Origin of the sequence: Sorangium sp. So ce117, from assembly GCF_051524395.1 — a bacterium.
GTDB lineage: Bacteria > Myxococcota_A > Polyangia > Polyangiales > Polyangiaceae > Sorangium > Sorangium cellulosum_B.
The window spans coordinates 4808257-5269629 of the sequence record NZ_CP150309.1; the positions used below are offsets into that span (position 1 = coordinate 4808257).

General features: G+C 71.1%; 340 protein-coding genes and 6 pseudogenes (1 of these 346 only partly in view). 179 read left to right on the forward strand and 167 right to left on the reverse strand.

Annotated elements, in window-relative coordinates:
• Positions 1-1278: the 5' portion of a nitric oxide reductase transcriptional regulator NorR gene (norR, locus tag WMF46_RS17880; protein ID WP_437986707.1), read on the reverse strand. Its footprint begins 282 nt before the window's first position; 1278 of the gene's 1560 nt are visible here — the first part of the coding sequence; it begins with the start codon at positions 1276-1278; its stop codon lies off the left edge, out of view.
• A gap of 207 nt (positions 1279-1485) precedes the next feature.
• Between norR and WMF46_RS17885 the strand changes: the two genes are divergently transcribed.
• The 9 genes from WMF46_RS17885 to WMF46_RS17925 all read left to right on the forward strand — a co-directional run bounded on the left by WMF46_RS17885 (position 1486) and on the right by WMF46_RS17925 (position 16101).
• Entirely contained in the window at positions 1486-3804 is a 2319-nt protein-coding gene (locus tag WMF46_RS17885) for a nitric-oxide reductase large subunit (RefSeq protein ID WP_437986708.1), read from the forward strand.
• A 167-nt stretch (positions 3805-3971) separates the two neighbouring features.
• Positions 3972-5486, forward strand: a complete 1515-nt coding sequence (locus WMF46_RS17890) for a flavin-containing monooxygenase (protein ID WP_437986709.1) — start codon at positions 3972-3974, stop codon at positions 5484-5486.
• A gap of 179 nt (positions 5487-5665) precedes the next feature.
• Positions 5666-7609 (forward strand): DUF2169 family type VI secretion system accessory protein, encoded by a 1944-nt coding sequence (locus WMF46_RS17895; RefSeq protein ID WP_437986710.1) that lies wholly within the window; start codon positions 5666-5668, stop codon positions 7607-7609.
• Positions 7610-7761: 152 nt separating this feature from the next.
• Positions 7762-10161 carry a type VI secretion system Vgr family protein gene (locus WMF46_RS17900; RefSeq protein ID WP_437986711.1) on the forward strand — a complete coding sequence of 800 codons (2400 nt, stop codon included), beginning with the start codon at positions 7762-7764 and terminating at the stop codon, positions 10159-10161.
• Between the two features lie 43 nt (positions 10162-10204).
• Positions 10205-12868 (forward strand): DUF2169 family type VI secretion system accessory protein, encoded by a 2664-nt coding sequence (locus tag WMF46_RS17905; protein ID WP_437986712.1) that lies wholly within the window; start codon positions 10205-10207, stop codon positions 12866-12868.
• Positions 12855-13964 (forward strand): pentapeptide repeat-containing protein, encoded by a 1110-nt coding sequence (locus WMF46_RS17910; protein ID WP_437986713.1) that lies wholly within the window; start codon positions 12855-12857, stop codon positions 13962-13964. The genes WMF46_RS17905 and WMF46_RS17910 overlap by 14 nt, the downstream gene beginning before the upstream one ends.
• 10 nt (positions 13965-13974) lie before the next feature.
• Positions 13975-14628, forward strand: coding sequence for a DUF3540 domain-containing protein (locus WMF46_RS17915; RefSeq protein WP_437986714.1), 654 nt, complete (start codon positions 13975-13977; stop codon positions 14626-14628).
• Between the two features lie 9 nt (positions 14629-14637).
• Positions 14638-15027, forward strand: coding sequence for a DUF4150 domain-containing protein (locus tag WMF46_RS17920; protein ID WP_272095087.1), 390 nt, complete (start codon positions 14638-14640; stop codon positions 15025-15027).
• Between the two features lie 210 nt (positions 15028-15237).
• The gene (locus tag WMF46_RS17925; protein WP_437986715.1) at positions 15238-16101 is read left to right on the forward strand and encodes a hypothetical protein; all 864 of its coding nucleotides are present in this window, start codon (positions 15238-15240) and stop codon (positions 16099-16101) included.
• Positions 16102-16185: 84 nt separating this feature from the next.
• Here WMF46_RS17925 and WMF46_RS17930 read toward each other — a convergent pair whose 3' ends face one another.
• On the reverse strand, positions 16186-17706 hold the full coding sequence (locus tag WMF46_RS17930; RefSeq protein ID WP_437986716.1) for a hypothetical protein: 1521 nt from the start codon (positions 17704-17706) through the stop codon (positions 16186-16188).
• A 325-nt stretch (positions 17707-18031) separates the two neighbouring features.
• Between WMF46_RS17930 and WMF46_RS17935 the strand changes: the two genes are divergently transcribed.
• Positions 18032-20449 carry a type VI secretion system Vgr family protein gene (locus WMF46_RS17935; protein WP_437986717.1) on the forward strand — a complete coding sequence of 806 codons (2418 nt, stop codon included), beginning with the start codon at positions 18032-18034 and terminating at the stop codon, positions 20447-20449.
• A 106-nt stretch (positions 20450-20555) separates the two neighbouring features.
• Here WMF46_RS17935 and WMF46_RS17940 read toward each other — a convergent pair whose 3' ends face one another.
• Together WMF46_RS17940 and WMF46_RS17945 are read right to left on the reverse strand one after the other, a co-directional pair.
• Positions 20556-21473: a fibro-slime domain-containing protein gene (locus tag WMF46_RS17940; protein WP_437986718.1), complete on the reverse strand. Its 918-nt coding sequence runs from the start codon at positions 21471-21473 to the stop codon at positions 20556-20558.
• A gap of 424 nt (positions 21474-21897) precedes the next feature.
• Positions 21898-22464: a hypothetical protein gene (locus WMF46_RS17945; RefSeq protein ID WP_437986719.1), complete on the reverse strand. Its 567-nt coding sequence runs from the start codon at positions 22462-22464 to the stop codon at positions 21898-21900.
• Between the two features lie 426 nt (positions 22465-22890).
• On the opposite strand from WMF46_RS17945, the gene WMF46_RS17950 reads away from it, so the two are divergent.
• Both WMF46_RS17950 and WMF46_RS17955 read left to right on the forward strand, forming a co-directional pair.
• Positions 22891-28572, forward strand: a complete 5682-nt coding sequence (locus WMF46_RS17950; protein WP_437986720.1) for an AAA family ATPase — start codon at positions 22891-22893, stop codon at positions 28570-28572.
• Between the two features lie 169 nt (positions 28573-28741).
• Positions 28742-29230, forward strand: a complete 489-nt coding sequence (locus WMF46_RS17955; RefSeq protein WP_437978395.1) for a hemerythrin domain-containing protein — start codon at positions 28742-28744, stop codon at positions 29228-29230.
• 42 nt (positions 29231-29272) lie between these two features.
• On the opposite strand, the gene WMF46_RS17960 is transcribed toward WMF46_RS17955, so the two are convergent.
• The 5 genes from WMF46_RS17960 to WMF46_RS17980 all read right to left on the reverse strand — a co-directional run bounded on the left by WMF46_RS17960 (position 29273) and on the right by WMF46_RS17980 (position 36856).
• Positions 29273-32191 (reverse strand): biotin/lipoyl-containing protein, encoded by a 2919-nt coding sequence (locus WMF46_RS17960; RefSeq protein ID WP_437986721.1) that lies wholly within the window; start codon positions 32189-32191, stop codon positions 29273-29275.
• A 2-nt stretch (positions 32192-32193) separates the two neighbouring features.
• A complete protein-coding gene (locus WMF46_RS17965) occupies positions 32194-33927 on the reverse strand; it encodes an acyl-CoA carboxylase subunit beta (RefSeq protein ID WP_437986722.1) in 1734 nt (577 codons plus the stop codon).
• Positions 33928-34110: 183 nt separating this feature from the next.
• The gene (locus WMF46_RS17970; protein ID WP_437986723.1) at positions 34111-35457 is read right to left on the reverse strand and encodes an acetyl-CoA hydrolase/transferase family protein; all 1347 of its coding nucleotides are present in this window, start codon (positions 35455-35457) and stop codon (positions 34111-34113) included.
• Between the two features lie 103 nt (positions 35458-35560).
• Positions 35561-35971: a CBS domain-containing protein gene (locus tag WMF46_RS17975; protein WP_437986724.1), complete on the reverse strand. Its 411-nt coding sequence runs from the start codon at positions 35969-35971 to the stop codon at positions 35561-35563.
• A 93-nt stretch (positions 35972-36064) separates the two neighbouring features.
• On the reverse strand, positions 36065-36856 hold the full coding sequence (locus WMF46_RS17980) for a CBS domain-containing protein (protein ID WP_437986725.1): 792 nt from the start codon (positions 36854-36856) through the stop codon (positions 36065-36067).
• Between the two features lie 355 nt (positions 36857-37211).
• Between WMF46_RS17980 and WMF46_RS17985 the strand changes: the two genes are divergently transcribed.
• Complete coding sequence (locus WMF46_RS17985) at positions 37212-37886, forward strand: universal stress protein (RefSeq protein WP_437986726.1); 675 nt, start codon at positions 37212-37214, stop codon at positions 37884-37886.
• 230 nt (positions 37887-38116) lie between these two features.
• Positions 38117-39406 (forward strand): sialate O-acetylesterase, encoded by a 1290-nt coding sequence (locus tag WMF46_RS17990; RefSeq protein WP_437986727.1) that lies wholly within the window; start codon positions 38117-38119, stop codon positions 39404-39406.
• 208 nt (positions 39407-39614) lie between these two features.
• On the opposite strand, the gene WMF46_RS17995 is transcribed toward WMF46_RS17990, so the two are convergent.
• Positions 39615-41201, reverse strand: a complete 1587-nt coding sequence (locus WMF46_RS17995; protein ID WP_437986728.1) for a hypothetical protein — start codon at positions 41199-41201, stop codon at positions 39615-39617.
• An 814-nt stretch (positions 41202-42015) separates the two neighbouring features.
• On the opposite strand from WMF46_RS17995, the gene WMF46_RS18000 reads away from it, so the two are divergent.
• Both WMF46_RS18000 and WMF46_RS18005 read left to right on the forward strand, forming a co-directional pair.
• A complete protein-coding gene (locus WMF46_RS18000) occupies positions 42016-43011 on the forward strand; it encodes a latent transforming growth factor beta-binding protein (RefSeq protein ID WP_437986729.1) in 996 nt (331 codons plus the stop codon).
• Positions 43012-43262: 251 nt separating this feature from the next.
• Entirely contained in the window at positions 43263-44405 is a 1143-nt protein-coding gene (locus tag WMF46_RS18005; protein ID WP_437553337.1) for an aromatic ring-hydroxylating oxygenase subunit alpha, read from the forward strand.
• Between the two features lie 44 nt (positions 44406-44449).
• Here WMF46_RS18005 and WMF46_RS18010 read toward each other — a convergent pair whose 3' ends face one another.
• The gene (locus WMF46_RS18010; RefSeq protein ID WP_437986730.1) at positions 44450-45361 is read right to left on the reverse strand and encodes an SGNH/GDSL hydrolase family protein; all 912 of its coding nucleotides are present in this window, start codon (positions 45359-45361) and stop codon (positions 44450-44452) included.
• 527 nt (positions 45362-45888) lie between these two features.
• Here WMF46_RS18010 and WMF46_RS18015 point away from each other — a divergent pair.
• On the forward strand, positions 45889-46707 hold the full coding sequence (locus WMF46_RS18015; protein ID WP_437986731.1) for a hypothetical protein: 819 nt from the start codon (positions 45889-45891) through the stop codon (positions 46705-46707).
• Between the two features lie 36 nt (positions 46708-46743).
• Here the strand turns inward: WMF46_RS18015 and WMF46_RS18020 are convergent, their stop codons facing one another.
• The 14 genes from WMF46_RS18020 to WMF46_RS18085 form a co-directional block, all read right to left on the reverse strand.
• Positions 46744-47907, reverse strand: a complete 1164-nt coding sequence (locus WMF46_RS18020) for a zinc-binding metallopeptidase family protein (RefSeq protein WP_437986732.1) — start codon at positions 47905-47907, stop codon at positions 46744-46746.
• A 249-nt stretch (positions 47908-48156) separates the two neighbouring features.
• A complete protein-coding gene (locus tag WMF46_RS18025; RefSeq protein WP_437986733.1) occupies positions 48157-48306 on the reverse strand; it encodes a hypothetical protein in 150 nt (49 codons plus the stop codon).
• Between the two features lie 120 nt (positions 48307-48426).
• Positions 48427-50841, reverse strand: coding sequence for a family 43 glycosylhydrolase (locus WMF46_RS18030; protein WP_437986734.1), 2415 nt, complete (start codon positions 50839-50841; stop codon positions 48427-48429).
• Between the two features lie 130 nt (positions 50842-50971).
• A complete protein-coding gene (gene yjfF, locus WMF46_RS18035) occupies positions 50972-52021 on the reverse strand; it encodes a galactofuranose ABC transporter, permease protein YjfF (RefSeq protein ID WP_437553348.1) in 1050 nt (349 codons plus the stop codon).
• Entirely contained in the window at positions 52018-53076 is a 1059-nt protein-coding gene (locus WMF46_RS18040; protein ID WP_437986735.1) for an ABC transporter permease, read from the reverse strand. The genes yjfF and WMF46_RS18040 overlap by 4 nt, the downstream gene beginning before the upstream one ends.
• On the reverse strand, positions 53073-54593 hold the full coding sequence (locus WMF46_RS18045; protein ID WP_437986736.1) for a sugar ABC transporter ATP-binding protein: 1521 nt from the start codon (positions 54591-54593) through the stop codon (positions 53073-53075). Before WMF46_RS18045 ends, WMF46_RS18040 begins: the two co-directional genes overlap by 4 nt.
• A gap of 46 nt (positions 54594-54639) precedes the next feature.
• Positions 54640-55611, reverse strand: coding sequence for an ABC transporter substrate-binding protein (locus WMF46_RS18050; protein WP_437986737.1), 972 nt, complete (start codon positions 55609-55611; stop codon positions 54640-54642).
• 83 nt (positions 55612-55694) lie between these two features.
• On the reverse strand, positions 55695-56393 hold the full coding sequence (locus tag WMF46_RS18055) for an L-ribulose-5-phosphate 4-epimerase (RefSeq protein WP_437553356.1): 699 nt from the start codon (positions 56391-56393) through the stop codon (positions 55695-55697).
• A gap of 10 nt (positions 56394-56403) precedes the next feature.
• On the reverse strand, positions 56404-57909 hold the full coding sequence (gene araA / locus WMF46_RS18060) for an L-arabinose isomerase (protein ID WP_437986738.1): 1506 nt from the start codon (positions 57907-57909) through the stop codon (positions 56404-56406).
• An 11-nt stretch (positions 57910-57920) separates the two neighbouring features.
• Complete coding sequence (locus tag WMF46_RS18065; protein ID WP_437986739.1) at positions 57921-59615, reverse strand: ribulokinase; 1695 nt, start codon at positions 59613-59615, stop codon at positions 57921-57923.
• Between the two features lie 349 nt (positions 59616-59964).
• A complete protein-coding gene (locus WMF46_RS18070) occupies positions 59965-60531 on the reverse strand; it encodes a hypothetical protein (RefSeq protein WP_437986740.1) in 567 nt (188 codons plus the stop codon).
• The gene (locus tag WMF46_RS18075) at positions 60528-61952 is read right to left on the reverse strand and encodes a M64 family metallopeptidase (RefSeq protein ID WP_437986741.1); all 1425 of its coding nucleotides are present in this window, start codon (positions 61950-61952) and stop codon (positions 60528-60530) included. Before WMF46_RS18075 ends, WMF46_RS18070 begins: the two co-directional genes overlap by 4 nt.
• Positions 61953-62298: 346 nt before the next feature.
• The gene (locus WMF46_RS18080) at positions 62299-63735 is read right to left on the reverse strand and encodes a DUF1552 domain-containing protein (RefSeq protein ID WP_437986742.1); all 1437 of its coding nucleotides are present in this window, start codon (positions 63733-63735) and stop codon (positions 62299-62301) included.
• On the reverse strand, positions 63732-65423 hold the full coding sequence (locus tag WMF46_RS18085) for a DUF1592 domain-containing protein (RefSeq protein ID WP_437986743.1): 1692 nt from the start codon (positions 65421-65423) through the stop codon (positions 63732-63734). The genes WMF46_RS18080 and WMF46_RS18085 overlap by 4 nt, the downstream gene beginning before the upstream one ends.
• Before the next feature lie 857 nt (positions 65424-66280).
• Here WMF46_RS18085 and WMF46_RS18090 point away from each other — a divergent pair.
• On the forward strand, positions 66281-67333 hold the full coding sequence (locus WMF46_RS18090; protein WP_437986744.1) for a LacI family DNA-binding transcriptional regulator: 1053 nt from the start codon (positions 66281-66283) through the stop codon (positions 67331-67333).
• Positions 67334-67674: 341 nt separating this feature from the next.
• On the forward strand, positions 67675-68892 hold the full coding sequence (locus WMF46_RS18095; RefSeq protein ID WP_437986745.1) for an endo-1,4-beta-xylanase: 1218 nt from the start codon (positions 67675-67677) through the stop codon (positions 68890-68892).
• A gap of 235 nt (positions 68893-69127) precedes the next feature.
• On the opposite strand, the gene WMF46_RS18100 is transcribed toward WMF46_RS18095, so the two are convergent.
• Complete coding sequence (locus WMF46_RS18100) at positions 69128-70351, reverse strand: vWA domain-containing protein (protein WP_437986746.1); 1224 nt, start codon at positions 70349-70351, stop codon at positions 69128-69130.
• Between the two features lie 956 nt (positions 70352-71307).
• Positions 71308-72729: an ADP-ribosylglycohydrolase family protein gene (locus WMF46_RS18105; RefSeq protein WP_437986747.1), complete on the reverse strand. Its 1422-nt coding sequence runs from the start codon at positions 72727-72729 to the stop codon at positions 71308-71310.
• 120 nt (positions 72730-72849) lie between these two features.
• On the opposite strand from WMF46_RS18105, the gene WMF46_RS18110 reads away from it, so the two are divergent.
• From WMF46_RS18110 to WMF46_RS18130, 5 genes are all read left to right on the forward strand, one after another.
• Positions 72850-75615: a DUF2961 domain-containing protein gene (locus WMF46_RS18110; protein ID WP_437986748.1), complete on the forward strand. Its 2766-nt coding sequence runs from the start codon at positions 72850-72852 to the stop codon at positions 75613-75615.
• Positions 75616-75665: 50 nt separating this feature from the next.
• Positions 75666-76217: an SRPBCC family protein gene (locus tag WMF46_RS18115; RefSeq protein ID WP_437553375.1), complete on the forward strand. Its 552-nt coding sequence runs from the start codon at positions 75666-75668 to the stop codon at positions 76215-76217.
• Between the two features lie 215 nt (positions 76218-76432).
• Entirely contained in the window at positions 76433-77455 is a 1023-nt protein-coding gene (locus WMF46_RS18120; protein ID WP_437986749.1) for an ABC transporter substrate-binding protein, read from the forward strand.
• Positions 77456-77462: 7 nt separating this feature from the next.
• The gene (locus WMF46_RS18125) at positions 77463-78971 is read left to right on the forward strand and encodes a sugar ABC transporter ATP-binding protein (protein WP_437986750.1); all 1509 of its coding nucleotides are present in this window, start codon (positions 77463-77465) and stop codon (positions 78969-78971) included.
• Complete coding sequence (locus WMF46_RS18130; protein WP_437553381.1) at positions 78968-79909, forward strand: ABC transporter permease; 942 nt, start codon at positions 78968-78970, stop codon at positions 79907-79909. The genes WMF46_RS18125 and WMF46_RS18130 overlap by 4 nt, the downstream gene beginning before the upstream one ends.
• A 206-nt stretch (positions 79910-80115) precedes the next feature.
• Here WMF46_RS18130 and WMF46_RS18135 read toward each other — a convergent pair whose 3' ends face one another.
• On the reverse strand, positions 80116-80559 hold the full coding sequence (locus WMF46_RS18135) for a hypothetical protein (protein WP_437986751.1): 444 nt from the start codon (positions 80557-80559) through the stop codon (positions 80116-80118).
• Between the two features lie 304 nt (positions 80560-80863).
• Between WMF46_RS18135 and WMF46_RS18140 the strand changes: the two genes are divergently transcribed.
• From WMF46_RS18140 to WMF46_RS18160, 5 genes and pseudogenes are all read left to right on the forward strand, one after another.
• Complete coding sequence (locus tag WMF46_RS18140; protein WP_437986752.1) at positions 80864-81994, forward strand: hypothetical protein; 1131 nt, start codon at positions 80864-80866, stop codon at positions 81992-81994.
• 138 nt (positions 81995-82132) lie between these two features.
• Positions 82133-83902 (forward strand): annotated as a pseudogene (locus tag WMF46_RS18145) (TIR domain-containing protein); the annotation flags it as partial.
• Complete coding sequence (locus WMF46_RS18150; RefSeq protein WP_437987906.1) at positions 83869-84855, forward strand: tetratricopeptide repeat protein; 987 nt, start codon at positions 83869-83871, stop codon at positions 84853-84855. The pseudogene WMF46_RS18145 and the gene WMF46_RS18150, both read left to right, overlap by 34 nt.
• A complete protein-coding gene (locus WMF46_RS18155; protein WP_437986753.1) occupies positions 84852-85037 on the forward strand; it encodes a helix-turn-helix domain-containing protein in 186 nt (61 codons plus the stop codon). The genes WMF46_RS18150 and WMF46_RS18155 overlap by 4 nt, the downstream gene beginning before the upstream one ends.
• 43 nt (positions 85038-85080) lie before the next feature.
• Positions 85081-86061, forward strand: coding sequence for a hypothetical protein (locus WMF46_RS18160; RefSeq protein WP_437986754.1), 981 nt, complete (start codon positions 85081-85083; stop codon positions 86059-86061).
• Here WMF46_RS18160 and WMF46_RS18165 read toward each other — a convergent pair.
• From WMF46_RS18165 to WMF46_RS18180, 4 genes are all read right to left on the reverse strand, one after another.
• Positions 86033-86617, reverse strand: a complete 585-nt coding sequence (locus WMF46_RS18165; RefSeq protein WP_437986755.1) for a hypothetical protein — start codon at positions 86615-86617, stop codon at positions 86033-86035. The genes WMF46_RS18160 and WMF46_RS18165 overlap by 29 nt on opposite strands.
• A gap of 95 nt (positions 86618-86712) precedes the next feature.
• The gene (locus WMF46_RS18170) at positions 86713-87723 is read right to left on the reverse strand and encodes an anion permease (protein ID WP_437986756.1); all 1011 of its coding nucleotides are present in this window, start codon (positions 87721-87723) and stop codon (positions 86713-86715) included.
• 10 nt (positions 87724-87733) lie between these two features.
• Positions 87734-88384 (reverse strand): DUF47 domain-containing protein, encoded by a 651-nt coding sequence (locus WMF46_RS18175; RefSeq protein WP_437986757.1) that lies wholly within the window; start codon positions 88382-88384, stop codon positions 87734-87736.
• A gap of 244 nt (positions 88385-88628) precedes the next feature.
• Complete coding sequence (locus WMF46_RS18180; RefSeq protein WP_437986758.1) at positions 88629-89669, reverse strand: AraC family transcriptional regulator ligand-binding domain-containing protein; 1041 nt, start codon at positions 89667-89669, stop codon at positions 88629-88631.
• A 223-nt stretch (positions 89670-89892) separates the two neighbouring features.
• Between WMF46_RS18180 and WMF46_RS18185 the strand changes: the two genes are divergently transcribed.
• The 3 genes from WMF46_RS18185 (at position 89893) to WMF46_RS18195 (ending at position 92626) form a co-directional block, all read left to right on the forward strand.
• Positions 89893-90879: an aldo/keto reductase gene (locus WMF46_RS18185; protein WP_437986759.1), complete on the forward strand. Its 987-nt coding sequence runs from the start codon at positions 89893-89895 to the stop codon at positions 90877-90879.
• Positions 90880-91040: 161 nt separating this feature from the next.
• Positions 91041-91805, forward strand: coding sequence for a zinc-dependent peptidase (locus WMF46_RS18190; protein ID WP_437986760.1), 765 nt, complete (start codon positions 91041-91043; stop codon positions 91803-91805).
• Positions 91806-91990: 185 nt separating this feature from the next.
• Positions 91991-92626, forward strand: a complete 636-nt coding sequence (locus WMF46_RS18195) for a hypothetical protein (RefSeq protein ID WP_437986761.1) — start codon at positions 91991-91993, stop codon at positions 92624-92626.
• Positions 92627-92837: 211 nt separating this feature from the next.
• Here the strand turns inward: WMF46_RS18195 and WMF46_RS18200 are convergent, their stop codons facing one another.
• Genes WMF46_RS18200 through WMF46_RS18210 form a run of 3 tightly spaced genes read right to left on the reverse strand, consistent with a single transcriptional unit; the run spans position 92838 to position 96034 of the window.
• On the reverse strand, positions 92838-93431 hold the full coding sequence (locus WMF46_RS18200) for a hypothetical protein (protein ID WP_437986762.1): 594 nt from the start codon (positions 93429-93431) through the stop codon (positions 92838-92840).
• Between the two features lie 9 nt (positions 93432-93440).
• Positions 93441-95576 (reverse strand): molybdopterin cofactor-binding domain-containing protein, encoded by a 2136-nt coding sequence (locus WMF46_RS18205; RefSeq protein ID WP_437986763.1) that lies wholly within the window; start codon positions 95574-95576, stop codon positions 93441-93443.
• Positions 95573-96034, reverse strand: a complete 462-nt coding sequence (locus tag WMF46_RS18210; protein ID WP_437553406.1) for a (2Fe-2S)-binding protein — start codon at positions 96032-96034, stop codon at positions 95573-95575. The genes WMF46_RS18205 and WMF46_RS18210 overlap by 4 nt, the downstream gene beginning before the upstream one ends.
• A 243-nt stretch (positions 96035-96277) precedes the next feature.
• On the opposite strand from WMF46_RS18210, the gene WMF46_RS18215 reads away from it, so the two are divergent.
• Complete coding sequence (locus WMF46_RS18215; RefSeq protein WP_437986764.1) at positions 96278-97942, forward strand: NTP transferase domain-containing protein; 1665 nt, start codon at positions 96278-96280, stop codon at positions 97940-97942.
• On the opposite strand, the gene WMF46_RS18220 is transcribed toward WMF46_RS18215, so the two are convergent.
• Both WMF46_RS18220 and WMF46_RS18225 read right to left on the reverse strand, forming a co-directional pair.
• A complete protein-coding gene (locus tag WMF46_RS18220) occupies positions 97943-98716 on the reverse strand; it encodes a hypothetical protein (protein ID WP_437986765.1) in 774 nt (257 codons plus the stop codon).
• 81 nt (positions 98717-98797) lie between these two features.
• Positions 98798-99172: a hypothetical protein gene (locus WMF46_RS18225; protein ID WP_437986766.1), complete on the reverse strand. Its 375-nt coding sequence runs from the start codon at positions 99170-99172 to the stop codon at positions 98798-98800.
• Positions 99173-99647: 475 nt separating this feature from the next.
• Here WMF46_RS18225 and WMF46_RS18230 point away from each other — a divergent pair, with 475 nt between their 5' ends.
• Positions 99648-100217, forward strand: a complete 570-nt coding sequence (locus tag WMF46_RS18230) for an SgcJ/EcaC family oxidoreductase (protein ID WP_437986767.1) — start codon at positions 99648-99650, stop codon at positions 100215-100217.
• Between the two features lie 33 nt (positions 100218-100250).
• Here the strand turns inward: WMF46_RS18230 and WMF46_RS18235 are convergent, their stop codons facing one another.
• The gene (locus WMF46_RS18235) at positions 100251-101495 is read right to left on the reverse strand and encodes a glutathionylspermidine synthase family protein (RefSeq protein ID WP_437986768.1); all 1245 of its coding nucleotides are present in this window, start codon (positions 101493-101495) and stop codon (positions 100251-100253) included.
• Entirely contained in the window at positions 101492-102343 is an 852-nt protein-coding gene (locus WMF46_RS18240) for a DUF350 domain-containing protein (protein ID WP_437537716.1), read from the reverse strand. Before WMF46_RS18240 ends, WMF46_RS18235 begins: the two co-directional genes overlap by 4 nt.
• Positions 102344-102502: 159 nt before the next feature.
• On the opposite strand from WMF46_RS18240, the gene WMF46_RS18245 reads away from it, so the two are divergent.
• From WMF46_RS18245 to WMF46_RS18260, 4 genes are all read left to right on the forward strand, one after another.
• Positions 102503-103408 (forward strand): hypothetical protein, encoded by a 906-nt coding sequence (locus WMF46_RS18245; protein WP_437986769.1) that lies wholly within the window; start codon positions 102503-102505, stop codon positions 103406-103408.
• A gap of 5 nt (positions 103409-103413) precedes the next feature.
• Positions 103414-104763, forward strand: coding sequence for a hypothetical protein (locus WMF46_RS18250; protein ID WP_437987907.1), 1350 nt, complete (start codon positions 103414-103416; stop codon positions 104761-104763).
• Between the two features lie 2 nt (positions 104764-104765).
• On the forward strand, positions 104766-105338 hold the full coding sequence (locus tag WMF46_RS18255; RefSeq protein ID WP_437986770.1) for a hypothetical protein: 573 nt from the start codon (positions 104766-104768) through the stop codon (positions 105336-105338).
• Between the two features lie 61 nt (positions 105339-105399).
• Entirely contained in the window at positions 105400-106350 is a 951-nt protein-coding gene (locus WMF46_RS18260; protein WP_437986771.1) for an STAS domain-containing protein, read from the forward strand.
• Between the two features lie 57 nt (positions 106351-106407).
• Here WMF46_RS18260 and WMF46_RS18265 read toward each other — a convergent pair whose 3' ends face one another.
• A complete protein-coding gene (locus tag WMF46_RS18265) occupies positions 106408-106920 on the reverse strand; it encodes a sterol desaturase family protein (protein WP_437986772.1) in 513 nt (170 codons plus the stop codon).
• Positions 106921-106930: 10 nt separating this feature from the next.
• Here WMF46_RS18265 and WMF46_RS18270 point away from each other — a divergent pair, with 10 nt between their 5' ends.
• Positions 106931-107176: a TetR-like C-terminal domain-containing protein gene (locus tag WMF46_RS18270; RefSeq protein WP_437986773.1), complete on the forward strand. Its 246-nt coding sequence runs from the start codon at positions 106931-106933 to the stop codon at positions 107174-107176.
• 90 nt (positions 107177-107266) lie between these two features.
• Here WMF46_RS18270 and WMF46_RS18275 read toward each other — a convergent pair whose 3' ends face one another.
• Positions 107267-108127, reverse strand: coding sequence for a hypothetical protein (locus WMF46_RS18275; protein ID WP_437986774.1), 861 nt, complete (start codon positions 108125-108127; stop codon positions 107267-107269).
• Positions 108124-108450: a hypothetical protein gene (locus WMF46_RS18280; protein WP_437986775.1), complete on the reverse strand. Its 327-nt coding sequence runs from the start codon at positions 108448-108450 to the stop codon at positions 108124-108126. The genes WMF46_RS18275 and WMF46_RS18280 overlap by 4 nt, the downstream gene beginning before the upstream one ends.
• A gap of 138 nt (positions 108451-108588) precedes the next feature.
• Here WMF46_RS18280 and WMF46_RS18285 point away from each other — a divergent pair, with 138 nt between their 5' ends.
• Positions 108589-109446 (forward strand): prolipoprotein diacylglyceryl transferase family protein, encoded by an 858-nt coding sequence (locus WMF46_RS18285; RefSeq protein WP_437986776.1) that lies wholly within the window; start codon positions 108589-108591, stop codon positions 109444-109446.
• Between the two features lie 209 nt (positions 109447-109655).
• Positions 109656-109898 (forward strand): hypothetical protein, encoded by a 243-nt coding sequence (locus WMF46_RS18290; protein ID WP_437986777.1) that lies wholly within the window; start codon positions 109656-109658, stop codon positions 109896-109898.
• Between the two features lie 114 nt (positions 109899-110012).
• Here the strand turns inward: WMF46_RS18290 and WMF46_RS18295 are convergent, their stop codons facing one another.
• A complete protein-coding gene (locus WMF46_RS18295; protein WP_437986778.1) occupies positions 110013-110618 on the reverse strand; it encodes a hypothetical protein in 606 nt (201 codons plus the stop codon).
• A gap of 11 nt (positions 110619-110629) precedes the next feature.
• Positions 110630-111859 (reverse strand): TPM domain-containing protein, encoded by a 1230-nt coding sequence (locus WMF46_RS18300; protein ID WP_437986779.1) that lies wholly within the window; start codon positions 111857-111859, stop codon positions 110630-110632.
• Positions 111860-111964: 105 nt separating this feature from the next.
• Between WMF46_RS18300 and WMF46_RS18305 the strand changes: the two genes are divergently transcribed.
• Positions 111965-112312 (forward strand): hypothetical protein, encoded by a 348-nt coding sequence (locus WMF46_RS18305; RefSeq protein WP_437986780.1) that lies wholly within the window; start codon positions 111965-111967, stop codon positions 112310-112312.
• A gap of 57 nt (positions 112313-112369) precedes the next feature.
• Here WMF46_RS18305 and WMF46_RS18310 read toward each other — a convergent pair whose 3' ends face one another.
• The 4 genes from WMF46_RS18310 to WMF46_RS18325 form a co-directional block, all read right to left on the reverse strand.
• The gene (locus WMF46_RS18310; RefSeq protein ID WP_437986781.1) at positions 112370-115558 is read right to left on the reverse strand and encodes an efflux RND transporter permease subunit; all 3189 of its coding nucleotides are present in this window, start codon (positions 115556-115558) and stop codon (positions 112370-112372) included.
• An 8-nt stretch (positions 115559-115566) separates the two neighbouring features.
• A complete protein-coding gene (locus WMF46_RS18315; RefSeq protein ID WP_437986782.1) occupies positions 115567-116745 on the reverse strand; it encodes an efflux RND transporter periplasmic adaptor subunit in 1179 nt (392 codons plus the stop codon).
• Positions 116742-117392 (reverse strand): hypothetical protein, encoded by a 651-nt coding sequence (locus tag WMF46_RS18320; RefSeq protein ID WP_437986783.1) that lies wholly within the window; start codon positions 117390-117392, stop codon positions 116742-116744. Before WMF46_RS18320 ends, WMF46_RS18315 begins: the two co-directional genes overlap by 4 nt.
• Positions 117393-117473: 81 nt before the next feature.
• A complete protein-coding gene (locus WMF46_RS18325; RefSeq protein ID WP_437986784.1) occupies positions 117474-118391 on the reverse strand; it encodes a hypothetical protein in 918 nt (305 codons plus the stop codon).
• A 270-nt stretch (positions 118392-118661) separates the two neighbouring features.
• Here WMF46_RS18325 and WMF46_RS18330 point away from each other — a divergent pair, with 270 nt between their 5' ends.
• The 3 genes from WMF46_RS18330 to WMF46_RS18340 all read left to right on the forward strand — a co-directional run bounded on the left by WMF46_RS18330 (position 118662) and on the right by WMF46_RS18340 (position 124023).
• Entirely contained in the window at positions 118662-120158 is a 1497-nt protein-coding gene (locus WMF46_RS18330; RefSeq protein WP_437986785.1) for a sensor histidine kinase, read from the forward strand.
• Positions 120155-121570, forward strand: coding sequence for a sigma-54-dependent transcriptional regulator (locus WMF46_RS18335; RefSeq protein WP_437986786.1), 1416 nt, complete (start codon positions 120155-120157; stop codon positions 121568-121570). The genes WMF46_RS18330 and WMF46_RS18335 overlap by 4 nt, the downstream gene beginning before the upstream one ends.
• A gap of 203 nt (positions 121571-121773) precedes the next feature.
• Entirely contained in the window at positions 121774-124023 is a 2250-nt protein-coding gene (locus WMF46_RS18340; RefSeq protein ID WP_437986787.1) for a copper-transporting P-type ATPase, read from the forward strand.
• Between the two features lie 17 nt (positions 124024-124040).
• On the opposite strand, the gene WMF46_RS18345 is transcribed toward WMF46_RS18340, so the two are convergent.
• On the reverse strand, positions 124041-124910 hold the full coding sequence (locus WMF46_RS18345) for a sterol desaturase family protein (protein ID WP_437986788.1): 870 nt from the start codon (positions 124908-124910) through the stop codon (positions 124041-124043).
• Between the two features lie 63 nt (positions 124911-124973).
• On the opposite strand from WMF46_RS18345, the gene WMF46_RS18350 reads away from it, so the two are divergent.
• Together WMF46_RS18350 and WMF46_RS18355 are read left to right on the forward strand one after the other, a co-directional pair.
• A complete protein-coding gene (locus WMF46_RS18350) occupies positions 124974-125630 on the forward strand; it encodes a TetR/AcrR family transcriptional regulator (protein ID WP_437986789.1) in 657 nt (218 codons plus the stop codon).
• Between the two features lie 167 nt (positions 125631-125797).
• Positions 125798-126199, forward strand: coding sequence for a hypothetical protein (locus WMF46_RS18355; RefSeq protein ID WP_437986790.1), 402 nt, complete (start codon positions 125798-125800; stop codon positions 126197-126199).
• Between the two features lie 278 nt (positions 126200-126477).
• Here WMF46_RS18355 and WMF46_RS18360 read toward each other — a convergent pair whose 3' ends face one another.
• The gene (locus WMF46_RS18360; protein ID WP_437986791.1) at positions 126478-127971 is read right to left on the reverse strand and encodes a multicopper oxidase family protein; all 1494 of its coding nucleotides are present in this window, start codon (positions 127969-127971) and stop codon (positions 126478-126480) included.
• A 436-nt stretch (positions 127972-128407) separates the two neighbouring features.
• Here WMF46_RS18360 and WMF46_RS18365 point away from each other — a divergent pair, with 436 nt between their 5' ends.
• Together WMF46_RS18365 and WMF46_RS18370 are read left to right on the forward strand one after the other, a co-directional pair.
• Positions 128408-128884 (forward strand): hypothetical protein, encoded by a 477-nt coding sequence (locus tag WMF46_RS18365; RefSeq protein ID WP_437986792.1) that lies wholly within the window; start codon positions 128408-128410, stop codon positions 128882-128884.
• Positions 128881-130284, forward strand: coding sequence for a multicopper oxidase family protein (locus tag WMF46_RS18370; protein ID WP_437986793.1), 1404 nt, complete (start codon positions 128881-128883; stop codon positions 130282-130284). Before WMF46_RS18365 ends, WMF46_RS18370 begins: the two co-directional genes overlap by 4 nt.
• Before the next feature lie 8 nt (positions 130285-130292).
• On the opposite strand, the gene WMF46_RS18375 is transcribed toward WMF46_RS18370, so the two are convergent.
• Entirely contained in the window at positions 130293-130775 is a 483-nt protein-coding gene (locus tag WMF46_RS18375; protein WP_437986794.1) for a hypothetical protein, read from the reverse strand.
• A gap of 171 nt (positions 130776-130946) precedes the next feature.
• Here WMF46_RS18375 and WMF46_RS18380 point away from each other — a divergent pair.
• Positions 130947-131216, forward strand: a pseudogene (locus tag WMF46_RS18380) (LysR substrate-binding domain-containing protein); the annotation flags it as partial.
• Between the two features lie 84 nt (positions 131217-131300).
• On the opposite strand, the gene WMF46_RS18385 reads toward WMF46_RS18380, so the two are convergent.
• Positions 131301-132146 (reverse strand): hypothetical protein, encoded by an 846-nt coding sequence (locus WMF46_RS18385; RefSeq protein WP_437986795.1) that lies wholly within the window; start codon positions 132144-132146, stop codon positions 131301-131303.
• A 333-nt stretch (positions 132147-132479) separates the two neighbouring features.
• Between WMF46_RS18385 and WMF46_RS18390 the strand changes: the two genes are divergently transcribed.
• Genes WMF46_RS18390 through WMF46_RS18400 form a run of 3 tightly spaced genes read left to right on the forward strand, consistent with a single transcriptional unit; the run spans position 132480 to position 138410 of the window.
• On the forward strand, positions 132480-133712 hold the full coding sequence (locus WMF46_RS18390; RefSeq protein ID WP_437986796.1) for a TolC family protein: 1233 nt from the start codon (positions 132480-132482) through the stop codon (positions 133710-133712).
• Positions 133709-134953: an efflux RND transporter periplasmic adaptor subunit gene (locus tag WMF46_RS18395; protein ID WP_437986797.1), complete on the forward strand. Its 1245-nt coding sequence runs from the start codon at positions 133709-133711 to the stop codon at positions 134951-134953. Before WMF46_RS18390 ends, WMF46_RS18395 begins: the two co-directional genes overlap by 4 nt.
• Positions 134943-138410 (forward strand): efflux RND transporter permease subunit, encoded by a 3468-nt coding sequence (locus WMF46_RS18400; RefSeq protein WP_437986798.1) that lies wholly within the window; start codon positions 134943-134945, stop codon positions 138408-138410. The genes WMF46_RS18395 and WMF46_RS18400 overlap by 11 nt, the downstream gene beginning before the upstream one ends.
• Positions 138411-138467: 57 nt before the next feature.
• On the opposite strand, the gene WMF46_RS18405 is transcribed toward WMF46_RS18400, so the two are convergent.
• Complete coding sequence (locus WMF46_RS18405; RefSeq protein ID WP_437986799.1) at positions 138468-138827, reverse strand: four-helix bundle copper-binding protein; 360 nt, start codon at positions 138825-138827, stop codon at positions 138468-138470.
• A gap of 676 nt (positions 138828-139503) precedes the next feature.
• On the opposite strand from WMF46_RS18405, the gene WMF46_RS18410 reads away from it, so the two are divergent.
• Together WMF46_RS18410 and WMF46_RS18415 are read left to right on the forward strand one after the other, a co-directional pair.
• Positions 139504-140082 carry a TetR/AcrR family transcriptional regulator gene (locus tag WMF46_RS18410; RefSeq protein ID WP_437986800.1) on the forward strand — a complete coding sequence of 193 codons (579 nt, stop codon included), beginning with the start codon at positions 139504-139506 and terminating at the stop codon, positions 140080-140082.
• Positions 140079-141110 (forward strand): SDR family NAD(P)-dependent oxidoreductase, encoded by a 1032-nt coding sequence (locus WMF46_RS18415; RefSeq protein ID WP_437986801.1) that lies wholly within the window; start codon positions 140079-140081, stop codon positions 141108-141110. The genes WMF46_RS18410 and WMF46_RS18415 overlap by 4 nt, the downstream gene beginning before the upstream one ends.
• 151 nt (positions 141111-141261) lie before the next feature.
• Here WMF46_RS18415 and WMF46_RS18420 read toward each other — a convergent pair whose 3' ends face one another.
• Positions 141262-142050, reverse strand: coding sequence for a hypothetical protein (locus WMF46_RS18420; RefSeq protein WP_437986802.1), 789 nt, complete (start codon positions 142048-142050; stop codon positions 141262-141264).
• A gap of 179 nt (positions 142051-142229) precedes the next feature.
• Between WMF46_RS18420 and minC the strand changes: the two genes are divergently transcribed.
• On the forward strand, positions 142230-143072 hold the full coding sequence (minC, locus tag WMF46_RS18425; protein ID WP_437986803.1) for a septum site-determining protein MinC: 843 nt from the start codon (positions 142230-142232) through the stop codon (positions 143070-143072).
• Between the two features lie 43 nt (positions 143073-143115).
• Here the strand turns inward: minC and WMF46_RS18430 are convergent, their stop codons facing one another.
• Positions 143116-144855, reverse strand: coding sequence for an ABC transporter substrate-binding protein (locus WMF46_RS18430; RefSeq protein ID WP_437987908.1), 1740 nt, complete (start codon positions 144853-144855; stop codon positions 143116-143118).
• 321 nt (positions 144856-145176) lie between these two features.
• Between WMF46_RS18430 and WMF46_RS18435 the strand changes: the two genes are divergently transcribed.
• Positions 145177-145848 (forward strand): cyclase family protein, encoded by a 672-nt coding sequence (locus WMF46_RS18435; protein ID WP_437986804.1) that lies wholly within the window; start codon positions 145177-145179, stop codon positions 145846-145848.
• 89 nt (positions 145849-145937) lie between these two features.
• Here the strand turns inward: WMF46_RS18435 and WMF46_RS18440 are convergent, their stop codons facing one another.
• On the reverse strand, positions 145938-146903 hold the full coding sequence (locus tag WMF46_RS18440) for a DUF4423 domain-containing protein (RefSeq protein WP_437986805.1): 966 nt from the start codon (positions 146901-146903) through the stop codon (positions 145938-145940).
• Positions 146904-147054: 151 nt separating this feature from the next.
• Here WMF46_RS18440 and WMF46_RS18445 point away from each other — a divergent pair, with 151 nt between their 5' ends.
• A complete protein-coding gene (locus WMF46_RS18445; RefSeq protein WP_437986806.1) occupies positions 147055-147714 on the forward strand; it encodes a hypothetical protein in 660 nt (219 codons plus the stop codon).
• 83 nt (positions 147715-147797) lie between these two features.
• On the opposite strand, the gene WMF46_RS18450 is transcribed toward WMF46_RS18445, so the two are convergent.
• The 5 genes from WMF46_RS18450 to WMF46_RS18470 form a co-directional block, all read right to left on the reverse strand.
• The gene (locus WMF46_RS18450) at positions 147798-149474 is read right to left on the reverse strand and encodes a hypothetical protein (protein WP_437986807.1); all 1677 of its coding nucleotides are present in this window, start codon (positions 149472-149474) and stop codon (positions 147798-147800) included.
• A gap of 169 nt (positions 149475-149643) precedes the next feature.
• A complete protein-coding gene (locus WMF46_RS18455) occupies positions 149644-150081 on the reverse strand; it encodes an NADAR family protein (RefSeq protein ID WP_437986808.1) in 438 nt (145 codons plus the stop codon).
• A gap of 88 nt (positions 150082-150169) precedes the next feature.
• Complete coding sequence (locus WMF46_RS18460; protein ID WP_437986809.1) at positions 150170-151360, reverse strand: sugar ABC transporter substrate-binding protein; 1191 nt, start codon at positions 151358-151360, stop codon at positions 150170-150172.
• Between the two features lie 370 nt (positions 151361-151730).
• The gene (locus tag WMF46_RS18465; RefSeq protein WP_437986810.1) at positions 151731-153173 is read right to left on the reverse strand and encodes a DUF1552 domain-containing protein; all 1443 of its coding nucleotides are present in this window, start codon (positions 153171-153173) and stop codon (positions 151731-151733) included.
• Positions 153173-154810: a DUF1592 domain-containing protein gene (locus tag WMF46_RS18470; protein WP_437986811.1), complete on the reverse strand. Its 1638-nt coding sequence runs from the start codon at positions 154808-154810 to the stop codon at positions 153173-153175. The genes WMF46_RS18465 and WMF46_RS18470 overlap by 1 nt, the downstream gene beginning before the upstream one ends.
• Before the next feature lie 351 nt (positions 154811-155161).
• Between WMF46_RS18470 and WMF46_RS18475 the strand changes: the two genes are divergently transcribed.
• The 3 genes from WMF46_RS18475 (at position 155162) to minE (ending at position 157352) form a co-directional block, all read left to right on the forward strand.
• The gene (locus WMF46_RS18475) at positions 155162-155806 is read left to right on the forward strand and encodes a hypothetical protein (protein WP_437986812.1); all 645 of its coding nucleotides are present in this window, start codon (positions 155162-155164) and stop codon (positions 155804-155806) included.
• A 388-nt stretch (positions 155807-156194) separates the two neighbouring features.
• The gene (gene minD / locus WMF46_RS18480; protein ID WP_437986813.1) at positions 156195-157022 is read left to right on the forward strand and encodes a septum site-determining protein MinD; all 828 of its coding nucleotides are present in this window, start codon (positions 156195-156197) and stop codon (positions 157020-157022) included.
• Between the two features lie 12 nt (positions 157023-157034).
• Positions 157035-157352 carry a cell division topological specificity factor MinE gene (gene minE, locus WMF46_RS18485; protein ID WP_437986814.1) on the forward strand — a complete coding sequence of 106 codons (318 nt, stop codon included), beginning with the start codon at positions 157035-157037 and terminating at the stop codon, positions 157350-157352.
• Between the two features lie 8 nt (positions 157353-157360).
• Here minE and WMF46_RS18490 read toward each other — a convergent pair whose 3' ends face one another.
• Both WMF46_RS18490 and WMF46_RS18495 read right to left on the reverse strand, forming a co-directional pair.
• Positions 157361-157960 (reverse strand): SWIM zinc finger family protein, encoded by a 600-nt coding sequence (locus tag WMF46_RS18490; protein WP_437987909.1) that lies wholly within the window; start codon positions 157958-157960, stop codon positions 157361-157363.
• A gap of 133 nt (positions 157961-158093) precedes the next feature.
• Positions 158094-160904, reverse strand: a pseudogene (locus WMF46_RS18495) (DEAD/DEAH box helicase); the annotation flags it as partial.
• Between the two features lie 199 nt (positions 160905-161103).
• On the opposite strand from WMF46_RS18495, the gene WMF46_RS18500 reads away from it, so the two are divergent.
• The 6 genes from WMF46_RS18500 to WMF46_RS18525 all read left to right on the forward strand — a co-directional run bounded on the left by WMF46_RS18500 (position 161104) and on the right by WMF46_RS18525 (position 170074).
• On the forward strand, positions 161104-161268 hold the full coding sequence (locus WMF46_RS18500; protein WP_437986815.1) for a hypothetical protein: 165 nt from the start codon (positions 161104-161106) through the stop codon (positions 161266-161268).
• Positions 161269-161453: 185 nt separating this feature from the next.
• Positions 161454-164828 carry a kelch repeat-containing protein gene (locus WMF46_RS18505; RefSeq protein ID WP_437986816.1) on the forward strand — a complete coding sequence of 1125 codons (3375 nt, stop codon included), beginning with the start codon at positions 161454-161456 and terminating at the stop codon, positions 164826-164828.
• A 193-nt stretch (positions 164829-165021) separates the two neighbouring features.
• Positions 165022-166641 (forward strand): DUF1552 domain-containing protein, encoded by a 1620-nt coding sequence (locus WMF46_RS18510; protein WP_437986817.1) that lies wholly within the window; start codon positions 165022-165024, stop codon positions 166639-166641.
• A 129-nt stretch (positions 166642-166770) separates the two neighbouring features.
• Positions 166771-167733 carry an SMP-30/gluconolactonase/LRE family protein gene (locus WMF46_RS18515; RefSeq protein WP_437986818.1) on the forward strand — a complete coding sequence of 321 codons (963 nt, stop codon included), beginning with the start codon at positions 166771-166773 and terminating at the stop codon, positions 167731-167733.
• Positions 167734-167849: 116 nt separating this feature from the next.
• Positions 167850-169775, forward strand: a complete 1926-nt coding sequence (locus WMF46_RS18520; RefSeq protein ID WP_437986819.1) for a leucine-rich repeat domain-containing protein — start codon at positions 167850-167852, stop codon at positions 169773-169775.
• A 77-nt stretch (positions 169776-169852) separates the two neighbouring features.
• Positions 169853-170074 (forward strand): hypothetical protein, encoded by a 222-nt coding sequence (locus WMF46_RS18525; RefSeq protein ID WP_437986820.1) that lies wholly within the window; start codon positions 169853-169855, stop codon positions 170072-170074.
• On the opposite strand, the gene WMF46_RS18530 is transcribed toward WMF46_RS18525, so the two are convergent.
• The 8 genes from WMF46_RS18530 to WMF46_RS18565 all read right to left on the reverse strand — a co-directional run bounded on the left by WMF46_RS18530 (position 170042) and on the right by WMF46_RS18565 (position 178625).
• Positions 170042-171649 carry an amidohydrolase family protein gene (locus WMF46_RS18530; protein ID WP_437986821.1) on the reverse strand — a complete coding sequence of 536 codons (1608 nt, stop codon included), beginning with the start codon at positions 171647-171649 and terminating at the stop codon, positions 170042-170044. The two genes, WMF46_RS18525 and WMF46_RS18530, sit on opposite strands and share 33 nt — an antisense overlap.
• A 245-nt stretch (positions 171650-171894) precedes the next feature.
• A complete protein-coding gene (locus WMF46_RS18535) occupies positions 171895-173115 on the reverse strand; it encodes a hypothetical protein (RefSeq protein WP_437986822.1) in 1221 nt (406 codons plus the stop codon).
• Positions 173116-173574: 459 nt separating this feature from the next.
• Positions 173575-174030, reverse strand: a complete 456-nt coding sequence (locus tag WMF46_RS18540) for a nucleoside deaminase (protein ID WP_437986823.1) — start codon at positions 174028-174030, stop codon at positions 173575-173577.
• Entirely contained in the window at positions 174027-175067 is a 1041-nt protein-coding gene (locus tag WMF46_RS18545) for an aliphatic sulfonate ABC transporter substrate-binding protein (RefSeq protein ID WP_437986824.1), read from the reverse strand. The genes WMF46_RS18540 and WMF46_RS18545 overlap by 4 nt, the downstream gene beginning before the upstream one ends.
• Positions 175064-175909 carry an ABC transporter ATP-binding protein gene (locus WMF46_RS18550; protein WP_437986825.1) on the reverse strand — a complete coding sequence of 282 codons (846 nt, stop codon included), beginning with the start codon at positions 175907-175909 and terminating at the stop codon, positions 175064-175066. The genes WMF46_RS18545 and WMF46_RS18550 overlap by 4 nt, the downstream gene beginning before the upstream one ends.
• Positions 175906-176751, reverse strand: coding sequence for an ABC transporter permease (locus WMF46_RS18555; RefSeq protein ID WP_437986826.1), 846 nt, complete (start codon positions 176749-176751; stop codon positions 175906-175908). The genes WMF46_RS18550 and WMF46_RS18555 overlap by 4 nt, the downstream gene beginning before the upstream one ends.
• A gap of 3 nt (positions 176752-176754) precedes the next feature.
• Positions 176755-177357 (reverse strand): cysteine hydrolase family protein, encoded by a 603-nt coding sequence (locus WMF46_RS18560; protein ID WP_437986827.1) that lies wholly within the window; start codon positions 177355-177357, stop codon positions 176755-176757.
• Between the two features lie 290 nt (positions 177358-177647).
• On the reverse strand, positions 177648-178625 hold the full coding sequence (locus WMF46_RS18565) for a PAS domain-containing protein (RefSeq protein ID WP_437986828.1): 978 nt from the start codon (positions 178623-178625) through the stop codon (positions 177648-177650).
• A gap of 631 nt (positions 178626-179256) precedes the next feature.
• Here WMF46_RS18565 and WMF46_RS18570 point away from each other — a divergent pair.
• Both WMF46_RS18570 and WMF46_RS18575 read left to right on the forward strand, forming a co-directional pair.
• Positions 179257-180174, forward strand: a complete 918-nt coding sequence (locus WMF46_RS18570) for an SMP-30/gluconolactonase/LRE family protein (RefSeq protein ID WP_437986829.1) — start codon at positions 179257-179259, stop codon at positions 180172-180174.
• Between the two features lie 115 nt (positions 180175-180289).
• Positions 180290-181279, forward strand: coding sequence for a helix-turn-helix transcriptional regulator (locus WMF46_RS18575; RefSeq protein WP_437986830.1), 990 nt, complete (start codon positions 180290-180292; stop codon positions 181277-181279).
• A gap of 5 nt (positions 181280-181284) precedes the next feature.
• On the opposite strand, the gene WMF46_RS18580 is transcribed toward WMF46_RS18575, so the two are convergent.
• The gene (locus WMF46_RS18580) at positions 181285-182415 is read right to left on the reverse strand and encodes a pirin family protein (protein ID WP_437986831.1); all 1131 of its coding nucleotides are present in this window, start codon (positions 182413-182415) and stop codon (positions 181285-181287) included.
• 130 nt (positions 182416-182545) lie between these two features.
• Here WMF46_RS18580 and WMF46_RS18585 point away from each other — a divergent pair, with 130 nt between their 5' ends.
• On the forward strand, positions 182546-183763 hold the full coding sequence (locus tag WMF46_RS18585) for an MFS transporter (protein ID WP_437986832.1): 1218 nt from the start codon (positions 182546-182548) through the stop codon (positions 183761-183763).
• 118 nt (positions 183764-183881) lie between these two features.
• Positions 183882-185669, forward strand: coding sequence for a sigma 54-interacting transcriptional regulator (locus WMF46_RS18590; protein WP_437986833.1), 1788 nt, complete (start codon positions 183882-183884; stop codon positions 185667-185669).
• Between the two features lie 41 nt (positions 185670-185710).
• On the opposite strand, the gene WMF46_RS18595 is transcribed toward WMF46_RS18590, so the two are convergent.
• The gene (locus tag WMF46_RS18595) at positions 185711-186001 is read right to left on the reverse strand and encodes a hypothetical protein (RefSeq protein ID WP_437986834.1); all 291 of its coding nucleotides are present in this window, start codon (positions 185999-186001) and stop codon (positions 185711-185713) included.
• Positions 186002-186391: 390 nt separating this feature from the next.
• On the opposite strand from WMF46_RS18595, the gene WMF46_RS18600 reads away from it, so the two are divergent.
• Complete coding sequence (locus WMF46_RS18600) at positions 186392-189238, forward strand: nSTAND1 domain-containing NTPase (RefSeq protein ID WP_437986835.1); 2847 nt, start codon at positions 186392-186394, stop codon at positions 189236-189238.
• A gap of 41 nt (positions 189239-189279) precedes the next feature.
• Here WMF46_RS18600 and pheT read toward each other — a convergent pair whose 3' ends face one another.
• The gene (gene pheT, locus WMF46_RS18605; protein ID WP_437986836.1) at positions 189280-191724 is read right to left on the reverse strand and encodes a phenylalanine--tRNA ligase subunit beta; all 2445 of its coding nucleotides are present in this window, start codon (positions 191722-191724) and stop codon (positions 189280-189282) included.
• Between the two features lie 33 nt (positions 191725-191757).
• On the reverse strand, positions 191758-192807 hold the full coding sequence (gene pheS / locus WMF46_RS18610) for a phenylalanine--tRNA ligase subunit alpha (protein WP_272098834.1): 1050 nt from the start codon (positions 192805-192807) through the stop codon (positions 191758-191760).
• A 680-nt stretch (positions 192808-193487) separates the two neighbouring features.
• On the opposite strand from pheS, the gene WMF46_RS18615 reads away from it, so the two are divergent.
• The 11 genes from WMF46_RS18615 (at position 193488) to WMF46_RS18665 (ending at position 206013) form a co-directional block, all read left to right on the forward strand.
• A complete protein-coding gene (locus WMF46_RS18615; RefSeq protein ID WP_437986837.1) occupies positions 193488-194873 on the forward strand; it encodes a carbohydrate porin in 1386 nt (461 codons plus the stop codon).
• Between the two features lie 76 nt (positions 194874-194949).
• Positions 194950-195768, forward strand: coding sequence for a 5-deoxy-glucuronate isomerase (locus WMF46_RS18620; RefSeq protein ID WP_437986838.1), 819 nt, complete (start codon positions 194950-194952; stop codon positions 195766-195768).
• A 104-nt stretch (positions 195769-195872) separates the two neighbouring features.
• Positions 195873-197165, forward strand: a complete 1293-nt coding sequence (locus WMF46_RS18625; RefSeq protein ID WP_437987910.1) for an MFS transporter — start codon at positions 195873-195875, stop codon at positions 197163-197165.
• 4 nt (positions 197166-197169) lie between these two features.
• A complete protein-coding gene (gene kduD, locus WMF46_RS18630) occupies positions 197170-197931 on the forward strand; it encodes a 2-dehydro-3-deoxy-D-gluconate 5-dehydrogenase KduD (RefSeq protein ID WP_437986839.1) in 762 nt (253 codons plus the stop codon).
• Between the two features lie 11 nt (positions 197932-197942).
• Entirely contained in the window at positions 197943-199031 is a 1089-nt protein-coding gene (locus WMF46_RS18635) for a PfkB family carbohydrate kinase (RefSeq protein ID WP_437986840.1), read from the forward strand.
• Positions 199032-199075: 44 nt separating this feature from the next.
• On the forward strand, positions 199076-199774 hold the full coding sequence (locus tag WMF46_RS18640; RefSeq protein ID WP_437986841.1) for a bifunctional 4-hydroxy-2-oxoglutarate aldolase/2-dehydro-3-deoxy-phosphogluconate aldolase: 699 nt from the start codon (positions 199076-199078) through the stop codon (positions 199772-199774).
• Between the two features lie 38 nt (positions 199775-199812).
• A complete protein-coding gene (locus tag WMF46_RS18645) occupies positions 199813-200130 on the forward strand; it encodes a cupin domain-containing protein (protein WP_437986842.1) in 318 nt (105 codons plus the stop codon).
• Positions 200131-200228: 98 nt separating this feature from the next.
• On the forward strand, positions 200229-201893 hold the full coding sequence (locus WMF46_RS18650; RefSeq protein WP_437986843.1) for a pectate lyase: 1665 nt from the start codon (positions 200229-200231) through the stop codon (positions 201891-201893).
• Between the two features lie 141 nt (positions 201894-202034).
• Positions 202035-203216 carry a vWA domain-containing protein gene (locus WMF46_RS18655; RefSeq protein ID WP_437986844.1) on the forward strand — a complete coding sequence of 394 codons (1182 nt, stop codon included), beginning with the start codon at positions 202035-202037 and terminating at the stop codon, positions 203214-203216.
• A gap of 276 nt (positions 203217-203492) precedes the next feature.
• Positions 203493-205154: a serine/threonine-protein kinase gene (locus tag WMF46_RS18660; RefSeq protein WP_437986845.1), complete on the forward strand. Its 1662-nt coding sequence runs from the start codon at positions 203493-203495 to the stop codon at positions 205152-205154.
• Between the two features lie 28 nt (positions 205155-205182).
• On the forward strand, positions 205183-206013 hold the full coding sequence (locus WMF46_RS18665) for a hypothetical protein (RefSeq protein ID WP_437986846.1): 831 nt from the start codon (positions 205183-205185) through the stop codon (positions 206011-206013).
• Between the two features lie 46 nt (positions 206014-206059).
• On the opposite strand, the gene WMF46_RS18670 is transcribed toward WMF46_RS18665, so the two are convergent.
• Entirely contained in the window at positions 206060-207385 is a 1326-nt protein-coding gene (locus WMF46_RS18670) for a sigma 54-interacting transcriptional regulator (RefSeq protein WP_437986847.1), read from the reverse strand.
• Positions 207386-207492: 107 nt separating this feature from the next.
• Here WMF46_RS18670 and WMF46_RS18675 point away from each other — a divergent pair, with 107 nt between their 5' ends.
• Both WMF46_RS18675 and WMF46_RS18680 read left to right on the forward strand, forming a co-directional pair.
• On the forward strand, positions 207493-208482 hold the full coding sequence (locus WMF46_RS18675) for a diguanylate cyclase (RefSeq protein WP_437986848.1): 990 nt from the start codon (positions 207493-207495) through the stop codon (positions 208480-208482).
• Positions 208479-209144, forward strand: coding sequence for an HD domain-containing protein (locus tag WMF46_RS18680; RefSeq protein WP_437986849.1), 666 nt, complete (start codon positions 208479-208481; stop codon positions 209142-209144). The genes WMF46_RS18675 and WMF46_RS18680 overlap by 4 nt, the downstream gene beginning before the upstream one ends.
• A gap of 137 nt (positions 209145-209281) precedes the next feature.
• Here the strand turns inward: WMF46_RS18680 and WMF46_RS18685 are convergent, their stop codons facing one another.
• Positions 209282-210025 (reverse strand): pectate lyase, encoded by a 744-nt coding sequence (locus WMF46_RS18685; protein ID WP_437986850.1) that lies wholly within the window; start codon positions 210023-210025, stop codon positions 209282-209284.
• On the opposite strand from WMF46_RS18685, the gene WMF46_RS18690 reads away from it, so the two are divergent.
• Positions 210006-210413, forward strand: coding sequence for a hypothetical protein (locus WMF46_RS18690; protein WP_437986851.1), 408 nt, complete (start codon positions 210006-210008; stop codon positions 210411-210413). The genes WMF46_RS18685 and WMF46_RS18690 overlap by 20 nt on opposite strands.
• A 354-nt stretch (positions 210414-210767) precedes the next feature.
• Here WMF46_RS18690 and WMF46_RS18695 read toward each other — a convergent pair whose 3' ends face one another.
• The 3 genes from WMF46_RS18695 to WMF46_RS18705 all read right to left on the reverse strand — a co-directional run bounded on the left by WMF46_RS18695 (position 210768) and on the right by WMF46_RS18705 (position 214621).
• A complete protein-coding gene (locus WMF46_RS18695; protein ID WP_437986852.1) occupies positions 210768-211868 on the reverse strand; it encodes a vWA domain-containing protein in 1101 nt (366 codons plus the stop codon).
• A gap of 120 nt (positions 211869-211988) precedes the next feature.
• On the reverse strand, positions 211989-213404 hold the full coding sequence (locus WMF46_RS18700; RefSeq protein WP_437986853.1) for a pectate lyase family protein: 1416 nt from the start codon (positions 213402-213404) through the stop codon (positions 211989-211991).
• Positions 213405-213829: 425 nt separating this feature from the next.
• On the reverse strand, positions 213830-214621 hold the full coding sequence (locus WMF46_RS18705) for a hypothetical protein (protein ID WP_437986854.1): 792 nt from the start codon (positions 214619-214621) through the stop codon (positions 213830-213832).
• Positions 214622-214932: 311 nt separating this feature from the next.
• On the opposite strand from WMF46_RS18705, the gene WMF46_RS18710 reads away from it, so the two are divergent.
• A complete protein-coding gene (locus tag WMF46_RS18710) occupies positions 214933-219291 on the forward strand; it encodes a DNA topoisomerase 3 (protein WP_437986855.1) in 4359 nt (1452 codons plus the stop codon).
• Between the two features lie 18 nt (positions 219292-219309).
• On the opposite strand, the gene WMF46_RS18715 is transcribed toward WMF46_RS18710, so the two are convergent.
• From WMF46_RS18715 to WMF46_RS18725, 3 genes are all read right to left on the reverse strand, one after another.
• Positions 219310-219438 (reverse strand): hypothetical protein, encoded by a 129-nt coding sequence (locus WMF46_RS18715; RefSeq protein WP_437553583.1) that lies wholly within the window; start codon positions 219436-219438, stop codon positions 219310-219312.
• A gap of 214 nt (positions 219439-219652) precedes the next feature.
• On the reverse strand, positions 219653-221293 hold the full coding sequence (locus WMF46_RS18720; protein WP_437986856.1) for an SBBP repeat-containing protein: 1641 nt from the start codon (positions 221291-221293) through the stop codon (positions 219653-219655).
• 131 nt (positions 221294-221424) lie between these two features.
• Positions 221425-222246, reverse strand: coding sequence for an SDR family NAD(P)-dependent oxidoreductase (locus tag WMF46_RS18725; protein WP_437986857.1), 822 nt, complete (start codon positions 222244-222246; stop codon positions 221425-221427).
• Between the two features lie 444 nt (positions 222247-222690).
• Between WMF46_RS18725 and traA the strand changes: the two genes are divergently transcribed.
• Both traA and WMF46_RS18735 read left to right on the forward strand, forming a co-directional pair.
• Positions 222691-224808 (forward strand): outer membrane exchange protein TraA family protein, encoded by a 2118-nt coding sequence (traA, locus tag WMF46_RS18730; protein WP_437987911.1) that lies wholly within the window; start codon positions 222691-222693, stop codon positions 224806-224808.
• Positions 224805-226706, forward strand: coding sequence for an OmpA family protein (locus WMF46_RS18735; protein WP_437986858.1), 1902 nt, complete (start codon positions 224805-224807; stop codon positions 226704-226706). The genes traA and WMF46_RS18735 overlap by 4 nt, the downstream gene beginning before the upstream one ends.
• 196 nt (positions 226707-226902) lie before the next feature.
• Here WMF46_RS18735 and WMF46_RS18740 read toward each other — a convergent pair whose 3' ends face one another.
• Positions 226903-227553, reverse strand: a complete 651-nt coding sequence (locus WMF46_RS18740; protein WP_437986859.1) for a hypothetical protein — start codon at positions 227551-227553, stop codon at positions 226903-226905.
• Between the two features lie 239 nt (positions 227554-227792).
• Between WMF46_RS18740 and WMF46_RS18745 the strand changes: the two genes are divergently transcribed.
• The gene (locus WMF46_RS18745; protein ID WP_437986860.1) at positions 227793-228299 is read left to right on the forward strand and encodes a peptidylprolyl isomerase; all 507 of its coding nucleotides are present in this window, start codon (positions 227793-227795) and stop codon (positions 228297-228299) included.
• Positions 228300-228446: 147 nt separating this feature from the next.
• A complete protein-coding gene (locus WMF46_RS18750) occupies positions 228447-228929 on the forward strand; it encodes a hypothetical protein (RefSeq protein WP_437986861.1) in 483 nt (160 codons plus the stop codon).
• Between the two features lie 42 nt (positions 228930-228971).
• Here WMF46_RS18750 and WMF46_RS18755 read toward each other — a convergent pair whose 3' ends face one another.
• Positions 228972-230765: an ATP-binding protein gene (locus tag WMF46_RS18755; protein ID WP_437986862.1), complete on the reverse strand. Its 1794-nt coding sequence runs from the start codon at positions 230763-230765 to the stop codon at positions 228972-228974.
• Between the two features lie 123 nt (positions 230766-230888).
• Between WMF46_RS18755 and WMF46_RS18760 the strand changes: the two genes are divergently transcribed.
• From WMF46_RS18760 to WMF46_RS18770, 3 genes are all read left to right on the forward strand, one after another.
• Positions 230889-231506 carry a DUF47 domain-containing protein gene (locus WMF46_RS18760; protein ID WP_437986863.1) on the forward strand — a complete coding sequence of 206 codons (618 nt, stop codon included), beginning with the start codon at positions 230889-230891 and terminating at the stop codon, positions 231504-231506.
• Complete coding sequence (locus WMF46_RS18765; protein WP_437986864.1) at positions 231503-232510, forward strand: anion permease; 1008 nt, start codon at positions 231503-231505, stop codon at positions 232508-232510. Before WMF46_RS18760 ends, WMF46_RS18765 begins: the two co-directional genes overlap by 4 nt.
• A gap of 133 nt (positions 232511-232643) precedes the next feature.
• Positions 232644-233522, forward strand: coding sequence for an NmrA family NAD(P)-binding protein (locus WMF46_RS18770; protein ID WP_437978495.1), 879 nt, complete (start codon positions 232644-232646; stop codon positions 233520-233522).
• 83 nt (positions 233523-233605) lie between these two features.
• Here WMF46_RS18770 and WMF46_RS18775 read toward each other — a convergent pair whose 3' ends face one another.
• Positions 233606-234805, reverse strand: coding sequence for a 6-phosphofructokinase (locus WMF46_RS18775; protein WP_437986865.1), 1200 nt, complete (start codon positions 234803-234805; stop codon positions 233606-233608).
• A 167-nt stretch (positions 234806-234972) separates the two neighbouring features.
• The gene (locus WMF46_RS18780) at positions 234973-237714 is read right to left on the reverse strand and encodes a phosphoenolpyruvate carboxylase (protein ID WP_437986866.1); all 2742 of its coding nucleotides are present in this window, start codon (positions 237712-237714) and stop codon (positions 234973-234975) included.
• A 208-nt stretch (positions 237715-237922) separates the two neighbouring features.
• Here WMF46_RS18780 and WMF46_RS18785 point away from each other — a divergent pair.
• A pseudogene (locus tag WMF46_RS18785) lies at positions 237923-238804 on the forward strand (serine/threonine-protein kinase); the annotation flags it as partial.
• A gap of 662 nt (positions 238805-239466) precedes the next feature.
• Positions 239467-240375: a LysR family transcriptional regulator gene (locus tag WMF46_RS18790; protein ID WP_437986867.1), complete on the forward strand. Its 909-nt coding sequence runs from the start codon at positions 239467-239469 to the stop codon at positions 240373-240375.
• A 6-nt stretch (positions 240376-240381) separates the two neighbouring features.
• Here WMF46_RS18790 and dut read toward each other — a convergent pair whose 3' ends face one another.
• Positions 240382-240837 (reverse strand): dUTP diphosphatase, encoded by a 456-nt coding sequence (gene dut / locus WMF46_RS18795; RefSeq protein WP_437718384.1) that lies wholly within the window; start codon positions 240835-240837, stop codon positions 240382-240384.
• Between the two features lie 18 nt (positions 240838-240855).
• Positions 240856-242235, reverse strand: coding sequence for a M50 family metallopeptidase (locus WMF46_RS18800; protein ID WP_437986868.1), 1380 nt, complete (start codon positions 242233-242235; stop codon positions 240856-240858).
• A 172-nt stretch (positions 242236-242407) separates the two neighbouring features.
• On the opposite strand from WMF46_RS18800, the gene WMF46_RS18805 reads away from it, so the two are divergent.
• Positions 242408-243259: an SGNH/GDSL hydrolase family protein gene (locus WMF46_RS18805; protein WP_437986869.1), complete on the forward strand. Its 852-nt coding sequence runs from the start codon at positions 242408-242410 to the stop codon at positions 243257-243259.
• Positions 243260-243282: 23 nt separating this feature from the next.
• On the opposite strand, the gene WMF46_RS18810 is transcribed toward WMF46_RS18805, so the two are convergent.
• The 5 genes from WMF46_RS18810 to WMF46_RS18830 all read right to left on the reverse strand — a co-directional run bounded on the left by WMF46_RS18810 (position 243283) and on the right by WMF46_RS18830 (position 246837).
• Positions 243283-244032, reverse strand: coding sequence for a lysophospholipid acyltransferase family protein (locus WMF46_RS18810; protein ID WP_437986870.1), 750 nt, complete (start codon positions 244030-244032; stop codon positions 243283-243285).
• A 188-nt stretch (positions 244033-244220) separates the two neighbouring features.
• Entirely contained in the window at positions 244221-244652 is a 432-nt protein-coding gene (locus WMF46_RS18815; protein ID WP_437986871.1) for a secondary thiamine-phosphate synthase enzyme YjbQ, read from the reverse strand.
• A gap of 9 nt (positions 244653-244661) precedes the next feature.
• Positions 244662-245564 carry an HvfC/BufC family peptide modification chaperone gene (locus tag WMF46_RS18820; protein ID WP_437986872.1) on the reverse strand — a complete coding sequence of 301 codons (903 nt, stop codon included), beginning with the start codon at positions 245562-245564 and terminating at the stop codon, positions 244662-244664.
• The gene (gene bufB / locus WMF46_RS18825) at positions 245548-246405 is read right to left on the reverse strand and encodes an MNIO family bufferin maturase (RefSeq protein WP_437909842.1); all 858 of its coding nucleotides are present in this window, start codon (positions 246403-246405) and stop codon (positions 245548-245550) included. The genes WMF46_RS18820 and bufB overlap by 17 nt, the downstream gene beginning before the upstream one ends.
• A 147-nt stretch (positions 246406-246552) precedes the next feature.
• Positions 246553-246837 carry a hypothetical protein gene (locus tag WMF46_RS18830; protein ID WP_437986873.1) on the reverse strand — a complete coding sequence of 95 codons (285 nt, stop codon included), beginning with the start codon at positions 246835-246837 and terminating at the stop codon, positions 246553-246555.
• Between the two features lie 408 nt (positions 246838-247245).
• On the opposite strand from WMF46_RS18830, the gene WMF46_RS18835 reads away from it, so the two are divergent.
• The 3 genes from WMF46_RS18835 to WMF46_RS18845 all read left to right on the forward strand — a co-directional run bounded on the left by WMF46_RS18835 (position 247246) and on the right by WMF46_RS18845 (position 249839).
• Entirely contained in the window at positions 247246-248235 is a 990-nt protein-coding gene (locus tag WMF46_RS18835) for a hypothetical protein (protein ID WP_437986874.1), read from the forward strand.
• Complete coding sequence (locus tag WMF46_RS18840; protein WP_437986875.1) at positions 248216-249268, forward strand: hypothetical protein; 1053 nt, start codon at positions 248216-248218, stop codon at positions 249266-249268. Before WMF46_RS18835 ends, WMF46_RS18840 begins: the two co-directional genes overlap by 20 nt.
• Before the next feature lie 94 nt (positions 249269-249362).
• Complete coding sequence (locus WMF46_RS18845) at positions 249363-249839, forward strand: SRPBCC family protein (protein ID WP_437986876.1); 477 nt, start codon at positions 249363-249365, stop codon at positions 249837-249839.
• 68 nt (positions 249840-249907) lie between these two features.
• Here the strand turns inward: WMF46_RS18845 and WMF46_RS18850 are convergent, their stop codons facing one another.
• From WMF46_RS18850 to WMF46_RS18865, 4 genes are all read right to left on the reverse strand, one after another.
• Positions 249908-252397 carry an efflux RND transporter permease subunit gene (locus tag WMF46_RS18850; RefSeq protein WP_437986877.1) on the reverse strand — a complete coding sequence of 830 codons (2490 nt, stop codon included), beginning with the start codon at positions 252395-252397 and terminating at the stop codon, positions 249908-249910.
• Positions 252398-253271: 874 nt separating this feature from the next.
• Entirely contained in the window at positions 253272-253979 is a 708-nt protein-coding gene (locus WMF46_RS18855) for a hypothetical protein (RefSeq protein ID WP_437986878.1), read from the reverse strand.
• Between the two features lie 32 nt (positions 253980-254011).
• Positions 254012-254437: an EVE domain-containing protein gene (locus tag WMF46_RS18860; protein WP_437282361.1), complete on the reverse strand. Its 426-nt coding sequence runs from the start codon at positions 254435-254437 to the stop codon at positions 254012-254014.
• Between the two features lie 105 nt (positions 254438-254542).
• On the reverse strand, positions 254543-255079 hold the full coding sequence (locus WMF46_RS18865) for a L,D-transpeptidase family protein (protein ID WP_437553637.1): 537 nt from the start codon (positions 255077-255079) through the stop codon (positions 254543-254545).
• A 117-nt stretch (positions 255080-255196) separates the two neighbouring features.
• Between WMF46_RS18865 and WMF46_RS18870 the strand changes: the two genes are divergently transcribed.
• Both WMF46_RS18870 and WMF46_RS18875 read left to right on the forward strand, forming a co-directional pair.
• Entirely contained in the window at positions 255197-256243 is a 1047-nt protein-coding gene (locus WMF46_RS18870) for an RNA polymerase sigma factor (RefSeq protein ID WP_437986879.1), read from the forward strand.
• 229 nt (positions 256244-256472) lie between these two features.
• A complete protein-coding gene (locus WMF46_RS18875; protein ID WP_437986880.1) occupies positions 256473-257528 on the forward strand; it encodes an OmpA family protein in 1056 nt (351 codons plus the stop codon).
• 27 nt (positions 257529-257555) lie between these two features.
• Here the strand turns inward: WMF46_RS18875 and WMF46_RS18880 are convergent, their stop codons facing one another.
• The gene (locus WMF46_RS18880) at positions 257556-261965 is read right to left on the reverse strand and encodes a hypothetical protein (RefSeq protein WP_437986881.1); all 4410 of its coding nucleotides are present in this window, start codon (positions 261963-261965) and stop codon (positions 257556-257558) included.
• A 149-nt stretch (positions 261966-262114) separates the two neighbouring features.
• Between WMF46_RS18880 and WMF46_RS18885 the strand changes: the two genes are divergently transcribed.
• From WMF46_RS18885 to WMF46_RS18910, 6 genes are all read left to right on the forward strand, one after another.
• Positions 262115-262393 carry a type II toxin-antitoxin system Phd/YefM family antitoxin gene (locus WMF46_RS18885; protein ID WP_437553645.1) on the forward strand — a complete coding sequence of 93 codons (279 nt, stop codon included), beginning with the start codon at positions 262115-262117 and terminating at the stop codon, positions 262391-262393.
• Positions 262390-262767, forward strand: coding sequence for a hypothetical protein (locus tag WMF46_RS18890; RefSeq protein ID WP_437986882.1), 378 nt, complete (start codon positions 262390-262392; stop codon positions 262765-262767). Before WMF46_RS18885 ends, WMF46_RS18890 begins: the two co-directional genes overlap by 4 nt.
• A gap of 146 nt (positions 262768-262913) precedes the next feature.
• Complete coding sequence (locus WMF46_RS18895; RefSeq protein WP_437986883.1) at positions 262914-265358, forward strand: peptide ABC transporter substrate-binding protein; 2445 nt, start codon at positions 262914-262916, stop codon at positions 265356-265358.
• A 108-nt stretch (positions 265359-265466) separates the two neighbouring features.
• A complete protein-coding gene (galE, locus tag WMF46_RS18900; RefSeq protein ID WP_437986884.1) occupies positions 265467-266483 on the forward strand; it encodes a UDP-glucose 4-epimerase GalE in 1017 nt (338 codons plus the stop codon).
• A gap of 187 nt (positions 266484-266670) precedes the next feature.
• A complete protein-coding gene (locus WMF46_RS18905; RefSeq protein ID WP_437986885.1) occupies positions 266671-268815 on the forward strand; it encodes a peptide ABC transporter substrate-binding protein in 2145 nt (714 codons plus the stop codon).
• Positions 268812-271220, forward strand: coding sequence for a glycoside hydrolase family 31 protein (locus tag WMF46_RS18910; protein ID WP_437986886.1), 2409 nt, complete (start codon positions 268812-268814; stop codon positions 271218-271220). Before WMF46_RS18905 ends, WMF46_RS18910 begins: the two co-directional genes overlap by 4 nt.
• Before the next feature lie 27 nt (positions 271221-271247).
• Here WMF46_RS18910 and WMF46_RS18915 read toward each other — a convergent pair whose 3' ends face one another.
• The gene (locus tag WMF46_RS18915; RefSeq protein WP_437986887.1) at positions 271248-272147 is read right to left on the reverse strand and encodes a LysR family transcriptional regulator; all 900 of its coding nucleotides are present in this window, start codon (positions 272145-272147) and stop codon (positions 271248-271250) included.
• Between the two features lie 49 nt (positions 272148-272196).
• On the opposite strand from WMF46_RS18915, the gene WMF46_RS18920 reads away from it, so the two are divergent.
• Both WMF46_RS18920 and WMF46_RS18925 read left to right on the forward strand, forming a co-directional pair.
• Entirely contained in the window at positions 272197-272913 is a 717-nt protein-coding gene (locus WMF46_RS18920; protein ID WP_437986888.1) for an SDR family oxidoreductase, read from the forward strand.
• A gap of 287 nt (positions 272914-273200) precedes the next feature.
• Positions 273201-274139, forward strand: a complete 939-nt coding sequence (locus tag WMF46_RS18925; RefSeq protein WP_437986889.1) for a fibro-slime domain-containing protein — start codon at positions 273201-273203, stop codon at positions 274137-274139.
• An 84-nt stretch (positions 274140-274223) separates the two neighbouring features.
• Here WMF46_RS18925 and WMF46_RS18930 read toward each other — a convergent pair whose 3' ends face one another.
• Entirely contained in the window at positions 274224-274628 is a 405-nt protein-coding gene (locus WMF46_RS18930; protein ID WP_437553661.1) for a hypothetical protein, read from the reverse strand.
• Between the two features lie 303 nt (positions 274629-274931).
• Between WMF46_RS18930 and WMF46_RS18935 the strand changes: the two genes are divergently transcribed.
• Positions 274932-275765 (forward strand): class I SAM-dependent methyltransferase, encoded by an 834-nt coding sequence (locus WMF46_RS18935; protein ID WP_437986890.1) that lies wholly within the window; start codon positions 274932-274934, stop codon positions 275763-275765.
• A gap of 60 nt (positions 275766-275825) precedes the next feature.
• On the opposite strand, the gene WMF46_RS18940 is transcribed toward WMF46_RS18935, so the two are convergent.
• Entirely contained in the window at positions 275826-277337 is a 1512-nt protein-coding gene (locus WMF46_RS18940; RefSeq protein ID WP_437986891.1) for a GH1 family beta-glucosidase, read from the reverse strand.
• A 120-nt stretch (positions 277338-277457) separates the two neighbouring features.
• Between WMF46_RS18940 and WMF46_RS18945 the strand changes: the two genes are divergently transcribed.
• From WMF46_RS18945 to WMF46_RS18995, 11 genes are all read left to right on the forward strand, one after another.
• Positions 277458-278426, forward strand: a complete 969-nt coding sequence (locus WMF46_RS18945; protein ID WP_437986892.1) for a quinone oxidoreductase family protein — start codon at positions 277458-277460, stop codon at positions 278424-278426.
• A 199-nt stretch (positions 278427-278625) separates the two neighbouring features.
• Positions 278626-278985 (forward strand): glutaredoxin domain-containing protein, encoded by a 360-nt coding sequence (locus WMF46_RS18950; RefSeq protein WP_437553672.1) that lies wholly within the window; start codon positions 278626-278628, stop codon positions 278983-278985.
• A gap of 260 nt (positions 278986-279245) precedes the next feature.
• Entirely contained in the window at positions 279246-280166 is a 921-nt protein-coding gene (locus WMF46_RS18955; protein WP_012236088.1) for an ABC transporter permease, read from the forward strand.
• Between the two features lie 2 nt (positions 280167-280168).
• A complete protein-coding gene (locus WMF46_RS18960) occupies positions 280169-281230 on the forward strand; it encodes an ABC transporter permease (RefSeq protein WP_437986893.1) in 1062 nt (353 codons plus the stop codon).
• Between the two features lie 48 nt (positions 281231-281278).
• On the forward strand, positions 281279-282292 hold the full coding sequence (locus tag WMF46_RS18965; protein ID WP_437538075.1) for an ABC transporter ATP-binding protein: 1014 nt from the start codon (positions 281279-281281) through the stop codon (positions 282290-282292).
• Positions 282289-283305, forward strand: coding sequence for an ABC transporter ATP-binding protein (locus WMF46_RS18970; protein WP_437986894.1), 1017 nt, complete (start codon positions 282289-282291; stop codon positions 283303-283305). Before WMF46_RS18965 ends, WMF46_RS18970 begins: the two co-directional genes overlap by 4 nt.
• Positions 283306-283430: 125 nt before the next feature.
• Entirely contained in the window at positions 283431-284897 is a 1467-nt protein-coding gene (locus WMF46_RS18975; RefSeq protein WP_437986895.1) for a hypothetical protein, read from the forward strand.
• 124 nt (positions 284898-285021) lie between these two features.
• Entirely contained in the window at positions 285022-285372 is a 351-nt protein-coding gene (locus WMF46_RS18980) for a BolA family protein (RefSeq protein WP_437978518.1), read from the forward strand.
• A gap of 14 nt (positions 285373-285386) precedes the next feature.
• On the forward strand, positions 285387-286199 hold the full coding sequence (locus WMF46_RS18985) for a metallophosphoesterase family protein (RefSeq protein WP_437986896.1): 813 nt from the start codon (positions 285387-285389) through the stop codon (positions 286197-286199).
• A gap of 300 nt (positions 286200-286499) precedes the next feature.
• The gene (locus tag WMF46_RS18990) at positions 286500-288683 is read left to right on the forward strand and encodes a hypothetical protein (RefSeq protein ID WP_437986897.1); all 2184 of its coding nucleotides are present in this window, start codon (positions 286500-286502) and stop codon (positions 288681-288683) included.
• Positions 288684-288702: 19 nt separating this feature from the next.
• Positions 288703-291471: a hypothetical protein gene (locus WMF46_RS18995; RefSeq protein ID WP_437986898.1), complete on the forward strand. Its 2769-nt coding sequence runs from the start codon at positions 288703-288705 to the stop codon at positions 291469-291471.
• Between the two features lie 83 nt (positions 291472-291554).
• Here WMF46_RS18995 and WMF46_RS19000 read toward each other — a convergent pair whose 3' ends face one another.
• Positions 291555-291935, reverse strand: coding sequence for a CBS domain-containing protein (locus tag WMF46_RS19000; RefSeq protein ID WP_437986899.1), 381 nt, complete (start codon positions 291933-291935; stop codon positions 291555-291557).
• 775 nt (positions 291936-292710) lie between these two features.
• Between WMF46_RS19000 and WMF46_RS19005 the strand changes: the two genes are divergently transcribed.
• The 4 genes from WMF46_RS19005 to WMF46_RS19020 all read left to right on the forward strand — a co-directional run bounded on the left by WMF46_RS19005 (position 292711) and on the right by WMF46_RS19020 (position 300102).
• Positions 292711-293538 (forward strand): hypothetical protein, encoded by an 828-nt coding sequence (locus tag WMF46_RS19005; protein WP_437986900.1) that lies wholly within the window; start codon positions 292711-292713, stop codon positions 293536-293538.
• Position 293539: 1 nt separating this feature from the next.
• Positions 293540-297676 carry a serine/threonine-protein kinase gene (locus WMF46_RS19010; protein WP_437986901.1) on the forward strand — a complete coding sequence of 1379 codons (4137 nt, stop codon included), beginning with the start codon at positions 293540-293542 and terminating at the stop codon, positions 297674-297676.
• Between the two features lie 416 nt (positions 297677-298092).
• Positions 298093-299004, forward strand: coding sequence for an esterase/lipase family protein (locus tag WMF46_RS19015; protein ID WP_437986902.1), 912 nt, complete (start codon positions 298093-298095; stop codon positions 299002-299004).
• A gap of 18 nt (positions 299005-299022) precedes the next feature.
• On the forward strand, positions 299023-300102 hold the full coding sequence (locus tag WMF46_RS19020; RefSeq protein ID WP_437986903.1) for a lipase secretion chaperone: 1080 nt from the start codon (positions 299023-299025) through the stop codon (positions 300100-300102).
• Here WMF46_RS19020 and WMF46_RS19025 read toward each other — a convergent pair.
• The 4 genes from WMF46_RS19025 to WMF46_RS19040 form a co-directional block, all read right to left on the reverse strand.
• A complete protein-coding gene (locus WMF46_RS19025; protein ID WP_437986904.1) occupies positions 300086-300763 on the reverse strand; it encodes a hypothetical protein in 678 nt (225 codons plus the stop codon). The genes WMF46_RS19020 and WMF46_RS19025 overlap by 17 nt on opposite strands.
• A gap of 480 nt (positions 300764-301243) precedes the next feature.
• Positions 301244-301738: a PaaI family thioesterase gene (locus tag WMF46_RS19030; RefSeq protein ID WP_437553700.1), complete on the reverse strand. Its 495-nt coding sequence runs from the start codon at positions 301736-301738 to the stop codon at positions 301244-301246.
• 93 nt (positions 301739-301831) lie between these two features.
• Positions 301832-303118, reverse strand: coding sequence for a fatty acid desaturase family protein (locus WMF46_RS19035; RefSeq protein WP_437986905.1), 1287 nt, complete (start codon positions 303116-303118; stop codon positions 301832-301834).
• Between the two features lie 23 nt (positions 303119-303141).
• Positions 303142-304200, reverse strand: coding sequence for an alpha/beta fold hydrolase (locus WMF46_RS19040; protein WP_437986906.1), 1059 nt, complete (start codon positions 304198-304200; stop codon positions 303142-303144).
• Positions 304201-304756: 556 nt separating this feature from the next.
• Here WMF46_RS19040 and WMF46_RS19045 point away from each other — a divergent pair.
• The 4 genes from WMF46_RS19045 (at position 304757) to WMF46_RS19060 (ending at position 310831) form a co-directional block, all read left to right on the forward strand.
• Positions 304757-305458 (forward strand): hypothetical protein, encoded by a 702-nt coding sequence (locus tag WMF46_RS19045; protein ID WP_437986907.1) that lies wholly within the window; start codon positions 304757-304759, stop codon positions 305456-305458.
• 227 nt (positions 305459-305685) lie between these two features.
• Positions 305686-305862: a hypothetical protein gene (locus WMF46_RS19050; RefSeq protein ID WP_437986908.1), complete on the forward strand. Its 177-nt coding sequence runs from the start codon at positions 305686-305688 to the stop codon at positions 305860-305862.
• A gap of 95 nt (positions 305863-305957) precedes the next feature.
• Positions 305958-308816, forward strand: coding sequence for a hypothetical protein (locus WMF46_RS19055; protein WP_437986909.1), 2859 nt, complete (start codon positions 305958-305960; stop codon positions 308814-308816).
• A gap of 650 nt (positions 308817-309466) precedes the next feature.
• Positions 309467-310831 carry an FG-GAP repeat domain-containing protein gene (locus WMF46_RS19060; RefSeq protein WP_437986910.1) on the forward strand — a complete coding sequence of 455 codons (1365 nt, stop codon included), beginning with the start codon at positions 309467-309469 and terminating at the stop codon, positions 310829-310831.
• Positions 310832-310907: 76 nt separating this feature from the next.
• On the opposite strand, the gene trpS is transcribed toward WMF46_RS19060, so the two are convergent.
• The 5 genes and pseudogenes from trpS to WMF46_RS19085 all read right to left on the reverse strand — a co-directional run bounded on the left by trpS (position 310908) and on the right by WMF46_RS19085 (position 315994).
• Positions 310908-311960: a tryptophan--tRNA ligase gene (gene trpS, locus WMF46_RS19065; RefSeq protein ID WP_437986911.1), complete on the reverse strand. Its 1053-nt coding sequence runs from the start codon at positions 311958-311960 to the stop codon at positions 310908-310910.
• A 343-nt stretch (positions 311961-312303) separates the two neighbouring features.
• Positions 312304-312429: pseudogene (locus WMF46_RS19070) on the reverse strand (sigma 54-interacting transcriptional regulator); the annotation flags it as partial.
• Between the two features lie 550 nt (positions 312430-312979).
• Positions 312980-313660 (reverse strand): hypothetical protein, encoded by a 681-nt coding sequence (locus tag WMF46_RS19075; RefSeq protein ID WP_437986912.1) that lies wholly within the window; start codon positions 313658-313660, stop codon positions 312980-312982.
• Between the two features lie 78 nt (positions 313661-313738).
• Positions 313739-314200, reverse strand: a complete 462-nt coding sequence (locus WMF46_RS19080) for a hypothetical protein (RefSeq protein WP_437978529.1) — start codon at positions 314198-314200, stop codon at positions 313739-313741.
• A 393-nt stretch (positions 314201-314593) separates the two neighbouring features.
• Positions 314594-315994, reverse strand: a complete 1401-nt coding sequence (locus WMF46_RS19085; protein ID WP_437986913.1) for a sigma 54-interacting transcriptional regulator — start codon at positions 315992-315994, stop codon at positions 314594-314596.
• A 244-nt stretch (positions 315995-316238) separates the two neighbouring features.
• Between WMF46_RS19085 and WMF46_RS19090 the strand changes: the two genes are divergently transcribed.
• Positions 316239-318095 carry a hypothetical protein gene (locus tag WMF46_RS19090; protein WP_437986914.1) on the forward strand — a complete coding sequence of 619 codons (1857 nt, stop codon included), beginning with the start codon at positions 316239-316241 and terminating at the stop codon, positions 318093-318095.
• Between the two features lie 21 nt (positions 318096-318116).
• Here the strand turns inward: WMF46_RS19090 and WMF46_RS19095 are convergent, their stop codons facing one another.
• The 6 genes from WMF46_RS19095 to WMF46_RS19120 form a co-directional block, all read right to left on the reverse strand.
• A complete protein-coding gene (locus WMF46_RS19095) occupies positions 318117-321353 on the reverse strand; it encodes a protein kinase domain-containing protein (RefSeq protein WP_437986915.1) in 3237 nt (1078 codons plus the stop codon).
• Positions 321353-321559: a hypothetical protein gene (locus WMF46_RS19100; RefSeq protein WP_437986916.1), complete on the reverse strand. Its 207-nt coding sequence runs from the start codon at positions 321557-321559 to the stop codon at positions 321353-321355. Before WMF46_RS19100 ends, WMF46_RS19095 begins: the two co-directional genes overlap by 1 nt.
• A gap of 39 nt (positions 321560-321598) precedes the next feature.
• A complete protein-coding gene (locus WMF46_RS19105; RefSeq protein WP_437986917.1) occupies positions 321599-322558 on the reverse strand; it encodes a fatty acid desaturase in 960 nt (319 codons plus the stop codon).
• Positions 322559-322634: 76 nt separating this feature from the next.
• Complete coding sequence (locus WMF46_RS19110; protein ID WP_437986918.1) at positions 322635-323255, reverse strand: TetR/AcrR family transcriptional regulator; 621 nt, start codon at positions 323253-323255, stop codon at positions 322635-322637.
• A gap of 112 nt (positions 323256-323367) precedes the next feature.
• On the reverse strand, positions 323368-324063 hold the full coding sequence (locus tag WMF46_RS19115) for a hypothetical protein (RefSeq protein ID WP_437986919.1): 696 nt from the start codon (positions 324061-324063) through the stop codon (positions 323368-323370).
• Between the two features lie 77 nt (positions 324064-324140).
• Positions 324141-325709: a GMC family oxidoreductase gene (locus WMF46_RS19120; RefSeq protein ID WP_437986920.1), complete on the reverse strand. Its 1569-nt coding sequence runs from the start codon at positions 325707-325709 to the stop codon at positions 324141-324143.
• A 167-nt stretch (positions 325710-325876) separates the two neighbouring features.
• Between WMF46_RS19120 and WMF46_RS19125 the strand changes: the two genes are divergently transcribed.
• The 5 genes from WMF46_RS19125 to WMF46_RS19145 all read left to right on the forward strand — a co-directional run bounded on the left by WMF46_RS19125 (position 325877) and on the right by WMF46_RS19145 (position 337424).
• Positions 325877-326221: a hypothetical protein gene (locus WMF46_RS19125; protein ID WP_012236117.1), complete on the forward strand. Its 345-nt coding sequence runs from the start codon at positions 325877-325879 to the stop codon at positions 326219-326221.
• Positions 326222-326224: 3 nt separating this feature from the next.
• Complete coding sequence (gene nirB, locus WMF46_RS19130; protein ID WP_437986921.1) at positions 326225-328669, forward strand: nitrite reductase large subunit NirB; 2445 nt, start codon at positions 326225-326227, stop codon at positions 328667-328669.
• 11 nt (positions 328670-328680) lie between these two features.
• Entirely contained in the window at positions 328681-328998 is a 318-nt protein-coding gene (locus WMF46_RS19135) for a Rieske (2Fe-2S) protein (RefSeq protein WP_437553717.1), read from the forward strand.
• A gap of 145 nt (positions 328999-329143) precedes the next feature.
• On the forward strand, positions 329144-331054 hold the full coding sequence (locus WMF46_RS19140) for a serine/threonine-protein kinase (RefSeq protein ID WP_437986922.1): 1911 nt from the start codon (positions 329144-329146) through the stop codon (positions 331052-331054).
• Between the two features lie 289 nt (positions 331055-331343).
• Entirely contained in the window at positions 331344-337424 is a 6081-nt protein-coding gene (locus tag WMF46_RS19145) for an AAA family ATPase (RefSeq protein WP_437986923.1), read from the forward strand.
• A gap of 83 nt (positions 337425-337507) precedes the next feature.
• Here the strand turns inward: WMF46_RS19145 and WMF46_RS19150 are convergent, their stop codons facing one another.
• The 7 genes from WMF46_RS19150 to WMF46_RS19180 form a co-directional block, all read right to left on the reverse strand.
• Complete coding sequence (locus WMF46_RS19150) at positions 337508-338038, reverse strand: hypothetical protein (RefSeq protein WP_437986924.1); 531 nt, start codon at positions 338036-338038, stop codon at positions 337508-337510.
• A gap of 269 nt (positions 338039-338307) precedes the next feature.
• A complete protein-coding gene (locus tag WMF46_RS19155; RefSeq protein ID WP_437986925.1) occupies positions 338308-338949 on the reverse strand; it encodes a hypothetical protein in 642 nt (213 codons plus the stop codon).
• A gap of 123 nt (positions 338950-339072) precedes the next feature.
• Positions 339073-339705 carry a hypothetical protein gene (locus tag WMF46_RS19160; RefSeq protein WP_437986926.1) on the reverse strand — a complete coding sequence of 211 codons (633 nt, stop codon included), beginning with the start codon at positions 339703-339705 and terminating at the stop codon, positions 339073-339075.
• 957 nt (positions 339706-340662) lie between these two features.
• The gene (locus WMF46_RS19165; protein WP_437986927.1) at positions 340663-341787 is read right to left on the reverse strand and encodes a hypothetical protein; all 1125 of its coding nucleotides are present in this window, start codon (positions 341785-341787) and stop codon (positions 340663-340665) included.
• 137 nt (positions 341788-341924) lie between these two features.
• A complete protein-coding gene (locus WMF46_RS19170) occupies positions 341925-343001 on the reverse strand; it encodes a hypothetical protein (protein WP_437986928.1) in 1077 nt (358 codons plus the stop codon).
• Positions 342998-344347, reverse strand: coding sequence for an RNA polymerase sigma factor (locus WMF46_RS19175; RefSeq protein ID WP_437986929.1), 1350 nt, complete (start codon positions 344345-344347; stop codon positions 342998-343000). The genes WMF46_RS19170 and WMF46_RS19175 overlap by 4 nt, the downstream gene beginning before the upstream one ends.
• A 90-nt stretch (positions 344348-344437) precedes the next feature.
• Positions 344438-345223 carry a hypothetical protein gene (locus tag WMF46_RS19180; protein WP_437986930.1) on the reverse strand — a complete coding sequence of 262 codons (786 nt, stop codon included), beginning with the start codon at positions 345221-345223 and terminating at the stop codon, positions 344438-344440.
• Between the two features lie 221 nt (positions 345224-345444).
• On the opposite strand from WMF46_RS19180, the gene WMF46_RS19185 reads away from it, so the two are divergent.
• From WMF46_RS19185 to WMF46_RS19195, 3 genes are all read left to right on the forward strand, one after another.
• Positions 345445-346377: an AraC family transcriptional regulator gene (locus WMF46_RS19185; protein ID WP_437986931.1), complete on the forward strand. Its 933-nt coding sequence runs from the start codon at positions 345445-345447 to the stop codon at positions 346375-346377.
• 155 nt (positions 346378-346532) lie between these two features.
• Positions 346533-347696: a PAS domain-containing protein gene (locus WMF46_RS19190; protein WP_437986932.1), complete on the forward strand. Its 1164-nt coding sequence runs from the start codon at positions 346533-346535 to the stop codon at positions 347694-347696.
• 208 nt (positions 347697-347904) lie between these two features.
• Positions 347905-349506 (forward strand): PAS domain-containing protein, encoded by a 1602-nt coding sequence (locus WMF46_RS19195; protein WP_437986933.1) that lies wholly within the window; start codon positions 347905-347907, stop codon positions 349504-349506.
• Between the two features lie 100 nt (positions 349507-349606).
• Here the strand turns inward: WMF46_RS19195 and WMF46_RS19200 are convergent, their stop codons facing one another.
• On the reverse strand, positions 349607-350932 hold the full coding sequence (locus WMF46_RS19200) for an AgmX/PglI C-terminal domain-containing protein (RefSeq protein WP_437987912.1): 1326 nt from the start codon (positions 350930-350932) through the stop codon (positions 349607-349609).
• 107 nt (positions 350933-351039) lie between these two features.
• Between WMF46_RS19200 and WMF46_RS19205 the strand changes: the two genes are divergently transcribed.
• Both WMF46_RS19205 and WMF46_RS19210 read left to right on the forward strand, forming a co-directional pair.
• Positions 351040-351915, forward strand: a complete 876-nt coding sequence (locus tag WMF46_RS19205; protein WP_437986934.1) for an Fpg/Nei family DNA glycosylase — start codon at positions 351040-351042, stop codon at positions 351913-351915.
• A 126-nt stretch (positions 351916-352041) separates the two neighbouring features.
• Entirely contained in the window at positions 352042-352800 is a 759-nt protein-coding gene (locus WMF46_RS19210) for a hypothetical protein (protein WP_437986935.1), read from the forward strand.
• Here the strand turns inward: WMF46_RS19210 and WMF46_RS19215 are convergent.
• The 6 genes from WMF46_RS19215 to WMF46_RS19240 form a co-directional block, all read right to left on the reverse strand.
• Complete coding sequence (locus WMF46_RS19215; protein WP_437986936.1) at positions 352752-356219, reverse strand: ATP-binding protein; 3468 nt, start codon at positions 356217-356219, stop codon at positions 352752-352754. The genes WMF46_RS19210 and WMF46_RS19215 overlap by 49 nt on opposite strands.
• 45 nt (positions 356220-356264) lie before the next feature.
• On the reverse strand, positions 356265-357362 hold the full coding sequence (locus WMF46_RS19220) for an AI-2E family transporter (protein WP_437986937.1): 1098 nt from the start codon (positions 357360-357362) through the stop codon (positions 356265-356267).
• A gap of 148 nt (positions 357363-357510) precedes the next feature.
• A complete protein-coding gene (locus WMF46_RS19225; RefSeq protein WP_437553743.1) occupies positions 357511-358041 on the reverse strand; it encodes a pyridoxamine 5'-phosphate oxidase family protein in 531 nt (176 codons plus the stop codon).
• Between the two features lie 217 nt (positions 358042-358258).
• Positions 358259-359263, reverse strand: a complete 1005-nt coding sequence (locus tag WMF46_RS19230; protein WP_437986938.1) for a zinc ribbon domain-containing protein — start codon at positions 359261-359263, stop codon at positions 358259-358261.
• Between the two features lie 8 nt (positions 359264-359271).
• Positions 359272-360336 (reverse strand): hypothetical protein, encoded by a 1065-nt coding sequence (locus WMF46_RS19235; RefSeq protein ID WP_437978555.1) that lies wholly within the window; start codon positions 360334-360336, stop codon positions 359272-359274.
• Between the two features lie 188 nt (positions 360337-360524).
• Positions 360525-361601: an alpha/beta fold hydrolase gene (locus WMF46_RS19240; RefSeq protein WP_437986939.1), complete on the reverse strand. Its 1077-nt coding sequence runs from the start codon at positions 361599-361601 to the stop codon at positions 360525-360527.
• 1117 nt (positions 361602-362718) lie between these two features.
• Between WMF46_RS19240 and WMF46_RS19245 the strand changes: the two genes are divergently transcribed.
• On the forward strand, positions 362719-363180 hold the full coding sequence (locus WMF46_RS19245) for a hypothetical protein (protein ID WP_437986940.1): 462 nt from the start codon (positions 362719-362721) through the stop codon (positions 363178-363180).
• A 219-nt stretch (positions 363181-363399) separates the two neighbouring features.
• Positions 363400-363855 carry a hypothetical protein gene (locus WMF46_RS19250; protein ID WP_437986941.1) on the forward strand — a complete coding sequence of 152 codons (456 nt, stop codon included), beginning with the start codon at positions 363400-363402 and terminating at the stop codon, positions 363853-363855.
• A 108-nt stretch (positions 363856-363963) separates the two neighbouring features.
• Here the strand turns inward: WMF46_RS19250 and WMF46_RS19255 are convergent, their stop codons facing one another.
• On the reverse strand, positions 363964-364992 hold the full coding sequence (locus WMF46_RS19255) for an extensin family protein (protein WP_437986942.1): 1029 nt from the start codon (positions 364990-364992) through the stop codon (positions 363964-363966).
• 77 nt (positions 364993-365069) lie between these two features.
• Here WMF46_RS19255 and WMF46_RS19260 point away from each other — a divergent pair, with 77 nt between their 5' ends.
• Complete coding sequence (locus WMF46_RS19260) at positions 365070-366911, forward strand: M14 family zinc carboxypeptidase (protein ID WP_437986943.1); 1842 nt, start codon at positions 365070-365072, stop codon at positions 366909-366911.
• A gap of 263 nt (positions 366912-367174) precedes the next feature.
• Positions 367175-367783, forward strand: a complete 609-nt coding sequence (locus tag WMF46_RS19265) for a DUF4360 domain-containing protein (protein WP_437986944.1) — start codon at positions 367175-367177, stop codon at positions 367781-367783.
• Positions 367784-367826: 43 nt separating this feature from the next.
• Here the strand turns inward: WMF46_RS19265 and WMF46_RS19270 are convergent, their stop codons facing one another.
• The 6 genes from WMF46_RS19270 to WMF46_RS19295 all read right to left on the reverse strand — a co-directional run bounded on the left by WMF46_RS19270 (position 367827) and on the right by WMF46_RS19295 (position 374754).
• Positions 367827-368252 carry a hypothetical protein gene (locus WMF46_RS19270; RefSeq protein ID WP_437986945.1) on the reverse strand — a complete coding sequence of 142 codons (426 nt, stop codon included), beginning with the start codon at positions 368250-368252 and terminating at the stop codon, positions 367827-367829.
• 205 nt (positions 368253-368457) lie between these two features.
• Positions 368458-369057 (reverse strand): RES family NAD+ phosphorylase, encoded by a 600-nt coding sequence (locus WMF46_RS19275; RefSeq protein ID WP_437986946.1) that lies wholly within the window; start codon positions 369055-369057, stop codon positions 368458-368460.
• A gap of 12 nt (positions 369058-369069) precedes the next feature.
• The gene (locus WMF46_RS19280) at positions 369070-369705 is read right to left on the reverse strand and encodes a hypothetical protein (RefSeq protein ID WP_437986947.1); all 636 of its coding nucleotides are present in this window, start codon (positions 369703-369705) and stop codon (positions 369070-369072) included.
• A 183-nt stretch (positions 369706-369888) separates the two neighbouring features.
• Positions 369889-371961 carry a DNA ligase D gene (gene ligD / locus WMF46_RS19285; RefSeq protein ID WP_437986948.1) on the reverse strand — a complete coding sequence of 691 codons (2073 nt, stop codon included), beginning with the start codon at positions 371959-371961 and terminating at the stop codon, positions 369889-369891.
• 555 nt (positions 371962-372516) lie between these two features.
• Positions 372517-373452 (reverse strand): hypothetical protein, encoded by a 936-nt coding sequence (locus WMF46_RS19290; protein WP_437986949.1) that lies wholly within the window; start codon positions 373450-373452, stop codon positions 372517-372519.
• Between the two features lie 201 nt (positions 373453-373653).
• Positions 373654-374754 carry a hypothetical protein gene (locus WMF46_RS19295; protein ID WP_437986950.1) on the reverse strand — a complete coding sequence of 367 codons (1101 nt, stop codon included), beginning with the start codon at positions 374752-374754 and terminating at the stop codon, positions 373654-373656.
• 913 nt (positions 374755-375667) lie between these two features.
• Here WMF46_RS19295 and cysK point away from each other — a divergent pair.
• Positions 375668-376660 (forward strand): cysteine synthase A, encoded by a 993-nt coding sequence (gene cysK / locus WMF46_RS19300; protein ID WP_437986951.1) that lies wholly within the window; start codon positions 375668-375670, stop codon positions 376658-376660.
• Between the two features lie 7 nt (positions 376661-376667).
• Complete coding sequence (locus WMF46_RS19305) at positions 376668-377660, forward strand: serine O-acetyltransferase (RefSeq protein ID WP_437986952.1); 993 nt, start codon at positions 376668-376670, stop codon at positions 377658-377660.
• A 64-nt stretch (positions 377661-377724) separates the two neighbouring features.
• Here the strand turns inward: WMF46_RS19305 and WMF46_RS19310 are convergent, their stop codons facing one another.
• Together WMF46_RS19310 and mgtE are read right to left on the reverse strand one after the other, a co-directional pair.
• On the reverse strand, positions 377725-378015 hold the full coding sequence (locus WMF46_RS19310; protein WP_437986953.1) for a SelT/SelW/SelH family protein: 291 nt from the start codon (positions 378013-378015) through the stop codon (positions 377725-377727).
• Positions 378016-378054: 39 nt separating this feature from the next.
• A complete protein-coding gene (gene mgtE, locus WMF46_RS19315; RefSeq protein ID WP_437986954.1) occupies positions 378055-379488 on the reverse strand; it encodes a magnesium transporter in 1434 nt (477 codons plus the stop codon).
• A gap of 478 nt (positions 379489-379966) precedes the next feature.
• Between mgtE and WMF46_RS19320 the strand changes: the two genes are divergently transcribed.
• The gene (locus WMF46_RS19320) at positions 379967-381586 is read left to right on the forward strand and encodes an SEL1-like repeat protein (protein WP_437986955.1); all 1620 of its coding nucleotides are present in this window, start codon (positions 379967-379969) and stop codon (positions 381584-381586) included.
• On the opposite strand, the gene WMF46_RS19325 is transcribed toward WMF46_RS19320, so the two are convergent.
• Both WMF46_RS19325 and WMF46_RS19330 read right to left on the reverse strand, forming a co-directional pair.
• A complete protein-coding gene (locus WMF46_RS19325) occupies positions 381583-384852 on the reverse strand; it encodes a UvrD-helicase domain-containing protein (protein WP_437986956.1) in 3270 nt (1089 codons plus the stop codon). The two genes, WMF46_RS19320 and WMF46_RS19325, sit on opposite strands and share 4 nt — an antisense overlap.
• 281 nt (positions 384853-385133) lie before the next feature.
• A complete protein-coding gene (locus WMF46_RS19330) occupies positions 385134-386267 on the reverse strand; it encodes a hypothetical protein (protein WP_437986957.1) in 1134 nt (377 codons plus the stop codon).
• A 558-nt stretch (positions 386268-386825) separates the two neighbouring features.
• Here WMF46_RS19330 and WMF46_RS19335 point away from each other — a divergent pair.
• Positions 386826-388262 (forward strand): DEAD/DEAH box helicase, encoded by a 1437-nt coding sequence (locus WMF46_RS19335; protein WP_437987913.1) that lies wholly within the window; start codon positions 386826-386828, stop codon positions 388260-388262.
• Between the two features lie 3 nt (positions 388263-388265).
• Here WMF46_RS19335 and WMF46_RS19340 read toward each other — a convergent pair whose 3' ends face one another.
• Positions 388266-388490 (reverse strand): hypothetical protein, encoded by a 225-nt coding sequence (locus tag WMF46_RS19340; protein WP_437986958.1) that lies wholly within the window; start codon positions 388488-388490, stop codon positions 388266-388268.
• On the opposite strand from WMF46_RS19340, the gene WMF46_RS19345 reads away from it, so the two are divergent.
• The 4 genes from WMF46_RS19345 to WMF46_RS19360 all read left to right on the forward strand — a co-directional run bounded on the left by WMF46_RS19345 (position 388489) and on the right by WMF46_RS19360 (position 391296).
• Positions 388489-389511: a M23 family metallopeptidase gene (locus tag WMF46_RS19345; protein ID WP_437986959.1), complete on the forward strand. Its 1023-nt coding sequence runs from the start codon at positions 388489-388491 to the stop codon at positions 389509-389511. The two genes, WMF46_RS19340 and WMF46_RS19345, sit on opposite strands and share 2 nt — an antisense overlap.
• 270 nt (positions 389512-389781) lie before the next feature.
• Entirely contained in the window at positions 389782-390183 is a 402-nt protein-coding gene (locus WMF46_RS19350) for an SPW repeat domain-containing protein (RefSeq protein ID WP_437986960.1), read from the forward strand.
• A gap of 99 nt (positions 390184-390282) precedes the next feature.
• Entirely contained in the window at positions 390283-390600 is a 318-nt protein-coding gene (locus WMF46_RS19355; RefSeq protein WP_437909951.1) for a hypothetical protein, read from the forward strand.
• A gap of 342 nt (positions 390601-390942) precedes the next feature.
• Positions 390943-391296, forward strand: coding sequence for a hypothetical protein (locus tag WMF46_RS19360; RefSeq protein ID WP_437986961.1), 354 nt, complete (start codon positions 390943-390945; stop codon positions 391294-391296).
• 63 nt (positions 391297-391359) lie between these two features.
• Here the strand turns inward: WMF46_RS19360 and WMF46_RS19365 are convergent, their stop codons facing one another.
• The gene (locus WMF46_RS19365) at positions 391360-392616 is read right to left on the reverse strand and encodes a dicarboxylate/amino acid:cation symporter (RefSeq protein WP_437986962.1); all 1257 of its coding nucleotides are present in this window, start codon (positions 392614-392616) and stop codon (positions 391360-391362) included.
• Positions 392617-392791: 175 nt separating this feature from the next.
• On the opposite strand from WMF46_RS19365, the gene WMF46_RS19370 reads away from it, so the two are divergent.
• Complete coding sequence (locus WMF46_RS19370; protein WP_437986963.1) at positions 392792-394441, forward strand: protein kinase domain-containing protein; 1650 nt, start codon at positions 392792-392794, stop codon at positions 394439-394441.
• 77 nt (positions 394442-394518) lie between these two features.
• Positions 394519-395010 (forward strand): hotdog fold domain-containing protein, encoded by a 492-nt coding sequence (locus WMF46_RS19375; RefSeq protein WP_437747041.1) that lies wholly within the window; start codon positions 394519-394521, stop codon positions 395008-395010.
• 32 nt (positions 395011-395042) lie between these two features.
• On the opposite strand, the gene WMF46_RS19380 is transcribed toward WMF46_RS19375, so the two are convergent.
• Together WMF46_RS19380 and map are read right to left on the reverse strand one after the other, a co-directional pair.
• Positions 395043-395906, reverse strand: a complete 864-nt coding sequence (locus WMF46_RS19380; RefSeq protein ID WP_437986964.1) for a Uma2 family endonuclease — start codon at positions 395904-395906, stop codon at positions 395043-395045.
• Between the two features lie 78 nt (positions 395907-395984).
• On the reverse strand, positions 395985-396737 hold the full coding sequence (gene map / locus WMF46_RS19385) for a type I methionyl aminopeptidase (protein WP_437986965.1): 753 nt from the start codon (positions 396735-396737) through the stop codon (positions 395985-395987).
• A gap of 103 nt (positions 396738-396840) precedes the next feature.
• Here map and WMF46_RS19390 point away from each other — a divergent pair, with 103 nt between their 5' ends.
• Positions 396841-397158, forward strand: a complete 318-nt coding sequence (locus WMF46_RS19390) for a LysR family transcriptional regulator (RefSeq protein WP_012236172.1) — start codon at positions 396841-396843, stop codon at positions 397156-397158.
• 29 nt (positions 397159-397187) lie between these two features.
• Positions 397188-399068, forward strand: coding sequence for an inositol monophosphatase family protein (locus WMF46_RS19395; protein ID WP_437986966.1), 1881 nt, complete (start codon positions 397188-397190; stop codon positions 399066-399068).
• A 149-nt stretch (positions 399069-399217) separates the two neighbouring features.
• On the opposite strand, the gene gnd is transcribed toward WMF46_RS19395, so the two are convergent.
• From gnd to WMF46_RS19410, 3 genes are all read right to left on the reverse strand, one after another.
• Positions 399218-400213 carry a phosphogluconate dehydrogenase (NAD(+)-dependent, decarboxylating) gene (gnd, locus tag WMF46_RS19400; RefSeq protein ID WP_437553810.1) on the reverse strand — a complete coding sequence of 332 codons (996 nt, stop codon included), beginning with the start codon at positions 400211-400213 and terminating at the stop codon, positions 399218-399220.
• A 100-nt stretch (positions 400214-400313) separates the two neighbouring features.
• A complete protein-coding gene (locus WMF46_RS19405) occupies positions 400314-401357 on the reverse strand; it encodes an STAS domain-containing protein (RefSeq protein ID WP_437986967.1) in 1044 nt (347 codons plus the stop codon).
• On the reverse strand, positions 401357-401506 hold the full coding sequence (locus tag WMF46_RS19410; protein WP_437986968.1) for a hypothetical protein: 150 nt from the start codon (positions 401504-401506) through the stop codon (positions 401357-401359). Before WMF46_RS19410 ends, WMF46_RS19405 begins: the two co-directional genes overlap by 1 nt.
• 144 nt (positions 401507-401650) lie before the next feature.
• On the opposite strand from WMF46_RS19410, the gene WMF46_RS19415 reads away from it, so the two are divergent.
• Positions 401651-401872: a hypothetical protein gene (locus tag WMF46_RS19415; protein WP_012236178.1), complete on the forward strand. Its 222-nt coding sequence runs from the start codon at positions 401651-401653 to the stop codon at positions 401870-401872.
• A gap of 4 nt (positions 401873-401876) precedes the next feature.
• Here WMF46_RS19415 and WMF46_RS19420 read toward each other — a convergent pair whose 3' ends face one another.
• Both WMF46_RS19420 and WMF46_RS19425 read right to left on the reverse strand, forming a co-directional pair.
• A complete protein-coding gene (locus WMF46_RS19420) occupies positions 401877-403541 on the reverse strand; it encodes a hypothetical protein (RefSeq protein WP_437986969.1) in 1665 nt (554 codons plus the stop codon).
• Complete coding sequence (locus tag WMF46_RS19425; RefSeq protein ID WP_437986970.1) at positions 403538-404677, reverse strand: multiheme c-type cytochrome; 1140 nt, start codon at positions 404675-404677, stop codon at positions 403538-403540. The genes WMF46_RS19420 and WMF46_RS19425 overlap by 4 nt, the downstream gene beginning before the upstream one ends.
• A gap of 165 nt (positions 404678-404842) precedes the next feature.
• On the opposite strand from WMF46_RS19425, the gene WMF46_RS19430 reads away from it, so the two are divergent.
• The 3 genes from WMF46_RS19430 to WMF46_RS19440 all read left to right on the forward strand — a co-directional run bounded on the left by WMF46_RS19430 (position 404843) and on the right by WMF46_RS19440 (position 412111).
• Positions 404843-408274 (forward strand): tetratricopeptide repeat protein, encoded by a 3432-nt coding sequence (locus WMF46_RS19430; RefSeq protein WP_437986971.1) that lies wholly within the window; start codon positions 404843-404845, stop codon positions 408272-408274.
• A 213-nt stretch (positions 408275-408487) separates the two neighbouring features.
• Positions 408488-409354 (forward strand): tetratricopeptide repeat protein, encoded by an 867-nt coding sequence (locus WMF46_RS19435; RefSeq protein WP_437986972.1) that lies wholly within the window; start codon positions 408488-408490, stop codon positions 409352-409354.
• Positions 409355-410842: 1488 nt separating this feature from the next.
• Positions 410843-412111, forward strand: a complete 1269-nt coding sequence (locus tag WMF46_RS19440) for a DNRLRE domain-containing protein (protein ID WP_437986973.1) — start codon at positions 410843-410845, stop codon at positions 412109-412111.
• Here the strand turns inward: WMF46_RS19440 and WMF46_RS19445 are convergent.
• The 6 genes and pseudogenes from WMF46_RS19445 to WMF46_RS19470 form a co-directional block, all read right to left on the reverse strand.
• Positions 412096-413205 carry an ABC transporter permease gene (locus WMF46_RS19445; RefSeq protein ID WP_437986974.1) on the reverse strand — a complete coding sequence of 370 codons (1110 nt, stop codon included), beginning with the start codon at positions 413203-413205 and terminating at the stop codon, positions 412096-412098. The two genes, WMF46_RS19440 and WMF46_RS19445, sit on opposite strands and share 16 nt — an antisense overlap.
• A 61-nt stretch (positions 413206-413266) precedes the next feature.
• The gene (locus WMF46_RS19450; RefSeq protein ID WP_437986975.1) at positions 413267-414352 is read right to left on the reverse strand and encodes an ABC transporter permease; all 1086 of its coding nucleotides are present in this window, start codon (positions 414350-414352) and stop codon (positions 413267-413269) included.
• Positions 414349-415278: an ATP-binding cassette domain-containing protein gene (locus WMF46_RS19455; RefSeq protein ID WP_437987914.1), complete on the reverse strand. Its 930-nt coding sequence runs from the start codon at positions 415276-415278 to the stop codon at positions 414349-414351. Before WMF46_RS19455 ends, WMF46_RS19450 begins: the two co-directional genes overlap by 4 nt.
• A gap of 174 nt (positions 415279-415452) precedes the next feature.
• Positions 415453-415884, reverse strand: a pseudogene (locus tag WMF46_RS19460) (ATP-binding cassette domain-containing protein); the annotation flags it as partial.
• A gap of 83 nt (positions 415885-415967) precedes the next feature.
• Entirely contained in the window at positions 415968-417269 is a 1302-nt protein-coding gene (locus WMF46_RS19465) for a BMP family lipoprotein (RefSeq protein ID WP_437986976.1), read from the reverse strand.
• A gap of 88 nt (positions 417270-417357) precedes the next feature.
• Complete coding sequence (locus WMF46_RS19470; RefSeq protein WP_437986977.1) at positions 417358-418578, reverse strand: vWA domain-containing protein; 1221 nt, start codon at positions 418576-418578, stop codon at positions 417358-417360.
• 445 nt (positions 418579-419023) lie between these two features.
• Here WMF46_RS19470 and WMF46_RS19475 point away from each other — a divergent pair, with 445 nt between their 5' ends.
• Together WMF46_RS19475 and WMF46_RS19480 are read left to right on the forward strand one after the other, a co-directional pair.
• Positions 419024-420532 carry an SLC13 family permease gene (locus WMF46_RS19475; protein ID WP_437986978.1) on the forward strand — a complete coding sequence of 503 codons (1509 nt, stop codon included), beginning with the start codon at positions 419024-419026 and terminating at the stop codon, positions 420530-420532.
• Complete coding sequence (locus WMF46_RS19480) at positions 420529-421737, forward strand: glycerate kinase family protein (RefSeq protein ID WP_437986979.1); 1209 nt, start codon at positions 420529-420531, stop codon at positions 421735-421737. Before WMF46_RS19475 ends, WMF46_RS19480 begins: the two co-directional genes overlap by 4 nt.
• 15 nt (positions 421738-421752) lie before the next feature.
• Here WMF46_RS19480 and WMF46_RS19485 read toward each other — a convergent pair whose 3' ends face one another.
• The gene (locus WMF46_RS19485) at positions 421753-423348 is read right to left on the reverse strand and encodes a metallophosphoesterase family protein (protein WP_437986980.1); all 1596 of its coding nucleotides are present in this window, start codon (positions 423346-423348) and stop codon (positions 421753-421755) included.
• A gap of 115 nt (positions 423349-423463) precedes the next feature.
• Between WMF46_RS19485 and WMF46_RS19490 the strand changes: the two genes are divergently transcribed.
• From WMF46_RS19490 to WMF46_RS19505, 4 genes are all read left to right on the forward strand, one after another.
• Positions 423464-424735, forward strand: coding sequence for an SUMF1/EgtB/PvdO family nonheme iron enzyme (locus tag WMF46_RS19490; RefSeq protein WP_437986981.1), 1272 nt, complete (start codon positions 423464-423466; stop codon positions 424733-424735).
• Between the two features lie 676 nt (positions 424736-425411).
• The gene (locus tag WMF46_RS19495) at positions 425412-426218 is read left to right on the forward strand and encodes a hypothetical protein (protein ID WP_437986982.1); all 807 of its coding nucleotides are present in this window, start codon (positions 425412-425414) and stop codon (positions 426216-426218) included.
• A gap of 547 nt (positions 426219-426765) precedes the next feature.
• Positions 426766-428568 (forward strand): serine/threonine protein kinase, encoded by a 1803-nt coding sequence (locus WMF46_RS19500; protein ID WP_437986983.1) that lies wholly within the window; start codon positions 426766-426768, stop codon positions 428566-428568.
• A gap of 36 nt (positions 428569-428604) precedes the next feature.
• Positions 428605-430503: a PEGA domain-containing protein gene (locus WMF46_RS19505; RefSeq protein ID WP_437986984.1), complete on the forward strand. Its 1899-nt coding sequence runs from the start codon at positions 428605-428607 to the stop codon at positions 430501-430503.
• Positions 430504-430711: 208 nt separating this feature from the next.
• Here the strand turns inward: WMF46_RS19505 and WMF46_RS19510 are convergent, their stop codons facing one another.
• Positions 430712-434383, reverse strand: coding sequence for a Kelch repeat-containing protein (locus WMF46_RS19510; protein ID WP_437986985.1), 3672 nt, complete (start codon positions 434381-434383; stop codon positions 430712-430714).
• 273 nt (positions 434384-434656) lie between these two features.
• On the opposite strand from WMF46_RS19510, the gene WMF46_RS19515 reads away from it, so the two are divergent.
• From WMF46_RS19515 to WMF46_RS19535, 5 genes are all read left to right on the forward strand, one after another.
• On the forward strand, positions 434657-438127 hold the full coding sequence (locus tag WMF46_RS19515; RefSeq protein ID WP_437986986.1) for a thrombospondin type 3 repeat-containing protein: 3471 nt from the start codon (positions 434657-434659) through the stop codon (positions 438125-438127).
• Positions 438128-438381: 254 nt separating this feature from the next.
• Positions 438382-439047, forward strand: a complete 666-nt coding sequence (locus tag WMF46_RS19520) for a hypothetical protein (protein WP_437986987.1) — start codon at positions 438382-438384, stop codon at positions 439045-439047.
• 212 nt (positions 439048-439259) lie between these two features.
• Entirely contained in the window at positions 439260-441098 is a 1839-nt protein-coding gene (locus WMF46_RS19525) for an OmpA family protein (RefSeq protein ID WP_437986988.1), read from the forward strand.
• Positions 441099-441349: 251 nt separating this feature from the next.
• Positions 441350-442855, forward strand: coding sequence for a hypothetical protein (locus tag WMF46_RS19530; RefSeq protein WP_437986989.1), 1506 nt, complete (start codon positions 441350-441352; stop codon positions 442853-442855).
• 129 nt (positions 442856-442984) lie between these two features.
• Complete coding sequence (locus WMF46_RS19535) at positions 442985-443755, forward strand: PP2C family protein-serine/threonine phosphatase (protein ID WP_437986990.1); 771 nt, start codon at positions 442985-442987, stop codon at positions 443753-443755.
• Positions 443756-443807: 52 nt separating this feature from the next.
• Here WMF46_RS19535 and WMF46_RS19540 read toward each other — a convergent pair whose 3' ends face one another.
• Together WMF46_RS19540 and WMF46_RS19545 are read right to left on the reverse strand one after the other, a co-directional pair.
• Positions 443808-444869 (reverse strand): imelysin family protein, encoded by a 1062-nt coding sequence (locus WMF46_RS19540; protein ID WP_437986991.1) that lies wholly within the window; start codon positions 444867-444869, stop codon positions 443808-443810.
• Positions 444870-444950: 81 nt separating this feature from the next.
• Positions 444951-446183 (reverse strand): di-heme oxidoredictase family protein, encoded by a 1233-nt coding sequence (locus tag WMF46_RS19545; protein ID WP_437986992.1) that lies wholly within the window; start codon positions 446181-446183, stop codon positions 444951-444953.
• Positions 446184-446365: 182 nt separating this feature from the next.
• Here WMF46_RS19545 and WMF46_RS19550 point away from each other — a divergent pair, with 182 nt between their 5' ends.
• Positions 446366-447154, forward strand: a complete 789-nt coding sequence (locus WMF46_RS19550; RefSeq protein ID WP_437986993.1) for a hypothetical protein — start codon at positions 446366-446368, stop codon at positions 447152-447154.
• Between the two features lie 36 nt (positions 447155-447190).
• On the opposite strand, the gene WMF46_RS19555 is transcribed toward WMF46_RS19550, so the two are convergent.
• Positions 447191-448732 carry a PGRS family protein gene (locus WMF46_RS19555; protein ID WP_437986994.1) on the reverse strand — a complete coding sequence of 514 codons (1542 nt, stop codon included), beginning with the start codon at positions 448730-448732 and terminating at the stop codon, positions 447191-447193.
• A 303-nt stretch (positions 448733-449035) separates the two neighbouring features.
• Here WMF46_RS19555 and WMF46_RS19560 point away from each other — a divergent pair, with 303 nt between their 5' ends.
• Positions 449036-449521, forward strand: a complete 486-nt coding sequence (locus WMF46_RS19560) for a hypothetical protein (RefSeq protein ID WP_437986995.1) — start codon at positions 449036-449038, stop codon at positions 449519-449521.
• Between the two features lie 48 nt (positions 449522-449569).
• On the opposite strand, the gene WMF46_RS19565 is transcribed toward WMF46_RS19560, so the two are convergent.
• Positions 449570-451429, reverse strand: a complete 1860-nt coding sequence (locus WMF46_RS19565; protein WP_437986996.1) for an acyl-CoA dehydrogenase — start codon at positions 451427-451429, stop codon at positions 449570-449572.
• Positions 451430-451688: 259 nt separating this feature from the next.
• On the opposite strand from WMF46_RS19565, the gene greB reads away from it, so the two are divergent.
• Positions 451689-452162: a transcription elongation factor GreB gene (greB, locus tag WMF46_RS19570; protein ID WP_437986997.1), complete on the forward strand. Its 474-nt coding sequence runs from the start codon at positions 451689-451691 to the stop codon at positions 452160-452162.
• 44 nt (positions 452163-452206) lie between these two features.
• Entirely contained in the window at positions 452207-452602 is a 396-nt protein-coding gene (gene gloA, locus WMF46_RS19575; protein WP_437910006.1) for a lactoylglutathione lyase, read from the forward strand.
• A 165-nt stretch (positions 452603-452767) separates the two neighbouring features.
• On the opposite strand, the gene WMF46_RS19580 is transcribed toward gloA, so the two are convergent.
• Complete coding sequence (locus WMF46_RS19580; RefSeq protein ID WP_437986998.1) at positions 452768-453685, reverse strand: hypothetical protein; 918 nt, start codon at positions 453683-453685, stop codon at positions 452768-452770.
• A gap of 170 nt (positions 453686-453855) precedes the next feature.
• Between WMF46_RS19580 and WMF46_RS19585 the strand changes: the two genes are divergently transcribed.
• The gene (locus WMF46_RS19585) at positions 453856-454164 is read left to right on the forward strand and encodes a YciI family protein (RefSeq protein WP_437986999.1); all 309 of its coding nucleotides are present in this window, start codon (positions 453856-453858) and stop codon (positions 454162-454164) included.
• Between the two features lie 59 nt (positions 454165-454223).
• Here the strand turns inward: WMF46_RS19585 and WMF46_RS19590 are convergent, their stop codons facing one another.
• Positions 454224-456752 (reverse strand): hypothetical protein, encoded by a 2529-nt coding sequence (locus tag WMF46_RS19590; RefSeq protein ID WP_437987000.1) that lies wholly within the window; start codon positions 456750-456752, stop codon positions 454224-454226.
• A 559-nt stretch (positions 456753-457311) separates the two neighbouring features.
• Here WMF46_RS19590 and WMF46_RS19595 point away from each other — a divergent pair.
• Positions 457312-457920, forward strand: a complete 609-nt coding sequence (locus tag WMF46_RS19595) for a hypothetical protein (protein WP_437987001.1) — start codon at positions 457312-457314, stop codon at positions 457918-457920.
• A gap of 102 nt (positions 457921-458022) precedes the next feature.
• On the opposite strand, the gene WMF46_RS19600 is transcribed toward WMF46_RS19595, so the two are convergent.
• The gene (locus WMF46_RS19600; protein WP_437987002.1) at positions 458023-459321 is read right to left on the reverse strand and encodes a glycosyltransferase family 4 protein; all 1299 of its coding nucleotides are present in this window, start codon (positions 459319-459321) and stop codon (positions 458023-458025) included.
• Between the two features lie 326 nt (positions 459322-459647).
• Here WMF46_RS19600 and WMF46_RS19605 point away from each other — a divergent pair, with 326 nt between their 5' ends.
• The gene (locus WMF46_RS19605) at positions 459648-461099 is read left to right on the forward strand and encodes a hypothetical protein (RefSeq protein ID WP_437987003.1); all 1452 of its coding nucleotides are present in this window, start codon (positions 459648-459650) and stop codon (positions 461097-461099) included.
• Positions 461100-461373 lie beyond the last annotated feature (274 nt).

Here is a 461373-nt window from a genome sequence, read left to right on the forward strand (position 1 = left end):
CGCCTGCAGCACCATCCGGAACACCGTGTTCTCCAGCTCGCGCACGTTCCCCGGCCAGGCGCCGCCCGCGAGCAGCTCGCGCGCCGCCTTCGTCAGCCGCACAGGCCCGACGCCGAGCCGCGCGCGCGCCTCGTCGCAGAAGTGGCCGGCGAGCAGCGGGATATCGCTCCTCCGCTCGCGCAGCGGCGGCACCGCGAGGCGATAGACGTTGAGCCGGTGGAACAGATCGGCCCGGAAGCGCCCCTCGGCCACCTCCCGCTCGATATCGCGGTTCGTCGCCGCCACGACGCGCACGTCGACGCGCAGCGACCGATCGGCGCCGACCCGCTGCACCTCGCCCTCCTGCAGCGCCCGCAGCAGCTTCGGCTGGATCGACAGCGGCAGCTCGCCGATCTCGTCGAGGAGCAGCGTGCCCTTGTCCGCCACCTCGAGCTTCCCCGGCCGGCTCTGCTCCGCCCCGGTGAACGCGCCGCGCACGTGCCCGAACAGCTCGCTCTCCGCCATCGACTCGGGCAGCGCCGCGCAGTTCACGTGGAGCAGCGGCTCGCCCCGCCGCCCCGACGCCGCGTGGACGGCGCGCGCCACGAGCTCTTTCCCCACGCCCGTCTCGCCCGTGATGAGCACCGTGAGATCCGACGGCCCCACGAGCGCGATCTCGTCGCGCAGCCGCTGCATCGCCGGGCTCGTCCCGAGCAGGCTCGCGCCCCGCTCCCGCTCCGCCGCCCGCCGGAGATCGTCGGCGACCAGGCCGAGCCGCTCGGCGCTGTGCTCGAGCGCGTCGATGAGCTGGCTCGTGCGCACCGCCGCGCCGGCCAGCGCGCCCAGCCAGGAGAGCGTCGCCGCGTCGACCCCCTCGAAGGCCCGCGGGTCGCGCGCGTCGGCCGTCAGCAGCCCGATGAGCGCGCCCTCGACCCGCAGCGGACAGCCAAGGCACGCGTGCACGTGCGCCAGCGCTGTCGCGTCCGACGCGAGCAGCCCGTCGAACGGATCCGGCAGCTCGGTGTCCGGCGCGAAGCGCACCGGCGCCTCGGCGTGGCAGAGGAGGTCGAGCCGAGGGTGCGCCTTCGTGCAAAACGTGCGCCCCAGCGCCTCCGGCGCGAGCCCGTGCGCCGCGAGCGGCACCAGGACGCCGTCCTGATACCGCATCAGGCACGCCGCATCACACGGCACCACGTGCCGCACCGCCTCGAGCAGGCGCCGGTACCGATCCTCGGCGCCCAGCGACGTCGTGAGATCGAGCGCGACCGACAGCAGCGCCTCCAGGTTCGGCTTCACCATGTTGTCGATTGTACAACGTTGTTGTCGATTTGACAACGAACGGATGTTGCGAAAACCGCAACATCGCCCGCCTGGAGGCACGAAACGAAGGGGCGCACGGCAGCGGCACGCCGGCTGCTTCAGGGCCGGTCGTCACGACCGGAGCCCTCGAGGTCGCGCCGCGGAGGCGCGGGCGCGCCGTGGGCTCACGCGAACAACGAGGTCGCTATGCATAACCTACGACGACTCTGGCTGGCGCTCGCCGCCGTCATCACCGCTGGCTTCTTGATACTCGGCTTCATGGGTCGGGAGGTGTACCGCAAGGCCCCGCCGATCCCGGAGCGGGTCGAGACGCCGGCCGGCCGGGTGCTGCTCACGAAGGACGATATCCTGGACGGCCAGCTCGTCTATCAGAGCATCGGCGGACAGCAGGTCGGCAGCGTCTGGGGGCACGGCGCTTACCAGGCGCCGGACTGGTCGGCCGACTGGCTCCATCGCGAGGCCGAGGCGCAGCTCGCGCTCTGGAGCCAGCGAGAGCACGGCGCGGCGTTCGCGGCGCTCCCGGACGAGGCGCAGGCCGCGCTCAAGGCGCGGCTCCAGCGGACGATGCGGCACAACGGCTACGACGCCGCGACCGGCGCGCTCACGGTCTCCGAGGATCGCGCGCTGGCGATCGAGCAGACCGCGGCGCACTACCGCGCGCTCTTCGGCGACGAGCCGAGCCTCACCGGGCTGCGCGAGAGCTACGCGCTGCACACGGGCGCGGTCCCCGACGCCGGGCGGCGCGACAAGCTGACGGCCTTCTTCTTCTGGACCTCGTGGGCCACGGCCGCGGAGCGCCCTGGCACCGGCGCCAGCTACACGAACAACTGGCCTCATGAGCCGCTCGTCGGAAACGTCCCCACGGCCGCCAACGTGATCTGGTCGATCGTCAGCATCGTGCTGCTGCTCGCCGGGATCGGCGCGCTCGTCTGGTACCACGCGTTCCGCCGCACCGAGGAGCCGGCCGCCGCCGCCCCGGCGAGCGACCCGCTCTCGGGGTGGGTGCTCACCCCGTCGATGCGGGCCGTCGGGAAGTACTGCCTCGTCGTTGTCGCGCTACTCGTGCTCCAGGTCGCGCTCGGCGCCCTGACCGCGCACTACACGGTGGAAGGACACGAGGTCTTCGGCCTGCCGGTCGCGGACTACCTGCCGTACGCGGTGACGCGCACCTGGCACGTCCAGCTCGGCGTCTTCTGGATCGCGACCGCGTTCCTCGCGACGGGGCTGTTCCTCGCGCCGGCGGTGGGCGGGCGCGAGCCGAAGGGGCAGCGGCTCGGCGTGAACGTCCTCTTCGGCGCGCTCGTCCTCGTGGTCTTCGGCTCGCTCGCCGGAGAGTGGCTGTCGGTGAAGCAGCGCTTCGCGCTCGAGCACTCGTTCTGGTTCGGGCACCAGGGGTACGAGTACGTCGACCTCGGCCGCGCCTTCCAGATAGCGCTCTTCGGCGGCCTCGCGCTCTGGCTCTTCCTGATGCTGCGCGCGCTCTGGCCCGCGCTCTCGCGGCGCGACATGAGCCGGCACATCGTGCTGCTCTTCACCGGCGCGACGGTCGCGATCGGGATGTTCTACGGCGTGGGGCTGTTCTACGGCGCGAAGACGCACCTGTCGGTCATGGAGTACTGGCGCTGGTGGGTCGTCCACCTGTGGGTCGAGGGGTTCATGGAGGTGTTCGCCACCGCGGCCATCGCGTTCCTGTTCACCCGGTTCGGGCTCGTGCGGCCCGACAGCGCGGCGCGGGCCGCGCTCCTGTCGACCTGCATCTTCCTCATCTCGGGCATCCCCGGCACGTTCCACCACCTCTACTTCAGCGGCACGCCGGTCTCGGTGATGGCGGTCGGCGCGAGCTTCAGCGCCCTGGAGGTCGTGCCGCTCGTCCTCGTGGGGATGGAGGCGCACGAGACCTGGCAGATGCAGCACCGGAGCGCGTGGATGCAGGCCTATCGCTGGCCCATCCAGTTCTTCGTCGCCGTCGCGTTCTGGAACTTCGTCGGCGCTGGGGTGTTCGGCTTCCTCATCAACCCGCCGATCGCGCTCTATTACATGCAGGGCCTCAACACGACCCCCGTGCACGCGCACGCCGCCCTCTTCGGCGTCTACGGGCTGTTGTCCCTCGGCCTCGTGCTGGTGATGCTCCGCCGCCTGCGCCCCGACGCGGTGTGGAACGAGGCGCGGCTCCGGGTGGCGTTCTGGGGGATGAACGGCGGCCTCGGCCTCATGATCCTCCTGAGCCTCTTGCCGATCGGGCTGGCGCAGGCGTGGGCCAGCGTCGAGCGCGGGCTGTGGTATGCGCGGAGCGCGGAGTTCATGCAGCAGCCGGTCCTCGAGGCGCTGCGCTGGATGCGGCTCGTCGGAGACACCCTGTTCATCGTCGGCGTCCTGGCCTTCGTGGGGTTCGTCGCGGGGCTCTTCACCCGCCGGCCGGCGGGCGCTGCCTCGGCGAAGCCCGCGCCCGAAGGTGAGGCGGCAGGGATGGCCGCGCCGGCTGCGAGCGGCGCTCCGGCGGTCTGATCAACCGCGCCACCCGCGCGCCAGCGCCCGGCAGTCCGCTGGCGCGCCTGCTCGCCGCAGCGCCGCGCGGCGCCCCGAAATGTGCGCGTGGCGTCGAGCACAGCCTTGATCCGCCACGCTATGCTCGGGTCCTGGAGCGCCACGGCGCTCGCCCCCGGGAACCCAGCATGTCCACCGAGCACTTCGACGTTCTCATCGTAGGAGCCGGCCTCTCCGGCATCGCGGCCGGCTACCACCTCCAGACGCGCTGCCCCGGCAAGCGGTACGCGATCCTGGAGGGGCGCAGCGCGATCGGCGGTACCTGGGACCTGTTCCGCTACCCTGGCGTCCGCTCCGACTCGGACATGTTCACGCTTGGCTATTCCTTCCGCCCCTGGAAGGAGGCCAAGGCGATCGCGGACGGGCCGTCGATCCGCGAGTACGTGCGCGACACGGCCCGGGAGCTCGGCATCGACCGGCACATCCGGTTCAATCACCGGGTTCGAGCCGCGTCATGGTCGTCGGAGCAGGCGCGCTGGACCGTCGAGGTGGACGTCGGCCCAGGCGAGGAGCGCGCCCGTTACTCCTGCAGCTTCCTGTACGTCTGCAGCGGCTACTACCGCTACGAGAGCGGGTATACGCCCAGCTTCCCTGGGCGCGACGACTTCCAGGGACAGCTCGTGCACCCCCAGCAGTGGCCGGAGGATCTCGACTACCGGGGCAAGCGCGTCGTCGTCATCGGCAGCGGCGCCACGGCCGTGACGCTGGTTCCCGCGATGGCCGCCGACGCGGCGCATGTGACGATGCTCCAGCGCTCGCCGACGTACATCGCCTCGCTGCCCTCGGAGGACCCGATAGCCAACGCGATCCGCGAGCACCTGCCGGAGCAAATCGCCCACCGCGTCGCCCGCTGGAAGAACGTCGCGCTCAGCCTGCTCATCTACCAGGTCTGCCAGCGCGCGCCGCGGCTGGCCAGGCGGATGCTCCGCGGCGGGGTCGCCCGGCATCTGCCGCCCGACTTCGACATCGATACCCACTTCAACCCTCGCTACGATCCATGGGATCAGCGCCTCTGCCTCGTGCCGGACGCCGATCTCTTCCGTGCGGTGAAGGAGGGGCGCGCCTCGGTGGTCACCGACAGCATCCGGACCTTCACGAAGAACGGCGTCCTGCTCGAGTCGGGCAAGGAGCTCCAGGCGGACATCATCGTGACGGCGACGGGCCTGGAGCTGCTGCTCTGCGGCGGCATCCGGCTCGCCGTCGACGGTGACGTCCTCGAGCCCGGCAGGTCGTTCATCTACAAGGGGTTGATGCTGGGCGGCGTCCCGAACTTCGCGCTCTGCCTCGGTTACACGAACGCCTCGTGGACGCTCCGCGCCGAGCTGGCCTCGACGTACGTCTGCCGGCTGCTCAACCACATGGATCGCCACGGCTACCGGCAGTGCTTGCCGCGCCCTGACGAATCCATCCTCGATCCTCGGCCGCTGCTCGGCCTGACGTCGGGCTACGTGCGGCGCTCGGTGGATCACCTGCCGAAGCAGGGATCGAAGGCGCCGTGGTACTTCCGCCAGAACTACGTGCTTGATCTGCTCGCGATGAAGCTCGGCCCGGTGGAGGACGGCACCCTGGTCTTTTCCAGGGAGGGCCGGCCGCCGCGCCGCGAACCCGCGAGCGCGGAGCGTCCTCGGCGCGTGGAGGCCTGACCGGAGGCGCGCGCCGCTGGCGAGCCGCCATTGCCATGCGCCGTGCGCCGGCGCTGCTGTCACAGATAGATCGCGAGATTGCCGCGCGCTTTTAACACAAGCGAGGGTACTCAACGCGGGAGGCGATTCATGGTGCCGAGGCGAGCCATGGCCGGGAGCGGCCGTCGGAGAGCACGATCATGAGCGCGCTCCTGCGCGGCTCCGTGACGCCGCTGCAAGGCGCCGCGGCCGCCGCGATCGCCTGGCGCACGCAGGGCCGGCACTACGTCACCGTCATCGCCAAGGCGAGCTTCGCCTTCGCGATCGATTCGGTGATGTGGCGGACCGATCCGCAGGAGATCCTCCGCGCCGAGGTCCACCACGGCAAAAACCCGGCGCGGAGCATCCGCTGGAGCGGGGACCTCGCGCCCTACCTCGGTCGCGCCGATGTGGTCTTCACCGGAGACGCACACGCGCCGCGCGGCACCGAGGTCCAGTCGTTGCCGGTGCGGCTCGCGGTCTACAGCGCGGGCGGCTGGGTGCTCGACAAGCGCCTCCTCGTCCGCGACAAGGGTCCTTTCCGGCAGATACCCCTCGTGTACGAGAGGGCGGTTTGCGGCGCGAACGGGTGGGAGAATCCGTTCGACGGGGAGCCGATGGACGGCCCGGCCAGCATCCTCGACCTCCAGGATCCCGCACGCCTCGCTGGCTTCGCGCCGCTCGCGCACGCCTCGCCGGTGCGCCGTCGGCTGCTCGGCAGCACGCCTCGCAAGGCGCTCGAGGGGCCGAACGCCGACATCCCCGCGGGCTTCGACTGGTCGTACTTCCAGGCGGCGCCGGCGGACCAGCGGATCGCATTTCTGCAAGGCGATGAGTGGATCGTGCTCGAGCACGTGAATCCGGCGGCTCCACGGCTTCAGATGCGCTTGCCCGGGGCGCGCGGGGTGGCGCGGATCCGGGGGCTCGCCGACTCCGCCGCGGCAGACGGCGAGGTGCTCGAGCTCAACGCCGACACGCTTCGCATCGACGGCGTCGAGCAGCGCTGCACGGTCGTGTGGCGCCGGGTCTTCCCCGTCTCCGGCGAGGACGCCCTCGCGTCCGTGCGGATCGTGGCCGGCGTCGAGATCGAAGGCGAGGAGATCGCATGGCCCGACGTGCGCCTCGAGGAGCAGGAGCGCGCGCAGCCGGCGCATCCGCCTTCCCTCCGCCTGGGCCCCCAGGAGACCGCCCGGATCAAGGAACTTCCCAGCGGGGCGGGCGAGGCGCGGCTCGCCCCGGAACTGCCGATCAGCCTCTCCGCAGAGGACGTCGAGCTCGTCGATCCTCCGTTGTCCGCCGCGTCACTCTTTCAAACGCTCGCGCTCCCCGTGGAGCCGGACGAGCCGTCGATGCGCGCGCCGGCGCTCCCCTTCGGGCCTGCAGCCCCTGCGCCGGCGGAGCAGGACGAGCCTGGGCCGGTCGCAGATCCAATCCCTGCCATCTTCACCAGCACGACGCTCCTGTCGAGCGAGGACGAGGCGCGGGCCACCGGTCAGCCCGCGACGCCGTTCCCTGCCGCGCCGCCGCTTCCGCCGCGCGTCGCGCCCGAGCTGCCGATCCCTGGGGCGCCCTGGTCCGGCGAGCGCGCCGCGCGGGCGCCTTCCGCGTCCGTGGGGCCGCTCCCGCCGCTGGGCGAAGGCGATGAGGTCAGCGTCGAGCGGTGCGCGATCGTCGCGGCGGAGCTCGCGGAGCGGCCGGTCCCCCGGGCGGACGTGCTCCGCGCGCACGGCCTCTCCGATGAGCGCTGGGAGCAGGCCGAGGCGCGATGGCAAGAGGCGATGGCGGAGGAGGCCCGACGCCGCGAGCGACCGCTCCGCGATCGGTTCGACGCAGCCTATCTCGCCGCCTGGGAGGCCATCCGCGGCGTCGTGCATCCGACCGATTATGCGCGGCTGGTCGTCGCGACCGAGCGCGACGGTGCGGCCGCGGCGCTCGATCCGCTCGCCATTCGACGCACCGTGTGGGCGCAGATGAAGCGGCTCTGGGCCAGGCGGCTCGCCGGCGATCCGCGCCTGAGAGCGCACGTCGAGGCCGAGATCGCGACGCTGCGAGGAGCGCCGCGGCAGCCCGAGGACAGCAATTCTCCAGCGGCGCAGGCCGGATGATCCGCGCGATGCGACGTCAGGTGTGCAGATCGCACGACGGCGCCGCGCCGTCGTGGCATGCAATCATCGCTTTGCTTTCCAGGAATCGCCTCTACAGTCGACGTCCTTCCGGCGCCAGGAGCTAACGCGCACCGACAACGGGGATTACAACCATGCAAGATGCGTTCACCGTCAGCGCCGGCGCGCTCCCTGCCGCCACGCGGGTCATTGGATTTCGAGGGACAGAGGGGCTGTCAAAGCCGTACGTCTTCGAGATGTATCTCGTGATGACGAACTACGTGGGCCAGGATCTCGACCTCGCCGACGCCGTGGGCACGAAGGCGACACTCCGTCTCTCCCCGCCGGACGGCGGGGCTCCCCTCCTCGTGAACGGCATCTTCGCGACGGTGGAGCTCATCCACGCGTTCGGCGAGCGCTCCGTCTTCCGCGCCGTGCTCGTGCCGCAGCTCTGGAAGCTCACCATGTCCCTGCATAGCCGGGTCTTCACCGACCAGACGGTGCCCGACATCATCAAGACGGTGCTCTCGGGCGCCGGGGTCTCGGAGTACCAGCTCAGGCTGATCGGCAGCTACAAGCCGCAGGAGCACGTGTGCCAGTACGGCGAGAGCGACTTCGACTTCATCTCGCGGTGGATGGAGCGCGAGGGGCTCTATTATTACTTCGAGCAAGGAGACGACGGGGAGACGCTCATCATCACCGACGACAAGGGTGTCCACGTCCCGCTCGGCCAGAAGGCGGTCCGGTACGTCCCGCAGTTCGGCGAGCACAGGGCCAAGGGAGAGGTGCTCTGGACCTTCACGTGCCGGCACACGTCGATGCCGTCCAGGGTCCGCATGAGCGACTATGATTACAACAATCCCGCGATCGAGATCTCCGGCAGGGCGCCCGTCGCGGCGAAGGGGCTCGGCGAGATCAGCGTCCACGGCGCGCGTTTCTTCACGCCGGCCGAGGGCAGCCGCCTCGCGGCCGTGAAGGCGCAGGAGCTGCTCGCGGGCCAGGTCGTCTACCACGGCACCGGGGCGGCGTTCACCATGCGCCCCGGGTACACGTTCGAGCTCGAAGAGCATCCGAGGCCGGCGTTCAATACCGTCTATCTGGCCACCGAGGTCGAGCACTGGGGCAACCAGACGGGCTGGGCGCCGGAGCTGATGCAGATCATCGGGCTCACCTGGGACGAGGTGTATCGGATGGAGGTCAAGGCCGTCTCCTCGACCGTCCAGTACCGGGCGCCGCAGCGGACGCCGTGGCCTCGTATCTACGGGACCGAGCACGCCGTCGTCGACGGCGCGGCGGACAGCGAGTACGCGCAGATCGACCAGCACGGTCGCTACGCGGTCAAGCTGAGCTTCGACGAGAGCGACCTCCGGGGCGGCAAGGCCTCGACCTGGGTGCGCATGCTCCAGCCGCACGGCGGCGGCACCGAGGGGTTCCATTTCCCCCTGCGCAAGGGCACCGAGGTGATGTGCACCTTCCTCGGCGGGGATCCGGACCGCCCCGTCATCGCCGGCGTCGCCCCCAACGCGCTCACGCCGAGCCCCGTCACCTCGGCCAACAGGACGAGGAACGTCATCCAGACCGGTGGCAGGAACCGCATCGAGCTCGAGGACCAGGCGGGCTCGCAGCGCATCACCGTCAGCACACCGACCGAGAACACGATCCTGCGCATGGGCGCGCCCAACGATCACCACAATTTCATCTCCAGGACGGACGGCACCGCCCTGATCAAGACGGGCAAGTCGCTCGAGATCCAGACGGGCACATGGAGGAAAGATGACGTCGGCGATCAAATGGAGATCGAGGTCGGCGGTTATCTGAAAGAGACCGTCACCGGCTCCGTCACGGAGATTTATAAGGACACGAAGAGCGAGACCGTCACCGGCTCCGTCACGGAGATTTACAAGGACACGAAGAACGAGACGGTCACCAAGCCCGTCACGGAAAAATACCTGGACACCCAGACCACCACGGTCACCAACCTGCGCAAATCCGAGCACGGCACCGAGGAGACGACCGTCCACGGGAAGGTCACGGAGCGGTACGAGGGCCATCACGAGACGAAGGTGACGACGGGCGGCCGGTACGAGGAGACCACCGGCCTTCACGACCAGAAGTTCAACGATGGCTGGAAGGTCGACATCCCGGGCGGCAACGTCGAGCACATCGCGAAGGGTGACTACATTATCCAGGCAGAGCACTTCAGAGCGAAGGCCAAATCCGACTATCGCGAGATCAATGGCCTCAGAATTCAAAAGACCCAAGGTGGCCTGTTCAACTTCACGTACGGCTACGGCACCCTGAACGTCGTCGCCCCGCAAAGGACGGAGCTGGTCGCGGGGGTGAAGCTGGATGTCATCGTCGGGGTGAAGGCGGAGGCGGTCCTCGGCCTCAACGTCAAGAACGCCAAATTGGTGGTCAACAAAAACTACCTCGAGGTCTGGCAGAAGGGCGTCGAGCTGGGTAGCTCAGCGGTGACGGTCACCAGGCATGCTGGGGCGAGGGTGACCTCGACGGGGGCTCAGGTCTGGCAATCCTTCATCCACATGTTCCACTAGCGCGGCGCCCAGCAGAAGACCGCGAGAGCCTGCTGCGAACCTCATGAAGACGATCAAGCCGAACCGGCTGGGGCTGCTCACGAAGGTGTTCGAGAACGACGGCGAGCCGTACCTCGTCGTGACGCTCCTCGTCTTCTTCCCGTTCGAGGCGCCGAGGCGCCTGCTCTACGAGCAGAGCCTCTGGAGGTTCGCCGGCGCGGAGCTCGGGAGCGACGCCATCCTCGACGAGTGCATGCCCAAGCTCCGGGGAGAGTTGCTCGTGAACGGCCGCTGCTTCACCGCGGGCGCCGTGCCGCGCGCCGCGTGCTCGGTGCGGGTCCAGCTCGGGGCGATCGACAAGACGCTTTATGTCGTCGGAGACCGCCGCTTCGAGCTCCTGGGGATGACCGATCCGGAGCCGTTCGCCGAGATGCCGATCACATGGCAGAACGCCTTCGGCGGCGAGGGCTACGCGGCGAACCCGCTCGGCAAAGGCTTCGCGCCGGTGCGTGGCGAGGGCGGCTCGGTCCATCCGTTGCCCAACATCGAGGATCCGCGCCGCCTCGTCCGGTCGCCCGGCGACCGGCCCCCGCCCGCCGGGTTCGGAGGTTACGATCCGACCTGGCCACAGCGCTTCTCCAAGGTCGGGACGTATGATGAAGCGTGGCTCAAGGAGCGTTTCCCCGAGCTCGCCAGGGACCTCGACTGGAGCTTCTTCAACACGGCGCCGCCGGACCAGCAGATCGAGGGGTATTTCCGGGGCGACGAGGCGTTCGTCATCGAGAACATGCACCCTGGGAAGCCCCGGATCGAAGGGGCGCTGCCTGGGGTGGCGACGCGGTGTTTCATCAACCAGAAGACCGGCGAGGGGGAGTCCTTCCGGGAGATCGCGACCCGCCTTGACACGGTCCGGCTCTTCCCCCACCACGAGCGCGGGATCCTCGTCTATCGCGGGGCGCTCAAGATCCGTGAAGACGACGCGGCCGACGTGCTCCACATCGTCGCGGCCTGCGAGGCGATGGGCGAGCCCAGGCCGGGCGAGCATTACCGAACCGTCATGGCCCAGCGACTCGACAAGGAGAAAGGGCACCTGTTCCTGCTGCGCGACGCGGACCTGATGCCGCCTCCGGAGCCGGGCGCGGGGCCGCTGCCGGACGACCCTCAGGCGGAGATGACCAGGCTGCTCCAGTCGGAACGGCTCTGGCAGAAGCGCGCCCGCTCCAAGATGGAGCGGGACGTCGAGGAGCTCAAGGCGAAGATCCGCGCGCAGGGGCTCGATCCGGAGCCGCTCGTCGCGCCGCTGCCGCCGGACGAGGACGTGCTCGAGCTTAGCCTGGACGAGCTGCCGGCCTACGTCGAGCGGGCGATGACCGAGGCCGAGAAGGTCAAGGCGGAGGCGGAGGCGCGCCGCGCGGCCGAGGAGCAGAGGGCGCGCGCCGAGTGCGCGAAGCACGGATTCGATTACGACACGATCATGGGCGACCGGCAGAAGGAAGCCGGCGGCCCGCCCCGCTTCTCGGCCAGGAAGGAGCTCGATCGGCTCGAGGACGTCGCCCAGATGGCGCGGAACGGCGGGGTCGAGTGGCCCGAGCTCGAGGCGCAGCTCGGTGATCCGGAGCTCGCGGCGCGCCTGTTCGAGGTCGAGGAGCAGATGCGCTCTGCCTACCGGAAGTTCGCGCACCACTACCCGGCGGCCTCCCGCCTGGGCGGCGAGGAGGCCGCTCGCGTGCGGGAAGAGGTGATCGCCGGGCACCGGGCCGGGGAGAGCTTCGCGGGGCGCGATCTCACGGGCGCCGATCTCTCGCACCTCGACCTGTCGGGCATCGATCTCGAGGGCGCGCTGCTCGAGGCCGCGGTCCTCACGGGCACCCGGCTGTGCGGCGCGAACATCGCCGGCGCGGTCCTGGCAAAGGCCAACCTCCTCGGCGCAGATCTCACCGGGGCGAACCTTGCCGGCGCGAACTTCGGCGGAGCGAACCTCTCCGACGTGAAGATGGGCGGCGGGCTCGACCTCACCGGCGCCGTGCTGGCCAAGGCCAACCTGTCGGGCGCCGACCTGACCGGCGCGCGCCTGTCGGACGCCGACCTGTCCGAGGCGACCTTCGACGGGGCCGACTTCAGCCGCGTGACCGCGCGCAACCTCGTCCTCATCAACGCCAACCTCTCCGGCGCCCAGCTCGCCGGCGCAGACCTCGAGCAGTGCACCTTCATCGAGGCCAGCGTGGAGGGCGTCGACTTTCGCGGCGCGAACCTCCGCGCATCGGTGTTCATCACCGGCAAGGGCGACGGCGCCGTCTTCCGCGGCGCCAGGCTCGACAACATCCGCATCATCGCGGGCTCGTCGTTCGCCGGCGCCGACTTCCGCGGCGCTTCGCTCGAGCAGGCCAACCTTCGGGGCACCTGCCTCAGGGGGAGCGACTTCACCGAGGCCAACCTGCGGAGCTCCGATCTCAGCGAGTGCGACCTCACGGGCGCTCGCCTGGATCGCGCCGTCGCGGTGGGCGCCATGCTCACGCGGACAGACCTCACGGGCGCCTCGCTGTCCGGCATCGATCTGATGGAGGCCGTGCTGCAGAAGGCGAAGGTCGACGACGCGAGCTTCGAGAGGGCCAACCTGTTCCGCGTCGACGCCGCGAAGATGCGCGGAAACGCCGCGACGAGCCTGAAGGGGGCCAATGTGAAGTACGTGCGCTTCGTCGCGCCGCCGGAGAACCATGGACAGAAATGATCTTGTCGAGCTGATCCAGGGCGGCGAGATCATCTCCGACGTCGACCTCTCGGGCGTCGACCTCTCGGGCGCCGACCTCTCCGGCGCGATCTTCGACAAGGTGAGCTTCGCCGGCGCGGATCTCTCGGGCGCTCGGCTGAAGGAGTCGACCGCCACCGGCTGTAGCTTCAGCGGCGCGCGCCTGTCCGGCGCCAACCTGCACCTTGCGGCGATGGTGGACTGTGATCTCACGGGGGCGAAGCTGGACGGCGCCTCCCTGATCGCAGCGCAGCTCACCGGCGGCGATCTCTCCTCGATCGACCTGAGCGGAGCAGACCTGACCCTCGCGAGCGTCATCAACACGAGCCTCTCGGGCGCCCGGCTCGCGCGCGCCAACCTGGACCGCGCCGCCATCCTGGACGCGCGGACCGAGAGGATCGACCTCTCGGGCGCCGTGCTGAAGCAGACGGCGCTCGTGCGCGCCGATCTCTCGACCGCGACCCTCGGCGGCGCCGTCTTCGAGCTCGCCGTGCTCGTGGAGGGGAAGCTCGCGGGCCAGGACCTGCGCGGGATGTCGTTCACGATGACGCAGTTCACCGGCGCCGATCTCAGCGGCTGCGACTTCTCCGGCGCGACGCTGACGCAGTGCGGTTTCAAGGACGCGAACCTCTCCGGCGCCAGGCTCGACGGCGCGCTCGCGGGCCGGGCGCTCTTCGTGAATGCCAACCTCACCCGCGCGAGCCTCGCCGGGGCCGTGCTCAGGGAGTCGGTCTTCGTGGGCGCTCGCCTCATCGAGGCCAACCTCGCCGGCGCCAACCTGGAGATGTGCATCCTGACCCGGGCCGCGTGCACGGGCGCGCGCTGGAACGGCGCCAACCTGACGTACGCCGACCTCTCCCACGCCGACGTCTCGGCCGGCGACTTCTCGAGGGCGACCCTGTTTCGAGCGCGCCTCCATCGGATCAAGGACGAAGGGGCCGTGTGGTCCAGCCGGGCGGCCGCCCTCGGCGACGACGCGGATCTCGCCGAGGCGGAGCAGTGGCAATCACGGGTGTTGAGCAGCGGCCGGGGGAGCTCGGAGCCTCCGGCCGTGGGTGTCGAGACGTCTACACGTTGACGAGGGAATCATGCGCAGTCTGGCGAGAAAGCAGGAGCCCAGGGCTCTGGTCACTCAGGAGTTCGGCACCGTGGTGCGCGCCGACGGCGCGGCGCTCGTCGTGGAGACCGACGCGGGCGAGCTCCGGGCGAAGCGCGCCAAGGGGTGCCTCCTCGAGCCCGAGGCGGGCGACCTCGTGCTCGTCGCCGTGGCGACCGACGGGCGTTGCTACGTGCTCTCCGTGCTGGAGCGGGAGGACGGCGCGCCCGGGAGCATCGTCGCGGACGGCGACCTGAACATCAAGCTGCCTGCCGGTCGCCTCGGCGTCGCCGCGCAGGACGGCATCGGCCTGGTCTCGGCCAAGGAGGTGGCGGTGGTCTCGGCGGGCCTCTCGGTGAACGCCGTCGACGGGAACGTCGCGCTGCAACACCTCTCGTTCGTCGGGACGCTCCTTCGCGCGGAGATCAGCAAGGCCAAGGTCCTCGCCGGGAGCCTCGACTCCGTGCTGGAGCGGCTCTCGCAGCGGGTGAAGCGCTCCTACCGCACCGTCGAGGAGCTCGAGCAGCTCCGGGCCGAGCGGGTCGATTACGTCGCGAAGAAGACGATGAGCCTGCGCGGCGAGAACACGCTGGTGACCGCGCAGGAGCTCGTCAAGATCGACGGCGAGCAGATCCACCTGGGTTGAGGAGGCATCATGTTCGCGAACACGCAGATGGGCGGGATGAACCTGGGGTTTCCGGACGTGTGCCTCACCCCGCCGGTGCCTGCCCCGATCCCTTATCCGAACATGTCCTTTGGCCCGGTGAGCGCGCCGGCCGCGTACAACGTGCTGTTCATGTGCGCGCCCGCGCATAACCTGCTGACGACGCAGCTCATCTCCGTCGGCGATCAGCCCGGCGTCGCCCTGGGGGTCGCGTCCGGCTCGGTCATGGGGCCGTCCCGCCACATCACCGCCGCGTTCACCTGCCTCGTCGGCGGCATGCCGGCCACCCGGCTGACCAGCATGAGCCTGCAGAACTCCACGAACTGCCCCGGAATGCGGATCGTGCCGAGTCAGGTCAAGGTGCTCATCCTGTCCCCCTGACGGATCTCGGCCGCCTGTCGCGTAGACCTCCGGCGGGGGCTGGTCGACGAGCTCGTCGCGAGAAGCCGGCGCGTCGGTGCACCTCCAGCGCGCGCTCATGCTAACAACCGCGCCGGTCGTCCTAACGCAGACGAGCTGGCCTTGGACGACCGAAGGCGGTCCTCCTTACGGCCGCCTCGACGCGCGGGCCGGCGATGCATGGAGCTTTGAATGAGGTACAACCTGTTCGTTGGATTGCTTACCTTGCCCCTCCTGGGTTGCGGATCGGATCCTGCCGACAACGAGGGCGCGACGACGACGGGCGCGACGACGAGCACGGGATCCGGAGGGACGGGAGGTGCGGGCGGGGAGTCGCCGGGCTGCGCGCAGGCCGCGGCGCCGGAGGTCACCGATGTCTCCGGCACGTGGGCGTACCGCGCCATCGGGTCGCAGCTCACCCAGGCGCAGGGTCTCCCGCCGTTCCAGACGCGCATCGTCAGCGTGCTGCTCGTCACGCAGCAGCAGAACGGAGATGCCATTTCCTGGCAGGGCACGTATTGCGACCATTACACCGAGGACCCGGACGCGATCGTGCACGCCGTCATTCCGGACAGCTTCCGCGAGGCGCTCGTGCCGGTGACGCGCGAGGGCACGTTTGCGGTGAGCGAAGGGGGACTCCGCTACAAGCTCGGGCCCCTCTACGAGGTGGTCGGCGCGGCGCTCGACAACGCGGAGCAGGACGAGCTGCCCACGGATCCGGAGGACGCCCGCGTCGTCGATCAGGACGAGGATGGGCACCCGGGGATGACGGTTCAGCTCCAGGGGCTCATCGACGGGTCGGTGTACGTGGCCGAGCGGGCGCGGACCGAGCTCGACGGCGTGGCGGTCGCGACCGATCGCATCGAAGGTCGGCTCGGTTTCGTGTCGGAGCAGAGCGTGCTCGAAACGGATCCTCCGAGCCTGAAGGCGACCATGGCCGCCTCGAGGACGTATCCCGATCCGGAGGCGTGCAACAGCACCTTCGTGATGGTCCGTACCCCTGATGACGCGGATTGCGCCTGGATCAAGGAAAGGGCCGACACGCTCTTCCAGTAAAGCCCCTCCCGGCGGTCGCGGCGCCCCGCGTGACCGAGCGCCTCCGGAACTCCGATCGAGAGGACGCCGGCTTCGCTGCGCTGCTCACTCGGGCAGCCGCAGGACGAAGCCGGCGCCGGCCAGCCAGCCGCCGCTGGAGAAGCCGGGATAACCTGGGTTGTTCGTCTGCAGCCCCTCCACGCCGTCGAGCGGCTCGCCGCTCACGATGTCGACCAAATTGTCGGGGACCTCGTCGATCACGGGGTTCCTGGCGGACGGGCTCTTCGACACCTCCCGTGGCAAGAGCAGCTGGCCGTGCAGGAACGCTCCCACGCCGAAGTTGGCCCCGAAGAGCGACACAGGCGTCTCGAACGAGGCGCTGGCCGCGAGGCGCGCGTTGTCAACATAGTTGGTCCTGCCGGTCTGGTCGGGCACGGGAGACGGCGTGAAGGCAACGTCGGCAGAGAGCCTGCGGGTCCCCAGCACGACCGCGCCGCCGAGCCCCACGGACACCGTGCTCGACCACGGGTCGGGCGGGGTCTCCGCGTGCCGATCGCGGTACTCTGACCACCGCGTCAGGAGCGCGTGCGCGCCGATCTCCCAGGCGTGCGGCGCCGGGTCCTTCGAGCGCGCGGCGCGCTCGCCCCCTCGGTCCTCGCTCGGCGGACCCATGACCGAGGCCCCGACGCCGACGCGGGTCGGCTGGTGGCCGAGCGTCAAGCGATAGGCCTGGGGGACCGAGGTCTCGCCCTCCGGATAGGTAGCGTTCCAGAAGCGGATCCTGTTCTCGCCGTCGGTGTCCGACGCCGAGGCGAGGTGGAGCGTGGCCGAGAGGCGCAGCCAGGGGGCCGGGCTGGTCGCGAAGGCGAAGTAAGGAGCGAAGACGCTCTCGACCTCCACGTCCGGGTTGATGAGGGCGGTCCGCTGGTCGCTCGCGTCGGGCACGTGGACGGCGGTCCGCGCGCTGGTGCCGATCGTGACGTCGACGCCCGCCCCGACCGACAGCCAGCGGGTGATCCGGCCAGCCATCGACACGGCCAGGCTGGTGACCGACAAGCGATCTCCCAGCAGCTCGAACTCCAGCCGATTCGAGAAGTACTGCGCGCGCTCGTCGGCGAAGAAGGCCCGCTGCTCCTGGAAGCTTTTCAGCGGCAGCAGGGCGTAGAAGCCCAGGACGAGGCGGTCCTCGTAGAGCGGACGCACGAACCCGAGGGTCGCGTACGTGTTGGTCTGCCGGTCGCGCGTGTCATCCCGCGGGCTCGGGAGCTTCGACCCCGGCAAGGGCCGGTGGGTGAGCCGAGAGGTCGAGCCGTCCGGATTCCGGATCTGGCCATCGTACACCGACTCGGGCACGTCGATGCCAGGGGGGCGCGGGGCGAGGGTGATGTCGCCGTGCGTGACGAGCACGAAGAAGCCCGCTTGCGTCGTCGCGGGCGCGTACGGCAGGAGCGCCGGGTTGAAGAACGCGGCTTCCGGTCCCCGCGCGAGCGCCCGTGCGTTCAGCCCGTTGGCGCTCGTGGGAGCGCCGGTGATCTCCAGCGCGCCCGACGCGCGGACGGCTCCGGCCTGGAGGAGCAAGGCGGACGCCAGCGCAAACGGCGCGGCGACGCAGAATTTGTGCGGCATAGGTGATCGAGGCGCTGGAGTCTGCCGGAGGGCCGGCCGCGAGGTCAAGCCCTGAGCCGCGCAATTCTCCGCGTCGTCACGGGTTCACCACGCCGATGCACGCCGAGAAAGAGACGCAGGTGTCATCGAACCTCACTCTCGGCGCCATCTTCGCCGGTCGGCACCGGGACGAGCGGTGCACCGGGGGCGGTGAGGGAGGGGGACAGGAGATGAAGAGACGGCCGCAGACGATTTGGTGAAGGACGGCCTGCCGCCGGAGCATCCACCAGACGCGAGGGAGACCGGGACGGGAACGGTCCCCTCCATTCACCCGTGAGGTTCCCCCATGTCCGAACCGTTTGTCGTTCACTCGAGCGCCTTGCCCTCCTCCACCAAGCTCGTAGCTTTTCATGGCACCGAGGGCATCTCGAAGCTCTATCGCTTCGAGCTCTACCTGACGATGACCAACGACGTCGGCCACGATCTGGACATGGCCGCCGCCGTGGGCAAGCCGGTGACCCTCTCCCTCGACCGGAGCGACGGCGGCCCGCGCTTCCTCCGAAGCGGCGTGCTTGAAAGCATCGAGCTGGTCAACGACCTTGCCGGCCGGTGCGTCTTCCGGGCCACCATGGTCCCGCGCCTCGCGTTGCTCACCCTGTCGCTTCACAGCCGTGTCTTCAGCGAGAAGACCATCCCGGCGATCATTCGAGATGTCCTTCAGAAGGGCGGCGTCACGGACTGCGCGTTCCAGCTCCGGGGCGCCTACGGCGCCGAGGAGCATGTCTGCCAGTACCGCGAGAGCGACTATGCCTTCATCGCCCGGTGGATGGAGCGCGAAGGCATCTACTATTACTTCGAGCACGGGGAGGGCGGCGAGACGCTGGTGCTGGTCGACGATCGGTCGGTCCATCAACCCCATGGCGACAGGCCGGTCCGTTATTACCCGCAAAGCGGCGGCGTCAACACGGCGAGAGACGCCTTCCGCGCCTTCACGTGCCGGCATGGCGCCACCCCCGGCTCGGTCCGCCTCAAGGACTATGACTACACCAATCCGGCCGTGGCGGTCGCCGGGCAGGCGTCCGTCTGCGCCAACGGCTTCGGCGAGGTCAGCCTGTACGGCGCGCGGTTCTTCTCGCAGGGCGAAGGGGCGCGGCTGGCGCGGATCAAGGCCGAGAGCCTCTCCGCCGCCGCCGTCGTCCACCAGGCGATGGGCGCGGCGGGGACGCTGATCCCTGGGTTCACGTTCGAGCTCGAGGACCATCCGCGGGCCGCGTTCAACACGAGGTATCTGACCACCGAGATCGAGCACTGGTCGAGCCAGGCCTCGGGCGTCCCCGAGCTCCGGGAGCTCGCTCCGTGGGAGGAGAACTACCGCATCGAGGCCAAGGCCATCGCCGCGACTGTGCAGTTCCGCGCGCCGCAGGTCACCGAGTGGCCGCGCATCTACGGCACCGAGACCGCGATCGTCGATGGAGCGGCGGTCAGCGACTACGCCCAGATCGACAGCCATGGTCGCTACCGGGTCAAGTTTCACTTCGACGAGAGCGACCTGAGCGGGGGGAAGGCGTCGACCTGGGTTCGGATGCTTCAGCCCCATGGCGGCGGCATCGAGGGCTTCCATTTCCCGCTCCGAGCTGGCGTCGAGGTCATGTGCGCCTTCGCGGGAGGCGATCCCGACAGGCCGGCCATCGTCGGGGTCGCGCCCAACGCGCTGACGCCGAGCCCGGTCACGGCGGGGAACAGCACGCGGAACGTGATCCAGACGGGCGGGCGCAATCGCCTCGAACTGGAAGACCAGGCGGGGCAAGAGCGGATCACGCTGTCGACGCCCCATTCGAACACCTACATCCGGATGGGGGCGCCCAACTTCGGAGCGACGCTCGAGTCGAAGACGTGGGGTAACGCGTTCGCGTTCGTCGGGCTCTCCGCCGAGAACATCGTGGGTCTCAACCGAACGACGGTCACCGGGGGGTTCTCCGAGAATTTTGTGTTAGGCTTCGGTCTGTCGGTCACCGGGCTATACTCGTGCAGCGTCGTCGGTGGATACTCGGACAGCGTGGTCGGGGGCTGGCGCAGGACAAACATCTTTGGTCACGACAAGATAACCGTTCGTGGGTACCGGGAGACCCTCATCAGGGGGAAGCGGACCACGACCGTCGATGGTGACGACAAGACCACGCTCAACGCCAATCGCAATGTCGAGATCGATGGCCATAGCCGATTGCACGTCGGCAAGACCCGCACCACCACCATCCAGGGCAAGGACACGGGCATCTTCCGCGATGATCGCGAGACGACGGTCGTTGGAAACAACGAAACGACGATTCGAGGCAATAGCAAGACGACCGTTCAGGGGACGAGGGCCACGGAGATCCGTCGTCGCGCCACCACCGACTTTTACGAGGGGAGAACGACCACCATTCACAAGGGGGGGAGCGTCACGCAGATCACGGGCAGGACCACCAGCACGTTCAACGGCGGAGTCACCTCCACGGTGAACGCGTGGAGGAAGAGCACGGTCACAGGCGACGCCACCAGCGTGGTGAATGGTCTCTATAAAACGGAGATCGGGAGACGGGTCGAGAGGATCAAAGGGACAAAGTACGAGAGGATCGATGGGCTGGCGTTCAAGAAGGCCCCGAACGAGGTGAAGGAGATCAGTATATCGAAGCTGAAGGCGAAGGGTATCAATGTCGGTGTCGAGATACACAGGATGAAGTGCTACCTCGACCTGAGGCACTCACAGCTGCATATCCTCAAGTGAATCCGTCCATCGCGTGTGCGACGCGCTCGCGCTCGCGCTCGCCCGCAGAGCCGTACGCCCCACCGAGCCCGCTTCCCTGGGTTCCATCGCACGAAGACCGTCGATGCTACTTCAGGATCGGGTCGCAGTTCGTGAACCTGAACGACGTCATCATCGTGAACACCGCGCTGCTGCCGCGGCGCTCCGCGTAGAAGAAGTCGAGCGGATACTCCTTGCCGACCTCGATGCCGAGCTCCTCGGCGTGCGCGTCGAGCTCGAGGAGCGCCGAGGTCGGGACGTGGAGCCCGCCCATGTCGATCGCGAGGCGCCTGTTGATGAACACCCAGAGGTCGTCGTCGCCGTTGAAGAAGAAGACGCCGCCGCGCTGGTAGTCGAACGTCATGTGGAGCTCGTACGTGAAGCCGAAGTTGTGATCCCGCCCCTCGTTGCCCCACCCCTGATCGTCGATGGGGAAGAACTGGTCTCCAGAGAAGAGCCCGAGGCCGCGTTCGCTCACCTGGAGCGGGACGTCGTACCGGATCGGTACGTTGACCGTGGGGTCGTCGTGATACCACTGATAAAACGCCTCGGGCCCGGTCGTGTGCTCCGTCCCGCCCTCATGGGCATAGACCGGCTTGTCGTCGGGGCCGAGCTCGGGCTCGACGATGCCTTTCAGGCCGTCGCCCGCGAAGTTCTCGAAGTCGGGGTGCCCGCCGTCAGGGCTGAACGCCTTGAAGTCGCGCACCACCCCCGCGAGCTTCGGCTCGCAACGCTCGTCCCCGCCAGCGCCGGCGGTGCCTTGGAGAGAGCCGCCGCCAGCGCCGGGATCGAGGATGCCGGGGTCATCACCGCCGGCGGTGGACGAGGACGAGGCGGGCGACGACGACGTCGTGGCGCCGAGGTCGCGACCGATGACGGCGAGCTCGGTGGTGCATCCAGCGAGCGCCGTGCCCGTCGAGAGGAGGACGGCGAGGGATCGCGGGGTGCCCGCGCGGGTCGCCGCCGTGGGCTGGGCTAGCTTCATCGAGATCGTCTCCTGTCGCATGGATGCCTCCGAGCTTGCCGGTCCTGCAGGCAAGCTCATGTGAACGCGTCGTTTCGAGGGGCGGCGCCCGAAGGGGCCCTGCCGATGAGGCGGCGCACCCGACGGGCGGCCGCGGGCGCGCGGCCAAACGCAGCAGCTCGCGCGCCCCGGCCGGGGCGCCTCCCTCGTCCTCGATCCACCGCTTCGGTTCGCTCATGGGCCCCGCTCGTCTGAATGCCGGCATCCGACGGGTCCTTCATCAAAACGCGATCCCGGCTCCGCCGAAGAGCGAGCGGACCGACCACGCGCACGGCGAGGCGCGCGCCCTCACCGGGGCTGACCCAGCGCCGGGCTCCCGGGTCGCAGCCCTCCGGCTCGTGGATGGGGGAGCGCGATGTCGTGCTCGCGTGGCCGCGATCGCTTCACCGACGCTCTGCGCCGAGCCTCAGCTCCAGTGAGCCGTCAACTCGAGATGGTCGTCGTTGTCGCCACCGCCGGAGATGATGCGCTGGCGGACGTGGTCGGCGCCGCCGATCACGAGGAGCTGCTCGCAGGAGCCGATGACCTCGGTCCACATGTTCTCGTCGAAGCCTTGGCAGCCGATCCACAGAGCGCGGGTGAAGCCGCGGCGGGATTCGAGGACACGGACGTGGCCGGCGGAATAGTAGTTGGAGAAGACGCGCTGACCGAGGGAGAAGAGGGTGGAGGGGGAGATGAGGTTCGCGATGACCTTGTAGATGCCGCTCATGTCGTCGTGCGTGCACTGGCGGCCAATCTGGTGGATGAGCTCTTTGCCTTCGCCGGTCGTGCGCCGGATGGCCTGGAACAGGTCCTTGTACCAGGCGATCGGGTACCAGCCGGTGGAGACGAGGCTGCCGTAGCGGATGCCGTCGCGCAGCGGTTCACACATCTCATCCAGGCTGCGCTTCTGGACAGGCTCGCCGCGCAGCTTGCCAAAGCTCGCCACCGCGGAGCGAAACGCCACCCCCTTGACCTTCGGTTCGTCGGTCATCCCATCGCGCGAGCGCGCTCGTCAAGGAAGGTACCGCATCCGGCGGGGGCAGGCCAGCGCCCCGGGTGGCAGCGACGGGCCCGGACAGGCGCGAGCCGCGGCTTCGGGCTCCTTGACGGGCCGAGGCGGCGTCCCCCCGAGGCCGCGCGCGGCGCCTCGGCGCGCGCGGCCTCCCGGCGGGGCAGGACCTCGTCCGGAATGAGGAAAATCTCCGCAAAACGGCGGTTGAAGAGCACGATGCGCCGCGCGAGATCGACGGCCAGTATCCCGTCCGCCGCCGGTTCGAGCGTCGCTTTGAGCAATGACACAGAGGGGCGTATCATCTCTTCAGGGTGCGCCGGTCGGAGCGACCAGGGCGCGGCGAGCCGAGCTGCCCGGCGTGCTCGGACGACATGCAGCGCCGGGTGTCCCCTCAGGCCCTCACCCATGACTCCCGCCACCCGGTACACGATCCTCGAGACGCTCTCCGGCGAGGGGAGGGCGGTCGTTCATCGCGCGCGGAGGGACGCCGATGGCCATCCGGTCATCCTCAAGGTGCTCGACCCGCGGCGCAGCGGACCGAAGGAGCTCGAGCAGCTCAGGCGCGAGTATGAGCTCGGAACGCTGTTCGACACCCCCGCCGTCGTCCGGCCGCTCGCCCTCGAGACGTACCAGGGGATGCACGCCCTCGTCCTCGAGGACGAGGGCGCTGACTCCCTCGATGGCCTGCTCGGCGAGCCGATGCCCATGGATCGGTTCCTCCCGGTCGCCATCCGCATCGCCGGGGCGGTCGCGGAGATCCACGGCAAGGACATCATCCACAAGGACCTGAAGCCCCAGAACATCCTCGTGAGCCCCGCGAGCGGCGAGGTGAAGATCACCGACTTCGGCCTCGCGTCCCGTCTCCCCCGGGAGCACCGGCCCACGCAGCCGGCGCGCCTCATCGAGGGCTCGCTGCCCTACCTCGCGCCGGAGCAGACGGGGCGGACCAACCGGGCGATCGACAGCCGCGCCGATCTCTACTCGCTCGGCGTCACCTTCTTTCAGATGCTCACCGGGAGGCTCCCCTTCGAGGCGAAGGATCCCGTGGCGTGGGTCCACTGCCACGTCGCCCACGCCCCGCCGAGCGCCTCGGACGTCGCCCCCGAGGTGCCCGGCGCCGTCGCGCAGATCGTCCTGAAGCTCCTCTCCAAGACGCCCGAGGATCGCTATCAGAGCGCTCGCGGCCTCCGGCGCGATCTGGAGAGATGCCTCGCCGAGTGGACCCGGAGCGGGACGATCAAACCGTTCACACCGGGGGAGCACGACGCGACCGATCAGCTCCAGATCCCCCAGAAGCTCTACGGGCGGGACGCGGAGATGGCCGTCCTGAAGGAGGCGTGGGGCCGCGTGGCGGCGACGGGGACACCGGAGCTCGTGCTCGTCTCCGGGTACTCCGGCATCGGCAAGAGCGGGCTTGTCCACCAGATCGAGGCGCCGGTCGTCCGGCAGGGGGGCTTCTTCATCTCGGGGAAGTTCGACCAGTACAAGCGCGACATCCCCTATGCCACGCTCGTCCAGGCCTTCCGGGAGCTCGTGCGCTGGCTCCTCGCGGAGAGCGAGGAGCAGATCGCCACGTGGAGGCGGCTTCTCCTCGAGGCCTTCGGGATCAACGCCCAGCTCATCGTCGACGTGATCCCGGAGGTCGCGCTCGCCATCGGGCGGCCGCCGCCGGCGCCGGAGCTGCCGCCGGTCGAGGCGCAGAACCGGTTCCGCAGGGTGTTCCAGCGCTTCATCGGGGTGTTCGCCCGCCGCGAGCGCCCCCTCACGCTGTTCCTCGACGACCTGCAGTGGGCCGACTCGGCCAGCCTCGGGCTGCTCCAGGAGATCTTGACCCACGCGGAGGTGCAGGACGTCCTCGTCATCGGCGCGTACCGCGACAACGAGGTGTCCGCCTCCCACCCGCTCATGCGCAGCCTCTCCGAGGTGCGGCAGGCGGGCGCCCGCGTCTCGGACATCGTGCTCGGTCCCCTCCCGCCCGCAGCGCTCGCCGCGTTCGTCGGCGAGGCCCTGCGCTGCGCCGTCGACGAGGTCGCGCCGCTCGCCGCGCTGATCCAGGACAAGACGGCGGGCAATCCCTTCTTTGCCATCCAGTTCCTCACCGAGCTCCACGACGAGCGCCTGATCGAGCGCGACGAGCGGAGCGGCCGGTTCCGGTGGGACGTCGCGAGGATCCGCGAGAAGGGCTTCACGGACAACGTGGTCGACCTGATGGTCGCAAAGCTCCGGAGGCTGGCCCCGGCGACGCAGGAGGCGCTGAAACAGCTCGCATGTCTGGGGAACACCGCGGAGATCGCTCTGCTCGCGATGGTCCACGGCGGCCTGGAAGAGGGCACGCGGGCGGACCTCTGGGAGGCCGTCCGGGCGGGGCTGGTCCTCGACCTGGACGGCACGTGCAAGTTCCTCCATGACCGCGTCCAGGAAGCGGCCTACTCGCTGGTGCCGGAGGAGCAGCGGGCCGCAGAGCACCTCCGGATCGGCCGGCTCCTCGCGTCGCGGTTGCCCGAGGAGGCGGTCGCGGCGCGGATCTTCGACGTCGCGAACCAGTGGAACCGCGGCGCCCATCTCCTCACCGATCCGCGCGAAAAGGAGGCGCTCTGCCGGCTCGACTTCCTCGCAGGGACGAAGGCGAAGGCCGCGATCGCCTATGCGTCCGCGCGGAGTTACCTCGCCCAGGCGTTATCCCTCTTGCCAGAGGATGCCTGGAGCAGGCAGTACGAGGAGACGCTCGCGATCCACCTGGATCTCGCCGAATGCGAGTGCCTCCTCGGCGACTTCCAGCGGGCCGACGAGCTGTTCGACCTGATCCTCGCGCGCGCACGCTCACCGCTCGACCGCGCAAAGGCCCATCGGCTCCGCCTGGTCCTCTATCAGATCGCCGGGCGGCTCGGTGACGCCGTGAGCACCGTGTTCGAGGCGGTGCGCCTCTTCGGGGTGACCTTCCCGGAGTCCGAAGGCGAGATCGATGCCGCGGTGGAGGCCGAGCTCCAGAGGGTCCCCATCCTCCTCGGCGGGCGCGCCATCGCCGACCTCGCGCTCGCGCCGACGACCACGGACGAGCGCGTGCGGGCCGTCGTTCGATTGCTCGTCGAGGCGATGGCTCCGACGTACAGCACGCGACCTGCGTACTGGCCCCTCGTCATCGCCAAGGCATTGAACCTCTGCTTGCAGCATGGAAACTGCGAAGAGTCCGCTTTCGTCTACAGTTGTTATGCCGCCCTGCTGGTGTCGAGGTACGGCAACATCTCATGGGGGTGTCAATTCTCGGAGATGGCGCTCAGGCTGAACGAGAGGTTCAACGGCCTGGCGCTGAAGGGGAGGCTGCTCTTTCACCACGCGGCCCTCGTCAGTGTCTGGCGCATGCGCTTCGCGACGCTCCTCCCGATGATGGAGCAGGCCCATGTCGCTTGCTTCGATGTCGGGGATTATGTTTTTGCCGGTTACGCTTCCTTCAACCTGGTGTGGCTCCTCGTGGAGAGCGGCGGCTCGATGGAGCAGCTCACCGAGGCCTCGCGGAAGTACGCGTCGCTCGCCGAGAAGAGCCACCACCACCTGGCGCGCCGCCTCCTCCGGACCGAGGAGCAATTCGCGGCGAGCCTGAGGGGGGTGACGCAGGCGTCCACGAGCTTCAACGACGATACCTATGACGAGGCGGAGTGTGTCCTCGCGATGGAGAAGGCCGGCTTCGGGATCGGGGTCGCCTTCTTTCACATCATGAAGCAGGTCGCGGCGTTCATCGATGGACGATATGCCGAGGCGCGGCAGGCCGCGGCCCGCGCTGCGCCGATGCTGCGCGAAGTGATGTCCCTGGCGAACGAGGCGACGCACCACTTCTACTACGCGCTCACGCTGACGGCGATGTACGCCGATGCGCCTGCCGTGGAACAACGTCGATTCGCGGAGCTGCTCGAGGTGCAATTGCGGAAATTGTCCTTCTGGGCAGAGCACTGCCCCGCGAACTTCCAGGACCGCCGCGCCCTCGTCCAGGCCGAGGTCGCCCGGATCGAGGGCCGCCACCTCGACGCCGAGCGCCTCTTCGACGAGGCCGTCCGTTCGGCGCGCGACAACGGCTTCGCGCACAACGAAGCCGTGGCCTACGAGGTCGCGTCCCGGTTCTATCGAGCGCGAGGGCTCGAGGAGTTCGCCGATCTGTACCTCCGCAATGCCCGTGCCTGTTACGCCCGCTGGGGCGCCCACGGCAAGGTGAGGCAGCTCGACCGGCAGACACCCCACCTCGTCGAGCGGCGGTCTCCCCCGCCCACCGCGACCGTTGCGGTGGGCTCCGATCAGCTCGACCTCTCCTCGGTGACCAAGGCCTCGCAGACCATCTCCGGCGAGATCGTGCTCGACGAGCTCATCCGCACGCTGCTCCGGATCGTGCTCGAGCAGGGAGGTGCGGAGAGGGCCTGCCTCCTCCTGTGCCAGGACCAGGGCCTCTCGATCGAGGCGGAGGCGGGCCTCGGAGAGCGCGGGGCGACGACGACCCTCCTCGGCTCGGAGCCGCTGGACGGCTCGCTCCGCGTCCCCGCGTCGCTCATCCACTACGCGAACCGGACCAAGGAGCGGGTCATCCTGAGCGACGCCGCCGCCCACGCGGGCAAGTTCGCGAGCGACGGCTACTTCGCTCGGAGCCGGCCCAGGTCGGTCCTCTGCATGCCCATCCTCAGGCAGGCCCAGGCGGTCGGGCTGCTTTACCTCGAGAACAACCTCCTCGCCGGCGCCTTCACCCCCGATCGGCTCGCCGCCCTGGAGCTGCTCGCCACGCAAGCGGCGATTTCCCTCGAGAACGCGCGGCTCCTCGCCAGGGAGCGGACGGCGAGGACGGCGGCCGAGGCGGCCGAGCGCCGATCCGCGTTCCTCGCCGAGGCCGGCGTCGTCCTGTCGGAATCGCTCGATTACGAGGTGACCTTCGCCCGCCTCGGCGAGTTCTGCGTGCAGACCCTGGCCGACTGGTGCTCGATCGATGTCGTGGAAGACGGAGAGCTCCGCCGCCTGGCCGGCGCGCACGGAGACCCCGAGAAGGCGCCTGTCCTCGAGGAGCTTCAGCTCCGGTATCCGCCGCGCTGGGGCTCACCCCACCCGTCGATCACGATCCTCCGCACCGGCGAGCCGCTCCTCATCCCCGAGCTGCCCGAGGAGATCCTGCGAACGATGTGTGTTGACGACGAGCACTTTCGGCTGCTCCGGGAGCTCGGCACGCGCACCCGGCTCTCGGTGCCGCTCGTGGTGCGCGGGCAGAGGCTCGGGGCGCTCACCCTCTCCTCGGGCACGCCGGGGCGCCGCTACGGGCGCGCCGACCTCGAGCTGGCGCAGGAGGTCGCGCATCGCGCGGCCATCGCGATCGACAACGCCCGGCTCTACCGCGCCTCCCAGGAGGCCGTCCGCGCCCGCAGCGAGTTCCTCTCCGTCGCGTCCCACGAGCTGAATACGCCGCTGACGTCGCTCACGCTCCTGGTGCAGTCCCTCCGCCGCGCGGCAGGCGCGGGGCGCCCCGTGGATCCGCAGGTCATGGATCAGCGGCTCGAGCGCCTCTCGCGGCAGACCACCCGCCTGACCCGGCTCATCAGTGATCTGCTCGACGTCTCGCGCATCGAGTCGAGGCCGCGCGCGCTGGAGCTCGGCGACGTCGACCTCGGGGCCCTCGTCCGCGCGGTGGCTCTGCGCTTCGAGGCCGATCTGGCGAGGGCGCGCTGCGCGCTCTCGATCCGCGGCGATGGGCCGGTCGTGGGGTGCTGGGATCGGTCCCGCCTCGACCAGGTCGTCACCAACCTCCTCGGCAACGCGATCAAGTTCGGCGCCGGCAAGCCCATCGACATCGTCGTGGGCGTCGAGGAAGGCGTGGCCCGGCTCGCGGTCCGGGACCACGGCATCGGCGTCGATCCGACGCAGTGCGGCCGCATCTTCGAGCGCTTCGAGCGCGCCGTCTCGGAGCGGCACTACGGCGGGCTGGGCCTCGGCCTGTACATCAGCCGCAAGATCGTGGAGGACCACGGCGGCTCGATCCGGTGCAACTGCCAGCCCGGCGCCGGAGCCACCTTCATCGTCGAGCTCCCCTGCGCGGGGCCGGCGCCCCCGCCTCCCGCGGCGTGAGCAGGCTGTCCTGAGCGCGACGATCCCCTGTGCCGCTCCCTCTCGAGGTCGAGCGCCGGGCGCGTTGCGCCGACGCGCGGCGTTTGCACCTCCTGCCGCGCGGCGCCGCGCTGCCGGCGGGGCTCGGCGCTGGTACGTCTCATGCTCGGTCCCTGGATCGGAGGACGTCATGAAGAAGGGGCTGTACGACGCGCTGCGCCTGGATCATCAGCGGCTGGACGAGGTGTTCGAGGGCCTGCTCAACCGGATGCATGCCGGCGATGCGGAGGCGGCGCGCGAGATGTGGGGAGCGTTCGAGCGCGACCTCTCGGCGCACATGGAGGCGGAGGAGGCGGTGCTCCTGCCGGTGCTCGATCGCTTCGACCCGGAGGAGGCGGGCACCGTTCGCGCCGAGCACCTCGGCATCCGCAAGCTGATCGCGGAGATGGGGGTCGCGATCGAGCTCCACACGTTGCGGGAAGAGCGGGTGGAGGCGTTCGTCCGGGCGCTGCGGCAGCACGCCGCCCACGAGGAGGAAGGGCTGTATCCGTGGGCCGACCGGGAGCTGCCCGAGCCGGCCGTGGCGCGCCTGCTCGATGGGCTCGCCGCGGCGCGCGACGCCGTGAAGCGCGCCGCTCACCGGTCCTCGACGGCCGCGCCGGGGCCTCGGGCTCCTTGACCGGGCCGACGCGGCCCGCGGCCCCTCAGCCCACGCGCGGCCTCACGGGCCCTCGGCGTCGAAGATCGCGTCGACGTACCGCCGCGTCGCCTCGCGCCGGCGGCGCGCGCGCTCGGCCGAGTCCTCCTCCACGAGCACCTCGTCGGGCTTCACGCGGAAGAGCGGCTGGCCCTTCTGCACGATCGTCCCCTCGCCGCCGTCGATGAGCACCTCCTCGATGGTGCCGGAGCACGGCGCGAGCACCTTGTTGAACATCTTCATGACCTCGATCACGTAGAGCGGATCGCCGGCGGCGAAATGGCTGCCCTTCGTCACGAGCGGAGGCCGATCCGGCGCCTCCTGCGCATAGAACATGCCGCCGGTGACCGCGACGATCTCGTTGGCCCGCATGGCGGGCGGCGGCGCGAGCACCTTGCGCATGCGGGCCGAGAGCTCGCGATCGAGCAGGCGCTCGGGGATGTCGACCGTGCCGTCCTCCCGCGCGCGGAGCTCGAAGAAGCGCGCGGCGTCGCCCGCGAGGACCAGCGCGTCGAGGAGCTCCAGGCCCGCCTGGAAGCCGAGGTGGGAGCCGCGGACCCGCCGCCACAGCTCGGCGTCGTAGCCCTGAGGCGCTGTATCCCGTGACAGGTGCGCTCGCAGCTCGGGCCACGAAGGCGCGCCGCCCGCCTGGCCCATCCGCTCGCCGACGCGCCGGTAAAAGCCGAGCGCCCGCGAGAGCACTTCCTGGTCGTGATCCCAGATCACATGGGCCGCGGGCGCCTGCGGCTGCGGCGTCATGTTGAGCAGCCAGTACGTGTCCGCGAGCACATCGATCGGGTTCTTGAGCCAGCGCACCCGCCCCGACCGGATCTCGAACGACCCCATGTTCCGGCTGAGCCACGCCGACAGGAGGTGCGGCTCCGCGCAGATCTTCTCCACGGGACGGCGCACCAGCGTGTCCTTCAGCGTGAAGACCTTCTTCAACGCTCCTGCGCCGGTCGCCTCCGCGGCCCCGGCCCGCGCCGCGAGGCGGCGCTCGTGACGGGCGCCGAGCTCGGCCCACATCGCATCGAAATCGAGCTCCCCGAGCTCCACCGCGAGCAGGCCGACCTGCGTGATGTAGGGGACCACGAAGCGCGTCGTCGGCTTCGTCCACACGCTCCGCGCGAGGAACCAGTGCACGAGCCCGTAATGGAACAGGAGGTTCGTGTGAAGATCGCTGCCGCGCAGCGTTGTCGTGCGCAGGATCTCGCAGATCCGCTGGTAGGCCTCCTCGCGCGAGGCGCCGTAGGTCACGAGGAGCGCGATGTTGCTGTCGTAGGCGCCGGCGACCCGGTAATGCATGAACACCCCCGTGTCGGGGTTCTTCACGCAGATGCCCTGATCGTCGCGGATCTCGTGCGGGTGCGGATCGCTCCAGGACACGATGATGCCGGCCGCGTGGGGCTCCAGCGCGCCGTTCGTCGCGTTGAGGCGCGCCTCCACCGCGGACCCTTCCCGCCGGACGCGGATCGGCCGGGGCAGCCGCTCGCCGTGGCGCGCGAGGAGGACCATGCACTCGACGAGCGAGGTCACCTCGAACGCGTCGGCCGGATCGGCCGGGTTCTCGAAGCGGAGGCCATAACAGAGCTCCGACACCCGGTGCTCGACCTGGATACGGGTGTTGACCTCCATGAAGTAGTGGTGATCCCCCTCGACGATGCACTCGAACGTCGAGGCCGAGTTCAGCCCGACCGCCTGCCCGAACCGCTCCGCCTCGGCCTCCATCCGGGCGAGCGACGCGAGCTCGCGCTCGAGCGACGCCGCGCGCGGCGCCTCGCCGGCCGCGCGCGCCCGCTCGATCGCCTCGAGCAGCCCCTCCTGCGTCATCGCCACCTCGAGCAGCTTCTGCTCGTGCATCTGCAGCGAGCAGTCGCGCCCGCCCAGCGCGACGCACCACGCGCCGTTGCCGATCAGCTGGATCTCGTTGTGCCGCGTCTCCTCGATGTTGAGCTCGAGCAGGATGTTCTTGTTGTCGCCGACGCCCGCGGCCTTCACCTCCGCGAGGACCTCCCGCGCCAGCGCGGGGACCTCGGCCGCCCGCGCCCGCGCCGCGGCCTCGAGGGGCGCCGCGTCGGGCGCGACGCCGGCGAGGAGCCGCTGCCCCTTGCCGCCGCCGCCGCCGATGGCCTTGAGCCGGATCCGCCGCCCCGGGTGGCGGGCGAGCAGCTCGGCCGCGCCCCGCTCGAGCTCCTCGCAGAGCTCGTCGGTCGTGTAGAGATCCACGCGCCGCGCGTACGCCGCCGCGAGCAGGGCGTCCGCCGCCTCGGCGAGCGGGATCCCGTCGGCGAGCCGCGCGCCCGCGGCGCCCTCGACGAGCAGCCCGCGCTCTGCCGCGGCCGCGCGCAGCGCCGCGTGATCGGGCCACTTGCGGAGCACGATCCGCCGGGTCGCGTCGTCGATGCCGGGCGTCACGCTGACCGCGGCCGCGAGCGCCGTCCGCTTCGCCTCGTCCTTGAGCCCGGCGGCGCGCTGCACCGACGAGCGCGGGCCGATGAAGACGAGCCCCGCCTCCTCGAGCGTGCGCACGAACTCCCCGTCTTCGGCCATGAAGCCGTAGCCCGCGAACACGTGCGTGTAGCCGCCGGCCCGGGCGATCGCGACGATCTCCTGCATCAGCTTGACGCGCTCGTCCTTGGTGGCGCCGGTATAGTCCTTCACGCGGTGCACGTGCGCCGGGTGGACGCAGCGCAGCTCCGGCGCCAGGGCGTGCGTGTAGACGATCGAGTCCTTCTCCGAGAGGAGGATGCCGTAATGCTCGATCCCCATCTGGGCGAAGACATCCATCGCCTCTTTCCGGATCGGGCCCCGACACACGATCAGCGGCCGCACGTCGTCGGCGGCGAAGGAGCGCGCCCACGCCGAGCTCGAGCGGCCGAGCCTGCGGTCGCGCGCCACCCTCGGGTTGCGGTCGTAACCTCGCCTGGTCTCGAATCCATCCATGATCAATGGAACTCCCGCTGAACACCGGTGAACGGCCCTGGCTGGTAGTGCCGCAGCAGGAACTCGAGGTTCTCTGCGATCACCGAGCGGAGCTCGCGCGGCATCACGAGCCGCGAGATGGAGCCCAGGCTGAGCCCCTCGCGCGGGTTCATGAGCTCCCGCTCGTACCGCGCGTTGAACTCGGCCTCTCTCGCCTTCAGCCACGCCGCGGCCTCGTCGCGGGCCTCCGCCTTCGCCTTGGCCTCGTCCAGGCCGCGGGCGAGCCGCTCCTTGACGCCGGCCTTCTCCCTGGCGCTCGCCTGCGCGCGCACCTTGCGGAGCTCGTCCTTGTAGACGAACTCCTTGCCGGCGGGGCCCATCACGGCGACGCGCGTCGTGGGGAGCGCGAGCACGACGTCCGCGCCCGTCGCGTAGTTGTTGAACGAGGCATAGGCGCCGCCGAACGCGTTGCGCACGAGCAGCAGGATGCGCGGGGTGCGCACGTCGATGATCGCGTCGAGCATGGCCCGGCCGGCCTGCACGATGCCCATCGCCTCTTGCTCCCTGCCCGGGAGGAACCCGGTGGTGTCCTCCATGAAGAGGAGCGGGATGTTGTAGAGGTTGCAGAAGCGGATGAAGCGCGCGTTCTTGTAAGCGGCCGCCACGTCGATCTGACCCGACGCGACAGCGCTGTTGTTCGCCACGAAGCCGACGACGCGCCCGCCGACCCGCCCGAACGCGGTGATCGTGTTGCGCGCGCGCTGCGGCTGCACCTCGAAGTAGTCGCCGTGATCGCAGATGCGCTGGATGATGATGTTGATATCGAGCGGCGTGTTGTAGCCCGTCGGCGACGAGATCGTCCTGCGGAGGAGCGTGTCGATCTCGGTCGTCTCCCGCCCCACCGGATCGCTCGTCCGCTGGAAAGGCGCGCTCTCGCGGTTGTTGCTCGGCAGGTAACCGAGCAGCCGGACGGTGGTGCGCAGCGCGCCCACCTCGTCTGGCACCGTGAGATCGGCCACCCCCGAGGCGCCGTGGACGCGCGGGCCGCCGAGGTCGTCGGGCGAGACCACCTCGCCGAGGACCGATTTGACGACCGCCGCCCCGGTCAGGCCGAAGAACGTGCCGCCCGGCTGGATGACGAAGCTGCCCTGCCGCGGCAGGTAGGAGCCGCCGCCCGCGTTGAACCCGAACATGCACATGATGCTCGGGACCACGCCGCTGATCTTGCGCAGCGCCGCGAACGCCTCGGCGTAGCCGTCGAGCCCGCCGACGCCCGCGGGGACGTAGGCGCCGGCGCTGTCGTTGAGGCCGATGAGCGGGATGCCCCGCTCTCCCGCCAGCTGGAACAGCCGCGCGAGCTTGCGGCCGTTCGTCGCGTCCATCGACCCGGCACGGACCGTGAAATCGTGGCCGTACAGCGCCACGTCGCGGCTGCCGATGCGCAGGATCGCGGTGACCAGCGAGGCGCCGTCCAGGTTGGGCCCCCAGTTCTCGAAGACGACCCGCGGCGGCTCGGGCGTGAGCACCCGGATGCGCTCCCAGATCGTCATCCGGCCTTTGCCGTGCTGCCGGATGATGCTCTCCGGGCCCGCGGAGACATAGGGGCGCCTGCGGAGCTCCTCGGCCTCCCGGAGCGCCGCGTCGTACGCCGAGGCAGGCGCGGCCGGCGCCGAGGCACCCTCGTCCAGCGGATCGTCGAGCGAGGGCACGAGGGCGGAGGGATTCACGGCGACATCGTTGTGATCAAGAGGGCTCATGGACGGGCGAGGCGCTCTATATCATGGTCATGGCAGGGTCCGGGGGCGCACCTCGCGCGCCCCGGCGCCCGCATGTGGGGCGCGGCACGGTGTGCTGCGCCGGTCGCCGCGGCCACCTCGACCGGCTCGCGCGGCGCTCTCGTCTGGACGCGGCGAGTCATGCGTGGCTGAGCCCGGCGCCCGTCAGGGGCGATCCGCGCGCGAGAGGACATGATCGCCGAACACATAGCGGCGCTGCTTGGCCGCGGCGAGCAGGTCGGCGCGGTGATCGGGGTGGGCGATCTCGATGAGCGCCAGCGCGCGCTCCCGGATGTTCCGGCCCCAGAGATCGGCGACGCCGTGCTCCGTCACCACGTAATGCACGTCCCCGCGGCTCGTCACGATGCCGGCGCCCTGCTCGAACACCGGCTGGATCCGGCTGATCGTGCCGTCCTTCGCGGTGGACCGGAGCGCGATGATCGGCTTGCCGCCGGCGCTCCGCGCCGCGCCCCGGATGAAGTCGACCTGCCCCCCGATCCCGGAGAAGAAGCGGCCCATCAGCGTGTCGGCGGCGACCTGGCCCGTCAGATCGACGGCGAGGGCCGCGTTGATCGCGATCATCCTGTCGTTCCTCGCGATCGTCAGCGGATCGTTGGTGAAGGCGGACCCGCGCATCTCGATGACCGGGTTGTCGTGGGCCCAGGCGTAGAGCGCGCGGCTGCCGAGGAGGAACGAGGTCAGGAGCTTCCCTGGCAGGAGGGTCTTCCTGCGGTTCGTGATCACGCCGCGCTGGACGAGATCCATCACGCCGTCGGAGAGCATCTCGGTGTGCACGCCGAGGTCGCTCCTGTCTCCCAGGGCGGCGAGCACGGCGTTCGGGATCTTGCCGATGCCGGTCTGGAGCGTCGCGCCGTCGGGCACGAGCGTCGCCACGTTGCGGCCGATGGCGCGGTCGACGTCGTCGAGCGGCTCGATCGCGCGCTCGGGGAGCTCGCGGTCCACCGGGACGAGGTGGGTTATCCGATCCACGTGCAAGAACGAGTCTCCGTGGGTGCGGGGCATCCGCGGGTTGACCTCGGCGAGGACCAGAGCCGCCGAGTCGACGGCGGCGCGGACGATATCGACGGAGACGCCGAGGCTGACGAAGCCGTGGGCGTCCGGGGGGCTCACCTGGATGAGGGCCACATCGATGCCCACCCGGCCCGAGAGGATCAGGCTCGGGATCTCCGAGAGGAAGACCGGCATGAAGTCGGCGCGCCCCTCGTGGATCGCCTCGCGGACGTTCTGGCCGATGAAGAAGGCCGTGTGACGGAACCGCCGCTCGAGGCCGGGGCGGACGTACGGCGCGGGGCCCTCGGTCATCAGGTGGACGATCTCGTTGCCGGCGAGGTGGTCGCCGGACTGAACCATCGCGTTCACGAGATCGGTCGGCTCCGCGGCGCCCGAGCCGACGAGGATGCGCCGCCCCGGGGGGATCGCGCGGATGGCCTCCTCGGCCGTCTTGATCTTGTCGCCGAAGCGCGATCGCCAGTCCGTGATCGTCTGCTGCATCGTGTGCCTTCTTCCGGTGTTCTTGGAGGGATGAACGGAGCGTGTTTGCCGGCGTCGGGGCGGGCCACGGCCGGCCGCGCCGTCACGCGGGCAGAGCCTCGGGTCAGGAGATCTCTCTCTCGGTGAGCAGGGCGGCCAGCACGGCCAGCGCGTCGGTCGTCGTGAAGACGCCGACGACCTGCGCGCCGTCCAGCACCACCGCCGATCCGTACTTGTGCTCGGCCATCTCGCGGACCACCTCGGAGAGCGGGGCGCTCGGCGCGACGGCGTAGGGGCACGGCGACATGGCCTCGCTGACGAGGAGATCGTCCCCCTCTCGCTCCTTGAGCGTCTCTATCCAGTAGATGTCCCGCTCGGAGAGGATGCCGACCAGCCGGCCGCCGCTCAGCACCGGCAGGTGCCGGATGCGATGTCCGCGCATGAGCGCGCGGGCGAGGCCGACCTTCTGATCGGCGCCGATCGAGTGGGGGCTCCGGGTCATGCAGTCCTGGATGCGAATGGTCGAAGAGCTCATGAGGCCTCCCCTGGCGCTGGACGTCCGCGATGCTCTATTCGAGCTGATCGGACCGGCGCCCTTCGATCAAGCTCGGTTTGCCACGACATCTCCTCAGGCCCGCTTGCGCGCCGGCGGGATCAGGTACCCGCAGCACCGCCCGAACCACCGCAGCACGTCGAGCGACGACACGATGCCGACGACCTTGCCGTCGTCCGAGACGATCGGCAGCCGGTGCACGCCCTCGTAGGCCATGAGCGACGCGGCCTGCCGGATGCTGGCGCTCTCGTGCAGCTGCACAACGACGGGCGTCATCACGTCGCGCGCGGTGACCCTGACGGGCTCGTAGACATGGAAGCCCTGATTCATCTCGAGCGGCGCGACCTCGTCCGACGGCGAGGCCACCCGCCGCGACTCCTCGGTGTCGCCGCGCTCCTCTGCTGCACGGAGCACGTCGGCCCGCGACACCATGCCGACCGGCTTGCCCGCCGCGTCCACGACCGGCATCCCGCTGATCTCGTGGCGGACGAGCAGGGCCGTGATGTCGTCGAGGGAGACCTCCGATCGGATGCAGATGACGTCCTTGGTCATGATCTCCGCGAGCGGCGCCTCCGGATTCACGGCCACGTCGGCGCCCACGCTGCGCAGCGGAGCCGCTTCCCCCGTGCCCGGCGCCGCGTGGCTGGCGTGGCAGACGACCGACGTCGTGCGCGAGCTCTTGTCGAAGTGCAGCGCATGGAAGCGACTGCACGACTCGCACTCGCGCGCCGCCATCGAACGCTCCCGCACCGGGCAGTAGACGGTCGCCACGACCGATTCCTCGCCGTCGTCTCCAACGATGCGTGCGCTGCGGATCGTGTGGTGCCGGAGCTGGTGCTCTCCGCCGGTAGGTCCAAGGGTTGTCATCGTCGTCTCCCGTTCGCCTCTGCGTCCTTCGCTCGAGGTGTGCCGTGGGATGAGCACCGTTCGTGCCACGCACGCGAGATCCCCGGCGTGCGGTGGCGGCCCTGGTACGCCGCGGTCGCGTCTGCGCCTCCGCGCGCCGTTTGCGCCGCGGCGCAAACGGCTGCGGGCTCCCTGGCGAGGCGCCCGCCCACTGCGCTCGCGGCGCGAGGGAGCCAGCGCGCGTGAAACCCTCCTCTCCGGCCCCCGGAACGCCTGGCATGCGGCGTGCTGGGTATTGGGCAGACGAGCAGATGGGTGGATGGGCAGAGCGAGGCGACCGCTGGTCGGGCCTCGCATGGAGGCTGAGGAGGCTGTCATGTCGAGCGCAAACGCAACGAATCGGTTCATCGTCGTCGTCGGGATCGACTTCTCGGAGCCGAGCAACCGTGCGCTTGATCAGGCGCTCGAGTCCGCTTGCTGTCGCGAGAACGCCGAGGTGCACGGGGTCTACGTCGAGCCCGAGAGCTGGGTCGGCATCGGGCTCTCGCGGGCGCCCATGGTGGCCACCAAGCCCGAGGTGGCGCTCCAGCAGCTCCAGCAGCGCGCGAGCGAGCGCGTGAGCGCCATGGGCGACAAGCTCGACGGGGGGCGGCTGAAGCGCGTCGTCGTCCACTTCCGCCGCGGGGATGCGGCCGAGAACATCGCGCAGCTCGCCGCCGACCTGGACGCCGACCTCGTGGTCGTCGGCTCGCACGGCTACCGCGGGCTCGAACGGCTGCTCCTCGGCTCGGTCGCCGAGCGCGTCTCCCGGCTCGCGCGCTGCCCGGTGTGGATCGTCCGGCCGAAGGATCACGCGACCGCCGGCCGGGTCCCCGAGATCGAGCCGCCCTGCCCGGAGTGCGTGAGGCACCGGCAAGAGACGGGCGGCGCAGCGCTCTGGTGCGCGCGCCACTCGGAGCACCACGTCCGGCCGCACCGCTACTCGTATGCGACCAACGGGGTCTACGCGGCGTCGAGCGCGGCCTACCAGTCGACGCCCGAAGCGACGTGAGCGCGAGGCGAGCTCGACGGGGCCGCGCGTCTGTCATGCACACAAGCGCCCGATACGTGCCGTGAGGACGCGAGGCGAGCGCGTGACAGACGAGGCTCCCCTCCTCGTGCGTCGTGGTCTCTCCGCGCGCTCTCCTCGATCCGCTCGGCGCCGAAGCGCCCGCGCCCCGTCCGGTCGATCACGATCCCGCCGCGTTGACGTTCCACCACGCGCGGGGGATACACAGCGCAATGAAGCGGTCTTGCATCGCCCTGGCGGCTCTCGTGCTGTCCCTCTCCGCTCCCGCGATCGCGCAGCCGGTGAAGGTGTTCGTCCTCGCGGGCCAGTCGAACATGGTCGGCTACGGCGTGGGCCGCCAGCTCCCGGTCGAGCTCCAGAGCCAGCCGGACGTCTGGTACGACCACTACAACCCCGACGCCCGCGAGGGAGGGCCGTACGCCGCGGCGACGAGCGCCGACTGGGGGCCGCTCGAGCCGAAGGGCGAAGCCCGCCGCTACGGGCCCGAGATCACGTTCGGCCGCGCGATCGTCGCGGCGTACCCGGAGCACCGGATCGCGATCGTGAAGATGGCCCAGGGGGGCACCAACCTCGTCGATCACTGGGGGCGCGGCCTCGCGCCGGATCCCGAGGTGCTCTACAAATCGCAGCTCTACCACGCGCTGCTCGGCGAGCTGGACTCCGCGACGTACGAGGGCGACCGCGCTCTCCGTTATCCCGACGAGGTGACGCGGCTCGACGGCGCCCTGGCGAGGCTCGAGTCGGAGGGGCACCCGTACGAGATCGCCGCGCTCGTCTGGATGCAGGGCGAGAACGAGGCGGGGTGGTCGGCCGCGTTCTCCTACGGCGACACGCTGCGCGGCTTCATCGCGGCGATCCGCGCTGACCTCGGCGTCCCCGGGCTCCCGGTCGTGCTCGGCAGGGTCAGCGACAACCTCTACCCCGCGAACGGCGGGCCCATCGCCGCCGGAAAGGAGGCGAACATCGACGCCGTGCGCGCGGCGCAGGTGACCGTGGCCGAGGAGGACCCGCGGGTCGCATGGGTCGACACGGACGACTTCACCGTGCGATCGCCCGACGACGCGTATCACTTCGACTCCGCCGCGTACCAGCTCCTCGGCGAGCGCTTCGCCGAGGCGTACCTCGCGCTCGTCCGCGAGGAGGGCTCGTCGACCGCGTCGTCGGCGAGCAGCGCCGGGAGCGCGGCCGCGGGGGGAGGGGGCGCCACGGGAGGCGGCGCGACCGGAGATGGCGCCACGGCCGTATCGAGCGGGAGCACGGCGACGGAGGGCGGCGCCGGGAGCGAAGGCGAGGGCGGGAGCGGCGCCACGGCCGTATCGAGCGGGAGCGCGGCGGCGACGGGCAGCGCCGAGGCCGCGGCCAGCTCGGGCGGGGTCGCGCCCGGGAGCGCCGGCGGCTGCGGCTGCCGGGCCGCCCCCGGCCAGGGCCCCGGGGCAGCGGCAGCGCTCGCGCTCGTCGCGCTCGCGGGCCTGCGCCGCCGCCGCTCGCGCGAGCAGGGCTGAGCGCCGAGCGGCGCCTCGTGGAGAGCTGGTGGAGCGGGGAGGGGGCGCGCGCCGGCTGCGCCGGGAGGGGTGGAGCAGCCGCGCCGCGCTTCGTGGGAGAGGCCTCGTCGTCGCCTCATGGCGACGCGGAGGTTCATCGCATCAGGGGAGCCGCAGGGGTCCGTCGCCAGGTCGTACGGACCAGCCTGCGAGCCTGCCCGTCATCGGGTCATTCTTCCGGGAAGCAGCCGTCCGCCGTGCACTCATAGCCCTCGCGGCAGTCGGCCGACGTCGCGCAATCGCTGTTGCAGTAGCCGTCCACTGTGCAGATCCCGCCGCCGGCGCAGGGGGTCGTGTCGTCACAGAAGCCCCAGCAGTAGCCGCCAGGCCAGCCGGACTCATCGGGGGAGCAGAGGCCGCCGGCGCAGTCGCCGTCGGTGGTGCAAGGGGCGCCGTCGGCGCCCTCGCCGGGCGGCGGCGCGCAGCTGCCCACATCCACCCCGCAGGTGAAGCCCGGCTCCGTGCACTCGGCGTCGCTGGTGCATCCCGGAAGGCAGAGGTCACCCTTGCACGAATAGCTGCTTCGGCAGTCTCCGGACGTGGTGCACGCGGTGACGCAGAAACGGAAGCCGCTGGCGTTCTCGACGCAGACACCGCCGTTGCAGTCGCTGTCCGTGTCGCAGACGCCCGAGCAGGCGCCGCCCGGCCAGCCGTTCAGGGCCTCGGTGATGCAGAAGTCGCCAGTGCAATCGCTGTCGAGCGTGCAAGCGCTGCCGTCCGGGCTCGTCTCGATCGGGGGGTAGCAGCCGCCCGACTCCGTGTCGCACGTGCCCACCTCCGGGCACTGCGCGTCGCTGGTGCAGTCCGGCCAGCAGGTGGAGTCGACGTCGCACATGTAGCCGTCGCGGCAGTCGGCCGCTGTCTCACACTCGGCGACGCAGAGGCTGACGGATGCGTTGATGCGGATGCAGATGCCGCCGCCGGCACAGTCGCTGTCCGCCACGCACCTGGCGGTACAGTGCCCGGAAGGGAACCCAGACTCCGTCTCATTGAGGCAGAGGCCGCTGGCGCACTCGGTGTCGGTGGCGCAGGCAGCGCCGTCGGCGCCGGGCTCGCCGCCGCCCCCGGTGGTGACGGAGGTCGTCGAGGTGGTGACTGAGGTCGTCGAGGTGGTGGCCGAGGTCGTCGAGGTGGTGGCCGCGGTCGTGGAGGTGACGCTGCCGCCGCCGTCGCCGCCAGCGCCCGTGGTGGCCGCGGTCGTGGAGGAGACGCTGCCGCCGCCGTCGCCGCCGGCGCCCGTGGTGACCGAGGTCGTGGAGGTGACGCTGCCGCCGCCGTCGCCGCCGGCGCCCGTGGTGGCCACGGCCGAGGTCGACGAGGCGCTGCCGCCGCCGTCGCCGCCAGCGCCGGTGGTGGCAGCGGCCGAGGTCGAGGAGGCGCTGCTCGATGAGGCCGAGCTCGAGGTGGTGCCGCCGCCCGCACCGCCGCCGCCGCCGGTGTCGCCGCCGCCGTTGCCGCCGGTGCCGCCCGCACCGCCGCCGCCCGTGTCGCCGCCGCCGTTGCCGCCGGCGCCGCCGGTGCCGCCCGCACCGCCGCCGCCCGTGTCGCCGCCGCCGTCGCCGCCGGTACCGCCGGTACCGCCGCCGCCCGTATCGCCGCCGCCGTTTCCTGACGTGCTGCTGGCCGAGGTGGCGCCTTCGCCGCCGGTGCCGCCGCCCGCACCCCCGCCGCCCCCGGTCCCGATGATCGTCGCGTCGTCGTCGCCGCACGCCGTCGTCATCAGTCCAAGAACGAAGAGACACACCAAAGATCGCATCTTCATCCGCTGCTCTCCAGCCGGTAGGGGTCCAGTGACGCGGCGCCGGCCGTCGGAGGGCGAGGAGCCGCAGCGCGAACCGCGCGCACGCATCTTCTGTCGAAACGCCGCGGATGCCAACGCCTCTTTACTCCTTCACGGCGCTTTCGGGCGGAGGGCGCCCGCGCTGTCCGCGTCCTACCTCGTCCGCGCTCATCCTCGCCCCGGGCCAACGACGAACGCAGCAGCTTTTCGACGGCCGAGCGCGCGCGATTGTCGCGTCCGCTCCACGTTTGTGGAGCGCGTTTTGGAGGTCGCGACGCTCTCTTCTCCACTCGTTCTCACCCGTTTCACCCGTCCGGCGAGCCGTCCTTGGCGACCAGCGCGTTTCTCTTCTCCGCACCTTCCCGAACCCGAGTGCACCTCCCGATGTCCGTGAGGTTTCGGGCGTCCGCTCCTCAGCTCGTTGGCAAGCCCGAGCGCATCGAGCGCACCTCCTGAGTTCGGTGAAGTGTTGGCCATTCCGCCCCTGTCGCCACGAGCGCAGCGGCGGCCGCTGTCTGCCCCAGCGTCGCCTCGCGACGCGTTGTCGGCCCCAGCGTCGCCTTGCGATGATTGACCGACCGCCGCCGGGGCTGGTATAGGTAGCCGTTTTCTTTGAGTTGAATTTTTCAGTCACAGTCGAAGCGAAAGGCGGTCAAGCGCGGTGTGCGCAGGTGAAGGGTGCCCTGGTGCTTCCAGTGCCAGCCATGTCGTCTTGCCCTTGCCGCGTCGCGTTGGCGCCCTGCGCCTCGGCGGACGACCTCTCATTTCAGCCAGAGGATGAGGAGACCCCATGCGTGTCCGACACGTGATGATCACGACAGCGATCGCCGGTCTATTCGCGGCCTGCGCCAGCTCGGGGAGCGATGGTGGCAAGACCGAGCAGCCGGTCTACGGGACGGTCTGCGAGGCCCGCTGCGCCTGCGAGGACTGCTCTGGCGACAAAGAGGGCCTGTGCGAGGCCGAGGAGGACGCCATCGCCAAGCGAGCCGAGGAGCGCTGCCAGGAAGAGCACACGGCGTACATCGACTGTGTCCGGCTCGAGGGCCGGTGCGTGGACGGTCATCACCTGGAGGAGGTCTGCGACGTCCATGCGGCGGCCCTGATGGGCTGTCTCGATCCCACGGACCACTGCCCCAGCGCGGGTGATGGCATCTGCGACGAGCCCCAGGGCACCGGCGACTGCCCGGCTGGGACCGACCGCACCGACTGCCTCTCTCACTGTCCCTTGACCAGCAACGGCACCTGCGACGAGCCCGAGGGCACGGGCGGGTGTCCGGAGGGCACGGACGTCGACGACTGCGCGGCGGGCGGGCCGTGCGACCGCGTGCAGGACGGCGTCTGCGACGAGCCCGAGGGTACGGGCGAGTGCGAGGAGGGCACGGACGTCGCGGACTGCGCGGCGGGCGGGCCGTGCGATTCCACGAACAACGGCCAGTGCGACGAGCCCGAAGGCACCGGCCTCTGCGAGGAGGGCACGGACCTCGCCGATTGCAACGCCACCATGGCCTGCGACGACCTCGACGAGTGCGGCAGCGACACGAGCGGGTGCATCGGATGCGCGGTCCAGGGGAGCTGCGCCGATGAGCTCGATGCGTGCACCCTCGACGACGAGTGCCCCCGGTTCGCTCAGTGCGCCGTGACCTGCAGGGACGGGGACGACGCCTGCTTCACCGCGTGCATCGACAAATCTCCGGATGGCGCGGAGCTCTATCTCAAATACGACAGATGCGTGAACTGCGATGAGTGTTATTATTCGTGCGGCAACGCCAGCGTCCTCGGGTGCTGATCCGTGGCTCATCCCGGCGCTGCGGGGGAGATGAGCCTGCTTGATCGACGGACCGTTCGCGGGCTCTCGGCCCGCGCCGCCCTCCTGGCCTCCCTGGCCGGCGTCGCCTCGTGCGGAGGGCCTCTCCGCCGGCGATCACGTGGCGTACCGCGTCGCCCTCGAGCTGGCCTCCGGCGTCGACGCGCAGCCGGCCTCCTGAGCCGCTCCCGGGCGGCGCGATCCGCGCCCTCGTTCTGGTAGCATCGCCCGTCTTGCCGGAGCTCCCTCTCACCCCCGCCGATCTCGACGCGGTGCTGGCGCCGCTCCCCAGCGCCCGGCCGCTGCCCGCGCGCGCGTACTGGGACGAGGACGTCTTTGCCTTCGAGCAGGCCGAGATCTTCGGGCGCTCCTGGCTCTGCGTCGGCCGCGAGGACGAGATCGCCCGCCCGGGAGAGTGGCTGCTCGCCCCCCTCACGCCGGCGGGCGTCGTCGTCCTCCGCGGCGCCGATCTGGAGATCCGCGCGTTCCACAACGTCTGCCGCCACCGGGCGGCGACGCTGCTCGACGGCCCGTGCGGCCGCCTCGCGCACCTCGAGTGCCCGTACCACGGCTGGACCTACGAGCTCTCCGGCGCGCTGCGCGCCGCGCCCCACGCGCCGCCCGGCTTCGACCGCGGCGCGCACGGGCTCCTCCCGGCGCGCGCCGGCGCCCTCTTCGGCTTCCTCTTCGTGACGCTCGATCCCGGCGCGCCGCCGCTCGAGAGCGCGATCGGCGAGGCGCCTCCCTGGCTCTCGCGCCCCGGGCTGCGCTCGCTCCGGCGGGGCAGGCGGGTGGAGTATGAGGTCGCCGCGAACTGGAAGCTCTGCGCGGAGAACTTCCAGGAGTCTCACCATTTCCCGCGCGTACACCCCGCGCTGGAGCGGCTGACCCCGTGCGACGACGCCGTGTCCTGGGGCCGGGGCGGCCCGTGGCTCGGCGGCGTCATGGACCTCGCGCCCGGCGCCGACACCGTCTCGACGAGCGCGGCGCCCGGCGCGCGGCCGCTCATCGTCCCCGAGGCGGAGCGGCGGCGCGTGCGCGACGCCATGCTCTTCCCGGGCCTGCTCACGAGCCTCCAGCCCGACTACCTGCTCACGTACCGGCTCGCCCCGCGCGCGCCCGACCGGACGCTCGTGATCGCCGACACGTACTTCCACCCCGCGGCGTTCACGCCGGGCTTCGATCCGGGCGACGTGTTCACGTTCTGGGACGCGGTGAACCGGGAAGACCGCGCCATCTGCGAGCGGCAGCAGCGCGGGATCCGCGCGCCCGGCTACACGCCGTCGACCTACGCCATGGTGGAAGACGGCGTCCACGCCTTCGACGGCATGGTCGCGCGCAGGTACCTCTCGGCGCTCCGCGCGGGGACGGCGTGAGCGAGCGCTGCGGCCGGCGGGGTCGCCGGTAGATCGGTCTCCGGTTACTGCGCGACGCAGTTCTCCTTCATCACTTCCCAGACTGCATCTCCGGTGGCGATGCTACCGGCAGAGGTGGGGTGGATTCCGTCTTGCGTATACTCGTTGTGTCCGTTCCAGGTCGGACGAAGGTCCAACCAGTAACACTTCGGCGACGTGAGCCCGTCGCACAACGCCTTCATCTTCGGCCGGAGCGTGTCGAGGCAGCTCTTGAGCGACGAGAAGTTGTTTCCGATGGGGTCGGGATAGAAGAAATAGACCACCTTCTCGACGTTGTCCTTCTCCATGGTCTCGAACAGCGACTCCGCCGCCGCGAGGGCCGCGTCGCCGTCCCCTCTCAACAAGCAGTCGTTCCCGCCGCCATCCATCAGCACGTACTTGATCATGCCGTTCTCCGCGGCCTTGCGGTACTGGCTGGGGATCTGATCGTTGGCGAGCGTCGTGCCGCTGACGGAGTTGTCGATGTAGCGGTCGTTCTGAGGGAGGGAGCCGTTGGCCTTGGCCTGCTTTTCGATCTGCTGCGTGATGCCGTGAGTCGCGGCGATGAACGATTCTCCGATGACCGCGACTTGATTCCCCTTGGTCTGGCCCTTGACGCACTCGCCCGGTTCACCGCCCGTGCCGACCGTCTCTCCTCCGCTGGCCGAGCTGCTGGCCTCCGCGGTGCTTGCGCTGCTGCTGCTGCTGCTGCTGCTCGAGGTGCTCCCGGCTGTCGCGCCTCCGGCGCCGGTCGTGGCCGCACCGCCCGTGCCGACCGTGGCCGTGGTCTCCGCGCTGCTGGAGGTGGTCTCGTCAGGGGCGCCTCCGCCGGCCGACGACGTACCACCGTCATTGACCTCACCACAGGCCCAGATGCCGATGCTCAGGAGACCGAGAACGCTCAGTTTCGTAGCGACGTAGGAACGTGTCGACCTCATTTTATTTCTCCAGTGTCCGCTTGGCGCCGAGGTTTCAAGCGGCGAAAGCCACTCATTGCCTTGTATTGACGATTCAGCCATGCATCGAAGGGCCGCGTTCGCCCGATGCAGGTGACTGCCACGACGTCGTACCCAAGCCGGCTGACGCGATGTATAGGCATACTCGCCTATGCGTCGATGTGAGCGTTCACATTTATGTTGGTGGATTGAACAATTCAGGCAAGAGTCGAATTCGGTGTCTGCGCCACGGCCCATCCCTTCAGCGAGGCCCCCGAGGCGCTCGGTCCCGAGCGCTCCCCGCCCGAGCCCGGCTCCCCGCCCGTGCTGGTTTACGCCAGGCTTCGATCCGGGCCACGTGGGCGCCTCCTGGGACGCCGCGGACCGGGAGGACCGCGCCATCTGCGCGCGCCGGCAGCGCGGGATCCGCGCGCCGGGCCGCGCCCCGTCGACCTGCGCCCTGGTGGAGGACGGCGCCCACACGTTTGACGGCATGGTCGCGCGCGGGTACCGCTCGGAGCGAGGACGGCATGAGCAAGCTCTGCGGCCTGTGGGGCCGCCCCTACATCGACCTGTCGCCGCTGATCGACGCGGCGTGCTTCCCCGAGCTCGATCGCGAGATCGTGCGCGGCCTCTGCCGTGTCGAGCCCTCGTACACCGGCGGCAGCCTGAAATGGATGGGCGTGGTCGCGCCCTGGGTGCGCGACGACCCGTACGTGGATTACGGGGAGGTCATCGGGGGCTTCTCGCGCGACGAGTTCTGCGACTTCATCGCGCTCGGCGACGACCCGTCCGCCTTCGATCCCGACAGGCGGCGCGAGTACACGTTCGGAGACGAGACGGATCACCCGCTCACGCGGGCGCAGATGCTGTACCTGAAGTACCGCTACGGCGTCTATTTCCCCTGGAAGGTCTGCTATCATCTGCTCGAGAACGATCGCTGGGAAGACAAGCACTCGGGCGCGGGCAAGGACTTTTCGGCGGAGGCCAGGGCGACGTTCCCCCGGACGGTCGAGTTCATCCGGGGCCTGCCGTTCGTCGAGATCGGGCGGTGCGTGATCTTCGGCCTCGAGGCGAACGATCATGCGCCCGCGCACCGGGACACCGAGCCGGGGAGCGCGATCGGCGCGGCGCAGTCCATCTCGTTCGACCCGCGCGGCGACAAGCGGTTCTATGTCTGCGACAGGGCAGGGGAGGAGCGCACGGTCGTCGGCGCTCCTATCTACTGGTTCAACGACATGGATTACCACGGGGTCGAGCCGGACCCGTTCTTCCGGTACTCGATCCGCGTGGACGGCGTGTTCAAGCCGGAGTTCGTGAAGCAGCTCCAGCGCCTGTACGGGCGTTAGGCGCGGGCGAGCGCCCTGCCGCGGGTGCTCCGCTGGCTAGCGCACCGCCGGCGTGGCTCCGTTCACCACGAGGTGGATGAACTGCAGCTTCGCCACGGTGGGGCGCGGCAGCACGAACGGGTAAAAGTCATGCTGGCCCATGCTGCGCGACATCTCGTTGAGCACGGCCGTCAGCTCCACCCAGGCGTTCAAGAAGCCCAGGAAGGTCTCGGCCCCTGGGTCGTCCGGCCGCCACAGCGCGTCCGCGCCCCATGGCTCGACGTCGAGCTCCACATCATCGGCGTCGATGCCGAAGCTGAGGGCCGTATCGACGGTGTCGACCATGTGGAGATAGTGAGCCCAGGTCTCCGCCCAGTCTTCCCACGGGTGCATGCTGGCGTAGGCGCTGACGAAGCGCTCGGGCCAGTCCGCCGGCGGCCCCTGCTCGTAGTTGGCCTTCAGCGCGGCGGCGTAGTCCTGCTGCTCGTCGCCGAACAGCTCCCGGAACGGCGCCAGCCACCCGGTGTCCTTCACCAGGCGGTCCCAGTAATAATGGCCGACCTCATGGCGGAAATGCCCGAGCAGCGTGCGGTAGGGCTCGCGCATCGCGGCGCGGGTGCGCTCACGTGTGGCGTCGTCCGCCTCCTCGATGTTCAGCGTGATCACGCCGTCGGCGTGGCCCGTCATCACCCTGGGCCCGTCGGGCGGCGAGGCGAGGAAGTCGAAGCAGAGGCCGCGCTCCGGATCCTCGCCCATCTTGGACTTCACCGGCAGGTTCAGCGCCAGGAGCTGCGATACGAGCCGTCGTTTGGCCGTCTCGAGCAGCCGCCACTGCGCCTGGTGCTCGGCGACGGAGAGATCTGGAATGGTGCGGTTGAGCCGGCACGCGGCGCAGAGCGCGGGCGCCTCCGCCGCCGCCGGTATCAGCCAGTTGCAGCCCGACGCCAGGTCGAAGTTGCCGCAGCGCCTGTAGAGCTGCGGCGCGTCCGCCGTGTCGTGCCAGATCTGCCACGTACCCTCGGTCGGGCCGGCCTTGAGCGGCAGGACCTGGGCGCGATCGGGCTCGTAGCCGAGCGGCGTCTTGCAGGCCAGGCATTCGCTATTGCGGAAGAACACCGGCCTTTCACACTGGCAGCGGTAAGCGCGCGGGGCGGTGGGCTGCTTGGTCCGCTTCCATGCGCTGCGCAGGCGCGCGATCAGACTGTCAAAGCGATTGGTCATGGTGGGTTGAGCGGCCTCGATCGTGTCGGCCTCAGCTCACGATCGCAAGAATCGCAAGTTGTATGCCAGGCTTGTGGCTCGGCGCTCGCGAACGGGCAGGACCCGACGTGCCGTGGACGGACGTCGCGAAGTGTCTCGGTGTGGCAAGAATGCCGGCGACCCGACCCAGGTTGAGCGCTTCAGCCCGACCCAGGTTGGGAATCGACGCCCCGCCTCCCCGGCGCTTGCGCTGCTGCTGCGCGCGCCTCGCTACTGCGTCGCGCGGTAGCTCTCCGGCGGTCCCAGGTAGCTCGGCTTGAGCCCGCCCGTGTCCACCACGAGCTTGCCTGGCACGGCGAGAGCGGCAGGCCCGTCGGCCCCGACCGCGCCGGCTCCGGCGGGCGTACGGGGCCGCGCCACACTTCTTGGAGGTTCAGGTCCAGCCGCAGCTTCCTCGCTGCTCGCGGCCGTCAGGCCGGCCGGGAAGGGGGCGGCCGCCGACGACTCCGCCGGCGGCTTTGCCACCCGTGGCGGGCAAGGTCAGTTGGTGGGCACGAAGCGCAGCGATGCGAGGCGCACGAGCTCGCCCTGGCCGCCCTTCACCTTCAAGTAGACCTCGTGCGTGCCCGACGTGGGCGCCACGTTGCACGTCGTCGTCGTCCACTTCTCCCAGCCGTCGGTACCGGGGAGGGCGCAGGTGCCGATCATCGAGCCGCCTGCCAGCGGATCGATCCAGACCTCCACGGTGCCGCCGGCCCCGGCGCTCGAGGCCTCCAGCGCGATGGCCTTCGACTTCACACCCCCGCTGCCGAGGTCGACGCTCCCGAACATGGCCCAGTCGTCGTTCTCCAGATCACCCAGCACCGGTCCCGCCGACGTGCTCGACACGACCTGGGCGCCGGACTGCTGGTCCGCCTCCGCGGCCGGGATCGGGGTGAATCCGTCACGATAGGTGAACAGGTCGAAGTAGGCACGGCTATTGGTCGCGAACATGCCGGCCTGGTTGCCAATCCAGGTGTGAGCCATGGCATAGAACCCGTCGAGCGTGGATACGTCGATCTCGGTGCCTACCTGGGTCCATTCGACTCCATCCGTGCTGAACCAGCCGGTGGCCTTGTGCTCGGAGCGGACCAGCTTCAGCCAGACCGCTTTCCCGGCGGGTGCGGGGACCGACGCGCCCACCACGACCGGCTCGGCAAGCTCGGTGTACGCAGCCCCCGCCTCGGCCGGGGCCTGCACAGAGCGCGACCGGAAGGAGAAGCGAATCATGTCTTCCTCGCCCTCCATGACCCGCGCCACCGAGACGTCCATGATGGCGGGGAGCCTGAACTTCTCGCCGTCGTTCATCCACGTCGGGCAGGAGAGGACCTGCTCGTCCTGCCAGTAGCCGTTGCCCACGCGGATGCCGGCCGCGTCCCCGTCGGCCGCGGGCGCGAACTCGACCCTCGCCACCATGCTGCTCGAGTGCAGCGCGTCCTTCTGAACGACCCACGTGGTCTCTCCGGTACCCGGCGTGATCCGCAGCCACCCCGGGCGATCCACCACCGAGTACTTGTCCTCCGACGCGTCGTAGGTGGTCCACGCGGAGTCGATCGTGGCCGACGAGAAGTCGTCGTTCACGGGCAGCAGGAAGGGCACGCCGCTCTGCGGCAGCTTGGGCGCGGACAGATCGCCCTTCTTGGTCGGGTAGTGCGGGACCGGGATCGTCTTCCCGTTCACCTCTTGGTCGACCCAGGTCACCTCCAGCAGCAGCCCCTCGCGGCCAAGCCCCTGCCAGTCGCCGTTCTTCGAGGTCTTTGTGTCGTCGGTGCCCACGTTGCTGCAGTCGTACGAGTGGGCAAAGGCCCACCACGAGCCGTCCTCCAGCGCGATCGGCGACGTGGTGTGCTGGACGCCGGCGTACGGCTCCTCGCCGGTAAGGACATAGCCGAGCCACGTCCAGTCCTCGGCGGTGCTGCCGACCAGCTTCTTCGACGCCCAGGCGTGCAGCTGGCCGCCGCAGGCCGTGTGCGTCGAGACGAAGTAGTAGTACCAGTCGCCGCGCTTGGCCATCGTCGGCCCCTCGGCCCACTTGCTCCAGTCAGGATTCGTGAAGTCCCCGCAGCCGCCGGTCTCCTGATCCCAGTTGATGAAGCTCATGTCGATGCTCGACTCGGGCAGCAGCATCCCGGTCTTGGGATCGATCTCCGTGACCAGGTTGATGCCGAAGTCGTTGGGGTGCTCCGCGTCCCATTTGCACAGACCGTTCTTGATGATCATGTACGTCTTGCCGCTGTCGGGATCGACGAACACGGAATTGTCGGAGCCGGTCCCTCGTTCGTACGAGGTCTCGCTGCCGGGCGGCGTGTAGGGGAAGATGTCGACCTTGGTGGGCTCTGACCACGGGCCCTCGAGGCTCGGCGCCGAGGAGAAATGCTGGGTGGCCCCGATGGAGTAATAGACCCGGTACACATCGCCGGCCTTGACGATGAAGCCGCCCCAGGTGCCCTGGCCCGGGCCGAGCTGCGCCTCCAGCGCGGGAGCGGTGGAGTGGACCACCCGGTTCATGCGCTCCCAGTGAAGGAGATCCGTCGAGCGCAGGATCTCGAAGGCGGGCATCATGTGGAAGTTCGACCCGACCAGGTAGAAGGCGTCGCCTTCCCGGTAAATGTTCATGTCCGGGTGATCACCGGGCAGAACGGGGTTCTGGTAGGTCGTCACCTCGAAGGCCGCGTCGCCGTCGCCGCCCGCCCCACCGCCGCCGGCGTTCGGAGAGCCACCCGCGCCCCCGGAGCCGCCGTCGCCGCCCCCGTCGCCGCCGGTACCACCTCCGGAGCCGCCCTGACTTGAGGAGCTTGTCGAGGTTGGTCCGGACGAGGTGCTAGATCCCGCCGGGCTCGGATTGGGCTCGTCCGAGCCGCACCCGATCGCGATCAATCCAACGAAAGTGACAATCCCTGCTGCATAAGAGCGCACGATGACCTCTCAGTTCCTTGTTGTGGACCCTTGAATTCCCGAGGGCTTCCGAAATGATCAATGAATGGGCACGAAAGTGCCTATCGGAGCCACACGGACCCTGGCGGAACGCACGTCCATCCCCGTCGTGTCACGCCGTACGGGCGCGCCGCTCGAAGAGCCGCTGGAGCAGGCAGGCGACCAGGAGGAGCAGGCCGATGACGATCTTGGTCCACCAGGAGCTGAGCGTGCCCTCGAACATGATGAGGGTCTGGATGGTGCCGTAGATGAGCACACCGAACAGGGTGCCGACGACCGTACCATGGCCGCCGGTCAGCAGGGTGCCGCCGATGACGACGGCGGCGATCGCGTCCATCTCCATTCCGCCGGCGTGCAGCGCGTAGCCGGACACCATGTAGAACGTGAATGCGACGCCCGCCAGCGCCGAGCAGAAGCCGCTCAAGGTATAAATGAGCACCTTGGTCCGTGGCACCGGCAGGCCCATGAGCAGGGCGGATTGTTCGCTGCCGCCGATCGCATAAACCGTGCGGCCGAAGCTCGTGTAGTGGGCGATGTAAATGGCCGCGGCGAACAGCGCGAGCGCGATGACCACGTTCCAGGTGATCGAGGTGTCGAACAGGAACGGAATGCGGTGCGACGAGACGTCGACGTAGAAACCGTTGCGGATCGTGATGGAGTCGATGCTGATGAGGTAACAGAGCCCGCGCGCCAGGAACATGCCCGCCAGCGTGACGATGAAGGGCTGCACCTTGAAGTACTGGATGACGACCCCCATCACGAGGCCGATGGCCGAGCCCATGGCCAGCACGAGCGGGATGACCACGGCAGGGCTCACGCCGTGCTTCTCGACGAGCGACGCCGAGACCATCGTTGTCAGCGCGATGACCGAGCCGACCGAGAGGTCGATCCCGCCGGAGAGGATGACGAAGGTCATCCCGATGGCGGTGATCAAGAGGAACGCATTGTCGATGAAGAAGTTGAGGAACACCTGCAGCGAGAAGAACCCGTTGAACAGGTACGACCCGGCCGCGAACATGAGCACGAACAGGCTGCTGGTGACAGCGAGCGGCAGGTGCCTCGGGTCGATCCGGACGGCGCGCCCGGTCGCGGCGGTGGTGCCGCTCCGTCCGGGCGCGGCGATGGTGCCGCTCCGTCCGGTCACGGCGGCGGTGTCGATCATGGTGTGACCACCCTCCTCGTCCGTTGCTTTGCGATGAGATCCCTGACCTTCTGCGACTGCAGGATGGTGATCATGAAGACGACGAGCGCCTTCACCACCAGGTTGACCTCCGGGGGCACGCCGGCGGAGTAGATGGTGGTGGTGAGCGTCTGGATGATCAGGGCGCCGACGACGCTCCCCGCCAGCGTGAACTTGCCCCCGGAGAGCGACGTCCCGCCCAGGACCACGGCCAGGATGGCGTCGAGCTCGAAGAGGAGCCCCGCGTTGTTCCCGTCGGCGCTCTTGACGTTCGAGCTCACGATGAGCCCGGCGATGCCGGCGCAGAGGCCGCACACGGCGTAACAGGCGAAGGTGATCGTGCGCGCGCGGATCCCGGCCAGCCGCGAGGCGACCGGGTTCACGCCGATCGCCTCGATGAACATCCCGAGCGCGGTCTTGCGGGTCAAGAGCCAGACGACGGCGCTCACGCCCGCCACGATGAACAGCGAGACCGGGATCCCGAGGAGGAAGCCGTTCCCGATGACGTGATACGGGCTGTAGTAGATGGTGATGATCTGGCCGCCCGTGATGAGCTGGGCGATGCCTCGCCCCGTGACGAGCAGGATCAGGGTCGCGATGATCGGCTGCATGCCGAAGATCGACACCAGCGTGCCGTTCCACATGCCGAGCGCCAGCGCCACGCCCAGCGCGCTCCAGACGACGATCGGCAGCGGGACGCGCGTCGCGTCCGCCATGCCGGTCCCGCCGCTCGGCGAGAGCTCGCCGCCGATCAGCACGGCCGCGACCGCGCCCGAGATGGCCACGACCGCGCCGACGGAGATGTCGATGCCGCGGGTCGCGATCACCAGGGTGAGCCCCATGGCGATGATCATGAGCGGCGACGCGCGGTTCAGGATGTCGATGACGCTGCCGTAGAGGTGGCCGTCCTTGACCGTGATCGCGAAGAACTGCGGATTGCTGACGAGGTTGAACAGAAGGAGGGAGCCGAGCATCGCCAGCGGCCAGAACGCGTTCCCGCTGGCGAGCCGGCGCAGGGAGGCGGCGGCCGCGCTCACGGCTGACCTCCCGCGATGATCTGGTAGACCGCCTGCTCGTCCGTCTTGTCCGTGGCGAGCTCCGCCACCTTGCGCCGGTCGCGCAGGACGACGACCTGGTCCGAGTAACGCAGCGCCTCGGCCATCTCCGACGAGACGAGCACCACCGCCATGCCCCGATCGCAGAGCTCCATGACCTTGCCCATGATCTCGCCCTTGGCCGCCACGTCGATGCCGCGGGTCGGCTCGTCGAGGATGAGCATGCGCGGATCGGTCGCCAGCCAGCGAGCCAGGAGCGCCTTCTGCTGGTTGCCGCCGCTCAGCTTGGAGATGGGCACCTCCGCGTCGGCGGCCACGATGCCGAGCCGCTGGATGTAGCGGCTGGCGATGTCGTCCTGCTCGTCCCGGGACAGGTTGCGGAAGATGCCGCGCTTGGCCTGGAGGGCGACGACGATGTTCTCGCGCAGCGAGAGGTCGCCGAGGATCCCCTCGACCTTCCTGTCCTCCGGACAGAAGCCGAGGCCGCGCGCGATCGCGTCGAGCGGCGAGCCGATGCGCGCCGGCTCCCCGTCGATCTCGATGGATCCCTGGTCCGCCCCGTCGAGCCCGAACAAGAGCCGCACCGTCTCCGTCTTTCCGGCGCCCAGGAGGCCGGCGAGGCCGAGCGCTTCGCCGCGCTGCACGTCGAGATCGACATCGCTGACCGAGCCCTTCTTGCCGAGCCCTCGCGCCCGCAACAGGGGCGCTTGCCCGCCCGCCGACGGCGCCCGCGCGCGCTCGGCCCGGGCCGGACCGTCCTCCGCGACCTCGCGCCCGACCATCCGCGTGACGAGCTCCATGCGCGACAGCTCGGCGGCCGGCGTCTCGCTGACCAGCTGACCGTTCCTCAGCACCGTGATCCGGTCGGAGATCTCGAACACCTGGTCGAGGAAGTGCGAGATGAACAGGATCGCCATCCCCTGCGCCTTGAGCCGCTGGATGACGGAGAAGAGCGTCTTCACCTCGTCCTCGGCCAGGCTCGAGGTCGGCTCGTCGAGGACGAGGATCTTCGCCTGGGCGCAGAGCGCGCGGGCGATCGCGACGAGCTGCTGCACGGCGATCGAGAAGGTCGAGAGCGGCGCGGTGACGTCGACGTGGATGTTGAGGTCCGAGAGCAGGGCGCTCGCCTTCCGGCGCATCTCCCCCCACCGGATCGCGAAGACGCCGGCGTCCTCGCGCCCGAGGAAGATGTTCTCGGCCACGGAGAGGTTGGGGCAGAGGTTCACCTCCTGGAACACGGCGCTGATGCCGAGCGCCTGCGCGTCCTGCGGGCTCGAGGGCCTGATCTCCCGGCCCTCGAGCAGGATCTGCCCGTCATCCGGCGGGTGGACGCCGGTCAGGACCTTGACCAGCGTCGATTTGCCCGCGCCGTTCTGCCCCATGAGCGTGTGCACCTCCCCGGGCAGCATCCGAAAATCGACGGAAGAGAGCGCCTGTACGCCAGGAAATCCCTTGGAGATCCGCTTCATCTCGAGCACGGGCACGGCTCCGCTCTGCATCGCTCACGTCCTCCCCGGCGGCCTCCGCGGCGCCGCCGTTACGCGCTCAGTACTTGCGCTTCGGGAACTCCTGGGCGGCCGTCTCCATCGGGAAGACGCCCTCCTCGGTGACGATGCGCTTCGGCAGCTGCTTGCCCTCCTTCAGGTCCTTCACAGCGCTCATCAGCTGCGGCCCGAGGAGGGGGCTGCACTCGACCGTCACGTTGAGCTTGCCGGCCATCATCGCCTCGAACGCGCCCTTCACCGCGTCGATCGAGATGATGAGGATGTCCTTGCCGGGTTTGAGCCCCGCCTCCTCGATGGCCTGGATCGCGCCGATCGCCATGTCGTCGTTGTGGGCGTAGAGGACGTTGATGTTCTTGCCCTCCGCCTTGAGGAACGCCTCCATGACCTCCTTGCCCTTGGCGCGCGTGAAGTCGCCCGTCTGCGAGCGGATGATCTTGAACTGGGGCTTGTCCTTGATGATCTCCTCGAACCCCTTCTTGCGATCGATCGCGGGGGCCGAGCCGACGGTGCCCTGCAGCTCGACGATGTTGACCGGGTCCTTCTGGTCCTTCGTCTTCTCGACCAGCCACTTCGCGGCGCGGCGGCCCTCCTCGACGAAGTCCGACCCCATGAAGCTGACCCAGAGGGTGTCGTCCTTCGTGTCCACCGCGCGATCGGTCAGGATGACGGGGATCTTCGCCTCCTTGGCCTCGCGCAGGACGGGCTCCCAGCCGGTCTCGACCACGGGCGAGAAGGCGATGACGTCGACCTTCTGGGCGATGAACGACCGGATGGCCTTGATCTGGTTCTCCTGCTTCTGCTGCGCGTCGGAGAGCTTGAGATCGATCCCTGCCGCCTTGGCGGACTCCTCGATCGACTTCGTGTTCGCGGTCCGCCACTCGCTCTCCGCGCCGATCTGGGAGAACCCGAGCGTGATCTGCTTATTTTCCTTCTGACAGCCCGGCCCTACCAGGATCAGCGCCAGCCCTGCCAGCGCCACCATCCCCGTGGTGACAAAGTTTCTCCTCTTCATGGCGCAGCTCGTCTCCTCTCGTCCATCGCCTCGTTCCATGAGGCACCTGAATCATCCTCGCCGTCGTCCCCCGACGTCCGGCGTCACTTCTGCCCGTAATACGCTTGTTTCCCGTGCTTCCGGTCGAAGTGCTTGCGCACGAGCGCGTCCGGCAGGCGCTCGGCGCCCGGGTGGATCGTGCGGGTGATGAACGCCATCCTCGCGATCTCCTCGAGCACCGCCGCATTGTACACGGCCTTCTCGGCGTCCTCTCCCCACGCGAACGGGCCGTGTCCCGCCACCAGCACCATGGGTGTGTGAAGCGGGTTACGATCCCTGAAGCACTCGATGATCTGCTTCCCCGTCTCCGTCTCGTAATCGCCCTCCACGGCGTCCGGCCGCATCACCTCGGTGCAGGGTACGTCCTCGGCCAGGTGATCCGCGTGCGTCGTACCGTAGATCGGGATCGGCGTGCCTGTCTGCGCCCAGCCGGTCGCGTAGGTCGAGTGCGTGTGCACAACGCCGCCCAACCCGCGGAAGCTCGCGTACAGAACGATATGCGTCCTGGTGTCCGAGGAGGGGCGGAGGTGTCCCTCTACCACCTTCCCCTCCAGATCGACCACGACCATGTCGTCGGCCGACAGCCGATCGTAAGGGACGCCACTCGGCTTGATCGCCAGGACGCCTCGGTCGCGATCGAACGCCGAGACGTTGCCGAACGTGTAGATCGCGAGCCCTCGGCGCGGGATCTCCATGTTCGCCGTGAAGGCGCGCTCGCGCAGCTCTCGATAGGTCGCGCTCACGTCGTGGCCCTCAGTGCGCCAGCCGGTAAGCGAGATCGTTCCAGCGGAGCTCGTTCTTGAGCGAGCGGATGTCGGTCCCTTCGCCGATGCGGACCAGCTCCACGCCGGCGATGGAGGCGAAGTCCTCCACGTGCGCCATGGTCAGGGCGCGGCTGTGGGCGCAGTGATGGGCGCCACCAGCCAGGATCCACGCCTCGCAGGCGAGCCTGAAATTGGGCTTCGGGATCCACACAGCGCGCGCCACAGGCAGCTTCGGCATCGCCCTGTCGGGCGCCACCGACTCGAGCTCGTTGGCGACGATCCGCATGCGGCCGCCCATGTCGATCATGGCAACGTTCACAGCGGGCCCGACCCCGGCGTCGAAGACGAGCCGGCACGGGTCCCCCTTGCCGCCGATCGAGAGCGGGTGGATCTCGAGCGACGGCCTCCCGGCGGCGATCGACGGACAGATCTCCAGCATGTGGGCGCCGAGGACGCGCTCTCGCCCCGGGACCAGGTGATACGTGTAGTCCTCCATGAAGGAGACGCCCCCGCGAAGGCCCGTCGCCATGACCTTCAGAGCGCGGACCAGGCCGCAGGACTTCCAGTCGCCCTCCGCCCCGAAGCCGTAGCCCTCGTTCATGAGGCGCTGCACGGCGAGGCCGGGGAGCTGCTTGAGACCGTGCAGATCCTCGAAGGTCGTGGTGAAGCCGCCGAAGCCGCCCTCCTTCAGGAAGGAGCGCATCGCCGCCTCCTGCCTCGCCGCGTACCGCAGATCGCCGTGGCGATCTCCGCCCCTCCTCAGGGCGGGAGCGATGGTGTACGCCTCGTCGTACTCCGCCACCAGGCGATCGACCTCGCGCTCGTCGACTTCTGCGATGCGCCCCACGAGATCGCCCACGCCATAGCCATTCACCGACCAGCCGAACTTGACCTGCGCCTCGACGCGATCGCCGCCGGTGACGGCCACCTCTCTCATGTTCATGCCGCCGAAGCGCGCGATCTTGAGCCGCCGCGAGTCGAGGATGGAGCAGGCGGCGCGCGCCCAGACGTCGAGCTTGGCGAGGACGTCGTCGTCCGTCCAGTGGCCGACGATGACCCTCCGCTCGATGCGCAGGCGAGCGCCGATGTACCCGAACTCGCGGTCCCCGTGGGCCGACTGGTTCAGGTTCATGAAGTCCATATCGATGCTGTCCCAGGGCAGCTCGCGGCCGTACTGCGTGTGCAGGTGGGCGATCGGCTTCTCCAGGCGCTTGAGCCCCGCGATCCACATCTTCGCGGGCGAGAACGTGTGCATCCACGTGATCACGCCGGCGCACCGCGGCGACGCGTTGGCCTCGCGACAGACGGCGAGGATCGCCTCGGGGCTCTTGAGCGTCGGCTTCCAGACGACCCTGACCGGGAGCTTGCCCGAGGCGTCGAGGGACGCGGCGATCTCCCGCGCGTGTTCGGCGACCTGCTTCAGCGCCTCCTCACCGTAGAGGTCCTGACTGCCGGTCAAGAACCATACCTCGAAGCCTTCTCGAAGATCCTGCATGGCGATCCCGCTCATTGCGTCAACTCCCTCTCCACAAACGATCCCAGCGCGACATAATCCCGGTACAGCGCGTCATAGAGCCTGGCGCGCGTGGGATCCGGCAGATACCGGGCCTCGGTTCCAGGCGACATCGCGCGCTGCGCGTCCTCGACGGTGGCGTGAAGGCCGGCGGCGGTCGCGGCGAACATCGCCGCGCCCAGCGCGACCGGCTGCTCGCCGGCGCGGACCTCGACCGTCATGTCGAGCACGTCCGAGAGGACCTGCATGGTGAGGGGGCTCTTGCGGGCGACGCCGCCGACACCGATGATGCCGTCGATGCGGAGCCCCTCGGATCGGAAGCGCTCGACGATGGCGCGCGATCCGAAGGCGATCCCCTCCACGAGCGCGCGGTAGATCCGCGGCGCGTCCGTGCCCAGATCGAGGCCGACGATGGCGCCCCTGAGCCGCTGGTCCGCGTCCGGGGTCCTGCGCCCGTTCAGCCAGTCGAGCGCCAGCACGGAGCTCCGCGCCGGCGGGATCTCCGCGGCCGCCCGCTCCAGCTCGGGGATGATCCGCTCGATCGCCGCATCGGCGAGCGTCACGTCGGCGACCGTCGTCCGGAGCGAGTGGCCTTCGCCGGGCAGGGCAGGGAGGATGGCGAGGAGCGGCCAGCTAAGGAGCTGCTTGAACCAGGCAAAGACGTCACCGAAGGCGGACTGCCCCGCTTCGTAGCCGATCGCACCCGGGAGGATCGAGCCGTCGACCTGGCCGCAGATCCCGGCGACGAGGACCTCCGGCGCGCCGGTCTTCGGGACGACGAGCATATCGCAGGTGCTCGTGCCCATGACCTTGAGCAGGCGGTTCGGCTGGATGTTGCCGCCGACCGCGCCCATGTGCGCGTCGAAGGCGCCGACGGCGACGACGACGTCGTCCGGGATGCCGAGCGTCGTGGCCCACCCGGCCGAGATCGTCCCGAAGGGCACGTCGGCGGTCCAGGTCTGCGAGCCGAGGGTGGCCTTGAGCGCGGGCAGGCGCGGATGGAGCCTCGCCAGGAACTCGTTCGAGGGATAACCGTCGAACTCGGGGTGCCACATCGCCTTGTGCCCGGCGGCGCAGCGGCTCCGCCTGATCTGCCGGAGGTCGTCGGTGCCGGTCAGGACGGCGGGGATCCAGTCGCAGTGCTCCAGCACGGTGACCGCCGCGCGCGCGACCGCCGGGTTGGTCTCGAGGACGTGGAGCACCTTGGCCCAGAACCACTCGGACGAGTACACCCCGCCCTCGTACTTCGTGTAGTCCACGCCGCCCCAGGTCCGGGCGACGCTGTTGATCCGCGCCGCCTCGGCCACCGCGGTGTGGTCCTTCCAGAGGATGAACATCGCGTCCGGGTCCTCCTCGAAGCGTGGGCTGAGCGCGAGAGGCCTGCCCTTCGCGTCGGCCAGGACCGGCGTGGATCCGGTCGTATCAACCGCGATCCCGCGCACGTGCGCCGCGACGTCGCCGCCCGCCTGGTCCAGCGCCGCGCGGATGGACGCCTCCATGGCATGCAGGTAGTCGAGCGGATGCTGGCGGAACCGGTGCGCGCGCGCGTCGCAATAGAGGCCCTGCGCCCAGCGCGGGTAGGACGCGACCGAGGCCCCCGCGAGCTCGCCGTTCCGCGTGTCCGCGACGACCGCCCGAACGGAGTCGGTGCCAAAATCGATCCCGATGACGAATGTTCCCTTGCGCATGACGACCCGTTAACCGAGCTAAGCCAGTAAGGATGTGCCCCGGGTTAAATGTGAACGTTCACAATGTGACTGTCAATCACAATCTGCTGGATCGCGACGCTTCTGCCGTCCCGGAGGATGAACCAGGCTGCAACTCTCTTCTCGTGCGGTGAGGCAGGGAGGGGGCGATGGTCCGCCGGCTCACGCGACGAGCACGACCACGACCACGACCACGACCACGACCACGACCACGACCACGACCACGACCACGACCACGTGAACGTTCACGTTGGTGACCGATGGTGGTGGAGGGGGCTTCGTGCCCTGAGCGTGACCGGACGAGCTTGGCGAACGCCTGTGGGGACGCGGCTCAGCCGCCTTCGAGGCAGATCCTGCGCACGAAGCGCCTCACGGTCGAGGCGCGATGCTCGGCGTAGTAGCCCTCCGCCGCCGCTCTCGACGCCTCGCCCGGCGCGTCGAGGCAGTTTGCGATGATCTCGTAGCCGTCCTGGAGATGGTTCGGGTCGCCGGGATGCGTGCGACGATATTCGTGCACGAGCTCCCGCATGCGCGCGCCGTTCCGCGCGCTCATCGCGTCGTTGAGCAGCCCGATCAGGCCGTTCTCATGCTGGATCTCGACGTGGCGCTGCGTGATGGGGTGGGGGTGGGCGGGGCCTTCGTGGCGGTCGCCGGGGCTCGGCCCGATGACGGGCAGGTCGTCGATCGCCGCGGCGAGCACGGTGCTGCCGGCCGACGCCGGTGGTTCGTTCCACCCACGGCGCGACGTTGCCTCGCGCGGCGCCTCCTCTCGCGACGTCTCCTGCCGAGAGGAAGGCAGGAGACGCGCGTCGGGGTCTCGAGAGCGATGCACGAGGTAAAGCGCCGCGCCGAGGAGCAGCAGCGCGGCGACCGACCAGCGCCTGCGCGCCGACCTCATGGAATCGTCACGGTCCACGTCACCGTCTCTTGCGAGCGGGGCCAGTTGTCGCGACCCCAGCAGGGATCGATGTAGCGGGGATTGGTCGAGGGCGGGGGGTCGAGGCACTCGCCGCTGCGGTAGCGCACGAGCTCTTCGCCGGCGTTGTCGTAGGCCTTGGCGACGATGGTGTGGGTGCCCGAAGCGAGGCCCGCCGCGGCGACGTTGTAGACGGGGCCGCCGTCCGTCGCGATCACCTCGCCGTCGAGCGTCCAATCCACGCTGATGACGTCGGGATCGATCACCTTGACCGCAAGCATCGCCGGATCCGTGACGGCCCCCGCAGGCGGATCGGCCGAGTCGATCGGCTTGATGCGCATCCAGATGTCCATGATCATCTTCTCGCGCGAGACCGGGTTGAAGCTCGTGTTCTTGTTGTCTCCGAACAGGCTGTTCATCATCGAGTTCGAGGACGGGCGGTACTGTCCGCTATCCACGTAGCGGCTGCCGATGAACGTGCCCTGGACACCCGTGGCGTCGGCGGCGTCGTACTCCAGCCACTTGTCCCATTTGCCCGCCGTCGTCGTGCAGTTGCCCGTGGTGTTCACCTCGACGTACTCCGTGCCGCTGCCGCTGCACGTGTTCGCGCCGCAGGCAGAGCCCGTCGCCTTGGCGCAATACTCGTCGGCGAGCTGATGGAAGCCGTGGCCACCTTCGTGCAGCGCCGCTCCGGCGGCTTCCTCGTGCCCGCCGGACCAGAGCATCCAGGCCGAGCCCGTGTTCCACCAGCGATCGTTGTTCAACACGATGGCGTGCCAGTCGACCTCGAAGTCCTCGGGGAGGTTCGCCTCGAGCGCCTGATCCGCCGCGCGGGTGTCGCACTCCGCGAGGCGGCTCTCGTCGTCGCCCGTGCAGCCGAGCGCTCCAGGGATGCCGTTCGAGCGGCTGACCAGCTTGACGGCGCAGATGTTGACGAACTTGCGATACCTGCCGTACGGCTCGCCGATCGGGCTGCTGAAGCGCTTGGCCATCGCCTCCTCGATGTGCTCGAGGTACGTGGTGTTCACGGTCGTGGCGTCGTAGCCGTCGCCCACGATGACGTAGTTGATGCGGTTCTCTGGTGGGCCCGCGCTCTCGATGGCCACGCCGTTCGCGCCGCAATCGAGCACGTAAGCGGAGTCGTCTCCTCCTGTGCCGCCGGGCACGAAGCTCCCCCCTGCGCCCGTGCCGGTCGAGCCGCTCTGGGCCGCGCCGCCTGCGCCGCCGGAGCCCGGAGTTCCGCTGCCTGTTGCTCCGCTGCTGGCAGAGCCGCCGGACGAGGAGGTGCTGCCCTCCGACGGTCCCCCGCCGTCGGTCGTCGCCGCGGGGCTGTCCGGCGCCTCTCCGCAGGCGCAGAGCGCCACGACGCACAAGAGGTGCAGGTGGAAGCTCGACTTCATCATGTTCACCTCACGACCTTTCGCAGGCGACGTCCACGCCGAGCTCCACCTTATCCCATCCCCGAGGCTCCCCAGGCGTCAACCAAGCCCGCTCGATCACGCAGGGCACGAAACCCGCCCCCTTCACCCACCATCGTTCACCAACGTGAACGTTTACGTTTACGTGGTCGTGGTCGTGGTCGTTAACGTGGTCGCGGTCGTTAACGTGGTCGTGGTCGTGGTCGTGGTCGTTCACGACCAACCGTTGACGACCACGACCACGTAAACGTAAACGTAAACGTTCACGTAAACGTTGGGATGGGGGAGGACTCGGCGCGAGGCTTGGTTGACGGCTACGTGGGGCTCACGGTCACCCGAACAGCCCCTCGATCGGGGTCGTGTGCAGGTCGTTGTCCCCCATCACGAGATCCGGGACCCCGAAGGAGCCCGCGATCGCCATCCACAGGTCGTTGGTGGAGCGGCCGCCGCGGTTGCCGTTGGTCCACACCTGCCCGCCGCGCAGCGTGGTGCCCTCGCCGCCGAACAGCACCCACGCCATCTTGTCCCAGTTGTGATGCCGCGTGCCGACCTCCGTGATGTACGGCACCAGCGTGGTGTCGAGCAGCGTCCCGCCGGCCACGTCCTTCGTCTCCGCGAGCTCCTTCAGGAAGCCGGCGACGTAGCCGGCGTAGAACTCTTCCACCCGCGTGAGGAACTCGAGGGTGTCGGGCGTATCGGGATCGTGGCTCGTCGTGTGGTGCACCTTGAAGATGGCGGAGTTGGGCGGCCACAGCTCGCCGAAGCTCACGTGGTTCGTGCCAGGGGACCACTGGAACGTGACCACGCGCGTCAGGTCGCAGCGGAACGCGGCCTTGATCACGGCGAAATGCAGGGCGCCGATGCGCGCGTGCTTCACGTCGTCGCGCTCGTTCACGACGTGCGAGCTGCCGTAGGGGTCGATGTGCCCGCTCACCTCGATCGTCTCGGGCTCCTGCGGCACCCCGCAGGACGCGGGATCCCTCGGGTCGGCGTCGAACTCCTTCTCCACCTCACGGATGGCGGCGGCGTGCCCCTCCAGCGCCTCTCGCTGCGAGCTCGGCGCGAGGCCCTGGAGGCGCCTCAGATCCTTGAGCGCGAAGTCGAGCACGCTCTTCTTCTCCAGGCGCGCCCGCGCCAGGGCGTCCAGGTTGCCGTCCGTCGGGCCGCCCGGCATGAGCGTGCCGAACACCCGCCTGTACACCTCTTGCGGCTGGTAGTAGGGCTTCATCGGCGCGCGCGCGCCCGAATAGGACATGTGGCGGGTCGACACCTCGGGCGTGTCGGCGCGGTTGTCGCAGGAGACCTGGAGCGACGCGATGGGCGTGCCCTGGAGCTCGGCCGCCTGCTTCACGAGCAGCTGGTCGATGCTCGGCGCCTCGGCCATCGGATCGTCGCCGCCGTTGCCCGGATACAGCTGCTTGGTCCGCGTCCCCGTGCACATCAGCACCGTCCCGCGCTCGTGGCCGCCGCCGACAGACCCCTCGTGCGGCAGCTTCAGGTCGCGCATCACGACCATCCGAGCCTTCATGGCCTCGAACGGGGTCAGGATGCGGGAGAGCGTGAAGTTGGTCCCGTTGCCTTGCGGCCAGTAGTTCTCGTACACGGTGCCCACGGGGCGCTGCACGATCAGCAGGCGCCTCGGGGGCGCCGCGCCCTCGGCGGCCGACTCGAGGCCCTTGAGCACCGTCATGAGACCCGCGGCGGCGCCGATGCCCTGCAGGAAGCGGCGGCGAGACCATCCGTAAGAAAGGTTGTAGCCCACGGTCATTCCTCCCTGGCGCGCTCGGTCAGCGCGGGCGACGCCACGATGGCTTTCACGACGTTGGTCAGCGTCCGCTGGCCCTCCGGCAGCGCCTCGATCACGCGCTCGACCTGACAGTCGCGGGTCTGCAGCGTCTCATCGTCCGTGCCGTAGGTCAGCAGGTGCCGGGTGATGCACGCGGCGAACCCGTCGTTCTGCGCGACGGCCTCGGCGAACTCGACGGCGCTCGAGTAGCTCCCCGCGACCTCGGCGATGTTGCCCAGGTTGACGCGCGCGTCGATCGGCTCGCCGTCGATGGTGTCGCGGTACCGGCCGACCGGATCGTAGTTCTCGAGCAGCAGGCCGAACGCGTCGAACTGGGCGTGGCACCCCGCGCACGTGGAGTTCGAGGCGCGCGCGTCGGCGCGCTCGCGCTCGGTCATGTCGGCCTCGAGCAGCTCCTTGATGGCGTCCGAGAGCTCCTCCGGGGGCGACGGGATCTTCCCGAGGCAGAGCATCGCGCCGCGCACGAAGAGCCCTCGCGCCACGACGCTCGTGTTGTCGGTCCGGGACAGCGCCGCGAGCAGGCCGGGCTGCGTGAGGATCCCGGCGCGCTCGTCGGACGGCAGCTCGACCTTCGTGAACTCCTCCGGGCTCGCGCCCGTGTGCTCCACGCCGTAGACCTCCGCGAGCACGCGGTTCACGAACGTCTCCCTCGTGGTGAGCAGGGCCGACACGTCGGCTCCGCGGCTCCACAGCAGGTCCTCCAGGAGCAGCTCGGTCTCGTGGAACATGCTCGCCTGGAGCGCAGGGGTGTACTCCGGGAAGAGCCCTGGATCCTTCACCGTGCCGAACAGGTTGCTGAGCCCCCACGCCGCGATCAGCGTTGTATTCAGGGTGCTGCGCGTCTCGGGCTTCTCGAGCAGCCGCTCGGCCTGGCGCGTCAGCTCCTCCGGATCGTTCAGGGCGCCGGAGTCGGCGGCGGCGGCCAGCTCCGCGTCCGGAAGGCTGTCCGTCAAGAAGAACGAGAGCTCGCTCGCGACCTCGTGCGCGGCGAGCTTCACCACGTCACCGTCCGCGGCGCCGCCGAGCTCGGTGCGGTAGGAGAACGAGGGGGACGCGATGAGCGCCTCGACCGCGAGCGAGACGCCCCGCTCGTAGCTCGTCTCTTTCCCGACACCATAGACCGACCACAGGTTGTCAAGCTCCGCCTGGTCCACGGGCCGGCGGAACGCCCGTTGCGCGAACTTCGTCAGGAAGGTCTTGGCGCAGGCGTCGTCTCCGTCGGGGGCGCACCCCGTCACCTGCTCGAAGCGCCCCGAGATGCTCTCGGCGGCGTAGGCAGCCCTCGCGAGCCGCGTATGCACAAGAGAGGTCCCCACGACAAGGCCCTTCTTGGCAAACGGCTTCGTCCGCGCGTCCGGCGCCTGCTCCGCCTCGATGGCCTCGTCCCCCAGGAGATCCCGGATGGCGTTCATGAACTGCAGGTCGGCGAGCAGCACGACCCGCCGTTCGAGCCGCGGGTTGCACACCGCGTCTCCGCCGCCCGAGGAGCTCGTGCCGCCGCCCGTCGGGTTCGCGCCGGCGCCCGAGGAGCCCGAGGAGCTCGAGCTGCCGGCGCCGATGTCGCCCACGCACCCTGCGACGAGGAGCGAAGCGCACGCGGCCGCTCGCAGCAGCCGGGAGGCTACCCCGCTGTGAATGGATGTTTCCATCTCCCATCGATCGCACGCGGTGCCAGGACCGCTATCGTGGGTGGAAGATTTCATGGCTCCGGCTGCGCGACCTCGGCCATCGAGCCACCTCGGCGCTTTGCGGGGCGCGCGCCTCGAGGCGGCGGCCAATAAAGAAGATAATTTCACACGATCCCTCCTGTGAGTCCGCCCTGCTGTGTGAAAAAGTGCCTTCCTGACGTCCGGGGCTGCGGCAGATGAGCTGGCGCCGCACCGCGTAACACCTTCACGAACCGCCGCTGCCGCGCGGCCGACCCCAATGGGTCGGTGGCGCGGGAGGCGAACGCACCGCGCAGCAGGTCAGGCCCGCCGCCTCGCCTCGTGCTGACATCGATGACGAATGCCCCGGGACGTACGAACGACGTACGACGACGACCTGTCCGGCGCAATGCCTAAGGATGTTTCTCAGATTGTGAACGTTCACATATCCAATGTCAACTGGAATCGACCGACGCCCAACGATTTCTGAACCGGTTGAGTACGAGGGCCGGCGGCGCTCCTCCGAGGCGCCGCCCTCGAGGGGAGGAGAGGGCCTGGCCGCGGACATGGTCGACGTGGCCAGGCCCGCCGGCGGCCGTCGGCATGCCGTTCGCATGGGCCAAATCTGACAGCCGGCGTGAAATCTGCGGGATCGATCGCGGCCCCACCGGGAATGGCATCTACGACGACGAACGACCAGCGTCGGTGCCGCGCTCGATCCCGATGGCGACGATCCCCCGGCACGCACCCGCCCAGTGACGCGAAAGCCGAGTGAAATGAAGAACCCCGAACAGTTTGTGAACGCTCACATTGAAGAACTCCGTTCCAATCGACCGGCCCGCGACTATCCTCCCGCGCCGATGGCTGAGAAATCTCTTCCGGAGCGCCGCGTCAAAAGGGGCGGCGGGCGGCGGGCCGCGGTCATGGTCGACGTGGCCAAGCTCGCTGGCGTCTCGTATCAGACGGTCTCGCGCGTCCTGCACGACAGCCCCCACGTGCGCCGCGACACGAGGGAGCGGGTGCTGGATGCGATCCGCCAGCTCGACTACCGGCCCAGCTCGGTGGCGCAGGCGCTCGTCACCGGGCGGTCGCGGACGCTCGGTGTGGTCAGCTTCGACACGACGCTCTACGGTCCGGCGTCGACGCTCCTGGGGCTCGAGGAGGCGGCGCACGACGCGGGTTATGGCGTGAGCATCGCCAGCTTGAAGTCGTTCAGCCGCGCGCCGGTGCTGGAGGCCGTGCAGCGGCTGCGGGACCAGGGGGCCGACGGCATCGTCGTGATCGCCCCGCAGCGGTCGGCGGTGGACGCGCTGCGCCACGTCACCTCCGATGTGCCGGTGGTCGCGGTCGAGGGCGGTCCGGACGACTCGGTGCCGGTGGTCGCGGTCGACCAGCTCGGGGGCGCCGTGTCCGCGACCCGCCACCTGCTCGATCTGGGCCACAAGACCGTGTGGCACATCGCCGGCCCGACCGACTGGCTCGAGGCCGACCAGCGCATCGACGGCTGGCGCTCGGCGCTGCAGGCGGCCGGCGCCGAGATCCCGCCGCTCCTGCGGGGGGACTGGAGCGCGCGCTCCGGCTACGAGCTCGCCCCGCAGCTGACGCGCACGCCGGGCGTCACCGCCGTGTTCGTGGCCAACGACCAGATGGCGCTCGGCCTCCTCCGCTTCCTCCACGAGAACGGGCGCGAGACGCCGCGCGACCTCAGCGTCGTCGGCTTCGACGACATCCCGGAGGCGGCCTACTTCACGCCGCCGCTCACCACGGTGCGCCAGGACTTCTCCGAGCTCGGGCGCCGGTGCCTCCACGTCCTGCTCGGGCAGATCGAGAGCGGCCAGCGCTCGTGGTCGCGGGTCGTGGTCGAGACCGAGCTCGTCGTGCGCAAGAGCACGGCCGTCCCCCGGCGCCGGTGAGACCGTGCGCGCTCTACCGTACCGACTCCGTGATGTGTTCGCGGACCGGGACTTAAGCGGGTAAGCGAGGGGTACCGAGCTGGGCTGCCGCTTGAATTGCAAAGTTGCCTCGCGATTGCAACATGCGCTGTCGATGCACGTTTCCTATCAGCTCGAAACTTGAAATGTAGGACGCTTCGCGCGCGTGTCGTGATCACTTCCAGGTGTGGCGGGAATCATCCGTCGCGAGTTGCACGGTGTGCGTATCGCTGAGTGTGGGCGCCGCCGTTCGTGCCGCTGCCCCCCGGCTTTCTCGCTCCCAGCTTCACCAACGACAATCGTCCGACTTCCGGAAGCCCAACATGAACAAGAAGCGTTCTTCTCGATTGCTGTGCAGCACGGCGTGGATCGCGCTCGGCATGGCGACCCTCTTTGGATGCGGCGACGGGGGCGACGGGGTTGACGACGGCGTGGGCGGCTCGGGCGGGGCGGGGAGCACCGGCACCAGCGCCAGCACGAGCTCCAGCAACGGCACGAACAGCAGCTCCAGCGCCAACACGACTGCCGGCGTCGGCCCTGCCACCAGCAGCAGCTCGGGCGATCCCGGGACGACCAGCTCCAGCTCCGGCGGCGCGACCACGGGGGTCGGCGGCGGGGACGCGTCGACAAGCGCGTCGACAAGCGCGTCGACCGGAACCGGCGGAACCGAGCCCGAGGGGAAGTTCGTCGGCAACATCACGACGAGCGGCGCCGTGCGCGACGGCTTCGCGAAGTACTGGAACCAGATCACGCCCGAGAACGAGGGCAAGTGGGGCTCCGTCGAGAGCTCCCGCGGGAACAAGAACTGGAGCTCCCTCGACAGGACCTACAAGTACGCGCAGGACAACAAGATCATCTTCAAGCACCACGTCTTCGTGTGGGGCAGCCAGCAACCCTCCTGGGTCGGGAGCCTCTCGCCGGATGAGCAGAAGAAGGCCGTGCGGAGCTGGATGGAGGAGTTCTGCAAGCGCTACCCGGACACGAAGTACATCGACGTCGTCAACGAGCCGCCGCCCCACACCACGCCTTCGTACACGGCCGGCCTCGGCGGCAACGGCGCCAGCGGCTGGGACTGGATCGTCAACTCCTTCAAGTGGGCTCGCGAGTTCTGCCCGAACGCCGTTCTGATCCTCAACGACTACAACAACATCGAGTACGAGAACGAGCACAGGCACTTCAAGGACATCGCGAAGAAGGTGATCGAGGCGGGCGCCCCGGTCGACGCCCTCGGCGCGCAGGCGCACGACGCCTTCAAGATCAACACCAACACGGTCAAGGGGTACATCGACTCGCTCGCCGAGCTGGGCAAGCCCGTGTACATCACCGAGTACGACATCGGCGAAGCGAACGACAACCGGCAGAAGCAGATCATGGAGGAGCAGTTCACCATGTTCTGGAATCACCCCAAGATCCCGGGGATCACCCTGTGGGGTTACATCGTCGGCAAGACGTGGAGGAACGGCACCGGCCTCCAGCAGGAGAACGGCACCATGCGGCCGGCGATGCAGTGGCTGATGGACTTCCTGGACCGTGGTGGCTGACGCGGAGCCGGCGCGCTGAGCTGGACGAGCTCCTCGACCGGATGAGCTCGGGCGCGCCCGCATCTCGTACGGAGGCCGGCGCGCTCTCTCCAGGTCTGCGTCGGTCTCTCTGACCTGAGCCGGGTTCACGATCCGATCCTGGATCGTGAACCCGCTCGCTGGCTGCGTATCGCGAGGCGAGCAGCTGGTTGGCGCCTCCTCGCGAAGACCCGTGTCGGTCAGCGAGCGTCGTCGATCACTGGGGCACTTGGATCACGTCCTCGCAGGTGAAGTCGACGCCCAGCGAGACCTCGACGTCGGCCTGAACCACGGCGCAGGTATCGTCGCAGAGGATGATCGCCGCCGGGTTCGCAGGGTCGTCGTAGCGCCATGTCCCCGCGGCCGCGCAGGCCTGGTCATACGTGAGGGTCGTCGGCATGTTGCTCGTGGCGCTCGTGTAGGTCACGTTGACCTTTTGCTTGTCGAAGCTCCTCCCGTCGGGCGGCGGCGGGATCGGGATCGTGCACGAGACGGCGGCGCCGCGGATCTTCTCGATCGCGGCCTTGAACGCGGCCGTCGTCTGCGCGGGGTCGCCGGTGTTCAGCATCGACGCCTCTCCCGTGCCGCCTGCAGCCGCGATCTCGTGCAGGTTGGTGAGGCTGGGCGGCGCGCCTTCCCCCTGCGGACTGTCGACCCCGATCACGAAGGTCGAGATGTTGCTGGCGAGTGCGGCCTCGACATTGCTCACGACGTCCGCGAGCGCGTTACCTTGCCGGCACCCCTCCGGATAGCCGTCGGTCACGAGCACGATCGCATATTTCCCGGGGTTCTGCTGGCGCTGCGCTTCGACGAAAGCGACGGTGCCTTCGACCGCGAATGCCGTCGGCGTGCTGGTGCGCCACGAGAGCCTGTCGCTGATCTCCGGCTCGATGACATCGATCGCCTCTCCGAACGCCGGGGAGGGAAGCGGCGTCATCGGCACATCCGGGGTCGCGTAGAGGGTGCCCTGGCACGCCTGGGTCGTCTGAGCCGCGCCTGGGAAGAACGTGAGCGACGCCCTGAAGCCTTCGGACGCGGGATCCAGGAAGAACTGCTTCGTCGCGGCCACGACGGGATCCCACTTGAGATCCTTCCTGCGCCACTCCACGTCGCTCGCTGTCATGCTCGCCGATACGTCGAAGGCGAACACGAGGTACACCTGTTGAAACCCGGCCTGGGACGACTGGGTGGCGCACGCATCCCCCGCGCCCGTCGAGCCCCCGCTGCTGCTTCCGGTCGCGCCGGAGCCCCCGCCCGAGCCCGCGCCGCTTCCGTTGCCGAAGGTGTCGTCATAGCCGGTGCTGGTGCTGGTGCTATTGCCGGAGCCGGAGCCGGAGCCGGAGCCAGAGCCGGAGCCGTTGCCGGTGCTGCTCTCCGAGCCGGCGCTGTCCCCGCTGCCGTCGTTGGCCCCGCCGCACCCCGCGCCGATCAAAGCCACCATTGGCAATGCAATGGCTATTTTAGGCAATCTCATGAGCCGACTCCTTCTGGAACGCGTGCCAGCGCGGTCCGCGGGCACGAAGTTAGTTCGCGACGAGAGGTCTCCAGAGGCGGAATTTTCCAGTGCATGCCTCGCCGGAGCCCCGGGATCGACGACGAGTATAATCGATGACGCTGATCTTTGCGCGGGATACGGTCTGAAAAGACGCTGCGTCGAGTCGCGGTCGTCATCGCGCAATGCGGTGCCGGTCGCGCGACCGGCATGGTCGTCGGCGTGAAATCTCACATCCCGGCGTCGCGGGTGCAGGGCCGCGCCGTCCCTCATGGCGCAGGCCCCAGCGGCGCGGGAGCGCCGCGCGCCCTCGTTGCGCAGAGGCCGCCGGGATCCGAGGGGCAACCCAGCGGTCCTGGACATGGCAGAGTGGTCCGTGTCGCGCCGCGTGCATAGGTCGCTCGTCGGGGTGTCCAATATGTCGCCGGAGCTCTTTGCGGTGGACGTCTTCATCGTGCAGCTACGCTGCACGCGTTGGTCGTCAAGAGCAGCTCGCGTGCACCGGTCGCCTTCTGGAAAATCGACCCCACGCAAAGATTCATCCACGTGTTGAATTGCCCCGGTGGCGCCGCGGCGCGCCGGGAGAGAACAGATGCGATTCGGGGTCGCAAAGTACACCGAGAATACCGAGGAAGTGCCGATCGGAGAGGGCCTCTGGAAGACCGCTGGACCGATTAAGATGCACCGGTACCTCGTCGACACCGAGCAATGTGGAACGATGTCCGCGGCCAAGGCGTACTTCGACGTCTTCAGCGACAAGTCGGTGGAGCCGCGGTTCGGCGAGGGCTGCGAGCGCCTGGAAGGCGGCCAGGCGACCGCTCCGTGCCCCGTCGGGATCCCGGGCGGCGTCACCATCGGCAACCGGCGCTACCTCGCGGATGGCCCGAGGCGCCTTGAGCGCCAGGTCATCTCGCCGGGCGAGGAGCGCGGGGCCGCGGTTCGGAACCGGGGGCGGCGCGCGCGCCGGGTCCTGTGCCGTCGCGGGGGCGAGGCGGGGCGACCCATCGGGTCGGCTCGACCTGGCCGCCTCCCTCCCGCACGGCGAGGTCGACAAGCGCGGCCATCCTCGTCGCTACAGCCGTGAAGGTGTCCTCGGCCTCGCGATCCTGTGGAAGCCGGTCCGGCAGGGTGGGGCGCGTGCGGTGGATACGATATCGGTCGGACAGGAGCGCGCCGGGGAAGGCGCGGCGCAGCTCCTCCATCCCGCCGATGAGCGCGACGAGCGAGCCCATGGTCGCCGTGCCGTTGTCGGAGTCCCAGCCGGACAGGGTACCGATCTGTACGGTGCGCCGGAAGCTCCCCTCACCGAACAGGAGGGCCAGCGTCGCGGTCGCCAGGTTGATCGCGGATTCCGTGAACCCCCGATAGACGAAGCCATACGCCGAGGCTCGCTCCTGGTAGCGATCCGCAATGGCATCGCGGGCGCGCTCCCAGTCGTCGCGATTGCTGGCCGATAGATAGGCGGACAGCACGAAGTCGATGACGTCGGCGGCCTTGGACTCCGCCGGCAGGTAGCTCCTGGCCTCACGGACGATCCGCACGATCTCCTGTCGCCGCGGCTTCTCCAGATCGACGGTCGCCGCGAGCGAGAAGAGGAGAACATGGAACTCTGCGGCGTGCGCGGCGTGATCGTGCGCGGTGGTCCGGATGGGGAGGTCGGCGATCCGCAGCGCCAGCTCCGGCATGCCGGGCGCGAGGGCGCCGAAGATCTCCGTGGTGAGCTGGGCGTCGATCTGGAGCGCGTCCGGGTTGAGCGCCGGATCGCTCGTCGCGGGGGGCAGCAGGCCGCGCTCGAGGAGATCGCGCGCCCTCCGGTTGGAGACCCAGATGAAGTCGTTGATGTGCGCGCGCCATCCGTCCCGGATCCGCTCGGGGGAGAGGAAGAGCGTCCCCGCCTCGGTCATGAGGTGGAGGTAGACATACTCGATGTCGGTGTCATCGTCGGCCGGGCAGGGGTCGAGGAGGACGAAGTCGATCGGCGCCCCGTCCCGCCCCAGGGGCTTTCCCCAGTCAGCGTCGGTGAAGAAGGGGCGCTCGATGCGGATGCCCTCCGTGCGAAGCCCTGTCCAGTTGGCGATGCACGCGCCAATCCACATCGCGCGGAGCCGCTCGGCGTAGGCTGCGCGATCGAACTGGAGCCGCTGCTTCGGGGACATTCCCGGGGCGTCCCGTTGCTCCATGGGAGCGGCGAGCGCGCGGCGCGGCGCGTCGCCGGCGCCCGCGAGCGGCGAGAGAGAGAGGAGCGCGAGCAGGAGGCCGCGCGCGCATGCGCGAGGGCCGACGCTGGGCGAGCCTTCGACAGGGCGTCGATCGCGGCGGGTGCGCATGAATTACCCCCTCGAGTGCGCGATCGGTGCGTCGCGCATGTCCTCGCTTCGCGGCGGTGCAAGCGTGGTGCCTCGCCGAGCCCGCTCCCCTGGCGTCGTTCGCGCCATTAGGTTTCGATCATGAACGCCGGAAGTCTCGATGGGCGCGGCGCGCTCCTGGACCGCCTTGTCTCGAGCGCGACCCGCCATCTCCTCGGCGCGTCCCTCGCCATTGCGCCGGGCGCCGCGTCGATCACGCCGGTGCTGGAGGATCTCCTCTCCTTTCATCCCGGATGGATGACACGGAGCGTGACAACGCATGACCCAGCAGGGGGCAACGATGATGGATATCGCCCGGGGGTCGCGCTCGAGGGGGACCACCGGGTTCTGTTCCATGCCCGCGGGGAGGGGAGAATCGCGCGCATCTGGATGACCGCCCCCCGCGCGGAGCTCGAGAGGCCGGACCAGGAGATCTGGATCGAGATCGACGGACACACGGCGTTCCGCGGGTCGCCCGGCGATTTCTTCGGGGGCAGGGGCCCCTGGAGATCGCCTCTCGTGCTCGACGTGGACGCGAGCTCGGGCGCGTATACCAGCTACGTCCCCTTCGCCTGGTCGAGCGAGGCCAAGGTCCGCTTCCGGGGCGTTCCCATCTATTACCAGATCACGTACCGCGAGGGCCCCGGCGCCGCGTCGGGACCGACGCCCGAGGAGCTGTCGCGATTCATGACGGAGGACTGGACAGCCACCCTGCCGGCCCGGTCGCGCCGGGAGAGCCCGAGCGCCAGCGCGCCGCTCGTCCTGGCGACTGGCCCCGCGACCGTATCAGGGATCGACGTTCACATCCCGGCGGGGAGCTTGAACGACCTGTCGGTGAGGATCGGCGGACAGCCGCCCCTACCAGCGTCGTTCTTCTTCGGCCTCGCCAGCTCGGGCACCGACGCCGACGGCGGATGGACGACCTTCCGGAGCGCGCTGCACGCCGCCTGGACACCCGACGCCAGAGGGGCGGGCAGGCTCGCCACGCGGCTGCCGATCCCGCTGGCCGAAGGCGAGGTGCTCTCGCTCGAGGCCGCGCCCGGGCAGGAGATCGCGGGTGTCGAGGCGGCCGTCGACCTCGCGCCCGCCCGCCGAGGCGTGCGGCTGATCGCGCAATACCGCGATCAGATGGCCCCCGGACGCGAGACGACGATGCCCCTCTTCGAGAGCGATGAGCCGCTCCAGTTCATCGCGCTTCTCGAGGAGATCAGCGGCGGCCGGCCGAACGACCGGACGTACCTCGAGGGCGACGAGATGATCCGGACCGACGGGATGTCGCACCCGCTGCAGATAGGGACCGGCACGGAGGACTACTTCAATGGAGGCTTCTATTTTCTGGGCGCGCACCATAACCCCTTCAGCGGGCTGCTTCGCTTCCTCGTCGTCGATCCCGAGGATGGATGGAAGAACGCCACGTTCGTCCATTCCCTGTACCGCCTGCACGTGGCCGATCCCATCGTGAGCCGCTCCGGTCTGCGCTTCGGCATCGAGGCCGGGCCGACCGGCGCCTACACGCCGCTGCGGGTGCGCTCGCTGGGCCTCTCTTACGCATTCCCGGATCATCAGGTGATCGGTGAGCAGGAGGTCCGTGCGGCCGGGCGGCGGCGGCTCGTGCATTCGGCCGTCGACGCCGAGCGGCTGGAGCTCCGGCGGCGATCCTGGTCCAGCGAGGGCCGCGGGATCACCCGGATCGAGGTCGCATGTCCGTCCGATGCGCGCGGCCTGCTGCTGCTCCGCGCGTACTCCGCGGCGAACGCTCCGCAGACGGCGCGCGTGAGGCTCGACGGGCGGGAGGTCGGCGTGCTCCACGAGATGCAGGCGAACCCTGTCCGGTCGCTCGCCGAGGACGCGCTCTGGATCGACCTCCTCCCCGAACAGTGCGGCGCAGGCAGGCGCCCGGTCCTCGAGATCGACGCGACAGGCTCCCCGGCGCCGTGGAGCGAGCGGGGTTACACGCTGCGGTTCTTCTCCGGACCTCCCACGCCTCAGCTCACGCAGGGGCCTGCGGTGAAGATCTTCGATTCGGAGCGCATCCCCGGAGGGCCGTTCTATGTGAACGATCACTCGATGATCCAGCTCGCCGACGGCCGCTGGATCCTCACCGGGATCTTTCACCTCGAGCCTTATCGACCGGACGCCGAGCGTGAGTTCGTCCTCGCCACCGCGCCTGGCCCCGGGCCGGTGAGCTGGATGGAATCCGTCTCACCGAGCCTCACGCTGGCGCCGGAGCGCTTCTCGATTCGCGCCCTCTCCGACGAGCGCTGGATCTGGGCCCCGCACATGGTTCAGGACCGGGACGGCAGCCTGGTCATGATCTTTCACGTGGGCACGCACGATCCCGATCGATCCGGCTTCCGGATCGCGCGCTCGCGCGACGGGTTTACCTGGAGCCGCGAGGGAGGGACGCTGTTCGAGGACATCTGCGTCGCCCGCGATCCGATGCTCGCCCGGCTCGGCGATCTGTGGGTGGTGTACTATACGCGCTGCGCGTCGATCGAGTCGCCCCTGAGCGGCGTCGCCTACCGCACGTCGCTGGATCTCTTGCACTGGAGCCCGCCGGCCATGGCGCTCACGCTCGGGCCGGAGACGGCGATGCGCAACAGCGGTTATACCGAGTCGCCGTTCGTGTTCGAGCGGAAAGGGTGGTTTTACCTGACGCTCACCAGCTATCCTGTCGACTACGACGCCACGTTCGTCTACCGCTCGCGCTCGCCGTTCGCGTTCCCGCCGCGCGCCGTCGCCCGGCTGCGCGCTCACGCGGCCGAGTGGGTCGCGGAGGGCGGCGATTTCGCGTCGGGGCGCCTGTTCTTCACCCACGCAGGGGCCGGGAAGGGCGGCGTGTTTCTCCAGGAGCTCCTCGGCCTGTGAGGCGAAGGCGAGGGGTTTCAAGCCCTGCGTGCCGGGTGTAGGGTTCGCGCATGAAGGTACTCAAGCGCGTTGGGCTCGGGCTCGTGGCGGTCGTCCTCCTGTTCGTGATCGTGGTGATGACGCGGCCTTCCACGTTCCGCATCGAGCGTTCAGCGACGGTGGCAGCGCCTCCAGAGGCCGTGTACGCCCAGATCGTCGACTTCCACGCCTGGGAGCGGTGGTCGCCGTGGGAGGGGCTCGACCCGGCGCTGAAGAGGACCTACGCCGGGCCCGCGGCCGGCCCCGGCGCGTCGTACGCGTGGTCGGGCAACGACGACGTGGGCGAGGGCAAGATGACGATCACGGGCGCAGAGCAGCCGTCGAACGTCACGGTCCGGGTCGAGTTCATCAAGCCGATCGAGGCGACGAACACGACGAACTTCACGCTCGTTCCGGCGCCCTCCGGCACGAAGGTGACGTGGGTGATGGAGGGGGAGAACGGCTTCATCGGCAAGGCGTTCGGGATGTTCATGGATATGGACAAGATGGTCGGCGCCGACTTCGAGAAGGGGCTCGGGGCGATGAAGCAGATCGTCGAGTCGAAGGCGGCGCCGCCGAGCTGACTGAGCGGCGCCGTCCGACCCGGCTCGACCTGCGCGCGCGCTCGTCGGTACGACCCGGGTGAATCACGAGCTGCAGGCGAGCGTCGCCCCGGGATGAGCTTGCCTGCGCCGGGTGCAGCCGAGAACTCCCATGGTGCTTGTCGGACGGATCTCCGCCGGCGACCTGCTCGCCCGCGCGAGCGTGGCCGCGATCCGTCGACTATCCTCTCGCGCCCATGAGCGTCCATGTCGTCGTGTGCGCGTTCGCGATTGCCCTCCTCGCCGCGTGCTCCAAGACGTCGTCATCGGCGACGACGTCGACGGACGCGGGCGCGGGCGCGACGGGCGGCGCGCGCCTCCGCATCGCCGTCGTGCCGAAGGGGACGACACACGAGTTCTGGAAGAGCGTGCACGCAGGCGCGGTGAAGGCTTCGCGCGAGCTCGACGTCGACGTCGTGTGGAAAGGGCCGCTCCGGGAGGACGACCTCAAGGCGCAGGTCGATGTCGTCTCGAGCTTCGTCGCGCAGGGCGTCTCCGGCATCGTGCTCGCGCCGCTCGACGCCGCGGCGCTGAGGGCGCCGGTCAGGGCGGCGAGGCAGGCGAAGATCCCGGTTGTCGTGTTCGACTCCGATCTCGCCAGCGACGATCACGTGAGCTTCGTCGCGACCGACAACGAGGCGGCCGGGAGGCTCGCCGGTGAGCACCTCGGCAAGGCGATCGGCGAGGACGGCAAGGTCGTCGTGCTCCGCTACCAGGAGGGCTCGGCGAGCACGCAGCACCGCGAGAAGGGGTTCCTCGACGCGATCCGCGCGAGTCCAGGCGTCACCATCGCGAGCGAGAACCAGTATGGCGGCGCCACCACGGAGTCGGCGTTCCACAAAAGCGAGAGCCTGCTGCTCGCGCAGAGGGCGGCGGAAGGGGCCATCGCCGGGGTGTTCACGCCGAACGAGTCGACGACGTTCGGGATGCTGCAGGCGCTCCGCAAGACGAACGTCGCGAGGAAGGTGAAGTTCGTCGGCTTCGACGCGTCGGAGAAGCTCCTCGGCGCGCTGCGCGAGGGCGACATCGAGGCGCTCGTCGTGCAGAACCCGTTCAACATGGGGTACGTCGCGGTCAAGACGATGGTGGCGCACCTCCACGGAGAGAAGGTCGAGGCGCGCATCGACACGGGCTCGCGCGTCGTCACGAGGCAGGACCTCGACGACCCGGCGGTGCAGGAGATCGTGAGACCCGACCTCGCCAGGTGGCTCGGGGAGTGAGCGGCCCGTGGGCGGAGAGCGCGCGCCCGTCCTCGAGGTGACCGGCCTCGCCAAGGCGTTCGGCCCGAACCCGGTGCTGCGCGACGTCTCGCTGCGGGTAGCGCCCGCGAGCATCCACGCGCTGCTCGGCGAGAACGGCGCGGGCAAGAGCACGCTGGCGCGCGTCCTGCTCGGCATGGAGCGCGCGGACGCGGGCGCGATCCTGCTCGGAGGGGCGCGGTACGCGCCGGCGTCGGCCGAGGAGGCGCGCCGCGCGGGCGTCGTCCTGGTGCCGCAGGAGCGGACGCTCTGCGCCCACCTCACGGTCGTCGACAACGTGGTGCTCGGGATCGAGCCGCGCGCGCGCGCGTGGCTAGGGCTAGAGATCCGGGACCGCTCGCGGGCGCGCGCCGTGGCGCGGGCGGCGATCGCGCTCGTCACGGCGGATCCGGGCCGCGTGCCGCTCGACGCGCGGGCCGGGGAGCTCGGCGTCGCCGATCAGCAGCTCGTCGAGATCGCGCGGGCGCTCGCGCAGGGCGGCCTCGGCGAGGACGGGCGGCTCGCGGCGCGGCTCCTCGTCCTCGACGAGCCGACATCGAGCCTGGGCCAGTCGGACGCCGCGCGCCTGTTCGAGCGCGTCGGCGCCCTGCGAGACGCCGGCCTCGCGGTGCTGCTCGTGACCCACTTCCTCTCGGACGTGCGCGCGCACGCCGATCGCTACACGGTGCTCCGCGACGGCCGCGTCGCGGGAGAGGGCGATCCGCGCGAGATCGAGCCGGCGCAGATCGTCCGCGAGATGCTGGGCCGCGCGCTGGATGACTCGCGCGCGAGCGCGGTGTCCGAGGCGGCGCCTCCGGACGGCGGCGAGGTGGTGCTCGAGGCCGAGGGCGTCTCCGGCGTGAAGCGGCCGAAGCGCGCGTCGCTGACGCTGCGCCGGGGGGAGATCCTTGGCATCGCCGGCCTCGTGGGCTCGGGGCGGACGGAGCTGCTCCGCATCCTCGCGGGGCTCGATCCGAGGCGCGGCGGGACGGTCGCGCTGCGCGCTCCTCGCGGGATCGGCCTGCTGAGCGAGGATCGCGGCGGGGAAGGGTTGATGCTCGGCCGCTCGCTCGCCGAGAACGTCTGGCTCTCGCCGCGCGCCCCGCGCTTCGCCAGGCCGAGATCGGTCCTCTCGGAGGGCGCGCGCTGGATCGAGGAGCTCGCGATCCGGGCACGCGGGCCGGAGCAGCGCGCCGGCGAGCTCTCGGGCGGCAACCAGCAGAAGGTCCAGATCGCGCGGCTGCTCCGCGAGGACTTCGACGTGCTCCTCGTCGACGAGCCGACGCGCGGCATCGACGTGGCGAGCAAGGCGCAGGTGCTGGCGCTGCTCCGGGAGCTGGCGCGCGCCGGCAAGGCGATCGTGCTCGTGTCGAGCCAGCTCGACGAGCTCGTCACGACCTGCGATCGCATCGCGGTCCTCCGCCGGGGGACCCTCGACCCGCCGCGGCCCGCGTCGTCATGGACCGAGGCGTCGCTCCTCCTGGAGGTATCCTCGTGAAGAAGCGTCCGCCGTGGGTGGGGCCGCTCGTCGCGCTGCTGCTCGTCTATGCGCTCTTCGCGGCGCTGACGCCCGACACGTTCCTGCGCAGCCAGAACCTGCTCACGATGGCGCGGCAGACGGTGGTGGTCGGCATCTGCGCCGTCGGCATGACGCTCGTCATCGCGACCGGCGGGATCGACCTCTCCACGGGCTCGCTCGTCGCGTTCACGACGGTCGTGCTCGCGAAGCTGCTGCGCGCGGGGGTGCCGGCGCTCCCGGCGGCGCTCGTCGCCGCGGCGGCGGCGGGCCTCGTGGGCGCCCTCGTCGGGACGCTCGTGGGGCGGGCGCGGATGGTGCCCTTCGTCGTGACGCTGGGCACGATGAGCGCGCTGCGCGGCGCGGCGAAGGGGCTCGCGTCCGAGCAGAAGATCGACGCGGATCCGCGCGGTCTCGACGCGCTGCTGTCGTCCGACCTCACCGCGCCCGGGCTGTGGATGACGGCGGCGCTGGCGATCCTGGTCTTCGCCGTCCTCATGTTCACGCGCTTCGGGCGGCACGTGTTCGCGGTCGGCAGCAACGAGGCCGCGGCGCGCCTGTGCGGCATCGACACGGGGCGCGTGAAGATCGCGGTGTACACGCTGTCGAGCCTCCTCGCGGGGGTCGCGGGGGTGATGGAGTTCTCGACGCTGACGGTGGGTGATCCGACCGACTCGATCGGCCTGGAGCTCGAGGTCATCGCGGCGGTGGTCATCGGCGGCGCGCCGCTCTCGGGCGGCGAGGGGAGCGTCGCGGGGAGCGTGATCGGGGCGCTGCTCATCACGGTCATCCGGACAGGCGGCGTCCACCTCGGGTTGCCGAGCTGGGTGCAGGAGATCGCGACGGGCGCGATCATCGTTGTCGCCGTCGCGGTCGACCGGGTGCGGCGCGCGCGGGGGGCGCGCGCCGCCGCGGGCTGACGGTGATCCGACGCGCGCGGCCGGTGTGTCGAGGCGTGTCCGATGCTCACGGATCCGAGGGAGCCAGCGGGCCAGGTCGGGCTCGCCTGGCGTCGTGGGCGGCGCACAGGCGGCCTCGGCGCCTGGATCAAGGGCAGGCGCTCGGGCTGCACATCGCTTACCGCGCGGCGGAGCTCCACGGCTTCCGCCTCGGTTTGCGGCCGTCCTCAGGGGATCTGCACCTCGGTGGAGCCGATCTTCTTCGGATCGTTCGGATCGTTGATGTTGTCCCAGCGGCGGTACAGCTCGACGGCAAAGGTCCCCTCGCTCAGGCCCTTGATGGCCATGTCGATGTCATAGCGGCAGTCGCACCCGGCCACGGACCCGGGGTCCATGTCCACGGGTTGCACGAGCACATCCACCCTGCTGTCGGCGATCCGGACAAACCCTTCCACCTCCTGATCGCAACGGAACTGCGCGGCGCGGTACTCGATGTGAACAGCGCCGCGCTCGGGCGTCGCCACAAGCGCCTCCTGCACCGTGTCCTCGGACACGCCCGCCTTGCACTCGCTCTGGGTCAGGCCCTCGATCGCCTCTGCATCCTCCCAGCCCTCGGGCAAGTCCGCCCCGCCACAGCCGACCACCAGGAGCGCCGCGACCATCCACGCCATGTTGTGCATCTCGTCCCTCCGGTGAGCTCTCATAGCAACGTGTGTGCCTGGTGTGTGCCCCCAACCTCACAGGGCGCAGCGGCTGATCTCCGGGGACATCCGTGTCGCGGGTGTGCCATGGGCTCTTCGGTCGCTGTGGGATCGATGAGCGGACCGCCGCACGACGGAGGTACTCTGCGATGATGCTGGCGACTGGCCACGCGAGGAGCGAGCGGCCCGAGAGGTGTCCACGCCGCTGAGCAAAACCTTTCGGATCGAGGAGGGCGTGATGCGGCGATCGCTGGGGCTGATCTTGTGCTTGTCGATGGCGACCGTAGTTGCGGCTTGCGGGGACGACCCGCATGGGGGTGACGGGGGGACAGGCACGGGCGGCGCCGGAGCGACGAGCTCCTCGGGAGCCGGCCCGGGCTCGGGCGGCTCGACGCCGGAGCCTCCGGTGCATGAGGGGGATGGCCCCGCGGCAGGCAACCCGGAGGGGAGCTGCGCTGTTCCGGCCGAGGCCCAGGCCGCCGACACCTCGTCACCGACGACGGTGATCGGCGACGGGACGCCGGAGAGCTGCACCTCGGAGGCCGTCGTCAGCGCCGTCGCGGCCGGCGGCATCATCACGTTCGACTGCGGCCCGGAGCCGATCACCATCACGCTCGAGGAGACGGCGAAGATCTTCAACGATACGGGCCCCGAGATCGTGATCGACGGCGGCGGGCTCGTGACCTTGAGCGGGGGCGGGCAGCGGCGGATCCTCTACATGAACACCTGCGACGAGGCGCAAGTCTGGACGACGCCGAACTGCGACAACCAGGACCACCCGCGCCTGACGGTCCAGAACCTCACGTTCTTCGGGGGCAACTCGACGAACGATGACGACGAGGGCGGCGGAGCCATCTTCGCGCAAGGCGGGCGCCTGAAGGTCGTCAACTCACGCTTCTTCAACAACACGTGTGATCCGACCGGCCCCGACATCGGCGGCGCCGGGATCCGGGCGTTCATGCAGTACAACGGGCTTCCGCTCCACGTGGTGAACAGCACCTTCGGCGGCGCCGAAGGCTACGGGAACGAGTGCGCGAACGGCGGCGGCATCAGCAGCATCGGCGTCTCGTGGACGGTCATCAACAGCCTGTTCTCCGACAACCGCGCGCTCGGCAACGGCGGCAACCCCGCGATGGCCGGGACGCCGGGCGGCGGCAGCGGCGGGGCCATCTACAACGACGGCACCACGATGACGCTCACGCTCTGTGGGACCCGGATCGAGCGAAACGAGGTGAACGCCCACGGGAGCGCGATCTTCTTCGTGACCAACGATCACACAGGAAACATCGTCATCGACCGGTCGGTGATCACCAACAACATCGGCGGGTCGTGGTACCCGACCTATCCGCAGATCTCGAACCACGATGACACGCCGATCATGGTCACGGCGTCGACCATCGAGTGAACGCGGCCGGTCGCGTGCGGCCCTGGCGCCGGTCGCGGGGTCGCCCGACGCTCCCCTGCGCGGTCGGGCGCCGCCGGACCTATTCAGCTCACGGCGAACTCCGTAAGCTCGCCAGCGCAGGCCGCTGCCCTGCGCACAATGTCGGCACCGGTTCGTCTGTTCCTCTCCTCTGCCGCCGCGGACGCCGCACTCTGTGCCGAGCTCGTGGCGCACCTGAAGCCCCTGGAACGGCAGAGGGTCGTCGAGGTCTGGCACGACGGCCGGGTCCACGCCGGCGGAGAGCCGGCGACCGAGGCGCTGGCGAGGCTCGAGGCGGCGGAGGTCGTGGTCCTGCTGGTGAGCCCTGCGTTCCTGGCGTCGGATCGCCACGTCCACGAGGAGGCCGCGCGAGCGCTGGCCCGGCGCGCTGCGGGCGAGGTCGAGGTCGTGCCGGTGCTCGTCCAGCACTGCACCTGGGAATGGACCGAATTCGGCAAGCTCATCCCGCTGCCCAGGCAAGCGCCGGTCGGCGCCTTTCCGGACCGGAACCAGGCCTGGACGGAGATCGCGCGGGGCCTGCGCGCCGTGGCCGAGGGCGTCGTCGTTCGGCGGCCGTCCGCCGGCGGCCGGCGCACGCTGGCAGCGGGGCTGCCGCGAGCCGAGCGGTGCATCGGCCGCGACGCCGTCGTCGAGACCCTCGGCGCGGCGCTCCTGCGTGAGCCGCCCGAGCGCATACTGCTCCTCGGACCAGCGGGGATCGGCAAGAGCACGGTCAGCCTGGCGGTCCTGCACCAGCCCTGGATCGTGGCCCATTTCGGGGAGCGGCGCTTCTTCGTGCCGCTCGACGCCGCGCCGGACGCGGAGGCGGCTACCGCGGCGCTCGCCGCCGCGCTGCGCGTCACCTCTGGACCGGATGCCTGGCAGCGAGCGCTGTCGTTTCTCGCCGCGGAGCCGGCGGTGCTCGTGCTCGACAACCTGGAGACCCCCTGGGACGGCGAGGACCAGGCCGGGACCGAAGCGCTGCTCGCGGAGCTCGCGGCGCTGCCGGAGCTGGCCCTCGTGGTGTCCGTGCGGGGCGCGGGCCGCCCTGGCCTGGTCGCTTGGGCCCCTCCGCTGGAGCTCCGGCCGCTCAACGCGGCCGAGGCCGAGGAGATGTTCTGCGCGATCGCGGGCGAGGTGCACCGGGGCAAGCCGGCGCTCTCGGCGCTCCTTTCGCTGCAGCAGGGGGTGCCGCTGGCGATCGCGTTGCTCGCGCACGCGGCCCAGGGCAACGACCTGATCAACCTGCAAGAGGAGTGGGAGGCGCGCCGGACGGCGGTGCTCGAGCGCGACAGCGGAGCGCGCAACCGGCTCCGGAGCTGGAAGGCCTCGCTGGAGCTATCGCTCGGGTCTCCAAGGATGACGGCTGGGGCGCGCCGCCTGCTGTCGGTCCTCGCGTTGCTCCCGGACGGGATCGCGCAGCGGGATCTCGCGGCGCTGCAGCCTGGCGCGGGACCGACAGCGGCGCGTGCGCTGGCGCAGGTGGGTCTGGCCTATTTCGAGGGCGGCCGGCTGAAGATGCTCTCGCCCGTGCGCGAGTACGTGAAGGCGGTAGTTCAGCCGTCCGTCGAGGATCTTCGGCGAGCGATGGAGCACTACGGCGAGCTGGCGCGCACGCTCGGTCCGGTGCCAGGGAGAACCAGCGGCGCGGAGGCCGCGGTGCGGCTCGCGGCGGAGACGGCGAACGTGGACGCGATGATCCGGTGCGGGCTCGAGGAAGCCGGCACGGAACGATGGATGGATGCGGCGGTAGCATTGACCCGCTTCGCGCGTTTCTCCGGGAACGCGGTGCCGTTGTCCCTCGGGCGAGCGCTCGAGGTGGCGCGGCGCGCCGGCGACAGGCGGCGAGAGGCGACATGCATCGAGAGCCTCGGGGACATCGCGAGGGCGCGCTCGCAGCACGAGGAGGCGAGGGCGCGCTACGAGCAGGCGCTGCCGCTCTACCGGCAGGTGGGGTATGTGCTCGGCGAGGCCAACTGCATCAAGAGCCTCGGGGACATCGCGCGTGCGCGCTCGCAGCACGAGGAGGCGAGGGCGCGCTACGACCAGGCGCTGCCGCTCTACCGGCAGGTGGGGCATGCGCTCGGCGAGGCCAACTGCATCCAGAGCCTCGGGGACATCGCGCTGGCGCGTCGCAGCACGAGGAGGCGAGGGCGCGCTACGACCAGGCGCTGCCGCTCTACCGGCAGGTGGGGCATGTGCTCGGCGAGGCCAACTGCATCCAGAGCCTCGGGGACATCGCGCTGGCGCGCTCGCAGCACGAGGAGGCGCGGGCGCGCTACGATGAGGCCCTGCCGCTCTACCGGCACGTGAGGAATGTGCTCGGTGAGGCCAACTGCATCCAGGGCCTCGGGGACATCGCGCTGGCGGGCTCGCGACACGACGAGGCGAGGGCGCGCTACGACCAGGCGCTGCCGCTCTATCAGCAGGTGGGAAACGTGCGTGGCGAGGCGAACTGCATCATGAGCCTCGGCGCCGTCGCGCTGGCGCGCTCGCAGCACGAGGGGGCGAGGGCACGCTACGACCAGGCGCTGCCGCTCTACCGGCAGATCGGCGATGTGCTCGGTGAGGCCAATTGCATCACGCGTCTTGGAGACATCGCCTTGGCTCGCAGCGATGCCAGCGCCGCCCGCGCTCATTACAAGCAGTCGCTCGCCCTGTACCAGCGTATCCCGGACCCCTACTCGATCGGGGGGATCCTTCGTCACCTTGCCCTCATCTCGGCGTCTGACAGCGCCGGTCAGCATCGGGATGTCGAAGCTGCGCCCAGCGGGCGAAGCAGCCTCGAACCGCTCGACTTCGACGTGGACGCAGACCGAACCTTGCCTGGTGGCCTCCGATGAGCACCCGCGCGCGCCTCCAGCCGACGTCGGATCCGCTCTCGGACATCGCGCGCCGCGTCGGCTACGGGTCCGAGGCGGCGTTCTGCAGGGCGTTCAAGCGGGCGTTCGGCGTGCCGCCGGGCAGCGTGCGCCGCGGCGCCGCGACGGGGGAGCACGCGCCGAGGGCGGGCGCCCGGCCGTGACCGCATCCGGTCACACTCCGCCGCCGCCGCGCGATGAAGGGGGATGCCGAACCGCCGCTCGCTCCCCGGACCGCATCACCTGCTCGCGCTCGCGCTGGCCGCAGCGCTGACCGCGCCCGCTGCCACCGCGCGCGCCGAGACCTGCGCCGCCACCGAGAGCCAGGCGCTCCCGGACGCGCTGCCGATGCGCGATTTCGCCGCCCGCCTCGGCGAGCGCATCGACGCGTGCGCCGCCGACGCGCGGCGCCCCGACGCCGAGCGCTTCTGCGCGGAGCACGGGCTCGAGTGCGGCGCCGGGCGGGTCCGCGACTACGTGCGCGTCCGGACGCTCTTCGAGATGACGCGCGACGGCGGTCCGTTCCGGCTGCGCTGGAGCATCACCGATCGCAACCCGACCGCCTGGCACATCTGGGCCGCGTGGAGGCAGAGCCCTCCGCTCGCGTCGTCGGCCGGGCCTTCGGCGACGGCGGAGTGCGACGAGCTCTCGGCGCTCTTCGCCGGGCTGGCGCGCCGGCTCGACGTCCGCGGGGTCGGCCTCTTCTGGCCGACGTGGAACCACACGATCGCCGCGTGGGACGTGGCCCCGTCCGTCCGCGTGCTGGTCCCGACGTCGCAGATCTTCCTGTCGTGCGACGCGACGTTCGACCGGACCACGTTCCTGCCGTCGAAGCAGCGTGTCGTCTACGAGCTCCGCGTGACCGACGCGCTCGACAGCGTGCCCGTGCCGCGGCCCCTGGCGGCGTTCCTGCTCGATCAGGTGGCGCACTACGCGGGCGCGTCGCTCGACGTGCTCGCGATGATCCGGACGCACCGGGCGCTGCGCTACGGATCGAGCGTGCCCGCGTCCTGCGGTGAGGGCGCCGCCGCGGCGGCGAAGGCGCTCCGCGCGCGGCCGCTCTCGCCGGCAGACCGCCGGGCGCTCGCGCGCTACGGGGCGACGGAGCTGGGGCTCGCCGCGCCGTCGGCCGAGGCGACGCTCGCGCAGATCGCGGCGCTCAGTCCTCGCCCCGGACGCGATGGATGATGTACCTCGCGGCGAGCTTCCCGAGCTGGCTCGCCGCGGTCCGCGCGCGCCCTCCGCTCGATGGGTTGGTCAACGAGGCTGGCACCGCGGTGTCGATCAAGAACTCGTCGAACACGCCTCCGGCCGGATCGGTGAGCTGCACCATCGCCTTGAGGCGCGTCTTCTTGTTGAGCACGACCGCGAAGATGCCGGGCTCGTAGAACGTCACGTTCGCGCGGAGGAAGAACGGCGCGTCGGCTGCGCTCCTCGCCCTGACGATGGCGACGCCCTCCGACGCCGCCGTCGCGATCAGCGCCTCGGTGAACTCCTCGTTCATCGCCGCCTTGTCCTCCTGCCAGCTCTGCTGCTGCTCGGCGTCCTTCTCCGCCATCCATTCGGCCTCGGAGCCGTCGCCGACCTGGAGGCCGTAGAAGACGATCGGGACGACCCCGAAGCGCCCCTGGCCGTAAAACGGGTTCGGAACCGCTTCACGCATGGTCTTCCAGGGGTGCCCGCACGCGGCGAGCAGGGGAGCCAGGCAGAGCATGAAGATCCAGAGCGCATGACGACGGTGCACGGAGGGCCTCCTTGGGAAGCGTCAGCGGTGAGCGGTCAGCTGTCAGCGGTCAGCGGTCAGCGATGGCGGCGCGGCGCGGCGCGGCGCGGCGACGCTCAACCGCCGAGGATCGACGAGAGCCCGAGGTAGCAGGCCCAGGCCACGACGGCGCTCACCGGGATCGTGAGCACCCACGCCCAGAGGATGCGCGTTGTCACGCCCCAGCGCACCGCGCTCACCCGCTGGCTCGCGCCCGCGCCCATGATGCAGCCGGTGATCACGTGTGTCGTCGACACCGGCATCCCCAGGAACGACGAGGTCAAGATGGTCGCCGCCGCGCTGGTCTCGGCAGCGAAGCCATGAATCGGCTTGAGGTCGATGATCTTGGTGCCCATGGTCTTGATGATCCGCACCCCGCCCGCCGCCGTGCCGAGGGCCATGGCCGTCGCGCAGGCGAAGACCACCCAGAGCGGCACGTGGAAGTCGCCGTGGCCCGAGGGGATCGCGCCGTACGCGACGAGCGCCATCGTGATGATGCCCATGGTCTTCTGGGCGTCGTTGCTCCCGTGCGAGAGCGCCATGAAGCCAGCGGAGACCATCTGCAGGATCCGGAAGCGCCGATTGACGACCGCCGGCCGGGTGCGCCGGACGATCCAGAAGATGGCGATCATCCCGAGGAAGGAGAGCGCGAAGCCCACGACGGGGCTGATGATCAGGCTCTTGACCACCTTCATGAGCCCCGCCCCCTGCACGGCCGCGGTGCCCGCCCGCCCTGCGCCCGCGCCCACGAGCCCGCCCACGAGGGCGTGAGACGACGACGACGGGATACCGAAATACCAGGTGAAGAGGTTCCAGAAGATCGCGCCGACGAGGGCGCTGAGCACCACCACCTGGGTCACCGCCGAAGGGACGATGAGCCCTTTCCCGATGGTGCTCGCCACCGCCGTGCCGGTGAGCGCGCCCCCGAAATTGAACAGCGCCGCGAGCAGCACGGCGGTGCGGATGGGGAGGACTCCGGTGCTCACCACCGTGGCGATGGCGTTGGCCGTGTCGTGGAAGCCGTTGATGTAGTCGAAGACGAGCGCGACCACGATCACGAGGGTCAGCGTGACGAGGAGAGTGTTCATGGCGCGCCCCTCAGGCGTTCTTGATCACCAGCGCCTCCAGCGCGTTGGCGACGTCATCGCAGGCGTCGAGCGTGTTCTCGAGCCCCTCGAGGAACTCCTTGTGCTTGATGAGGTGGATGGCGTCCTTCTCTGTGTTGAAGAGCTCGACGATCGCCGAGCGGAATATCTGATCGCCGTCGTGCTCGAGCTTGGCGATGGCCTTGCAATGCCGGTATATCTCCGACACCCGCTTCATCCCCCGGAGCAGCTTGACGGCGCTGTGGATCTCGGTGCACCCTTCCAGGATCTTGGCGGCGAGCTCCTGGCTCGCCGGCGGGAGATCCTCCATGGCGTGGACCACGACCCGCATCATCGTGGAGTGGACGCGATCGGAGACGTTCTCGAGGTCCGTCGCCAGGGCGTAGATGTCGGAGCGATCGAGCGGCGTGACAAACGTCTTGTTGAGAGCGTCGTAGACGTCGCGGATCACCGCGTCGGCGGCGTGCTCGACGTCGGTGATCCGCGAGACCAGGGCTTGCCTCTCGCTGGCGCTCCGGGCGCTGCAGCACTCCGAGAGGACGTTGGCGCTCTGCAGCGCGCAGTCGGCGCCCCGCTCGAGCAAGTCGAAGAAGTGCTCTTCACGAGGTAAGAGCGATTTGATGACCCGATCGAGCCACATCATGAACCTTTCTTGGCGGGCGGGCGCATCCTAGCACGAGCGCGTGACGCTCGATGGAGACGCTTCGCGCGGGGCAGCCGCCGCCGCCGCTGTGTAAGGTTTTATCGAAGCGTTGTGTAGGGGGGTAAGAAAAATCTACCCTCGTGTCCGTGGTCGCGGGCGTCTCGCGGGGGAACGTCGGCGGTCGCGGTGGGTCGGGGCGTGCGCCGCCGGGGGGCGCTCGACGTCGCGCCCACGCGGGAGCAACTCAGCGGCGGCGGGACCACGCGCCGGGCGGCACGCCGGTCCAGCGCTTGAACGCGCGGGTGAACGCGGCGACGTCGGTGAACCCGACCGCGAACGCCGCCTCGGTCACGGTCGCGCGGTGCGCCGCGAGGAGCTCCTCGGCCATCGCGCGCCGCGCGTCGTCGACGATCGCCTGGAAGCTCGTCCCGCGCTCGGACAGGCGGCGCTGGAGGCTGCGCGCGCTCTGGCCGACGGCGCGCGCGACGTGGTCGAGCGTGGCCTCGCCCTGCGGGATCGCCGTGCGCAGCTCGCGCCGCACGCGCGCGAGCACGTCCTCCTCGGCGCGCGGCAGCACGCGGTGCTCGCCCGCGGGCAGGCCGAGCGCGCGCTCGAGCTGCTGGGCGAGGAGCGCGTAGAGCATCGGGTCGGTGGTGCTCATCCGCGCGTCGAGGAGCGCCCTCGGGTACTCGACCTCGGCGCGCGGCTCGCCGTAGCGGATGGGCGCGCGGAAGACGGTGCGCGCGAGCGCGTCGTCCAGGAGCGGCGGGCGCACGAGGCGGACGACCGTGGGCTCGCGCGGGGGCGTCGCGGCGCGCCGGAAGCGCAGGACGGTGGTCGCCGCGAGGTAGTCCCACACCGCGCTCGGGGCCGTGTGGCCGGGCGCGAGCGCGAAGCGGAACGTCACGTGGGCCGGCCCCTCCTCGAACGTGTGCGCGGCGGCGTCGTGGATGAGCCGCTGGAAGCGCAGGAACGCCCGCACCGCGCCGCGCACGTCGCCCGCGCTCGCGAACGTGTACTCGACGAGCGACTGAGGCGCGGCGTCGACGAGCACCGCGGCGCGCAGGCCGAACGACTCGTCCGCAGCCGAGAACGCGGCCCACGCGCGGCAGAGCTCGTCGTGCGTCACCCGCGCGTCGGGGCGGCCGAGCACCGCGGGGTCGACGCCGATCCGCGCGCACACCTCGGGCGGCGCGACGCCGTCGCGCTGCGAGGCGGTCACGACCGCGATGCCGAGCGCCTGCGCGAAGACCGTGGCCGGCTGGGTCGCGGGGCGCGGGGTCACGGAGGAGGAGCCAGGGTTTCTGCGAGGGGCGGCGGCGTCAAGCGGCGTTCCGCCTGGCCCGCCCTTGGCGCACCGCTTGCAGACTCCGCAGATGCAGATTGCGGGGGCGCCCAGCGCAGCCGTGAATCGCGCGTCGTGTGTGTGACGCGGAATACCAACATCCCTCGCTCAGGGGCGCAACCAGCCGTTGCGGCCAGCTCGTGTTCGCTCTCGGAGGAAGACCATGACCGATCTGCCCACTCGCCTTCTCGGACGCACCGGCGTCCGCGTCACCACCCTCGGTTTCGGCGCCATGGAGCTGCGTGACGCGCCGCGGGGCCCTGAGCTCTCGGATCAGGAGGTGGAGCGCATTCTGAACGACGTGCTGGACGCCGGGATCAACTTCATCGACATCTCCATCGACTACGGTCGCAGCGAGGAGCGGATCGGGCGTTTCCTCTCGCACCGCAGGCACGAGTACTTCCTGGCCTCGAAATGCGGGTGCGTCGTCGGCGGAGCCCAGGGCGAGCACGTGCATACGGCGCAGAACATCCGGCACGGCGTGGAGAACAGCTTGCGCCTGCTGAAGACGGACCACCTCGATCTCGTGCAGTTTCACCGGAGCCTCACCCGGCAGGAGTTCGAGCAGGACGGCGCCCTGGAAGAGGCGCTGAAGCTCAAGAGCGAGGGGAAGGTGCGCTTCCTCGGCGTCTCGGGCACGCTGCCCAACCTGGTCGAGCAGATCGAGCTCGGCGTCTTCGACGCCTTCCAGATCCCGTACTCCGCGCTGCAGCGCGAGCACGAAGAGGTGATCAGCAAGGCCGCCCAGGCCGGCGCCGGGACCATCATCCGCGGCGGCGTGGCGCGCGGCGCGCCCACCGACTGGCAGCGCACGAATTACATGCTGCCGGGCACCACGATGCAGGACCGGTGGGAGCGGGCCAGGCTCGACGAGCTGCTCGATGGCCTGACCCGGATCGAGTTCACCCTGCGCTTCACGCTGTCGCACCCGGGACTCAGCACCACGATCGTCGGGACCCGGAACCCGAAGCACCTGCGCGACAACCTGGAGTTCGCGAGGAAGGGCCCCCTGCCGAGCGAGGTCGTCGCCGAGGCGAAGCGGCGCTTGAGCCAGGCGGGATCGGCGCCGGAGGCGGTGCCCGCGTCGAGCGTGCGCCCGGCCGGCGCGGCGCAGGCGACCGCGCAGGCGCAGGCGCAGAGCCGGCTCTGACGAACCGTCGCAGGCGGCACGCCTGCTCAGGGCGGCGCCGTGGACCCTCGTTGCTGCCATGGCAGCAGGCGGTGGTGATCCGCTGCTGCGGCACGGGCACTCCGCGAGGGCCGCTCACCGCTCTTCCGACAGCGCCACGCGAGCGGGTAAGGTGGTCGTCGATGCTGGCCTTTCTCAGGAAGCGGCGGCGCGACGCCGTCCGCCGTGAGCCCTTTCCTCCCGCGTGGCGCGAGATCCTCGACCGGAACGTGCCCTGCTTCGGCCGCCTTCCGGCCGAGGACCAGCAGGAGCTCCTCGGGCATATCCAGGTCTTTCTGGACGAGAAGCCGTTCGAGGGGTGCGGCGGCCTGGAGATCAGCGACGAGATCCGGGTCACGGTGGCGGCGCAGGCGTGCCTCCTCCTCTTGCACCGCGAGACCGACTACTACCCTGAGCTCGAGGTCGTCCTCGTTTACCCGAGCACCTACGTGGCCCGCGGCCGGGAGGTGCGGGAGGGGGGCGTCGTCGTCGAGGGCGATCACGCGCGGCTCGGAGAGTCGTGGTCGCGGGGGTCGGTCGTGCTCGCGTGGGACGGCGTGCTCGCGGGCGCGGCGGACATGAGCGACGGTCACAACCTCGTGCTCCACGAGTTCGCGCACCAGCTCGACCAGGAGGAAGGGCCCGCCGACGGCGCGCCCGAGCTGCCCGAGCGCTCGATGTACGCGGCGTGGGCGCGCATCCTCGGCCGCGAGTACGAGCGCCTCCTCCGCGACGAGGCGAGCCTCAAGCGCACGGTCATCGACCCGTACGGCGCGACGAACCCGGCCGAGTTCTTCGCCGTCGTCACCGAGGCCTTCTTCGAGAAGCCTCGAAAGCTCAGGGCGAAGCACCCGGAGCTCTACGAGCAGCTGAAGGCGTTCTACTGCCAGGACCCGGCCGGCCGGTAGCGGCGCCGCCCGCCGTCGCCGTCGCCGCGCGCGGCCGATCGCCCGAGCGCCGCCGGTCGTGGTATCTCCCGGCTCCCCCGATGGCCCGAAAGCGCAAAGGCAGGTCCCGCAAGGGCGGCGCGTCCTCCGCTCCTCGCCCGGCGTCTCCCGCGTCGCCTGCGGCCGCCGCGCCGCCCGCGAGGCGCGTGCGCTCGTTCCGCCTTCGCCTCGACATCACCGCCCTCGAGCTCGCTTGCGGTCACGACGGCCTCCTCCGCGGCGCGCCAGAGCCTGTCCTTCTCCTCGCCGCGTACCTCCTCGTTCCCCATGACCCGAGCGGCACGGCGGGCCTCACGCCGCCTCGTCCGCTGGGCCGCACCCTGGTCCGCTTCCGCCCGCCGGAGGGCCGCTTCCCCGCCGTCGTCACGCTGCGCGCGCCGCTCTCGTTCAAGGCCCGTGCTCGCGCCCGCGAGGACGACCGCGTCCTGCTTCTCGCCCTCGCCGTCGAGGAGGACGCTGGCAAGGAAGTCGAGCGGCTCTACGCCCACCTCACCGACGCAAAGCACCTTCGCCTCTGGGACCTCGACGCGCCCGTGCCCGCACCGCTGGCGCCCGCCGAGCTCATCGCTGCGCCGTACCTGCGGGAGAACGCGGCTCCGGTGCGCGTCGGCGTGCTCGACGACGGCGGCGATCTCCGCGACACCTGCCGCGAGGACGATTTCGTCGGCGCCTGCGCGGCCGTCGTCTCGACCGCTCGCCACGAGGACACGCTCCGCTTCCACTTCGTCTCGGCCGACGGCCGCAACGACTGGACCGCCGTGACAAACGTCAGCGTCGACTGACGCCCGCCCTCGTCGGCAGAGGCGTCAGCGCCAAGGCTCGTCGCGTGTCCTCCGGCCGCCGAGGAGGGACCAAGACAGGCGCCGCCGCCGACGCTGATCTGGGCCGGGGCGCGGTCTCCAGGAGCGCGTCACGCCTGGACGCACACGCCGGCCGCGGAGCAGACGCAGCATTCACCGCACCCGCCGCTGTTCACGCGGTGGATGCACCTGCTCATCCGCCAGGGCAGGGCGCGCCGGCGCGGGCCCAGGTCTCCCATGCAGCGACGAACTCGGCGTAGGGAGTCGGGATGGGCGTGCGGCCAGCGCCAGGGTTCCAGCCCCAGGTCACGAGGGGATCCTCGAGGTGGACGCGCAACGCCGCCATGTCCTTGCCACCATTGCGCTTCGGATCCTTGATCTGCTCGCACAGGGCGCCCGGGGCGACACCGACGAACACCATCGGCATCTCGGGCGGCGGCATGTGCCAGCCCTTCGAGACGCCCGGCGGCACGTGCGTGCCAAAGCTGTTCGGCGGGTTGGTCGGCCCATGGCACGTCGTGCACTCCGCGCCTGGCATGCCGTGGCCTGTCGGGCCGCGGAGCACGAACTGCGTGTGCAGACGGCCCTCGTCGCCCTGGAGCGGCACGTCGCCGGCGGGGTGACAGTTCTGGCAGCGAGGGTGCTGGAGCACGCCGCGCACGGTCTCGAACGCGGCGAGGGCGGTCTCGCGGCTGACCGGCGACGGCGAGGGCGCGGGCGCGGCCCCGGGCGTCTGTCCCCCGCACGCGGCGAGGAGAGAGGCGAGGACAAGAGAGGATCGGATCATGGTCAGTTCCTACGCGAGGCGAAACGGAAGGGAGCGCAGCCGCTGCTTGGTCAGCGCGAACACTGCGTTTGCCACGGCCGGCGCGATCGGCGCGGTGGCGGGCTCCCCGATGCCGCCCATCTTGGCCTTGCTCGGGATGAGATGGACGGCGATGCGCGGCATGTCGAACATCCGGAGCATGGGATAGTCGTGGAAGTTGCTCTCCTGGACCTTCCCCTCGGCGATGTTGATCTTGCCGTAGAGCGCGGCCGTGAGGCCGAAAGCGACGCTGCCCTGGATCTGCGCCTCGATGCCGAGCGGGTTCACCGCCGTACCGCAATCGACGCTGCAGGTGACCGAGTGGACGCGGATGCGCCCCTTCTCGATCGAGACCTCTGCGACCTCGGCGATGATGGACCCGAACGACTCGTGCATCGCGAGCCCCCGCGCCCGTCCCGGCGCGGGCGCGGTGCCCCAGCCGGCCTTCTCGGCGGCCACCTTCAGCGCGTTCGCGTGCCGCGGCTTGTCCTTGAGCAGCTCGAGGCGGTACGCGAGCGGATCCTGCCCTGCTGCGTGCGCCAGCTCGTCCACCATGCTCTCCACCGCGAAGGCCGTGTGGGTGTTGCCGACCGAGCGCCACCACAGCACGGTGACCGGCGTCCTCGGCGAGTGCAGCGACACGCGGAGCGCGGGCGTCCGCTCGACGTAGGGCGACTCGGCGATCCCTTCCACCGAGGTCAAGTCGACGCCGTTCCTCGTGACGAACGACTCGAGCGGCGTGCCGGCGACGATCGACTGGCCCACGACCACCTGATCCCACGCCGCCGGCAGGCCGCGCGCGTCGACGCCGACCTGGATCCGGTGGACGAAGGCGGGGCGGTAAAAGCCGCCGCGCATGTCGTCCTCCCGCGTCCACACGACCTTCACCGGCACGCCGGCGGCCTTCGCGACGATCACGGCCTCCCCGACGAAATCCGCCACGGGGCTGGCGCGCCGCCCGAAGCCGCCGCCGAGGAACGTCGTGTGGATCTGGACCTTGTCGGGCGTCGTGCCGAGGATCTTCGCCGCGGCCATCTGGTCGCCGGTCTGGAACTGCGTGCCGGTCCAGATCTCGCAGCGATCGCCGTCGATCTTGACCGTACAGTTGAGCGGCTCCATCGGCGCGTGCGCGAGGTAGGGCACGTCGTACTCCGCCTCGAGCCGGGATTTGGCCGCGGCGAGCGCGTCTTCCACCTTGCCGACGCTGGCGGCGACGGTGCCGGGCGTCCGCGCCTTCGCGTGGAACTCGGCGAGCAGCTTGGCGCTGTCGGCCCCGCCTCCCTCGGGCTGCGTCCACTCGGCGCGGAGCGCGTCGCGCCCGAGCTTGGCGGCCCAGAAATGCGCGGCGACGACGGCGACGCCGTTCGCGGTGGGGACGACCTTCTCGACGCCGGGCACCTTGAGGGCGTCGGCGGCGTCGAACTTGACGAGCTTGGCGCCGAACGCCGGCGGGCGGAGCACCACGGCGGTGCGGAGCCCGGGGAAGTGCACGTCGAGCCCGAACTGCGCCTTGCCCGTGATCTTCTCCGGCGTGTCGATGCGGCGCACGAGGGTGCCGATCAGCTTCCAGTCCTTGGGGTCCTTCAGCTTCACCTTCGCCGGCGGGGCGAGCTTCATCGCCTCCTCGGCGAGCTGGCCAAAGGTCAGCTTGTCCTTGCCGTGGGTGACGACGCCGTTCGCGGCCGTGCACGCCGCGGGCGAGACCTTCCACCGGGCGGCCGCCGCGCGCAGCAGCATGTCCTTCGCCATCGCGCCGACGGTGCGATAGCGCTCGAATTCGCTGTTCGTCGTCGTCGACCCCCCGGTCATCTGGAACTGCAACACCGGATGGCCGTAGACCGGCGCGGTCGGCGCGTGCTCCGACCGCACCTTCGACCAGTCGCACTCGAGCTCCTCGGCGATCAGCATCGCGAGCCCGGTCCAGATGCCCTGGCCCATCTCGGAGTGCGCGAGCACCACGGTCACGGACTCGTCGGTGCCGACGCGGACGAACGCGTTCGGCGAGAGCGGCGGCGGCTGCGCCGCCTTCGGCGCGGCGCGGACCCCCTGCGGGACGTAGAAGCTGATCAGGAGCCCGGCCGCCGAGCCCGCGGTCACTTGCAAGAAGTCACGCCGGGAGACGGTCACTTGCCACCTCGCTTGAGCCTAGACGCGAGAATCACCGCTTCGCGCACACGAACGTACGTCCCGCAGCGACACACGTTGCCGGACAGCGCAGCGTCGATGTCGGCGTCGCTCGGATCCGGCTTCTGTTCGAGCAGGGCGACCGCGGTCATGATCTGCCCGGACTGGCAGTAACCGCACTGGACGACGTCGGCCTGCGCCCACGCCTGCTGCACCGCGTGCGACCCGTCGGGCGACAGGCCCTCGATCGTCGTCACCTTGCGCGACCCGACGCTGGACACCGGCAGGACGCACGAGCGTGCAGGTTTGCCGTCGATGTGGACCGTGCAGGCGCCGCACTGGGCCATGCCACAGCCGTATTTTGTGCCGGTCAATCCCAGCAGATCTCGGAGCACCCAGAGCAGGGGCATCTCCGGACTGGCATCCACGTCACGAACAACGCCGTTGACATCGAGCTTCATGGCCGTTCAGGCCATACTTTTGGGCTGGGCCGCCGTCAAGCGACTGCACATGTTCTTATCATTTCTTCACCATCGGCCCCGCGGCTCGCCGGCGCTCTGTCACGCCACGCTGGCACCCCCGACCGCGAGCGGCCGAGCGGCGTGGAGGGCGAGCGGTCACCAGCGTCACCAGTGTCGCCAGCGTCGCCAGCGACGATGAACGCCCTGGCGGGCGCGTCACGAAGGGTGAATGATGCCGAGCGCATGAACGAGCTTGAGCGGATCGTGCGCGAAGCGGCGACATTGGTGGCAGAGCGGTCACCGTTTCTCCTTGCGACGGTCGTGCGGGTGTCGGGGTCGTCGTACCGGCGTCCCGGCGCGCGGATGCTGGTCGCCGGCGAACGCTGGGTATCCGGGTGTGTGAGCGGCGGCTGCCTCGAGGGCGACGTCGTGCTCCGCGGAGAGCACCGGTGCCGCGATGGCGCCGTGGTGGTCACGTACGACTCGACCACCGAAGACGGGGAGACGTGGGGGGTGGGGCTCGGCTGCAACGGCGTCGTCGATGTCCTGCTCGAGCACGTCGCGGCCGGCGCGACCCACGACGCGCTCGCGTTCGCCGCCGCCTGCTTCGCGGAGGAGACCGCCGGCACGCTGGTCACGGTGATCCGCTCGACGGCCGGCGCGGTCCGGGTCGGAGCGCGCCTCGCGTTCGGTCCGCCGTGCGCGCTCGCGCACCCGGTGACCGATCCGGCCGCGCGCTCAGCGATCGAGGCCGCGGCGCGCGGGCCGGCTGGCGTCGTGGAGCTCGACGGGCTGGGGATCACCGTGCTCGTCGAGAAGATCGCGCCGTCGCCGCAGCTCTTCGTGCTCGGGGGCGGGCACGACGCGGTGTCCGTCGTCACGCTCGCGACGTCGGTCGGGTTCCGGGTCACGGTCGCTTGTCCCACGATCCGCCAGGGCGCCCGGTTCCGCGCCGCGGATCGCGTCGTGTCGACCGGCGGCGCGGCGGATCGCCTCCGCGCGCTCATCGACGCCGCGGCCGAGCCGTACGTCGTGATCATGCACCATCAGGTCACGCCGGATCGCGACGCGCTCGCGGTCGCCCTCGCGTCGCGCGCCCGCTACATCGGCGTGCTCGGGCCCGCGCGCCGCACGCGCGATCTCCTCGCCGAGATCGGCCACCGCGGCGACGATCCGCGGATCCACGCGCCGATCGGCCTCGATCTCGGCGCCGAGACGCCCGAGCAGATCGCGCTCTCGATCGTGGGCGAGCTCCAGGCCGTCGCGCGCCGGGCGCAGGGGGGAAAGCTCCGCGCGCGCGCCCGGCCTCTGCACGCGCGCGTGGCGCTTGTCGTGCTCGCCGCCGGCGGCTCACGTCGCCTCGGTCGCCCCAAGCAGCTCGTCGAGCTCGACGGAGCGCCGCTCGTCCGGCGCGTGGCGACCACGTGCGTCGAGGCGCGCTCCGGACCGGTCGGCGTCGTGCTCGGCGCCAGCGCCGGCGCGGTCGCGCGCGCGCTCGGCGATCTGGAGGTCGCGCACATCGCGAACGATGGCTGGGAAGAGGGCATCGCCTCCTCGGTCCGCGCCGCGGTCCGGTGGGCGGAGGCCTCGAAGGCCGACGCGCTCCTGATCGCGCTCGCGGACCAGCCCCTGCTCACGGTCGAGCACGTCACCTCGCTGCGGGACGCGTGGCTCGCGGGCGCGCCGATCGCCGCGTCGCGGTTCGACGGCGTCGTCGGCGCGCCGGCGGTGTTCGACCGATCTCGCTGGGACGCGCTCTCGCGCCTCCAGGGCGACCAGGGCGCCGGCCGCCTGCTGCGCGTCGAGGACGTCGCGGCGATCGACTGGGTGGGCGGGGCGATCGACGTCGATACGGCCGACGACGTGCGCGCGCTCGCCGGCCACGCGCCGGCGACCCCGCCGAGCTGATCACCAGCAGCTGTAGTCGTAAACCGTGCGCGACGTGTCCCCGAGGCGCTCGACCAGCAGATCGCCGTCGAAGACGTAGGTGAAGGCCGGGATCGATGCGCTGGGCGTGCCGTCGAGCGGGTTCACCCCCTGCTCCCGGCGGAGGAGACGACAACCCTCGTAGACGATCTCCGTCGTGATGGTCGGCAGATCATCCGCGAAGCGGTCGAACGTCAGCTGAGCGGGGCGCCCCTGGTCATCGCGGTCGTATCGGACGAAGTAGTCGTCGTTCCCATAGGTGATCGCCCGCGCGTCGTCGTCGTAGTCGATCTCGAGGACACGGGTATCGGCCGCGCCGGTCCGGGTCATGCGGACCATGCGCTCGCCCTCGTAGTCGAAGGTGTGTGTGTGGGTTTCGCTGCCCAGCGTCTCGACCGCTCCGACGAGACGCTGGCCATCGTATTCGTAAACGAACGACGTCTCCTGTCCCGTGTCCGTCTCCGTGTCCGTCTGGGCGCACGGCCCGGGATGAGGCCCATACATCCACGGACCGAGCTCCGGCATGGGGACGCGGCCAATGAGCCCTGTGCAGCCCGTCGCGCCGCCGCCCCCGCCTCCCTCACCTGACCCGCCAGCCCCGCCCGAGCCTGTCGAGGCCGCCGAGCCTGAAGCGCCGGCGCCCCCGCTCCCCGACGTCGACGTCTCGTCGGAGGCCTCGTCGTCACCGCACGCCACGAGCGTGAGCAGGCATATCGTGGCCAGGGTTCCGCACGTTCTGAAGACAAATCGATGCATCTCTCTCCTCATCCGTCAACCTGGGTCGGGTCGCCGGGTCGTCGCGCCCCGGTCATGGGAATGTCAACTTGGGGGGCTTCCTCAGACATCCTGGTACGCGACCGTGATACCGGACGTCCGACCTTGGCCCTCGAGCAACAAACCGGTGGGGCCAAGGAGAACCTTGTCGACCGAATTGAGAACGAAACCTGGCTCCAGCTCCGGCGGCCCATCGCCGAGCCAGCGGAGGAGCGCCTCGTGCGCGAAGAAGCGCGCGAGCTCCCTGGCGAGGACGGGGTTCTTCACTGCGTCTGCGGCGCCCGGGAAGCCCGTGTCGATGAGCGCCCTGTCGAGCGCCTCCGTGGGCTCGGGAAAGCGCCTCGTGTCCTCGATGAGGGCTGGAAGCTGCTCGGGCTCTGCCAGGAAAGCAACGAAGTAGGCGCCGGGGAGCTCCAGGGAGTAAGAAATCAGGGGCACGTCCGGGGTACGCCAATGCTGGCCGAAGTTCATCGCGCGAACCGACAACGATTCGAACGCCACCGGCCGGCTGTCCACGAAGGCGGGCGTCATCGACTCCAGGAACCGGGCTCGTAACGCGCGTCGGCTCAGTCCGGCGATCGACATCATGAGGTCAGGCTGACATCGCGGTGCGCGGTGAACGCGAGCTCCTTCAAGAACCTGTGATCGCAAGCGCAGCTCATCGCCTCAACAGCACCGCCGGGCAGCGCGCGCGGCGGACCCAGCGGAAACCCAAGCGTACCTATCCGCGGCCGCCCTGGCAACCTACGATTCCGCCGAGCGCTGATCCTCGATGACGGTGCGAGCGAGTCGACGCCTGTTCCACGTGATCGAGGCACCTCTACCGCCCGCGAGGACAGCAGGTTGACCCGCAGCCAGGATCGAGCGCGCCGCTGGTTGACGTCTCGCGCCGGTTCGCAGTAAGGGGCGTACCATGCATAGAGCCCTCGCCCTGGCTGCGCTCCCGCTCCTGGTCCTCGCGTGCGCCCCCGCGACGCCCCAGCCTGTCGCGCCGGCGGCGCCAGCGCCGGCCATCGCGGCGGCGGCGCCCGACGCCCGCGAGCAGGCGGCGCTGGGGGAGCAGCTCGTCGCCGCCTTCAACGACGCCTGGAACCGGCACGACATGGATGCGTTCGCCGCGCTTCAAGCGGAGGACGCCGATTTCGTGAACATCTTCGGGATGTGGTGGCATGGGCGGGAGGAGATCCGGGCGAATCACGTCGGCATTCACAAGAGCGTCTTTGCAAAGAGCCGGCTCGCCAGCGTGCGTGTCGAGACACGCTTCGTCGCGCCGGACATCGCGGTGGTCCGCTGGGCATGGGAGCTGACGGGCGTCGTCACCCCGGATGGCCAGCCCGTGCCCGACATGCAGGGCATCCTTGTGCACGTGGCGCGGCGCGCGGGGGACCGGCTCCAGATCGTGACGACGCAGAACACGCAGGCCACGGCCGACGCGTTCCGCGCTGTGCGCGCCATGGATGCCCCGGCCCGACCCGCCCAGTAGCCGCCCGCGGGCGCGTCCGCCCTGCGAACGCGCCTACCGCACGAGCGCCGGCGCGCTCAGCGCGGCAACGTCCGTCATCCCGGCCTGGACGCGCGCGTAGATGCCGCACGCCTCGCCGGCGATGAGGTAGATGCCGTAGTTGACCGACTCGCGCCGCGCGTTCTCCAGGGCGGAGAAGTACCGCTGCGCGATCCACCGCCCCTCCCGGGCCTTGGCCAGGGACGCGCGCCAGACCTCGTCGGGGGTGTGGCGCCCGAGGATCACCTCTTCTCCCTCGGCGCCGTAATCGCTCTTCAGGACCCACTCCTCGCGCTGCGCGAGGAGCAGCTCGGGGTGCACCGTCTCCAGCCGCGACGTCACCGGGACGTGACGCTGGATCACCGACTGCGCGTGCGGCGAGAAGCGATGGAGGTGCTCCCACATGAACGCCATCGAGCGCTTGTTCTGCGGCAGCACGGCGCCGAGCGGGTTCAGGATCGCGGCGCGCCCGTCGGCCGCGGCGGACAGCACGGCGCCGAGCGGGCCGGCGAGCGGCTCGGCGTCGGGGATCTGCTCGTCGATCCACACGCTCGAGCGCTCTCCCCACCAGTCCGTCTTGTAATGGCGCAAGAGGACCGAGAAGGGGACGTCGAAGAGCGACAGGCCGCGATCGTCGTGGCCGAGGTTGTACGGCGAGCCGAGGAGCACGGAATACCCGCGCTCCGTGAGCCAGCGCTGGTAGAGGCGGATGACCGAGAGGTCCTCGGTGAACTCCGTCGGATAAACGAAGCCGAGGCGCCGCGTCGCGGCCTCGCCGAGGAGCGCGCGGGCGACCTCGTCCACCATCGCGCAGAACCGGGCGCCGAGCTCGCCGTTGGGGTCGCGCGCGCCCGGGTGGTCCGGCGCAGCGAGCGCGCTCAGCACGACCGCCTCCGCCTCGCCCGTCGGCGTGTCGCAGTTCAGCTCGGCGATCGCCGGGCCCTCGTCCGTCAGGAAGACGTCGGCGCGCGCGATGCCGTGCCACAGCGGCTGTGACGAGAGCCACATCGCCTTCTGACAGGGCGTCAGACAGAAGAAGTCGTCGAGCAGCGACGGCTCGTCCGCGACGATCAGGCAAAGCTCGTTGTAGACGGCCGCGACCTCCTCGGCCGCGCGGTACAGGGCGCGCTGCTCGGCGGCCGTGACGAACACCGGCTCCTCCCGGAAGCGCGGGGCGCCGTCGAACCAGGGGTCGGTGATGAGGCCCGTGTCGACGATCTTCGCGGCGAAGGCGTCGTAGGCGCGGTCAGCGGAGGTCATAGGAGGCGCGCGATGGCGATCGAGGTCGCGAGGTAGGTCGTCGCCTCGAGCGCGCCGAGCCCCTCGTTGCGGTCGGCCGCGATGCCCGCGTCGAGGCGGCCGCCGCGCAGCGCGAGCGGCGCGCCGAGCAGCACGCTCTGCACAAGGAGCTGCCGCACAGGGTAGAGGGCGAACAGATAGAGCAGCACCCCGCCATAGCCCTTCAGCGAGATGAAGAGACCCTCGAAGTCGCCCTCCAGCGCCCGCGCGATGATGATCGCCACGGCGATCGAGGCGCCGGCGTAGCTCAGCGCGGCGGCGAGGTTCTCTCCCTGGATCTGCTCGGCGTCATCGTACGTGGTGAGCGCCCGGAAGAGCGAGATGAACACGTGCAGCGTGATCTGCGCGAGGACGAAGAAGCCGAGGGAGATCGCGAGATCGCCGAGATCCTTGCCCGCGATCGCGCGCGAGGTGATGAGCCCGGTCGCCACGTAGTGCGCGCCCGCCGCGAGCCCCGCGGCCGCGTTGCCGCGTTCGATCTCGGCCGGGAGCCGCGCCCTGAGCAGAAGGCGGATCCCGAGCTGGCCGGTCGCGAGCACCAGGAGCAGGCCCACGACGGCGAACGCGCTCACCCAGAGCAGGTCGCGCGCGAAGCCCTCGCCCTCGAGGCAGTTCTTCACGGCGTTCGCGGCGACGAGGAACACCGCGAGGACCTGGCCCACCGTGAGCAGCCGGCGGGCGGCGTTGCTCTCCGTGAGATCGCGGGCGACCGTGTGCGCCGGTGAGAAGACCCTCTGCCCGATGCGCAGCAGGGCGAGCAGAGCGAGCGTGGTGCCCAGCCCGAACCCCATGACGTAGGACAGATCCATGGGACGCACGCTACAGAACGCGCCGCGCCCTCACAAGCCCAAGCCTCCCGTCACGCCGCCGCGAGGCGCGGGCGGGTTTCGGGGTTTGCGGGGCGCCCCGGGCTTTGTGATATGGGTAGGCCTGCCGGGCTGTGACGCCCCGGCTCCGGCGGCGGACCCATGGTCGAACCTCCTTGTGACTCCGGCATCCAGGGCATCTTCGCGCGACCCTATATCGATCTCGAGCCGTACCTCGACCTCGCCCCGCTCGACGAGATCCACGAGGAGATCTGCCTCGGGCTCACGCAGGTGCCGATCGATTACACCGGCGGCAGCCACCGGACGATGGGCATCATGCCGCCTTCGCGCAGCGGCGAGGCGTTCGCCGACTACGGCGAGGTGATCCGCGGCCTCGGCGACGAGGAGTTCGCCACGTTCCAGCGCCTCTCGGACGACCCTTCGTCGATCGAGAGCTCCGCGCGCGCCGCGCTCGAGTTCGGCGAGGAGCGCGATATCCCGCTCTCCCGGCGGCAGATGCTGTGGCTCAAGTTCCGTCATGGGGTCTACTTCCCCTGGAAGGTCTATGTCGAGCTCATCCCGAACCGCACCTGGAGCGACAAGAGCCGGAGTGAAGGCAAGGACTTCACCCGCCTGGCGAAGTCGTTCTTCCCGAGGACGATCGCCTACGTGAAGCGCCTGCCGTTCGCGTCGATAGGGCGCTGCAACATCATGGGTCTCGAGGCCAACGATCACGGCACGGTGCACCACGACGGGGAGGGGAGAGCGCCGGACAGCGAGCCCGATCACTTCATCACGCTCTGTCCCGCGGGCAACAAGCGCCTGTTCCTGTGGGACGAGCGGGCGCGGCGGAAGACGGCGGTCGCCGGCCGGGCCTACTGGTTCAACGATCACGATTACCACGGCGTCGAGGCGGACCCGTACTTCAGGTACTCGGTGCGCATCGACGGCACCTTCACGCCGGAGTTCATCGAGGCGCTCCGGCGCGACCATGCCAGGGCGGTCGATGTCACGCCGCTCGCGCCGCCCGCGCGCGCGCCGCAGGGCGCCGGGGAGGCCGCCGCGTGAGCCAGATGGACGAGCCGTTCGAGCGCGCCGAGGTGCTCGACAAGCCCGGGATCGTCGGCGCGCGCTGGTGGCACAAGGGCCTGGCCGACGCGCCGAAGGACGCGTCGCGGCGGAACGCGATCCTGGCCGCGCTCGGCGCGGTCGGGCTCGTCGGCGTGGCGGCAGCGATCGCCGTGGCCGCGGACGGGTGCTCGGACGATGAGACCGCGGTGCAGAGGAAGCGGGCGCTCGACATGCAGCGGACCTTCGGCTGGAGCTTCGGCGCCGCGCAGGAGAGCGTGACGTTCGACGGCGAGTCGAAGAAGCCGTTCGACCGGGCCGCGCTCGCGAGGATGTCCACCGACCTCAGGCCGGCGGACGAGGGCGCGCGCGCTTACTACGTGCCCGCGCTGTTCGAGTCGCCGTCGGCCGTGCCCACGCTCGTCGCCGAGGGAGATCCGGCGCCCATCACGCCGCTCGGCGACGTGCTCCGGCCGATCTTCACGCCGGCGATGGACCGCGCCTACCGGAGCGGCAAGGCGCTCGCGTCGCTCCTCCTCGCCGCCCGGACGGACAGCGGCCTTCGCCGCGACATCGCGGTCATCGTGGATCTCGACGGCCCCGAGTCGGTGGCCTTCGCCGCGGGCGCGGCGGAGGCGTTCGACCCGGTGTTCACGTTCGACAACTGGCCGCACCCGCGGGGCGTCGTCAAGGCGCACCTGACGCTCGCCGCGGCGGCGTACTACCAGCCGCTCTTCACCCGCTCGGTTCCCGGCCCCCGCGCGACGATGTTCGTCCTCGATCGACAGCGGCTCTCGCCCTATTCGGACGACGCCATGCAGTTCGACAACCGGCATGTCGCGAGGCTGCCGTCCGCCGATGCGCTCTGGGACCGAGGGGTTCGCCATGTGCTGGTCGTGGTGCCCACGGAGAGGGACACGACCGAGTCGGACGACCTCAACGACGACTTCGTTGCGTTCCGGTCGCGCCGGCTCGATGTCGGGTTGATGGCCGCGAACGTCTTTGCCGCCGACCCGGCGGAGCCGAAGCCCGCGAACGAGACGGAGGACTGGCCTCCTTACTACTATGGCGGCCGCGCCGCGTCGCACGGCTGGTTCTGGAACGACTATCCGTGGGGGCCGCCCCCTCGCCCGGCGCCGGTCGAGCCGAGCGCGCCGAGGCCGGGCAAATTGTACGTGCCGACGCAGCGCGCGACGCCGTTCTCGAGCGGCACCGCATCGAGCGGGGTGTCGCCGATCCCGGACGGCTTCGGGACGGTGCCAGTCGTCGTGGCGCTCGGCACCGGCGTGATCCTCGGCGCGGCCCTCAGCCGGAGCGGCTCGTGGAACCGGGCTTCGGGCGGATACGGAGGCTGACCGTGGAGCACTCGATCTTCGCGATGGAGGTGTGCGCGCGCATGGACCCGGGGAGCACGCTGCAGCGCGCGCTGCACGATGCCGTCCAGGTCCAGTTCGAGAAGATGAGCCTGCAATACAAGTGGTACCAGTACCGCCGCGCGCAGATGGCGCTGCTGTCGAATCTGCACGCCCTCGAGAAGGGGTGCTGGGACTACTTCGATAACGACTCCCGGGCGCTCAACGATTACGGCATGTGGTCCCGCGGCATGATCACGGAGGAGGGCGCGCGCAAGGGCCCGTCGGGGACGCCGGACCCGTACCGCGGCCAGCCCCGCTACCTGACCTTCACGATGGCGTTCCTGCTGATCCAGGGCTCACCCACGGATCGGATGCTCCGCACGGTCTGCGACATCCCCAAGGACCGCCTGTGGCGCCGCGACGTGTTTGGCCACATCCTCCAGAACCTCGGTCACGTGAGCTTCGCCAGCGTGAAGTCGGATGTCATCTACCTGATCCCGCGGGACGAGGGCTGGGCGCTGACGGCCGACGATCTGACGGATCCCAAGTTCCACTACCTGCGGAAGATCGTGTAACACCGTGTAGCCCAGCGAGTCGCCCGTCGTTGTCTGGTGGGTCGAGCGAGGTCGATGCGTGATGGATGAAACCGAGCTGGACACGATCGCGGCGCTCCGGAGCGAGAACGACCGCCTCAGGCAGCGCGTCGCCGAGCTCGAAAAGGAGCGCGGGAGCGACGACCCGGATCTCGCGTTTCATCTCCCCTATCGCCAGATATTCGAGCACTTCCCCATCGGCATCGTCGTCCGTCGCGCGGATGGCGCGTCCATCGGCGCCAACCGGCTACATTATGCGGCCACGGGGGTCGAGCCGCCGACGCCGGAGACCAAGCTGCACAACATCCTCCACGACGAGCAGGCCATCGAGGGGGGATTCGCGGCGGGGTTCCTGCGCGCGGCGCAGGGCGAGATCGTCGAGCTGGAGCCGAAGCTCGTTGATGTCTCCCGCGTGGGCTTGCCGGGCGCCTACGACATCAAGCTATGGATTGACACGCTCTTCTTCCCCGTCACCGACGAGGCGGGCGCGCAATACGTCATCGAGACGCACCGCGACGTGACCCGGCAGCAGCTCGAGCTCCTCGATCGCCAGGCGGCCGAGGAGGAGAACCGGCGGCTCCAGGAGGAGATACAGCGCACGCGGGAGGCCGCGCTGCGCGCCCTCTCCACGCCGCTCATCCCCATCGCCGAAGGCGTGCTGGCCATGCCCCTCGTCGGCGACTTTGACAGGGATCGCGCCCGCCAGGTGCTCGAGACCCTCCTCGACGGCGTGGTCCAGCGCGGGGCCCGCACGGCGATCCTCGACGTCACCGGCGTCACCGGCGCCGGGCAAGAGGTCGCCCAGGGGCTGGTCCAGATCGCCAAGGCCGTGCGCCTGCTCGGCGCCGAGGTGGTGCTCACCGGCGTCCAGCCGCAGATGGCCCGGGTCATCGCCGCCATCGAGGAGAGCCTCCACGGCGTCGCCGTCGTCCGCAGCACCCTCGAGAGCGGCATCGACCACGCGCTGCGGGCACGCCGGGCGGCCGGGCGCTGAGGGGCCGCCGAGCGCGCCCAGGCGAGCGACCGTTCACGCGTTCCCGACCGAGTTGAGTCAGCGTCGGAACGGCAGGGCCAGCACCTTCCAGAACTGCTGCGACGGCGGATAGCCCGCGGAGCGGTCGACGCCCAGGCGGCGCGGGGCCGCGTCCGGCCGGTACACGAACGTCCCGAAGACCAGATCCCACAGCGGAAGTACGGTCCCGAAGTTCCGGGCCTCGTCGATGTCGGCGCTGTGATGATAGCGGTGCAGCTCGGTGCCGACGAACACGTAATTCAGGAATCCGGCGCGGATGTCGACGTTGAAGTGCGAAATCATCGTCTGCAGATCGATGAGCAACATCGCCGCGAAGACGGCCTGCGGCGACAGCCCCAAGAACAGCAGGGTCGACTGGATCAGCACCGCCGAGATGAGCGCGTTGAGAGGGTGAAACACGCCGTGCATCACCACGTACACGCGATCCGGAAGGTGATGCGCCAGGTGGACCTTCCACAAGAAGCGCCCCAGGGCTCCGTTGCCTTCGTGGCTGAGGCGATGGAACCCGTACTGAAGCAGCTCGAAGACCACGAGCGAGCGGGTGCTGACGCGCTCCCTGGAGGACATCCTTCAGGGCAGCATCTGCTGCCTGTACGCTCCGCGGATGGCGTCGGAGGAGGGGGCCCTGTTCATGCTCCGCTGCGAGGCGGCGGCGGCGCTGGTGCGGCTGATGACGAGCTGGGTCCACAAGGGAATGCCGCGCTCGCCGGAGCGGATGGCGGAGGAGAGCACGGCGCTGCTGCATCGGGTCCTCGCGGACGAGCGGGCCTCTGGCGACGGTGCCTGACGCGCCGGTGTTGTCGTTCGTGACGCCGATGCTGGAGCTCTGCGAGCGCGGCATGATGGGCGAGATCCACGTCGAGCCCTGAGGACCCGCTCACGGTCGCAGCCAGCCCGCGCGCTCGACCACGCCGGCCGCGCCCTCCGGGGCAGCGGCGGGGGCTTCACCCGCGAGGCCCGCGCGCGCCCACGCCTTCTCGAAGGCCCACCTCGCCTTGAGGCCGCAGCGCTCGAGGCCTGGAATCGTCACCTCGTTCGCCGTGCCGAGGAACGTGCTCCACGCGAGCGGCCCGTCCGACGCGCCGACCGCGAGCGCGGCGAACGAGGCCTCCGGCCCGTCGGCGCACCCCTGCATGATGCAGAGATCACGCTCGAACACGGCGACGAGGTAGGCGGAGAGGCGGCGCTTCATCTCGCCATCGAGGGCGGGACCGACGTCGCGAAGCAGCCTCCAGCCGAAGCGCGCGTGGCCCACCTCGTCGGCGAGGATGCCCGTGAGCACCTCCCTGAGCTGCGCGATGGCGGTGCGCTCGCGCTCGGCGCCGATGACCGCGACGGCGAGGGTCTCGCCGCAGCAGCTGATCGCGATCACGTTTCGCAGGACAGCCTCGAGGGGCGGGAGCCCGTCGTGCGCGGGCACCGGGTCGAGGGGCGGGAGCGCCGAGACTGGAACGCCGCCGAGCGCGGCCAGGACGCGCGCCGATTGCAGGCCGTGCTCGACCTCCTGGCGCGCCATATCGGTGACCTCTCGCACGTCCTCGTAGGGGAGCCCGGCCGCCATCAGCTGCGGCACGAGCCCCGAGAAGACGCGGGCCGACGCGAACTCCGCGGCCATGTGGATGCGCCAGTGCTCCTGCGCCCGCCCGCGGTCCTCGTCGGTGAGGGCCTCGACGCCGGGGAGGTCGAGCGGGGACCTCCGCACCGCCTCGCGGAGGTCGACGAACGGCGCTGGCGTCACGCCGGGACCTCGGCCAGAAGCGCCTCGAACTCCTCGTCGGGCTGGACGGGCGGCGCGAGCGGCCCACGCGAGATCGGCGTCCAGCAGGACCAGCCGGTCACCCGGACGGGCTCCGGACCGATCGCGGGCTCCTGGGAGGCGGCCGCCTGCGCGTCGGAGGGCAGGCGCGCGGCCGCGCCGGCGGCGGCTGCGTCCGTCACGCCGCCGGCGCTGGCCTCGGAGGCCACGAGCGCCATGGTGGCCGCCCCGGCGCCGACGGAGAGGGCGGCGATCTGCATTGCCATCCGGATGCCTCGCTGCTTGGTGATCATTTTCGGCTCCATGGCTGTGCTCCTTCAGGTCATTCGCGGCGGCGTGACGCGCGGCCGCCCGGTGAGCAGGCGCTCTTCGCACCGGCGCACCGGCGATCATTCGTCGGAGCGCATGCGTGAAGCTAGCCTGCGGACTCGAGGATACAGGGCGTGAGGGCGCTGGAAATGCCAGAGATCGCCGGGGATCCCGGCTTCCCGGCGTTCTCCGTCATGCAGGCGCTGGCGCTGCTCCTCGCCGCCGCGCTGCTCCGGCGGCGCCTGCTCCGCCTTGACGGGATGGGCGGCGCACGGGGCGCGGACGGCACGGACGGAGCCGGCAGCACAGGCGGAGCTGGCAGCGCGAACGGAGCAGGCGGCGCGCTGCGGGTGGCGGTCGCGATGGCGCTCGGCAGCGTCATGGGCGGCGCGCTGCTCGGCCCGGCGCTCCGGGTGCCACGAGCCGCGCTCGGGCGCGTCGAGCTGTTTGCGCCGGGCTGGCCCATGGCCTACGGAGCGCTCGCCGGCGCCGCGCTCGCCACGGCGCTCGCCGCGCGCTCGGTCTGGCCAGGAAGACGCGCGGGGCCGGCGGCGCTCGATGCGCTCGCGCCGGCGCTCGGCGTGCTCGTGGCCGTCGGGCGGGGCGGGTGCTTGCTCGCCGGTTGCTGTTTCGGCGCGCCGAGCGATGCGCCGTTCGCCGTCGCCTTTCCGCGCGGGACACCCGCCCACGCCGAGCACGTCCGGCTCGGCGTGATCGACGCCGCCGCGCTCTTTTCGCGCCCAGTGCACCCTGCGCCGCTCTACGAGGCGCTCGTCGGCGTCGCGATGCTCGGCGCCGGCCTCGCGCTGCCGCGGAGGTCCCGGCGCGGCGCCGCGTTCGCGACCGTGGCCGTCCTCTACGCCGTGGGCCGCTTCGCCGTCGAGCTCGCCCGCGCCGACCCGCGGCCCACGGCGGGTCCGCTGACGCTGCCTCAATGGGTGAGCCTCGCGGTCGTGGCCATGGTGGCGTTTGCGTGGGCGCGCGGCCGCTGAGCGAGAGGCACAGCGCGCGGTCGAGAGCCAGCTCTCCTGTAGCTATTCGACTCCCGCGCTGGCGCTCCAGCCCAGACCGACGCGGGCGCTGACTGGAAGATCGGACTGAGCTCGCTCTCCGGTTGCCCCGCCGGAGCCGTCGATCGCACACGCCCGGGGCGCCTCCGTGTCGAGGCAGCTGCGGCCAGCCCCGCTACCTGACCTTCACGATGGCGTTCCTGCTGATCCAGGGCTCACCGACGGATCGGATGCTCCGCACGGTCTGCGACATCCCCAAGGACCGCCTGTGGCGCCGCGACGTGTTTGGCCACATACTCCAGAACCTCGGCCACGTGAGCTTCGCCAGCGTGAAGTCGGATGTCATCTACCTGATCCCGCGGGACGAGGGCTGGGCGCTGACGGCCGACGATCTGACGGATCCCAAGTTCCACTACCTGCGGAAGATCGTGTAAACCGAGGGATACCGCATCGAGAAGGTCTGTCTACGAGGAGTCGAAGGGCGAGACGCCCGCCCGCCGGCGCGTGGGATTGGCCGGCAGAGGTGAGAGCAGCAGTCGGCCGCTGCCTTACCAGGCGTCGATCTCGTTCGAGAGCGGCACGCGCGCCGGCAGGCCGAAGAGGCGCGCGGCGAGCTGCGCGGAGAGCCCCGCGGCGAGCGCGTTGTACGCGCTGGCGTCCTCGTCATAGCGCCGGCGCTCGATGCTCACCCGGTTGTCCGCGCCGGCGAGCTCCGCGTCGCGCTCGGGCGAGGGCGCCGCGCCCTCGTGGCGCGCGCGGGTGCGCTCCCGGCGCTCGACAACGTTCTCGACCTGCGCCCTCCTGCGTTCCACCTCGGCGCGCCCCTGCTCCAGCGAGGCGCGCGCCGAGAGGAGCAGGCCGCCGAGCACCAGGGCGATCGCCGAGAGGGCGGCGCCCGCCCAGCGGAGCCGCCGCCGGGCCGCGGCCCTCCGCGCCGCCTCGCGCTGCCGCCGCGCCGCGAGTTCCTCCACCGCCCGGCGCACGTGGTGGGGTGGTATCTCGAGCTCGGCGCCGACGCGCTCGAGATCCTCGATGCGGAGCCGATCCTTGTCCGCCTCGGCGAGGCGCGCGGCGAGCGCGATCACCTCGTCGACGTCCTCGTAATCGATCTTCCTCGCCTGCTCCGCTTCGAGCTCTGTCGCACGCTCGTTCATCGACGTTCCTCCTACCAGCTCGAGCTCGCGCCGCCGCCCCCGAATGATCCGCCACCGCCGCTGTAACCGCTGCTCGATGACGACGACGAGGAGGACGAGGACGAGGAGTACGACGAGGTCGAGCTCGAGGCGGAAGACGAGCCCGACGACGCGGCCGGGCCGCTGGCGGGCAGGAGCGTCATGGCCGGGAACAGGCCGAACAGGAAGCACATGAAGAGCGCCAGGTAGAGCGACACGTCGACGGAGCTGACGAGCCCGAACAGACCGGCGCCGAACGGGACGACGATGGCGATGGCGATGGCAGATAACCTCACGCGCCGCAGGAAGGGTTCCTCCGGCGCTCTCTTCAGAAACAGGCTCCGTCCGGCGACCAGACCCATCAGCGTCGCGATGAGCATCACGCCGAGGAGCGGGCCTGCCTGCTTCGTCAGGTAGGTCGATGCGGCGGCCTGGGAGAGCGCCCCGTAAGCCGATACCGACGCGAACGCCGCGAGCCCCGGGACGACCAGGAAGGCGAGGACGGCCGTGGCGGCGATAAGCAGTTTCCCTCGCCGGCCCGCCATGTGCTTTTCGAGATCGCCCAGCGTCGCAGGGGAGCGCGGCGCGCGCCGGACCACGAAGCCGAGCAGGACGCCGAACAGCGCACCGAGCGCGTAATGCGCGATGTAGCGCGCCTCGATGTGCGTCGACGGTGACCCGAGCATCGCCAGCGTCCCCCCCGGCCCCATCTTCTGGTCCACCGTGAGCGCGACCAGCCTGCCCACCACGAAGCCCGCGGCGCTGCCGTACCGCGAGCGCCGGAGGTCGTCGCGGGACGCGTCGAGGATCGCGCGGCACACGCCGTCGGTCAGGATGTCCTCCAGGCCGTAACCCACCTCGATGCGCATCCGCCGGTCGTCGATGGCCAGCGTGTACAGCACCCCGTTGTCCTGCTTCTCCGTGCCCCCGCCCCAGGCCTCGGCGATCTCCAGCGAGTAATCCTCGATGGGCACGCCGCCCGTGGTCCTCACGAGCAGAACGGCGATCTGCACGCCGGTCCTCTCGCGGTGCGCGAGGAGCTTGCGCGCGAGGTCGTCTCGCTCCTCCGGCGTGAGCACGCCCGCGTGGTCGTTCACCGGGGCCTGGATCGTCACGGCCGGCGCCGCGAGCGCGTAGGATGCCGTGAACAGGATCACAAGCACGCCGAGCGCTGCGGCGAGGAGGAGCCGCACACCGCGGCCACTCCCCACCACCGTTCCCACCCCCGGCCACCCTCCCGGTCGAATTGAGCTCATCCGACCATGGAGAGCCCGGGTCGAGGGGAGGAGCAACACCGAAGCCCGGATCGGACGCCACGGCATTGCGTCGTGACGCCGCCCATCTGGGTGGGGAGCATCGCCGCGCTCCTGGGCGGCGAGGCGCGCCGGAGCGAGATCGCGCACGATCTCGCGCCCCTCGTGGAACGCGAGATCCTGGTGCGGCGCCGCGAGAGCCGCTTCTCGGGCGAGGAGGAGCTCGCGTTCCGGCACGCGCTCCTCCGCGAGGGGGCGTATGCGACGCTGACCGAAGGTGACAGGACGCTCGGACACAAGCTCGCCGGCGCGTGGCTCCCCGGCGTTCGCTGGGGACGGCCGGCCACCGGCGTAGGCGTGGAGGCTGATTCAAACAGCCCTCGGGGCGATCAGCCGAGTGAGCAATCAATCCTTCAAGCCTGAGCGCGCCCCGCTCACTTCATGGATGTGTCGGCGCAGCTCCCGCACTACGCGAGCATTTCAGGGCGCTCCGGCGCAGACCCCACGCTCCACGGCGACACTCCCGCATTCATGCGGAGCCGCACCGGCGAGGTCGACCTGGGCGCCGCCCGCGCTGTCCCGGGCGCGCGCCAGGCGCTCAGCGGAGCTGCGGCCGAACTTCAGGAACACCGCCGGCGTGACGACGATGTCGAGCAGCGTCGACGAGAGCAGGCCGCCGAGGATCACGACCGCGACGGGCTGCAGGATCTCCTTGCCCGGCTGGCCCTTGGACAGCGCGATGGGCACGAGCGCGAGGGCGGCGGTGAGCGCGGTCATCAGCACCGGAACGAGGCGTTCCAGCGAGCCGCGGACGATCATCGCCTCACCGAACGACTCGCCCTCTTCCTTCATGAGGTGGATGTAGTGCGAGATCATCATGATGCCGTTGCGCGAGGCGATGCCACATAGCGTGATGAACCCCACGAGGGTCGCGACCGACAGGACCCCGCCGGTGAGCACGACGGCGAGCACCGAGCCGACCAGAGCGAGCGGGATATTCAAGAGGATCTGGAGGGCCACGCTCCACGAGCGGAACTGGGAGTAGAGGACCACCAGCATCCCGGCGAGGCTCGCGATCGAGAGCAGCCCGATGAGCCGCGACGCCGAGCGCTGGCTCTCGAACTGCCCGCCGTACGTCGCGTAGTAGCCCGGCGGCTTCGGGATCGCGTCCACGGCGCGCTGGATATTGCTCACGACTTGCTCCAGATCGCGCCCCGCCACGTTGGCCGAGACCACGATGCGTCGCTGCGTGTCGTCGCGGCTGATCTGGTTCGGCCCCATGCTCTCCGTCACGTCGGCGAGGTCGGACAGCGGCACCTTCGCGCCGCTGGGCGTATCGACGAGCGTGCGCCGCAAGGCGTCGATGTCCTCGCGGAGCTCCGGCGGGTACCGCAGCACCACATCGATGGTCCGCTGCCCCTCCAGAAGCTGTGTGACGGTGCCGCCCGCGAGGGCGAGCTCGAGCATCTCCGAGAGCTGACCCGCGTTGACCCCGAGCTGCGCCGCGCGCTCTCGGTTCACCTTGATGGCGATCTGCGGGATGAGCACCTGCTGCTCGATTTGCAGGTCCTTCACCCCGGCGACGCCCTGCATCGCGTCGCGCGCCGCCTTCCCGAGGCGCCGCAGCTCGCCGAGATCCTCGCCGAAGATCTTCACGGCCACCTGCGCGCGGACGCCCGAGAGCAGGTGGTCGAGCCGGTGCGAGATCGGCTGGCCCACGTTGATCGCGACGCCGGGGATCTTGTCGAGTTGGTCACGGATGTTGCCGAGGATCGCCTCCCGCTCACGCTCGGACGCCCTGAGGTCGACATCAATTTCGCTGTAGTGGACCCCCTCCGCGTGTTCATCGAGCTCCGCCCGGCCCGTCCGCCGCCCGGTCGACACGACCTCGGGGACCTCGTGGATCAGCTGCTCGGCGAGCGTGCCGAGGCGACTCGACTCGGCAAGCGACGTGCCAGGCCTGGCGATGACGTTCACGGTGAGCGTCCCCTCGTTGAACGGCGGGAGGAACTCGCCGCCCAGGAACGGCACCGTCGCCGCGGCGGCGAGGACCAGCGCGCCTGCCGCCGCCATCACGGCCCCGGGGTGCCGCAGCGACGCCGCGAGCACGCGCCGGTCCGCGGCCTTGAGCTTGCGCACCAGCCAGCCGTCCTCGTGGCTCATGCGCTTCATGGACGGCAAGAGATAGGAGCAGAGCGCGGGAGTAACCGTCAGGGATACAACCAGCGATGCAAGGATCGACACGATGTAGGCGACCCCGAGCGGGGCGAAGAGCCGCCCCTCGATGCCGCTCATGGCGAACAGGGGAACGAAGACCAGGACGACCAGGATCGTCGCGAAGACGATGGAGCTCCGGACCTCGCTCGACGCGTCGCGGATGACGTCCATCGCCGGCCGCGGCGAGGCGAGCGCCCTGTTCTCGCGCAGGCGCCGGAACACGTTCTCCACGTCCACGATGGCGTCGTCGACGAGCTCGCCGATCGCCACCGCGAGACCGCCCAGCGTCATCGTGTTGACCGACAGGTCGAAGGCCCGGAACACGAGCGCGCTCGCGATGAACGAGAGCGGGATGGCGGTCAGCGTGATCGCGGTCGTCCGGAAGTTGAGCAGGAACAGGAAGAGGACGATCGTGACCAGGATCGCGCCGTCGCGCAGCGCCTCGACCACGTTGTGGACCGCGCCCTGGATGAAGGTCGCCTGCCGGAAGAGGCGCGGGTTGACGGTGACGCCCGCGGGCATCGACCTCTGCAGCTCGGCCACGGCCTTGTCGATGCTGCCGGTGAGCGCGACGGTGTCGGCGCCCGGCTGCTTCTGCACCGAGAGGATCACGGCGGGCTTGCCGTCGATCGACCCGTCGCCGCGCTTGATGCGCGCGGCCTCTTGCACCGTGGCGACCTGCGCCAGGGTCACCGGCGTCCCGTTCCGCAGGGCGATGACGGTCGCGGCGATGTCCGCTTCGGTCCGGGCGCGGCCGAGCGTCCGCACGAGGAACTCCAGCCCCCGCCGGTCGACGTAACCGCCTGTGGTGTTGGCGTTCGCGCCGGTCAGGGCGCGCGAGATCTCGTCGAGCGACACCGCCGCGGCCGCGAGCTTGGCCGGGTCGACGGTGACCTGGATCTGGCGGACCTCGCCGCCGATGGGGATCGCCTGCGCGACCCCCGGGATCGTGAGCAGCCGCGGCCGGATCACCCAGTCAGCCTGGGTCCGGAGGGTCATGGGTGAGACGCCCTCGCCCTGCACCCCGATCAGCAGGATCTCCCCCATGATCGAGGCGACGGGCCCCATCTGCGGCGTGACGCCCTTCGGGAGCTGCTCCGTCACCGTGGCAAGGCGCTCGGCGACGAGCTGTCGGTCGCGGTAGATGTCCGTGGACCAGTCGAACTCGATGTACACGACGCTCAGGCCGACGCCCGAGGTAGAGCGCACGCGCTCGACCCCGGGCGCGCCGTTCATCACCCGCTCGAGCGGCACCGTGACCAGCGTCTCCACCTCCTCGGGCGCCAGCCCGGGAGCCTCGGTCATGAGGGTGACCGTCGGCCGATTCAGGTCAGGAAAGACGTCGATCGGGAGCTTCAGGAGCGAGTACGTCCCGTAGACGAGCACCAGCGCCGCCGCGGCGATGACGAAGAGGCGGTTCCTGAGGGAGAAGCGGATCAGGGTTTCGAACATGGTTCTTGCTAGCCCCCGGCGGCGAGGAGGACGGCCATGGCGCCGTCGACGACCACCCGCTCTCCCGCCGTCACGCCCGCCGTGATCCCGATCGCGCCGGCGGACTTCGGCCCGATCGCGACCGCGCGCAGCTCGAACGTCTCGGGGCCGGTCTTCACGACGACCGTGGGCGTGCCGCTGCGATCGAGCAGCGCCGACACCGGGACCACGACGCTCTCGACGGGCGCGCTCCCCGCCATGCCGATGTTGACGAGCGCGCCGACGCGCGCGCGCCGGTCCTTGTTGTCGAACTCGAAGAGCGCCTGGACGGTGCGGGTCGCCGGGTCGACCAGCGACGCGACGGCGAGGCGTCTGGCCTCGAAGCGCGCTGCGGGATCCGTGACGAGCGTCACCTCCGCTCGATCGCCCGCGAGGCGCGCCGCGTCCGCCTCCGGCATGCGCACGTCGACCCAGAGCGTCGCGAGATCGACGACGCGCCAGAGCTCGGTGCCCTCCGCGACCTGGGCGCCCGGGCTCACGCGGCCGGAGACCACCGTCCCGTCGATCGTCGCGCTGAGCCGCTGCGCGCCCACCCCGCCCGCGAGCACCCCGACGTCCGCCCGGGCGCGCGCGACCTCGGCCCGGGCGATTTCCACCTCGGCCTCCGCGGCCTGGATGTCCTTCTCGGCGACGATCCCCTTGAGCTCGCGGCGTCGTGCGAGCTCGCGTTCGGCCAGGCCGAGCCGCGCCTCGGCTGCGGCGACCCGGGACGCGGCGTCGCTGCGCGAAAGCCCGAGCTGCGCGCTCTCCGCGCCGCCCAGGCTCGGCCGGAGCGTCGCGAGGAGCTGCCCCTTCTTCACGTCGTCGCCGAGCCGGAGGAACCCGCCCTCGGGCGGGAAGAGCCGGCCGGACGTCGGGGCCACGACGGCGAGCTCGCCCGCGGGGCGCGCGACCACGGTGCCGATCTGTCCCAGGCTCGTGGCCAGCGCGCCGCGCTTCGCGCGCCCGGTGCGCAGCCCAAGCAGGAACTGGGTCTCGATCGGCACCCGGGCCACGTTCGGGTCTGCCGCGGCGCTGGCTGCGGGCTTTGCCGGCACGCTGTGGTCCTCGCCGCCGTGCGCGTCGGCGCGCTCCCCGAGGCCCGTGACCGCGAGGGCCGAGGCGATGGCGAGCGCGGCGGTGATGGACAGGGATCGGGCGCGGCTCACGAGGCCCCCTGCGCGAGCGCGGAGGGATCCTCGGGGCGACGGGTAGCGGCAGGCGGCCTCCGCCGCGAGCGACGCCCGAGCGCATACCCGATCCCGCCGCTGAGCACGGCCAGCGCTCCTGCGGCCGCCGCCAGGCCGCCGAGGGGCACCTCCCGGCCCGGCGTCATCCCGGTCGGCGCGGCGGCGGGCGCGATGGCGCCGAAGCGCAGGTCCCCGACGAGCACGAGGTCGAAGGCGTCCCCGGCCTCGACCGACACGACCCCGTTGGCCGTTGCTCCTTCCGGGGCAGCGGGGAGCGCGACCTCATAGACGCCGGCGGCCGCCGTCTTCCCCGCGTCCGCGGCGAACGTCAGCCCTCCCTTCAGCTCGAGGCGGACACGCGCGCCTTCGACCGGCGCGCTGGAGTCGGCCCGAGCGACGTAGAGGCGCGCGGGCAACGGTCCTTCTGCCTCCTTGGCAGGGTATTTGATGACGACCGAGAACACCGCCGTTTCCCCGGACACGACGTGCTCTGTCCCGGTGCTCGCGGCGGTCGGCGCGGCGGGCGCCGCGTGATCCTCGCCGCCGTGCGCGGAGGCGCGCGGGGCCGACGCGTAGATGGCGATGGCGAGCGCCACGGCACACGCGAGGTGCTTCTTGTGCATCATGGTTCTTCTCCGAGCGCCCTGCTGCGTAGCCCTTCTCGACCATCCCTCGGCCTCTCCCATCCGAGCCCGCCAGAGGTCATCTCAGTGCCCCGCGTGGTCGTGCCCTGCGTGGTCGTGCCCCTTCTGGCCGTCGTGCCCCGCGTGGCCTTCGAGATGGAACGCGAACCGGAGCGAGGTCGCGGTCCCTCCGGCCGGCGTGATGCTGAGCACCCCGTCCACGTGATCCTGCTTGATCGGGTCGATCTTGCCCCGCAGCACATCGGCCTTCTCGTCGTAGGCGAGCTGGGTCTCCTTCGCCCCCGCGACGACGGGCCGGAGGCTCGCCGTGACGCCCTTTGCGGAGCGAGGCTTCTCGGCCGAATCCAGCATCCAGACCGTGATGTCGCCGGTCTTCTCGAGCTTCACCTCGACATGGCCGCCTGCGAGCGACTGGACGACGCCGCCATGCGGAGAGCCGTGGGCGTGGTCGCCGGCCGGATGGTCGGCGGGCGCGTTGGCGAAGGCCGCCGTCCCGCTGGCTGGCACCGTGAGCGTCATCTTCATCGGCGCGCCGCGGACCTTCAGATCCCAGGTGTAATCCCCGTTGTCCGGCGCCGGGCCCTTGGCCGAGAGCGAGCCCTTCGCCTCGTCCGGCGCGAGCGTCAGGGTCTGCTTCTCGCCCTTGCCCTTGGGCTCGATCGTGATGGTGCCGGAGACGTCCTTCGGCGGGATCGGCGTCCGGATCGCGTCGCTGACGTAGAGGTGGATGGCGCCGTCCGCCCCGACCACGACCTCGACGTGGTTGTCGCCCTCCATGGTGACCAGGCCTCCGTGACGAGCGTTGTGATCCGCGTGGGGGCGCGTGCTCGCGGCGCGGTCCTGGGGCGCATTCGTGGGGGGCGGCGCCGCGGCGGGAGCTTGTGTCGAGGCGGCGCTTTCGTGGTGGTGGCCAGGTGTCTCCTTCATGGAGCAGGCCACAAGCGGGATCGAGACGAGCAGAGAGAGAAGGATTTGGCGCATCGTGCTTTCCTGGAGCCGAGGTTGTTGCCCTGGCGAGCACAGGCCTGAGCAACGAGCGCGCCAAGCGGTCGCGCGCCGGGATCCCGGGCTTCTGCGCGGCGTCCGGTCCTCGCGGTGACCTCGACGGTCACGATCCTGTGACCGCATCGGTCACAAACCGTTCCCCCGCCGGGGCGGGGACCGCGTTGGCCGGGCCTGATCGGCGGGTCAGCACGCCGGTCAGCGCTCGATTGCGGCCCCGGTACGCGGCTTGCGAGGATGCCCCCGTCCATGGCTCCTCCTCCCGCTCCACAGCGCCCGTATCGACTCCGCCGCCGGCTGCTCCTGGTCATCAGCCTCCTCGTCGCCCTGGTCGCCGTGAGCGGCGTCGCCACCGTGCTCACGGGCCTCGCGTCCCGCCGCGCGATCCTGGAGGCCCACGACCTCGAGGTGGCCTCCCGCCGGGCTGCGCTCCTCAGCGTCACCGCGCGCGAGCAGTACATCCACGAGGCCCACACGATCATCCTGCGCGACCGCTCCCACGTCGCGCACCACGACGCCTGGGTGAGCGAGCTCGGCGCGAAGCTCGCCGAGCTGCGGCCCGGCCTCGACGCCGAGGCGGCCACGAAGCTCGACGACATCGAGAAGGCGAGCCGCGAGCTCAGCCAGCTCTTCTCCACGGTCATCCTGCCCGCCATCGATCGGCAGGACTCGCACGAGGTCCACCACGCGCACGACCGCGCGAACGCGCTCGTCGACCGGATGACGCAACATGCGGACAGCCTGGCGCGGCACTTCGACGAGCGCGCCATGGCCGCGGAGCGCCGGGCTGAGCAGTTCATCCGGTTCGCTTTGATCCTCGCGACGGCCGTCTGCGCGCTCGCCGCGGCGCTCGCCTTGATCGCCGGGCGCAGGCTCTGGCGCTCTTTCTCCACCCCGCTCTCCTCGCTCGAGCGCGTCGCCGGGCGCGTCACCGCTGGAGATCGCAGCGCCCGCGTCGAGCCGGTGGCGGCCGTGGAGCTCGCGGCGGTCGCCGACGCGTTCAACCGGATGCTGGACGCGCTGTCGCGCACCGAAGCCGAGCTGGTCGCCTCGGAGCGGCTGGCGGCGGTCGGCCGCGTCGCCGCGGGCGTCGCGCACGAGATCAACAACCCCATCGCCGTGATCCGCGGCTACGTGAAGACGATGGCGAAGGAGGCGGAGAAGCCCGAGCTCCGCGAGGAGCTCTCGATCCTCGACGAGGAAGCGGCGGCCTGCCAGCGGATCGCGGAGGAGCTGCTCATGTACGCGCGCTCTCCGATCCTCTCGCCGCGCCCCGTGCAGGCCGAGGAGCTCCTCAGGGACGCTGCCTCGCACTGCGACGGCGGGCCGGGGCGGCGCGACCAGGGCCCGCTCGTGGACGCCGAGCCAGCCTTCATCAACGTGGATCCGCTCCGCATCCGGCAGGTCATCGTCAACCTCGTGACCAACGCGCGCGAGGCGACCTCTGGACCCTCGGAACGTGATGAGATCCTCGTGCGCGGAAGGCGGCAGGACGATGGCTACCGGATCGAGGTCCTGGACCGGGGAGCCGGTGTTCCCGAGGAGGCGCGCGAGCGGCTCTTCGAGCCGTTCTTCACGACCCGCCGCGACGGCACCGGCCTCGGCCTCGCGGTCTGCTATGGTCTGGTGACCGCGCACGGCGGGACCATCCGGGCGGAGCCCAGGCCGGGAGGCGGGTCCCAGTTCGTGATCGACCTGCCGGGCGTCCTCATCGAGGAAGCAAGGGAGAGCCAGGAGCGCGCATGAAGCCGACAGTGCTCGTCGTCGACGACAAGGCGAACATGCTGGCGCTGCTCTCCAAGGTGCTCGGCAAGAGCGCCAAGGTCCTGACGGCGCGGGGCGTGCGAACGGCGCTCCAGATCCTTGAAACCGAGCCGGTCACAACCGTCGTCTGCGATCTGCGCATGAACGACGGGGACGGGCTGGAGGTGCTCCGGGCAGTGCGCGCGCGCTGGCCCGGAGTGCCCTTCATCCTGATGACCGCGTATGCGTCGGTCCCGACCGCGGTCCAGGCCATGCGCGAGGGCGCCTATGATTACGTGACGAAGCCGTTCGACCCGGACGAGCTGCGCGCGCTGGTCGAGCGGGCCATGGCGCAGGCCGCGGTGCTGAAGGGCGAGCAGGACGCGCCGGACGCCCAGGGCTTTGCGGGCATGACGGGGCGTTCACCCGCGATGCGGGCGCTCTACCAGCTCATCGAGCGCGTGGCGCCGACGGACGCGACCGTGCTCATCCTGGGCGAGACGGGCACCGGGAAGGAGCTCGTGGCGCGCGCCATCCATGAGCACTCGTCCCGCGCGTCGCACCGCCCCATCGCCGTCAACTGCGCGGCCATCCCCCGTTCGCTCATCGAGAGCGAGCTCTTCGGCCACGCGCGCGGCTCGTTCACGGGCGCGGCCACGGATCGAGCGGGGCTCTTCGAGGAGGCGCACGGGAGCACGCTGTTCCTCGACGAGATCGGCGAGCTCAGGCCGACGGTCCAGGCGAAGCTCACGCGCGTGCTCGAGGAGCGGGCGGTGCGGCGCATCGGCGAGTCGCGCGAGCGCAAGGTGGATGTGCGGCTCATCAGCGCAACGCACCGCGACCTCCGGGCCATGGTCAAGACGGGCGCCCTCCGCGAGGACCTGTGGTTCCGGCTCAACGTCTGCGTCGTCGAGCTGCCCCCGCTGCGCGAGCGCGCGGAGGACATCCCGCACCTGGCGCAGCGGTTTCTCGCCGAGCGAGCGCCGCAGTCGCGCTCGTCCGCGACCGGGTTCTCGGCGGGGGCGATGAGCGCGCTCCAGATGTACCGGTGGCCTGGCAACGTGCGCGAGCTCAAGAGCGCCGTCGAGCGGGCGCTGGTCATCGAGACGACGAGCGAGATCCGTATCGAGTCGCTGCCGTCCGAGGTGCAGGGGGCGAGCCCGCTCCGGCTCACGAGCTCGAGCGACGTGGACCTCGCTCAGCTCTCGTATCGGGAGGCGGTCGACGCGTCGCGCGAGGAGATGAACCGGCGCTACCTGGAGGCCGTGATGCGCCGCTTTCGCGGCGACGTGCTGAAGGCCGCCGCCCACGCGGGCGTCGAGCGGGAGAGCTTCTACCGGCTCCTCCGCCGCTGCGGCCTCTCCGCCGACGACTTCCGCGAGGAGCGCCGGGGCACGGACGGATCGAAAAACTGAGCGGGCATTCACCGCGAATCATGGGCGAGCCGGCGGCTCGAACGCCGGAAACCATTGACCTGCTCGCCCGCCATCGCGGGCGTCATCGGGCACCGCCTCCTGCGGGAGCGCCGAGTGGCCCCTCGAAGCGACAAGCGGCGCCCGCGGGGTGCCTGGGATGTAAGAAACCCGAACCGCGATCGTCGGCGGGGGAGGGAGACGACATGAACCACGGGCATCACCACGACCATGGCCACCCTCACGAGCACGGCCGCCCTGCTCCTGCCGACCTGGACCGAGCGCAGACGAAGGATCCGGTCCGCGGGATGGCCCTGGAGCCGCTCGCTCCGGCGCAGGCGACGCGCGTCGAGTACGTCTGCCCGATGCACCCCGAGGTCGTCCGCATGGAGCCGGGCTCCTGCCCGATCTGCGGGATGGCCCTCGAGCCGCGCACGGGGACGCTCGAGGACGCGCCGAACCCGGAGCTGGCGGACATGTTCCGGCGCTTCTGGATCAGCGTCCCGCTGAGCCTCGTCGTCCTCGTGCTGGGGATGTCCGAGATGATCCCGGGCCAGCCGGTGCAGCTCCTCCTCGACCGCTGGCTCGTCTGGATCGAGCTCGCCCTCACCACGCCCGTGGTGCTCTGGTGCGGCGCTCCGTTCTTCGAGCGCGGCTGGACGTCGATCAGGACTCGGCACCTCAACATGTTCACCCTGATCGCCATCGGCACGGGCGCCGCCTACGCGTACAGCGTCGTGGCCACGCTGATGCCCGGCGTCTTCCCCCACTCGGTCCGCCACGGCGGCGCGGTCCCGGTCTACTTCGAGGCGGCCAGCGTCATCATCTCGCTGGTGCTGCTCGGCCAGGTCCTCGAGCTCCGCGCCCGCAGCCGGACGAGCAGCGCGCTCAAGGCGCTCCTCGGCCTCGCCCCCAAGACCGCCAGGCGTATCGGCGCGGGCGGCCGCGAAGAGGACGTCTCTCTCGAGCTCGTGCAGCCAGGCGACCGGCTGCGCGTGCGGCCCGGGGAGAAGGTGCCGGTCGACGGCGAGGTCCTCGAGGGGAGCAGCGCGGTCGACGAGTCGATGGTCACGGGCGAGCCCATCCCGGTCGAGAAGACGCCCGGCGCTCGCGTGGTGGGCGGCACCGTCAACGGCACGGGCGGCTTCGTGATGCGCGCCGATCGCGTCGGGCGCGACACCCTGCTCGCCCGGATCGTCCAGATGGTGGGCGAGGCCCAGCGCAGCCGCGCCCCCATCCAGCGCCTCGCGGATGCCGTCGCCGCGTACTTCGTGCCCGCCGTGATCGCGATCGCGGCGCTGACCTTCGTGGTCTGGCTGCTCGTCGGGCCGGAGCCCAGGCTCTCCCACGCGCTCGTCAACGCGGTGGCTGTGCTCATCATCGCGTGCCCGTGCGCGCTCGGCCTCGCCACGCCCATCTCGATCATGGTCGGGACGGGGCGCGGCGCGACGGCCGGTATCCTGATCAAGAACGCCGAGGCGCTCGAGACCTTCGAGAAGGTCGACACCCTCGTGGTCGACAAGACCGGCACGCTCACCGAGGGCAAGCCGAAGCTCACCTCGGTCGCGACGCTGGGCGACCTCCCGACGAACGAGATCCTCAGGCTCGCGGCGAGCCTGGAGCGCGGGAGCGAGCACCCGCTCGCGAGCGCGATCGTCGCCGGGGCCCTCGAGCAGAAGCTCGATCTCCTGCCGGCAGGAGGGTTCCGGTCGATCACGGGCAAGGGCGTGGTGGGCACGGTGGCCGGTCGCTCGGTCGCGCTCGGCAACCTCAAGCTCTTCGAGGAGCTCGGTATCCCGCCGGATGATCTCCCGCGCCGAGCCGAGGAGCGCCGGCAAGAAGGCCAGACGGCGATGCTCGTGGCGGTGGATGGCAAGGCGGCCGGCATCGTCGGCGTGGCCGACCCGGTGCGCGCCTCGACCAGCGAGGCCGTCCGTCTCCTCCGCGAGGAGGGCATTCACCTGATCATGCTCACCGGCGACAGCCGCACGACGGCGGAGGCGGTCGCCCGGAAGCTCGGCATCGAGCACGTCGAGGCCGAGGTGTTGCCCGATCAGAAGGCCGCGGTCGTGAAGCGCCTCCAGGCCGAAGGCCGCATCGTGGCGATGACGGGCGACGGTATCAACGACGCGCCCGCGCTCGCGCAGGCGCACGTCGGCGTCGCCATGGGCACCGGGACCGACGTCGCCATCGAGAGCGCCGGGATCACGCTCGTGCGCGGCGACCTCCGCGGGCTGCTGCGCGCGCGGAAGCTCAGCCGGGCGACGATGCGCAACATCCGACAGAACCTGTTCTTTGCGTTCGTCTACAACGCGCTCGGCGTGCCGGTCGCGGCGGGCGTTCTCTATCCGGTCCTTGGAGTGCTGCTCAGCCCGATGCTCGCCAGTGCAGCGATGAGCCTGAGCTCGGTATCTGTCATCGGCAACGCCCTCCGGCTGCGCCGGGTCGAGCTCTGATCGAAGGCGCGAAGAGGTCAGCGTCGGAATGGCAGGGCCAGCACCTTCCAGAACTGCTGCGACGGCGGATAGCCCGCGGAGCGGTCGACGCCCAGGCGGCGCGGGGCCGCGTCCGGTCGGTACACGAACGTCCCGAAGACCAGATCCCACAGCGGAAGTACGGTCCCGAAGTTCCGGGCCTCGTCGATGTCGGCGCTGTGATGATAGCGGTGCAGCTCGGTGCCGATGAACACGTAATTCAGGAATCCGGCGCGGATGTCGACGTTGAAGTGCGAAATCATCGTCTGCAGATCGATGAGCAACATCGCCGCGAAGACGGCCTGCGGCGACAGCCCCAAGAACAGCAGGGTCGACTGGATCAGCACCGCCGAGATGAGCGCGTTGAGGGGGTGAAACACGCCGTGCATCACCACGTAGACGCGATCCGGAAGGTGATGCGCCAGGTGGACCTTCCACAAGAAGCGCCCAAGGGCTCCGTTGCCTTCGTGGCTGAGGCGATGGAACCAGTACTGCAGCAGCTCGAAGACCACAAGGAAGACCCCCACGCTGAGGGGCACGGAGGCGCTGGCGAGCGGACCCTGATGCCGCTCGCTGAGCCACAGGGCCAGCGTGCCGAAGCCGGTCCGCACCACCGCGATGGTGACGCCGGAGGCCAGCAGGTACTTGAGGTCGCGCCAGAAGCTCTGGCGGGTCATGCCCCAGTCCGGCGACAGCGGCAGCAGGCGCTCGACGGTGATGAGAAAGACGATCAGGCCGAGGAGGTAGCCCCACAGGGCGCGGCTCAGGTCCCAGCCCTGCGTCACGGCGGCGTAGATGATGTACAAGGTCACCGCCAGCAGCAGCGGGTACAGCAGGCGGCTCGTCATCCAGATCAGCGTTCCTCGCATGCGATGGATGCTGAGGTCGGGCGCCTCTTCTACCCAGCGACACGGACCGCGGATTGAACGTTAATGAACAAGAACGCGAAAAAGTCCGGAAACGAGGACAGGGACGGGGGTGGCGACAGGACGCGGGCCGCCGGTAAGATCGCGGATCGGCGCGTGCAGGATCGGCGCGTGCTGAAGACCCGGAAGCTGCTCTCGGACGCCCTGGTCGCGCTGATCCTGGAGAAGGGCTATGACGAGGTGTCGATCCAGGACATCATCGATCGGGCCAACGTCGGGCGGTCCACGTTCTACGCGCACTACGAGAACAAGGAGCAGCTGCTGCTGTTCGGACACGAGCACCTGCGGGCGCTGTCCCTGCGGGATGCGGGACGCCCGTTCGACTTCCTGCCGTTTTACCGCCACCTCGCCGAGATGCACGAGCTGGTGCGCAAGCTCCTGTCCGCGGAGAAGAGCGAGCGGGTGCTGACGCGCTCCCTGGAGGACATCCTTCAGAGCAGCATCTGCCGCCTGTACGCTCCGCGGCTGGCGCTGGAGGAGGGGGCCCTGTTCATGCTCCGCTCCGAGGCGGCGGCGGCGGCGCTGGTGCGGCTGATGACGAGCTGGGTCCACAAGGGAATGCCGTGCTCACCGGAGCGGATGGCGGAGGAGAGCACGGCGCTGCTGCAGCGGGTCCTCGCGGACGAGCGGGCCGCGGCGAGCGGACGGACGCGGAAGGAGTGAGGCGCAACCGCGCCAGCACGTCCAGGCACCACGGGAGGGGAGTGGATCGCATAGGGTGTTCTATGTCGACCAGTGCGTGCAGCGTGGTTGTACGGTAGGACCGTTGACGCCACCACGGCGGCGCCGGCGGGTGCGAGGGTGTCATTCTTGGCAGGGTAAGGAGCGCCATGAACATCGAGGAGCTGATTCTCGTGAATCCATCGAAACAGCGAATCGTCGACTGGATCGACTCGAGGGCGGACCGGCATCTTGAATCCATCGCTCAGCGGAGGATGCGGGGATGGTTCTGCTTCGAGCCAGCGTCCAGCTCGTCCGAGATCGTCATCTGGTGGGATGACGAGGCCTTCACCCACGCGGAGGTCGCTCCGCTCCTCACGGCGTCCGCGCGGCCCCTGGTCTCGATGATCAAGCTCTACCTGTCCATGCCTGAGGACGTCGTCTACTGGCATTCTCAGGTGAACAGTAGACTGGTCCAGAGGCTCTGGCAGGACATGGAGCGCTTCCGGACCCACGTGAGCCGGGAGATCGAGCGGATCACCGGCGCCAGGGTAGCGTGCCGTGAGCAGTAGCCGCGCGTGGGCGGCGCTGGTTGGCCAATGGGGTTCCGTCCGGCGACACGCGCGCGCCCTCGCGTACCGGCCACGCGGCAAGCTCAAGCAATCATCCAATCTCTCGCCTCCCCGCCTCCCCGCCTCCCTGTGAATCTCTCGCTTCTCTCCTCTCCCGCTCACCCCGCCCAACCAGCCACTGCTGCCGACGGTCCGCGCAGCCTCGCTCCACTCGGCAGCGCGGCCCACGGCAGACCGGCTCTGCCGGGATCCCTGACGCGGGGAACTAGCTGCGGCGTTCACATCGACTTCACGTCGAGCAGCGACATCATGCCGGCCTCGGCGTGCTCCAGGATGTGGCAGTGGAGCATCCAGCGCCCCTCGTCGAGAGGAACCAGGCCGACGTCGACGGTCTCACGCGCGTGGACCAGAACGGTGTCGCGGAAGAACGGCTCGTCGGCTGGTCGGCCGTCGCGGCTCAGGACCTTGAAGAACATCCCGTGAAGGTGGATCGGGTGGAGCCGGCCGGAGTCGTTGACGAACCGGAGCTTGCTCCACTCCCGCCACGGCAGCACCGACACCTCGTGCCCGTGACCGTCCGCGGCCGACGCCTCCGTGTCGTGAGCATGGCGAGCCGCTGCGCCGTTGAGCGTCCACTCGATCCCGAACTCACCGCCTCTCCTCGCTGCCAGCCGATATTCAAGTCGCGGCGCGATCGCCGCTGTGTCGCGCCACGGGGGAACATGGGCTGCTGCTGGCGAGGGGAAGGCGGGAGACTGCACCGCTGCTCCCTGGCTGACGTCGATCGACGCGAGCACGTTCGGGCGCCGGGTGAAGCGGTCGACGACGCTGAGCTGCCGGCCGGCCCCGGACGGCGGGATGGTGATGTCGAGGTCGATCCGGTTGCCAGGCGCGAGCTCGAACCCCGCGGGGTCGAGCGGCTTGGCGGTGTACAGCCCGTCGACCGCGATGACCCGCGCGTCGAGGCCGGAGAAGTCTGGCGCGAACACCCGCCCGTTCGCTGCGTTGAGGAGCCGGAGGCGAATCCGCTCGCCGGGCCGGACGGTCAAGCGTTCGTCGATGCGCCCGTTGACGGTGATGACGTTGCCCCAGCGACCGTCGTGCATGAGGTCGTGCGGGGTGTTGAACCGCGGATCGATCGCGCCCTCTCGGATGCGCCAGTCGTCGAGCACCCAGACGACGTCGCGCGAGTAGGGCAGAGGCGCCGCGTCCTCGACGACCAGGACGCCGTACAGGCCGCGCTCGACCTGCTCGCTGCTCCGCAGGTGCGGGTGGAACCAGAACGTGCCGGCGTCCTTGGGGGCGAACTCGTAGACGAACGTCCCTCCCGGCGGCACCGCCGGCTGCGTGACGCCGGGCACGCCGTCCATCGCGTTCGGGAGGCGCACGCCGTGCCAATGCACGGTGGTCGGCCGCGCGAGCCGGTTCGTGAACGTCACGCGGAGCCGCTCGCCGAGGCGGACGCGGATTGTCGGCCCGGGGACCTGGCCGTTGTAGGCCCAGACATCCAGGGGCTGCCCGTCGAGCAACGGCAGGGTCACCGGGCCGGCCTCAAGCGCGACGTCGCGGACGACTCCGGTCGGTTCCGCCGTCTCCGGGTAAGACCCCTCGAACTCCCGCACCTGGGCGCTCAGCGGCTTGCCGCCGGCGGACACGGCGCCGCGCTCCGGTGCGCGCCAGGGAGGACGGGACCGGACAAGCAACGCCGCCGCGATCCCCGCGACGAGCGTGGCGCCGATGATCAGCCGAACCCTTTGCGACGCAGTTGCCATCGTCTCGTGTCCTTCCGCTCAGGTTCCGTGGTGCTCATGGAAGTCGACCCCGGGGGTGTCGTTCCAGCGGCCGGTCGCGTAGCACATGATGGGTTCTCCTCTCATTCCTACTTGGACGACGCGCGAGCCTCCGCCCCATTACATGTCGGGCGCCGAGGCTCAGCTCGCCTGCCTCGGGAGCGAGCTCCTCCACCGCCGCGCGACCCCGCGCCAGGCTCGGAGGCCAGCCCGGCCGTGCGCCTTGCCGATGAGCGGACGGATCGAAGAACGTAGCGGGCGTCCACCTCTGGGCGCCGCGGGCGAAAAAAAAGTTGTCCGCGCGTCACGCCTGGCCCGCTGGTGCCTAGAACAAGTGGCGGCGTCCCGCTGCACCTCGCCGCTGTGACCAGATGGGTTACACTCGGGGGACACCAGAAACCAGCAAGGAGACACCGTCATGGCTTACTCTCGACTCATCGGCCTCGCCGCCGTCGGCCTGGCCCTTGCCGCCTGCGGAGGCTCGGAGACGGGGAGCTCTTCCGCCGGCGCCACGGGAGGGGGCGGCGGTGCGGGAGCAGCGAGCGGCACGGGGGGGCACGGCGGCACTGGAGAGGGAGGCGGGAGCGGCGGCGGGCCTCTGGCGACGGCGCCCGACGCGCCGGTGCTGTCGTTCGTGATGCCGATGCTGGAGGTGCTTCACGTCGAGTGGGTGCCGCAGCCGGAGTGCGATCAGATCGAGGCCGAGCGCAAGGACCCGATGCACGACTACGCCGTCGCCTTCACCGTCGCAGGATCGAAGAAGGCCTACATGGACTCTGATGCAACGGAGGACATCGAGTACACGTACCGTCTTCGCTGCAAGGTGGGCGAGGCCTACTCCGGGTACTCCAACGAGATGTCCGGCAACCCCACCGACGAGGAGAGCGAGCCTTGATACGGCATTCGCGTGCTCTTTCGGGCGTCGCCTTGCTGTCGCTGCTCGCGGCCGGGTGCGCCGCCGATCGGGTGGAGGAGCCGCCCGCCCCCGATGCCTGGGGCGAGCCCGCCGCCGCGCCCGACACGAACCCCGATCCGAGGATCGTCGAGGTCGACCTCGAGGCCAAGGAGGCAGAGAAGACCTACCTGGAGGGCACGACCACCGCGGTCTGGTCCTACAACGGTACGGTCCCCGGGCCCCTCGTCGAGGCGAACGTGGGCGACACGCTGATCGTCCACTTCAAGAACAGCCTGCCGGAAGAGACGACGATCCACTGGCACGGCGTCCGGGTGCCCAACGAGATGGACGGCGTGATGGCCGTGCAGGAGCCGATCGCGCCAGGCGAGACGTTCACGTACCAGTTCACGCTGCGAGACGCAGGGCTTTACTGGTTCCACCCGCACGTGATGGAGCCGGAGCAGATCCAGAAGGGGCTCTTCGGCCTCATCCGGGTGCGTGGACCGAACGAGCCGGAGGCCGATGTCGAGAAGATCGCCGTGCTCGGGGACGTGTTCCTGAACAAGGACGGGACCTTCAATGAAGAGCTCGACGACGACACGATCATGATGGGCCGCGAGGGCAATGTCGTGCTCGTCAACGGCCACGTGATGCCAGCGCTCGATGTGCAGCCGGGCGGGCTCACGCGTCTCCGGCTCGTCAACGTGGCGAACGGACGCTTCTTCAACCTGGCGCTCCCGGGCCACACGTTCCGCGTCATCGGCGCCGACGGCGGGCTGATCCCGGAGCCGTACGATACCGAGAGGCTCCTGGTCTCTCCCGGCGAGCGCTACGACGTGCTGTTGATCGCCGACGGCGAGCCGGGAACGGAGCTCACCCTGATGAACGAGCCCTACGAGCGCGGGCACCACACCGGACTGGCCGAGCCGATGCCGCTCGCCAGGGTGCGGATCGGCGAGGGGCCCCGGCTGTCCGGGCGCACGCTCCCCGAGACGGGCCCCGCCATCGCGCGGCTGCCGGGCGGGCCGGCGGAGGCGACGATCACGTTCGACGAGGGGTATGTCGATGGCAAGCTGACGTTCACGATCGACGGCAAGGCGTTTCCGGACGTGCCGCCGATCGACGTCCAGAAGGGATCGGTCCATGTCTATGACCTGCAGAATGACGCGGAGATGGACCACCCGTTCCACCTGCACGGCTTCTTCTTCCAGGTCCTGGCCAGGGACGATGTGCCGGTGGCCGACGAGGAGCTCGCCAACAAGGACACCGTGATCCTGCCGCAGCGGTCCACCGTGCGCATCGTGACGCGCTTCGATGAGCCGGGCATGTGGATGTATCACTGTCACATCCTCGAGCACACCGAGCGCGGCATGATGGGCGAGATCCACGTCGAGCCCTGAGGACCCGCTCACCATCGGAGGTCGAGCAGGCGTCGCGCCAGCGCCGCGGCGGCGACCCATGCCGGGATGACCTGAAGGACACCCGTGATCTCGAAGATCGCATTGTCCGGCATCACGTAGGTGGGCGGTGGAAAGAGGCGCGGGAGCGCCGGCGACCGAGGTGCGAGGAAGTACAGCGCGTCCTTCAGCACGTGGTTGTAGAGGCCCTCGTACACCCCGATCCAGGCGATCGGAATGAGGGCCAGCACGGCGACGAGCACGACGAACGAAGCTCGCCCGGCTGGCGCGCCCGCGCGGCGGCGGTGGATGGCGAGGGCGCCGAGGATCACCGCGATCGTCGGGATGCTGAGCAAAGCGATGTGCAGGCGCCAGGGCGTCCTGTAGACCACGGCGCCGATCGCGTGATGCACGGTGGTGAGCACCATCACGGCGATGCCGCCGAGCGCTGCCTTCCGCGTGAGTGCTGCTGCGCTGTCCTGGGATGTCTGCATGAATGAAGCTCTGCGATTGAGGATTGGGGGTCGTGCTGGCACCTCGCCTCACCTGGTCAGAAGGCGCCCGCCGCATGAGCAGGCATACCCGGCGCGCGGCGACGGGTCGATCTCGTCCCGCGAACATGACTCGTGCGCGGCGCGCACGAATCCAGGGCGCCCGTCGATGGCGTGGTAGCGTGGCCGCCGTGGATTCCCTGGCGGGGCGCCCAGGTCGTGGCGCGGAGGCTCGGTGTCACGCGGATGCTCGTGTGCGCCTCGCCGGAGTACCTGCGCCGGAGCGGGTCGCCGGACGCTCCCGGGGATCTCCAGCGGCATCGTTGCCTCGCGTTCGTCCGCGAGAGCCGTGTCGTGCCATGGCGTTTCCGCGCAGAGAGCGGGACGCTCCGGTTCGAGCCCACTGGCTCTCTCAGCGTCAACGACGGCGACGCCACCCGCCCCGAGGCCAGCGCGAATGCATGCTCGTCTTGTCCATTCGCTCGCTGGAGACCGGCCGCCGGCGGTCACCCGTCGCGGAGGAGCTCATCAAGGCTCGCCATACAGCGTCGCCGCCCCTGCCTTGTCGAGCCAGGTCAGCACGTAGTCTCCCCCGTTGGTGCCCTCGCACCGGCTCTCCGCGTTGTAGTGCATCACCGACCCCGGATCATAAGGCGTGAGCGCCCGCCAGCCGGGACGCTCTGTGCATGCGCCGTTGCCCTCCGGCCGGGCGTGCTCGTGCCGGAAGCCGAGGACGTGCCCGAGCTCGTGCCGGAGGACCCCGGTCAGGGTCTTCGAGGCGGCCCGAGCGATGTTCTCTAGATCGATGAAGACCTGGTGATACCCCCGCGCGACCATGCTCGGAAGGAAAGCTCGCCCGTTGTACGTGGTGCCGCTGGCGGGGACTACCTCGAACAGCACGGGATGCTCCTCGTAGTACTCGCAGGCCTCGTCGTGGTCGGGCTCGTAGACGAAGCGGACGGCGGCGGCGCTCGCCCAGGCGGACCCGGCCGACAGCGCCGCGGCGACCACCGCGTCATGATCGTCGCCGAAGCGCGGAGAGACGCAATACGTCAGGTTCATCTTCTGCTCGTCGCTCCAGCGGTCATCGCTCCCGTCGTCGCGCTTGTTGACGATGAGCGCCCCCGGTTGCTGGCGCTCGGCGGAGAGCTCCTTCAGGGTCACGTCGTCGTGAACGCCGATGTCGCCGTCGACGAGATAGGCGCCGTCGTTCGGATCACGCGGGAGGCTGGCCTTCCATCCATCGAAGCTCTGGTAAGTATCAGCGACGGGCTCGCCCGCATCGGACGACGGGTCGGCGACGCAGCCCGCCGCGAGGACGGAGGAGGCCGACAAAAGGAGGAGAGAACCTTGAATAGATGGAGGGATGAACATGGTGAGCTCCTTGCTCGGGCCGAGCCGGGCCAAAGCCCCATGATTGCGCAAGGACTACGCGAGCGCCATACGAGGGCTTCGAGGCCGCCGGGAGGACGGAAGTCCCCGTGCCAGGTTCGTTCGCCCCGGTGGAGGAGCGAAGCGGCCGCCTCGTTGTGCCTTCCACGGTCACAGACGAGCGTCATGCGGCATCGGTTTTCGTCGATCGGAGCGCCGCTCGGGCGAGGGGCGCCATCTGCGCGCGTCGCGCAAGCCCTGCGCCGGCGCGCTGGCGGGATCGCCGGCGCCGACAGGCGGTGAGCGCGCGGCACGACGTGTGCTGTGGGCTCCGGCATGAAGTCGAGACTGCTCGCCGCCATGCTCGCGCTGGCGTCGCTCGGCGGCGCGCAGGCGGAGGAAGCCGGGCTGACGGCGATCGTCGCCGACGTTCTCGCCCGGAACCCATCGCTGCGCGCGGGCGCGCTGCGGCGGCGCGCGTTCCAGGACGAGGCCGCGGCGGCGGGGGCGTGGCCCGATCCCACGGTCAGCGTGATGCTCGATCGGGTCCCGATGGGCGAGGAGATGCCCATGATCCGGTACGAGCTCTCGCAGATGGTCCCCTGGCCCGGGAAGCTCGACCTGGCGAGCCGGGCGGTGGAGCAGCAGGAGAACAGCGCCGCGGCGGAGCTCGCGGTCCGCCGGCTCGACCTGCGCCTCGAGGCGAAGCGCGCCTACTTCATGCTGCTGCTGAACGCGAAGCGCCGCGAGGTGAGCAGCGCCGGGCGCGGCCTCGCGGCCGGCATCGCCGGCGCGGCGCTCGGGCGCTACGCCGCGGGCCAGACCGGCCACCATGACGTGGCGCGCGCGCAGGTGGAGGTCGCGGCGATCGACGTGGAGCTCGTCAACCTGGAGGGCGAGCGCGCCTCCGTGGTGGCCATGCTCAACGCGCTGAGAAACCGGCCTGTCGAGACGGCGATCGCCGATCCCAGCGGCGCGCCCTCGCCGATGCCGTCCGGGGGGCTCGCGGCGCTCGTCGGCCGGGCCGCCGCGGCGCGGCCCGAGCTGAAGGGGATGGCGGCGATGCGCTCCGAGGCGCAGGCGATGGCGGCGATGGCGCGCAAGGAGCCGTATCCGGACCTCATGACGGGCGTCTGGCTCAACCAGAACATCGGCGCTGCGCCGTCGTTCGGCGCGATGATCGGCGGCACGATCCCGATCTTCGGCGCCGCCAAGCAGGGACACCTCGCCCGCGCTTTCGACGCGCGCGCGGAGGGCGTGGCGGAAGACCAGGCGGAGATGCGCGCGATGATCTCCTCCGAGGTCGCCGGCGCATGGCACCGGGCGCAGGCCGCGGCCCGGCAGATGGAGCTCCTGCGCGCGGTGGCGCTCCCGAAGGCGCGGGAGAGCTTCGAGGCCGCGCTCGCGAGCTACGGCACGGCGACCGCGGACCTCGTGGCCGTCCTCGACGCGCGGCGCGCCCTTCAGGGCGCGGAGCTCGTCGTCGCCGAGGTGATGGTGCGCCGCGAGATCGCCCTCGCAGAGCTCGAGCGGGCCGTGGGCGGACCGCTCGGCGGAGATGGACCATGAAGCGAACACATTCCTTCTTGCTCGCCGCCGCGGTGGCGCTGCTCGGCTGCGAGACTCCCTCGCCCGCGACCGGCGACGGCCACGCTGCGCACGCGGCCCCGACCGCCACGCCGGCGCCGGCGCCGAGCGACGATCCCCACGCAGGTCACGGGACGCATGGGGCCGAGCCCGCGGGAGGCCGCACCGACGAGAGCCCCGGCGCGCCCATGACCCCGGCGGGCTACGCCCCGGTCGCGCTCGACCCGGCGCGCCTCGGCGGCCTCTCGCTCAGCACGGCCACGGTCGAAGCGCGGGAGCTCAAGAGGCCTCTGCGCACGGTGGGCGTCGTCGCGCTGGACGAGACGCGCTCGGCGCACGTGCACGCCAAGGTCCGGGGCTTCATCGAGCGCGTCGCCGTCGACTTCGTCGGCCGCAAGGTCTCGGCCGGGCAGGTGCTCTGCTCGCTCTACAGCCAGGAGGTCTTCGCGGCGGAGCTGGAGTTCGTCGCGCTGCTCGAGCGCGCCGCGGGAGGGCCGGTGCCGGCGGGAGAGCTCGGGGCCGCGGAGCGGCGCGCCCAGGAGCAGCTCCTCGGCGCCGCCCGCCGGCGCCTCTCGCTGTGGGACGTGCCGAAGGCGGAGATCGCGCGGCTGGAGGCGACGCGGCAGCCACAGCGCACCTTCGCCCTCACCGCGCCCCGCGCCGGCGTGGTCGTGGCGAAGCAGGCCGTGGAGGGCATGTTCGTGGAGCCCTCGCTGGAGCTGTACACCCTCTCGGACCTGTCCCGCGTCTGGGTGCTGGCCGACGTGTACGAGCGCGACGTGCCGTACGTTCGCGCCGGGGTTCACGCGCACCTCACCGTGGAGGGGCGCGAAGGCGCGCTCCACGCGCCGGTCGCCTTCATCCCGCCGACGGTGGACGAGGCCACCCGCACGATGAAGATCCGGTTCGAGCTCGACAACAGCGACGGCTCGCTCCGGCCAGGCGCGTTCGTCTCCGTGACCATGAACCTGTCGCTCGGTGAGGGGCTGTCGGTCCCCGAGAGCGCGGTGATCCGGACCGGCACGCGCGCCATCGTCTTCGTGGTCCAGGGCGGCCGGGCGGAGCCGCGCGAGGTGAAGCTCGGTCCGCTCATCGGCGATCGCTACCGGGTCGACGCCGGCCTCTCCGCGGGAGACCAGGTGGCGACAGGGGCGCAGTTCCTCCTCGACTCCGAGAGCCGGCTCCAGGCCTCCAGCGCTCCGAAGGGCGGCCATGTCCACTGAGCCGCCGCGCCGCGACGACGCGCCGGAGGCGCCGACGGGCGCCATCGCGCGCCTCATCGACTTCTCCGCCCGCAAGCGGTTCTTCATCTTCCTCATCGCCGCGGCGCTCACGGCTCTCGGGCTGTTCAGCGCGCGGCGCTCCCAGCTCGACGCCCTGCCGGATCTGTCCGACACCCAGGTGATCGTGGCGACCGAGTGGATGGGCCGCAGCCCGACGCTCATCGAGGATCAGGTCACCTATCCCGTCGTCACATCGTTCCTGGGCGCGCCCAGCGTGAAGACCGTCCGCGGCTTCACGATGTTCGGGATGAGCTTCGTCTACGTCGTCTTCAAGGACGGGACGGACATCTACTGGGCGCGATCGCGCGTCGTCGAGCAGCTCGCCAAGGTGAAGGACAGCCTGCCCGAGGGCGTCACACCGCAGATCGGCCCGGACGCGACCAGCGTGGGATGGGTCTATCAATATGCCCTCGTCGACGAGAGCGGCGCGCACAACCTGCAAGAGCTGCGCTCTTTCCAGGACTGGCACCTGCGCTACTGGCTCCAGGGCCTGGAGGGCGTCGCCGAGGTCGCGAGCGTGGGCGGCTTCGAGAAGGAGTACCAGATCCAGGTCGACCCGGCGCGCATGAAGGCGAGGGGCGTGTCCGTCGGGCAGGTCGCCGCGGCCGTCCGCGGGGCGAACACCGAGGTGGGCGGGCGCGTGATCGAGATGGCGCAGCACGAGTATGTGCTGCGCGGCCGTGGTTACGTGCGCGCGAGGGAGGATCTCCAGGACGCGGTCGTCGCGACCGACGCGCGCGGCACGCCGATCCGCGTCCGCGACGTGGCCGACGTGACCGTGGGCGGCAATCTCCGCCGCGGCGTGGCCGAGCTCGACGGCCGCGGTGAGGTCGTGGGCGGCGTCGTGGTGATGCGCCACGGGGAGAACGCGCTCGACGTCATCGAGCGGGTCAAGAGCAGGCTCGAGGAGGTGAAGGGCTCGCTCCCGGCCGGCGTGAAGGTCGTGCCGGTCTACGACCGGAGCGAGCTCATCGCCGGCTCGGTGAAGACGCTCTCGACCAACCTGGTCCAGATCCTGGGCGTGGTCATCCTGGTCATCTTCGTCTTCCTCTTCCACCTGCGCTCCGCCCTGGTGGCCGCCATCGCGCTCCCGGTGGCGACGGCCGCGACGTTCATCGCCTTTTATGCGCTCGACCTGTCGATCAACATCATGTCGCTCGCCGGGATCATCCTGGCGCTGGGCGACATGGTCGACTCCGCCTGCGTGCTTGTCGAGAACGCGCACCGGAAGATCGAGGCTGCGGAGAGGGAAGGGCGCGAGATCCCCCGCGCGGAGATCGTCATCGGCGCCGCGCGCGAGCTCGGGCCCTCGATGTTCGGGGCGCTGCTCGTGCTCACCATCGCGTTCTTGCCCGTCTTCACGCTCGAGGGCGAGGAGGGCCGGCTCTTCCGGCCGCTCGCCCTGGCCAAGACCTTCTCGATGGCGTTCGCGTCGCTGTTCGCGGTCACGCTGGTGCCCGCGCTGATGGTGACGTTCCTCCGGGGCCGGATCACGCCGGAGGGGCGGAACCCGATCAACCGCGCCTGCATCGCGGCCTATCGGCCGGTGCTGCGGGCGTGCCTGCGCCGCCGCGGGCTCGTCATCGCGGCCGCGCTCGGGCTCATGGGCGCCACGGTCTACCCGATGTCGCGCCTGGGATCGGAGTTCATGCCGCCGCTCGAGGAGGGCGACTTGCTCTTCATGCCGGTCACGGTGCCGGGCATCCCCATCGCCGAGGCCCGGCGCCTCCTGGCCTGGCAGGACGCGCAGATCCGGACCGTGCCCGAGGTCGAGCGCGTGTTCGGCAAGGCGGGCCGCGCCGAGACCGCGCTCGATCCGGCCCCGCTCTCGATGTTCGAGACCGTCGTCCAGCTCAAGCCCAAGAGCGCGTGGCGGCCGGGCATGACCCAGGAGAAGCTCGTGGCCGAGCTCGAGCAGAAGACGGCGACCCCAGGCGTGCAGGGCGCGTGGACCATGCCCATCAAGGCGCGGATCGACATGCTCGCGACGGGGATCCGGACGCCGATCGGGATCAAGGTCTTCGGGCCGGATCTCGAGGTCATCAGCAGGATCGACGGCGACCTCGAGCGCGTGCTCAGGGACGTGCCCGGGACGCGGAGCGTCTATGCGGAGCGCGAGCTCGGCGGCTTCTTCCTCGACATCACGCCGGACCGGCAAGCGATCGCCCGGTACGGCCTCAGCGTGCGCGACGTGCTCGACGTGGTGGAGAGCGCGATAGGCGGGATGGATGTCGACACCACCTTCGAGGGGCGCGAGCGCTACCGGGTGAGCGTGCGTTATCCGCGGGAGCTCCGGGACAACCTCGAGGCGCTGCGCGACGTGCCGGTCCCGGTCGCCCCGCTGTCGCCGCGCCCGCTGCCGATCGGGAGCGCCCCGGCGCCGATGGGGGGCGCGACGGCCATGAGCTCAGCAGGAGGGATGGCGGCGAGATCCATGGGCGGCGACGCGATGGGAGGTGCGCCCTCGCCTGCCGAGATCGCGGGCCTCGCCGCCGGCGGGGGCGGCTCGATGGGCGGGGGCGCGATGGGCGGGAGCGCCGCCATGGCGAGAGGCCAGGCAGAGGGGCCGGCGCGCGCGGCGTTCGTCCCGCTCGGGCAGCTCGCCAAGATCGATACGGTCATGGGGCCGCCGATGATCAAGAGCGAGATGGGCTCGCTCACGGGCTGGATCTACATCGACACCTCCACGAGCGACGTCGGCGGTTACGTGGAGTCGGCAAAGGTGGCCGTCGCGCGAGAGGTCGAGCTTCCGGCAGGGTACTATCTCAAGTGGACGGGCCAGTACGAGCTTCTCGAGCGCGTGCGAGAGCGCCTCGCGTACATCCTGCCGCTCACGATCGGCATCGTCTTCGTGATCCTGTATCTGAACTTCAGCGGCGCAGCGCAGACGCTCCTCGTGATGACCGGCGTGCCCTTCGCCGCGGTGGGCGCGATCTGGACGCTCTACGCCGCCGGCTTCAACACCTCGATCGCCGTGTGGGTCGGGATGATCGCGCTCCTCGGCGTCGCCGCCGAGACAGCGAGCGTCATGATCGTCTACCTCGATGAGGCCTGGACGAGCGGGCGTGAGGCCGGCACGCTGGCGAGCGTCGACGACCTCATCCAGGCCTCGCTGGAGGCGGGCGCCAAGCGCGTCCGCCCGCTCCTGATGACGGTGCTCACCAACGTGTTCGGCCTCCTCCCCGTGCTGCTCGACGACGGCGTCGGGGCCGACGTGGCCAAGCGCATCGCCGCGCCCATGTGGGGAGGGCTGGTGTCGCTCACGCTGCTGACGCTCCTGGTGATCCCCGCGATGTACGTGGTGTGGAGGAGCTTCGAGCTCCGCCGGGCCAAGCCCGCGGCGCCGCCGGCTGCGGCTCCAGCGCTTGCCGCGGCGGAGGAGGCCGCGCAGGGCTGACCGCGCTGCGTGAGGTCGTTCCGTTCAGCGCCGCCCCGCGCGGCGCCCTGGCCGGTCTCAGGGCACGCTCTGGTGCCCCGCGCCGGCTGCCCCGCCCGGCCGCATCTGCGCGACCTGCTGACACGCGGCGGCGCAGCGGCGGCACTCGTCGGCGCAGGCCTTCATCTGCGCGTCACCCGTGAACCTGTCACAGCTCTGGGCGCAGAGCTCGCAGACGCTCGCGCACGCGGCCGTGACCTGGCTGTGTTGCGGCGAGCCGCGCATCAGGAACGTCGCGGTCGTCTCGCAGATCTTGGCGCAATCCTGCAGGAGCTGAATGTGGGAAGCCTCCGCGTGCGAGCCTCCCATCTGGAGGCAGTGCTGGATTGACTGGACGCAGATCGACTCGCAGCTCTGGGCGTGGCTGGCCGTGTTCACGAAAGCCGTGCTCAGAGTGAATGCCTTGTGGGCCATGTGTCCCTCCCTCGTTCCTATGATGCTTCTCGATGCCTCGTGAGCTCGTCTCGCGCGCGCACGGGATGAGTCCGACTGGCAGGGCGAGAGACTTGTCGAATTCACCAGGCTCGTCATGTCGGAGCGCTCCGCATTCGCGGCTCGGATGGAGGCTGAACCAGCGCCGGCGCGGCGCGTGCGTCGTGCCATCCTGCTCGCCCATGCGTCTGGGCTGCTCACAGGGCGATGCTTGGAACAGATCTGGGCGGATGGGATTCGAGAGGGATGATGGGAATCGATGTGACCTGCACGGTCACTTTTATCTATCCGAACGACCAGGCTGTCGCCATCCGCGGCCGGTGCGCTGGCGCGAGCACGCGGCTCGCGCCAGCTGGAGAGGAGGGCGCGCGCAAGGGCTTGTCAGGCTGACCGGTTCCGACGAGGCGCTGTGCGTCGCGCGGAGAGGCTTGTCGGGCTGACCGGTTCCGATGAGGTGCCGTGTGTCGCGCGGAGAGGCTTGTCAGGCTGACCGGTTCCGACGAGGCGCCGTGTGTCGCGGACCGCCGACCAGGCACGGCCGCGCGATGCCCGCGCGGGCAGGGGAGCCAACGGCGTGGCTTGCTGGAAACCCACCGGTCCCGCGCTCGCACGGTCGCGTGCCGTGCTGCCCCTTGAAACTAAACCGTCTGGACGGTACAGTAACGTCATGCCGCGGATCAGCCAGCGCGACCGTATCCTTGCCGCCGCCGCCGACGTCGTTCGCCGCGACGGCAGCGACGCCATGACCCTCGATGCCGTCGCGGCCGAGGCCGGGGTGAGCAAGGGCGGGCTGCTCTATCACTTCGCTTCGAAGGAGGCGCTCGTCGGGGGCCTTGTGGAGGCGCTCATCGCCGGCTTCGACCGCCGGCTCGCGCAGCTCGAGGACGGCAAACCGGGCTCTTTCGCGCGCGCCTACCTGCACGCCACCGTCGAGGGCGACGTGCCCGATCGGACGAGCGCCGCGTTGCTCGCGGCCGTCGCGCTCGCGCCCCACCTGCTGGAGCCGCTGCGCGAGCGCTACCGTGCGTGGGCGGAGCGGCTCGCGCGCGACGGCATCTGTCCCATCGACGCGCTGGTCGTCCGGCTCGCCGTCGACGGCCTCTGGATGGCGGAGCTGCTCGGGCTGGACCCGCTGCCACCCGAGCGACGGATCGAGGTCATCCGCCGCCTGCAGCAGCTGACCGAGGGGAGCGCTCCGTGACGCCGTCCTCTCGCTGCAAGGCTGTCCTGCGCGCGCTCGCCTGGGGCTCGGTGATCGGCTCGTTTCCGGTCTGGTTCTCGGCGTTCCTTGTCGTGCCCTTCCTCCCGCTCTCGGTCGGGGGGCGCGCCGCCCTCGCCGCCGGGCTCATCGGGGCCGGCGAGGTCATGTTCTGGGGGGCGGGGCTGGTCCTCGGCGCCGAGGCGCTCGCGCGCTTTCGGCCTCCGAAGGTCAATACCGGCCGGAGCTTTCGCGACAAGCGGGTCGCGGTGGTCGGGGCCACGGGCGGGCTGGGCGAGGCCGTCGTGCGCGCCCTGGTGAGGGAGGGCGCGGAGGTCGTCCTCGTCGCGCGCGACGGCGCGCGCCTCGCTCGGCTCGCGGAGACGTACGGCGCGGCCCACCACACGGCCGAGCTCGCGGCGCCGCAGCTGCGCGACGTGGCGGCGCGCGTGGGGCCGGTCGACCACGTGGTGTGCGCGACCGGCGTCGACGTGCGCAAGGGGCTCGACACGCACACCGACCAGGAGATCGAAGCGGAGCTGGCCGTCGATCTCGCGGGGCCGATCCATGTGGCGCGCGCCTTCCTGCCGCGCTTGCGCCCAGGCGGCGTGATAGCCCTCTTCGGCGGCTTCGGTGACGGGACCCTCGCGCTGCCGTACTACTCGGTCGACGTGGCCGCGCGGGCCGGGCTGGCGGGCTTCTGCTGCGCGGTGAACCGCGAGCTTGCCGTCGAGGGGCGGGCCGAGCGCCTCTGTTATGTCGGCCCGGCGCCGGCGGACACAGCCGCCGAGCGCCCCTTTGCAGATCTCTGGCGCCGCGCGGGGAGCACGCTCGCGCCGCCGGAGAAGGTCGCCGACTTCGTGCTGGCTGCCCTGCTCGCGAGGAGGACGAGGGCCGTGATGGGCGCGTCCACGCGGATCTTGCTGCTGCTGCAGGCGTTCGCCCCGCCCCTGGTCGATCTCGTCATCGCCCGGCGCATCGGGCCGCACTTGCGACACGCGTTCGGGGCGTCGGGGCGAGCGAGCGACTGAGCGCCGCGGCACCGGCGCCTCGGCGCCCCAGCCTCTCCACCGAGAAATGCACCGGCAGGGATGCGGAGAGTCTGTCCTCTTTTTGGTGCCCTTGGCGCGCTTGGCGGTTCGAATTCTGCTCCTTTCAGGCAGTATCAACCCGCCTGTCGCTCTAAAACCACGTCTCCCAGCGGCCGCTGTCGATCTCGGCCGCGTGCACCGTCGCGGAGATGCGGTCGCGGTCGCCCGGGAACGGCTGTATCTGGTGCAGGCGGTAGCTGTCGATGACCAGCGCGCCGCCAGGGCTGTAGCCGGCGACGAGGCTCCGCGCGGAGAGCGCCTCGTCGCCCGGGTCGTCTCGCCCGTCGTAGAGGACGTCCCACAGCTTGAGCCCCCCGTCCGCGTCGGGGAGCTCCAGCATCACGACGACGGTGATCGCGCGGAGCCGGCGGGCAAGGTGGTAGTCGGAGAGCCCCTCCGTGTCGAAGTGCACGACGCCGCCTTCACGCGCGACCTTCTCCCCCGCAGGGAAGATGTGGACGCCTGGCCCGCAGAAGCCGCGCCGGGGCTGCGCGAGCCCGCCGGTGAGCGCCGCGACGAGCTCGCGCATCCGGCGCTGGAGCCCGGGGAGGTGGCGCTCGACGCGGGCGTCGGAGGCCGCCGCCTCGGCGAAATAGACCCGGGAGCGCCCCTGCTCCAGGTGCGTGTAGAAGGCGCGCCCGAGCGAGAACTGCTCGCCTCCGAAGTCGGCAGTCCACTCGGCGCGGGCCGCGCGGACCCCCGCGACGAGCGCGGCGCGCTCCGCCTCGGAGAACACGCGCGGGACCTCCAGCGCGAAGTGGTGATCGAGCGCGTCGACCGGCCGGGGCGTCGCGCGCGGGGACGTGGGAGAGGGAGAGGCGGAGGACGAGGCGGGAGGGGGATCGAGCCGCAGTACGGAGGCGCGGCGCGCGGTCGGCATGGCCAAACCACCGTTAGCACCGCGCGAGGCGGCCAGCCAAGCAGCGGCGCGCCGGCCCGAGGCGGCGACGCGCCGGCGGCGCGGCGAGGCCCGGAACCCCAGCGGTTTTTCCCGCGCGAGCCCCCGGATCCGGGGTAGAGTGCCGCCGCGGGAGCACCTTTTTGCGAGCGAGGACAGCGATGGTGTCGGGCAGGCGAGGGGAGAAGCGGCAGGAGCAGCAGGCGTTTGCGCTCAAGGGCACGATGCCTGCCATCACGATGCTCTGTCTCAAGACGGCGAATGTCTCGGCCGTCGAGCGTCAGCTCGCCGACCACATCTCGCAGATGCCGCACTTCTTCCTGCACCTGCCGATCCTGCTCGACCTCGCGGAGCTCGGCGACGAGCCCGTCGATCTCGGCGCCCTCGCCGGGCTGCTGAGGAAGCACAACCTCGTGCCCATCGCCGTGCGCAACCCGACGGACGCCCAGCGCGAGCGGGCCGTCGCCGCCGGCCTCGGCGTGCTGCGGACGCCGCTCACGCGCTCGCGCCAGGCCGGGCCGGCCGAGGGGAGCACCCCCACGCCGGGGCCCGTGGCGGTGGGGCCCGCGCCGGACCGCGGCGCGCCAGCGGCCGCCGCGGCGGAGCGCGGCCCGGCGGGGCCCGCCCGCCGCCCGAGGGACGCCGCGCCGCCTCCGGACGCGGCCGGGGAGCCGCCGCCGGCGGGGCTCACCGTGCGGCAGCCGGTGCGCAGCGGGCAGGTCATCTACGTGCCCCACGGCGACCTCGTGGTCCTCTCGCCGGTCAGCTCGGGCGCGGAGCTCATCGCGAACGACAACATCCATGTCTATGCGCCGCTCCGCGGCCGCGCCATGGCCGGCGCCCACAACAACGCGGACGCGAGCATCTTCTGCATGAGCCTCGAGGCGGAGTTCGTCTCCATCGCCGGCCGCTACCTCATGGCTGACGAGATCCCCGACGAGCACCGCGGCAAGCCCGCCCGCATCTCCGTGCAGAACGACGGCCTCGTGATCACACGTCTCTAGACCGGGCTGGCACCCCCGACGCAGAGCGGCGGTCTCCCGCTCTTTATCTTGGCCGGAGCTCGGTCAGGACGAGCAGGTACTCCGGCGGGTTGTTCGGCGTCAGCTTCGCGTACGGGTTCTCCATCGTCGGGAAGCCGGTGAACCGCTTCGTGCTGTATTCGCCCCACGACGGGTTGTTGAAGAGCGGGATCACCGGCGCGGCCTGGACGAAGATCATCTGGAGCCCGTCCAGGATGCGCTTCTGATCGGCAGGGGACGTCGCGGACTCGAACGCGTGGAACAGCACGTCGGCCTCCCGGGCGCCGAAACGGTGCCAGTTGCGCGGCGCCACCTCGCCGAGCGGCTTCACGAGATCTGCGCTCATCAGATCGCGGTAGAAATTGTACGGCGTGGGCTCGACGCTGGTCCAGCCCATCGACAGATCGAACAGGCCCTTCTGCAGCGCCGAGTAAAACGCGCTGAAGTCGTAGGTCTTCATCGACGCGGCGATGCCCACGCTCTCCAGGTTCTGCGTGATGATCTGGACCGCGCGGACCCAGTCGGACCAGCCGCTGACGACGTTGATCTCGAAGCGCATCGGCTTGCCGAGCCTCGTCCGGATGCCGTCCGCGCCCCTCGGATAGCCCGCCTCGTCGAGGATCTGGTTCGCCCGCTGCGGATCGAACTTCACCCAGTCGCCCGCCTCCACCGCCTTCTCGCTGCGAAACCGCTCGTAGGAGTCGTCCAGCCCCGTCGCGTCCGCGCCATGGGTGTAGTTGTCCGCGGCGAGCTTGACGATCTGGTCGCGGTCGATCGCCATGCTGATGGCCTTGCGCACGCGAACGTCGTCGAACGGCTTCTTCGTGGCGTTCGGGTACAGCGTGGCGGTGCCCCCGACGAGCGGGAACCAGTAATGATGATTGGCCGGATCCTTGGCGACGAAGACCCGCTCGATGTCCGGCACGAACGCGCCCGCCCAGTCGATCTCGCCGTTGACGAGCGCCAGGGTGACCTGGTCGTTGCTCGGGTACGCCGGGAAGCGCAGCCCGTCGACCGCCGGCTTGCCCTCCTGCCAGTAGCGCGGGTTCTTGCCGAGCTCGTACACCTGGTTCTGGAAGACCTTCACCTCGGTGAAGGGCCCTGTCGCCACGGGGTTCTCGTTCGCGAACGTGACCGGATCGACGACGTCCTTCCACACGTGCTCCGGCACGATCGGCTGGTGGCCGATGTAGCTGAGCCCGGGGACATAGGGCCGCCGCAGCGTGAACTCGACGGTGGTGTCGTCGATCGCCGTCACGGAGCCGAGGAACCGCCACACCCCGGCGAGATCGAGCGCCGCGTGCTTCTTGATGAGCGCGAACGTGAACGCGACGTCCTTCGCCGTGAACGCCTGTCCGTCCGACCACTTGACGCCGGAGCGGGTCGTGAAGGTGAGCTTCTTGTTCGCGTCGCTCCACGCGTAGCTCGTCGCGAGCCACGGCGTGTAGTCGCTCCGCATCGTGTTGTAGACGAGCATCGGCTCGTAGATGCCGGCGACCGTCGGGAAGCGCGTGCTCCCCTCGGGGAGCAGGGGGTTGAAGTTGCGCACCCAGGTGGCCTGCTGCTCCCTCGCGATCGTGACCATCGCGGCCCGCTTCGTCGGGGGCTGCTGCGCGGAGGCGGCCGCCGCCTGCGCCGACCCCCCCGGCGTCGCCGCCCGCTCCGGCGCGGCGGACGGGTTCTCGCTGCCATTCTTCGAACGACAGCCCGCCGCGGCGAAGGTGGACAGCAGCAGCGCCGACAGGACGAACGCGCGGCGCGGCATGGTTCGACTCATCCCAGACATCCACCTCTCCACGCGGGCGATCTCGACCCCCCCGCGACGCTCCGTTCCCGTGACCACTCCAGCGACGACGCCCGGCCCCCCGCCGAGGCACCCATGCACGACGCTCGCCCCCGTGAAACATCGGGCCAGGTATCGCCGCGCTCGCACTCTATCGGCGCATGTGAGCACATGTCAACTTGACCCGCTCGCCCGCGATTTCTGGATCTCCTCGCGCCCTCCCGCGAAACTGGCGGCCGCTCGGGGCCCCGACCGGGCGTAGAGGAGGCTCCGCCGCGCGGAGCCCCTTCCGAGGAGCCGACCGTGACCACCCCCGTCTCACGAACCTTCGTCGACCTGAGCCACACCGTCGAGCACGGCATGACGACGTACAAGGGCGTGCCGGCGCCCGTCGTCTGCGATTTCCTCTCGCGCGAGCAGTCCCGCGGCGTTTACGCGGAAGGCGTCGAATTCCACATCGGCCGAATCGACATGGTCGCCAACACGGGCACCTACGTGGACAGCCCGTTTCATCGCTATGCGAACGGCAAGGATCTCGCCGGCTTGCCGCTCGAATCGCTGGCCGATCTGGAGAGCGTGGTGGTCGAGGCGCGGGGCCGGTCCGGGAGGGCGATCGACGCCGACGCCTTCGAGGGGCTCGATCTCGCCGGGAAGGCCGTCCTCGTGCGCACGGGCTGGAGCGAACACTGGCGCACAGACCGCTATTTCGAAGGACACCCGCACCTCACGCGGGACGCGGCGCGGCTCCTGGCCGGCGCAGGCGCCGTGTTCGTGGGCGTCGACACCTACAATATCGACGACACGGCCGATCCCGCGCGGCCAGTCCACTCCCTCCTGCTCGGAGCGGACATCCCGATCTGCGAGCACATGACCGGGCTCGACAAGCTCCCCGCCGCCGGGGCCCGCCTCTTCGCCGTCCCGGTGAAGGTCCGCGCCTTCGGCACGTTCCCGGTCCGGGCGTTCGCCATCGTATGAGCCGCGCAGGCCGCCCGGTGGAAGCGCGGTGAGTCGCGGGCTCGGCTTGCCGGGCGCGGCGGCGCGGCGCCGCGGTGTCCGCAGCCGGCTCAGCCTCCGTCGAGCGGGAAGAGCTGCAGGTTCACGGCGACGACGCGCTCGGGCGGCCGCGACTCCGCGATCACCGCGCGCATGTTCTGGAAATAGCTCACGTGGAGCTCGGAGAGCTTCTCGAGATCGGCCGCGGAGACCGTGAAGACGTTGAACGAGAAGCGCCCCTCGGCCTTGCGCGTGAGCCGCGCCAGCCCGACGCCGGCCCAGAAGCACTTGAGCCGGTGCTCCGCGTCCGGGTCCGGGCGCGTGTCCACCGTCCGGATCGGCGCGACGGTCCACCGCCCGCGGCTCCTCCGGATCTGGCCGGCCTCCGCGAGCCGATCCAGGCAGCGCGCCTCGTCCTCGACAGGGAACCCGAGCCGCCGCGCGATCCACCCCGGCTCGTGGCGCCGTAGCGCCCGGTAGGCCGGCAGCTCCAGCGCGAGCAGGACGGCGGGGAGCAGCGGCTCCTCGTAGACGGCGCGGCGCTGGGCCTCGAGCGTGCGCCACGCCGCGCTCGCCGCCGGGAGCGCCGCCGGGTCGGCGACGAGCGCGACGAAATCGAGCAGGCGCAGCGAGCACGCCTCGACCATCCGCAGGAAGTCCGGGAGCCGCGGCTCGGCCTCGCCCGAGAGCCAGCGCGCGACCGCGTAGCGGCTCCTGCCCGCGCGCCGCGCCACGTCGACGATGGGTGACATGGAACGCATCTCCGAGAGGAGCGCCGCGACGCCCTCGGCCGACGCCGGATCGGTGCGCGCGAGCCACGCGGGCAGCGACGGGAAGAAGCGCCTCACCGCCCCCGCGACGTCGACCCCCGCGCGCCGCGCGGCGACGAGGAAGGTGGCCGCGGTCGGCCAGCGCCTTCCGGACTCCCACGTGTAGACGACGTTGGTGCGGAAGCCGAGCCGGCGGCTGAAGGCCAGCTGCGAGCGCCGGCCGCGCAGGGCGCGGATCAGCTCTCTTGCGAGGGATTCATGGTCCACGTACCGCAGATTCGCACATGTGGAGGCCAGTTTGCCTTATGGAATGTGCGAAGCTGACCTGGCGTCGCGCCGACCGCGAACGCAAGGTACGCCGCAGGAGGTCGTGAACATGCGCGAGCGGCGTTGGCTTTCTTGTATTGGTGCAGCGGTGATGAGCGTCGGGCTCTCCGGGTGCGCGGATGGCGTAGGCCAAGGTCCACCGGACAACAGGCCACAGGGCGGCCAGATCGGGGGGGCCTACCGGGGGTGCGATTTTGAGGCGGAGGACATCGGCGCCGACGACGTCTCGCCGCTGGGCTTCTCGGCGCGGGACGTCGCCTCCGCCCTCTCCGGAGAGCGCTCCGTCCCGCTCCTGTGGAGGGAGTGGAGGGAGGATCAGCGCACGACCGCGACATTCTCCGTGGGCGAGCTCGTCGCCGCGCGTCTCGTGCGATCCACGGAGCCCGATCCGGGCGAATCGAGCGGCAGCACGGATCTGTACCCCTCGGTCTGCTCCGACTACGTCCAGGTGGATGTTCCGCTGGCCTTCTCCACCGAGGACGGCGCGTTCGACGAGTCGCTCGTGGTCAAGCTCCGCGCCCGTCAGCCCGACGTTGCCGACTTCGTGCACAGGTTCGACCTCGCCGCGCTCCAGGGCTCGTACGAGGTCACCAAGATCAATCCTGCAGAGTTCCGGGAGGTCAGCGTCCACCTGTACGGCAAACTAAGCCCCGGCGCGATCGAGGGCTCGATCGGCGGGAGCGGCGACGGCAGACCGGAAGGCTCGGTCTACTCGGGCTACACGGAGCTGTTCGACGTGGCAGAGTTCTGAGCGCGAAGCCACGGTCGCGGGCAGCCATCTGCGGTGGAGCATGGCTGTCCCTGATGATGTGCACCAGGCGCGGCCCCGGCGCGTTACTCTAGCTTCTCCGCCGCTGCCTTCGCGGAGTTGATGTAACGCCTGGCGCCGTAGACGGCGAGCGCGGCGCTCGCGCCGAGGATCTCGACCCCGCCATGGCCGCTCAGCGTGAGATCCAGCCCGCGGTCGCTCGGCGCGAGCGCGAGCGAGACCAGCGTCGGCGAGTTGCCGAGCGCGCCGAAGCTCGCCGCCACAGGGCCCTCGAGCATTCCCGCGAACGCCTGACGGTCGATGTACAGCTGCAGATGGGAGGCGCCCTTCGCGAGCGCCCGGGCCTCGGCGAACGACGGGGTCGCGGCCAGCGATTCCTTGTCCTTCCCGAAGCGCGCGGCGACCTGGGCGAGGTACCTGCGGTCGCCCGCGCCGATCAGGATGAACCCAGGCCGGGTCTCGGCCCTCAGCTCGTTGCCGTCCTCGAGATCTTGCGCGAGCGACCCGGGCTTGGCCCTGAGCTTCTTCGATGTCCGCTTCATGTGCGCGGCGACCGCGCCGAACACCTTCTTTTGCGCTGCCTCATCCGCGGTCGCCAGCGCGATCAGCACGGCGCTGTGCCTGAGCGCCTCGGCGCGCCTGGCGCCTGCGAGGCCGAGCTTGTGCTTCGGATCGCGGTAGATCCCGACCGCGGCCTCGCCGCCGAGCGCCCTGTCCACATCGCCGAGCTCGAGCCCTACCTGGGCGAGCGCGGCCGCGGCCGCCGCCGCCGCGGGCTCGCCGGCGAACCCGTCGAAGGCGCCGAGGACGTCGCTCACCGTCTTTCCCGGCGACCGCTGAAGGGACAGCCCGAACGTCACGAGCGCCCCCTGGGGCAGCTTCGCCACGGCGGCATGGTCCGTCGCCGCGAGCACCGAGCCGAGCGCGGGAACTTCCGGTCCGTAAAGCTCGAGCTCCACGCGGAGCCCGGGCGCGTCCTGGTGAATGGGAAGGGCGATGAAGAGCCGCGAGCCGGGCTCGGGGCCGGTCGTGCCGCCGCCTTGCAGCCGGTGGAGGTCGATCGCGAGCCAGGGATCCTTCGCGCGCTCGGCCTGGAAGAGCGCGGACGTCTTGAACGACGGCTCGCGCTGCCCCGCGACGCGCAGGGCCCTCGACAGCGGCTCTGGCCGGGCGCAGACGAGGGCGACCCGCGCCTCGGCGAGCCACGCGCCGTGGGCGATCATGTCGTCCTCGTCGCCTCGGAGCGCGAACCTGCCCTCGCCGGCCTCGCGCGGCAGCTCCTTCAGCAGCCGCTCCACCGGGGCTCCGTCGCGGAACCGCGCCGCCACGCAGCCGCGCTCGACGAGCGCCCCCAGGGAGTCGCGTGGAGCCGCCTCGCCCCCGACGAACACGGTGGCGCCGTCGAACGATGCCATCAGATCTCGGGCGAGCTCAGGGCTCAGGCCGGGCTGGCGCGCCAGGACCGCCGTGACCTCCGCGAGGAGCTCCTCCCGGAGGACCGGCGCGGCGCCGGCGAGGAGCGCGCCGGCCTGCGGGACGCTCGCGACCAACACCGCATCGCCGGGGATGACGTCGACGAGCGACTCCACGCTTCGCGGCATCTCGGGGCCGCTCGGCGGCGCGGTCCCCGCGAGCGCCGGGGCCGCGGCCGAGCGCGGCGGCGTCGCCGCGGGGGGCCCTCCGCAGGACGCGAGCGCGACCAGCCCGGCCACGGTGACAAGTCTGGGAAACGCCAGGCGCATGGACAGGGGGGCTCTCCTCATGGACGTGCGCTGTGGTACACCCGACCGGCGCAGGCGTCTCCGCCAAAGCGCCTGAGCGGCCGGGAAGCGCGTGCCCCGGTGGCGACGCGCGCCCTGCCCATCGCCAGCGATCCCGGGCCGTCCAAGGACAGAGAGCCGCCCTGACGCGTCAGCGGCGCAGCTGCGCGCGGACTTCCATCAGGATGATGCCCAGCATGTTCCGCCCGCTCCCGTCGCCGCCGTCGGCCCAGTAGGCGTCGTTCGCCGTGTGCTCGACCAGCTCCGCGTCCCCGGTGTCGAGCAGGGCGCGCCCGAGATCCTCGTGCTGGGTGAACTTCGCCAGCACCACCTCGCGCATGACATCGTCTTTGACCTGCTCCCAGTCGGGGCGCAGCGGGCGGCTCCGCTGCCGGCCCATGCGGGCCGCCTCGCCGGGGCCGGAGGCGTTGCGGATCACCTCCTCGTGCTCGGTGCCGGGGAACTTCTGGGCCTGGAAGTAGTGCTCGCTCGTGGGCCACACCTTGCCTTTGAGCGTGACCGGGTGGCGCGAGAAGTTGGAGAAGAACCCGTGAGCGTCGCCGGAGCGATAGAAGCGGATGACGGTCATGAGCCCAGTCTACCCCACGGCCCCCGCGGCGCCGCGGCGGAACCTCGCCGCGAGCCCGCCGCCATCGCCGTCGCGGTCCACCGCGCCGCTACTGGATCGAGCCGATCTGGTCGAGGAAGTCGTTGTAGACCTGGAACTTATTCGCGGGAACCACGTCGACGCCTATGTTGACCCGGTGCTCGTCGGGCATCTGGTTCTCGTCGACCATCAGCGGACTGAGGATCTGCTTCGTCGCGTCGAGGCCGATGTGCTGGATGCCATAGAGAATGTAGGGCACGAGGTACCCCTCGTAGTACTGCCGCTGGACGATCGTCGCCTTGATGCGCTTCTTCTGCATGTACTCGACGGTCTTCGGATCGAAGTCGAACGTGACGATGGGGATGTCCAGCCTGCCGGTGGCTTCTGCGGCCACCACGCACCGATACGAGATGTTGAACACGCCGATCATGCCCACGACGGGCGGGTTCGCGTTCAGGATCTGGGTCTTCAGCTGATCGACGTCATAGCCTTCCTGACCGTTGATGAAGACGGCCTGGACCACCTGCGCCGTGTAACCGGTCTGCCCGAGCACATCCAGGACGCCGAACGTTCGCTGGGACCCGTCGTACCACTGCGTTGACGCGTCGCCGTGGACCAACACTGTCCCTGGCGGGGGGGGCAAGACTGGGATCTGGGGATCTTTGATGTTGGGATCGAGGAGGGCCTGCGCCGCCTTGGCGCCGGCTTCCTTCTGGATGGCCCCGACGTAGAGCGTGCGCCCCGAGTCCTTCAGGTCGGTGTCGAACGTCACCACGTGGAGCTTGTTCGCCACGGCTTCCTTGACGGAGGCCTCGTTGAGGGAGTCGTAGGGCGATATGCCGAGGCCCTGGACGCCATCCTCTATCGCGTTCGCGATCTGTTGATTCTGGAGGTTCTGCGACGCCGTGCCGTCGTCCGTGTTCATCTGCGTGCTGGGGCCGAGCACGTTCCCCACGGCCTCGAGCTCCCCCATAGCTCGGTTCGCGCCGGTGGCGATCGGCTCGAAGAAGGTGGAGAGGTGCTTCAAGAGGACCACCATCTCGATCGGCTTGAGTCCACTCTGGTTGATCGCCGTGACGAGCTCGTCGATCCTCTTCTCGAGGTCCGTTGGCGTGAACTCGGTGACCGGAGTCCGGTCTCGCTTGATCAGCGCGATCTCCTCGGTCGGCTTGTCCGACTGGGGGGCGTCCTCTGCCGCGCACGCCGCCGTCATCACCATGAGCCCGAGGGCCGTCATCCAGCATCGTCCTGTCATCTTCATGACATTCCCTCCTCGGCGGTCGGCGAGCACGATGCCGAGATCTGGGACGCGAGTCCCACAAGCGTCCTGGTCTCCATACAGTGCCGCCAACATCTGCGATAAACGAGCACCATGTCGGTTCGACGGGCGCATTGCAACGTCGTGGGCATCCTGAAACCCATGTTTGCAATTTTGAGATACGACGTCGACGAAGTGACTGTCAATAGGCACGGAAAATCGCCGATGAGGAGCGGCGTGAAGGCGAGGTGGGAGATCGCGGCCGAAGGCACCACGCGCAGGGCCGCCGTGGAAGCACGATTACACACCTCGCCTCCGCCGGCGGCGCGTCTCTGCCAGGTCGCCGCCCGTCGCGGAAGGAGGTGGAGAATGCCTACGTGAGCTCGCTGAGCGCGCCCGTGGTGAGCGCCGGGTCGGGCTGGGAGCCGAACGACTCGATCTCGACGCCGAACGCCTGGGCGATCGACACGAGGACCCGGCTGTTCGTGATGGGCGTGAACGTGGCGTCGGCCTCGCCGCACCACGGCGCGTCGGCAGGGCAATCCGCCTTGAGCTTGATGCGCCGGCCCATCCTGAACTTCCCGTTCGCCCCGCCCGCCAGCAGCGTCGGCACGTTGCGCGTGCTGTGCAGGGCGGGGTTCCCCATGTCGCTCGACGCGTAGATCAGCGTGCTGTCGAGGGCGCCGAGCTCGTCGAGCCGCTGCATGAGGCGCGCGATCTTCGAGTAGCTGTACCGGTTGAACCTCGCGAGCGGCACCCAGGTCGCCGGATCGCCATCGCCGGGGCGGCCGTTGTTGCCGACCGGCGAGGCGTTGTAGGTGTGCGCGACCGAGCCGTGGTTGTCCGTCGGCAACCCGAGCGGGTTGTTCGCGTAGGACAGGTCGTTCATGAACAGCGTGGCGAAGCGCGTGACGCCGCAGGCGAGCGCCTGCGCCAGGAGGTCGACGTGCGCGTCGGTGATGGCGTCGAAGTAGGGCTCGCCCCCGTTGTACTGCTTCACCGACGGGAACCTCGACGCGTCGGGCAGCGGCGGCACGACGCACGACGGCCCGCCGGCCGAGGGCGCTGCATACTGCTTCTCCAGCTCGCGGAGCGACGTCAGGTGCTGGTCGAGCTTCTGCTGCTCGGCGGGCGCGAGGCGCGTGCGCAGGCGGTTGATGTCGCCGTTCACGAAGTCGATCACGCTCTGGCCGAGCTCGCGCTGCCGGGCCGCGCGGGCCTGGGCCTCGGGGTCGTCGCCCACGATGAGGCCCGCGAACAGCAGGTTGAACGCTTCCACCGGGTGGATGATCTTCGGCAGCGGCGCGCCGCCGGCGCCGAAGGACAGCGTCTGCCCGGACTCGGTCCCGTCCATGCCCACCCCGAGCGCGACGCTCGTGATGCGCGTGTCCGCGCCGAGGCCCTTCTCCACGGCGAGGTACTGGTCGAGCGAGAGGTTGAGCGGCATCTTCCCGTCGATGCGGCTGCCGGTCAGCATCGTGCCGGCCGAGTCGTGCCCGTTGGCGTTCGACAGGTGGTCGATGCCCTCGACGACGAGGATCTTGTCCTTGAAGCTCCGGCCGTAGGTCGCCGGGTCATCGAACGGCTGGAGAGAGCAGTTCTCGTACGCGATGTCGAAGCTCGTATCCGTGTCCCCCGCGCGCATGGCCCAGTACTCGGCGGCGATGCCGTGGGGGTGATAGACGGCGACGAGCTTGAGCGGCAGCTCCTCGCCGCCCGCCCGGGCGACGGAGTCCGCGAGCATGTTGACGAAAGGAAGCGTCGCGAGGCTCGCCCCCACGGCGCGAAGGAAGGTACGGCGGGTCGACCGGCGCATCACTGGGGCCTCCGATGGCTGAAGAGACTGCTCTTGACGTAGGTGATCAGCGTTTCGACGAGCTTGCCCTGCTCTGCCTCGGGGACGGCCTTCCATGCCTTCAAGAACGCCTCCTCGCTCTCCGCTGCGGCCTTGCCGCTGCGGCCCACCGAGGCGCGGAGCACGTTGCGGGCGAAGCACGAGCGCACCGTCGGGCTCGTGGACAGGGCCTGCGCGAGGGCGTTGCTGTCGGCGTACGCCCCGTCGAAGTCGGCGCCGATCGCGACGGTGACCGCGCTGTCGACCATTTGGTTATTGTCGTTCTTGCGGACCATGCCCATGCCGTCGAACCGCTCGAACGAGAATCCGATCGGATCGATGCTGTTGTGGCACCCCTTGCACGCCGCGTCGGCGGAGTGGATCTCGAAGCGCTGCCGCGTCGTCTTGCTCGGATCGGGCACCGGCGGGACGACGTTGATGTTCAGCTCGGTGGGCGACCGCAGGTTGACGCAGGCGACGCGGCGCAGGACGGTCACCCCGCGCAGCACGGGCGCGGTCTCCGTGGCGTGCGCATACACGGAGAGGAACGCGCCCTGGTTGAGGATCCCCCGCCGGTCGGAGAACGACACGCGCCCTGTGTCGGTGGCGCCGTACACGCCCTTGAGCGGCTCATCGATGATGCTCCAGTCGGCGCCCAGGAGCTCGCCCACCGTCCCGGTGGAGTTCATCAGGACCTCCGTCACGAAGTCCTCCGTCTCGCGCTCCATCGACGCCCTGGCGTCGGCGAACTGCTTGTAGACGTTCGAGTCCTTCGCCGTCATCGCGATCCTGTCGACGCCGAGCCACTCGCGGACGACACGCACGATGCGCTCGCGCGCCGCCGACGTCTGGAGCAGCCGGCGCACCTCGGCCTCCCGGCCCTCGGGGGTCGACAGCGCGCCCGCGGCGGCGGCCTCCATCAGCGCATCATCGGGCGGGCCAGCGGTGATGAGGTAGGAGAGGGAGCTCGCCAGCTCATGCGGAGTCAGCGCCAGCGCGTCTCCGCCGGATCCATCGCCGATCTCCGTCAGGTAGAGGAAGCCCGGCGACTGCAGGACCGCGCGCGCGACGAGCTCGATGCCGTCCGCGTACGTCGCGCCCTTCGCGCCGATCCGATAGACCGCGAGCAGCGCGTCGGCCTCCGCCGCGTCGAGCGGGCGGCGGTAGGCGCGCCCGCCGAACGACGTGATGAACGTCCTGGCGCAGCTCTCCGCCTGCGTCCCCGGATCGGCGCAGGGGGCGAGCTCCGAGACCTTGCCCTTCACCTCGGCCGCGAGCGCCTCCGCCGCGGCGGCGAGCTGCTTCGCCAGCACCGGATCGACGCGCTGCGCGTCGTTGACCGTGAAGCCGTCTTGCCGCGAATCCGGCGCGAAGCCCTCACTCGGGTTCTTGGTGGTCCCCGTGAGCGCGCGCACCGAGGCGGCATACTCGGCGTTGGTGAGCCGGCGGATGCGCGCTGGGAGGAGGCTCGCGCTCTCCGTCCCATCGGGCAGCGTGACGCCGCCTCCGCCCGACCCGGAGGCGCCGGGATCTCCCACGTCTCCCGTGCATCCGGCGACCGCTGCCAGCGTGGTCGCCAGCATGATCCCGTAAGAATGATAACCAAGTGATCGACCCATGGTTCATTTTATGCGCGCGAGCGCTCCCGGCTGCAACCGCCGGTGCTCTCCCAGCATGTCTGCGACCTACAGGTCGTACCGTGACATGTCACGCTTGACGGTGTGACATCTCACAGTTCGAGGTTGACATGTCACGCTTCGCAGTGTGACATGCCGCGAAGTAATGTGTCGCGCCTCACGGTGGACAACCCATCGGCAAGCGCGTGGAACGCGATGGTTCGAGAGACCGCGCAGTCTCCGTGTCTCGCACACGGTCCCCCCTGCGCTCCGAGCGAGGCCGAGCAGCGGCGTCGAGCTTCCGGAACGCACCCGGTCGCTTTCTCGATCGAATCAACCAAGGAGAATGAAGACGTGAAATCCGCGAGACGCATCGTCCTGAAGGCTCTCATCCTGGCAGCCCCCGCGCTTTTCCTGGAGCGGAGCGCCCACGCTCAAGAAATGACCGATATGACAGAGGGCTGCCTCTCCCAGCTTCAAGCAGGGCTGCTGCTGCCCGACTACAATCTTGGCACGTTGTTCGGCAACGATTCGAGCTATGTCTTTCCCTTGGGGGAAGGCGCTCCAGGGTGCCTCGGCTATACCTGGATCGATTTCCGCAACGGCACAAACAACAAGGTAATGACGCCACACTACCTGACCAACGTGAACTCGTCGGCGTTTGACTGCCAGGACACGGCGCTCCTGTGGGGTCTCTACAAGAGATCTTGGATCGTGGGCCAGTCGCCGGGGCCGTGGTACTTCGTCAGCGGCGGCACCATGCGCGGAGAGCTCGTCAGCGGAACCTGCACCTACGATCCCTCGAATCCTCCATTCGGAGCTGGAGAGACGAGCACCGTGGTTACCCTCTCAAATCCTAATATCTTTTCGAGGTCGGAGTATCGGCTCGCGATCAAGGCCTGGCAGAACGACGATGTGAGCGCCGGCCATCCGGGGACATGGTGCGGGAGTTCAGCGCAGTGCAATCAAGGCGTTTCCGTGTCGTTCGACGCCCCGTAGTCCGGGCTCGGCCGGCCCTCCCCGGTGGCGGCGGCGCGCGCGGCGCGCGCGGCGCGCAGACCGCCCGAGCCTTCGCCTGGAGGCCGCCCAGCGGCTGATCAGGAGGCGGCGTCCCCTTGTCCCTTGTCCTGCCAGGGCGCACCTACATGTAGGTAATTTGGATCCAGATCGCCGGCCGGGTTACGCTGCAAGTTTCGTCGCGAAAAAGTTGTTCGTTCGGTTCGCGATGACGTACCCAGTCGAGCGCGTCCCCGGCCTCAATGGAATCGGGTGGGCGCCGAGCTCCCATCACGTCGACGCCGCCCCCTCAACGCCGGGAGGCGGGCATCCGCGCGGGCTCGGCCGTAGGACAGGCCACGTCTCTCGAACCATCTCAAGGAGGTTTCTGGTGTCAAAGGTAGTCGTCGTCACCTCGGGCAAAGGCGGAGTCGGCAAGACCACCACGACCGCAAACCTCGCGTCCGGCATCGCGGCCGTCGGTTGCAAGACGATCGCCATCGACTTCGACGTGGGGCTCCGCAACCTCGATCTCGTGATGGGGTGCGAGCGGCGCGTGGTCTACGATTTTGTCAACGTGATCCGCGGAGAGGCGACGCTCCGTCAGGCGGTGATCCGCGACAAGAGGCTCGATTCGCTCTACGTGCTCCCCGCGTCGCAGACGCGGGACAAGGACGCCCTCACGCTCGACGGCGTCGGGCGCATCCTTGACGAGCTGCGGGGCGCGGGCTTCGAGTACATCTTCTGCGACTCGCCGGCGGGCATCGAGTGGGGCGCGCAGATGGCGATGTATTTCGCCGACGAGGCGATCGTTGTGACGAACCCCGAGGTCTCCTCGGTGCGGGACTCGGACCGCGTGCTCGGCCTCCTGGACGCGAAGACCCGCAGGGCGGAGCTCGGCGAGGCGCCCGTGAAGACGCACCTCCTGCTCACGCGGTACGCGCCGGCGCGCGTCGCCAAGGGCGAGATGCTGGCGCACCAGGACGTGCTGGAGCTCCTCGGCATCCCGCTGCTCGGCGTGATCCCGGAGTCGCCGGCGGTGCTCCAGGCGTCGAACGCCGGGACGCCCGTTGTGCTCGATCCGACGAGCGACGCGGCGCAGGCCTACCTCGACGTGGTCCAGCGCTTCCTTGGCGCGGAGCGCCCCCACCGCTTCCTGGAGCCAGCGAAGAAGGGGTTCTTCAGCCGGATTTTTGGCGGCCAGGCGGCGACCGTCTGAGGGAGTTTTGCCATGTCGTTCATGGATTATTTCCGTAAGTCGCAGCCGAAGTCGGCGACCGTGGCGAAGGAGCGTCTGCAGATCATCGTGGCGCGCGAGCGCGTGCGCCCGACGGGCGAGCCGGACTACCTGCCGCGGCTCAAGCAGGAGCTGCTCCAGGTCATCTCGAAGTACGAGCGGATCGACCTGGACCAGGTGAGCGTGAACGTGGAGCGGAGCGGCGATTGCGACGTGCTCGAGCTGAACGTCGTGCTCTCCGAGTCGGAGCGGGCGGCCGTGCGCGCCGCCGCCGCGTCCCGGACGGGCGCCGCCGCCGCGCGGAACTGCTGACACGCGGCTCAGCCGCGCCTTCGTCCCCGCGGCGCGCCCTCCGCCATCGCGATCTCCCGCGCCCGCTCCGACGCCGCCCGGAGGAGCGGTCCGAAGAGATCCGCCGGAGAGCGCTCCTCGGTCCAGCCCGGCGGCGCGCCGAGCTGGGACAGGAGCGCCGCGTGCGCCGCGGGCGGCTCCAGCGCCACGTCGAGCGCCGGCGGCGCCTCGCGCCAGGCGTCGTAGTCCTTCGCCGCCATCTTGCCGGGCGTCACCGTCGCGATCGCCGGCGCGTCTCCGGCGCAGGGGGCGCCTTTGCCGGCGCCCGCTCGCTTGGCCCGCGCGCGGGCGCCCCGTGCGGCGCGGATCGCCTCGATCACCTGCTCGCGCGTGCGCCCGCGCAGCTCGAACAGCAGGAAGGGGTCCTTGTCGAACGCCTCCCCGAGCACGTAGTGCGTCGCCGCGACGTGCTTGCACGGGTTCGCCATGTCGGGGCACGAGCAGGCCGTGGTGAGGTCCTCCGGCCGCTCCGGGAACAAGCTCGTCCCGGCGCTCCGGAACGCGGTCTCGATGTCCTCCGGCATCTGGCCCGCGAGGAGCTCCGCCGCGAAGCTCGCCCGCTTCGCCATGGCGGCGATCGCCTTCGCCCAGGTGGCGTCGTCGAGCCGCGCGATCGTGAGGATCACCTTGTACGGCCTCGGCTGCGAGCCGGTCACGCGCGCGGTCACGAGGCCGGGCTTCACCGTGAGATCGTGCGTCCTCCCGGTGCGCGCGGTCCGTCGCCTGGTCCTCGACCGCGGGGTTCCACCAGCGATCGAAGTGGAACACGTGGCTCGCCGCCGTCAGGTTGAGCCCCGCGCCGCCGGCCTTCAGCGAGAGGACGAACACGCGCGGCCCCCGCGGATCGTCCTGGAACCGCCGCACCATCTCGTCGCGCGCGAGCCTCGGCGTGCCGCCGTGCAGGAAGAGGACCTCCGTGTCGAGCGAAGGCGCGAGGTGCCGGACCAGCCGGTCGCCCATCTCGCGGAACTGCGTGAACACGAGCGCGCGATCGCCCGCCGCGAGCGCCTCCTCGAGCATCTCGGTGAGCCGCGCGAGCTTGCCGGACCGGCCCGCGAGCGGCCCCGCCTCCCCGAGGCACTGCGCCGGGTGGTTGCAGATCTGCTTGAGCACCGTCAGCAGCGAGAGCACGAGCCCGCGCCGCTCGATGCCCTCGGCCTCCTCGATGCGGCGCATCGCCTCGTCGAGCGCGGCCTGGTAGAGCGTCACCTGCTCGCGCGTGAGCGTGCAGAAGACCCTGGCCTCGTCCTTCGGCGGAAGGTCCTGAAGCACGGCGGGATCGTTCTTGATGCGTCGCAGCAAGAACGGCCCGGCGACGCGCCGGAGCCGCTCCGCGGCCTTCCGGTCGCTGTAACGCTCGATGGGCACCGCGTAGGCGCGCCGGAACGCATCGAGCGGGCCGAGCAGGCCGGGGTTCGCGAACTCGAGGATCGACCAGAGCTCGGCGAGGCGGTTCTCGACGGGCGTTCCGGTCATCGCGACGCGGTGCGGGGCGCGGAGCGCGCGCGCGGCGCGGGCGGTGCGCGACGAGGCGTTCTTGATGTTCTGCGCCTCGTCCAGCACGACCGCCGCCCAGTCCACGCCGGCGAGCGCCGCGGCGTCGCGGCGGAGCAGGCCGTACGTGGTCAGGACGAGCCCGCCTGCCGCGCGGCGCGCGACGCCGTCGCCGCCCTCGGCGGGCCGCTCGCTCGCGCCGGACGCCCGCGACGCGAGCTCCTCGGCCGAGCGGGCGCGCCCCTCGCCGTAGTGCCGCACGAGGGGCAGGGCAGGGGCGAAGCGCGCCGCTTCCCGCTCCCAGTTGCCGACGACCGACGTCGGGGCGACGAGCAGCGTCGGGCGCGCGTCCTCGGGCGCCGCCGCCCGCCGGCCGACGAGGAACGCGAGCAGCTGGACGGTCTTGCCGAGGCCCATGTCGTCGGCCAGGCAGGCGCCCAGGCCGAGGCTCGCCATCGTCTGCAGCCAGGCGACGCCGCGGGCCTGGTACGGGCGCAGCGTCCCCACGAACCCCGCGGGCGGCGCGGCGGCGCGCTCGGCGCCCGAGCGGAGCCGCTCCATCGCGCGCGCGAGCGCGCCCTCGGCGACCACGGGGACGGCCAGGCCGTCGACGCGGGTCTCGCCCGCGAGCGCGCCCTCCAGCGCCTCGCGCGCCGAGGTGCGGCCGCCGCCGGCCTCGAGGCGCCGCGCTATCTCGGCGAGCTCCTCGGGGACCACGACCACCCACGCCCCGCGGTGCCGGACGAGCGGCGATTTCTGCCGCGCGAGGGCGGCGAGCTCGCGCGCGGAGAGCGCCTCGTCGCCGAGCGCCGCCTCCCACGCGAAATCGAGCGCCTCGTCGAGGCCGAGCCCGGCGCTGCCCGCGACGACGCCCGCGGTGGGGCGCGCCGCGCCGACGCGCATGCGGAGGCGCAGGCGGCGCTGCCCCGAGGCAAGGAGCTCGCCCGGAACGACCACGCCGAACCCGGCCTCGCCCAGCGCCGGCGCGGCCTGCGCGAGGAAGTCCCACGCCTCCGCGGGAGCGAGGTCCACGTGCTCCGGCCGCGCCTCGCCGAGGGCCCGGGCGATCGGCGCGAAGCGCCGCGCGGCGGCGCCGAGCGCGCCGAGGAGGACCTCCTCGGCGCCGGAGAACGCGCGCCCGAGCGCCTTCAGCGTGCGTCCCTGGGTCTTCCACACGTCGGCGGCGGGCACGAGCAGGCTGGGATCGTCGGTCGCCTGCAGCAGGAAGCGGAGCACGAAGCCGCGGTCGCCCTGGGGCAGCTCCAGCCGGAAGCAGGCGCGCAGCGCGTCGCACGCGCCGAGCGCGGGCCGGACCCATGCGTCGAGATCGGCCACGAGCGCGCGCTCGGCGAGCCCTTCCGCGGCGAAGGCGCGCCGCGGGCCCGTCAGGGCGAGCACCAGCCGGCGCTCCCACGGGGCGTGCGCCGGACGCGGCGCGCGCGCCGGGCGATCCGTGGCGCCCCCGCGCGCGAGCGCGTCGGCCGCGGCGTCCAGGAAGGCGCGCAGCAGGGCCTCGGCAGACCAGACCTCCGCGGCGGCGGCCGCGCGGGAGCGCCCGCGGCCCTCATGAGCGGGCGCGGCCTGCGCGCCCGCAGGCACCGCGTGCGCGGCGGGCGGCATGGCCCGGGCGAGCGCTGCGACGCGCGCCGCGTCCTCCGGGGCGGCGAGCGACACCGCCCAGCAGGCCTCTGTGCGCCCCCCTGCGGCGCCGGCCGGCACCACGCGGGGCACGACCCGCTCCCGCACCACGAGATCGAGCGCGAGCTTGCTCGCCAGGCTCCACGCGGCGACGGACGGCGGAGCTCGCCCGAGGTCGTCCTGGGCCATGCTGGCGAGCGCGGACAGGCCGTCGAGGAGCGCCGCGGCCTCTCCGGTCTTCCTCACGGCCCGGCCCGCCTCGGAGACCACGACCGCCGCCGCCGGGGTCGTCGCGCCGAGCGACCGGGCCGCGAGCTGATCCACGGCCGTGTCGTCCCAGAGGAAGAAGCGGAGATCGCCGGGCAGAAAGACGAGCGGCATCGACGCGCAGATCCATTGCACAGCCGGCGACGGCGAAAAGGGGGCTTCACGCGTCGTGAGCCAAAAAAGCGATGGGCCGGACGGGAGCGCTCCCGCTGAATCACCGGTGTGACCCATTGTCGGTCATGGCTGCGAATTGCCAGAATTAGTTTGAAACCTCTGATCGGGAGGGTTGGAGAACATCTCATGGAAAAAGATCATGGCTCGAAGGAATGGGCCTCGCAGCGTGCTGCGCTGGGAACGTGACGAGCTCGATCGGTCGGTTGACGCCGAGCGCGCGCAGGGGCGCCTGGGCCGCCCGGGCGCCGCGCGAGAGGCAGGCCGCCACGTGGTCCGCTTCGGTGGCCCGCTCGCCGTGCCGTGAGGCTCGCGGCATCCGTCTCGTGGTCGTGGACGCGCTTGAAGGCACACCGCCGGGTCGAGCGGAATGCTTCGTCAACATAATTCAAAGATGCTGGAAGGGGCCTTGTGCCCGTGGGCCCCGACGTTGTTCCAGGAGCTGAATGTTCCGTGACCGGGAGGCATCTGAGGCGGCGAAGGAGAGACGGAATGCAAACGAGCTGGTACCTGGGCGTTGCCCTGGCCTGCGCGGCGGTGGTGTTGCCTGCGGGGCAGGTCTGGGCCGATGGAACGCCGTCCTGGGAGCAGTTGCCCCCGATGATCACCCCGCGCAGCGGGCATACGGCCACGTTGCTCCAGGATGGCCGGGTGCTCGTGGCGGGAGGCCACGGCAGCGGCGGGACCGTGCTCCTCCGGGAGGTCGAGGTCTACGGCCCGACGAGCAAGACGTGGACGCCCGCAGCGCCGCTTCGCAGCCCGCTCCGCGACGTCGCCGCGACGGCCGTCCTGCCGAGCGGGCTGGCCCTCACGACGGACGGCGAGCATGTCGAGGTCTATTCTCCTGAGCTCGATCTGTGGAGCGCGGCGGCGCCCCTGACGCCGGCCCTCACTGCGCCCCGCGCCGTGACCCTCCCGAGCGGCAAGCTGTTGATGCTCGGCCGCGCGTCGGGCGCCCTCGCGGGCAGCATCTATGATGACTCCGCGGGCACGTGGACGCCCATCCGGTCGCTGAGCGGCATGACCGCCACGAGCGCGACGTTGCTCCGCGACGGCCGCGTGCTCGCGGCGGGCATCGGCCGCGGCAACATCTACGATCCAGAGACCGATTCCTGGACACCGGCCTCGGGGTATCTCGGCGGGGCCATGCAGTACCCCGCGACGCGGCTCGCCAGCGGCGACGTCCTCTTCGTGGGCGGATATCCGTTCGCGAACATGCACCCCTCGCAGCTTTACCTCCCCGAGGACAACCTCTGGGTGGCGATCCCGGGGCATGACCCGTTCTATGACCCGTATCCTGACTGCTACCCGCCCGAGGACTACGACATGGGCCTGGGCGTCTCGCCGCTTCCCAGCGGAAGCGTCCTCCTGACAGGAGGCATGGTGACGTACCTCTGCGGAATCCAGGACGAAAATGGCGCCTACTTGAACGAGTGGCGCTACAGCGAGTTCAGCGCCGCGCTGGAGCTGTATGATCCGGCGAAGGCTTTCTGGGTACCCCTCGAGGTGGAGCCGCCGGAGACGATGGCGCGCGGGTACCACACGGCGACGCGCCTCGACGACGGCAGCGTCCTGATCGCCGGCGGGCTCGTCGCGTCCGGCTCGCCCGGCGGCGTGCCGGTGCCGACGGGCTCCGCCCTGCTGTTCCACGAGCGCGCGCCGCTCGGCGCGGCCTGTCAGGCTGGCGGCGACTGCGCGAGCGGCTTCTGCGCGGATTCGGTCTGCTGCGATGCGGCCTGCGCCGGTCCGTGCGACGCGTGCGCGGCCTCGGCGGGCGCCACGAAGGACGGCGCCTGCACGCCGATCTCGGGCACGCCCTGTGACGACGCCGACGCGTGCCTCGAGGACGGCGTCTGCGAGGCGGGCACCTGCGCCGGCGGCGCCCCTGCGCCCGACGGCACCCCGTGCGACGACGCCGAGGTGTGCTCCGCGACGAGCGCGTGCGAGGCGGGCGCCTGCGTCGCGGCGAGCCCGGCGAGCTGCCAGCCGCCGGACGGCTGTCACGAGCCTCCCGCATGCGATCCTGCGCTCGGGTGCTCGGGGCCCGCGCCCGAGAAGCCGGACGGCGCGCGCTGCGATGTCGCGGGGACGCCGGATGCGTGGCAGGCCGCGGGGCGGATGCCGGACGAGATGAAGAGCGCGGGCATCGCCGCGGTGCTGCAGGACGGCACGGTGCTGGTCGTCGGGGTGGAGAGCAGCTCCCCCGTGCGCTGGAGGTGGATGCGCTACGACCCGAGCATGGACCAATGGCAGCTCATCGGGGGGGCTCCGCAGGTGCGGTCGATCGTGCACACCAAGCTGCTGCACGACGGCACGGTCCTCGTGATCAGCGGCGATCGCGTGGACCGGTTCAACCCGGCCACGGGAGCATGGGAGCAGGCCGCGTCCATGCTCCGGAAGCACAGTATCGGCACGGCGACGCTGCTCCAGGACGGCAGGGTGCTCGTCGCGGCCGGCAGCGACGAATCCGCGGAGGTGTATGACCCCACCACGAACGTCTGGACCCTGGTCGCGCCCCTGAATGTGCGGCGATTCCAGCACAGGGCGACGCTGCTCCAGGACGGCAGGGTGCTCGTCACGGGCGGCGGCAACCAGTCGGCGAGCGCGGAGGTGTATGACCCGGCGGCCGACGTCTGGACGCCTGTGGCTTCGATGAGCCAGGCACGCGCGGCGCATGCGGCCACGCTGCTCCAGGACGGCAGGGTGCTCGTGGTGGGGAGCAGCCCCGATGGCGTAGCCCTCACGACAGCCGAGCTCTATGATCCGGAGAGCGACACCTGGGCGCCAGCGGCGGAGATGGCCGCCCGGCGGTATGTCAATGCGACGGTGCTCCTTGCCGACGGCAGGGTGCTCGTGGCGGGTGAGCTGGAAGGCCCGTATTCGCTCGATTATACGGTTGAACTCTACGATCCGGCGAGGGACATCTGGTCGCCGGGGCCAGCCTTGAACATCCCGCTCACCCATGGCGCGGTGGCGCGGCTGGATGATGGCCGCGTTCTGATGGCGGGCGGCGCGCTCGGCAGTGTGTACTACCGGTCCCCCCTCGTGCACTTCTATGTTCCTGGGCAGGGCCCGAGCACAGGGGTGTGCCAGGCTGGCGTGTGCTTGCCGAGCGCAGGCGGAGAGGGTGGCGCCGACGGCAGCGGCGGTGCCACAAGCGGTGCCGGCGGCAGCGGCGGTGGCGTGAGCGGCAGCGGTGGCAGTGGCGATGCTACCAGCGGCGCTGGCGGTGACGCCAGCGGCAGCGGCGGTGGTGTGAGCGGCAGCGGTGGCAGTGGCGATGCTACCAGCGGCGCTGGCGGTGACGCCAGCGGCAGCGGCGGTGGCGTGAGCGGCACCGGCGACGCTACCAGCGGTGCTGGCGGCAGCGGGGGCGATGTCAGCGGAAGCGGCGCGAGTGGCAGCGGCGCTGGCGGCAGTGGCGGTGATGCCAGCGGTAGCGGCGATGGCGTAAGCGGCAGCGGCGGCAGCGGCGACGCTACCAGCGGTGCTGGCGGCAGCGGGGGCGATGTCAGCGGAAGCGGCGCGAGTGGCGGCGGAGGTGACGTGAGTGGCAGCGGCGGCGGCGATGCTGCCAGCGGCGGTGGCGTGAGCGGCAACGGCGGCGACGCCAGCGGTGCTGGCGGCAGCGACGGCACCACGAGCACGAGCGCCGGCGCCAACAGCGGGACGGGCGAGGGGGGGAGCGCTGACGGAACCGGCGCGCAGAGCGGCGCTGGCGGCGGCTCGCCCGGCAGCGGCAGCGGTGGTTGGCATTGCCAGATGGGGCCCGGAATCCAGGGGACACCCTCATGGCTCGTCCTCGCCGGGGGGCTCGCTGCCCTGCGCGTGCGCCGGCGCTCTCCGAGGATCCGCGGCGCTGCGTGAACCGCTCGCGCAGCCCGACGTGACGTCCGGTCGACCAACGCGCCCGGCCGAGCGAATTCCAAATACGTTCACGGCCCCCCGGAGATTATGGGGGATGGAGCCGTGGCAAACTCGGGCATCCGAGGGCGTTCCGAATGGCACGCCGCGCGACTCCGTCCATTGAGGCGGGAAAAATACGACCATGTCAAAGCGCATGAACCGAAGAATTTTCCTCCGGGGGCTGGGCGGAGCTTGCGTCGCGGCGCCGTTCCTCGGCTCGATCCTCGACCGCTCCGTCATGGCGCAGCCGGCCACGCAACCGAAGCGTCTGATCGTGATGTTCACGCCCTATGGCTGCATCACGACAAGGTGGTTCCCGAAGAAGTCGCACGGCCCGCTCACCGCCGCGGACCTCCAGTCGACGACGCTCAAGCACCTGGCGCCTCACGCCGACAAGCTCCTCATGCCCCGCGGCATCCGCGCGATGAACGAGTGGACGGCGACGCTGGCGCGGGGGCAGGGGAACGATCCTCACACGCAGGTGGTCGGGTCGTACTTCACTTGCCAGCCGGTCACTCCCAACAGCGACGACCCGTTCAGCTTCGACTCCGCGACGAAGTTCAACGCCAAACCGACCGGTCCCTCGCTGGACCACGTCATCGCACGACAGCTCAGCCCGCAAGGCACTCCGTTGCTCTTGAACACGGCTGGTCAGAATGAAAGCCCTCAGTCGGCGATCTCCTACTCCGCCGCCGAGACCCCCTTCAGGGGCCTCAACGCGTCGCAGGTCTTCAGCAGCCTCACGGGCATCTTCGAGCCGGGGGAGCCGACGTCTCCGGACACCTATGCGGCGATGCGCGGCAAGAGCGTCCTCGACATCGTGAAGGATGATCTGCAGAGGCTCGAGCGATTCGACATGAGCCGTGCCGACAAGCAGAAGCTCGCATCCTGGAAGGAGCTCATCCACTCGACAGGAAATGGGGTGGCTTCTGCGCAGTGCAACACGGCCCTCGCCACGGCGCTCGGCGCGACGCAAGAAAACATCAACCTGTGGAGCACGCCCACGAGCACCGACAGGCAGACGCGTCGAATCTCGGACACTCTGGACGGAGCGGACCTCTGCTCGAACCTCGCCGTGCTCGCGGCGGCGTGCAACGCGAACCCCGTCATCTTCCTGAAATACCCCGGGAACTACGTCTTCAGTGGGCTCGGCGTGAACCACGAGAGCGCCAGTCTCTCGCGTCGCCTGGACAATGCGGGCATGACGGGCACCTGCGTCCCGGGGGCGATCGACATGCTCCTCACGATCGACGACTACTATGCGAGGAAGTTCGCCCACCTCGTCGAGCAGCTGAGCCGTATCGAGGAGGGCGACGGGACGCTCCTCGACAGCTGCGCGGCCGTCTGGTTCCAGGACGTGTCGGACGGCTGCGCCCGCAACCTCAACAACCTGCCGATCATCCAGGCCGGCAGCGCCGGCGGCTATTTCAAGACCGGCTGGGCCGTGAACGTCGAAGATGGCTCGCCCGATCTCACGACCGGCAACAGCGAGTTCACGTGTTCCGAAGGCACCTCGAACCAGGTCGACGCGATCTCCCAGGAGACGGGGACCGATCCGTCGCTCGCCAACGCGCCGATCAACAAGTACTTCTGCAGCTTGATGAACGCCCTCGGGGTCAAGGCAGGCGCGGATGGTTTCCCGGCACCGGGCGGTTCGGGGCCGGTGACCCACTTCGGCATGTACGACCGGACGGAGGACTTCATCGGCGGCGGGGTCAATCCCCCGATCATCCACGATCCAGGCGAGTTCACGGCGCTCAAGGCGAACTCCTGAGCGGTCTCGCTCCCGGGCCTGTCGGCCCGGGGCGGCGCGGCTGCTCGAGATGTCCCCGTCGGCGAGGGGGGTGTTATGCTCGCGCGCGTCGAGAAGGCGCGGCGCGGCGCCGTGCCGGGAGGTCGCTGGATGTCATCTGTCAGGGGTTTCACCCTCGAGCTGTCTCGGATCGAGTACGTCGGGCAAGGCCTTGTCCGGCCGGAGTGCGTGATCGTCGAGCCCGGCGGCACCCTCTGGACCTCGGACGCTCGCGGCATCGCGACGCGCATCGAGCCCGATGGCAGGCAGGCGACCCTCGGCCCGGAGGTGCCCGAGCCGAACGGCATGGCGATGGATCGGCAGGGCAACCTCATCGTCGCCAGCATGTCCGGCGGCAAGATCCACAAGCTCCACCGCGACGGCCGGTCCGAGGTCCTCCTCGACTCCGTCGACGGCAAGCCGCTCGGCGCCGTGAACTTCTGCTTCATCGACTCGCGGGATCGCCTCTGGATCTCCGTCACGACACGGCAACTCCCGTGGTGGCCCGCGGTCGCGGGCAGCATCCGCGACGGGTACATCGTGCTCGTCGACGAGAAGGGCGCCCGCATCGTGGCCGACGGCCTCAGCTTGACGAACGAGGTGCGCCTCGACGCCGCCGAGCGGTTCCTGTACGCCGTCGAGACCGTCCCCGGCCGCCTCCTCCGGTTCCCGGTGCGCGACGACGGCAGCCTCGGCGATCCCGAGCAGTTCGGGCCCGATAGCCTCGGCATCGGCGGGTACATGGATGGTTTCGCCTTCGACGCCGAGGGCAACCTCTGGGTGGTGGCCGTCTGTCGCAACGGCCTCGGGGTGATCTTCCCCGACGGCAGCTACCAGACCGTCTTCGAGGATCCGCGCCCCGCCGTCCTCGAGACGATGACCCTGAAGCAGAGGAACGGCGCCATCGAGCCGGCCGATCTCGGCGCCTGCGCGGGAAACACCCTGCAGCTGCCCACGAGCATCGCGTTCGGCGGCCCCGATCTCCGCACGTGTTACATGGGGTCGCTGGCGATGCCCCACCTCCTCACGTTCCGCGCGCCCGTCGCGGGGCTCCCGCTCTCGCACATGCGGTGATCGCGCCCTGGCCGCGCACCGCGCCTGCTGCAAAATTCTCAGGCTGCGACCGCGCATGGTCGTGGTTGGCTCTGACTGGCATTGACGCGAAATCGGAGTGAGCTCACCCTCGCGGCATGAAGAGGTCATGGTGGGTGGCCGTGCTCGCCTCGATGGCGCTCGTGTCGGCGTGCGGGGGCAGGATCGAGGCGACCTCGTCCGACCTGCCGGCGGACGGAGGCGAGGTCGGGTCGACCACCGCGGGCGCCGGCGGCGGTGCCAGCGTCGCATCGAGCTCTGTCGGGGGGGACGGGGGCGGCGGCGTGGGCGAGAGCTCCGCCGTCAGCACCACGAGCACGTCGAGCGCCGGGGGGGCCCCTGGCACAGGCGGTCAAGGCGCGGGCGGTGCGCCGGAGGAGCCGGAGACGGGCGCGGGCGGGGCCGAGCAGGGGTGTGATCCCAACCGCGTGTACCACGACTCCTGGGGTGCCACGCGCCAGAAGGATATCGAGGGCCTGCGCGGCGTCGCCGTGCTCGAAGGCTCGCTCTACATCAGCCATGACGCTGTCGACCTGTCACCGCTCTCGTGCCTGACGACCATCGAGGGCGAGCTCGTGATCTCCGAGACCGATCGGTTGGTCGGCCTGGACGGCCTCGGCTCCCTCACCGACATCGGGGAGAGTCTTACGGTGATGGAGAACTCCTCGCTCCGCAGCCTCGGCGGGCTTCAGCGCCTGGAGAGGGTCGGGCAAGCCGTCAACATCTCTGGCAACCCGCTCCTGGAGAGCCTCGCCGGCGCCGGGGTACCCGCCCGCCTGTGGCTGGTCTACGGCAACGGATCGCTCGAGTCCATGGCAGGCCTCGAGCGCGTCGAGGGGGGTGATCTCCGGATCGAGGACAACGATCGGCTCGCGACGCTGGACGGGCTGAACAACCTGCGCTGGGGGCAGCTCACCCTCCTCGACAACGACGCGCTGACCAGCCTCGAGGGCCTCGACGGCGTCGATGATCTCGAGATGCTCCGCATCTCCGAGAACGATGGACTCGTCAGCTTGCAAGGCATCGAGCGCCTCGAGACGATCCACACACTCACGCTGACGAACAACCGGCGACTGAGCTCGCTGCGCGGCCTCGATGGCCTGGTTCGCGCGACCACCATCGAGATCTCGTTGAACGATCGGCTCGTCGACCTGACCGGGCTCGCGGCGCTCGAGACCGTCGAAGGGCTCTCCGTCAACAGCAACGCCGCGCTGGTGAGCCTGGAAGGCCTGCAATCGCTCCGCGGCGTCACGCACCTCACCGTCGAATCGAACCCCGAGCTGGTGCGCGTCGAGGCGCTCGCGCACTATCCCTCGAATCCGGAGATCGTTCCTTCGCTCTTCCTCTCGAACAACCCCAAGGTCGCCAGGATCGACATCGGCGGGATGACGCGCCTGGGTTGGCTGTCCGTCGATGCGTGTAACTCCCTGACGGACCTGTCCGACTTCGCCGGCGTCACGGAGCTGACGTATCTCGGCGTGTTCCAGAACGCCAGGCTCGCGAGCCTCTCGGGGCTCGAACGGCTCGCTCATGTCGATTCTCTGGGGATCGAAGCCAATCCTCGGCTCACGAGCCTGCGGCCGCTGGCCGGCCTCCTCGAGATGCCAGCCGAACTCTCTATCAGCAACAACCCCGCGCTCACCAGCCTCGACGGGCTCGGCTCGTCGAGCACGGGCGGCAGCGCCTCCGAGAGGGTGTGGATCAAAGGCAACGGCGCGCTCGTCGACATCGGCGCTTTGCGCAGCCTGGTCCGCGTGAGCTACCTCGCCATCGAGGAGAATGAGGTGTTGCCCGGGCTGACCGGACTGGAGAACGTGTCGGCGATCTTCGACCTCAGGATCTCGCGGAACCCGTCGCTCGCGACGCTTCGCGGCGTGGGGGCTCGAACGATCAGCGATTCGCTCACGATCACCGAAAATGAGAGCTTGCCTCGATGCGAGGTCGAGGCGCTCCTGGAGCGCCTCGACGAGCCGCCTCTCGGCGTGTACGAGGAGAACAACGGCGCCGGCGCCTGCTCGCCCTGAGCCCGAGGTTCGCAGCCATCGAGGGCTCGGGCGCGGGGAACGTCTGCGGGAGCTGGGAGGGGGCGATCGGCGCGCTGGTGCAGGCCGGCACGCCGGTGGTGCTGAGCTCGCGCTGCCCCGGCGGGCGGGTCACGCCGACGTACGGCGCGCCCGGCGGCGGGCGGCGGCTCCGGGATCTCGGGGTGATCGCCGCGGGCGCGCTCTCGGGGCCCAAGGCGAGGCTCGCGCTGATGTTCGCGCTCGGGGCGGGGCTCGACGGGGCGGCGTTACGCGCGTATTTCGACCGGCTTGCCGGGTAGAACGTCGCCCCTTGCGCCCGGGCCGCGCCGCTCGTCGCCGGCGCCGCTCGACGCCTTGCGCTTCAGCTTCTCCTCGACCCGCGTGCCCTTGAAGAAGCTCGCGTTGGCCTCGGTGTAGAGCTTGTACGGGTTCTCGAACACGTACGCCTTGAAGTCCTCGGCGCTGAGGACGCCCTCCTCCACGAGGCGATAGCTCTCCGCGAGCGCCTCGGTCAGGTCGGGGACGTCCCAGTGGCCGACGTCGGAGGAGTAGATGGCGTTGATCTTCGCGCCGAGCGGGTTCGCCTTGTTGTTGAACGCGGCCGCAATGGTGCGGTCGTCCGACTCGGATCCGAAGAAGAAGTTGTTCACCCAGCGGTCGCGGATGTCCTCGATCTTCTCGATGCCCGCGGCCTCGAAATCATTGCGGTACTCCGGCGCAGGCTGGCGGGCGTCGCTCGTGTACCCGGCGCCCAGCGTGTCGGCGATCAGCTGCTCGCCCTCGATGGAGCGCCCGTTTGCGAGCTTTGCGAGATCCGCGCCGTACCGCCGGAAGAGCTCGGTGAAGAGCGCGCGATCGGTCGCCGCGGGGTCGTAGTGCTTGAGGCCCTCGGGGCCGCGCTTCTGGAAGCGGTCGACAAGGTGGATGTAGACCCGCGCGCCCCAGTCCGCCCCGCCCTCGAGCATGCCGATGCGCAGCCCGGGGAAGCGGCGGGTGACGCCGCCGAAGAACAGCGCCTTGGCGAACGCCTCCGATCCGTCGGCGAAGTGGCCGACGTGGTTGTTCATGTAGTTGCTGATCGACGAGCGCCCCGTCCAGCCCTGGCTCCCGTAATGGGTGAGGACAGGCACGCCGAGCTCGACCACCTTCGCCCAGAAAGGATCGTAGTTGTACTCGCTGTCGATGCCGTAGAAGTCGATGTACGTCGCGTACTTCGCGATCTCCGGGTGGTGCGCCGGCGGGTACTTCTCCGCGATCGCCTTGATGGGGCGGCGCACGCCGCCGGCGATGTTGATCGCCTTGAGCCCCAGCTTCTTGACGGCGAACTCCAGCTCTTCGATGCCCTCCTCGGGCGTGTTCAGCGGGATGCCGGCGACCGGGGTGAGGCGGTCGCTGTACTTGCGAAACAGCTCCGCGTGGTAATGGTTGATCGCGCGCTGGAGCGCCTGCCGCGCGCCCGGGTCCTTCACGGCGAGCGGCGCGAGGGTGTTGTTCGGGAACAGGACCGAGTAATCGGACCCTTGCTCCTCGAGGCGCTCGGCGAGCAGCTCCGGCAGGTGGTACGTGGCCACATCCAGCGTGTTGCGCGTCACCCGCGCCCACCACGGCGACCTGACGGTGCGGTAGTGCTGCCGCTCTTCGGGCGTCTGGCTGTACCAGTCCTTCCCGCTGCTGTTCTCGGCGTTTCGGCGGCGGGAGCTCAGGGCCTTGCGCAGGTCGTCGACGAGCTTGGCGCCTCCGTACGTCGCGACGAAATCCTCCAGCGCCGGCGAGTAATCGTTGGTGTGGATGTCCGCGTCGATGACGGGGTAATCGAGCTTTTCCTTGACCGCCACGGAGGGCGAGGCCTTGAGACGAGCGATACGGTCAGTCATGAAGACTCCGGAGAAGGGGTTGGGCGCACCGAGGTCGCCGGTGGATGGTCGATGGCCGTGCTGGCGCGCCGCTCTTTGCAACACGCTCTTTGCAACACGCGTGCCCTGGCGCCGGCGCCGAGGGGTTTTGCGCTCTTGACCGCGGATCTCGGCGCCCCTCCGGCGCGCTCGCCGCGCGCGCTGCTCGGATCCGAGCAGCGGTTCAGCGCGGCTGCTTCCTCAGCAACACCCGGACGAAGCGCAAGCTAGCAGCTGCTCGCCGGGCCACTGCCGGGGCAGATGGTCGGGAGGCTGACGCCGGTGGTGGTCCCGTTGATCCAGTCCTTGTAGGTCGAGTGCTGCACCTCGTAGCCGATCCAGCCGGTCCCCTTGGCGAAGTAGTACACCTCGTCTTTCCCGGCGCCGTCGATGATGACCTTCTTGATCACGTCCGTGTAGACTTGACCGTTCGGAGCGGTGACGGAGGACAGGTGCTCGACCGTGTACCGCTGCCACGTCCAGCCCTCGTGCCACGAGTCGCAGGCGCCGCAGGTGGTCTCGCTCTGCGCGTCGACGTAGATGTCGAACGTGTAGGTCTGGACGCCGCGTGACTTGTCGAAATAGCGCGGCAGCACCTTCGCTCCTCCCCAGTCGGTGGTGTCCTTCGGGGCCTGGTAGGCGTAGCCGCCCGCAACAGGGTCTCCGCGCCACTGGTGCCTGCAGTCGGTCGGGCTGTTCAGCGCGCCGCACTGCTCATCGCAGTACGTCTGGATGCCGGTGTCGAAGTACGCCCACGAGGTGTCCTTCCACAGCCGGATCCACTGATCGTCAGCGGTGTAAGACTCGTAATCGGCGCCGTTCCTGCCCTTCACGTACACGAACTGCCTGCGCCCCGAGAGGTCCTTGCCCTGCGGGACGTACCATCGAGCTCCGGTCACCTGCGTGGAGTACTGGGGGCCGCTCGCGCTGCATCCGGGCGTCATGTAGTCGAAGAGGTCGACGACGCTGGAGGTCCGGCAGGACGTCGAGGTCGTCCAGATGGGCTTGCCGGCGGTGTTGTAGATGACGAGGTTGCAGTCGTCCTGGAGGACGAAACGTGCGCCTGGGTTTCCCGCCGTCCTGGAGTTCCAGAGCGCGCGGGTGCCGGCGTAGAGGACCAGGTTCCCGTCGGTCTGCATGATGAACCTGGTCGTGTCCGACCGCGGCGCCGTGTGCGTGGCCCAGGACGCGCCGGTCTCGTCGTAGGCGACGACGTTGCCGTCCGTCTGATGCACGAGCTTCACCCGGCCATTGCACGACCGGATCGACTGGCTTCGATCGAGAGACTCCCCCGGGGCGAGCCCGCCGCACGCGAGGGCGCCCTCGGCCGTCCCGGTGAGCTCGTCTGGCTCGGCGCGCTCGTCGGACTCCGACGAATGGCCGGCGCCACAGGCAGAGAGAGCTGCCGGAATCGCCACGAGGACCAACGGATAAAAGAATCGTTTCATTGCAAGTGTCTCCTTCTCGGAATGCAGCGCAGAGAGGACCGCGCTCGGTGCGCAGAGCTCACCCAACGAGCCGCCACGTGCGGCCAGGGAAGGCGCCGAGCGTCTCGCCGGGGCAGCTCCGCCCCGGAGCGGGGAAGGGCCGTCTTCCTTCAAGCCCCGCTGCGCGGTCCGCGTCCCGTCACGTGCCCTGAGCACCCCGCATGCCAGTCATCCACAGCGCCCTTCGGCGCCGCGCGAGCGGCGCCTCGACCTCGGGTAGGCAACGGCTGCGTAGAAGGGACGAGGAGAGAACGCAGGGCTTGCTGAGGTAAGCAAATCTTGCTGGCGCCCCGACCGCCACCGGAAGGCCGGGCCGCTCCGGCCTCTTTCAGGCTGGGATGGGACAGCCGAGATGTGTGACGGGATTTCGCTCGACCTGCGCCGCGGGCAGGTCATGGCGGCGGAGCGCCGGCGAGCGGGTCACGCCGGGCCGAACAGCGCGAGGCACTGCGCGTCGAGGACGCCGCCGACGAGATCGAGCGGCGCGCCAGAGCTCTCGTTCATCCACCTCGCCGGGACGGCCAGCTCGCGCTGCGCGCCGCCGGTCGCGTCCGTGACCTCCCGCATCGTGCAGCCGTAGACGATGCGGCTCACGCGGGCGAGCCAGGCCGCGGTGAAGCACATCGGGCAGGGCTCCACGGTCGTGTACAGCGTGTATCCCTGCAAGTCCGGCCCGGCGGCCGCGCAGGCGCGGCGCACGGCGCCGACCTCGGCGTGGTACGTGAAGTCGCGCTGGCCGTTCACCTCGTCGGTCGCCTCCGCCACGACGGCCCCATCGGGGGCGGCCACCAGGGCGCCGAACGGCGGCTCGCCCGCGCGCTGCGCGCCGCGCGCGAGCTCCAGCGCGCGCCCCATGAGCGCCTCGTCGCGGCTCATCGGACGAGCCTCGGGTCGAGCAGCGACTCCGGCGCGGGCGCCTTCTTGACGAGCTTGGACTCGACAGCGAAGTCGACAACCGCCTTCATCGAGGCGTACACGGGGCCGGCCTTCTCCGCCGTGCCGAAGAGCTGCTTGTTGTCGGCCAGGTCGTAGATCTTGTCGCCGCTCAGCATGCCCTTCACGTCCTCGGGCGGAGCGTTCAAGTACTTGCCGACGATGGGAATCGCCTTGTCGGGCTCGCCGCGCAGGACGCGCACCCCCTGATCGATGGCGCCGATGAACCTCGAGCAGGCGTCACCGGACTCGGCGAGCCGCGATCGGCGCACGGCCACCGCGTCCATGATGGTGTCGGGGACGCTGGCGCTCGAGAAGATGACGCGACCGCCGCCCTTGGTCGCCTTGGTGATCCACGGCTCCCAGGTGACCGCGGCGTCGACCTTCCCCGCCACGAACGCGGCCCCGGCGTCGTCTGCGCTCATGCTCGTGACCTTCACGTCGTCCGTGGAGAGCCCGGACTTCTTCAGGCCGGCGAGGAACAGCATGTGATTGACCTCGCCGAGGGTGAGCGCGACCGTCTTGCCCTTGAGATCGGCCATGGACGCGACCCCCTCCTTCGCCACCACCGCGTCCGCGCCGTTCGAGCTGTCGATGAGCGCGATGGCCACGACGTCCGTGTCGCCGTTGCCGCTCAGCACGGCCAGGTTCTGCAGGGTCGTCAGGCCGATATCGAGCTTGCCCGCGGCCAGCGCCGGCAGCGTGTCCCCGGGGTTCGAGAACGGCTTGAGCTCGACGTCGAGGCCAGCCTGCTTGAACAGCCCGAGCTCGTTCGCGATGAACACGCCCGCATAGCCGATCCACAGGTCGTGTCCCACGGTCAGCTTCACCGGCGCGTTCGCCGCGGCCCCGGGCTTCTCGCCCGGCGCGGCGGCGGCGGGCACCTCGCGCGCTGGCTCGTCCTTCTTCGAGCAGCCTGGCGACAGGAGGAGGCAGGCGAGCGCTGCCCCGAGCTCTAGCACGACGGTCCTTCGGTTCATGGATCCTCTCCCCTCGGCGTATTCGTGAGCCCGAGGAGCAAGCGGCGGCGCTGCTCCTCGGGGCGGGCCTTCCCCCGCAGGAGCGAGAGAATATCCCGTTTGAGGCGCAGCAGCGCCTCGTCGAGCTTGAGGTCGGGCGAGCGATCCGCCCGGGGTACGGGCACGTCGATGGTGGCCACGACGCGGCCGGGGCGCTCGGAGAAGACCACCACGCGATCGGACAGGATCAGGGCCTCTTCCACGTCGTGCGTGACGAAGAGCGTCGTGATCCGGTGATGTCGGATCACATGGAGCAGGAGCCCCTGCATCTCCTCACGTGTCTGGGCGTCGAGGGCGCCGAACGGCTCATCCATCAGCAGCACCTCCGGCTGCGCGGCGAGCGCCCGCGCCAGCGCGGCGCGCTGCTGCATGCCGCCGCTCAGCTCCGCGGGCGCGCTGTCGCGGAAGTCCCACAGATCGACGAGGCGCAGCAGGCGCTCTACGCGGTCCGCCTCTCGCGCGGAGCCGGCCTGCCGCGCCCGGCCGCGGTGGCGGGCCAGCGTCAGCGGGAAGCGGACGTTCTCCCGCACGCTGAGCCACGGGAAGAGCGTCTGTTGCTGGAACACGACGCCGAGCTCGGCGCCGGGGCCGAGGACGCGTTCGCCGCCGAGCGTGACGGTCCCGGTGGTCGCCGGCTCGAGCCCCGCGACGATGTGCAGCAGCGTCGATTTCCCGCACCCGGAGGGGCCCACGAGGCTCACGAACTCGCCCTCGCCGACATCGAGGTCGAGCGGGCAGAGGGCGCTGGTCTCGCCGCCGCGGCCGCCGTACGCCTTGCTGACGCCGCGCACGGAGAGCGTCACGCGTCGCGCCCCCTGGCCCAGCGGAAGAGCCGGCGGTGCGCTGCGCCGAACGCCCAGTCGAGCCCAAGGCCGATCGCGCCCAGCACCGCCAGGTACGCGTAGATGCTGGGCGTCTGGATGAAGCGATAGAACCTGAGGACGCGGAAGCCGAGGCCCTCGGTGGCGGCCACGAGCTCCGCGACGACGACGTAGCTCCACGCCCACCCGTTGCACATGCGCAGCGCGCTCCAGATGCCGGGGAGGGCGGCCGGGGCCAGCACGCGCCAGACGATCTCCCGCCGGGTGGCCCCGAGGCTCTGGCTGACCTGGAGCAGCGGCGCCGGGACCCGCCGTACCTCGTCCGCGGTCATGAGCAGCAGCTGGAAGAAGGTCCCCAGGAAGACGAGGAGGACCTTCGCGCCCTCGCCGATGCCCGCCACGATCATGACGAGCGGGATCAGCGCCGGCACGGGGACATAGCGGAGGAACTCGGTCGGCGGCTCGATCAGCGCGGCGATCGATCGGAACGCGCCGGCGAGCACGCCGAGCGGGACCGCGAGGAGCGCGGCGGCCACGAACCCGGCCGTGACCCGCAGGAAGCTGTAGCGGACGTCGAGCCAGAGCTCCGCCGAGCCGAGCGCTTCGGCCGTCGCCCGCCCGATGCTCGCGAGCGTGGGAGCGAGGGCGGTGTTCACCCCGTCGCGGCCCGCGAGCCAGGCGTACGCCGCGAGGGTGGCGAGGAAGCTCGCCGCGCCGAGCGCGAGACGGACCCGGGCGGAGACGGGGCGGCCGAGCGCGAGCCAGCGCGGCGGTGGTCGCTCGCACTGTCGCGATGGGGTCCGCGGCGCTCGGTCGCCGGGCATCTGTCAGCCGAAGAGCTGCATCACCGCGGCGCTCTCGGTGACGTAGGCGAACGCGTTGCTCATGCAGAGGATCGCGGCGTCGTGGAGCTCCCGTGTGGTCCCGGCCACGGCGTCGACCGGGAGCAGCACGCGGTAATCCAGGTTCCTCGCGGTGAGCACGGTGCTGAGCACGCAGATGTTGGTGCACACGCCGCAGCAGATGAGGTTCTCCACCCGCTTGCTCCGGAGCAGCAGGTCGAGGTCGGTGCCCAGAAAACAGTCGTAGCGCCGCTTGGTGAAGATCCGATGATCCTGCGGCTCGATCCGCAGCCCATCGACCAGCTCGGCGCCGCGGGATCCCTCGAGGCAGTGCGGCGGCTCGAACTCCAGCTCGATGCCGAAGTCGCACCGATCGGCCCTGTGCATCTCCTGGCTGAAGACGACCGGCAGGCCGTGCCCTCTCGCCCACGCGGCGAGCGCGTTGACGCGCTGTACGATATCGAGCGCCCCGCGCGCCTCGCAGGGCGCGCCCTCCTCGACGAAGTCCCGCTGCATGTCGATGACGAGGAGGGCGGTGGTGGCGGGGCGGACCTGGTCGAGGGGCAACGGGCGGATACGCGGCGTCATCGCTGGTCTGGACGTTCGGCGCGCAGGGGACACCGGACGCGTCGAGCTCGCTGAGGTGGGGTGAAGTGGTGAACCGACCGTCTCTACATCAGCCGGGAATGCAGCGTTAAAAGGCTGAACGGAATTTAGCCGGTGCCTCGCCGAAGGGTCAAGCGAGACCTGGGTGCGTGAGCACTTCGAGAAGGCGTGAGGTCGCCCGCTGCGTGGAACAAGGTGCGAGAGAGGGAGATGTCTCTCGCCGCCGCCTGACGTCTCTGACGTCTACAGCGGCGCCCTCCGCTGCACGCCGGTCATCTCCTTTTCCGCCGCGCCATCGCGTAACGCACGCCGGCCCGGAGATCTCTCAGGAGGACGATCCCCTCCAGCGTCTCGCCGAAGGCCGCGAGCGCCGCGGCGGTGCTGGCCGACATCCCCACCAGGACGCTCTCGGCGCCGAGCAGGCCCACGGCCTGCACCGCGCGCAGGAGGTGGAGCGCGACGGCGCTGTCGATCATCGGGACGCCGGTGAGATCGACGATCGCGAACTCCGCGTCGTGGCGCTGCACGCCTTGCAGGAGCGCCTCCATGAGCTGGGTGCCCCGCATCGTGTCGAGATGGCCGATGAGCGGCACGACGATGACCCCGTGGTCGATGGGCAGGACCGGCGTCGAGAGCGCGGCTATCGTCTCGAGGAGGCGCGACTGGATGGCGAGGAGATCGGCCTCGGTGCTCCGCAGCGCCTCTTCCGTCCTCTTTCGTGCGGTCATGTCGACAACGACCCCGACCATCCCCATCACGCGCCCGCTCGCGTCGCGGAACGGGACGTTGTTCTCCAGCGTCCAGCCGTCGCTCCCGTCCTCGAGCTTCCACCGGAGCTCCACGTTGAGCCGCGGGATCCCCTCGGACATGATGGTCTCGTCGTTCTCGCGGTAGCTACGCGCGACCTCGTCGACGAATATCTCCTCGTCGCGCTTCCCGACGATCCTGTCGCTCGAGAGGCGATAGTGCTCCGCATAGGCCTTGTTGACGGCGAGGTACCGGTGGTCCCGAGCCTTGAAGAACACCATCGCCGGGATCGCGTCGAGCATCGCGACGTACCCCGAGGCCTCCGCCGCGAAGAAGCTGGCCAGGAGCTCATGCTCCTGGGCAACGGGCCGCGCCTCGCGTACGGCCAAGCTCGGCCGCTGCGCCTCGGCCAGAGCCTGCTCCAGGTCCGCGACGCGCCTGCGGAGCGCCGCGACCTGATCGTGCAGCGACGTCTCGCTCTCTGGGTCTGAAAGACACTGCATTACAGGGTACCACGTGTCGGCCGGGCCACGGTGACCGCATGATTGTCGGGGGCGCAACACTTGTCAAGCGCTCGATGTCCGTTGTCGACTCACGGCGTGTCGCCGGTGGGGCCGGCAGGTCCCGTGGATGTCGACCAAGACGTTCCTCGCCCGTGCGGAGGGCGAGCGCGCGCTGTTACGCGCCGTTTACCCGCCGTTAACCCGCCGTTACGCGCCGTTTACGCGCCGTTTACCCGCCGTTCAAGCTGGACCCGTGCTCGTTTGTCAGGACAGGATCTGCGGAGGGCGGGAATCTGCCTCGTACAACGCGGACGATGGTTGTGCGTTGCGCGTGGCCGATATAGCGGCGTGGACGTGAGATTCGTTGTCTCGCGCATCTCGATTCCTGGTCGGGTGGAACGACGGAGGCGCCTTGAGCGATCGGCCCTTCCCTGGTCGAGACGCGCCGTGGCCGGGGGTGACCCCGCTGCCTGCGCGAGGCCTTGCGTCTCGGCCGGCGGCGGCGCAAACCGCGGCGCGTGAGCGTTTCGGGCGTATCAATGAGCGCCGCGGGCGCGCGCCGCGCGGCGAGCGGGCGCAGGGTAGGCGCACCAGCCGGCGCGTCGCCGGCCCGTTACCACGAGAGCGCACCATGAAAACGCAACCGAAACGCCTCGCCGCGGTCCTCGCCTGCCTCGCCGCCGTCCTCCCGGCGTGCGCCGAGAGCGAGGCCCCGGCCGCGCCGGAGCCCCGCCGCGTCGGCGGCTTCAGCACGCCCGAGTCGGTGCTCCATGACGAGGAGCGCGACGTTTACCTCATCTCGAACATCGTCGGTTCACCCGTCGAGAAGGACGACCGCGCGTTCATCTCGCGCGTCTCGCCGGACGGCGAGATCCTCGACCTGACATGGATCGACGGCGCGTCGGAGGGCGTGACGCTGAGCGCCCCGAAGGGCATGGCCATCGCGGGCGGCAGGCTCTATGTGGCCGATATCGACGTGATCCGCGTCTTCGACGCGAGCGACGGCGCGCCCATCGAGGACATCGAGGTCGCCGGCGCCGGCCTGCTCAACGACGTCGCGGCCATGCCCGACGGGTCGATCGTTGTCTCGGACTCCGGCGTGGCCATCGGGGAGGGCGGGTTCACCTCGATCGGCACCGACGCGCTCGTCGCGGTCGATCCGGGCGGGGAGGTCTCCCGGTTGATCGCCGATCCCGCGCTGCCGCACCCGAACGGCGTGGCGTGCGCGGAAGGCGAGATCTGGGTGGCTTACCTCGGCGCAGCGCGGGTCGACGCGCTCGACGCCTCGGGGAAGCTCCGGCGCGAGATCTCCCTGCCCGCTGGCACGCTGGACGGCCTCGTGCGCCTCGACGACGGCCGGCTCCTCGTGTCGAGCTGGGACGCGGGCGCCGTCTTCGAGATCGACCCCGCCGGGGACGCGGCGCCGCGCGTCTCAACGCTCGCGGCGGATCTCCCGAGCCCCGCCGATCTCGGCTGGGACCGCGCGAGAAATCGCCTGCTCGTCCCGCTCTTCAACGACGGCGAGATCGTCCTGCTCGACGTGAAATGAGCCGGTGGAACAGCGCTTTGGGCCCCGGGGCGGCGCGGTTACGCTGCGCCGCCCCGGCCGGCCCCGCGCTGCGTCTGCGCGGCGAGAGAAGCGCCCTTTTCCATCAGGAGCGACGATGAAGACCCAGCTCACCCGACTGCTCGAACCCGCCGATCAAGCCCAGGCCTGGGGCGCGCTCAGAGAGGCCATCTCCCGCCTGGAGCGCTCGTCCTCGGCGAGCGGCGCCGGCCTGGCCCGATGGGTCGGCGTCTTCACCCGCACGCGCGATCGGATAACGATTCAGCGGCTCTCCCGGCCGCTCGTCGTGCTCATCCTCGACGGCGCGAAGCGGATCTTCCTCGACGGCCCGGACGGCAACACGCGCCTCGTCGCCCGGGAGGGGCAGATCCTGCTCGTGCCGCAGGGCATCCCCCTCGAGCTCGTGAACGAGCCCGATCCCGAGCGCGGCGCCTACCGCTCGTTCACGATCGAGCTCCTGAGCGAGGTCGACGAGCGGCTCCAGCGCCGGTATCCAACGCTCTGCGTCCAGCGGGGGCTCGGCGGCTTCGAGGCGGATAGGCCGCACCTCCTCCGCTCCGCGATGCCGTCGATCCAGGCGCTGATCCACCTCGTGAACACGCTTCTCTTGCCCGGCGCGCACGCGCTGCTCATCGAGCACCGGCTGGAGGATCTCATCCTGACCCTGCTCCTGCAGCACCGGGAGCAGCTCGACGAGGCGCGCGCCGCCTCCTCGACGCTGGCGCTCGATCCGACGCTCGCGGTGCGGGCGCTGGTGCGCCGCGATCCGGCGCGCCCGTGGGCGGCCCCGGAGGTCGCGCGCGCGCTCGGGGTGAGCGACGCGACGCTGCGCCGCCGGCTCGGCGCGAAGGGGGTCTCGTTCAGGGCCCTCCTGTGGAAGGAGCGCCTCGATCTCGCCAAGGGGCTGCTGCGCTCGGGGCGCCACGGCGTGCTGGAGGTCGCGACGGCCTGCGGCTACGACTCGGCGTCGCGCTTCGCCGAGCAGTTCCGGCGCTCCGAGGGCGTCAGCCCCTCGGAGTACCGCGCGCGGCACCGCGCGAGCGCGAACGACTGCTGGAGCGAGGAGCCCGAGCCCGACGCGAGGTGAGGGGCTCAGCCCGCCTTGTCGATGCGGCCGTCGGGGTAGCGCGCGAAGCGGCCTTCCGCGCGCCCGTGGACCGGGCCGTCGCTCGGCCACGGCCATCCGCCGAAGCCGGTCCGCCGGTAGTCAAGGAAGGCCTGCTGGACCTCCGCCATCGAGGTCATCACGAAGGGGCCCTGCTGCGCGACGGGCTCGCCGATCGGCTTGCCCTGGAGGAGCAGGAGCTCGGCCTCGTCGGGGCCGTTCTCGAGCAGCGCGGCGGCGCCGTCGCGGAGCGTGATCCTGTGGGCCGCGGGGACGCGGCGGGCGCCGACGCGCAGCTCGGCGCCGCGGAAGAAGTAGAGCGCGCGGTTCGTGCCGGAGGAGGCGGCCGGCAGCGTGAACCGCGCGCCAGGGGCCATCTTGAGCGTCCAGATCGCCACGTCGGACGCGGCGCGCGCCGCCCACGACCTCGGCGGCGGGGCCGGCGCGCGGAGCTCGCCGAGGCGGCCGGCGACGATCGTGATCTCGGTCGTCCTGCCCGCGGCGTCGCGCGCGATCTGCCTGGGGATCGTGTCGCCCCACATCATCACGAAGCGCGGCTCGGCGAGCTTGTCGGCGCGCGGCAGGTTGAGCCAGATCTGGAAGAGCTCGAGCGGGTTGGGCCCGTCCTTCTCGACGAGCGGGAACATCTCCGCGTGGACGATGCCGCCCCCCGCCGTGAGCCACTGGACGTCGCCGCGGCCGTAGCGCGCAGCCGCGCCGAGCGAGTCCGCGTGATCGACGAGCCCGCGCCGCACGACCGTCACGGTCTCGAAGCCGCGGTGCGGGTGCTGCGGGAAGCCGGGGACCACGTCGCCGTGGTACATGCGCCAGCCGTCCTTGCCCGCGAAGTCGCGCCCGATGGCGCGGCCCGCGAGCGAGGTGGCCGGCCCCATCCGCTCGTCGCCGGCCGGGTACGCGTCGTCGTGGTGGACGCAGAACAGGAAGGGATCGAGCGTCTCCCAGGGGAACCCGAGCGGCGCGACGTCGCGGACGAAGTCCTCCGCGGCGAGCGCGGCCTCGTCGGTGCGACCCGGCGGGGGCGCGGAGGGGTCGCACGCGGCGACGACGGGCGTTGCGGCGAGGGCGCCGAGGACGGTGCGGCGATCCATGGGGCTCATCGTCTCATCGTAAGGTGGACCTCATGGAGGGACAACGGTGCGAGCGCGCAACGTGGCGTTGCGCCGGCAGCAACGCTTTTTCGTGCCGAGGCGGGGCGGGCGCGCCTGGAGTCGACTAGAGTCGACCCTCGTGTCCAAACGGCGCTCCGAATCGAGCATCATCTTCCTTGTCGCTGCGGTCCAGTTCATCAACATCCTCGACTTCGTGATGGTGATGCCGCTCGGGCCCGACTTCGCGGTCGCGCTGGGCATCCCGATGTCCAGCATCGGCTTCATCGGCGGCAGCTACACGGCGGCGGCCGCGGTCTCGGGCCTCGCGGGCGCGTTCTTCCTCGACCGCTTCGACCGGCGCAGCGCGCTCGCCGTGGCGATGCTCGGCCTCGTCGCCGGCACGGCGGCCGGGGGCTTCGCCACGGGGCTCCCGAGCCTCATGGCGGCGCGCGTGCTCGCCGGGGCGTTCGGCGGGCCCGCGACCTCGGTCGCGTTCTCGATCGTCGCCGACGTCATCCCGCCCGAGCGGCGCGGCAAGGCGATGGGCGTCGTGATGGGCTCGTTCTCGGTCGCCTCGGTGCTCGGCATCCCCGCCGGGCTGGAGCTCGCCCGCCGCGGCGGCTTTCCGCTGCCGTTCTTCGCGGTCGCGGCGCTCGGGCTGCTCGTCGCCGGGCTCGCGATCTTCCTCCTGCCGCCGATGCGAGATCACCTGACCGGAGCGCCGCCGTCGGGCAGCGCGCTCGGCGAGCTCGGCGCGCTCCTTGGCCGGCCGATCGTGCTGCTCTCGTACGCGACGACGGCGATCCTGACGGTGGCGTCGTTCCTGGTGATCCCCAACATCTCGGCTTACGTGCAGTACAACCTCGGGTATCCGCGCGAGCGGCTGGGGCTGCTCTACTTCGTGGGAGGCCTGGTGAGCTTCGCCGCGATGCGGGCCGTGGGACCCTTGGTGGACCGCTTCGGCGCGTTTCAGACGGGCTCGGTGGGGGCGGCGGTGCTCGCGAGCGTCCTTTACGCGGGGTTCGTCTCGTATACGCCGGGGCTGCCGGTGCTCGCCATCTTCATCGTCTTCATGCTGGGCATGACGTTCCGCAACGTCTCGTACAACACGCTGACGTCGAAGGTGCCGCGCCCCGCCGAGCGGGCGCGCTTCACCTCGATGCAGTCGGCCGTGCAGCACATGGCGTCCGCGATCGCGGCGTTCGCGGCGGCCAGGATGCTCCACGAGCTGCCGGACCACCGTCTTGAAGGCATGCCGGTCGTCGCGGGGCTGTCGATCGTGTTCACGGTGGCCCTGCCGCTGCTGTTCCTCGGGATCGAGCGGCGCGTCGCGCTCGCTGCCGCGCATCGCGCCTAGCCGCGTTGTTGAGCGACTCGCCATCTACGCTTGAGCCGCGGAAAGCGCTGTGGCTTGTCGCTGACCCGAGAGGCTCGCAGCTTGCGTGCGCGAGAGCTCCGAGGTTAGCCTCGGGCTCATGAGCGGCCCCGCGAGCTCGCCGTTGACGACTCAGACCTTCGAGCTGCAGGGGGCCCTGGACAGCCGGGGAATCTGCTCCTACCTCCTCGTCATCGGCGCTTCCTCGTCGTACCGGCGCGCCCTGCCGAGCGACGGTGAGCTCATCGTGGGGCGCAGCGACGAGGCCGACGTGCGGCTCGATACCGCCGCGGTCTCCCGGCGGCACGCCAAGCTCGCCGTCTCCGGCGGCGAGGTCAGGATCACCGATCTCGGCAGCCACAACGGGACGCTCGTCAACGGCGAGCGCATCGAAGGCGCGCGCGCGCTCGGCTCCGGCGACGTCGTCGCCCTCGGCGACACCACGCTGATCCTCCGGCGCGAGCCGCCGTCCAGGGGCACCACGCTGATCGACATGGGCCGGCTGCGCCGGCGCGTCGAGGAGGAGATCGAGCGCGCCGCCGACTCCGCGCGGCCGTTCGGGCTGGCGGTGGTGTCCCTCGGCGCCGTGCAGATGCGCACGGCGCTCGAGCAGCGGGCGCTCTCGGCGCTCCGGCTCGTGGACATCGTCGCCTGGGACGGAGCCTCTCACCTGGCCATCGGGTTCCCCGAGCTCGGCGGAGAGGCGGCGCGCGGCGCGGTGCTCCACCTGCTCGAGGCGATCGCGCCGCTGGCCCCCGAGGCGCGCGGCGGGCTGGCCTCGTATCCGTTCGACGGCGGCGACACCGAGACGCTCCTCGCGGGCGCGCGGACCGCCGCGTCGATCGCCGCTCCGGGGGCGATCGCCGCCGCCTCGGAGACCGCCGTCCGGCACGTCATCGGCGAGCGCACGATCGTGGTCGCCGATTCGGCCATGATCCGGCTGTTCGAGCTGATCCGGCGCCTCGCGGCGAGCGATCTGCCCGTCCTCGTCCTCGGAGAGACCGGGGCCGGCAAGGAGAACGCCGCCGCCGCCGTGCACCACTGGTCCGCGCGGGCCCAGAAGCCGCTCATCACGCTCAACTGCGCGGCCCTCCCCGAGACGCTCGTGGAGAGCGAGCTCTTCGGGTACGAGAAGGGCGCGTTTTCCGAGGCGCGGGCGCCCAAGCCCGGCCTGCTGGAGCGGGCGCACGGCGGCACCGTCTTCCTCGACGAGATCGGCGAGCTGCCCCTCGGCGTGCAGGCCAAGCTGCTCCGCGCGCTCGAGGCGAAGCGGATCACGGGCCTCGGCGACGTGCGCGAGCGCGAGGTGGACATCCGCATCGTCGCCGCCACGAACCGCGATCTGGAGGCCGAGGTCCGCGCCGGCCGCTTCCGGCAAGACCTGCTCTTCCGCCTGAGCGCCGCCGTCGTCGAGCTGCCCCCGCTCCGGGACAGGCCGCGTGAGCTGCCGATCCTGGCCCGCCTGTTCCTCGCCGAGGCGTGCGCCCGGGCCGGGCGGCCCGCGCTCGACCTCTCGGAGGCCGCGCTCTTCGCGCACCCGTTCCCCGGCAACGTGCGCGAGCTCAAGAACGCCATGGAGTACGCCGTCGCGACGGCGGACGGCCCGGTGATCGAGCCCTGGTGTCTGCCCGAGCGCATTGCCGGGCTCGAAGCCCCGCCGCGGCCCGCGGCGGACCCGTCGGCGCCGCCCGCCGCGGCGCCCTTCCGCTTCAAGCCCATCGCCGAGGAGATCCGGGACATCGAGCGCACGCGCATGTGTCAGGCGCTCGACGCCGCGGACGGGGTCCAGAAGCGGGCGGCGGCGCTCCTCGGGATGCCTGTCCGCACCTTCACCTTCAAGCTCAAGCAATATGGCATCTCGGCGCGGGAGGGGAAGCGGAGCGCGTGAGGGGCGGGCTCCGCTCGCCCGGAGGCTCTCCGGCCGCTTCGTCATGCGGGAGGGCGCCCCGGAGTGGAAGCCCAGTCCGCCGGGACCCAGCAGTAATCACCGCTGGTGTTCTCCATCCAGTAGCAGCCGGTCCCCTCGAACGAGGCACAGGCTTCCGAGGGCCCGTTGCCCCCGCCGCATCTCGGATCGTGGTCCTCCTCCTGCTCGACGACGGGCGCCCTGCCCGAGCCGAGCTCGGGGCCGCCGGCGGCTCGTGGGTCGAAACAGGCCGGAGCGACCGAGAGGGCGATGAATCCAACAAAGGGGCGCGAGAAGACAGAAAGTGAGCTCATGAGTTCAGATCCTTCCGTGCAGCCCTGGTGATCGGTTGCCCGCCCGCGCGGTGTCGATCACTGGCCTGACGAAGGTCGCGGCGACTCCCGGGATCAGAACACGAACCGAGCGGACACCCACGCAGCGTCAAGCGACGCGGCGGGCCGGAGCTCGAGTTTCACGCCGCCGCGGTCCTCCGTGCGGTACGATTGAGGCCCGTTCATGAGGAGCAGGACCGCGCCCGTGATCGCGGTCGCTCCGCCGGCGATGAGCGGACGCCCGGCGGCCACGAGGAGGTCGCTGTACAGGGGGGCCGGAGCCGCCGCGCGCAAAGGCTGTGCTGGTGAACTCGGACACGGCTATGCTTCCAAGGCGGTGCGGCACCCCACGACGACAAGAAGCGTCCTGCGATGAGCGGCAGTTCGCCGGAGGACGCGGGCTACGCAAACACGGCGATCGCCGGCGCAGCGCTCCCGACCCCCGCGATGCGGGCCGAGGCCGACCGCGTGGTCACGGGCGCCCGCGAGGCGCAGCGCGACGAGGAGCCCGAGACGCTCGACCCGCCGCCCTCGTTGCTGGCGCAGGCCAGGCCGGCGCCTGCGGCAGGCACCCGCATCGGCCATTACGAGCTCCTGCGCGAGCTCGGCCGGGGCGGCATGGGCCTGGTCTTCCTGGCCCGCGACACCCGCCTCGCTCGCCTCGTCGCAATCAAGCTCCTCAACATGCTGAGCAGCGCCGGGGTCCAGCGCTTCCTGGTCGAAGCGCAGGCCACCGCGCGCTGCAAGCACGAGCACATCGTGACGATCCACGAGGTGAACGAGCACGACGGATTCCCGTACATGGTGCTCGAGTACATCGAGGGGCAGAGCCTCCGCGCCTGGATGAATCGGCGCAGGCCCGTGGACGCGGAAGAGGAGGTGTCGACGGCTCCGGTGCCGCCCGGCCTGGCGGTCGACATGGTGGTCCCCGTCGTGCGCGCGCTCGCGAGCGCGCACGCGTCCGGCATCGTCCACCGCGACCTCAAGCCGGAGAACATCATGCTGGAGGCGTCCGGGGCGATCAAGGTGGTCGATTTCGGCATCGCCAAGCTGCGCGAGGACGAGGCGGTCCTCTCGGCCGGTCGCGCCGTCGCCGGGGACGCGGGCTTGACCCGCGACGGCGGGATCATCGGCACGCTTGCGTATATGTCCCCCGAGCAGTGGAGAGGAATCGACATCGATCCCTCGAGCGATGTCTGGGCCGTCGGCATCATTCTCCACGAGCTCGTGATGGGCGCGCACCCGCTCGCGCCGTGCGGCAAGATGGATCTCCTCGCGGTGCCGATCCTCGACGAGCCGATGCCCACGGTGGGCGGGCGCCATCCGGAGGCCGGCGCGCTCGGCGCGATCATCGATCGCTGCCTCTGCAAGCGGAAGTCCGACCGATTCTCCTCCGCGCAGGAGCTCTTGACCGAGCTCTTGCCCCTGCTCCCGGGGCGCCGGGAGATCCTCCTCGGCAGCGACGAGAGCCCGTTCGCCGGCCTGTCGTCGTTCCAGGAGGCCGACGCCGACCGCTTCTTCGGCCGCGCGCAGGACCTCGCGGGCGCGGTGGCGCGCCTCCGGAGCCAGCCGCTGCTCACGATCGCGGGGGCGTCGGGGGTGGGGAAGTCGTCGCTCGTCAGGGCAGGGGTGATCCCGGCGCTCAAGCGCTCTGGCGAGGGCTGGGAGGCGCTCGTCGTGCGGCCCGGGCGCGAGCCGATGGCGGTGCTGGCGGACCTGTTCGACCACCCCGCCGTGACCCTCAACACCGACCTGAAGGCGCTCTCCCCGCAGGGCGGCGCGGCGATGCGCGGGGCGCTCGTCGAGCGGCTGCGCGCCGAGCCCGGCCTGCTCGGCGCCGCGCTGCGCGGGGGGGCGGGCCGCGCGCAGAAGCGCCTCGTCCTGTTCGTCGATCAGTTCGAGGAGCTCTTCACGCTCGGCGCCCCGGCCGGCGAGCGCGCGGCGTTCCTCGCGTGCCTCGAAGGGATCGCCGACGATGCTTCCTCGCCGCTCCGCGTCGTCCTGTCCGTCCGGTCGGATTTCCTCGAGCGGATGGCCGAGCACGAGCAGTTCATGGCGGCGATGATCCGTGGCCTCGTGTTCCTGCGGCCGATGGGGCGCGAGGGGCTGCGCGAGGCCTTGATGAGGCCGATCGAGGCGGCGCGGCACGAGATCGAGGACACGGCGATGATCGAGGGCATCCTCGACGCGCTGGCGACGACGCGCGGCGCGCTGCCGCTCCTGCAGTTCACGGCGGCCCGGCTGTGGGAGATGCGCGCTCGGGAGCGCAAGCTGCTCACGCGGGCGAGCTACGAGGCGCTCGGGGGCGTGGCGGGCGCGCTGGCGAGCCACGCCGACACGGTGCTGGCCGGGATGAGCGAGCGCCGGGCGAAGCTCGCGCGGGCGGTGCTGGAGCGCCTTGTGACGCCGGAGCGGACGCGGGCCGTGGCCAGCCTGGGTGAGCTCTGCGAGCTGCCCGGGGAGCGGGGCGAGATCGAGCGGGTGGTGGAGCTGCTCGCCGACGCTCGGCTCCTGGCGATCGAGACGGCGAGCGACCGCGCGGGGAGCACGGTGGAGATCGTGCATGAGTCGCTCATCGAGCGGTGGCCGACGCTGCGGCGCTGGCTGGACGAGAACCAGGAAGACGCCGCGTTCCTGGACCGGCTGCGCGCGGCGGCGAGGCTCTGGGACGCGAGCGGCCGCGCCGCGGACACGCTCTGGCGCGGCAAGGTCGCCGAGGAGGCGCGCGGCTTTCGCGAGCGCTACCGGGGCGCGCTGCCGGAGCGGGAGAGGCTCTATCTGGAGGAGGTGCTCCGGTTCGCCGACCAGCAGCAACGCGGGAGGCGGCGCCTCGTGTCCGGGATCATCGCGGCGCTCTCGCTGCTGGTGGTCGCGGCGGGGGCGGGGATCGTGAAGCTGACCCGCCAGAACACGGTGATCACGGAGCAGCTCGAGGAGATCCGGAGAACGGAGGACACGCTCAAGAAGGCGCTGGCGAGCGAGGAGGCGCAGCGGAGCGCGGCGGAGCGGGCGCAGCAGGAGAGCGAGGCGCAGAGGAGGCGGGCCGAGCGGATGCAGCGCGAGGCGGAGGAGGCCCGCGAGCGCGCGGAGGCCGAGGCCGGGCGGGCCCGCGTGGCGGCGGGCGAGGCGAGGACGGCGCCGGACACGGCGCAGCGGCCCGAGGCCGACGCGCGCCGCGCCCAGGTCAAGGCCACCCAGGAGGAGCAGAAGGCGAGGTAAGCGGCCGAGGCGGCGCTGCGGAGCAAGCGCGCCGCCGGCCCTCAGCGCTGCTGCGCCCCGAACCGCGCCTTCGCCGCGTCCACCGCGGCCTTCGTCCACTTGTCGACCTCGTCGTCCGTCAGCGTCCGCTCGGCCGACCGGAACCACAGCGCGAACCCCAGCGAGTGCGTCCCCGGCGGGAGCTCTTCGCCGCGGTACCGGTCGAACATCTCGACCTTCTCGCAGCGCTCCCCCGCGGTGGTCCGCAGCACCTCGAGCACATCTCCCGCCGGCACGTCGAGCGGCAAGAGGAGCGCCACGTCGTGCCGCATCGCCGGGAACCGGCTCGGCTTCGCGGCCACCGGCGCCTTGTACGCCGCAGCCACCGCCGCGAGGTCCAGCTCCGCCACGACGGCCCCGCTCGTGATCTCCAGCGCCTCGCGCACGTCCGGGTGCAGCTCCGCCACGTACCCGACCTCGCGGCCGTCGAGCAGGACGCGGGCGCCCTTCTTCGGGTGCGCCCACGGCGGCGGCTCGCCCGAGAGGTCGAACGCCGGCGTCACGCTGCCCGCGAGCTCCGCGATCACCGCCTCGACCGCGCCCTTGCCGTCGTAGAAATCGACGTCCTCGGGCCGCGTCAGGTAGCTGTCGCGCGGCCCCGCGAGGAAGATCGTGAGCCGCGTCGGCTCGTTCACCGGCGGCCGCTCGACCCGCGCCAGCTGGCCCGCGCCGCCCGCCTCGCCCTGCCACGGCAGGAACACCTGGCTCACCTCGAACAGCCGCACCCGCGGCACGTTGTACCGCTGCGAGCGCTGCACCACCGTGAGCAGCCCAGGGACCAGCGACGGCCGCATCACCGACTTCTCCTCGGAGAGCGGGTTGAGCAGCCGCAGGAGCGACCCGTCGTCGTAGCGCGCCGCCTTCAGCTCCTGGGGCGACAGGAACGAGTACGTCACCGCCTCGTGCAGCCCGATCCCCGTGCAGATCTGCCGCACCCTGCGCCGCAGCCGGTAATCGCCGCGGGCGCCCGCCGGCGCGGCCCCGACGCGCGGCAGCCGGCTCGGGATCTGGTCGTAGCCGGCGATGCGCGCGACCTCCTCGATGAGGTCGATCTCCTCCGCGATGTCGGGCCGGTGCTCCGGCACCTCGACGAGGAGCCGGTCCGCCTTCTGCTCCAGCACCGAGAGCCCCAGCGTCTCCAGGATCTCGCGCGCCCGTGCCGGCGCCTCGGCCCCGATGATCCGCTGGTACCGCGGGAGCCGCAGCGTCAGGCGGCGCGGCGCGCGCGGCGCCACGTACGCGTCGATCGGCTCGCCCGCCGCCTCGCCGCCGGCGAGCTCGCAGATGAGCGCGCTACCGCGGTCGCGCGACAGGGGGACCCCCGAGATGTCCACCTCCCGCTCGAAGCGGTGCGACGCCTCGGTGTGGAAGCCGTACCGGCGCGCCGACCTGCGGATCCCGCGCGGCTCGAAGTACGCCGACTCCAGGAACACCCGCCGCGTCGTCGCGGTGACGCCGCTGTCCGCGCCGCCGATGACGCCCGCCAGGGCCACCACGCGGTCCGCGTCGGCGATCACCAGATCGTCCTCGTCGAGGGACAGCTTCTGCCCGTCGAGCGCGACGAACGCCTCGCCCGCCTTGGCCCTCCGGATCTCGATCGGGAGCCGCAGCGTATCGAGATCGAAGGCGTGGAGCGGCTGCCCCCGCTCGAGCATCACAAGGTTGGTCGCATCGACGATGTTGGTGATCGGCCGGACGCCGAGGCGGCCGAGCCGCACCCGCGCCCAGAGCGGCGAGGGGCCCACGCCGATGCCCTCGATCACCTGCCCGTCATACCGGGGGCAGCGGTCCCCGTCGCGCACCTCCACGGCCGCGGGCGCTCCGGCGCCGTTCGCGCCGTTCGCTCGAGCCGCGGCGACGGCGGGCGGGTGGAACGGTAGGCCGAGCACCGCGGCCACGTCCCGCGCCACGCCCAGGTGCCCCAGCGCGTCGGGCCGGTTCGGGGTGACGCTCAGCTCGATGATCCAGTCCTCGAGGCGGGGCTCCCAGTCGAGCAGCGATTGCCCCGGACGCGCGCCCTCCACGGTCAGGAGACCCTCGTGGCTCGACCCGAGCCCGAGCTCGTCCTCGGCGCAGAGCATGCCGGGCGACGTGAAGCCGGCGACCGCCTTCTCGGTCAGCGTCACGAGCGCGCCGGTGCGGTCGAGCACCTGCGCCCCCACGGGCGCATAACAGACGAGCGCCGGAGCCGCCGGGATGACCGGCGCGCCGCACGCGACCTCTACCTCTCGATCACCCGCGTCCACGCGGACCACCGTCAGGCCCTTCTTGCCCGCCGGGTGTGGCCGCGTCGCGACGACGCTCGCGAGGACCACGGAGCGCAGCGCGGCGCCGACGTGCGTCACGCGGTCGACCTCGAGCCCGCCGCGGCCGAGCGCCGAGGTCACCGCGTCGACGCCGGGATCGGCGCCGAGGATCTCTTGAAGCCACTTGTAGGATATCAACATGGGGAATCGGGCCTGCGGGCGAGGGGCAGTGGCCTAGAGGCTTCCGAGGAAGCGGACGTCGTTCTCGTAGAAGGCGCGGATATCGTCGACGGCGAACTTCATGTTGGCCGTGCGATCCACGCCGATGCCGAACGCCAGCCCCGTGTATTCCTCCGGGTCGATCCCGACGTTCCGGAGCACCGTCGGGTGGACCATGCCGCACCCGAGCACCTCCAGCCAGCCCGTCCCCTTGCACTGCGGGCAGGCGCGGTTCTCGCCGAAACAGACGAGGCAGGACACGTCGAGCTCCGCGCTGGGCTCGGTGAAGGGGAAGTAGCTCGGCCGGAAGCGCGTCCTCGTGGCCTCGCCGAACATCCGGCGGCTGTAGACCTCGAGCAGGCCCTTCAGATCGGCGAGCGACACGTCGCGGTCGACCACGAGCCCCTCGATCTGCACGAACATGGGGCTGTGGCTCGCGTCGTCGTCGCGGCGGTACACGACCCCGGGCGCGACGATCATCACCGGCGGAGGGTGGGAGAGCATCTCGCGCACCTGGACCGGGCTCGTGTGCGTCCGGAGGAGCACGTTCTGACCAGGATCGCCGGCCATGTAGAACGTGTCGTGCATGTCCATGGCGGGGTGATCCGCCGGGAACCCGAGGAGATCGAAGTTGTAGCGCGCGAGCTCGATCTGCGGCCCTTCGGCCACGTCGAACCCGAGCCCGACGAAGATATCGACGATCTCGTCGAGGGTCCGCATGATCGGGTGCGACCGCCCGGGCGCGCGCCAGCGGCCGGGCAGGGTGATATCGAGGGGCGGCGCGGAGAGCTCGCGATCGCGCGCAGCGCGCTTGATCCTCGCCGTCGCCTCCTCGCGGGCGCGCTCCACGCGGCCCTTGACGGCGTTGAGGCGCTGGCCGAGCGCCTTGCGCTCCTCGGGCGCCGCGCCGGGCAGCTGCTTCATCAGCGCATTGAGCGACCCGCGGCGCCCGAGCAGGCTGGCATACAGGCGGTTCAGCTCATCGAGATCGCCGGCAGCGGCGAACTGGACGTCCACCGTGCGATCGACCTCGTCGATGAGGCGGCCGAGTTCGGGACCACTCATTGCCGCCCCCTTACCGCGAAGGCCATGGCAACGCAAGACGTTGACCTCCCGCGCCGCCCCGGCCCCTTGGTCTGGCCACCCGCGGGATCCGGAGGCTCGACGACCCCGCTGCGGCGGGGGGCGCCCCGCGCGAGGAGCCGCCATCGCCGCGCGGGCTCCTCGCGGGAGGTGCGCGTCAACCGCCGGTATCGGTCACGTCAACCGTGTCAACCCGAGGTTTACGGGCTCTCCACGGCGGCTGCCCATCTGAATCGCGATTCGCACTCTGGCGGCGGCGAGGACGCCTGAAACGTGGCGCTGTGACCGAGCCGAACGTCCCTGGCCCATCGCTTGCTTTGTGCCGTGATGAACGTTGACGGACGCGGGCGAGCGCGCCTGAGCGCGAGCGCTGCGAGCATTCCAATCGATGAGCGAGCCACGCCAAGCGTGCTCGTCGGGCTCCTTTCGCCCTGACGACAACCCGCTGCTTGCGCTGCTGCCGCTCCAACACACCACCCGATCGGCGCACCTTGAATCCCATCCTCCATCTCTCTTGCGACCCCGCGCACGACGCCCGCCGCGCTCCGCGGCGCGGCGCAGTCTCCGCCCTCCTCGGCGCGGCGATCTGGGTGTCTCCAGCGGTCGTGAACGGGCAGCCGACTCCGACTCCGACTCCGGCGCCCGAAGCGCCTCCAGCGGTCGTGAACGGGCAGCCGCAGCCCCCTCCGACCCCCACTCCGGCGCCGGTGCCGGAGAGCGGCTTCTTCTTCGGCGGCGTCGGCCGCGTCGTCGCGGCAACGGACGCCGAGATGGGGCCGGGGCGAGACGCCGATATCGTCTGGCGAGGCTCGCGCCTCGACGAGTCCACGTTCATCCAGATGGACCTGGAGCGGCAGGATCACTGGGAGTCCACCGGCGCCACCACGCGCGTCGCCGTCCGCCTGGTCGTGGACGCCCCCGTCCTCCACTACAACAACGCGCGGCCGTGGAACATCAACATGTCGGTGCGCAACGCGTTCGTCGAGGAGCGAGACCTCGGCGTCAAGGGCCTGTCCGTGTGGGTCGGCTCGCGCCTGTACCGCGGTGACAACGCCGAGCTGCTCGATTTCTGGCCGCTCGACTGGCTGAACACCCTGGGCGGGGGCGTCCGCTACGACCTGCCCTCGAAGCGCACGTACTTCGCGGCGCACGCAGGCGTCAACCGGCCGCTCTCGCCGTATTACCTCCAGACGGTGGAGCGCCCGCCGGCGCTCAACCAGCCTGGCGCGGCGAACGTCAACCTCCTCGATCGCCAGCGGCTCATCTCCAGCGTCAAGGCGAGCCACACCGTCCCTGTCGGGGAGAAGAGCGGCGTCAAGGGCGTCCTGTATGGCGAGCTGCACCAGCTGCCATCGGGCACGCGCGAGACGGCGGAGGCCGGCGTCGTCGAGCGCCTGCCGCGCGACGCCGGCTACGTCGTCGGCGCGCAGATCAGCCCGTTCACCGGCGTGAACAACGGACACCTGCACCTGTTCCTCCGCTACGCGGGCGGCCTCGCGGCCTACGGCGAGTTCGGCGCTCCCACCCAGCCCGCGCCGGACGGCACCGCGACCGGCGCGCACGAGCTCCTCTTCACCTTGAGCGGCAACTACGAGACAGGGCCGCTCGGCCTGATGGCCGCGGGATACGTGCGCTCCTTCCGCAACGCCAGCGAGCCGTTCGATCTCGCCGATCTGGACGAGGGCATCCTGCTCGTGCGGCCGCACCTCTACCTGCGCGACTGGGGAGGCGTCGCCGTCGAGGCCTCGTACCAGGCGCAGCGGCGGGGGAGGGTCCCGCCGCCGGCCGACCCCGCGGCGGCGGGCGCGCACCCGGCGGCGAGCCACCACAGCGCGAGCCTCGTGCGCCTCGGGCTCGTGCCGTTCCTGAACGTGGCAGGCAAGGGTGATTTCAAGCGCCCTCAATTCCGGTTCATCTGGCTCGTGACCCGGCGCGACGACGGCGCGAAGGCGCTCTATCCGCAGGACGACGTCTTCAGCCAGCGCACGTGGGAGCATTTCATCGGCCTGAACGTCGAGTGGAACATCAAGGCCAGCCCGGCGTTCTGACGCAGCCGCGGGGCTCGGGGGATTCACCGCGTCCATTCGTAAATTCCGTTAACGAAGCAAGGGAAGGGTTTTGTCCATGAAGCCAGTGAACCCTGGTCAGGTCGTGGTCCGCGGGACGGCGTCGCACAGGGGGCGAAAGCTCTCCGTGACGCCGGCTGACAGCCCGATGAAGCGCCTCCATTACGGTCGGATCCTGCTCGACGGGACCACGCCGGAGGCGCGGTTCGAGACCTCCGGACGCGAGGTAGGGCTCCTCTGCATGGCCGGCGAGTGCGGCGTCAAGGTGAACGGCGGGGAGGTGATCGCGCTCGGGCAATACGATGCCCTCTACGTGCCTCGCGGCTCGGCCGTCGAGGTGCGCACGAGCTCGGTGGTCGATCTCGTCGAGTGCGGGGCCGAGGTGGAGGGGGACTATCCCCTCCAGGTCGTCCGCTACAAGGACGTCGAGCGGAACTCGTCGCTCAAGTTCAAAGCGGGCGGCGACGCCACGACGCGCGAGCTCAGCATCCTGCTCGGCAAGAACGTGCAGGCCGGCCGCATCGTCGCGGGCTTCACGCGCTCGGCGCCGGGGCACTGGACCAGCTGGCCCCCGCACGAGCACACCGACCTGCTCGAGGAGATGTACGTCTATTTCGATATGCCGCCGCCGGCGTTCGGCGTGCAGCTCGTCTACACGGCTCCCGAGGCGCCCGAGGTCGTCACGGTGGTGCGGGACGGCGACGCCGTGCTGATGCCGGCGGGGTATCACCCGAACGTCGCGGCGCCGGGGCACTCCATCAACTTCGTCTGGCTCATGGCCGCGCACCGCGAGCGCGAAGATCGGGTGTTCGGGGTGGTCAACGTCCAGCCGGAGTTTGCCCAGCGCGGCTCCGGGCTCGAGGCGAGCCTCAAGTAGGCAATGGGGGAGTCGGCCAGCGCCAGGCGGGTCGGACTCAGGAGGATAGCTTCATGGTGATGAATACGGAGCCCACGACGGCCATCGCCGACGCGCCCGCGGAGGTGCCGCGCGTCGCGGGCGCCGGCGACGCGTCGCTCTCGGCCGGCATCGGGCGTTATCGGTGGGTGATCTGCGCCCTCTTGTTCACGGCCGCGACGATCAACTACGTCGACCGGCAGGTCCTCGGCGTCCTCAAGACGACGCTGCAGAAGGAGCTCGGCTACAACGACATCGATTACGGCAACATCGTCACGTCGTTCCAGGCCGCTTACGCCATCGGGATGCTGACGATGGGCCGCCTCATGGATCGCATCGGGACGCGGCGCGGGTTCTCGTTCGCCGTCGGGTTCTGGAGCCTCGCGGCGGCGGCGCACGCGCTCGTCGGCAGCGCCGGGGGGCTCTCCGCGGCGCGGTTCGCCCTCGGCATCGGCGAGGCCGGCATGTTCCCGGGCGCCCTCAAGACGATCGCGGAGTGGTTCCCGAAGAAGGAGCGCGCGCTCGCGACCGGCCTGTTCAACTCGGGCACGAACATCGGCGCGATCGTGTGCCCCCTCGTGGTCCCGTGGATCGCGGTGTCCTGGGGGTGGCGCGCGGCCTTCGCGCTGACCGGCGCGATCGGGGCGCTCTGGATCGTCGCCTGGATGATCCTGTATCGCCCCCTCGCGGAGAACCCGCGCGTCACGCCGCAGGAGCGCGCCTACATCACGAGCGAGCCGTCGCCGGCGCCAGGCAAGATCGGCTGGCTCAGCCTGATCCCGCACCGCCAGACGTGGGCGTTCGCGCTCGGCAAGTTCATGACCGATCCGTTCTGGTGGCTTTACCTGTTCTGGGTCCCCGACTTCCTGAACCGCAAGCATGGTTTGAACCTCCTCCAGATCGGCCCGCCGCTCGTCACGATCTACCTGCTCTCCGACGTGGGCAGCATCGCCGGCGGCTGGTTCTCCTCGATGCTGATGCGCCGCGGCTGGACGGCGAACGCGGCGCGCAAGACCGCGATGCTCGCCTGCGCGCTCGGCGTGGCGCCCGTCTTCCTCGCGACGCGCACCGACTCGCTGTGGGTCGCCGTGCTGCTCCTGGGCCTCGCCACCGCCGCGCACCAGGGCTTCTCGGCGAACCTGTTCACGCTCACCACGGACATGTTCCCGTCGCAGGCCGTGGGGTCGGCCGTCGGGTTCGGAGGCATGGCCGGGGCCATCGGCGGGATGCTCATCGCGCAGATCGCGGGCCGCGTCCTCCAGCTCACCGGGAGCTATTCAACGCTGTTCATCATGGCGGCGTCTGCCTACGTGCTCGCGCTCGCCATCATTCACGCGCTCGTGCCGCGGCTCGAACCCGCGCGGCTCAAGCAGGGATAGGACAATGACGAACGATCCGTTTCGTTTGGACGGCAAGGTCGCGCTCGTGACGGGCTCGGCCACGGGGATCGGCGCCGCGATCGCGACGGCGCTCGCGGCGGCGGGCGCGGACATCGCCTGTCACGGCAAGGGCGAGCCGGGCGAGGCCACCATGGCGGCGGTGCGGAAGCTCGGGCGTCGCGCCACCGGCATGGCCGCGGATCTCGCGGATCGCGCCTCGCATGCGGAGCTCGTCCGGAGGACGAAGGCCGAGCTCGGACGCATCGACATCCTCGTGAACAACGCAGGTCTCATCCGGAGGTCGCCGGCCGTCGAGTACTCCGAGGACGACTGGGACCTTTTGATCGAGGTCAACCTGACGTCCGCGTTCCGCCTGTCGCAGCTCGCCGGGAAGCAGATGCTCGAGCAAGGCTCGGGCAGGATCGTCAACATCGCGTCGCTGCTCTCCTTCCAGGGCGGGATCCTGGTCCCGGCCTACGCGGCGTCCAAGGGTGGGATCGCGCAGCTGACCAAGGCGCTCGCGAACGAGTGGGCCGGGAGGGGCGTCAACGTGAACGCGGTCGCCCCGGGCTACATCACGACGGACAACACGGCGGCGCTGAGGGCCGACGAGGCGCGCAGCCGGCAGATCCTCGATCGCATCCCGGCGGGGCGCTGGGGGGAGCCGAGCGACATCGCGGGAGCGGCGCTGTTCCTGTGCTCGGAGGCGAGCAGGTACGTCCACGGCCACGTGCTGGTCGTCGACGGCGGGTGGATGAGCCGTTGAGGAGCGTGAAGATGAAGATCCGAAATGCAAAGGGCTGTGCGTGGGACCAGGTGAGCCTCGGGGAGGTGATGCTGCGCCTCGACCCGGGAGAGCGGCGGATCCACACCGCGCGGGCGTTCGACATCGGGGAGGGCGGGGGAGAGTACAACGTAGCGCGGGGGCTCCGGCGCTGCTTCGGGCTCCGGACAGCCATCGTCACGGCGCTCGCGGACAACCCGGTCGGGCGGTTGATCGAGGACCTGATGCTCCAGGGCGGGGTCGACACCTCCCACGTGCGCTGGGTCGATTACGACGGTGTGGGCCGCGAGGCGCGCAATGGCCTCAACTTCACCGAGCGCGGCTTCGGGCCGCGCGCCGCCGTCGGGTGCTCGGATCGCGGCCACAGCGCGGCCTCCAGGCTGAAGGCCGGCGATCTCCCGTGGAAGGCCGTCTTCGGGGAGCGCGGCGCCCGCTGGTTCCACACGGGCGGCATCTTCTGCGCGCTCTCGGAGAGCACGGCCGGCGTGGCGCGTGAGGCCATGGAGGCCGCGCGCGAGCACGATGTGCGGATCTCCTACGATCTCAACTACCGGCCCTCGCTCTGGAAGAACTTCGGCGGCCAGGCGAGGGCGCGCGAGGTCAACCGCGCCCTGATGCCTTACGTCGACTGCCTGTTCGGCAACGAGGAGGACTTCGTCGCGGCGCTCGGCTTCGAGGTGCCGGGCGTCGATGAGGGTTATCGCCAGCTCGACACGACGGGGTTCCGCCGGATGATCTCGGAGGTCGTCGCGACGTACCCCAACATCTCGGTCGTGGCCACGAGCCTCAGGACGGCCAGGAGCGCGAGCGTCAACGGCTGGGGCGGCATCCTGTACTGCAAGGGCGAGTTCTACGAGGTCGCCCAGCGGGACATCGAGATCCTCGACCGCGTCGGAGGGGGCGACTCGTTCGCCTCGGGGATCATCTACGGGCTCCTCTCCGAGCAGAGCCCGGAGTGGGCGCTCCAGTGCGGCGTCGCGCACGGGGCGCTCGCGATGTCGACGCCGGGCGACACGTCGATGGCGTCGCTCGCCGAGGTGCGGCGGGCGATGAGCGGGGCCAGCGCGAGGATCGATCGATGAGGCAAGCGATGAATCACGCGATGAATCATGCGATGAATCACGCGATGGACCGAGAGCACGTCGTCCGCCGCATCGAGGAGATCGGCGTCGTCCCCGTGGTGCGCGCGTCGAGCGGCGCGCTCGCGGTGCGCGCCGGTCGCGCGCTGTGCGCCGGAGGGATCGATGTCCTCGAGATCACGATGACGGTCCCGGACGCCCTCGCCGTCATGCACGAGATCACCTCGCGGATGGGGAGCAACGTCCTCGTGGGCGCGGGCACGGTGCTCACCGCGGACGCAGCCCGCGGGTGCATCGAGGCGGGCGCGCAGTTCATCGTGAGCCCGGGGCTCAACCTCGAGGTCATCCGCGCGGCGCGCGAGCTCGGGAAGGCGGTCTTCCCCGGGGCGCTCACCCCGACCGAGGTGATCGCCGCGTGGAGCGCCGGCGCCGACGCGGTGAAGGTGTTCCCGTGCTCGGCGATGGGCGGCGCGAAGTACCTGCGCGCGCTGCGGGGGCCGCTCCCGCACGTGAAGATGCTGCCGACCGGCGGGGTCAACCTCGCCACCGCGCGCGAGTTCATCGAGGCAGGCGCCGTGGCGCTCGGGGTCGGCGGCGAGCTCGTCGACGCCTCGGCGCTCGAGGCCGGCTGCGACGAGGTCCTCACGGAGCGAGCGCGGGAGTTCCTGGCTGTTGTCCGGTCCGCGCGGGCCGGGATGGAGAAGCGCGCTGAGCGGAGCGGCCGCGAGGCGCCGGAGGAAGCATGAGTCATCTGAAGAGAAGCGATGTTCCGAGCCTGGCTCGCGTGTCCGGCGATGCGGTGGAGTTCTTCACGCCCGAGCCGGGGCTGAAGCGCCGGGTGCTCGCCCACAACCCCAACATGATGCTCGTCGAGCACCACATGGAGGTCGGCTGGGCCGGGGCGCGCCACAGCCACCCTCACGATCAGCTGGTCTATATCATCTCCGGACACCTCAAGTTCTCGTGTGGAGACGAGGAGTTCGAGGCGTGGTCCGGGGACAGCTTCGTGGTCCGCGGGGGCGTCGAGCACCAGGCCTGGGCGTTCGAGCCGTCCGTCGTGCTCGATGTGTTCACCCCCGCGCGCGAAGAGTACATGCCCTGAGCGCGGGAATCCGATCAGCCTCTCCAGTCCACCAACATCCCATGTCTTTTCGACGGGCCCTGCGACCGACGCAGCGGCCCCGTGCGATCGAGGAGCCTATGAAACGCAGAACGTTCGCGATGTCGATCCTCTTACCCTTCGCGCTGGCCGCCTGCGGGGGGGACAGCGAGCCGGGCCCTGGGCCCGGGCCGGAAGTGCCGTCCGAGATGGTCCCGTACGTCGACGCGATGAAGCGCGCGGCCACCTTCATGAGCGAGGAGGTCGCGTACAAGGGCGGTTACGTGTGGAGCTATCTCTCGGATCTCTCGAGGAGCTGGGGTGAGATGGAGGCGAAGCGCACCATGCTGTGGGTGCAGCCGCCGGGCACGCCGTCGATGGGGCACCTCTACCTGGACGCCTACCACGCCACCGGCGACGAGCTCTATTACAAGGCTGCCGAGCAGGTCACGCTCGCCCTGATCGAGGCCCAGCACGAGGCCGGCGGCTGGAACTACATCTATGACTTCGCGGGCGAGGAGTCGCTCAAGGACTGGTACGACACCATCGGCAAGAACGGCTGGCGGCTCGAGGAGTTCCAGCATTACTACGGCAACGCGACGTTCGACGACGCGGGCACCGCCGTGGCCTCGCAGCTCCTCCTGCGCATGTACCTCGAGAAGAAGGACGAGCGGTTCCGCGAGCCCCTTTACAAGGCGATCGGCTTCGTCACCGAGAGCCAGTACGAGGGGGGCGGCTGGCCGCAGCGCTTCCCGCTGATGGGCAAGGGCGGCGAGCCCGACTACACGAGCCACATCACCTTCAACGACGACGTGGCCGGAGAGAACATCAAGTTCCTGATCATGTGCCACCTCGCGCTGGGCGAGTCGCAGCTGCTCGGGAACATCGAGCGCGCCATGGACAACTTCGTCGCGTTGCAGCAGCCCGCGCCGCAGCCCGCGTGGGGCCTTCAGTTCACGCAGGACGGTGAGCCGGCCGGGGCGCGCACCTACGAGCCGGAGGCGCTGACCACACACACGACGGCCAACAACATCCAGCAGCTCCTCAACTTCTACAACATGACCGGGGACGAGAAGTTCATCGCCCGCGTGCCCGAGGCGCTGGACTGGCTGGACAAGGTCAAGCTGCCGCCGGAGCTCGTGGAGATCTTCCCCGACCGAACGCACCCCACGTACATCGAGATCGGGACCGACATTCCGCTCTACGTCCACCGGCGCGGCTCGAACGTCGTCAACGGCGAGTATTACTTCGACAAGGACCCCGCGAAGCCCATCGGCCACTACGGGCAGGCGCGCAAGCTCGACGTGGACGCCATGCGCTCCCGCTACGAGGAGCTCGCGGCGATGTCGCCCGAGGCGCTGACGGCGGACTCGCCCCTCGAGATCACAGGGCCGGTGGCGCTGCCGCGGTACTTCTCGCTGCGCGAGGTGAAGCTCGAGGACCTGTACGCCGGCGCCACGATGACGACCGCGCCGGTGACCGCGGAGGACGCGCAGAAGCTCGTCGGCGAGCTCAACGGAGAGGGCTACTGGCCGACCAAGATCACGATGATCACGAACCCTTACAAAGGTCCTGGCGCCGCCGAGCCGTTCGTGGAGGACACCTACGCCACCACGCACGTCGGCGATCGCAACGATACCTCTCCGTACGACCCGACGAAGGCGCCAGCGACGTACGCCGCCGAGGAGTCGCCAACGGGCATCTCCGTGGAGTCGTTCATCAAGAACATGGGCGTGCTGATCTCCCACGTTGCGCCCGTGCAGTGAGCGCCCCCGAGCCTCCGCACGCTGGCACCTCGTGTGCTTTGGAGATGGAGACGGAGAGCCGAGGCCTGGGACCACGCGCGATCCAGGTGGCTTGATGGCGGCGGCGCGGTGCCGGCGCGCGGTGGTGCAAGGAGTCGATGCATGAAATTGCTTAGAGTTGTCACGGCGGTGCTGAGCGTGGCTGCGGTCGGGCTCGGGTGCGGCAGCAGCCCGAGCGAAGGGGGAGAACGTGAAGGGGCGAGCTCCGGCGGCAGCTACGGCTCCGGCTCCGGCGAGGGGGGCTCGCTGGACATCGGCGGCGGGATCGGGTCCGGATCGAGCGGCGCGGGCGGTGCCAGCCCCGCGGGCGGAGGCGGAGCGTGCGCCACCCAGACGGCGGCTGCATCCCTCCAGCCCGTGTACCTGGCGTTCGCGTTCGACGTTTCGGGCAGCATGGGCAAGGGCGACAAGGACTGGCACGACAAGGCCCTGAAGTGGGATCCTGTGGTCGCTGCGACCAAGCAGTTCTTCTCGGATCCCGGCTCCGAAGGGCTGACGGCCTCGCTCTCGTTCTTTCCCGCCGACGACGACAAGTGTTCGTCCGAGATCTACGCGACGCCGGACGTGCCGCTGACGCCGCTCCCCTCGGCGGCCTTCACCGAGGCGATCGACGCGATCGAGCCGGCGAGCTCGGACGACTGGCGCGGCGGCACGCCGACCGCGTGGGTGATGCGGGGCACGAGCGCGTTCATCGAGGCGCAGCGGCAGCAGAACCCCGGGAAATACGCGATCGTGCTCGTGACGGACGGCTACCCGCAGGGCTGCGACGAGGCCTCCGACACGATCGATGCCGTCGTGGCCGACGCCCAGGCGGCGCTGGCGGAGGGCGTCCCGACCTACGTCATCGGCGTCGAGAACCCGCAGATCAAGGGCGCGCCGGACACCCTCGACGACCTGCACAAGATCGCCGCGGCCGGCGGCACCGAGGGCGCCGTGCTCATCGACACGGGCGATCCCTCGCAGACAACCGCCGCTTTCAAGGCGGCGGTCGACCGGATCCGCGGCGCCTCGGTCTCGTGCACGATGGCGATCCCGCTCCCGCCGGGAGGGAGCACCTTCGACAAGGAGAAGGTCCGCGTGCTCTACACGAGCGGATCGAGCGCGACCACGGAGCTCGTGTACGACCAGAGCTGCGCGACCGAGGGGGCCTGGCGCTACGACGAGCCCGCGAGTCCGACGCAGATCGTGCTGTGTGTCGACGCGTGCGCCACGGTCCAGGCGGACATGGTGGCCAAGCTGAGCGTCGATTTCACCTGCGAGAGCGTGATCGAGGTTCCCCTGTAGCAGGAGGACGCCGCGCCCCTGCCGCGCGGCGCCGCGCGCTCGGAGCGCTCGAGCCGACGGCGCGCGCGCCAGCCCGATCGATGTCAACCGTGAGTTGACACTGTGGACACACGCAGTTGCATCTCCATCGGTCCCACCTCGGCAGGGGCGGTCAGACACCCATCTGCCGCGTCGAGCGCCCTCGCCGCTGCCCGGCGTCATTGGCCGCCTGACGCGAGCGCGGCGCGCAGGTTACCGTCCGGCAACGCTGCCGAGATGTTGTAGAACAGAGCCACCATGGCACCTGCTCAGGAGCGCGAGCGGCGGACCCTCGATCGGTACACGCTCCATGGCGTGATCGCCTCCGGGGGCATGGCGTCCGTCCATTTCGGGCGGCTCGTGGGCGCCCATGGCTTTGCCCGCACGGTCGCGATCAAGCGCCTGCACCCGCAGTTCGCCAGGGACCCCGAGTTCTCGTCGATGCTCCTCGACGAGGCGCGGCTCGCGGTGCGCATCCGCCACCCGAACGTCGTCACCACGCTCGACAGCGTGCAGGCCGACGACGAGCTCTTCGTGGTCATGGAGTACATCGCGGGGGAATCGCTCTCGAGCCTGCTGCGCGAGGCCGGCCGGCGAGGGGCCAAGGTGCCGCAGCCGATCGGCTCGGCCATCATCGCCGGCGCCCTCGCGGGCCTGCACGCGGCGCACGAGGCGACCGACGAGGAGGGCGCCGCGCTCGAGATCGTCCACCGCGACGTGTCGCCGCAGAACATCCTCGTCGGCGAGGACGGCATCCCGCGCGTGCTCGATTTCGGCATCGCGCGGGCGGCGGTGCGGAGCCAGGTGAGCCGCGTCGGGCAGCTCAAGGGCAAGCTCAGCTACATGGCGCCGGAGCAGCTGCGCGGAGCCCCGCTGAGCCGCCGCGCCGACATCTACGCCGCTTCCGTGGTCCTCTGGGAGGTGCTCACCGGACGGCGGCTGTTCACGGGGGAGTGCGACGCGGAGATCTTCGGGCGGATCCTCGAGGGCGTCGTCCAGCCGCCGAGCGTCTACGGCGACGTGCCGAAGGCGCTCGACGAGGTGGTGCTCCGCGGCCTCGACAGGGATCCCTCCCGGCGTTACGCGACCGCGCTGGAGATGGCGGCCGCGCTGGAGGAGGCGCTGCCGCCGGCGAGCCCGCGGGCGGTCGGGGCGTGGGTCGAGGCGACGGCGGGGACGCTCCTCGAGGCGCGGGCGAAGAGCCTCGCCGCGATCGAGACGTCGCAGCGGAGCGCGGCCCCGGCGTCGCCGCCGCCGAGGCCCGCCGCCGTGGACGACGCGCCGCCGCGGGACGTCGAGGCGCGCATCGCGCAGCCGTCTGGCGGCCGCGGGCGCGCGCTGCGGACCTCGGTGACGGTCCCGACGATGACGAGGACGGTCGAGGACATGGCGCGGCCCGTGGCGTCGGCGCTCGCGACGCCGGTCGCCGCGGCGGCGCCGCCGCGGCTGGCGAGCGCGCAGCTCGTCCGCGCCTCCACGCTCGCGCTCGGGGCCAGCGCGCTTGTGCTCGCCGTGGCCCTCGGCCGGAGCTGTAGCGTGCGGCCAGCGCCCGATGCGCCGCAGGCCGAGCGCGCCGGAGCCGGCGAGCCCTCGCGGTCCGTCGCCTCGCCGCCATCGGTGGCGACGCCTGCCGCGAGCGAGGGGACGCCGGAGGTGTCTGCGGAGGCGAAAGCGGCCTTGTCGACGGCGTCCGCGGCGGCGCCTGAGGCACCGGCGGCCTCGCCGGAGCAGGCCGCGCCGGGGGCCTCCGCGAGCGCCGCCGTGGCGCCGGAGCCGGCCGCGCGCGCGGCCGCGCCGGATCGCGCCGCGGGCGTGCGCGCCGCTTCCCCCGCGCGCAGCGCGCGGCCGCGATCGCGCTGCGTGCCTCCGTACTATCTGGACGCCAACGGCATCCGGCGGATCAAGCGAGAGTGCCTGTGAACGACGGAAGCGTGTAGCCTGCGCTGCGATGAAAGGGCGCCTCCTCGCCGCCTTCGCCGCGGCTGCCACGCTCCTTGCGGGCCCACGCGCCCGCGCTCAGGGCGTGGGAGAGACGTGCGCGGCCTCGTACGAGCAGGCGCAGCAGCTCCTCCGCGACAGGGCGCTGCTGCGCGCCCGCGCCGAGCTCCGCGTCTGCGTGAGCGCGTGCCCGGCGACCCTCGCCCGAGACTGCCAGAGCTGGAGCGAGCAGGTCGAGCGCGACATGCCCAGCGTCGCGCTGTCGGCCACGTCCGCGGACGGCCGCGCGCCGGGCCGGGTCCGGGTGCTCCTCGACGGCGCGCCGCTGGTCGACGCGCTCCCGAAGGACCCGATCGAGCTCGATCCCGGGCGCCATACGCTGACCTTCGAGGACGCGGCGGGGACGCGGGTCGTCACCGTGGTCACGCTGCCGCCGGGCGACAAGGCGCTGCCGATCGCGGTGCGGTTCCCGGCGCCGGCGCCGGCCCCGTCGCGCCCCGCGGCCGGCGCCGACGCGCCGCCGGTGCGGCAGCGCTGGCCGCTCGTGCTCGTCGGCGTCGGCGCGGCGGGGCTCGGCGTGGGCGCGTTCCTCGGCGTGAAGGGGCACCTCGATCGGAGCGAGCTCCGATCGAGGTGCGCGCCCGGATGCCCGGCGGAGGACGTCGAGGCGATCGATCTCACGTGGAAGGCCGGCGCCATCTCCGCGGGCGTGGGGTTCCTCGCGGCCGGTCTGGGCGCGGTGCTCTACTTCCAGCTCGATCCCGTCGCGCCCGCCGCGCCGATCGCGAGCTTCTCGTTCTCGCCGGGCGGCCCCGGGCTCTCGCTCCGCGGCGCGTTCTGAGCGCCGCGCGGCGCGTCCCGAGCGCCGCGCCGCGCCGCGCGCCCCGTCAGCCCTTGCTGCGGATGCCGTAGCGCTCCATCAGCCGGTGGACGAGCTGCCGGGAGACGCCCATCGACGCGGCGGCGCGCGCCACGTTGCCGCCGCTCTCCCGGAGCTTCATCGCGATGTACGTGCGCTCGAACTGCTCGACGACCATGTCGCGCGCCTCGCGGAGCGGCAGCGCGACGAACTGGCCGACGCCCATGTCGGCGGGCCGCGGCGCCACCTTGACGATCGCCTCCTCGGCGAGGTGCGGGAACAGCATGAGCCGCGCGACGGTGTTGCGGAGCTCGCGCACGTTGCCCGGCCAGTGGTGCCCGCGGAGCAGCTCCAGCGCGTTCGGCGGCAGGTCGGCGAGCGAGCGCGGCGGCACCTGCGCCGCGAGGAAGCGCTCGACGAGCAGCGGGATGTCCTCCTTGCGCTCGCGCAGCGGCGGCACGACGGTCTCCACGACGGCGAGCCGGTAGTAGAGATCCTCGCGGAACGCCCCTGACGCCACGCGGCCCTGGAGATCTCGGTGCGTGGCGGCGATCACGCGGGCGTCGAAGGACGTGTACGCGGCGGCGCCGATGCGGCGCACCTGGCGGGCCTCGAGCGCGCGCAGGAGCTTCGGCTGGAGATCGAGCGGGAGCTCGCCGATCTCGTCGAGGAAGAGCGTGCCGCCGCTCGCCTCCTCGAGCAGGCCGGCGCGCGCGCCCTGGGCGCCCGTGAACGCGCCCTTCGTGTAGCCGAAGAGCTCGGCCTCGATGAGGTTCGGGGCGACGGCGCTGCAGTCGAACACGACGAAGGGGCCGCCGCTGCGCGGGCTCGCCGCGTGGATGGCGCGGGCGAGGACCTCCTTGCCGGTGCCGGACTCGCCGAGCAGGAGGATCGTCTCCGAGGTGGCCGCTGCGCGCTCGAGGCGCGCGAAGAGCGCGCGCATGGGGACGCTGCTGCCGAGGGCCTCGCCGAAGCTGGCCGAGGTGGAGAGCGGGACGACGACCGGGGCGCCGCCGACGCGCACGGTGAGGGGCACGCCGCCCAGGGAGGCGATGGCGCCCGGGGTGAGGAAGCCCTCGATGATCAGGACGTCGTTGATGAACGTGCCGTTCTTGCTGCCGAGGTCGGTGAGGACGACCCCGCGCGGCGAGAACCGGAGCTGGCAGTGGCGGCGCGAGACGCGGGAGTCGGGGATGATGACGTCGCACTCGCCGCTCGTCCCGAGCACGAGCGGCGCGACGCCGAGGGCGGCCTCGATCGGCGGGCTCTTCTGCGGGGTGACGAGGATGCGCAGGTCCGGGAGCTCGACCGCGTCGCTTCGGAGGGTCGTGATCGTCCGGGTGGGGTCGTGCATTGATCGCGCGGGAGGGTGACGGGGCAGCATCTCCGAATTTCCGGCGGATTTCCAGCGCGCGGTGCGTCCGGGGCGCTGGACGCACGCCGTCAGGATATCCTCGTGAGGTGCTCGAGTTCACGCAGTCCGAGGCCAAGATCCTGTCCCAGTGCGTCACCCGCTTCACGGAGGCATTCCGCCGCGACGTGGCGGACGTGATCCGGCAGGAGTTCCGCGGCTACGAGCCGCCGGAGGTGACGGAGCTGATCGGACAGCTGAGCCTCCTCGGGCGGCAGCTCGAGCTGCGCCCGCCGCACGCGCAGATCCACGACACGCAGGGCCCGCTGCTCAAGCGCATCCTGATCGACCTCCGGCGCGACAGCGCCACGGCGATCGAGGAGCCGCTGCAGAAGGCCGTGAACGCCGAGACGATCCGGCACCTCCGGCGCGAGGTCCACGGGCTGGAGCAGCTGATGGCCGCGCCCTGGTTCGCGGCCACGCGCGCGCTCAAGGTGCCGCAGCTCACCGACTACATGTCGATCCGGCACGCCGAGGCCGTGATGCCGGAGGCGCCGCCGCTCCGCCCGCGCGAGTACGACGAGAAGTTCCACATCCTCGAGGCGCCCGGGCTCTTCCTGCCGGATCTGGCGCACTACCGGGCGCGCTGCGCGCTGCGCGGCGCCTCGATCGCCGTGGCGTTCATCGACATCGACGACTTCAAGGCGTTCAACGTCCAGCACACCGAGACCGCGGTCGATCTCCACGTGCTCCCGCCGCTCATGGAGAGCATCGAGGCGCACGTCTTCGCGCACGGGCACGCGTACCGGTTCGGCGGCGACGAGTACATGATCACGCTGCCCAACGCGACGCGCGCCTGGGCGGTGGACTTCCTGCGCGCGCTCCAGGAGCGGCTCGCCCGCCGCCGCTACCGCCGCGTCGAGCGGTCGCCGACGATCTCGGCCGGGCTGTGCGTCGCCGACGTCGACTGCTTCCTGACGGATCGCGAGATCCAGGGGCGCGCCAACCTCGCGAAGAACCACGCGAAGGCCACGGAGAAGGGCCGCGTCGCCACGTACGACGGGGAGCTGTTCCGCCCCGAGGATCTGGTGCTCGCGTGAGGCCGGACGGCGGGACCGCGGCGGGCGAGGCGCGCGGCGACGGCGACGCGCCGCCGGAGGCCCCGGACGGCCTGGTCCTGCCCGAGCCGCTGTGGGGCGCGGTGCGCGCGGCCTACGGCGAGCCCGGGCGCGCGTACCACGACCTGGCGCACGTGGGCGAGGTGCTCCGCCGGGTGGGCGAGGTCGCCCGCGACGTCGGCTGGCGGAGGCCGCGGGAGGTGTTCCTGGCCGCGCTCTTCCACGACGCCGTGTACGTGCCCGGCCGCCACGACAACGAGGCGCGCAGCGCGGAGCTCGCGCGCGAGGCGGTGGCGCGCTGGCTGCCCGGCGAGGGGCTCGACGAGGGCCTCATCGAGCGGCTCATCCTGCTCACGGCGCGCCACGGGGCCCTCGGGCCGGCGGACGTCGGCGAGGAGGAGGCCCTCTTCCTCGATTGCGACATGGCCATCCTGGGCAGCGACGCGGCGGCGTTCGACGCGTACGACCGGGCGATCGCCGCGGAGTACAGCGCCGTGCCGCCCGAGCTCTACGCCGCGGGCCGGCGGCGCTTCTTCGAGAAGCTGCTCGCGGCGGAGCGGATCTTCCTCTCGCGGTACTTCCACGCCCGCCTCGAGGCGAGCGCGCGCGACAACCTGCGCCGGAAGCTCGACGCGGGCGCGTAGCGGCGCTGCGCGGGGGTCGTCGGGGGCGGGGATCGTCGGTGGACGGCACGGTCGTCGCGGGCGCGGCGGTCCGCGCCCCCGGGTCGCGCAGGGGTGCAGGGGGGCAGCGACGCTGGCGCGCGCTGCCCCTCGCGCGATCACCAGCTCTTCACGTCGCTCTTGCTCACGCGGCACGTGGCGGTGTCCCACTGGCTCGCGCCCCCGTGGAGCTTCTCGGACTCGCCCATGTGATCGGTGACGGCCCTGTACTCCTGGCAGATCTTCGGCTTGTCGTCGTCCGCGTCGTAGCCCCCCTTGACGTAGAGGTTCGTGATCGTGACCGTGTCCCCGTAGTTCTGGTTCGCGCCCGCGACCGTCGTCTTCACGCGGTCCACCCTGACGTTGTCGATGATCAGGTGACGCGGCCCGCCGTTCGCGGTGCAGTCGCCGCACGAGCGCCAGAGCTTCCCGAAGTCGGCGATGTACGAGTTCGTGACGATGGTCGTGGAGCCGCCCTTGGCGTTGTGCTGGAAGATCTTGTCGGCCGAGTGCAGGGCGATGGAGCTGTTGATGTGCATCGTCGCCCCGTCGGCGCTGTTCGTCGCCGCGTCCTCGCAGACGTCCTCCCAGTAGACGTGATCGAGCGTGCAGTCGCCCTTGCAGACGATGCCGTTGCCGCCGGGGAGGCCGCCGGCGATGATGAGGTTCTTCACGGTGACGCCGTCCTCGACCTCGAACACGGTCTTCTGGCCCTCGCCGTCGTCGCAGTCCTCCGTGTTGTTCACGCCGATCTTCTGGTTGTTGAAGTCGTAGACGTCCTGCCCGCCGTGGGCGGCGTTCTTGAGCACCGTCGTCTGGGTCCTGATCTCGCCGTTGCCGTTCGTGGGCGTCGGGATCTCCATCGGGAGCTCGTCGCCGAGCGGCTCCTCTCCGCCCGCGCCGCTGCTCGTGGTGCTCGCGGCCGTGGTGCTCGCGGCCGTGGTGCTGGAGCTGCTCGTGGTCGCGCCGCTCGTGGTGCTCGCGGCCGTGGTGCTGGAGCTGCTCGTGGTCGCGCCGCTCGTGGTGCTCGCGGCGGTGCTTCCGCCGCCGGCGCCGCCCGCGCTGCTCGTGCTCCCGCCGGTCGCGGCGGTGCTGCTGCTCGAGCTGCTGCCTCCCTGGCCGTCGTCCGGGGTCGCGGCGTCGTCTGAACAGCCGAGCTGCATGGCTCCGACGGCGCCGAGCACGAACAGCAAAGTGAAAGCTGACTTCATTCCAGATCTCATCTCGTTACCTCTCGTTCCGGTATCATGATGGGCGACCCGCGGCCCGGAAGCGCTTGTACGGCGCTGTCGACTCCTCGACGCAACCCGTCGAGGTGGCAACCACGAACCCGCGCTTCGCGCCGTTCAGCTGGCTTCTGCGTCGAGCTCGCCGAGGTGAATGCAAGCGGCGATCCAGGGGGCGCGGCGGGACATCGAGCATCGCGCGGAGGCGCGCTGGGGTCGGCGTGTCAACGAGGGGTCGACACCGGTTGACGATCGGGTTGACGCGCAGGTGCTCTGCGCCGCGGAGCGCCGGCGGAGGGCGTGCCTTGGGCGGTGGCGAGCCCACGATCGGCGTCCAGAGCCTGCCGAGCGCAGCGCCAGGCAGGCTGTGCCCTGCAGCTCAGAAGATCGGGTCGTCCTTGCAGCCGAAGATGACCTTGACGGAGCCGGCGCCGCTGCTCGCCACCTGCTCACATGCAGCGCCGTACAGCTTGATCGTCCTCATGTCTGGCCCCGTGTAATTCCATCCATCCGTGCCTGTGGTGTCTTGCATGATCGATTGTTCCCCGACGAACACCCCGACGTGGTCCGGGTTCGGCGGCGGCTCGCCGAGGGGGAACAGGCACGTCGAGACCTCTCCCGTGATCGCCAGCAGCGATGTCACGAGCTGGTCCTGCGTTGCCGCCAGGTAGAACCTGGGCGCGTCCGGATCCGGGTCCTGGCGCGGCTCGAGCCCTGCGACCGCGAGGCCGTTGAGCGCCTTGATCTTGCTCGCCTGCGCCGCGATCCCGACCACGAACGTATGGAAGCCGGCGGCGGCCGCGTCCGTCACCGCCTGCACGGCGAGCTCGTCCGAGTCGCTCTTGGGGCACGACGGATCTCCGTCGGTCGCGAGCAGGATGTATTTCGGGTCGTCGTTCTGGATCGTCTGCAGGTACTCGACCGCCTTGTTGATGGCGTCGCCGGTCGGCGTGCCGTCACCCTCGGGGGTGGTGCTCGAGATCGCCTGGTTCACCGTGGGCGCGTTGCTCGCCGCGATCGGGATCAGGATGTCGCGCGGGAAGCTCTCCTCGGTGCAGCTGCCCGTCCTGTCGCCCTGCGGGAACACCTTCAGGCCCCAGGAGGCCGCCTCGTTCGTCGCCGCGATCACCTCCTGCAAGGCGGGCACGACGATATCCCATTTCGACGGCGTGCCTTCGTCTCCGTTCGGATCGTCCTGCATCGACGCCGAGCGATCGAGGACCAGCAGGATGCTGGCCGGCTTGCGCTCGACGTCGAAGTTCTGCCGCCCGCAGTCCACGCCGTCGCCGGCGCTGCTGGCGCTGCCGTCGGAGCCGAGGTCTCCGGGCACGCTGCCCGGCTCTCCGGCCCCACCGCCGACGTCGCCGTACCCGGGGGTATCGCCGGCGCCCGGCGCTCCGCTGCCGGCTTCATCGCTCGACGTACAGCCCGATAGCGCCGCCAGCACGACGACGGAACAGATCGATGATGCTCTCAACATGATGCCTCCTGTAAGCTGAATCCTGGCGACGTCATCGCGAGCACCGCTCCAGGGCCTGCGCTCGATCCACGAACAGCGGCCACGAGCAGCGGGGCTCGGCGACGGCGCGGGCGACGGTCGCTACTCGAGCTCGTCGGCGAGACGATCGAGCCAGCCCTCGATGTCCTCGGTCGGGGCGTCGAGCGGTCGTGAGGTCGGCGCTGCCGTCGGGTAGCCCCCTACCTCGTCTTGGCTGTTCACGAACATTCCATCGCCGGATAGGACGTCTTCGACGATGCGCAGATCGACCTCGTCGCGGTCTCTGGGCCTCGCGCCCGCGTGCGCGAGCACAGCGTCGAGGACCGACGTTGCGGGGAGCGCCACGAGGCCGTCGGGCCACGCGGGCTTCTCGGCGAGGACGATGATGTCCGGGGAGGCGATGGGCGCCGCTGCCCCGAGGGCGTCCACGGCGATGTTGTCCTCGAGGTAGGCGGATCCCAGCGAGTTGGTGCCGATCATGGGGAGGCCCGGCAAGGTGTTGGCGCCGTGCCGCATGTAGTTGCCGACGATGCTGACCCTCGGCGGCTCCGGCGTGACGCCCGAGCTCTCCCACTCTTTGAGGACGGGGCCGAGGCGCATCGCCCATTTGCCGGGGTTGTAGACGACGTTGTTCACGATCGCCCCGGTTGCGAACCCCTTGTACCAGGGGTTTCGTTCGTTGTTGTGGGCGTAGAGGTTGCCGACGACGGTGACGTCGGTGCAGTGGTCGTGCACGAGGGTGCCCATGGAATGAGAGCCCTTCTCGTGGATGGATTCGACGAGCCCTTCGGCGATGATGTTGTTGCTGAAGGTGACGCGGCGCGAGGTGCCGTCGGGACCGTCGAAGCGGGGGCCCGAGACGGACAGGTTCTCGTCGACGCCCCACGCCACGGAGCAATGGTCGATCACGATGTTGTACGCCGAGGCGCCGTCCGTCGTGACGTCGGGCTCGAACCCCGACGCCGGCGCAGCCCCGGCGTCGCCTATCCGGAAGCGGAGGTGCTGGATCCTCACGTCGTGCGTGCGGATCTTCATCCCGCCGCGGATCAGCGTGACGCCCGGCGAGGGCGCTGTCTGGCCGGCGATCGTGACGAACGGCTCGGTGATGTCGAGGCGCGTCTTGTTCAGGTCGATGATCCCGCCGACCTCGAACACGATCGTGCGCGGCCCCCGCGTCTCGATCGCCTCGCGCAACGATCCCGGGCCGTCGGCGTCGAGGTTCGTCACCTTGAGGATCGTACCCACGCCATCGACGGGCCCCGAGCCGCCGGCGCCGCCCGCGGAGCCGGTGATGGCAGAGCCGCCCGCGGAGCCGGTGGTGGCGGAGCCGCCGGCTCCGGTCTGGGCGCCTGCAGTCCCTCCGCCGTGGCCGCCCGCGCCCGGAGTGCTACCTCCGGCGCCGCCCTGTCCGGCCGCCTCATCGCTCGGCCCGGACGAGCTCGCTGCGCCGGAGCAACCGGCCAGGAACGTGCACCCCGTGCAACCGAGGAGGACGAACGAGAGGACAGCGGCCTTCATCAGATGATTCCTTTCGAATCGAGAGAACTCGTGTGGGCGCTGAAGGCGCCGAGCTCCCGCGGGCGACAACGGCGCATGGCGCGGCTCACCGTCGTTGCGCTGGATGCACGCACGAGGCGACTCGAGCCCAGCCCGTCGCGCAGTCCGGGTCGCGCGTGAGGTGGCGGCCGCCGAACCAGGCCGGCGCCGCGCGTCCTCCGCGCGCCGCGAGATAAGCAACGACAATGCCATTTGCCCGGACCCGCCTGCTGACGGCTCACGTGTGTGGCCGGAGGGCTGCGCAGCGCTCGTGGCGTGGATGTCCTCGTCGCGGCGCGTCGTGGCGCCGCGACGTCAACCACGGGTTGACGTGCTTGACAGCAAGGACGGCTCCCCTGTCAACCGCGCGTTGACCGGCAGCCGTCTGCCGCGAGCTCCGCCGGCGCTCAGCCCTTCCAGCCGGGCGGCGGCTTGGCGAAGCCGGTCTCGGCGGGGAAGGGGCTGGCTGTCTCGCGCTGGTGCAGCCCGTCCACGTCGATGCCGAGCGCCCTCAGCCCGTCGCGCTGCTCGTAGCGGATCACCAGCACGGCGGCGGGCTTGGGTGTCGCCCGGGTGAACTGCGTCGACGTGATGCGGGACTCGCGCCGCTCGCCGAAGGTCGTGCCCAGCCCCTTCGGCGCCGCGGGGGCCGGCGCGGCGCCCGGCGCGGGGGCTGGCGGCGGCGCAGCGGGCGCGGGCGGTCCATACCCCCCCGGAGCCGGCGGCGGCAGTCCGCCGCCCTGCGGCCCGCCGAACGCCGGCGGGGGCGGCGTGAAGGGAGGCGGGGGTGGCGGCGGCGGGGGCGCGAGCTCCTCGAACACCGCCAGGCCGATGACACCCACGTTGCGGGGCTTGCCGATCTGCGCGGCGTACGACTGCTCGATGCTCCCGAACCGGAACGTCGCGACCTCGGTGTGGCTGATGCGGAACCCGGTGAAATCGAACGACTCGTGCGCCCTGATCACCAGGCCGCGGGCGTCGAACGACGCGTCCTTGCCGCTCTGCACGTCGAGGCCGTCGACCGTGGGCACCACCTCGACGCGCGCGCCCGTCAGGTTCCGCACGCGCAGCGCATAGCGCTGGCCTGACCGCCCCTCGACGTAGGTCGACTCTCGATGGACGTACTCCCGCGTCGGCGTGAGCGCGCCGCCCTCGTCGACGAGCAGCTCCACCTCGACGATCCCCTTCAGGTCTCGCATCTCGATGCCCCTCTCCCTGAGCCGTCGCGCGCCCTCGCGCGGCGGCAAGCGTCCAGGCACTACGTGAACCCGCTCGGCGCCAGCGTGTCAAGGCGCCGGCCGGGCGCGGGCTTCGCTGCCCGCTCGCTTCCCCATACCGCCCGCCCGCGGCTCGCGCTATCAACGCACCTGCGCGAGGCGCGGGCGACGCCCGCCGCCCTCCGTTTTCGCACGTTTCGCACGTTTCGCACGTTTCGCACGTTTCGCACGTTTCGCACGTTTCGCACGTTTCGCACGTTTCGCGCGTAACGCATGTTTCGCATGGTCGCCGCATGATCGCCGTGGTCGCAGAGAAGCCCGCCGTCGCCCGTGACATCGCCGCGGTGCTCGGGGCCTCGAAGCGCGCCGAGGGCTTCCTCGAGGGCGGCGGCTACGTCGTCACGTGGGCGATCGGGCACCTCGTCGCCATCGCCGAGCCGCACCAGATCGATCCCGCCTGGAAGCGCTGGCGCCTCGACCTCCTCCCGATGCTGCCCGGGCAGTTTCCGCTCGTCGTCCTCCCCGGGACGCGGGCCCAGTTCGAGATCGTCCGGAAGGTCCTGGGCCGGCGCGACGTCGAGCGCGTCGTCTGCGCCACCGACGCCGGCCGCGAGGGCGAGCTCATCTTCCGGTACCTCTACGAGGCGGCCGGGTGCAAGAAGCCGGTCGAGCGGCTCTGGATCTCGTCCCTCACGCCCGACGCCATCCGCGACGGGCTCCGGCGGCTGCGGGACGCGCGCGGCTACGACGGCCTCGCCGACGCGGCGCGCGGGCGCAGCCGGGCGGACTGGCTCGTCGGCATGAACCTCTCGCGCGCCTACAGCCTGGTCTTCGACCAGGATCTCTCGGTCGGCCGCGTGCAGACGCCGACGCTGTCCATGGTCGTCGAGCGCGAGCTCGCGATCCGGCGGTTCGTCCCCGAGCCGTACCTCGAGGTCGTCGCGACCTTCTGCCCGCTCCGGGAGGACGGCTCGGGCGCGGCCGACGAGTCCTACAAGGGCACGTACTTCAACGACAAACCGCTCCCGGGCCAGCCGCCGGGCGCCGGCGAGCGGCCGAATGCCGGCGAGCGGCCGAATGCCGGCGAGCGACCCGAGACCGCGCCGTCGCGGAGGCGCCTGCCCCCGGACGGCGAGGAGGCGCGGCGCATCGTCGAGCGGGCCCGGCGCGGCGAGGCGCGCATCGACGCGGTCCGCTCGGAGTCTCGCCGCCTCCCGCCGCCGCTGCTCTACGACCTGACCGAGCTCCAGCGGCACGCCAACCGCCTTTACGGCTTCTCTGCGCAGAAGACGCTGGAGGTGGCCCAGGCGCTGTACGAGCGCAGGAAGCTCATCAGCTATCCGCGCACCGACAGCCGGCACCTCTCGACGGACGTCGCGGCCACGCTCGGCGCGGTGGTGCAGGCGATCGAGGGCTCGTATCGGGGGATGCTCGCCCCGGGGACGGGGGCTCGGCCGCTCGGCAAGCGCTTCGTCGACGACGGCAAGGTCGGGGATCACCACGCCATCATCCCCACGGGGGCTCGGTCCTCGCGCGCGGAGCTCTCGACCGACGAGCAGAAGATCTTCGATCTCATCTGCCGGCGCCTCCTCTCGGCGTGGCACGAGGATCACGTCACGTCGATCACCACCGTCATCACCGCGATCACCACGCGCGGCGGCGCGGGCGCGCGCGGCGGCGAGCCGATCGTGGACCGCTACCACAGCGCGGGCAGCGTCGTGGAGAAGGTCGGGTGGAAGGTGCTCGACATCGGCTTCGGCAAGCCGCCCGCGAAGCCGCGCAAGAAGGGCGAATCGGACGGCGATGGACGCGATGCGCGCGACGGGGAGGGCGGGGAGGGCGAGCGCGAGACCGCGGATCAGCGGCTCCCGCCGGGCCTCGCGAGGGGGCAGGTGCAGCTCGTGCTCGACGCGGAGGCGCAGGCCAAGAAGACGCGTCCGCCGCCGCGCTTCACCGAGGCCACGCTGCTCACCGCCATGGAGACCGCGGGCAGCAGCCTCGACGAGAAGGAGCTCTCCGAGGCGATGAAGGACTCGGGCCTCGGCACGCCGGCCACGCGGGCCGCGATCATCGAGACGCTCCTCCGGCGCGAGTACATCGTGCGCCAGGGCAAGCTGCTGCACGCGACCGACAAGGGCGTCGGGCTGATCGAGGTCGTCCACGCGGACGTGAAGAGCCCCGCGATGACGGGCGCCTGGGAGGCGAAGCTCGCCCGCATGGCCCGGGGCGGGGGCGATCTGCCGTCGTTCATGGCGGGCATCGAGTCGTACGTGCGCCAGGTGGTGGCGGAGGTGAGCGCGGCCGGGGACGGTGCGCTTTCCCCGGAGGCCGGGGCGTCGCCGTTTCAGGAGCGCGGCGAGGCGCGGTCGCGCGTGAAGGGGGGCCGCGCCGCGGCCGCCGCGCCGGGGACGGGTCGAGGCCGCGAGGCGACGCCTCGCCGCGCTCCGGGCAGCAGCACAGGGGCCGAGCCGGGCGATGCATCGGCTGGCGCGCTGCAGGCGGTCGCGGCGGCGGCTGCAGCATCGCCGCCGGCTCGGGCGCAGGCGCGGTCGCGTGCTGCGGCGGCGCCGTCGCCTGCGCGACCCGCGGCGGCTGGGGCGACGGCGCGACGTGTGGCGGTAGCGCCAGCGCCGTCGACTGCGCGGCCTGTGGCAGCGACGTCACCGCGGGCGCGACCGGCGGCGGTAACGCCGACGCCCGCGCGACCTGCGGCAGCGGCGTCGCCGCAGGCGCGACCCGTGGCGGAAGCGCTGTCGCCCGCGCGTGCGGCGGCCATCGGTGCCTCCACGGCGCGTGGGGCGGACACGGCGTTCTCGCCGGCGGTCGCCCCGCCTCCAGCGCGCCGGCCCGAGGATCTCGTCGAGCTGCTCCACCAGTGCTTCGGCTTCAGCGCCTTCCGCCCCTACCAGGAGGCCGTCTGCCGGACGGCGGCCGCGGGGAGCGACGTGCTGCTCGTCATGCCCACCGGCGCCGGCAAATCGCTCTGTTATCAGCTCCCCGGCATCGCCCGAGGCGGCACGACGCTCGTCGTGAGCCCGCTCATCGCGCTCATGGAGGATCAGGCCTCGAAGCTCCGGGCGTGCGGCTTTGCCGCCGAGCGGATCCACTCCGGCCGGAGCCGCGCCGAGTCGCGGAAGGCCTGCATCGATTACCTCGAAGGCGCGCTCGACTTCCTCTTCATCGCCCCCGAGCGGCTCCGCGTGCCCGGGTTCCCCGAGATGCTCGCCCGCCGGAAGCCCGTGCTCGTCGCCGTCGACGAGGCCCATTGCATCTCGAAATGGGGCCACGACTTCCGCCCTGATTACCGGATGCTCGGGCAGCGGCTCCCGGCGCTCCGGCCGGCGCCGGTCATCGCGCTGACCGCCACCGCCACGCCGGTCGTGCAGGACGATATCGTCGAGCAGCTCGGCCTCGCGTCCGCGGCGCGGTTCATTCACGGCTTCCGGCGGAGCAACCTGGGTATCGAGATCCTCGAGGTCAGCCCGGGAGAGCGCCTCGCCCGGGTGCGCGCGCTGCTCGGGCAGGAGGGCCGGACGCCGGCCATCGTCTACGCCGGGACGCGGAAGGACGCCGAGGCGCTCGCCGCCGGCCTCTCGGAGGATCTCCCGGCCGAGGCGTACCACGCGGGCCTCGCCCCCCCGGTGCGCGACCGGATCCAGGCGGCCTTTCTGGACGGCAGCACCGAGATCATCGTCGCCACGATCGCCTTCGGCATGGGCATCGACAAGCCCGATGTCCGCACGGTCGTCCACGCCGGGCTGCCCGGGAGCGTCGAGGGGTATTACCAGGAGATCGGCCGTGCTGGCCGCGACGGGCTCCCCTCGCGGGCCGTGCTGATGCACTCGTATGTCGACCGGCGAATGCACGAGTTCTTCCACGAGCGCGACTACCCTGATCCGGCGATGCTCCAGCGGATCGAAGAGGTCCTGTCGGAAGAGCCCCGCCCGAAGGAGGCGATCCTGGGCGATCTCGGCATTGATCCCGAGGTGGCGGACAAGGCCCTCGAGAAGCTCTGGATCCACGGCGGAGCGCGCGTGGATCCGGACGGGGGTGTCGCCCTGGGCGAGCCGGGGTGGCGCGGGCCTTACGAGGCGCAGCGGCGCCACAAGCTCGCCGAGCTCGTGCAGATGGCGCGGTTCACCGAGGGCCACGGCTGCCGCATGCTCCACCTGGTCCGCCATTTCGGCGACCAGGAGGACACCGGCGAGCCCTGCGGCCTGTGCGACGTCTGCGCGCCGGCCGCGTGCGCGGCGCGGGAGTTCCGGGCGCCGAGCCGCGACGAGGCGCAGGCGATCGCGAAGATCCTGGCGGCGCTTCGCGAGAGCGAGCAGCCGACCGGCCGGCTCTACCGCGAGGCGTTCGCCGATGGATCGCTCGAGCGGCGCGACTTCGAGCACCTCCTCGGCGGGCTCGTGCGGGCAGGCCTTGTCTGCGTCCGCGAGGACTCGTTCGAGAAGGCGGGCGAGCTCATCACGTACCAGCGCGCATCGCTCACGTCGCGCGGCCTCCTCGGCGGGCCGCGCGGCGCGAGCGATGTGCCGCTCGCAAAGCTCCCGCCGAAGGTGAAGAAGCGGCAGAGCGCGAAGTCCTCGGACGCGCGGAGGGCGTTCTTCGCCCGCAAGGCGCAGCGGAAGAAGGGCCGATCGCGCTGAGCGGCGCGCGGGCGGCGCTCAGCGGAAGATGCCGAAGTGGCCGAGCGCCCACCAGAGCAGGACGAAGATGAGGATGGTGCTGAAGCACCCGCCGCCGAGCTTCTTCGCGCCGTAGCCTGCCGCGATCCCACGCAGAATCTTGCTCATCGAATGACCTCCGGCCCCGTGTCGGGGTGCTCGATGGGCAAAGCAACGTGGGTGCCATCTGGAGAGGGGCGGACTCTCGGGCTGGAGGGCGAGGACTTCGCTCGCTCGGCGTTGCGGGAGGACAGCGCCCGCGTCACAGTGGGGCGTTTCGCTACGCTGGAGGCTCGGAGCCGCAGCGCTTCGCTGAGCCCAGGACGCCGGGGCGACGGCGGCCCTACCGGCCGAGCTTGGCGATGACGAGGTGCTGGTGGCCGTCGTCTCCGAGGCCGGGGAGAGGGCCCGTGCCCCAATCAGCCTCCGGTGCTCTCGTCCAGCCCGCAACGAGCGTCTCGCCGTCCGGTGACACGGCGACGTCGTAGGGAACGGCGTCCTTATCCAAGAGGCGGTTCCATACGAGCTCCGCGTCGGGGTTGAGCTTCACGACGAAGCCGGAGGCGTCCGCCGGAGCGGGCGGGCCGTTGCCGAAGTCGATCTGCTCGTGAGCGCCTGCGACGACGACGATGTTGCCGGCGGGGTCCAGCGCGATCCCGAGGGACCTTTGACTGCCCGTCCCGCCAAACGTGCGCACCCACCCCACGGTGCCGTTGGCCTCGATCTGCACCACGAAGGCGTCGTTGTCGACCGACGTCATTGTGTGTGGACCTATCTGCAGCTCGCCTTGGTAATCCCCGGCCAGCACAGGTCGTCCCGACGCATCCACGGTGAGCCCTTCCACGTTGACGGAGGTCTGCGTCGGCACGGTCGGCGCGGGCATCCTCACGACCCAGACCGGCACTCCGGACGGCGTCAACTTCATGACGAAGCTGCCTCGATCGATCGTGAACTTACCGAGCGTGACGGTCCCGAACGTCGAGCCGGCGACGAAGATGTTGTTCGAACGGTCGACCGCGACGGCGGTGGCGCTCACGCTCGCGCCGCCGCCGCCCAACGTGCGCGCCCAGCACCCCGGCTCGGTCACGAGACCCGTGAGGCCGTCGAGCTTGGCCACGAAGATGTTCATCCCGCCGTCGGGCTGTATCGGCCCGCCGCCAAAATCGATCGACGAGCTGAACGTTCCTGCCACGACCACGGCATCGTTTGCGTCGGTCGCGATGGCATAGATCCCGCCGCTCCCCAGGCCCTTGCTCCAGATGTGCTTGCCCGATGGATCGAGCTTCGCGATGAATCCGCCCTCCGGGCGCGGCCCATCGCCGAAGTCGATGCCGCGATCGCTGTAGCCGCCCAGAATCGGGTTCCCCTTGGCATCGACGGCGAGAGCGAACGGATCGTCGCCGTAGTAGTCTCCGAACTTCTTGACCCACAGGGGCTCTCCGGCCGCGTTCAGCTTGAAGAGCAGCGCATCGGTGAGGCTGGCTGCAGAGGGTGTGTCGTCGCCGATCGTGATGGTGCCCAGGAGGGCGCCGCTGACGAACACGTTGCCATCGGCGTCACCCGCGATGGCCATGAAGTGGACGTCGTCCGTCTGCTTGAATGCGGTCGTCCAGACGACGCACTCCAGGCCGTCACAATTCTCGTCGTCCGCCGCGTCGCAGCGCTCCACCGCCGGCAGGATCTCTCCCTCGCACACGCCCCAGGTCCCGTCGGCGCTGCAGGTGCGCACGCCTTCCCGGCATATCCCCTCGTTCCTGGTGACCGGCGGGCCGCCGTAGCACACCTCCGACGCGTCGGGTGTGCAGGGGGTGGGCTCAGCTTCACCTCCAGCACCTCCAGCACCGCCCGCGCCCCCAACACCGCCGGCCCCCGAGCCGCCCGGCGACTGATCGGCGAACTCGTCGAGGCCGAGCAGCGCCGCGCAACCGCTGGCGCAGAGGATCAGGCTGGCGATCGAACCAAGGATGTACGCTTGTGCCTGCATGAGATGTTCTGCGCGCTCGCGATCTGCCCCGGGAGCGGTTGCGCGGACGCCAGAACGGAAGCTATCACGGCGGCAGCGCCGCTGGCGCCGTGTTTCGGAGCGAGCGCCATGGGGTATCGCGCGAGCTCGCCCTAGCCTCGGGCGCCGCGTGGAGGTGGCGCGCCATAGCCGAGGAACGAGAGCCCTATCCGCGAGGAGAGCCGGCGAATCGCCGCGCGCGGAAGCAGGCGGGAGAGCTGGGCCGTCGCCTTGCTCAGCACGGTCGGGACGGCGACCACGTCGCCCCGATCCGCCGCCGCGATGCCGTAGGCTGCGCAGTCCTCGGCCGTGAGCTCGAACGGCACCTTCCTGCGCGGCACGCCGGGCGCGCCGGCGTCGAAGATCTCCGTGGTCACCGGCCCCGGGCACAGGGCCGTCACGGTGACGCCGGTCCCGTCGAGCTCCACGGAGAGGCTCTCGGAGATCGAGAGTGCGAACGCCTTGGTGGCTCCATACACCGCCTGTCCAGGGGTCGGCTGGAACGCGGCGAGCGACGCGACGTTGAGCACGCGCCCTCCGCCGCGGGCCACCAGATCGGGGACGATGGCCGCGCAGAGCGCGACCACGCTCTCACAGTTGAGCCGCACAAGCATCGCCTGCGTTGCCGGGTCGCCGTCCACAAAGGGCCCGAGCCGCGTCGTTCCCGCGTTGTTGACGAGCCAGGCCGCGCCGCCCAGCTCGCGCGCCCGATCCCGCACGCGGAGGGCTGCGCCCTCCGAGGTGACGTCGAGATCGAGCGGGTGGATGGGCGCGTGCCCGGCGGCGCGCGCTTGCGCGGAGAGCTCCTCGAGGCGCTGCGCCCGCCGCGCGATGGCGAGCACCGGCTGCCCGCGCGCCGAAAGCTGTCGCGCGAGCTCCGCGCCGATGCCGGACGAGGCGCCTGTTACGATGGCGAGGCCCGAGGTCGTGGTCATGGGAGCGATCCCTTTACGCCGCGCCGCCATGGATCGCGAGGGGATCGTTGATTCCCGCGCATGACGCACGGGGGGCGGTCGGCCCGAGCGTGATTCGCCGCGTCGCGTAATGCTCGCTGGGACGTCACGGGCGCGTCATCCGGCGCGAACAGACGCCGTCGCGATCTTCGCGTCGCGCGGTGTCGCTCCCCTTGCACGCGCATGCCGCCCTCGACGCATCGTTCCGATCGAGGCGGTTCCGGGGTGGTCGCTCCGTCTCGCGTTCCCGAAGCATGCGGTGCTGGAGGGGCGTCCCCTACATCCGGAGCGAAGGCCTCGCGCTGCGCGGCACTTGCGGACGCCTGAGCGCCCCGGGTAGCCTAGGACCGTGCTCTTGACGTCAGGTGTTGTGACGCCGCGAACGGTGCCAGGAAGCCGTTCGCTATGCTGAACCACGAGCGATCCATGCGCGTTCGAGGACTTGCTCTCGCCGCTGCGGCCCTGTGCGTCGCGTTGCCGGCGCCGGTCCGCGCGCAGCTGAGGCCGGAGCCGGTCACCATCTCGGAGCCCGCCATCCAGGCGTTGCCGGAGGTCGAAGGGACCGGCCTCTGCGCCGCATCGGCCCTCTCGAGCCGCGATCAAGCGGAGGGCCACTTTTACGTGTCCGGTGTCGATCCCGCAGCCATCAAGATGGACCAGCGTTTACCCTTTATCGAGAAGATCAACAGCTTCATCGATAACCGTAAGGAGACACGTCTCGAATACGTCATTCGGACCCTTCTGGATTTCAGCAACAACAACACGACCAATGCGGATCCGGCTGGGGGCCCGCTGAGCTTCGGCGACTTCACCGATGTGATGACGCCCCAGTGCAAGGAGGGCGGGTGCGACTTTCCGTGGAACAGCCACGGCCTCGACCAGCCGTTCGGCTCCCGGCTCCGCGGCTTCCTGCGTGTCCCCGCGGAGCTCGCCGGCAGGCCGGTCCATATCGGCTTCTATGCCGATGACTCGGTCAGCCTCGCTTTCTTCGACAGGGTCTCTGGCATGAAGCCGGTCATCGTCCGCCCGCCGTTCGTCGGTCTCCCGACGTACCGCGTGACGAACGCGGTCACGTTCGAGAAGTCGGGCCTGTACCCGTTCGAGGTCCTCTACGCGGAGTTCTGGGAGCACGCGGCGCTCGAGATGTCCTTCTTCCTCGGAGAGTTCGAGGATTTCGAGCTCGGCGCGCGCGAGCCGGAAAGCGTGAGCCTCAAGGACGCCGGCTTCACGCTCTTCGAGCCCGCCCAGTTCTACCAGACGCTGAGCGGCTCGCCGTCGTTCCCCGATATCGACCAGTGCCAGCAGTGCAGTCGCGCCTTCGCCGGCCTCCCCGGCAACGCGCAATGCGATGACGGCTACTACTGCAACGAGGCCGCCCTCTGCGCCCCGTGCGACACCGCGTACTACTGCGGAGATTCCTGCTCGCGCTGCGAGGGCGAGGCGCAGTTCTGCATCGACCTGAACGGCAACCGCCAGTGCGCCCAGTGCCGCACCAGCGCGGACTGCCAGGGCGGCTTCGTCTGCGACCCCGAGACGCACGAGTGCAAGGAAGAGTACGAGTGCGAGGTCGACGAGGACTGCTCGCGCGGCAAGATCTGCGTCGATCACACGTGCGTCGTGTGCGACACCTCCGACCGGTGCGCCGGTAACTCGTGCAACTGCTGTCCGAACGGCATCAACGGCACGCAGATGGACTGCGCCGCCGTCGAGCCGGACGGCACCCCGATGTGCGTCGAGTGCCTCACCGACGAGCAGTGCCCCGACGGCAAGGTGTGCCACGTGCCCACGGGCCACTGCATGGACAGGCCGCTCCCGTCGAACGCCCTGCCCAACTGCTGCGGCGAGGGCTGCGTCGACTGCATGCACCCCGAGGACCCGAACGACCCGCAGTCGCCCCCGGTGCCGTTCTGCCTCCCCGGGCCCGTCGGGACGGCGTGCGCCGCGTGCCGCAACGACATGGATTGCGCCGAGGGGCAGTACTGCCTGAGCGGCGAGTGCAAGGAGTGCGTCAAGGACCGGCGCTGCGGGCCGCGCTGCGACAGCTGCGGCGGCGACACGCCGTTCTGCATGGGTCAGTTCTCCCAGCTCGCGGCGTGCGTGCGCTGCACGTCGGACGAGCAGTGCGCCGGCACGACCTGCAACCGCGAGACCCACGAGTGCGACCCGCCGGGGTGCATGGCGACCTGCGGCGAGGACACCCCGTTCTGCGACGGCGAGAAGTGCGTCGAGTGCTACGCCGACACGCAGTGTCCGTGCGGCAACACGTGCGACCTCGCGACGAACACCTGCGACATCTCCTGCAAGACGAACCTGGACTGCCTCGGCAACGAGCACTGCCGCTGGACCGACGAGGCGGACGCCAAGGAGTGCGCGCTCGGTCCGATGCCCGACAACGTCGCGTGCGGCGGCACCCTCGCCGAGATCTGCAGCGTCTCGGTCGTCGGCCAGAAGGGCGCCGATCCGAGGGCCGCCGGGCTCGTCGCCCTCGCGGCGCTGGCCCTGCTCGAGCGAAAGCGCCGCCGGCGCAACGGAGGTGCCTCGTGAGAACGCGCCCGCTCCTCGCCCCGCTCCTCGCGCTGTCCGCGCTCCTCGCCGGGCGCCCCGCGCTCGCCGAGGAGGGGCGCTTCGATGCCCAGGTCTTCCGCCCCGCGGCGGCCCCGCGCGATCTCGTGATGGTCCAGAAGTCCGAGGTCATCGGGAACCTCTCGCCGACCGTCGGCCTCTACAGCGACATCGCCGCCGACCCGCTCGTGCTGCTCGTCGCGGGCGACGACACGAGGCAGGCCGTCGACGCCATCTCCGGGCGGCTCGAGCTCGCCTTGCTCGCGGGCATCGGCTTCTTCGACGTGTTCGACGTCACGATGGCCATGCCGCTCGTCCTCTTCCAGGAGGGCGGCAACCTCCGCCGCTTTGGCACCGAGGGGTCGGTCAAGAGCTCCTCCGTCGGCGATCTCCGCCTGTCCACGAAGATCTCGCTCCCGTACCTGAACCGGAAGGAGCAGGTCAAGGAGGGGTTCGGGATGGCCATCTCGGGCAACCTCAACTTCCCCACGGGCGACCAGAACGCGTTCACCAGCGACGGGGCGCTGAGCGGCGGCGCGACGCTCATCGGCGACTACCGGTTCAACTTCGGGCTGCTCCTCGCCGCGAACGCTGGCATCTGGCTGCGGCCCGACAACCAGTTCGCGGGCGTGCGCGTCGGCGACATGGCGCAGTTCGGCGTGGCGGCCGAGCAGTACGTCGTCCAGAGCTGGGGCCTGTCGGTCATCGGCGAGGTGTACGGGTACCCCTCGCTCACGAGCTACCCCGACGACCCGGGGCAGATCCCCGCGGAGGCGCTCCTCGGGCTGCGCTGGCAGACCAAGCACGGCATCACGATCACCTTCGGCGGGAGCTTCGGCGCGGCGTGCGGCTTCGGCGCGCCCTCGATCCGGTTCTTCAACGTCATCACGTGGCAGCCGAAGACCTCCCAGGAGCAGGAGGAGATCAACCGCCTGCAGCAGCGCGACAAAGACGATCCGGATCGCGACGGCCTCATCGGCGCCGCGGACCGCTGCCCCGACGTGCCAGGGAGCCCCGAGAACTTCGGCTGTCCGGACCTGGACACCGACGGCGACGGCGTCTTCGATCGCGACGACAAGTGCCCCGACAAGCCCGCCGGTCCGCACGGGAAGGACGGCTGCCCGCTCGCCTTCATCCGGGGCGACGAGATCGTGATCACCGAGCAGGTCCACTTCGCGACCGACAAGGACATCATCCTCGAGGACTCGAACTCGACCCTCGAAGCGGTCGCGCAGGTGCTGATCGACAACCCCGACATCCGCGAGGTGCGGATCGAGGGCCACACCGACGTGCGCGCGACCGACCTGTACAACATGGCGCTGTCCCAGCGCCGCGTGGCGAGCGTCATGGCGTACCTGATCGCGAAGGGCGTCGAATCCTCGCGGCTCCAGGCGGTCGGCTACGGGCACACGCAGCCGATCTACGACGACGCCGGCTGCCAGGGGCCCGACGATCAGCTGTCGCCCGATTGCCAGTTCATGACGTCGAAGAACCGGCGCGTCGTCTTCCGCATCCTGCGCTACGGCGCCGCGGGGGCGAAGCCGCTCACCGGCGCGCCCGACGGGGGCGAGCAGCTCCTGCCGTCCGGCGGGGTGCTGCCGCAGAAGACCCAGGGCACGCTGCCCAATCAGGGCACGCTGCCGGGGCAGGGGGTCCTCAAGTCGAACGTGCTGCCGAGCGGCGGTTCCTCTCTCCCGCCTGCGGGCGGGGCGCCCGGCGGCGCGGCACCCCTGCCGAACCGCGGCAATGCAGGCGGCCTCCCGAGCAACACGGGCGTGCTGCCGCGATCCGGTACCCCCGCGCCCGCGCCCGCACCGCCGGCACCGGCGCCGTCCTCGTCGAGCCAGCCGCCTGCTCCCGGAGGCGGGGGGACTCGCTAGGAGGGCGTCGATCCTCGGGCCTGCGGAGATGGATGGAAGGGGGCTCGATGGCGATCGAGCGCGCATGCGAGAAGCGCAGGCGTGACTCGAGACCGCCGAGCTCCGAGCGCCTCAGGGGAGGAGAGGTCAAACGGACGTCAGCGTCACAGCGGTAGGAACCGCGTGACGCTGACGTCTTCTACGTATTCTGCTGCGCTTACTTCTTCGGCGCGGGCTTCACGGGCGCCGATGACGTGGCGGGCTTGGCCGACGACGACGGGGGGAGCGACGACGGCGGGGCAGAGGAAGCCGGCTTGGCCGACGACAGCGGGGTGGGCGACGCGGGCTTCGCCCCCGGCTTGCCTGGCTTGGCCGAGGTCGCAGGAGCGGGCGAGTCCTCGTACGTCTCGTCGGATGCAGCCGGAGGAGCAGCAGGCTGGTCCGCCGGCGGCGCCTCCGGCTCGACAGGCGCCGCCGAGTCCGCGGGCGGCGTCGTCGGGTGCAACGTCAACGGCTTCGCCTCTCCCTCGGTGCGGCGGACCCAGATCACCGCCGTCCCGCTCGCGACGCTGGCATAGCGGCCGTCCTCGGTGCGGATCTCCTCGTTGACGGCCTCGATGACCGCGTCGCCGCCGACACCGCACGCGGCCTTGCGGAGCGACTCGAGGCGCTCCGCCTCCGTGCGGGCCGTCGGATCGCTCGCGATCGGCTGAAGGCGATGGTACTCGCGATCGGGCAGCTGGCCCGCCGGAATGACGTGCATGTCGCTGCAGAACTCGCCGGAAGGCGTGCGTTTGTCTCGGAACTGAGTGCTGCAACCGGCGATCAACGCGGCACCCAGGGCCGCCGAGAGGAGGAGGCGCTGCATGCTGCCTTCTTACCAGCGATGCGACGCGCGATGCAAACCCCGTGCATCATGGACGCAGCCGACGTTCACCAGGGACGCCAGCCGACCCGGCGGCGCGCCGCCTCTCGCAGGTTGCTTGCGGGTGGATCGGCTCCTGACGCCGTGCCCGTCACCGGGCCGCCACACCCGCTGCCGCCGCCCCATCCACCGCCCCATCCAGTGTTCCGATCTCGTGAACGCCTGGATATGCTCCGCGGCCGATGCGCCCGATCGAGCGATCCGCTCCTCTCGGCTTCCTCACCTTCCTCGCCGCCGCGTGCAGCGCGCCTCAGGCGGCGCCGCACGCCCCTCCGCACAGCGCCGCCCCTGCCGAGGAGAGCGCCTCCAGCGCCGCGGCGTGCCTCGCGGCCGCCAGCGCACCGCGGCAGGCCCGCCCCGACGAGCCGCCGCGGATCGGCGTGAAGCACATCCTCGTCCGCCATGTCGGCGCCGATCGCGCCGAGGGCACGACGCGCTCACGCGAGGAGGCGTGCCTGCGCGCGATGGAGGCGCGCGACAAGATCCGCGGCGGCGCCGACTTCGGCGAGGTGGTCGCGCAGTACAGCGAGGAGGCCGGCGCGGCGTCGCGCGGCGGCTCGCTCGGCACCGTGGAGCGCGCCGACGTCCTGCCGCCCTTCGCCGATGCGGCGTTCGAGCTCGACATCCAGCAGCTCAGCGACGTCGTGGAGACCCGCTATGGCTTCCACGTGATCTTCAGGACGGAATAGCCCTCCTGCCGGGAGCGAGCCTCCCGCCGGAGACCTCTCTGCCTGCCCGCGCGAGGCCTCGCCTCTCGGGCCTCGCATCGTCACGGCGCCTCGCGGGCCACGCGCGCAAGGGTTGCGTTCCCGGCGGAGGCGCAGCATGAAGCACCCATGCGCGCTCACAAGCTCCTCGCCGCCTTCGCCGTGATGATCGCCTCGCCAGCGCTGCTGATCGCGGCATGCAAATCCAGCGATGAGCCGGAGGAGGTCGCCCCGGCGCCGGGCGCCGTCACCGCGCCGACCGCGACGGCGCCGCCGCCCGCTGCGACCGGCACCGTGCCGGCCGCGACGCCGACCCCGGCCGCGCCTCCAGCGACCACGACCGCCGCCCCGACCCCAGCCGCCCCGGCGACCCCGAAGCCGGACGCGGGCGCGCCGGTGGACGCGGGCGCGCCGAAGGACGGCGGCACCGCCACCACGGCCGACGCGGGGGCGTTCTCGACCAAGCTCGCGGCGTGCGCCGCGAAGTGCCAGTCGATCCTCCAGACCTGCCTGACGCCGAAGTTCCCCGCGGACGGCGGCCTGCCCGCGCTCGCCGATCCGGCGGCGTGCCAGGGCTCGTTCGACTCCTGCCGCACCGCCTGCGCGCCGTAGCGCCCGCCCCCCCCGGCGAGGCCGGCTCCAGCGCCGCCGAGCCTACTTCTTCTGGGCGCCGGTCGGCAGCGTGATCCGGAAGAGCGCGCCGCCGGCCGCGCCGGTCGTCACCGTGATGTCGCCGCTCATCGCCTCGACGAGGTGCTTTGCGATGGACAGGCCGAGCCCGGTGCCGCCCGACGCGCGGGATCGGCCCGGATCCACCCGGTAGAACCGATCGAAGACGCGGGCCTGGTGCACCGCAGGGATGCCCGGACCGTCGTCCTCGACCTCCAGGACGACGCGCCCGTTCGCGGCCCGCGCGCGCACCACCACGTGCGAGCCGTTCGGCGTGTGATGGATCGCGTTGTCGACGAGGTTGGTCAAGATCTGGTCCAGCGCGCGCGGATCCGCCGCGACGAGCGTGCCCGGCGCCACGTCGATCTTCACGTCGGTGTCCCTCTCCATCGCGCGCCCGCGCAGGAGCGCCACCGCCGCCTCCGCCTGCACCGAGAGGTCGAGCGTGCCCGGCGAGAGCGGCCGCTCGCCGCCCTCGATGCGCGACAGGTCGAGCAGATCGTCCACGAGCCGGTGCAGCCGGGTCGCGTTCCGCTCGATCACCTCGACGAAATCGCGCGCCGCCTCCGGGTCGTCGAGCGCGCCGCCGAGCAGCGTCTCGCTGCTCGCGCGGATCGACGCGACCGGCGTGCGCAGCTCGTGCGACGCGTTGGCGATGAAGTTGCGCTGCAGGCCCTCGATGCGCCGGAGCTCCGTCACGTCGAAGAAGACGGCGACGACCCCCGCCGCCCCGCGGCTCTGCGCCGGCAGCGCGAGCGGCGCGGCGTTCACGAGCAGGATCCGGCGCCCCGGAGGCCCGACCACGCCTGGCGCCGCGGGCGCGATCTCGATCTCGCGCGTCGCCGCCGCGCGCGCGAGCGCGACCTCCTCGAGCAGCTCGTGCAGGCTCGACGAGCGCAGCACCTCGAGCGGCGGGCGACCGACCGGGTCCCTGCGGATGCCGAGCAGCTGCGAGAGCGCCGGGTTGACCAGCGTGATGTCGCCCTTCTCGTCCGTGACGAGCACGCCCTCGCGCATCGACTCGAGCACCGCGCCGAAGCGCTCTCCCTCGCCCCCGAGCTCGCGCCGCGACAGCTCCAGGCTCTCGGCGAGGTCGTCCAGCGCGCCGCCCAGCGTGGCGATCTCGTCGTGCCCCTGCATGCGCGCGCGCCGGCCCAGGTCGGCCCGCATCTCCCGCGCGACGCCCGTCAGGTAGACGAGCCGCCCGGAGAGGGCGCGCGCCCCGGCGAGCGCCGCGGCGACGGCGAGCGCGAGGGCCAGGAGGGTGCCCTCCACAACGCGCGTGCGGGCGGCGGACAGGCTGCGGTCGATCGCGACCGGCTCGAACGCGACCCGCACCACCCACGGCCCGTCCGGGCGATCGAGCCGCTGCGCGGCGTAGAGCATCCGCATCCGCGTCGTCTTGCTCACGCGCTCGCTGCGCCCCGTGCCCTGGTGCCGCGCGTCGGCGACCTCGTCGCGCGTCGCGTGCGTGTCGAGCTGGCCGAGCCCCTCCGGCGCGACCGACGAGTCGCCCCGCACCGCGCCCTGCGGATCGATGAACGTGACGCGCCCTCCTGCGAGCTTCGACAGCGCCGTCGCGAGGGCGGGCGCCTCGGCCGCGAGGTCTCGTGACCTCGCGGCGACCTCGGTGACGAGCGCCGTCCGCGTCGCCAGGTCGTCCTCCGTGTGCGCCGAGAGCTCTGCCCCGAGCGTCTTCAGGACATAGCCGTCGAACACCAGCGCCGCGAGGATCGCGATCCCCACCGCGAACGCGATGAGCTTGCTTCGTATACCCATGTCACCAGCGTGCCGGGCTCACGCCGCGCGCGACGTGGGCGAAGATCCTTACGATACCTGGTTTTGTCCGTTCCATGACGACTCGTTGACGTGATGCGGGGAGACGGGTAAACGCCCGGCCCCATGGGATTGACCCGTGACGCAGTCTTCTTCGACGCGCTGGCCAACCATGCGCGAAAGAGCGTCGCAGCGAGCGAGCTCCTCCTGGAGATGCTCGACCGGCTCGACGAAGCCCCGGCCCTGGTGCAGCGGATCTCCGACCTCGAGGACGAGGCCGACAATATCACCCACGAGTGCCTGGCCGCCCTCCACCAGACGTGGATCACGCCGCTCGATCGCGAGGAGATCCACGCGCTCATCACCCGCCTCGACGATGTGCTCGACTGCATCGAGGCGGCGAGCGTGAGGCTCGTGCTCTTCGAGATCACGAGCGCCCTGCCGGACGCGCGGCTGCTCGCGCAGGACGTCGTCGACGCGTGCACCGTCATGAGCTCCGCCATCCAGTCGCTCAGGGACCTGAAGAAACAGCCGGAGCTCCTCGGGCTCTGCGTCGAGATCAACAAGATCGAGAACGCGGCGGATGCGCACTACCGCAACGGGTTGGCGGCGCTCTTCAAGAAGGGCAACGACCCGCTCCTCGTGATGAAGTGGCGTGACATCTATGACCTCTTGGAGCACGCGACCGACCGCTGCGAGGACGTCGCGAACATCATCGAGGGCATCGTGCTCGAGCACGCATGACGACCTACATCCTCGCCATCCTCATCATCGCGCTGGTGTTTGATTACATCAACGGCTTTCACGACGCCGCGAACTCGATCGCCACGGTCGTCTCGACGCGCGTCCTGTCGCCGCGCACCGCGGTGCTCTGGGCGGCCACCTTCAATTTCATCGCGTTCGCGCTGTTCGAGCCCACGGTGGCGCGGAACATCGCGAAGGGCGTCGAGCCGGGGTTCATCACGCCGAACGTCATCCTGGGCGGCCTGCTCGGCGCGATCATCTGGAACCTGCTCACGTGGTGGTGGGGGCTGCCGTCCTCGTCGTCGCACGCGCTCATGGGCGCGTTCGCCGGGGCCGCGGTGAAGAGCGCGGGGCGGCTGTCGGTGCTCGACGCGACGGTCTTCGGCAAGACGGCGGCGTTCATCCTGGTGTCGCCCTTGCTCGGCGCGGTCATCGGGTTCTCGCTCATGCACGCCATCCGGTGGCTCGCGCGGGGCTGGACGCCCAAGAAGGTGAGCACCCGGTTCCGGCGGCTGCAGCTGCTCTCCGCGGCCGCCTACTCGCTCGGGCACGGCGGCAACGACGCCCAGAAGACGATGGGCATCATCACGGCGCTCCTCATCTCCGCGGGACTCCAAAAGGGCGGCAAGGATCCGGAGCCGATGCTCTGGGTCGTGCTCGTCTGCCACGCGGCGATGGGCCTCGGCACGCTCTCCGGCGGCTGGCGCATCGTGAAGACCATGGGGATGAAGATCACGAAGCTGAAGCCGGTGGGCGGCTTCGCGGCCGAGACGGCCGGCGCGGCGACGCTGTTCAGCGCCACGGCGCTCGGCATCCCCGTGAGCACGACCCACACGATCACGGGCGCGATCGTCGGCGTCGGCGCCACGAGCGGGCGCCTCTCCGCGGTCCGCTGGGGCGTCGCCGGGCGCATCGTCTGGGCCTGGATCTTCACGATCCCCGCCTCGGCCGTCCTCGCCGCGATCGCCTACACCATCGCGAACGTCATCAGCGGCCAGCCCTGAGCGCGCAGGCGAGCGCGGCGCCGCGCCGCGTGACGCCACGCAGGCGAGCAGGCGCCTCGCTCGCGCGCCGGCGGCGCTCGCGCGGCCTGCCCTGGGACTTACGAAGCGCGCCGCCGATCTCCATAGCGCGACCATGCGGGCGCTCGTGACGGGGGCGACGGTGGCGCCGGGAGGGGCGGTCGCGCGGGCCCTGCTCGCCCGCGGGCACCGCGTGCGGGCGTTCTCCGCCAGGCCTGGCGATCCGACCGCGGCGCGGCTCATCGAGCTCGGCGTCGAGGTCGTCCAGGGCAGCGCCGACGAGCCCCGCTCGATCGCGCGCGCGGCGGCCGGCGTCGACGCGGTCTTCGCCATGGGCTCGCCGATCGAGGGCGGGCTCGCGGCCGTCGAGGCGGAGCTGCGGCTCGGCCTCGCCGCCGCCGAGGGCGCGAGGGCCGCGGGCGGCGCGCACCTCGTCTACACCTCGGTCGCGAGCGCCGACCGGGGCACGGGCGTCCCCCATTTCGAGAGCAAGGCGACCGTCGAGCGGCACATCACAGCGCTCGGCGTGCCTTGCACGATCCTCGCCCCGGTGTGCCTGATGGAGAGCCTGCTCACGCCCGCGGCGCGCCTCGGCCTCCGGCGCGGCGTGTACGCCGCCCCGCTCCCGGCGGGCTGCCCGCTGCAGCAGATCGCGGCCGACGACGTGGGGCGGTTCGCGGCGCTCGTGCTCGAGCGCCAGCGCGACTTCCTCGGGCACCGGATCGAGCTCGCGTCCGACGAGCTCACCGGCGCCGAGGCCGTGTCGGCGCTTTCCCGCGTGGCCGGCCGCGAGATCCGCTACGCCGAGGTGCCGCTCGCCGAGGTGCGCGCGCGCAGCGAGGACCTCGCGGCCATGTTCCGCTGGCTCACGCGCGAAGGTCACGGCGTGGACCTCGGGGCGCTCCGCGCCGCCTACCCGGAGGTCGGGTGGCGGCGCTTCGAGGACTGGGCGCGCGAGCACCTCGCGGGCGCGCTGACCCGAGCGGTCGCGTGAGCCTGCGAGGGCGTCGCGTCGATCCGGCGCGCCATCCACGCGGCCCGCGCGCCGGGCTCACCCGGCCCGCGCGGGCGCGGCGCTCATCCGACGTGCGACGGCGCGCGGCTCGGTCGGGCCGCCCCGAGGCTGATGAAGTGGTCGAGGATCCAGGTCTTGAAGCGGTTCAGGTCGAGCCGCTCGAGCAGCGGCAGGAACGCCCGCTCCACGCCGTCCTCGCGGCGTATCGAGGCGAAGTCGAGCACGCCGACGTCGTTCGCGGCGAGCACGTACGGCATCACCTCGGTGCGCCCCTCGTCGAAGGCCGCGAGCAGCAGCGACCCCTTGAGGAAGGCGGCCGAGACGTCGAGGAAGGCGGGGCGGATGCCGCGGATATACCGGCTGAACGGCTCCGCGATCACGCGCTTGTCCGGCGAGTCGCGGAGCCCCGCGCCCTCGAGCTGCTTCTTCAGGAACTCGCTCGCCGACATGCCGGGGTGCTCCTTGCGGCGGCGCTCGGCCTCGTAGCCCTCGGCCACGACCACGAGCGCGTAGTCGGCGCGCTTGAGGCCGTCGGCGAGCTCGCTCAGCACGTCCTGCGGGAAGCGGAAGAAGGGGAGCACGATGAGGTGCGCCCGGGCAGCCACCGCGCAGTGCAGCGCGTGCCGCCCGCTGCGATTGCCCATCATCTCGAGGATGTAGATGCGCTTGTGCGTATAAGCGTCCTCGTAGAGCCCGCGCGCGATGGTCGCGCCCGTCTCCACGCCGGACAGGAAGCCGATCGCGCGATCGCCCTCGAGATCGTTGTCGATGGAGACGTTCACGAAGCCGGCCTGCGGGCGCACCTCGAACTCGTCGAGCCACGCCTTGATACCCTCGAACGTGCCGTTGCCGCCGACGCAGATGAGGTGCGTGAACCCCTGCGCCTTGAAGGTCGCGGCGGCCTGCTTGCGCTTCTCGCGATCGAGGAAGCCGGAGTAGCGCTCGCTGCGGAAATCGCTGCCCGCGTCGAGCACGCGCCGCCCCATCGAGCGCGCCGGGATGCCCTGCGCGAGCAGATCGTAGCGCTGGCGGCGGCTCATGATGAGGCGCTCGAACTGGGGCTGGGCGCGCGCGTCCGCGGTCAGCGAGCGGAAGCCCTCGGTCGCGGCCCACACCTCGTAGCCTCGCCGCGCCGCCTCCTCGGTCAGCGCGACGGCGACCGAGGAGTAGCCAGGGGCGTTGCCGCCGTCGAAGACGAGCAGCAGGCGCTTGTCCGATGCCGGGAGGGTGTCGGGACGTCCGAACTCGACGATGCTGGTCATGGCGCCGGCCTTCTACCACGCGACGACGAGGTTGGCTGAGCGATTGTCACGCGTTCGCGCTCGTTGTTTGACGACGCCGGGCGTTGGACGACAGCGCCGCGCGGCGTCGAGCGAGCACGCCGCGCCGCGCGGCGTCGAGCGAGCGCGCGGCGCCGAGGGCGCGCCGTTCACCCCGTGTTGCGCATGCCGGCGGCGATGCCGTTCAGCGTGAGGAGGAGCGAGCGATCGCGCCCCGAGTCCCCGCCGCGGCTCGCCCGCAGGAGCTCGACTTGCAGGAATGAAAGGGGGTCGACGTAAGGATTGCGCAGCGAGATGGACCGCTGGAGCGTCGGGTTGCCCTCGAGCAGCCGCCGGTTGCCCGTGAGCCGCTTGAGCCACGACCGCGTCCGCTTGTATTCCGCGATGATCCGCGGCGCGACCGCCTTGCGCGCGGCGGCCGGCGCGAGCTCCGCGTAGCCCGCGAAGATCGTCATGTCGGCCTTCGCGAGCACCATCTCGACGTTGTCGATGACCGCCCGGAAGAACGGCCACGACGCCATCATCTCCTTCAGCAGCTCCGCGCCCTCGGGGCGCTGGCCCATCGCCTCCAGGCCGCTGCCGACGCCGTACCACCCCGGGAGGATGGCCCGGTTCTGGGTCCACGCGAAGACCCACGGGATCGCGCGCAGCGACTCCAGGCCGCCCGCGCGCCGCTTGCTCGGGCGCGAGCCGAGCGGCAGGCGCGCGATCTCGTCGATCGGGGTCACGGCCGTGAAGAACTCCACGAACTTGGGCTCCTCCCAGACGAGCGCGCGGTAGGCGCGCCGGCCCGTCTCGGCGAGCTCGTCGAACGCCGCGGCGAAGCGCAGCTCGGACGCGGCGGGCGGCCGCGGCTGCGCGCCCAGCGTGTGCAGGAGCACGCCGCTCAGCATGATCTCCAGCGTGCGCATCGCGAGCTCGGGGCGCGCGTACTTGTGGTCGAGCGCCTCTCCCTGCTCGGTCGCCTTGTAGCGGCCGCCGACGCTGCCGGCCGGCAGGGCGAGCAGCGCCTGGTGCGCCGGTCCGCCGCCGCGCGCCACCGACTCGCCGCGGCCGTGGAAGACGCGGAGCGGCAGCTCCGCCTCCGCGGCGATCTTCGGCAGCGTCTCCTGCACGCGCCGGAGCGCCGCGCTCGCCGCGAGCAGGCCGACCTCCTTGCCGGAGTCGCTGTAGCCGATCATCACCTCCTGCACGCCGCGGGCGAGGACGTGCGGGCGATACTCCGGGTGCGCGAGCAGCGCGCGCAGGATCCTCGCGCTGTCGTTCAGCGCGCCGAGCGACTCGAACAGCGGGACGACGTCGATCCGCGCGCACGAGCGCGCCTCGTCCCACAGCCCGGCGGCCTTCGCGCTCGCGAGCGCGGCGAGCACGTCGTGCTCGCTCTGGGTCATCGACAGGATGAGGGTGCGGCAGGACGACTCGCCGCCGTCGCGCTGCGCCGCGGCGATGCGCTGGAGCGCCTCGAACACGCGGCGCGCCTCGGGCGTCATCTGCGCCGGCTCGACGCGGCCCTCCGCGAGGCAGGCGGCCGCGGCGCGCGCGTCCTCGGCCGGCGCGCGCATCTCGAGCTCCGCGAGCGCGAACCCGAGCGCGCGCACCTGCGAGAGCAGCGCGCGGGCGCGCCGCTCGCCGGAGCTCGCGCAGCGCGCGGCGCGCAGGCTGTCGGCGACGACCGCGAGATCGCGCTCGAGCTCCGCGGGCTCGCGGTAGGGGATCGCGAGCGTCGGCTCCTCGGGGCGCACGAAGGCGCGCCCCTCGCGCGTGGGGCCCTGCCCGGAGCGCGCGCGCGCCTCCGCGCGGCCGTTCTCCGCGTGCTCGAGCGTCGCGGTGAGGCGCGCCTCGATGAAGTGCAGCTTGCGGCGCCACGGCTCGCCCTCGGTGCGTGGGCCGAAGTGCGCGGACACCTCGGGCATCGCCGCGGCGTCCTCCTCGATCGAGGCGAGCAGCCAGGGCGGCGGCGTGACGTGCCGGACCGACTGCGACAGCGCGCCGCCGAGGTCGCGCGCCGCCCGGATGAGCCGGCGCAGCCCGCGGATGCGGTAGGCGAACAGCGCGTCCTCGAGCACGGCGGGCACGACGAACGGGTTGCCGTCCATGTCGGCGCCGACCCACGAGTGGATCCGGAGCGGCACGATCTCGGCGTCCAGCGGCTCGCCGTACGCGGCCTCGAACGCGCGCCCGATCGCCGCGGGCAGATCGGGGAGTAGATCCCAGAGGATCTCCTCGATGTACCAGGCGACGTTCTTCACCTCGTCGCCGACGGTGGGGCGATCGCGGCGCACCTCGTCGGTCTGCCAGAGCGCGGTGATCTCCTCGCGGATCTCGGCGAGCTTGCTCGCCGACTCGTCGGGCGTCAGCTGGCAGCGATCGTGCTCCTCGAGGTTCTTCGCGATGCGGTAGAGCTTCTCGAGCACCGTGCGCCGCGCCGCCTCGGTCGGGTGCGCGGTGAAGGTGAGCGTGACGTCGAGCGTCCTGAGCGCGGCCCGCACGCGCTCCGCGGGCACGCCGGCCTTCTTGAGCGTGTGCATCGCGGCCTCGAGCGAGCCGCGCTGCGGCCGCGCGCCGGGATCCGTCGCGTACGCGCGCGCGCGGCGGATGCGGTGGTGCTGCTCCGCGAGGTTGACGAGCCGGAAGTAGACGGTGAACGCGCGGATCACGGGCTCGAGGCGATCGTGCGGCAGCTCCGCGAGCAGCTTGCTGAGCTCCGCGGCCGCGTGCACGCGGCCGTCGCTGGGGCCGCGCCGCCGGCGGATGGCGAGCGTGCGGATGCGCTCCTCGATGGCGAAGAGCTCTTCTCCCTCCTGCTCGATCAACACTTCCCCGAGCAGGCGTCCAAGCAGGCGAACTTCTTTTCGAAGAGGTCGATCGACCTCGCGGCGACGCGGCGGCATGGGCGCCAGCCTAGCGCGATGCGGCGTAAAACGGACCACCGAGTGTGGCCTGGGCGGATGGTCGGTGGGGCCGCGGGTGAGGTGGCGCCGGGGCGGGTGGCGCGCCACGGGACCTGGGCGGGTGGGCGGGGGTGCGAGCACGGTCCGTGCATCACCCCTTCATCCGCGCCCTTCCGAAGCCTCGTCGAGCTCGTGTACCCTCGGGCGGATGGCCGATGATGTGTTCGGGATCGTCGGCACGACCCAGGGGGCGTTCAAGGTAGAGCGGGTCGTCGCCGAGGGGGGGTTCGGCGTCGTCTATCGGGCGTACCACGAGGCTTTTCGAGCGCCGGTCGCGCTGAAGTGCCTCAAGGTCCCGGCGACGCTGCCCGAGCAGCTGCGCGTGCAGTTTCTTGAAAAATTTCGCGAGGAGGCGGAACTTTTGTTCCGCCTGTCGGCCGCGATCCCTGCCGTCGTCAGGCCGCTGCACCACGACGTGATCTCGGCCGCGACCGGCGCGTTCGTGCCGTTCATCGCGCTGGAGTGGCTCGAGGGCCGCACGCTCGCGAGCCACATCGCCTCCCGCGCCGCGATGGGAGCGCCGCTGCTCGCGCCGGGGGAGGTGATCCGGCTGCTCGCGCCGGTCGCGCGCGCGCTCGAGGCGGCGCACCACTTCCCCGGGCCGAGCGGCCCCACGTGCGTGGTGCACCGCGATCTCAAGCCGGCGAACATCTTCCTCGCCCAGATCCACGGCGCGGAGGTCGTCAAGATCCTCGACTTCGGCATCGCCCGCGCCCGCGACGCCGCGACGGTCATGGCCGGCCAGACCGCCACCACGTCGGGCGGCCTCTCGACGGCGTTCACGCCCGCCTACGGGGCGCCCGAGCAGTGGGCGCCGAAGCGCTTCGGCAAGACGGGCCCCTGGACCGACGTCTGGGGGCTCGCCGTGACCGTCGTCGAGGCGCTCGCCGGTCGCGAGATCATCGGCGGGGATCACGTGGCGATGATGGGCACGGTGCTCGACGAGAAGCGCCGCCCCACGCCGAGGAGCGAGGGCATCTTCGTGCCCGACGCGCTGGAGGCCGCCTTCCGGCGGGCGCTGGCCGTGGATCCGCGCGAGCGCTTCCGGGACATCGGGGCGTTCTGGGACGAGGTCGAGCAGGCGCTCGGGCTGCCGCGGAGCGCTCCGCCGATCGCGGTGCCCAGCCGGAGCCACGCGCCGGCCGCCGCCCGCAGCCGCTCCTCGGTGTTGCCCGCGTCGCCCTCGTCGCCGGGATCGACGCGGTCGCAGGATCTCCTCCAGGGCACCGCCCTCGCGGCGCCGGCCGCGTTCGCGGAGGCGACGGCCCGGGAGCTCCACCTGCCGGAGCGCGGCGGCGGCCGCTTGCCGCCGCACAGCCTCCCCACCGAGCCGGTCGTGCCGCTCGCGCTCGACTGGTCTCCTCCCGCGCCCGCGCCCTTCGCGCGGCCGTCCTATGCGCCGTCGAGGATGCCGCCCCCGATGATGGAGCGCGCGCCCGCGCGCCCCAGCCTGAGCACCGGGGAGCTCATGGCGATGTTCGCGTTGCCGGTGCGGCTCGCCGGCGCGGGCGTCGTCATCACCCTCCTCGATCTCGCGGCCGCCTCGCTGCTCTTCGGCGGCCAGCGCATCGGCGTGGGCCCCATCGGCGGCGTGGGCCCGATCGGGCTCTTCCACGTCGCGGTGGGCCTCGTGGTCCTGGGCATCGGGATCGCGGTGTTCCGGCTGTTCTCGTCGGACCGCTAGCGCAGCCCATGCCCGCGAAGCCGCAGGACCTGGGTGACACGCGGTGGGATGACGTCCGCGTCTTCCTCGCCGTCCATCGGCACGGGAGCCTGGGCCAGGCCGGGGCGCGCCTCGGCCTCGACACGTCCACCGTCAGCCGCCGCTTGACGGCGCTCGAGGCGTCGCTCGGCGCGCGCCTCTTCGACCGCACCCGCGACGGCCTCGTCCCCACCCGCGTCGCCGAGCTCGTCCTGCCCGCCGCCGAGGCGATGGAGGCCGCGCACCGGCGCCTCGCGCGCGACGCCTCGGGCGCCGAGGCCGACGCCGAGGGCGTCGTCCGCCTGAGCGTCGCGCCGGGCTTCGCCGACTCGTTCGTGGTCCGGAGGCTCCCGCGCCTCCGCGCCCGCCACCCCAAGATCCGCGTCGAGCTTGACGCGTCCGTCCGCGTGCTCGATCTCACCCGGCACGAGGCGGACCTCGCCCTCCGCTCGATCCGGCCGGAGGGCGCCGATCTCGTCGTGACGAAGCTCGCGTCGGCCCGCTGGGTCGCCGCCGCCTCGGAGCAGCTCGTGAAGGACGCCGGGCCCGTCGAGGCGTGGGACGCCGTGCCGTGGATCGCCTGGGATCGCGACCTCACCAGCTTCCCGGCGGCGCGCTGGCTCGCGCGCCACGTCCCCGGCGCGGAGATCGCCCTGCGGACGAGCTTCTTCGTCTCGCAGCTCACGGCGGCGGAGATCGGGCTCGGCGCCGTGCTGGTCCCCGAGCCGTACCTGGAGGTGCATGCCCTCGTGCCGCTGAGGTTCGCGAGCGCGCTCGAGCCGAGCGCGGCGGAGTGGCCCACGGACGATCTCTGGCTCGTCGGCCACCGCGCCCTGCGCGACGTCCCCCGCGTCGCTGCGGTGTGGAGCTTCCTTATCGACGAGCTCAGGTCGCCGTAAGCGCTGTCACTCCTCGCGCCGCACGCCGGTCGATCCGTAGCCGCCCGCGCCGCGCGCCGTCGGCGCGAGCGCGGGGACCAGGACCACGTCGGCGAGGGCGACCGGGCAGATCACGAGCTGGGCGATCCGATCGCCTCGATGCACCGTGAACGGCGCTGCGCCGAGGTTGATCAGCACGACCTTGATCTCCCCGCGGTAGTCCGGATCGATCGTCCCGGGGCTGTTCAGCACGGTGACGCCGTGGTGCAGCGCGAGCCCCGAGCGCGGCCGCACCTGCCCCTCATGGCCGTCGGGGAGGGCGACCGCGTAGCCCGTGGGCACGAGCTTCCGCTCCCCGGGCGCGAGCGTCACCGGCGCCTCGATGGCCGCGCAGAGATCGAGCCCGACGGCTCCCTCGGACTGGTAGGCGGGGGGAGGGACCTCGATCGGCCCCACGCGAAGGAAAGGCACCTGGATGCGCACGCGGCGCAGCCTAGCCGGTCACGGGCGCGGCAGCACCGCCTCGAGCGCCGAGCCCCGGAGCGCCTCGAGCGCCGAGTCCGACCACGCCCGCGCCCGATCCGAGAACCCGGCCTCCACCGCGCGCCGGAGCAGCTCGAGCGCCCCCTCGAGGTTCCCGTCCTTGGCGCTCGCGCGCGCCGCGTCGTACGCGTCCTGGCCGAGGCCCACGCGGCGGAAGATCGCCTCGTAGAGCCGCGCCGACCAGTCGAACGCGCCGCGCTCGAACGCGATCTCCGCCATCCTCCGCGCGTCGTCCTCCGAGAGCTGCTCCACGATGTCCAGCGCCACGGCCGCGGCCCGCGCCACTTCGCCCTGCTCCACGAGCACCCGGATCAGCGGGCCCGCGACCTCCTTCCGGTCGTCGCCGGCCTCCCGGGCCGCCTCGAGCGCCTTCCGCGCTTGCTTCAGCTCCCCGAGCGCGAGGTGCACCGCCCCGACCAGCGCCGGGTCCGGCTCGCCCTGCTTGCGCGCCTGCGCGAGCGCTTCCCCTGCGCGCTTCGCGTCGCCGAGGAGCAGTTGCGACCAGCCGATGAGCTCGTGCGCCTCCCGGATCGCGCGCTTCGGCGGCGCCGGCGACTGCGCGAGCACCTCCGCCGAGAGCGCCATCGCCTCGCCCGTCCGCTCGTCCTCCACGGCCCGGCGCGCACGCTGGAGCAGGACGGCCGTCTCTGGCGGCATCGGCTCCTCCTGAAACTCCGCTCGCCGGCGGTTCATGGAGGGCGACGGTGCCGCCGGCTCGCTGCGGAACCGCTGCAGGCTCTGGAACGCGGACATGACGAGGATGAAGGAGAAGAAGAAGAACCCCGCCCTCAGGAAGAAGATGGCGAGGAGCACGGCCATGATGCCCGAGATGGCCGCCGTCAGCCGGGCCCGCTTCGGGCCGAGCGCGTGCTCGAGGACGTGGCCGCCGTCGAACGGGAGCACGGGGATCAGGTTGAGGACGCCCCACCACACGTTGACCTTGATGAGCATCTCCATCCCGCTCAGCACCAGGGTCGGGAGGGCGTAGAGCGCCGGCACATAGCTGAGCACGAGGTGAAGGACCCCGGCGACGAGGAAGCCGGCGAAGGGGCCTGCCAGGCTGATCAGCACGTGCTGGAGCCGCCCGAGGGGCAGGAGCGAGCGCCAGGTCGTGGTCCCGCCCATGAAGTGGAGCGTGATCTCCGGCTCGATCCGGTACCGCTTGATGGCGAGCGCGTGGCCGAACTCGTGCATCAGGACCGACAGGAAGACCACGAGGATCCAGACGAGGAACAGCTGGTACTGCTGACTGGCCAGGATCCCGTACCCGAGCAGGGCGGCGGAGAGCCAGAACCCGAGCTGGACGTCGACCGAGACTCCAAACAGACGGAAGCTCATGCGCATGTAATAAGCCGTGCGGGCCGTTCGCTCAATGATTGCCGTGCGGACGCGGCCGGCCGTAGAGTGCGCGGCATTGCGTGCGGCCAGGCAGGAGCGCGGCGCGCGCGGAGCGCCAGAGGACGCGCCGCGCCCCTCCTTCCAGGCCGCGCGCGCGGCGTCGGGAGCGAGCATGGGCAGGGAGATCTGGGTCAGGAGATGGGCGCTCGCCGGGGTCGCCGCGGCGGGCATGGCGTGCGGCGCCGCACCGGCGCCTCCGCCATCCCCCGAGGCCGCGCCGGCGCCTGCGGCGCCGCCCGAGGCCTCCGCGCCGGCCGCCGCCCGCCCGCCCGGGGCCTCCGCGCCGGCCGAGGCCGCTGCCGCGCCGACGGCCGCCGCGCCGCCCGCGTTCGAGGTTCCGCCCAACACGGCGGTCCTCCACGTCGGCGACTCGTTCGCGGTGGCGGGCTTCGCGCAGGCGCTCCGCCCGCGGATGCAGGAGCACCGCGTGCGCTACGCGGTGAAGGCCGAGACCAGCTCGTACACGGTGACGTGGGCTTCCAGGATGGAGCTCCTGGTCGCGAACTACCAGCCGGACCTCGTGATCATCAGCCTGGGCGCCAACGAGGTGGAGAACGTCAACCCGCCGGCCCACGCCGGCGCGATCCGCCGCATCGTCAAGGCGATCGGCGGTCGCCCGTGCGTGTGGGTGTCGCCGCCGCTCTGGCGCAAGGACACCGGCATCATCGATGTGATCCGGACGAACTCGGCCCCGTGCCGCTTCTTCGACTCCGACGCGCTGGTGCCGGGCCCCCTCCCGCGCCAGAAGGACAAGATCCACCCGAACGAGGTGGGCGGCGCGCGCTGGGCCGAGGCCTTCTGGAGCTGGCTCACGGCGGAGCACCTTCCGGCCGGCGAGGCGGCACCGGCGCGCAGCCCCTGGGCGCTCCGGCCGTCTCCGCCGGAGGAGCACCGCTCCCAGGCGGAGGCCCCGGAGAGCGCGGCCCAGCGAGGCGAGCAGGCGTCCGAGCGGCGGGCGGAGTGATTCCGAGCTGACCGGCCGGCGCCCTACGCCGCCGACGTCGCCACGCCCGCGCCGCGGTGGATCAGCCCGGGATCGTGGCCGAGCGCCCCTGCGATCGCCGCCCTCACGTCGCGCATCAGCCGGTTGCGACCCCCGGCGCCGTAGGGTGCAGGATCGATCGGCGGCATGATCGTGACCACCACCCGGTGGTGCTCCTGCACAACGAAATCCTTGGCCCGGAGCACGTGCCGCGTGCCGTCGATCGCCACCGGGAGGATGGGCGTGTTCGTCTCGATCGCCATCCGGAAGCCGCCGCTCTTGAACGGGAGGAGCGCGCCGGTCTTGCTCCGCGTCCCCTCCGGCGCGATCCAGACCCGGGTCCCGTCCTGCAGCATGGACGCGCCGACCTGCAGGCTCGCGCTGGCCTGGACATGATCGCCCCGGTTGATCCGGATGAACCCGGCCGCCTTCATCGCCTGGCCGAAGATCGGCACGTTGAACAGCTCCTTCTTGGCGATCATCCGGAGCCGCCCGGGGATCGCGCGGAACACCACCGGGATGTCGAAGAGGCTCTGGTGGTTCGACATCACGACGAACGGCCGCGCGCCCGAGGCGTGCTCGCGCCCGCGCACCACCAGATCCACGTCCGCGTCCTCGAGCACCTTGCGCGCCCACCAGTCCAGCCGCTCATCGCAGCGCTCGAGGGTCACACGCCCGATCATCGCGTCCACCACGGTCGGAAAGCAGATCCGGGCAGTGTCGAAGATTCCCATGAACGTCGTCTGAAGGCTCATCGCTCTCTTCCCGCTGATTCCGCTGAAAGGTGAGGGGATCGCGTGGCGCGCTGGCGACCGGGCAGGCCCTGCCTTACGCGGCGGGCAAGCAACCCCCGAGGGGCGCCGAGCTCATCCAGTGCTCATGCAGCGCTCATCCAGCACTCGTCCACTGCTCGTCCGTACGCGAACGCCGCAAAGTATACCACTCAACCCCCGGCTGTGGTGCCGGTCACGGTCACTACCACGCGGCGCGCGTGGGGAGAACTACGGTGCTCCCAGACATACAGGGCTTGCCAGGTCCCGAGCGCGAGGCGGCCGCCGGAGATCGGGATCACCTCGCTCGAGCGGGTGATGGCGCTCCTGAGGTGGCCCGGCATGTCGTCGGGGCCCTCGTCGTCGTGCTCGTACTCGCGGCCCTCCGGGGCGAGGCGGGACATCCAGCGCTCCAGGTCGCGGAGGACGGCCGGATCGGCGTTTTCCTGGACGATGAGGCTCGCGGACGTGTGCTGCAGGAACACGGCGCAGAGCCCGACGTCGACGCCCGCGTCGGCGACGACGCGCGCGACCTCGCGCGTGATATCGACGAAACCCCGGCCGTTCGTGCGGATCTCGAGCGTGCGCTGGACGATGGTGGTCACCGCGCCATCTTAGCCGCCTTCAGCGCGGGCGCCCGGCACGACGTCGACGATGAGCCCCCAGCTCGTCCATCGCTGGAACCACACGCCGACGCGCTCGGCCAGCGCCGCGCCCGCCCCCTCTCCGGCGCCCGTCGCCTCGCTGGAGGCCTCCGCTCCGTGGGCTCCGGCCGCCACCTCCTCGCACGCCGGGACGAGCGGTACGCCCCGCCCGAGCGCCTCGAGGAGGGCGAACGCCGGCGGCTCGAGCTCCTCGAAGCGGATCGTGAGATCCGCGCCGCGGAACACGGCGAGGTGGACCGGGCGGGGCGCGGGCAGCGCGGGCGACCGGCCCTGCTTGAGCTCGCTCCGGAGGACGTGCGCCGGGTGGCCGAGCCGCACCAGCGCGAGCAGCGGGTGAAGGACGATCGTGGCGGTGGACCAGCCGTCCGCCGGCATGCCCGTCACCTTCGCCGGATCGAGCGGAGGGGGCGAGGCGCCGTCGAACAGATCGACGAGGGCGTGCTCGTACCGCGCCACGTCGCGCGCGAGATCCCGCAGGGCAGGGGGGAACCCCTCGTGGGCGCTCGCGAAATCGGCGACGTATCGCCCGAGGTCGCGCAGCGTGAAGCTCGCGGGCGGGTGCGCCGCGAGGTAGGCCCTCGCGAACGCGTCGAAGCCGTCGTCGCCGAGGACGTGCGCCAGCGCGGGGTAGTCCTCGCGGAGCGCGTCCCTGTGCCGCAGCCAGAATTGCCGCCGGTAGATGTCGGCCTGCTCGGCGGGCGCGAGCCGCTCGCTCCCGGCGACGTGCTCGCGGCACAGGCCGGCGAGCTCGGTGTCGTCCGGGAGCGGCGCGCCCGCCGTGAACATGCGGGTGAGCTGGCGCATCAGGGCGGCGAGGCCGGCCGGGGGCGCGGGGTCAGGCGGCGCGCGCACGCGCCACCTCCTGCCGGATCGCCCGCGCCTTCTCCGCCTCGGCGGCGAGGACATCGAACGAGGGGATGTCGTCGTCCCACTCGATCAGCGTCGAGACGTCGCCGGCGCGGGCGACCGCGCGCCGGTAGAGCGCCCACACGGCGTCGACCACGTGATCGCTGTGGGTGTCGAGGATGTACGCGCCCTGGTGCGTGTGGCCGGCGAGGTGGAACTGCACGATCCGGTGGTGCGGCACGCCGTCGATGTAGGCCTCCGGATCGAAGCCGTGGTTGTACGAGGAGACGTAGACGTTGTTGACGTCGAGCAGGATGCCGCAGTCGGCCTCCTCTGCGATCGCCGAGAGGAACTCCCACTCGCTCATCCGGCTGGCCGTGAAGGTCAGGTAGCTCGACACGTTCTCGAGCGCGAGCCGGACCTCGAGGAAGTCCTGCACCACCCGCGCCCGCGCCGCGACGTGCCGCACGGCCTCTTCGGTGTACGGCAAGGGGAGCAGGTCGTGCAGGTTGATCCCGTGCGCGCCCGTCCAGCACAGGTGATCGCTCACCCAGGGCGAGCCCACCCTGGCCAGCAGCGCCTTCAGCCGGCGCAGGTAGTCGAAATCGAGCGGATCCGTGCTGCCGATCGACAGCGAGACGCCGTGCTGGACGAGGCGGTAGCTCGAGAGGACGCGCTCGAGGTTGGCGATCGGCATGCCGCCGTCGACCATGAAGTTCTCGCTGATGATCTCGAACCAGTCGACCCGGGGCCGGTGCTCGAAGATGTGCCGGTAGTGCGGGATGCGCAGCCCGACGCCGACGCCGAGGTCGGGGAGTCCCAGCCGCATCCGTTCGAGGTTCACCATGGTTCACCGCGAGCCTTGCTCAGGGGTGGAGGGGTGCGCCGCGGCGCCTCACGATCCAGCGGATCCGCGTGGCATGGCCAGACGGCCCAGCGGATCTGGCGGATCCGCATGGATCCGCCGGATTCCGCCGGGCCGGGCGCGCCGAACCTACGACGAGCAGTCGGCCGGCTTGCAGCCGCCCTTGCCCTTGCACTCGTTCTGGCCGGCGCACGCGTGGCTGTCGCTCTTGCAGCCGCCCTTGCCCTTGCACTCGTTCTTGCCGGCACAGCACGCCTTCGCGGCGTTCTCCGGCGCAGCGGCCGGAGGCGCGTCGGCCGCGGGGGCGGCGCCCGTCTCGGGCGCGGGCGGAGGCGACGAGGCGCAGCCCGCGAGGCCCGCCACCATGCCCGACACCGCCGTCAACGCCAACGTCTTGCCCATGTCGATCGTCATCTGATCCTCCACGCTCGTTTCGTCGCGATCACCGAGCCCACCGCGCGCCTCGCCCGAATGGCGCGCCCGCACGCTGGAGCCCGTCGGGTCTCGCCGGCCTCTCGACCGCGCTGAGCCCATCGGCTACGCGTCACTACGCCCGGCCGGTTCCACGGTTTCACTTCGGACGCGTTGATTCTTCATTCAACTCCCCGTAAGTGAGCGGGGTTGACCTCCACGCCCACGCGAGCCCCCCCTGCGCGCACGGCGTCCGGCGGCGTAGCCTCTGCGGCTGGGGCGCGCGGCCAGCGTGCAGCGTTCCATGCACGACGTAACTCGCTTCGGACGGTACGCGCAAGACAAAGCGTCCAGCGCGGCGCGCCGGCGCCGTGGCGCGTCCTCGTCCACCCGCGTCGCGGGGCGCTCCCCGTGCTCGCGGCGCTCTCGCTGGGGGCGTCCGGCTGCGGGGGGGCTCCGCGCGCGGCGGGCAGCGCGGCGGGTGATGCGGCCGCCGGGCGCGAGATCCCGGTCGAGGCGATCGCCGCCGAGCTCGAGGTGATGAGCGGCGCGGTCCTCGAAGGGCGGGAAGCGACGTTCCGGGACATCCTGGCCGACGCGATCGCGAAGGACGCGTACCTGTGCCAGCCGGCTCCGCGCCGCGTTTTTTCCGGGGCGCGCGGCGACGTGCCGGAGGGGGAGCGGCGGATCGCCGGGGTGATGCCGCACTACGGCCTCTTTTTCGGCCCGATGAGCTACCTCGTGCGGCGGCGCGGCGGCGCCTGGGAGGTCGACGTGCGCATCGCGGTCGACCCGCCGGAGGGCGCGGGCTGGATCGAGCTGCCGGACTGCGGGCTCTCCGCCCGGCTCGGGGGCGCGATCGCGTGCCGCGGGACGCCGTACGCGCGCTCGGGATCGACGGACGCGTGCCCGGGCTCCGGCGTGTTCACGGCGAGGGCGACGCCGGCCGCGATCCGCGCGCTGCTCGCGCGCTGGTCGGACGAGGCCGAGGGGTACTGGAACCGCGATGCGCGCGCCTTCGGGCTGCCGGTGCGCTACGACTTCGACTTCGTGCTGGCGGACGAGGCGCGCGCGCGGGCGCTCCGGGTCGACCTCGCGGTGCCGCTCTCGCCGACGTGCGGCAGGACGCCGTACTTCAGCGCGATGCGGGCCGGCTGGTCGCTGCCCGTGCTCGCCCACGAGGTGGGGCACGTGCTCGGGCTGCTCGACGAGTACGAGGCGCTCTCCGGGATCATCCGCTGCTATCCGAAGACGCCGTTCCCGGGCGCCGAGATCAGCCGGATGGGGCTGTCGATGAAGGAGGAGACGCGGCTCCTGCCGATCCATCACTACCTCGTGCTCCGCCGCTTCTTCTGCCGCGAGCCCGCGTCCATCGACCCGTATGCCGGCGCGATCCGCTGACCCGACGCCGGCGCGATCCGCCGAGCGCTCCACGCGGCCCCGCGCCTGCCGCCGCCTCGCTGCCGCGGCGCTCGCGTGCGCGGCGCTCGCGGGCTGCCGCTCGGAGCCAGAGCGCGGCGCGGCGGACGCGGGGCCGAGCGGGGTGGACGCGGGGCCGAGCGGGGTGGACGCGGGGCCGAGCGCGGCGGACGCCGGGGCCGGGGCGCCGGACGTGGCGCCGCCGCTCGTGGGGGCGCCTCCGGGGCCGAGGGCGCTCGCGCCGCCGGTGGAGCCGCGCTGTCCGCCGGAGATGGTGCGGGTCGCGCGCCGGTTCTGCGTCGATCGCTACGAGGCGGTGCTGCTCGACAAGGAGACGGGGCTCGAGATCTCGGCGTTCTATCCTCCGTCGCGCCAGGCGGCCGCGTCCGTCGAGCGCGTGTGGTCCAAGATGCGGCTACAGCTCGGGGACGACGAAGCGCGCCGCATGGAGCTGCCGCTCCTGCCCGGCTGGCAGAAGCAGCGGGAGTTCGAGCCGCGCGCGGTGTCGCGCAGGGGCGTGCTCCCGCAGGGCTACACGACCGGCGCGCAGGCGGAGCTCGCGTGCCGGAACGCGGGCAAGCGGCTCTGCTCGCTCGACGAGTGGCGGACGGCGTGCCGCGGCGAGCGGGACGAGCAGTTCCCCTACGGGCCGACCTACGCGGACGGGCGGTGCAACGTGTTCCGCGAGCATCACCCGGCCGGCGTGCTCCACCGCGACGTGACGCTCGGGCACAGCGACCCTCGGCTCAACCTGGTGCGCGTCGCCGGGGCGCCGCTCTTGCGGCGAACGGGCGAGACCGCGACGTGCGCGAGCGCGTGGGAGGACGACGCGATCGCCGACATGGTGGGCAACCTGGACGAGTGGATCGACGATCCGGAGGGGACGTTCGTCGGCGGGTTCTACGCGCGCGCGACCCGGGAGGGGTGCATGGCGCGCGTCGCGTCGCACGACTTCACGTATTTCGACTACTCGACAGGCGTCCGCTGCTGCTCGGATCTGCGCACGGCCCCGTGAGGGCGCGCTCGAGGCGACACGCGACGCTCTGGTAGCATCGCCCGCTGCGCGGAGGTCTGCACGCGCCCGTGCGACGTCGCGAGGAGGTACACCCATGCTCGACGCCCGATACCACGTCTACGATTCAGCTGTGCTGGACGCCCCCATCGAAGAGGCGTGGAGAGAGCTCCGCGATATCGTCAAGCTCCTGCCGATCGTCTTCGGTGACGCCGTCAAGGACTACCGTTACGTGGACGGCGGCTCGGCGGAGAAGATCCCGTCGCGCTTCGAGTTCACGCTCCACCCGTCGGGAGACAAGGCCCTGGAGGAGGTGGTCGCGCGATCCGAGGCCGAGCACTCCGTCACGTACCGGCTGCTCGGGCAGGTCCTGGGCATCGAGGGGTACCTCGCGACGTACCGGCTCCGCCGCGTCACGACCGAGCCGGGCAAGACGTTCCTCGAGTGGCCCCGCGAGTTCGGCGTGGCGGCGGGCCACGATCCGGCGACGGTCGTCCCGTCGATCGCGGCCCTCACCACGAAGGAGATCGTCACCATCAAGGAGTACTTCGCGAAGCGCCGCCGCTCCACGTGACGCGCGTCGGCTCGCTCCACGCGCGCCGCGGCCGGGGTCCGCGACGGATCGAGCCCGTCGGGACGCCCTCAGGTCGTGGGGCGGCCGACCGCGAGGAAGGCCTCCTCGCCCTTCGGGCGCCGCCGGTCGCGCCAGACGAGCGCCGCGGGCAAGACCAGCACGGCCGCGAAGAGGCACGCGAGCTCGCCGATGACCGCGGCGACGCCCAGGCTCCGCACCGCGTAGTTCTGCGAGCGCACCAGGGCGAGGTAGCCCAGCGTCGTCGTGAGGCTGCAGAGGATCACGGCGCCGCCCGTCTCGCGCACCGCGGTCAGCGCGCCGCCGGCGCCCTCCCGCGCGTACCGCTGCACGATGTTCACGGCGTAGTCGACGCCGATGCCGAACGTCAGCGGCAAGGCGATGAAGTTCAGGAAGTTGAGCTTCACGTTCATCAGCACGAGCAGCCCCGCCATCCACGAGACGCCGACGAGCAGCGCGCCGAGCACCGCGAACGCCGGCCGGCCGCCGCGGAAGGCGACGAGCACGACGAGGACCGTCGCGCCCAGCGAGAAGAGCACAGCCGGCGGCACGTCGTCGATGACCGCCGCCCACATGTCCGCGTAGATGACCGCGCGCCCCGAGCCGCGCACGACGCTGCCGTCGGGGAGCCGCGTCTCGCGGTACGCGTCCGCCCACCGGAAGAGGTAGTGCGCGTCGTGCACGCTCTCGGGCGTGATCGGGCTGATGTACACGATGCGCCCGCGCGTCCCGTCGGTCTCGGTGAAGGCGCGCGCCACGCCCGCCGGCAGATCGTCGATCCCGAACGGCGCGAGATCGTCCGGCGGGATGACCGCCTGGATGCGGCGCCAGTCCTCGTCGCCCACGAGGCCGCGCTTCCGCGCCCTGAGGACGCGATCCTTGATCTCCTGGAGCAGCGGGAGCTTCACCTCCTGATCCCGCGGGACCAGATCCTGGAGCGCGTAGATCTCCTTGAACGGCTTCTCTCCCTCGGGCGCCGCGTCGCGCCTCGCGTAGAGCGCGGCGCGGAGCGGAGCGACCTGCTCGGGCCGGTCCACGAGGATCGCCATGCCGTCGGTGCCGACGTAGCCGGTGATCTCCTCCGCGAGCGAGCTCAGGCGGATCTGCGCCGCGCGGGCCCCCTCGTCGTTGCGGAGGTTCTGGAGGTTGTACTCCATCGGATCGGCGCGCACGTAGCTCACCGTGGCGACGAGGCCAGCCGCAGCCAGGGCGAGGCCCGCGAGCGTGAGCGTGACGGGGCTCCGCGACGCGAGCCGCGCGAACGGCGCGCCGAACGCGACGCCGCCCTGGGCGCGCCGCCGCAGCCTGCCGAGGAGGCCCGGCCACTCCTGCTCGAGGGGGACGAGCCGGTCCATCACCGCGAGGATGCTCGGGAGCGCGACGAACGTGGCGACCCAGCAGAGCACCATGCCGGCGCTGCCGATGAGGCCGAAGTCGTGGAACCCGCGGAACTCGGTGACGAGCAGCGAGCCGTAGGCGGCCGCGGCCGCGCAGCCGGCGGTGAGCGTGGGCAGCCAGGTCTCGCGGTGGGCGACGCGCACGCCCTCGAGCAGGCTCGCGCCGCCGCGGCGCGCCTCGAGGTAGCGCGCCATGTAGATGATCCCGAAGTTGATCCCGTTGCCGGCGACGATCGAGAAGAGGAACCCGGTGGCCATGTTGAGGTGGCCGAGCGCGAGCTGGGTGGCGCCGAACGTCCAGGCGACGCCGATGCCGATCGTGATCAGCATGGCGACGAGCGTGCGCAGGCGCAGGTAGTAGAGGAACACGACAGCGGCGATGAGCACGGCGCCCGAGACGCCGACGTCGGTCAGATCCTCGTTGATCGCCGCGTACTCGGCGATGCCGGTCTGGAGATCGCCGGCGAGGCCGTAGGTGATCCCGGGCTCGAACGAGGCGGGGCGCACGCGCTCGACGACCTCGCTCACGCGCCGGATCGCCTCGGAGCCGGCGGCGAAATCGCTGGCCATCACCTTCGAGCGGATGGCGACGACGACGGTCTTGCCGTCCTTCGACTGGTAGTAGCCGTCGGGGTAGCGCCCCGTGTCGACCCCCTGGAGGCCGAGGCTCTGCTCGATCGAGCTGGCGCTCACCTCGGGTGGCGGCTCGTCGTCGTCGAGCAGCGCGCCCGTCGCCTTGTTGACCTCGTAAGCGTAGCGCGCCTCGATGTCGTCCCTGAGCTTGGTGAGCCTGTCGCGGTCGACGTAGAGCCCGGCGCGCGGCGAGAGGAAGCGGTAGGCCTCGTGCACCCCGTCCTCGACGCTGCCGACCCACGGGGGGCCGATCTTCTCGATCTCCGGGACGAGCGCGTCCGCGGCCCGCTGGAGCGCGGCGGTGGGCGTGCCCTCGCCGCCCTGGAGCACGACGAAGAGCGTGGAGACGCCGGCCGTCTTGGCCGCGACCCGGTCGAGCTCCTGCACGCTGGGCCGCGACGCCGGCAGCAGCGACTCGAACCCGGTCAGCACATGGAGCCGCGTCGCCAGGAAGAGGGCGATGACGGTGAGGATCCCGGTCGCGAGCAGCGGCAGCGCCGGCCGCTTCACCTGGAGCTCGGCGAGGCGCGACGCGAGCCCGCCGCCGCGCGACGAGGGCGGCGCGAGGCGGGGAGAGGGCTCGCGGGGAGCTTCACCGGAGCTTTCATGTGAATCAGGGGAATCAGGGGAAGGATACGGGCGGGGCGCCGGAGGCGTTGGCATGGGCGGAGCGGACATGAGACGGTGTGTGGATCCGGGGCGGAAAGGGACGTTGGAAGGACGGTGGAAGCGCCGGGGTGAAAGCGCCGGTGGACCACGTTCTAGGGAACGGGATCCCGGGAGAACAGCGGTCGTGTGCGGCGCGGCGACGGCGCGCCGCCGAGGTCCAGGCGGCCGCGGAGGCGCGCCGGGCCCGCGGGCGCTCCCACGGCCCCGCTGACCATGATGCGGTGTTCGGGATGCGCAACGACGATCTCGTGCGCCGCCTGATCGGTCACGAGATCGCCCGCATCGCGGGGCGAGAAAGCGGCACTCCAGGGAGCTCGTGGCCGGCTCTCGACGTCATGGCCTCAAGGATGGGCGCCCGGCGTGTCTCCCGTGTCGAGTCCGCTCCCTTACGACGCCTCTCCCGGGGGCATCGCGCGATCGGAGGGGGCCTGTGAAGCCTTGCTCGCGTCGCGCACGGGCCAAGGCAGCTAGGGTGTAGCCGGCGGCCAGGCCCGCCGACCGATCGCCTCATGAGGCATAGGAACAGGCCCTAGTTCGCGTGCCACAAATCCCGCCAGGGATCTGTCTCGCAAACGAAGAGAGATTTGACGCAAAGACGCCAAGAGCGCAAAGACGCGAAAATACAAAAATCTGTTCTTTTTTGCGGCTTTGCGTCTTTGCGGCTTTGCGTTGAAATCTCTCTCCGGATCCCGGGCCGGACCTCTGGCGGGCGGAACTAGGGGCCCGGCGGGGTCGTGCCGGCATCCGCGGCGCCCGTGCGGCGAGGCTTCGCGACGCCGCTTGCGCCCCCATCGCGGGGCGCGCCGGCGTCCACCGGCCTGGTGCCCGCGTCCACCGGCGTGGCGCCCGCGTCCACCGGCGCGGCGCCCGCGTCCGGCGGCGGCTGGTCGGGCGCAGCGGGGGGCGCGGGCAGCGGGGGCGCGGGCGGGAGCTCGCTCTCCCAGCACTCCGACTTCGGGGGCGCCGCGAAGTGGACCGTGCGCGAGGCGGCGTCGCCCTTCCGGGTGACGAGCTTGTCGGTCTTGTACACGGTCGCGTTGCCGCACGCGTACTCCGCGGCGTCCTTCGACTCGCGCGCCACAACGCGCGTCCGGGGCGCGCGCTGGTTCTCGCACTGGGCCCACTCGATCTCGTACTCGGCGTCCTGATCGGAGAGGAGGATGCGGCTCGGCGGATCGTCCTTGGACCGGCGCCCGGTGAGCGTCGTCCGGGTGATCGGCTCCTTGCCCTCGCGCACCGTCAGCGTGACCGGGAAGCGAAGGCTCCCGCGCATGTGCGCGCGCGTCGCGCCGATCTCGAAATCGGGGCAGATCGGCTCCCCGTCGATCGGGGACGGCGTGGGCGGGCCGCCGCACGCGGCGCTGGCGAGGAGGCTGCCGAGGAAGAAGACGGCGAGGGGTCGGGCTCCGGGGCGGAGGTTCACGACGGGATTAGTCGTTTCCCCGGGTCCGCGCGTCAAGCGATCTTGGTCTTGCCCAGCTTCAGCACCCGATCGAAGTGCTCCTTCGAGACGGGCACCACGCTGAGCCGCGACCGCTTCAAGAGCGAGATCTCCGCCAGCGACTCGTCGCCGCGGATCGTGTCGAGGCTCACCTGCACCTTGAACGGCGCGACCGGCTCGATGTCCACCACGCTCCAGTCCTCGTCGGCGTCGGCCGTCGGATCCGGGTACGCTTCGCGCTTGACGCGCGCCACGCCCGCGACCGCCTTGCCCTCGCTCGAGTGATAGAAGAGCACGAGATCCCCCTGCTTCATGGCCCGCATGTTGTTGCGGGCCTCGAAGTTCCGGACGCCGTCCCACATCGTCTGGCCGTCGCGCACGAGCTGCGCGAACGAATATTTCTGTGGCTCGCTCTTCATCAGCCAGTAACGGCGAGACATGCACGATCTCCAGGGCAGGCGCGAGGGCGGCGCCGGCCTCGCCGTCGCGCTCTCATCCTCGACGGACAGCCCGTCGATTTGACCGGCTACCCTAGCACCGCCCGTTCAGTCGGTGATCACGATCTTGGCGCCGTCCGGCGTTCGACGCGCGATCTCGTCAATCTCGTCGTCGTCGAGGGCGATGCAGCCGAGCGTCCAGTCGCTCTCCTTGTGCACGCCGGCGAGCTGCGCGCTGCCGACGCCGTGGATGCCGATGCTGTGCCCGACGCCGCGGCCCGGCGGGACCTCGCCGCGCCGCTTGAGCTCGGCGAAGCGCGCGCGGTCTTCCTCGTTCGGGTAGCTGACGATCAGGAACCGATGGAACAGGCCGTTGATGCGGCCCGAGACGCGGTACGTGCCGACGGGGGTGCGCCTGTCGCCCTCGTAGCGCTTCGGCCCCGGTCCGCCCGGCCCGAGGGCGACCCGGTAGGACCGGACGATCTTGCCTCCCGCGACGAGATCGAGCGTGTGCTCGCTCTTGTCGATCCGGATCTCGGTGACCGGCGGAGCACCGCCCCGGGCGGCGGTCAGGGAGGGGACCGTGTGGGTGAGGGAAGCGGCGAGCAACGCCGCGGCGAGGACGAGAGGGGGCCTGAGGAGCATGCCCGACCGTCGGCGCGGCGCTGCAGAGTGTGACGCCCGGCCGGGGCCTGCAGTATTCTCGATCGGGCGCGTCACACTCCGCGGCCGCGGCGCGATGCAGGGTCGATGAGCACGCCGATGACCACCGAGGACCGCACCCCCGCGACGAACCCCCTGGCAGAGTCAGGGCTCCGCCGAGCCCTCGAGGATTTCGTGCGGCGGCGCGTCCCGAGCGGCGAGGTCGACGACGTGGTGCAGACCGTCCTCTGCGACGCGCTCGCGTCGCCGGGGCGCCCGGCCGACCCGACGGAGCTCCGGCGCTGGCTCCTCGGGATCGCGCGCCACAAGGTGGCCGACCACCACCGGCGCTCGGCGCGGGAGGCCGCGACGGAGCTGCCCGACCTGCCGGTCGGACCGCCGCCCGTCGAGGCGCGCGAGCTGGCGCGCTGGGCCGAAGAGCAGGCCTCCGCGAGCCGCGACGCCCGGCAGACGCTGTCGTGGATGGCCCGGGAAGGGGAAGGCGAGAAGCTCGAGAGCATCGCCGCCGAGGAGCAGGTGCCCGCCGCCCGGGTGCGGCAGCGCGTGTCGCGGATGCGGCGATGGATGCGGGAGCGCTGGATGGCCGAGCTCGCCGCGGTCGCGGCGCTGGCCATCCTCGCGATCATCGTCGCCCGGCTCCTGAGGTCGACGAGCGACGCGCCGGTGATCGCGCCCCTGCCCGAGCCGCAGCCGAGCGCGCCGCCCGACGGACCTTCGCCGCCCATCGCGCCGCCCTCGCCGCTCGACGCGCTGGAGCGCGCGCGGTCGCTGCGGGCCGAGGCGCTGCGCGCCTGCGACGAGGCGGCCTTCCGCCGGTGCCTGGACCAGCTCGACGAGGCGGATCGGCTCGACCCGGCGGGCCGCGACGCGCCGGAGGTCGCCGCGGCGCGCGAGCGCGCGCTCGAGGCGCTCCGCACGCCGACGGAGAAGGCCCCGGCGCCCGTCAACGAGAAGCTCGACAAGAAGGACGAGAGCAACTCTCGCCCCGCGCCGAAGCCTCGCCCGAAGGTGGCGCCGCCGCCCGCACAGAAGCCCACCTCGTCGGTGCCCGCGGAGCAGATGCTCAAGGAACAGATGCTCAAGTCGAGGAAAGCAGCGCCGAAATCGAAGGCCGACGAGATGAATTTCCCGTCGGGGAAACTCTAGCTGCTCGCGCCGAGGGGCGAACGACGCGCCGAGATCGAGCCGAACTCGACGGCTCGCCGTCGCCTCCGGAGCGGGGGGTCCGACGCGCTGCCGAGGGGGAGCGGCGCGCGCCGCCGTACGAATCCATCTCGCAGTTTCCGGCGTAGTCGTCTAAACACGCTGGCGCTCGGCGCCATCAACGACGCCAAGGAGAGGAGCCCAGGAGATGCGAACGACGAGATGGCTTGGAATGGCATTCGCAGTGTCGCTGCTCGCGGCGAGCGCCGGCTGCGCGGTTGAGCCCCAGCAGCAGACCGCGAAGGCGCCGGCACCGCCGCCCGCGCCGCCGCCGCCTGCGCCGCCTGCGCCGCCCCCTGACGCGGACGCGGACGGGGTGCTCGACGACGGCGCTGACAAGTGCGTCGCCGAGAAAGAGGACGGCCTGCCGCCCGACGCCAAGGACGGCTGCAAGTCGACCGACCCGGACGGAGACGGCTTCGCGGCTGATGCCGACAAGTGCCCGACCGAGGCCGAGGTCAAGAACAACTACAAGGACGACGACGGTTGTCCGGACGTCCCGCGGGTCGCGCTGCTCGGCAACGAGGTGAAGCTCAACGAGAAGATCGCCTTTGCCGCTGGCAAGCCCGATATCGAGCCCGCGTCGCAGGAGCTCCTCGCGAACATCGCGCAGGTCCTCAAGGACCATCCGGAGATCCAGTTCGTCGAGGTCGCGGCCTATTCCGAGAAGCTCGCCAACGACGCCGCCTCCGTGACGCTCACGAAGAAGCGCGCTGAGGCGGTGGTGAAGGCGCTCACCGCGCTCGGTGTCGAGAAGAACCGCGTGCGGGCCGCCGGCTACGGGGCGCATTGCGCGACCGATCCGGGCGAGACCGAGGAGGCGAAGGAGAAGAACCGCCGCGTCGAGATCAAGATCATGCGGCTCGACGGCAAGGACACCGGCGTCGAGCTCGCCTGCGCCGCGGTCGCCGCCAAGGGCCTCAAGCCGGCCGGCGTGCCCGCGACAGCGCCGAAGGGCCCCGCGAAGGCCTCCGACCCGAAGCCGGTGGACCCGAAGGCCGCCGCCAAGCCCGCGGACGCGAAGCCCGCCGCCGCGCCTGCCGCACCGGCGCCGGCCGCCGCGCCGCCGGCTGCAGCGCAGCCCGCCGCCGCCGCGCCCGCTGCTGCGAAGCCCGCCGCGCCTGCCGCACCTGCCCCCGCTGCGGCGAAGCCCGCGGACACGAAGCCGGCCGCGGCGAAGCCTGCGGACACGAAGCCGGCCGAGACGAAGCCTGCCAGCGTGAAGTAGGCGCTCGGCGCCGCGCAAGCGGGCAGGCTAGCGAGCCTGTCCGCGCGCGGCGGCGAGCAGGTTCGTGAGCGCCTCGCGCGCGGCCTGTCGGCGCTGCGGCTCGGGCAGCGCGCCGGGGCGCAGGCGCTCGAGCTCGGCGCACAGCGCGGCGCGATCGCCGGCGAGAGGCGCGCCGCACGGCGCGTCGCGCGCGCCGTCTCCGGGGGCGGCGCGCGGCGCAGGGTCGCCAGCGAGCACGGCCGCCGCGGCCTCGATGAGGCGCGCGGTCGCCGCCGCGCCTTCGTCCTCGCCCCGGAAGCGACCCACGAAGTCGGGCTGCTTCGAGAGCCGCGAGAGGACGTCCCAGCGCTGCTCGCGCACGGCGAGCTCCGTCGCGAAGAGCACGACCTTCAGGTTGCGGCCGAGATCGGGGAGGGCGCGCGTCTCGCCGTCGAGCGCCATCAGGTCGTCGACGACGCTCGCGTCGAGCGCCGCGGCCGCGCAGCGCACCGCGACGCTGAGCAGATCCGCGCGCAACGCGGGGCCGAGCGAGGGAGCGCGGCCGAGCGCGCGCGCGGCGGCGAGCACGGCGGGGCCGCAGTGCCCCTCGCGCCGCTGCCGCGCCAGCATCACGCCGGCGTCGTAGAGCCGGCCGCTCTGCCGCAGCGCCTCCACGGCGGCCGTGAACGCGTCGGGGTCGTACGTCCCCCGCTCCGCCGCCGTGAGGAAGCCGTCGAGGCTGCGCAGGGCAGGGCACGCGGCCGCGCTGCCCGCGCGCGCCCGTCGCTGGAGGTGCGGCAGCTTGCCGAGGACGTCGGCGATGCGCAGCGAGAGCGCGAGCGGGTAGGCGTCGCAGGCGGGCTCCTCGTAGCCGCCGAGCTCGACCCTGGCCTCGGTGCACGCGAGCGGCCTGGCGACCGCGGCGAGCGAGCGCGCGGTCCTCGCGACGAGCGGGTCGAGCCCCTGGACCGCGGCGAGGCCGGCCGGGAGCGGATCGAGGACCGCCGCGACCGCGGCGTCGTTGGCGTCCGGCGGCAAGAGGCCGCGGACGAGCGTCCAGAGGTCGCCGGCGAGGAACGGGTGACCGGCCTCGGCCGCGAGCTGGGCGTCGATCGCGAGCAGCGCGCGGGCGTCCCGGCCCCAGGCGAGCGGCTGGTCCGGGCGCAGCGCCCGCCGCCCGAGCCGGAGGCCGAACGAGAGCGCGGCGATCGCCCGGCGCGCCGCCGCGGTGCCGCGCTCGGCGTCGCCCTCGAGGAAGTGGTAGGCGGCCGCGAGCGCCGCGGCGCTGACGTAGGCGCGCGCCGCGTCTTCGTCGCTCCGGGGCGAGCCCTCGGGCGCGAGCGCGGCGGCGAGGGAGCCCTCGGGCTCGCCGCGGGTGCGGAGCCCGAGGCCGAGCTGGAAGCTGTTCGCCCCTTCGAGGAGCCCTGCGCCGTACGAGACGTCGAAGCTGAGCGAGAAGACGCGGGTCGCGGTCTTCTCCTCGTAGCGGTAGGTCATGCGCGGCACGCGCAGGCCGCGGGCGTCGGCGGCGGCGAGGATGCGGTCGAGGGCGTCGCGCGCCTCGGCGCGCCGGCCGCCGGCGAAGTCGCGCACGGCGCCGACGAGGGCGAGCACGTCGCCGGTGTCCGCCGCCTGGCAGGCGTCGTCGGACGCTTTGCTCATGGTGGCAGCGTACGCCGACGGATCCGGGGCAATGCCGGCCCGGGCCTTCGCGATCTCGCCGAGGTACGAGAGCGCCCAGGCGACCCGGCTGCCGCTGTCGTTCGCGAGCGCGATGGCGTCCGGCGACGGCGGCCCGCCCAGCACGGCGGCGCCGAGGAGCGAGGCGAGCAGCGCGAGGTCGGCCTGGTCGCGCAGCCCGAGGGCGGAGAACGCGCGGGCGTAGCCGACGAACAGGCCCCGCAGATCGCCGCCGCCGTCGCGCGCGGCGGGGAGCGACGCGAGCGCGTCGAGCAGCGCGCCGCCGGCGGGGCCTCGTCCGACGCCGCCGCGCCGCGCCGGATCGTCGCGGAACGCGGCGGAGAGCCCGCGGAGCACCCGGCCGAGCGGGGCGCCGCTCCGCTCGGCGAAGCGCTCCGCGGTGGATGACTCGAGGAGCGCGCGGGCGAGCGCGTAGCCGCCGGTGAGCGCGTCGGCGAGGTCATGGTCGACCCAGCCGGAGAGGCCCGCGGCGACGGCGGCCTCGGCGTCTGCGGCAGGGAGGGTGAAGCGCGGCGGAGCGACGCGCGCCGGCGCGCCGGCGGCGCGCGGCGGCGCCGAGAGGAGATCGATGGCGTCGGAGAGGAGCGTCACGAGGAGCCGCGCCCGGCGCGCCCACGGGCCGTCGCCCTGCCTGTACCGCGGCGCGAGCAGGATCCGCCGGCGGACGTCGCCGAGGCGCGCGAGGGCGCGGCGGGCTTCGGGGCTCGGCCCGCGCCCGGCGGCGCAGGCGGCCCCGGCCGGCGGCGGCTTGCGCGAGCGCTCGGTGAGGAGCACGGCGAGGACGCCGTCGGCCAGCGCGGTGACGTCCTCGACGAGCTCGGGCGGGGGCGCCTCCGCGCCGTCGGCCGCGCCGGCGCCGGCGTCGGCATCGCGCGCCGCGAGCCCCGCGACGGCGCGCCGGAGCGCGTCGCGCGCCTGCCGGCGCTCCGGGGGGAGCCTGGCCGCGTCGGTCGCCTGCGGATCCAGCGCGCCGGCGGCGCCGAGCGCGGCGTAGCGGGAGAGGCTCGCGGCGAGCGCCGCGAGGCCGGGGTAGGGCAGCGCCGGGGCGGGCGCGAGCGCGCGCTCGATCTGCGCGGACGAGAACGCGAGATCCGGCGCCTGACCGGAGGCCAGCCGGTACAGCGCGTCGGCGGCGTAGAGGCCGGCGACGCCCCAGCCGGCCTGCTCGGTGAGCTCGCCGCGGAGCTTGGCGGTGAGCGCGCCCTGCAGGGCGAGGAAGTGCGGGGGCTGCACCTCGGGCGGGTACGCCATGCCCGCGAAGACGCCGGCGAGCGCCGCGCCGAGGACGGCCTCCGGGTCGTGCGCCTCGGCCATGCGGCGCTGCACGGCGATCTGCGTGAGGTCGACGATCGCGTCGCGGAGCGGCTCGTCGGCGAGCACCCCGGGGCTGTAGGCAAGCGGGATCAGCGCGAGCGCGCGGTAGCGGCGCGGCTCGGCCTCCGCGAGGGCGCGCAGCGCGGCGAGGTGCGCGAGGCCGAGCTCGGTGGCGCGGCGGTGGACGGCGCTGCCCGCCTGGCCTGCGGCGGGCGCGGGGCCGCGCTCGTGGAGCAGGCTGGGCGCGAGGGCCCACGTGGTGCTCGTCTGGTCGACGGCGCGGACGAGCGTCTCGTAGCGCGGCAGCCATGCGTCGAGCGGGAGGCGCCGTCCCGGCGACGCCGCGGCGCTCGCGGGCGCGGCGGGCGCGGCGGGTGCAGCGGCAGGATCGCCATGGGCGAGGGCGCCGGCGAGCGCCGCGGCGAACACGAGGTCGCGCGGGCCTTCCATGGGGGGCGCGACGTCCCGACCGCAGCCAGGGGCCTTGCCGAGCAGGTCGTCGAGCGCGGCGCGCCGATCCAGGGGCGCGGCCCGCAGCACGGCCGCGCCGCGGGCGCGCCACGCCGCGCGGCCGTCGCGGGCCGTGCGCACCCGGAGGAGGTCGCCGTAAGGCGTGTCGCCCGGCGCGGGCGGCGGGTCCAGCCGGGGGGCCGAGGGCGCGAAGGGAGCGTCGTCCTCGGCCTCCTCGAGCGCGACCCCGGCGGTCGCGAGCAGCTGCAGCGCGTAGCGGCCGCGCAGGACCGGCTCGTCGTTCGGGTCGCGCCCCTTCACCGCGGCCGCGAGGGCGTCGGCCGCGGTCGCGGCCTCGACGTAGCGGAAGCGGCCAGCGGCGCCGAAGGCGCGGCGGACGAGCGCGGCGAGCGCGATGTCGTCCGCGACCCGCGAGAGCGACGCGTCGCCGCGCGCGACCGGCGCGAGGCCGGCCATGAACGGCGCGAGCGGATCGGCCGGAAAGAGCTGGACGGCGCCGTGGCGGGCGCGCGCGTGGACGAGGTGCTCGTACCCGAGGGCCTCGCCGATCGCGAGGAGCAGCGCGTCCGCGCCCAGGGTCCCGGGGGGCGGCAGCGGCGCTGAACGAATCCATTTCGCCTCCGCCGCGGCCGTGGCCTCCGCGCCCGCCTCGACGATGACCGCGGCCCGCGGCTCGCGCGCGCCGCGCCGGGCGAGGTCGCGGAGCAAGAGCGCCCATGGGTCGTCGGCGTCCCGGGAGGCACGGGCCGCGATGTAGCCGAGGGCGAGGTCGCGCGGCGGCCGGCCCTCCGCGAGGGCCGCGGCGAGGGCGCGCTCACACGCGTCGAGGTGCGCAGGATCGCACTGCGCGGCCGCCGGGGGCGTGGCGCCCGGGGAGGCCGCGCCTCCGCAGCCGGCGGCGAGCAGCGCGACGAGCAGCGCGGAGCAGAGCGGGAGAGCGCGCGGCGAGGAGGACACGCGATCGTGCAGCATGGCGCGCGCGCGACCTTACACGAAGACCGCGGGATGGCCGCGATCGTCTCGCGGACGGAGGAGGTCGGCCGCTCCGCGCCCCGCCAGGTTGCGATGTCCCCGAGGATCCGTTACCAGATCGTTGCACCTCGACGCGACAGGGGCACCGCATGGCGATTTCTCCCGAGGACATCGTTCCGCTGAGCCAGGCGGAGGCCCGGCTCACGGAGCTCGCAGACGAGGTTCGCGCGGGTCACGAGAAGATCCTCACGCGGAACGGGGAGGGTTACATCGCCCTCGTCGACGCACGCAGGCTAGACCACTATCACCGCCTCGAACGCGAGCACATCCACCTCACGCTCCTGGAGGAGGCGGATCGGGGCCTCGACGATATCGAGGCCGGGCGGACGATGAGTGTGGAGGAGCTCCGCGCCAAGCACGGCCGATGAGCCGCCGCGCCACCGTTCGGGTCACCGAGAACTTCGAGCGGAACCTGGACGAGATCCGGCGGTTTCTGGAGGAGGCGGGGATCTCTTCCGCTTTCGGCGCGCTTCTGGATCTCGTCTTCGACGACGTGATCCCGAGCCTGGAAGTCTCGCCCCTGATAGGATTCGACTTCCTTGCGCGGGCGCCACACTCCGCAGAGGTCGAGGCGCGGATCCTGGCGCTGAAGCGCCGCCTCGGCTCCGACGCGTCGCTGCGGGAGTACATCGCCGGTGAGTACCTGTTGCTCTACGCGCTCAGCGGTGAGCGGATCCATCTCCTGGCCATCAAGCACCATCGCCAGCTCTCGTTCGATTTGCAGGCGCTCTGGCGCCGGTGATCGCACAGCGGTCGTCGATTCTCCTCGCTGTCGTCGATCGAACGTGCCGTCAGGGACAGGTGCCGCGGAGCCTTACCTCCGGTGCGGCGCCCGGACCGGGTAACCCCTGTCTTCCTGCCCCCGGAGCGCCGTGCTACGCGCGCGATATGCGACGGGCTTCGGAGCGACGAGGTGCCGGCGGCGCGGGGGGCGGCGGGAGCGCCGGTTGCGGGGCGCGCGGCGCCTCCGCGGCGCTCGGGCTCGCGATCCTCGCGCTCTCGGCGTGCAGCGAGGGCGAAGGCGGGTATGCCGGGACGACCGCGCGCGTCGGCAAGGACACAGAGACCATCTACATCAACAACGGCAGCGAGCCCGAGTACCTGGATCCAGGAAAATCCAACGACTCGGCGAGCTCCACGCTCGTGCAGCAGATGTTCGAGGGGCTGACGACCTACGGCGCCGGCGACCTCCGCCCGGTGCAGGGGGTCGCGACCCACTGGGAGCAGAGCGACGACAACCGGCTCTTCCGGTTTCACCTGCGGCCGGAGGCGCGCTGGTCCGACGGCAAGCCGGTCACGGCGCACGACTTCGAGTACGCGTGGAAGCGCGTGCTGCGCCCCTCCACGGCGTCGCTCGCCGCGACGAACCTCTACGTCCTCAAGAACGGCGAGCTGTTCAGCCTCGGCAAGCTCAAGGCGCTGCGCGAGGCCGCGCCGCTCCGCGCGGCCCCCCGGCCCGACGCGCCATCCGCGCTCGATCTGCCGAAGGGGGCGTTCGTCGTGGTGCTGGCGCGCTCGCCAATCCAGGTGGACACCGCGATCGCGCCCCTCGCGGCGCTGCCGGAGGGCTCCGCCGCCGTGACCTTCGCGAAGGGCGACGCGAAGGGCGGCGCGAGCGATCGGCTCTCGTTCGGCGCGGCCGGAGGCGGCGCGACAGGGGGCGACGCGGCCGCTGGCGGCGCGGCGCCGCTCGGCTCGGCGCCCGGCGGCGGCTGGCAGGGCGCCGTCGTCGACATCGTTCGCGTGGGCCCGCCGTGCAAATGCAACGGCGCCGCCGACCGGTGGTTCGAGATCGAGCGGGGCGGCGCGCGCGGCTTCCTCCCGGGCTGCGCGCTCGTCCCCCCCGCGGGCAACGCCGGCAACCCGGGCAAGGAGAGCGCGGGCGCCGCGCCCCGGTCGGAGGCGTACGCCGTCGTCACGCCGCACACGAGCCTCCCCACGTACGACGCCGCGGCGCCGCCCTCCGGCAGCGCCGCGCAGGGCGAGCCCCCCGTGGGCTTCGTGCCCGACGCGCTCCTCGTGGAGGACGACGGCGCTGTCGGCGTCCGGGCGAGCGACGACCATACGCTCGACGTGCAGCTGGAACAGCCCACGCCCTACTTCACCGATCTCACGAGCTACGTGACGCTCTTCCCCGTGCGCAAGGACGTGATCGAGGCGTTCGAGAAGCGCGGCGAGCCCGAGCTCTGGTTCCGCCCCGAGAACATCGTGGTCAACGGCCCTTACACGCTCGATGAGTGGAAGTTCCGTTACGAGATCACGATGAAGCGGAATCCGATGTACTGGAACCGCGACAAGCTGAAGATCCACCGCGTCGTGTGGCTGGAGGTCGAGCTCTACAATGCGACGATGAACATCTACAAGGCGGGAGATCTCGACTACCTGGGCGACAACACCTCGCTCCCTGCCGAGCACATGGACTGGCTGTCGACCAAGCGGGATTTTCAGCGGTATCCGTACCTCTCCATCTACTGGTTCGAGTTCAACACGAAGAAGCCGCCGGTCGACGACGCCCGCGTCCGCTGGGCGCTCAACCTCGCTGTCGACAAGCGGCAGATCGTCGAGAAGGTCACGCGGGCGGGGCAGACGCCGGCCACGCACTACGTCCCGGACTACACCGGATCGGGCTACGACGAGGCGGTCGCCGAGGACAGGAAGCTCGGGGTCGATCCGTTCTCGTCGCCGGAGGTCGCGTTCAACCCGGAGCGCGCCCGCGCGATGCTCGCCGAGGCAGGGTACGAGGTCGTCCAGGAGGGCGACGGGTACCGGGCGAAGAACTTCCCGGCGCTCGAGCTCCTCTACAACACGAGCGAGGGCCACAAGCAGATCGCTGTCGCGGTCCAGGACATGTGGAAGCGCCACCTCGGCGTCTCGGTCACGCTGCGGAACGAGGAGTGGAAGGTGATGCTCAAGAACGTGCGCGACGGGCACTACCAGGTCGTGCGGTTCGGCTGGATCGGCGAGTACAACCACCCGGCGACGTGGCTCGGCACGCTGCTCTCGTACAGCCCGCAGAACCGGACGGGATGGGCCGACCAGGAGTTCGACGATCTGATGCGCGCCGCCGCGGCGACGGCCGATCCGAAGGAGAGCATCCGGGCGTTCCGCAAGGCGGAGAAGCGGGCCCTCGACCGCATGCCCAAGCTGCCGCTCTACTTCTACACGAAGTCGACGCTTGTGAAGCCGTGGGTCAAGGGGTTCAAGGGCAACTCGCGCGGCGTGCAGCTCGTGAAGTGGCTGTGGAACGACCCGAGCTGGCGCGACAACCCGTCGAACGAGACCGCGTTTCCGGAGCTCGAGTTCCCCGCGCCGGGGCGGCTGGGCGCGCCCTGACGGCGCCGCTGGGCCGGCCGGCCGCGCCCTGAGGTCCCCGTTGACGCGCCGGCCTGTGCCGTGGCCTCATCGACGAGAGCGCGGCATAGACCCTCTCGGGAGAACGACATGAGCAAGACGATCCTGGTCACCGGAGGCGCGGGCTACATCGGCTCGCACACCTGCGTGGAGCTCCTCCACGCGGGCTACCGGGTGGTGATCCTCGACAACCTCTGCAACAGCCGCAAGGCGGCGGTGGAGCGGGTAGAGCGGATCGCCGGGAAGCAGGTGACGTTCATCCAGGGCGATATCCGCGACGCGGCGCTCCTGGATCGGCTGCTCGCCGAGCACCCGATCGACGCGACCATCCACTTCGCGGGGCTGAAGGCCGTCGGCGAGTCGGTCGAGAAGCCGCTCTCGTACTACGAGAACAACGTCGCGGGGACCGTGTGCCTGCTCAAGGCGCTCGACGCGCGGGGCGCGCGGAAGCTGGTGTTCAGCTCGTCCGCCACCGTGTACGGCGATCCCGAGCGCGTGCCGCTCGACGAGGGGAGCCGGCTCGGGCCGACCAACCCCTACGGGCAGTCCAAGTTCATGGTGGAGCAGATCCTGCGCGACGTGGCGGCCACCGGGGGCTGGTCGCTCGGGTCGCTGCGCTACTTCAACCCCGTGGGCGCCCACGAGAGCGGGCTCATCGGGGAGGATCCGAACGGGATCCCGAACAACCTGACGCCGTTCATCACGCAGGTCCTCGTGGGGCGGCGCGACAAGCTCCGGGTGTTCGGGGGCGACTGGCCGACGCCGGACGGCACGGGCGTGCGCGACTACATTCACGTGGTCGACCTCGCGCTCGGGCACCTCGCCGCGCTGAACCGCATCTTCACCGTCGGCGACAGCTTCACCGTCAACCTCGGCACCGGGCGGGGACACTCGGTGCTGGAGATGGTGGCCGCGTTCGAGAAGGTCAGCGGGAGGCGCGTCGCCCACGAGATCGTGCCGCGCCGCCCCGGGGACGTCGCCTCGGTGTACGCGGATCCCGCGCGCGCGATCGAGCTGATCGGCTGGCGCGCGGAGCGCGATCTCGAGACCATGTGCCGCGACAGCTGGCGCTGGCAAGAGCAGAACCCGAAGGGGTTCGCCGATTAGGGCCGCGGATCTGAGGCGCGATAGAGCGCTCCTGCTCGCGGCCCTCTCGTGCGCGCTCGCGGCCTGCGCGGGCGAGACCGAGGGCTACGTCGGGACGACGTCGCGCGTCGGCAAGGACGTCACGACGTTCTACGTCAACAACGGCGAAGAGCCGGAGTACCTCGATCCCGGCAAGGCCGTGGACTCCGTGAGCATCACGCTGCTCCACCAGATGTTCGAGGGGCTGACCAGCTACGCGCCCGGCGATCTCCACGCGACGCAAGGGGTCGCGGCGCGCTGGGAGCGGAGCGACGACAACCGGTTCTTCCGGTTCCACCTGCGGCCGGAGGCGCGCTGGTCGGACGGCAAGCCGGTGACGGCGCACGACTTCGAGTACGCGTGGAAGCGCGTGCTGCGCCCGTCGACGGCCTCGCTCGCCGCGACGAACCTGCATGTCCTCAAGAACGGCGAGCTCTTCAACCTGGGCAAGCTCAAGGCGCTGCGCGAGGGCGCGACGCTGCGCCGCGCGCCTCGTCCCGACGCGCCGCCCGCGCTCGATCTGCCCAAGGGGGCGTTCGTCGTCGTGCTCGGCCAGTCGCCCGCCCGGGTGACGTCGGCGGTGGCGCCCCTGCCGGCGCCGCCCACCGGGGTGACCTCGGTGACGTACGCCGAGCCCGACGAGGCGACCGGCGCCGGCGAGCGGCTCTCGTTCGACGCTGCGGGCGCGACCCCGCCGCCCGCGCCGCGCGACGCCACCCCGGGCGGCGGGTGGCGGGGCGCCGAGGTCGCGCTCCTCGCGGCCGGGCCGCCGGTCGCCTGCAATGGCGCGGCCGACCGCTGGTTCGAGATCGAGGGACCAGCGGGCCGCGGCTTCCTCCCGGGCTGCCTGCTCGCGCCCGTGGAGGCCGCCGCGTACGCGCTGGTCGCGCCCCACGCGAGCCTCCCGACGTATGATGCCGCCGCGGCCCCAGGCGCTCGCGCCGCGCCGCCTTCGGGCTCCGGAGGGGCGACCGGGTTCGTCGCCACGTCTTCGCTCGTGGAGGACGACACCGCCGTGGGCGTGCGGGCCCGCGACGACCTGACCCTCGACGTCGAGCTCGAGCAGCCGGCGCCGTACTTCACCGATCTCACGAGCTTCGTCACCCTGTTCCCGGTGCGCCGCGACGTCGTCGAGCCGTTCGAGGCGCGGGGCGAGCCGGAGCTCTGGTTTCGCCCCGAGAACATGGTGGTCAACGGACCGTATCGGCTCGACGAGTGGAAGTTCCGGTACGAGATCACGATGAACCGGAACCCGGCGTACTGGGGCCACGACGCGCTCAGGATCCACCGGATCGTCTGGATGGAGATCGCCCAGTACAACGCCACTCTGCAGCTCTACAAGGCGGGGGACATCGACTACCTGGGAGACAACTGCGAGCTCCCGTACGACCACCGCAGCTGGCTGTCCGGGAAGAAGGATCTCCGGCGCAGCGAGTTCCTCTCCACGGTGTATTACGAGCTCAACACGAGGAAGCCGCCGGTCGACGATCCGCGCGTCCGGTGGGCGCTCAACCTCGCGATCGACAAGCGGGAGCTCGTCGAGAAGATCACGCAGCTCGGGAAGCCGGCGACCCACTACGTGCCCGACATCACCGGATCCGGCTATGCCGAGCAGGCGGCGGAGGACAGGGCGCGCGGCGTGGATCCGTTCTCGAGCCCCGAGGTCGGCCACGACCCGGCGCGCGCCCGCGCGCTGCTCGCCGAGGCCGGGTACGAGGTCGTCCGCGAGGGAGACGAGCTGCGGGCGAAGGGGTTTCCGCCGCTCGAGATCCTCTACAACACGGGGGAGGGGCACGCGCAGGTCGCCGTGGCCATCCAGGACATGTGGAAGCGCCACCTCGGGGTCTCCGCGACGCTGCGGAGCGAGGAGTGGCGGGTGATGCTCAAGGACCTCCGCGACGGCAATTTCCAGGTGATCCGGCTGGGCTGGCTGGCCGACTACAACCATCCGCAGACGTGGCTCGGGACGTTCCTGTCGCAGAGCCCCCAGAACCGGACCGGCTGGGCAGACGCGGAGTTCGACAAGGCGGTCGGCGAGGCGGCCGCGACGGCCGATCCCAGGGACAGCATCCGGCGCTTCCGCGCGGCCGAGCGGCGGGCGCTCGACGGGATGAGCAGGATACCGCTCTACTTCGAGGAGAAGCCGACCCTGGTGAAGCCGTGGGTGAGGGGCTTCATCCCCAACGCGCGGAACACGCAGCTCATCAAATGGCTCTGGATCGACCCGGACTGGCAGAAGCAGAAGGAGGGGCCGGCCGGAGAGCCGCCGCCCGTGCTGGAGTTTCCGCCGCCGGGGCGGCTCGGGGGGTCATGACGGGCGCGCACAGCCTCCTCACCGACGCCTCGATCGGCGCGGCGCACGTGCTCCTCTGGGGCGCCCGCGCCGCGGTCGAGATCCGCTGTCCAGGCCCCGGCGTGCTGCGCGTGCGCCACGCCCCCTCGTCCGCGGTGACCAGCTTCACGCACCCCGATCTGCCCCCCAAACACTCCTTCGCCGTGGTGGCAGACGGCGCGCTGCCGCTCTCCGCGCGACGCGAGGGGGACACGCTCCACGTGAGCGCCGAGGGCGCCTCTCTCGAGATCTCGCTCGCCGCGGGCACATGGATCTTCAGCGACGCCGCGGGCAGCGCCCTCGCGCGCAGCGAGGCCGTCTCGGGGCAGGTCCGGCCGGCGTTCCCCGTCGACGAGCTCCGGTCCAGGCTCTCGCTCGCGGCGCCGCCGGGCGAGGCCTACCTCGGGTTCGGCGAGAAGGTCGGCCCGCTCGACAAGCGCGGCCTGCGATTCACCTTCTGGAACACCGACGCTTTCCCGCCGCACGTGGAGTCCGACCCGCTCTACGCCTCGATCCCTTTCTTCATCGCCCTCCGCGGCGGGGTGGCCTGGGGCCTCTTCCTCGACGAGCCGTGGCGCTCGGAGGTCGATATCGCCCTGAACGACCCGACCCGCATCGAATGGGAGTCGCGGGGCCCCGAGCTCGACGTCTACCTCCTGGCCGGCCCGCACCCGGCCGACGTCCTCGGGCGCTACGCCGCGCTCACCGGTCGCCCGGCCATGCCGCCCCTCTGGAGCCTCGGGGCGCACCAGTCGCGCTGGGGCTACGAGACCGAGGACGACGTGCGCGGCGTCGTCCGCGGCTACCGATCGCGCGGCCTCCCCCTCGACGTTGTCCACCTCGATATCGATTACATGGATGCTTATCGGGTCTGGACCTGGGACCGCTCGCGCTTCCCCGACCCGGCGCGGCTCACGCGCGAGCTCGCGGCCGAGGGCATCAAGCTGGTGACGATCGTCGACCCGGGGATCAAGGCCGACGAGGGATATGCCGTCTACGAGGAGGCGAGAGCGCGAGACTACCTCGTCCGGCTGCCTCGCGGCGGCCCCCTCGTGGGAGAGGTCTGGCCCGATCCGGCGGTCTTTCCCGATCTCACGCGCGAGGAGGTGCAGCGCTGGTGGGGTGATCTGCAAAAGCCGTTCGTCGACGCGGGCATCGCCGGCATCTGGAACGACATGAACGAGCCGGCGTGCTTCTCCGTCCGCCCCGACAGGGGCCTGCCGGCGCCGAGCGGCGGGCGCGCCGCGGGCCTCGGCGCCATCGAGGGCAGCACGCTCCCCGACGACGCGCGCCACGGCGCCCGGCGTCACCTCGAGGTCCACAACGTCTATGGACTCGGCATGTCGCGGGCCGCCCACGAGGGCCTCGCGCGCCACGCGCCGGAGCGGCGCCCCTTCGTGCTGACGCGCGCCGCCTTCGCCGGCATCCAGCGGTACGCCGCGGTGTGGACGGGCGACTTCGCCAGCAACTTCACCCACCTGGAAGCGTCCATCCCGATGCTGATCGGCCTCGGCCTCTCGGGCGTGCCGTTCGTGGGCGCGGACATCCCGGGCTTCACGGGGCGCGCGAACGGCGAGCTGCTCGTGCGCTGGATGCAGGCGGGGCTGTTCTATCCGCTGATGCGCAACCACGCGGCGAGGGGCAGGCCGGCGCAGGAGCCCTGGCGCTTCGGCGAGCCGTACCTCGGCCTCGCGCGCGCGGCGCTCGAGCGGCGCTACCGGCTCCTGCCGACCCTGTACACGCTCATGCACGAGGCGACGGAGACGGGGATACCGGTCCTCCGGCCGCTGTCCTTCGCGGCGCCGGGCGACCGAGAGGCGCTCCACGCGTTCGATCAGCTCCTGTTCGGCGGCGATCTGCTCGTGGCGCCGGTGGTGCGGCCAGGGCAGTCGAAGCGGCTCGTGTACCTGCCCGCCGGCGCATGGATGGACTTCGCGAACCTGGAGCGCGCGGGGAGCGTGGACCAGGGCGGGCGCCACGTGATCGCCGATGCGCCGCTCGGGGTGGTCCCCGTGTGGCTGCGCGCCGGAGGCGCGGTGGCGCTCACCGCGCCTCGGATGCACACGACGAGCGCGAGCTGGGAGGAGATCACATGGCACGTCCACGCGGCGGAGCGCGTGAGCGGCCGCCTCTATGAGGACGAGGGCGACGGCCACGGCGCGTCGCGCGTCACGCGGATCGAGGGCGGCCTCGACGGCGCCACGTTCGCGCTCGAGCGCAGCGCGACGGGCGATCTGCCGCTCGCGCGCGAGGTGGAGACGATCCGCGTCCACGGCGTGCCGGCGCCGCGCTCCGTGGTCGGGGCCAGGTCGCACCGCGCGATCGACGGGGGCGTCGAGATCGAGGTCGCGGCCGACTGGCAGCGGATCGAGCTCCAAATGTCCTGATCGCGACGGCGGCGCGCGCCGGGGCGGTCAGCGGTGCTTCATCACCCAGTCGATCGCCAGCCGCACCCGCGTGGAGAGCAGCCGCCGCGACGGGTACACCGCGAAGAGCTCGCGGGGCTCGACCGTGCGCCCCGTGATCGTGAGCTCGACGAGCGCCTTGCCCTGCTGCTCGATCACCTCGCGGGGCGCGCAGACCACGCCGAGCCCCTGCGCCGCGGCGGCGATCGCCACCCGCGGATCGTTCACGCAGAACTGCGCGCGCGGCCGGACCTCCTCGATGGAGCCGTCCCGCCGGCGAAGGCGCCATGTGGCGCCCGGGTGGCTCAGGACCGCGGGCACGGACCCGAGCGACGCGCGCGCGAGCCGCGAGCGGCCCTCGAGCGCGTCCTGCGCGAGGCGCGGCGACGCGGCCAGCGCGTACGGGAGCGACCACAGGCGCCGCGCCACGAGGTCGGCGTCCTGAACGGGCCCGGCGCGGAAGGCGAGATCGATGCCCTCCTCGACCAGGGGGACGACCGCGTTCGTGAGCGTGAGCTCCAGCGACAGGCGCGGGTGCCGGGCGGCGAAGGAGAACAGCGCCGGCGCGATCCGCTGCGCGCCCGTCATCACGGGCGCCGTCACCCGGAGCCTGCCCGCGGGCTCGTCCTCCCGATCCGCGGCCCGGTCGAGGACCGAGCCGAGCTCGTCGAGCAGCGGCCCGGCGCGCTCGATCAGCCGGGCGCCCTCGCCGGTGAGGCCGACCCGGCGTGAGGTGCGCTGGAGCAGCCGCACCCCCAGCGCCTCCTCCAGCTGCGCCACCCGGCGGCTCACGGTGCTCGTGGGCACCCCCGTGCGGCGCGCCGCCTCGACGAAGCTCAGGTGGTGAGCGACGGCCGCGAAGAGGCGCACGTCCTCGATGGAGATCATCCCGCTCATGAGACGGAGCATGCCACAGCATCCCATGGTTTGCCCGAGGCGCGCGCGCTACGCCTCGCTCATGCACCTTGAAGATCAGCATGTCGTCGTCATCGGTGGCTCGTCGGGCATCGGCCTCGGCGTGGCCAGGGCCTGCCTCGAGCGCGGCGCGTCTCTGACCGTCGTGAGCCGCTCGCGCGAGCGCCTCGTGGGCGCCGCGGCCGAGCTCGGGGAGCCGCGCCGGGTGCGCACCTTCGCGGCCGACGCGACGCAGGAGGCCGAGGTGCGGAGTCTGTTCAACGAGCATCCGCCGGCGCGCCATGTGGTGGTGACGGCGGTGGAGGGGCACTATCAGCCGATTCGCGCGCTGGACATCGCCGCGGCGCGCCGCGTGATCGACTCGAAGCTCGTCGCGGCCCTCCACGTCGCCAAGCACGCGCGGATCGAGCCGGGCGGCTCGCTCACGTTCACGGCCGGGATCGCGGCGGAGCGGCCGGGGCCCGGCGGGGCGGTCGTGGCCGCGGTGAACGGCGCGCTCATGGCGCTCGTGCGCGCCCTGGCCGTGGAGCTCGCGCCGGTGCGCGTGAACGCGCTGTCGCCGGGCTGGGTCGACACGCCGGTCTGGGACTCCCTCGCGGGCGGCGCCAAGCAGGAGCGCTTCGCGCAGCACGCGCGCCGCCTCCCGGTCGGGCGCGTCGGCGCGCCCGCGGACATCGCCCACGCCGCGCTCTTCCTCATGGGAAACGGGTTCACCACGGGCGAGGTGCTGCGCGTCGACGGGGGACACCGCCTCGTCTGAGCCTGAGCCCGCCCATGGTGGTGGCCGGATTCGACAGGTGCGCAACGCGAGCGCAACGCGAGCGCAACGCGAGCGCAACGCGAAACAAGCGACGGCAAGCGAGGGAAGCAAGAAAAGCGCGGGGAGCGAGGGAGGCGCGCCGCAGCCGCCGCCTGGTCCATCGAACAAGGCATGTTCCCCGCGCTTGCAGCAACACTTGCGGCAACGCTTCACCACGCGATCGCCAGGAGACGTGGTTGACAAAAGCCGCGAAATATGGTTGTTCTTCTGCTCCCTAGGAGTGCACCATGTACCCTCGTTCTTTCTTTCTTCTGACCTTCGCAGCGGTAGCCCTGGCGTGCTCTTCGACGCCCGACGAGAGCAGCGGCCCGACCTCCGGGTCCGGCGGCAGCAGCGGGACGCCCGCGAGCAGCGGCGGGACGCCGACGAGCGGCGTTAGCAGCTCGACCGGCGACGACTTCGGGACCATCACGGGGGGCAACGCGAGCGCCGGCGCAGGCGGCGCAGGCGGCAGCGATTGCAAGAGCGTCCTCGATGTCACGTATCGCGACTTCAAGGAGACGCACCCCGACTTCGAGATGGCGAACTTCAGGGGCGACGTCGTCCGCCGCCAGCTCATCAAGCCGACGCTCGACGGCGACCTGAAGCCGCAGTTCCTCGACTCCGTTGGCTGCTTCGCGGACATGGAGACACCGCTCGGCTGCAGGGACGGTGTCGGCAATCAGAAGACCATCACGAGCGAGGACAGCTTCAACCAGTGGTACCGGGACGCGGCGGGCGTGAACATGACGTTCACCAAGGAGCTCGCGCTCGAGGAGTCGTCGCCCGGATCGGGGCAGTACGTGTTCGACAGCGCGGATTTCTTCCCGCTGGCGCCGGAGGAGGGGTTCGGGATCACCCCGCCCAACAACGGCAAACGACAGAACTTCCTCTTCACCACCGAGATCCACCTGATGTTCGGCTACGTCGCCGGTCAGACGTTCACCTTCCGGGGCGACGACGACATCTGGATCTTCATCAACGGCAAGCTCGCGCTCGATCTCGGCAGCATGCACGGGCCGGAGACGGGGGTCATCGACTTCGATGCCCAGGCCCAGGATCTCGGCATCTTCCCGGGCAACAGCTACGCGATGGACATCTTCCACGCGGAGCGGCACACCGACGGGTCGAACTTCCGCATCGAGACCAACATCTCGTGCTTCGTGCCCGTCGACATCCCGCTGTGAGGCGTCCGGGCTCGCCCCGCGCCCTCTCGCAGGCCTGAGCCCGGCATCCGACCGCGAGGCACACGCCGCGAGCGTGCAGGCGATTCAGACGTCGAGCGCGATGTTGTTGGGGTTGGCAGCGTCGATCTTGACCGGCACGACGAGGCCCGGCTGCACGCGCGGGATCGCCATCTGATGGATGACCGCGAGGATGGCCGCGCGGTAGGGCGGCGCGTTCGGGCGATACACCTCGAGGTCGACCCGGCACTGCGGCTGGTAGTTGATCATCGTGCCGGTGGGCTGGACGACGAGCACGCGGGCCTGCGCGGGCAGGCCCGTCATGCGGAGGTTGGCCGCCGCCGTCTGGGCCTGGATCATCTCGTTCGCGCCCGCGAGCATCTTGTTCGCGTTCTTCATCATGGGCAGAAAGACGGTGACGAACACCACGGCCATGACGCCCAGCACGACGAGGGTGATCACGATTCCTAAGAGGGGACCGGCGATCGACATGGGAGCCTCCACACGACTGCGTTGACGGGCCGGCGGTCGGCGGAGCGTGGGGGAGGACCCCGAGCTGCGCGTCGCGCCGGCGAGGGAGCGACCGATGCCACGGGGCTCCTCCGCGATCACCAGGGGAGCACGAAAGGGCTCCAGCGACAATCCTGCGGAGCGCGCCGCCGTCGCCGTGGCCTGGCCGCGGGAGAGGTGCGGCGATCGAAAAAGAGGCCAGATCCACCGAAAGCGCCGCCAGTGACGTGCTCCTCGGACGGTGACAGGCTCCTCTCCCATGAACGATGACAAGAGGAATGGCCGATGACCAAACGCGTTGAGCCACTCAACTTCAGCGACGAAGCGCACTGGACCGCCATGGCGGCCAGCTACGAGCGCTGGGCCGAGCCGTTGACGGCGGGCTTCGCGCGCGCGGCGCTGTCGCTGGCGGGCGGGATCGGGCACGGCGAGCGCGTGCTCGACGTCGCCGCAGGGACGGGCGCCCTGGCGCTGGCCGCGGCCGAGGCGGGCGCGCGCGTGCTCGCGACCGATCTCTCGCGCGGCATGGCGGCGCGCCTGCGCGAGCGACTGCAGCCCTTCGCAGGGAGCGAGGCGCGGGTGATGGACGGGCAGGCGCTGGAGGTCGAGGACGCGACCTTCGATGTGAGCTGCTCCGTGTTCGGCGTCATGATGTTTCCCGACTGGCGCCGCGGCATGGCCGAGCTCGTCCGCGCGACCCGGCCCGGGGGCCGTGTCGTCGTGGCGGCCTGGTCGAGCCCGGAGGGGGCAGGCCCGGCGCCGCTCTTCCTGCAGGCCTATCGCCGCACCTTCCCGGAGGCGCCGCTCCAGCCGCCGCCCCAGGGCATGACGGTGCTGTGCTCGCTGGAGGGCCTGAAGGCCGAGCTGCTCGGGGCCGGGTGCGGCGAGGTCGCCGTGCACACGGTCGACGGCGCATGGGGCGGAGCTTCGGTGGACCACGTGATGGCGGATCTCGACGAGATCCTGCGCTTCATGCACATCTACGTCGCGCTGGACGCCGACGGGCGCGCTCGGCTACGCGGACCGCTGCGGGCCGCCATCGAGTCTTTCGCCGAACCAGGCGGGGCCGTGCGTGTCCCGGTGACGGCGAACATCGCGATCGGCCGCAAACCCCGCTGACCAAGGAATGCAGCGCGGCCCGCGCGGCCCGGGGTGGGACCGGGCCGCGGGCCGCCGGGATCAGCCGGTCACGTTGTCCCACGCGACGGCTGTCGGCCCGAGGAGCGAGCGCCCGCCGGTCGCGATGACCTGTCGGTACCAGGAGAACGAGTCCTTCGGGATCCGTCGCTGCGTCGCGTAATCGACGTAGACCAGACCGAAGCGATCCTTGTAGCCCTCGGCCCACTCGAAGTTGTCGAGGAGCGACCAGGCCCAGTACCCGACGACCGGGACGCCCTCCTCGACGGCCCGCGCCAGGCCGAGCAGGTACCGGTGCATGACGTCGATGCGCTTCGGGTCGTGCACCTTGCCGTCGAGGAAGACCTGGTCCCGCGTCGCCAGGCCGTGCTCGGTGATCCCGATGGGCAGCTTGTACCGCTCCCAGAAGTACCTCGATCCCCAGTAGAGCGTGCTGGGGACGATCTGCAGCCAGTCGAGCGTCCCGCGCGGGTAGCCCGGCGGGGAGACGACGCGCTCCGGCCTGCCGTCCTTGCCCTGCCGCCACGTGCCCGCCGAGTACATGTTGAGCCCGAGGTAGTCGATCGGCCGCTTGATCTGGTCGAAGTCGCTTGCGGGGAACTCGGGCATGTCGTCGCCGAAGAGCCGGAGGCCGCTCTCCGGATACCGCCCCTCGAGCACCGGACAGATCCACCAGGCGTTGTTCCAGGGGTTCTTGTCATAGACCGAGAAGATCGCCTCGCGCGCCGCCTCGATGTCCGCCGGGTCCTCGGTCGCCGGGCGCTGCACCTGGGTGGCGAGCACATAGCCGATCTTCGCCGCCGTGGCCGCGGCGCGCAGGGCGTCCACCTGCTTGCCGTGCGCCCGCATCTGGTTGTGGGCGGCGGTCAGGTACTCCCGGTAGGGGAGCTTGAGCCCGGGGGCGAAGACCCCGTTGAGGAGCGCGTTGCCGATGAACGCCTGCGGCTCGTTCTGCGTCACCCACCAGGGCACGCGATCGCCGAGCCGCCGGGCGACGACGGTCGTGTAGTCCGCGAACCAGTCGGCGACGTCGCGCTGGAGGAACCCGCCGCGATCCTGGAGCGCCTGGGGGAAGTCCCAGTGGAAGAGCGTGCACATGGGCACGATGCCGGCGCGGAGGAGCTCGTCGACGAGGCGATCGTAGAAGTCGAGCCCCTTCGCGTTGACCTTGCCCGTGCCGTCCGGGAGGACCCGATTCCACGAGACGCTGAAGCGGTAGCTCTTGACCCCGAGCTCGGCGAGCAGCCCGACATCTTCCTTGTAACGGTGGTAGTGGTCGCAGGCGACGTCTCCCGTGTGCCCTTCGAAGACCTTCCCAGGGGTCTTCGAGAAGACGTCCCACACGGAGGGCGTCCGGCCATCCTCGCTGGCGGCGCCTTCGATCTGGTAGGCCGCGGTGGCCGTGCCCCACAGGAAGTCCGCGGGAAACGGCGCGGCCGTCGCGTTTGCTCGGCCCGTGCCGGCCGAGGCGGCGGTCACAGGCGGGGGCGCGGAGGAGGGCGAGGCGGGAGAGGCGTTGCTCGCGGGGAGCGACTCGGAAGGATGGAGAGCCATGGAGGCATCATCCACGGCGTGCGCGGGACAGCAATGGGTTCGATGCGCGTCGGCTTCGATGCGCGTCGATGATCGCGCCGGTCGCTTGACGGCCCAGCGCGGCTCGACAACATGGGCGGCATGCTCGCGATCCGACCGAAAGCCGCAGGCGGCCCCGAGGTGATGACGCTGGAGGAGCTCCCAACGCCGACGCCGGGCCCGGGGGAAGCCGTGGTCCGCGTCGAGGCCGCGGGGGTGAACTTCATCGACATCTACCAGCGGAGCGGCCAGTACAAGCTAGAGCCGCCCATCCCGCTCGGCCTCGAGGGCGCGGGGCGCGTCGAGGCGGTGGGGCCGTCCGTCACCGAGGTGAGGGAAGGGGACGAGGTCGCGTGGACCGGCGGCCCCGGATCGTACGCGACCCACGTCCGGATCCCGGTCTCGAAGCTCGTCCCCGTGCCCGCGGGCGTCGGCGCGAGGCGCGCCGCCGCCGCGATGCTCCAGGGCATCACGGCGCAGTACCTCGTGCGCTCCACGTTCCCGCTCGGCACCGGCCACACGTGCCTCATCCACGCGGCCGCGGGCGGGGTCGGCCTCCTCCTGTGCCAGATGGCGAAGCGCCTCGGCGCGCGCGTGATCGGCACCGTCTCGACCGAGGAGAAGGCGCGCCTCGCGCGAGACGCGGGCGCCGACGAGGTGATCCTGTACACAAAGGCCGATTTCGAGGCCGAGGCGCGCCGGCTCACGGGCGGCGCCGGCGTCCACGTCATCTACGACGGCGTGGGGAGCGACACGTTCGCGAAGGGCCTGGGCGCGCTCCGCCTGCGCGGCACGATGGTGCTCTTCGGCCAGTCGAGCGGCCCGGTGCCGTCGTTCGACCCGCAGATCCTGAACCAGAAGGGGTCGCTCTACCTCACGCGGCCGAGCCTCGGCCACTACACAGCGACGCGCGAGGAGCTGCTCGAGCGCTCCGCCGACGTGCTTGGCTCGATCGCGCGCGGCGAGCTCACGATCTCGATCGGCGCCACGTACCCCCTCGCCGACGCGGCGGAGGCGCACCGCGCGCTCGCCGGGCGGGCGACGACGGGGAAGGTGCTGCTCATCCCGTAACGGACGGAATCGTCGCGCGGAGGCGCGATTCGAGGCACCGAGGAGCTGGGGAGTTCGGCCCCGCTGCGGGAGCTCGTGTCTCTCTGGTTCACCCTCTGGCGTGCAGACGTGCGCCGTACGCGAGCCGTCTCCGGCCAATCCGGCCGTTGACCGTGTCGTCTTCGGGCCGGTACGCTCCCGGCGCGGAGGTGCTCATTCCATGGCCGAACGTCCCACGCTTGCTCCCGAGAAGATCTCGGACACGGTGAAGTCGCAGATCGCCGGATTTCATCGGTCCATCATCGACGAGGTCGCGGCGGCGGTGAGCCGCGACCGGGTGGTCGTCGTCGGGATGGCCCAGAATCCCTTCGTGAAGAAGGCGCGCCAGCTGCTCGACGGAGAGGGCGTGAAATATACCTACCTGGAGTACGGGAGTTACCTCTCCAGGTGGAAGGAGCGGCTCGCCATCAAGCTCTGGGCGGGCTTTCCGACGTTCCCGATGGTGTTCGTCGGCGGGGTCCTCGAAGGCGGCTACGCGGAGCTCGTGAAGCTCCGCGACCAGGGCAAGCTCAAGGGCTAGCCGTGAACAGGCGCGCATGAACGCGGGACACAGCGCGCAGGCCGCCTCGGCCGCGGCGCTTCGCGCGACGCGAAACGCCGCGGTCGACCGGCGGTTCCGTGATATGCGGGAGGTCGCGGCGCGCGCTCGCGGCGATCGCGGCGGTCGCCGCGCTGAAGGAAGGCAGCACGGAGGCACCTCGTGACATCGCTCGGGATCCACGGAAGGCGGCGGGATGACGGAGCGGACGGCGCGGCCCGACGGCCGGGAGGCGGCGCGCCGTGAGCTCGTACGCCATCAAGCGGCTGCTCTCCATCATTCCCACGCTCTTCCTCGTCGCCACCCTGGTGTTCGTCCTTGTGCGCATCGTGCCGGGCGGCCCGTTCGACCAGGAGCGGGCCGTGCCCGTCGAGGTCCAGCGGCAGCTCGACGCCAAGTACCACCTGAACGATCCGGTGCTGAAGCAGTATGGCGACTGGCTCCTTGCGCTCGTCACCCGAGGCGACCTGGGCCCGACGTTCAAGTACCCGAACCGCACCGTCAACGAGATCATCGCGCTCAGCCTGCCCGTGTCGATGCAGCTCGGTTGCTGGGCGATGCTCTTCGCCCTCGCGACGGGCATCCCGCTCGGCATCATCGGCGCGATCCGCCAGAACACCTGGAAGGACACGGCGGCCATGGGGGTCGCCATGGTCGGCCTCAGCGTGCCGCGGTACGTGCTCGCCCCGCTGCTCATGCTCGTCTTCTCGCTCAAGCTCTACTGGTTCCCTGTGGCGCGCTGGGAGACGTGGCGGCACATGGTGCTGCCCGTCATCTGCGCCGGGCTCCCGGTCGCGGCCTACATCGCCCGGCTGACGCGCGGCGGGATGCTCGAGGTGATCCGCTCGGATTTCATCCGCACCGCCCGCGCCAAGGGGCTCTCCGAGCGCAAGGTCGTCCTCAAGCACGCGCTCCGGGGCGGGCTGCTCCCGGTCGTGAGCTTCCTCGGCCCCGGCTTCAGCGGCCTGCTCGTCGGCTCCCTCGTCGTCGAGAAGATCTTCAACATCCCCGGCATGGGCCGCTACTTCGTCGAGGCGGCCACGAACCGCGACTACAACCTCGTGATGGGGGTCATGCTCGTCTACGGCTTCCTGCTCATGCTCTTCAACGCGATCGTCGACGTGGCGTACGCCTTCATCGACCCGCGGGTGGAGCTGCGCTGACCATGCTCCACGCCGCCCTCCCGCAGCCCGCCGCCCCCGGCGATCCGCCCGCCGCGCCTGTCAACGCGGGCGGCGCGGGCGGCGCGGCGCCGAGCCCGGCCGGCCCGCTGCGGCTCGACGAGCTGGAGCAGGGATCGAGCCTCGGCCGCGACGCGTGGCGGCGGCTCCGGAAGAACCGCGCCGCGGTCGCCTGCGGCGTCGTGCTCATCGCGATGATCCTCGCCTGCATCCTCGTGCCCGAGCTGTCGAGCTACCGGTACGACAAGGCGGATCTCAAGCTCGGCGCGCAGCCCCCGTCGCTCGCCCACTGGATGGGCACCGACTACTTCGGCCGCGACCTGATGGCCCGCGTCTTCTTCGGCGGGCGCATCTCGTTCGCCGTCGGCATCGTCGCGACGCTCGTGAGCTTCGTCATCGGCGTGAGCTGGGGCGGGGTAGCCGGGTACTTCGGCGGCAAGGTCGACGCGATCATGATGCGCATCGTGGACGTGCTCTACACGTTCCCGTTCCTCATCCTCGTCATCCTGCTGATGGTCTTCTTCGCGAACGACCAGACGGTCCTCTACCGCGCCTGGAAGGTAGCGCTCGGCCTCTTCGTCAAGGAGCCTTCAGACCCGAGCTATTTCCCCATCTTCCAGATCGTCGTCGTCTTCGCGGCCCTCGGCGGCATCTCCTGGCTCACCATGGCCCGCATCGTCCGCGGCCAGGTCATCGCGCTGCGCGGCCAGCCGTTCATCGAGTCGGCGCGCTCGATCGGCGTCGGGCACGCCGCGCTGATTTTCCGGCACCTCGTGCCGAACGCGGTCGGCCCGATCATCGTCTACACGACGCTCACCATCCCCGAGGTGATGATGACCGAGGCGTTCCTGAGCTTCCTCGGCCTCGGCACGCAGGAGCCGCTGTCGAGCTGGGGCCTGCTCGCCTCCACCGGCGCCGACGCGATGGACCTCTTCCCCTGGCAGCTCGTCTTCCCGGCGCTGATGCTCGCGCTCACGCTGATCTGCTTCAACTTCCTCGGCGACGGGCTCCGCGACGCCCTGGATCCTCGCATCCGAAAGGACTGAAGGGCGCCGCGCTCCCTCCTCCGGGACACGCGCGTACCCGCACGGACCATGCTGCTCGAGGTCAAGAACCTGAAGACCCACTTCTTCACCGAGGAGGGGGTGGTCCGCGCGGTCGATGGCATCTCCTTCAGCCTCGATCGCGGAGAGGTCCTCGGCATCGTCGGCGAGTCCGGCTCGGGCAAGAGCGTGACGAGCCTCTCCCTCCTGCGGCTCATCCCCGACCCGCCTGGCAGGATCGTCGGCGGCCAGATCCTTCTCGAGTCCGAGGGCGGTGTCGTCGAGGACCTCGTGGAGGCGAGCGAGGCGCGGATGGAGCGCGTCCGCGGCGACCGGATCGCGATGATCTTCCAGGATCCGATGACGTCGCTGAACCCTTACCTCCGGGTGAGCGAGCAGCTCATCGAGGTGCTGGAGCTCCACCGCCGCATGGGCCGCGCCGAGGCGCGCCGGCGCAGCGTCGAGATGCTGCAGGCGGTCGGGATCCCCGCGGCGGCGTCGCGGATCGACGACTACCCGCACCAGCTCTCGGGCGGGATGCGGCAGCGCGTGATGATCGCGATGGCGCTCCTGTGCGACCCCGATCTGCTGATCGCCGACGAGCCGACGACGGCGCTCGACGTCACGATCCAGGCGCAGATCCTGGACCTGATCGGGGAGCGGAAGGAGGCGCTCGGCGCGGCCGTCCTCCTCATCACGCACGACCTCGGCGTGGTGGCGAAGATGGCCGATCGCGTCGCGGTCATGTACGCCGGGCGCATCGTCGAGGAGGGCCCCGTCGGCGCCATCTTCCACGCGGCCCGGCACCCGTACACCATCGGCCTGTCGCGCTCGATCCCGCGGCTCGACGACGCGCGCGGCGCGGATCTCGTCCCCATCCCCGGGATGCCGCCCTCGCTCGCGCGCCTGCCGCCGGGCTGCCCGTTCCACCCGCGCTGCGCGCACGCGATCGCGGCGTGCCGGGAGGAGGCGCCGCCGCCGCGCGTCGTCTCGGGCGAGGGCAACAGGAAGGCGCTGCACGTCGTGCGGTGCCACGTCGAGGACGTCGCAGGACGAGCGCCATGACCACCGCCCGAACCCCCCCGCCGCTGCTCTCGGTGCGCGATCTCAAGGTCCACTTCCCGGTGCGCCGCGGCCTGCTCCAGCGGCAGGTCGGCACGGTGCGCGCGGTCGACGGCGTCTCGTTCGACGTCGACCGCGGCGCGACGCTGGGCCTCGTCGGCGAGTCCGGCTGCGGCAAGTCGACGACGGGCCGGGGCATCCTCCGCCTCGTCCCGCCCACGTCCGGGAGCGTGAAGATCGACGGCCAGGAGATCCTGACGCTCGAGCCGGGCGCGCTGCGGAAGGCGCGCCGCGAGATGCAGATGATCTTCCAGGACCCGTACGCGAGCCTGAACCCGCGCATGACGGTCCACGACCTCGTCGCCGAGCCGCTCTCCACCCACGGCCTCGTCTCGTCGCGCGACGAGGCGCTGCGCGAGGTGGCGCGCCTCATGGAGCTCGTCGGGCTCTCGCCCTCGTACATGCGGCGCTATCCGCACGAGTTCTCCGGCGGCCAGCGGCAGAGGATCGGCATCGCCCGCGCGCTCGCCCTGAAGCCGAAGCTCGTGATCGCGGACGAGCCGGTCAGCGCGCTCGACGTGAGCATCCAGGCCCAGATCGTCAACCTGCTCGCGTCGCTCCAGCGCGAGCTCTCGCTCACGTACGTGTTCGTCGCGCACGACCTCGCCGTGGTCCGCCACCTGTCAAGCGAGATCGCGGTGATGTACCTCGGCCGGATCGTGGAGCGCGCTCGCCCGGACGAGCTCTTCCGTTCACCGCAACATCCGTACACGCAGGCCCTGCTTTCGGCGATCCCGATCCCGGATCCCGACGTGGAGCGCACGCGCCGCCGCCTGCCCCTCGTCGGCGAGGTGCCGAGTCCGCTGAACCCGCCGTCAGGATGCCATTTTCACACACGCTGTCCCTATACGATGGACCGGTGCAGCGCCGAGGCCCCTCCTCTGGAGGAGCGTCGCCCTGGGCACTGGGCCGCCTGCCATCTCACCGAGTTGCCCACGGCACCTACGCATCCGTGATGTGATCCGGCGGCGCGCACTACCCCACATCGGCTGAGCTCGTTGTCCAGACATGACGTGGAATGTCCGATGACAGGATTTTCCTGACCTCGGGGTGCGGCAGGGGGGTTAGGATCCTGGGACCGATGCCGCGAATCTCTGACGCCACGCTTCGCGCCCAGATCCCGACGGCCCTTCTCATCGGCGGCGATCAGGCGTTGCTCCAGCGCTGCCAGACGGCGGCGATGGATGTGGGGATCATCGTCAAGGCGTGCCCGGTATCGATGGCCGCCGCGCTCGCGGAAGAGCGTCGGCCGGTGGTCATCGTGGTCACGTCGTCGACTTACGCGCTCGCTCCCGAGGCGTTCGAGGAGATCGCGCGCGACGTGGTCAGCACGCTCGTGCGGGTCGACGAGGCGATGGTGGACGACGATCTCGGGGCGCTGCTGGCCACGGCGGCGCGCGAGAGCCGCAAGCAGCGCTCGCGGCAGCAGACGCCCGGTCGCTACTCGATGATGCCGGCGGACGAGAGCGCGTCGGTGCCGCGGTCGGAGCGCTTGACCATCGGGGTGATGAAGGCGGACCCGGCGTCGCGGCGCGATCCCGAGGCGACGCCGCTGCCGCGCTCGGGGCCGCGCAGCGCGGGCGCGCAGGCGCCTCGCAGCGCAGGAGCGCAGGAGCTCGCGTACCGCGAGCGCGTGGCGGCTGCCGTGGCTGCGCAGCGGCCGGAGCGCTCACGTGCGGAGGCGCCGGGGGAGGCGGCGTACCGCCCGCGCGAGGCGCCGGTGCCGCGCTCGGAGCGCCTGGGGGTCATGGTGGGGCCGCCCTCGTCGCGGGCGCGCCGTGAGCTGCCCGCTCCGACGCCGCTCCCGCCGCCGCCGGCCGCTGGCCCGGTGGTTGCGCGCCGGGACGCGTCCAGGCCGGTGCAGGCATCGCCGGCGGCTGGAGCGTACGTGCGGCGGGATACGCCGCTGGCCGGCTCGCATCCGGCCGAGGCATACGTGCGGCGGGATACGCCGATGGCTGGCTCGCAGCAGGCCGGAGCGTACGCGCGTCGGGATGCGCCGGCCGCGACGTCTGCACGGCGCGAGGCGTCGGCACCGCTGTCGCAACGGGCCGTTCCGAGCTCGCGGCAGCAGGCCGGGGTGGTTCCACGTCGGGATACGCCGGCGGCGCATGCGCTTCCGCGGCAGGTGCCTCCGTCGCCTGCCGCGCAGCGCGACGCGCAGCCGTGGGAGCAGCGCGACGCGCAGCCGTGGGAGCAGCGCGACGCGCAGCCGTGGGAGCAGCGCGACGCGCAGCCGTGGGAGCAGCGCGACGCGCAGCCGTGGGAGCAGCGCGACGCGCAGCCGTGGGAGGAGAACATCGGCCTGCAGCCAGGCGCGGCACTCCCGCAGCGGGAGGCGCTCGCGATGGGCTCGCAGGACGGCGAGGCGCACGGCGGTCATTCCGCGTCGCCGCCGAGCTCCCATCGCGCGCCGCCGAGCTCCCATCGCGCGCCGCCGAGCTCCCATCAAGCGCCGCCGTCCTCTCGCAGAGCGCAGTTCCACGTCGACATCGCTCTCCTGTTCGATGAGCGAGGTCTGCCGCGCGCCGATCCGCAGGCGAAGTGACGCTCGGCCGGGGCGCGCCGGGCGGCTCATCCGTTGGCGGGGGCGCCGGGCGATCCCTTTGTCGGCGAGGGGCCGCGTCCCACGGGTGACCGGCGGCGCGGCGGAGGGTAAGCTTCGCGCGGCCATGACGACAGGGACGAAGCAGGAGTCGATCCACGGCAAGCTCGTTCGCGCGCTCGAGCCCGTGCACATCGAGGTGGAGAACGAGAGCCGCATGCACAGCGTGCCGGTGGGCTCGGAGACCCACTTCAAGGTGCTCGTGGTGAGCGAGGCATTCCGGGGCCTGAGCCCGCTCGATCGCCATCGCCGCGTCAACGACGTGGTGCGCGAGGAGTTCCGCTCCGGGCTGCACGCCCTGACGATCCGCGCGATGACGCCGGACGAGTGGGAGCGGCAGGGGGGCGCGGACTTCCGCTCTCCCCCGTGCCTGGGCGGCTCCAAGGCGGCGCCGGAGCCCGGCGCCAAGTCGGGCTGAGCGGCGAGGCGCGCATGGAGCTCGTCGTCGCCCTCGTCTCGGACCTGCACTTCGGCCCGGAGGCGTCGTTCGGGGGCAAGCTGCGCAAGCTCACGGGCGAGGCGCCCGAGCTGACCCGCGCCTTCGTGAAGCGGATGAACGAGGTCACGCGGCCCGATCTCGTCGTGAACCTGGGCGACGACATCGAGGACGAGGGGCCCGAGGCCGACCGGGAGCGCTACGGCGCCTGCATGGCCGCGCTCCGCGGCCTGAAGGCCGAGCTCTTCCACGTCGCCGGCAACCACGACGTGGTCCACCTGAGCGAGGCAGAGCTGCTGTCCGCCTGGGGCAGGCCCGAGGCGACGCGGCTCCACTACTCGTTCGATCGCGGCGGCTTCCATTTCACGGTCCTCCACACGCGCGAGCGCAAGGATCACGACATCTCGCTCGGGCCAGAGCAGCTCGCCTGGCTCGGCGACGACCTCGCGGCCTCCCCGCTGCCCAAGATCGTGCTGATGCACCACAGCGCGGCCGATCAGGATCTCCGGGGCAACCGCTGGTTCGAGGGGAGCCCGCACATCTGCCTCGTGCGCGAGCGGCGCGCGATGCGGAAGATCTTCGAGGAGCACGGCGTGCTCGCCGTCTTCAACGGCCACCTGCACTGGAACCACCTCGACGTGATCCGCGGCATCCCGTACGTGACGCTCCAGAGCCTGATCGAGAACCTCGACGACGACGCGCCGGGCCGCCCCGCCGCGGCGCACGCGGTCGTGCGGCTCGGCCCGAAGCGCATCGTGGTGGAGATCGAGGGCGCGGAGCGGGCGCGGTACCAGTTCGACCGGCGCTAGGGGGCGGAGCGCGCCCGAGCGGGGAAATTCACAGGGAGGCGAGGAGACGGGGAGATGCGTGGGATGTAACTCCCCGTCTCCCCGTCTCCCCGTGAATTTCCCCGAAAATCGAGGGAATGCTTCAGCGGGCGCCCACCGATTCGGCCGATGTCGCGAGCGCTGCGCGTCGCCGGCCTGTCGGGAATTGGCCGACAGGTGCGCTCCAATGCCCGGTTTCGATCGTCGGTTTCAGGCGTGCGTCGGATCGGAACTCCAATTGACAGCTCATTCCGGGGCGCTTTAGCGTTAACTCCGCCCCTCATGCGTCGCAACGACTCACGCCTCCGCCCCGCGCTCCTCCTCGCACTCGCCTTGTTCGGCGCCGATTGCGGTGACGATGCCATCTGTGCGCCAGGCGCCCTGTCCGCCTGTTTCCTCGCCGACGGGTCGCTCGGCGCGCAGCAGTGCAACGCGGAGGGCACCGCGTTCGGCGCGTGTGCCCCCGTGGCGAGCGGCTCTGGGCGAGGGTGCGAGCACCTCGGCGAAGCGTGCTGCCCCGCGCTCCCCGAAGAGCTCGTCGCGGGCTGCGACGCCGCCGCGAGCCAGGAGAACGACGCCGCGTGCGACGATTTCCTCGCGAGCGCCAACGCGGTCGATCTCTGCACCGGAGGGGCCGGCGAGGGTGGGGCGCCGGTGGTCCCCTATGGCCCGAGCTGCGCCGGCCTGCTCGACGCGTGCTGCGCGGCGCTGCCGGCGCAGCTCAGGGAAGCGTGCCACGCGACCGGATTCCGGGGCAATGAGCAGCTGTGTCACCGGTTCCTGGAGAGCGACGCCAAGGACAACGGCTTTTGCGCCGACGTCGACCCCGCGGCCGAGAGCTGCGGTTATCTGTCGGAGCGGTGCTGTCCCTCGCTCCCCGAGGGGGCGCGCGAGCGCTGCGCCGCCCTCGCGGGGGAGTCCGACGCGGCGCGGTGCCTCGACTACCTCGGCGGCGCGGCGGACGCGGGCCGCTGCCCGAGGCTCGCCCCGGACGAGCCGTTCAGCGCGGCCCCGTGCGAGGCGCTGCTCGATACGTGCTGCGGGACGCTCGAGCCGGAGCTCGCCTACGAGTGCGATCTGGCCGCGATGTCCGGCGTCCATGCCCGCTGCGAGGCGTTCACCGGCTCGATCCGCGCGTTCGGCCTCTGCCTCGACAGCGACGGCGCGGGGGGCGGCGGCGACGACTGCGGGGATACGTCGAGCGACGTGGACAACTGCGGGTTCTGCGGCAACGTCTGCGGCGACCAGCACGCGACGCCCTCGTGCGCGGCCGGCAGGTGCTCGCTCGCGTGCGACCTCGGCCACGCCGACTGCGACGACGAGCCGGCGAACGGCTGCGAGGCCGACGTCGAGGGCGACGCGGACAACTGCGGGGCCTGCGGCAACACCTGCAGCGCGCTCCACGCCGCCTCCACCTGCGTCGCGGGCGCCTGCGAGGTCGCGTGCGACGCGGGGTACGCCGACTGCGACGGCGACGCCTTCAACGGCTGCGAGGTCGCGCTCGCCTCGGATCCTTTCAATTGCGGCGCGTGCGGCAACGACTGCGCGGGCGGCCTCTGCGACGCCGGGGAGTGCGCCCCGGGCGCCACGTCGCTCGCCTCGGGCCTCGCGGTGCCGTCGGCCCTCGCCGTCGACAGCAGCGCCCTTTACCTTGTCGGCTTCCAGCACGCCGGCGGCATCGCCGTCCGCGTCGACAAGCTCTCCGGCGGCGCGACGTGCCTCGTCAACGGCGCTCCTCCCGGGGTCGTGGGCTGCAGCGCCGACCGCTTCGAGGACATCGCCCTGCTCGGCGCCGACGCCATCGTCACCGGGTCATCCGGCGTGCTCCGGTACCCCTTGTCGGGCGGCGCGGCGATCCCCCTCACCACCGCGATCCCCGACCCCTGGGCGGTCGTCACCGACGGCAGCGACGCCTGGTTCACCTCGCTCTCTCAGGGCGGGATCTACCGCATCGACGCCCTCACGAGCGGACAGCGCGCGCAGGAGATCACCGGCGTGTTCTCCGAGCCCGGGGGCGCGCTCGCGAGCGACGCGGAGCACCTCTACTGGTCCCGGACCGACGGCACCGTCGTGAAGCTCCGCAAGGACGGCACCGAGCGGCGCCAGATCGCGTCCGGCCAGGTGGTGGACACGACGAACCTCACGCCTCACACCCTCGCCGTCGACGCCGAACACCTCTTCTGGAGCAGCCCGAACGGGTTCGTATTCCGGCTCGCCAAGGACGGCGCCGACCTCACGGTGCTCGCCGACGATCAGCCGAACCCCGCCGGGATAGCCGTCGATCCAGGCGACGGCGGCGCTGTCTACTGGGCCAACCGCGTCGGCTCGATCCGCAAGGTCCCGAAGGCCGGCGGCGCCGTGACGACGCTCGCCGTCGGCCAGCTCGACGCGATCGCGATCGCCGTCGACGAGGCGTTCGTCTACTGGGCGACCCGGGCGGGGGACGTCCGCAAGATCGCGAAGTGAGCTGAAGAGCAGCCGGGAGATGCAGCGCATGCATGATCGCGTCGAGGGCAGTCCGTCGCACCGAAGCCCTGTCTCGAGCCACCTCCGACGTGCGCCGGCGGTGCGCCTCCTCGGGACGCTCGCCGTGCTGCTCGCCGCCGGGGTGGTGGCCGGCATGGGCTGCGGCCAGGAACCGCCCCCTCCCGCCGTCACGGCGCCGCCCCTGGGCGCGCAGGCGAACGACGACGCGTGCGCGTGCAGCGGCGGCTTCTATTACAACGGCGAGGCGATCCCGATCGAGGACACCCGGTGTGACAGCTTCGTGTGCGGGCGCGACCTCATCGCCTATCACTGCGTCGACCTCGGCGCGAACGACAACTGGCGCAGCTTCCCGGGGAACAGGTGCGGTGATCTCTCCTGTCGTGATGCAGGGACCTTCTGCGGCGCGGACGTCGTGAACGGCGAGCCCGCGGCCCTGTACCAGTGCGCGGGCGCGGGGCAGATCCCGCTCGAGTGGACGATCTGCGAGGGGGGCTGCCGCCGCGGGGCGTGCACCGACGCCGCGACGAGCGAGTGCCCGTGCGAGGTACCGCCCGTCGCCGGCGGCGAGCGCATCCCGCGCACCTGCGGCCAGCGCGTGTGTTTCCCGACCGGCGCTGGCAGCGACGGGGTGAAGATGGTGTGCACCGCGGACGGGTGGCAGAGCCTGGGGCTCTCGTGCACGCAGCGCGCGGGCACCTGCAACGCCTGCCGCGGCGTGCAGGACAGCTTCGACAACGAGGTCACCACGACCGCGTGCGGCGAGACGATCTGCGGCCTTGGCCACGGCAACCGCAGCGAATGGATCTGCGGAGAAGAGGGGTGGCTCGACCTCAATCGCCCGTGCGAGCCGGGCAAGCCGGAGGAGGAGGGCGCGGAGTTCGGCCGCTGTCCGGAGCAGTTCCAGGACAAGGACGGGAAATGGAAGTCGGTCGAGCAAGGCCAGACCTTCTGCGGCGATCAGGTCTTTCGCAGCCCCTGGAACAACGACCTGGCGCGGAGCTTTGGCGAGCCGTTGATCAAGATCAAGGGGAAGGCGACGCAGCTCTTCGCCTGCCCCGGGCCGGGCGCCCGCCCGGTGCCTTACCGGGAATGCTCCGCGCTCGGCGGCACCGGGGAGTGCAAGACCGTGCGGGAGCTGCCGGGCATGCGCTACCACGAGGCCGAAGGCGCGCAGGCCGAGCAGGGCGCGAAGGTGATCCGCGACTGGGACCGCTGCGACGAGGCGTGCCCCACGGTCGCCGAAGCGGCGTACACGAGGGCTGGGCCGGACGGCAACCGCGTCTGCCGCCACCTGTTCTGCGGGCAACACGGGGTCACCGGCCGCGTCGGGACCTTGTACCAGTGCGCCTACGACGACTGGACGTACTGCCCGCCACCCGCGCAGTCCACGAGCTCCGTCGTGGGCCGCCCCGTACCGTACCAGGAGTGCTCTGAGGCGTGCCTTCCGCGCGACGCCAAGGGGCATCACGACGTGTGCGATTCCTCCGTGGATCCTCAGGAGCCGTTCGGGATCCCGGATCCGGCGCCCGAGCCGAGCCCCTCGTCGCGCTGCGACGCCATCCTCGATTACCAGGGGAACGAGGTCCCTCCGTCGTCGCGGCGGCGGGGCGCGAGCGTCTGCGGCCGCGGCGGGCAGGTGTTCGAGTGCCGCGATCGGCAGCTCTACCGCCCCGACGGCTGGCATGCCACGGGGATCTCGTGCGGCACCGCGTGCGGGATCTGCGGCCCGGATCCGTACGGGGTCCAGAGCTCTTTCTGCAGATCGATCACGGAGTTCTTCGGCAACACGTGCAGCGACATCACCGCTGACGCGGACGCGATCCTGTGCAACAACAGCGATGACGTCCTCCTGAACGACCCTGCCTACTGCGGCCACAACCCCGGCCTGCACGCCGCGGGCGACCCGTGGATGCTCTACACCTGCAAGGCGTACTGCGAGCGCGAGGACGGCGCGACGACGCGCTGGGTGCCGTGCGAGGGGCGCGAAGGCGACGGCCAGAACAGGCGAGAGAGGACGCGGGTCTACCGCTTCGATCACGCGACCTACTGCCCGCTGGGGTGCAGGGTCAACGAGCGAGTGAACGACGCGTGCATCGCGCCCACGGGGAACCTCCAGTTCCCGTTCCCCGACCACAAGATGATCCAGAACATAGGCCACAAGCCGGACTGGAATGAGGGCCGGCACCTCGGCGAGGACATCGGCAAGGCGAGCGGCAGGACGGAGGGCACCTACGTCTTCCCGATCGCCCCTGGCAAGCTCCTCCGGGCGGGCATCAACTGCTCGCAGTACCTCGGCATCGCGCTCGTCGAGCACCGCTTCAAGGAGAACGGCGAGGAGAAGCGGTTCTGCTCCTTCTACGGGCACCTCGACGTGGATGAGCTGGCGATGACCCTCGTGGGACAGGACATCGGCACCGACACGCCGCTCGGGAAGATCGCCTATTGGGACGACATCCCGAGGCAACACAACCTCTATTGCGAGAACAAGTGGACGGAGTGCCCGGCAGAGGACAGCTTCCCCTGCAATGCGGGCAATTCGCACCTGCACTACGCGGTGCTCTCCCACGCCGAGTGCGCGCGCTTCGACGACGGTGGCGGCGCGCCGCCAGGGTACGACGAGTGCAACACCGCGTCAGCGATCGGGTACCTCGACACGGAGACGCGGATCGAGTCCTACACCGCGCTCGACGGGACATGCACGATCCCCATCTCGAGCCCCGACGGATACATCTCCCCGGAGTGGTTCGTGACGTCTCGTCTACATTGATCCACCGCCCGCGCCAGCGTCGAGCGCCCGGCGGGGAGGCGTCCTCTGCTTGACCGACGCCTCGCGCCGGCAGGCGCGCGGCCTCAGGCGGTGCTCGGCGGGACCGGCATCACGCATTCCACGAAATAACGCAGGATGTCCTGCGGGGTGATGATCCCGACGAGGCGCCCCTCGCGCACCACCGGCAGATGGTGGATCCGGTTCGCGCGCAGCAGGGTCATCACCTCGTCCGTGGTCATGAACTCGTCCACGCAGATGGGCGGGGTGCTCATCACGTCCGCAGCCGTCATGCCCGCGTACTCCTTGCGCAGGAGCACGCCCAGGAGATCCGTCTCGCTGACGAACCCGACGATGTGGTGCCCCCCATCGATGACCGGCGCGCCGCTCAGGTGATGGTTGGCGAACAGCTGCAACATGTCGGCGACCGGCGTGCCCTGCTCCAAAGCGATAACGCGCTCGGTCATCAGATTGCGCGCATGGCCCTTCATGGTCCGGGCATGTAATGATCAACACGCAGCGACGTCAAGGGCGCCGACGCACCGCGCCGAGCAGCCCGTCCAGCCGCCGTCCAGCCGCCGTCCTTCCGCAACGCCCCCACCCAACGCCCCCGCCGACGCCCTCCGTCGCGCGACCGCTGCGGACGGCCGAGGGGCGCATCGCACCGGCCGGCTCGGCCGACCTCGGCGCCCCCGGCCGCCGCGGCGGCCAGCGGGCACGCCGGGGGAGCTCAGGGAGTCGGCGGCGGGGCCCGGGAGGCGCAGGCCCAGGCCGTCGTCCGCTCGGATGGATCGAGCCCGCCGAGCGCCTTTCCGGGCGCCTCCCGGCGAGGAGTTTGGCTGTCAGCGACAGGCCATCCTGTCGCCACCATCGCACTTCGACGGCACCCCATCGCTCCTCCGTCCCCGGTGCCAGCATCGCTGTCCATGATGCCTTGGACAGAGCAGGAGTCTCGCGCCGACAGCGTCGACAGAGCGATCGCACCGCGACACAAAAAAAGAGATCATTGCGTGCGCGTCGGTCTTTGCCCGGCGGGGTATCAGTGACATCTTTCCATTTGTCTCTGAAGCGGAGATGGCCCCATCGGCCGCTCCGACTCGTGGGCTTCTTCGCGGCTCGTGCATCTGAACAAGATCACGCACCGGTGTTCGATGCGCGTACCCCTTGGCCCGCGCCTCGGCGCCGGTCGTTTCGGGAGCTCGTGGGCCATGCGCTCATGGGCATCCCAGGGGGGCGTTATCCATGGAGCATTCGCCGAAGCTAGCTGCACTCCTCCTGGCCATCGCGGCGCTCTTCGCGAGCGCGTGCGCGGTGGAGCTCGATCCAGACGCTCCGGCCGAGGACGCCGGGGACGCAGCTTCCAACGCCGCCCGGACGGCGAACGCGCTCACGTCGAACGCGCTCACGTCGAACGCGCTCACGTCGAACGCGCTCACGTCGAAGGCGCTCACGTCGAACGCGCTCAGGGCCGAGGCGCTCTCGGGCAACCCGCGCACGGCCGACGCGCTCCGCGACCCGGCCGCGCGCACCCTGCTGAAGTACGTCGCGGGCTGCGCGCTGCCCGCGGGTGAAGGCTTCACCGTCGCCGTGGACGGCGACGAGTTCTCCTTTCCAGGGGAGCTCGGCCTCGCGGCGAGCTGGGGCGAGGAGGGCGGCGCCTGCGACGAAGCGTGCCGGTCCTGGGTCAGCGGCTGCGTCCTCGCCCGCGTCAATTACCTCGGGCACAAGGTGAACATCTCCGTCCGCGGAGATCGCGAGGAGCTCCAGGCCGACAAGGTCGAGCGCGCGGCCTATCCGAGGCGCGAGGCCACTTACTACGGCGACATCTTCGCGCCGCTGCCTCGCTACAACGCGTGCCTCCCCCCCGAGGCTTCGTCGCTCGCGCGCGCCTGCGGGCCCTCGCTCGAGACGTGCGCGATCAAGGTCGCCGGCTCGTGCGATAGCCTCTGCGACGAGCCGAACAGCGACGGAAGCTTCCCGAACTGCCGCGGCAAGGTCCGCAACAGCTCGGGCAAGCTCATCGTCGAGAAGACGCCGAACCCCGGCTCGGTCACCGTGTTCCTGCGCTGACGTGGGCCACGCGGAGATCATCGCGGGGCGCTTCGTCGTCGAGGGCGAGGCCGCCTCCGGAGGGATGGGCACCGTCTACAAGGCGTACGACCGCCTCGGCGGCGCGGCGGTCGCCCTCAAGATCGTCCGGCTGAGGAACGAGATCCAGATCGAGCGATTCGAGCGGGAGGCCGCCCTCCTCGCCGCGCTCGTCCACCCGGGCATCGTGCGCTACGTCGCGCACGGCAGCACCCCGGAAGGCGATCGCTACCTCGCCATGGAGTGGCTCGACGGCGAGGACCTCGCCGCGCGCCTCGCGCGCGGCGTCCTGCCGGCGAGCGAGGGGCTCTTGCTCGTGCGCCGGGCCGCCGACGCCCTCGCGTTCGCGCACGCGCGCGGCATCGTCCACCGCGACATCAAGCCGAGCAACCTCTTCCTCCCGGGCGGGGACGCCGGGCGGGTCAAGCTCGTCGACTTCGGCATCGCGCGGCCCAGCAGCGACGCGGGGCGCGTCACCGTCACCGGAGGCGTCCTCGGCACGCCGGGGTACATGGCCCCGGAGCAGGTCGAGGCGCACAGCGTGCCCGACCCGCGCAGCGACGTGTTCTCCCTCGGGTGCGTCCTCTTCGAGTGCCTCGCCGGCCAGCCCGCCTTCGCGAGCGCGAGCCCCATGGCCGCGCTCAGCAGGGTGCTGCTGATGAGCCCGCCCCGCCTCCGCGACGTGCGCGCGGACGCGCCGGCGCCGCTCGACGAGCTGGTCGCGCGCATGCTCTCCAGGCAGCCCGGCGATCGCCCGCGCGACGGCGCCGAGGTCGCGGCCGAGCTCGACCGGATCGCCGCCATGCGGGGCGGGTGGATCGCGCCGCCCGACGCGCCGACGCTCGCGGGCGGCGCGACGCCCGACGCGCCGGCCCACGGCCTCGGCCCGCGCGACCGCGCCGCGCTCACGCTGGGCGAGCAGCGCGTCGTGAGCCTCGTCCTCCTCGGCGAGCCCGGCCACGGCGCAGCCCGGGCGCCGCAGCCCGCCCCGCAGGCCCAGGAGGCCCCTGGCGAGCCGCCGCCCGCCTCGCGCAAGTCGCAGCCGCCCGCCTCGCGCAGGTCGCAGCTGCCGCCCGGATCGAGCAGGCTACAGCCGTCCACGTCGAGCGCCCGGGCCGCGGAGATCCGCTCGCTCGTCGAGCTCCACGGCGGCAGGCTCACGCAGCTCGTCCCGGGCGTGGAGATCGTCATGATGTCCGGCCCTGGCAGCGCCGTGGATCGCGCCGAGCGCGCCGCCCAGTGCGCGCTCGCCCTCCGCACCGAGCTCCCGGCCGCACCGCTCTGCGTCATCACGGGGCGGGGCGTCTTCTCCGCGGGCCTCGCCGAGGGCGACGTGATCGACCGCGGCCTCGCCGAGCTCCGCGCGGCGCTCGATGAGCGCGAGGTGCGCGCGGTGCGCATCGACGGCGCGACCGCCGACATGCTCGGCCCGCGCTTCATCGTCGCGCACGCCGCACCCTCGGCGCCGGGCGGGCCGCTCTTCCTTTACGGCGAGCGCGCCGTGGACGAGATCGCCCCCGCCTTGCTCGGGAAGCGCACCCCGTGCGTCGGCCGCGCCCGCGAGCTCTCGATGCTCCACGGCGTGCTCTCCGGCTGCATCTCCGAGTCGCTCGCGAGCGCGGTGCTCGTCCTCGGGCCGCCCGGCGCCGGCAAGTCCCGACTCCGCCTGGAGCTCTTCGCCGCCCTGCGGCAGCGGGACGAGCCGATCGAGATCCTCTGGGGCCGCGCCGACTCGGGCTCTCCCGGCTCGCCCTTCGGCATGATCGCGGACGTGCTCTGCCGGGCCGCCGGCCTCCGCGCGCGCGACCCGGCGTGGGCGCGGCAGCGCAAGCTGAAGCAGCGGCTCGGGCGTCACCTGGGCGGCCCGGCGCTCGATCGCGCGGCGGCGTTCCTCGGCGAGATCAGCGGCGCGCCGTCGCCGGAGCACGCCCGCATGGTGCGGGCGGCGCGCCAGAGCGCCACCGGCATGAGCGACGGCGTTGGGGCCGCCTGGGAGGACTGGCTCGCCGCCGAGTGCGCCGCGCGCCCCGTGCTCCTCGCGCTCGAGGACCTCCACTGGGGCGACGCCGCCACCGTGCGCCTGCTCGACGCGACGCTGCGGAACCTCCGCGAGCTCCCGCTCATCCTGCTCGCGCTCGCGCGCCCGGACGTCCACCGGCTGTTCCCGAGCCTGTGGGCCGAGCGCGAGGTGCAGACGATCAAGCTCGGCCCGCTGCCGCGCCGCGCGAGCGCGGAGCTCGTGCGCGCCGCGCTCGGCGAGCCCGTGCCCGAGGGCGTTGTCGCGCGCCTCGTCGAGCGCGCCGGCGGCAACCCGTTCTACCTGGAAGAGCTCATCCGCGCGGTCGCGGGCGGCAAGGAGGAGCTCCTGCCCGACTCGGTGCTCGGCACGGTGGAGGCGCGGCTCGACGCCGAGGGCAACGAGGGCAAGCGCGTGCTCCGGGCGGCCAGCATCTTCGGCGATCGCTTCTCGAAGCGCGGCGTCGCGGCGCTGCTCGGCGGCGAGGAGCGCCTCGCCGACGTGGAGGCCTGGCTGACGGCGCTCGCCGACCGCGAGCTCGTCGCGCCGGCCTCGGCGTCGGCGGGCCTCGCCGACGCCGCCGACTACGTCTTCCGCCACACGCTCGTCCGCGAGGCGGCGTACGCCATGCTGACCGAGCGCGACCGCGCCCTCGGCCACCGGCTCGCGGGCGCGTGGCTCGAGCGGAGCGCCTCCGCCGATCCGCGGGGCGTGGCCGAGCACTTCCGCCGCGGCGGAGAGCCCGGCCGCGCGGTGCGCTGGTACCGCCGCGCGGCCGAGCAGTCGCTCGAGGCGAACGACCTGCGCGCCGCGATCGAGCGCGCCGCGTGCGGCGAGGCCTGCGGCGCCGAGGGCGAGGATCTCGGCGCGCTCCGGCTGGTCGCGGCCGAGGTCAACGTCTGGACGGGGGACCTCGCGGCGGCCGAGGAGCTGGGCGCGTCCGCGGCCGAGCTGCTCCCCGCCGGCTGCGCCGGGTGGTTCCGGGCGGTCACCCAGATCGCCGCCGCGGCCGGGAAGCTCGGCGCGGTCGACCGCGTCGCGCGGTGGGCCGCCGTCGCCGAGCGGATGTCCGCGGCGCCGCCCTCCTTCGCGTCCTCGGCGCCTCCCACGTTCGCGTCCGCGGCGCCGGCATCCGCCGCCTCCGCGGCGCTGTCCTCCGGCGCGGCCGCGCTGCGCCGCGCCCGGATCGCGTGCTTCTGCGAGTGCGGCGCGCAGCTCGTCTTCGGCGGCCGCTACGCCGAGGCCGACGCGCTGCTCGCGCGCATCGACGAGGATCTCCGCGCGCATCCGCCGCCGGACGCCGAGCTCGTCGCGATGGCGCAGCAGCTCCGCGCGATCCGCGCCTCGGCCGGCGGCGATCCCGAGGCGTGCCTCGAGGGCCTGGAGGCGGCGCTCGCGGCCTTCGAGCAGGCCGGGGACAGGCGCAGCGCGTGCGTGATCGGCGCGAACCTCGGCTTCATCTACGCCGAGCTCGGCGAGCTCGGGGCGGCCGAGTCCGTCCTGCGCGCCGCCCTGGAGGCCGCCGATCGGATGGGGCTGCGCGAGCTCGAGACGGTCGCGCTGCACAACCTCGGCCACGCGCTCGGGCTGCTCGGCAAGCTCGACGAGGCGCAGCTCGTCGAGCGGCGCGCGGTGGAGGCGTTCCAGCAGCGGGGCGACCTCCGCATGGAGGGCGTGGCGCGGACCTACCTCGCGAAGATCGCGCTCCTCTCCGGCGACGCCGCGACCGCCGAGCGGGAGGCGCGCGCGGCCGAGGCGGCGCTGCACGTGGCCCCCCGGCTGCGCGCGGCCGCCGTGGCGGTGCGCGCGCGGGCGCTGCTCGCCGCGGGCGAGGTCGCGGCGGCGCTCGGCGCGGCGCGGGCGGCGTTCGGCGAGCTCGCGGCGCTCGGATCCCTGGAAGAAGGCGAGTCGCTCGTGCGGCTCGCCTACGCCGAGGCGCTCGCGGCGTCCGGCGCCCACGGCGAGGCGTCCGCGGTGCTCTCGGAGGCCAGGGAGCTCCTGCTCGCGCGGGCGCGGCGGATCGCGGACCCGCGGCGGCGCGAGCGGTTCCTGACGGCGGTGCCCGAGAACGCGCGCATCGTCCGCGGCGCCACGACGACCTAGCCGCCCCGAGGGCTCGCGCCCTCCGCCTCGCCCGTCCGCGTGCCCCCGGCCTTCGCCGCGACATGGGCGGCTCTGCGCTCCCGCGCTGATGCCCTGTCGCGCCGCCTGGACCGACGTGACCCGTGAAGGGGAGGACACCGGCCTTCCGATTGTCCAGGATACGCGAGGTGCTTGTCGCGCTGAGAGCCTGTGAGTTCTGCTTGATTCGAATTAAAAAAATACTCTATCAGAGGTGACAGGTGATCAGACGAGCTCATTCCTCCAGCATGCGCGCTGCACGACCCACCGCCGTCACACCCGCTCGAAATCAGAGAGTCGAGAGAAAACGATGGGCCGGGCGCCGGACGTGGATTGACGCATTGCGGTGCACGGCGGGAGCTGTCGTGGTGCTGCTCTCGCAAGGATGCGTCGCGTCGATGGACGAGCCGGCGGACGTGGAGCGCGCCGAGGTCGGCGAGGGCGCGCTGGCGATGAAGAGCTATACGCAGACGCGGTATCCGATCGTGCTCTGTCACGGGATGGCCGGCTTCAAGGCGATGTTCGGGGTGATCGACTACTTCGGTGGGATCGCGTCGGCGCTGCGCTCCGGCGGAGCGGAGGTGTATGCCGCCGAGGTGCCCCAGTTCGACAGCACCGAGGCGCGGGGGGAGGCGCTGCTCGCGCAGGTCGAGGATATCGTCGCGCGCACCGGGAGCGGGAAGGTCAACCTGGTCGGGCACAGCCATGGCGGGCTCGACGCCCGGTATGTCGCCGCGGTGCGGCCGGATCTCATTGCGTCGGTGACCACCATCGGGTCTCCGCATCAGGGGGCCGAGCTCGCCAGTTTCCTCCAGGAGAACCTGCGGGAGGGCGGGCTCGCGGAGGGGGCGCTCTCGTTCCTCGCGAGCGGCCTCGGCGCGGTGCTCAGCCTGCTCAGCGGGCACACGGCGCCTCAGGACGCGATCGCCGCCGTCAGATCGCTGTCCGCCGCCGGGATGCGCGAGTTCAACGCGCGTTACCCGGCCGGGCTGCCCGACGGCCGGTGCGGGCAGGGCCCCGCCGAGGAGGGCGGCGTGCGCTTCTTCTCGTGGTCGGGGACAGCGGTCGTCACGAGCCTCATCGATCCGACGGACCTGACGCTCAAGCTCATCTCCACGCTGTATTCGGAGTCGAACGACGGGATGGTGGGCAGGTGCAGCTCCCATTTCGGGGAGGTGGTCCGCGACGATTATGCGATGAACCACCTCGACGAGGTCAATCAGATCTTCGGGTTTATCAACCTGTCTGGCCCGAACCCGAAGTCCGTGTTCCGGTCGCACGCGAGCCGGCTGAAGGCCGTCGGCCTCTGACCTCCTGGAGGGCTCTTCGTGGCGCGTCGTGGCAGGACCGCTCTCTTCGTGGCCATGGCGCTCGTCGCGACGGTCGGCGTGGGGCGCCTCCTCTCGGGGGAGCGGACACGGCCGGCGGCGCCCTCGGTCCGATCGAACGGGGCCGCGCGCCCCGCTCGGAAGGAGACGCTGCCCGCGCTGTCGGTCGCGCCGGCCCCCACGCGCGTCCGGCAGGCGCTGTCGGTCTCGCGGCCCCCTGCAGCGCCGCGCCCGCCGGCGATCGCCGCGCCGCCCTCGCTCCGCGGCACCGACGTCGACGGCGCGGTGACCGTCGACGAGCGCGGCGATCTGGTCGTCGGCCCGGAGCTGCTCGGGCTGTTCGACTACTTCCTGAGCGCCACCGGCGAGGAGCCGGCGCCGGCGATCAGGGCCCGCGTCGTCGCGGCGATCCGGGAGCGGGCGACGGGGCGCGGAGCGGAGCAGGCGATCGCGCTGTTCGACCGGTACCTCGGCTACCGCGAGGCGGCCGGCGCGGCGCGCGTCGAGCAGGAGGCCGATCCGGCGGCGCGCCTCGCCGCGCTGCGCGCGATCCGGCGCGCATGGTTCGGCGAGGCGGCCGCGGCGCGGCTGTTCGGCGACGAGGAGCGGGAGATCGAGGCGGCGATCGAGGAGTCCCGCATCCTCGCGGACGAGGCCCTGTCGCCGGAGGAGCGCGACGCGCGGATCGCAGAGGTCGAGGCGGCGCTGCCGGAGGCCGTCCGCGAGGCGCGGGAGGCGGCGACGCGCCCGCTCGCGCAGCAGGCCGAGGAGCAGGCGCTCCGGGACGCGGGCGCGTCGGACGAGGAGCTGCGCAAGCACCGGGTCGCGACCGTGGGCCCCGAGGCCGCGGACCGGCTCGCGGAGCTCGACCGGCGGCGGGCGGCCTGGCAGCAGCGCCTCGACGCGTTCGCCGGCGCGCGCGCGGACATCGAGGCGACGGTGGCCGATCCCGACGCGCGGCGCGCCGAGGAGGAGGCGCTGCTCGAGGGCTCGTTCACGCCCGAGGAGCGGCTGCGCGTGCGGGCGATCCTCAACCTCGCGCCTCCCGCGGTGACGGGCGCGCCTACAGCGATCCGCTGATCGAGAGCCCGAGCCCGCCGGGGGTGACGAGCGGGGTCGCGCCCACCTGGAGGACCTGGCCGCGCTGCAGCGGCACGCGCACCTGCGGGGGCATGGCGATGCCACCGAGCAGCATCCCAAGGCCGACGGCTTGCCCGGCGCCGAGGAGGGAGAGGCCGACCGCGCTGGCCGCCGTCGGCCGCCCCGTGCCGATGTGGATCCACGGACCCGCGAGGGGGATCAGCAGCGAGGCGGGGTTGGCCGAGGTGCGTTCGTGGCGCCGGACGAGGAAGCAGGCGCCCTGGGAGCACTGCGGCACCAGGCGGATCTGCACCTCGGGCTGCGCGAGGGAGAGCGCGGCGCCGCGGACGGCCGACGCGACCCAGAAGCCGCCCAGGGTCGACGCGCCCGCGATGATCCAGCGCGCCCTCCGCGGGTTCGCGACGTAGGTGGCGGTCGCGACCCGCTGCGGAGCGCGCTGCGTGATGGTCGCGGTCTGCCGCGGCGGCGCGATACGACCCTGCGCCTGGGCCTGAGGGGAGATGGCCTGAGTCGCGTCAGCAGCGGAAGCGCTGGAGATGCCGAGACAGAGGCCGATCCCGAGAAGCCCGGCGAGCCCCTGGACGACGCCTTTCCCCCTTGTTGACCTACCGCTGGTTCTCCCTGTCTTCGAAGTCCACATGCGCCCCTCCCGGTGCCATCGACGCACCTGCGCTGGAGAGAGCAAGCCACGGGCCTCCTCCGAAAGATGCCTTTCGCCCCCGTCGCTCGAGCGCTCGGGATCCGGGGCAGGGAGGCGCAGTGAGCACAGAGGGCAAGGAGCGCACAGCGATCCTCTGCGATCCCCTCGGAGTCCTCGGCGCCGCTGCGATTCCGCTTCATGGAGAGGAGATGCCGAGTCCCGCGTCCCGGGAAGACGCCGCAGACGAGGAGCGTCTGACACGGCCAGGCCCGGGATCCGCGGCGCTCTCGAATTTTTCGGAGAAATTCACAGGGAGGTGGGGAGACGGGGAGTACAATCCCAACAATCTCCCCGTCTCAGCACCTCCCTGTTAGGACGAGCTCGGTGTCGGGTCGTTCGGCGACGATCTCCGCGGCGTGCCGAACGCGTTGCTCGAGGAGATCCTCCGGTAGCGGCGCCGGCTCACGGGCGAGCCCGCGCTCACCGCAGGATCAGGCACGTCGTGGTGGCGTGGGCGTAGAGCGTGCCGTCCGCGTCGCGCAGCGTCCCGTCGGCGGTGGCGTGGCGCTTGCCGAGGTGGACGACCCGGCCCTCGGCGATGAGCTCGGGCCCGCCGGCGCGCGGGGCCTTCACGAAGCTGACCTGGAGCGAGACGGTCGAGTAGCCGACCCCCGCCTCCAGGGACGCGTGCACGGCGCAGCCCATCGCGGAGTCGAGCATCGTGCTCAGATAGCCGCCGTGGACCATCGCGATCGGATTCTGGTGCTGCTCGCCGGGAGATCCGGTGATGACGACCCGGCCGGCCTCCACCGCCGCGACCCGCAGCCCGAGGAAGCTCGCGATCGGCGCCATCGGCAGCTCGCCGTTCATCATGGCCGTGAGGTAGGCGAGGCCGGACATCGATCTCACCTTCTCCACCGCCGGCGCAGGATCTTGCCACGTCACCACCAGCTGTCGTTCCTGATTCGTCGTCATGATTCCCTCTCTCCGTGTTCCTGAATCTGACGTTTGTAACGTCTGTGACGTCCGTGACGTCCGCGCGAGCCCGCGATCGATGGGCCTCGGAGCCTATCCGTGCAAGGAAGCGAGCTCAAGGCCACCGATGTCCTTCCGTTCGGCGCGGCGCGCGCCGGCGCCGGAGATCGCGACGCGCGCGGCCTGCACCTCCTCGTCGCTGATCACCGCGCGGACCATCTCGGCGATCCGCCTCCAGACGGAGTCCCTGCGGTACGGGAGCCCGACCTCCCTGCACAGCGCCTCGACCTCCCGCGCGACCTCGGGGTATTGCCGGAGCGGCAGGTCCGGCCAGAGGTGATGCTCGATCTGATACCCCATGTAGCCGTGCAGGAAGTCGGCGGCGCTGCTGGGGCTCTCGTAGTTCACCGAGCCGACGATCTGCCGGACGTAATACTCCTCGCGGCTGCGCGCGGCGCCCTCGAAGATGGGGATATCCAGGCCGGTGTGGGTCGGCGCGATCACCGCGAAGCTGTGCAGGTTCGACAGGAGCTCCGCCACGACGCTGTTGACGAGCACGCCGAGCGCCGCCCAGCGGCCGAGCGGCAGGAACGCGAGCGGCAAGAGGACGAAGTGCACGAGCGCATACGGCAGGTACCAGCGGAGCAGCATCTCGCGGTCGAGCAGCACGCCGGGCGACCAGGCCGCGCGCTCGCGCCCCTCCGTCGAGGCCTCGGCCGCGCGCTCGCGCCGCTTGCGGAGGGCGCTCCGGGTGGCCGGGCCATAGTAGAGCCACTTCCATGTGCACGCGGTCACGAACAGCGCGAGCGCGCGGACGAACCTTGGCTTGCTCTTCAGCCACGCCATGTTGACGGCGACGCGGTCGGGGTCGCGCTCGTCGCCGGTGTAGCAGTGATGAGAGACGTTGTGCTGCGCCTGCCACGCGTCGGCGTCCAGCCAGTCGAACCAGTCCCACAGGCTGCGCCGGCCCCGCGCGAACGTGCGGCTGTTCCAGGCCGGGTCGCCGCCGGCGACGCCATCATACGCCTTGTGGAGGACCGGGTGCGCGACAACGACCCACCTGGCGAACCGGCCAAGCGCGATGAGGATCATCGAGATCGGGTTGGGCCCGAGCGCGGACGTCGCGTACCCGAGGGCGGAGAAGGCGCGGCCCAGCAGCGACAGGCGCTTGATATGGCGGAGATCCTCCGCGCCCGTCCGGGCCGAGGCGCCGGCGCGGATCGCCCTGATGCCCGCCATCAGCCGCCGGGCATCGTCGGCCGAGAGCGCGGTCGTGCGAGCGGCCGTGTCGGTCGCTGCGGGCGCGGTGCGAGGAAACGCATCATCGGTCTTCATCGTGAGCTCCGTCCTCTGCGTCTCGAGCGAAGCGAGGCGTGTCATGGCCATGGTGATGATTCGAGCGCTCATGACGCGCCCCCGGGGGCCTGGTGCCGCCGCAACCAGGCGGCGATCTGCTCGTACGGGGTCCGAGGCACGGCCGGGTCGAGGCCGAGATCGAGCCTGCGGGGAAGCGCGATATGGCCTCCGCCGTCCATCCAGACGACGCGGGCGCGCGACGAGAGCCCCCCGCGCGCTGCCAGGCCGGCGAGCGTCGCCGGGGGCACCATCGGGTCCTGGCGCGAGTACAGGAGCAGCGCCGGGGTGGCCAGCGAGCCAAGGATCCTCCCGGCGCCCTGGGCCTCGTAATAGGCCGTGGGATCGCGGAAACCGAAGCGGCGGACCACCGTCAGGCGGTCCCACTCGCGCAGCGTCGCCGCCCGATCGACGGCCGACGGCGGGACGGGCATCTGCCGCCGCCGCGCGATCTCCCGGTACATCCGCTTCAGCCCCCCGAGGACGTGGCGCCGGTACACGACGCTCTCGGGGCGATCCATGTGGCTCACGGCGCGATCGAGGTAGAGGGGCGAGCAGATCGAGGCCACGGCCGCGAGCCGCGGGTGCCCCGCCGCGGCGAGGTGGAGCGCCACGTGTCCGCCCATCGAGAAGCCGACGACGAAGATCCGCTCGTGGCGCGCAACAAGGGGATCGCCGCTCAGCACGGCCGCGAGGTCCTCCCAGAGCCCCGCGTGGTGGAGATCCTCCGGGTCGCACGACGAGCCGCGCTGGCCGAGTCGCAGCACCGACAGCCCCTGCGCGCGCAGGGCAACCGTCGCCGCGCGCAGGTAGGCCGAGCGCACGTCCCCGCCCATGCCGTGCAGCAGGACGACAAGGTCGCGGCTGCCCGGCGACGGGAAGTACAGGCCGGTCAGCGTCGCCGCGCCGTACGGCCCTCCAGGGACGCGGAACCGCCAGGGGACCGCGGACGTGAGCTCCGGGGTGAGGCTGCTCGTGACGAAGCCCGCGATGGTCGCGGCGTGGCCGCGCGCGAGGCGCACGAGAGACGCGCGCTCACCCTGCTGCGCGGCCAGAGGCTCGGGGCGCTGCATCAAGGATGCGCGATGAAGGGCGTTCTGCTCGATCATGGGTCCTCTACCTCGTCCTCTCCGCCGCGAGGCGCGCTGTCCGGCACGAGCTCCCGATCCCCGGGTGTTCGCCGAGGAGCCGAGCCGTGCGACAGCCGGCCACGGCCGGCACGGGGCGGCGTGGGTGCGGCGGCGAGAGGCGTCATTGCAGCAAGGATGCCAGTCTCCAGCGGGCCTCGTGGGCCGCCCTCCGCCCCGACGCGGGCGCGCCGCGCGCCCTCGGGGCTTCAGCGAGCCCAGGCTGAATCGGCGCGGACACCCGCTTGCTCGATCGAGCAACGCGCCGCGCCGCCGGCGGCGCATGCGGCCAGCCGGGGTAAAGGGGCCAGCCGCTAGCTGGAGGTCCGGGCCTCCATGTGAGGAGCGCCCCCGCGGCGCGGCGTGAGGGCTCCGGACGCCGAACCGCCGCTCCGGACGGGCGGAGTCGCGCCGGAGCCGGGCTGGCACCGGGGTTGCCATGCACGAACCGGCATCGACGAAGGCATCCCGGCCGCGCTGCTCGCCGGCCGCGCCAGCGTCCCTTGCAGACCGCAGGTCTGCGCGAAGGAGCAAACCCATGAATCCCGTGGCAATGTCTACAGGGGCTGTCCAGATCGTGGCGGGCGTCGTGATCGGTTATCTCACCGTCTCCATGGCGGAGTCGTTTCTCCACCGGAACGCGCTGCACGCGAGCGTCGCGGTCCGCCGCGCGGCGAAGCGGCTCGGTCGCGTGGGCCGCCCTGTCTTGCGCGCGTACACGAGCCACACCGTCGTGCATCACGGCAAGACCTACCGTGAGAGTCACGTGCGGCAGTTCCGGGACCGCGAGGAGCAGGAGCGGCTGGATCGCTGGATCGTCGAGACCCAGGGCGACCGGCGGATGATCCGCGAGCAATACGGCGTCTCGCTGGCCGGCCTGGGGATCCTCGCGTTCGCCGCCCCCGTGCTGCCGTTCTTCGCGCTGTACGCGCTCTTCCTCCCGGCGGCGGTGGTCGTCGGCGCCTTGCTACCGCTCGTGATCTACCCGCTGTCGTCGCTCGTCCTCCACCCGTACCTGCACATGCCGCGGGCCGAGGCCATGGCCCGCGCGTCGCGGCCGATGCGGTGGCTGCTCGGCACGCGCTACGTGCGCTTCATCTCCCGGCACCACTACCTGCACCACCGGTACATGCACTGCAATTACAACCTGCTCTGGCTCGGCGACCTGCTCCTCGGGCGGCACCGCCGGCCGAGCGACGACGATCTCGCCGAGATGCGCGGCCAGGGGATGATCTGCTGAGCGCCTTCCGGGTCTTCGAGGCGGGGATTCACGAAGCTCGAAGCGCGCCGTGGTGGGAAATTGCACCGCGGCGCGCTCCGTCCTTCCACGCCTGAAACGCCTGGGGTTACCGCGACGTAGCACCAAGCGGAAGGCATCCTACCGTATAGCTGTACCCTACTGGCCGCGCCATCGCGCGCCTCGGCCACGAGGTCGACCCGCCGATCGAGGCCGACGGCTGGACGCTCATGCTCCAGTTCGCGGCGTTCGGCCTCGGGATCGCGGTGGTGAACGGCATCTGCGCGCCGCCGCGCGGCGTGATCCTGCGCCGGGCGCCCGAGCTGGTCGCCGAGGGGCGGGCCAGGGGCCGGAGGCGGAGGCCGTCGAGCTGGCCCGCAAGGCGTTCGCCCTGGAGCGGTCGCTAGAAAATCGCTCGCCTTGATGCGACGCTCATTTCATGCAGAGACTCCATTGCCAGCTCCCTGTTCAGCTCAATCGTTCTCCCACAACATACCGTCATGTGCTCGCCGTCTCCCTCGTGACCCTCTTCGGGTTCCAGGGGGGATGCACGCCGTCTGGCGACGTGACCGGCGACCTGGATCTCGAGGTGCCGAGAGACACCCTCGACGGCCCCTCTCCCGGAGGGCTCCACCCGCCCATCTCGTCGGAGAGCGGGTTGATCGATCCGATCCTGAGCAAGAGCCCGGGGAACGAGCCCGCCGTGGCGTGCGGCGACGACGTCTGCCTCGTGGCCTGGCGTGACGACCGCGACAGGCGATCTCGGATCTACGGCGCCCGCGTCGCGCTCGACGGCACCGTCCTGGACCCCTTGGGCATTCCCCTCCTGGCGGCCGGATACCCCGCTGTCGCCGCCCAGGGGGACGGTTTCCTCGTCGTCGGCGTGGGCGCGGCGGAGGACGGCAGCGGCGCCCAGGTGCGCGGCGCGCGCGTCAGCGCTGCGGGCGCCGTGCTCGACCCGGGCGGCTTCGCGCTCTCGCCCTCGTCGCCGAGGATCTTCGGCGGCCCAGCGATCGCCTTTGACGGCACGAGCCACCTGGTCGCGTGGGTACGCCGCAGCGGCGCGGGGATGTGCGACGGCGTGATCGAGGCGACGCGGGTCTCGACGGCGGGCGTCGTGCTCGACCCGCCGGGGACGATCGCGCTGTCAACCACGGTCTGGGGCCATGTCCATCTCGCCTCGGGCGGCGCGAGCTCCTTGCTCGCCTGGGTCGAATGCCCAGGAGAGGGGCTGGCTCGGGTGCGCGGCGCGCGCGTCAGCCCCGAGGGCGCGCTGCTCGACGCCGCGGGGTTCGCGATCAGCCCGACGTACCCTTTCAACAATATCTCCTGGCTGCCCTCCGCGGCGCTTGCCTTTGACGGCACCAACTACGCGGTCGCCTGGCATCGCTGGGAGGATGGCTCGCTTTCCCAGATCGAGGCTGCGCGGGTGACGCCGGCGGGCGCGGTGCTCGACCCGGGTGGGCTCACGGTCGCGACGCTGCCGCCGTACGTCGCGACCAACCGGCTCGCCGCGGCATTCGATGGCGCCGCCACCGTGCTCGCCTGGGACACCTTCCCGACGGACGACCCAGACTTCCCGACGGAGACCGCACGGGTGAGCCCTGCGGGGGGTGTGATCACGCCTCCTGCACCGGCGTTGAGCACCGGTCTGAACATCGCGATGGCCTCGAGCGAGGCGGGCGTGCTCGCCGCTTGGGTGAACCTCGGCGCGGGGACCACGCACGTGGCAGGCGCGCGGCTGAGCGCTCTGGGAGCGAGCCTCGACGGTCCGGCCGGATTCCCGATCTCCAGGCACGCGGACGAGCAGCGGGTGCGCGCGGCCGCGTCCGACGGCGAGAATTTGCTCGTGCTCTGGAGCGACGATCGGGACGAGCTCAGCGGCAACCCCGGGCTCATCGCCGCGCGCGTCACGCCGACGGGCGCCGTGCTCGACCCCACCGGCATTCCGATCGCGAATGAGCCGGGCGGCATCGCGCGCGCGGTCTTTGACGGATCGAGCTTCCTCGCGGTGTGGTGGTCCCCCGACGCCAGCGCCCTCCGCGCGGCGCGCGTGAGCCCGAGCGGCGTCGTCCTCGACGCGAGGCCGTTCGATCTCCCCCTCTACTTCGAGGGGATCCCCTACGGCATGGCCGCGGCCTCGAATGGCGAGGGCACGCTCGTGGTCGCGCCTGATGAATCGCTTGGCACCGGCTTCCTGAGAGCGGTGCTGGTGGATCAGGCGGGCGCGGTCACCCCGCAGCCCGAGCCGCTCAGCTTCCCCTCGTTCAACCGCGTTTGGGTCGACGCCGTCGCCGGCGGGTCGGGCTATCTCGTCGTGTGGCACGACGGTTCGACGCTGTGGGGTCAGCGCCTCGATGGCGGGGCCGCGCCCATCGACGCCGCGCCGTTCATCGTTGCCGTCAACCCCGATAGCAGCTCCAGCCCCGAGAGCGCCATGCGAGGGCTGAGCGTCGGCTTCGATGGCGGCGGCTTCCTCGTGGTGTGGGAGCAGGGCGCGTGGCTCCATGGCGCGCGCGTGAGCCCCGACGGCTCTATCCTGGATCCCGACGGTTTTCCCATTGCGCCTGTCGACATCGGCGCTGCTTCCTGGCCCAACTGCGAGTGGTCCGCGGCGGGCCCCGGCTGCCCGGCGCTCGCGTTCGACGGACAGCGCTTCGTCCTGGCCTGGAAGTCTCGCTCTGTTCCAGGCGATGACGGCTCCCTGGATCTCTTTGGCGCCGAGCTGAGCTCGGAAGGCGCTGTCCTGTCGACCTTCCCGCTCTCCACGGAGCCAGGCGTCGAGGGGCCGGCCGTGCTCGCGTCCGCGGGCGACAGCAAGACCCTCCTTGCATATACGCGTTTCCTTCCGGAGGCACCGTTCAGCGCCGGGCGCGCGCGGGTGCGCCTGCTCGACAGCTCCGGCAGCGGCGGCGGCGGCGCTGGTGCGGGCGGCGAGGGCGGCGCTGGTGCAGGCGGCGGCGGTGCGGGCGGCATTGGTGAGGGAGGTGCCGGTGTGGGCGGCAGCGGCTCGGGTGGCGGCGCAGGTGCGGGCGGCAGCGGCTCGGGTGGCGGCGCAGGTGCGGGCGGCAGCGGCTCGGGTGGCGGCGCAGGTGCGGGCGGCAGCGGCGCAGGTGCGGGCGGCAGCGGCTCGGGTGGCGGCGCTACCTCGGGTAGCAGCAGCTCGGCAAGCAGTAGCTCGGCAAGCAGCAGCTCGGGTAGCGGCGCTGGCGCGGGCAGCAGCGGCTCCGGTGGTGGCGGCGGCTCATCAGGAGGCGGGTGCCAGATGGCTGCCGCGTCCTCCGTCGCGACGCCGGCATTCCTTCTGGTGCTTGCCGGCTTGTTCCTCCAGCGCCGAAGAAGCCCGCGTAGAGTGGGTTGAGTGCGTGTCCTGCTCTCCTGGATGAGTTCATCCTTCTTTTGAAGGATTCTGAGTACGCTCTCACCTCAAAGCCTGTCTCCGCTCCCCGAACGCGGTGACCTGATCGTGCGTAAGCGGAGCAGATCGGGCGCCAACTTCTCTGACACGGGGGGACGAACGATCGCACAGACGGGTGAGCAGGCGGCAATCACGCTGCCTTGCGCGGCCAAAGGCCGTCGTCCGCGCCTGGTTCCATGACGCCGTGCGTCCCTCGATCTAGGCGCCAAGAGCGCAAAGACGCTAAAAAGCAAGGTGTCTGTCCTCGGTTGCGCCTTCGCGGAAGAGGTGCTCCGGGGGCTCACGGAGCTGGACGCGTGCCGCGGTAGAAAATTACACCACGGTGCGTTGCCGGCAGGGAGGACCGTCGTGACCGGCTCGGCGACGCGATGCGGCGGGCAAGAACGCGCGGCCGCGTGCCTGATGACGCGCTGCGATTTTCCTGCTCCAATGAATGCGTAGCTCGTTCAGCGCATCGTAGTCGCCGGGCCGCCGAGGGCGTGGGGATGGGCATGTCCCGGAGACGTTCAGGTTCGTGGGTTTCACTTGTCTTGCGGAGGTAACCTATGAGGTTTGCGCGACGCAGCAGCGGACGCATGGTGGTAGCTTGTTGTTTGCTTGTTGGCTTCAGCTCGGGGTGCGAGAGCTCGGTCGTCCTTCCCGAACCATCTCCCCACGACGACTCGGTCGATTCGCCGCGGGACGAAGAGGCGGCTGACGTCGGCTCGCCGGACAGGCCCGTTGCCTGGCGCGGGACGGCCGAGCGCGTCGTCGATGTGTCGAACGGCGGCGGCGCCGATGTGTCGAACGGCGGCGGCGCGGGCGATCGATGCACGGGCCCGTTCCCGGGCGACGAGCCGAGCGACGGAAGCGGCTACTACCTGAAGCCCGGCCTCCTCTATCCCGCGGAGTCCTCGGGCGTGTACATGGGTCAGCTGTCGCTGGGCGACATCGACGGGGACAGGCGCTTCGACTTCGTGAGCACGGATCGCAGAGCGCTGTACTTGCAGATGCATCCGCGGGTACGGGAGCTAAACGGCGAAGTCATCTACACCTCTTCCACGCCGGCCAACTCGGTCGAGGACACGCTGCTGCTCGACGCGGACCACGACGGCGCGCTCGATGTCGTCGTCGCGCAGCAGGAAGGGCTCGCCTTCCTCCGCAACCAGGGCGGCGGCGCCTTCGAGCCCCCGACGATGATCACCGCGCCAACCACGTTCTCCCCGACCGCCGTGGACCATGACGGGGATGGCGTCCTCGACATCGTCGGGCTCGGTTATCACAGCAAGATCCTCGTCTACCGGGGCGACGGCGGCGGCGGATTCGAGCTGACCCACGAGCTGCCGGCCGGCGTGTTCATGTCCGGCATCGTCACCGGCGATCTGACCGGGGACGGCCGCCCCGACGCGGTGATCGCGATGACCGGCGTGGGCGCGGGCATCGCCGTCTTTCCGCACGACGTCGAGCGCGGGTTCGACACGACCGGGCAGCAGGTCTTCTTCGAGACAACGCCGCCGAGCTCAGGCGTCTCGTTCGTCTCGGTCGCGGTGGGCGACGTGAATAACGACGGACGCCAGGACGTCGCCGCCGTCACGCACGAATACTCCGACGGGCCGATGCGGGTCTGGATCCTGCTGCAAGACGAGCTCGGCCACCTGACCGCGCCGCAGCCGCTGCTCACCATCGATGATCACCAGTATTTCGTCTCAGGAGGACTGCAGATCACCGATCTGAACCTCGATGGGCGGAGCGATCTCGTGGCGGTCAGCCGAAACACCGCCGAGATGTGGTCGTTCCTCCAGACCCAGGAGGGCACGTTCGAAGCCGAGGCGGCTCCATTCCCCGGCACCTTCGAGAACATCGACGGTTTCGGCATCGGCATCACCGATTTTGACTGCAACGGGTGCCCTGACGTCGTGGGCGTCCAGCTCGACGGTCTTGTCGTCTTCCGCGGTCGCGGCTGCGCGACGGCGCCTTGAGCGCTCCCGCGGGCGGCGCCTCCTGCCCCTCGTCCAGCCCGCCCTGAGTTCGTCCCGCCGGGAGCGGGCGAGCGGCTCAGCGGATGGAGCCTCGCGTGAGGAATCCTACGGCCTCGTACATCCGCCTGAGCGTGGGCTCGGCGCGCTCAGCCGCGCGCTCCGCGCCTCGCGCCAGGATGCGGTCGAGCTCGCCCTTGTCCTGCAGCCTGGCTTGATACCCCTCGCGCAGCGGACGCAGGAGCTCGACGACGATCTCGGCGGTCTCCACCTTGAGATGGCCGTACTGCTTGCCCGTGTAGCTCTCGACGATCGCGCTCGGGTCCTTGCCGGTGACGGCGGCCTGGATCGAGACCAGGTTCGTCACGCCAGCCTTGTCTTCGCGCTCGGGAGCAAAGACGATCTCGCTCCCCGAATCGGTCACGGCGCGCTTGATCTTCTTGCGGATCGCGTCGTCGCTCTCATCCAGAAAGACGGTCGCGTTGAGGTCGGCATCCGACTTCGACATCTTGGCGGCCGGATTTTGCAAGCTCATGATCTTGGCGCCGACTGGAGGAATGTAAGGCTCGGGCACGCGGAAGATGGGGTTCCTGACCGTGACCGTCCCGTCCTTGGCGGCCTCGGCGTCGCCATAGGCGTTGTTCACGCGCATCGCGATGTCGCGCGTGAGCTCGAGGTGCTGCTTCTGGTCCTGGCCCACGGGCACAAGATCGGTCTGGTAGAGCAGGATGTCGGCGGCCATGAGCACGGGATACGAGAAGAGCCCCATGCCGATGTTCTGCTGCTTGGCGGTCTTGTCCTTGAACTGCGTCATGCGCGAGAGCTCGCCCATGTACGCGTTGCAGGTCAGGAGCCAGCCTAGCTCCGCATGCGCCGGCACGTGCGACTGGACGAAGATGATGTTCTTGCCCTCATCGAGCCCGGCCGCGAGGTACATCGCCAAGCCTTCATACGTGCGGTTGCGCAGCTCCTTGGGGTCTTGAGGCACGGTGATCGCGTGCATGTCGACCAGGCAGTACAGGCAGTCGTACTCGTCTTGAAGCTTCACCCAGTTCTTCAGGGCACCAAGGTAGTTGCCGAGCATGAGACGTCCTGAAGGCTGAATTCCAGAGAAGATGATTTTCTTTGACATTGGCGTCCCCTGCGAGCGGGCCTTTATATGGCATGTTGCGACCCGCGGCAACAGGCCCGCCCACTGCGCCGGACCTCGCGAATCGTGTGGTTCTGCTCCCGCAAGAGCGCATCACGCTGCGCCTTCGAGGCGCTCGCCCGTCGCGCATGCTCTGGATCCGCACGGGCCGCGAGGCATCCAGGCCCCCGAGCGACGCGCAGTGCGCGCGCTGGATGGGCTCGACCGACCGGATCGCTGAGCAGCTCGCCCGCCGTGGGCGGGCAGGGGACGTGCATCCAGCCAGGGCAGCGTCACGCAGCCGGTGGAGCAGCGGCGCGCGAAACCTGTCTTGCGCCACGGCTTGTTCCAGATCGACGTCCGTCGCGGCAATGACCCGGACATCCACCGCGCGCTGCTCAGTGTCGTCGAGCGGCAGGATCGCGCCTGTCTCGAGCGCCCGGAGCAGCATGGCCTGGACATCCATCGGCATGTCGCCGGTCTCGTCGAGGAGGAGCGTCCTGCGCCTCAGCCGCTGCTCACCCTCGATGACCACCAGTCTTTCGTCTCCGCAGGCCTGCAGATCGCCGATCTGAACCTCGATGGGCGGAGCGATCTCGTCGCGGTCAGCCGAAGCACCGCCGAGATGTGGTAGTTCCTCCAGACCCAGGAGGGCACGTTCGAAGCCGAGGCGGCTCCATTCCCCGGCACCTTCGAGGACATCGACGGTTTCGGCGTCGGTATCACCGATTTTGACTGCAACGGGTGCCCTGACGTCGTGGGCGTCCAGCTCGACGGTCTTGTCGTCTTCCGCGGACGCGGCTGCGCGACGGCGCCTTGAGCGCTCCCGCGGGCGGCGCCTCCTGCCCCTCGTCCAGCCCGTCCTGAGCTCGTCCCGCCGGGGCGCGCAGCCTCGCTTGCTCAGCTCACCCCTCGTCGACGGTCTGGCGCCCCTTGGGGAAGAAGTCCTCGAAGATCGCGATGCCCTCCCGGGCCGCGCGCGGGCCAGATGCCGAGCGGCTGACCTGGCGCTGGTCTTCAGATCACAGCGGCATCGGCAGCTCCTCGCCCTCGCGCGCGAGGTAGGACACGACCACCACCTTGCCGGTGTTCGGATCGCTCACGGGCATCGCGAAGAACCCGCCGTTCCAGGGCCGCTTCTGCGGATCCATGAACGCCTCCTGCATGAACTGCTGCATCTGCGCCATGTCGTCGTGCTCCGTCTCGAAGCGGCACATCGAGCTGCGGCACTCCACTGTCCGCAGCGACGAGCGCTCGGGGAGGGCCGATCTCAGCTTCTCGCGCGCCGCCTCGCTCGCGCTCGCGGTCCACTGCGTGTCGGTCGTCTGCTGCGCGAATACGTCCTGGATCCGCTCGCTCACCTCGGCCATATCGACCGGGCGCGGCCCGGCCGGCGCGGGGCTCTCGCCCTGCTCGTCGTCGGGCTGCCCCGACGCATCGGCCTCCTCCCCGGACGCAGGCCGCAGCGCGGCGTTCGGCCGGGCGGCGGCCTCCAGACGGCGCTCCAGCCGCCGCACCGACTCGGCGCTTGCGGTACCGCCGCGCGCCTCCTCCAGGTCGCGCGAGAGCTCGCCCATCTCGGCGCGCATGCGCGCGAGCTCCGCCTCCTGGGCCTTTTGGCGCCGCCACTCGAGGACGAACATCGTCACGGCGCCGATCACCGCGAGCGCGGTGAGAACCTGCCCTATCCGCTTCATGCCCATGACTCCCTCCATTGCGCGGCCAGCCGGCCCGAGCAAAGCCGCGGGAGCCCCCCGCTCCCGCGGCACACGCCGTCGATCTCAGTAGCGGACCTGGTTCACCTGCCCGCCGGGGCCGACCCAGCAGGCGACGTAGGCCGCGCCGTCGGGCTGGAAGAACGCGCCGGGGATCACGATGTCCTGCCGCGAGCCGAACGCGGGCAGGTTCTTGTACTGGTTTCCCCAGTAGGCCCCCGTCGCCCTGTCCACCCCGATCGACGCGCACTGCACCAGTCCGGTCGTGTTGGCCGCGTACGCGGTGACGGTCGCGTTCAAGTAGTTGTTGAACGGCCCTGGATCCATGGTCACCGGGAGGACGATGAGCTTCGCGGCGCTGCAGTTGTTGATCAAGCTGCCGGTGCTCTCACTGAAGCACCCCGCGTCGGCGGCGTTCGTGGGGCGCCCGAGGAAACCGACGGCGCTGCGGGCCGCGGCGGGCAGCGTGATGGCGCCGAGGGCGAGGGCGGATGCGACAACGACGGTGCTTTTCACGAAACGGTTCATGGCGAATCTCCTTTGGTGGTCGCTGAGTCCGTCGCAATCTCGCGACGGCCGGCTCGTCGGACTCTTCAGCACGCCAGCACGCGCCGGGCCAAGGGCACAGTCCGGGAATGCTCCGAGCGCCGCTCGGAGGCCGGTGCCGGTCAAAATCGACTCGCAAATTCGCGTAATTGTTATGAAAACGGACAATCTTTGCCGCTGCCCGTAGGCCATGGCCTCGAGGCCGAGGCCTCGCTGTATAGAGGCTGGCCCCTTCAGAGCGGCGCGCGGGACCGCTGGCACGCTTAGGAGCGGGGGCCGAAAGGAGCGCTGCTCAGGTTCGCGATCCCCTTGTTCGAAACCTTGGTTGTTGCGCTGTTGCGCTGTTGCGCTGCGCGTGGCGCTGCAGGGCTGCCGCTATCGGCGGAATCGCTCCGCGTCGATGGCGTACCGCTTCAGCCAGCGCTGCACTTGCATCCGTGCCTTGCCCATCGCCTTCGCGACCGCGGTGATATTGCCTCCGTGTTCGCCGAGGAGCGCGACGAGCTCGTCCCGCCGCGCGGCATCCTCGGCCGGCAGCGCTTCGAGCGCGCGCTGCACGGCCGCGGGGAGGTGCTCGAGCTCCAACTGCTTTTCCTCTCCTGCGAGCACGACCGCCGTCCCGAGGCACTTCTCCAGCTCCCGCACATTTCCCGGCCAATCATGGCGGAGCATCGCCCTCGCCGCGCGCGGGTGGATCCGGATGCGCGCCGCCTGCTCCGGCGGGAGGCGCGCGAGGATCGCGCCAGCGAGCAGGCCGAGATCCTCGCGGCGCGCGCGCAGCGGGGGAAGCTCGACCTTTTGGCCGGCCAGGCGGTTCCAGAGATCGGCGCGAAATGAGCCCGCAGCGACCATCCGTTCGAGGGATCGGTGGGTCGCGGCGATCACCCGGAGATCGACCGCGATCGAGCGCGTGCCGCCGATCGGACGGACCTCGCGCTCCTGCAGGGTTCGCAGCAAGGCAGCCTGTGCCGGCGCCGGCAGGTCGCCGATTTCGTCGAGGAACAGCGTGCCCCGATCGGCGCTGCGGACGAGGCCGAGGCGATCCTCCGTGGCCCCCGAAAAAGACCCCTTCTTGTGGCCGAAGAGCTCGGCCTCCACGAGGTCCTTCGGGAGCGCTCCGCAATTGACGGCGACGAAATCGCCGGGGCGCCCGGAGAGCGCGTGGAGGGCGCGCGCCATGACCTCCTTGCCGGTGCCGGTCTCGCCTTCGAGGATCACCGAGACGGTCGAGCGCGCTATGGGGACGAGCTTATCGAACACGCGGTGGAGCTGGGGGAGCACGGTCCCGAAGCCCGGGACCACCGGGCGCAAGGCGGCCAGGTCGAGCACGGGCGGCTCGTTGGGGTCGCAAGGAAGGGCTTCCCGGTAGAGGAAAAAAGTTTGTCCGAGCTCGATCAGGTCGCCGTCCTCGAGTTCGTCCCGTGTCGTCCGGATGCCGTTGACGAACGTACCGTTCTTGGACCCCTGGTTGTCGGGGCCGACGTCGTCGATGACCCAGCGCTGGAGCAGCTTGCCGAGGCGCGCGTGGGGCGCCGACATGCGGCGATCATCGGTACGAATCGTGAGGCGGGCCCCCGGACCGGTCGTCGCCTCGAGTTGTCGGGTGGCTCCGCGGCCGATGTCGAGCCCATCGAGCTTCGCAAGCGAGACGCGCACGGGCAGGGCGAGGGGGCGGTGCGCCTCGAGGACGAGGAACAGGTGGGGGCGGTGGTGGGCGTCGCCGATCTCCTTGGGCTCCTCGGTGGAGGAGAGCGTGCGGTCCTGGCCGTCGATCATCGCGGCTGCTCGCGTGAAGCATCGCATGCCGCGTCCTCGAGGGGCAACAGGCCTGAAACCTCGGTCCTTCAGCACGCCGGCCATGGCGCGCTGGGCTGGTGCGGTGCCCTCTCGTCTTCAAGGCGCCGCTAGCAATGCCCCGACGGTGCAACAGGGGTGCAACACCGCAACGCTCGTCCCGCGGATCGAGAGCGCAGCGAGAGGCGCGAGCAGGCGGGCACACGTCTTGTATAGGGCTCCGGGGATGAAACTTCGCCACCTCGTCGCCTCGCTCGCCCTCGTGCCCGCCGCCCTTGCCACGGGGTGCGGTTCAGAAGGCACGCAGCCCGAAGACATGCTCGAAGAGGTCACGGGCTCGGCGCAGCAGGCTCTACAAGGGCCTCGGTTCGAGATGCCGCAGAATGGGCTCGACCCGCTCGCGGTCGATTCGAACTTTGACCTCTTGTGGAATGTCTGGCAGCATCCGCTCAATCGTTCGGGGTTCGCCCACACCCTGTCGACGACGGTGAACTTGCCGGACAATACTCCCGTGGACATCCCCAGCCTGTTCACGCGCGAAGGGCCCGCGGGCGCCAGGTACCTCATGGAGGAGATCGTCTCGTGCGCGCTTGATCCGAATCAGAAAGTGGTGGTCACGATCGGTGGCGTCAAATTCACTTGGAATGGCGAGTTCGGCCTCTGTGGAGCGGAGTCGCCGTTTGGCAATTGGGGGGAGACGAGCGCTACCTACGCGTGTCGCGGCGTCGTCTCTGCCTGCCTGCTTGCGCGGATGAACGCGCTCGGCAGGCATGTCCCCATCTCGATGCGCTTCCCCGCGCACCTGCCTGCGCCCAAGGTCCGGGCCCAGACCACGCTCCGTGATGGGAGAACGATCGAGGGCTTCACTCCCTGCGATCCGAATGACGCGGACCCCACGGGCAACTGCGGTTGGAAAGCGGATTTCGTCGGAATCTGCCAGCGGAACCACTCCGTGACCTTGCAGCGCAACGGAGCGGCCAGGGTGCGCGTGTGCAAAGGCATTCACGGGTGTGGATACGACCTGCAGATCTCGAGCTCCACCAGCCGTGCGCCATATGCAGGCTTCGTGCAGGAGTTCGATGTGAATGCCATGAATGATCCCATCACGTTCACATGCCCCGATGACGTGGCCGCCGCACCGCTCGGCGAACCTACACATGCTTACTTCAGCGTCATGGTGGCGCCGGCCGCCCGCGAGGGGAACATTCCAAAGAATCCCACCGTGCAGCCCATTTGCGGCGCTGTCTATCCCGCTGCTGAGCGAGAGGTGTTCACCTATCCCGAAGGCGCATTCTATGGCAACGTCTTCCCAACGAAGGATGACGGAGTCGATCGATTTGCGTGCTATAGTGAGCTCTGGGAACAAGGCGTATCGTACCTTGCCGATCGGCTCTGCGCAGATCCGGATGCGAACAGCTGCCTTTCCGTCGCACCCCCGGCCTGTCAAGACGTCTGCGGGCACAGGAGCCGTCCAGGAGACGCCTACTCCAACTGCGAGAACCTCGGTTCGCAGGATCCGGAGGATGCATGGCCCTGGCCCGGGTTCACCGTTTTCCTCAACGATCCCCGCGATCTCTCCAGCGGCTCGACGGCCCTGGAATCCGACCCGACGCTCGACGGGACGTCGGACGACGTGGCGCCGGACAGCGACCTGTCCCACGAGGATCGCACGTTGGGCGATTTCCGGCCGCGTACGACCAGAGCGACTGCCGCGAACAACGCGGCGTGCAGCGCTTGCAGCCACCCCGTCTGCACCACGGGCACCCCGCTCACCAATGAATGCGGTCCGATCGTGACGAGCATCTGTGCAGTAGACCCCTTCTGCTGCAACACCGCCTGGGACGACCTCTGCGTCAACGAGGTCCAGAGCGTGGCGAACGACCTGCGATGTGTCGCCGGCGCGTGTGCTCACAAGCTCTGTACCGAAGGCGCTCCTCTCACCTCGGGCTGCGACGTCCCGCCCCTCGCCGCCCCGGGCTGCGTGACGAGCATCTGTGCAGTAGACTCCTTCTGCTGCGACGTTGCCTGGGACAACCTCTGCGTCGACGAAGTCCAGACCGTGTGCGGCAAGATCTGCAACTGAGCCGCTCCCCCAGAACCCCGCTCACCGCGCCGCGCGCCGCCCCTCTTGAACGAGCATGCGCGCCTCCGCCACCGCGGGGACCGTCTCATCCGCCACCGACCACGCCTCCAGCACTCTATTGGCAAGCGCCCGGGCCCGATCGCTCTCCCCGCGCTTCGCGGCCCGACGCGCGGCGCGCACCAGCGAGAGGCTCGCCCCGTTCAGCTCACCGGAACGATCCGCCATGGCCGCCTCCAGCCTCGCGACGAGCTCGCTCGCCCCCACCTGCTCGAACGTCTCGACCATCGGCTCGGCGAGGACCTCGACGAACGGACCCGGCGTCCGGAGCAGGGGCCGGAAAGCGCGCGCCGCGCCCGCGAAGTCTCCCTTTGCATAGCGCTCGGCCCCGTCCGTGAAGGCGTCCGCGTCCGGGAGGGCGCTATACGACAGGCGCTGCCGGAGCTCCCGGAACCGGGTGAAGCAGCGCCGGGAGACGGCAGGTGAGGCGTGCGCGCAGACGGCGGGGAGCCGGAGCGGGACGTCCAGGTGCGCGCCGTCGAGCGGCGGCGGCTCGGGATCGAGGAAGCGCTCCACGACGAGATCGGCGAGCTCCTGCGCGCGGCCGAGGACGAGCGCGATCTGCAGGGCGCGCCAGGCGATCTCGAACCGCTGTACGCGCTGCCAGCCAGCGTCGTCCGCGGAGACGACCATGGCCCGCTTTGCCCGCGCGATGGCCGCGCCAAATCGTGCCTCGCTCGCTTCGATGCGCACGAGGAGAAGATCGCTCGCCACGCGATGGACGGGGGCACCACCGGTCGCCAGCGCGAGCGCGATGCCCCGCGCTTCCTCGCGCGCGCCGGAGGTGAGGAGCGTGTCAGCGAGCATGCCTGCGACGGACGTGTCCAGCGGCGAGAGCACGTACGCGCGCCGGGCATACGTGAGGGCGTTGTGCGTGTCTCCCAGGCGCTTGGCCTGATACAGCCACCCGTAGCTGTTCCAGGGCACCCATGCCTGCATCGCTCGCAGCGACGCCTCGGCGCTTGTGGTGCCGTACGTCACGGCCAGGAGCTGGAGCCAGGGCGCGCAGCCCTCGCCGATCGGATTCCTCGGCTCCGCGGTGACCGCTAGCAGCGACATCTCCGCGGCCCGCCTCGGGTCGCCCGACTGGAGGAGGCACGAGAGGGTCGTCGCGAGCGTCGAGCGCCCGCGGGACGTCACCTCGCGCGCGAAGAGCCGATCCAGCTCGGCGATCGAGGCCGGATCGTCCACGCGTCGAGCCACGTGCTCGACACGGGCGCGCGCGGCGAGCTCGCCCGGTGACGCAACGTCGCCGCGGGGGGACAGACGCACCTCTGGCAGCGGGAGGCCGAGCGTGTAGGCGCAATGGCGGGCCTCGGCGGGCCCCAGCTCCGCGAGGTCGGCGCTCCTCGCCGCGACGCGGGAGCATTCGTCCGGAAGCCCCCCCGCGTTGTTGCTCATGGCGGCAGCAAGATCGAAGAGCGCGAGGGCGCTGCCAACATCTCGTGCGCGCGAAAAATCCGCCATCGTGGCGTCGAGCGCGGTCGCGACGGGGAGCGAGCCCCGCTCGGCGAGGGGGTTCATCGCGTCCCGCGCAGCCTCGTAGAGGGAACGCCCGGTGCCTGCGGCGTGATCGATGTCCGCCCCGTCGGGCCGGCGGAGGGTGACCGTGATTCGGAAGCCGGAGCTCTCCCGGACGACCTGACCATCGGCATAGGCCGCCGCCCGGCGACGGGCAGCTTCGATCCCCTTCGCGCGGGCATCGGGCGTGGCGTAGGGATCCTCGGGGAACCGATCCACAGGCTGCGCCGGGAGCGCGAGGAGCTCAGCAGGGGCGAGCGTCCGTGTGGCGGAGCCGCCGAGGAGGACGCTTGCTCGGTCGCAGAAGAGGGAGGCCGCCGCGGCGCCCATCCAGCCAGAGGGCTCGTCGATGCCCGACGCGTCGAAGGGCGGGCACGCCAGCACCGATGACGTCGATTGCAAGGGGGGAGCGGGCAGGAGCAGGGGCGCAGACGGCGCATCGCGGTCGACGACCCATGCACCCAAGACCGCCAGGATCAAGCCGCCGGTGATGGCCCGGACGCCCCACACGCGCGGGCGCCCGGGAGCGAGCGGCGTGGGCGTCGGGGGGGCCCGTTCGGTGGGGATCGCACTTCGTCCCTCTCTCGTGGGCCCGCGAAATCCAGGCTCCGACGCCGAATCCCTGTTCGTCGACCCCTGCTCGGATGCCGGCTCCGTCTTTCCCAACGCGCTCTCGTCCGGGCCTGGTCGTGTCCCGCCATCCTCGAGCCCGTCGTCCGCTGTGGCAGCGGCCATCGCCACCGCCGTCAATGGCCCGCGGCCAAGGGCCGGCTCGGGCAGGGCGAGCGCCGTGATGTCGGCGAGCCCGAGCGCGTCACCGAGCGCGCACACCGCCGCGGTTGCCGTGGCGAAACGCTGGTCCGGGTCGACGGCGGTCACCTTCGCAAACCAGACGTCGAAGCCGGCGGGCAGAAGGATGCCCTTCCTCGACGCGCGCGCTATCGCCGGCTCCACCGGGCCGTAGGCCGCGCTGAGCGCGAAGGTGACGAGGTTGTCTTCTTCGGTCCTCTCGTCGGCCCAGTACGCCTCGCCGACGAGGAAAGTATAGGCGATCATCCCGAGCGCATAGACGTCCGTCGCCGCCGAGACGCGATGGCCGCGAAACTGCTCGGGCGCCATGTACAGCGGCGTCCCCACGGTCTGGGTCGCGCCTCCGCGGGCGGTGCCCTCGGCGACGATCTTCGCCACGCCGAAGTCGAGGACCTTGATGCGCCGCTCGCCACCCTCGCGCAGGCTCAGGAAAAGGTTGGCCGGCTTGAGGTCGCGATGGACGATCCCCGCCGCATGCGTCCTGTCCAGCGCGAGCGCCGTCTGATGAAGGCACGCGAGCGTCTCCTCGAACGAGAATCGCCCCACGCGCCGGAGACATCGCCCGAGCTCCTCACCGCGGAGCAGCTCCATGACGAGAAATGGCACCCCGGTCGCTTCGTCGACCCCAGCGTCGACGACCTCGACGATGAACGGGCTCTCGATGCCCGCGGTGACCCGCGCCTCGAGCTCGAACCGCTGCCGGAGCTCGGGGCGCTCGATGATATGGGAGAGCATCACCTTGAGCGCCAACCGGCGGTCAGTCCCGAGGTGACGAGCCTCATACACCGCGCCCATGGCGCCTGCAGCGAGGCGGCGGATCAGCCGGTAACGCCCGGCAAAGATCGCCCCTTCTACCATCTCGGCGGACATCACCTGAAAGCCTCGATGGGAATATACCTTGACGCTCCTGGAAGGGCGCACATCACGCCGCCCGAGAGCGCGTCGAGGACCCAGCCGTAATCGCGCACGTCGGCGACGCTCTCTCCGTCGGTCACGTGCACCGCCGCGTCGGCCGCCGCCGCGCTGACGATCTGATCGAGGTTCTCGGACTCGCGAAGCTGTTCGTCCTCGTCCATCCGGGCACGATACCAGAGACCGTACTCCGCCCCACCAGGTCACCGCCTCACGGCGCCCTCATGGACGGCGCGGGAGCGCACGATGCGGGCGTGAGGGCCGAGGGCTGGGTTTGTTATGAAGTGCCACAGCACCCAGGTCCACGATCGGTGCGAGACCAGCGTGTCGTAGTGGCGCCTGGCGATGCGGTGCAGCGCGGGCAGGCGCCAGCCGGGCACGTTCATGAAGTCGTGGTGCTCGACGTGGTAACCCACGTTGAACGTCACGTGGTTGAGCGGCCCGTAGTAGCTGTAGGTCTCCTGCCCGGGCGCGTACACGTAGTGCTCGTGCACGAAGTGGGCGGCCACCGGGTGCAGGCTGTGGCCGATCAAGGTCGACAGCAGCAAGTAGGTGAAGCCGGGCGCGCCGAGAAGGCGCCACGAGAGCCACGCGGCGGGCAGCTGGATGGCCAGGTTGATCCACTCGTCGCGGTTCGGCAGCTTGGCGAAGCGCGCGGCGCGGCCCAGGTAGGCCGCGAAGTAGAAGAACAACCACAGGAGCTTGCGCACGCGGCCGGCGCCGATCAGCCGCACCTCGATCGAACGCGGCAGATCGGTGTCCTCGCCGGCCACGCCGAGCAGCGCGTGGTGCGCGAGGTGGTAGCGGCGGAAGCTCATCGCCGCCGGCAGCACCATCGGCAGGTTGGCGATCAGCGCCAGCAGCTTGTTCGAGCGCGCGCGGCGCGCGGCCAGATCGTGCGCCGCCTCGTGGATGGCCATCGCGCACCAGTGCGAGAGCACCGCGCCGAACGTCGCCGCCGCGAGCGTGACCACCCACCAGCGCGCGGCGAGCGCGCCGAGCGACCAGGCGACGGCGAACTGCGCGAGCACCACCGCCAGCGTGACCGCGATGGTGCGCCGGTCGTAGCCGAACAGCGCGCGGATCTCGGGGTGCTCGCGCAGGATACGGCGCCGGCGCGCGCGGTGCGGCTCGGCGCGCGTGACCCATTCGAAGGAACGCATGCGCCTCGATCTAGGCAGCGCGACCGGCGCCGCCCATTCGCATTCCCGGCGCCGCGCCCGCGCGTGCCAGCGGCCGTCAGTCGGGCCGCAAATAGCCGTACAAAAGCCGGGTGAGCTCGGCCTGCGCGGCCGGCGCGCGCAGCATGTCGCCCTCGCGGAAGGCCGCCATGCCCAGGGTGTTTCGCATTGCGTGGAACAGGAAGAAGCCGCCGAGCTGCGGATCCACCGCGCGGGTCTTGGGCCGGATGCGCGCCAGGAGCTCGGCCAGCGCGGCCTCGGCCTCGCGATCGGCCTCGGCGATCAGATCGAAGTCGCCCACCCGCACGAACCACTTCATGAGCGCCTTCATCACGCGCGCGTGGGCCAGCTCGAGCTCGATCAGCCGGCCGGCCAGCCGGTGCAACGCCGCCTCCAGCGGGAGCGGCTCGACCTCGTCGAGCACCCGGCGGATCTCGACGAAGCGCTTTTGCACGAAGCGGCGCAAGAGCGCCGCGACCAGCGCCTCGCGGTTGGGGAAGTACTGATACAGCGAGCCCACGCTGACGCCGGCGCGCTCGGCGATGTGCGTGGTCGAAACACGGCTCTGCTTCGCCTCCTCCTCGCGCTCGATCAGCTGGCCGGCGGCCTCGAGGATGGCGTCGACCGTGCTGCGCGAGCGCTCCTGGCGCGGATCCTTGCGCGGCTTCTGCGGCGACATGGGCACGCCGCACATTCTCGCACGGCCGCCGCTGGCCTCGTGAGGCCGGCGTGCCGGCGTGGCCGAGCGCGCCCGGAAGCGACGGGCGCGACAGCGAAGCGCTGAGGCGGATCTACGCGGCCTTCGCCGGCTTCGGGTTCAGCTCGAGGAAGCGGCGCTGGTAGGCGTACGAGCGAAAGCGGATCTTCAGCGGCGGCTTGTTGTTGCTCTCGATCTCGATCTTCGCGCCGTCGTCGTGCTCGGCGCAGTGCGGGATGCGCAGCGTGTAGGTCGTGCCGCCGCCGGTGCGCACCGCGATGCTCCCGAGCGCGAGCCCGGCCGCGGCGACGGCCGCGTTGGTCCCGGTCTCGCCGTCGTGCGCCTTCGCCTCGACGCCGCGGGTCGCCGGCCTCGCGCACACGCAGCAGCCTGCCGGCCAGCTGATCGTCTCGCTCGTCACCGGCGCCGGAAAGCCCGGCGTCGGGTGGACGTAGTCGTCGGCGAGCACGGTGAGGACACGCTTGTCGACGAGGTACGCGGCCTGGCACTTGTCGCAGAACGCCGGGTCGTCGGTATGGTTGAGCTCGATCTCCTCGAGCGTCGCCCGGCAGCGCGGGCACGTCGCGCTGCCGGCCAGGTCCTTGGCGACCAGGAGCGACCCGAGCGCGAACACCGCGAACCCGAGGCCGCCGGCGAGACAGAGCACCCACAACAGGCCGGAGCGGCCGATCATCGCGCGGAAACAGAGGAACGAGAGGCCGGCGAGCACCGCCGTGATGACGGCGTACTTGATGGTGGAGCCCGTGTTGCGGGTCACGGTGGACGTCATGAGCGCGACCTTAGCGCCGGTCGACCCTCGAGCGCGCGCCGAACGCTGTCAGCGGGTCTCTCGCCCCCGGGCGGCGGCTACACCGCGCCGTCGCGGAGCCACTCGCCGAACCGCTCGCCGATCATCAGCGCTGTCAGGTTCGTGTTCACGCTCGGGATGGTCGGCATGATGCTCGCGTCCGCGACGACCAGGCCCTCGACGCCGCGGACCCGCCCGCGCCCGTCGACCGCCGCCGAGACGTCCCCCTCGGGCCCCATCGGGGCCGTCCCGCACGGGTGGTAGCCCGAGCCGCAGCTCCGGGTGATCCACCGCTCCAGCGCCTCCCGCCGCATCAGCGTGCGCTCGGTGGGCCAGACGAACCAGCCGAGCTCGCGCATCGGCGCGGTGCGGGCGATCTCGTACGCGAGCGTGAGCGCGTCGACAGCGCGCGACAGGTCGTCCCGGTCGACGAGCATGTTCGAGACGATGCGGGGCCGCGCGTGCGGGTCGGCGCTCACGTGCTCGATGCGGCCGACGCCGCGCGGCTTGCCGATGCAGCACGCGAGCGCGAACGCCGGCACCGTGAGGCGCGGGTGCAGCGGGAAGAACGAGCCCGGCTGGAGCATCACGTCGTTCGGGTACGGGCTCCCGCGCGACGTATAGCGGAGCATCGTCTGGACGAGCGGCTGGCGCAGGACGTCGATCAGGCCGCGGCGGCGCGGCCACAGGCCGATGACGGCGCCCGGATGATCGAGCAGCCGCGCCCCCACGGCGGGCACGTCGGACACGAGCGCGACCCCGAGGCGCGCGAGCTCGGCCCGTGGCCCGATCCCGCTGCGCAGGAGGATCCCCGGCGTCGCGATCGCACCGGCGCTCAGCACCACCTTCCGCGTCGCGACGACCTCGACGCGCCCGTCCGTCTCGACCTCGACCCCCTCGACCCGGCGGTTCCGCACGAGCACCCGCCGCACCGTCGTGCGCGGCCGGAGCCGCAGGTTCTCGCGCCGGCGCACCTCGGCGGTCAGGTAGCAGCGCGCCGCGCTCATGCGCTGTCCGTCGATCTTGTTCATCGCGTGCGGCCCGACGCCGCCGGGCGCGCGCGGATCGTTGGTGTCCGCGCACTCGGGGTGGCCGAGCGCCCTGCACCCGTCGACGAACGCCGCCTGCCACGGCACGAGCTCCTCGCGCCGGGCGCGGCGGATCGGCACCGGGCCGCCCTTGCCGTGCCAGGGCTCGCCGAAGTCGAGATCGTCCTCGAGGCGCTTGAAATAGGGCAGGCAGGCGTCGAAGCCCCACTCGGGCAGGCCGAGCGCCGCCCACTCGTCGTAGTCGTAAGGCTGGCCGCGGACCGCGATGCACGTGTTCACGGCCGACGAGCCGCCGACCACCTTGCCGCGCGGGAAGAGGAACATGATCTGCCCGGGCGTCGGCCGGTGGCGATAACCCCAGTCGTGCGCGAGCCACGAGTTGCGGGTGCCGTCCCGGAGATCCACGGGCAGGCCTTCCGGGTCCGGGTAATCCGGGCCAGCCTCGAGCAGCAGCACCTCGCGATCCGCGCGCTCGGTGACACGCGCGGCGATCACGGCGCCCGCCGAGCCGGCCCCGACGACGACGAGCTCCGCGGCGGCGGCCGGGCGGGGCGAAGAGGACAGTGACGTTCGAAACACCTTGGAAACTCGACCTACACGGGATCGCGCCCCCGGGCAACGAACCCTCGAAACTGTCCTCGCTGTATGACCGTGGTGCGGTGCCAGAGCGCCGCGCGGCGCGCGCCGGGCGGCGTACGGCGCGCACGCCCATCCGAGGGTCCGATGGATCCGCCCGGGAGGCCACATTGGAAACACCGAGGTTCATACAGGGTGTCTACTCGTTCGAGGGGCAGGGCCTGGAGCAGCCGGTGCCCCTTCGTCCGGCGGTCGGGTACACCGTCCCGCGGGACAAGCGCGCTCAGCTCATCTACCTGCGCGCGGGCAACTCCACGTCCGAGCTCATCTACCTGCTCCTCAAGCGCGACGGCCACCCGATGCGCTATTTCCCGATCGGCGCCAAGGCGGCGATCCACGTGCCCCTCGTGATCGTGGAGGACATCCACCCGGAGAGCGTGATCGAGCTGTGCGTGGGCGCGCCCGAAGGCGCGCGCGGGCTCGCGACGATCGACATCGGCCTGGCGGAGATCTGAGCCATGCAGAAGAAGCGAAAGCTCGTGTTGATCGGCAACGGGATGGCCGGCGTCCGCACCGTCGAGGAGATCCTCGCGCGGGGCGGCGCCGACCAGTTCGAGATCACCATCTTCGGCGACGAGCCGTATGGCAATTACAACCGCATCCTGCTCTCGGAGGTGCTCAACGGCTCCCAGGACCCGAGCGAGATCTTCCTGAACCCCCTGGCCTGGTACCGGGAGAACGGCATCCAGCTCCACGCGGGCGTGCGCGCGCGGGCCATCCACCGGCACTCGCGCCAGGTGACCGGGGATCACGGGGTCGTGGCGCCCTATGACAACCTGATCATCGCGACGGGCAGCTCACCGTACATCCCGCCGATCCAGGGAGTTCGACTGGAGGGCGGCAGGGAGAAGCCCGGAGTGTTCGTGTTCCGCAGCCTGGACGATTGCCACAAGATCGCCCAGTACGCGCGGGGCAAGCGGAGCGCCGCGGTCATCGGCGGCGGGCTCCTCGGGCTCGAGGCCGCGCGCGGGCTGCAGAACTTCGGGCTCGACGTCCACGTTGTCCACATCAGCGGCCACCTGATGGGGCAGCAGCTCGACGTCACGGCGGGCGGCATGCTGAAGACCACGCTCGAGCAGCTCGGCGTGACGGTGCACCTCAACAAGAGCACGAAGGAGGTGCTCGGAGAGGACCGCGTGACGGGGCTCCGCTTCGCCGACGACGAGGCGCTCGCCTGCGATCTCGTGGTGATCTCCGCGGGCATCCGGCCGAACGTGGAGATCGCCCTGCGCGCCGGCCTGACCGTCGAGCGCGGGATCGTTGTGGACAACCACCTGCGCTCGCCCGACGACCCGAGGATCTACGCCGTCGGCGAGTGCGCGCAGCACCGGGGGCAGGTCTACGGGCTCGTGGCGCCGCTCTGGGAGCAGGGCAAGGTGCTGGCCGACCACATCACGAAGCGCAACGACAAGGCCTCGTACGCCGGCTCGAAGGTCTCCACGAAGCTGAAGGTCATGGGCATCCAGCTCGCCTCGATGGGCATCACCGAGCCCGCCGACGATCGGGACGAGATCGTGCAGTTCCTCGAGCCGAAGAAGGGCACGTACAAGAAGCTCATCATCCGCGACGGCAGGCTGCTCGGCGGCATCCTCCTTGGCGACGTCAGCAAGGCCGCGTACCTGATGCAGGCGTTCGACAAGAGCACACCGCTCCCGGAAGAGCGGCTGTCGCTGCTGTTCGACATCGGGGCGCCCTCGCCGCAGGCGACGATCGAGGAGATGCCGCAAGGGATGCAGGTCTGCAACTGCAACGGCGTCACCAAGGAGGGCCTCGTCGCGTGTGTGCGCGCCGGCAAGCGGACCCTCCGGACCATCATGGACGCGACGCGCGCGGGCATGGGCTGCGGCGCCTGCAAGCAGCTCGTCTCGGAGGTCGTGGCGTGGGCGTGCGGGGGCGCGGCGGAGCAGGATCCCGCGGCCAGCTACTACGTGCCTGGCGTCCCGCTGAGCAAGCCCGAGCTCGTCCAGGCGATCCGCGAGCGCGGGCTCAGGTCGGTGTCCGCCGTCTTCCGCGAGCTCGCCGGCGGGAACGAGGACCCGGGGAGCAAGCCGGGGCTCGCGTCGCTGCTCCGCACGTTATGGCACCATGACTACGAGGACGAGCGCGACGCCCGCTTCATCAACGACCGCGTGCACGCCAACATCCAGAAGGACGGCACCTTCAGCGTGATCCCGCAGATCGCCGGCGGCATCACGTCGGCCGCGCAGCTCCGGAAGATCGCGGACGTCGTCGACAAGTACCGTGTGCCGCTCGTGAAGCTGACGGGCGGCCAGCGCATCGACCTGCTCGGCGTGAAGAAGGAGGACCTGCCGGCGGTGTGGCGCGACCTCGACATGCCTTCTGGGTTCGCTTACGGCAAATCGTACCGCACGTGCAAGAGCTGTGTGGGGAGCGACTTCTGCCGGTATGGGCTCGGCGACAGCATCGCGCTCGCGCTGAAGATCGAGGAGCGCTTCCAGGGCATGGACACGCCGGCCAAGCTGAAGCTCGCGACCGCCGGCTGTCCGCGCAATTGCTCGGAGGCGATGGTGAAGGACGTCGGCGCCGTCGCGGTGGAGGGCGGCAAGTGGGAGATCTACGTGGGCGGCGCGGCCGGCGCCCACGTGCGCAAGGGCGACGTGCTCTGCGTTGTCGAGACGCACGAGGACGCGCTCGAGCTCATGGGGCGATTCATCCAGTATTACCGCGAGAACGCCAGGTACCTGGAGCGGACGTACGGATTCGTGGAGCGCATCGGTATCCAGAAGATCCGGGCGGTGGTCGTGGACGACAGCGAGGACATCGCGGCGCGCCTCGACGAGGAGATGCGAAAGACGATCGAGGCGTACCGCGATCCGTGGCGAGAGGCGAACTCCCCGAAGACGGCGAACCAGTTCCGATCGGTCCTGCCGATCGTGCAATGAGGGGGCGAGAGATGGAGATCACCCTGGGCCCCCTCTCGGCGATCCCGCCGGGCGAGGGGCGCGCGTTCGAGGTCGGATCGGAGCGCATCGCGGTGTTCGTCACGCGGGAAGGCCGCGTGTTCGCCACGCAGGCGAGCTGCCCTCACCGGGGCGGCCCGCTTGTCGACGGGCTGCTCGGCGGCTGCACGCTCATCTGCCCGCTGCACGCCCAGAAGTTCAACCTGGAGACCGGAGAGGCCCTGAGCGGCGGGGAGGGGCTCAAGACCTATCCCGTCCGTCTCAGCGCGACGAACCAGATCCTGGTGCGGATCGAGGGCGGCGGGGGCTGAGCGCCGCCCGCCCCGCGCCCGGGGGGAGGCCCGGCGCGTGCTGCCGCGCCGGCGCTCTGCGGAGCCCCTGGATCGCGCGTCTTTGGGTACGCTGCCGGAGCGCGTCGCGCGTCCCCCGACGTCGCCTGGAGGGTTCCCGTTCGCCATGGCCGACCCCACGACAGCCGCACCGCTCGCCCCCGGCGCCGTCCTCGGGGGCGATTTCCGCGTCGTCCGCCCCCTGAGCCAGGGGGGCATGGGCGCCGTGTTCGTCGCCGAGCAGCTCTCGACGGGCAAGCCGCGCGCGGTGAAGCTGATGCACGCGCAGCTCGCGCAGGACCCGCGCTTCCGCGAGCGCTTCGAGCAGGAGGCGAGGGTAGGGGCGCGGATCGAGAGCGATCACGTCGTCGAGGTCGTCGCCGCGGGGGTCGATCCTGCGACGCAGACGCCCTGGCTGGCCATGGAGCTGCTCGACGGGGCCGACCTTTCGGCCGTGATGGCGCAGCGCGGCGCGCTGCCGTCCGACGAGGTGCGCGAGCTGATGGGGCAGCTGTGCCACGCGCTCGGCGCGGCGCACCGCGCGGGCGTCGTCCACCGCGATCTCAAGCCCGAGAACATCTTCATCGCGCGGCCGCGGCAGCAGAACGTCCGCTTCAAGGTGAAGGTGCTCGACTTCGGCGTCGCGAAGATCGTGGCCGAGGCGCGGGCGACGACGTCGATCACCGCGTCGGTCGGGACGCCGCTCTGGATGGCGCCCGAGCAGACCGAGCTCGCCGCGCAGGTCGTCCCGGCGTCGGACGTCTGGGCGCTCGGGCTGCTCGCGTTCTACCTGCTCACCGCGCGCCTTTACTGGGTCGAGCCGAGCCGCGGGCCGAGCGCCTCGGTCATGTCGCTCATGCGCGAGGTGCTCTTCGGCCCGCTGGATCCTCCGTCCGCCCGCGCCGCGCAGCTCGGGTGCGCGCACCTGATCCCCCCCGGCTTCGACGCCTGGTTCGCCCGGTGCCTTGCCCGCGACGTCCGCGCTCGCTTCGCCGACGCGGCGCAGGCCATGGCGGCGCTCGATCCCGTGCTCGCCGCGGCCGCCCACAGGTCCGCGCCGATGCCGGCCGTGCCCTCCATGCCCTCCATGCCCTCCATGCCCTCCATGCCCACACCACCGGTGTATTCCGGCCCTTCCGGGCCGACCACCGCGCCGACCCAGCCGGGGGTCTACCGCACCGACGTCGGCGGCATGACCGGCGGCACGCTCGTCCCGGTGCCTGCGTTGCCCCCGCGCAGGGCCCCCTGGGGCCTTCTGCTCGCGATCGCAGGCGGCGGGCTGGTCGCCGTCGCCGCGCTCATGGTCGGCGGCTTCATGGCCTTCCAGCGGCTCCGCGCGGCGGACCGCGCCGCCGACAGCGCGCCGCCGGCGCCGCTGTACAGCGGGGCCGATGCGGCCACAGCCACGGGCGGGGCGCCGACGCCGCCGGCCAGGCCATCGAGCGTCGCGGCGAGCAGCGACGTCGATCTGGCCGGCACCTACGACATCGTCTCGTCGCGCAACCCGGGCGGGCAGGGCAGCTACTCGGGCAACGTCCTGCTCTCCCGGAGCGGCGACACGTACCGCATCGCCTGGATCATCACGAAGGGCGCGGGCTACGAGGGGATTGCGTTCGTGCAGGGGCAGACGCTCGCCGTGGGATGGGCGAGCGGCGGGCCCTACGGCGCGGCCGCGTACCGCATCGACGGCGGCCGCCTCCACGGGCAGTGGATCGCCACGGACCGGCCCGGCCAGGTGATCTCCGAAGAGCTGGAGGGCCCTGAAGGGCTGGTCGGCAGCTACCGGATCGTCGACGGCGCTCGCAAGGGCACGGTCGTCATCGTGCCCACGGGCGAGACGTACGCCGTCACGTGGGCGCTGAGCACCGGCGCGCTGAAGGGGGTGGGCATCCGCTCGGGCGATCAGCTCGTCGTGGGCTGGTCGCCGAGCCAGCAGGTCGGCGTGGTCAGCTATGCGATCGCGGGCCGGCAGCTCGCGGGGCGATGGGGGACCCTGGGCGGCACGCTGGCGGGGAGCGAGGCGCTCGTGCGCCGCTGACGAGCAGAACGACGCGCGAGGCGAGCATGGACGCCGTGTTGCGACCGGCAGAGTCCAATGGATTCGAGCGGCAGACGGCGACGCCATTCCCGATCCAGCGCGCGGGGCAGAGGTCATGCCACGATGTCACCGACAGGGCGGCGCCGGCGTGGGGCCGGTGGTGTGGGGCGTGGCGTGCGCCAGGGTTCGCGGAGGACGGATGAGGGCCGGCGCGCCGCCCGCTCAAAGCGCTGGCGACGCGCGCCGACCATGGCAGCATGTGCAGCGCATCCCCCGCATCAGGGCTCATGTGGGCACCAATCCCGTCTCGTCCGATCACGGGTCTTCGTCCCGTTACGCCATCATCGAGACCCTCTACGAGGGCTCAGACACCGTTCTCTACCGGGGTGTACGCGAGGACGACGGCCATCCCGTGGTGCTCAAGGTCCTCCGGCGCGATCACGCCAGCCCTCGCGCCGCCGAGCGGCTTCGCCACGAATACGAGATCGCTCGGGCGCTCGACACAACGGCCATCGTCAAGCCCTGTGGGCTCGCGATGCTCGGCGAACAGCCGGCGCTGGTCCTTGAGGATTTCGGCGGCGTGTCGCTCGATCGGCTCCAGGACGGGCCGACGCCGCTCGAGCGCTTCTTCCCCCTCGCCATCCGCCTTGTCGAGGCGCTCGCCGGGCTGCATCGGCACGACGTCGTCCACAAGGACATCAAGCCGCAGAACGTGCTCCTCAACCCCGCCACCGGCGAGGTGAAGATCACCGACCTGGGGATTGCGTCCCGGATACCCCGCGAGCTCCAGCACCTCGAGCACATCGGGCTCATCGAGGGGACCCTGGCGTACATGGCCCCGGAGCAGACAGGCCGGATGAACCGCTGGATCGACCAGCGGACCGATCTCTACTCCCTGGGCGTCGTCTTCTACGAGATGCTGACGGGCACGCTGCCGTTCCAGGCCGGCGATCCCGTCGCGTGGGTCTATTGCCACATCGCCCAGGCGCCGCCGCCGCCGCACGTGCTCGTCCCCTCGATTCCCCCGCAGCTCTCCGCGGTGGTGCTCAAGCTGCTCTCCAAGGCCGCCGAGGAGCGTTATCAGAGCGCGGCGGGCCTGCGGCACGACCTGGACGAGTGCTTCGCAAGATGGCGGGCGAGCGGATCCATTCCCCCCTTCGCGCTCGGGGGGCGCGATCTCTCCGACCGGTTCCAGGTCCCGCAGCGGCTGTACGGGCGCGAGCGCGAGGTCACGGCGCTGCTCGCCGCGTTCGAGCGCGTTGTCGCGAGCGGCCGGCCAGAGCTCGTGCTCGTGTCGGGCTACTCGGGCATCGGCAAATCGTCGCTCGTCGCCGAGCTGCACCGGCCGGTGGTGAGGGAGCGCGGCTTCTTCCTGTCCGGCAAGTTCGAGCAAGCCGCGCGGGACGTCCCCTACAGCGCGTTCCATCAGGCGTTCCGGGCGCTCTTTCAGGAGATCCTCTGCGCGAGCGAGGAGCGGGTCGAGGGCTGGAGACAGCGTTTCCGGGAGGCCCTCGGCGAGAGCGGCAGGCTGCTCGCCGACGTGCTCCCCGAGCTCACGCTGCTCCTCGGCCCGCAGCCGCCCGTGCCCGAGCTGCCGCCCGCCGAGGCCCAGAGCCGGCTGCACGCGACGCTCCAGCGCTTCGTCTCGGCGTGCGCCCAGAAGGACCACCCCGTCGCGCTCTTCCTCGACGATCTGCAGTGGGCCGACGCGGGGAGCCTCCAGTTGCTCGAGCAGCTCGCCACCTACGCCGGGTCCGAGCACCTCCTGCTGAACGGCGCGTACCGCGACAACGAGGTCGGCCCCGCGCACCCGCTGCGGCTCACGCTGGCCGAGGCGCGGGGGCGCGGCGCCGCCGTCGTCGAGCTCGTCCTCGGGCCGCTCTCGGCCACCCATGTCGGGGCGCTCGTCGCCGAGACGGTCCACGCGCCGCACGCGCCGGCGGAGCAGGCCGAGCCGCTCTCGGAGCTCGTCTATGAGAAGACCGGCGGCAACCCGTTCTTCGTGCTCCAGTTCCTCATCGCGCTGCACCAGGAGGGGCTCATCACCTTCGACGCGGAGGAGGGCAGGTGGCGCTGGGACATCGCCGCGGCCCGGGACAAGGAGTTCACCGACAACGTCGTCGAGCTGATGGCGGGCAAGCTGAAGCGGCTCTCGGGCCCGACGCGGGACGCGCTCACGCTCGCCGCGTGCCTCGGCAGCAGCCTGGAGCTCGACACGCTCGCGGTGGTCGCGGGCCGTCCGGCGGCGGAGCTCCGCGACGCGCTCGAGGAGGCCGTGCGGGAGGGGCTGCTGCTCCGCCGGGACGGCGCCTATCGATTCCTCCATGACCGGGTGCAGCAAGCCGCGTACTCGCTCATCCCGGCGGGACAGCTCGCCGAGATGCACCTGGGGATCGGGCGGCTGCTCCTCGGGGCGCGACGCGCGGAGGAGCGCGACGACGCGCTCTTCGACGTCGTCGGCCACCTCAACCGTGGCGCCGCGCTCCTGCATTCCCAGGCGGAGCGGGACGAGGTCGCCGCGCTGAACCTCCGCGCCGGCAGAAAGGCCAAGGCGGCCGCGGCCTTCCAGTCCGCCGCCGCGCTCTTCGCGGCTGGCCTCGCGCTGCTCGCGCCGGCCTCGTGGGAGACGCGCCACGAGCTGACCTACGGCCTGACCTTCGAGCGCGCGCACATCGCGTACATCACCGGCAGCTTCGAGGAAGCCGAGGGGCGCGTGGAAGAGCTCATGGATCGCGCGAGGACCCGACACGAGACGGCCGCCGCCGCCGCGCTCGTCGTCGCGCTGAATGTCACCCGCGGGCAATACGCCCGCGCGGTGGAGATCGGGCTCTCGTGCCTCCGCGCGTGCGACGTTGATCTGCCGCTCCACCCCACCGATGCACAGGTCGAGAAGGAGATCGAGAGCGTCTGGCAGACCCTGGGCAATCGGGCCATCGAGGACCTGATCCATCTGCCCCCCATGACGCACCCGGAGATCAAGATCACGATGGGCGTGCTGCAGAGCCTGTCCCTCCCTGCGTTCTTCGTGGACGCGAACCTGTACAACCTCGTCGTCATGCGCATGGTCAAGCTCAGCCTGCGCCACGGCAACGCCGAGCACTCCGCTGTCGCGTACGCCGCCTTCGCGATGGTGATCAGCTCGAGGTTCGGGCGATATCAGGAGGCTTACCTGTTCGGCAGGCTCGGCCACGACCTGGCGGACAGGAGCGGCCTCCTCACCACGAAATCGGTGGTGGTCGTCCTCTTCGGACACTTTGTCGTCTTCTGGACACGCCACTACAGAGAGACGTATCCGTACACGCGAGAAGGCTTCAGCGCCGCGGTCGAGTCCGGTGACCTGAACATGGCGTGCACCAACTGCATCTGGGCCGCGCTGTTCCCGCTGCTCTCTGGCGAGCCGCTGGAGGACGTGCTCCACGAGGTCACGGAGCGCCTCGGTTTCGTGCGCAGGGTCGGTTACACGTTCGCGCTCAACGCCCTCCTCGGCGGCCACGCCATGATCCAGACGCTGCGCGGGAGGCCGGTCCGCTTCTCGATGCCGGACGGGTCCGAGCTGGATCCGCCGGCCTTCGAGGCGCGGCTGGAGCAGGGGGGAGATCTGGAGGCCGCTCGCGACTTCTATTACAGCTTGAAGGCGCAGGCGCTCTTCGTGCTCGGCTCTCCCCGAGAGGCGCTCGCGGCGGCGACCCGCGCGATCGCCGAGCACCCTCCCAGGGTCGGCCCGCACGCGCTCATCGCCGAGAGCTTCTATTATCGCGCGCTCGCGCTCGCGGCCCTCTTCAACGCGCCCCACGGCGCGGGCGAGGCGCAGCCGTCCCCGCCGCCGGTGCTCCCCGAGGAGCTCCTCGAGTGCGAGCGGCAGCTAGGCGCGTGGGCCAGGAGCGGCCCGGACAACTTCCTCCACAAGCACGCCCTGGTCCGCGCCGAGATCGCCCGGCTCCTGGGGCGCGAGCCGGAGGCCAGCCGGCTCTACGAGCAGGCCATCGCGGCGGCGCGCGAGGGCGGCTTCGTCCAGCATGAGGCCATCGCCTGCGAGCTCGCCGCGGAGTTCTACCGCGCGCGCGGCCTCTCGACGCCCGTCGACAGCTACCTGCGAAGCGCCCGCGCCGGCTATTTCCGCTGGGGCGCCCACGCCAAGGTGGAGCAGCTCGATCAGCGTTACCCTCACCTCGTCGAGCGCAAGCCGATCGCCCCCACCGTCACCTTCGCCGTACGGGCCGAGCAGTTCGACGTCCTGTCGGTGGTGAAGGCTGCGCAGAGCATCTCCGGCGAGCTCAAGCTCTCGCGGCTGCTCGAGATGCTGCTTCGCATCGTGGTCGAGCACGCGGGCGCCGAGGAGGGCTGTGTCCTCCTGGTCCGGGAGGAGCAGCTGTGGCTCGCGGCGATCGAGACGCCGGGGGGCGCGGTGCGGCTGCTGGATGCGGACGAGGCGCCTTCGGCTGCGCTGCCGCAGTCGGTCCTCAACTATGTTCGCCGGAGCCACGAGCGCGTGCTGCTCGACGACGCCGCCGGCCGGCACCCCTTCGTGGAGGATGAGTATTTCCGGCGCAAGCGCCCGAGATCGGTGCTGTGCCTCCCGATCGTGCGCCAGGGCCGGCTCATCGGCCTGCTCTACCTGGAAAACAACCTCGCCACCGGGGCGTTCACCCCCGGGCGGCTCAGCGTCGTCGAGCTGCTCGCCTCGCAGTCGGCGTTCTCGCTGGAGAACGCGACGCTCTATGCCGAGGTGGAGCAGGAGAACGCCGAGCGGCGGCGGGCGGAGCAGGCGCTCAAGGCCAATCAGCAGATGCTCCAGGCGATCGTCGACAACTCGGCGGCGAGCGTCTACGTCAAGGATCGAGAGGGCCGATTCCTGCTCGCCAACCGGCAGGTCGGCGCCCTCCTGGGCATGCCGAGCGAGCAGCTCCTCGGGAAGACCGACGCCGACCTCTTCCCGGCTCCCTTCGCCGAGGTGGTCCGCGAGCACGAGCGGAAGGTGCTCGAGACGGGCGCGCCGATGGAGTGGGAGGAGACGGTGCCGCTGGAGGACGGGCTGCACACGTTCCTGTCGATCAAATTCCCTCTCAGTGAGGGGGTCATGCCCGGCGTGCTCTGCGGCATCTCCACCGACATCACCGAGCGCAAGCGGGCCGAGCAGGCCGAGCGCTTCCTGGCCGAGGCGAGCCGCAAGCTGATGACGCTCGGGTACGGCGCGACCTTCGAGAGCGTGGCGCAGCTCCCGGTGCCCGAGCTCTCGGATCAGTGCATCGTCGAGGTGCTCTCGGCGGACAGGACACCGGGCCCGACGGTCGTCGCAGGGGTGCCCGGCGAGCAGCTGGAAGCGCTGAAGGACGCGCTGCGCGCTCTGGCAGAAGCGCCGCCGGCCGGCTCCGAGGGGGTCGATGGCCGCGCCGCGCCGCTTTTGCAGCAGGTGCGTTCGCTCGACCCGCGGGTCAGGCCGCCCTGGGAGCGGCTCGGCGTCCACGCGTTCCTGCGGGTTCCGCTGCTCGCGCGCGACCGGTACTTCGGCGTCATGACCCTGCTGGCGACGGCGCCCGAGCGCCGCTGTGGCCCCGCCGACCTGCGGCTGGCCGAGGAGCTGGGGCGCCGCGCGGCGCTCGTGCTCGACAATACCCGCCTGTACACCGAGGCCCAGGAGGCCATCGAGCGGCGGGACGAGTTCCTCGTCGTCGCGTCTCACGAGCTCAAGACCCCGCTGACCTCGATGCAGATGCAGGTGCAGGCGGCCGAGCGCCTGCTGCACCGCCGCTCGCTCGCGGGCGTTCCCCCGGAGCGGATCGAGGCGATGTTCCGGATCCTCGGCCGCCAGACGTCGCGGCTCGGGCGCCTGATCGACGAGCTGCTCGACGTCACGAGGATGAACGCCGGGCGGCTGACGCTCACACGGGCGCCGGTCGATCTGGCGGCGCTGGTGCGTGAGGTCGTCGAGCGGATGCGCCCCCAGCTCGCGGACGCCCGCTGCCCGACGCAGCTGGATCTGGGAGCGCCCGTGGTCGGGCACTGGGATCCGGATCGCCTGGAGCAGGTCGTCGTCAACCTCCTGTCGAACGCGATGAAGTACGGCGCAGGCGGGCCTGTTTTCATCGGCGTGCGGCCGCAGGCGGATCGCGCGCAGCTCGTGATCCGGGATGAGGGGATCGGGATCGCGGAGGCCGATCAGGGCAGGATCTTCGAGCGCTTCGAGCGCGCGGTGTCGGTGCGCAACTTCGGCGGCATCGGGCTCGGGCTCTACATCGCGCGCTCGATCGTGGCGTCGCACGGCGGATCCATCCGGGTGCAGAGCAAGCCGGGCGCCGGGGCGACGTTCGTGGTGGAGCTCCCGCTGAGCGCACCGGAGAGCGCCGCGCCGGCCGGATCCGTCGCAGACTAGGGCGTACGGTCCGCCGGAGCTCGGCGCGTCAAAACCAGCCTGAGCGAGAGCGACGAGGCGAGCGGCGTCCCTGGCGCGATCGGTCAGAGCTGCCCATACTCACGGATCCGGTCGCGCGCTTCTCCCTTGTCTCCCTCGTCGGGCTCCAGATCGACGACGATCCCGAGGCGCGATTCGACGTAGGCCATCCAGAGGGTTCCATGCGCCGGAACGCTCGTCCAAGCGTTCATCTCCGTGATCGACAGGAGCCCGTCGATGCTTCGATCGAAGATTCTTATGTCCCTGAACCGTAATCCGCACGTGAAGCCGAGCTGGACGTTGACATTCAGGGAATACACCTCCCCACCGAGGAAGAGATCGACGTGCGTGGTCCGGACAAGGGTCGCCTGCGGCCTCAAGGTCGTGGTGAACATGGGAAGAACGGCTCCGATCAATTGGAAGAATTGAAGGCTTGTGGCCGCGCTCCCCCGGAATGGTCCGGCCTCGTACGTAGCGTGGATCCCCAGCTTCTTGTCTTCTATCGTCGACATGTTCTCCTTGCCCACTCCAACGCCGATGAAATACCCGAAATTGAGCTCCTGGGTGGGGCTCGCGGTCTGTCCGAAGCTCACCATGACCGTGTGGACAGCCCCCGGAGGCGTTCCGCCGCTGTATGTGGCCCCGAGTCTCGCGAGATGGGGGAGCTTCGTCTGAACGATGCCGTTGAGGTAGAGGCCGTCCCAACGAAATTTCTCTGGGGGCTGGTGCTCTTGCGCCGATGCCAGAGCGGAAAGTGAGAATACTCCAAGCGCTGATAGTGCGCGCAAGAATGGCGGCCATGGCCTGCTCGAACGGCGGATCGATGGCTCCCGCGGGATGAGCGGCGGCGTGAAGCATGTTCGAGTCATTTTGTCTGCATGCGGGCTATACACGCTGGGTTCTTCACCAGTTCATCGATGTCGACGTCGCCGTGCTGGCTCTTGAACACATAAGCGTTTTCCATCGCAGCAAGACCGAGAGCGCTGCTCGCAACGTCTGGCTGCGACGAGTCCTCCAAGAAACTTATAATGGCGGCACAAATCGAGTGTTGCGCTTGGGCCAGTTCTCGGATGCTCAGGACGGTTCCGCAGTCGAGCGTGCTGCTGCCCAGTATTTCCTCGTATGCGTTGAATAGCCACCAGAAGTCTCTGCAATCCATGGACATATTATGCAGATCGTTCGGCTGCGATGCGATGATGCATTGCTTCAAGAGCTCTGACTCGGGCGAATGAGTGGACTTGTCTTCGTTGGCATAGGACTCATCCTCGTTCTTCTGAAGATGTTGATCGCTACGCTGGAGGGTCTTTTCGCAGTTGGCCAACCGCTTCCGGGCGACGCTCAGGGTCGCTTGAATATAGGAATCGTTCTTGCTCACGGCATCATGGCGTGCCTGAGTCTTTTTGTTGCTCTCTGCCGAGGTTTTTCCTAGATAGAATGCCGCCGCCAGCACCGCGACCGCGATGGCTCCAAATCCAATCCATGTTGTTGGCTTCGGTGAGGTTCTCATCTGTCGAACGATAACGATGCGGGTTGAAGTCCTGATGGCGTGCGGAAGCATGACTGCCCTGGCCTGTTCGAACAGCGGACCGATGGCTCTCGCGAGACGAACGACCGCGTGAATGGGCTCGATCTATTCGGCCTGCATGTGGGCTGCGCACTCTGGGTTCTTCACAAGATCGTTTAGGTCGATGTTGCCATGATCGCCTCTGATTATGTGGGCATTTTCCATCGCATCGATGCCGTGAGGATCGCTCGTGGTATCTGGCTGCGTTCCGCCATCGAAAGATCTTGTAACGATGGAGCAGATCGAGGATTGCTTTATTGCCAGATCTCGAATGGTCAGAACTGTTCTGCAGTCGAGCGTGCTGCTGCCCAGTATTTCCTTGTATGCGTTGAAGTGTCTCCTTAAGTTGGTGCAGTTGGCAGTCAGATCCGTCGCTTGCGATACGACCATGCATTGCTTCGGAAGCTCCGGCGCAGGTGAAATCGTGGGATTACTGGCGTTGGCGTGGGGCTCTTCCTCTCGTCTCTGAAGATGGTGGTTGCGACGCTGGAGGGTCTCTTCGCAGCTGGCCAACCGTTTCCGGATAGCGCTCAGAGTCGACCGAAGATCGGGGTCATCCTTGCTGACGGCGTCGTGGTGCGGTTGAGTCTGGCTGTCGCCCTCTGCCGAGATTCTTCCCGCAGTGTATGCTGCCGCGAGTACGGCGACCGCGATGGCCCCCAATACAATCCATGTTGTCGGCTTCGGTGAGGATCCCATCTGTCGAGTGTTGCCGGGGGATGATGATCGTTGTCTGAGGGTAAGTGGCGTGGGCTAGTAGTAGCAGGGATCCCTCTTTGCCGGCGGTATTCCAACCATTTCAGGGGTGATGACTAGACGGGAGCCATCGCTGGGGGGCAGCAGCTCGCGCCATTCATTGCAATTCTTTGTGGCTAGGATAATCAGGAATTGTTCTTGTCGTGGCAGCGTTCTCATGCACTGAATCGGCTGAGGGAATCCGGGCCCCTGTACACACAACGCCTGGCATGTAGGGGATGGATCCACGCACGTTGGTTTTGGTCTTTCGTCGAGGATCGTGCATCCGGTTTGGGATAGTACCGTCGCGGAAATAAGTTGGGCGAGGCTGGGACGGACCGTCCTTGAGCGACGAAGTGTTGCGGCCATAGGGTTCTTGCTCTCACGGGTATCTGGTGGTGGCTCGCGCTTGCCTCACGAAGCAGGCAAGAGAATACAGGAAAGGCTGTCGTTCTTCGATGAATCCGTGCGTGTGGCCACGATCGGGCGTCGCGGGCGAGCGCGTCGAGCTCGCCGAGGCGCACGCGATGTCCAGGACGTCGGGAGCAAGCGATGACTCGCGCGGCCGGTCGCGCACGACCTCGCTTCGTTTTCAGGGGATCGACGTGGTCCAATCGGTTCGCGCGGTCCACGCCGCGAACGCTCGTTGGCAGCGCACCCATTCCCTGACGCGCAGCCGCCCCTCGGACGTCACGGCCAGCGCGGCCATGAAGCGGCTTCGCGCCGAGGGACGCGGCACGCTCGCGGGGGCGATCATGGCGTTCTGGGTGAGTGAACTGGTCGTGCCGACGGTCGGCTCGCGGCCGCTCGCAGGCGCCCTGGTCGCGGCCCTCCGCGATGAAGATCGCGGAGAGCTCGCGGATCAGGTGGAGCTGCTGTTGCCGAGCGCGAGGCGATGCTCGCTTGTTCTTTTCGCGGGCCCTATGCGCGGCAGCAGAACGTCGACGGTTCGGCCGGCAGCAGCTCGCCGGTGGGCTCGCCGCCGCTCGGGGCGCAGCCGCCGGGGTCCACGGCCACGACCTCCGCCGACTTGCTGCCGAGGGCGACGCCGGGCGGCGTGACCCCGCAGAACGGCGTCGTCGAGCTCACGATGATCGATGCGAGCGCCTCCCCGCATGCGCCGTCGCTGTAGACGGAGGCCATGACGGTGCACGACGCGCCCTCCAGCTCCCCGCAGCCGCACTCGGAGCAGCCGCGCGTGTCCTCGGCGCCGCCGTAGAAGACGTGCCGGTCGAGGTACGGCTCCTCGCACGTCACGTCGCCCTCGTGGAAGATGCACGTCAGGAAGCCGCCGGGCGGCGGGACCCCGGGCTGGTCCGGCGAGGGCATGCAGGTGCTCCGGTCGCCCAGGCACTCCGTGTAGGCGCCGGGCACGCAGGCGAGCGCCCGGGTCTGCCACGGGTCGAGGAGCGCCGGCGGTGGCGGCTCGTCCACCCTGGGCGTGCACGCGCCGGTTGCTGTCACGATCGGCGCCTCGATGGAGACCGACTGTACGCACGGCTTCCCGCCGCAGTCCTGGCCGGCGGGGATCGCGTTCACGGCGGTGCAGGCGCCGTCCCAGCCGTCGGGCGCCGCGAAGGGGGTCGTAACGCCGCCGGGGTCGCCGGGACACGCCGAAGCGTGCGTCGACCAGCCCAGCGGGAGCTGACACGAGGCGGTGGCCGCGTCAGGCGGATCGCACAAGCAAGCTGCACAGGCGAGGGGGGTGGGCGCCAGGTCGGCGAACCCCTCGTAGCCGATGTTCGGCGCGGCGGCGGGGCAGTCCGGCACCTGGTCCCGCGGGCCGAACCAGAGGAGCGCCGGGCCGAACCAGCCGAGCGGCGCCGGTGGGACGCAATCGCCGGCGCAGGCTGTCTCATCGCCGCCGCCGGCTCCGCCTCCGCCCCCGCCACCCTCACCGCCGGCCCCGCCGCCGCCCTCCTCGGGCCATGGGCAGCCTGGGTTGCCGTACTCCTGAGGCTGACAGGGACCGATGATGGTCGGATCTTCTTCGGGACAGCCAGGCAAGAAGAGGGATCCTACGAGCAGGAGGAAGAGGGTTCGCATGCCGGACAAGATACGTAGAGCTGGCACGCGTTCACAACGGGCAGCTTTTACGAGAGAATCGATTGCACTGAGCATTGTGGTTTCCTTTTGAAATTTCTCACGTCGTTGGCGAGGAGAGCCGGGCTCCACGAGGTCTTTCAGTACGTCGCCGTGACACCGAGTCCGAGGGCCGCACCGACCGGAGGTGAGGACCACGTGACGGATCCAGCGGTATCGCGCCGCTGGCCCCGGCGCCGGAGCACCGTGTCATCCACGATCGCGCTGGCCTCGGCGTATCCATGCGCGCTCCACCTGTCCGAGAGGGCCCAGGCGCTGCCAAGCCGCGCTCCAACGCTGAACAGACGGTCGTCGCCTCCCGTCACGTCCCACGGATGCCGGGGGATGAACCGGACGAAGCCGACGGCCGCGACCCCGCAGCCGAAGAGGTGGTGGCCGTGCAGACAGCCCACACCAGCCGCCGTGAAGGCCCTGGTGCTGATGCTCATGTCTTTCACCTCCTGCGCCAGGGACACGAGCCCTCGCCCTTCCACGGCGACCGACCAGCCGGGCCTGCGAACGCCGATGGATAGGGTCATGCCCGCCGCGGCCCCGGGCGTGATCCCGAGGCCGAGGGTCGCCCCGAGCCCCGCCTCCAGCCGCAAGCGTTCTGTCGGCGTTGGTGCTGCCTTGGGCAGCGGTGGCGCCTCGGCCCGGCGCACCTGCGGAAGCGGCGGTGCAGGCGGCGGCGAGGGCTCGGAGGGCGGTGACGCCCGCTCCGGCGCGGTCAGGATCTGCGCCACGATCGCGAGGGCCACGCCGGAGAGCAGCTCCGCGCAGCCGCGCCGGGTGCTGAACCCCTCGGCCCAGGCTGTCTCGACCGCGCCCTCGCTCTCGCGCAGGGCCATCGAGGCGGTGAGCTCCGGCCCCTCCCGCGCGATGCTGACCGTGAGCACCCGCAGCGCCTCGTCCTCGAACGGATCGCCGCCGAGCCCGCGCGCCACCTCCGCGCGCAGGAGCACCTCGTCGGCGCAGCCCTCGGCGCCGGGGCCTCGTACGACCTCCAGCCGCATCGCAGCCCGTGGCAGATCCGGCGCGGCGCGCGCCGCGGCGACGCACAGCAGGACCATGGCCGCCGCGCCGGCGGCGCGCGCCAGCCACCTCGCGCCCCCGCGCGGACCGATGCCGCGCCGGGCCAGGCGCGCGCCGAGCCTCGGTCTGCCGCAGGGCCCGCTCATCGCGACGGCTCGCTCCCCGGCGCGCCCTGCTCCGGGGCGGCGACGCGCGCCAGGGCGACCGTGCGAAGCCGCTCCCGCACGTTCTTCAGCTGGCCCCCGGGGAACCGCTGCGCGTGCACGGCGATCTTCCGGAGCGCCCCGGCCGCATCACCGGCGGTGAGGCGCTCTCGCGCCGCGGTGAGCAGCCGCAGCTCCTCCACGAACGTGTCATCGCGCTCGCTGGCCTCGCTGGCCCGCGGCGCCACCCGCGGAGCAGCAGGGCACGGGCGGTGGGGCGCCTCGGGCGCGGGGGCGGCGGGCCCCGGCTCCGGCGCATGCTGCGGCGGCGTCGCCGCAAGGCAGACGGTGCGCGCGGGCAGCAGCTCGGGCAGCACCGGCCCGAAGCGGCGAGCCCAGAGGGCCGGCGGCGGCGCGAGGGCGAGCAGCACAGCGACCGTTCCAGCGATGCCCGCCGCAGCCGACCCGAGGGCGACGGCGATCCGTCGTGGCCTCCCTGGCAGGGTCGCAGTGGCAGGCGAACGCGGCGGCGGTCCGGGCGGAGCCGGCGGCGCAGGCGCTGTCGGCGGCGGAGCCGGCGGCGCGGATTCCGCAGGCGGAGCAGACGCCGGCGGCGGAGCCGCCAGCGCCGAGGTGCTCGTGCCGCCGTCGCGCGCCAGGAACTCCGACGCCAGCGGGAACGCGAGCCAGCAGCCGCGCAGCGCCTGCCGTTGCTCCGGACGGAGCCGCGCGACGGCGGCGCGGTAGTCCTCACGGGCCAGGCGCAGCCGGTTCGCGGCCGTGTTGTAGTTGATGCCGAGCTCGCGCGCGATCTCGACGATCGGCACCTCGCAGGCCTCGTGCAGGACGAGCAGGACCCGCCGCTCGGGGGCGATCGTGCTCAGCACGTCGATCGCGAGCTCCAGCCGCTCCCGCTCCGCGACGCGCTGCTCGCTGCTCGGCGCGGGATCGACCGCCTGGCCGCGCGGCGCGGGGTGCAAGCCGTCCGGCACCTCGCGGCGGCGGTAGGCGCGTTCCAGGTGCTTGCTGACCTTCCGCCACGCGATCCCGAAGAGCCATCGGGCTTCCGCGGTGCCGCGCGGGCGCCGGCCATCCCGCTGCGGCGGATCGGCGGCCGAGTCGGCCTCGCGCGGAGGCGGCGGCGAGGCGGAGGCGGGGTAGTCGGGATCGAACCGATCCAGGCTCTCGTACGCCGCAAGCAGGACCTCCTGGACCAGGTCGTCGATGTCGGGCGCGGCGACCCCCAGGAGCCGGAGCGAGCGCGGGAGCGTCTCAAGCGCGGCGGTGTGAACGGAATTCCAGGTACCGGTGCGGGAAGCGTCAGCGGCGGGAGGAACGTGGGTGCTCATACCCAGAATTGCGGGGAGCTCTTCGGGTCTGTTTGGAAAACGCACCGCCCGGCGCACGGGACGGAGGCGCTCCCGCGGCGAGCGTCGCGTTCACGACAGGCTGCGGCCCTCTGGCGGGATCCACGCCGCGTGGGGCGACATCGTTTCCATGTGGGCCATCACCTCGACCTGACCCCAGCGCTCGAGCGCGTCCATCTCCGCCGGGCCGAGCAGCCGCCGGATCGCGCCCCAGGTGCGCTCGAACTCGAGCGCGGACAGGTGCTGCGACAGCGCGGTGAGGGGGCTCAGGTCGGAGTCGTCGCCGCGGTACGCCGCGTAGGCCTCGGCGTCCCATCCTTCCAGCGGGAGCGCTTCCGCCTCGGCGATGCGCCGATCCAGCGTGTCCTCGGTCTCCGCCCACGCTCGGGCGATCTGGAGGAGCTTGGCGATCTTGTCGAGCGGCAGGCCGAACCGCGCGACGCGGTGCTCCTTGCGGCGCGATAGCCACACGACGAGCACCTGCCACATGGTCCGCCAGTCCGGCAGCCGGTCGAGCACGAAGTAGCGCTCCTCGATCCACGCGCGGATCTGCGCCGCGGCCGCCGTGCCCTGGGAGCGCTCCACGTCGGCGAGGAACGCCGCGATGTGCACCGCGATCATGCCCTCGTAATCCCGCTCCTCGTCGTCCAGCGCCTCGATCGCGATCTCCGCCCGGACGCAGCGGCGCGCGGCCGTCTTCACCGCCTCGACGTCATCGATGCGGAGCCCTAGATCGGGCCAGAAAGGCGCTGCCCTGTCCAGGCTGAGGAGCCGGACAGCGCTCGTGTAAGCGTAGGATGCATCGAGGTCGAAGAGATCGAGGGTCGGGGTCATCGGCAGCGTGGCTCGGACATCCATGGCAACCCAACCCTACCAGCCAGGTGCATCTCCAGGCGACCCCTGAGGCGCCCGCCGCCTCCTTCGTTCGCTCGAGCGTCGACCGCCGCGCGCCCGCGCTCGGAGCGCCGGAGAGCGCCTCTCCGGCCGGAGCCGTTCTAGAATGAAGGCATGAGACTCGAAGGCCCGCGCGCTCCGGGCACGCCGCTCGCCCTCGCAGGGGCCGCCTCGCGGAGATCGTCGTGACAGAATCCGCCCACCGGCCCGAGATCGAGCGCGCGCTCCGCTTCATCGCCGCGAACCTCGAGCGGCCGATCACGGTCGCGGACGTCGCGCGCGCGGCGCGCCTCAGCGAGTTCCATTTCCACCGGGTCTTCCACGCGGCGGTCGGCGAGCCGATCGGGCGGTTCATCACCCGGAGGCGGCTCGAGCAGTCGGCGCTGCGGCTCGCGTACGAGCCGGACCGCAGCATCATGGATGTGGCGCTCTCGTCCGGGTACTCGTCCGCCTCGAACTTCTCGAAGGCGTTTGCGGCGCACTTCGGCTGCAGCCCGTCGCAGGTGCGGAGCCCGGAGCGCGGCCTCCCCGTCGCGATCGGGAAGCTGACGTCGCTCTACGGAAAGGACTTTCGGCCGGAAGAGCTCTACACGCTCCCGCCCGAGCGCGGGGTCGACGAGCGGCGCCTCGAGGCGGCGGCGTGGAGCGCGCGGGTCCGCTTCGAGACAACGAGCGGGCTCGACTTCGCATGCCTCGCCAGCCCGGCCGGGTACGACGTCTCGGCCCTCGAGCGCCTCTGGTCGGACCTCATCGCCGCCGCCCGGCAGCTCGGGCTCTGCGAAGACGCCGTGGATGCCTGGGGTACACCGCACGACAGCCCGCAGATCACGGCCCCCGAGCTGTGCCGATACCACGCCTGCGTGCCCTGTCCGAAGACCGTCCCGCTGCCGCCCCCGCTCTTCCGCGGCCGGATGAGCGAGGGCCGCTACGCCGTCTTCCGCTATGCCGGCGAGGTGTCCGGGATCTCGGAGGCGTATCGCAGCATCTATTCGTGCTGGTTCAGGGAGAGCAGCCTCGCGCCCGACGACTTCACCTCCCACGAGCACTACGTCACGGACGAGCCGAAGGACGGCCGCGTGGACCTCGAGCTCTGGTTCAAGGTGCGGCCGCGCCGCTGACCGCGGCAATCCGCGAGAGCTCATCCGGGCCTCGACGCTGGACGCGATCCGTCGTCCATCGCACCAACATCATCACGTGGCGAGCGCGGCTTCCCAACAGCGATGCGCTTCTGATACAAGCCATCTTGTTGAGGGGGACATACGGGAGGGAGACGATGGCGAACGAACTGGACGCCACTTCGGGGCTGCTGCATACATTTCTTGCATCCTGTCCAGAGATGCTCTTCATCGCGGGGATCGATGGGGATGTGCTGCACTCGAGCGGCGCGCTCCGTCAGGCGCTGGGGACCGGGGTAGCGCATGGCAATTCGCTCACGGCGCTCGTCCATGCGGAAGATCGCGCCGACTTCGCCGCTGCGTGGATCCGGCTGAAGGAGCAAACAGAGCCGGTGCAGGTCGATGTGCGCCTGATGGACGCCCAGGGCGCTTACCGGCGGCTGACGTGCAACGCGAGCCGGGCGCCCGAAGGAGGCACGATCCACGGATCGTTGCGGCAGGCCGACGCCGACGGCGAGAGCAGCCCTGCAGAGCCGAGCCTCAAGGAGCGGCTCCTCGACGGCCTGGCAGACAACCTCCAGGTCGTCATCTGGGCGATCGACACCGAGGGGACCGTCATCTACCACGACGGCAAGGGGCTCGATGCCGCCGGGCTCGCGAGGGGCGAGCTCCTCGGGAAGAACCTGCTCGAGCTCTATCCCGAGAGAGAGCGCGCCGCCTTGCGGGCGGCTATCGCCGGTACGATGGTCCATGATCACACCACGGCGCACGGCGTCCATTGGGAGAGCTGGGTCGTCCCCGTGCTCGACAGGCGCGATGAGGTCGACGCGGTGCTCGGGTTCTCGCTCGACGTCACCGCGGTGAAGCGCGCGCAGGAAGAGCTGCGGGCCAGGCTCTCTCAGATCGACAAGCAGCAGGAGGTGATTCGCAACCTCTCCACGCCGATCATCGAGGTGTGGAACGGGGTGCTGACGCTCCCCATGATCGGCGTGGTCGACAGCGTGCGCACCGCCGAGGTGATGGATGCGCTGCTCGCGCGCATCATGGAGAAACAAGCCCATTTCGCGATCCTCGATCTGACCGGGGTCGACATGGTGGACACGAAGGTGGCGAGCCATCTCATCGAGCTCGTGGCGGCGATCCGCCTGCTCGGCGCCGAAGGCATCGTGGCTGGCATCAAGCCGAACGTCGCGCAGACGATGGTCGCGCTGGGGCTCGATCTCTCGACGATCTCGACGCAACGCGATCTCCGGGCCGCCCTCAGCTACTGTATCCGGCGGATGGCGCCGCAGGAGAGCCGCGCCAGCGTGAGCGCGAGCTGACAGGGCTTCACGCGCGGCGGCCCCGCGCCGTCGAGCTCGCTCCGGCGCCGGAGAGCGCCTCCGGCGCGAACGCCGCCTCCCTTTTTCGGCGACTCTGCTCATCCGGAGGGTGCGGCAGCGCGAGAACGGAGCGATGATGCGCCCGGTTGTGACCGTTCAGCAGCGGGGGCCGCGCTCGGCCCTCGCGCTGGGCTCACGGGGTGGGTGCGTGCACACGACAGCCGAAGATCGCGCAGAGACACTTCACATCGATCCACGTCTCCTGATCGAGGCCCTGGACGACCCAGCGCTCGTCATCGACGCGCGGGGCGCCGTCCTGTGCAAGAACGAGCAGCTCGATCGCCTCCTCGCGGGGCTCGGGGCGCCGAGCCTGCCGCTGTCGCCGGAGGGCGATCGCGTGCTCCTGTCGCTGGCGCCCGCGGCCGCCGACGTCGCCCGGATCCAGGCGCTCCTCTCGGGCGAGGTCGATCGAGCCGAGATCGACCTCCCGGACGAGGGCCGCGGCGCGCCGCGGTGGGTGCTCCGCGGGCTCGCCTGCACGATCGGCGGCGGCCGCGGCGCCCTGCTCCGCCTCATCGATGGAGGGGAGCGCCACATTCGGGAGCACCAGCGCCGGTGCGCGCAGGTCGTCGAGTCCATGCACCTCGGCTGCACCTTCCTCGCCCTCGAGGCCCCGGAGGATGACCGGTCGCTCCGGTACGTCTACATGAACCACGCCGCCGAGCGGATCGCCAGCCGGCCCACCGCGGCGATGCTCGGCCGGACGATGGACGAGAGCGTCCCCAGCCTTCGGCAGATCGGCATTCCTCAGCGCCTGGCGGAGCTGATCCGCACCGGCGGGACCGACGAGAGCGAGGTGATCCTCCCCCGGGAAGAGGGCACGCGCGTCATGACGACGTGGTCGTTCCCCGTGGGAGATGAGTGCGTCGCCGTGGTCTACGACGATGTCACCGAGCGCAGGGCGACGGAGGCGTCGCTCGAGAGCGCGCGCCTCCTCCTCGACGGCATCATCGAGCACCTCCCGCTGATGCTCTTCGTCAAGGATGCGGCGGAGCTCCGCTATGTGCGGGTGAACAGGAATTTCGAGGAGTTCCATGGCCACGCGCCGGGAGAGCTGATCGGCTTGCGCGCCAGCGACTTGTTGCCGCAGGCGCTGGCCGCGAAGATCGACGCCGAGAGCCGCGGCGTCCTGGCGGGGGGCGTACCGGTCGAGGTCCCGGAGCTCCGCGTCCCCTCGAAGCGCTTTGGGGACCGCATCGGTCGCGCCCGGTTCATCCCCATGGAGGACGCCAGGGGCAAGGGCCGTTATCTCCTCGGGCTCGTCGAGGACATCACCGAGCGCAAGAAGATCGAGGACGCGAAGCGCCAGGAGTCGATCCTCCTGGAGACGCAGCGGCGGCTGATCGAGCTCATCCAGGAGCTCTCGACGCCGAGCATCCCCATCCATCCGGGCATCCTCGTCGTCCCGCTCGTCGGCCAGATGGACAGCTCGCGCGGCGCCCAGCTCGTGGAGTCGCTCGTCGCCGCGGTCGAGCGGCACCACGCCGAGTTCGTCATCATCGATATCACCGGCGTCACGTCGGTCGACAGCGCGGTGGCCAACCACCTGCTCCAGGCCACGCGCGCCGCGGGGCTCCTCGGGGCCGAGTGCAGCGTCGTCGGCGCCTCGCCCAGCACCGCCCGCACCGTGATCGAGCTCGGCATCGAGCTCGGCAAGCTCGCGACGCACCGGGACCTGCAAGCCGGGTTCCGGCACGCGCTGGCGCGGAAGGGGTATGTGATCAGCCCGCGCGCGGATCGAAAGGCCTGAGCGCGGCGGAGCCGTCCGCGCCGCGCGAGACGGCCGCTTGCGCTGCGCGAGACGGCCGCTCGCGCCGCGCGAGACGGCCGCTCGCGCCACCGCGTCGGCGTCACGAGCTTGGCGAGAACATGATGGGATACACCACCGTCACGACGCCGCCCTCGGGCGCCGGGAACGTGAACTTCTCGAACTCGCGCAGCACGCAGCTCACGACCGCGCGATCCGGCATGGACGCGATCGCGGGCGGCGGCGGGGGGCTGTTCGGCTGCGGAGCGTCCTCGGCGACGGCCGTCACCTTGCCGTCCCTGCCGATGACGAAGCGCACCGCGATCCGGCCAGCGAGGTTGGGATCGCGGAGCAGCCCGGCTTCGTAGCATTTGCGCAGCGCACCGAACCGCGCGCGCACGACGTTCCGGATCTCCTCGGGGGGCAGCCGGCCCGAGACCTCCATCGAGAGCGCGCGAAACGAGGGCGGCGATCCTGGCGGGCCGGTGAACCGGCCTTCGCGGGGGAGGGCTCGGATCATGAGGATCTCTGGATTCGAGCCCGGCGGTCGCTCCTTCCATTGCCGTGCGCGGCCCAGGGTGGTCGACACGACCTCCTTGATGTCGGCGAGGCTCGCTCCCGGCACGGCGCGCAGGCCGATGCGGTCGAGGCAGGTCCGCGGCGCCTTCGCGCACGCGGCTTCGGCGAGCTCCGCGAGCGCGGCGGAGGCGCGTTCCCGCTGCGGGCCCACGACCTCGCGCTTCACGAGCGTCCGGACGAAGCCGCCGCCCTCCGAGGCGCTCGGCGGGGCGACGGTCAGCTCGAAGAGGCTCACCTCCACGTCGCGTTCGCGGACATCGACGGCGATCTCGAACCACGGCGGCTCCCAGGTGCTCTCCTCGGGAGCGCCGGGCGTGGGCGCGCGGAAACGGAGCCCGCCCACGCCGGTGCGCAGCAGCGCCACGGGGTAGCCCGCGAAGGCCGCCGTGCGCGACACGCTCTCGATGACGATCCAGGCGACCGATCCGTCCGCCACGACGGCGATCTCGCCCTGCGCGGGCGCGCCGCGGTCGCTCTCGCGGGCGCTCTCGCGGGCGCGCCGCGCCTCCAGCTGCACGAACAGCTCATCGAGCTTGGTCAGCTGGCCGAGCTCGGCGATGCTCTTCGCGTCGCCGACGAGCCGGCCGTCCAGGAGGATCTGGTGGCCTCGGATCTCGACCTCCGGCGGCGAGGCTGCGTCGGGCGGGGCGTCCGGAGCGACGGGCGGCGCCGCGGGCGCGATGGGTACCGCGATCGGACGCTCGGCCGGCGGGCGCGGGGGCGCAGGCGCGGCACACGCGCAGAGCGACGCCGCCAGCAGGGCGATGGGGCACCAGGTCGGGTGAGGCATCGAGCAGCTCTCCAGGGTCGCGACGCTGAACTGCCGCGAACCGAGGATGCGAGCATACATGTTCAAGCGAGCGCGAAGCGAGGCCGGCGATGGGGTGAGAGCCTGGCTCTTCCGCTCGTGCCCCTTGCGATCCGGCCGGTCCGCACAAGAGCCTCCGGACACCGCTCATGCCTGAAGGCGACACCCTCTTCCGCATCGCCGCCGCCCTCGGCCCCGCGCTCACGGGCGCGCCCGTCGTCGCGCTGGAGCTGCCCAGGAGCGACCAGCCGTGCCGTCGGCTCGTCGGCCGCCGCGTCGAGCGCGTGGAGGCGCGCGGCAAGAACCTCCTGATCTTCTTCGACGAGGGGACCGTCCTCCACACCCACCTGCGCATGAGCGGGGCCTGGCACCTCTACCGCGAGGGCGAGCGCTGGAAGCGGTCCGAGGCGACGGCGTCTGCCATCCTCGCGGTCCCGGGCTACGTCGCCGTCTGCTTCCGCGCGCCCGTCGCGCGGCTGCTCCGCGCGAGCGCCCTGCGCGGCGATCGCCTCCTCGGCGCCCTCGGCCCGGATCTGCTCGGCGACGCCTTCGACGCCGCCGAGGCGCTCCGCCGCCTGCGCGCCCTCGACGAGGTGCCGCTCGGCGTCGCCGTCATGGACCAGCGCGTCGTCGCCGGCATCGGCAACATCTACAAGAGCGAGCTCCTCTTCCGGACGCGGCTCGACCCCTTCGCCCCCGTCCGGGCGTACTCCGACGAGGAGCTCTCCGCGATGCTCGACGTCGGCCGCCGCCTCCTGCAATCCAACGTCGAGCCGCGGGACGCCGCCAGCGCGTACCGTGGGCCGACCGCACATTACATGACCACACGCACGACGCGCGCCGGCGGAGACCGCAGGAGGCCGGTCAGCGTGTACGGCCGCGAGGGGTACGCCTGTTACGACTGCGGCGCCGCGATCCAGATGCGCCGCCAGGGAACGATGATGCGGTCGACTTACTTCTGTCCTCGCTGCCAGCCGACCCGCGCCGCGCCGCCGCCGGCCGGGCCTGCTCCGTCCGCGCCGTGAACTCGGCCGCCGGCGGGGCGCGCTGCGGCGCGCGCGAGGACGCCGGCGATTCCCGGCGATCGCGCGTCGCGCGCAACCGTGCTGTCCGGCAGACCTGTCCGGCGCCGCGATCGTACGATCCGCTCCATGCGACTCACCCTGCTCTTGATCCTCGCGCTCGCGCCCGGGTGCAGCCACGCCCTGGACGAGCCCGTCACCCCGGACGACGCCGGGAGCGCAACGCCCCCTCCGGCCCCCGTCTCCTCCTCCTCGGCGGATGCGCCGGGCTCGCCGCCCGAGACGGGCGCCGCCGAGGCCGAGATCGACCCCCGGCTCGCCCCGCTCATCGCCGCCGCCTTTCGCGACTACAAGCCCTGGGGGCGCGTCGACGACGAGCTCCGCTGGGCGCCCTGGCTGTGCCGGATGCCGCTGCCCGGCCGCGTCCGCATGAGCGCCGCCGAGGACGGCGGCCACGCCCGCAAGCTCTATTCGGTGTTCGCCAAGCACCGCGATCGCTATCCGCTCGTCGACGGACAGGCGCCCGTCGCCCAGCCGGTCGGGCAGGTCCTGGTCAAGGAGAGCTTTGTCCCAGAGCTGGTGGACGACGGCGCGGCGGCCGCCCTCCCGGGCGCCGGCGCCACGCCGCCAGAGTCCGCGGATCACTTCGATCCCATCCTGCGCGACGGCGATCGCGTCTACCGCGCGTCGCGCCTCGCCGGCGCCTACGTGGTGCTCAAGGTCGCGCCGGACACGCCCGGCACCGACGCGGGCTGGGTCTACGGCACGGTCACGGCCGCGGGCCAGGTGACCTCCGCCGGCCGGGTCGCCTCGTGCATGGGTTGCCACGTGAGCGCCCGTCACGAGCGCGTCTTCGGGCTCGCGCCGGCGCCGCCCGCGGCGCCCTGATGGGCTCCGGACGCCGCGGCAGCGTCGACGACCCCGGCGAGCGCGTCCAGCGACATCGGCTTGACGAAGTGGGCGTCGAACCCTGCCGCCTCGGCGCGGCGGCGGTCCGACGCCTGCCCGTACCCCGTGAGCGCGATGAGCGCGCCCGAGCACAGCTCGGCCTCCCTCAGGCGCCGCGCCACCTCGTAGCCGTCCATTCCTGGGAGCCCGATGTCGAGGAGCACGAGATCGGGCCGATGCTCCGCCGCGGCCTTCAACGCGCGCGGGCCGTCGCCGGCGATCCACACCTCTTGCCCGAGGGCCAGCAAGGCGTCGGCGAGGGTGCTCGCCGCGTCCACGTTGTCCTCGACGATGAGGACGCGGAGCTTCCTCGCCGCCGGAGACGGCTGCTCTGCGTTCTTCGAGGGCGCGGACGACGCCCCGACGGCCGCGGCGGGCAAACGCTCGTCCGCCGCCGCGGGCACGCGCTCGTCCGCCGCGACGGGCAGGCGCACGATGAACTCGCTGCCTTGCCCTGGCCCCGGGCTCGTCGCTTCGATGCTCCCGCCGTGGAGGGCCACCAGATCGCGGACGATGGTCAGCCCGATACCGAGGCCGCCGGGCGCCCGATCAAGGCTGCGATCCGCCTGACGGAACAGCTCGAAGACATGGGGCAGCACCTCCCTGGCGATCCCGATCCCGTCGTCGCGGACGCGCAGCTCCACCTGGTCGCCGCGCTGCTCGACCGTCACCCCGATGTGGCCCCCGATATCCGTGTATTTGCACGCGTTGGTGAGCAGGTTGACGAGGATCTGCTCGAGGCGGACGGCGTCCCCGAGGACGTGGACGGCGGCCGCCGGCAGCACGAGCCGGATCTGGTGCCGCCGCGCCTCGATCTGCTCGCGCGTCGACTCCACGGCGCGCGCCACGGCGGCCTTGACGTCGATCCGCTCCTTGCGCAGCTCGATCTTTCCCCGGGTGATGCGCGACACGTCGAGCAGATCGTCCACGAGGCGCATCAAGGTCCTCGTTTGCCGCGCGATCACCTCGACGTGCTGGTCCGGCGGCCCGCCGCGGCTCCGCCGCCGGAGGAGCTCCACGGCCACGCAGATCGGCGCCATGGGGTTGCGCAGCTCGTGCCCGAGCATGGCCAGGAACTCGTCCTTCCGGCGATCCGCGTCGGCCAGCGCGTCCTCGATGCGCTTGCGCTCGGTGATGTCCAGGGACGAGCCGACGAACCCCAGGAACGCTCCGGCGGCGCCGAAGCGCGGGGCGCCCTGCGTCACGACCCACCGGCTCTCGCCGTCCCGGCGGAGCATCTGGCACTCCAGCGTGAACGGCTCGTGCGTCTCCATCGATTCGGCGCACGCGCTCGCGACGAGCGGGCGCTCGTCCGGGTGGACCGCGTCGAGCCAGCCGTCCCCCAGCTCCTCTTCGAGGGAGCGCCCCGTGAAGCGCAGCCACGTCGTGTTGACGTACTCGCACCCGCCGGAAGGCCCACACATCCAGATCATCATGGGGGCGCAGTCGGCGAGGGAGCGGAAGCGCTGCTCGCTCTCGCGGAGGCGCTCGACGTCCTCGGCGACCTGGCGGCGCAGCCTGGCGATCTCGATGCGACCGCCGACCCGCGCGAGCAGCTCGCGGACCGAGAACGGTTTGACGAGGTAATCGTCCGCGCCCGCCTCGGCGCCGTGCACGCGCGACGCTTCCCCGGATCGGGCAGAGATGAACACCACCGGGACGAGCCTCGTCCTCGGCTCGGCCCGCAGCGCCTTGAGGAGGCCGAACCCGTCGAGCCCGGGCATCATGACGTCGGTGAGCACGAGATCGGGTACACGCGAGCGCACGGCGCAGAGCGCCATCTCGCCGTTCCCGACGGCCTCCACGGTCCACCGCGTCGCAAGGACGTCCCTGAGATAGCTCCGCATGTCGGGGTTGTCCTCGACGAGCAGGACGTGGCCGACCGGGCCCTCCGCCGGGCGTGTGTCCCCGGCGCTTGCCGGTGACCCCAGCGGCAGCTCCGCCGACGGCGCGGCTCCGGAGTCCCAGTGCGACGCTTCCTCCACGAACGCCTGGACCGTCACGGCCGTCATGCCGAGCTCCCGCTCGGCGCCGATGCGCGCCGCGGGCACGTGCGCTGATCCGGCGGGGATGCGGACGGTGAACGTGCTGCCACGACCGACCTTGCTCGTCGCCTGGACCTCGCCCGTGTGGAACCGGACGAGCTCCCGCACGAGCGCGAGGCCGATGCCGGAGCCCTCGTGGCTCCGCCCGCGCGCCCCGTGGACGCGGTGGAAGCGCTCGAAGATCCGGGGGAGCTCGTCGGCGGGGATCCCCGTCCCCGTATCGCGGACCTCGAGGGTCACGTGGTCGCCGCCCCACCGGAGCGAGATCGCGATCTCCCCCTCGAACGTGAACTTGAACGCGTTCGAGACCAGGTTGAGGACGATCTTCTCCCACATCTCACGATCGACGTAGATCGGCTCCGGAAGCGGCGGGCAGTCCACCACGAGCCGGAGCCCCGCCCGCTGCATGGCCCCGCTGAACGCGTTCGCCACCTCCGCGGTCAGCGCCGAGAGGTCGAGCGCCTCGTAGACCATATGCATCCGGGCGGTCTCGATCCGGACGAAGTCGAGCAGGGTGTTCACGAGCTTGAGGAGCCGCCGCGCGTTGCGGCGCGCGAGCTCGACGAGCTCGCGCTGCCTGCCGGTGAGGCCGCCGGGCGCGCCGGTCAGGAGCTCGTCGATCGGGCAGAGCATGAGCGTGAGCGGCGTCCGGAACTCGTGGCTCACGTTCGAGAAGAACCTTGTCTTGAGCTCGTCGAGCCGGCTGAGCCGCTCGTTCGCCACGCGGAGCTGCTCGTTCGCGCGCTGGATCTCCTGCGCCCGGAGGAAGACCTCGGCCTCGACCCGCTCCGCCCGCATCTTCAGCTCCTCCGTGCGCCGCGTCTGCTCGATCCCGCGCTGCTTCAGGCGGACGAACTCGGTCACGTCCTCCGTGCGGTGGATGATGTACGCGACCCTGCCGTCCGGCCCCAGGAGGGGCGAGTTCATGGGGCACCAGTACCGTTCCTCGAAGCCGCCTCCCTCCGCTTCGGGGCGCGGGATATCGTATTTCTGCACGGCCATGGTGTCGGGGGCGCGCGTCTCGAGCACACGCTCGATCGAGGCGCGCAGGTTCCTCGTGCCGGTCGCGTGCGGATCGTCCGGATTGTCCGGGAAGGCATCGAAGATGTGGCGACCCAGGAGGTCCTCACGCCGGGTGCTCGCGGCCCGGAGAAAGGCGTCGCTCACCGCGACGATGGTGAAGTCCGGATTGAGTACGAAGTAACAGGCGGGGAGCCCCTCGAAGATCGCTCGGAAATCGGGGCTTGCTGGCAGCGCCTGCTCGCCCTCCGATCGCTGATGCGGCTTCGTGCTCGTGATGAGGCTCGTGGTCATGGGCAGATCTTCAAGAGAAGACCTGGTGCACGAGACCACGTATCGCTACCCGGATCTCCGCGCCCCCGCGACGCTCGGACGCAGCAGCGAGCTTGGCGCCGGCTCGCCGCTGACGGGCGCTGTCTCTGGCTCCTCGGGCGCGGGCTCCATGATGCGCGCGACCCACGAGAGCCCTTCCACGTTCTCCAGCGTGATCTTCGCGACCATCATGATGGGCACCGACAGGAGCGCGCCCGCCGGCCCCCAGAGCCAGCCCCAGAAGAGCATGCCGATCAGGACGGCGAGCGGCGACAGGCCCAGGGTCCGCCCGAGCACGCGCGGCTCGAGCACGTTGCCCACCAGCAGGTTGATCAGCAGGTACCCGATGGCGACGATGGCCGCGGTGCCGGGGCCCTGGCTTGCCAGCGCGGCGAGCACGGCCGGGATCGTCGCGACCGCCGCGCCGATGTTGGGGATGAAGTGCAGGACGAACAGGCTCGACGCCAGGAGGAGCGCCAGGTCCACGCCCAGGAGGACCAGGAGCACATAGGCGAGGACGGCGACGAGCAGGCTCGTCAGCGTCTTCACAACGAGATACTTCTTCACCTCCCGGACGATGCGATCGACGTGCTCGAGCCCGCGCGCAGGGGTCGAGAGCAGCCGCCGCACCTTCGCGCCCGCGCCGGCGCCCTCGCAGAGGGCGAAGAACACGACGAGGAGCACCACCCCGAGGCTCGACGCCGCGCTGGCGACCGTGACCGCGGCCCCGCCGAGGAGGGGGACCAGGGACGCCGTGTGCAGCGTGCGCGAGAGGAACTCCGGGTTCACCGGGAAGCCGCGCTCCGTGAGCGTCATGGCGAGCGCCTCGGTCATCGAGGACATCCGGACCAGGTAGACCGGCACCTTCTCCTCCAGCTCCACCCCGGCGATGGTGACCACCGCCCCGACGAAGACCAGGATCGCCAGATCGACCACGAGCGCGGCCAGCGCGCCGAGGGCCGCGGGCAGCCCGCGGCGGGTCACCCAGGTCGCGATGGGCGACGAGATCGCCGCCAGCGCGACGCCGAACAGCACCGGCACGAGGAACGGCTCCGCGTAGCGCAGCCCGACGATGACGACGACCGCCGCCGCCGCGACCACGACCATCTGAGCTCGACGAGACATCGTGAAGATCCCCATGCCCAACCTCGTTGCTGACGGGTTCTCGCGTCACCTCCGCTCCGGTGGAGCGGAGCGCGGCGCAGTCCCGAGAGGAGCAAGGGATGCGCCACGCTCCATCCCGCCCCGATCCACGGCGCGACGGCGTGGATCGCTATCGCGCGGACACCCGGGCATCGCCGGCTTGCCCGCCGTTCAGCGGCACCGAGCCGTGCTGGGCGGCGTCGGTCTTCGGCGTCGTCCCGGTGACGTACGCCTTGACGGCCTCGACGAGGAACCTGAGCCCGGCCGCGCCTTCGTTGTCCCAGTACTCGCCCTCGCGCGGGCTCACGTGGATGAGCGCGAGGGAGGGATCGTCCTTGCCCTGCGGGAAGAACACCTTGGCCTCCTCCGACCACAGCGCATCGATCTTCGTCCGACTCCGCACGATCGAGGCGCGGCCCGACAGCGACAGGAAGCGGCGCCCCTCCTGGAGGGTCACATTCACCTCGGGCTGCGACTCGATCTCATCGACCTTGCCCGAGTCGATGCTCGTCATGAACCAGACGTCTCCGGTGTCGCTGTCGACCTTCATGAGCGCCATCGGACGCGCCCGCAGCGCCCCCTGGCTGGCGTGCGTGACGAGCATGGCAGTCCGGAACTTCTTGAGGATCTCCAGCAGCTTCTCCCGCGATCCAGTTTCCATGGTTTCCTCCATCGAGCTCCGGCCTCAGTGCGAGATCCGGACCATGGCCGGGCGGGCGGTGGAGGGCGCGGATCATGGCTCTTCTGTGCCGCACCGAGCGTGCGCTCGCGGCATTCCGCCACAGCGGCAGGCGCGGCCCGCCGCGCCCGCGCAGCGCTCGATCTGGGGGAGCGGGGAGGGGGAGGGGGGAAGGGGAGAGGACCGAGGGCGGGCGAAGCTACGCTGCGCGGGCGAGCACGAGCGCCCCGATCACGAGCACGACGAGCGCGAGCGCGCCGGCGACCACCAGCGCCACCTTGCCCCACGCGATGGGCGCCGTGCCTGTGACGTGGCTCGCGTCCTGGCCGTGGACGACGGCGCGGTAGCTGCGCCCCTTGTAGCGGTAGGCGAGCACGTACGATGGCAGCGCCAGCCGGCGCGTCTCGAGCGCGTGCAAGAGCACCGCCACGTGCACGTTGCGGAACGTGGACCCCGGGATCACGCCTCGCGTCAGGGCGTCCTCCGCGCTGGCGGCGATCCGCTCGCTGACGATCTTCCGCGCCGCCGAGCGCTGCGCGTCGAACTGCTCCAGCACCGCGTCGGGCGGGCCGAGCTGCTGCTGTGTCCGGTGCGCGGCGGGCACCGCCAGGTCGAGCCGGAAGCACGGCGCGAGCTCCTGGGCCTCGTCGAGCGAGAGCCCGCGTGAGGCGGACAGGAGCAGGTTCCGGAACGGCAGCTGCGTCTGTCCGGCGTGCGGGGCCCAGCTGCTCAGCCGGGCGCCGGCGTTCGAGTCTGCCGTCCAGCTCACCACGGCGTCCGCGCTGACGAGCCAGCCCGCCCACCAGATCGGGCGCAGCCCCTCGACGGTCGCCGCGCGCGAGAGATCCGACGGCCGGAAGAAGCCGAGCGTCGACATCCACTGGCGCAGCGCCTGATCGGCCTGATCGGGGGGCACCCCGAACGGGAGCAGCCAGTCGGCCTGATCGATCGGGTCGACCGGCTGCTCGAGCCGCGTGACGGCGCCGCAGAACCGGCACTTCGGCGCCTGCGCCTCGGCCGAGTACGCGACCGCGGCGCCGCACTCGGTGCACCGCAGCACCTGCACCGCCTGCGGGGCCGGGGTGCGGCCCTGCGGCGCGGCGAGGCCGCAGACGGCGCAGCGCAGGTCCCCCGGCTCCAGCGGCCCCTGGCAGCGCGCGCAGCACGGCCCCGTGGCGCTCGTGGTGGCCGAGGCGACGTCCATGCTCGCGCTCATCGCGCCCCTCCGGTCGGTGCGGGGCTGCTTCCGGGGCGGACGCGCTCGGTCGGCGCGGGGGCGGCGGCGGGGGCGGGCGGCCGCGCGGCGCCGCGTCGTTCGGCTGGATCGCGGCCCCGGTCGCGCGCCGCGGCGAGGAGGAACGGCGCCGCGATCAGCGCGATCACGAGCACGACGGCGAGGGCGATCTTGATCCAGGAGATGGGGGCCTTGCCGTGGATCGCGCCGGTCTGGCCGTTGATGAGGACCCGGAAGGGCGGCTTCTGCGGGTCGTGCCGGATGGCGAGCACCCAGAGGGGCACATAGAGCAGCTCCAGCGTCTCGCGGTCGAGGTGCGTCTCGTGCGTCAGGCCGTGGTGGCTGTCTCCGGGCATGAAGCCCGAGAGGTCGCGGCCGATCTTCTCCAGCGCCTCCCGCCGCGCGAGGCCGTAGCACTCGGCCTGGGTCATCGTCGGCTCCTCGGCGATCCAGCCGCTGAGCACCGCGGGCGTGTAGCGCCGCATCGTGCGGAGGTCGAACGGCTCGATCGCCTCGAGCTCGGCGTTCGGGACGGCGCGAGACGCCACGACGAGCACGTCCATGACGTAGGTCGCGTGCTGGCCTTCGAGGTGCCGGTGCTCGGTCCTTGTGACGACGCGTGTCCGGGTGACGCTGTTCCCCTTGTCGTCGGTCGTCGTGTACGTCTCGGTTTCCTGGTAGTCCTCGCCGATCTGCGCCGCGTAGCGCGTCTGCGCCATCGCCGAGTACAGGTAGGCGGGCGTGTAGACGCCGCGGATCGCGTCGATCGTCGCCGTCTTGACGCTGGACTGCACGAAGAAGCTCCGCTTTCCCAGCCACGCCTTGACCGCGCCCTGCGCGCTCTCCCGGGTCGTGGTGAACCCGACGACGAAGTGCGGCGACGGCCGATCGTGGGAGGGCGGCCGCTCCACCACCGAGGGCGACGCGCAGTAGGGGCACACCGCGGTACGCTGGTCCGCTTCAACGCGCAGCGACGCGCCGCAGGTCTCACATTCGAGTTGCACCGGCGCCCGAGAGAACCGCACCGGGGGGCACGGCGTCAACAGGGAAGGGGTGGCGCGCGGCCGACAATCGCGTCCAGTGCCCGAAGCGCGCGCCCCCACCATCGGTCACCAACGTGGTCGTGGTCGTTAACGTGGTCGTGGTCGTGGTCGTGGTCGTGGTCGTCAACGGTAAGCCGTGAACGACCACGACCACGTTCGGATGTCGGAGAACGCGGCGCGAGTGTTTGCTAGCAGGGAACCGGCGGCGGGCGGCTCCCGAGGTCGGCGGGAGATGCCGAGTCGCCGGTGTCCTGCTGCGGTGTCTGCCGCATCAGCGGAGACAGCGAGCTCCGCGCCCAGCGCCTGACCGCGGCGTCCGGCCAGGGCTGCCAGCGGGCGCTGGCCTGCGGTGAGCGGGCTGCCGCGGCGGATGCGCGCGGGGCGCGCGCCCCGGTGCGCAGGCGCGGCGCGGGCCGCGGCTCGTCGAGGAACCGGAGGAGATCGGGGGCGAGCTCGCTCACCGCTTCCCGGTGCGGGTAGTGCCCCGCCTTGGCGAAGCGCCGCACGGCCGCGCCTTCGATGTAACGTTCGATGTCCGTCGCGTGGCGCGCCGGGATCACCTGGTCGCGCTCGCCCCAGTAGACGGCGAGCGGCGGAATCTCCGGGAGCCGATGAGCGATGTCCATGAGGTGATGGCGCTGTCCGCGCAGATCGATCGCGTGGCGGAGCGTGCGCGACAGGGCGCGCGCCGTGCCGGGCCGCGCGTTCATCCTGGCGAGGTGCCTGCGCTCTTCCGCGTTGAAATCGCCGCCAAGCACCAGCACGCCCGCGTGCGTGCCGACGCCCATGAGCACCGGCGCGGCGAGCTCGATCAGCCCGGTCACGGCGGCGAGGCGCAGCGGCAGCGCGACCTCGGTCCCGATGCCGCCTGCGGCGACCAGCCCGACGCGGTGGATGCGCCCTGGCCGCTCGGTGGCCACGCACATTGCAATGCTGCCGCCGAACGAGTGCCCCACCAGATCGAAATCGCCGAGCCGGAGGGCACGGATCCATTCAGCGACCACGCCCGCGTACCACGCGACCGTATAGGGCGCGTCGGGCCGAGCCGAGTCGCCATGGCCGGGCAGGTCGAGCGCGACGACCCGGCGCCCCGCCGCCGCGAGCGCGGGGGCGAGGCGGTTCCACGTCCGACAGCTATCGGACAGGCCGTGTACCAGGACCACGGGGCGCTGGTCCGCGCCGCCGTTCCGGGAGGGGGTCCACTCTTGCCAGTGGACCTCGCCAGCAGAAAGGACACGAACATGGCTGCGACACGTGACCGACATGTTCTTCATCAAGAGTTCGCACGAAGTGCCGCGTCTGTCCAGATTGCACAGCTGGGATGGGGAGCCCGGGGGAGGGGGCGCCGCGAAGCGTGCTTCGCGTCCAGTGTGGGTTTTGCAGCGCCGGCGTACGCCGTGCTGGGACGTGGATCGGGCCGCTGCCGGGCATCCGCCCTGGCCCGGCATGCCGCTGCTGCCCTTTGCCGCCTTGTCGCCTCGGTGATGCGCCCGATGCCCTGGCCGGCCGCTCCCCACTAGACTAGCGCACGGACAGAATCTGTACGCTTGGCTACTCATTGACGCCGCGCTCTGGTGAGAAGAGTCTCGCCGCATCGGGAAGAGATACGGCGGCGGGCTTGCTCTTTTGTGAGAGCGAATGCTGTTTCTACGCGCGCCGCGGGGCCCAATGTTGCCGCTCGTCACCGAACCTGCCGCGAGAGGCGAGGCGTGAGCTTGACCCAGAGGAAATTCGCATGAGACGGTTCGCTTCGCATGCTTCGAGGTGTATCGCGTTGATGTTTGCCCTTTGCTCCATTGGAGCAAAGACGTCGAAATGCGCTCCTGATAGCTCACAAAACAGTCAAGAAACGCAGTCCAGTCAAGATTTTTCCAAGCCATTTTGTTATACGGACCCTCCGATCAACTGCGTCGTGTTTTGCTACGCAACGGACCAACTTATGTTCACGCCCGCGTGTAACGGCGTCGGTGCTGACGAGTTGACGCTCCTGTTCATGGAGGAGGTACTCATTGGCGCCGAGGATTTGGCGGCCGACGGGATACAGGTGTGCCCTGCGCCAGATCCGAACAACTGGCTGACTCCATGCGACATGGGCATCATTCCCCGGGAGTGGCCGGATCAAGATCACGCGGCTTGTCGGCCCGTGCCCCCAGGCTGCGCGTGGTAGCGAGAGGCGCGATGATAACTCGCAGCTGCCTTGTGTTCGCGCTCATCGCCGGTGTCGCTGGCGCCTTCATTGGATGGGTCTCTAAGCGCGACGCGCCAGGCGCACAAGCGTTTCCGATCCCGTCGTCCCCGAGTTCGACTGCGGCATCTCCCGGCCGTGGCTGTAGGGCGGAAGGCGCCGTTCTCGCCTCGACCAGGGCACAACTGGAGCTCTGCATGGCTCTTCGTTCGCGGGTTCCCGAGGCCGAGCCATCTGGCGTTGCCAAGCCATCCGAGGCTGATCCTCCGGAATCCCAGCCCTTCGACCAGCGCATGTCGAAGGTCGAAGAGATCCGTCGGAATCGCCGGCTCTTGGACAGCTATTCCGAGGCCGTGATCGTCCAGCACTATGATGGGAGAACCGGTGTCTACAAACCTGACGAATGGCCGGATGACGGAGATGGGTACATCGTCGCGCGCAAGTTGCCCAGCGGGCGGCTCGGATGGTATGCCGGGCCAGACGCCGGACCACGCACAGATCCCGACGCATTCCGCCACTGGGATCCTCCGATCCCTCCGCGACCCATCTGGAAGCGTGAACCGGATGGGACGATCACAATCAACGGAAAGCCTGCGAGCCCTGGCGTGCAGTTCATGTTCGGCGGAAAGATCGAGCAACCGCCGAAGCCGCCGCAGTGAGAATGCGCCATGACAAGTTCTCGCGCCTTCGGGTTCGTCATCATTGCCGGGACTGGCATCCTTGGCGTCTTCCTCGGACGCGCCGTACCCCACGATGCGCCAGGTGTCGCAGCGGATGCTAGCGGGTCACCCACCTCTCCGGGCGCGACGCCTGCCGACGATGAGTGCAAGGCCGAACGAAGCGCCTTGGCCGCGACCAGGGCACAACTGGAACTCTGCATGGCCATCGACACGGCGGAACCAGAGGCCGCGCCGTCCAGCGTTCCCGAGACCCCCGAGCCCGAGCCTCCAGCTTCCAACGTCGAACCGACCGTCCAAGAGATCATCGCCGAAGAGATCAGGAGCTATCACGGTCGTCTGGACAGCCTACCCGAGGCTGTGATCGTTCAAGAGGCGGATGGAACGATCGGCATCCATAAGCCCGACGATTGGCCGAGCGACGGTGACGGCCTCATCATCGGACGAAAGCTCCCAAGCGGAGAGATCGGATGGTATGCCGGGCCAGATGCTGGACCACGCTCCGATCCTGCCGCGTTTCGACCAACCAAGTCCACAATCGTCCTTGCGCCCGAATTTGTACGTGAAGCAGACGGGGCGATCAGAGTACGTCGAGGTGCTCCAGCTTGGATAAAACGCAGGCTTGGCGAGAGGGTCGATGAGCCAGCGAGTCCGTAGCTCATCGAGATCGGTGCAGAACCTCTCTTCGGTCACGCCAGGCGCCGGCACGTTGCGCTCGGCCCAGGGCGGCGTGGGCGCGGAGCGACACCGTGCGGTGACGCGCGCTCACTCCAGCAGAAAGTAGCGCGCGCCTCGCTTGATATCGAAATGGAAGTGGTCCGCGTGCGCATCGTTCGCGTTGGGCGTGAGGACGACGTTGAACAGCCCGCTCGTCGAAATGGAACAGACGATCTCCCGCAGCTCGAGGGCGTGGGGGCTGGGCGCCTTCGGCTCCGACCCGGGGCCGCAGGGCGGCGCGCCGATGGCGCCGAGCCAGTCGGCCTTCACGTCGAGTCGAGTCCCGTCGGCCTTCACGAAGGCGGCCACGTCGATGGCGAGCCCGAGGGCGTGCTGGTTGGGGCGCCCGGGCGCCGCCGGCTTCTTCGCTGCGCGCTCGCCCGGCTTCGCCGCCTTGCCGGCGGCCTTCGGGGCCTTCTTGCCTGCCGGCGGCTTCGCGGCCGCCTTCGTCGGCGCGACGGCGCCTGCTGGACCGGGCCGGTGCATGCTGAAGTGCACAACCTCGACGATCCCGCGCGTCGCGAGGAAGGCGGCGAGCTCGTCGAGCGCGAGGGCCAGCCGGCAATCGGCGATGTCGAACGGGGAGGCGGACCTCGGCTTCGCCACGCCGTCGCCGCGGAAGGTGACCCCATGCAGCGCTCCGGTGAGCCTGATCGGCCGGTCGACCAGTGGAGCGCCGCGCGCCGGGGCGTGCGGGATCCCGCGGGCCCTCATCTCCCTGTCGCAAGCGTCCGCCGAGAGCCCTCCGTAGGTGGCCGCGCGCGACGCGGCGGACCACGCGGGCAGCTCGAACCGCGCGCCGCCCGCGTCCCCGCCGCCCTCCGCGACGCCGGCCCCGCCGCCGTCCGCCGGTGAGCTGGCCTCGCCGCCTTCCAGGCCCGCCCCTGCGTCCGAGAGCGCCGTCGCGGCGCCGGCGGAGCTGGACGTCGCCGCTGCTGGATCCCCCGCCTGCGCATCGACCCGCTCCGCCCGGGCGCGGCGCAGGGAGGCAATGCCGAGCGGGGTCAGCAGCGCACCGCCGAGAAACACCGCCCCGAGGGCCAGCACACGGCGAGAGCGGGAAGGGAGCGCGCTCATCCTCGGCGCAGCTTACCTCCCTCCGGCGTGAGGGAGCACGCCTTGCCGCTCTCCGCGGAATTTGCTCGACTCCCGCGATGTCTCACCCCCGCCCCGCGCGCCTTCATCCCACCGCCGCCCTCGGGATCGCGCTGGCCGCGCTGCTCGCGCCCCGCCAGGCCCCGGCGCGCGGCGCGCCGGCCGGCGGCGGGCCAGCGCCGTCTGCGCGGCCCGAGGCGCCGTCGCTCGTCACCGAGGCCGAGCGGACCGGCTTCCGGCGCACCGGTCGTTATGCCGAGGTCGAGCGGTTATGCCGCGACTTCGAGCAGGCCTATCCGGGCCGCGCCCGCTGCGTCCGTTTCGGCACGACGCCCGAGGGCAGGCCCCTGCTCGCGATCGCCGCCTCCGACGACGGCACGCTCGACCCCGCGGCGGCGCGCGCGAAGCGGCGCCCGGTGATCCTGTTCCAGGGCGGCATCCACGCCGGCGAGATCGACGGCAAGGACGGCGGCTTCTGGGCGCTCCGCGAGCTGCTCGACGGCGCGATGGCGCCTGGCGCCCTCGCGGCGGCCACGGCGGTGTTCGTGCCGGTGTTCAACGTCGACGGCCACGAGCGGTTCCGTCGAAACCAGCGGCCCAACCAGCGCGGCCCCGAGGAGATGGGCTTCCGCGCCACCGCGCAGAACCTCAACCTGAACCGCGATACAATGAAGGCCGAGGCGCCCGAGATGCGGGCGATGCTGGCGCTCCTCGACGCCTGGGATCCCGTGGTCCAGGTCGACCTGCACACGACGGACGGCGCGAAGTTCCAGCACGACATCGCGGTGGTCGTGGAGCCCTCGGTGCCTCACCCCGGCGGGCTCGACGCCGCGGCGCGCGCCCTCTCGGGGGAGCTCCAGGCGCGCCTCTCCGCGCTCGGTCACCTGCCGCTCCCGTTCTACCCGGCCTTCCGCGAGGACGACGACCCCTCGTCGGGGATCTCCACCGAGCCGGGGCCGCCGCGCTTCTCCCAGTCCTACAGCGCCGCCCGCAACCGCATCGGCGTGCTCGTCGAGACGCACAGCTGGGCCACCCACGCCGAGCGCGTGCGCGCGGTCCACGACCTCCTCGCGGCGCTCTTCGAGCGCGTCTCCTCCGGTTCCGGCGCGGGCGCCCTCCGCGCCGCGGCCGAGCGCGCGGACGCCGCGAGCGCGCGCCTCGCCGGCGTCCCCTTCGCCCTCACGCACCGCGCGGGGCCGGTCTCGCGCATCTTCCCGTTCCACGGCTTCGCTTACGAGAAGCGCGCCTCGGAGATCTCGGGCGGCACGTGGACCCGTTACGACGAGTCCCGCCCGGAGATCTGGCGCGTGCCGCTGTTCGACCGCATCCAGCCGGACCTGACGGTCACCGCGCCCGAGGCCGGCTACGTCATCCCGGCGGCGCACGCGACCTGGGTGGCCGACAAGCTGCGCCTGCACGGCGTGCGTTACCAGATCCTCCCCGAGGCTCGCCCCGGCTTCGCCGTCGAGGCGTTCCGGGCCGACGCGGTGACGTTCGAGCGGCCCTTCGAGGGTCGCACGCGCGTGAAGCTCCAGGGCGCCTTCCGGCCCGAGCGGCAGGATCTTCCGGCCGGCTCGCTGTTCGTTCCCATCGCGCAGCCGCGGGCGCCCCTCGTCCTGCACCTCCTCGAGCCGCTCGCGCCCGACTCCCTCGTCGCCTGGGGCTTCTTCAACGCCTCCTTCGAGCGCAAGGAGTACATGGAAGCCTACGTCGCCGAGGAGGAGGCGCGCCGCATGCTCGCCGCGGATCCTGCGCTGCGCAACGAGTTCAATGCGCGCCTGCGCGATCCTGTCTTTGCGAAGGACGCGAAGGCCCGCCTCGATTTCTTCTACAAACGCCATCCGTCCTGGGACGAGCGTGTGAATCTCGTCCCGGTGTTCCGCGTCGCCGCGCCGCCGTGACAGGCCTCCTTCGTTTCGTCTGCTTGACCTGCACTCCGGCTCTGGTTGAATGTCCGTGAGCCCCACAGACCTCACATCATTCGATGGATTCCGGCCAGTCTTGCGGCGCCGCGCCGGGCGATGGTGCCCCGCTCGAGTTGCGCGGAGCGCGCGGGGATCGCATGCTCGTCACGACATGTCGACCGGCGTGCGACAGCGGTGACGCGCGCGCCGGCGACGACGCACGGCGACGTGATGTCGCCTGACGGCGAAAGGGGGGGACGATGTTCCTGCGATGGGCGTTCGGCTTTTGTTCGGTGTTTTTCTTCGCCTATCCTGCGCTGGCGCAGAATACGCGGATCGCGAACTTCACCTATGCTGGCAGCGGCTGCCCTGTCGGCTCCGCCGCGGGGGTGATCTCGCCTGATCAGAAGGCGCTGACAGTCATCTTCGACCAGTTCGAGGCGCACGCCGGCCCGGGCATCGGCCGCGCCTCGAACCGCGCGTTCTGCCAGCTGGCCGTGGATCTCCGGTTCGATCCGGGGTGGCAAGTCGCGGTCTTCGACGCCACGTACCGGGGGTTCGCCGACCTGGAGGGCGGCGTCCAGGGGCTCCATGAGACATCGTATTATTTCTCGGGATCGCCGCTCACCTCGGGGCCGCTCACGTGGAGCATGATCGGGCCGTTCACGAGCAACTTCTCGCGCACGGACAACTTCACGACCACGGTCTGGTCCGAGTGCGGCACCGTGCGGCCGCTCAACATCAAGACGAGCCTCTATGTCACGAACCGGCTCGCGCCGTCGAGCTCCGGGGTGTTGACCAACGACACGACCGACATCCAGGTGCGGATCGAGTACGGCCTCGTGTTCCGCCCCTGTCCCGGTCCCTGAGGTCGGCAGGGCGCCCGGCGCGGCGGTGCCGCGCCGGGCTCGCTCACGCCATCAGGCAGCCGGCCGACGATCCTTGCATCGGCACGATGGCCAGGATCTCCCCGGTCTCCCCGAAGATCAGGAGCCGCGCGACGATGGCCTCCTTGCCCGTGCCGCACAGGGGCAGGAGCGCGAGCCGGACCGCTGGCCCGTTGCCCCCCTCGAACTTGAGGGCGAGCAGCTGCTTTTCGTCGCACTCCTCGAGGAGCTCCACGTCCGCCTCGATCTGGACCGGCGCCACCCGCGTGCACGCCTTGGCCTCGCCGAAGCTGTCCACCGTGCAGCGGTTGGGATCGAGCGAGATCCGGACCCGAGACGACCCCTGTTCGCCCACCGAGATGATCTGGATCTGATGAACCGAAATCCCCTTCTGGAGCGGGATGGGCTCCACGAGATAGCCTGTTTCCAGCCGCAGATTCTTGATTTTCATCGGACCCCCGCCTCTCGGCCGCGCGTCCCGCGATCTCCGCCCATCGCGGCGCCGCGGCGGCGCGCCTGCTTCGAGGAGAAGCACCGGTTGTGCCGGCGCGCGCGCGCGGAGCCCGCACGCGCGCCCTGCGCCGCCATCGCGCTCGGCGGGGCGTCGTCGGCCGTGGCGCCGCCGCGCCGCCGCGCCGCCGTCCGCTCGTCCAGGCTCAGACGAGCCCGAACTTGTAGGTATCAAGGAGCCTGGCGAGGAGCGCCGCGTGCGCCGGATCCGCGAGGGAGCCGAGCCGGATCACCTCGAGCTCCGCGCTGACGCGCTCGAAGAGGGCGGCGCAGACGCGGGTCGGATCGTGGCGCGCGACGTACGCGATGCCGTCGGGTCGCCTCGGGTGGTCGTGGATCGCGCGCGCCCAGCGGTGGGCGGCCCGATAGGACTCCCCCGAGGTCAGGCGGGCGTCGGCCCCGAGGCGCGCCAGCCCCTCTCCCGTGAGGTTCACGAGCCGCAGCGGCCGCCGCGGCGCGATGCGCGCGAGCCCCCGCGCGGCGAGCTCGCTCTGCTCCACGAAGCGCACGCCGGTCGCGTGGCCGAACACCTCGATGAAGGCGCAGCGCGCGTCCTTGCCGGCGTACAGCACGCCGAACTCGCCGTCCGGCGCGTCGAAGCGGTTGTCGCCCGAGCGACCGAAGTGTAGCGGTTCACGCGTGAGCCAGTGGATCCGGAACCAGCTCCGCCGGTAGATCGCGATGGGGAGCGGCGACGTCGCGAGGTCGAGGGGCGGGTCCGGATGCGCCCCGAGCGTCGTCGTCATCGCGGCGCGTTCTCAGGCCGCGCCTTGCTCACCGAAGGTGCGCGCGGCGAGCCGCACGGGGTCCAGCTCGCCGCGGCGGAGCCAGTCGAGCGGCCGCTCGCCGTCGAGGCGGAGATTGCCGGAGAGGAAGAAGCGGACCTTCGCCAGCGGAGGGTGCTCTTCGAGGAGGGCCAGGATCTCTTCCATCCCCGGCAGCAGGCCCTCGTCCGCGAACTGCCATGCGGGGTAGAGGTGACCACGAGCGCCGATGCTCACGGCCAGCAGCCTTCCTGCGGCGCGCCGCGCTTCGATCGCCTGGGGCGGGAGGTGCAACCCCTCGCCGACCTCCTCGGCGGTGAGCGTGCCCCCTTCGGCCGCGAGGAGCGCGTCCCTCGCCTGCAGGCCGCGGAGGCGGGCCGGCATGAGCGGATCTGCAGCGGAAAAGAGGCCGACGGCGCTCGGCTGCGTGAGCGCTGTCACCAGCGCGTCTGCGTTGCTGGGCGACGCGACCACCTCGCCAAGCTCGCTCTGATCGAGCCGCTCCGCGACCTGGGTGAGCGCGTCGATGCCGCGCGCCAGGAACTCGACCCGCAGCGGTTCACCGTCGAACTGCTGGTGGAGTCGCTCTGCAATTTCCGAAAGGGCGCTGGAGTCCCGATCCTTGGCCATGGTCGATCCAGAGGACGATGCAGCGCGCGCGCAGCACCGTCAACCAAGCGCACGCCGCCCTTCTGCGTCATTACGACCATGCTGAACGGAACGTCAGTGAGAGCCATTCCCGGTGTCGCTGGTGTCGTTCTTCTTCGGTGAGCTCACCGGCTCCTGAGTTTGTCGGGGGCGTCGGGAAGAAGGTCAGAGCTCGACCTGTTTCAGCATCGCGCTGGTGATCGACTGGCGCACGCTCGTGAGCTCTGCCCATGGGTCCCGGATCGTGGCGAGGCGCTGCGGCACGGTGTCGATGGTGAACGAGGCGGGATCGAGCGGCGCGTCGAGCTCGTCCCACGAGAGCGGGGTCGCGACGGCCGCGCCGGGGCGCGCCCGCGTCGAGTAGGGCGCCACCGCGGTGGCGCCGCGCCCGTTCCGCAGGTAGTCGACGAAGACCTTGCCGGCGCGCTTCGCCTTCGACATCGTCGCGGTGTACCGCGCCGGATCGGAGCGCACGAGCGCGTCGGCCACGGCCTTCGTGAACGCCTTCACCTCGTCCCAGCCCCTGCGTGGCGCTATCGGGACCACGACGTGCAGGCCTTTGCCGCCGGTCGTCTTGACGAAGCTCTGTAGCCCCAGCGACGAAAGGAGGCGCCGCGTCGTCCTCGCCGCGTCCGCCACGCGCTCCCAGGCGAGATCCGGCGCTGGATCGAGGTCGAACACCATCCTGTCGGGCTGCTCGATCCGGTCCACGCGGCTCCCCCAGAGGTGCACCTCGAGCGCCCCCATCTGGACGAGCGACACGAGCCCTTCGGTGGTCTTGATATAAAGATAGGTGCGCTCGCCGTCGTCCTCCTGGACGGCCATCCGCTGGATCGCCTCGGACAGCCCCTCGGCCTCGTGCCTTTGAAAGAAGCATGGCTTGCCCTGGCCTGCGGGGCAGCGGACCAGCGTGAGCAGCCGCTTCTCGGCGTGGGTCAGCATGTGCTCGGCGATCTGCTCGTAATACCGGGCCAGCGCGAGCTTCGTGATCCCCTGCGCGGGATAGAGCACCTTGTCGGGGTTCGTCAGCGGCACCCCGGCGACTTCTACCCGCTCCGCGCCGCGGCTGCTCCGGCCCCCGCGCGGGGCCTTGCCCCCCGTCGTGCTCGCGGCTTTCCTCGGCGCCGCGCCGGCCGCTCTGCTTGGCGCCGCGCCCGCCGCCTCGCCGGGCGGCGATTGCGGCGGCGGCTGTTCGCGCTCGACGGTGACGGACTCCGGGGTGCGGTCCTCGCGGAGCCCTTCGAAGGAGGGGTGTCGCAGCCGTCCGTCGCGCGTCCACTCGGAAAAGCGGACCTCCGCGACGAGCCGGGGCTCGACCCAGCGCGCGCCCCGCATGCGCGGTGCCCCTGAACAGGCCGGCGTGGCGCGTACGATCGGATCGAGGCGGCTGCGCAGGGTCGTCAGCGTCTTGCTCGTGAAGCCCGTGCCGACCTTGCCGGCGTAGGCGAGCTTGCCTGACCTGTTCACGCCGACGAGGATCGCCCCCAGCCCTTTCCGGGCGCCGGACGGCTCGGTGAAGCCGACGATCACGAGCTCCTGGCGCCGGCCGCACTTCACCTTGAGCCAGCTGTCGCCGCGCCCGCTCCGGTAGGGAGCCTCCGGGCGCTTCGCGATGACGCCCTCGATCCCGAGCTCGCACGCGTGCTGGACGACGGCGGAGCCGTCCTCCGCGACGTGCTCCGTGTAGCGCAGGTGCCCTTCCTCGGGCGCTTCCGCGAGCAGCGCCTCGAGCGCCCGCTTGCGGGTGACCTGTGTGCACCCGCGGAGATCGCGGCCATCGAGGTAGAGCAGGTCGAAGACGAAGTACATCAGGCGCCCCTCGCGCCTGCCATTCCCGTCACTGAGCGCGTTCTGGAGGGCCTGGAAGTCGGTCACGCCGTCCGGCCTCACGACGACGATCTCGCCGTCCAGCACGGCCTCCCGCGCAGGCAGCTGGGCGAGGTCGTCGCGCACGCCAGCGAACCGCTCGGTCCAGTCCTGGCCGCGGCGGGTCAGGAGCGTCACGCGCCCCCCGCGGAGCTTCGCGAGCATGCGATAGCCATCGAGCTTGACCTCGTAGAGCCACCCCTCGCCCGGGGGTGGCCCGGTGACGAGCGTCGCGAGCTGGGGCTCGATCTCGCCCGGGAACGGCCCTTTCCGGGCGCCCTCGAGCGCATCCGCGTAGGTCAGCGTCGGGCGCGGGATCGCTGCGGTGCTGTCCGCCTCTCCCGTCGCCGCGGGCGAGCGCTGGCTGCCCACGTCGGCCGCCGTTCCCCCGCGTTTGTGACGGGCGGTCAGGGTTGCTTGTCGCACCGCTTGAGTCCGCCGCGCCGTGCCTTGTGCCTGTCTTTGTCCGGCCATCATCATGCCACCGTCGCTTTTGGTGGAAAAAGCAATTCCGATACCGCAATGACATCGTCGCCTGCCGGTGGTTTCCCGTTCCCAGGCCGTTGCGCGGCCGGCTGAGCTCGACACGCGCGCCCCAGAATGCGGCGATCTGCCACGCACGCGTCCTCACCCGTCGCGCGCCAACCGCGGCTCTGCGCGGCAAAGCTCCTCGGATCCCGGCGCACAGGCTCCCGCGCAACACGCCTGCCACGGCGCCTGGAATGAACAGGTGTGCAGGACCGCGGGGGTAGGTTCAGATCAAGGAAGGACGGACTCGAGGAAATCGGCGATAGTACAACCGCTGCAACGCGGGTGCTGCGCGTCGCCGCCGCTGTGATCGTCGGATGGTCGTTCCGGACGGCGTGGACAAGTCAAACGCTGCCGTGAGGGGCGAGCGATGCGGGGTACGCCCGGTGCCGGACCGAGCTACTGCAGTGCCTCGGAGGCGGTCGTCGCGGTGATGGCCTGGTCGTGCCACCGCTCCAGGGTCGCCAGCTCGACGCACGCCTCGATGCGAGCGTCGTCCAACGCGCTCAGCGCGAGCTGCCGGCGAGCGAGCACTCGGCGCAGGGCGGCGCGGGCCTCCACCAGACGTCCCTTGCCGATGCCCTTCTCGATTCCTTTCTCGATGCCCTTCTCGATGAGCCGCTCCTGGACCTGCGGGCTCGCTTCGAGCAGCACCTCGAGGATGCGCTGCCGCCGGGCCTCCACCTCTGGGTCCTCGGCCTTGCCGAACCTCCACAGGAGCTCCTCTCGGGTCGTCGCTGACATCGCCAGGTACTCTAGCATGGCCAGCACCCACTCGATGGGCCGGCGTCCGGCTACCCACCGGCCGAACTCGTCGAGGGCTCGCCCGGAACGGGCGACCAGGAAAGCGATCAGCTCGTCGCGCAGGGGGAGCTCGTTCGCCGCGACCCACAGCACCCAGTGCCCGAGCGGCTCCACGCTGTAGCAGCCGGGCGCGAAGCGCGTGGGCGCGTACACCCGTTGCAGCCACTCCGGCACGTGAGGAGCGACCAGCCAGAGCGGCTCGTGGCCTACCCAGGGCGGCGCCTCTTCCTCCTGCTCGACCCGCTGCAGCTGCCTCGCCTGCCGCCGCAAGAGGGCCCGCTCTATCGCCTTCCGATCCACGTGATCCCCGGCGAGCTTCAGCTCGACCATCACCTCCTCGTGGCCACGCGCCTCGGGCCAAGGCGCGGTCAGCTCCACCAGGAGAGCCGGGCGGTGGATCAGGAGCAGGCCATCACACTGCACCTTCTCGAGCCGGATCTCCGGTGGATCCTGCCAGGTGATGGCACCTCCAGTGAGGCGCTCCGTCTCTTCGGCGAACGTTCGCTTGGCGAACAGGTCCGGTTGACCCATCGCGCTGCGCGCTAGCAGAGGACGAGCGCAGGAGCCAGGGTCAATCGCAGATCAGCGAAATGCGCTGACCGCCTTTCTCACCGGCACTCGCAATCTATACGCCCAAGGCCGCACCGCGACGAATTCTCAAATGAAGACGCCCCGGTCTCCGTAATACGCTTCTCCGTACCGGCGGCTGGCGCGCCCCTACACGCAACCGCGTCATTGCGCGGGCGGCTCGCTCCAGTGGCGCACCAGATCAGGCAGCGCGGTCTCCGCCATGCGGGTGAGGTGCCTCACGTGATCTGGCTTCTGGGTGCCCGCATAGCCGCGGACATGGAACGCGCCCCTGTGCGCCTCGGACAGGGGGGCGAACCGGAGCCTCGCCTCGCTCGCCGCTCCGGTCAGGTCGTAGATCGCCTGCTCGTCCGCGCCCGCGCCCGGGGAGCGCTGCGCGCCCGTGAGCTTCAAGAGAGCGTCCGTGCTCTCGTGGGTGCCGGCGTAATCGCCGTTCGGGGTGATCTCCGAATGGGTGATCGACATCATCTTCTTGCCGGCGGCCGCCAGCTCGGCGAAGCGGCTGAACGGCTTGAGGCGCTCCATGTCCAAGCTGTGGTCGAGCGGCATGTAGCCGGTGTGGATGCCGTCCAGGAGGAGCACGGCGTCCACCTTGTCGGTGAACCCCGGCTGGTTCAGGAGCCCGCGAACCGCGGCGTACCCGGCGCTGAACGCCGAGAGCGCGACGCGCCGGAGCCGGGCGCCGCGCAGCCCACGGGCCTCGAGCGCCGTCTGCGCCTTCGCCATCAACGCCGGTAGATAGGAGCGGATCGAGAACTGGGTCTCGTACGCGCCAGAGCTGATGCCCAGATTGATGATCATCACAACCGCGTTGAGCCGGGCGCGATCGAACCCCGCCTGCACAACGTCGTTGACCCCGTGGAAGTGGATCACCAGATCGTACGCCCCATCCGCCGAGGCGAACGACGCGGGGAGGGTGATGATCCCGTCAGGGATGGGGATCACCGCCGTTCGATCGAGCGTCGCGTCGGCCCGATCCGCGGCTGCGAGGGCCGGCGCCGCCGCTCCCGCCGGCGCCTGGATCGGCGCGGCCGCTTCGGCCTTCGCCTCGACCCGCGCCGCCACCCCCGTCGACCGCAGGACGGCCGCGGCGGCCGCGGCAGGCTGGAGCGCCGAGCGGAGATCGAAGCCCGCCGCGCCGAGCTGCATCGAGACGAGCCCGCCCACCACCGCCGCGAAGCCCAGGCCGGCACCCGCGCTCAAGGCGATGAGGCGCGACGTGGAACGCCGCGTCGGAGATGCCATGATCGGAGCCGGCGATTCGAACGGCATCGCCATGCCCCCAATCGACGCCGGTGGGCGACGGAAAATTAAAGTGGGCTCATCCTCGTCATGCGGCAGTTGGACCTCCGCGCAAGGGGGCTCAGCGGGGAACATGTCAGCGATGATGCGAGGCCTATGCCACTCATGGCAAGAGCTAAAATTCTACATGATAGGTTCGCATGCGCATGCGTCAAGGAAGTGGACCTGGTCCGACGTAGTCCCATGGTGGTTCATCGATTGCCCAGGGAAGCACCTTGCTCGCGCACGTAGTAGCCCCGTGGTTCCGGGATTCGTGAGCGCTCGTGAGCACCTCTGAGCCGCCGGTGCTCTGACGTGGCACGGCGTGGTACGACGTGAATGTTCGAGCGCCAGCAGATCAGGAATGACGCGCTCCGGCAAAATCTCTCATGAATTGGCCGCTCTCACCGCCACCTTGGTCGCGCTGCGTCATCCCCTGTGCCTCATGGGAACTCGGGACACCCGAGCGCCCGGCGCGGTGCGGTCGAGGCCCTGCCGGAGCAGGCCAGTCCGCCCTCCGACGATGATCTGGTTGGCTCCTGCACTTCGCGCAGAGCGCGTAATCGACTTCGCGCCATCGACCGCACGACCGCACCGCTCATGGCCCGACTGACCTCCATGCGCCGGGGTGCCTCGCCGGGCCCTGCCCGTCGACCGTTGCACGTCCAACGGTTCACCGACGAGGGGGCGCGCTGAGCGCGGCGCGCGCCCGCCGGGCGAGCTGGCGCTACAGGCGTCGCCCCGACGTCAGCGACGGACGACGCGCCGCTGCGCTCTGGAAATACCGCGCGACCCAGGCGCGGCGCACGTGGACCTTGACAGCGCGGGGCGCCTCTGGATCTCCTCTTTCCTCCCCACTCACCCGCACGGGCCCCCCATGACCAGCTACCCCCGCGTCTACGACGACAACACCCAGAGCATCGGCCGCACGCCGCTCGTGCGCATCCGCCGCGTGATCGAAGGCGCGCGCGCGACGGTGCTGGCGAAGATCGAGGCGCGCAACCCGGCGTACTCGGTCAAGTGCCGCATCGGCGCGGCCATGGTCTGGGACGCCGAGCAGCGGGGCGTGCTCGGCCCCGGCAAGGCGATCGTCGAGGCGACCAGCGGCAACACCGGCATCGCGCTGGCCTTCGCCGCCGCCTCGAGGGGGATCGAGTGCGTGCTCAGCATGCCCGAGACGATGAGCATGGAGCGGCGCAAGGTGCTCATCGCCCTCGGGGCCAAGCTGCTCCTGACGCCGGGCCCCAAGGGGATGAACGGCGCCATCGCCAAGGCCGAGGAGCTGGCCGCCTCCGATCCCAGCCGGTACGTGCTGATGCGGCAGTTCGAGAACCCGGCGAACCCCGCGATCCACGAGACCACCACCGGCCCCGAGATCTGGGACGACACCGCCGGCAACGTCGACGTCCTCGTCTCGGGCGTGGGCACCGGCGGCACGATCACCGGCGTCAGCCGCTACTTCGAGCGCGGCCGCGGCCGCGCCCTCCACTCCGTCGCGGTGGAGCCGGTCCACTCGCCGGTCATCTCGCAGACGCTCGCCGGCCAGCCGCTCACCCCGTCCCCGCACAAGATCCAGGGCATCGGCGCCGGCTTCGTCCCGAAGAACCTCGACCTCTCCTTCGTGGACCAGGTCGAGACGGTCTCGAACGACGAGTCCATCGCCATGTCGCGGCGCCTCGCGTCCGAGGAGGGCATCCTCTGCGGCGTCTCCTGCGGCGCGGCCATGGTCGCGGCGGGCCGGCTCGCGAAGGATCCGAAGTGGGAAGGAAAGACCATCGTGGTCATCCTCCCGGACGCCGGCGAGCGGTACCTCTCGGGGCCCCTCTTCGAAGGAATGTTCTCCGAGGTCGAGGCCATGAAGGCCTCGTGAGGTCGACGTGAGCAAGAAGTGTGATGCTGCCCCCTCCGAGGCGTCGGCCGACCTGCACGGCATCGTCGACGCGCTGATCGCGAGCTACCGGGCGGATGCGCGCGGGCATCACATCAACAAGCGCTTCACCCCGTCGCGCCAGGAGATCACCGAGATCATCGATCTCCTGCTCCAGATCTTCTACCCGGGCTACCACGGGCGGCAGGACCTGTCGGACGAGGACCTGCTCTACCACGTGGGCACCCTGGTCTCGACGCTGCGCGACAAGCTGGAGCGGCAGATCGAGCGCTGTCTGTGCTTCCAGGACGAGACGGTCGACGCGGACCGCCTCGACGTCCCGAGGTGCCGGCAGCGGGGGCGCGACGTGGCGCGGGTGTTCATCTCCCGTCTGCCGGAGGTCCGGCGGCGCCTCCTGCTCGACGTGCAGGCGGCCTACGACGGCGATCCGGCGGCGGCCTCGATGGACGAGATCATCCTGGCCTATCCAGGCCTCCTCGCCGTGACGGTGCACCGGGTCGCGCACGAGCTGTACCTGCTCGGCGTGCCGCTCATGCCCCGGATCATGAGCGAGTGGGCGCACACGAGGACGGGCGCCGACATCCACCCAGGCGCCAACATCGGTGACAGCTTCTTCATCGATCATGCCACCGGCGTCGTGATCGGCGAGACGACCGACATCGGCGAGCACGTCAAGCTCTACCAGGGCGTGACGCTCGGCGCCCTGTCCCTGCCGCAGCACTCGCGGGGCGCGCGCGGCCTGAAGCGCCACCCCACCGTGGAGGACAACGTCACCATCTACGCGAACGCCACGGTCCTCGGCGGCAAGACGGTGCTGGGGCAGGGGAGCGTGGTCGGCGGCTCGGTGTTCCTCACGAAGAGCGTCGCCGGCGGCCAGCGCGTCGCGCTCGAGGCCCCGAGGCTGCGGGTCGCGTCGCCGCCCCATGGCACGCCCGCCGTAGGCGGCTCCGATCTGGACAGCATCCTCGATTTCGACATCTAGACCGCCGCTCTGCTCTGCATGGCGCAGAGGCGGGCGGAAACCGCTGTAGCGCGCCAGGCGCGCCTCATCGATCGGAGTGGCCGAGAGGGCGCTCCGGGGCGACGCGGTCGCGGATCGCCTGCTTGAGCTCCTTGGGCTCGGGGAAGCGCCCTTCGACGGCGCGCGAGAAGAGCGGCGCGCCGTCGAGCGTGATGTCGAAGATGCCGCTCTCGGCCGGCGACAGGAGCACGTCGATCTCGTCAGGGAAGGTGATCAGCAGCTCCTGAGCGAGCCAGGCCGCGCGCGTGAGCCAGCGGCACTTGGGGCAATACCGGATCGCGATGAGCGGCCGTTGCGGGGTGGGGGCGGCGTCCATGCCGGGATCGTAGCGCGAGCGCGCGGCGCGCGGGCAGGCTCAGACAAGGAACGCCCTGGCGAGCCCGAGGAAGATGAAGAAGCCCATGCTGTCCGTGGTGAACGTGAGCAGGACGCTCGACCCCTGGGCCGGATCGCGGCCCAGGCGCTGGAGCGCGAGCGGCACCGCGCACCCGACCATCGCCGCCACCACGAGGTTCAGCAGGATGGCCGCGGCCATCACCAGACCGAGCGGGACGCTGCCGTAGAGGGCGGCGGCCGCGAGCCCCACGACCGTGCCCCAGACCGCGCCGTTCATCAGGCCGACGAAGAGCTCTTTCTTCAGGAGGTGCCCCGTGTTCACCCGCGTGAGCCGGTCGAGCGCGAGGCCGCGGATCACGAGCGCCACCGTCTGATTGCCCGTGTTGCCGCCGACGCTCGCCACGATGGGCATCAGCGCCGCCAGCGCCACGAGATCCTGAATGGTGCTCTCGAAGATGCCGATGACCCGCGAGGCCAGGAATGCCGTGAGCAGGTTGACGAAGAGCCAGAGCCAGCGGTTCTTCGCGCTCGTCCACGCGGGCGCGAAATAGTCCTCCTCTCCCGCGAGGCCCGCGCGCAAGAGGGCTTCGCTCTGGGCTTGCCGCCGCAGGAAGTCCATCATCACATCCACCGTCAGCCGGCCGACGAGCTTGCCGCGCTCGTCCACCACCGGCGCGGCGATGAGGTCGTAACGCTCGAACGCCCTGGCCGCGTCGCTCGCGCGCTCCTGGGGCGTGAAGCTCACCACGTCCGTGGACATGACAGCGCTCACCTGCGCGCGCGGCTCGCGGAGCAGCAGGTCCTTGAGCGACAGCGCGCCGCGGAGCACGTTGCGCGCGTCGACAACGAACAGCGCCTCGGTGTGCGGCGGCAGCTCGCCCCGTCGGCGCACGTCCTCCAGCGCGCCGCCGATGTCGCGGCCGTCGCGCACCGAGACGAGCTCCGGGCTCATCAGGTGGCCCACCGAGCCGTCCGGGTACGCGATCGTCGACTGGAAGAGCGACTGCTCGCGCGCGTCGAGCGACTGGTACACCTCCGCCACGATCTCCGGATCGACCGACTCGCTGATGTACGCCAGATCGTCTGGATCGAGCTGGCCGAGCAGCGCGACGAGGCGAGGGCGCTCCGTCTCCGCGACGAGCCAGTCGCGGACCGACCGCGAGGACTCGAGCAGCACCTGTGCGGCGCGGTAAGGCTCGAGCTCAGCCCACACCACAAGGCGATCCGCCTGCGGGAGCACCTCGATGATGTGGGCGAGGTCCGCCGGGTGCAGATCCCTGAGCTTCCTCTGCAGCAGGGCGAGATTTTGCCGGTGGACCAGCGCCTCGACGAGCTCTTTGTTCTTGCTCTCCTGCTTGTGGGTCAGCGTCTCGATGACGCGTTGCTTTTCGAGCAGGGTAGTCACCAGGCTCAGGCTCTCTTGCAGTTTCTCCTGGGACCTGGGCGTGCTCATGGCGGCTCCGGGCGCGGGGGCGCGCCGAGCATAGCCCGGGTCCGCGCGGCCGGTCGTATGCCGCGTGCGGTCGCGCTCGCCGTATTGACCGGACCCCATGGCTCATGGTTCTGTCGGCCCGATGAAGCGCGCGTTCGATTTGTGCGTGGTTGGGCTCTCGCTCGGAGCGATGGCCTGTGGACCGGGCCTGGAACCCGAGGTGGTCGTGCATCCTCCCCGGCCCACTGCCTCGCCGGAGAGCACCGCCAGCACGACCAGCGGCGGGTGTCCGGCCATCGGCCACGCCGAGCCGCTCATCGTCGACTGGCTCACGACACGCCGCTCCGATCTCGGGCTCGCGATGAAAGACGGCATCGCCGTCGTCTCCTACGACTGCACGACGCTGAAGCTCCTCACGCAGTGCAAGCTCCCAGGGAGCTACTCCTTCGCTGGCGTGACCCGGGCAGAAAAAGTAATACAATTAACAAACCCTGCGGAGATGCAGGCGAACGTCCCCTTCGGGGCCCCGGCGCTGAGCACCGCGATCGAGGGCGGCGGCTCGGCCGCGATCGACGTGGCGCTCGTGCCGACGGGGAAGATGGCGACCACGGTGGCCTCCTCCTCCGCGCAGGATCTCTCGGGCAGCTGCGAGGGCGCGACGCACTTCGTGCGCGCCGCGCTCCTCGGTGCCTTCGCGATGACGCCAGGCAGCCGGGGCACGGCGCGGACGGTGGATCAGGTCTTCGGGGCGGTCGGGGCGGCCGCGGCGGCGGGCCAGGGAGGCACCACGAGCAAGGAAGGGGAGCTCGACGCCTGCCGGGCCGCGAAGCCCGACGCGCAGGCGCCGACGGAGCGCTGCCATGCGCCGCTGCGCCTGGAGCTCGTCCCGCTGCTCACGAAGAAGGCGGCGGCGGCCGAGGCTCCGGTGAAGCAGGCGGAAGACGAGTTCCCGAAGCTGTCGAGCCTGTGCCCGCTCGGGACGGTGCCGAGCGGGGCGAAGTGCTCCCCGCCGGCGCTCGCGCCCGCGCACCTGTGCGAGCCCAACGACGCCCGCTCCTGCGCGGCGGAGTGCGGGAAAGGCGATGTCGGCAGCTGCTATCACCTCGGGATTCAGTACCTCGGCGGCAAGGATTTTCCGCGCGATGACGCGAGAGCGGCGGAGCTGTTCGAGAAGGCGTGCGGCGCCGGCGTCACGCAGGCCTGCTATGCGAGGGCGAAGCAGCTCCTGCGCGACATGAAGAGCGCCAAGGTCCCCCCGGACGCCGCGGGGCGGGCCAAGGTGCGAGAGTTCGCCGACAAGGCGTGCGAGATGGGCGACGGCTGGGCGTGCTTCAGCGTGGCCGAGTGGTACCTCAGCGAAGGCCCGCAGGCGGTCCTCCCGAAGGATCCGACGCGCGCGGTCGCGTTCCTCCGGCGCGGCTGCGATCTCGGGCACGGGCCGAGCTGCAGCGCGCTGGGCAAGATGCTGGTCGAGGGGAAGCTCGCGGCGAAGGACGTGGGGGTCGCCGTGGGCGTGCTCCAGCGCGCGTGCCAGGGCGGCCAGTCCGAGGACTGCGTCGATCTCGGGGACATCCTGCGCAAGGGGCAGGGGGCGCCGAAGGACGGGGTGAAGGCGATCGCGGCGTACAGCGCCGGTTGCAGCCTGGGGGACATGCGCGCCTGCAACGCCGCCGGCTCGGTCTACGCGCAGGGCGACGGCGTTCCGAAGGACGTCGCGAAGGCGTATTCGTTCTTCGAGAAGGGCTGTCCGGAGAAGGGGTTCGGGGCGGATGCGTGCTTGAGCCTCGCCGGGATGTACGAGAAGGGGAACGGCATTCCGAAGGACATGCCGCGCGCCGCGGCGCTCTACGAGAAGGTGTGTGGCACCGGCGGCTGCGTGCGGGCCGCCGAGATCTGGCAGCGCGGCGACGGCGTGACCGCCGATCCGGAGCGGGCCTACTCGCTCTACGAGAAGGCCTGCACGCAGTGGGGCGAGAAGAAGGCGTGTGACGCGTTCGGCCCGCTCCTGGAGCGCAAGGACAAGGAGCGGGCCCGGACCTTCTACGCTGACCAGTGCATGCGGACGCAGGACAAGGCGGCGTGCGCGGCCCAGAAGCGGCTCGGCGGCGCGCCCCGCTAGAAGAGCTTCATCTGACGATCGGCCCCGGCGCGTGAGCCCCTCTGCGCCTCGGGCGACGGGCCGGTCCGAAGGAGCAGCCGCTCCTCCACCTCGCGTACGAAGGGCGACACCTCGGTCTCAACCACCTTGCCGTGCCGCGCGCGCTGCATGGACCGGGTGAGGAACAACCGCTCTCGCGCCCGCGTCATGCCCACATAGAAGAGCCGGCGCTCCTCGGCGACGTCCGTCTCATCCCTGCCGGGGAACCGGAGCGGGAGCAGGCCGTCCTCGCACCCCACGAGGAAGACCACCCGAAACTCGAGCCCCTTGGCCGCGTGCAGCGTCAGCAGGGAGATGCGGTCGGCCCGCGGATCCCACGCGTCGATCTCGGAGCACACCGCGAGCTCGATCAAGAAGCGATCGACGTCGCCGCCGCAGCGCTCCGCGAGCGCGAGGTGCAGCTCCAGCGCCGCGTCCACGTCGGCCTCGCGCAGACACGCTGCGCTCGCCGCGTCCTCCTCGGCCGCCCCCGCCGCGGGCGGAGCGCCGGCGAGCCCGGGCTGCGCCACCTCCTCGCGGAGGCGCGCCGCGGCCGCCTTGAGGCGCGCCGCGAGCGGCCCCGGCGGTGTGCCGGCGAGCGCCCGCGCGAGCGCCTCGGAGCCCGCGCGCTCGGCGAGGAGGCGATCCGACCGCCGCTGGAACGGCATCCCCGAGCGGGCGAACGCCTCCCGGAGCCGCTCGGACTGCGCCTCGGTCCGGTAGAGGACCGCGAAATCCGAGAAGGAATAGTCGCCGCTCCCGGCAGGGTCGCCCACCCGCCCGCTATCCATCGAGAAGAACGTGGACCCGCCGAGCATCCGCTCGATCGTGTGGACCACGCGCTCGGCTTCGGCGGCTTCCGTCGGCGACTCGTGGACCGCCACGAGCTCCACGCCGCCCGCGCTCGGCAGGAGCTCCCGCGCGCCGAGCGTCGGTGAGGGCGCGATCACCTGGAGCGCCGCCTCGACGATGGGGCGCGACGAGCGGTAGTTCCGCTTCAAGCGCACCACGCGCGCCGCCGGGAAATCTTGCTGGAAACGGAAGAAGAAGCCCACGTCCGCGCCGCGGAATCCGTAGATCGCCTGATCGGGATCGCCGATGGCGCAGACGTTTCCGCCGGGAGCGACGAGCGCGCGCACCAGCCGGTACTGGCGCTCATCGATGTCCTGGTACTCGTCGATGGAGAGATACCGGGCCCGCTCGCGCGCCGCGGCGAGCGCTCCGCTCTGCTGCTCCAGGAGCAGGACGGCGTGCCCGATCAGGTCGTCGAGGTCGAGGAGCCCGCGCGCGGCGAGCTCGTCCTCGTACACCTTCCACGCGCGGTCGACGTGGCGGTCGATCTCGCCGCCCGCGGCCGGCGACCCGTGCGCGTCGGCGTGGCGCGGGAAGCGCCGCTTCAGCGCGGCGATGTCGGCGAGCAACCTGGCCGCCCGCCGGTCCGGGACGCCGAGCGCCGCGGCGAGCAGCGCCGTCCGCTCGCGCTCGTCGGCGATCGCGGGCGGCGCGGCCCCCGCGCCCTGGGCGTGCTCGCGGAGCAGGGAGAGGCCGAGCGCGTGGAAGGTCATGGCGGGCACGCGGCCGCCGGCCTCGCCGAGCAGCGCGCCGAGCCGCTCCCGCAGCTCGTCGGCGGCGCGGCGGGTGAAGGTGATCGCGAGGCACTGCTCCGGCGGCACCCCGAGATCGAGGACGAGGTGCGCGATCCGGTGCGTGAGCGTGCGGGTCTTGCCTGTGCCTGGCCCCGCGAGGAGGAGCAGCGCGCCGTCCGTGATCTCCGCCGCGGCCCGCTGCTCCGGGTCGAGCGCGTCGAGCGGCGCTGCGCCGCCCGGCGCAGGGGGCGCGCCGCGGGACACCTCGCCGGCCGGCGCCGGGCGAGGGGCCGCGTCGGCCCGGCCGCGGCGCGGAGGGGGGCGCGACGCCGCGGGAGCGCGCGCCCCCGAGGGAGGCGGCTTCGGCGCCGCGGCCTCCGGCTGGAAGAGGAGCCCGCCCCCGCGGCGCTGCGCGAGCTCCTCCGGCTGGAAGACCCGTATCGCGCCGTACTCGCCGTCGTAGCCTGCGTCGCGGATCACGCGCCCTTCGCGCATCCGCGCGATCGCCTCGGCGAGCAGGGGCGTGCCGGCGCGCTCGATCTCGTCGAGCGGGGCGTCGCCGAGGAGGAACAGCTCGGGGCCGATGCGCGACAGCACCCCGTCGTAGCTCCGCTGCACCACCTTGCTGGAGGCGCCCACGCCGTGGAGCTCGGCCAGCACCTCGGGCAGCGGCACCAGGTTGCGGAACTCGCTCGCGCCCTCCGGGCGCACGCCCTCGTCGCGATCGGCGAGCTCCTCGACCCGGTGCAGCACGCCCACCGTGACCGGGTGCCCGCACACGGGGCAGGCGAGGGAGAGCGCCCGCGTCTCCGCCGGCGAGAGCACGACATTGCACTTGCGGTGGCCGTCGAGGTGGTATTTGCCCTCTTCCGGGAAGAACTCCACCGTACCCCCGAAGCCCTGTCCGGTCTCCAGGGCGCGCCGGATCGCGAAGTAGTCGAGCGGGGCGTCGAAGGCCGTGGCCTCGCGCCCGAGCTTCGCGGGCGAGTGCGCGTCCGAGCTCGAGACGAGCCGGTACCGATCGAGCCCGGAGATCCGCCAGTTCATCGCGGGATCGGACGAGAGCCCGGTCTCGAGCGCGAAGATGTGCGGCGCGAGATCGCCATAACACTCCTCGACCGCGTCGAAGCCCGCCTTGGAGCCCAGCACCGAGAACCAGGGAGTCCAGATGTGCGCCGGCACGAGGTAGGAGCCCTCGCCGGCCTCCAGCACGATCTCCAGAAGGTGGCGCGAATCGAGCCCGAGGATGGGCCGCCCGTCGGCGGTCAGGTTGCCGATCTTGGCGAGCGCGCGGACGATGCGCTCCGCCGCGTCGAAGCTGGGCGCGTAGAGGAGGTGATGGATCTTCCGCGTCCGATCTCCCTTCTTGTAGATCGTCGAGATCTCCACCGAGAGGACGAAGCGCATCTCTCCGCGGCAGGCCCCGGGGAGCCGATCCGAGACCGCGCGGCCGAGATCGTCCCGCAGGCGGAAGAGCCCGGGCTCGGCGGGCACGAGGTGCTCGCGGAGCTCGGCCATCCACGCTGGATGGGTGAAGTCCCCCGTGCCCAGCACCGCGATGCCCTTGCGCTGAGCCCAGTAGCTCAGATGCGCGAGATCGCAATCGCTGCTCGTCGCGCGGGAGTACTTCGAGTGCACATGGAGGTCTGCATAAAAACGCATGGTGTTCCGCCGTGAGGTGCCGTTTACCTATCGAGCTCCCTCGCGCTGTCAATCGCGGATACCAGCAGCCTTGATGAAATATGGTTGGAAATTGAGATGGGCTGACCGCAATGCGTCGCGATGCGTGAGAGTCGTTGTCCTGTGGCAAAAGGTGCTCGCTCGATGCAATGCGGCTCGACGGGCTCACCCGTGTGGCAAAAAAATGCTCGCCCCGAGCCTACACGCGCGGGCGCGAGCCCCGGTCCGGAGGGGACCGCCGGCCGCTGCGAGGCATCACGAGGTCACGGGGTCGCGGTCGAGGGCGCCGGGGTCTTGCGGGTCAGGTAGAAGAAATCGCGCAGGGAGCGCTTGCGGATGTACTCGTCTTCCGAGAACTCGAAGCCGCTCGCCAGCGCGACCGGCGCGAGGGCGCCGCCCTCACCCGGCTCGTAGAGGAGGAACTTCGGGTACGACCAGTTCACGTCGAGCTGCGCCACCGCCGAGGCGCCGGCGTGCTGCATGCCGAGCGCGATGGCGGGCGCCGTCGTGTGATTGCTGATCCCGACGTAGAGGACCTTGCCGTCGCGGTCGAGCCCCACCGCGGAGCGGCGGATCACCGTGTTGCCGTCCAGCGTGGCGCCCCAGTTGCGGACCTGCGGCGCGCGGAGCAGCGGGTGCAGCTCGCCCTCGTCGACCATGCAGCTCGGCGTCTGCCGCCACCACGGCATGTCGCTCTCTCCCACCGAAAGCCTGGTCCATGGCGCGATCTGCAGCCGTCCATCGCCGCGCCGCGCGAGCGTGCAGCCCTGGTCCCGGGGGCGCACAAGCGTCACGCCGTCGACCCGCATCCCCCACTGGCCGTGCTCGGTCATGAAGCCGCCGTTGAACGCCGCGAGCAGCCGCCCGTGGTCCGCCTCCGGGATCTTCGCGGGCCGCTCGTAGGGCTTGCCCTCCTCGGTCGTCGCCGCCGGCTCGCGGGAGCCGGCCATGAGGTGCACATCGACCCGCGCGAGATCCACCGCCACGATGAACAGCTCCGCCCAGGAGCGGTTCGGATCCGGGTGGAGCAGCGTCTTGTGGAGGCGCGGCGCGTCGCTCGGATGGGCGTGATCCGCGATGGGCACCCACCGCCCGTCGCCGGGGGCCGACCAGGCCGCGTGCGAGGGGCCGACGTCCGTCGGCCGGAACGCCGCCGCGCCGGCGCCCACCGCGGCCGGGCTCGGCGTTGCGCCCGCCGATGGCGAGGCCGTCGCGGCAGGGCCCGGCGGCTCGGGCACCTCCCAGTACGTCTTCGGCGGCTCGTCCTTGCGCCAGAGCTGGTGGACGCGATCCTCCAGGGCGTAGGCGGTCTCCTCGAGCGCCGTCACGTTCTCGGCCCCGATCACCGAACGCAGCCCGTTCGCGACGAGCGGGCCCATCCATGGGATGCGGTGCACCGCGATCCATAACCCGGCCCCGGAGAGCACCGGGACGGCGACGGCACCGAGGACCCAGCGCCGAAGCCGGGATCGGGGCAACCGAAGGACGGGGCGCTCCGGAGCGGAGTGCCCGACCTGAGCCGGCGTTTTCGAGGCTTCGGCGGTTTCGGCCATGGCGTGCTGCGCTGCTTCGAAGGGACGGGAAGACGCTGGAGGTCGCGGGCGACGCGGGGCGACGCGGGGGGACCTGCGAGCGCGAGCGCACTGAAGCGGGCCCTCCGCTCGGGCGACGGTCTAGCATGGTGCGCCGCGCGCGCGGAGGGCGCTCCGCGCACCGCGAGCGGAGCGGCTCGACTTCCTCACCACGCCGTACTAGAGTCGCCGCCTCGGACTGACCTGGCACGGGTCGCGGTGCTCGGTCGCTGTCATTGGTCCTCGCAGCCCCCGCTCAAGGGGGCGTGAGGCGGCAGCTCTCCGTGATCGAACCCTCTTCGCAAGGAGGGCGCGGTGCCGCGGCGTACTTTCCGCCCTTGCTCAGGAGGGGCTGTGCTCCAGCCCGATTCCAGCCCGATGTCCATGCAATTTGCCGATCTCAAGCTCATCGAACCGCTTCTCCGTGCCATCGAGGCCGAGGGGTACAGCGCCCCGACGCCCATCCAGCAGCAGGCCATCCCGCCCATCCTAGAGGGCAACGACCTCCTCGGTTGCGCGCAGACCGGCACGGGCAAGACCGCCGCGTTCGCGCTGCCGATCCTGCAGCGCCTCGCGCAGAGCGGCGGGCCGAGGCAGGGCGGGCTCCGCGTGCTCGTGCTCACCCCGACGCGCGAGCTCGCGGCGCAGGTCGCCGAGAGCTTCACCACGTACGGCAAGAACCTCGGCCTGCGGACCGCGGTCGTCTTCGGCGGGGTGGGGCAGCGCCCCCAGATGGAGGCGCTGCGCCGCGGCGTCGACGTGCTCGTGGCGACGCCGGGCCGGCTGCTCGATCTCTGCTCGCAGGGCATCGCCCCGTTCGGTCGCCTCGACACGCTCGTCCTCGACGAGGCCGATCGGATGCTGGACATGGGGTTCATCCACGACATCCGGCGCGTGCTCGCGATGCTGCCCGAGCGCCGGCAGACGCTCCTGTTCTCGGCGACGATGCCGCCGGACATCCTGAAGCTCGCGAACAGCATCCTGCGCAACCCGGTGCGCGTCGAGGTCGCGCGGATCGCCACGACGGCCGAGAACATCGACCAGCGGGTGGTCTTCGTCGAGCGATCCGACAAGCGCGCGATGCTGGAGCACGTGCTCAAGGATCCCGCGCTCCGCCGGGCGATCGTGTTCACCCGCACCAAGCACGGCGCCAACCGCGTGGTCCAGCAGCTCAGCCGTGCGCGCATCGAGGCGGTCGCCATCCACGGGAACAAGTCCCAGGGCGCGCGCGAGCGGGCGCTCGCGAGCTTCAAGCAGGGGACGACGAGCGTGCTCGTCGCGACCGACATCGCGGCGCGCGGCATCGACATCGACGACATCTCGCACGTGATCAACTACGACCTCCCGAACATCCCGGAGAGCTACGTGCACCGCATCGGCCGCACGGCGCGCGCCGGGGCGTCCGGGGTGGCGCTCTCGTTCTGCGACAGCGAGGAGCGCGCTTACCTCGCCGACATCGAGCGCCTCATCCAGAAGCGCCTCCCCCTCCTCGCCGACCCCGGGGTTCCCGCCTTCCAGATCGATCCCAGGCCCGCACCGCAGGCGCAGGGGCAAGCTCGCCCGCAGGGACAGGGCCGTCCACACCCCCAGGGGCAAGCTCGCCCGCAGGGACAGGGCCGGCCGCAGGGACAGGGCCGGCCGCAGGGACAGGGGCAAGCTCGCCCGCAGGCGCAGGGCCGGCCGCAGGGGCAAGCTCGCCCGCAGGGACAGGGCCGCCCACACCCCCAGGGGCACGCTCGGCCGCAGGCGCAGCCCCCCGCGCAGGCGCAGCCCCCGGCGCGGCCGCAGCCGCGGCACGACACCCCTCGCGTCGATAACTGATCCTCACCGCGCCCGATCCGACACGCCGCGCATCGCCTGATGCGCGCGGCGTCGCGAGCCCGGCGCTCGTTGGCGCTCGTCGCGCGCCAACGAGGGGTGAGGGCGCCGCGCCGAGGCGCCCAGGTCGTCTGCAAGGCGCACAGGTCGCTTGCGACCCGACCATGCCAGAATGACGCGCTTCGACATTATCTCGTCGATGTACGGAAACTCTGGCACGATCGCCGTCATGCGCGTTCCCGTCATCGTTGTAAGTCTGCTCACGATCGCTGCCTGCGATCGCGGTGCTCCTTCTTCGAGCTCGTCCACCACGGGCGCCCAGGCCTCCGCCGATCCGGCGCCGATTGCCTCCGCCGCGCCGGTCGCCTCCGCGAGCAGCGCGCCGGTCGAGGCGCCCGACGCCAGCGCCGCTCCCGCGGCGGCCGACACCGCCGATGCCGCGGCGCCCGCGGCGAGCGCGGCGGCGGCCGACGCCGGGCCGCCCGCGGCCGACGACAGCCGCCTCTCAGTGGAAGGGCGCGTCGTCCAGGGAGGGCTCCTGCGCGCCAAGCTGAACGGCAAGCTGCGCCGCATGGCGTTCCCCGGCCATCGCGTGACCGTCAGCGACGAAGGGGAGTTCCTGATCGCCTTCTCGCGCAACGCGCCAGCGCAGGAGAAGCTGACCATCACGTTCGACGACGGGCAGGTGCTCGAGAAGATCTTCGACGTGGAGCCTCGCAAGTTCGAGGTCGACAAGGTCGACCACCTGCCGGAGAACATGGTCAAGCTCGACATGGCGACGCGCGTGAAGCTCACGCAGGCCGAGAAGAAGCTCGACGCGCTCCGGAACAAGTACACGAAGAGGAACTGCTACAAGAACGGCTTCATCTGGCCGTCCAAGGGCCCCATCACCTCGCGGTACGGCCAGCCGCGCCTGCTCAACGGCACGGACGGCGGGATCCACTGGGGCGTGGACATCGCGGTGCCCGTCGGTACGCCGGTGCGCGCGCCTGCCTGCGGCAAGGTCGTGCTCGTCGAGAAGGACCTCCCGCTGAGCGGTCACACCGTGATCATCGATCACGGGCAGGGACTGACCTCCACGTTCATCCATCTGCACGGCTTCGCCGTGAAGGTGAACGACGAGGTCAAGCAGGGGCAGGTCATCGCGACCGTCGGGATGACCGGCCGCACGAACGGACCGCACCTCGACTGGCGCATGAATCTCTTCGAGACACGCGTCGATCCAGAGCTCCTGATCTCCGCCGCGAAGTGACGCACGGCGGGGCAATGTGCCACACGAAGCGCGTTCGTGGCTGAGCTCCCCCGGGCGGAAATGTGGCTCGGGTTCGGCCGTCGAAGCGCCCGACGCCTCCAGGCGTACGCCCGCCGTTCTTCCTTTCCTGGCCGATGGATGATCGAATGGCCGCCGAGGTCGCCGGGAGGACAAGCTCTCTCCCGAGAGCCTCTGAGCGGCATATCCCTTGCAAATTTCCGGACCGACGAAGGCACTCAATCCGGACATCGATTTTGCAAGGAGTCGGTCATGAAGATGCTGTCGCCTCGAGCTCATGGGTTTGTGGACTATGCGGTTGCGGCCCTGTTCCTGCTGGCCCCGTCGCTGTTCGGCTTCGGCGGGCTCCCCGAGACGCTCTGCTACGTCCTGGGCGCCGCGCATCTCGGGATGACGCTGCTCACCGCGTTCCCGCTGGGCGCCGCGAAGCTCATCCCGTTCCCTGTCCACGGAGCGATCGAGGCCACGGTCGCCGTGCTCCTCGTCGCGGCGCCGTGGCTGTTCGGCTTCGATGAGGAGCCCGCGGCGAGGAGCTTCTATCTCGTGTCGGGCGTGGCCGTCGGCCTGGTCTGGCTCGCGACGGACTACCGTTCTGCGTACGCCACGACGACGGCCAGCGCTCGTTACCGGCCGGAGCACCGGTCGTTCTCCTGAGGGTCGTGCCCGTGCGCCTCGCGATCAGCCCGGCGCTCGGGGTGGTGGTGGATCGCGCGGATTTACGGCAAGCTCATGCGTGGCGGGAGGACAGACGCTGTGAGCGACCCGAAGAAGCCGGATCCGATGAGCCTGCGGGTGGGTGACTTCCTCGTGAAGGTGGTGCCCGTCGGTGAGACGAGCGACGCCCTCGATACAGAGGCGAACCGCGAGCGGGCGCAGCGGGCCGAGGAGGACCAGCGGGCGGCCCAGCTCGGCGCGAGCGGCGAGGGGGCAGGGGAGGCCGCGCAGAAGGCGGCGGAGGCAGCCGTGGACGAGGCGATCGAGGAGGCGCGGGCGCGCTTGAAGAGCGCCGGCGAGGACGTGCCGATCTTGGTGTGCGATCCGGTGACCGGAGCGACGTTCACGCTCGAGTGACGGAGGCCGGCACCGTCCACCCGGTGTCCCTGCGCGCCACGGTTGCGCCCGGTTCCACGGTCCCGCGCGCACCTCGACCGCGACGGAACGGCCTTCCGGCGCATCTTCTCCGAGACTCCCATCCTGAGCGCGCCCGCCTCAGGGGGCTCTATTTCGACCAGCACGGCAGCGATGGCTGCCGTTATCGTGGATGTTCCTCTGTTTGGTTCGGCCGTCCATCCGCTCCGTCCGAAGCCCTGTCCGCTCCCGTGGAGGAAAACACGCGCTCCAAGTCTTCAACATTGCTCCGATCCGGTCAGGGAGTTACTCCACTTCCCGCAACGACTGACGCAGGGGAGAGCCATGATGAACATGCCGATGATGCCGATGATGCCGAACATGATGGGCATGATGCCGATGATGGGCGGCATGATGCCGAACATGATGGGCATGATGCCGATGATGAGCATGATGCCGAACATGATGGGCGGCATGATGCCAAACATGATGGGCGGCATGATGCCAAACATGATGGGCATGACGCCGAACATGATGGGCATGACGCCGAACATGATGGGCGGCATGATGCCGAACATGATGGGCATGATGCCGATGATGGGCGGCATGATGCCGAACATGATGGGCATGATGATGCCCGCGATGATGATGCCGAACATGATGGGCATGATGATGCCCGGCATGAAGATGGCGGCCTGAACCGAGGAACGTCGGCGAGCGGCTCAGCCCCGACGGTCGGGAGCGGGCGCTCGCCCCGTCCAGTCACGCGCCGGCTGCTTCCTGCGGCTTCGGGTGCTGATCCCGCGATACGAACACCGCCGCTGCCAGGTCCCCCACCACGTTGATCACCGTCCGGCACATGTCGAGGAACCGATCCACCCCGAGGACCAGGCCGAGCCCCTCGGGCGGGATGCCGAGCATCCCAAGGATCATCGCGATGACGGGCAGCGAGCCGGCCGGAATGCCCGCCGTGCCGATCCCCCCGAGCACCGAGATGAGCATCACGGTCGCCTGCTGCCCGAAGCTCAGCGAGACGCCGTAGACCTGGGCCAGGAAAAGCACGGTCACCCCCTCGAACAGCGCCGTCCCGTTCTGGTTCATCGCGGCGCCGGCGGTCAGCACGAAGCGCGCCACGGACGGCGGCAGCTTCAGCTCCTCCTCGGCCACCTTCAGCGCGGTCGGCAGCGTCGCGTTCGACGAGGCGGTCGAGAACGCCGTCACGATCGCCGTCCGGCTCCCGCGAAAGAACGCGACCGGCGACATCCCGCCAAGGAAACGGACCGAGAGCGAATAGACAACGAACATGTGAAGGCCGAGGCCGAGCAGCACCGTGAGCACGTACGCCGCCAGCTGCTGCATGATGCCGATGCCCATGCGAGACGTGATCGTGAAGAGCAGCGCGCCCACGCCGATCGCCGCGAACCGGAGCACCCCCTCGATGAGCCGCATCGAGACGTCGAACAGCCCCTGGATGCACTCGCGGAGCCGCGTCGCCGCATCGGTCTGGGTGAGCGACAGGGCGATGCCGAAGAGCAGCGAGAACGTGATCACCGCGAGCACGTCGCCCCCTGCCGCCGCCTTGAAGATGTTGTCCGGCACCATCCCGATGATCATCCCCACCGGCGAGGTGTCGGCCGGCGCGGTCGCCGCCTTGATCCCCCCGCCGCGCGCGAGGCTCCGGACCGCCTCGGGCAGGCCGTCGCCCGGGCGGATCAGGTTCACCAGGACGAGGCCGATCAGCACAGCGATGCTCGAGACGACGGCCGTGTAGCCCAGCGTTCGCAGGCCGAGCCGACCGACGTGCTTCAGATCGAGCTCGCAGACGCCCATCACGAGCGCCGAGAACAGGATCGGGAGCACGAGCATGAACAGCAGGCGCAGGAAGATCTGGCCCACCGGGTAGGTGATGTGATCGACGATCCAGGTGAGCGCCGGGTGCCCTGCCGCGACAGCGTTCGCCGTGAGACCGCCCGCTGCCCCGACCGCGACGCCGAGCAGCATCGTTCGATGCGATGACATGGCGCCACCTTACACAAGCCGCGGCGCCGCGATCCGCGGAGTTGACGCCACGCCCCCGGGCCCTCCACGGCCAACGGGGCGTCCTGCGGGCACAGATCGACCTCCGCACGCGCCGTTCGCGGGCCAAGGGCCGCCTGTCCAAGCCCACGCGGATCCATTAGGCTCCCCGCCGGCAATGCTGAAGCCGGGCGATTCGTTCGAGCGATACACGATCGAGGCCGCCATCGGGCAGGGGGGGATGGGCTGCGTCTACCGGGCGCACGACGCGCGGCTCGGGCGGCGCGTCGCGGTCAAGGTGATCGCGGGCGGCATCGTGGACGAGGACGCCGGCGCGCGCCTGCTCCGCGAGGCGCGCGCCGCCGCAGCGCTCGATCACCCGAACGCCGTCTCGATCTTCGACGTCGGCGAGCTCGAGGGGACGCCGTTCATCGTGATGGAGCTCGTCCCGGGCCGCACCCTGCGCAGCGCCATCAGCGGCGCCGACGCGCCGGCCTCGACGCGGGTCGCCTGGCTCTCCGACGTCGCCCGCGCGCTCGCGGCGGCGCACCGGCGGGGGCTCGTCCACCGGGACATCAAGCCGGAGAACGTGATGGTCCGGGACGACGGGGTGATCAAGGTGCTCGACTTCGGCATCGCGCGCCGCGCCGCCGGCGACGCCGATCCGAACGCGTCCACCGAGGCCCCTGCGCTGCCGACGCTGACCGCGCTCGGCGTCAAGCTCGGGACGCCCGTCTACATGGCCCCGGAGCAGATCCGCGGCGCCGAGCTCGACGGGCGCGCGGACCAGTTCGCGTGGGGCGTGCTCGCCTTCGAGCTCCTCACCGGCAGGCTGCCCTGGCGCGGCGCCGGCGACATGCTCGCCGTCGTCGCGTCGATCCTCACCGACGAGGCCGACCGCGCCCTGCTCGACGCCGCCGCCGTTCCGCCCGCGGTGAGCGCGGTCGTGCTGCGCGCGCTGTCGAAGCGCCCCGACGATCGGTTCGCGTCCATGGACGAGCTCCTGCGCGCGCTCGAGGCGGCAGGGAGGGGCGAGGCGCCCGCCGCGCCTGCAGCCGCGACGTCCGCGCCGCCCGCGCAGGCGCCCGGCGTGAAGGGGAGCGAGGCGCGTCGCGGCGGCGAAACCGCAGCGCAGCGGTTCTCGACCGAGGAGGTCCGGGACGTCCTCGCGCAGGCGATCGAGCGCCAGGCCTCCGCCGACGGAGGCGAGCCGCGCGCCTTGCGGGGCGACGCGCGCCTCGGCTTCGACGACCTGCTCGCCGCGGCGGAAGAGGTGGGCGTGGGCCCCGAGGCGCTGCGCGAGGCGAGCCGCGCGCTCCGCGCGCGCGAGCGCGACGATGTGCAGCGGAGGTCGAGCGCGGCGACCGCCGCCGAGCGCGCCACGTGGCTCCGGCGCAAGCGCCGCGATTTCTACCGGCACCTCGGCGTCTACCTCATCGTCAACGCGGCGCTCCTCACGCTCGCCTTTGCGCTCGGCGTCGTGCTCTGGGCGGCGATCATCCCGCTGGGCTGGGCGATCGGCGTCGCCATCCACGGGCTGGTCGCGTTCACCGCGCACGAGGACGACTGGGCGGAGGAGGCCGAGCAGATGCGGTGGTGGCACGAGCAGCATCGCCGCAGGCACGAGGTGGCCATGGCGAGGGCGATCGGCAAGGACTGGCGCCCTGCGGCGGCCCCGCGCCAGCGCATCGGCGCGGCGGAGGAGGGGGACCGTCAGGGCAAGCTGCGCGTCGAGACGGACACCGCGCGCTCGACGGCGGAACGGGCGGAACGGGCGGAAGAAGAGGCCGCGGTCGCGGTGAACAAGCCCCAGCGGCGGCGGCGCTGACGTGGGAGCCGCGCCGCCCACGGCCTGACAAGGCGCCGGGCCGGCATGCGCTAAGCTCGCGGTCCTTCGGAGGATCCATGTCCCAGCTGAACTTCATCTCCCGCTCGCTCGCGCCGCTCCAGGCGCTCCCGTCCTTCCTGCGCACGCGCGCGCAGACCGTGCTGTTCCAGCGCATGGTGCCGTTCACCGGGACCGCCGGGATCCAGTTCGACGAGGTGAGCTCGGATCGGGTAGCGCTGCGGCTCGCCAACGGGCGCAGGGTGCGGAACCACATCGGCGGGGTGCACGCCGCCGCGGCGGGGCTCCTGGCCGAGACGGCGACCGGCTTCGTCGTCGCCGTCAACCTGCCGGACGACAAGCTGCCGCTCCTGCGCAGCATGAAGATCGACTACAAACGCCGCGCCCAAGGCGGCCTCCGCGCGGTCGCGACCCTCACGCCCGAGCAGCGCCAGTCCTTCCTGGACCAGCCGAAAGGGGACGTGGCGGTCGCCGTCACGGTGACCGACGAGAGCGGCGCGTCGCCGATGGAGTGCGAGTTCGTCTGGGCCTGGGTGACCAAGGGGGTGTGACGCCGCCGCGTTCGCGCGCGGCGCGGGCGCGGTCAGTTGCGGCGGAGGCGCTCGATCTCGGCCAGCGCCTCGGCGAGCTGGCGCTCCAGGTCCGACGCGCGCCTGGCCTCCGCCTCGGCGCGCTTGGCCTCCGCCTCGGCGCGAAGCTCCGCTTCCTCGGCGCGGCTGGCCTCGTCCGCGGCGCGCAGCTCCGCATCGTCCTTGCGCGCGAGCACGTCGTCCAGCATCACGCCGAGCCGCGCGATCAGCTCATCCGCCTCTTCCAGCTTCGCCGTCCCGCTGAAGAAGCGCAGCTTCGAGCCCTCCACCGCGAGCTCCAGCCCGAGCACCTGCGACGCGAACCGGCCTGCCTGGGGCAGGACGGGCTGGTAGCTCCGCGCCCTGCGCGCCGTGTCGGCCGGCGGGAGCCGGTACCCGCGGAGGCTCAGCCGGCGCCGGTCGAAGATGAAGTACTCGGAGATGCCGAGCCGGGCATAACGCTCGACGTTGGTCTCGAAATCCTTCGTCAGGTTGCCCGCATAGGCCACCTCCAGGACCAGATCGAGCCCCTTGCCCTCCGCGCCGACGACCCATTTCATCCTCTCGCCAGGCTCCACGTCGAGGACGGCGAGCAGATCCGGCGCGAAGGCAGGCTCGTCCGGGTAGAACACCGCGAGGTTCGAGGACAGGTAGATCCTCCGCCCGCTCCGGCGGAAATACGCGTCGAGCGTCGCGATCACCTGCGCTGCGGCCACGCGGTGCGGATCGCCCTCGGGCGGCTCGAGCTCGAACTCGGACGGAAGCATGTCCACGACCCGCGCGCGCTCCTCGTCGGTCATGCGCTCCCACGCCGCCTCGGAGGGGGCGCGCGGGTCGTCGGGATCGAACGCGTAGCCGTGCTCGAGCGCCTGCCGCATGGGCCCTCATCCTAGCATTTCCCAGGATCCTCGGCCTGCGAGCGCGCGGGCGCAGGCCCCTGCGCGGCCCTCAGAGCGTCAGGAGAGCGTCAGGATCTCGCAGCCGCCCCGCGTGACGAGCACGGTGTGCTCGAACTGCGCCGAGAGGCTGCCGTCCTCCGTGACCATGGTCCACCCGTCGTCGAGCGTGCGGATGCGGTGCGAGCCCAGGTTGACCATCGGCTCGATCGTGATGGCCATCCCGGCGCGGAGCCGCATGCCCGACCCGCGCACCCCCGTGTGCGCGACGTGCGGCGGCAGGTGCATCCTCCGTCCGATGCCGTGACCGCCGACCTCGCGGACCACGCCGCACCCCTCCGCGCGCGCGATCTCCTCGATCGCCGCGCCGATGTCGCCGAGCCGCGCCCCGTCGCGCACGACCGCGATGCCCGCGTCCCGGCAGCGCCTGGCGACGTCCACCACGTGCAGCGCCTCGGGGCTCGGCTCCCCGATGAAGAACGTCGCGGAGGTGTCGCCGTGATAGCCGTCGAGCTCCGTGGTCACGTCGACGTTGACGATGTCGCCCGGCAGGAGCACCTCGTCGCGCCGCGGGATCCCGTGGCACACGACGTGGTTCCGGCTCGTGCACACCGCCGCAGGGAAGCCCTTGTAGCCGAGCTGACTCGGGCGGCCCCCGCGCCGCGCCGTGTCCTCGCGCACCCACTGATCGATGTCCGCCGTCGTCACGAAGGGCTGGAGCCGCGCCCCGACGGCCGAGAGCGTCGCCGCCGCCGCGCGCCCTGCGCGCCGCATCGCCTCCCACGCGTGAGGCCTGAGGATGTCCACGTTCATGCGAGGCGTATGCGCGGGCAGCGAGCGGCCATCCAATACCGTTTTGATCTCGGGCCCTCGCGCGCGGCTCCCCGCGCGCGGGGTTCGGGCTAGAATCGGCCGCGTGAGCCTCTCGCAGATCCGTTACTTCATCGCCGTCGCCGAGGAGGGCCACGTCGGCCGCGCCGCGCGGCGGCTCCACATCGCGCAGCCGCCGCTCAGCCGGCAGATCCGCGGCCTGGAGGACGAGCTCGGCGCGCAGCTGTTCGAGCGCACCGCGCGGGGCATGCGGCTCCTGCCGGCCGGCGCGGCGTTCCTCGACCACGCCCGCACCATCGTCGCCCAGGTCGACGCGGCCGTCGCCGATGTGCGCGGCTACGGCGCCGCGCCTCCCCCGGGCGATCTCGACGCCGGCCACCGCCAGCGCGCCGACCTGGGGTAGGGTGCCTCGCGTGGAACCAGGGGAACGGCATGGGCTACGACGCTGAGCTCGCGCTGGCCGTCGACGCGGCGCGCCGCGCGGGCGCGCTCCTCCGCGCGGAGTTCCACCGCCCGGGCGGCCCACGCGGCGCCGGGACGAGCGCCGACATCGACGTGGAGGTCGAGCTCCTGCTGCGCGACGCGCTCACCCGGGCCATCCCGTACGCGTTCCTCGGGGAGGAAACCGGCGCCCTGGACGGCGTGGACCCGTCGCACCGCTGGGTCGTCGATCCGCACGACGGCACCGCGTCCTTCCTGCACGGCTACCGCGGCGCCTCGGTCTCCATCGGCCTCCTCCGCGAGGGCACCCCGGTGCTCGGCGTCGTCTTCGCGTACGCCTACCCCGACGACGACGGCGATCTCATCGCCTGGGCCGAGGGCGCCGGGCCGATCCGGCGCAACGGCGCCGCCGTCTCGTCGTCGCTCGCCGGCGGCGCGCTCGATCGCTACGCCGTCGTGCTGCTGTCGCAGTCGGCGGATTACCTCCCCGCCCGCAACGCCCGCTGCGTCGCCCCCGCGCGGTTCCTCGCCCTCCCGAGCCTCGCCTACCGGCTCGCCCTGGCCGCGGCCGGCGAGGGCGTCGCCGCGGTCTCGCTCAGCCGGCCCCGCAGCTGGGACTACGCCGCCGGGCACGCGCTCGTGCGCGCCGCGGGCGGCGAGCTCGTCGACGACGACGGCGCGCCCATCGCGTACACCGCGCAGGGCGACGGCGAGGTCTGCCGCCTCTTCGGCGGCGCCCCCGCGGTCGTGCGCGAGCTCGCGCGCCGCCCGTGGAACGCCGTCATCCACGGCCGCATCCCGCCGCCGCAGGGCACGTACGGGCTCCTGCGCCCCTCGCGCAGCCTGCTCGTCGAGGGCGCTGGCACGCTCGCGCGCGCGCAGGGCTGCCTGCTCGGCCAGCTCGCGGGCGACGCGCTCGGCGCGCTCGTCGAGTTCCGCACCGCGGAGGCGATCGCGCCGCTCTACCCGGACGGCGTCCGCGACCTCGCCGACGGCGGGACGTGGGGCACGCTGGCCGGGCAGCCGACGGACGACTCCGAGATGGCGCTCATGCTCGCGCGCTCGATCGTCCGCAAGCGCGGCTTCGTCGCGGAGGCCGCGCTCGACGCCTACGTGCACTGGTACGGCTCCGGCCCGTTCGACATCGGCAACACCACGGCGGCCGCGCTCAGGGCCGCCGCGGGGGCGCCGCTGCCCGGCGCGCGCCGCGAGCGCGCCCGCGCCGCCGCGAGCCTGACCAGCGAGGCGAACGGCTCGGTGATGCGCGCGGCGCCGCTCGGCGTCCTCGGCGCGGGCCGCCCGCGGGAGGCCGCGGCCTGGGCGCGCGACGACAGCGCGCTCACGCACCCCCACCCGGTCTGCTGCGCCGCCTCCGCCGCGTTCGTCGCGGCCATCGCCGCGGCGGTGGGCGGCGCCGGCGTCGAGGGCGCCTGCGCCGCCGCCCTCGACGAGGCGGAGCGCAGCGGCGAGCGCGCGGTCGTCGCCGCGCTCACGGCCGCGCGCAGCGCCCCGCCCCGGAGCTTCTCGCACCAGGCCGGCTGGGTCCTCATCGCCCTGCAGAACGCCTTCTACCAGCTCCTCCACGCGCCCTCGCTCGAGCGAGGCCTCGTCGACACGGTGATAGCCGGCGGCGACACCGACACGAACGCCGCGATCGCCGGCGCGCTGCTCGGCGCGGCGCACGGCCGGGAGGCCGTCCCGGATCGCTTCCGCCGCCTCGTGCTCAGCTGTCGCCCGCTCCCCGAGGCAGGGGCGAAGCACCGGCGTCCGCCCGAGCTCTGGCCGGTCGACGCGATGCTCCTCGCCGAGGCGCTCCTCGCCGCCGGCCAGCGCGCGCTGCCCGACGAGCGCGACTCGTCGGAGATCCTCTGAATTCGAGGATAAAGCATAATAAATTCAATAATTTGACGCCTATTCGTGAGCCTCTTCAAGAGGATGAGGTTCTCCCGGGCGGCGCCGTGCACCCGGTCGCGCAGGGAGCGCTCCCGGATCCTCGCTCGATCGGCGGGCAGGGACGCCGCTCAGCCCCCCGTCGGGCGCTCCAGGTGCCCGCCGAACTTGTGCCGCATCGCGGAGAGGACCTTCTCGGCGAAGGTGTGATCGTGGCGTGAGCGGAAGCGCGCGTAGAGCGCCGAGGACAGCACCTCTGCGGGGACGGCCTCCTCGATCGCCGCCATCACGGTCCAGCGGCCCTCGCCGGAGTCCTGCACGAAGCCGCTGTACCCGGCGAGCTCCGGGCTCTCGGCGAGGGCGATCGCGGTGAGGTCGAGCAGCCACGACCCCACCACGCTGCCTCGCCGCCACACCTCGGCGATCTCGCCGAGGTCGAGCGCGTACCGGTGCTCCTCGGGCAGGCGCTCGCCCGCCGCGTTCTTGAGGATGTCGAACCCCTCCGCGTAGGCCTGCATCAGGCCGTACTCGATGCCGTTGTGGACCATCTTCACGAAGTGCCCGGCGCCGACCGGGCCGCAGTGCAGGTAGCCCTCCTCCGACGTGCTCTGCGCGCCGCCCTGGGCCTCCTGTCTGCCCGGCGTGCGCGGGATGTCCCCCGGCCCCGGCGCGAGCGTGCGCAGGATCGGCTGCACGAGGGCGAACGCCTCGGGGGCGCCGCCCACCATGAGGCAGTAGCCGCGCTCGATCCCCCACACGCCGCCGCTCGTGCCCACGTCGACGTAGCGGATGCCCTTCGGGGCGAGCGCCCTGGCGCGGCGGACGTCGTCCTTGAAGTAGGTGTTGCCCCCGTCGATGATCACGTCGCCGGCGCCGAGCAGCTCGCCGAGCTCCTCGACGACCCGCTCGGTGGGCGCGCCCGCGGGGAGCATGACCCAGACCACGCGCGGCGACGCGAGCTGCGCCACCGCGTCGCCCAGGGAGGAGGCCGTCGCCGCGCCCTCCTCGCCGAGCCGCTTCACGCTGTCCTGGTTCAGATCGAACGCGACGACCTCGTGGCCGCCGCGCATGAGCCGGCGCGCCATGTTGGCGCCCATCCTGCCGAGTCCGATCATCGCGAGCTTCATCCGTCACGCTCCTGTCTGGGATCGCGGGCGTATCACAGCGGGCGGCGCGCGGCGCGCGGCCTTCACCGCTCCGGTCCGGGCGCTCCTCCGGCTGCGGCGGCTACCGGCGCGCCGGCTGTGCCTGCTGCCGGATCGCGCCCACCGCGTGCTCGAGCGCGCTCTTCAGCGTGCTGAACACCGGGATCCCGTCGAGGCTGCCGCCGGACTCCAGGATGCGCCCGACCATCGCCGTCGGGACGCCGGAGACGATGCACCGGCTGCCGAGCAGCCTCGTCGCCGCGAAGATCCGCAGCAGGTGATCGATGGTCGAGGTGTCCGTCGCCTGCGCGCCGGTGAGGTCCACGATCATGAAGCGGGCGCCGTGCCGGACGACCGCGTCGAGCACCTCTTCCATCATGCGGGCCGCCCTCGCGCTGTCGATCGTGCCGATCACGGGCAGCGTGAGCACGCCGTCCCACACCTGGATGATCGGCGTCGACATCTCGAGCATCGCCTCGTGCGCCGCGCGGACCCGGTCGAGCTGCAGGCGCAGCTCGATCTGGACCCGCTCGAGCTCGTCGTTCTGCTCGCGCAGCCGCGCGCTCGCGGCGGCGAGGTCGAGCGAGTTCTTGAGCGTCGTGTACGTGGCCCCGACGTACAGCGCGTACGTGGTCGCGCTCGCCAGCGCCTTCCGGTCGATCTGGCGCTGGTCTTCCAGGGCGAAGAGCATCGTGCCGATGGTCTTCTTGTAGACCTGGATCGGCACATGGAAGACGACGTCAGGGTCCTCCACGAGGAGCCACGCGCGCGCGCGATCCGACTCGCGCGCCTCGTCCCACGGCCCCCTGAACCAGGCGGGGCGCTGCGCCTCCAGCGCCGCGACCATCCAGGCGTCCACGACGACGCCGCCGCCCTCGGGCGCCCCGTACAGGAAGGTGCCGCGCTCGTACCTGGCCGCGATCCTGGCGCCGCCGCCGTCGTTGGCGAGCACGACGCAGAGCCGCTGGGACGGGACGATCCAGCGCGCGCTCGCGCAGACCTCTTCCCACAGCGACCGCAGGTCCGGCTGGTTGGCGAGCTTGAGGAGGATCTCGTTCAGGACGCCGAGGACGATCCATCCGCCGCCGCCGGCTTCGAGGGGCTGGCCAGGCTCTGGCGTCAGCATCAGCGATCGGCGTCGAGCGGGCGGCCCGCGGCGTGGGTGCGTGGTTCGATGGCGCGCGCGGAGGCCGCTGTCATGACGCTCTCCCCGGGTCGCTCCCGCGCCGTCGTCGACGCGAGCAACGGGCTCGGGACCAGATCGAATCTCGGCACGGTGAACACTCCTCGCGCTCAGCGCGCAGCCGCATCCTACCGCGCAATCCGCCCGCGGTGGAGGGGCTCTTGCCCGAGGCGGCCTGCCGTGGGGCTGCCGCGCGGGGGAACGCGCTCGTCGCTCGTGCGTGCTACCGCTAGCACATGAAGATCAAGGCACGCGACGGCAAGGTCTACGAGGTTGCCCCTGCTCCGCCCGGCGGGAGCCACGAGGTGCGGCTCGACGGCAAGGTGGTCGGCTCGTTCGTGCTCCTGCCGGACGAGACGCAGGTCACCGTGAAGAGCAAGCCTGCCACCGACGCGCTCCTCGTGGACATCGCCGATCGGTTCGTCGCCGAGGGCGGCGCGCCCATGGGGATCAGCTGAGCCGTCACGGCGCGCCCGCGAGCCTCACCTCACGGAGGACATCTGCAGGGGTGAAGCAGGCGACCGCGGGCAACGCCCCCTTCACGCGCTCCCGCAGGCGCGCCGCGAGCGTCTCGGCGCGAGCCGCGTCCGGAGCGCTCGCGCCCAGCATGCGCTGGCCGCGATGGCTGTACTCGATGAAGCGGTATTTCGAGCCGTCGGCCCACCCCGAGAGCGCGTCGCGGGTCGCGGGATAATCGTAGTCCGCGGGCGCTGACTTGCTCACGGCGAAGAGGATCACGAACGGCGACGCGCAGCTCGAGGAGAGCGCCGCCGGCGGCGCGCTCGCGGCCCCGGCGTCCTGCGCCCCGCCGTCCGGCGCCGCCGGGGCGCCCGCGTCGGGGCCTGCCGCGCCCGGCGCATCCGAGGGAAAGGAGAGCTTCCCCGGACGAGACGACAGGATCACGGAGCGCACGTTGGACGTCGATCCCGCGAGGTACACCACGTCGGCGCTCGCGGCGGCCATCCCGGTGGAGGAGAGCCCCTGGCCTTTGGGGAACGTCGCGCGCGTATAGACCCCCTCCTTGTTCCGGCGGAACAGCTCCACCCCATCGCCTTCACCGAGCAGGATCCAGAGCGAACCATCGGCGGCGAGCGAGGCGTCCGTGACCGGCTTGCTCGAGGGGAGCGAGAGCGGCACGGCGGTCGCGCCGGCCTCCGCCACGTCGATGCGCGCGAGGGCGCTCGCTGCCTCGAAGCGCGCGACGACGTAGCGATCGCGCTCGGTGGCGAGCACCATGGCGCTGAGCAGCTTGCCGTCCCAGGCGGGCAGGGGGATCGCCGTGGAGTCGGCGCGACCGGGCGCCCAGCGCTCGACCGCGAGCCGGTCGCTCTGGTCGCAATCGCGGCCGACCACGAGCACCTCGCCGTCCGGCAGGGCCGCCATCGCCTCGGCCCGGACGCGGACGGGGCACTTCGCTCCCGCGGCCCGCCGCGGCAGATCTGCCCCGCCGGGCTGGGCGAGCGAGAGCTGGTCGCCCGACAGCACGAGCGTGCGGCCCTGCGTCCAGGCCGTGGCCGCGACGGGGAGCGGCGACTCGACGAACCGGTCGCCCTGCTTCCGGTAGAGCGGGCTGGCGAAGTTGTTCAGGCGCGCCCCGTCCGAGAACAACCCGTCCACGCGGATCCACACGTCGGAGGGCCACCGGCCGACGATGGACACGATATCGACGTCCGAGGCCATGAAAGGCAGCTCGGACGTGGAGGCGCCGAGGCGCAGGCTATACGGCGGAATGCCGTCTTCCTCCGTCAGCTTGCCGTCCGCGAGCGCGTAGATCGAGGTGCCTTTGAACGTGACGAGCACGCGATCGCGCAGCGGGTGCAGATAGAACGGACGGGGCACATCGGACGGCAGCTGATTCCACGGCACGATCTCGGCGACCTCTCGGACGTCCTCCGCGACGACGTGCAGCGCGACGGTGGTGTCGGCGATGCGCGCGGGCGGCGGGGCGGCGACCGGGGCTGAGCCGGGCTGCGATGACGCCGGAGGGGATGCCGACGCGGTCTGTGCCGGGGGCGGCGCGGCCGTCGGCGCTGGCGGGGCTGGGTCGCGGTGCGCCTCGCTGTCGCCCCGCTTGCACGCCGCGAGGGCGAGCGGGAGGAGGAGGACCGGCAGGGCGAGCGTCTTCATGGGGTGTCCCTCGGCAAGCTACCTCGAACGAGCGAGACTTCGCTCTCGATGATCGCGTCTTCCTCGCGGCCGTCGCTCGCGTGCGCGACGCGCTGATAGACGATCTCGTACTGGATGGGGAGCTGCGCTGCCGCGGGGCCGAGCTCCAGCTCGACGACGACCGGCGCCCCGGCGAGCGCGGGCGCGCCGGGGCGATCGTCGGACGCCGTGGTGCGCGCGCGGGCGCCGAGCGGTCCGGGCGTCTCTGCGAAGCGGCGCGCGAGGAAGCGGCGCGCCGACGCGATGACGGCGTAGTCCTCCCCGAGGACCTCGGCGCGCACCAAGAGCCGCCGGAAGAGGTCCCCGGTCGGGAAGGCATGGCCCACGTGCGCTGTGCGGAGCGTGAGGCGCGCCGCGGTCGGCGAGGCGCGCTCGGCCTGCACGCGGAGCGCGCGCCGCGCTGCCTCGGGGTCGCGCGACGACGCGAACGCGTGAGAGCGGTGGGCCGAGGGCCCCTCTCCGGCGAGCGGCATATGGCAGCGCGCGCAGGGCACATCGGCGTAGGCCGACGCGGCGTGTTCGGTCAGCGTGAGCTGCATCGGCTCTGGCGCGCGGCGGGCGGCGTGGTCTGGAAAGGCAAACTCGTGGCACCCGCCGCACGCCGCGGCCGAGGCAAAGCGCGGATCGCGCAGCACCGGGTGGGGAACAGGCGAGGAAGATCGGGAAGCCGGGGAGGGGGAGCCCTGGTCTTCGTCGGCCAGCGCGGGAACGGCCAGCGGCGCGCCGTCCACCACGTGGCAGGTGACGCACGCGACGCCGAGCTCGGCCCGCTCCGGCGGAGGTGGCCGTGAAGAGCGCGCCTCGGGCGCGTGGCAGCCGCGGCAGAACGGCAGCGGCTCCTTCGCGAGCGCCGCCTGGAAGGGCGCGTCGACGTAGGCGTGCTGGTGCTTCGACCCGCGCCATTCGCGCGCGATCTCCGCGTGGCAGCGCTCGCAATCGCGGTTCACGGCCACGGGATCGAGGCTCCGGGGCGGCTCGGGTCCGGGCATGCGCGGCGCGGCGCCGCGGCTGCTCGTCGTGCTCGGCGCGAGCGTCAGGGCGGTGGCGAGGAGCAGCGCGGCGGGGAGCTTGGCCGGCGGGCGTGCCTCGAGGTGCATCGACCACGACGTCTACTGCGGCGGCTTCGGCGCGGCGAGCGGAGTTGCTGCCCTGCACCTGCCCGCTGACAGGCGACCGCCCATGGGATGCGGCGGGCATCGTGGGCTATCCAGCCCACCGTGACGTCGGTAAGCTCGGGGAGCAGACTGCAGTCCTGGGCGCGCATGGCGAAGCCGGTTCGTCTCTTCATCTCGTCTGTCCCGGAAGACGCTGGATCACGCGCCGAGCTCGAGGCTCACCTGAAGCCCCTCGCGCGGCAGCGGCTGCTCGAGGTCTGGCACGAGGGAAAGGTCGACCCTGGAGGACAGCCGGCCGCGCAGGTGAACGCGCAGCTCGAGGCGGCCGAGATCGTGGTGCTCCTCGTGAGCCCGGCCTTCGTCGCCTCGGACCGCCACATGCACGAGGAAGCTGCGCGAGCGCTCGCCCGGCGCGGCGCGGGCGAGGTGGACGTCGTGCCGGTGCTCGTCCGGGATTGCGCCTGGGACTGGACCGAGTTCGGCAAGCTCGCCCCCTTGCCGAAGGACGGGCCGATCGGTGGTGCTCTGGATCGGGACCGGGCCTGGACCGCGGTGGCGCGTGGCCTACGTCACGTGGTCGATAGCGTGGTGGCGCGGCGTGCGGCCGTCCGAGGGCAGCGCTCCCTGGCGGCGGGGCTGCCTCCCGAGGAGCGGTGCATCGGCAGGGACGCCGTGATTGCTTCGCTCGCCGCGGCGCTCTCTCATGAGCCGCCCGGGCGCGCAGTGCTGCTCGGCGCGGCGGGAATCGGCAAGAGCACGGTTAGCCTGGCGGTCCTGCACCGGTCCGACGTCGTGGCCCGCTTCGGGGAGCGTCGCTTCTTCGCTCGGCTCGACGCCGCGCCGGACGCGGCGTCCGCTGCTGTGGCCCTGGCCGACGCGCTGCGCGTCGATCCGGGGCCGCATCGGTGGCAGCGGGCGCTGTCGTTCCTCGCCGCGGCGCCGGCGGTCCTCGTGCTGGACAACCTGGAGACGCCCTGGAGCGGCGACGACCAGGCCGGGACCGAGGAGCTGCTCGCAGAGCTCGCGGCGATTCCGCGGCTAGCCATCGCGGCGTCGGTGCGCGGCGCGAGCCGACCGGGGCGGGTGGCCTGGAACTCGCCGGTCGAGCTCTGGCCGCTCGGGCTTACGGAGGCGGAGGCGATGTTCTGCGCCATCGCGGGCGAGGAGCACCGGGGCACACCCGCGCTCACCGCGCTCCTCTCGCTGCAGGAGGGCGTTCCGCTAGCGATCGAGCTACTCGCTCACGCGGCGCAGGGCAACGATCTGGTCAACCTGAAGGAGGAGTGGGAGGCGCGTCGGACCGCGGTGCTGGAGCGCGAGGGCGGAACGTGCGATCGGCTCCGGAGCTGGAGGACGTCGCTAGAGCTGTCGATCGGGGCGCGTCGGATGACGTCCGGAGCGCGCCGGTTGCTCGCGGTGCTCGCGGTGCTGCCGGACGGCATCGCGCAGCGGGATCTCAACGCGGTCCTGCCGGACGCCGGGCCTGCGGCGGCGCGCGTGCTGGCGCACGTGAGGCTGGCCTACTTCGAGGGCGGCCGGCTGAAGATGCTCTCGCCGGCGCGCGAGTACGTGAAGGCAGCGCACCCGCCGGCTGCCGAGGATCTCGGCCAGGCGATGGCTCGCTACGGGGACCTCGCGCGCACGTTCGGACCGCTGCCGGGCAGCCCCGGGGGTGCCGAGGCGGCGGTGCGGCTCGCGCCGGAGACGGCGAACCTGGACGCGGTGATCAGGCGCGGGCTGGACGGCGGTGAGGCCCCGCGGTGGATCGATATCGCTGTCGCGCTGACGGAGTTTGCGCGTTTCTCCGGGCATGCGGCTCTATTGCCCCTTGGTCGGGCGCTGGAGGTGGCGCGGCGCGCCGGGGATAGGCGGCGAGAGGCGCTGTGCGCCCGGCGTCTAGGCGACATCGCGCTGGTGCGTTCGCAGCACGACGAGGCGAGGGCGCGCTACCAGCAAGCGCTGCCGCTCTACCGGCAGGTAGACGATAGGGTCGGTGAGGCCAGTTGCATCCAGAGCCTTGGAGACATCGCGCTGAGACGCTCGCAGCACGATGAGGCGAGGGCGCGCTATCAGGAAGCGCTGCCGCCCTACCGACAGGTGGGGGCAGTGGCCGGCGAGGCCAACTGCATTAAGAGCCTTGGAGACATCGCGCTGGAGCGTTCGCAGCACGACGAGGCGAGGGCGCGCTACCAGGAAGCGCTGCCGCTCTACCGGCAGGTGGGGTCAGTAGCCGGCGAGGCCAATTGCATCAAGAGTCTTGGAGACATAGCGCTGGAGCGCTCGCAGCACAACGAGGCGAGGGCGCGCTACCAGGAGGCGCTGCCGCTCTACCGGCAGGTGGGGTCGGTAGCCGGCAAGGCCGACTGCACCCAGAGCCTTGGGCACATCGCGCTGGTGCGTTCGCAGCACGACGAGGCGAGGGCGCGCTACCAGGAGGCGCTGCCGCTCTACCGGCAGGTGGGGTCAGTAGCCGGCGAGGCCAACTGCATCCAGAGCCTTGGGCACATCGCGCTGGAGCGTTCGCAGCACGACGAGGCGAGGGCGCTCTACCAGGAGGCGCTGCCGCTCTACCGGCAGGTGGGGTCGGTAGCCGGCAAGGCCGACTGCATCCAGAGCCTTGGGCACATCGCGCTGAGCCGTTCGCAGCACGACGAGGCGAGGGCGCGCTACCAGGAGGCGCTGCCGCTCTATCGGCAGGTGGGGGGTGTGCTCGGCGAGGCCAACTGCATCAAGAGCCTTGGAGACATCGCGCTGGAGCGTTCGCAGCACGACGAGGCGAGGGCGCTCTACCAGGAGGCGCTGCCGCTCTACCGGCAGGTGGGGTCGGTAGCCGGCGAGGCCGACTGCATCAAGAGCCTTGGAGACATCGCGCTGGAGCGTTCGCAGCACGACGAGGCGAGGGCGCTCTACCAGGAGGCGCTGCCGCTCTACCGGCAGGTGGGGTCTGTTCACGGCGAGGCCAACTGCATTAAGAGCCTTGGAGACATCGCGCTGGAACGTTCGCAGCACGACGAGGCGAGGGCGCTCTACCAGGAGGCGCTGCCCCTCTATCGGCAGGTGGGGTCTGTGCGCGGCGAAGCCGACTGCATCAAGAGCCTTGGAGACATCGCGCTGGAGCGTTCGCAGCACGACGAGGCGAGGGCGCTCTACCAGGAAGCGCTCCCGCTCTACCAGCAGGTGGGGTCTGTGCGCGGCGAAGCCGACTGCATCAAGAGCCTTGGAGACATCGCGCTGGAGCGTTCGCAGCACGACGAGGCGAGGGCGCTCTACCAGGAAGCGCTGCCGCTCTACCAGCAGGTGGGGTCTGTGCGCGGCGAAGCCGACTGCATCAAGAGCCTTGGAGACATCGCGCAAGCCCACAGCGATTCGAGCGTGGCCCGTGCTCGCTACGAGGAAGCGCTCGCGCTATACCAGCGCATCCCGGAGCCCTGCTCCATCGGCCGGACCCATCACCGTCTTGCCACCATCGCCCCCGACTCCGCCACCCGGCGCAGACATATCGACGCTGCGCGCAGCGCATGGCAAAGGATCGATCGGCTCGACCTGATCGCCCACTTGGACCACGACTCCCGCTCCTGAACTCTCGCGACACCGCACGGTCCTCCGGGCTCGGCACACCAGCATGTGACTCGTCGTTCGCGGAGTTTTCGGCGCGCTCGCAGCGCCGATACTTGGCCCCGACCCGTCCAGACTGCTAGAGGCGCCCGATGGGCTCCACCCGGACGGCCTGGCATGTGCTGTTCGCGGCGCTGCTCGTCCAGCGGCTAGCGTCGGTTCGAGGTGCGGCGCGAGGTGCCACTGTCGACCGAGCCGCTGCGCGCCGACCACCTGCTACAGCGCGCGGAAGCGGGGCCGACGGAGCCGGCGGGCACGCTGACGAGGCCATGCGCCCTGTTGCCCCGGGACACGATCGTCGAGTTCAAGAGCGTCGGCCGGCCCTGCCGTCGTCGCAACATCGACGGGCTGCTCAGCCACCTACACATCTACTATGCCGACGAGCCCGAGCGCATCGAGCAGCGGAGCGACCTGTGCGGTGTGCTGGTCGTCACGTCGCTCGACGCCGACGTGGCCAACCTCGGCCTCTCCTGGATCGACCTCGGCGACGGCTACTGGCGTCTCCAGTGCGGAGCCTTCGCGTTGCCGGTCGCGGAGATCGAGGCGGTGGCGGAGGCAGAGGGCGACGATATGCTGCGCTTGTTCGGCCACGACGAGGCCACAGCGCGCTACCAGGAAGCGCTGCCGCTCTACCGGCAGGTGGGGGCTGTGCATGGCGAGGCCGACTGCATCGAGAGCCTTGGAGATATTGCGCTGGAGCGTTCACAGCACGACGAGGCCACAGCGCGCTACCAGGAAGCGCTGCCGCTCTACCGGCAGGTGGGGGCTGTGCATGGCGAGGCCGACTGCGTCGAGAGCCTTGGAGATATTGCGCTGGAGCGTTCACAGCGCGACGAGGCGAGGACGCGCTATCAAGAAGCGTTACCGCTCTACCGGCAGGTGGGGGCTGTGCATGGCGAGGCCGACTGCGTCGAAAGCCTTGGAGATATTGCGCTGGAGCGTTCACAGCGCGACGAGGCGAGGACGCGCTATCAAGAAGCGTTACCGCTCTACCGGCAGGTGGGGGCTGTGCATGGCGAGGCCGACTGCATCGAAAGCCTTTGAGACATCGCGCAAACCCGCAGCGAAACCAGCGCTGCCCGTGCTCGCTACGAGGAGGCCCTGGCTCTCTACGAGCGCATCCCGGCGCCTTACTCCATCGGCTGGCCGCATCACCGCCTCTCGCGCCCGACTCGGCCGCTCGGCGGCGGCACATCAAGGCCGCGTGCAGCGCATGGCGCAGCATCGATCGGAACGATCTGGTCGCCCAGCTGGACCAGGACTTCGGCTCCTGAGCTCTCGCGACACCGCACGGTCCAACCTCGGGCACACCAGCAGGTGAACCGTCGCTTGCAGACCCTGGCAGTGCGCTGCGGCGCGGATACGTGGCCCCGCCTGTCCCGCCCGTCGAAGACGCCCATGGGCTCGACCCGGACGGCCTGGCACGCGCTGTTCGCGGCGCAGCTGGTCCAGCGGGGCCCACGCCGGTTCGAAGTGCGGCGCGAGGTGCCGCCGTCGACCGAGCCGCTGCGCGCCGCCTACCTGCTGCAACGCGCGGACGCGGGCTCGACCGATCCGCTGGTCGCGCCCGCCTGGTCCGGACCATCCCCGGTCGATCCGGACATCGTCCGCCCTCTTTGCCCTACGGTGCGTCGAGCTCGACGCCGACCTCCACCGGGCTCGGCTCCGCCATGCCCGGCGCCGTCTCCGCCGCCTTGCCCCGCACCGCCGCCGGTCTCGATGGGCGCGAGCAGCCGCCGGACGATCTCCGTCTTCCGCGGATCCCGCTTACCGATCATGCCCGACAAGCGGCCCCCATAGGTCCGCAGCGCCTCGATCACCCCCCGGGGAATTTTCCTGACCGCGGCATCGTCCCGAGCAAGGCCCTCGCGGCGGTCAAATCGTTCGTGCCCAGCGCCTGGGCGGACGGCGCGTCCAGCTTTGGGAGCTGTACCAGATCAACGGAGGAGACCTGCCTGCCTCTCGTCCTGGCCAAATCTGAGTGAACGCCGATGTTCGCCCGATCGTAACGCTATATCCCAGCCGCCGGTTGCGCGCCAGCGTCCCGGCCGTACCCGAGCGCGCGCAGCGGAGCGCCGTAAGAAATCGTCAATGCGGCAAGCCGCCTGAACGCCCGCAACGTCCCATCGAAACCGGCACCACCACGACCGGCGTCATGACGAATGCGGACGGCGATGGTGTCAAGGCGCTGCCCAACCGCCAGCCCGCCGGGTTGACCGCCGGATGCGTGACCCGCGTCTCGTACCCCGCCGTTCACCCCACGGCGCGTGCCCTATCGTTCACTGCGCGTCGTGTGCCCCGCTGTTCACTGCGCGTCGTGTACCCCGCTGTTCACTGCGTGTCGCGTATCCCGCCGTTCACTGCGCGACGCGTATCCCGCCGTTCACTGCGCGTCGTGTACCCCGCTGTTCACTGCGCGACACGGGACACGCGACACGTTACACGCGACACATGCACGCGCGCGCACACCACCGAACCAAAAACCTCTCAGGGCTATTGTATGTTGTCTAAACTAAGAATATAAGAAGAATCATGCGATACTTCCATACGAGCGCTGCTAGCGCATGCCTCTCTCTTCTCGTGCTCGCAGGGATCCCCGGGACGGCGTTGGGGGCACCGACAGCGATCACCTTCACCATCAACCACGCCGATTGCGCCGCCGGCGCGTTCTCGCTGTACCTGAATGGGGTCCACCTCGACACGGTCGCGAGCACCAACGGCTGCGATTGCAATTCAGAGACGCTCCAGAGGACGTTCACCGAGCCCGACGTCCTCGCCCTCTACAATCCCGCGGCGTGCAATGATCTCCAGGTCGATGTCGTCGGCGGCGGGTCGATGGCCGTCGGCTTCGCCCGCGTGTACGTCGAGGCGACCGAAGGCGCGTCGCTCCTCTGCCTGTACGATGCGGTCTCCGGCCCCATCCCCTGCGCGGATCGCGACGTCTGCGACGGCTACGAGCTCGGGCTGTCGTCGCTCTCGAGCGACGACGGCGACGACATCGCGCCGGGCCTGGGCGCGGGCTGCGACAACTGCGCCAACCACGACAACCCGGACCAGGCCGACGCGGACGGAGACGGGATCGGCGACGCCTGCGATCCGTGTCCGCTCGGCGATAGCGACGGCGATACGTTCTGTGATGCGACCGACAATTGCGCGAGCGTCGCCAACTGGGACCAGACCGACAGCGACCTCGACGGGATCGGCGACGCCTGCGACAACTGCCCCGCCGCCGCGAATCCAGACCAGCTCGACAGCGATGCTGACGGCCTCGGAGACGCATGCAAAGACGTGTGCGTCACCCTGCAGCGAGGCGCCTTCGGCGCGGTCGAGGACGCCGATATCTGGGAAGCCTTCCCCCGCTACAGCGACGGCCACATCCCTTACAACTACTCGGGCGACTCCAACGGCGCGCGCAAGCAGGCGCTCTACCGGTTCGGGCTCGACGGCATCCCCGCCGGGGCCACCGTCACGTCGGCAGAGTTCGGCGTCGTCGCCTTCGGATCGAGCGACCAGACCGTCCGCGCTCACCGGATCACCGCGCCGTGGCGCGAAGACACCGTGACCTGGCAGAGCTTCGCCGCGGGCTACGACAAGGCCACCGCGGCGGAGCTCACCTATGTCAGCCCCTATGCCATGAGCGCCGATCTGACCGGGCTCGTCCAGGCGTGGGTCGACGGCACGACACCGAACTACGGCTTCCTCGTCGAGGAAGGGCCGAAGGGGCGCACGTCGTACCGCTCGAGCGATCACCCCTTCCAGAGCGACCGCCCCTGGCTCGAGGTCTGTTATCTCGCCCGCTGATCCATTCCGCGCGACCGCCCCTCCGCCCCATCCCCCACACCACACGACCGCTCCTCGGCGCTCTGATCCACCCCGCGCGGCCGCTCCTCCGCCCCGTCGTCCGCCGGGTAGGGCTGCCCGAGCGCCGCGGGAGGCGTCGCGTCGAACGCGCGCAGGAGCGGGCGGCGCGCGGCCCTCGGCAGCAGCGCGGAGGCGCGCTCCAGGAGCCCGCTCGAGGTGAGCCCGAGGACCGCGATCATCAGCGCGAACGGCGCCACGCTGAAGACCTGCGTCGGCACCGATGGCAGAGCGCTCTGGCCGAGGCTCGCCGCCGACGAGAGCACGCCGAAGAGGTACGCGCCGAGCGCCGCCCGCACCGGGTGGAAGCCGCCGAAGATCACGATCGCCAGCGCGATCCAGCCGTAACCCGCCGTGTGGCGGTGGCTCCATCCCGCCTTGAAATCGAGCGAGTATGCCGCGCCGGCGATGCCCACGAGCGCCCCGCCCACGAGCGTCGCCGCCGTGCGCACCCGCGTCACATGCGCCCCGCGCGCGTGCGCCGCCGCCGGCTGCTCGCCCACCGCGCGGAGGAGGAGCCCCGCGCGCGTGCGATACAGGAAGAGCCACGCGCAGGCGACGAGGACGTAGCTGCCATACACCAGGGGATCGCTCTGGAACAGCAGCGGCCCCACGAGCGGCACGTCCCGCAGCACCGGGATCGACGCCGCCGGCACCGTCGGCCCGGGGACGCGCACGTACGGGCCGCCGAGCACCGACGAGAGATCCGCGCAGAGCATCGCCAGGACGAAGCCGACCGCGATCTGGGAGCGGCCGAGGTAGATCCCGCCGATCGCCACGACGAGCGCGACGAGCGCCCCGGTCGCGGCCGCGGCGGCGAAGCCGGCGAGGACGCTCCCGGTCCCCAGCGCGGCCGCGAAGCCGACCATCGCCGAGAGCATCATCGCTCCCTCGGCCGAGAGGTTGATGACCCCGGCCCGCTCGGTCAGCGTCTCGCCGACCGCCGCGTAGACGAGCGGCGTCGACGCCGCGAGCGCGGTCGCGAGCAGCGAGAGGAGCTCGGCGCCGCCGTCGCTCATGAGGGCTGCTCCTTCCATCCGACGCGTCCTTCCATCAGGCCTGCCCCCATCGGCCTCGTCCCCTTCGGGCCTCGTCCCATCACGCCACCTCCGGCCGGCCGCCGCCGCGCGCCGCCCGGGGGGAGAGGAGCGCGAACAGGACGAGCGCGCCCTGGAGCACGCCCGACAGCGAGGACTCCAGCCCGAGGGTCATCGGGAGCTCCAGGCTGCCGACGTTGAGCGCGCTGAAGAACAGGGCGATCGGCGCGACGAGCGCGGCGCGCCGCCCGGCGAGCATCACCACGAGCAGCGAGAGGAAGCCGAGGTTGCTCGAGATGCTCGGGATGAGCCGGTGGAACGTGCCGAGCACCTGCAGCGCGCCGGCGACGCCGGCGAGCGCGCCGGAGACCGCGAACGCGAGGAGCACCTGCCGCGCCGCGAGCACGCCGAGCACCTCCGCGGCCGGCGGGCTCAGCCCCACCGCCCGCAGCCGGAGCCCGAGGTGGGTCCGCCCGAGCACGACCGCCGTCCCGAGGAGCGAGAGGACCCCGAGCAGGAGCGCTGCGGGGCTGAGATCGGTGCCGCCCAGCGTGGAGAGCCGGAGCGCGCCGTCGAGCGGCTCGGTGCCGGCCATGGAGGCGACGCCAGGGCGCTTCCACGGGCCGAAGACGAGGTACAGGACCAGCCCCTGGGCCACGAAGTTCATGCCGAGGCCCGCGAAGATCTCGCTCACCCGGACCCGCGTGTGCAGCGCGCCGGTGAGGGCGCCCCAGAGCACCCCGCCGATCGCGCCCGCGCCGACGCAGAGCGCGACCACGGCGCCCGCCGGGAGGTGCGGCCACAGGGCGCGCGCCGCGCCCGTGGCGCAGACGGCGCCCAGGACGAGCTGCCCCTCGACGCCGAGGTGGTACAGCCCGGCGCGAAACGTGAAAAGCAGGCCGCTCCCACAGAGGAGCAGCGGCGCCAGCGTGACGAGCACCCGCGCGGCGCGATCCGTGGAGCCGAACGCGCCCTGCCACAGGCCCGCGGCCACAGCCGCCGGCGAGGCGCCGAGGAGCGCGCAGAGGCCCGCCACGAGCGCGAACGCCAGGGCGAGCGGTGCGAGGCGAAGGAGGAGGGCTACGGCCCCGCGGCGCGGCGCGCGGCGCGCGGCGGGCTCGGCCGGGGCGCTCGGTTCGGCGCTCATCGGTCGGACCCCGCAGGCGCCGGGGGCGGCGCAGGTGCACAAGGCGCCGAGGGCAGGGCGGCGCCGTCGAGCTCGCCGCCGATCATCCGCCCGAGCCGGTCCAGCGTGAGGTCGGCGACGCCGACGGGCGGCGAGACGCGCCCGCCGCTGAACACGAGGACGCGATCGCTGTAGCGCATCAGCTCGTCGAGGTCGGACGACGCGAACAGGAGCGCCGCGCCGGCACGGCACCGCGCGAGGAGCTGCTCCCAGACCCAGCGCGCCGACGCGATGTCGAGCCCCCGGGTCGGCTGCTCCAGAAGGAGCAGCGCGAGGCCCGCGGGGAGGAGCGCGAGCTGGGTGCGCTGCTGGTTGCCGCCGGAGAGCCGTTCGACGGGCGTGTCGGGCCGGCCCCGGATCCGGAGCGCCTCGATCGCCCGCTCGGCGGCGCGCCGGATCTCCCGCGGGCGCAGGAAGAGCCCGGGCCGCGGCGCGCGCAGCGCGACGTGCTCCTCGATGGAGAGGCCCGCGATGAGGCCCTCGCGACGGCGATCGGCGGGCAGGTAGCCCACGCCGGCGCGCAGGAAGGCCGGGTAGGGGCGGCCGGTCAGGTCGGCCCCGCCCACGACGACGCGTCCCCGCCGCGCCCGGAGCAGCCCCGCGCAGGCGCGCAGCAGGAGGCGCTGGCCGCTCCCCTCGAGGCCCGCGAGCCCGATCACCTCGCCGCGGCGGACGGCCAGGTGGGCGATGCGCACGTCGAGCCGGTGATCGCCGAACGCCACGCCCTCGAGGGCGAGCGCCACGCCGCCATTCGGCTCCGCGCCGCCACTCGGCTCGGGCAGGCGCTCCAGGGGCGCGAGCGCAGCGCCTTCCTCAGGGGACCGCTCCTGAGGCGCACGCGCCTCGCCGAACATCAGCGCGACGAGACGATCGGCCCCGGCCGGCATCTCCGCCTCTCCCGCCACCTTGCCGTGCCTCAACACCGTCACGCGATCGCAGAGCGCCTCGACGTCCGAGAGCTTGTGCGACACGAGGACGATCGCCTTGCCGTCCGCCTTGAGCCGCCGCAGCGCGGAGAACAGGGCCTCCTGCTGCGCCCCGGAGATCCCGGTCGTGGGCTCGTCCAGGAGCAGCGCGCGGACGCCCAGCGAGAGGAGCCGCAAGAGCTCGATCTGCTGGCGCTCCCCGAGGGTGAGCCGGGCGACGTGCTCGTCCGGGTCGACGGAGAAGCCGAAGCGCGCCGCGAGCGCGAGCAGCTCCTCGCGCGCCGCGCGCCGGGGGAGGAAGACGCCCGCGCCGGCCGCGCGGGGCCGGGCGACCAGGTAGCTCTCCAGGACGGTGAGCGGCGGGAAATCGAGCGGCTCCTGGTGGAGCACGCCGACGCCGGCGGCGAGCGCTTCCGCCGGGCTCGCGAGCGCCACCGGGCGGCCGTCGAAGAGCAATCGGCCCGCGTCCGGGCGGAGGAGCCCGCCCAGGATGCGGAGGAGCGTGCTCTTGCCGGCGCCGTTCTCACCGAGCAGCCCGTGGACGGCGCCAGCCTGGATCGTCAGCGACACGCCGTCGTTGGCCTTGACCGGGCCGAACCGCTTCGCGACGCGCTCGATCTCGATCCGCATGGATCACCGCCAGGAGACGGCTACTTGCTCGGCCCGGTGATCCCCCGGACCAGCTGCGGCAGGTACCAGATCTGCTGGGGCGTCGCGGCCTCGCCGTCCTTCAGGAACTCGGTGCCGTCCTGGAACTTGAGCGGCCCCTTGAAGAGGTCGAGCCCGTTGGCGAGCTCGATGACGAACGCGCCGAGCGGCGCCTGCGCCTCTCCCAGCGCGGCGCCAGGCCCGAAGCCGACGACCGACGACTCGCCGTTCAGGTCGCGGAAGTCCGGCCCTCGCCAGACGAACTCGCTCGCGTACTTGCCCGCGCGCGCCTTCTCGATCGCGTCGCGGTAGAGCGGCGCCCAGTTGTAGTACGCGACGCCGAGGCAGCTCTCCGGCGCCAGGTCGCAGCCGGCCCTGTGGTCGTAATGGACGTACTTGACCTTCTTGCCCGCGCCGCTCGCCTTCTTGGCCTGCAGCGCGGCCTCGGGCGTGTCGAGCCCGGTCATCAGCACGTCGAAGCCGCCGCCGATGAAGTCGTCCGACACCTTGGTGGGGTCGAGGGTGACGCCCGGGATGTTGAACCAGAAGCCGATCCACGTGACCTTGAACGTGAGGTCCTCCGGCTTCTTCTTCTGGTACTTCTCCCAGCAGTACCGCGCGCCGAGGTACGCCGCGGTGACCAGCCGGCGGGTCTCGTCGTTCACGAGCGGGCCGACATACCCGATCTTGCCCGTCTCGGTGCCGAGCGCCGCGGCGCACCCGGCGACGTGCTGGGCCGTCTCGATACGCCCCATGAGGTTGCCCAGGTTGGGCTGGGGCTTGTGGTTCTTGCCCTCCTTCCAGGCGTAATCGCCGGAGATATGGATGACCGTGACCTCCGGGTGCTTGCGCGCGGTCTCGAGGGCGTCGTCCTTGTAATCGTCGGAGTTGTAGACGACGAACCGCGCGCCCCGGGAGATGAGATCGTCCGCGACCTGGGAACCCTTCACGTTCGGGCGGTCGGCCGGGTTCACCTTGTCGACATACTCGAAGCCGACGTCCGGCATCTTGGCGAGCACCGACCGGATGCCGTCGTGATGGGCCTGGTTCCACCCTTTGTCGTTGTAGGGGCCGACCAGCACCATGCCGACCTTGTATGCGGCGGCCGGCGCCGCGGGCGCAGCGCTCGCCGGCGCCGCGGCGCTGGGGCCGGAGGTCTTCTCCGACGGCGGGCTCGTGCTCGTCGAGGAGCCCTGGCACGCGCCGGCCAGCAGCGACAGCGCGATGGTGAGGGCGGCGGGCGGGCGGGCAGCGGGGCGCGGGACAGCGAGGGACGCGGGCGACTTCGGCGAGCGAGGTGTCACCGAGGCATCGTGGGCGGGAATGTCGCAGGGTGTCAAGAACCGCCGAGACGGACGACGCCGAGCGCAGGTGCTGGGCGTCGTCCGCGTTTCACTGCGGTATCACGATCACGTCTTCGCAGGTGAAGTCGACCCCCAGGGCCGCTTCGGGGTCCGACTGGATCGTGGCGCACGTGCTGTCGCAGAGCACGATCTGGGTCGGGTTCGCGGCGCTGTCGTAACGCCAGGCGTTCTCGCTCGCGCACTCCTGGTCGTAGGAGAGCGCCGTCGGGTTACCTCCGCCGCTCTGGTACGTCACGCGGACCCGCTGCGCGTCGAAGCTCCGCCCGTCGGGAGCGGGCGGGATCTCGACCGTGCAGGAGACCGAGGCGCCGCGGATCGCGTCGATCGCCGCCTTGAAGGCGGCCGAGGTCGCCCCGGGATTGCCCGTGTCGATCAGGTAGGCTTGCTCCGTCCCGCCCGCGTCGGCGATCTGGTGCAGGTTGTCGAGGTCGTGCGGGGCGCCCTCGATCGGGGGGTTGTCGACGCCGATGACGTACGTCGGGACGCCGTCCGCGAGCGCGCCGGCCGCGGCGTCCGACACGCCATCGATCCTGTTGGCCTCCGTGCCGCAGCCCGCAGGATAGCCGTCCGTGACGAGGACGATGGCGTACCTGCCGGGCGTGGCCTGCCGCTGGCTTTCGACGTACGAGATCGTCCCCTGCATGACGAACAGCGTCGGCGTGCCGCCGCGCCAGTCGGCGCTGGTGGCCGGGGTGACGGCCGTGATCGCCTCCTCGAAGCGCGCAGAGGGCAGCGGCGTCATCGGGACCTCCGGTCTCTCGTAGGTGTCGGCCGCGCACTTCTCGTCGCGGTCCTCGTCCTCGCTCGGAAAGAACCTGAGCGACGCGTTGATGCCCTCGGACAGGGGATCACTGAAGAACTGCTTCGTCGCCGCCACGACGGGATCCCACTTGAGCTCCTTGTCGTACCAGGGCTCGTCGCCCATGCCCATGCTGCCGGACACGTCGAACGCGAAGGCGAGGTACACGGGCTGGAGGTCGGCGCTGGCCGACTGGGTGGCGCACGCCCCACCTTGGCCCGAGGAGCTGCCGTTGCTCGAGGAGCCGCCTTGCCCCGAGGAGCCGCTTGCGCCCGGACCACCCGATCCGAAATCGCCGCTCGTGCTCTGGGAGCTCCCCTGGCCAGAGCCCCCGCTCCCCGGGCCGCCGCTCTGCGAGCTCTCATCGCCGTCGCTGGCACCATTGCCCCCACATCCAACGCCAATCGCACCCACTGTCAGCAACGCAATGGCCATCGTGGGCAATCTCATAAGTCGAACCCTCCATGAAGCGCGGCCGGGCGCGTGTCGCCGGCGCCAAAGCCGTCGATTCTGCGTGAGACACCCGGAGCAGACACGGCCTTGAAGCTCGCTCCCGGTGCTCGCCATCCGGGAAGCATAGCTGACCAACATGGCAGCCGGACGACGCACGGATCAGAAATGCTGCTTTCCGCCAACGCGGTCCGGCAATGGGTTGCCGCGGCCCAGCATTCCTTGAAGTGTGGTCTCCTCTCTCACCACAGCTCGGTGCGCGACGCCCGGTGTATGGAAGGGGCTGAGAGCGCCGGCTCTGGTGGGCAACGTTGTCGACCAGGCGGACCTTGGCGCCGGACGAGAACGGCGCCGCGCCGGGCTTGGGTCGGGCGCATCCGCGGCCGTGATCGCGGCGTGCAAGCAGCCTGTCTCGTCAGCACGGTTGCAGGATGGGGCACGGACTATGCCTTCCTCCAGGCGGGCGATCTTCATGTCATCGAGCGACGCAAATCATGAGGATGCGCCCGGCCTCGAACGCGCCGCGGACGGCAGCAATGCCGTGGCCGCCCGCCCGCCGCCCTCGCCGCGCCCTGCCGATCGGGTTCGCGTCCTCCTGCCCTTCTCGCTGACGATCGCTGCGGGGCTCGCCGTCGTCCTGCCGGCGACGTTGCCGGCGCCCGCCCGGATCGCGCTCTTCGCCGTGCTGCTGGCGATCATCCTCTGGTCGACAACGTCGCTCGACGTGGCGTACGTCGGGCTCGGCGCGGCGCTGCTCCTCCTCCTGACCGGCGTCAGCCCCCAGGAACGGCTCTTCGACTCCCTCGCGTCCGACGTCATCTGGTTGATGATCGGCGCGTTCATCCTGGGCGGCGCGGTCGAGCAGTCCGGCCTGGCGATGCGGCTGGCCCAGCGCGTGGTCGAGCGCGCTCGCACCGTGCGCGGCCTGTTCTGGTGCTTGACGGCCGTGCTCATCCCCTCGTCGCTCTTCGTCCCGTCGGTCTCCGGCCGCGCCGTGATCGCCATTCCCATCTTCCGCAGCATCTCTTCCATCACGGCGGATCCGCGCATCACCCGTGCCCTCGCGCTGCTGTTCCCCGCGGTGATCCTGGTCAGCACCATCGGCTCGCTGGTCGGCGCGGGGTCTCACCTCGTGGCGAACCAGCTGCTGAGCCAGGTCACCGGCCGTCGGCTGTCCTTCGGCGAGTGGGTCCTCTACGGGATGCCGTTCGGCATGGTGGCCAGCGGCGCCGCCTGCGCGGTCATCATGGCGCTCTTCCTCGACGGCGAGCGCCGCGGGCGATGCATCCGGGTTCCCCGGCGCCCGCGAGGCTCCTTGTCGCGATCGGAGCGGATCACCCTGGCTGTCGGCGCGACGATGGTCGTTCTCTGGCTCTCGGAGCGGTGGCACGGCTACGAGAGCGCCACGGTCACGCTGGCCGGCGCGCTCGCGCTCACGGCGCCTGGCAGCGCGCTCCGCTGGAAGGAAGGCGTGAAGGCGGTCGACTGGAACCTCCTCCTCTTCGTCGCAGCAGCGCTCGTCCTGGGAGGAGCGCTGATCGACACGGGCGCATCCGGCTGGCTCTTTCAGGCGCTGCTCCGCAACAGCGGTATCGAGAGCGCCAGAGGGCACCTGTTCTTCGTCGTGGCGGTCGGCGTGATGTCGCTGACGTCCCATCTCTACCTCACCTCCCACGTCGCTCGCATCGTCGCGCTCGGCCCCATCTTGCTGCAGCTCGCCGCCGATCGCGATCTCGACCCCGCGGCGGTCCTCTTCATCGGCACGGTCGGCATCGACTACTGCCTGACGTTCCCGGTGAGCTCCAAGGCGCTCCTGATGTTCCAGGGGCTCGACGGAGAGACGTTCCGCCCGGCGGATCTCCTGCTCCTCAGCGCCGTCATGCTCCCGATCCACCTGGCGTCGATCGCCGTCTTTTACTTCACCTACTGGCGCTGGATGGGGCTCGCGCCATGACGAGCCCCCTGCGCATCCTGATCGCTCCGTCGGGCTTCAAGGAATGCCTGGATGCGGAGCAGGTCGCCGAGGCCATCGCGACGGGCATCCGGCGCGCGTTGCCGGAAGCGCGCCTCCTGAAGGCGCCGCTCACGGACGGCGGCGAGGGCTTCACCCGGGCGCTGGTCAAGGCGACGGGCGGCTCCTTGCACCCCGCGATCGTGACAGGCCCGCTGGGCCAGCCTGTCGCGTCCCATTTCGGCTTCCTCGGCGGCGCCGGAGCACGGACGGCGGTGATCGAGATGGCCGCTGCCGCCGGGCTTCGCCTCGTCCCGCGTCACGCGCGCAACCCGATGGCCACGACGACGCGCGGCGTCGGCGAGCTGATCCGCGCCGCGCTCGACGCGGGCGCGGAGCGGCTGCTCCTCGGTTGCGGCGACTCCGGCACCAACGACGGCGGGGCGGGCATGGCCCAGGCGCTGGGCATCCGCCTGCTGAACGCGGCGGGGATCGAGATCGGAGCGGGAGGAGGAGCGCTGCTGGAGCTCGACCGCATCGACCCTTCAGGCAGGGACTCCCGCATTCCCCGCGTGCAGATCGAGGTGGCGTGCAACTGGCGCAACGTCCTCTGCGGTCCTGGCGGCGTGGCGCGCGTGTTCGGCCCGCAGAAGGGCGCCTCCCCGGAGATGGTCGCGCGGCTGGAGGCGGCCCTGGAGCGCTATGCCGCCATCATCGCGCGCGACGTGGGCGTGGACGTGAGGACCATGCCGGGAGGAGGCGCCTCCGGAGGCCTCGGCGCGGGGCTCCATGCCCTGCTGAAGGCGACGCTCTTGCCTCGCTACGATGTCCTCGTCCGCTACCTGGACCTGGACGGCCTCCTGCGCGACGCGGATCTCGTCGTCACCGCGGAGGGGGGGCTCGACGCCCGGACCTCGCGCGGCAAGATGCCGGCGGAGCTGGCCAGACGCGCAAAGCACTTCAGGCTGCCGGTCATCGCTCTGGCAGGGACCATCGACGAGGATGCGCGCGTGAACTACGCGTGCGGCATCGACTCGTTCTCGTCGATCCTCGAGGCTCCATGCACGCTGTCCGAGGCCATGGATCGTGCACCCTTCCTGATCGCGAACGCGGCCGAGAACGCGCTGCGCTACATCCTCATCGGCCGAGGTCTCCCCGGGCTCCGCAAGGCGCGCGGGCATCCGCGTCCACGCGCGCGGGCGGGCTGACCCGACCTGGGCCGGTCAAGACACCTCGGCCTCGGCCTCGGCTGCGGCGGGCGGCGCCGGCGCGGCGGAGCGCGCGGGGCGGAGCGGGTGCGTCTCGACGCGCCAGATACCGTCGTCCGTCAGGCGGATCGCCGCGAACCTGGCGACGCCGTCGAGGTGGCCGTCGGTCTCGTGGCCGAGCGTCGACGAGGGGTGCGCGTACACGCCGACGCGACCGCCGCTCTTCGAGCGGTAGTGGCCGAAGAACGCGAGGTGCTTGTGCCCGTGGAGCACGAGCGCGCTGTTCTTCTTCGGGTTCTTCTGCTGATACGCCGCGAGCATCTCGAGGAGGCGCGGGCCATCCATGGCGATCATGAACGTGTCGTTGAGCGAGATCGGCCCCGCGAGGCGCGCCACGTGGTGGTGGAGCAGCACGATGACCGGGCCGGACCCCCGCCGGAGCGCGCGGGCGAGGCGCCGTAGCTGAGCGCCGCCGATCTGCCCGATCGCGTTCGACCCCACGAACCGCGACCTGTAACGGTTGGAGTTGAGGCCGAAGATCCGGATACCGCCCCCGAGATCGAGCCGCCTCGGATACAGGCCGGCGATCGCGCGCAGCCGCCGCCGCGCGCGCTTGCGGGCCGGGACGTGCAGGGGAGGCTGGAAGGGGCCGCGCTCCACGCGGGTGAGCACCTCGATGAAGCGCTGCTCGCGCTCCGCCCGCTTCGTGAGGTAGGGGTCGGGCGACGTGCCGAGGTTGATGGCGACATCGTGGTTGCCGGGCACCATGAGCACCTGCGAGGAGGCCGGGATGCCGGAGAGCGCCGCCTCGAGCTCGTCCCACTGCGCCTCTTCCCCGAGATCGGTCATGTCGCCCGTCAGCGCGACGAGCGGCGGCTTCATGGCGGCGATCTCCGCCACGAGCCGCCGGAGGCGGCCTGTCAGCTCGGCGGTGTCGGGGCGAGGGGCCCCTTCCGGCCACGCGGCGGAGCCCTCCTCGATCTCGTACGGCTCGCGGCCGCCCGCCGTGATGTGGAGATCGGAGATCTGGCAGAGGACGAGCCGCCCGCCGGGGATCGCGTCGCCAGGATCGGGGAAGAGCGTCGCCGCGCCGCCATACCGCAGGATCACGCGGGTCGCCTCGCCCAGGGCGGACGCGAGCCAGGCATAGAGCGAGAGCCCGAGCGCGAGCGCGGCGAGCGCCGTGCACACGGCCAGGACGAGCGCGGCCCCGCCGCCGAAGGAGAGCCTGCCGCCCGCGGGGAACCAGGACGCGAGGAAGGAGAGGAACGACCCGTCCAGCCACGAGGAGAGCCAGGCGGGGACGCCGACCTCGAGGGCGTACACGGCGAGCCCGCCGGCGCCGCAGGCCGCGGCGAGGAGGACGAGCAGCAGGATCAGGCGATCGCGGACGACGTCGATGACGTCGACCACCTCGCCGAGCCTCCCCCGGAACGACGAGCGGAAGTAGCGGCTCCCGTAGGAGATCTTCTTCCATGTCTCCGGCCGCCACACGCGGCCTTGGCTCGCGACGCTGGAGACGACGAGGGCCGGGGTGATGACCAGCGCGAACAGGACGAGGACCGGCAAGAGCGCCAGGTAGAGGACTCGGAGGGCCGCCCTTCGCGCCATGCCTCATTTGACGTGCCCCGGGCAGGACCGTCAAGGAGCCGCTCGGGCCGCGAGCGCCCTGAAAGTTGCCGGAATCGATGGATGCTCGTAGCAGTAAGCGCGAGCTCGCGCGCTGATGTCCTGCACCGAGACGCCGATAGAGCCGGCCTGCGCCCTGCGATCACCCGCGCCGAGCGACCCGCCGCCGGCGCTCTCGACCGGCCCGCGCGCGGCGCCTGCGCGCCGGCGTGGCAGGGCCGCGGCCCTCGTCGCCGCGGGCGCCGCCGGCGCGGGGGCGGCCGTGTGGACAAGCGCGGCCGTGGCCGTGTGGACCGGGGCGCCCGCGACGGCGGCGCGCAGCGCGGCGCCGCTCGTGGCGAGCGCGCTGCCGGAGCGCGCGCCGACGGCGCCACCAGAGCGCGTGACGCTCACGGCGGATGACGAGGACGCCGAGCCCGGCACGCTGGAAGAGCAGCGCCTCCGGCTGTTCGCGCGGATGCGGCGCGAGCTCGCGCTCCCCGACGAGGCGATGCGGCAGGTCGAGGCGATCTTCGCGGCGTCGACGGTGCTCGGCCAGGGCAACCCCGCGCTGACGCGGCACCCGATGTCACGATCCGAGTGCCGTCGCACTCGAGCGCTCTCGGGCGTCGAGCCGGCGCGCGAGCCGGCCTGCGGCGCGCCGGGGATGGTGCCGCTCTTCGATCCCACGCGCGGTCAGACCGCGGCGGACGCCCCCGCGTGCATCGATCAGCTCGAGTTCCCGAACGTGCCCTGCGAGTACCCCGTCGTGCACGTCCGGGCCCGCGAGGCGGCGCTCCTGTGCAGGGCGGTCGGGAAACGGATCTGCGACGCGCACGAGTGGGAGGGGGCGTGCGCCGGCGCCCTCCGCGATCCGGACGTCGAGTACGAGTGGGCGCGCCCCCGGAACGAGGCGAGCTGGCACCACAACCTCCTGCGCGAGAAGGTGTGGAGCTACGGCCCCGCGAAGAACCACGCGCTCTGCGGGACGGGGAGCTCCCGCACGCCGGGCTGTCCAGGCGGCGGGTGGGACCGCTGCGGCTCCAACACGTATCCGGCCGGCGCGTTCCCCGCATGCCGGAGCAGCCTCGGTGTCTTCGATCTGCACGGCAACGTGGCCGAGCACATGAGCCTGCCCATCCTGCCCGAGGAGCTCGCGCGGCACGGCGATCGGGGCTTCACCGAGATGAAGGGCAGCTGGTTCGCGTTCTCGTCGATGGAGGTCCACGCCGACGACTGCCGCTTTCGCGCCCCCGACTGGCACGCGACGCGCCTCATGAGCAGGGGCAGCCACGCGAACTACCACCTTGGATTCCGCTGCTGCAAGGACATCACGCCGGCGGACGGCGCCGAGCGAGACGGGGGCGTCGACCACCAGGGCGCCAGGTGAATTCATCCACATAGATTTGACCACATGAGCCCACGTGCGCGCATTGGGTGGTCCATGGGCGCAGGATCTCGCTGACGCGGCTCGTTCCGAGCGCCCGCCGCGAAGTTGCGGTGGCGGAGGCAGACGATTACGGCCCGAGGCGATCGATTCGTGTCGTGCCTCCGTTGGGGCACAAACGGCGCAGCCTGAGCACGTCAGGCGCAGAGGGTCCGACGTCGTGCGCGGGTTGCGGCCCGGTCAGACGAGCGGCGGGGAGGCGCCGCGCGCCGTCGCCAGCGGGCCTCGTTCGGGCCTCGACGGCTCTCGTTCACGACGGCCGCGGTGCGGGCGGGAGCGCAGGGGCTCTGCTCGAAAGCCCGCGAGAGAGGCGTTGCGCGCGGCGCGCGGCGCCTGCCGCCGAGGCGTTGAGTTCGTCATCTCCAGCATGGGGCGCGCGGCCCGCGGGCGATAGGCCCTCCGATCGGGGGCCGTCCCGCCGGTCTCCGCGTTGAGAACACGGAAAACCAAGGCCGGCGTCGATCCAGAGAATGCCTTTTTGCGGACGCGTCAGGGCTGGTGACACGAGCTCGCAGCGGCAGTGTCTGCACACGAGGGCTGAGGCACACAGCCTGCTCTTCGATGAGCCCAGGGTGGCTCGGACCTTCCGGCCATCACGGGATATTGAGGAGGACAACACATGCTCTCGATTCATGGCAAGGTGCTGGGGCTCGCGGTGGTGATGGCGGCGCTGGGCACGGGGTGCGCCGTTGACGCGGTGAACGACGCGGATCTCGACGAGGCCAGCATCGACGAGGTCGAGCAGGTCGATTCGACCACCGAGGCGCTCGAGGCCGGCGCGTCGGCGAGGGGTGGGTATCAGGAGCCGTACGGTGGCAAGGGCGGGCCGATCGGCGCGCAGGGTCCCATGGACCTCGGCCAGGGGCCGGTCGGCGTGCAGGGACCGGCGGACCCCGGCCTGCAAGCGCCGATCGGCCAGATGGGGCAGGGGCCTGTCGGCCAGGGGCCGGTCGGGCAGGGGCCGGTCGGGCAGGGGCCCGTGGGCGGCGTGCCGGGAGTGGGCGGTATGCCGTTCGGCGGCATGCCGTTCGGTGGCTTCGGCGGCTTCGGCGGCTTCGGCGTGCCTGCCGCGATCATCACGAGTTGCACCACGTGCAACAACGTGTTCGCTCCCGACTGCTTTCCGTGCAACCCCTGCTGCCACCGGCCCTGCAACCCTTGCAATCCGGCGGGCATCGGCGGCCCGCTCAACGGCGGGTTCTCGGCCGGCCCCTGCGGTGGCGGGTTCCAGGGCCCCTGCAATGGCGGGTTCACGGGAGGCTGCGGCGGCAACGCCGGGTTCACGGGAGGCTGCGGCGGCAACGCCGGGTTCACGGGAGGCTGCGGCGGCAACGCCGGGTTCACGGGAGGCTGCGGCGGCAACGCCGGGTTCACGGGAGGCTGCGGCGGCAACGCCGGGTTCAGGCCGGGCTGCGGCATCTGGTAACTACGGGCCTCGGGCCTCGGCCGCTCGCGCCGGCCGCGGAGAGGGCGCGGGGCTCGGAGGCAACAAGCCCGGCGCCGCGCACCGGCCGCCACGGGAGCGCGTGAGTCGATCGCGCTCGATGGCCGATCTCGGGTCGGCCCATCGTCGCCGCTCTCCCGCGCAAGTTCCGCCAGCGCCGCCTCATGCTGACCACCTCGGCGGCCAGCGGACGGCAGGGACGTGACGGCAGCGCTCGAACGGCTGCAACGGCAGAGGCTGGGCCCGCGCCGGCGGGGGCGACCCATGTGAGGTGAGGTCGTCGCCGCCAGCGCGGGTCGCGGACGCAGGGGGGACGGCGCCACGCGGCCGTGCCCCCGCGGCCCGCGCGGGATGGCCGGCGATGATGGTGAGGTGAGACGCGCTGCGCCGCGGGAGCGCGGCGCGGCCCGCGAAATTGCGCGAATCGCGCGGAATTACACCTGAGTCCAGCGAGTCCGCGCCGGCGGCATGTGCCGCCTTCACGGGCGTTGCTACGCCGCGAGCGATCCCTTAGAGTGGCGCTAACGCTGTGATCGGCACGATCATCGACGGCAAATATCAGATTCGCAAGCTCCTCGGCGAGGGCGCCATGGGCTCGGTCTACGAGGCCGAGCACACGGGGACCGGCCGACGCTGCGCCGTGAAGGTGATCAGCTCGGCGGATCTCACCCGCGACCCGAAGGTCGTGAGCCGCTTCCAGCGCGAGGCGCGCGCGGCAGGCGCGATCGACACACAGCACATCACGCAGGTGCTCGACGCCGGCGTCGATCGCGGCTCGAACCTGCCGTTCCTCGCGATGGAGTTCCTCGCGGGCGAGGACGTCCACGAGCTCATCAAGCGGGTCGGCCCGCTCGCGCCCGACCTCGCGCTGCGCATCGTCGCGCAGTCGTGCATCGGGCTCCAGAAGGCGCACGAGGCGAGCGTCGTCCACCGCGACATCAAGCCGCACAACCTGTTCCTCGCGCGCCGCGACGCCGGCGAGATCCTCGTCAAGCTGCTCGATTTCGGGATCGCCAAGGTGAAGATGGACCGGGCGAACGAGACCGAGAGCGCCGATCTGACGCGCACCGGGAACCTGATCGGCTCGCCGCTCTACATGTCGCCCGAGCAGGCGCGCGGCCAGAAGGAGATCGACCACCGCACCGACCTCTGGTCGCTCGGCGCCGTGCTCTACCAGCTGCTGACCGGGCGGACGCCGTACCATCACATCACCGCGCTCGGTGAGCTGATCATCGCGATCTGCTCGGATCCTCCGCCGCAGGTGCAGGATTTCGCCCCGTGGGTGGCGCCCGAGATCGCGGCGATCGTGCATCGATGCCTCCTGCAGGCCCCCGGGCAGCGCTACCAGAGCGCGCAGGAGATGTTCGGCGCCATCCGGCCGCTCCTTCCGTACGGCTGGGGCATCCACGAGAGCATGCTCGTGCCGCTGCCGGAGGCCGTGCACCGGCAGTCCGCGCCGCGGCTCGCGATGAACGCGCCGCCCGCGAACCAGAGCGGCGCGTACGCAGCGGCCTCGCCGGCGAACCAGAGCGGCGGGTACCCCGCGATCTCGCCGGCGAATCATGGCGGTGTGTACGCAGCGACCGCGCCGGCGAACCAGAGCGGTGGGTATCCCGCGGTCCCGCAGGAGCACCGCGGAGGCTACTCGTCGTTCGCGCCTCCCCCGCTCCAGAGCGGGCCGCCGGCGGCGATCATTCCGGCCACCAACCACGCTGGCGCTGCGACGACGGGGGCGCTCACGCAGTCGCACCGCGGCACGCAGCCCGGCGTGCCGCGGGTGCCGGTGGTGGCCGGCGCCGCGCTCGCCGCCGCGGTCATCGCGGCCGGCGTTTACTTCATCAGCCGGCCGTCGTCGGAGCCGGTCGTGCAGCCGGAGGCGAAGGCGACCGTCGAGACGCTCCCGCCTGCGGCGGCCACGCCGACGTCGACCGCCCCGACGCCGTCGCCGGCCGCGACGCCGACGACGCCGGAGGTGGTCGCGGCGGTCGAGCCGCAGCCGAAGCGCGTTCAGGTCGTCATCCTGCCCGCCGACGCCTCGGTCGAGGTGGAAGGCAAGCGCGTGACGACGCGCAACGGGATCCTCGATATCACCGGGCCGCCCGGGAGCGTGCACAGGGTGCGCGTCTTCAAGAAGGGGGGCGGCGAGGCGATGGCCGACGTCGTGGTGACCGACACCGGCGCGTTGCCGCCGAAGGTCGAGCTCACGCCGACGTCGGGGAAGGGCGGTCCTGCGACGTCGGCGAAGAGCGCCACGGCCGCGCCGGCGACGGCGCCGCCCGCGCCCACGACCCCCAAGGGGATCATCGACAACACCGACGAGTTCGGAAAGTAGCAGCGGAGCGACAGGCTGAGTACGGTGCTCGATCGAATGGATCTGCGTACGCGGCGCGGCGGCTCTCATCTTCTCTCCCTCGCGCGGCGTCCCCGCGCAGCGCCGCGGCTGCGCGCGCTCTCGGCCGCGGTCGCGGTCGCGGTCGCCGCCGGACCGGCGCTCGCGCAGCCGGCGCCGCCGGTCACGGACGCCGCCACGCCGGTCAAGGAGGGCGCCGCGCCCGCCGTGGAAGCCGGCACGCCCGCCAGGGAAGGCGCAGCGCCGGCCACCGGGGCTGCGGTGCCGGTCGAGGAGGCGCCCGTCTCCGAGACGGACCGGCAGGTGGCGCGGCTCCACTTCGAGAAGGGGCTCACGCTGCTGCGCGAGGAGGCGTGGGGCCCTGCGCTCGCGGAGTTCCTCCTCTCGCGCAAGCTCTTCCCGACGCGCGTGGCCACGAACAACGCCGCGATCGCGCTGCGCAAGCTCCAGCGCTACGACGAGGCGCTCGAGATGTTCGAGACCTTCCTCCGCGATTTCACCATGTCGGCCGCCGAGCGCGCGGCCGCGCAGCGGGAGATCGCCGAGCTGCGGGCGCTCGTTGGGACGCTCGACATCACGAACGCGGAGCCCGGGGCGTCCATCGTGGTGAGCGGCGAGGAGCGCGGGCAGTACCCGCCCGTCAAGCCGATCCGCGTGGCGGCGGGCGCGCACGTCATCCGCGTCTTCAAGGAGGGCTACGAGCCGGTGGAGACGCGCGTCGACGTCGCCGGTGGGCAGACCGCCACGGTGAACGCGAAGCTCCGCAGGCTGACCCGCTCCGGCCGGCTGCGCGTGGTGGAGCGCGCCGGCAAGACGGTCGACGTGCTCGTCGACAACGTCGTCGTGGGGCAGACCCCGTGGATCGGCGCGCTGTCGGTCGGCGATCACATGGTGGCGCTGCGCGGCGCGGGGAAGCTCGGGACGCAGCCGACGGCGGCGCCCGTGAAGCCGCAGGAGCTCACGACGCTGTCGCTGCTCGCCGAGGATCTCGACGCGTCGTTGCGGGTCGACCCCACGCCGCCCGGCGCGAGCGTGTGGATCAACTCGGTCAACGTGGGCAACGGCGTCTGGCTCGGCCGGCTCAAGGCCGGCACGCACCGGGTCGAGGTGAAGGCCGACGGCTTCGTCACCGGGACGCGCACGGTGACCCTGCAGAAGGGCCAGCGCCAGAGCCTCGACATGGGGCTCGAGCGCGACGAGGACGCCGATATCTGGCGCAAGCCGCCGAAGATCACGCTCGACGTGAGCGCGTCGTTCCTGCTGGCGCCGACGCTGGGCGGCGAGATCACGGACGGCTGCAACTCGGGTTGCTCCACCTCGCTCGGCCTCGGCGGGCTCGGCATGATCCACGGCGGTTACGAGCTCGGCTCGGGGATCGGCGTCGGGATCGAGCTCGGCGGCCTGTTCGCGGCGCAGCAGCTCGACGAGCGCTCGGCGACGCTCAGGCCGGTCGGCTACCGGGATCCGCTCGACGGTACGGCGAGCGACACGCTCCGCCTGGGCGGCTTCCTGGCCGGCGCGACGTTCGGGTACCACTTCGACATCGGCGAGCGCTTCCCGGCCCTGCTCCGGCTGGGCGCGGGGGTGCTCGTCGGCGAGGTTCGCGACGAGCGGACCGGCAGGTTCAGGACGACCGGCGGGGAGTGGTTCAACACGTTCCCGGTGGTCGATTTCGCCTCGGCGACCTACTTCTACGCGGATCCTGAGGTGCGCCTCGGCCTGCGGCTCGGAGAGCGGTGGGAGGTGTCCGGCAGCCTGAAGCTGCTGCTGCTGATCGGCCTCAGCAAGCCGAAGTGGGACAGGACGATCGAGCTGTCCGCCTCGACGGACGGGATCGGCACCTACGAGCCAGAGTCGCTCATGGGTGATTTCGTCCTGATGTTCTCGCCCGGGGCGAGCCTGCGTTACCAGTTCTGACGACACCGCGCCGATGCGCCGGTGCGCGGCCCCGCGGCGTTGCGTGCGTCGCGATCTTCCGCCCCCTCAGCACCATGCCGAGCAGAGCGGCGGTCTCCCGCACAGGAGACGGGCCCAGATCGGCGTTTTCGGCGCGCAAGCGCACTCCGGTGCGCTGAGCACCGAAAACGCCGAGGTGGGCCCGTATCCGAAGCGGGTGACCGCCGCTCTAGCGCCGGCGGCGAAGGGCGGCCAGCGCCGCGGCGACGCCGACGAGGACGGAGAGGCCTGCGGCAGTGCGCTCGGCGGGGGCGCCGACGACGCTGCAGGAGCAGGACGGGACCTCCGACGGATCGATCTGCGGGACGCACTGGTTCGCGAGGTTGCACACCATGCCATCGACGCAGTCGGCCACCGATCTGCACGGTGAGGCGCAGGCGCTGCCGCCCGGCGGGCAGCTGTACGGGGTGCAGTCGGTGTCGACGCCCGGGGATCGGAGCGTGTGCTCGCCGTCGCAGCTCGGTCCGATCTCCTCGAGGTCGGCGCAGACGCCGTCGAGGCAGACGAAGTCCTGGATGCAGTCGTCGTCGGAGGCGCAGGAGGTCTTGCAGGCCGTCTTGTCCGCGCACTTGAACCCGCCGCAGCGCTCGACCACCGGCTCGTTCTCGCGGCCGTCTCCTGCGCAGAAGAAGCGCGTGAGCGTCGCGGGACCCACGATGCAGCCCTCGTCCGGGCAGGAGCACGTGAAGGTCTTCGCGACCGCCCCTTCCACAGGGAACATGCACTTGGCGTCGGTGGCGCCGCCGCAGTAACCGGCACACGCGCCCTCACCGGGGCAGGCCTCACGCTGGAAGGTGCCGCCCTCGTTGGGGTGCGGCGACTCGTGGTCGACAGGCGTCCCGACGTTCGTGCACCTGCCGACGTTGTTCACCACGTCGCATGCCTGACACTGGCCATCGCACCGGAAATCGCAGCAGAAACCGTCGACGCAATGGCCCGAGACGCACTGGCGATCACGCGTGCACTCGGCGCCGTTGGCGAGTCGATCGAGACACAGACCCGACCCGGGCGGCGCGCCACCCGATCCCGCGGACGCTCCGCCTGCGCCACCCGCACCTCCGCTGCCTCCAGCGGCTGCGCCGCCGGCACCCGCGCCACCCGATCCAACGGAGGCGCCGCTGGCACCGGCGCCACCGGATCCAGCGGACGCGCCGCCTACACCGCCGGCACCCGCGCCACCCGATCCAGCGGCTGCGCCGCCTGCGCCCGCGCCACCCGTTCCGGCGGACGCACCGCCCGCGCCACCCGTTCCGGCGGATGCGCCGCCTGCGCCCGCGCCACCCGTTCCGGTGGATGCGCCGCCTGCGCCGCCTGCACCCGCGCCGGCGGACGCGCCGCCCGCGCCACCACCACCACCCGTTCCGGACGATGCACCTCCGGCGCCGCCGGCCTCACCGCAGGCGTCCGGATCGCCGACGCCGACGTCACACCAACCGCTCTCGTCGCAACCGCAGTCGTCCAGGCAATAGAGGATGCACCTGTTGTTGCTGCCGCAGCGGCCCGGCTTGCAGTCCTTCGTGGATTCATGGGCCAGCGCGCGCCCCTGGCCATCGCAGCGGTTGTGCACTTCGATCTGGTTGACGCAGACGACCGGGAGCTCCGTGTCGGGCTTCGCAGGACCACACGTGCCATCGCTGCCCGTCCCCTTGCCCGACGCCGTGCACGAGAAGCACTCCTGATCGCACGCCTCGTTGCAGCAGACGTTCTCCGTATCGGAGCAATGCCCTGAAGCACACTCCTGATCGTGCACGCACGCCTCGCCGTTCGCCTTGATCAGCAGCTGCGCGCTGGCGAGCGGCTGCGCGCTCGTGGCCCCGATGCCGCCCGCGACGAGCACCGCCCGGCCTGCGACGCGGTCGGTGCCGGCGTTGACGACGACGGCGGCGTGCTCCCGACGAGCCTCCTGTGCAAGCGAGCCGGCCGGCAGGGTGAGGGCGCTGAACTTCCTGGTCAGCGGATCGTAGATGGCGGCGCTCGAGAGCGAGGTCGTGCCGTCGAACCCGCCGGCGATGAGGACGTCGCCGGTCGGCAGCAGGCTCGCCGTGTGGTAAGCGCGCGCGTTCGCCATGGAGATCGGCGTCGGCTGGAGCTCGAAGCCCCGCTTCGTCGGATTGGCCACGCCGTCGTGGTAGATGTCGAGGGTGCGGACGTAGGCGCCACCGGAGACCCGGGTGGTGCCTCCGACGAGGATCACCTCGCCTGAATCGAGCGGCGTCGCCGCATGGCCGCCCAGCGCCTCCGTACGGTCGATGAGCGTCGCCGTGTGGAAGCCGCGGAGGGCGCTCATCTGCGCCGTCATCGGGGTCGCGGAGGGCGAGAGGACGGAGATCGGCCGGAAGACGCCCTCGTCCTCGTGGAAGATCTCCGCCGAGGTGAGCGCCGCGCCCGAGAGGACGAAGCCGCCTGCGACGAGCACGTTCCCCGTCTTCAGGCGGACCGCCGTGTGGGCGTGGCGCGAGGTCGCCATGCTGCCCACGGAGGCGAGCGTGCTCGTGACGGGCGCGCCGCCGTTCGGTCCGAAGGCGCTGAAGGTGTAGAGGGAAGCGGTGCTCGTGGGCTGGTTGAGCGGATCCGCGAGGCCGCCTGCGACCAGGACCACGCCTGGATCGAGGAGGGTGGCCGAGTGATTGAACCGGCCCAGAGAGGCCCCAGCGTCCCTGACGAACTGGCCGGTGGCCGGGTTGTAGACCTCGACGGCAACGACCGGCGTGCCGCTGGTGCGCTGGCTGCTGCCGCCCACGACGACGACCGCCGGCGGCGGAGGCGCAGGATCCGACGGCGCGGCCGGGGCGAGCTTCGTGACGGCCGTGGCGGTGTGGGCGCCGCGCGCGACGTCCATCGCGTCGGTGCTCGCGAACGTGCGGTCGAGCGGGAAGTACAGCTCCGCCGTCGCGAGCGCGCCCCCGGACGCGTCGAACCCGCCCGCGAAGAGCACGGGGCTCGCAGGGTTCGCCGGGTCGATCACGGTGGCCGTGTGACGGGCGCGCGGCGTGATCATCTGGTTCGTCGTGGCGATCCACTGCGGGTCGACGAGCGCCGGGTACCGAACGCCGGCGGGCTGCCATCCGACGATCACCGTGCACGCCGGCGCGCCCGGCGGCGTGACCGGCCGGCCCCACGGGGCGCGAGGGCTCGTGTCGACGGCGCAGCCCTCGACGGAGAGCGAGGCCGGAACGCGCGCGCCGGTCGCGTCGACGAGGTAGGGGGGCGCGACGCGCAGGCGGGGCGAGCCGCCGGCGTCGAGGAACTCGAGCGTGCGCTCCACGAGGCGGAGGCCCGAGACTGCGGTGACGTCGACCCGGTAGCGGAGCTCCTTGCGCGCGGGCTCCTGCTCGAAGACGACGAAGTCCTCGGTGCCGTTCGGGAGGACGCGGTGCACGACGTCGCGGGCGCCGCCGCCTTCGGCGCGCAGCGCGCCTGCGTAGAGGACGAGGCCGCTGTCGACCGCCGCAGGCACGTCGACGGCGTCGACGAGGGAGAAGGCGATCGAGACGCGGGACGCGCCATCGGCGAGGCGCACCGGACCGGCGGCGCGCGCCGGGAGCTCGACGGACGCCGCGGCGGCCTCCGGGGCCGCCACGCGCAGGGCGCCGGCCGGAGTCGCCGCGACGATCTTGGCGGGGCTGGAGGTGATGGCGTCGGCGAAGCGCGCGCGGATCGCGGCGATGCGGGCGCGCGCTCCGGGCGGCGCCGCCTGAGGCGACCCGGGGCCGGGCGGAGGGGAGCGGCGCGAGGCGCCCTCGTCGGAGCAGCCGAGGACCTGGGGGAGAATGGCGCACGCAGAGAGCAGCGCAGCCGTTCGCAGCCTGAAGCCGAGTCGCAGCACGCGGTGGTTTCGCAAGGGTCGTTCCGTGGTCGGCGCGGCGCGCGCGACGTGAGAGGGCGGATCTGGGCCATCCTAACAGAAGGCGGCCCGCCGCCGAACAAGTGAGGCGGCGCGTCGAAAGAGGCGGGGGGCTCCTCCGACGTGGCCTCCGACACGGGGACGTGGAGGCGGGCGATCGCCGCGCGATCGAGCGCGCGGCCGAGGAAAACCTCCCCAGGAGGCGGGCGAAACTGGGTAGGCTTACGGGGGCGCTGTCGCGTACGGCGCGATCTGTCTGGAGGAGCCGCGATGACTTTCCCCGCCTTGCCCTGGATGTCCCGCAACCTCGCGCACGCCGGCGCTGCGCGACGCGGGATCTTGCCGCTGCTCGCGGGCCTGCTCGCGCTCGTGGCGCTCGCGCCCCGGCCGGCGAGCGCGGCGCTGTGGGACACGGACAACGACGAGGTGGCGAACGGCGTCGACAACTGCCCTGGGGTCAGCAACCGGAGCCAGTACGACGGCGACGGCGACGGTCAGGGCGACGCTTGCGACGATGACGACGACAACGACGGCATCGCGGACGACGCGGATCTCGACGACGACGGCGATGGGATAGCGGACACCACAGACAAGTGTCCGACGATTCCCACGCCCATGGCCGCGGATCCGAACTTCGACGGCGATGGCGATGGCGTTCCGGATGTCTGCGACAACTGCGATGGAGATCGCAACGAGGATCAGCTCGACAGCGATCGCGACGGGCGGGGGAACATCTGCGAGACCGACAACGACGCGGATGGCGACACCGACTTCAACGACAACTGTCTCAACGTCTCGAACGCCAACCAGGCCAATGCCGATGGCGACAACTACGGCGACGCCTGCGACAACTGCCCCACTGCACACAACAACGATCAGCGGGACAGGGACAACGATGGCGTCGGAGACGACTGCGACAACTGCGCAAACGCACCGAACACCGATCAGCACAACCCTGACGGCGACCTCTTCGGCGACGTCTGCGACAACTGTCCTGACATGGCCAACAACAACCAGGCGGACACCGACGGCGATACGATCGGCAACGCCTGCGACAACTGCCAGAACCGCGCGAACGAGAACCAGGCGGACGGCGATGACGACGGGGTCGGTGACACGTGCGACAACTGCTCTGGCACGCCCAACGGCCTCCAGGAGGACACGGATGGCGATGGGGTCGGCAACGCCTGCGACAACTGCCAGAACCGCGCGAACGAGAACCAGGCGAACGGGGACAGCGACGCGTTCGGCAACGCGTGCGACAACTGCCCTGCCACGTCGAACCCGAGCCAGTCGGACAGCGACCTCGATGGGGTCGGCGATGCGTGCGACAACTGCATGGACCGCGCGAACGACCAGCAGAACGAGGACGGCGACGCCTTCGGAAACGCGTGCGACCTCTGCCCGTACGTCGCGACCCTGACCCAGGTCGACACCGACGGCGACGGCTTCGGCGACGATTGCGACAACTGCCCGCGCCTCATCACCGCGAACCAGGCCGACGGCGACGGAGACCGCGTCGGCAATGCGTGCGACAACTGCCCCGAGGTCGCCAACACGACCCAGGTCGACAGCGACGGCGACGGCCTCGGCAACGCCTGCGACAACTGCGCCAGCGTCGCCAACGCCGGCCAGATCGACGATGACCACGATGGGGTCGGCAACGTCTGCGACAATTGCCCCGCGACACCGAACACGCCGAGCGGGACGAGCGAGCAGGACGACAGCGATGGGGATCGGATAGGTGACGCGTGCGACAACTGCCCGACCACGGCGAACGCGAACCAGACGAACACCGACGCTGCCACCGGCGACACGGAGGGCGACGCCTGCGATGACGACGACGACGCCGACGGCGTGCTCGACGCCGCCGACAACTGCCCGACCGAGCCGAACACGAGCCAGCGCAACACGGACCGGAACCTGCCCGGCGGCGACACGCTGGGCGACGCGTGCGACAACGACGACGACGCCGACGGCGTGCCCGACGCCACCGACAACTGTCCGCTCCAGCGCAACGTGGATCAGACGAACACGGACGAGGACCTGACCGACGGCGACGGGTTCGGCGACGCCTGCGATGACGACGACGACGCCGACGGCGTGCCCGACGTGAACGACAACTGCATCACGACGCCGAACAGCGCCCAGGCCAACACGGATCTGAACCTTGCGAGCGGCGATGCGCTGGGCGACGCGTGCGACAACGACGACGACGCCGACGGCGTGCTCGACGCCGCCGACAACTGCCAGTTCGCGCCGAACAGCACGCAGATCAACACCGACCAGAGCCTCGCGGGCGGCGACGCGCTGGGCGACGCGTGCGACAACGACGACGACGCGGACGGGGTGCCGGACGGCGGCGACAACTGCCGCACCACCCCGAACCCGGGGCAGGAGAACAACCCGAAGAACGGGCCCGAAGACGCGCTCGGTGACGAGTGCGACGATGACGACGACAACGACCGCGTCCTCGACGCAGATGACAACTGCGGATACGACATCAACACCAACCAGCTCGATACCGACGGCGATAGCGACGGGGACGTCTGCGACGACGACGACGACAACGACCTCCTCACGGATGCAGAGGAGGCGGCGCTCCGGACCGACCCGACGAGCGTCGACTCCGACGGCGACACCATCGGCGACTTCGAGGAGGTGTTGAACCGCGACAATCCTGCCGATCCGACCAACAACACCGACGATGACGCGTTCATCGACGCCGTGGACCCCGACAGCGACGGCGACGAGGTGTTCGATTCCGAAGAGGCCGGGGATGCTCTGCTGAACACGCCGGCGACCGACACAGACGGCGATGGGACCCCGGACTACCGGGACACCGACTCGGACGACGATGGCGTGCTCGACGGCGACGACAACTGCCGCCTCATGGAGAACCCGCCGCCCGCGCCGGGCGAGCCGCAGGTCGACACCGACGGCGACGGCAAGGGCGACGTGTGCGACGGCGACTCGGACAACGACGGCACGCTCGACGTCGACGACAACTGCCCGAGCCTGGCGAACGCCGGGCAGCAAGACGCCGACGGCGACGGGACCGGCGACGCGTGCGATCCAGACGGCGATCCGGACGTCGACGGGGTGACGAACGAGGACGATAACTGCGATTTCGCGGCGAACCCGCCGCCTGCGCCGGGCGAGCCGCAGGCCGACATCGACGGCGACGGCCTCGGCGATCCCTGCGATGACGACGCCGACGGCGACTCGATACCCGACGCGGACGACAATTGCCCGCAGATCGTGAATGCCGATCAGGCAGACGCCGACGGCGACCGCGACGGCGACGTCTGCGACAACTGCCCGAGCCTGGCGAACGCCGGGCAGGAAGACGCGAACGGCGATGATCTCGGCGATGCCTGCGATCCCGACGGCGACGGGGTGGTGACCGATACCGACAACTGCCCGAGCGTGGCGAACCCCGAGCAGACCGACACCGACAAGGACGGCCAGGGTGACGCCTGCGAGCCGCCGGATCCGACCGGCAGCGGCGGCGGCGGAGGGGCCGGCGGGACGGGCGGCGCTGGCGGCATGGGCGGCGCCGGCGGTGAGGCCGCGACGACGACCGCGACCAGCGGCGGCGCGGCGTCGCCGGATTTCCAAGGCGGCTGCGATTGCCGCATGGGACGTGCGCCGATGCCCCGGGAGGCGTGGGGGATGCTGCTGATCCTCGCCGCCGTGCTCCGGCGGCGAGGCCGGCTGCAACCGCGACGGGCAGCATGATTCCACGCCGCGGAAACTGGGCTCTGACGATCACCTGAGAGCTACACCCGGCGAGCGCGGCGGCTCCTCGTCGGCGCAGCCGTCCGATACCGTCAATCTTGGATAGCAAGGTGCAGATTCGTGTGATACGGGCTCAGCCGCCAGGCAGGCGAGCGAGGCGCACGAAAGTGCGCCGCAGCGAGCCGAACGGCGCGGATGAGCCCGCGGCGCACGGAGATGCGCCCCGCCATAACGGAGCTTCAAGGAGGACCCTCATGCAGGCATCTCGGTGGATCGCGGTGTGGATGGCGATGGGCGCGCTCGTCATCGCCGGTACGGGCGCGGGATGCGGAGCTGACGACGCCACGGGGGAGGCGACGAGCTCGACGACCAGCACCACGGGTGAGGGCAGCACGAGCAACACAGGAACGGGCGGTGCTGGCGGCGAAGGAGCGGGCGGCGCTGGTGGCGCGGGAACGGGCGGCGAGGGCGGCGCGGGAACAGGCGGTGCGGGAACGGGCGGCGCCGGCGGGACGGGAACGGGCGGCGAGGGCGCGGGCGGCTCCGGCGGCGCGGGAGCGGGCGGCTCCGGCGGCGCTGGAGGCACATCGGGCGAGAGCTTCAATTTCACCCTCCGCGGCACCGGTTACGTTCCCGCCTACACCGCTGGTGACATGGTCTACGTGGCCGTTGTCGCTGCCGGCGATGCCGCGCCGGCCCTGAGCGCGTCGGACGCGATCGAGGCCGACGGAACGTTCAGCGTGACGGGGCAGATACCCGGCGACAAGGCGTACAAGATGCACTGGTACGTGGACCTTTCACAGAATGGGACTTGCGACGCGGCTCCCATGGATCACGTCTGGACACAGGACATCCCCACCGTCACGGCGGATATCACGCGCAGCGTCGTTCCCAACAGCGCCTTCGGCGACTGTCCGTGACGCGCCGCGCTCGTCCATTCCATAGCCGTTGATCGTCCCTGGCGCGGCGCGCCCTCCGCGCTCCGTCGGCCCGTGGCCAGAATCGTGGCCACGTCGAACGCGGCGCGGGCGGGTCGCAGGCCGTCTCCTGGACCTCGTCCAGGATCGCCGCGGCCAGGGAAGAAATGCGGATGTTGCCCCCCGCCACGCGCCCCCGCTATCGTGCCCGGCCGATGAGGCATTCCTCCGTCGCAGCGGTCGCGTCCACGGCCGTCCTCATGACGCTCGCCGGCGCCTCGCGCGGTCAATCCACCGGCGGGTTCTCCCTCGACCGGTTCGAGCCGGCGCCCGCTGGAGACGCCTTCTTCGGCGTGCCTTCCCCGGCCGCTCCCGGCCACCTCGCGCCGCGCGCCTACGTGATGCTCGATTACGCCCACCGCCCCATCCACACCAGCGGTGAGACCCCCGTCGACCTCGTCTCCTCGCAGACGTTCCTCCGCCTCGACGCCTCGCTCGCGCTGTGGGATCGCCTGCTGCTCTCGATCGACGCGCCCCTCGCCGTCGCGCAAGGGGGCGACGACCCGGGCATCCCCGGCGTCGAGTTCACCGAGCTGACGGCGCCCGAGCTCGGCGACCTGCGCTTCGGCGCGCGTGTCCGCCTGCTCGGGGAAGACGCAGGCCCGTTCCAGCTCGGGATCGGCGGATACCTGTTCGCGCCCACCGGCTCGTCGGCGCAGTACACCGGCGACGCGGAGGCCCGCGGCGCCGTCCACGCGAGCGTCGGCGGGCGCGTCGGCTCGGCGAGCTCGTCGCTCGGGTTCCTGTGGAGCGCGAGCGGCGGCGTCGAGCTCGGAGGCGGCCCCAACCGGCCGCAGCTGTTCACGTTCGGCGGCGCCGCCGGGCTCCTGATCGCCGACGATCTCCTCCAGCTCGGCGCCGAGGCGTACGGCGGGGCGCCGCTCGGCGACGAGCTCCTGCTCTCCAGCACGCCGGTGCAGCGCGACGAGGCGGGCGTCAACGCCGAGCTGCTCTTCGGCGCCAAGCTGCGCGTCCTCGACGGCCTCACGTTCGGCGCCGCGGTCGGCCCGGGCCTGACGAACGCCATCGGCACACCGCCGGTCCGCGCCGTCGGCATGGTCGGCTGGACGCCGCTCCCGAAGCCAGCCCCGGCTCGCGCCCAGGCCGCCGCCGTCGCGGGCGACAAGGACGACGACGGCATCAACGACGAGATCGACGCGTGCCCCGACGTGAAGGGCGATCCTTCGCCCGATCGCGCGAAGGACGGTTGTCCTCCGGCCGATCGCGACGGGGACACGGTGCTCGACATCGACGACGCGTGCCCGAGCACCCCGGGCGCCCGCAGCGCCGACGCCACGGAGAACGGCTGCCCCGAGGACTCGGACGACGACGGCTTCCACGACGGCATCGACGCCTGCCCCAGCGTGCGCGGCGGGGCGAGCGACGACCCGAAGAAGGTCGGCTGCCCTGGCGACGCGGACGGCGACGGCATCGCCGACGCCTCGGACGCCTGCCCCAAGGCCAAGGGGCCGGCGAACCGGGACCCGAAGCAGAACGGCTGCCCGGACGATCCGGATGGCGACGGCGTGCGCGGCGCCGCGGACGCCTGCCCGAACGAGCGGGGGCCCTCCGACCCCGATCCACGACAGAACGGCTGCCCCAGGTTCGTTCGCGTCAACGCCGACGAGATCAAGACGTCCAAGCCGGTGCAGTTCGTCGTCTACGGCAAGTCGCGCGCCGAGACGGTCGATCCCATCTCCGACGAGGTCCTGTACGAGGTGCGCGACGCCATCCAGCAGAACCCGGATATCGAGCTCGTCGAGGTGCAAGGCCACACCGACGACAACGGGTCCGAGGAGTACAACCTCCGCCTGTCGCAGCAGCGCGCGGACGCGGTCCTCTCGTGGCTCGTGGCCGCCGGAGTTCCGAGGGAGAAGCTCGTGGCCAAGGGCTACGGCTTCGAGCAGCCGGTCGGGGACAACCGCGTCAAGACAGGGCGCCAGAAGAACCGCCGCGTGCAGTTCGTGATCGTCAAGCGCAAGGGAAAGCCCTAGCGAGCAAGCGCCGGCGTCGCGGCGCGACACGCTCGACCACGAACGACACAACGCCCAAGACACCACAAATCCCGACAGACGCCCAGACGCGCAGACGCCGATACCTCGCAGTCCAGGGCGATCGCAGCGCCGCGGCACGTCATGCTGCGCCGCGCCCGCATGCGCCTCCGCCGCCGCCCGACCCCTGGCCGTGACCGTTCCCTGACGGCCGTGGACAGGCGAGTGTGTCACCTTATCGAATGCTCCATACGGTGGCGATCTCAGATATCCATCTTTGCGAGCTCGAGCCGGGTGACGGCCTGTGGATGCGCTACCGTCAGGCTCCTTACTCCCCCGACAGCGAGGTCGCGGCGATGCTGGACGCGCTCCGGGACGAGATGAGGCAGGGCACGGCGCGCGGCGCGGGGCGCGATGAGCTCACGCTCGTGCTCAACGGCGATGTGTTCGACTTCGATGCGCCGCGCGTGATCGACCAGCAGAGCGTCTTTCACGATCTCCCCCGCAGCGCGGAGCACGCGGTCCCTGCGATGAAGGCGATCCTCGCGGACCACCCGGTGTTCATCGAGGCGCTCGGTCGCGTCGTCGCGGACGGGCACACCGTCGTGTTCATCTCCGGCAACCACGACGTCCAGCTCACCTTGCCCGAGGTGCGCGACCTGATCCGGGCCCGCGTCGTCGATGCGGCGCTCGCCGCGCTGGGCGACGCGCCGCTCTCCAGCGCCCCGCACGCGCGCGCGGCGCTGGGCGCGCGCGTCGTGTTTCGCGCGTGGTTCCACAAGACGCCCGACGGCATCATCGTGGAGCACGGCAACCAGTACGACGCGTATTGCAGCTACCGCTACCCGATGGTCCCGTTCGGGCGTAAACCGGGCGAGATCCAGCCCACCATGGGCTCGCTCGTGTGCCGGCTGCTCGTGTCGCGGATGGGCTATTTCAACCCGCACGTGGACGCCTCGTTCATGCTGTCCGCGTTCGGGTACCTCGCGCACTGGGCGCGTTACTACATGTTCTCCAGCCGCTCGCTCGCGGGGGCGTGGGCGCTCGGCGCGCTCCGCACGCTCGTCGAGCTCGTGCGTCGGCGCGAGCCGGAGCGGCGCGCTCGCCTGCGCGAGAGCCTCGCTGCCGCGGCGCAGGAGACGGGCGCCCCGCTCCGCGCCGTGGCCCGTCACGCCCGCCTGTTCGCACCCCCGGCGGAGGATCGGCTGGGGCTCGTCGCGCGCGAGCTGTGGCTCGACCGGGCCGCGCTGGCGCTGCTCGCGGTCGCGGTGGCGCTCGTGTGGCTGCTGCTCGCTCCGCTCTGGCTCGCGCCGGGGGCGCTCGTCGCGCCGGCGGCGCTCATCGTCTACGAGCGCCTCGTGCCGAAGCTCCCGCTCGACGCGACGTGGCAGCGCGTCAGTCGCGCCGCGCGCCACGTCGCCCGCGCCCATCGCGCCAGAGCGGTCGTCTTCGGCCACACGCACACGCCCGAGGGCACATGGGAGGGCGGGCTGTTCTTCGGCAACACCGGCTCGTGGTCCGCCGCCTTCGAGGACGTGGCCTGCACCAAGCCGGTCTTCGCCGCGCGCCCCCTGGTCTGGCTGAGGTCCGAGCCGGGGGCGGGCAGCGCCGCGCGCCTCTCGGGAGGCCTCGTGACCTGGAAGAACGGCCGCTTCGAGGCCCTCACGGCCAGCGTCCCGCCCCCTGCCGGGCAACGCAGCGAGCTGCACGGCGCCCATCCGCCTCTCCAGTCGCCAGCGACCGCGGCGCTGCGCACGTGACGCGCGTCACGTACGTACCCGAGCAGGCCGGCGCTCTTCACTCGAATTGAGCTCCTTCCTGACTTGCGCGAGGCGCCCCGCCGCTGGATGCTCCCGGCACGACACGCGTCCCGCTGACGAGGAAGCTCTGTGAACCCCCCGCTCCACATCGAAGCCGCCGGTGACAGCCACGTTGGCCACCAGCGCGAGCACAACGAGGACAGCTTCGCGGTCGAACTGGATCTCGGCCTCTTCGTCGTCGCGGACGGCATCGGCGGCGCCGCCGGTGGGGAGGTCGCGTCGCGGATGGCGGTCGACATCGTGCGGTCGTTCTGCAAGGACGGCGAGGGCGAGATCACCCAGCCGACGGGGTACGACGAGGTGACGCCCCTCGAGCTGCGCCTGGTCTCGTCCATCTGGCGCGCCAACGAGCGCATCTTCGAGGTCGGGCAGCGCGACCCGCTCTGCTACGGCATGGGCACGACGTTCGCGGGTGTCTACGTCGACGGGAGCTCGGCGTGCATCGCGCACGTCGGCGACAGCCGGGTCTACCGTTACCGAAGGCGCCGGCTCGAGCGGCTCACCGAGGATCACTCGCTCTGGAACGAGCACCTGAACACCGGCGAGCAGCTGCCTGACGATGTGGATCCGCTGCTCGCCCGCAACGTCGTGACGCGCGCGCTCGGGATGGGCAAGACGGTCGACGTGGCCACGCGCGTCGAGCGGCCCGAGGCCGGAGATCTCCTGCTGATCTGCTCGGACGGGCTCTCGGGCCCGGTCCCCGAGCTGGAGATCGCCGAGCTGCTCGCGCAGGAGAGCGACCTCGCCGCGACGGCGCGGTCCCTCATCGACCGCGCCAACCAGCACGGCGGCCCTGACAACGTCACGTGCGTGCTCGTGCGGTGGAACGCCGGCGGCTGACGCGGCCGAGCGCGCCGCGCCGGAGCGGCGTGCTGCTTCGATGCGCCCCGCTCTACGGGAGCGTCTTGATCCGGAGCAGATCAGCGGACCTCGTCATGTCGCTGGCGAGCGTGCCCGGGGTCGCGTCGTCGCTCTCGTGCTCCACGAGCGAGAACAGCTTCCCGAACGGCGTCGCGAGCTGCTCGTCGGTCGGCTCCGCCTCGCTCCACCCCTCCGGAGGCGGCGGCAGCGCGTCGCCTTCGATCGCGTCGTACGCGCTCGACAGCCGCTCGAAGCCGTCGAGCACCGCCTTGTCGACCTCCGCGCCTTCGGCGCCCTTGGTCAGGATCCACGGCTGGAAGGCCTCGTAGGTCGCCACGCCGGCCGCGACGTTCGCGCGCATGTCGGCGAGCGTGTACTGGGCGTAGCGCGACTCCTCCTGTCCGGTCGCCACCATGCTGGTCTTCTCCACCTGCTCGGCGATGGAGGCGATGACCCCGCGGTAGGCAGACGGCGCGTCGAGCGCGAGGGTTTCGAAATTCGATTGCATCTTCGCCGCGTCGGCCGCGAGGCGCGCGCAGAGCTCGTCCTTGAACGACGCGGCTTCGGCCTCGGTGGCAGGGAAGGCGGCCTCGCTGTAGTTATCGAGCTTAGACTCGAAGGCGAGGACAGGCTCCGGGATCGCGTCGGCCCAGAGGATGCGCTCGACGGCGTGCACGCCGGTCACGCCCTCTCCATCAAAGAGGTTGTCGTCGGCCTGCTCCTCGATGAACGCGTCGTAGCGGGCATCCGTCGAGTAGTCGAGATCCTGAAAGACGACCGCGATGGCTCCTTCGACGCTCTCGTAGGCTTGCCGTGCCTTCTTCCACTCGGCCTTCATGGCATCGACGGCCTCCTTGTCGCTCGTCGCGCTCCACCCGTCGGCGTCCGGCGCGGGCGCGGCCGCCTGGAGCGCGGCCGTGGCGGCGGCGAACTTGTCGATGTTGTCCTGGATGAAGGCCTTCACGTCGAGCACTGCCTGCTGCTCGTACTCCGCGTCGGTGAGCAGCGTCTCGTTGTCGCTTCCGCACGCAGGAAGCGAGAGGGCGGCGGCGGCGATGGCCAGACCGGACCGCAGGCGGGCGGGGATGTGCATGATGTTCGAGCTCCTTGTCACCGCTCGCGTGGGGCGAGCGCGCGATGTGGACTGGTGCGTGTGCGTCTCGGTGGACGTCGATCAGAGCGAGCGCACGAAGTCGATGAGCGCCCCGCGATCCTCGTAGGAGAGCGCGCGGAACGCGGCGACCGAAGCGGCGGCCTCCGAGCCGGGGCCGTCGTGGAGCAAGATGGCCTGCTCGATGGTCCTGGCGCGGCCGTCGTGGAGGTACGAGGTGCTGTGGCGCACGCCGATGAGCGGCGCCGTCCGCCAGGCGACGGAGCTGGCCGACTCGTCGGCGAGCCCGTCGGCGAGATCAGGGCCGAGGTCGTGCAGGAGGAAATCCGTGTAGACCGGAGCGTCGATGTCCGCGAGCTGCGCGATCGGGTAGTCGGCGCGCGTCCTCAGCGAGGGGACATGGCAGGCGGCGCAGTCGGCCTCGGCGAAGAGCTCCTGGCCGCGCGCGTCGGCGGGCGCGCGCCTCGGGATCTCGAGCAAGCGCATGTAGTCGGCGACGGCGTTCACCGTGTCGAGCACCACGTCCTCGCCCGGCTTGGCGTCGTCCGTGAGCCCGTCGGGGTTCGGCAGCTCGTCCGGCCGGAGCGGCGAGGTGATGCCCATGTCGCCCTGGTAGGCGTCGGCCGTGAAGTCGTCGAGCGTGGCGACCCGCGCCTTGAACCCGAAGCGGCCGATGAGGTTCTCGTCGCCCTCGACGAAGGCGTAGAACGACTCGTCCCCGCTCTTCTTCGAGTGGAACACCACGCGGTTGATGCGCCCGCGGATGGCGTCGCCGCGCGCGGCCTGCTCGGCCGCGACCCGCTCGATCTCGGCGTCGTCGACCGCCTCCATGTAGCCGCGCCCGAACACCGGCGGGCCGAGGCGCTTCGAGACCTTGATCGTCGCCTCGGTCTCGGGCTGCGAGAGCGTCGTCGCCCCCCCGACGGCGTAGGGCCGCAACGTGTGTCCGTAGGGGAGCCCCCCCTGATCCGCCGCCGGCGTCACGCCGTCGTCCTCGACGAGCGCCATCTTCTGGACCGCGCCCGGGCCGCGCGCGGCGCCGTCGTGACAGCCGGCGCACGCCGCGCGGATGTAGAGCGGCCCGAGGCCATCGCGCTCGCGAAAGACGAAATCGAAGAGCGCGTCGCCGTCCTTGAACCGAGCTACCTGCTCGGCAGAAGCGTCGTGCAGCGGGATGTCGGTGAGGTCATCACCGATCAGCGTGATGCCAGCCAGAGGATCGTCGGGAGCGGACTCCGAGCCGCAACCCACATTGAAGACCAGCGGGAGCGCAAGAAACAGGGCAAATCGTGACATGTCGTCGACCGGAACCGTAGCCGTAAATGAAAGTCAGCGTCAATAACCCACGGCGGCGCGCTCGCCGGGCTGGTGTGCCGGATCGCGCGCGGGCGGATCCCACCTCCTTGCGAAGCGTGGCGGAGGCTCGGGCGTTACACTGCGCGAGCCGGCGCGGACGGGCTCACGCTGGAGGACAGCGGATGAAGCAGCGAGATGACGAGCGGCGCGCGGCCTCGAAGGCCCTCCGGGACGGACTGCGGGAGATCGAGCGGAACGAGGAGCGCCGCGCGGCTCACGAGGAGCTCGGCGCCGGCTGGCTCCGGTACATGGGCCCCGGCTACGGCAACGACATCTGCTCGATGTGCGGCGCGCTCCTCGACAGGGGAACGGCCTACATGCACTGCGCGCCCTGCCTGGCGACGCGCGGCATCGACGAGCAGGCGCTGCGCGGCGTGTGCGCGCAGGCGATGGCGGAGGACTGGCCGTTCCAGGATCGCCGGCTCGACGGCGGGCGCTGGGCGCGCGCGCTGATCGCGTTCTGGCGGAATCACGTCGATCCGATCGAGTCGAAGGCGATCCCGTACCGGAACAACACGCTCGAGTCTTCCTTCTACTACATGAAGCGACGCCTCACCGAAGCGGGGGTCGCGGACATCTGGACGGTGCCTGACGAGAGCCAGCGTGGGCTCGATCCTGCGATGGTCGTGCGGGCCCGGGGCGGCGCGCTGGCGATCGGCGTCACCACCCAGCGGCGCATCGCGACGGCCGACGAGGGCGCGCGCAGCGCGCACATCGCGCTGTTCGACGAGTTCCTCCGCCTCGCGGGCGCGCGGGAGGGCTTCCTGGTGGTCGAGAAGCTGAGTCGACGCGCGCGGCGCGACACGCCCGTTCGGGAGATCGTGGTGACCACCGCCGAGGGACGGCGCGTGACGCAGCTCCGCTGCATGCAGGAGGATCGGAGTTGGCCCGCGCCCGCGGCGCCGGCGTAGATCGGGGCGCTGTCGCGGCGCGGACCTCACGCCGCGCTACTGCCGGAACCGCTGCTCGATATCGTAGATCTCCGCCGCCACGCCGTCGGCTCCGTCATGGGTTCGGCTGGCCCCGCGCCCTCCGATCCCGGCCTCACCCAGATCGATGGTCGTGTTCGTGAGCGAAGGCTCGATGCCCGCATACGCGATGGCGATCGAGTGGCCACCGAGCCCGCCGCCGCCCGGGCCGCCCTGACCGCCCCGGCCACCGCGACCGCCAGGGCAGGCGGCGTTCAGCCCCGTGGCCTCGCCTCGGGTCCCGGCTGCCCCGTAGTCGCCGCCCTCGCCGCCCGGCTGGCCTTCGCCCCCAGCGCCGCCATTGCCGCCGCGGCCGGTCTTCAGGACCACGTCGTTCAAGTCGATAGACGCGCTCCCCACGAAGAGGGCGATGCTCACCCCGCCGGCGCCTCCGCCGCGGCCGCCGAGCCCCCCGCACCCGCCCGCGCCCCCGGCGCCTCCGCCGGCGCCGGCTGCAGAGGCCTCGAAAGGACACATCTGCGCGCCGGTGCCGCCCTTCGCGCCGCCGCCTCCTCCGCCGCCCTGGCCCCGCCTGCCCGGCGTCCCGTCGCCAGCGAGCGGGCCGATATACCCATCCAGGAACAGATCGCCGAAGCCCGTCGCACCGGCGCCCGGACTCCCGTCCACCCCGTCCGCGCCCTCCTGCCCCGCGGTGCAGCGCTGGGTGCTGGTCTCGCCCTTGCCGCCGTTCATCCCATCGCTCGGAACCCCGCTGCTTCCATCCCCCCCGGACTCCAGGCCACCCGTCCCTCCCGTGCCGCCGCGCGAGTCGTCCGACCGATCGTCGGGCGTACCGCAGGTGTTGTTCACGGGGAGCCCGCCGGTGACCGTCGTGGCCGAGCACGCGGCGTTGCCGAAGTTGCCGGTCATCCCTTTCTCGGCAGCGCCGTCCACGAACGCCCCGCCGCTCGCCCCCGGCGCCCCGTCGCCCGCCTCCAGGATGCACCGCGTGAAATGGACAGGGACCCCGGAGCTGTTCGCGGCGATCGCCGATCGGCCTGCCAGCTCGGTGTGGGTCACCGGGATCGAGCGCGCGATCACGTGGAGATCCTCGATCACCGCCGCGCCTTCGCCGTTGTCGAACGAGAGCGGCGTCTCGCCTTCGGGAGCGGTGAGCGTGGTCTTCTTCTTGTCGCCTATCCAGCGCCAGCGGTCGTCGCAATCGAGCCCGCCGAAGAGCTTGTGTCCCCCGGGCACGATCACCGCTTCATCGAACGTCTGGGCGCAGAGATAGATGCGCCTTCCCTTGTCCGGGGAGAGCTGGAACGCCTCCGAGATCGTCCTCAGGGGCGCCCTCTGGATCCCCGCGTTGCCGTCGTTCCCCAGGGTGCTCGAGACCCACACCCCGCAGTTCGAGGGGACCGTCTCGTGCTTGCTCGGAGTGCAGGCCTCGTCGGACAGCTCGTCTTCGAGGTTCCCGATCCCGATGATATTATCCGGCTGCTCGAAGCAGCCGCTCAACGCCATCGCGACCGGAATGAACCCCACTGCCCATGCATCAACCTTGAATCGAATCCTCATACTATTCCTATTCCGGTCAGCCCTGCGCGTTTTCCAAGCAAAGCGACCTGCGCGTGCCGACCGGCGCGATCGCCACGCCTGCCCCGTCACGCGCGCCCTCGTTGGCGAGCGCGGGCGCGGGCGCGGGCGTCGCCCGGGTGGGGGAGGGGTCACCCGGGCGGGGAGGAGACGAGGGCCTCGGCGTGCATGAGCGCGCGGCCGCCGCGCGCCTGCCGGCGCGCGGCGTGTCGGCTCAGTTGCCCCCAGTTGCCCCAAGTTGCCCCCAGTTGCCCATCGCCGGGTATTCCGTGCGACCATCGGCCCATGAGCGCGAACCTGAGGGATCTCGTGCGCGAGCTGATCGATGCCGGCGGCGGCGAGCCGATTGAAGGCGGTCGCTTCCTGCCGCTCGTCACGCTGGAGTCCGGCGCCCGGGTGGGGCTGGACGGCTCGGGCGCCTGGGTCTTCGCGCCCGAAGGCGGCGGGGCGCCTCAGGCCATCGCGTCGGAGCGCGGGCGGGCCTTCTTCGAGGTGCTGGAGACGAAGCGGGACGACTTCGACGCGAGCATCGAGGCGGCGGCGAAGGCCGCGGGCCTGCCCCCCGAGGAGGTGGCCTTCTCGTTCCCCGCGGCCGACGTCGTCCGCGCGGTGCTCGCGAGAGGCTTGCCGAGCATGACGCGGCTCGCGCTCTCGTGGCTCCGGTTGACGGAGGTCCGCGCGCTCCGCGCCGAGATCATGGCCGTCTCGCGCGACCCGACGATGCCCGTGCCCGTCCGGGACCTGGCGGAGCGGCTCACGGTCCCCGCGTGAGCCCGCGCCGCGCCCCCGCCCGGAGGCGGGGCGGCGCGGGGAGGGAGGTCAGACGGTCGCGAACGCGTCGGCCGGGATGTCGAGCGCGGACGAGTCCTCGCGCCCGAGGATCTCGGCGGAGAACTTCGCGTGCGGCAGCACGTTGGCCGCGAAGTAGAGGGCAGCGTGCTTCTTGCCCTCGTAGAAGGCGCGGTCCTTCGCGCCGGCGTCGCCGGCCGGGAGGCCCTCCATCGCCTTGAGCGCGATGACCGCGCCGTCGAGCAGGAGCCAGCCGATCGCGAGCTCGCTCATCATCTCGAGGAAGCGGTTCGCCGCGAGCGGCACCATCGGCATCTTGCCCAGCTGGAACCACGAGAGCAGCCGCATCGCGGTGCCGGCGACGGCCTCGTGCGCCTCGCGGAGCTCCTTGATGCTCGCGGCGAGGACGGGGTGCTTCTCGTTGGCCTTCACGAACTCGGCCACGTCGTTCAGGAAGGCCTGCAGGTTGACCCCGCCGCCCTGGCCGAGCTTCCGCCCGACGAGGTCCATCGCCTGGATGTGGTTCGTGCCCTCGTAGATCGAGAAGACCTTCGCGTCGCGGCAGTACTGCTCGACGGGGTAATCCTTCGTGTACCCGGCGCCGCCGAAGGTCTGGATCGCCGTCTCGCAGACGCGGAACGCCTGGTCGGACGAGTAGGCCTTCACGAGCGGCACGAGCAGGTCTACCTGGCCCTGGTTGTAGGCGGCCGCGCGGTCGTCCTTGCCCTGGTAGACGGCGACCGCGTCCTGGTGGCGCGCGAGCTTGATGATGAGCGCGCGGATGCCCTCCACGCGGCTCTTCATGTCGAGCAGCATCCGCCGCACGTCCGGGTGATCGATGACCGGCACGCGCGGCGCCGTCGCGTCCTTCCACTGGAGGATCGACGAGCCCTGCTTGCGATCCTTCGCGTACTCGAGCGCGTTCAGGTACGCCGAGGACGCGACCGACACGCCCTGCAGGCCGACGGAGATGCGCGCGCCGTTCATCATCCGGAACATCTGCGGCATGCCCTGGTGCTCGACGGTGCCGACGAGCTCCCCGAGGCAGGCGTCGCTCTCGCCGAAGTTGAGCACGCACGTCGACGACCCGTTGATGCCCATCTTGTGCTCGATGTTGCCGACGACGACGTCGTTCGGCCCGCCGAGCGAGCCGTCGTCGTTCACCCGGACCTTGGGCACGACGAAGAGGCTGAGCCCCTTCGTGCCGGGGGGCGCGCCCTCGACGCGGGCGAGGACGAGGTGCACCACGTTCTCGGTGAGATCCTGATCGCCGCCGGAGATGAAGATCTTCGTGCCGCGGATGAGGTACTTGCCGTCCTTCTGCTTCACCGCGCTCGTCCGCGACGAGCCGACGTCCGACCCGGCCTGGGGCTCGGTCAGGCACATCGTCCCGCTCCACTGCCCGCCGTACATCCGCTTCAAGAAGAGGTCGCGCTGCCTCGGCGTCCCGAAGTGCTCGATCACCTCGGCCGCGCCGTACGTCAGCCCGGGGTACATGTTGAGCGCCGCGTTCGCGCCGCAGAGGAACTCCTCCACGACCGTGTAGAGCGTGAAGGGACCGCCCTGACCGTCGTAGGTGGGCGAGACCGAGACCGACTTCCACCCGGCCTCATACAGCTTGTCCCACGCGCCCTTGAACCCCGGCGGGGTCTTGACCTGCCCCTCCTCGATGCGACAGCCGACCCGATCGCCGACCGCGTTGAGCGGCCCGAAGACGTCGCACGCGAACTTGTACGCCTCGTCGACGACCATCCCGACCTCGTCGCGCCCCCACGCGTCGTAGGGCGCGCTGCCGAGCAGCTCGTCCAGGCGGAATTGCTCGAACAGGAGGAAGCGGATCTCGCGGAGGTCGGCCTTGTAGCGGTTCTGGTGGGTTTGAGCGTTCGACATGGGAGACCTCCTCGTTGCCGCGGCAGGGAGGCGCTGGCAGCCGGTTCCCTTCCCGGTCTTCCGCGCAGCTGCGGCACAGTTCTGCATTCGCCTAGCATGTCGCCGCGACGCGTCAATAGCCGTCCGCAACATGCGAAGAATCTCGTGGAGATCCATGAAGATCGGGGCATCCGAGGCGGGTCTTCGGCGGGGCTCCCGCGCCGGGATCCACGGCGTTGAACTGGCGAGCGGCGCGGCGTAGGCTCGCTCGCGATCGACCATGTCCGACCCGGCTTACATCACGCCCAGCGGGGCCAGGAGGCTGTCCGAAGAGCTCGGGCGGCTCCGCTCCGTGGAGCGGCCTCGCATCGTCCAGGAGGTCGCCGACGCGGCGGCGCAGGGCGACCGCTCCGAGAACGCCGAGTACATCTACGGCAAGAAGAAGCTGCGCGAGATCGACCGGCGGATGCACTACCTGACCAAGCGGCTGGAGAAGGCCGTCGTGGTCGATCCGTCCGAGCAGCGCGGCGACAAGGTCTTCTTCGGCGCGACGGTCGAGATCGAGGACGAGGACGGCGCGCGCCGCACGTACCAGATCGTGGGCGAGGACGAGATCGACAGCGCCGCAGGGCGCATCAGCTGGCGCTCTCCGGTCGGTCGATCGCTCCTCGGCAAGCGCGCGGGGGACGTGATCACGGTCCGCCGCCCGGCGGGCGAGGCGGAGATGGAGCTCATCTCGGTGCGTTACGGCTGAGCGCCGCGCGGGCGCCAGGGCCGGAGAAGGAGACGGGAATCGGCATGAGGATCTTGCACACGATGCTTCGGGTCGGCGATCTCGAGCGCTCGATCGGCTTCTACAGGGACGTGCTCGGGATGCAGCTCCTGTCGCGGCAGGACTACCCCGAGGGCAAGTTCACGCTCTGCTTCCTCGGCTACGGGAAGAACCCCGAGCACGCCGAGCTCGAGCTCACGCACAACTGGGGCGTGGACAGATACGAGCTCGGCACGGCGTACGGGCACATCGCGCTCGGGGTCGACGACATCCGCGGGGCCTGCGACCGCATCCGGGCGGCGGGCGGGAAGATCACGCGCGAGCCGGGCCCGATGAAGCACGGCAAGACCGTGATCGCGTTCGTCGAGGATCCGGACGGCTACAAGGTCGAGCTCATCGAGGAGTCGAGCCGGAGCCGGTAGCCGGAGCCGGGACTCGAGGCCGGCAGATCGAGGTCGGCGAGGCGCGTCGAGGCAGGGGAGGGTGCGAAGCAGCCGGAGGCCCAGAGGAGCCTCCGCGCTGCCCGCGCCTTGCCTCTGCTGTGCGCTCGCCTGCGGGCTCGCTTCGAGCCCGCGAGGCGCGGGTGCTCAGGCGCCCGCGACCGGCGCGGCGTCGTTCGCCGGCTCGGGGGACGAGAGCTCGCCGCCCTCTGCCGCGGACGCCTCCTCGTCGGGCGCCTTGGCCGGCGCCTCGGACGAGGCGCTGCTCGCGGCCGCGGCGGCCTTCTCGGCGTTCGGGCGCCGGCCGCGCGGCTTCTGCAGCAGCGACGGGGCGAGGTCGCCGTCGCCGCCCTCGTGCCAGCGCAGGTACGCGACGGCGCGGCGGCACTCCTCGTACGCCTTCGCGACCAGCGAGATCGCGCGGGCGCGGCGATCGCCGGCGTCGGTGATCTTCGGCGCCGCGGACGAGCCCTTGCCGGGCTTCGCGGCGAGCGCGGCGAGGAGGCGCACGCCGAGATCCGCGGCGCGTTCGAGCTCCTCGTCCTCGACCGCCGTCTTGGCGCGGACCTTGTCCCAGGAGCCGCGGAAGAGCTCGGCCAGGGCGATGAGATCGCTCGCGAGATCTGCGTGCCCCTTGCCCTTGCGGATGTCGGCGACGCGCTGCTTGTCGAGCAGGTTCCTGTGACTGAGCGCCTCGGCGGCGACGAGGAGCGCCTCCCGCAGCGTGCCGGCGTCTTCGGTGAGCTTCTTCGCGTCGAGCTCGCTCGCGGGCGTGCTGTAGAGAAGATCGGCGTACCAGGCCGCGAGGGCGTAATCCTCGAGCTCGTCCAGCATCGCGATCGGATGGTTCGGGAGATCCCGGACGATCTCGTCGCGGAGCTCGCGCAGGTGGGGCAGGGCGGAGAGCACGGAGCTCACGGCCCTGGGGACCTCGACGTAGACGGTCACGAGATCGTCGGGGCCGAGCTCGAGGAGCTTCGGCTCAACGCGGCCGTACGCAGCGAGCGCGGCGGCCGGCGAGGACGGGAGAACGGGAGCAGGTGCTGCTTTCGGGGGTCTCGCCATACAGGTGTCTCCAGCGGAGGGCGCGCACACTGCCAGACAGAAGCGCGAAGGGAAAGGGGGACCGCGCGATTGCCGCCGGAGGCTCGGCCGGAGGGCGCCCTGGCGCGAACAGACTCTCCGGCCGGGCGCGCTGTGCTCTGGTAGATTGCGGCGCGAGGACTCACGACATCATGTACGCGATTGCGATCATTCGTTACAGGCGACCGCTCGACGAGGTGCTCCCGGCCGTCGACGCCCACCGCGCCTATCTGAAGGGGCTCATCGAGCAGGGACTGCTGCTCGTGTCAGGGCCGCTCGATCCCCGCTTCGGCGGCGCGCTCCTGCTCCGGGTGCCCGACGAGGCGGCCGCGGCGACGCTGGATCGGATCCGGGACGGCGATCCCTTCACGGCGAAGGGGCTGGCGCAGTACGAGCTCCTGCCCTGGGCGCCGGTGTTCGGAAAGGAGGAGCTCGACAGGGTGTTCGCCCCGAAGCCCTGAAGGGAGCGCCCCGCCGTTCATCGCGCCGGCGCCGTCCGCGCCGAGAACCGCGCCGCGCGCTACGGCGTGTCGAACGAGAGCACGCCCGAGTCGTCCGTCCTGTAGCGCCCGCCCGGCGTGATGCGGATCGAGAGCTCCGGCTCCCGGGAGACGACGGCCACGTCGTAGCCGGCCTTCGGCAGGAGACCGGTGATCACGTGCCGGCGCGTCGCGCGAGGCACCTGATAGGACAGCGGCCCCGAGCTCGCTCGCGGTTCCGAGCGCAGATCCGAGCGGAAGAGGACGACCGTGCCTGCCACGAGCGCGCCGTCGAAGCCGGAGCCCTGCGCGCTGTCGATCCGCGTCGCCGCGTCCATCGCCGCGCCCGCGTCCGCGCCTTGCAGCACGTGCAGGAAGCGGACGTCCGTCGGAGCGCTCTGATCCTCCACGACGAGGCGGTGGGTCGTCGGCTCCATCGCCGCCGGCTTGTCGACGTTCTCGACCGGCACGGCCGCCATGCGGGCGCTCCGCGGCAAGAGGCTCTGGATGAACAGCGTCTGCCCCCGCGGGGTCACGGCGCTTGCCGTCCGGCCGGCGATCCGCGGCGCCGACGTGGTCATCAGGTTGAACCGCTTGAACCGGCCGGCGGTGCGCGACGTCGCGCGGTCGTAGACGACCACGTGATCCGGCTGCAGCCAGACGACCGACCGGCTCGCATGGACCATGTCGCGGGCGGCGTCCGTGGGCGTCCAGACGTTCTCGCGGGTGTTGTACAGATCCGTCGCTATCCCCTCAGCGAACACGTAGCCGGCGCCCCGGGTCATGCGCGTGATCGGATCGCCGGCGGCGCGCCCCTCGCGCCACTGGCCCCCTCGCGCGACGATCTCCTTCTCGAACCAGCGCATATTCGACGGCTTGTCGTTCTGCAGGGAGAGGGTGTTGTGGTAGTCGGTCGTGGCCCCGATCAGGTTGTTCGAGTAACTCGTGTGCTCCTTCGTCAGCCACTCTCCCTTCCGGTAGAGCTCGATCTGATTGCAATCGCCGATCTGGTGGTTGATGGTGACCCAGCCGCACCGCCAGGTGAACCACGTCGCGCCCGCCGTCCAGTCCGAGCGCGCGCGGAGGGAGCCGCGCCCCTGCGCCCGCTCGAAGAAGGCGGTGGGCATCGACGGGCGAGGGTCCGCCGGGAGCGGCGCGGCCGGGTCGAAGAGCATGAAGCTCAGGATCGCCCGGCTCGGGGCGGGCGAGCCCCAGATCTTGGACGTGCGCGCGTAGAGCTCGGGCGCGCCGCCCGCGATCGTGTTGGCCACGATCCAGCGCGACCTCTGCAAGCGCGCGGTGTTGCCCGTGAGCTGATCGTAGACGCCCAGCGAGCCGAACAGCTCCGCGAAGCGCGGCTCGACCCAGACCTGCAGCGCGTCGCCGTAGTTCGCCATCTCGTAGACCGGCCCGAGGTCGCGCCTCGACGGGTACGTGACCGGGCCCGGCGCGATCGAGTGCAGGAACCCGTCCGTGAAGCGGTCCCAGTATCCGCTGCGCAGAAGCCCGATCTGAGGCCCTGACTGGGCCTGGGTGCCGTAGCCGGCCGTATAGAGCCCGAGCAGCGCGTGGTGGAGGGTCGCGACGCCGCCGCCGTAGAGAAAGCCCTCCACGGGCAGGCCGCCGCTGGCCACGCCGAGCCCGTCGGACGGGACCCCGAGCTGCTTGGCCGCGGTCTCGGAGGCCTCGAAGACGGCAAAGGCCTGGTAGAGCCACGCGCCCGTCGCGTGCGCGCGATAGCTGCGCAGCGTGTTGCCGAGCGCCCCCGCCGGCGCGCTCGGATCGAGCGGAGGGTCGTCCGCGTCGTCCATCGAGAGCGACATCAGCGTGACCTGGCGCAGATGGCCCAGATAGTAGTTGTTCGCAGCCCACCTGAGCTGGAGTGGATCGCGGAGCAGCGCCGGATCGTTCATGACGCCGACGGGGTGGGGGTGCTCGTTGCCCGCCGTCGAGGCGTGGAGGTTGTCGTCAATCCACCTGAGAAAGACCTGCCGTATCTTGGCCTTGTCGCCGGCGGAGAGCACCGGACGGCCGCCGCTGTCGGTCGCGTCATAGATCCAATCGACCGTCAGCGGGAACCCTTCACCCCACCAGCGCGAGCGATCGCCGGTCGCGAACCCCGGGCGGCGGAAGGGCTGGCCGTCGGCTCTCCCCTTGCTCGCCTCCTCGATGGCGACCATCAAGAGATTGCGCGCCCTGACGGCGTGGGTGGGGCGGGCCGCGACGTCGGCATCGATGAGCGACATGAACGCGAAAAACTCGGCATACGCCTCGGTCGGATACTGCTCGTAGGCGTTGGTGCCGCCGTCCGGCCACGTCGGGTTCGGCCGGCCATTCGGGTAGAACCGGCCTTCGTAAGCTGCGATCGCACCCCGGAGCGCGGGCAACATGGCTTCCCTGTACATGCGGTTTCGGCTGTCCGCGGCCCACCCGCGCAGCCTCGGGAGGTGTTCGTTCGTGAGCCAGAGTCGCGGGTGACCGGTGACAGGCTGCGCGGCGGCGCGCCCCGGCGCCCCGACAAGGCCCAGAGAGAGCGCCGCGGCGGTGAGGATGTGGTGAATCGGTCGCATGCTGGTTCTCGGTATCGCTGGGCGCGAACAGCCGCGCCGGCCAGCGTTGACCCACGTTGAACAGCACGCGTCGTGCCGAGTATTTGCGTGCGCGCCGCGCGCCGCGCGCCGCGCGTCACGAGGAATGAGCCGTGTGCGTCCGTGTCACATGACCAACATCGACGGTGCCGCCGAGCGGCTCGCGCGTGGCGACCTAATCACCCCTCGGGCCGAGACGCGCGCTTCCTCCCTGTGCTCGACCGGCGGAGGACGGCGCCATGCACGTCGTGTCGATGGTAATGCCGCATACCATTCACCTGGTAAGGCGACGCCATCGGGGCCGAGGCGGCGCTCGCGCTTCGCGGGGCAGGACGGCGGCGACGTCGAAATAGGGAGCGCAATCGAAATACCGAGCGGAGTGAGCCCTCGCCTCCGCGCACCTCCGCGGCCCCGGAAGACTCGGACACCGCGGAACCTCGGAGGACACGCGCATGGCGGATCGAGGACACATGACGCGAATCCGCCACACCTCCGCGCGGATCTGTCGCTATACTGGGCGAAGATAGGAGCGCTCTGCAGTATGCCGACGCCAGACTCCGCCCAGTTCCTTGGCGATCCTCGGGTCCTCCGCGAGGGGAATCTCGTGAAGGGCACCCTGATCGGCTCCCGCGCCGAGACCCTGCGGCAGAGCTATGGCGAGCGGGTCGTGGCGGATCTGAGCCGCCAGCTGTCGCCGCAGGCAGCCCGCTACCTCGACGATCCGCCGATGCCTCTGGCCTGGCACGACATGGCGCCGCTCCTCGAGATCGACTGCGCGCTCCTGCACGGGCTCTTCGGCGGCAGGATGGAGAAGATGCGCTTCTTCGGCGCGGAGGTCGCCCGGAAGGACCTGACGACGACCTACAAGACGATGGCGACGGGGGGCTCGCCGTCGGTGCTCTTCAAGCGCTTCGGCCTCATGTACAAGACCTACTTCAAGTACGGCGACTTCAGCGCGACGGCCACCAGCGACGCCGCGGGGAGGGCCACGCTCTCGGGCGGCGGCCTGCCGCTCTACATGTGCGGCCATGCCATCTCGGGCTGGGTCGAGGCGGGCCTCGCGCTCCTGGGCAGCAAGCGCAGCTCGGTCGAGCATACGGCCTGCAGGCACCGCGGGGCGCCGCGGTGCACCTGGTCGATCTACTGGTGATCCGCCGCTGATTCCTCTGGACTTCGCCCCGAACCTCAGCGTCCGCTTCGCGGCCGCGCTGGTTCCGTGGCAGCAATCCCTGGCGGGATTTTTGACATGGAACTAGGCGGCGGCCCGCCCGTCGTCCCCGAACGCCGCCCGCGCGAGCAGCCGCTGAAGCGCCTCGGCGCTCTCCTCCCACGACGGCGGCGCCGCCTCGGCGAACGCGTCCTCGTCCCAGGCCCGCGCGAGCGCCTCGCGGAGCGCCCGGCCGAGCGCCCCGGCATCGCGCGACGGAACGAGAAGGCCGGTGCGCCCCGGCGTCACCACATCCGGTATGCCCCCGACGCGCGTGGCCACCACAGGACGCGCAGCCGCGAGCGCCTCGAGCACCACGTTCGGCGTTCCTTCCGCCCAGCTCGGAAGCGCCAGGAGATCCGTCGCGGCGAGGTGGCGGGCAACCGCGGCGAGCGGCCTCGCCCCGACCGCGATGATCCGGCCGCGCCCCTCGCTCGGATCGGCGGGCGCGCGCTCGCGATCGCGCTGCGCGGCGGCCTGCTCGACCGCAGCCCGCTCCGGACCGTCGCCGACGATCACGAGATGGACAGGCTCGCTTCCGTCGTGGCCGTCCCTGCCGAGCGCCTCGAACGCGCGCAGCAGCTCGTGGATCCCTTTCTCCCGGCTGACGTGCCCGACGAAGGTGACGATGCGCCCGCGCGCCGGGAGCCCGAGCTCGCGCCGGGCAGCGCGCCGGTCGGCAGGGCGGAAGAGCGCGCGGTCGACCCCGTTGCGGACGAGGACCGCGCGCTCCTTCGGCGCGCCGAGCGCCACGAGCGCCTCGACCATCGGCCGGCTCACGCCGATGGCGCATGCGGCGGACCGGAGCGCGCTGCCGACGAGCGGCCGCACCGAGCGCCAGCGCGCCACGACGTTCACGTCCGTGCCGTGGGCCTTCACCGCATACGGGAGGCCGAGCATCCGGGCGAGCAGCGCCGCGGCGCAGGCGTCGGGGTAGAGCCACGCCCCCAGCACGACGTCGAACCGCCCCCTTAGCCGCGGGACATACGGCAGGAGCCCCGCCAGGTAGAGCGGCGCGTTCACGGGCGCCAGCACCCGGCCCGCCCCGGGAAGGTACGGCGCGCGCGCGTGGACCACGGAGACGCCGTCGATCTCGTCGCGCGCGGGCACCGCCACCAGCCGGCCCGGGCGTGTGCGATCGCCCAGGAGCGATACGCCCGGGTGGTACGGGATCGCCGCGAGCACCTCCACGGCGCACCGGCGCGACAGCGCCGCGAGCTGCTGCCGCTGGAACGCGCACGACAGCGGCTCAACCCGGTTCGGAAAGATGCGCGTCACCCAGAGGACGCGCAGCGGCCTCGGCCAGCCCGCCTCCTTCATGCCCACGTTCACACCAGACTTCATGGTGTAACATTTGTTACATTCGATGGGTCCGCCCTCAGCGGGGCAGCCATGGACTCCGGGGTACGTCCTGCCCTGTCGGCGCACGTCCACACCGCGAGCGCGCGCATTGCACGGCCTGGCCCGCTCTCAGGAGCGTCCCCGGCGGCGCCGCTCAGCCCCTCGCGCTGCACGCGGTGGCACGCGCACGCCGAGGCCAGATTTGTAATGTTGCAAACATCATCGAACGTGGGACGCTCCGGGCGCCGGGCGTGCTGCCGGGGAGGGGAGGGCGGCCGATTCGGGTCGCTCCGTGCCGCGGGGCTTGCCGCTCGACAGCGAGGGGGCGCGTGTTCTCGTTCGTCTTGCCGATGTGGGACTCCGACGTGACGGCGCGGGCGGCGCTGGAGCAGAGCGTGGCGTCGAACGTCGGGGACGTGGGCTCGGGAGCGCTGATGGCTGGCGTCGTCGGCTCGCTCGAGGGCTCTCTCCGGGGCGAGGTGTCTCGTTATGGAGTGAGCGTCGATGGAAGCTACGAGCGGGTATTTCAGGTCTCGCTCGACCCGGCTCGACTCACGCCCTCCGACAGCGCCTCGGCGCGGCTCGGCGGGGGAGCGGGCTGGGCGCTCTCGCCGCTCGCGGATCTCTCCATGGCCGCGGCCGGCTACCTCGCGACGCGCCTCGGCGTGCGCGCCGACGACGCGCTCGCCGCGCGCGATCCGTTCCTGTCCGGCGATCGCCTGCAATACACGCTCTCCGCCGCGCCGGCCCTCTCCATCACGGCGTCGCGGCGCTCCTCGGTGCGCGTCGGCGTCGGCTACGAGCAGGCGGGCGCGCTCTCGGCGGACGACCCTGCCGCGGTCGGGATCGACGCGCACACGGGGCGCGCCGAGGTGAGCACCTCGTTCGACCTCGGCGCGCAGGACACGCTGACACCCGAGCTCCGGTACGAGGTCACCCAGTACCATCACGCGCTGCTCGACACCGATCTCACGCGCGGCGCGGCCCGCGTCCACGCCGGCGCCGCGCTCCTCTCCGAGTCTCACGAGCTCACGCGGAACCTCTCGACGCGCGTCGCCGGCGGCGTGACCGTCGCGAGCCCGCCTCCGGTGCTGTCGTCGCGCGACGCCGTGATCTCGCCGGCGGCGCGGCTCGGGCTCACCTACGTGGAGGAGCGCTATCGGCTGACGGCGGGTTATGCCTATGCCTACACGTCGCTCGGGCCGAGGATCGGATTCGGACACGAGCACGAGGCGTCCCTCGAAGCGAGCTTTCGGCCCGCCCGGGGCGGCGCGACCCGGGACCTCATCGTGACCGGGGTCGCCCGCTTCTCGACCGGCAGCGCCCCCGTCGCCGCCAATCCGCCGCTCCACCTCACCCCCGGCGCGGCGGCGCCCTCCAGGGAAGGGTCGCTGTCCACGACCACCGCGCTCGCGGGCGCGGAGATCTCCTATCCCCTCTGGCGCGGGCTCGCGCTGAGCGGCGGCGTCGATCTGGAGTACATGCGCGCCGCGCTCGATCCGGCGTCGAGCGCAGGCGAGGCCGGCGGCTCGCTGAGGAGCATCGTCAGCGCCGGGATCTCGGGGACGCTATCGACGGATCGACACCGGACGCTCCGCCGCGATCCCGACGGCGCATGGGACGACGAGCGCCGCGGCGCGATGATCCAGGGGATGCCCTCCGGCCGCTGGCAGGCGCCCGAGCCAGGCCGCGAGCCCGACGGCGGCGGCGACACCTCCGGCGAGGCCCCACCCGCGCGCGCCGCGCAAGCCGGCCCGCGCGCGACGCGCGACGCGCGATAAGCCCCCTCGACACGCCAATCGCTCCCCCGCAGGGGGCGGCGCGCTCACCCGCGCGACGGCTCAGCCGCCGGAGAGCCGGCGAGACGACCGTGCACCGGGCGGCGCGCGCGTGGCTGGCGTGGCGCGTGGCGCGTGGCGCGTGGCGCGTGGCGCGCGGCGGCTCAGCCTCGGTCCACGTGACGCTAAGGACTCCACGTAGGCAATCCGTCGATGGCGTTCTCGCGCCGCGACTCCCCACGACAGGTCGCACGTCATCGCCGCGACCCGGCCGCAA

Excerpts from the sequence above, each read along its gene's own strand:
- WMF46_RS18775 (WP_437986865.1), bottom strand. The coding sequence starts at position 234,805 with ATGACCAGCATCGTCGAGTTCGGACGTCCCGACACCCTCCCGGCATCG.
- WMF46_RS18530 (WP_437986821.1), bottom strand. The coding sequence starts at position 171,649 with ATGACTGACCGTATCGCTCGTCTCAAGGCCTCGCCCTCCGTGGCGGTC.
- WMF46_RS19495 (WP_437986982.1), top strand. The coding sequence starts at position 425,412 with ATGCTCTCGATTCATGGCAAGGTGCTGGGGCTCGCGGTGGTGATGGCG.
- WMF46_RS18715 (WP_437553583.1), bottom strand. The coding sequence starts at position 219,438 with ATGAGCAAGATTCTGCGTGGGATCGCGGCAGGCTACGGCGCGAAGAAG.
- WMF46_RS19585 (WP_437986999.1), top strand. The coding sequence starts at position 453,856 with ATGTACGCGATTGCGATCATTCGTTACAGGCGACCGCTCGACGAGGTG.
- WMF46_RS18915 (WP_437986887.1), bottom strand. The coding sequence starts at position 272,147 with ATGCTCCGTCTCATGAGCGGGATGATCTCCATCGAGGACGTGCGCCTC.
- kduD (WP_437986839.1), top strand. The coding sequence starts at position 197,170 with ATGACGAACGATCCGTTTCGTTTGGACGGCAAGGTCGCGCTCGTGACG.
- WMF46_RS19365 (WP_437986962.1), bottom strand. The coding sequence starts at position 392,616 with ATGTCATCGCATCGAACGATGCTGCTCGGCGTCGCGGTCGGGGCAGCG.
- WMF46_RS17945 (WP_437986719.1), bottom strand. The coding sequence starts at position 22,464 with ATGACCGACGAACCGAAGGTCAAGGGGGTGGCGTTTCGCTCCGCGGTG.
- WMF46_RS19470 (WP_437986977.1), bottom strand. The coding sequence starts at position 418,578 with ATGAGATTGCCCACGATGGCCATTGCGTTGCTGACAGTGGGTGCGATT.
- WMF46_RS18245 (WP_437986769.1), top strand. The coding sequence starts at position 102,503 with ATGGTCGAACCTCCTTGTGACTCCGGCATCCAGGGCATCTTCGCGCGA.
- WMF46_RS18280 (WP_437986775.1), bottom strand. The coding sequence starts at position 108,450 with ATGGAGCCGAAAATGATCACCAAGCAGCGAGGCATCCGGATGGCAATG.
- WMF46_RS18220 (WP_437986765.1), bottom strand. The coding sequence starts at position 98,716 with ATGCATCGATTTGTCTTCAGAACGTGCGGAACCCTGGCCACGATATGC.
- WMF46_RS18155 (WP_437986753.1), top strand. The coding sequence starts at position 84,852 with ATGAGCACCCGCGCGCGCCTCCAGCCGACGTCGGATCCGCTCTCGGAC.
- WMF46_RS18345 (WP_437986788.1), bottom strand. The coding sequence starts at position 124,910 with ATGCGAGGAACGCTGATCTGGATGACGAGCCGCCTGCTGTACCCGCTG.
- WMF46_RS19540 (WP_437986991.1), bottom strand. The coding sequence starts at position 444,869 with ATGCACATCCCCGCCCGCCTGCGGTCCGGTCTGGCCATCGCCGCCGCC.
- WMF46_RS17965 (WP_437986722.1), bottom strand. The coding sequence starts at position 33,927 with ATGAGCCCTCTTGATCACAACGATGTCGCCGTGAATCCCTCCGCCCTC.
- WMF46_RS17960 (WP_437986721.1), bottom strand. The coding sequence starts at position 32,191 with ATGGATGGATTCGAGACCAGGCGAGGTTACGACCGCAACCCGAGGGTG.
- WMF46_RS18110 (WP_437986748.1), top strand. The coding sequence starts at position 72,850 with ATGAACGCCGGAAGTCTCGATGGGCGCGGCGCGCTCCTGGACCGCCTT.
- galE (WP_437986884.1), top strand. The coding sequence starts at position 265,467 with ATGAGCAAGACGATCCTGGTCACCGGAGGCGCGGGCTACATCGGCTCG.
- WMF46_RS18725 (WP_437986857.1), bottom strand. The coding sequence starts at position 222,246 with ATGACCACGACCTCGGGCCTCGCCATCGTAACAGGCGCCTCGTCCGGC.
- WMF46_RS19445 (WP_437986974.1), bottom strand. The coding sequence starts at position 413,205 with ATGGAAGGAGCAGCCCTCATGAGCGACGGCGGCGCCGAGCTCCTCTCG.
- WMF46_RS19165 (WP_437986927.1), bottom strand. The coding sequence starts at position 341,787 with ATGCGAACCCTCTTCCTCCTGCTCGTAGGATCCCTCTTCTTGCCTGGC.
- WMF46_RS17950 (WP_437986720.1), top strand. The coding sequence starts at position 22,891 with ATGACTCCCGCCACCCGGTACACGATCCTCGAGACGCTCTCCGGCGAG.
- WMF46_RS18470 (WP_437986811.1), bottom strand. The coding sequence starts at position 154,810 with ATGGGTCGATCACTTGGTTATCATTCTTACGGGATCATGCTGGCGACC.
- WMF46_RS18335 (WP_437986786.1), top strand. The coding sequence starts at position 120,155 with ATGAAGCCGACAGTGCTCGTCGTCGACGACAAGGCGAACATGCTGGCG.
- WMF46_RS18185 (WP_437986759.1), top strand. The coding sequence starts at position 89,893 with ATGACCGATCTGCCCACTCGCCTTCTCGGACGCACCGGCGTCCGCGTC.
- WMF46_RS18980 (WP_437978518.1), top strand. The coding sequence starts at position 285,022 with ATGACGACAGGGACGAAGCAGGAGTCGATCCACGGCAAGCTCGTTCGC.
- WMF46_RS19270 (WP_437986945.1), bottom strand. The coding sequence starts at position 368,252 with ATGAAAATCAAGAATCTGCGGCTGGAAACAGGCTATCTCGTGGAGCCC.
- WMF46_RS19490 (WP_437986981.1), top strand. The coding sequence starts at position 423,464 with ATGTCCTGCACCGAGACGCCGATAGAGCCGGCCTGCGCCCTGCGATCA.
- WMF46_RS18545 (WP_437986824.1), bottom strand. The coding sequence starts at position 175,067 with ATGAACCGAAGGACCGTCGTGCTAGAGCTCGGGGCAGCGCTCGCCTGC.
- WMF46_RS19255 (WP_437986942.1), bottom strand. The coding sequence starts at position 364,992 with ATGAGCGCGCTCCCTTCCCGCTCTCGCCGTGTGCTGGCCCTCGGGGCG.
- WMF46_RS18910 (WP_437986886.1), top strand. The coding sequence starts at position 268,812 with ATGACGGGCGCGCACAGCCTCCTCACCGACGCCTCGATCGGCGCGGCG.
- WMF46_RS18895 (WP_437986883.1), top strand. The coding sequence starts at position 262,914 with ATGCGACGGGCTTCGGAGCGACGAGGTGCCGGCGGCGCGGGGGGCGGC.
- WMF46_RS19375 (WP_437747041.1), top strand. The coding sequence starts at position 394,519 with ATGTCCCAGCTGAACTTCATCTCCCGCTCGCTCGCGCCGCTCCAGGCG.
- WMF46_RS19395 (WP_437986966.1), top strand. The coding sequence starts at position 397,188 with ATGGGCTACGACGCTGAGCTCGCGCTGGCCGTCGACGCGGCGCGCCGC.
- WMF46_RS18560 (WP_437986827.1), bottom strand. The coding sequence starts at position 177,357 with ATGACGCCGCGTATCCGCCCGTTGCCCCTCGACCAGGTCCGCCCCGCC.
- WMF46_RS18235 (WP_437986768.1), bottom strand. The coding sequence starts at position 101,495 with ATGACCTCCGCTGACCGCGCCTACGACGCCTTCGCCGCGAAGATCGTC.
- WMF46_RS18810 (WP_437986870.1), bottom strand. The coding sequence starts at position 244,032 with ATGAGCCTTCAGACGACGTTCATGGGAATCTTCGACACTGCCCGGATC.
- WMF46_RS19420 (WP_437986969.1), bottom strand. The coding sequence starts at position 403,541 with ATGAAGACGCTCGCCCTGCCGGTCCTCCTCCTCCCGCTCGCCCTCGCG.
- WMF46_RS18940 (WP_437986891.1), bottom strand. The coding sequence starts at position 277,337 with ATGGCTCTCCATCCTTCCGAGTCGCTCCCCGCGAGCAACGCCTCTCCC.
- WMF46_RS18070 (WP_437986740.1), bottom strand. The coding sequence starts at position 60,531 with ATGAGGTCGGCGCGCAGGCGCTGGTCGGTCGCCGCGCTGCTGCTCCTC.
- WMF46_RS18500 (WP_437986815.1), top strand. The coding sequence starts at position 161,104 with ATGGCTCGAAGGAATGGGCCTCGCAGCGTGCTGCGCTGGGAACGTGAC.
- WMF46_RS19405 (WP_437986967.1), bottom strand. The coding sequence starts at position 401,357 with ATGCTGACGCCAGAGCCTGGCCAGCCCCTCGAAGCCGGCGGCGGCGGA.
- WMF46_RS17980 (WP_437986725.1), bottom strand. The coding sequence starts at position 36,856 with ATGACAACCCTTGGACCTACCGGCGGAGAGCACCAGCTCCGGCACCAC.
- WMF46_RS18230 (WP_437986767.1), top strand. The coding sequence starts at position 99,648 with ATGCATAGAGCCCTCGCCCTGGCTGCGCTCCCGCTCCTGGTCCTCGCG.
- WMF46_RS18990 (WP_437986897.1), top strand. The coding sequence starts at position 286,500 with ATGCGTCGCAACGACTCACGCCTCCGCCCCGCGCTCCTCCTCGCACTC.
- WMF46_RS18065 (WP_437986739.1), bottom strand. The coding sequence starts at position 59,615 with ATGCGCAAGGGAACATTCGTCATCGGGATCGATTTTGGCACCGACTCC.
- WMF46_RS18590 (WP_437986833.1), top strand. The coding sequence starts at position 183,882 with ATGAGCGGCCCCGCGAGCTCGCCGTTGACGACTCAGACCTTCGAGCTG.
- WMF46_RS18805 (WP_437986869.1), top strand. The coding sequence starts at position 242,408 with ATGGGCAGGGAGATCTGGGTCAGGAGATGGGCGCTCGCCGGGGTCGCC.
- WMF46_RS19415 (WP_012236178.1), top strand. The coding sequence starts at position 401,651 with ATGAAGATCAAGGCACGCGACGGCAAGGTCTACGAGGTTGCCCCTGCT.
- WMF46_RS19015 (WP_437986902.1), top strand. The coding sequence starts at position 298,093 with ATGGACGAGCCGGCGGACGTGGAGCGCGCCGAGGTCGGCGAGGGCGCG.
- WMF46_RS18935 (WP_437986890.1), top strand. The coding sequence starts at position 274,932 with ATGACCAAACGCGTTGAGCCACTCAACTTCAGCGACGAAGCGCACTGG.
- WMF46_RS18210 (WP_437553406.1), bottom strand. The coding sequence starts at position 96,034 with ATGAAGCTCGATGTCAACGGCGTTGTTCGTGACGTGGATGCCAGTCCG.
- WMF46_RS18945 (WP_437986892.1), top strand. The coding sequence starts at position 277,458 with ATGCTCGCGATCCGACCGAAAGCCGCAGGCGGCCCCGAGGTGATGACG.
- WMF46_RS17890 (WP_437986709.1), top strand. The coding sequence starts at position 3,972 with ATGTCCACCGAGCACTTCGACGTTCTCATCGTAGGAGCCGGCCTCTCC.
- WMF46_RS19250 (WP_437986941.1), top strand. The coding sequence starts at position 363,400 with ATGGCCATCGACACGGCGGAACCAGAGGCCGCGCCGTCCAGCGTTCCC.
- WMF46_RS17895 (WP_437986710.1), top strand. The coding sequence starts at position 5,666 with ATGAGCGCGCTCCTGCGCGGCTCCGTGACGCCGCTGCAAGGCGCCGCG.
- WMF46_RS19475 (WP_437986978.1), top strand. The coding sequence starts at position 419,024 with ATGCCTTCCTCCAGGCGGGCGATCTTCATGTCATCGAGCGACGCAAAT.
- WMF46_RS18080 (WP_437986742.1), bottom strand. The coding sequence starts at position 63,735 with ATGACCGTGGGCTACAACCTTTCTTACGGATGGTCTCGCCGCCGCTTC.
- WMF46_RS19480 (WP_437986979.1), top strand. The coding sequence starts at position 420,529 with ATGACGAGCCCCCTGCGCATCCTGATCGCTCCGTCGGGCTTCAAGGAA.
- WMF46_RS19085 (WP_437986913.1), bottom strand. The coding sequence starts at position 315,994 with ATGATCGACGGCCAGGACCGCACGCTCTCCTCCACCGAGGAGCCCAAG.
- WMF46_RS17905 (WP_437986712.1), top strand. The coding sequence starts at position 10,205 with ATGAAGACGATCAAGCCGAACCGGCTGGGGCTGCTCACGAAGGTGTTC.
- WMF46_RS18860 (WP_437282361.1), bottom strand. The coding sequence starts at position 254,437 with ATGTCTCGCCGTTACTGGCTGATGAAGAGCGAGCCACAGAAATATTCG.
- WMF46_RS18665 (WP_437986846.1), top strand. The coding sequence starts at position 205,183 with ATGAAAGGGCGCCTCCTCGCCGCCTTCGCCGCGGCTGCCACGCTCCTT.
- WMF46_RS18960 (WP_437986893.1), top strand. The coding sequence starts at position 280,169 with ATGCTCCACGCCGCCCTCCCGCAGCCCGCCGCCCCCGGCGATCCGCCC.
- WMF46_RS19000 (WP_437986899.1), bottom strand. The coding sequence starts at position 291,935 with ATGACCGAGCGCGTTATCGCTTTGGAGCAGGGCACGCCGGTCGCCGAC.
- WMF46_RS18320 (WP_437986783.1), bottom strand. The coding sequence starts at position 117,392 with ATGATGCACAAGAAGCACCTCGCGTGTGCCGTGGCGCTCGCCATCGCC.
- WMF46_RS18870 (WP_437986879.1), top strand. The coding sequence starts at position 255,197 with ATGACCACCGAGGACCGCACCCCCGCGACGAACCCCCTGGCAGAGTCA.
- WMF46_RS18445 (WP_437986806.1), top strand. The coding sequence starts at position 147,055 with ATGAGCGTCGGGCTCTCCGGGTGCGCGGATGGCGTAGGCCAAGGTCCA.
- WMF46_RS18580 (WP_437986831.1), bottom strand. The coding sequence starts at position 182,415 with ATGAGCCCCATGGATCGCCGCACCGTCCTCGGCGCCCTCGCCGCAACG.
- WMF46_RS19215 (WP_437986936.1), bottom strand. The coding sequence starts at position 356,219 with ATGACCACGAGCCTCATCACGAGCACGAAGCCGCATCAGCGATCGGAG.
- WMF46_RS18090 (WP_437986744.1), top strand. The coding sequence starts at position 66,281 with ATGGCTGAGAAATCTCTTCCGGAGCGCCGCGTCAAAAGGGGCGGCGGG.
- WMF46_RS19175 (WP_437986929.1), bottom strand. The coding sequence starts at position 344,347 with ATGAGCACCCACGTTCCTCCCGCCGCTGACGCTTCCCGCACCGGTACC.
- WMF46_RS18355 (WP_437986790.1), top strand. The coding sequence starts at position 125,798 with ATGAACATCGAGGAGCTGATTCTCGTGAATCCATCGAAACAGCGAATC.
- WMF46_RS18505 (WP_437986816.1), top strand. The coding sequence starts at position 161,454 with ATGCAAACGAGCTGGTACCTGGGCGTTGCCCTGGCCTGCGCGGCGGTG.
- WMF46_RS19190 (WP_437986932.1), top strand. The coding sequence starts at position 346,533 with ATGGCGAACGAACTGGACGCCACTTCGGGGCTGCTGCATACATTTCTT.
- WMF46_RS18535 (WP_437986822.1), bottom strand. The coding sequence starts at position 173,115 with ATGAAACGATTCTTTTATCCGTTGGTCCTCGTGGCGATTCCGGCAGCT.
- WMF46_RS18385 (WP_437986795.1), bottom strand. The coding sequence starts at position 132,146 with ATGTTCATCCCTCCATCTATTCAAGGTTCTCTCCTCCTTTTGTCGGCC.
- WMF46_RS19180 (WP_437986930.1), bottom strand. The coding sequence starts at position 345,223 with ATGGATGTCCGAGCCACGCTGCCGATGACCCCGACCCTCGATCTCTTC.
- WMF46_RS19220 (WP_437986937.1), bottom strand. The coding sequence starts at position 357,362 with ATGTCTCGTCGAGCTCAGATGGTCGTGGTCGCGGCGGCGGCGGTCGTC.
- WMF46_RS18250 (WP_437987907.1), top strand. The coding sequence starts at position 103,414 with ATGGACGAGCCGTTCGAGCGCGCCGAGGTGCTCGACAAGCCCGGGATC.
- WMF46_RS18965 (WP_437538075.1), top strand. The coding sequence starts at position 281,279 with ATGCTGCTCGAGGTCAAGAACCTGAAGACCCACTTCTTCACCGAGGAG.
- WMF46_RS19260 (WP_437986943.1), top strand. The coding sequence starts at position 365,070 with ATGTCTCACCCCCGCCCCGCGCGCCTTCATCCCACCGCCGCCCTCGGG.
- WMF46_RS18490 (WP_437987909.1), bottom strand. The coding sequence starts at position 157,960 with ATGGCGAAGCGGGCGAGCTTCGCGGCGGAGCTCCTCGCGGGCCAGATG.
- WMF46_RS18985 (WP_437986896.1), top strand. The coding sequence starts at position 285,387 with ATGGAGCTCGTCGTCGCCCTCGTCTCGGACCTGCACTTCGGCCCGGAG.
- WMF46_RS18140 (WP_437986752.1), top strand. The coding sequence starts at position 80,864 with ATGGCGACCGTAGTTGCGGCTTGCGGGGACGACCCGCATGGGGGTGAC.
- WMF46_RS19115 (WP_437986919.1), bottom strand. The coding sequence starts at position 324,063 with ATGACGTCCACCGTGACCCGCAACACGGGCTCCACCATCAAGTACGCC.
- WMF46_RS18685 (WP_437986850.1), bottom strand. The coding sequence starts at position 210,025 with ATGGAGATCCCGACGCCCACGAACGGCAACGGCGAGATCAGGACCCAG.
- WMF46_RS18450 (WP_437986807.1), bottom strand. The coding sequence starts at position 149,474 with ATGCGCCTGGCGTTTCCCAGACTTGTCACCGTGGCCGGGCTGGTCGCG.
- WMF46_RS19565 (WP_437986996.1), bottom strand. The coding sequence starts at position 451,429 with ATGTCGAACGCTCAAACCCACCAGAACCGCTACAAGGCCGACCTCCGC.
- WMF46_RS19515 (WP_437986986.1), top strand. The coding sequence starts at position 434,657 with ATGACTTTCCCCGCCTTGCCCTGGATGTCCCGCAACCTCGCGCACGCC.
- WMF46_RS19230 (WP_437986938.1), bottom strand. The coding sequence starts at position 359,263 with ATGGACGTCGCCTCGGCCACCACGAGCGCCACGGGGCCGTGCTGCGCG.
- WMF46_RS18765 (WP_437986864.1), top strand. The coding sequence starts at position 231,503 with ATGACGACCTACATCCTCGCCATCCTCATCATCGCGCTGGTGTTTGAT.
- WMF46_RS19425 (WP_437986970.1), bottom strand. The coding sequence starts at position 404,677 with ATGCACCTCGAGGCACGCCCGCCGGCCAAGCTCCCCGCCGCGCTGCTC.
- WMF46_RS19090 (WP_437986914.1), top strand. The coding sequence starts at position 316,239 with ATGAAACTTCGCCACCTCGTCGCCTCGCTCGCCCTCGTGCCCGCCGCC.
- WMF46_RS19440 (WP_437986973.1), top strand. The coding sequence starts at position 410,843 with ATGCGATACTTCCATACGAGCGCTGCTAGCGCATGCCTCTCTCTTCTC.
- WMF46_RS19105 (WP_437986917.1), bottom strand. The coding sequence starts at position 322,558 with ATGCGTTCCTTCGAATGGGTCACGCGCGCCGAGCCGCACCGCGCGCGC.
- WMF46_RS17990 (WP_437986727.1), top strand. The coding sequence starts at position 38,117 with ATGAAGCGGTCTTGCATCGCCCTGGCGGCTCTCGTGCTGTCCCTCTCC.
- WMF46_RS18920 (WP_437986888.1), top strand. The coding sequence starts at position 272,197 with ATGCACCTTGAAGATCAGCATGTCGTCGTCATCGGTGGCTCGTCGGGC.
- WMF46_RS18670 (WP_437986847.1), bottom strand. The coding sequence starts at position 207,385 with ATGCACGACCCCACCCGGACGATCACGACCCTCCGAAGCGACGCGGTC.
- WMF46_RS18570 (WP_437986829.1), top strand. The coding sequence starts at position 179,257 with ATGAAAACGCAACCGAAACGCCTCGCCGCGGTCCTCGCCTGCCTCGCC.
- WMF46_RS19485 (WP_437986980.1), bottom strand. The coding sequence starts at position 423,348 with ATGGCGCGAAGGGCGGCCCTCCGAGTCCTCTACCTGGCGCTCTTGCCG.
- WMF46_RS18290 (WP_437986777.1), top strand. The coding sequence starts at position 109,656 with ATGGCGTTCCTGCTGATCCAGGGCTCACCGACGGATCGGATGCTCCGC.
- WMF46_RS18260 (WP_437986771.1), top strand. The coding sequence starts at position 105,400 with ATGGATGAAACCGAGCTGGACACGATCGCGGCGCTCCGGAGCGAGAAC.
- WMF46_RS18755 (WP_437986862.1), bottom strand. The coding sequence starts at position 230,765 with ATGGGTATACGAAGCAAGCTCATCGCGTTCGCGGTGGGGATCGCGATC.
- gnd (WP_437553810.1), bottom strand. The coding sequence starts at position 400,213 with ATGAAGCTCGCGATGATCGGACTCGGCAGGATGGGCGCCAACATGGCG.
- WMF46_RS19560 (WP_437986995.1), top strand. The coding sequence starts at position 449,036 with ATGAGCGCGAACCTGAGGGATCTCGTGCGCGAGCTGATCGATGCCGGC.
- WMF46_RS19310 (WP_437986953.1), bottom strand. The coding sequence starts at position 378,015 with ATGGACGCCGCCCCCACCCCGCAACGGCCGCTCATCGCGATCCGGTAT.
- WMF46_RS17885 (WP_437986708.1), top strand. The coding sequence starts at position 1,486 with ATGCATAACCTACGACGACTCTGGCTGGCGCTCGCCGCCGTCATCACC.
- WMF46_RS19360 (WP_437986961.1), top strand. The coding sequence starts at position 390,943 with ATGATGAACATGCCGATGATGCCGATGATGCCGAACATGATGGGCATG.
- WMF46_RS17995 (WP_437986728.1), bottom strand. The coding sequence starts at position 41,201 with ATGCGATCTTTGGTGTGTCTCTTCGTTCTTGGACTGATGACGACGGCG.
- WMF46_RS17915 (WP_437986714.1), top strand. The coding sequence starts at position 13,975 with ATGCGCAGTCTGGCGAGAAAGCAGGAGCCCAGGGCTCTGGTCACTCAG.
- WMF46_RS18135 (WP_437986751.1), bottom strand. The coding sequence starts at position 80,559 with ATGGCGTGGATGGTCGCGGCGCTCCTGGTGGTCGGCTGTGGCGGGGCG.
- WMF46_RS18830 (WP_437986873.1), bottom strand. The coding sequence starts at position 246,837 with ATGACGATCGACATGGGCAAGACGTTGGCGTTGACGGCGGTGTCGGGC.
- pheT (WP_437986836.1), bottom strand. The coding sequence starts at position 191,724 with ATGTTGATATCCTACAAGTGGCTTCAAGAGATCCTCGGCGCCGATCCC.
- WMF46_RS18930 (WP_437553661.1), bottom strand. The coding sequence starts at position 274,628 with ATGTCGATCGCCGGTCCCCTCTTAGGAATCGTGATCACCCTCGTCGTG.
- araA (WP_437986738.1), bottom strand. The coding sequence starts at position 57,909 with ATGCAGGATCTTCGAGAAGGCTTCGAGGTATGGTTCTTGACCGGCAGT.
- WMF46_RS18240 (WP_437537716.1), bottom strand. The coding sequence starts at position 102,343 with ATGGATCTGTCCTACGTCATGGGGTTCGGGCTGGGCACCACGCTCGCT.
- WMF46_RS19350 (WP_437986960.1), top strand. The coding sequence starts at position 389,782 with ATGAAGATGCTGTCGCCTCGAGCTCATGGGTTTGTGGACTATGCGGTT.
- pheS (WP_272098834.1), bottom strand. The coding sequence starts at position 192,807 with ATGAGTGGTCCCGAACTCGGCCGCCTCATCGACGAGGTCGATCGCACG.
- WMF46_RS18540 (WP_437986823.1), bottom strand. The coding sequence starts at position 174,030 with ATGAGCCGCGACGAGGCGCTCATGGGGCGCGCGCTGGAGCTCGCGCGC.
- WMF46_RS18515 (WP_437986818.1), top strand. The coding sequence starts at position 166,771 with ATGTCATCTGTCAGGGGTTTCACCCTCGAGCTGTCTCGGATCGAGTAC.
- WMF46_RS19505 (WP_437986984.1), top strand. The coding sequence starts at position 428,605 with ATGGATCTGCGTACGCGGCGCGGCGGCTCTCATCTTCTCTCCCTCGCG.
- WMF46_RS19295 (WP_437986950.1), bottom strand. The coding sequence starts at position 374,754 with ATGGCATCTCCGACGCGGCGTTCCACGTCGCGCCTCATCGCCTTGAGC.
- WMF46_RS19005 (WP_437986900.1), top strand. The coding sequence starts at position 292,711 with ATGGAGCATTCGCCGAAGCTAGCTGCACTCCTCCTGGCCATCGCGGCG.
- WMF46_RS18200 (WP_437986762.1), bottom strand. The coding sequence starts at position 93,431 with ATGATCCGATCCTCTCTTGTCCTCGCCTCTCTCCTCGCCGCGTGCGGG.
- map (WP_437986965.1), bottom strand. The coding sequence starts at position 396,737 with ATGAACGTGGACATCCTCAGGCCTCACGCGTGGGAGGCGATGCGGCGC.
- WMF46_RS18970 (WP_437986894.1), top strand. The coding sequence starts at position 282,289 with ATGACCACCGCCCGAACCCCCCCGCCGCTGCTCTCGGTGCGCGATCTC.
- WMF46_RS19520 (WP_437986987.1), top strand. The coding sequence starts at position 438,382 with ATGCAGGCATCTCGGTGGATCGCGGTGTGGATGGCGATGGGCGCGCTC.
- WMF46_RS19045 (WP_437986907.1), top strand. The coding sequence starts at position 304,757 with ATGAATCCCGTGGCAATGTCTACAGGGGCTGTCCAGATCGTGGCGGGC.
- WMF46_RS18460 (WP_437986809.1), bottom strand. The coding sequence starts at position 151,360 with ATGAAGATGACAGGACGATGCTGGATGACGGCCCTCGGGCTCATGGTG.
- minE (WP_437986814.1), top strand. The coding sequence starts at position 157,035 with ATGTCGTTCATGGATTATTTCCGTAAGTCGCAGCCGAAGTCGGCGACC.
- WMF46_RS18395 (WP_437986797.1), top strand. The coding sequence starts at position 133,709 with ATGAAGCGAACACATTCCTTCTTGCTCGCCGCCGCGGTGGCGCTGCTC.
- WMF46_RS19155 (WP_437986925.1), bottom strand. The coding sequence starts at position 338,949 with ATGAGAACCTCACCGAAGCCAACAACATGGATTGGATTTGGAGCCATC.
- WMF46_RS18520 (WP_437986819.1), top strand. The coding sequence starts at position 167,850 with ATGAAGAGGTCATGGTGGGTGGCCGTGCTCGCCTCGATGGCGCTCGTG.
- WMF46_RS18655 (WP_437986844.1), top strand. The coding sequence starts at position 202,035 with ATGAAATTGCTTAGAGTTGTCACGGCGGTGCTGAGCGTGGCTGCGGTC.
- WMF46_RS18555 (WP_437986826.1), bottom strand. The coding sequence starts at position 176,751 with ATGCCCGGCGACCGAGCGCCGCGGACCCCATCGCGACAGTGCGAGCGA.
- WMF46_RS18720 (WP_437986856.1), bottom strand. The coding sequence starts at position 221,293 with ATGCAGGCACAAGCGTACATCCTTGGTTCGATCGCCAGCCTGATCCTC.
- WMF46_RS19200 (WP_437987912.1), bottom strand. The coding sequence starts at position 350,932 with ATGTATGCTCGCATCCTCGGTTCGCGGCAGTTCAGCGTCGCGACCCTG.
- WMF46_RS18310 (WP_437986781.1), bottom strand. The coding sequence starts at position 115,558 with ATGTTCGAAACCCTGATCCGCTTCTCCCTCAGGAACCGCCTCTTCGTC.
- WMF46_RS19210 (WP_437986935.1), top strand. The coding sequence starts at position 352,042 with ATGCGACTCACCCTGCTCTTGATCCTCGCGCTCGCGCCCGGGTGCAGC.
- WMF46_RS19325 (WP_437986956.1), bottom strand. The coding sequence starts at position 384,852 with ATGCGTTTTTATGCAGACCTCCATGTGCACTCGAAGTACTCCCGCGCG.
- WMF46_RS19290 (WP_437986949.1), bottom strand. The coding sequence starts at position 373,452 with ATGGGTCAACCGGACCTGTTCGCCAAGCGAACGTTCGCCGAAGAGACG.
- WMF46_RS19345 (WP_437986959.1), top strand. The coding sequence starts at position 388,489 with ATGCGCGTTCCCGTCATCGTTGTAAGTCTGCTCACGATCGCTGCCTGC.
- WMF46_RS18975 (WP_437986895.1), top strand. The coding sequence starts at position 283,431 with ATGCCGCGAATCTCTGACGCCACGCTTCGCGCCCAGATCCCGACGGCC.
- WMF46_RS18760 (WP_437986863.1), top strand. The coding sequence starts at position 230,889 with ATGGGATTGACCCGTGACGCAGTCTTCTTCGACGCGCTGGCCAACCAT.
- WMF46_RS18770 (WP_437978495.1), top strand. The coding sequence starts at position 232,644 with ATGCGGGCGCTCGTGACGGGGGCGACGGTGGCGCCGGGAGGGGCGGTC.
- WMF46_RS18745 (WP_437986860.1), top strand. The coding sequence starts at position 227,793 with ATGCGCCCGATCGAGCGATCCGCTCCTCTCGGCTTCCTCACCTTCCTC.
- WMF46_RS19450 (WP_437986975.1), bottom strand. The coding sequence starts at position 414,352 with ATGAGCGCCGAACCGAGCGCCCCGGCCGAGCCCGCCGCGCGCCGCGCG.
- WMF46_RS18595 (WP_437986834.1), bottom strand. The coding sequence starts at position 186,001 with ATGAGCTCACTTTCTGTCTTCTCGCGCCCCTTTGTTGGATTCATCGCC.
- WMF46_RS18010 (WP_437986730.1), bottom strand. The coding sequence starts at position 45,361 with ATGAGGTCGACACGTTCCTACGTCGCTACGAAACTGAGCGTTCTCGGT.
- WMF46_RS18295 (WP_437986778.1), bottom strand. The coding sequence starts at position 110,618 with ATGAACGAGCGTGCGACAGAGCTCGAAGCGGAGCAGGCGAGGAAGATC.
- WMF46_RS19050 (WP_437986908.1), top strand. The coding sequence starts at position 305,686 with ATGCTCCAGTTCGCGGCGTTCGGCCTCGGGATCGCGGTGGTGAACGGC.
- WMF46_RS17920 (WP_272095087.1), top strand. The coding sequence starts at position 14,638 with ATGTTCGCGAACACGCAGATGGGCGGGATGAACCTGGGGTTTCCGGAC.
- WMF46_RS18845 (WP_437986876.1), top strand. The coding sequence starts at position 249,363 with ATGCTCGACGCCCGATACCACGTCTACGATTCAGCTGTGCTGGACGCC.
- WMF46_RS18150 (WP_437987906.1), top strand. The coding sequence starts at position 83,869 with ATGCATCGAGAGCCTCGGGGACATCGCGAGGGCGCGCTCGCAGCACGA.
- WMF46_RS19245 (WP_437986940.1), top strand. The coding sequence starts at position 362,719 with ATGGCTCTTCGTTCGCGGGTTCCCGAGGCCGAGCCATCTGGCGTTGCC.
- greB (WP_437986997.1), top strand. The coding sequence starts at position 451,689 with ATGTCCGACCCGGCTTACATCACGCCCAGCGGGGCCAGGAGGCTGTCC.
- WMF46_RS18455 (WP_437986808.1), bottom strand. The coding sequence starts at position 150,081 with ATGACCGTCATCCGCTTCTATCGCTCCGGCGACGCTCACGGGTTCTTC.
- WMF46_RS17955 (WP_437978395.1), top strand. The coding sequence starts at position 28,742 with ATGAAGAAGGGGCTGTACGACGCGCTGCGCCTGGATCATCAGCGGCTG.
- WMF46_RS18620 (WP_437986838.1), top strand. The coding sequence starts at position 194,950 with ATGAAGCCAGTGAACCCTGGTCAGGTCGTGGTCCGCGGGACGGCGTCG.
- WMF46_RS18375 (WP_437986794.1), bottom strand. The coding sequence starts at position 130,775 with ATGCAGACATCCCAGGACAGCGCAGCAGCACTCACGCGGAAGGCAGCG.
- WMF46_RS18085 (WP_437986743.1), bottom strand. The coding sequence starts at position 65,423 with ATGGAAACATCCATTCACAGCGGGGTAGCCTCCCGGCTGCTGCGAGCG.
- WMF46_RS19340 (WP_437986958.1), bottom strand. The coding sequence starts at position 388,490 with ATGACGGCGATCGTGCCAGAGTTTCCGTACATCGACGAGATAATGTCG.
- WMF46_RS19160 (WP_437986926.1), bottom strand. The coding sequence starts at position 339,705 with ATGGGATCCTCACCGAAGCCGACAACATGGATTGTATTGGGGGCCATC.
- WMF46_RS19320 (WP_437986955.1), top strand. The coding sequence starts at position 379,967 with ATGCAGGCGAACGTCCCCTTCGGGGCCCCGGCGCTGAGCACCGCGATC.
- WMF46_RS18170 (WP_437986756.1), bottom strand. The coding sequence starts at position 87,723 with ATGAACACTCTCCTCGTCACGCTGACCCTCGTGATCGTGGTCGCGCTC.
- WMF46_RS18510 (WP_437986817.1), top strand. The coding sequence starts at position 165,022 with ATGAACCGAAGAATTTTCCTCCGGGGGCTGGGCGGAGCTTGCGTCGCG.
- WMF46_RS18640 (WP_437986841.1), top strand. The coding sequence starts at position 199,076 with ATGGACCGAGAGCACGTCGTCCGCCGCATCGAGGAGATCGGCGTCGTC.
- nirB (WP_437986921.1), top strand. The coding sequence starts at position 326,225 with ATGCAGAAGAAGCGAAAGCTCGTGTTGATCGGCAACGGGATGGCCGGC.
- WMF46_RS19550 (WP_437986993.1), top strand. The coding sequence starts at position 446,366 with ATGAAGCAGCGAGATGACGAGCGGCGCGCGGCCTCGAAGGCCCTCCGG.
- WMF46_RS18100 (WP_437986746.1), bottom strand. The coding sequence starts at position 70,351 with ATGGTGGCTTTGATCGGCGCGGGGTGCGGCGGGGCCAACGACGGCAGC.
- WMF46_RS19555 (WP_437986994.1), bottom strand. The coding sequence starts at position 448,732 with ATGAGGATTCGATTCAAGGTTGATGCATGGGCAGTGGGGTTCATTCCG.
- WMF46_RS18995 (WP_437986898.1), top strand. The coding sequence starts at position 288,703 with ATGCAGCGCATGCATGATCGCGTCGAGGGCAGTCCGTCGCACCGAAGC.
- WMF46_RS17925 (WP_437986715.1), top strand. The coding sequence starts at position 15,238 with ATGAGGTACAACCTGTTCGTTGGATTGCTTACCTTGCCCCTCCTGGGT.
- WMF46_RS18350 (WP_437986789.1), top strand. The coding sequence starts at position 124,974 with ATGAACAAGAACGCGAAAAAGTCCGGAAACGAGGACAGGGACGGGGGT.
- WMF46_RS18075 (WP_437986741.1), bottom strand. The coding sequence starts at position 61,952 with ATGATGAAGTCGAGCTTCCACCTGCACCTCTTGTGCGTCGTGGCGCTC.
- WMF46_RS18705 (WP_437986854.1), bottom strand. The coding sequence starts at position 214,621 with ATGCGAGACCTGAAGGGGATCGTCGAGGTGGAGCTGCTCGTCGACGAG.
- WMF46_RS18020 (WP_437986732.1), bottom strand. The coding sequence starts at position 47,907 with ATGACCAATCGCTTTGACAGTCTGATCGCGCGCCTGCGCAGCGCATGG.
- WMF46_RS19280 (WP_437986947.1), bottom strand. The coding sequence starts at position 369,705 with ATGGCCAAGGATCGGGACTCCAGCGCCCTTTCGGAAATTGCAGAGCGA.
- WMF46_RS19035 (WP_437986905.1), bottom strand. The coding sequence starts at position 303,118 with ATGACACGCCTCGCTTCGCTCGAGACGCAGAGGACGGAGCTCACGATG.
- WMF46_RS18740 (WP_437986859.1), bottom strand. The coding sequence starts at position 227,553 with ATGCAGCGCCTCCTCCTCTCGGCGGCCCTGGGTGCCGCGTTGATCGCC.
- WMF46_RS19150 (WP_437986924.1), bottom strand. The coding sequence starts at position 338,038 with ATGGTGAGCTTCGGACAGACCGCGAGCCCCACCCAGGAGCTCAATTTC.
- WMF46_RS19100 (WP_437986916.1), bottom strand. The coding sequence starts at position 321,559 with ATGGACGAGGACGAACAGCTTCGCGAGTCCGAGAACCTCGATCAGATC.
- WMF46_RS19080 (WP_437978529.1), bottom strand. The coding sequence starts at position 314,200 with ATGAACCGTTTCGTGAAAAGCACCGTCGTTGTCGCATCCGCCCTCGCC.
- WMF46_RS19455 (WP_437987914.1), bottom strand. The coding sequence starts at position 415,278 with ATGCCGGCCGGGGCCGATCGTCTCGTCGCGCTGATGTTCGGCGAGGCG.
- WMF46_RS19600 (WP_437987002.1), bottom strand. The coding sequence starts at position 459,321 with ATGAAGTCTGGTGTGAACGTGGGCATGAAGGAGGCGGGCTGGCCGAGG.
- WMF46_RS19095 (WP_437986915.1), bottom strand. The coding sequence starts at position 321,353 with ATGTCCGCCGAGATGGTAGAAGGGGCGATCTTTGCCGGGCGTTACCGG.
- bufB (WP_437909842.1), bottom strand. The coding sequence starts at position 246,405 with ATGGTGAACCTCGAACGGATGCGGCTGGGACTCCCCGACCTCGGCGTC.
- WMF46_RS19590 (WP_437987000.1), bottom strand. The coding sequence starts at position 456,752 with ATGCGACCGATTCACCACATCCTCACCGCCGCGGCGCTCTCTCTGGGC.
- WMF46_RS19025 (WP_437986904.1), bottom strand. The coding sequence starts at position 300,763 with ATGTGGACTTCGAAGACAGGGAGAACCAGCGGTAGGTCAACAAGGGGG.
- WMF46_RS19580 (WP_437986998.1), bottom strand. The coding sequence starts at position 453,685 with ATGGCGAGACCCCCGAAAGCAGCACCTGCTCCCGTTCTCCCGTCCTCG.
- WMF46_RS19075 (WP_437986912.1), bottom strand. The coding sequence starts at position 313,660 with ATGGGCATGAAGCGGATAGGGCAGGTTCTCACCGCGCTCGCGGTGATC.
- WMF46_RS18330 (WP_437986785.1), top strand. The coding sequence starts at position 118,662 with ATGGCTCCTCCTCCCGCTCCACAGCGCCCGTATCGACTCCGCCGCCGG.
- WMF46_RS18160 (WP_437986754.1), top strand. The coding sequence starts at position 85,081 with ATGCCGAACCGCCGCTCGCTCCCCGGACCGCATCACCTGCTCGCGCTC.
- cysK (WP_437986951.1), top strand. The coding sequence starts at position 375,668 with ATGACCAGCTACCCCCGCGTCTACGACGACAACACCCAGAGCATCGGC.
- WMF46_RS19430 (WP_437986971.1), top strand. The coding sequence starts at position 404,843 with ATGGCGAAGCCGGTTCGTCTCTTCATCTCGTCTGTCCCGGAAGACGCT.
- WMF46_RS18050 (WP_437986737.1), bottom strand. The coding sequence starts at position 55,611 with ATGAAGAGGAGAAACTTTGTCACCACGGGGATGGTGGCGCTGGCAGGG.
- WMF46_RS19110 (WP_437986918.1), bottom strand. The coding sequence starts at position 323,255 with ATGTCGCCGCAGAAGCCGCGCAAGGATCCGCGCCAGGAGCGCTCGCGC.
- WMF46_RS18600 (WP_437986835.1), top strand. The coding sequence starts at position 186,392 with ATGAGCGGCAGTTCGCCGGAGGACGCGGGCTACGCAAACACGGCGATC.
- WMF46_RS17900 (WP_437986711.1), top strand. The coding sequence starts at position 7,762 with ATGCAAGATGCGTTCACCGTCAGCGCCGGCGCGCTCCCTGCCGCCACG.
- traA (WP_437987911.1), top strand. The coding sequence starts at position 222,691 with ATGCGCGTTCGAGGACTTGCTCTCGCCGCTGCGGCCCTGTGCGTCGCG.
- WMF46_RS18340 (WP_437986787.1), top strand. The coding sequence starts at position 121,774 with ATGAACCACGGGCATCACCACGACCATGGCCACCCTCACGAGCACGGC.
- WMF46_RS18420 (WP_437986802.1), bottom strand. The coding sequence starts at position 142,050 with ATGCCGACCGCGCGCCGCGCCTCCGTACTGCGGCTCGATCCCCCTCCC.
- WMF46_RS18015 (WP_437986731.1), top strand. The coding sequence starts at position 45,889 with ATGAGCAAGCTCTGCGGCCTGTGGGGCCGCCCCTACATCGACCTGTCG.
- WMF46_RS19370 (WP_437986963.1), top strand. The coding sequence starts at position 392,792 with ATGCTGAAGCCGGGCGATTCGTTCGAGCGATACACGATCGAGGCCGCC.
- WMF46_RS19240 (WP_437986939.1), bottom strand. The coding sequence starts at position 361,601 with ATGTCGGTCACGTGTCGCAGCCATGTTCGTGTCCTTTCTGCTGGCGAG.
- WMF46_RS19135 (WP_437553717.1), top strand. The coding sequence starts at position 328,681 with ATGGAGATCACCCTGGGCCCCCTCTCGGCGATCCCGCCGGGCGAGGGG.
- WMF46_RS18710 (WP_437986855.1), top strand. The coding sequence starts at position 214,933 with ATGATCGCCGTGGTCGCAGAGAAGCCCGCCGTCGCCCGTGACATCGCC.
- WMF46_RS18880 (WP_437986881.1), bottom strand. The coding sequence starts at position 261,965 with ATGCTGCACGATCGCGTGTCCTCCTCGCCGCGCGCTCTCCCGCTCTGC.
- WMF46_RS19140 (WP_437986922.1), top strand. The coding sequence starts at position 329,144 with ATGGCCGACCCCACGACAGCCGCACCGCTCGCCCCCGGCGCCGTCCTC.
- WMF46_RS19545 (WP_437986992.1), bottom strand. The coding sequence starts at position 446,183 with ATGTCACGATTTGCCCTGTTTCTTGCGCTCCCGCTGGTCTTCAATGTG.
- WMF46_RS18175 (WP_437986757.1), bottom strand. The coding sequence starts at position 88,384 with ATGATGTGGCTCGATCGGGTCATCAAATCGCTCTTACCTCGTGAAGAG.
- WMF46_RS18700 (WP_437986853.1), bottom strand. The coding sequence starts at position 213,404 with ATGAAGGCCGCTGTCCTCTCGTTCGTCCTCCTCGGTTGCACGGGGTGC.
- WMF46_RS18360 (WP_437986791.1), bottom strand. The coding sequence starts at position 127,971 with ATGGCAACTGCGTCGCAAAGGGTTCGGCTGATCATCGGCGCCACGCTC.
- WMF46_RS19595 (WP_437987001.1), top strand. The coding sequence starts at position 457,312 with ATGCCGACGCCAGACTCCGCCCAGTTCCTTGGCGATCCTCGGGTCCTC.
- WMF46_RS18565 (WP_437986828.1), bottom strand. The coding sequence starts at position 178,625 with ATGCAGTGTCTTTCAGACCCAGAGAGCGAGACGTCGCTGCACGATCAG.
- WMF46_RS18215 (WP_437986764.1), top strand. The coding sequence starts at position 96,278 with ATGAACGAGCTTGAGCGGATCGTGCGCGAAGCGGCGACATTGGTGGCA.
- WMF46_RS19170 (WP_437986928.1), bottom strand. The coding sequence starts at position 343,001 with ATGAGCGGGCCCTGCGGCAGACCGAGGCTCGGCGCGCGCCTGGCCCGG.
- WMF46_RS18925 (WP_437986889.1), top strand. The coding sequence starts at position 273,201 with ATGTACCCTCGTTCTTTCTTTCTTCTGACCTTCGCAGCGGTAGCCCTG.
- WMF46_RS18390 (WP_437986796.1), top strand. The coding sequence starts at position 132,480 with ATGAAGTCGAGACTGCTCGCCGCCATGCTCGCGCTGGCGTCGCTCGGC.
- WMF46_RS18635 (WP_437986840.1), top strand. The coding sequence starts at position 197,943 with ATGAAGATCCGAAATGCAAAGGGCTGTGCGTGGGACCAGGTGAGCCTC.
- WMF46_RS17985 (WP_437986726.1), top strand. The coding sequence starts at position 37,212 with ATGTCGAGCGCAAACGCAACGAATCGGTTCATCGTCGTCGTCGGGATC.
- WMF46_RS18325 (WP_437986784.1), bottom strand. The coding sequence starts at position 118,391 with ATGCGCCAAATCCTTCTCTCTCTGCTCGTCTCGATCCCGCTTGTGGCC.
- WMF46_RS17935 (WP_437986717.1), top strand. The coding sequence starts at position 18,032 with ATGTCCGAACCGTTTGTCGTTCACTCGAGCGCCTTGCCCTCCTCCACC.
- trpS (WP_437986911.1), bottom strand. The coding sequence starts at position 311,960 with ATGTCAAAGAAAATCATCTTCTCTGGAATTCAGCCTTCAGGACGTCTC.
- WMF46_RS18780 (WP_437986866.1), bottom strand. The coding sequence starts at position 237,714 with ATGCCGCCGCGTCGCCGCGAGGTCGATCGACCTCTTCGAAAAGAAGTT.
- WMF46_RS19335 (WP_437987913.1), top strand. The coding sequence starts at position 386,826 with ATGCAATTTGCCGATCTCAAGCTCATCGAACCGCTTCTCCGTGCCATC.
- WMF46_RS18865 (WP_437553637.1), bottom strand. The coding sequence starts at position 255,079 with ATGCTCCTCAGGCCCCCTCTCGTCCTCGCCGCGGCGTTGCTCGCCGCT.
- WMF46_RS18885 (WP_437553645.1), top strand. The coding sequence starts at position 262,115 with ATGGCGATTTCTCCCGAGGACATCGTTCCGCTGAGCCAGGCGGAGGCC.
- yjfF (WP_437553348.1), bottom strand. The coding sequence starts at position 52,021 with ATGATCGACACCGCCGCCGTGACCGGACGGAGCGGCACCATCGCCGCG.
- WMF46_RS19030 (WP_437553700.1), bottom strand. The coding sequence starts at position 301,738 with ATGACGACGAATCAGGAACGACAGCTGGTGGTGACGTGGCAAGATCCT.
- WMF46_RS17930 (WP_437986716.1), bottom strand. The coding sequence starts at position 17,706 with ATGCCGCACAAATTCTGCGTCGCCGCGCCGTTTGCGCTGGCGTCCGCC.
- WMF46_RS18190 (WP_437986760.1), top strand. The coding sequence starts at position 91,041 with ATGCTGGCCTTTCTCAGGAAGCGGCGGCGCGACGCCGTCCGCCGTGAG.
- WMF46_RS19275 (WP_437986946.1), bottom strand. The coding sequence starts at position 369,057 with ATGACGACGACGCTCGGGGCGCATCCGGACCCGCCCCTCGACCTCGCG.
- WMF46_RS18650 (WP_437986843.1), top strand. The coding sequence starts at position 200,229 with ATGAAACGCAGAACGTTCGCGATGTCGATCCTCTTACCCTTCGCGCTG.
- WMF46_RS19040 (WP_437986906.1), bottom strand. The coding sequence starts at position 304,200 with ATGATCGAGCAGAACGCCCTTCATCGCGCATCCTTGATGCAGCGCCCC.
- WMF46_RS19265 (WP_437986944.1), top strand. The coding sequence starts at position 367,175 with ATGTTCCTGCGATGGGCGTTCGGCTTTTGTTCGGTGTTTTTCTTCGCC.
- WMF46_RS19380 (WP_437986964.1), bottom strand. The coding sequence starts at position 395,906 with ATGCGGCAGGCGCTCGAGCACGGCTACGCGTTCGATCCCGACGACCCG.
- WMF46_RS18890 (WP_437986882.1), top strand. The coding sequence starts at position 262,390 with ATGAGCCGCCGCGCCACCGTTCGGGTCACCGAGAACTTCGAGCGGAAC.
- WMF46_RS17970 (WP_437986723.1), bottom strand. The coding sequence starts at position 35,457 with ATGCAGCAGACGATCACGGACTGGCGATCGCGCTTCGGCGACAAGATC.
- WMF46_RS18365 (WP_437986792.1), top strand. The coding sequence starts at position 128,408 with ATGGCTTACTCTCGACTCATCGGCCTCGCCGCCGTCGGCCTGGCCCTT.
- WMF46_RS18400 (WP_437986798.1), top strand. The coding sequence starts at position 134,943 with ATGTCCACTGAGCCGCCGCGCCGCGACGACGCGCCGGAGGCGCCGACG.
- WMF46_RS18430 (WP_437987908.1), bottom strand. The coding sequence starts at position 144,855 with ATGCCGCGCCGCGCGTTCGTCCTGTCGGCGCTGCTGCTGTCCACCTTC.
- WMF46_RS18095 (WP_437986745.1), top strand. The coding sequence starts at position 67,675 with ATGAACAAGAAGCGTTCTTCTCGATTGCTGTGCAGCACGGCGTGGATC.
- WMF46_RS18120 (WP_437986749.1), top strand. The coding sequence starts at position 76,433 with ATGAGCGTCCATGTCGTCGTGTGCGCGTTCGCGATTGCCCTCCTCGCC.
- minC (WP_437986803.1), top strand. The coding sequence starts at position 142,230 with ATGGTGTCGGGCAGGCGAGGGGAGAAGCGGCAGGAGCAGCAGGCGTTT.
- mgtE (WP_437986954.1), bottom strand. The coding sequence starts at position 379,488 with ATGAGCACGCCCAGGTCCCAGGAGAAACTGCAAGAGAGCCTGAGCCTG.
- gloA (WP_437910006.1), top strand. The coding sequence starts at position 452,207 with ATGAGGATCTTGCACACGATGCTTCGGGTCGGCGATCTCGAGCGCTCG.
- WMF46_RS19205 (WP_437986934.1), top strand. The coding sequence starts at position 351,040 with ATGCCTGAAGGCGACACCCTCTTCCGCATCGCCGCCGCCCTCGGCCCC.
- WMF46_RS18000 (WP_437986729.1), top strand. The coding sequence starts at position 42,016 with ATGCGTGTCCGACACGTGATGATCACGACAGCGATCGCCGGTCTATTC.
- WMF46_RS18115 (WP_437553375.1), top strand. The coding sequence starts at position 75,666 with ATGAAGGTACTCAAGCGCGTTGGGCTCGGGCTCGTGGCGGTCGTCCTC.
- WMF46_RS18875 (WP_437986880.1), top strand. The coding sequence starts at position 256,473 with ATGGCATTCGCAGTGTCGCTGCTCGCGGCGAGCGCCGGCTGCGCGGTT.
- WMF46_RS18750 (WP_437986861.1), top strand. The coding sequence starts at position 228,447 with ATGCGCGCTCACAAGCTCCTCGCCGCCTTCGCCGTGATGATCGCCTCG.
- WMF46_RS18105 (WP_437986747.1), bottom strand. The coding sequence starts at position 72,729 with ATGCGCACCCGCCGCGATCGACGCCCTGTCGAAGGCTCGCCCAGCGTC.
- WMF46_RS18840 (WP_437986875.1), top strand. The coding sequence starts at position 248,216 with ATGCCGGCGCGATCCGCTGACCCGACGCCGGCGCGATCCGCCGAGCGC.
- WMF46_RS18800 (WP_437986868.1), bottom strand. The coding sequence starts at position 242,235 with ATGAGCTTCCGTCTGTTTGGAGTCTCGGTCGACGTCCAGCTCGGGTTC.
- WMF46_RS19525 (WP_437986988.1), top strand. The coding sequence starts at position 439,260 with ATGAGGCATTCCTCCGTCGCAGCGGTCGCGTCCACGGCCGTCCTCATG.
- WMF46_RS17975 (WP_437986724.1), bottom strand. The coding sequence starts at position 35,971 with ATGAGCTCTTCGACCATTCGCATCCAGGACTGCATGACCCGGAGCCCC.
- WMF46_RS17940 (WP_437986718.1), bottom strand. The coding sequence starts at position 21,473 with ATGCGACAGGAGACGATCTCGATGAAGCTAGCCCAGCCCACGGCGGCG.
- WMF46_RS18790 (WP_437986867.1), top strand. The coding sequence starts at position 239,467 with ATGCCCGCGAAGCCGCAGGACCTGGGTGACACGCGGTGGGATGACGTC.
- WMF46_RS18695 (WP_437986852.1), bottom strand. The coding sequence starts at position 211,868 with ATGTTGAGAGCATCATCGATCTGTTCCGTCGTCGTGCTGGCGGCGCTA.
- WMF46_RS19225 (WP_437553743.1), bottom strand. The coding sequence starts at position 358,041 with ATGGAAACTGGATCGCGGGAGAAGCTGCTGGAGATCCTCAAGAAGTTC.
- WMF46_RS18660 (WP_437986845.1), top strand. The coding sequence starts at position 203,493 with ATGGCACCTGCTCAGGAGCGCGAGCGGCGGACCCTCGATCGGTACACG.
- WMF46_RS18575 (WP_437986830.1), top strand. The coding sequence starts at position 180,290 with ATGAAGACCCAGCTCACCCGACTGCTCGAACCCGCCGATCAAGCCCAG.
- WMF46_RS18045 (WP_437986736.1), bottom strand. The coding sequence starts at position 54,593 with ATGCAGAGCGGAGCCGTGCCCGTGCTCGAGATGAAGCGGATCTCCAAG.
- WMF46_RS18465 (WP_437986810.1), bottom strand. The coding sequence starts at position 153,173 with ATGCGCCGGTCGACCCGCCGTACCTTCCTTCGCGCCGTGGGGGCGAGC.
- WMF46_RS17910 (WP_437986713.1), top strand. The coding sequence starts at position 12,855 with ATGGACAGAAATGATCTTGTCGAGCTGATCCAGGGCGGCGAGATCATC.
- WMF46_RS18950 (WP_437553672.1), top strand. The coding sequence starts at position 278,626 with ATGGCCGAACGTCCCACGCTTGCTCCCGAGAAGATCTCGGACACGGTG.